The sequence below is a fragment of the Pseudoalteromonas sp. 31A1 genome, from assembly GCF_011378815.1.
In the GTDB taxonomy this organism is placed as follows: domain Bacteria; phylum Pseudomonadota; class Gammaproteobacteria; order Enterobacterales; family Alteromonadaceae; genus Pseudoalteromonas; species Pseudoalteromonas arctica.
Genome location: NZ_WTKY01000001.1, coordinates 1 through 461,373, shown reverse-complemented (window position 1 = coordinate 461,373; position 461,373 = coordinate 1). Strand labels below are relative to the sequence as shown.

Sequence of the window (461,373 nt, the reverse complement as noted above, 5' to 3'; positions counted from 1 at the left end):
ACATCGGCAGTACCAATTTTTGAAAATACGTTAGCAACCTCAGGCTGATCTAATATGGCTTGCTCAAGCTCTTTTTGCATTTGCACAGATTGCTCAATACCGGTGCCAGTAATGCGCAGCGCGTGCATAGCAATATCCCCCTCATCAAGTTTCGGTAAAAATTCTGCGCCCATGTTTTTAACTTTAAAACCAAGCACTAATACTAATGCAGTGGCAATACCCACCATCAGCCACGGTAATTTAAGCGATATACCAAGTAATGGCTTATACACTTTTTTAACGCCGCGCATGACTGCGTTTTCGGTTTCATCAACCTTACCGCGAACAAACACTGCAATAGCAGCGGGTACAAAGGTAACGCCAAATATAAGCGCGCCAATTAACGCCGCAACTACAGTAAATGCCATTGGCTGAAACATTTTGCCTTCAACGCCACTTAGTGCAAATAAAGGTAAGTAAACCAGCATAATAATAACAATGCCAAATACAGCCGGTGTAAATACTTCTTTGGTGGCTTCGGTCACTACATTTAAACGCTCGTTTAAGGTAAGTAGCCTGCCATGTTTATGCTGAGCTACACCGAGTTGGCGCAGGCAGTTTTCAACAACAATTACAGCGCCATCAACAATTAAACCAAAGTCGATTGCGCCTAGGCTCATTAGGTTACCCGATACGCGATTACCCACCATTCCTGTAACGGCAAACAACATACTCAACGGAATAACCATTGCCGTAATAAGCGCGCCCGTTACATTACCCAGCAGTAATAGCAAAATTACTATCACTAAAACGGCACCTTCAAATAAGTTGGTTTGCACGGTTGCTATGGTTTTATCAACAAGAGTTGTGCGGTCGTAAACCGCTTCAACAATAACGCCAGCGGGTAAGCTTTTTTGCACATCAACTAACTTATCAGCCATGGCTTTTGCCACTACGCGGCTGTTTTCGCCAATTAGCATCATGGCGGTGCCGAGCACGGTTTCTTCGCCGTTATAAGTGGCCGCGCCGGTTCTAAGCTCTTTGCCTAAAAGCACGTTAGCCACATCTTTAATGCGTACAGGCGCATCGTCGCGCTTAGCTATAACGGTATTGGCTATGTCTTCTAGTGTTTTAAGCTGCCCAGGCGAGCGTACTAAATATTGCCCGTCAAAGCGCTCAATATAGCCTGCGCCTCGGTTACTGTTATTAACCTCAAGTGCACTAATTACATCGCTAATAGTAAGCTTATAGGCAATGAGTTTTTCGGGCACTGGCGCTACTTGGTATTGGCGCTCAAAACCACCTTGGCTGTTTATTTCGGTAACGCCTTTTACTTTTAAAAGCTGCGGGCGAATAACCCAATCTTGTAAAGTACGTAAGTCTTCGGCGTTGTAGGCGGTGCCATCTTCTTTTAACGCATTAGGCGTGGCGTGCACACTATAAGTAAATATTTCGCCTAAACCACTGGCAATAGGACCCAAGTTTGGCTCTACGTTATTAGGTAAGTCGGAGCGAATACTTTGAATGCGCTCACCAATTTGCTGACGCGCCCAATAAATATCGGTGCCTTCATTAAAAATAACCGTTACTTGCGAAAGCCCATAACGCGAAAGCGAACGGGTATAATCAAGCTTAGGTATGCCCGCCATGGCGGTTTCTACCAAATAGGTAATGCGTTGCTCTACCTCTAATGGCGTAAAACCCTGCGCTTTGGTATTAATTTGCACTTGTACGTTAGTTATATCGGGTACTGCGTCTACTGCTAAATTTTGAATGTTGTATACACCAAATCCAGCAAATAAAAATGTAAGCGCAAGCACCAGCATGCGGCGTTTAACCGCAAAAGAAACTATCCAATTAATCATGGTGCCTCCTAGTGAGCGTGGCTTGCGCCGCTTTTTAAAATATCGGCTTTAATGACATAACTATTGTCTGTTACGTATTCGCTACCTGCGTTTAAGCCTGTAAGTACTTCTACCCACTCGCTATTTTTTGCACCTAAGGTAACGGGACGCACTTCAAATACATTGTTTTTACGAACAAACACACTGAATTGACCGTTAAACTCTTGAATTGCTTGTGGCTTTACACGCACGCTGGCATTTATTTTAGCCACACTTACATCGCTATTTATATGCATGCCTGGGCGCCAATGCCCGTCTGGGTTATTAAGCTCTATACGGGCGCGCGCTATGTGCCCGCCAGTCATCATTGGAGCTATAAAAAACACTTTTCCTTGCGTATTTAAATGATGATGTAGGTCGTACACTTTAGCGCTTTGACCAATGGCGAGTTTTTCAATGTTTTCAGGAAAAGCCGATAACTCAACCCATACTTTATCAAGGTTAACTACCTGCATAAGTGCGCTGGTGCTTGCAAGCTCGCCACGCTTTAAGTATTGCTCGGTTACAACGCCGCTAATTGGGCTTTTAATGGGGTAATTTTGCAGTGTTTCGCGGTTGGTTACATTGGCAAGTACTTCGCCTTTTTTAACGTTTTGACCAATGCTTACAAAAATATCACTGATCAATCCGGCATACGGCGCCATTACTTCTACCGTGCCGTGTTGTGTTGGAGCAATTACACCAAAAAGCGTATCGGTAATATCTACTTCACCACTTTGCGCTATCTCGGTTTTAATGCCTGCGCGCTCAATAGCTCGCTCTGTTAACGTGGTACGGCCTTCGTGTTGGTCGTATTCATAGCTAATGCTCTCGCCTTTATAATTAGCAGTAACGGTAAGTGCAAACGAATGTGGTTCGTTAATTGATTGCGTGCTAACAAGGTAGTCGCCCTCAGCTGCAAACTGTATATTTTGCGGGGCTTCAACTAAACGTTTTAAACTCATTGTTATGTTTAAGTCGTTTATATTAATTGGCTGATTTTGTTTATAGCCATATACACGTAGCTCAACATTACCTGCAAATTCTTGCAATTTAAGCTCAAGTGTTAATTTAGGGTCAGTTAATAAAAAGCCGCCGTATGGACCTTGCTTTTGCTCGTGTTGCTCAGTTTCTTTATGACCTGACTCGCCATGCTCAGCAGAGGCAAATGCATGTGTACTTACAAAGCTGCAGGCAAACGAAAGTGATACTAGTAATGCGATTATATTTTTATTCATGATTGATGAGTCTCAATTAAAGATTGGCCTGTTAAACGCTCAAGAGTAAGTAGCACTTGGTACAGCTCTGCGTGAGTTGTAATAAGTGTGCGTTTAGAATCAAAAAGTGCTTGTTGAGCATCAAGCAATTGCAACACCGAAATTTGTCCGCGTTGATAACTTTTTAAGCTTTGCTCAATCAATGTTTGTGCCTGAGGAATAATTTGATCAGATAATAGCTTTGCCTGATTAGCTCGACCTTGATAATAAGCGTACAAAGTACGTACTTGCTGGCGTAGCTGGATGCGCAATTGCCCTTGCTGCTCATTTAAAAGCATGAGCTGACTATTTGCAGCTGCAATATTGCCGCTATTAGAATTGCTTAATTGCAGTGGCATAGAAAACGAAAACACTAACGAGCTGGAGTCATTTTGCTGGTTATAGCGCACGCCTCCCCCTATATTAATATCGGTTTGTCCGTTTGCTTTTTGCAGTGTTAAGTTAGCTGTTTGCTGTAAATATTGCTGCTGTAATAATGCAAATTCAGGGGCTTGGTTAACCGCATCTAAAAGTGCTTGCGCTGATTTAAGCGCAGTAATTGCATTAATATTGCCAGCAAAAGTATCGTAGGGTTGCTCCTCACTCCACAGCTCGTTAAGCGATAAACTTGCTCGCTCAAATTCACTATTAAGCATGACTTTATCAAGCTCTACTTGGCTAAGTGCATAACGCATGCGCGTTACATCAGCTTGCGACGCAGCACCCGCATTGGCTCTTTGTTCAATCGCTTTAAGCGCCTGGGTAACTACCTGTTTACGTTCACTATTTAAACTTAATAATGTTTGAAATTTAAGCCCTTGGTAGTATCGCTCAGCAGTGGTTGCTAATAAGGCTAAACGGGTATTTTGATACTGTATTGCTTGGGCTTTAATATTGGCGGTTGCGTAATTAATACGGCTTTGGCGCTTATCGCCCAGCTCTATTAGTTGGCTAAGCCCAAGTGTTATTTCAGCGCCTTGAATGCCACGCGCCTTGTTTGTGCCCAGTAAGTTTTCAGCTTCAATATTCAATACAGGATTAGGCGAAAGAGCAGCTTGAGATTTAAGCGCACTCAATATTTTTTGATGATAAGGGTAGCGTTTTAATACCAGATTTTGTTGTTCGGTATTACTCAGTGCCTGCTTAAGGGTTAATGTTTTAACATTCGCCAAAGTACTAAAAGCAGGTAGCGCGCACATTAGCGCCACCAGCATAATTGGTTTTTTATTCATATAGCGTGTCCGTTTTTTAACAAACAGAGTTAACTTAATCACTACGCCTATTTTAAAAACAAGCGCGATCAAGCAACCTAAATATGTAAATAACTAGCCTAATAGCGCACAAGCGCAGGCCGTTTTTACAAAGTATTTAAAATTAAAAGCTAGCTATAAAAATTTGGTGGAGGTACATCTGGCGGGTAATTTAACCCGTTATAGCACGCAGGCGAAGTTGCTTTACTTTGCTCTGGGCTTATTGAATGGCTAGAGGTGCTGTTGTAGCCACAATGGCAATGTTGGTGGGCATGAATCTCGGTAGTTGATGTTTTATCGCTTTGGTTATCATCGGCTGTGGAGTCGCCTTGCGATAACGAACTGGTTACGTGATCAACGTCTTCTTGCAAATGATACGCAGCACCATCACAGCTAATAAAGCTATGTACAAGCACTAATAATATCACTATTAAAAAACGGTTTGAGCGCATTACCTACCTAAAACTCTAAAATGCAATTTAAGAAATCGCACAATACCTTAAATTTATTCAAATGTAGAGAGCCGCTAACGTTATTTTCTAAATTCGCTTGGCGACACACCTACCGACTTCTTAAAACGTTTGGAAAAATTAAAAATATTAGAGTACCCCACATAACTTGCCACATGCGAAATTGGCCAAGCCGTGTTTAACAATAAGTTTTTAGCCCGTTCAATGCGTAAATAAATAAGTTGTTGTATTGGGCTTTTACCAAATTGCGCTTGGCATAAACGATGCAAATGCGGCGATGAGTAATGCACATGTTCGCACATTGCCTCTATTGTCCAATCAAACTGCAAGCGCTTGTCTACCTCTTCAAACAAACTAATTAAGCGGTTATGCGCTGCACCCTGTGAGTTATTTTGCAGCGTAGCATTTAAGTAATGACTTAAAATAGGCGTGACGCTTTCGCGTAAATTAGCATTAGGCTCGCTATATAAAAGCTCCATAGCAAGGTGTAACGGCTCAAGTTTTTGATCGGTTAATACCAGTGCTTGCGCAAGGTTTAAATGCTGCCAACGTTTAGTGTTTGCAAGATTTAACCAAATCACATCCCAATGTTCACCATCAATTGTCACTTCAAAGCTTTGCTTAGCTGGTAGCACAATAAGTGTATTGGCATTAAGCGTGTACTGCTCATTTTGTGTGGTTAATTTACCCTGCCCTGCAAGCGTATAAAAAAGTGTATGTTCTAGCGGTGTTGAGCGTGCTACGCAATAACGACCCGATAGGTTTGAGCAACCCGCAAGTGCTATTTCAAGGTTTGGCATTTGCGCAAGCGTTTTTGAATCTATAAAGCGCTCTGTGCAGTGCGGGCCAATATCGAGTATATCTTTAATGTTATAGCGCATAATATAATGATAGTTTTGGATAAATAAAGGAGAGCTTTAAGCATAACCCCTGTGATTATTTTTAGCTATATTTAGCGCATTATAATTGCCCGCTTATGCAATAGGATAAACATGACCTCTTTACAGCACATAATTAATCGCCGCGATTGGGAAAACCCAATTTCAGTACAAGTTAATCAAGTAAAAGCGCACTGCCCACTTAATGGCTTTAAAACAGTTGAAGACGCTCGTGCAAATACACAATCGCAAAAGCAAAGCTTAAACGGTCAGTGGGATTTTAAATTATTTGATAAGCCCGAAGCGGTCGATGAGTCACTGCTAAGTGAAACACTAGGCAGCGACTGGCAAAGTATTACTGTGCCTTCTAACTGGCAATTACACGGTTTTGATAAACCTATTTATTGTAATGTTAAATACCCGTTTGCTGTAAATCCGCCTTTTGTACCAAGCGACAACCCTACTGGCTGTTACCGGACTGAATTTACTATCGCACCCGAGCAGTTAGCGCAGCGTAATCATATAATTTTTGAAGGCGTTAACTCGGCGTTTCACCTTTGGTGTAACGGGCAATGGGTGGGTTATTCACAAGATAGCCGCTTACCCAGCGAATTTGATTTAAGCGAACTGTTAGTTGCCGGCACTAACCGTATTGCGGTTATGGTAATTCGTTGGAGCGATGGCAGTTATTTAGAAGATCAGGACATGTGGTGGCTAAGCGGTATTTTTCGCGATGTTAACTTACTTACAAAACCACAAAGTCAAATTAGCGATGTATTTATAACGCCGGATTTAGACGCATGCTACCGCGATGCCACGTTAGCAATTAAAACTACAATTGATATACCCAATCGTAATGACACAGCTAATAACTATAAAGTTGCCATACAAGTATTTGATGGCGAAACACCGTTATGTGAGCCGCAAATTCAAAGCACTAATAATAAACGTGCTGATGAAAAAGGCAGCTGGGCTGATGTTGTTTTTCATAACGTAGCAATAACAAGCCCTAAAAAATGGACCGCTGAAACCCCGTACTTATACCGCTGCGTAGTAAGCCTACTTGATGAGCAAGGCGAGACTATAGATGTTGAAGCCTACAACATTGGTTTTAGAAAAGTAGAAATGCTTAACGGGCAACTGTGTGTAAATGGCAAACCGTTGCTTATTCGCGGTGTTAACCGCCACGAACATCACCCAGAAAACGGTCATACAGTAAGTACCGCCGATATGATTGAAGATATTAAGCTGATGAAGCAAAATAACTTTAACGCTGTGCGTACTGCTCATTATCCTAATCACCCTCGTTTTTACGAGCTATGTGACGAGCTAGGTTTATACGTAGTAGATGAAGCCAACATAGAAACCCATGGTATGTTTCCTATGGGGCGTTTAGCGAGCGATCCGCAGTGGGCTGGCGCATTTATGTCGCGTTATACACAAATGGTTGAACGTGATAAAAACCACCCCTCTATTATTATTTGGTCACTAGGTAACGAATGCGGGCACGGCGCAAACCACGATGCCATGTACGGCTGGTCAAAAAGCTTTGACCCCTCTCGCCCAGTGCAATACGAAGGCGGCGGCGCAAATACAACGGCTACCGATATTATCTGTCCAATGTATGCCCGTGTAGATACCGATATAAAAGACGATGCAGTGCCTAAGTATTCAATTAAAAAATGGTTGAGTTTACCAGGTGAAACTCGCCCGCTTATTTTATGTGAATACGCGCACGCTATGGGTAACAGCCTAGGTAGCTTTGACGATTACTGGCAAGCATTTAGAGAATACCCACGCCTACAAGGTGGCTTTATTTGGGATTGGGTAGACCAAGGTTTATCTAAAACAGACGAAAATGGCGAGCATTACTGGGCTTACGGTGGCGACTTTGGTGATGAACTAAATGACCGTCAATTTTGTATAAACGGTTTATTATTCCCTGACCGTACACCGCACCCAAGCCTATTTGAAGCTAAATACAGCCAGCAACATTTACAATTTACACTGCGTGAGCAAAATAAAAATCAATACAGTATTGATGTATTTAGCGATTACGTATTTAGGGCAACAGATAACGAAAAACTCGTTTGGCAATTAATGCAAAATGGCATATGCGTTGAGCAAGGCGAGCAAGTACTTAATATAGCGCCGCAAAGTACGCACACTTTAACTATTGAAACTAAAACAACGTTTGAGCAAGGCGCACAGTATCACTTAAATTTAGAGTGTGTGCTAATTAACGACTCGCACTTTGCAAACGCTAATCACGTTATGGATACCGCGCAGTTTAAGCTTATAAACAGCAAGAGCTTAAGCCGTAATGTGTTTGCATCAGCTACAGAGCAAAGCGCTATAAGTGTTAATGAAACAGACTCTCACCTAAGTATTGAAGGCGATAAGTTTAAACTTATTTTTAGTAAGCAATCAGGGCTTATAGAGCAGTGGTTACAAAACGATACTCAGGTTATTAGTAGCCCATTAGTTGATAATTTTTATCGTGCACCACTTGATAACGATATTGGTGTAAGCGAGGTAGACAACCTAGATCCTAATGCATGGGAAGCTCGTTGGTTGCGCGCAGGTATTGGGCAATGGCAGCGCACTTGTAGCTCAATTAATGCAGTGCAATCAAGCGTTGATGTACGTATTACTTGTGTATTTAATTACGAGTTTAATGGCGTGCTACAGGCTCAAACACAATGGTTATATACCCTCAATAATACCGGCAATATTAGCTTAGATGTTGATGTGAACTTAAACGACACCCTACCGCCAATGCCGCGTATAGGATTAAGTACAACGCTTAACAAGCAAAGCGATACACAAGTAAATTGGCTAGGGTTAGGTCCTTTTGAAAACTACCCAGATCGCAAAGCCGCTGCACGTTTAGGTTATTATAGCTTGAACTTAAATGATCTACATACACCGTATATATTTCCAACTGATAACGGCCTGCGTAGCGATTGCCAATTACTGAGTATTAATAACTTAACCGTAACTGGTGCGTTTTTATTTGCAGCCAGTGAATATTCACAAAGTATGTTAACTCAGGCAAAGCACACTAATGAGCTAATTGCTGATGATTGCGTGCATGTACATATTGATCATCAACATATGGGCGTGGGTGGCGATGACTCGTGGAGCCCAAGCACTCATAAAAAATATTTACTTGAGCAAAAGCAGTATAGTTATTCTTTAACTTTTTCAGCTAAATAGATTATTTAAACAAAAACAGCGGCCAAATTGGCCGCTGTTTTTTTAAATTTATAAACGTTATTTATTAGCTAGTTTTTTAGCTAATACGTTATCAAGCGAAAAACTTCCTGCCCCTTGAATAACAAGTACAGCCATTACAACAAGTAACGTTAAAGCATATTCGTAGCCATTGTTTGCCATAAACAAACCATTACTAATATGCACGCTAAAAATAGCAATCAACATTGTAAAGCCGGCAACAACCGCTGCTGGGCGTGTTAATAAACCAATTACCAAGGCAATACCACCAAAAAACTCTGCACTACCGGCCATCATTGCTAACCAGTAACCTGGCTCTAAGCCAATGCTTGCCATCCATTGTCCTGTGCCTTCAAGGCCATAACCGCCAAACCAAGCAAATAATTTTTGTGCACCATGCGCCGCTAAAATAAGGCCAACTGGCACTCGTAAAATTAATGCAGCTACGCCTGCTTTTGAGCTTAATAATGTGTTTAATAATTTCATGAGTTTAGTCCTGTTTTAATTTATTTAATCGTTAGGTTTTTCCTAACCGTTGAGCACAGTTTACTATCATCATTTAAAAACATTAATATCGATATTATTGGTTAATTATAAACACTGTGTTTTTAATATGTTTTATGCACAAAAAAGCCGCTAACTTTAAACGTTAGCGGCTTTTAGTTTTAAGTTACTTAAAAGTGATTAAGCAACAGCTTGTTCTAAAATTTCACGGCTTTCTTTAAGCGTAATAGCTTGGTTTTCACCAAGAGCAACCATGCCATGTGCTTCAAGTTTGCCAATAATATTGTCAATAGCAGCGGCTTTATCATCGCCATGTTCAGTAAGCACAGTTGCTACGTCAAGGCTGTGGTAAAACGCTTCAATTGCTGCAATTGTTTTCTCAGCTAAGTCGTCAGATTGCTCAAGACCAAATACGTTTTTACCCATTTGCTCTAGTTTTGCTTTTTTAACTGCAAATTGGTTGCGCAGTAAAGAAGGCTGAACAATAGCAAGTGAACGTGCATGGTCAACACCGTAAGCGGCTGTAAGCTCGTGGCCAATCATGTGCGTAGCCCAATCTTGCGATACACCAGAACCAATTAAACCATTAAGTGCTTGGTTTGCTGCCCACATAAGGTTTGCACGCCATGCATCGTCTTGGTTTTCAAAGTTATCGCCTAATGTTTTAAGCGTTCTTAAAAGTGCCTCTGCGTAACCTTCTTGAACCAATGCTGTTTCAGGGAATGTTAGGTACTGCTCACAGGTATGAACCCATGCATCTACTAAACCATTCACAAGTTGGCGCTGTGGTAATGCTTTCATTACATCAGGGTCCATAATTGCAAACTTAGGTTGTACCGCTGGAGACATAAACGGAAGTTTTTGTTTAGTCGCAGCTTTGCTCACAACAGAACCTTGGTTAGACTCAGAACCTGTAGCTGGAAGCGTAAGTACTGCCCCAATAGGTAATGCGCTAGTTACTTTATGTTTACCAGTAGGAATATCCCAACCTTCGCCATCGTAAACGGCAGATGCTGCAATGTATTTAACGCCGTCGATTACTGAACCGCCGCCTACAGCTAGTACAAAGTCGATATCTTGTTCTTTACAAATTTTTACTGCTTGGTCTAACACTTCAATTGTTGGGTTAGCGCCAACGCCCGAAAACTCAACCCAATCAAAGCCTTCAAGTGCTGCTGCAACTTGGTCGTACACGCCGTTCTTTTTAATTGAACCGCCGCCGTACACTACAAGTACTTTTTGATCCTTTGCGATCAAATCAGTTAGTGAGGCAATTTGTTCTTGGCCGAACTGGATAAGTGTTGGATTTACGTAGCTAAATTTCATTATTTTGCTCCTAGGTGACGGTTAAATACTAAATATAATGCTTAGTTACTAACTAAGCCAAACTTCAATGAGTGCATATTAGTGGCAAAACAAACATTAAAAAAGCCCAATAACTCGCAAAAGCTTGCCTAAAACTGTCAATATTGATATTTTACGCAAAATTCGTACGATAATAGATGTTTTAATGTCCTCAATAGCCAACATGATGCAAAAATTTGCAGAGCACAATCATTTACTCAACTTTGAAGGCAACATGGAAACCATTATTCCAGGTGTGTATTTTCATCGCGCAAGTAAAAGCTCACCACGCCAGCCACTCATATATAACTCAGGTATTATTATTGTTGGGCAAGGACATAAAATAATTCATTTCCCTGAACATCAAATAAAATATGGTGAAGGTGACTACCTTGTTTTAGGTATCCCCGTGCCACTTGAGTGCGAAGCTTTTACTGATAACAACCTGCCTGTAATGGGCATAGTTATAGATATAAACCCGGTAATGTTACACAAACTAGTAAACCAAATTGGTACACATAAACCATTCACTTCAGGGCAAATGGGTGGCGTTCAATCGGCTAAAATAGATGGCGCAATGGAGCAAGTAACCCACCGCTTACTTAGCGTGCTTAATAACCCTATTGAGGCTGACATTTTTGGCGAAGATATCGTAAAAGAATTAGTATACCGCGTGCTTTGCGGCCCACAAGGCGACACGTTAATAGGCCTTGCTATGCACGACGGGCATTATGCGCGTATAGCACGTACGCTTTCGACTATGCACAGTAGTTATGCCAATCAAATTACAGTTGAGGGGTTGGCTGAAGATGTAAACATGAGCGTATCGTCGTTCCATCGTGCTTTTAGGCAAGTAACATTTGAGTCACCTTTGCAGTATTTAAAAAAAGTACGCTTAGCTAAAGCCAAAGAGCTTATAACCAGCAGTGGAAGCAAGGCAAACGAAGCCGCATTAAAAGTTGGCTATACCAGTCCATCGCAATTTAGCCGCGAATTTAAGCGTCACTTTAATAAAACGCCAAGTGAAATGTTAACTCAATTACATAGCTAACTAGCTAAAAATTATGACTTGAGAGATATAAATTAACCGAGCGAGTCAATTTTAAGCACTGCTTTTTTGGTGTTTAGCATAGCTCGCTTACTAAATTGGCGATTAATAAATTGGCTAAAAATAATAGTAAATAATGTTGAGCAAACCGCTGCGGCTGCATATACCTGCCAAATAACAAAGTTAAGCTTAAGCGCTAAGGCAATTACTGCAAAAAACACACAGCCACCTAGTGAACCAATAATACCGCCATTAAGAATTTTAAACGTTGAGGCTTGTTTGTCACTAAAGTGAGCAACACTGCCCATCACCGCTAAAATAACCGGAAAGGTCGATATTAATCCGCTCCAAGCAGACCCTATATGCTGCGATATAAACGTAACAAGCACGATAAAGCTCGTCACTAATATCATTTTTACCGGAAGCTCCCAGCGGGCATTTAATGGTTTTGCATCAACTGATATATTTAGCTTTGTAGAGATAATAGTTAAACCGAGTAAAATACAAAGCGAAACCACACTCGCCACAATAATATTCACTGGTAAAAATAAAGTAATAACGCTAAATACGCACCAAATACTCAACGCTGTAAAAAGCGATTTAAGCATTCCAAATCTTCGTGATACAACCAAGTAACTAAAACAAAATAAGCCTATACCGCTCATACCATAAAGAGAGGCCACCGCTGAGTTAGCTGCAAATAATTTACCTTGCTCTAATGCTATAAAATAAGAAATAGGCCCAGAGGTAATAGGCAAGCCAGGAATTATGCCGCTAACAAAACTACCAAAGCGTTTTTGGGCGAATGTTATTAGTAAAATAAGCAAAGGTGCAATTATGAGTTTAAGCAGCATAAATAACAATAAAGTATGAGAATTGAAATTAAGTCTACGTGTCTATACCTACATTGTAGAGTGAATAAAAATCATGTATGTAGCGTAATTTTTTTTACCTGTAAATATTAACTAATTTATCAAAACACTGATTAATAGTTATAAAAAAACCACTTATTAAAGTGGTTTTTTAGCTTAACTTAAACAACAGCATTTATACTTTTTTAAATAAAACCTCTGGATTTACCATGGTTTTCATTTCAAGCACATTGCCATTTGGATCTTCAATAAAAAACGTTTCTTGCTCAAACTCATCACCAATAAATCGGCGATATGGTTTATCTAAGTATTCAATACCCGCATCTTCAATACGTATTTTTAACCCGTTAAATTCATCTTCAGATAGGTGAATCCCAAAGTGAGGTACTGCCACAGCTCCCATATCTACATCATGGCGAACTGTTGGTAAGCGCTCAACACTCTGGTGCAAGGTAAGTTCATTACCCCAAAAATCTATATCTACCCAGCGACCTTCTTCACTGTTACCCGTTTTACAGCCTAGTACGTCACAATAAAACGCTTTAGCCACTTTTAAATCGCCAGCCGGAATAGCCAGATGCAAACAGTTAGACATAAATAACCCTTGGTTAACACTTTAATACATTAAATTATCGCCATTATACATAACTTGTGATTTATAGAACATTAACAGCGGCACTATTAAGCATATTTAATACCTAAAATCCGTTTAAAAAACACGTTTTTAAAGTTTGTAATTACTTATAACATTTATTTGTTAGAGAGTATTAGAAAGCGCAAAAGGATTAGTTTAAAATGCGCCGCTATGATTAAATTCTTACTTTTAAAATTCATCACTTTCTTTTTAGGCTTTGTAGCTTGCTTTGCTATGCACACTACTTTTGCATTACCTTTAGTGATTTCTGCTGCGCTAACGGGGCTTATTGGCTCGTTTATTCCTTTTCCTGCGCGTTATAAAAACCATCCGTATGCTGCAATTTATGCTGGTAGCTTTGCAGGTATGTGTTCAACTCATTTAATTACCAGTTACTGGGAAATTGCTATTATTTCGCTTATTGGCTCAAGTTTGTATGTGCTTACTATGAATATGTTTACAGGTTTTGGTGGCAAGCTTGGCAGCGTAGCTTTTGCAAGCGTGGCACTTTTTGTATTAGCCAAAGGAATTGTATTATGAGTATTGAATATCCATTACTTGTACTGCTTGGGGCTTTTTTAACATTTTATTTAGCTAAGCATAGTCGCTTTGACGGGGTTAGAGCGTCGTCTTCACTTTCTATTATTGCTTATTTAATTTTTAGCGCCTTAAATTTGAACCCCGATTTATACGCAATTGTATTTTTTGGCGGCACATTCATAGGTATGAGCGCCCCACATCGATTTGGTATTTATACTGTAGCAAGCTCATCTATTTTGTTTTCAATCTTATTTGAATTCCTTGTACCAAAACTTGACGGCTATGGCGGTGCATTGGGTATTAGTGCATTTTTATCTGTATGTATTTGCCATACTTGTATTTTATTAGGTGCCCCAAGAAGTAAAAAAACGCCACCAGTTCAATAAAAAGTGGAAACTAGGCTGATTTTTATCCTGACATTAACTTTAATATATTTAAAAATTAGAGTGTAAAATATTCATGTTTTAGCCTGTTCCTTTTTTCTGCAAGTCTGTTAGAATCTTCCGCGAACTTTATTTACCCTAAATAAAGACAATCATATATGGATTTATGAAAATGAAAAAACTAATCGCAGTAGCAGCTCTATCTTTACTTCCTTTCTCAAACGCAATGGCTGACCAAGATATTGGTTGTGGTCTTGGTTCTATGTTATTTGCTGGTCAGCAAGGTAAAGGCGTTAAAATTTTAGGCGCTACAACAAATGGTACATCTGGTAACCAAACTTTTGGTATCACTTTTGGTACTCTTGGTTGTGATGGTACTGGTACAGTAACTTCTTCAGAAAAAATCGCTTTATTCATTGACGGTAACATGGAGCAACTTGCTCGTGATATGTCAAAAGGTGAAGGCGAAACTTTAGCTACTCTAGCTGAAGCTTGGGGTGTTGCAGATCAAGATAAAGCAGCGTTCAATAAGCTTGCTCAAGCACAGTTTTCTTCAGTATTTACTTCTGAAAACGTAACTTCACAAACAGTTTTAGAAAACCTAAACACTGTTCTTGCAAGTAACGCACAACTTGCTTCTTATACTCTTTCTTAATCAGCTAAATTAGCCGGTTTTATACGTATAAATAAAGCCGCTGGAGTATTTCTCTAGCGGCTTTTGTAATTTAGTGATTATGAAAAAAATATTATTTGGTTTACTGCTCGCTCTTTTTAGTACTTACTCAAACGCTCAAAGTATTGAAACAAATACATTAGCAACACACCCTTACTGGCTTAAATTAGGTCACTACCGCTTGGCCACATTAGGTGATTGGAAAAGTGAAGTAGACAGTGCTGAGTTTTTTTTATCTCCTACAGGTAAAACAAGCCCATATGACGAGCTTAAAGCCACTATAGCTGCATTTAGTGGTAAAAATACTGACCCAAAAACATCACAATATCGTTGTCAGTTTCCTGCACGTTATAAATGGCTAAAAACAAAAATTAAAAATAACTGGCCCGAACTTAATTGCCCAGAACTACAGGCGTGGCAAAAAATAATAAACCCTAAAGGGGTTACGTTAGTTTTTCCAACTGCATTTATGAATAGCCCATCATCAATGTTTGGCCACACTTTACTTCGTATTGATGCAAAAGATCAGACTCGCCATAAAGAGTTGCTCGCATTCGCAGTTAATTTTGCAGCAGAGCCAGACGGCTCAGATAACGCAGCTATGTATGCACTAAAAGGCTTGATTGGCAGCTACCCAGGTAAGTTTTCGCTTATGCCGTACTATAAAAAAGTACGCGAATATAATGATTTAGAATCTCGTGATATTTGGGAATACAAACTTAATTTATCAGAGCTACAGGTAGAGCTTATTTTATTGCACTTGTGGGAGCTACAATTAGCTACATTCGATTACTTTTTTATTGATGAAAACTGCTCTTACCAATTACTTGCATTATTACAACTTGCACAAGAGGACCTTGATTTAACATCGTCATTTAATATGCAAGCTATTCCATCAGATACCGTTGCAGTACTAAGAAATAACAACTTATTACAAACACCTAATTACCGCCCTGCTTTTGGCACTAAGCTATACCATTACTCTACTCAAATGACTGACGAACAACTTGATGATGCAAGAGAGTTAATGCAAGGTGGCTCCCTCAATACTCGTAATTACTCACAGTCGCAATTAGTCGCTATATTAGAAATGGCGTATGAATGGTTAAATTTTGAATTTTACGATAAAGCGTTAAATCGTGAAGAAATTGCCCCGCGACTAACTAAGCTACTCCTAATGCGCAGCAAATATAATGTAGCTTCGCCATTTACTAAGCCAAACCGCCCTATTGCTTCCCCAGAGCAAGGTCATGGTTCTTCTAAAGTATCGCTAGGTAGGGTACAAAATAATAACCAAGCAAACCTTACAAATTTTGGTTATAGGCTTGCGTATCATGACTTACTAGATAGGCCTGAAGGTTTTATAGCGGGTGCACAAATTAGTTTTTTTGATTTGGAAGCCGCTATTACTGACGAAGGAAATGCAGATATTGAACATTTTTACTTATTAGATGCTATGTCGCTTGCACCCGATAACCGCGTATTTGATAGCTGGTCGTGGAACTTTAAAATGGGCTTTGACCGACAACCAAGTGACAATAAACGTTTAGGCCGCTTTTTTACAAAAGGAGGTTATGGTAAATCTTATGGCGATCCTAATAATCTGCACGGCTATATTCTTGGTCAATTTGAGCTAAATACAGGCGATATAACCGACCGACTTAGTACTGGAATAGGCAGCGAAGCCGGTGTAATTTGGCAAATAAACAATAAGCATAAACTCGCTTTGACTGGCAATATATTATGGCTAACTGATAACGCAGCAAGTAAGCACAGCGAAATAGCTATAACATGGAATTACGCTGTTTCTCGCAATGTATCGCTGCGCAGCAAAGTACAGCATGCTCAATGGCATAGCCATAATTCATCAATGAGTTTAGCTATGCAGTTTTACTTTTAACTTTTAACTTTTTCAATATTATTTATATTTAATGCTACTTGTAGGGTAGCCAAATAGTACTCTACATTTAGCTTTTATTCCCGATGCCTTATAAACACTTTTCAATAAGTGCTCCCACTGATGAAACGTAATAACGACTGGGTTATTGCTATTAAGCTGCCCTATAATGCCGTATTTACAAGGCTTTGATTTATCTTCTTCTACAAAGGTGCCAAATAACTTATCCCAAATAATAAGTACACCTGCAAAGTTTTTATCAAGGTAACCTGCATTTATTGCGTGATGAACTCGGTGATGCGAAGGCGTATTAAATACTTTTTCAAACCAGCCTAACTTACCCACTATTTGAGTATGTACAAAAAATTGATACGCCAAATTTAATGCAACCACGCTAAATACTGTTAGCGGTTCAAATCCAATTAAAATCATAGGTAGCCAAAACACCCACATACCGGCTACGGGGTACATTAAGCTTTGCCTAAATGCGGTGGTGAAATTCATTTTAGTTGAGCTATGGTGCACCACATGTGCAGCCCACAACCAATGAATATGATGCGATGCTTTATGAAACCAATAATACAAAAAATCTTGCAGTAAAAATGCAAATGCAATACTTAATACACTCACTTCAATATCAAACAATCTATAGTCATACAACCAATTAAATAAAGGCATTAACAGCAGTAACGCAATAGCATCTGCGCCTTGGTGTAATAGCGCTAACACTGTATTTGCTAGGCTATCTTTTATGTCGTAATAGCGCTTAAACTTAATAAACTCAGAGCAAACAAATATCAAAAATAATGGGCTCAGAGCGAGTAAAATAATTTCTGAGTTCATGCTTTACCCGCCAAAAAATAATTATTTAAATTGTTTAACGCTTGGGTTATATCTTTTGTAATAACATATTTAAGTAATGCATTTGGCATCCACCATGGAGCTGAGCAGCTTATGCAATAGTTAAGTTCGGTAACTAAAGTATTGATGTCTTTATTTGCAGTGAGGTATATATCGCCTCGATGATTAGCTACTGGTTTATCGCCTACTATTTCGTAACGGATATGATTTTGATCGGCACTGATTATTTGCTCTGAAAAAGTTATTTTACCTATTTTTACTTGCCTAACAGATCCTTTTCCGCCTTCGATTTGCCCTTCGTCTTGTGCTTGTAACAGCGTAAATTTGGCATTAAAAAATCGATGCAACTGTTGATGATCCAACAGTGTGCTTATTATTTGTTTTGGCTGTGCATTAAGCGTTTGTTTTATTGTTATAAGTATCATTTTTACAGCAAGAGGTTATTAGGCATTCAACTAGCATATAAAAATTTAACGTGGCAAACTTGCTAATACACGACTATTTTTTAGCTTTAGATGACAAATGCACACATTGGCTGATCATTACTTTTCAAGTATTCTTGATGACTTACAAGCGCAAGGCATTAGTACTAAAACGGCTTTGCACGCTATTAGCTTTGACGAATTTAGTAATCAACGTACCCATCAATTAGCGCCGCGTATTAGTTTAAATAGTTACAATGCTTTATTAGTTTATGGCAAGAAAACACTTAACGATCCTCTTTTTGGTTTTACCCTAGGTCAGCAAATTCGCACTGCTGACTACGGCGTTTTAGGTTACTTAATTGAATCAAGCGATAACTTAAGCAGTGCCATTAAAGCATTGTTAAGCTATGACAGCTTGGTGGCTGATATTGGTAAAGCCAAGTTTGAACTAAATACTGATACAGCAACTATTCGTTGGATTGCTCATCAAAGTTGTAATGAGCATGTTGTTTTACGAAACATGACCGCGTGGGTAAGTGTAATTCGCCAGTTAATAAATTTAACGCTTTCGCCAAGTAGTATTAGTTTCACTTATAATTGGTTGCCATCGCAAAGGCGCGCCCTTGAATCATGGTTTAAATGCCCTGTAAAAAGCAGTGCTGAATATAATCAAATTAGCTTTCCGAGCCATTATTTAACGCTGCCCTTTAAAACCGATAACGCCATTATTAATTCTACTTTTAAGCAATTGTCAGAGCAGCAACTCTCTAACTTTAAAAGCCAGCAGTGTATTGACGATAAAGTTAATCAGTTACTTACAGCTAAAACTACCTTGCAAAACTGCAACCTAATAGGCATAGCTGATGCGCTTAATTTAACACCCCGAACGCTACAACGACGCTTAAAACAACAAGACTTAACCTTTGCTCAGCTACTTGAAAAAGAACGTAAAAAACGTGCAGATACATTAATAGCCAGCATGCCACTTGCTGATTTATCTAATATTTTAGGATTTAAAGATCAAAGCTCTTTTAATCGAGCTTTTTTACGCTGGCATAAATGCTCGCCATTACAATTTATAAAATACAAAACAGCAAGTACAGCCAAGTAAATGCAAATTATTTACGTTATATAAACATAATATATATATGTTTTAGTTAATACTCTCTACACTAGGTGTATTATTGCTTTAAAAGATTTTTTATGTTTTTTCGTGTTTTATTAAGTGCTTTTGTATTTATTTTATATAGCCCCCTGTGTAACGCCGATTCGGTTACTTTTATAGCTGAAGACCTTCCTCCTTATCACTTTAAAAATCAGCAAGGTGAAGTAAGCGGCGCTTTAGTCGACATTGCCAAAGCAGTTGTGAAGCAAACAAACTTAACCGCTAATTTTGAAATAATGCCTATGGCCCGCGTTTTTAAGGAGCATAAAACAAATACCAACGCCATAATGTTGTCTTTGTTAAAAACCCCAGAGCGGATTAATAAATATACGTGGTTAGGTGAGGTGTACGTTGCAGACGCCTATTTAGTTAGTTTAAAAAGCCATATAGATGAAGTCGTTCACTTAAATTTTGCAAAAGAATATAAAGTAGCAACCATTCGTGGCTACCTAAGCGAAGCCTACTTAAAACAAAAAGGCTTTACCGAAAACAAAAATTTAATACTGGTCAGCTACTATCATCAGCTTTGGCAAATGCTTTATAAAAACCGAATCGACTTTGTAGTGACTAATACACTAACTATTGATAACGAGCTAAAAAGCCTAGGACTCGATCCTAGCCTAATAACAAAACGAATTCATTTAAGCGATCTACCCTCTTCACTTAATTTTTCAGCAAGTAATAAACTTAATCCTAAAACAGCTAAAGCACTCTCTGACGCATTAAATAATATAAAAGATAGTGGTGAGTACCATACCATTTTAAAAAAATGGCAACTCCCATTACCAAGCACTACTAACTTGTAGCACTAACCATAGTTAAAGCCCGACATTAGTTATTGGCAGTGGTTATTTAGTTATTTGCTAAACGCTGCAAAGTAACTACAAAGTTACTCCCTCTCAGATAGACTATACTTTAGCGCCAGAGACCACGTTAAACATCACTGAGTGAATAGCCAGCACATAAAAAATACATACCGCAAAAACTTCCATAAGTGCCATTAAAAAACACCACAACCAAATTGGTATAACAAAAAATCATTTAAAAAACATTTAACTTTACTAATTGGTAAGTTTTAATTATTAAATTGGTATGCTAGATTGAGGTTAAACGATATCTGTACCGCACAATTTTTACTTCATCACACAGAGACAATAATGATAAAAAATACATCTACATTTAAACTCACAGCTTTAGCCGTTATAACACCTCTACTTTTTACGGCTTGTTCAAGTACCCAAAGCACTAATCAACAAAGCGATGCGCCGGTACCAGCAACAAAGTTTGATTTATCTCACTGGAAAATAAATGTACCAGTAGATTTAAACAACGACGGTAAAATTGATGAAATAGATGTAGAAGAAATTCAGACTTACGCACACCCTGATTTTTTCTATCTTGATGATAAAGGCTACATGGTATTCACCTCGCCTAATAAAGCACTTACAAGTGCTAACTCTACTAATACCCGTAGTGAACTTAGACAAATGATCCGTGGATCAAATACTAAAATTAAAACTAAACACTCTAAAAACAACTTTGCTTTGGCTGTTCACCCGCTATCTGACCGATTTGGCTCTGTTGGCGGTAAAATGGAAGCAACATTAAAAGTAGATCACGTTGCGCTACGTGCTACTGACCCTAGCAAGAAAGCTGCATTCTCAGTGGTTGTAGGGCAAATTCACGCTGGTAAAGATCAGGCACTTATTGATACCAAGCTTGGTTATGGCTGGGGCAATGAGCCGCTTAAAATTTATTACAAAAAATGGCCAGGACATAAAACGGGCTCAGTTTTTTGGAACTACGAACGTAACTTACCTAAAACAAATCCTGACCGTACAGACATTACTTACCCTGTTTGGGGTAATACATGGGAAAACCCTAACGAACCAGGCCGTGCCGGTATTGCACTAGGTGAAGAATTTAGCTACACGGTAAATGTGTATAAAAACGTTATGCACCTTACATTTAGCGCAGAAGGCAAAGAAGACGTTAACTACTCTATTAACTTAGGTAATAACGTAGATGCTTATGGCAAAGTGGACGAAAAAGATCATCCACATGGCTACGCAGCAGATTGGCATTACTTTAAAGCCGGCGCTTATAACCAATGTAGTACTAAAAGCGCGAAAGGTATTTGGTACCCAGGTTGTTTAGGTACTGGCGATTGGTCTACAGATAAACAAAATGGCGATTACGCTCAAGTAAGCTTTAGTAAACTAGAGTTAAGTCCAGCGACACCGCCAACAAAATAACTAGGCTAGTACAGCCTCAGATAAGTAATTTTTTAGTGATGTAAACAGTGGCGTTGGTAGATTATTAATATCGCACCAGCGCCACTTTAAACATTTATTAGGCTCTTTAAGTTCAGGCTCTCCGCCTTCAAAGTCAGCTTTTACATACAACGTAATATAGTGTTTGCTCTCTGCTGTAAAAATATCATTGGTAAAATCAAGCTTAGTAATTTTACTTACCTTTAAACCTGTTTCTTCAAACACTTCTCGTATTGCACATTGCTCAACACTTTCACCAAACTCTAAATGCCCACCAGGTGTTGCCCATGTATTAGCACCATGCGCGCCAATACGCTCACCTAGTAAAATTGTGTTTTGATGCTTTATGATAACCGCAACCCCTACTCTTACTACGTTACTCATATCGTGTTTTCTCTTGTTTTTACTGCCCGCCATGCTGAACCACACACTTTGTATTGTCAATTTTGTATTTTTAAAACCAGTGCATTGATTAACTTTTAGCCGACCAAGGTCGAATAGCTTGCTTGCTAAAAAAAGCCTACATTTTGTAAGGTCTCTCACACACAAATTTAGTTTTAGGAGCCTTACATGTCAGGCAAATATAAACAGCAATATAATGCCTTTAAAAAAAACCCAGCCCAATTTTGGCTCGAACAAAGTAAAAATATTCCATGGTATAAAACCCCCACAAAAGCATACACACAAGACGACGACGGGCTTTATCATTGGTTTAGCGGCGGGCAATTAAACACCAGTTTTTTAGCGCTCGACCAACACGTTATTGCCGGGTTTGGCGAGCAAACTGCACTGATTTACGACTCCCCAGTCACTAATACAAAGCAAACTTATAGCTACTCACAACTACAACAAGAAGTTGCTAAATTTGCAGGCGTAATACAATCGTTAGGTGTTACAAAAGGCGACCGCGTTGTTATTTACATGCCAATGATCCCACAAGCTGTTATTGGTATGTTGGCGTGCGCTCGTCTTGGTGCTATTCATTCGGTGGTATTTGGTGGGTTTGCTGCACACGAATTAGCAGTACGCATTGATGATGCCAAGCCCAAACTTATACTTAGCGCCTCATGCGGTGTTGAAGTAAACAGCATTATTGAATACAAACCACTTATTGATAACGCAATAGACTTAGCTACGCACAAAGTAGAACACTGCGTTATTTATCAGCGTCCACAAGTCACCGCCACTCTTAAGCCTAAACGAGACATAGATTGGACTCAGGCAATGCAAACAGCTGCAATCGCAGATCCGGTGCCTGTAAATGGTAACGATCCGCTTTATATTTTATATACCTCAGGCACGACAGGCACACCCAAAGGCGTAGTGCGCGAAAATGGTGGTCACGCAGTGGCAATGCAATACAGCATGGAAACCGTTTATGGTATGAAGCCCGGCGACGTATTTTGGGCAGCGTCTGACATTGGCTGGGTAGTTGGGCACTCTTATATAGTTTACGCGCCGCTAATGTATCGCTGCGCGACCGTATTATATGAAGGTAAACCGGTTAAAACCCCCGACGCCAGTGCATTTTGGCGCGTGGTTGAAGAGTATAAAGTAAATGCATTATTTAGTGCCCCCACCGCATTTAGAGCGATTAAAAAAGAAGATCCAAATGCTGATGGTTTTAACCAATACAATACCTCTAGCTTAAAACGCTTGTTTTTAGCCGGCGAGCGATTAGATCCCCCTACTTACGAATGGCTTAAAGAAAAAACCAAACTGCCAGTGCTCGATCATTGGTGGCAAACAGAAACCGGTTGGGCTATTGCGTGTAACCCTGTAGGGCTTGAGTACTTAGCAACAAAACCTGGCAGTTCCACCGTGCCTACTCCGGGTTTTGATGTGCGAATATTGGATATGGATGGCAATGAATGCGCAGCTAACGAGCAAGGCGCCGTCGTAATTAAACTGCCCCTTCCACCGGGTTGCCTTCCAACCATTTGGCAAGATACCGCTCGTTTTAAAGCAAGCTACCTAAATGAATACGAAGGTTATTATTTATCTGGTGATGGTGGTTATATTGATGAAGACGGCTACCTATTTATTATGGGCAGAACCGACGACGTTATAAATGTAGCAGGACATAGGCTTTCTACCGGTGAAATGGAAGAAATAGTAGCTGCGCACCCCGCCGTTGCCGAATGCGCTGTTTTTGGTGTAAACGATCCTCTTAAAGGACAACTCCCTATGGGAATGATTGTGCTTAAAAATGATTTTATGGGCTCAAGTACCGACGTAGAACAAGCGCTTGTTTTAAGTGTTCGTAATCAGATTGGCGCTATTGCGTGCCTTAAAAATATAGTTAGCGTAGATAGGTTGCCCAAAACACGCTCGGGTAAAATACTGCGTAAAAATTTGCGCCAACTGGTTGATGGCGAAGAGCTACAAATACCTTCAACCATAGACGACGCGAGTATCTTTGAAGAAATAAACCAACAACTAACACAAAGATAAACCCAACCAACCTATCTAAAGCCATTTTTATAATGGCTTTTTATTTGATCCTTTTACTTAAGTTTAGGTTTAAGCTTTAATTAAACAAATCACTGAAATTTTTTACAGTTTTATGCTTTCTTCTTTTAATAGCGTTATTAATTTAATCAATTTTAAAAGGAATGGTGTATGCCCCGCTTGCTACAAAAACTATTAACTACAGCCTTGTTATTTATAGGCTTTGCCACACAAGCCTTTGAGATTGAAGACTTAGGCGATGGCTTACACCGCTTTATAGACGACCGACACCGCTCAGTATTTTTAATCACTCCTGAGGGCGCAATTGTTACCGACCCGCTTAATAAAAAAGCCGCCACCTGGTTAAACGAGCAAATTAAAACTCGCTATAACGTACCGATAAAATATGTAATTTACAGCCATAATCACAGCGATCATATTTACGGCGCCGAGGTATTTAAAAGCCCGCACACCACTTTTGTAGCGCATAAACTCGCCGCGCAAGATATTAAAAACACACAAATGAAAACGGTAATGCCCAGCCTTACTTTTGATAACGAGCTACTACTTACCCTTGGTAATTCAACAGTAAAGCTTAACTACCATGGTCCAAACGATGGTCCAAACGATGGTCGTGGTTCGGTTAGTGTATTGTTCGAAAAGCAAAAAACCTTGTTTGTGGTTGATTGGATTGTTATTGGCAGAATGCCGTGGCAAAAACTGTGGAGTTACGACATTCAAGGCATGATTAACTCAACCCAAGCGGTACTCAAATATGACTTTGGTACTTTTGTGGGCGGACATGCCGATATTGGCAGCAAGGCTGATGTAGCGCGTTACTTAAGTTACTTAGAGCTTTTATATAGCCAAGTAACCGCAGGCGTTTTAGCTGGTAATACACTTGACGAAATTAAAAAAATATAAAGTTAGACCAATTTAGTGACTTTAAACAGTTTGATGCATGGTTACCGCTTAACATAGAAGGTGTTTACGAGCATTTAATGGAAGAGTCTGGTATGGGCTGGCGCAGCGATTTATAAGTTTGAATTCAGCGGACTAAGCTCTGAGCTCTAAACTCAATATTATAAGCATTGGTATTGGCGTATTTAACGCAGTACCAATGCACTTACTAATTAAATAAGATTACTTCCGAGTAAATAACCTTAATATGCCTGCTACTTTAAGTAATTGCCTTCACATAAGGGGGGAAGTGAACCATCATCCTGCAAGCTAAAATTTTTTCCCTTAAATATCTAAAATTAGGCATTTAATAATTTGGTAATAAAAAATATCACTTCATTTGCTTACATCACTATATGAAATATTCGGCTTCACCATCTGACCATTTTGACTTAATAGACCTATCAGAAACAGCCTTAATATATAATTGTTCAAAAGCCGTTTGTTTTGATTTGTTATTCGAAATTACAATATTTTTTTGGATTCTTAATACTTTTATTTCGTATAGATGATCACAACCAAATTTGCACAACGGCATTACAATGTTTGGATCTATTCGTTCATTAAAAGAACACTCAGACCTTTTCTTTTTGTGTGCAGTAACCAAAGAGCTAACACTAAATTCTTTATCACATATTGCACATGACTCTACATCTTTACCATTAAACAACCAATCGCGTAAAATCTGCTGCTCCTTGCGCCTATTACTTTCTATGTTAGCATCACTACCATCTGAACAGATTTTTATAAGCTTTTCTTTAAACAAGCTATATCTTGTCATGTACTCAGAGTTAATGAACTTAGAATTTGAAATTAATCTGTATTTATAACTTTTTCTCAGGCTTTTGTCTGCATGCACAAGTGTCGAATTCAAAATAGCTTTGTCAATTGAAGGTTTAGTATAGCCCTTAGATTCTAAGTAGTGCTTAGCCTCAACGAAATTAACTTCCTCCTTTGCTTTCATAATACTGATGACATCACTTTCAATTCCTCTCAAAATCGAAGGTTCAACGTTTAACTTTAAATTTTTCCCATCATAAGTGGTATAACGCGAGCTGGTTAGGTATTGCTCAATTACATTGATGGATGGATAAGCATTACCTTTAGGGGCTGTTCGAGATTTAAAAGCATTGCTCAATACAATAGCTAAAGTTTGTAGCTCAACAGTATCAGCAATATTTTTTATTTTCTCTAAATTATTTACAAGCGTATTGTCTCGATCTTCAATCGTATAATACAATTCACCTTCAACAGTTTTGAGCCATACATCATCTCTAGAGCGCATAACATCAAGTAATAAATCTCTGTAATCGTTACACTCAATATTTTTTAATAAAAAATTATTCCAACTAGCTACACCTACAAGTCCAGGATAAACAGTTAGTTTTTTAAGTGCTAATTTAAGAATTTTGACTTCATCATTTCGAAGTAAATATAAGTTATTTTCAGAATTTACGGATATACGCGTTGCAGGAATTAGTTTGTTTGTATATATATTAAAATTTTTGCAAACTCCCAGCTGCTGTAATAAATTCAGAATTCCCTTGAGGCTGTAGTTCTTGGGTAATAAATTTTCTTTATTAAGGGTTTCTTCAATCATACTTAACGTACAGCGTGTGTTTAATTCAAAAATTCGTGAAACCTCTTGTACTTTAGGTAACATTGAAATGTTTACTTTACTTGTAAATTTATTTTGAATTATTTGTCTTGGTCTTTCTGATCTTCGTTTTTCTGAGTCCCCGACCCCAAATTTTAATGCAGCTTCTTCAAGTGTCGGCCAAGCTTCATCATTAAAACCAAAGAAGAATAATATAAGAGCAATATCTCTATTTTTTTGATCATTACTTCTTATATTTTCATGGAGGAAACTCTTTAGCTCTTCTTCGATGTTTGACATAGTTGCTCATATCCTTTGATAGTTCGTTAGTGGCTATACTTTTTTGCCTAAACAAATTTAATGACGTGCTTAATGTTTTTTAAGCTCTACTGCATACACAGTATTTAATTTTATTACATCTAATTTTTATTAGTTAAGCAAGTATACATTTTAGGAAAAAATTAAATCCTAAATGTAAAAAAACGCGCTAAAGCTTTTTTAAAAGTCCCTTAGTGCGGTTTTTATATTTCAAATCTAAGTATTAAAAAAGTCTATTAACTAAAATCGACCACCACTTCATAACGCCCTGGCATGTCGTTTACTTCGTATACCCAACCGTGTCGTTTTATTATTTTTTCGCTTAACTCTAACCCTAAACCGTAGCCAATATTGGTCGGCTTATTTGCGCTATTAGTAACGTGTGGCGTTTCAATTTGTGCGCTTCTATTTACTATAATTACGCGGCTACCTTGTTGAGTAATACGCACTTGCCCTTGTTGCGTATGCTGATACGCATTGCGTATCAAATTTGTAAGCACTATGTGGCATGCGGTGGCTTCGGTACTAATAGTCGTACTGTGGTTATCGGTATTTATAAGTACATCAACTTGTTTTGAATTGAGTAAATAATCGAGTTCGTTACCCAAGGTCGTTATTTTTTCGGCTAGGTTTACAGGCTCTGGTGAACTTTGCTGGTCGTCATTTCTGCTAAGCCACAATAACGTCTCAGTTAAATCACTCATGGTTAAACCGGCGCGCTCAATTCGCTGCAGTGTAAGTTGTTGCTTATCGCTTAAAGGCGCTTTTTCGCTTAAGCGGTTCAGTAACTCAACGTTGCTGCGAATAACCGAAATTGGCGTACGTAACTCGTGGCTGGCATAACTTAAAAAGCGCTGCTCTCGCTCAAGGCTATCATGAGCCGAAAGTAAACTGCTGCGCACTAAGGTTGCCAACGTATTTAGCTCATTGTAAGTAAAGTCAGGTGGCACCTGTTGTAAATTTGTTTGATTTAACGATTTAGCCCAACCCCGCAGGGACTCTACAGGCTTTGCTATTTTTTTCATTACCATAAACAAAAAGAAGGTAAACAGCGCTATTGCCGTTATCCCTGTTAACGCTATCCATAATAACCTTTGTATTGGTTTTTCGGGTGTTCCTTTTTTTGGAAGGCGGTTTTCCTCAAGCATAATACGTGATACATAACGAGCCTCACCAGTAGAGCTTTCAAAATACACAACAAAATATAAGTCTTTTGGCATAGAAAAAAACGCTGTTTTTTCTTGGCTTTTTTGCAATATACCTCGCTCTGTAGGCTTTATAAAACGTTTCTTAATCTCATTTGGCACATCCTCCCAACGACTCGCTATATTAAAGCCAATCATTTCTTTCGGTTGCCCGTTTTTAACTTCAGCCGATTGCGAAAGTGCATGCATTACGCCATTCAAGCCTTTGTCTAAACCATCGGTAAAATAGCTAACACTTAAAAACGAAAAACCAATAGCCATTAACGAACTTAAAAGCACCATGCTGACAAAAAAGTACAACCTTAAACTAGGTCTTATTTTCATGCATGTGTCTCATTTTTTAGTTTTAATACAAACCCTACACTGGGAATTGTCTCAAGTACCGCTTGGCAATTAGCTTGCTCTAACTGTTTTCGTAAATGGTAAATATGTACTTTTAGGCTGTTACTGTCGGGCTGCTCTTCTCCCCAAATGGCTTGCATAATTGCGTGTCGGGTAACTGGCTTTTGTTGCTCTCTAATAAGTAATTCTAATAACTTAAAAGTAATAGGAGATAGCTTTAAGTTACCTGCTTCGACTGTTGCCGTATGCGCGGTTAAATCAAGTGTTAAATTAGCAAATGTAAGGCGTTTTACTTCACCACTTTTGCGTTTTGCTAATACTTTAACGCGCGCTACTAACTCTTTCATAGCAAATGGTTTTACGAGATAATCGTCACTACCGGCTGCAAATCCCTCAAGCTTATTGTCGAGGCTATCACGCGCTGTCAGCATTAATACTGGTGTATCTATGCCTCGCTCACGTAATGTTTTGCACATGGTTAAACCATCCATTTTTGGCATATTTACATCCAAAATAATCATCTGATAGTGATTACGTTCTATTAAATTTAAACCCATTACGCCATTGCTTGCATGGTCACACTCTATTGACTCAATTTCGAGATAATCAACAATGGTGGTTGCCAAGTCGATGTCGTCTTCAACCAGTAGTACGTTTATCATTAAGAGGCTGTTTCCTGCGTTTTATTTTTAGCACCTAGCGATTTTAGCACAGCATCAATACCGCGCTTAGCGTCGGTTTGAATCATCAATAATGCAGGTATAAGTATTAAGGTAATAACCGTGGCAAACAAAATACCGTAACCAAGTGATGCAGCCGCAGGGATTAAAAATTGTGCCTGAATTGAGGTTTCACTAAGAAGCGGCACCAAGCCTGCGTAAGTTGTAATTGAGGTTAGTAAAACAGCACGCAGACGACTCGTACACGACTCAACTATGGCGTCATGCGTATTCATATCCTCTTCTTTTGTTAGTTCGTTAAAGCGCGAAACAAGTAATAGGCTGTCGTTTACCACCACACCACTGAGCGCCAATATACCGTTTAATGACAATATGCTAATGGTTAAGTCGTTCCACCAATGCCCAAGTATTGCACCAACTACACCAAACGGAATTGCCACCATAATCAACATAGGTTGAACATACGATTTAAGCGGAATAGCCAGCAGTACATATATAACTAATAAAGCAGCGACAAACATGGCAAGCATTGACCCTGTTGTTTCGTCTTGCTCTTCAGCTTCACCCGCAAAATGAATATTCAAAGTAGGAAATTGCTGAGTTAATTCTGGTATTAAGTCGCGTTTTAAATCAGCCACTAATTCGTTTGGAGCAATCACACCTTTATCTACTTGCGCACTTAAATAAATTGCACGAAGTCCATCAATACGCGTTATTTCATCGTGTTGGTATTCACTGTTAATTGTCGCTACGTTTACAAGCGGTACAACGGTGCCATCAGGCAATCGGATACGCGATTGCATAATATCGGCAGGTGTTTGACGGGCGTTCTCTGGATAACGTACACGTACTTTTATTTCGTCTTTATTACGTTGATAACGCTGTACAATTGCGCCGCCAAAGGCTTGCAGTACTTGCTTTGATAAGCTCGCGGTATCCATACCTAGGGCGCGACCTTGCGCGCTTAGTGTAAATTTTAACTGTGGTTGACCGGGATTTAAATTGTCGTCTATTCCGTTAACGCCTGCCGTATTTTGTAAGTGCTCTTTAAATAGTGCGCCCGCTGCCATTACAGTTTCGTCGTCCCATGCTTTAAGCTCAACTTTAAAATTATCAACCATTTTACGCGTAGCTAATATTTGTAGCTTTTTACTGCCCTCAGGACTTGCGGCTAAACGCTGCCATTCTTGAGCAAATTCACTTGCTGTGAAAGCGCCATCATCTAATAACTCAACGCTTACCGTACCACTTGTATCGTTGCTACTAATTACTTGTAAACTGGTTATTTCACTTTTATCTGAATTAAACTTAGTCATTAAGTTTTGCTCAGCTTGTATTGCACTTTGCTCAAGCATTAGTAAGTTTTTGTTTGTTTGACCATAAGCAGCATCAGTTTGCATAACCAAGTTGGCGGATACGGTATCGCCCAGAATGCTTGGGAAAAAACCTACTTTTACTACGCCTGTCATTGGCATACCTATGACGAGTATAAAAAAAGCAATAAACCCAGCAACGACTGCATATCTAAAGCGCAATGAGAGTTCAATAACCTTACAATAAATGTTTTTGCTAAACCAATTTAGACCGCTATCGGCGCCATGTTGTATTTTGGACCATACCCCACTTAACCCTTTTTTAATTTGGCGCTTGGTACTTACATGGGCTAAATGCGAGGGTAATATAAGCTTTGATTCAACGAGCGAAAGCAGCAAACAGATGGTCACTACAGTGGCAAATTGAGAGTAAATTTTACCTAGATTACCAGATACATTCGACAGTGCCATAAATGCAGCAACAGTGGTCAATACCCCAAATATTGTCGGTACAGCTACTTTCATCGTACCCAAAACCGTGTTATTTATTGTATCGCCATGTTTTTTACGTGTTGTGTAAATACTCTCGCCGACAACAACGGCATCGTCTACCACTATGCCCAGCGCCATAATAAAGCCGAAGGTAGTCATTTCGTTTATGGTCAGTGCGGTGTAGCCATCGGTCATAAAATACAGCGTGCCAAAAAATACAAATGGCAAGCCACCAGCAACCCATAAAGCCACACGTACATTTAAAAATATGGCTAGTATTACAAACACCATAATAATACCGGTCACTGCATTTTTAGTCAGTAGCGATAAACGTTCGGTGATCATGGTGCTTTTGTCATTCCAGCTTTCTAGCTCTACATTTTGAGGTAATAAACCATTTTCATGCCACGTTTTTATTACATTATTAGCCTGCTCAACAATGGTGATTATGTCGCTGGTATCACCCATTAGAATTTCAACGCCGACTGCATTTTGTTGGTTATAACGACTTAGTGAGTTGTTATCTTCAGAAAAACTGTCGCTAACAATAGCAACATCACCTAATTTGATTTGTGCGCCAGATGCGGTAGTGAGTAAAACGATATTGGCAAAGTCGCGCTGCCAGTACGCTTGGTCAGCCGCTTTCAGACGTATAATTTTACTGCTATCGCGTAAACTAGTTGATAATGGGCTTGATGACTCGTTATTAATCACCTCACTTATGTCACTAATGGTTAACCCATAGGCTTGTAATTTACCCTCATCGATTTCTACTGACATCATCGGATCGAGAACACCCGACTGAGTTACATCACTAATACCTGATTGCGCTAATAAATCGGCTTTAAGTTTTTCACCTAGGTTTTGTAATGTATGGCGATCTGCATCCCCAAAAAGCTGTAGTGTTAATGCATGATCTTGCCTGCGCGCTTTATCAATAACAGGTTGCTCAGCATCAACCGGGAAGTTGTTAATTGCATCAACTTGATTTTTTACATCAAAGAGTAGCTCATCTAGTGAATAATCAGTATCTTTTTCAATGCTGACATGACTGCCGCTAGCATCAGATGTAGAGGTAATGCGCTTTATACCTTGTACTGTTTCAAGAGCTTCTTCTATTTTGAGCGCAATCCCCTCTTCAGCCTGTAATGCATCACCACTGTCATAAACAACTGACACCGAAACAGTATCAGGCTCCAAACTCGGAAAAGCTTCTTTACGCAACGTAGAAAGCGACATAATCCCCATTATAATCACGCTTATTAACAATAAATTAGCGGCAACAGAGTTATTTGCAAACCAGTTAATAATACCGTGCAACGGGTTATTACTGCTAGGTACTTGAGGTGGCTGATGAGGGCTCATTATTGTACCCCTTCAACAATTGGATTTACCCTCATGTCGTTTAAATAACTAACAAGTGGACGCACAACTACTTTTAATTTACTAACACCCTCTATTGGTGAAATGTATACGTAATCTCCACGCTCAAATACTTTATTGGCTTGTGTGCTTACTAAGTTGTTTTTATCATTCACGTACCAAATTAAGCCATCTTGCGATACCGCTGAAGCAGGCAGTTCAATTACGTTACTTAATTGTTTACCAGCAATTTCAACCGCTAAAAATGTACCTGGTAATAATGGTGTCGCTTGTTCAAACGGTTTATCAAGAGCAACTATGACGCTGCGCTGACGCGAACTGTCATCGAGGTGTTGCTCAAAACGTGCAATATAACCATTCCATTTAGTATTAGTGGTTACATCACTTAAAATAACCTCGCCTGATTTATTATTTGCCAGATTTTGCCACTGATTCAATGAAAGCGGCACGTTTATTTCTACTTTGTCAGTGCTGTTTAATGTGGCAAGCGTATCGCCAATACCAACATAAGTACCTAAATCGATATCTCGCGATAAAATAACACCATCAAACGGAGCACTTAACTGGGTATTATTTACATCACGCTGTGTTGTTTTAAGTGCATATTGAGCGTCATCAAGCGTGGCTTGCGCGGCTTCTAGCTGCAAGGTTCTAAATACCAGCGGTGAGCTTGGCGCCTGCGTAACGCCTGAGCGTTCCCATTCACGTTTTGCTTGCTCCCCTAAATCTTGCTCTTCTTGCAGTGCGAGTTTCGCATCAGCGAGTGTGGCTTTGGCATTTGCGAGGGCTTGTAAGTATTCAGTATTATCTATTTGTGCAAACACCTGCCCTTTAGATACAAAGTTTCCGGTTGCAAATTGCTCACTCATATTAGTCACTTCGCCTTTAACTTGTGCTTTTAAGGTCAGTGTCCAATGCGCCTTTGCTTGACCATGTCCGTTCACATAAGCTTGGTAAGTACCCGCAACAGCATTAATTACCGATACATTTGGTGCAATAGCTCTAACCGTGACAGATTTTGAGCTATTAGCTTGTTCATCCATTTTTTTAGCGTTATACGCAACAGCAAGCCCTATACTAATAATTGCAACAAGGGTTACAATAACAGGTGTTGGCGAAATTCTCATGACGATACTCCAAGGCCCAAAGCAAGGCCTAAATCTATGCGGTTAGTTAAAAGGGTGTAGTTTATTTGACTAAGTTGAGCTTGCAGGTCGTATACTTTTTGTTGCACTGTTAGCAAATCTAAAATATCAACCAAACCTTGTTGATATTTACTTTGATAGTTACTAAAACTGCTTTTAGCGCTGGCAAGCGCATTGCTTATTTGTAGTCGTTGCTCGGTTAATGACTGCTCCTGCCCGAGTGCATTTTCAACTTCGTTTACCGCACTTAGCAGCGTATCTTGGTACTGCCAAAACGCTTGCTCGGCATTTAATTTTGCAATATCAACTTGCGCACGCAGTGCTCCACCTTCAAATAAAGGGGCACTTAAACTCCCCAATAAACTCCACACAGGGCTAGTTAATAATGCTTGGCTTGGCGTGCTTGCTAAATCACTCAGTGATGCCGAAAGCGAAATACTCGGTAGTAGCTCTTTGTACGATACATCAACCAAGTAATGCTTTGCCTGAATGTTGTAATAGGCACTTTGTAAGTCAGGTCGGCGCGCTAAATCTTGCTCTGGTAATGTACTTAATGGCTCAATAACGCTTGGCAGTGTTAATGTACTTGGCAGGTTTTGAAGTTTATCAGTGCCTACAATTAGCATTAAAGCACGCTTTGCTTTTGCTATTTGCTCTTGATAATCGGCAATGGTTGCGCGAGTAGATGCAGTGCTAGTACGGGCAGTATCAAGCGCTTCTAAATCACCTAACCCATATTGGTAACGCTCTACAATACTTTGCTCATTATTTTGTAAAACAACTAAACGTTGCTGCTCTATATCGAGCAAATTTTGCTGCAAAATAATATTTAAATAAGTACGAATAACACTCGCTACTAATGTGTCTTTAGCACCTTGATAAGTAGCTTGGTTACTGGCAATAGTCATATCTTGCGCGGCTACGTTGTCAGCAATTTTTTGCCATATATCGGCTTCCCAACTTATACCTACTGATGAGCTATATTGCGTGCCTTCGGTTTCACTGCGCTGCGCGTCAAATCCTGCATCTACACTAAACCACTGACTTGCAGCGGTTACATCACGCTGCGCATAAGCTAGTTTTAATGCAACATGCACTTGATTAAACGATGGGTTATTAGTAACAGCTTGCTCAATAAGCGAATCAAGCCCTTCTATATTCACCAAATCGGTAATGTAATTTACTTGCTGTGCGTTACTTTGCGTGTACTGCCAATTTGCATGTTGCTTTAGCGACTGCTCAGTACTATTACCTTGATAGCTTGGCTGACTACTGCATGCAGCAAGCGTGCAACTAAGTGCAAGTAACAAACCGGTTGAGTGCTTTTTAAAATAAACCATTTAACTATGCCTAATTCATACCATTGCACATAGCTTATTCGGTCGAGGGTTAAGGAGAGGTTAAATGGCATTAACCTATTTAATTTTGATTAATAAATTTATTAAAAATACTAAGTCGATGCAAACTCATATTTTAAGCTATTTTATAGGTGGTAATTTTGTTCAGCTCCTACATTTAATAATGAGAAAAGCTTTCATTAGTTAAGTATATGAGTACTTTTTAGCTGAACTTAAAATATTTACATTAGCTATACACCTTTCTACTTTAACGTCTCTTTGTTTTTTAAACCCTTGATTAGTTAAAGGTAACATTCTTATTTTTAACATAAATACCGACTTCGAACTGTGAAACACAATTGATATGCGTTATCATTCGCAACATCATTAACTTCTAATATTAACAATAATGAACAGACTTATTAAATTTATCCCTATTTTATGCGCACTCGCTTTAGCAGGTTGTGGAAGCGGCTCGGGCAACAGTGCACCATTATTTACCCAATCAAATTTAAGTTTTACGCTTAACGAAGATACCGCTTTTTCAGGACAGGTTTCAGCCACTGACGACGACCCGCTTAGTTATACTTTGGCGCAATCTCCAAGTAACGGCATTATTACATTAGAGGCTAACGGTGAATTTACTTACACACCACACGCTGATTTTTTTGGTGAAGATAGCACGACTATTTCAGCAAGTGACGGCAGTTTAAGCGCTGATGTTGTTGTACGTTTTATTATTGAAAACATTAATGATGCACCTACTATTTCAACAACTAATGTTACATTTACTACCTCAACAACAAGTGTAGGTAAAATAAATACTAGTGATGTTGATGGCGATGCAGTGAGCATTACGCTACTTACACCGCCAAGTAGTGGTGTAATATCTATAAATAGTGAAGCTGGTGAATTTAGCTATGAGGCACAAACACTCACTACGCAAAATGATGAATTTACCGTTAGTTATACCGACGGCATTATAAGTGAGCCATTAACTGCGACTATTTCACTTAGCCCCTCTTATGTAACAAATGAAGACAAACGTAACTACTACTACAGCTCAGATAAGTCTCATTTAAAACAAGCCGATTTAATAACAGAAAATATTAACGATGAACTATCTCGTTATAGTATTTATCAAACTCAAGCTGCAGCTTATGCGCGCGCTGGTTTTTTAACTACCGCACAAGAGTATTTAGCGCTGATTAACGAACAAACAGCCTATGCCGATGGGCTTTTAAAAGTAGCCAGTGCACTGGATACGATTAATCGCTCTGAGCAAGCTATAGAATATAGAGAGCTAGCTTTAACATCTTATAACCAATACCTTGCTGAAAAAGGATTGGATAATATAGACAGAAATGATGCATCTTGGTTGTTAACTATTACACGAGACTATTTAGATGCATTACAACTGTCGCAAGCAACTAGCTTAATTGAACAAATTGAAGGCTATGCATTAAACGCAGCACAGGATGAATTTACAACTACATTTGGGTACTTTATTACTGCATTTTCAAGTGCTGCAAGCTCAACTCTTGAATCATATGCAGCGACACCCACTGCTGAAAACTTAGAAACTGCAAAGTTATTCGCTAAATCGTTCGCTCAATTAAGTAATAAAACAGGCTACGTAATAGCAAAAAATGGTGATTATAAAGGAGAGCCAACTCACCGCTCTCGTATATTATATTTAGCATGGTCGGCAGAGTTTTTATTACAAACTAATCAGTTAGAACTTGCACGTGAATATACTAATAAAGCACTCGCTCTTTATGGTATTACTAATTTCGATAGTAATTATAATTATGCTGCCTCACCTTATTCACAAGCAACTCTTAGCTACTACCCGTATGCACTAAGTAATTTGGCTACACTTATCGAGGCGCTGTACGACACAACTCAAAACCCTGCATATGAACTAATTACATCTGAGTGGGAGCAATCATTTGCACAACGCTCAATGGTTTCATTTATTGTGGCGCAGCGTTTATTAGCAGGCGAAGATGCAACAACAGTACTCGATGAAGTTGCTCAACCTTTTAAAGATAAAGATGAATATAACGTGCTATTTCAGGGGTTAACCGATACTACAAACTTACCTGGTACTGCACTTATTTTGAGCCAATTTAATCGAAATGATTTAGCTCAACAAGTAATGAATTATGCCGGTGACTTACTTATTTCAGATGAGTACATACAAGCCGAGAGTTATGCAACGTATCTTACTGGTTTTAGAGGCTGCTCTGCTTTTGTTGAAATAAGCGGTCGCGTTGGTATGGATGAAAAAGTTCAAGCTGAAAAGTGCATTACTATGCTCGAAAAACTACAAAGCGGTGAGCTACAAACACTCTCATCTAGCAGCCAAATTTCAGTTCATAGCAATGTAATAATGACGCTAACTCGATCTGGCTCAACAGATGGTATCCCAGCTATATATACGCAATTACTTAACCATATATCAGAACTAGAAACCCCTGAAGATCGCTTTGAGAACCGCTTAGAAACACTTGGTTTTATGATTGATGCGGGTTATTCAACACAAGTATTAGACACATTTACTTTATCGGTTGAAGAAATTACGCCTTTAATTTCAGAGTTTGATAGCAACCAATTAACCGATCTAGTTGAGCTTTTAAAAGAGTATATTTTAGATATTGAAGCGCCTAAAACTGGGTATTTCACTATTTACAGTGCGTTGTCATCTATGGGGGCTAATGCTCAAAACATTAATGACTATGAAGCTAAATACCAAGGATTTAAAGCACCAACGTCTACGTTAATTAATACTTTAGAGGAACGCATTACTGCGCTTTCAGACACCGCATTACAAAGTAATATGATGGACTTAGTTTCTGCTCATGTGCTTCTTGGTGATAATGCTAAAGCAATTTCGTTAATTGAAAATAGCGTAAATGGCTCAGCAGATAAACTCAACCTTTATACTGAAATGGCAAGTTTAATAGCTGCCCGTGATGACTTTAGAGAAAAAGCAGTTGCCAGTGTAGATACCGATCACGACGGACTTCCTAACTTTTTCCTACCAAATGTAAGCGAAGACGACATAACAGCCTCAGGTTTAATAGCCGATCAAGATGCCGACAATGACGGCATTATTGATAGCGAAGACAGTACTCCACTTGGTAATTAATTAAGAGATTTAAATGCAGACACCTAGCACCTTAGCGTGTCTGCTTTTGCTTACCCAAAACGCTTATGCAGCGAACGAGCAAGAGCAGACCGACCAGTCAAAACCCATATGCAGTACTTTACAAAATGAAGAAAAAAAACGTTGTGAAGCCTTAGAACACATAGAAGTAAAAGGTCAGTACATAGGTATTGAAGTGCCTGAAGTAATTGGTCGCTCATACCTCGACCGTAACTTTATAACCTCGACCGCTAAAGGTAATGGGGATATAAATGAGTTAATTGCCCTCCTCCCTGGAGTACAACTCAGTAACGACGCTTTTAGTATTGAAAGCTTGGCTGAAATTAGCGCACCCGAAATATCTATTTCTGGCGCGCAACCTTGGCAAACAGGGTTTTCGATTGATGGCATGAACTACAACAACCGTATTGATCCCGCCAGTGCTACACGAGTTACAGCTACCAGCAATGATGTGTCGGGCGGTGTGCAAAGCATGAATGTAAATTCAGATATTGTTGAATCAATAACCGTGTACGACCATAACATTCCAGCCGAATTTGGTGGTTTTTCAGGTGGAATTGTTGATGCTAAAACCAAAAGTGCTTTTGCAAAAGACAGCTTTAGCTTTGGTGTGCGTGGGAATCAAAGTAGCTGGGGAGAATACCATTTTCTTAAAGCTGATGAAGAGTCTGGACAACGAAATGTTGATGATGAAGCGCTAGAAGCCCCAGAGTTTAAAAAAATAAGTTACTCATTGAGCGCCAATAAACAACTCAATGAACGCCACGGACTTATGGTAAGCGTTAATTACCTTACCAGCGACATTAGTGATTTTTCACTGGGTCAACCAAAAACGCAAAGTCGCCGAAATATTAATGCATTAGTTAAATATGGATACAAAAATGGTTGGGTCGATCAGCTTGATATTAGTTTAATGTACGCCCCTTACGAAGTTGATAACTTTATTGTTGATACCAAAGACAGTAACTTTCACTTAGAAGGTGGAGCAGTAGGCGGCGTAATATCGCTAACAGAAAATTTAAGCTTTGCTACATGGCACAGTAACCTTAATGTAAATTTAAGCGATAGCAGTCGAGAGTCCCCAGATCACTTTTATAATTGGTTGCAGGCAAAAGGAAAGCAATGGGGAGAATTTGCGGACCAAGGATTATCTAATACGCGTTACTCAAAGCAAGGTGGATATGGGGCGCTCGATAACACACAGTTAACCACTAGTTGGAAAAACACTCTCGATTTTAATACGTTTAAATTTTTGAGTGTAGAGCACAATATTAAAGCTGGTATAGAGCTTATACACCAAGAAGTGAAACGTGAACGTTTTCAAAATAGTTACACATACGACTCTCCTATTATTTGGTCAAGCGCCAGTGCACCACTTAATTGCAGCGGTTACACGCTTGATTGCCAATCGCTTGAATCTGCTATTTCTATAGAGCAACTTACCGAGCAATTGGGAGGGAGTATTGATTTTAATAACCCTGAACATATTGCAGCTTATAGCGATAACATTGTAAGTACTGCACAGTATTTTAATGGTCGTAAAGTTACACCTGCTGAATATATAAATGTAGGACTTAACCGTGGCGCTTTATATATCACCGATCATTTAACGCTTGGTCATGTAAATATTAACTTAGGAATGCGCTATAACTATGATGATTTTTTAAAAAATCATAACTTAGCCCCGCGTATTTCGCTTGGTTACGATGTGTTTAATGATGGACGTACAATAATAAGCGCAGGCGTAAACCGTTATTATGATTCAGGAATTATTGGTTATAAAATAAAAGAGCAACAAAACTTTTCGTATAACGAATACCGCCCTATCGAAAACGGCTACTTACAAGGCTGGTTACCCTCTAATTACACTGGCGCATTTAAATATCGTTTTAACGATGTGCAAACACCTTTTGATGACGAGTTAGCTTTTGGTATAGCTCACTCATTTGAAAAAATTGGTAACTTTTCACTTAAGTATGTAAAACGGAAAAAGCATCAACAATTGTCTCGCTCAACTGCTGATACGCCAAGTGAAGATGGCTTCAAATATATTGAAATAACAAACAGCGGTACAGGTAGCTCTGAGCGTTACTCGATTGCATGGAGTGCACAATTTAAAGCACATTCATTCTGGGCAAATGCTTCATATGCGCAAAATAAAGTGTCAAACGACAGCTACAATGCAACCGCAAATAACACCCCTCTTGATGAGCTAGTTTATTACGTTAATGCTAAAGAAGAAGGTGAACTTGTTACACTTAACCAGTTATCTCAAATTCGCACCAATTTTGGAACTCCCGTAACCGGCGCTATGGGTTGGAATGTTGACTGGCTTGATTCACTTAGTACAGGCTTAAACATTACCTATAGTGGTAGCTTTGATACAGCTGTTAGCACAGGCGCGAGTGAAAGCGTTGAGCTAGACAAGAGCTGTATTTGTTGCCCTATTACATCTACTTTGGTTGATGTTTATGAGCAACGTGTTATTCGTGCCCGCACTATGGTCGGCTTAAGCTTACGATATAATCCTAAAATTAGTGAAAAACACAACGTAGAAATACGCGCTGATGTATCTAACCTTTTAAACGCCCGTACTTACAATGTAAACGAAGGAGCCGCTGGCATTGAACCTGGCCGAATGTTTTGGCTTGGAGTAACTTATAAATATGATTAAGCTACTTGGTTTAATAACATTATTACTCCCTCTTAGTATGCACGCTCAACAATACAGCAACAAAGAGCTACGTGGTTTGTATAGTAAGAGCCAAGTAAATTGGCCTGCCATTCAAACCAGTGATGAGCGTATAGTTGAGCCTCTTTCGCTATTGCCAATAGCCACTCCACTGGCAGAGCACGTTGCACTTGGCAATAAGCTTTTTCATGATACACAGCTTTCGCGCGATAAAACCGTAAGCTGCGCAAGTTGTCATGAACGAGATAAGGGTTTTCATGATGGTCGTGCCACTGCAATCGGTATAAATGATCAAGTGGGCACCCGCAATACCCCTGCAATTTTTGGTATAGATCAGTGGCAAAGTTTTTTTTGGGATGGTCGCGCTAAAACAGCTGAGCAACAAGCACTTATGCCCATTAGCAACCCAATTGAAATGGACTTAGATCCACAAAAAGCTTTAATGCGGGTCAATAAAGATAAAAGCTATACGGCATTTAATAAAAGTGCTTTTAATTCAAATACGCTCTCCATGGCACAAATGGCAGAAGCCCTCGTAGCTTTTGAGCGAACACTCATCGCACCTAATACTCGTTTTAAATCATTTATTAATGAGGTTCAGAGTAATCCAAAAAAAGCGGTTAGACGCTTATCAGATAGTGAATTAAACGGGTTACATTTATTTAGAACCAAAGCAAAATGTATGACTTGCCATAATGGCGCGCTATTAAGTGACAACCAATTTCATGGCACTGGCCTTCATTACTACGGCCGTAGTTTTGAAGATAAAGGCCGGTTTAATATTACAAATAATCCAAGTGATATAGGGTTATTTAGAACCCCTTCTCTACTTGGTTTAACACAAACATTTCCTTGGATGCACAATGGGCTTTTTGATGATCTACTGGGTATAGTAAACATGTACAACCATGGTGGAGCAAGACCTAAGCCCAGAAAAACCCAGTTGAACGATCCACATTTCCCTAAAACAACGAAACTACTAAAGCCATTAAAATTAACTAAGCAAGAGCGTTTAGATCTCGTTGCATTTCTAAGAATTTTATAAATTTTGCAGCTGCTCTATCAGCCATTTATGAATAGGGCTGTTATTAGTACGCGGGTGCCATGCGCTATTACTTTAAAGGTAGGAGGCAGAGCTTCTTTTTGAAAGGTATCGAAGAAGGATATACACTCTCAATACATATGAGTATTAGGTGAATTAGCTTGCTATATTTTTCAATAATAAATTACTAGCCGTTTAATAACTCAATAATTATTGAGTTATTAAACCATTACTTTATTACGGCCTGCATTTTTAGCTGCGTATAATTTTTCATCAGCTCGTCGGGATGCATCTTTTGGGGCTTCGCCCGCTTTAACTTGTACTACACCAATACTTACTGTTGATTTTATATGGAGTGAGGTATGAGTAACATTCTCAATACTTTCGCGTATACGCTGGGCAACTTCATGCGCAAAACTAAGTGCAATATTAGGTAAAACAACTAAAAATTCTTCTCCACCAACCCTACCTGCACAATCTGTTTGACGAATGTTTTTTTCTATAAATTTAACAGTAGAAATAATAACTTCATCACCAATATCATGTCCATATGTATCGTTTACTTGTTTAAAGTGGTCTATATCAATAACAATGAGTGAACACGCATTCCCTAAAAACTCGCTTTTTTTAATCGCGTTGTATTTAAATGCAAATATTGCTCTACGATTAGCGATACCTGTTAATTCGTCTTTTAATGCAAGTGTTTTAAATCGCTGTTTATGCTGAGTTTGTTTATAAGTTATGTAAGCTAAAATCAATATCAGCCCAATAGAAAACAGCAAAGATGCGATTTGCCAAAATGCTTTTTCATCAGCTAAATTTAATAACTGCTCTTTTACCTCTGATGACTCTTGCAGCCTTGTTATTTCTCGTTTTTGCTGTTCCCAGTCAAACGCTAAACGTTGAGATAGTAATGTATTATCTGCAATTTCTTGCACTTTTCTATCTGCGATTTTTAATAACTCTCTTTGAGCTAAGGCTTCTTGCTGATAGTTATTTTTTTGCACTGCTAATTCACGCTTAAATTCTAAAAAACGAGTTAAAGAGTCAACTGACCATACTTGAGAACTATTTTGTTCAAAATCTAAATAAAGAAATTCCGCTTCATCTAGGCGACCCTTTTTAATTAACCACTCAGCTGTTGTTATTGATTGAATAAATTTAATCCACTCACTATTTAGCGTTAAATCCCTGGCTTGATTTAAGTATTGTTTAGCCTCTTGCAGCTTATTTAATTGAATATTTATTTGTGCAATTTTAAAGAGTAAGTAAGCATTCCCTTCATCGTCTTCATACTTAGTTACAGCAGGAAGTATACTGCTGTACAACACTATCGCTTTTTGATAATTACCTTGAGATTCGTAAGCTTGGGCTAGGCTATCTGTGGCTATGTACCACTCTTGCTCATTATAATTTGTCAGCTCATTAATCGCTCTTTGCAATTGTTCTTCAGCGAGCGAAAAATTGTGAAGATCGGCATGAATAAGCCCTATCTCTTTAAGTATAAGCGCTTTATCGTAAGAAAAACCGCCTTGTTCAAAGGTATTATAAGCTTGTTGAAATGCCAAAAAAGCTTGCTGGTACGAACCTTGTGAACGAAAAATTATCCCTAATATTAAGTTAGCTGTCGCATGTTGATAATAAAGCTCTGGATTTTTAGAGGTGGCACTAATAACATTTTTAGCCATTGAAGTGGCTGTACTTACTTTACCTTGTTGGTATAAATGAAATGCTTGGCATGTTTGTAAATCGAGTTTTAATTTAGGCGAGCCAGCTTTTTTGATTGCTTGATTAGCATCTGTCAGTAAATCATTTAATGCTATGTAATTTTTGTCATTTTGGGGGTCATAAAACCAACACTTTACAGTTTTAACGCGAGCAGTATCGAGCGATGAAGAATAAGGTAAATTGCGCTCTAACTTATCCATAAGCCCACGACTTTCGCTACTCGTTAAATATCCACTTAGTATCTTTTCAACATCTTCTTTTACTGTGTTAGCAAAAGTACTAAAACAAAGTAGAGAACAAAAAACACCAAAAAATAACTTAAACATTTAGCTTTATAATTCCTTTATCGTACTTAAAACACAATTGTAGGACACTGTAATTAGCTGACGACAATCTTTAATAACTATTGTTAATTATGGTAACAGTATTTGCTTTAATACTTACATTAATACTTGTATTAAAGTTTGCTGTTATAGGTTTTGTAATTGCTCTATCAACCACTTATGAATTAGGCTGTTGTTAGTACGTGGATGCCATGCGGCTATTACTTTAAATATAGGAGGCAGAGCTTCTATTTTTAGCTGTTTAACTTTGCTATTTGGTAATAATCTTGATGGGTAAAACGCTAACATATCGGTTGTATGTAAAATGTCGGGCACGGCTGAAAAGCTCGGTACCGACATTACAATATTACGTTTTAGCCCTTGGCTTTCAAACCACTGATCGTGCGACCCGCGTAAATTAGCACGCGATGGCGATACCACTAGCTGAGGATGCTTTGCAAATTGCGCCAAGCTCAAAGGCTCCATGTAAGTGTTGTTACCAACACCAGAAATACACAAATGCTGCTCTTCAAACAAAGTAATATAAGAAAGATTGTCGGGTATAAACTCAGGAAAGCTAATCAATAAATCAAGCTCGCCTGCCGTTATAAGTTGATTAACGTTATCGGATGCAAAGTCGCGCACTATCAGCTTTAAACCGGGGGCTTCGCGACGGGTAATATTAAATAATTGCGGTAGTAAAGCCTGCGTGGCGTAGTCGGTTGCGCTTATGGTAAACACGCCTTTATAGGTTTTCGGACTAAACTGCTCGGGCTCTAGTAACGACTCTAATTGCTTTAATATATGATTAACTGGCGTCTTGAGTCCTTGCGCTTTAGGAGTAGCAACCATGTTATTGCCCTGTCGAATAAACAAGCGATCGTCAAATAAGTCTCGTAGCTTTCGTAGTTGCTCACTAATGGCTTGTTGCGTTAACCCCATTTTTTTAGCTACTTGCGACAGATTTTGCAGCTCTAACAAGCTACTGAGCACTCTTAACTGTTTTATATCGAGCCGGCTAATACCATTCATAATTGTATGCTGTACAAAAAAGTGTTGTTTCAAATTGTATCTTTAAATCTCTATGCTGCCAACGTTGCTTAACCACTATTTAAGCCTTTATTTGCTTTATAAGAGAATTTAAAATGAAATCAGAATCAGTTAATACCGCCCCTTTATTCTCATCAATTGAGCTTGGCCCTTTTACACTTAAAAACCGTATTGTGATGCCTCCTCTTACTCGCTCTCGTAGTACACAACCGGGCAATATTCCTAATGAATTAATGGCTGAGTATTATGCACAGCGCGCATCGGCTGGCTTTATGGTTACCGAAGGCACGCAAATAGAACCTCGTGGCCAAGGCTACGCTTGGACACCTGGTATTCACTCGCAAGCACAAATTGAAGGCTGGAAAAAAGTAACACATGCAGTACATGCTAAAGGCGGTGTTATTTTTGCTCAGCTTTGGCATGTAGGCCGCGTATCGCACGCCACACTACAACCAAATTCAGGTAAACCGGTTGGCCCTTCAGATATTATTGCTGACAATGTAAAAGTATTTATTGAAACCGCACCTGGTGAAGGCGCATTGGCTGACCCAAGTGAGCCTCGTGCACTAACAACAACTGAAGTTGGCGAACTGGTAAACATGTATGCGCAAGCTGCACGTAATGCTCTAGAAGCAGGCTTTGATGGTGTGGAGCTGCATTGTGCTAACGGGTATTTAGTTAATCAGTTTATTTCTGAGCATACTAATAACCGTGACGATCAATACGGTGGAACGCTTAGTAATCGCCTGCGCTTTTTAAAAGAGATAGTTGAAGCGGTAAGTGACGTTGTAGGCTCCGATCGTTTAGGTGTTCGCTTTGCTCCTTTATTTGAAAGCACAGATGAAACACGAGTGTATTTAGGACTTGTTGAATCAAACCCTCATCATACTTATGTACAAGCCGTTAAAGTGCTTGAGCAAGCTGGCATTGCTTACTTATCAATAGCGGAAGCTGATTGGGAAAATGCTCCTGATTTACCACAAGAATTTTATAAAGCAGTACGAGCTGAATTTTCAGGTCGCATTATTTATGCTGGTAAATACACAGTAGAAAAAGCGGTACGTATTTTAGGTGAAGGTTACGGTGACTTATTTGCATTTGGTCGCCCATTTATAGCTAACCCTGATTTACCAGAGCGTATAGCGAATAATTGGACGTTTAACGAGGCCGATGCAGCCACTATGTATGGCGGTACTGAAGTCGGTTATAGCGATTATCCTTTTTATCAAAAGTAACCAACCTAGACTCTAAACGATATATGGAATTGGTATAGAACCGATACGGTTTTATACCTGGTAGCTTAATCAAGCTACCTGTTTTGAGGTAAGAAAACGGTGTTGATAACACAGCTAAAATTTTGTTATTAGTTGTTCTCGACAATTGCTCTTTCATTGCCCTACCCTCTGCATTTATGCAGCCATATATCAGTCATTTTTTAATAGAGTTAGCGTTAGATTTAATCCCTCAAATTGATTAAGTATTACTGCGGATTGGTATTAGCGTCAAAAATAGTAAAGATAAGTAAAAGGGTGTAAAGCCTCCCTACAGTTGCCCTTACATGCAGTTGGCATTCAGTTTCAAACGTCAATACTAGCCATGTTAACCACAATCGAGGCAATATTATGAAACTTACATTTATACTACCTGCACTATTAGTTATTGGCACTTTATCTAATTCTGCATTTGCAGCACCACATGATAGATATACAAAGCAAGAATATAAAAAGGTTCAGCTAAAACGAGAACTGAAAAAAATTAACCAAACTAAGGTAATCAAGTATGTTCCAGTTAAAGTTGTTAAAAGAAACGTTAATAACACAGCATTTATTAAAGTTAATGTCATAACGTATCACCCTAGCCTTAAATTTATTAAAAGATAGATGCGCCCTTTAAAATATAAAGTCATGTTTGCGGCAATAAACAACGCGCCGCAAACTTAGCTTTTTACACCATTTAAACTCTATTATTGGTATTTTCCCATCTAAAAATGCACGGAAATAACGTTTTCTAAGCACAACAAAAAAGTCCAAATATATAATTTAATAGCAGTATTATTAAAATATCTCTCGTAATAACCCCCCTTAAAAATCGTCAAAAACTAGATATTATGTCAAGAACCGTCAGTAAAATGTAAAAAGCTGTAAGCATAGCTCCGTTTGCTGTTGTATGTCAGTTAACATTCAGTTTGAACCGCTAGTATTGAACCCAGTTATGTAAAAACATAAACGAGGCAATACTATGAAACTTACTTTTTTACTACCTGCACTGCTCGCCATTGGCGCAGTATCAGGCTCTGCGCTTGGAGCACAAAACGAGCGAGAGAATGATAAAAGCTTTAAACGTGACCACGACAAACGTGTTGAATATAAACGCGATGAACGCCGCCATGAAAAAAAGCAGCGTATTGAGCATAAAAAAGAAAAACGAGAAGACCGTAAGCAAGAAAAACGTAAACTTGCTAAGTACAAGCAGGAAAAGCGTGAACAATACCGCTACAACCAGCGCAAATATAACTACTTAACAAGCCATAATAATTCAGTCGCTTACAGACAAAATCGATTTATGAACCATTTACCACGCAATAGCGCATCGATTAGATTTAATGGTATTTCGTTTACGTTTAACGACGGCCTTTACTACCGTAAAGCTAAAAGAGGCTACCATGTAGTTACGCCACCTAGAGGCCTGCGTATAAATACGCTACCAAGAAATTACAGGCATTTTAAGCATCACAATACCACCTACTACACATATCAAAACGTGTATTACGTCGCAAATAATGACGGTTATACAGTGGTTGATGAGCCACCAACCCGTCTTAATCAGGCAATAAAAGTGGGGAATGTGAATGATTATAGCTTGGGCCAAACTTACGATTCATTGCCTCAGGCAGCACAGGCCGTAATAATTAACTCGCAGCAGTATTTTAAATACGGCGATATTTATTTTTTACCGCAAATAAGTGGTGACGACATAAAATACCTTGCTATCAAGCTAGGTTAAATCCGCTATAAATTAAAAGACCTTGCTACCAATAGCAGGGTCTTTTTCATTTCCCCTGTAGGTAATAACTTAAAGCAATAAAATCAATTCCCTCTCTAAACATTAACATGTCTTAGTATTTGTAAGCTTTTTTGCTAAACTAGCTCGCATATTAATAGTGAGAGTGTATTTATGTCGGGTGAGTTTCCACGTGCTGGTTTTTGGCGCCGTTTTGCGTCGTTAGTTTACGATACGTTAGCCATTATTGCGTTTGCGATGTTAACTGTAGTGCTGTATTTATTTGCCGTTCAAGGGCTTATTTCTCTCGATGTAATTAGTTTAAATGGCGCAGAGGATGTATCTGCCTTTATTCAAAATTCAAATCTTCTTTCGGGTATTCGTACCGCTCTTTTAATTATTGTTACCTTAGTATTTTTTGGCTACTTTTGGACTAAAAGCGGGCAAACCATTGGCATGCGTGCATGGCGTTTAAAAGTACAAACTCTTGAGGGTAATTTAATTAGCTGGCCGCAATCAATTATCCGCAGCGTTAGCGCTTTACTCGGTTTAGGTAATTTGGTGGTGTTAGTAGATTTTAAAAACAAAAAAGCACTGCAAGATTACATCTCTAAAACAGAAGTTATTGCACTTACTAAAGAAGAAAACAGACGTATTTATAGTGAGCTTGATTAATACCAACTTTTCAAATCGTGAGTTAAGCGGTAATTAAGCAGTAGTTAAAAAGCAAAAAGGGTGACCAGTGGTCACCCTTTTTCATGCTTTGAATAGGTAAATCTATACCCGTTTATTCATCAAATATGTCGCAAAGCCTATAAATATAATACTGGGTAATACCGCCCCTATAATGGCAGGTATTTGGTAAACCATAACGACAGGGCCAAATATTTCATTAGTTAAGTGAAACACAATCCCTGTAACAACTCCCATAATAATACGTGCGCCCATAGTAACGGTACGCAGCGGGCCAAATATAAACGAGAGCGCCACCAGCAGCATTACCGCAACAGATACTGGCTGCATCAACTTACGCCATAGAGCAAGCTCGTAGGTACTTGTGTCTTGTTCGTTTTGCTCTAAGTAACTTAAATACGACCAAAGCCCAGTAAATGAAAGTGACTCCGGTTTTACCGAAACAACCCCTAACTTTTCAGCTGTGAGTTGCGAAGGGTAAAACTCTTCTGGTAATTGCTCTGTTGTGGTTTTTTCGCTAGTGATAATAACTTTATTAACGTCACGAAGTAGCCAGCCATCTTTTCGGCTCAGTGCATCTCTTGCTTTAGTAATTTGGGTAAGCTCTAACGATTTATCAAAGTGGTACATATGCACCCCGTTAAGCCTGCCGTTTTCATCAACATCTTCAATATTAATAAAATTATTGCCGTCTTTAGCCCATACACCTTTTTGTGTATTAAACACATCGCCGCCATGTATTGCTTGGTTACGCATTTCTTTAGCGTGCAATTGTGCTTCAGGTGCGCCCCATTCGCCCAATGCCATCATACAGATAGCCATAAATATGGCCGTTTTCATCACAGAGCCAATTATTTGTAAGCGCGACATACCAGCGGCTTGCATCACTACAAGCTCACTGTTTGAGGCAAGTGCCCCCAAACCCGTTAAGCCACCAATTAGCGCAGCCATCGGAAAAAACACCACTAAATCGCCAGGTATTGTGTAAAGCGTGTAAAGCATTGCAGTCATTAAGTCGTAACTGCCGCGCCCTACCGACTTTAACTGGTCGATAAATTTAATTAAGGTGCTAATACCAACAAGTACCAACAATGCAAAGCCGGTAGTTTGTAAAATACTGCGGCCTAAATACCAATCAAGCGTTTTCATCATGAGCCTAACTCCCGCTTAGTTACTACGGCTTTAAGCCAAGCGCCCAGTGGTCGCCCTTTTATAATTAATAACCCACCTATAAACAAGGCACTTAGATGAATCCACCACAAGCCGATTGAAGGCGGGATTTTGCCATCTTCAACTGCAAATTTAGCGGCATTTAGTAAAATAAAGTAGCCTAAGTACAAGCTAATAGCAGGCACTAGTTTTGCAAATTTACCTTGGCGAGGATTAACCACACTTAGCGGTACTGCCAGTAAGGTAAGTAGCGGGATTGATAACGGAATAGCGAGTCGCCATTGCCATTGAGCAATAGATTCAGGAGTGTTTATAGCCAATAATTGGTTAGTTGGCACAGCCTCTAATTTACGGCGTTGATGCTCTATTTCTTGCTCTCGTATTTGTACGCTGTAACCATCAAATTCTGTTAAATTAAGTGCAGGCGTTGTGCCGTCTGTTTCGTAACGTTTACCGTCTGTTAGTACTAGCTGTTGCTCACCATTTACGGCTTCAACCACAACACCTTGCTCTGCATATACTAAGCGCGCTAGATTGCCTTTTTCGCTATCGGGTAACTGTGCAACAAATACCTTATTGAGCTCTTTGCCGCCTTTTTCAATATTATGAATAAACACCACGGCTTTTTCGTTACCGGTTTCTTGGAACCGCCCAGCTCTGAGCGCAGATAACCCCGCATCGGCTTTGGCTTGTTCTTTCAATTGATACTCTTGCTCGCTTGCCCACGGCGCTATATACATAGTCAATGCAGCGGCTAATATGGCAAGCCCAACGCTTGATATAAGCGTTACGCGCACAACATACCATTCACTTACGCCACAGGCTTTAAGGACGGTCATTTCGCTATCTGCATATATACGGCTGTAAGCCAAAATAATGCCTAAAAATATACTCAGCGGAAGTATTAGCGAGGCTAGTTGTGGAAGCTTTAGTGCAATCATCGATAGCACTAATTTAGCAGGAATGCTGCCCTCAGAGGCATCACCTAAAATACCAACTAACTTTTGTGACAAAAATATTGTCATTAAAGTTAAAAATACGGCGACCTGCGATTTTAAAACCTCAGCGGTCAAATAACGGAATATTAGCAATGCTCGCCCCTGTTAAACATGGAATTTCACTACGATAGTGAGAATTGAATAGTTAAATAGCTATTTTACCCAATTAATACCGGCAAATAGGCTATTATTATAAGCCATCAAATTTAATTATCCTACCTAAGTGCACGATATAATGTTGCATTAGTAGCCCTTAAGCATATAAAGTTCAATTACACAGTAAGAGTCTAGCAAAATCAGCTAAAATAAGAATTATCCTTACATAAGTTACGTAGATAAGACTAGAAAATACTTTTTTAGCCCCAACTTACTAACTTAAATGACTCAAAATCAGGAGTGACAATGGAATTTAACGTAAAAAGTGGTAGCCCAGAAAAACAGCGCAGCGCATGTATTGTGGTTGGCGTTTACGAGCCACGTAGGTTATCCCCCATTGGTGAACAACTCGATAAAATTAGTGATGGCTATATCTCTAATTTACTTCGCCGTGGCGACTTAGAAGGTAAGCCAGGCCAAGTTTTATTATTGCATCATGTACCCAATGTATTAAGCGAGCGCATATTGCTTGTTGGTTGTGGTAAAGAGCGCGAGCTTGATGATAAGCAATATAAACAAATTATTTCTAAAACTATTAATACCTTAAACGAAACAGGCTCTATGGAAGCAGTCTGCTTTTTAACAGAGCAACACGTTAAAGGTCGCGACACTTACTGGAAAGTTCGTCAAGCAGTAGAAACAACACAAGATTGCTTATATACGTTTAACCAATTAAAAAGTAAAAAAGTAGATCCTCGTCGTCCGCTTCGTAAAATGGTGTTTAACGTACCAACACGACGCGAACTAACGATTGGCGAAAGTGCCATTGAGCATGGTTTAGCCATTGCTGCAGGTAGTAAGCTGTGTAAAGACGTGGCTAATATGCCACCAAATATTTGTAATCCAGTGTACTTAGGCGAGCAAGCACAAGAGTTGGCAACTAATTTTGACAACATCACTGTTGATATTATTGGCGAAAAGCAAATGGCAGAACTAGGTATGAATTCTTACCTAGCTGTTGGCCGAGGTAGTGATAACGAATCGATTATGTCGATTATTAACTACAAAGGCGCCGCTGACGACCAAGCCCCTATTGTACTTGTTGGTAAAGGCTTAACGTTTGACTCAGGCGGTATTTCATTAAAACCAGGCGAAGGCATGGACGAAATGAAATACGACATGGGCGGCGCTGCAGGTGTTATTGGCGCAATGCGTGCACTTGCACAAATGCAATTGCCAATTAACGTTATTGGTGTTTTAGCTGGCTGTGAAAATATGCCTGGCTCAAACGCGTATCGCCCGGGTGATATTTTAACAACAATGTCGGGGCAAACAGTTGAAGTGTTAAACACCGACGCTGAAGGTCGTTTAGTATTGTGCGACGCACTAACGTACGTTGAACGCTTTAATCCAGATACCGTTATTGACGTAGCAACACTTACTGGCGCTTGTATTGTAGCCCTTGGCGCGCATGCGACTGGTTTACTATCAAACCATAACCCACTTGCACACGATTTATTAAAAGCGTCTGAGCAAAGTGGCGACCGTGCATGGCAGTTACCGTTATGGGATGACTATCAAGATCAGCTAGAAAGCCCATTTGCTGACTTTACAAACTTAGGTGGACGCTCTGCGGGTACTATTACTGCGGCATGTTTCTTGTCTAAATTTACTAAAAAGTATCATTGGGCGCATTTAGATGTTGCCGGTACAGCGTGGCGCAGTGGCGCTAAAAAAGGCGCAACGGGTCGTCCTGTACCAATGCTTACTCAGTATTTATTAAATAGAGCTGGCGTAAGTGAAGCCGCTCAAGATTAAACACACTGTTTAGCTACTTATAAGGCGCCATTTGGCGCCTTATTTATTTGTGTATTAATTGAAGCAAACCCCGTTATATGGCAAAATCTGCCTCTTAATTTATGTATATCAATTTGGTATACATTCAATGTCATGGGAAACCCCGATACAATGAACATGAACGCTAAATTTTTCGTTCTAAAGCAACAAGATGAGTCTAAAGCGAAGGCTGACGATCATTTTGCTTTGGCTGCTCAAATTGCGGCCGATCAGTATCGAAATGGGCAGCGTGTGTTTATTTGTGTTAACGATAACGAAGCAGCCTGTGCCATTGATGAAATAATTTGGGCATTCGATCCAGATAGTTTTGTGCCACATAATTTACAAGGTGAAGGCCCTAAAGGCGGCGCACCTGTAGAAATTGGTATTACGCCACCTGTTGGCAATCGTAAAGTTTTAATTAACTTGGCTACTCAATTACCGGATTACATTCGTCGGTTTAACCAAGTTTTTGATTTTGTACCCGTAGAAGCAGCGGCTAAACAAGCAGCCCGCGAGCGTTTTAAAAAGCTACGCCAACTCGGTGCCAATCTCACCACGCAAGATATTAATAGCTAGCCAATCAGGCAAACTAACCAACTAATTTAAGTACTTATTTAAGGTTCTGTGTAATGGATAAAACCTACAATCCGCAAGATATTGAACAGTCTCTATATCAAGACTGGGAACAAAAAGGCTACTTTAAGCCATCTGGCAAAGGCGTACCATATTCAATTATGATCCCGCCGCCAAATGTCACTGGTAGCTTACACATGGGCCACGCCTTCCAAGATACAATAATGGATACCCTAACGCGTTTTAAACGTATGCAAGGTAACAACACATTATGGCAAGTAGGTACTGACCACGCAGGTATTGCAACGCAAATGTTGGTTGAGCGTAAACTGCATGCCGAAGAAGGTAAAACACGCCACGATTTAGGCCGCGAAGATTTTATTAATAAAATCTGGGAATGGAAAAAAGAATCGGGTGGCACTATTACCAAGCAGCTTCGTCGCCTAGGCGCATCGGTTGATTGGGATCGTGAACGCTTTACTATGGACGATGGCTTATCTGAAGCCGTTAAAGAAGTGTTTGTACGCCTTCATAAAGAAAACCTAATTTACCGTGGCAAGCGCCTAGTAAACTGGGATCCTAAATTACACACGGCTATTTCTGATCTTGAAGTTGAAAACAAAGACAAAAAAGGCCATATGTGGAACTTACGTTACCCACTGGCTGATGGCGTTACAACACAAGACGGAAAAGACTACATTGTAGTAGCAACAACACGTCCTGAAACCATGCTTGGCGACTCAGGTGTTGCAGTAAACCCTGATGACGAACGCTACATAGATTTAATCGGTAAAGAGATTTTATTACCTATCGTTAATCGTCGTATTAAAATTGTTGCTGATGAGCATGCCGATAAAGATAAAGGCACGGGTTGTGTAAAAATAACGCCAGCACACGACTTTAACGATAACGAAGTGGGCAAGCGTCATCAAATGCCGATGATCAACATTTTCGATAAAGACGCCGCTATTCTTACCCAAGGTGAAACATACACCTTTGACGGTAAAGAACTTGAGTTTGATGCGCCAATTCCTGAGCGTCTACATGGACTTGATCGTTTTGCAGCGCGTAAAGCAATTGTGGCAGAATTTGAAGAACTTGGCCTACTTGAAAAAATTGAAGACCATGGTTTAACTGTTCCTTACGGCGACCGCTCTGGTGTGGTAATTGAGCCACTACTTACAGACCAATGGTATGTACGTGTTGCACCACTTGCTGAGCCTGCAAAAGACGCTGTTAAAAACGGCGATATTCAATTTGTACCTAAGCAATATGAAAACATGTACTTCTCGTGGATGAACGACGTACAAGATTGGTGTATTTCACGCCAGCTTTGGTGGGGTCACCGTATCCCAGCTTGGTACGACAATGAAGGTAACGTATTTGTTGGTCGCGACGAAGCTGAAGTACGCCGTGAAAACAACATTGCAGATAACGTAACGCTAAGCCAAGACGAAGACGTACTTGATACGTGGTTCTCATCAGCGCTTTGGACTTTCTCTACACAAGGTTGGCCTGAAAATACTGATGATTTAAAAACCTTCCACCCATCTGACGTGTTGGTAACTGGTTTTGATATTATTTTCTTCTGGGTTGCACGCATGATTATGATGACGCTGCACTTTGTAAAAGACGAAAATGGCAAACCACAAGTTCCGTTTAAAACCGTATATGTAACTGGCTTAATACGTGACGATAATGGCGATAAAATGTCTAAGTCAAAAGGTAACGTACTTGACCCACTAGACATGATTGACGGCATTGAACTTGAAGACCTAGTACAAAAACGTACTGGTAATATGATGCAGCCAAAACTTGCCGCTAAAATCGAAAAAGATACGCGTAAAGTATTTGCAGGCGGTATTGAAGCACACGGCACCGACGCCCTTCGCTTTACGCTTGCTGCAATGGCATCAACCGGTCGTGATATTAACTGGGATATGAACCGCCTTGAAGGTTACCGTAACTTCTGTAATAAATTATGGAACGCGAGCCGTTACGTACTAATGAACACAGAAGAGCTAGATTGTGGTTTTACTGGGCTAGGAAGTAATGTAGATACTGTATTAACAGATAAAGAGTTCTCATTAGCTGACCGTTGGATTTTAAGTCAATATGAAGCTACCGTTAAAACCTACACAGAACATCTAGATAACTACCGTTTTGACTTAGCTGCTAACACGCTTTACGAATTCACATGGAACCAATTTTGTGATTGGTACTTAGAGCTAACTAAACCAGTATTGTTTAAAGGTAATGAAGCGCAGCAACGTGGTACACGCCATACGCTAATAACAGTACTTGAAAGCTTACTGCGTTTAATGCACCCAATGATGCCATACATCACTGAAACTATTTGGCAACGTGTTGCACCACTTGCAGGCCTTGAAACAGATAACACCAGTATTATGGTTCAGCCGTTCCCTGTATACAACGAGGCGAGCGTTGATGCTAAAGCAATGGAAGATTTAGAGTGGGTTAAACAATTCATTTTAGCTATTCGTAATATTCGTGGTGAAATGGATATTAGTCCAAGTAAACCGCTTAGCGTATTACTTGCTAATGCATCAAGTGACGACATGCGCCGTATTGAAGAAAACAAATCATTTTTAGCATCACTTGCAAAAATTGAAGAGTTTACAATGCTTGAAAACAAAGACGATGCACCAGCATGTGCAACGTCTTATGTTGGCAACCTTGAGATCATGATCCCAATGGCGGGCTTAATTGATGTGGAAGCCGAGCTTTCGCGTATTAATAAGCAACTCGAAAAAGCAGAAAAAGGCCTAGCACAAGTACAAAACAAACTTGCTAACGAAAAGTTTGTAAACAACGCACCTGAAGCGGTACTTGCTAAAGAAAATGCAAAACTGGCTGAATTTAGCGATGCTAAAACTAAGCTACTTGAGCAAAAAACTAAAATAGAAAGCTTATAAGCTTTCATAAAATGCCTATTAACACTATTTAATAGGCATTAAAAAAGCCGCTCACTTTAATTAAAGTGAGCGGCTTTTTTGTGCCCTGTGATTAACCACAAGACACTTCTACATTAAAACTTGTAGTTGTACTGAGCGCCAATAAGTACTGCATTACCTTCTGACTCAAACTCAAATCCATCTTCTTCAAAGTTCTGAGTTTTACCACGGATAATACTTACACCAAGATCAACGTTAGAGCTTTGATCAATTGTGTAGTTACCACCGAATGAGAACCAAAAACGATCTGTATCTGGGATAGAGATCGACAGGTGATCTTGTGATACTGGAGACTGATCAAATGCTACACCAGCACGAAGTAATAAATCTTCGTTATATTGGTAATCTGAACCAACAGCGAAACGGTATGAATCAGAGAAGCTTTCATCTTTATTAAATGCGCTAAATTTATCGCCAGTTGGAGCTGTAACTTGTGCTTCTAATGAATCAAAGCTACTCCAACCTGTCCATAAAATACTGTAATGAAGACCAAGTTTTTCATCTAACTGATGAGAACCTGAAAATTCAGCTATTGCAGGAAGTGTTATTTCAACAGAACCAGGTAATTCAGTTCCATTTAATCCACCAAAAGCTGTTGGTATTTGATTCGAGTAATCACCTTCGAATGTAATATCTGTTTCTGTACGATAATTAAAACCAAAACGGCTGTTATCATCTAGCTGATACATTAAACCAACATTTAAAGCGTAACCTGTATCATCACCTTCCAAGTTCACAACTTCAGTGCTTGAAGCAAATGGTAAACCAGAGCCAGCATGACGCACAATAGTTGCATCAGCGTAAATTACGTTTAAGCCAATACCATAGCTAAACTTTTCAGTAACTTTATAAGCAACGCTTGCATTTAAGTTAACGGTGAAGATTTCTGTTTTACCAGCAATCTGTCCTGCTGAGTAGTCATCGTCAAAGTCTGTTGATAAACCAAAGTTAGAAAATGCACCAAAACCAAGCGATACTTTATCGTTGTAAGGCATAGTAAAGTAAGCTGCTGGTACCACTGCACTTGGTGCAATGCTATCGTCATCTAATGAAGATTGATCAATACCAGTTGGCGCGCCTTCACCTTCTAAGCTTACATCTGGGATTACGCCAATAGCAGCAACACTTAGTTGCTTTTCTTTAAATAAAGTCATTAGTGCAGGGTTACGTGCAACTACAGACGCGTCGTCTGCGATAGAAGCTTCACCAGCGTATGCACGGCCTAAACCCGATGCATTTTGCTCTGATAATTGAAACGCAGCTGCAAAGCTATCAGCTGAAACAAATGCAAGCGAAGCTGCAATAAGGGTTTTAGAAAATTTCATTGTTGAGTCCTTAACCAAACTGACTGTCTGGGTACTATGTGTGTTGTTATTAGGATTTAAAACCCGATTACACTACCTTAATTTTTTGTAAAAAACTCTATGAATACGGCAAAAGACAGTAAAAAACATGTTTTTTAACGACATTTTAACAACTATTTAAAACTCATCGGATGAGAAGTGTGGTATTAGAGTAAACACTCTAAATGTAATTAATTATCATTTAGATTGACTGGGAGTTAGTAGCAACTTACACTCATTATAAAATCGCAATGGAAGTAAAACTGTGATCATTTTATTTATTATTACAGGGCTAATATTTTGTGGGGCGAGTGTGTTTTGCTTTTACAAAGCAAACTACTGCGCATGTACTCAAGCAGGACAATGCGATAACCCCGTAAACCATTATTGGCTAGGGGCAATGTTAAATGCGTTGATCTCTTTAGCGCTGTGTTGTTTTGCATTGCACGTAGAGCTAGGCACTTTGTTATGGTTAACACTGATGGGAAATTGCTTTTTGGGTGCGTTTATTTCTGCAAAACAAACTAAAAAAAGACAATGCAGTAAGGCTAATTCAACAAATGCTCTTTTAGCAGGCGAGACAAATTAATCTGATAATCTAAGGGCTTAACACTTGATAGTATTTTAAGCTCTTGGGTGTGCTCACTTAAATCGATGTCTTTCGGTGTAACATGATGATTGTGCTTAGCATTATAAAATAGCTTAATTTTAGGTTTAATAGGATTTAATACGTTCCCTTCAAGCACTAAGGCTAAACGTTCATTCGTTAATTTTACAATAGTTCCTACCGGATGAACCCCTAAACACTTTATAAAACGCTGTACTAACTCACCATCAAACAATTGCTTATTGGCTAATAAGTACCGCAATGCGTTGATTGGTTCATCACCATCTTGATGCATTCTATCGGCAGTCATTGCATCGTACACATCTACAATTGCCATTATACGCGCTGGACGACTTAACTTCTCTGCCTGTAGGCCTCGCGGATAACCAGAGCCATCTAAGCGCTCATGATGATTCACTATCATATCAAGCATAAGGGGTGTTATACCCTTCTCGCCTTTAACTAAACCCAAACCTTGAGCTACATGCTTTTTAATCGCTAAGAGCTCATTATTAGTAACCTTAGTTGGCTTTGAAAATATACCCTGCGGTAATTTAGCTTGGCCTAAATCATGAAGTAACGCGCCCATGGCAAGCTCTTGCACAACAGCCATTTTGTACCCTAAGTATTTAGCAAATACAGCGGTAAAAATGGCGCAGTTGATCATATGCCGCCAGTTATAGCTGTGTTTATCTTTTATACGAGTAAGAATAGTCATGGCGTTGGCGTTACGAAAAACTGAGCTGACTATTTCGCTGGCTATTTCATCAAGCACTTTTATATTAACACTCAGGCCAGATGTTAAGTCACCGTATAACGACTGTAGCTTTCGGCCATGCTGATCGTAATTGACACTCGCTTTAGCAAATTCTTGTTCAATTGAGATTGCTATAGGTGTTTTTTCGGCTTTTTGCTGGCTATTAGATGTTTTAGGTTTGCTTTGAGGCTTATATTTGGCAGGAACTGGGGCATCACCTTTAGCAAAATCTATAAGCAGCTCAAGCACCCCTTCAGAGACTAAACGCTTAATAATAGATCTATCGCGCACTAAGCCACTGGTCTTAATTTTTATGCTATTGATCCCTTCATGTTGCTTAGTAACGCTATCAACATACATACCAGGAGTAAGCTCAGATACGGGCAAAGTAATTAGCATAAAGGCGGGATTTTTCTATTAAGGAATATGTACCTTAAATAGCATTAATTAAGCCTAAAAGTCTAGTTTTTGAGTTGTAAGTAGTTATATATAACTAAAAGCATTATTTACAGCCCTATTTGAGCTGCATTGTAATTCTGATTATTTTACTTTTTAATAATTAAACGCTTTCATCTCAACTACACTAAATTGCTTATCACTAAAAAGCAGGTGATTTAGCTATAAAATTTATCTAATCATTATAAAAAAGCGAACTTTATTAACCTTTCTTGAACATAATATTGTTTTGCCTCGGTCTCAATATACACAGCACTTAATAACAACTGCTTTAAATTCTTAAGAGTACTAATATATGACAAAACTAAACCACCCCGTATCAAACCTAAGTGTGGCTGCAATAAACACAGCCTCGCCTTTGGGTCATATATTAAAAGCAGCCGCTCCACTGCTCGATAGCTTATTAGGTATAAATAAACTGCGTGATATATACCTCTCTAATAATTTATCGGGTTTAGATAAGCAGGAGTTTAGTGAAAAGCTTTTAAATGTATTGGGTATTAATGTACTTGGCGCACAAAGTGTTATTAACAAAATACCTAAGCAAGGCCCTTGCATAGTAGTATGTAACCATCCTTATGGCATGATTGAGGGCGTAATAATTGCCAAATTACTCACCCATTATCGTAGCGATACTAAAGTAATGGCTAACGTTGGTTTAAAAATATTTACAGAAATTAAAGATTATTTTATTTTTGCTAATCCACTAAAACCAAAAGCAGCCATTAATACCAGCGCAATTAAACAGTGTTTTAGTCATGTTAAAAATGATGGCCTACTTGTGGTTTTTCCTGCTGGCAGGGTTTCGTTTTTTCAATCAAAAAAACAACGTGTAACCGACGGTCAATGGAATCGCTTAGCGGCTCAACTAGCCTTAAAAACACAAGCCCCTTTATTACCTGTGTTTATTAGTGGTCAAAATAGCCCTATGTTTTACAATTTGGGACGTATTTACTACCGATTTAGATTATTAATGCTAATACGTGAATTACTTAAAATTCAAAAAAGGTCCATTAATTTAGGTGCTGGTAATTTACTTACACCCAAGTTATTAAATAAATTTGAGAAAACTGACGACATTAACGATATTGCACGCCTGCTTTGCTATTTAAACGATGAACGCTTTGTAACACCTTGGCAAGACGATGCCCAGTCAATGCAACTAAAAGCGATTATGCAGGATGTTGATAAAACAAAAATGACGAGTGAACTTGCTAGCTTACCAAGCGAGCAGCACTTATTAGACTTTAAAAGTTACTCCGTTTATTACGGTTATCAAGATCAAATACCTAATTGTGTTGCTGAAATAACACGCCTTAGAGAAATAACCTTTCGTACATTAAACGAAGGAAGCGGCGAGCCATGTGATACCGATAAGTTTGACGCAACCTACATGCATTTATTTATTTTTGATCATAAAAATGAAGAGATCATTGGAGCTTATCGAATTGGACAAACTGATTTATTACAAAAAAATAGCGACGTGAGCGCCCTTTATTTATCGCAAATGTTTAATTTTGAACCCTCTTTTATTAATCAACAACAGCCGTGCTTGGAAATGGGTCGCTCGTTTATAGTTCAAAAACATCAAGGCAGTTACCATGGCTTATTACTGCTATTTAAAGGGATCGGTGCGTTTATGGCGCAAAACCCACGTTATAGGACTTTATATGGCACTGTTTCATTAAGTAAGCTTTACGACCCTCGTTCTGTCGCAATTATTGACCATGCAATGGTTAATAATAAACAAGGTGTTAGCGCCAATACGCCTTTTAATAATAAAATTCATCCAGAGTTTGAAGACTTCATTAGTGATCACACGTTAAACATAGATCATGTATCAACATTGGTTATGGGAATAGAAGAAGACAAAAAAGACATACCAATTTTATTAAAGCAATATCATAAGCTAGGCGCTCAATTTCATTGTATGGGAATTGACAGTAACTTTAATCACACCCCAGGATTACTTTTAAGTGTGCACCTACCAAGTGCGCCTGAAAAGCTACTTAAGCTCTACCTTGGTGATAAAAAAGATGATTATATAAATCACTCATAATTTTCATCTGCTGTATTAATACTGCAGATGAAAATAGAGCAACAAAAAAGTCGACGCAATTAATTGCGTCGACTTTTTTAGTTATGTAACAGCTATAAAAATATTTAGTTAAGCTGCAGCCACTTTTAAACAACTAATGCTGCTAATGAGCTGAGACTGCTTATCAAAATAATTAAAGCGTATAGTGTTACCAACTTTAATATGACTAATACTGACTGTCATTGCATCTTCTCTTTGCATATTTACACCATATTGGCCTTGATCAGCTTTGCTGTAATGAAATGCTAAAAACTGCTCACTTGCAGGATATCTTAAGTCAATAAATTGCTTAAATTGTTGTTTACGCTTTTGTGTAACTGTTTCTAGCTCAACGCCAGACGACGTTGCAAGCGATTCAACTTGGCAATCGATTAATTTTTTTGTGTCCCACCGAACAAAAGCGATGTGCCCATTATTTAGCGATAATTTATCCGGAAAAATACACAATTTAAAAGGCGCGTAACCCGATAAATCCATATTTTTTAATTGAGACAATGCAGGGGTATTATTGCTTAGTAAATGCGGGATTAAGAGGCCTCTGCTGTGCTTTACGGCAGTTATATCAAATGCACTTTGATAATCGTTTAATAAAGCTAATGTTTGCCCCCAATGCGATACACCAAGCCAAGTACCACCCCCTTGCGGATCGATAGGGTAAATTGCGTTATCTGTGTGCTTACTCGGGGCGATTGCCATTTCTCGCGTTTTTTGTTCATCACGATTAAAAAACAACTCGTAGCCATCATCAGTTAGAAAGTAACTTAAAGTGCACATATTAACTTTGCAGTGATTTTAATTGGCTTTGTTGGCTTTTTTCTCTCAAAAAAGTGGCTGTACTTGGTGCTAACCCAAAGTTCTGGTCGAATGATGCTTTTTGTGCAAAGGTAATTTGTGAAATCATCGCATAGTGATGTACTGCATGGCTTCCTACAAATATAAGCTCTCGTGCTAATGAGGTTGTTACAGTTTGTACATTTTTACTTTTAATTGATACTTCGCTTGAAAGTAACAGCGGTTTATTAAAATCATCTGGACTTAGCTGTTCAATCCACGATGCTATCTCGGCAATTTTTTTTATAGCTTCACAGGGGTTACTTTCAATATTACTGCCGCGTAGGCGACTATCGTAATCAATATTATTTATACCAAAGCCCGTCATTAAAGATTGGTAATGATCGATAATGTGGCGCATATGTGACCCAACTGAACTAATGAAATTAGGAGCAACGATTTGCGAATAATCCTCTTTAGTTACACTTTCAAGATAAGCATGTCCTTGAGCGAGTATTTCTAACTGACTATTTAACATTGAATCGGTTTTCCTCATTTATAATTTCGTCGTATATGCATACATAACGTTAGATAACATTTTGAATAATGCAATTTTGCATTGTATAAATAACTAGAAAGCTGTTCTTACAATAAAATTTCAAAATTTATGCAGTAATACATTTTTAAATACAAAAGTAATTAATGAAAAGCTAGATAATATAGAGGGGAATATTAGTAGATGTAAAAGCAAATGGCGCTCTCGGTAGGGATCGAACCTACAACTTAGCCTCCGGAGGGCCACGTGATATCCATTTCACCACGAGAGCACATTTGTTGCCGCCACACCAACTCGCGATATCAGTGCTTTAGCATCAGCAATGATAAAGAGATCTTTAAATAAATACCAGTAACATCAGCTTATATGCTTATTAATTAAACTCTTTTAAATAAAACACTTCACAATGGCTTAAAAACACGCTATTTATTCTTATTGAATAGGAAACAGTAACGGTTTAGTAACATTGAAACTATGATTGTCGCTGTGCGGATGGATTTAATACGAGGAAATAATGATGAGTTTAATGTCTACTGAGCAAGTTGCTGAGTTTTTAGGTGTAAAAGTAGAGCGTGTAAAACGTCTCTCTAGAGAAAGTTTATTAATTGCTAAATCAGAAGATGAAAATGGTGAACCACAATTTGATACAGCCGAAGTAACAAAATACAAAGAGCTCGCCGAGCGCTTTGGTGGTCTTTAACATCTACAAAAAGTATTATTAACGAGTTTAGTTAGCTGCGCGCGTAACATTACAGATTTACTAGTTATGCTGCGCTCTTCATACCAGCCAATACATAACACTAAAAAAAACAGCTTATAATAATTCAGCTTATCCATTGAAGGATTAAACGTTTTTGTTTTATCGATACTATTTTTATAGTTATTTAACAATGCACTTTCACTGCTCTCATTAAGATTAAAGCTCACTGCAAGGGCTGACAAATCAAAATACACATCGTTAGTTTGTGCATATTCAAAGTCAATTAAATACATGCCTGAAGCATTTACAATAATGTTATCTTTTACTAAGTCGTTATGACAAAAGCCTCCATTAAATGACATAGCTGCAACGGCTTTGAGTGCCTTCTCTATTTGAGGTTTGTATTGCGTATATACGTGGGTGCTTTGATAAAAATGAAGCTCTTTAGCTATATCCATTGGCGCGGTAGACACTTTGTAATTGTGCACTTGAGCAAGTTTATTAATAAAGCAAAGCGTTATATCCGATTGCGCGCTCTTGCCTTCAATATAATTAAATACCGCACGACCGTTTTCTTTATCAAGCCAAATAGGCGCAGGGCATATATTAAAGTCACTTAAAAAGCGCTGCGCTTCAAGGCTGTCACTTGGCCAATGGCTTTTATAACACTTTAACAAATACCCTTGTTGCTCGGTACGTATTAAAAAATTATCGTTACTAAAGCCATTAAGTAATCGCTCGCTTGAAACAATGCTTGTAGGCTCTATAAACGCACTACACATTTTTACTAACTGGGTATGCTCAATCATTGATTAAAGCTGTGCTAGAGGCTTAGCTTGGCTTTGTTCGTACTCTTCGTACCAGGTTTTAAAGCCCCACGCTGCCATAATGGTATAAAATATAAAGAGTGCTAGCGTTGGGTAATAGCCTTTTTCGTAATATAAATACATAGAAGCGGCATCTATTACAATCCAGTACAGCCAGTTTTCGAGGACTTTTTTAGCCACTAAGTAAGTAGTTACTACGGCAAAACATGTTGTAAAACTATCAAGATAAGCAAAATCGGCATGAGTATAATTTTGCATAACGTAACCAATAACTATTGCAGCTACGGTTGTTAAACTAATTAAAACAGCATGACGGTTTATCGACCACGATGTAATATTTAAATTTGCAGCTTTGCCTTTACGCCATACAACCCAGCCAAATACAGCCATATACATATAATAAAAATTAAGTAACGACTCCATAAGTAATGCGCCATTCCAGTACATTATTGTATAAATGAGCGTGCTAAAAAATGCCGCAGGCCAACACCATAAGCTTTCTTTTATTGCTAATAATAAATAAGCCATCGACAACCCTACCGCAATATACTCCCAATGCGACATTGCTGTAAAACCACTTAAGGTTTGTGTTAAAAAGTCCATATTATGCAATTACCGTTTAGTTGTGCCGATTGTTATACCAATCTGCTTATATACGGGGTCTATTTAACGTTAAGAAAATTACGCTAGAACTAGGCAAAAATTTTTGTATCTAGTTGTTCTAAATAAAAAATTTTTAATGACGTTATAGTGCAATTTAATTCGTTAAATTGATCAAATATTTATGCAGGTTGGTATTATAGGTTATTCAGGCGATAAGTCGCCAGAGAGAAACTTACATACAAAAATAGCTTTACCAAATTCTTCATATGAACGTTTAATTTCGGTATTTAACACCTGCATTACTAAATCGTAATCACCAAAAATTTGCGTTGATAACGTGTTAGTAATCACTTTTAAATCATCGTATTCGTTTAATCTGTCAATAAAGCCCTGAATAAACGGGATGTAATCTTGGTGAAGTGGATATTTACTGATCTCTACAGATAATTTCATTTTTGACTCTTTATTTTAATTACCAATTACAACAAGTCATTCAATGCTAGAGCCGTTATTAAATACAGTGTAAAATCACTGCAACACTCAATTGAAATGAGCTTAATATGGCACGTAGAATAACCTACAAATTTAAAAACGAACCACGCGAGATTAATTTCGCCAAAGATAAATACCATGACATGTATCAAGCAATTGCTGCCGCCGAAGGTATTGATCTGACTAATTACTTAAGCATGGTACAGCAAATAGAAATGACCTCAAAAGGGTCTGCTTCTGTTCGTAACTTTCGCGACCAAGAATTTGCCCGTATGGGCTTTAGCGACGTTTACTTTATAAAAGAGTAAATACCGCTTTATAGCTGTATTAACGCTGATACTCATAACTTACGCGCGGTGTAATATTACATAATAGCTCGTAAGGGATAGTATCAGCGCATAATGCTATTTCTTCAACTGGTAGCTCAGGGCCCCACATAGTGACTCTGTCGCCCACTTTAATATTGTGCTCATTAGCGCCTATATCTACGCTAATCATATCCATAGCAACACTGCCAACAATACCATAACGCTGCTTACCAATTATTACTGGTGTGCCCTCTTTAGCGTGCCGAGGATAACCATCGCCATAACCCATAGCCACAACAGCTAACTTGGTTGGTTTATCGCTTTTCCAACGTCCGCCATACCCTACCGCCTCATTAGCTGGTACATTACGCACTGCAATTACGCGCGTAGTTAAGCGCATAACTGGTTTTAATTTATGTTGTTGCCCAATACTATTTGCCATTGGCGATACGCCATATAGCATAAGCCCAGGGCGCACCCAATCACCATGACCGCTCGGCCATGCAATAATACCAGCAGAATTTGATAAACAATGTGCTTGGTCAATGCCATTCACTAAGTTATCAAATAACGTGATTTGTTGAACCGTTTTGGCATTATCAACATCATCAGCACACGAAAAATGGGTCATTAAATTAACGGTATTTTTGGCGTTAGGTGTTTTTTGTAAGCGGTTATAAAACTCTTCAAACTGCTCTGGCGCAATACCTAGTCGATGCATACCTGTATTTACTTTTAACCAGCATGTTATTGGCGCATCGAGCTTTGCTTTTTCAAGCGCGGCTAATTGGTATTCGTCATGAATAATAGTTTGAAAGTTATTAGCGAGTAAAATAGGTAAGTCGGCTTTGTTAAAAAAGCCTTCTAGTAAAACTATTGGCTTTGTTAAGCCCCCAGCTCGAAGGGCAAGCCCTTCATCTATTCGCGCCACAGCAAATGCGTCAGCATTATTTAAATGCTGCGCAATCGTTACTAAACCATGCCCGTAAGCATTTGCTTTTAGCACCGCCATTACTTTGCTGTTAGGTGCAAAGCACTTAACTTGCGCTAAATTATGCGCAAGTGCAGCTAAATTAATTTCAGCAGTGGCTAGGCGCATTAGTAATCGTCATCTACCGCTGGTCCCGCGTAATTATCAAAGCGAGAAAATTGACCTTGGAATGTTAAACGCACTTTACCAATTGGGCCGTTACGTTGTTTACCTATGATAATTTCGGCAATACCTTTGTCAGTACTGTCTTCGTTATAAACTTCATCACGGTAAATAAACATGATTAAATCGGCATCTTGCTCTATCGACCCCGACTCACGTAAATCTGAGTTAATAGGACGTTTATCGGCACGTTGCTCTAGCGTACGGTTAAGCTGCGAAAGCGCAACAACCGGACATTTTAGCTCTTTTGCTAGTGCTTTAAGTGAACGTGAAATTTCAGCAATTTCTAGCGTTCGGTTATCAGCAAGGCTTGGTACACGCATTAACTGCAAGTAATCGACCATGATCATACTAATGCCACCGTGGTCACGGGCTATACGCCTTGCACGTGAACGCACATCGGTAGGTGTTAAGCCCGATGCATCATCAACGTACATTTTACCTTTTTCCATCAATAAGCCCATTGTTGATGAAAGTCGTGCCCAATCGTCATCATCTAATTGACCAGTACGTACCTTAGTTTGGTTAATACGGCCAAGAGACGCTAACATCCTCATCATAATTTGTTCTGAAGGCATCTCTAGAGAGTAAATTAATACTGGTTTGTCTTGAGTCATTGCAGCATGTTCTGCAAGGTTCATCGCAAAAGTGGTTTTACCCATAGATGGACGCGCTGCAACAATAATTAAGTCAGAAGGCTGTAAGCCCGTCGTCATTTTATCAAGATCGGCATAACCTGTACTTACACCCGTAACACCATCTTGTGGTGATTGATAAAGCTCTTCTATTTTATCAACGGTTTTTTCAAGGATGCTATGAATGCTTTGCGGGCCTTCATTATTTTTTGTTCGTTGCTCAGCTATTTTAAACACTTTGCTTTCGGCAAAATCGAGTAAGTCGTGACTAGTACGCCCTTCGGTGTTAAAGCCGGCTTCTGCAATTTCGTTCGCTACGCCAATCATTTCACGTACAACAGCACGTTCGCGTACAATACTTGCGTAAGCGTCAATGTTAGCAGCACTTGGCGTGTTTTTAGCTATTTCTGCTAAATAAGCAAAGCCACCAATTCCTGCCAGTTTATTATTTTTTTCTAAACTTTCAGAAATAGTGATTAAATCTATCGGATCGCCAATCTCAGCAAGTGCCGTCATCGCCTCAAAAATTAACTTGTGCGTGCGGGTATAAAAATCCTGTGATACAACAAGCTCCGCTACGCGGTCAAAAGCTTGGTTATCAAGCATTAAGCCACCTAAAACAGATTGTTCAGCTTCTATTGAATGGGGAGGAACTTTAAGTGTATCGACTTGCTTATCTGGTTTGGCCATAACTTCACAGTAGTAAAATTGAATGGCTCTATTCTATCGACTTGAAGGGGCTGTGCAAATAGAAAAGCAGGAAATCTTTTCCTGCTTTTTGTAATCGTGAAGGTGAATGAGCGTTATTTAATACGAAGCTCTATGCGCCCGCTAATTGTATCCATTTCAACATTAGCATTACCGCCATTAATGCTAAATTCTAAATCACTGGCTGGGCCGTATTTAGCTTTACTGACTTTATCGCCAGTAACTTTATTAATGATTTTGCCATTAGCGTGCGCTTTAATTTCAAAATTTGCAGATACGCTGTCAGGAAAGTAAAAATCACCATCGCCACTTACCGATTCAAAACGTACATCACCGCCTTTTAAAAGCTCTTTAATATGTACTTCGGCTTCGCCATTCACCGTGTTAATACGTAAGTTTTTAATTGACGATAGCGTAAAATCTATATCGCCATTTACATTTTCAAGGCGCACATCATTGGCGCTTGAGGTTGATTTAATATCGCCATTAACAGCGCTAAAACGTAGTTCACCACTTGATTCTCTATCGTTAATTTCGCCATTTACGGTTTCAAATTGAATATTACCACTTAGGTTTTCTGCATTTACATCACCATTTACGGTGGTGAGCTTAATGTTGCCAGTAATATCATCTACCGTAATTTCGCCATTAACCACGTCAACTTCAGCGCCATTTTTTAGCTCTTTTGCAGTCACCGATACATTAACGCCAGCAAACTCTAAACTACTGCTTTTAGGCATAAATATGGTTAGGCTTGAGCCATCGCCATTATTACTCCAATTTGATTTACGTGGCATTTTTACAATAAACTGAGTTTTATCACCATTTGTTTTAAGCTCATAACCCTCGGCTTTGTCATCAAGCTCGCCAGATACTTTAAATTCGTTTTTATCCCAGCCTGTAATATGTATATCACCGCGTTGGTTTTCAATAAAAATAGTGCCGCCACTTGGTACGTCTATTTGCTTATCTATTTTTTCACCCGCTAATACCGCCAACGGAAATAAGCTCAGTCCTAATAAAATCGCTTTCATGTAGTACTCCTAAATGTGCTGCCAACGTGGCGCATGCACCTTGTTAATTAAATCAAGTTGTTGTTGATATATTTGCGCTAACATTGTTAGTAGCGCTTGGTTTTGTGGCTCATTTTCAAGAACTTGCTTTATTGCTTGCTCTGCGTTTTCAAGCTCTTGTAGCTGCGTTTGCCAGTTAGTGGTCAATGCTTCTTTATTTTCATATTCAACCAACAAACTGTTTTTTTGCGCCGAAAAGTAATCACTTATAGCCACTACGGGTTTTGGCTCGGGCGCTATAACAAATAAATTTACAGCAATTAAAGCCGCTAATGTGCAGGCAGCTATTGCTGTTAGTTTTGGCCAAATAGCAGTGCCTTTTAGGTCCTGCTTATTACTAACCATTGCTCGCTCAATTCCCGCCCACAGGTCTTTTTGTGGCGTAATGTCTTTATCAAGCGTGTTTAATGACTCATTTAAATAGTCGTCAAAATTTGGTTTATTCATTTTCATACCACTCTTGTAGTAGCTGCCTAGCACGATGATATTGCGACTTACTTGAACCAACAGCCATACCTAACTGATCGGCTATTTCCTCGTGCCTGTAACCTTCGATTGCAAACAACACAAACACCATACGTGCGCGCTCAGGAAGCCTTACTATTAATTTATCGAGACCATTTAAGCCTTTGCAGTCATTAGCTGATTGCTCATCCATACCGCAGTGTTCAATGCTCACTACTTTTTGCAGCCAATTTTTTTGCTTGCGTAAGTAGTTAATCGCAACATTACTGGCAACGCTGTAGAGCCAAGTAGAAAACTGCGAGCGACCGTCAAATTGCGCTATTTTACGCCATACCTGTACAAACACTTCTTGGGCTGCATCTTCAGCATGCGCTTGGTCCGCTAATAAGCGTAAACATAAACCGTAGACTCGTTTTATATGTAACTCATAAAGCGTTGTGTATGCGCCTTGATCACCTGATTTAACTCGCTCAATGAGTTTAGCTTCGCATAAAGGCGTTTGTTCGGGTTTAACGTGTAACATCCGTGATGTCGCCTTTTAATTATTATTATTGAGTTAGTGTATTGATAAGTTAGACGTAATAACAGTTCAAAAAGGTTTAAAGGGAATGAAAAAATAATTGAATAAAAAAGGGGCTTGTACGAGGCTTTATACCAATTCGCTTAATTAAGTGATCTATTTTGAGGATGGAAAAACGTGTTGATAGCTAGACAAAAAATTCGCTATTTAGTTGTTCTCGGCAATTGCTCCTGCATTGCTCTACCTTCTGCATCCACGCAGTCGTAAATGAGAATTTTTTAACACAGGTAGCGACACGTTTAGCCCCGCAAAATGATTAAGTATTATTGCGGATTGGTATTATTTAACTGTGCCCTTAACTAATTAAAATTAGCCAAATTACAGACACAAAAAAGCCGTGCTAATAGCACGGCTTTTGTCGCTTAATTAAAAATTAAGCTTCAGCGATTACGATTACTTTAATAGTAGCCGTTACGTCTGAGTGAACTGAAATTGATACGTCAAATTCACCTGTCTCACGGATAGTACCTAGAGGCAAACGAACTTCTGACTTAGCAACTTCAACACCAACAGCTGAGATAGCGTCAGCGATGTCACGAGTACCGATTGAACCGAATAACTTACCTTCGTCACCAGCTTTAGATACTAATGTAACTTCTGCTAATGCTTCTAGTTTTTCAGCGCGTGCTTGTGCAGCAACTAACTGTTCAGCGATTTTCGCTTCAAGTTCTGCACGACGAGCGTCAAACGTTTCAATGTTAGCTTTAGTCGCAGGAACTGCCTTACCTTGAGGGAAAAGGAAGTTACGTGCGAAACCAGATTTAACTACAACCTGTTCACCTAGGCTACCTAGGTTAGCGATCTTATCTAGTAGAATAACTTGCATGTTTCTACACCTTTTAAAAACTGTTAATCCGCTGCTTACTTATGTAAGTCAGTGTATGGAAGAAGGGCTAAGTAGCGAGCACGCTTAATAGCAGTTGCTAGCTGGCGCTGAAATTTAGCGCTAGTACCTGTGATACGGCTAGGTACGATTTTGCCACTTTCTGTAACATAGTTTCTAAGAGTAGCTAGATCTTTGTAATCGATTTGTTTTACGCCTTCCGCTTTAAAGCGGCAGAACTTACGACGTCTGAAATAACGTGCCATGAGATTAATTCCTCAAATAATTCTTTCTATATGCTGAGCATGCAAAACCAATTGGCTAAGGCCGTTACGACCTTCGTGGCGATTTAAAAAACCACTCACTTGCAATGCCTGCCCAACGTGCAAATGTTGAGTCTGTTGTTGCATTTGCTTTCCACTGGCAACTACCTGAAGCCTCACGTAACTATTACGGTTAAGGTCTGCTTCGGTTTGCATCGATTTATGTTCTACAACAAAAATACAATGCGGGATGCCAGCAGGGCTTTGGCTAAACTTGGGAGTTTTACAAACTACCCCAGATATAACCAGCTGATTCATATATGGGCTAACCATTATAGTAACTGCTGATTACATGCCATGCTAGGACTCAAAACAATTAAGCAGCTGGTGCTTCTTTCTTCTCTTCTCTTGCAAGAGGAGACGCTTCAGTTTCAGCAGTTTTAGTGCGGATAACTAAGTTACGAAGCACTGCATCGTTGTAGCGGAAAGTAGTTTCTAGCTCGCTGATTACTTCAGTTGGTGCTTCAACGTTCATAAGAACATAGTGAGCTTTATGAAGCTTGTTAATTGGGTAAGCCAATTGACGACGGCCCCAATCTTCAAGACGGTGGATAACACCACCAGCTTCAGTGATAGAACCAGTATAACGTTCGATCATACCAGCAACTTGCTCACTCTGATCTGGGTGAACCATGAATACGATTTCGTAATGACGCATGGATATTCCTTACGGTTAATAGAGCCTTCTACCGTTTCGGCCGGTCGGTTTAAGGCAAGGAATTAATAGTTTAAAAGCCGAAATGAGCGCGCATTTTACGCTTAGACGGATAATTAAGCAAGCAGGTTTTTTAAGCTTTATATAGATAAGAGTTAAAAGGTAATTATTACGAGCTTCGCTCGTCGCGTCAGCAAGCTGCTCGCCTACCGCAAAAGTTAAGCACAGAGTGTAATATCTCTTGTAGAAGCCGAGCTTACTCGCGTGAAAAGCGATAGCTTTTAATTGCTTAAGCTTTATGTTTACCCCGAAAATATAAACATTTACTCAAGCTTAAAGCCGTGCAATTATTAAGCAATACATTATTAAATAAGGATATTTATGAAGCTCTTACTATCGCTTGTATTAATACTTACTTTTAGTACACCATTTTTAAGCCACGCAAAAACCAATACAACTGACATAACCGTTGGTAAAAAAGTCATTCTGCAGTCAAAAATACTTAACGAAGACAGACCCATTAAAATTTTCATACCTGACACTGTAAAAGACGATCAGCCGCTTTATGTTATTTATTTACTTGATGGTGTTGAGCACTTTCATACGGCGTCTGGTGTTATTAAATCCCTTGTTGATTACGAGCAGATACCTAACGCAATGCTCGTTGGTATTGATACAACTAACCGTGTTCGCGATTATTTACCCAAAGTAGAAGGCGAGCCTAAAACAGAGTTTCAAACTTTTGTTAAAAACAAATGGCCTGAAGCTGGGCAAACCGACAAGTTTTTAAACTTTGTGTCTGATGAACTCATGCCTTATATAAACAGTAATTACTCAACTAACGGCTACAACACCTTAATTGGCCACTCTAATGCAGGTACTTTGGCGCTTTATACTTTAGTTAATCAGCCTAAGTTATTTAATAACTATATAGCTATAAGCCCAAACAGTTGGTGGAGTGATGAGGAATTAAAAAATAATATTATAAAATACACTAAAAACCCTAAAGGTGATCAGGCGTTATTTATTAGTGTAGCAAGCGAAGGAGCACGCTTTTATACAGGCGTATTAAATACTTTGATAAATTTAGAACAACAAACGCCCTCGCAGCTTAAATGGGAATATAAACATTACCCCGCTTTTACTCATATGGGCACTATACTACCAGCGCTTAGCGATAGCCTAATTCACTTATTTAGCGACCTAATATTTAAGGTTACTGACGAGCACGGAAAGTTTGCTGATGTATCGCTCATTACAGGTTATTACCAAGCACTTAGTGATAAGTACGGGTTTGAGCTTAAAATTCCACAAGATGTATACGTAGAGTTTGCTCATAGCCAGCAAAAGTTTGGTAATACAGCTAAAGCTATTACCACGCTTAAACACTTTACTACCCATTACCCAAATGCAACTTATTCTCACATGCGTTTATCGCAAGGGTACACTGCAGACAAACAGTTTAAAGAAGCCGTTACCAGCATGAAACACGCACTCGAGCTTGCAAAAGAAAACAAAAAAGACCCGCTGTTAATTGATGCGCTCAAAGATATGGTGAATGAAGCACAAAAGAATTTGTAACTGATTTAACGCAAAGCGCTTTTTAACTAACGATAGTAATTACGAGCTACGCTCGTCGCGTCAGCAAGCTAAACGCCTACAGGTAAAATTAAGCTCAGTGTTAAACTTTGCATGTAGGCGCCGAACTTGCTCGCGTGAAAAGCGCGGCTTTAAATATGTTCAAAACTATTTTAAAACAAAAAACCGATGTTTAAACTAAACATCGGTTTTTTATAATAACTAGTAAATTTAAAATAGGTTTCGAGTTAAAAAACGCTCACTCATTTATTTACAAGTGTTTTTTAAGAAACTCAGTAACCTCTTTGTATTGTACTTTTAAGCTTTCTGGGTCATCAAAAAAGTGTGTTCCGTCATCAATTTCAACATACTTTATATCTAAATTTCGCTTTGCTTTATCATAAAAATATTTTGATTGTCGATAGTCAACTCTCGTATCTTTTGTCCCATGGATAAGTAAAAGTGGGGCTTTAATTCGGTTAATCATATTGATTGCCGAAACCTCAGATAATGCATCAACGGCTTTACTATCAGTCATATCAACAATATTACCTAGGTAGGCATCTTGTCGCTCTTCATCTTCAACTAACCCTTTTAGATCCGATATTCCAGAAATACTAATAATACATTTAAAGCGATCGGGCTCTTGCCATGCAGCTGTTAATGCAACATAACCACCATAACTTGCGCCATAAATACATGCATTATTTTTTGATGTTAATCCGGTTCTAGTAGCCCAATCCATTGCATCATATACATCTTGTTGCATACGTTTACCCCACTGATAATAACCATCAGTTTCAAAAGCACTACCAAAACCTTCTGAGCCCCTGAAGTTCACTTGCAATACCGCATAACCTAAACTAACTAAATATTGAAGCTCTCGATTAAAGTATTTGTAGTCTCGACTATGAGGTCCTCCGTGAGGCATTACAATTAGCGGCGGAGTTTTAATCCCTTCTGGTTTTGTAAAATAGCCTGAGATTTCAGCTCCATCGCTCGCTTTAAAGCTATAGTTTTGCACTGGTACAAATTTATTACGTGCTAAATAAGGAAATTTAGATAACCAAGCGCCGCCCTTCTTTGTGTTTAAATCAAAATAATAATAAGTAGGGCTGACTGAATCACTTATTACATTAACAAGAATTCGTGTTCTATCTTTACTGCGGCTAACAATACTAGCTTGCTTATCACCAAATAAATTAGTAACCATAAGCTCTTGCTTACCGTCTACCTCTGAAAAATAATGGCTCTTGTAGAAATCATCATAGTAGCCAACCCCTATAAAATCGCCCTCACTATTAACGATTGCATTATTTATATCGTATTTATCATTGCTATAAACAAGCTCTTCAAACTCCCCTGACTCGATATCATATGACCATAAAGCTTGTCTGTGTAATACACGATCAGAAAGGACGTAAGCTTTTGTACCATCTTCATTAAGGCCTTGGATGGAGAAAGTACTATCTTCACCCAAAATATGGGTATGAATCATTTTTAATGCTTCATCTTTCTTTGCTCGATACCATATTGAAGCAATAAACTTATCATCTTTTTTATCAATTGCGATCCCCAGGCGTAAAACTCCCTTAGGGTCTGCATACCAACTTCCAATATTTTCTTTATTCCTCTGAATTTTATCAAAACTAGAATCACCTAATTCAACTTTAAAAACAGAATAAGCTTTATCTTTTTCATCAAACGTTGACACTAGCGCGAAATCTGGCTCATTTTTAAGTGAGGAAACGAGTCTGAAACTCTGATATCTATACCACCTATATTCAGAAAAACGTCGCGTAGTTAGCATTTTACTTTCATTGGTTTCAACATTGATCGAATATAACCTTGAAACTCTCATGTATTGACCATTGACATATTCAGGGTAACTAGCAGAAACAATGATATATTTATTACCTGACCAACGAATAAAGTCGACTCTGTCTTTATCTTTTTTGAGACTTGCTAATATATTGAATTCGATACTAGGAAATTTAGCTAAACTGATAGTAGGACCTTCAGCAGTATTATAAAGTGTTGCTATCATTTCTCCATTTGGCGATATTTGTGGTTGCTCTACCATTGGAAGTTTAGCGTAAGACTCCCACGGTTTATCTTTTGCATGAACTACAGACGCAGTTAATAAAAAAAATAAGAGTGTTATTTTTAACATTTATTTCTTCCTTAAAATTTAGTAAAAACTTTTTATCATATTTAATGTAAAAATAACAAAATTTACCGAAAAAACATACAAAGTAAGTACTTAATTTATTTTAATAAAAAACCGATGCTTAAATTAAACATCGGTTTTTTATTAAAAGCGAATAACTAACCGCTTTTCTCGTTGGGTTTTGTTTCACTCAACCTACATCACTTTCCTATCGCTTCTTTGGCGAACAGGTGCTTGATTGGCCCAAGATTATCAACTAATGATAGCCCTACTCCACGAATAAGTTTTTTAACTGGGTTTGCACCTTCAAATAACTCTTTTAGCCCTTGCATCATAGCTATGTGCTTTTGTGCATCGAGCTTACGAGTGCGCTCGTAATCGCGCAGTGTGCGAGTGCTTGCAAACTCCTTGCTATCGCTTGTCAAAAGCTCAATTAAATAAGCCGCATCTTTTAGGCCTAGGTTCATACCAAGCCCTGCAAGTGGATGGATTGTATGTGCAGCGTCGCCAATGAGTACCACTTTGCCTGAAACCCATTGCTGGGCGTAGCGCATTTTAAGTGGGAAAGCAGTGCGCGCACTTTGCACTTCACACAGCCCGCATTGACCATCAATTGCAGCCATTACGGCTTTATTAAAGGCGGTGTCGTCCATTGCTAATAATTCATCACAATGATTGGGGCTGGTAGACCACACAATTGAATGAGTATGCTCATCGCTCAATGGTAAAAACGCGAGTGGCCCTGTTGGTAAAAAGACTTGGCGTGCGGTGTTTGCATGTTGCTCTTTAGTTTTAACTGTCGCGACTAGCGCATGGTGATCGTAATCTTTAAAACTAAGCGCCATATTAAATTGTTTACGTATAGCTGAATTTGCACCATCAGCCGCCACCAGCAGTTTTGCAATAATTGGCTCGCCGCTTTTAAGTGTTATAAATACATCAGATTCGCTTTGATGTATTTGCTGATACTGTGTATCAAACATTAGTGTTGCACTGCTTTGTTGCTCTAGCTCTTTTATAAGCGCAAAGCGGATAATGTCGTTTTCAACAATATGGCCTAAATGTTCAAGCTCAAGTTGCTCGTTATTAAACGCTATTTTGCCAAAGCTGTCGGCATCACGTACATCCATATGTGTATAAGCGCACGCTCGCTGTGCGATAATTTCGGGCCATACGTTTAATTGCTCAAGCAAGGTTTGGCTTGCAATGCTTAACGCACTTACACGCAAACCATATTCGTCAGTTGGTAACGCTTGTGTTGGTGCGCCGTCGAGTACAACGACGCTTATATCGGCTTTTGCCAATCCAAGTGCTAGTGTTAGCCCTACACAGCCGCCACCTACAATACAAACCTGTGCTTGCTTCATAAACGCCTACCTTGTTTAACTTGCCCCATTAACTGTTTAGCTAATGGCGCTTTTAATGCGGGAAATAAATCCATCGAAAACAACCCAATACTGCGCCCCAATGCGAGCACTCGCGATGAGTTCGAAAAAAGCCTAACAAGTGCATCGGTTAAACTCATTACGGTTTTTATATCATCACTGCGCTTTTTTGAATATTCACGTGTAAACGCATAGCTGCCTAAATCGTGTTGGCTATTTGCTATTAAATTACTAAGTACTTGTACGTCGCGAAGACCTAAATTAAAACCCTGCCCTGCGATAGGATGAATCGCATGTGCAGCATTACCAATAACCACTGTACGGTGCGCAGTTAAAGACTCAACTTGCCCGTAAACGAGCGGGTAACTCGTGCGCATGCCTACTTTAGTAAATTGACCACCGCGATAACCAAACGCGCTTTGCAGGGCACTTAAAAAGCCTTGTTCACTGAGTGCCATGTATTGTTCAACCTGATCTTGGCGCATACACCACACTAACGAATAACGGTTATTGCTCATGGGTAATAACGCCATAGGCCCGTTTTGTGTAAAACGCTCAAAGGCATGATTATTATGCCCACCAGCCACTTCTACATTAGCAACAATTGCGCCTTGTTCATAAGGCTGGGTATTAAAACCAAGCCCAAGTAAACTACGTGTTGGTGATTGTGCGCCATCAGCAATAACCAATAGCTTGGCGTTTAATTGCTCGCCGCTTTGTAAGGTGAGTGTATTGCTATGCAAAGTTTGCTCAATGGCAATTACGCTATCGGGGCACAAAAGCGTAATATTTGACTGCGTTAAACGCAGGTGAAGCGCTCGGCCAAAAGGGTTAACTTCTACTACGTAACCAAGTGAGGGCTTAGCAAATTCGTCGCAATTAATGTGCGCTTTGCCAAAATGGCCTCTATCAGACACGCTCACTTTTTTGATTGCTGCGGTGTAAGGGGCATTTTGCTCAAATAAATTGAGGCTTTGTAAATACTCTACCGATTGCTGAGCAAGTGCAATGCTTCTGTCGTCAAAGCTTGGGTGGTAGTCGCCGGTTACTTGATTAGCTTCTACAACGGCAATATTTAACGCGGGATTAGTTTTAGCCACACTTAATGCGCAGCTTGCTCCCGCTAAACCACCGCCAATAATAACTACATCAAACTGCTTAGCCACTTTACTCTCCGAGCTTTATACGTTTTTAGCACTTTGCATAAGTGCTTCTATATCGCTAATTTTTTTAGGTACGCTTAGGGTCAAGTTTTCATGGCCGGTTTCGGTAACTAGCAAGTTATCTTCGATACGAATGCCAATGCCTTTGTATTTTTGCGGTGCGCTTGAGTCTTCGCTTATATAAAGCCCTGGCTCTATGGTGAGTACCATACCCGGCTCAAATGCACGCTCAGCGTTATTTACTTTGTAATCGCCAACATCATGTACATCTAAACCAAGCCAATGCCCAAGCCCGTGCATGTAATATTCTTTACACGCACCTTTTGCCATTAGCTCGTCAAAGTCGCCAATTAAAATACCTAAGTCGAGTAAACCTTGGGTCATTACTTCCATTGCTAGTTTATTAGCATGCGACATATAACCACCGGGTTTTACGTCATCAAAAGCAACTTCTTGCGCTTTAAGTACAATATTATAAAGCGCGGCTTGCTCTTCGCTAAATTGACCATTTACCGGAAATGTACGCGTTATATCAGCAGCGTAACCTTGTAACTCACAACCGGAGTCTATAAGTACTAGGTCACCACTTTTTAAAACATCGCTATTTTGTGTGTAATGTAAAATATTGGCGTTGTCGCCACTACCAACAATTGTGCCGTACGCAGGATGAGGCGCACCATTCATAGCATAATGATGATGTAGCTCAGCCTCTAGCTGAAATTCAGTAGCTCCGGCATGTGAAAAACGCATGGCGCGCATGTGCCCTCGCGCACTAATTTCGCAGCCTTCTCGCATAACATCTATTTCACTTGGCGATTTAAACAAACGCATTTCGTGAATAAGGCCGCGTATTTCTTTTAAATTACTCGGTGCTTTGAGGCCTTTTCGAGAGCCACTTCGAAGCGTACCTAGTAACGAAAACACTTTGGTATCAAATGAGGGGGAAGCACCTTGTGCAAAATACAGCGCATTTTTTGCATTTAGCATATCGAGTGTCTTATCGTTTAATTCACTTAGCGGGTAAGCTTCATCAAACAGGTAGTCACTTTTAGCTTTATCAAAGCCAACTCTACGGCCATGCCAAATTTCTGCAAGCTTGTCTTTATCTAGGCAAAATAAGGTACTGGGTGCATCGCTGTTATTGCAGAGTACAAGTACGGCGTCGGGTTCGTTAAAGCCAGTTAAGTAAAAAAAGTCGCTATCTTGTCTAAATGCATATTCGGTATCGCGGCTGCGCGTCACTTCGCTCGCAGCGGGAATAATAGCAACGCTATTTTCATCCATTTGAGCAAGTAAGCGCTCGCGACGTGCTTTAAATTCTGACTTTTGTACTTCAACCATTATTAACCAACCCGTTTTACTTTTTAAAAGTTAATGAAGTGTTTTTTTAGTACTTTGCGTGCTTTGCTCTTTACCAAGCTCTGCAAAACAAAGTAGTGCTGATACACGCACATATTCAATTACTTCGTGCAGCGCTTGGCTGTCTTCTTCGGTTTCTTCAAAAGTAGTATCTAGGCGAGTGATTTCGCTAAAGTCAGTAATAACTTCTTTAACATCGCTCGATAGTTTACCGTAGTCTTTTTGCTTTAAACCAAAACCAAGCATAAAACCCGCTACCCATGATACGAGGCCATTAGCCTGATCGATGAGTGTTTCGTCGTCGCTTGGTAAAAATAAATCAAACTGAAATTCATCATTATTAAAGCTCGCGACTACTTGCTTATAAATAGTGCCAAAAAACTGCTTTAAATCGTTACTAAATGATTCACCATCGTTAAACACATCGCTCAAAAGGCCTAAGTATTCTTTGTCGTCAATGGTTAAACCACACGCAAGTAAACCACTAATCACACCATGCGCTTCGGCAGGTGATACAAATATTTCGTTTTTTTCTAAAAGCAGTTGAGCTTTTTCGTAATCGGGTAAATCGTTCATAATCGAATCTTCGCTTTGCAAGTTAAGGCAATGCTACCACTCGATAAAAAGCAACTCCAATTAATTGTATGATCAAGCTCAAAAACCATGCGATAAAGTAAATGATGAGTTAAAGGTGCGGAAAAACTAAGCGAACGGTTTAATTTTTTACGTTTGGGGTTTAAGGATTGGATTATGTCTTATATACTTAAATTGTTCCCTGGGGTACCGGAGCTTAGTTAAGTCCCTGAGCCGATAAATTTTATACCAGGGTTTCTGTTCGTCTACTATTGTGCAGGCTCGGCATGTACCGAGAAGCCTACGGTAAACCGCAGATTCCCGCCCTGAAACCTTCTGGTTTCAGGACTGAAACCGAGTACCGTATCTTGGGGAACACCTTTTTAGCAAACCCTCGCCTTTAAAAGGCTTTATCAAAAAAACTTAACCTTCCTGTTTATTCTTATATTTATCTAATTTTTTTATTCACTTATCTTCAATTGTCTAATATTACTTTTTAGCTTATAAAAAAGCCGCAGGTAATTTCTTACCTACAGCTTTAATAATCACGTATTTAAGAGTGAAGTTATTTAAACCAACCTTGAAAACGCTCCATTAGCATGTAGTTTATTGGTACTAACAATAAGGTAATAAAGGTAGCAAAAATAATCCCAAACCCTAAGCTCACCGCCATTGGTATTAAAAACTGTGCCTGAGTCGCTTTTTCAAACAGTAATGGCATTAAGCCAATAAAGGTCGTTAAACTAGTTAGCATTACAGGGCGAAAACGTGATGCACCTGCAATTTTTATAGCATCGAGAACTTTACCACCTTCACTGCGCTTTTTATTAATAAAATCAACGAGTACAAGCGAATCATTTACCACCACCCCGGTTAGCGCAAGCATACCGAGTAAACTCATAATAGTTAAGTCCATTCCCATAATCCAATGCCCTACTACAGCACCTATCATGCCAAATGGGATTACACTCATTACTATGATTGGTTGTAAGTAAGATTTAAGCGGTATTGCTAATAGCGCATAAATAATAAAAAATACAAACACAAGTGCCCAAGCCAACGAACCAAACGACTCTCTTTGCTCTTTAGCCTCACCTTCTAGTTTGTAATCTACTCCAGGATATTGCTGCATTAACCCATCTAAATACTCCGTTAGGTCAGCCTGCAGTATGGTCATGTTGGTATTATTTTTTTCGATATCGGCTGTTACGTTTAATGTGCGGTAACGGTCTATTCGATTAATAGTTGATGGACTTTGCCCAGCAGTAAGTGTTGCCACGTGCGATAAAGGCACTGAGCCTCCATCAGGCGTATTTATAAGTATGTTTTGTAGGTCAGCTACAGAGCGGCGCTCATCTATAGGTAAGCGTACCATTACACGTACGTCATCCCTGCCTCGCTGAATACGTTGTGCTTGCGAGCCAAAAAACGAGTTACGTACTTGCCCAGCTACATTGACTCTATTTAAGCCCAGGGCTAAACCTTGTTGCGTAAGCTCTATTTGTAACTCTTCTTTACCGTCGGACATACTATCGGCAATATCAAATACCGTTGGATAGGTCGATAAACGGGTTTTAATGTGATCAGCCACGTCTTGTAAAATAGTCAACGAAGTGCCGCTAAGCTGAACATCAATTGGGTCAGAACTTCGGCCAATTTCGGCTCTAAACGTTAAACTTTCGGCACCTGGAATGACACCAATTAAATCGCGCCATTCGCTGGCGAGTTCTCGTGATCCTATGTCTGATTCACGCTTTTCAGCCGGTGTTATTTCAAAGCGTACAGAGCCTGAATTAGATACACCACCACGCCCGCCTGTTGTGGCTAATATATTTAAAATAACGCTTTCGCCAGTATCTGGGTCGCGGTATTTTTCTTGTAATTGCTGCGCCTTTTGCGACATGTCAATTACGTATTTATTAGTTACTTCAAACGGTGTACCTGTTGGTAGTGTTAAGTTAACGCGGACTGTTTCGCTTGGTATGCGCGGGAAAAATACAAACTTAGTCCAACCGCTGGTGATCATGGTTAAAATTATAACAAATACACCAATAAACAAGCTTACCGAAGCCAATTTATGGCGCAGTGCTAAATTTAAAGTGGGTTGATAGTATTTTAAAATCGCGTTTTCAAATCCATCTGCAAAACGCTGTTGAATAACATCAAACTTTGAAGGTTCGCCTTTTTCGTGGCGTAGTTTTATATATTTTAAATGTGCTGGTAGTACAAATTTAGATTCAATCAATGAAAACAATAATACCGGAATAACCACTACCGGTATTTGTGCAAACAAGGCACCACGCGCCCCTTCAATAAAGGCCAAAGGTAAAAAGGCAGCAACGGTAGTCAACACACCAAATGTTACTGGTGTTGCTACTTCTTGAGTACCTAAAATTGCGGCTTGCTCGCCCGACTTAGCCGTTTTTAGATGGGTGTAAACGTTTTCACCGGTAACTATGGCGTCATCAACAACAATCCCCAGTACCAATATAAAGCCAAATAAGCTCATAATATTAAGGGTTACGCCAAAAATAGGCATCGCTATAAACGCGCCCATAAACGAAACCGGAATACCAATAAATACCCAAAATGCAATTGCAGGGCGTAAAAACAAAGTAAGTAAAGCCAGTACTAAAATACCGCCTTGTAAAGCATTGGTAGTAAGGGTCGAAATACGACTTTTAACCAGCTCCGAATCATCATCCCAGTAACTTAGTTCAAACCCTTGCGGGAGAGAGCTTTGTTGCTCTTTTATGTAGTTTTTAACATCGTCAGCAACTGTAATCGCACTTTGTGGACCAATTCGATATACGTCGATAAATGCAGCTTGCTTACCATTAAAGCGAGTACGTACTGGTGTTTCTTCAAAATCATCTTTTATAGTCGCTATATCGCCTAAGCGAATAATAGTGCCATCGGCTTGGTTTTTAACAACAATGCTGGCAAATTCATCTTTACGATATGCTTGCCCTTTAGAGCTTATAAGTACGTCCCCGCCTTCTGTTTTTAAGTTACCAGCAGAAATATCTGAGCTTGAGTTTGAAATAGCACTCGATATTTGTGCCAAGCTTAAATCGTACTGACGAAGAATATCTTGGCTTACTTCAATGGCTATTTCGTAATCACGAACGCCACTTAGCTCTACCTGCGTTACATTAGGTAAACGTAGGATTTGATCGCGTACTGTTTCTGCGTATTCGCGGGTTTCTTTTTCGCCATAGTCACTCGATACGGTAACCGCGATAACTTCACGAATTCGCTCAGCAAGCGCTACTATCGGCTTTTCAGCATCGGCTGGAAAAGTGTTAATTGCGTCTACACGACTTTTTATATCAGCTAAAAGCTCACGAGGGTCGTAACCGCTTTCCACTTCTATTGTCACAGAGCCTGAACCTTCAGAAGAGCGACTAAATATTTGCTTTATGCCCTCTAAATCTTGCACTGCTTCTTCTATTCGTATAGTTACACCTTGCTCTACATCCTCTGGTGTTGAACCACGCAAACTTACATTTACGCTTATCATGTCAGTTTCGAATGAAGGAAATACCTCAAGCGGTATTTTGCTTGATAAGCTAAAAAGTCCCGACAGTAACAGCGTTACTAGCAATAAGTTAGCAGCAACATGGTTTTTGGCAAACCAAGCGATCATGGCTTATCTCCTTGCTTTGCTGCGCGGCGTTTTTTTAGCTCTTCAACACTAATACCCTGCTCTTTTGCTTTTTGCTCAAGCTGCTCTGGCGTCGGGCGCTTTCCTTTGCCTTGCCCATTAGCTCCTCGGCTTTTAGGTTGCTCTGTGCTTTGTTCGCCTAAAATACTTACCTGAGTACCAGAACTCACTTGCCCTAGTGGAGTAATAACCAGTTTATCATTTGGATTTAATCCCGTTTTTATCATCGCTTGTGTCGCATTTTGCCAAGCAAGTGTAATGTCTTTACGCTTAAGTACACCCTCTTCAACAACATAAACATACGTCCCTTGATATATTGTACTGTTAGGGATTATAAGTGCGTTAGGAACTGTTTTACCGGTAATTTGCGCTTTTATGTATTGCCCTATTTTTATTGGGTACTGGTTATTAGCCGTTGCTTTATATGGGTCGTTAATTTTAGCAACTACGTAAAGCTGTTGTGCACCTTCATCTATAGCACCTTCGGTACGCGCTAGCTGCCCTTGCCACGTTTGCTCACCCACTAAGTCAGAGGTAAATTTAACAATTGAACCTGCTTGATTTTTGGCGCCATCACGATATTGCTCTGGTAAATTTACGAACGGAAGATCTTTATTTTTAATCGGTAAACGAATCTCTACGCTATCGATTGCGTAAATAGTGGCAAGCTGGGTATTGTTAGTAACAACTTGCCCCAAATCAACACTACGGCTAAGTATACGACCCGCATATGGCGCGGTTACTTTAGTGCGCTCTAAATCAAGCATGGCTTTTTCAAGTACTGCTTGAGCCGATAAAACTTCTGCTTCGGCTGCTGCAAGTTGTGGTTCACGCAGTACTAGGCTGCTTGCCTGATTTGAGCCGCCAAGGCGTTTCCAATCAGTAATAGCTTGTTGTCCACGCGCTTTTTCTTCTAATAAGCCTTGCTCTGCCGTTAATAAATTGGCTTGAGCAGATTTAACTTCAGCTTGATGATCTCTATCGTCTAGCTTTAAAAGTACGTCGCCCTTTTCAAAAAAGCCACCTTCTCTAAAGTCATCACTTACTTCAATTATTTGCCCAGATGCCTGAGCAACTAATAAACTTTGTGTACGTGGTTTTACCGTACCGTAGCTATCAATCATCACTTGGTAATTTTGTGGTTTAAGCTCAAGCGCAGCCACACTTATTGATGCTTTAGGAGGTGAGCCAAAGCGTTTAGCCTCTGGCGGATTACCTTTAATAAACATAACAATTAAAATAGTGGCAATAATAACCACCGCTGGAATAATAATTTTTGCTGTTTTAGTTTTCATCATTATTGCTCTTTAGTTCACTTGAGGGCTTTGCAAAATCACCACCAAGGGCAACGTGTAAGTTAATTCTGTTAGCTATTAATTGGTTTTTAATGTCGATTAAGGAGCTTTGTGCATCGAAAGACCTATCTTGTGCGTCAAGCACCGTAGTGTAAGTTACCAAGCCACTTTGATATTGCTCAAACGACAACTGCTCTGCTGCAAGTGCGTTTTCTTGCGCCTCAAGGGTGCTGCTATATTGTGATTTAAGAGACTGCTGCTGTGAAATCGCATTTTCTACATCACCAAATGCATCGTAAAGCGTTTGCAAATAAAGTTGCTCTTGCTTTTGAGTATTAAGGCGCGCTATTTCTTCATTCGCTTTTAAGCGTCCGCCCTCAAAAAGTGGTGCTGAAATACTACCTAATAACGACCATGCAAGGCTTGATGGAGAAAACAAGTCGCTTACTCTGTCGGTGCTATCACTTAGTGAAGCTGTTAAGTTTAAACTTGGAAAGCGTTGTTTGTGCGCATACGCAAGTGATGCGTCGGTGGCTAAAAGATCATACCAACTTGCTCGCAGCGTAGGTTTACGTGTTATAAGTTCAGAAGGTAAGCCTAGTGGAATATCGGTATTAATAACGGGTAAGTCGCTACTAGCAGTAATGGCACCTTTTGGGTATTCACCCAGTAAACGCTCAAGTACGCGTGCTGAAGCCGATAGGTTCGCCGTTTGAGTGGCAATGCGAGCGCGTTCAGTATTGAGCTCATTACGAGCTAAGTAAACATCGAGAGCTTCGTTTATACCTTGGCGATAGCCAGACTCGATAATATCTAGGTTTTGCTGTGCGTTAGCTTCTCTGCGTTTAAATAAATCGAGTAATTGTTGTGATGTAACAACATCAAACCAGCCTGTTACCACATCAGCAACGAGTTGCTGTTTAGCTTGCTCAAACCGTGCCTGTTGCGCTAAATAGTTAAGATTAGCTTCGCGCTTTGAATCCGAAAGCTTACCCCATAAATCAACCTCGTAAGTTAAGTTTAAACTAACTGAACTTGCGTTGTCGTAGCTCACTGGGCGGTTGTCTTTACTACGGCTAGTACGCGTTGATAAATCGAGGCTAGGCCAAAGCGCAGCACCCGATACTATAAGCTGTTGTTTTTGAATTTCTACATCGTAACTAGTTTGTAAAAGCTGTTGGTTGTTTTTAAGTGCTTGTTGTACAAATTTGTTAAGCGTAGGGTTTTGTAGTTGTGTAAGCCATTGCTCTTGTACTTTTAATACCGAGCTTGATGCTTCTTGCTGCCATTGCTGTGGCATATTATTAGGCGCTTGCATGCGCTGCGACGAGTTAAAATCACTCGCACAGCCGCTAAGCAGCATCACACTAATTGCCAATAGGGTTGGCTTGCATTGCCAAATCATAATTAAACCTAAATTACTGCTATTTATGAACGTAATTCAAGCACTTTGGCAACTTTTGCTCAACCTACTTTACATAACATTACATAGCTAGCGATGAACTAACATAATAGCCAGTTATACGGTAAAAATGAGCAAATGATCAGCAATTTTTAATAATAAAAAATTAACTTTTTGTAGTGTGTCTAAGAGATTATACCAATTCGCTTAATTAAGTGGTCTATTTTGAGGTAAGAAAATCGTGTCGATAACAAGGCAAAAATTTCGTTATTTAGTTGCTCTATATCAGAAATTTTTAACGCAGTTAGCGTCAGGTTTAATCACTCAAATTAATTAAGTATTATTGCGGATTGGTATTAGACATATAGAAACAGAAAAGCCCCGCTATAAGCGAGGCTTTTGAATAAATGGTGCCGACTAACCTAGTCGAACGGATAACTTATACAGACTATTGATTACAAGTCAGTTGCTTTGCTCTTAACTATGGGTATTTTTAATTCTCAAGTTGAAAACAAAAAAGCCTCGCTATAAGCGAGGCTTTTGAATAAATGGTGCCGACTAACCTAGTCGAACGGATAACTTATACAGACTACTGATTACAAGTCAGTTGCTTTGCTCTTAACTATGGGTATTTTTAATTCTCAAGTTGAAAACAAAAAAGCCTCGCTATAAGCGAGGCTTTTGAATAAATGGTGCCGACTAACCGAGTCGAACGGTTGACCTACTGATTACAAGTCAGTTGCTCTACCAGCTGAGCTAAGTCGGCACACAAAACTGTGTGCTAAGGCACGTTCAATTTTAAAGATTGATAACTTTTATAAAGCACTTAAAATAAAAAAACCTTGCATAAGCAAGGCTTCTCAATAAATGGTGCCTCGACGCGGAATCGAACCACGGACACGAGGATTTTCAATCCTCTGCTCTACCGACTGAGCTATCGAGGCACATAAACTGTGCTAATTAATTGTGATACTTTACAATTAACTTTAAATAAATGGTGCCGACTAACCGAGTCGAACGGTTGACCTACTGATTACAAGTCAGTTGCTCTACCAGCTGAGCTAAGTCGGCACACAAAACTGTGTGCTAAGGCACGTTCAATTTTAAAGATTGAGAACTTAAAGTAAATGGTGCCTCGACGCGGAATCGAACCACGGACACGAGGATTTTCAATCCTCTGCTCTACCGACTGAGCTATCGAGGCACATAAACTGTGCTAACTAAAAGTTAAATAATTATTTAACTTTTAGCTTTATAAATGGTGCCGACTAACCGAGTCGAACGGTTGACCTACTGATTACAAGTCAGTTGCTCTACCAGCTGAGCTAAGTCGGCACACAAAACTGTGTGCTAAGGCACGCGTAATAATGTTTAAACTGTTGATTAAACACCACTACTTTAATAAATGGTGCCTCGACCCGGAATCGAACCAGGGACACGAGGATTTTCAATCCTCTGCTCTACCAACTGAGCTATCGAGGCACTTAAACAGTGCTAATTAAAAATCTTAAGGGATTTTTAATGCAATTCCCACTCATCTCTAGCGACTGAGCTATCTGGGCGTGCGGCGTATTAAACGAGTTTTGCCCTTACAAGTCAACTTTTTTTTTCTTCTTTATAACTGTTTGAACGGTTTTCAGACAACTCAGTACATTTTTTATTAATAACGTTCATTTTTACCACAAATCGGGCTATAACTATAAATAAATATAACTAAATCAGACTAAAACCGTAGTGAATTATTTTTTGTAAATGTTACGATTAGCTTAGATACGTACGATAGGGACTTATCGTAGTAAAAACACATCAATTGGAAACAATCAATGCAGAGTAAATTCTCATCGCCAGTAAAAGGCTTACTGCCACTTTTTTTAATCATTAATATTGCTGTAACAGCGCTCGCTATTGTTGCCCACTCATTTTATACACAAACTGAAGTTAAGACAGCCCAACCAGTATCATCTATTAATATTGTAACGCTTGCCGATAGATTAGACTTACCTATGGTTGATGCATTAACTATGTATGGTCAAGGTAAAGTAAAACAGTTACTTGATTTAACCTCCTTATTAGACGGTGACTTTGAATATACTCTATATCGCTTCAATGCTACATCAGATACTCAGTTGGTATATAGCAGCAGTAAACCAGCCATCGCTTCTGTTAAAACTGAAAAGCACTTAAAAGAAGAAGGTATCCTGCATCACCTACTATTGTTAAACGATCAACCCATTGGCGAGCTTATTATTAAGCAAAACATACCAGCCACGCCTTTAAGCGCTCAAGACTCTCAAGTTATCGCTTACATCATCGCGATAGCGAGTGTTGCTGCATTATTTATACTTACTTTAATGTTTAATATGTACATTAATACGCGCTTACGTAAAAGTACTGACACTCTTACTCAAGAGTTACAGGCAATCACTGAAGATGCTAATTATAATAGTAATGTTGATGAGCAACTTGATATTGGTTTAGGTGTAGTAGCAAAAAACATCAACTTATTGCTACAAAAAGTACAAACTGCAATGAGCGAGAATGACTCTGCACAAAAAGAGCTTTATAAATTACAAAATGGCCTAGAAGCCGAAGTGCAAAATCGTACCTTAGCGCTTGAGCAAGCCACATTAAAAGCAGAGCGAGCAAGCGAAACTAAAACAACATTCTTAGCAACGATGAGTCACGAAATAAGAACACCGATGAATGGTGTTATAGGTACTATTGATTTACTGCGCCAGACCGAACTTGATGGCGCTCAGCATCGTTTAAGTACGATTATTCGTGAATCAGCATTTTCGTTATTGAGCATTTTGGATGATATTTTAGATTTTTCTAAAATTGAGGCTGGAAAGCTAAATATTGACCCGATCCCATTTTCGGTAACCGATACTATTGAAGAAGTTGCTCGTGTGCTCTCATCAGTTGCTAAAAAACGTGAGCTTGATTTAGAGCTAGCAATAGCACCAGATATTCCTATAAATCTTACCGGTGATAGCGTACGTGTACGTCAGGTTCTTTATAACCTATGTAGCAACGCAATTAAATTTACGAGCACTGATGAAAAAACCCAAGGGCATGTAAAAATATCAGTAGAGGTGGTACATAATACGACTGATCACTTTACCTTACGCTTTTGCGTAACTGATAACGGTAAAGGCATGTCGCAGGCACAACTACGCGAAATATTTAATCCGTTTATTCAAGCCGAAAATTCGATTACCCGAGAATATGGAGGGACAGGTTTAGGTCTTTCTATTTGTAAAAGCTTAACTGAGCTTATGCTAGGGACTATTCATGTAACTAGCCATACAGGAATTGGTAGTGAGTTTACTGTTGAACTGCCGTTTAGCACATCGGGTAGAATTAAGTACGCACACAAAGGTGCATTAAATGGTAAGCAAATTGTTGTAGTTAGTAATCACCTAGAACGTGAAAAAACAATGTACCGTTATTTATCGTTTATGGGCGCTAAAATAGTTTATGCACACACAGAAGAAGAAATTGAAGAGCATCAACATTCGCAAGATATTATTTGGGTGGCTGATGGCATAGACAATATGGATAAAACAAACGCGCTGCTAAGACGCTTATTTTATTCATTAGAAGATTATAACCAACAAGTTGTTGTACTAAGTAAGCTTGATGAAGCGGCTATAAATCATAATAATATTTTTTATATTAATGCCTCTCCTTTATGTAAGTCTAACTTTATGCTGTCTATTTTAGTCGCTGCAGGTTTGCATACACCTAAACAAATTAAAAAAACCAAAACACTTAATAACTATTTAAATGTTGAGCAAGCTCGTAAATCAAACAAATTGGTTTTACTTGTTGAAGATAACCTTCTAAACCAACAAGTGCTGACCGATCAATTACACATACTAGGTTTTGGCGTTGAGATAGCAAACAACGGTGAAGAAGGCTTAGATATGTGGAGAAAAGGTGATTACTCACTTATTTTAACCGACTTACACATGCCTAAAATGTCGGGTTACGATATGGTCGAAAAAATCCGTAACGAAGCAGAGCTATTAGAATCAATTGATGCACAGCCTTACATTATTGCTGTAACAGCAAACGCACTTAAAGGCGAAAAAGAGCGTTGCTTAGCCGTAGGTATAAACGACTTCATTACCAAACCTATAGAGCTAAACGCGTTAGAGGACACTTTAAAACGCTGGAGCGATAAGCAAAGCCAAAACCCAAATGTAGTTATCCATCAAACCATGGCGCTACCTATTGATATGGAAGCAGTTGCTAAATATGTAAATGGTGACGAAGCTAAACAGTTACGCTTTTTCAAAATGTATTTAGAACAAAGCCAAGGGCTAATTAAGGGGATTAATTCAGGCGTTATGGTTAACGATTTAGATGAGATTATTGAAGGGTGTCATCAATTAAAATCGATCTCTAAAACAATTGGTGCCCTAACGGTGGCTGAACTTTCAAGTGCATTTGAAGATAAATGTAAAAAAGGTGAACTCACTACCGATGAATTAATAGACTTAAGAGATAAGTTAGAAATTGAATACTCTAAGGCAGCTCAATTTTTAAAAGAACAAATTAAAATCTCTGAGCAAGAAGATGAGTTAAGTGATTAAATAATCGCACACAAAAAAAGGGCTATTTAGCCCTTTTTTTATGTTCAAAATATTATTTTTCAGGCGGTCGATAACCTTCAATTTCCACATCTTTGTTTTCAAACAAAAAGCCAACCATTTGCTCTTCTAAAAATGTGCGGTGCTCTGGATCCATCATATTTAAATGCTTTTCGTTAATAAGCATTGTTTGCTTATGCTGCCACTGACCCCACGCTTCTTTAGAGATGTTATTAAAAATCTTTTCACCAACTTCACCAGGGTATAACTGAAAGCCAAGCCCTTCGGCTTCTTTTTGTAACTTTTGACAAAATACTGTACGTGCCATGATTGATTCTCTCTAACGCTAAATATGGGGCTATTCTATACTATTGCTGTAATTTGTTTAACCAACTTTTTAGTTGGCGCTGCTAGGCCAACCTCTATTGATTGATCAAGCGGATACCACACTAATTGTTTGTCATTTACTACATCAGGAATGTTCTTAACATTGAGCACATGCGGATTAATCGTCAGCTCAAAATGTGAAAACACATGAATAAACGCTTCAAGCTCTACTAAGTCGGCTTCTAATCCTTGCTGAGCTAAAAACATTTGAAGCTCCTCGTACTCATTAAATTCAAAAAAGCCAAATAGTCCTCCCCAAATACCGCTGTTAGGGCGTTTTTCCATAAGCACTTTATCGCCACACTGAACAATTAACTGATGACAACTCTTCTTCGGCACTGCTTTTTTAGGTTTAGAATGTGGAAACTCTTTTACTTTACCTGCATTAAAAGCACCACAACCTGAATTTAATGGGCAAGCCTCGCAATCAAACCGGCTGCGTGAGCAAACACTCGCACCTAAATCCATCATAGCTTGATTAAATTCGGTGACATTATTTTTAGGTGTTAATTGCTCTGATAAATGCCAAAGCTGATTTTCGACTTTTTTAATACCGTACCAACCTTCTATCATAAAGTAGCGCGCTAAGACTCGCTTAACATTTCCATCTAAAATTGGATGATGCTGTCCAAGCGACAATGATAAAACAGCCCCGGCAGTAGAGCGCCCTATTCCCGGTAAATCCATTACTTCATCAAGCGTTTGCGGAAATTCGCCTTGGTACTTGTCACGTACTATTTTAGCTGTTTTATGTAAGTTACGCGCACGAGCGTAATACCCTAAGCCGGTCCAGTGATGCAGTACTAAATCTTCATCAGCATCGGCTAAAGCAATAATATCTGGAAAGCTTTGCATAAATTTTTCAAAATATGGGATAACAGTAATAACTTGAGTTTGCTGGAGCATCACCTCAGACACCCACACTTTATAAGGTGTTTTACCCAACTGCCATGGAAGTGTTTTACGCCCATGAAGGTGATACCAATCAACGACTTGATTAGAAAACGAATTAGACTGTTCTTTATTTAAATCCAACATATTGTACTTTTACTGATGCTCAATGGCGGCTCAGTCTATTGTAGTTAATAAAAAGATCAAGCTATAGGGCGTGTAAAACCAGCTAATACTTGTGATTGCGGGCTCGGTCAGGGATAATATGCAACCATTTTTAAACACATTGTTTTTGTCAGGCCAATAATATGAGTGAATCAAGCAACACTAACCTTGAGCAAGCTAAGCAAGAAGGTAAATACATCCGCACCATTCGCAGTTTTGTAAAACGCGAAGGTCGATTAACCAAAGGCCAAGCCGCTGCAATCGAAAAATGCTGGCCAACAATGGGCCTAGAGCATAAAAACGGTATGCTTGATTTAAGCGAAGTTTTTGGCAACAACAATGATGTAGTAGTAGAAATTGGTTTTGGTATGGGTAAATCGCTTGTCGAAATGGCAACAAATGCCCCTCACCTAAACTTTATTGGTATTGAAGTACACCGCCCAGGCGTTGGTGCTTGTTTAATGGATGCCGATGAAGCAGGCATTACTAACTTGCGTATTTTTGAACACGATGCAGTTGAAGTACTTGCAGACTGTATACCTAATGAAAGCTTAACAACACTACAGTTGTTTTTCCCTGATCCTTGGCATAAAAAGCGTCATCATAAACGCCGTATCGTACAAACTGAGTTTGTTGAAAAACTAAGAGCCCAACTGAAAATGGGTGGCGTTTTTCATATGGCAACAGATTGGGAAAACTATGCAGAGCATATGCTCGAAGTAATGAATGTAGCTCCTGGTTTTAAAAACCAATCAGAAACAAACGATTATGTTCCACGTCCAGATTTGCGCCCGCTTACTAAGTTTGAGCAGCGCGGACATCGCCTAGGTCATGGCGTGTGGGATTTAATGTTTGAACGTACTGAGTAATTTGTAACTTTAAGCACTCACTTTTATTTTTAATAAAACTAAACATACTGTAAGGCAAAGCCATTTATGAGCGTACTAACCAACCCAAGTTTACTGTTACTTCGTAATAGCGAGGCACTAACGGGCAAATCTATCTTGGTGGTCAACTTTGTTCAAGATGGCTTTTTAACAGAGCTTAAAAAACTTAACCCGCAAAGCAAGGTAACTGCATTTAGCTACAACCATGCTAACGGTGAGTTTGCTAAAAACACCAAAGACGTTGAGATTTGTGTAAATCACACAATACCTGGTAACGGCTACGATTTAGTTATTCTTTACTATCCTAAATCAAAACCTGAGTTATTAATGGCGCTTGATAATATTCGATCTGCTATTACTGATGATGCCGAACTATTGGTGGTAGGTGAAAACAAAAGTGGTGTTAAATCAATTGAAAAGCAATTAGCTGGTAAAGCTGAGTTTAGTAACAAAATTGATTCAGCTAAGCACTGCGTTCTTTACTCATTTGCTGAGATTACCCAGCACCCTGATTTTGATATTACGACCTACCATAAAAAGTTTGTTGTTAATGTTGCCGACACCGAGTTTACAGCTATTAGTGTCCCAGGGGTTTTTAATCACGGTAGTTTAGATATGGGAACGAAAGTTCTACTCGAAAACGCACCGACAATTAAGCAAGGTAGGGTTCTCGACTTTGGTTGTGGCGCAGGTTTAATAGCAACCTTTTTAGGGCTGCATAATCCAGCAGTCGAGTTTGTGTGTAGTGATGTAAGTGCACTGGCAACTTACGCAACACAGCAGACTCTAAAGCTTAACAGCATCAAAGGCGAAGCGATATTAAGTGACGGTCTTAAAAGCATTACCGGTAAGTTTGATTTAATTATTAGCAATCCACCTTTTCATACAGGTATTGCAACCGACTACACAGTAGCAGAAACATTTTTAGCAAATGCAAAACAGCATTTAACTAAAGTAGGAAAGCTGAATATTGTTGCTAATAGCTTTTTAAAATACCCGCCTATTTTAGAAACGCAATTTGAAAGCTACCAAACGGTATTTAAAAATAACAAGTTTGCCGTATATAGCAGCTAGTATTATTTTAAAAAATGCTTGAGTGCAAACGCGCTCAAGCTAACCTTCGCATAAATATAAGAATTAATTTAGCTTTTTTCCTTCATTTTCTCCCGTCTTTGCTAAACTAAAACTCTAAATAATCAAAATTAATTCAGGCGATAACGAAATAATGCCTAAAAAAGTTCATCAAAGTAGCATTCGCAAAGCACTCATAAATTTAATTATGCTTATTACAGCTATTTGCTTGTCGCTATCTATTTCGATATCTACTTATTTAAGCGTAAAAGAGCAAAAGCAATTAATCATTAATAAACTCGTCATACTTTCTGAAATTGTAGCTTTTGATGCTGGTAAATCAGTAGTTGAAGATGATAGAAAAACAGAAGAAAAACGCCTCAAGTCATTTGAAAATATCCCCCTTGTAAAAAACATACATATTTATTCAATAGAAAAAGCATCTCAAAAACCTGTTTTTTTTATTAGCTTTAATGCAAAAAAAACACCTCCAGTACCACTAAGAATAGACAGTGTTGATGAGCTAAAAACGCCACGAATTACGAGCGATCATATTGAACTAACCCGCCCTATTTACGATAACGAAAAGTTGGTCGGTTATGTATATATGCGAGGGAGCCTCGAAAGTTTAGAGACTTATATTGAGAGAAAAATATTAATAGACGTGCTATTAACTCTATTAATTTTAATAGTTGTTTACTTTATTGCTATAAAAGTTCAACGACGTATAGCCAAGCCAATAGAACAGTTAAGCATGCTATTGCAGGATGTATCTAAAAATCATAACTATGATGCACGCGCGCCAATAACCGATGTAAAAGAAATAACCGCTCTTTCAAATAGTTTAAATATCATGCTTACACGTACCAAAAAGCAACTTGAGCGCCACGAAAAAGATAAACAAGAAATAAAACAACTAAACCAGAGCCTTGAAGAAAAAGTAAACCAGCGAACAATCGCTCTCAGAGAAGCAAATCAAGAGCTTTTATCAACCCTTGAGAGAATGCATCAGTACCAAACGCAAATTGTTGAAAACGAAAAAATGGCATCGCTTGGGCAAATGGTTGCTGGGGTTGCCCATGAAGTGAATACACCAATAGGGCTAGGTATTACAGGCTCTACATTACTTCGAGATAAACTGGCAGATATACAGCAAAGCTTTGACGATAAAAAACTTACCTCAAGCCATCTAAAACGCTTTATAGATGAAGGTATTGAAAACTTAGACTTAATTTATCGTAATCTAAATCGTGCCGCAGACCTGATATCTAACTTTAAAAAAGTGGCCGTTATTCAAGACGACGGTGTTAATACCTATATTAATGTACATAAATTAATAAGTGATGTTTTAACATCGATTCAATCTGAACTACTGCCTAAAAAGCCTGTCGTTATTATTAACTGTCCGACCGACTTGGCTATTCATAGTAAGTCTGAACCTCTGCAACAAGTGTTTCAGCAGTTGCTTATGAACTCTGTGATTCATGGATTTATAGGTAAAGAAAATAATGAAATTCGCTTTGACGTAGAACTGGTAGGGAAAAAATTAACAATAGTTTATTCTGACAATGGTCAAGGTGTTGATAAAAACATTAAAAATAGAATTTTTGACCCGTTTGTAACTTCAAAGCGCGGACAAGGCGCAAGCGGCTTAGGCATGCACTTGGTCTACAACCTAGTAACACAAGCACTTGGCGGAAGAGTTATGTTTGATCTTGAAGAAAAACACGGTGCTCGCTTTATAATTACTATTCCTTAAATAAAGATCACTAAAAAGTGCATATATTTAAAATTTATCCTTGAATTAGCATTTAATGACCTCATTAATGAGGCATGTGATAAGCGCGTAACATTATTTAATTGCATTAAATAAATATTACCAAGCGATTTATGAACTTTTTTATCTTTGCTGTATCACATACATTGATGAAAGGTTAGAAAGTGATATAGTTTTGCTTTGAATTAGTCTGATTATTTTAAGTACCTTGTTTGATTGAATGATGTATCAATTATTAAAGGAAAATGGCTTCGACTTTATGATTCAAATAGCTACATCCACGTATATATCAATTAAACAGTAGTTTTTGCACTGCCCTTTTTAGTAGACTTTGGACACCCTACTGTTTTATTTTTATCCAATTTGTTTTTTCCTTGTTAACAAATGGGTATAATCCTATAATCTCTAGTAATCGGTTATAAATTCGTCACCGGTTTTTTTATAAATAAAATATTCCAAAAGGTTAATTAATAATGCAAACGCCAGTCATTCTAATCGTAGAAGATGAAGACGTAACTCGACTGAACCTAGTTAGTTTATTTGAAGCTGAAGGGTACAAAGTTATTGAAGCCATTGATGGCGATGATATGCATGACAAGCTTACAAATAACGATGACGTTAATCTTGTAGTTATGGATATCAACCTTCCTGGTAAAAACGGTCTTATTTTAGCCCGTGAATTACGCCAAAAGCGTAAAGTAGGTCTTATATTCCTAACCGGTCGTGACAACGATGTTGACCGTATTTTAGGTCTTGAAATTGGCGCAGATGACTATGTTACTAAGCCATTCAACCCGCGTGAATTAACTATTAGAGCTCGCAACCTTATTACTCGTACTGCTTTAGGCGGTGAAGAGTCAGCACTAGAAACAAATGGTGTTATTACGTTTAACGGTTGGGAACTTGATGAGAATAGCCGCTGTCTTACTTCTCCAAATGGCGACGCTAAACGTTTACCAAAAGGTGAGTACAGAGCACTTCGTTTAATGCTTGATTCTCCAGGTCGTATTTTTAGTCGTGAGCAATTAATCAAGCACATGACAGGCCGTGAGCTTCGTGCAAATGACCGTACTGTTGATGTTACTATTCGTCGCATTCGTAAGCATTTTGAGAGTGATAACTCAACGTCAGAGTTAATCAGCACCATCCATGGTGAAGGTTACCGTTTCATTGGTAAAATTGACGCTTAATTAGAGCTAATTAGTTTTACTCTAATTGCTGTAAAAATAAATGAAGGGCTTTTTGTCCTTCATTTATTTTATCTGCTAAAACATCTAACCACTGCTTTAACACTTCATCAGATTCATCAATCGCACCATGCTCCATTATTTTGGCATGAAGCTGCACATCATTTAAACCTACCGAGCCAGCCGCACCTTTAAGTTTATGCGCTACTGATTCATACTCTTCTCTATCGCCGGCATTTAATGAAGTAAGTAATTCTTGCTGATATTGTGGACTTAGCTTTTCGAATAACTGACTACTGCGTCTAAATACAACTAAGCCCATCGAATTTACAAAGTCTTCTATTGTTTCAATATCTAATAAGTGTGCATCAATGCCCTCTAGCGCTTCTTCACTTACTTTTAGCTGTGGCTCTGTGCATTCACTTTGCTTAATGCCAAATAAGTCAGCCAGCATTTTATCAAGCTTAACTGTGTTAATTGGTTTAGCCAACGCACCTTGTATTGATATACCTTCAAGCTCTTTTTCAGCACTGCGTACATTGGCAGTTAAAGCAACAATAGGTAATTTATCGAAGTGGCTATCTGAGCGTATTTGTTTAGCAACCACGTCACCGTTTATATCTGGCAATTGCATATCAAGTAGTACTAAATCTAAGTCATCTTCGGTTTCGACAAACGAGAGTGCATCTTCACCGGTTTCAGCCCATAACACTTCATGGCCGCGTTGCTCTAATAGGTTTGTAGCAATTTCGGCGTTAAGAGGCACATCTTCTACTAGTAGAATATACAAACCACGGCCAACATAACTTTGCTCTGTTGGTGCAACACATAAACTAAGCGGTATTTGCACTGTAAAACAACTTCCTTCGCCTTCAGTACTATTTACCGTAATTATCCCTTTCATTGCACTTACAAGTGCCTTGGTTACAGCTAAACCAATACCTGAACCTATTGCGTTAGTGCCTTTTAAATCCGGCGCTTTGTAATACATATCAAATATATGGGCAAGCTGCTCTGGTGGAATACCTTGACCGGTATCTAGTACCTTAATAACTAACCATGGGCCTTCTACGCGATTTTCTCTGCTGCATTCGAGTGTTACTTTGCCTTGCTGAGTAAACTTAACGGCGTTGTTAATTAAGTTCCAAACAACTTGGCGTAATCGAGTCGGATCGAGCTGCGCGTAAACATCAAGTATGCCATTGCGCTTAATATCAAACTCAAGCTCTTTTTGCTCTGCTATTAAGCCTGCAAAATTAACTACATCGTTTATAAAGTCTGACACATTAATAGAATTAGTTGCTATATCGAGCTGATCTCTATCTATTTTATCTAAATCTATAATATCGTTAAAAATATTACCGAGTGTTTCAGCACTCGAAAAAATAGTATTGCCCCAACTACGCTGCTGCTTATTAAGCTCTGTATCTAATAACATACGCGTTAAACCAACAATGCCATTTAAAGGAGTACGTAGTTCATGGCTCAGCGTAGCAATAAACTTACCTTTGTCTTTATAGGCAGTTTCGAGTGCTTGTGCAGCTTCTTTACGGCTAGTGATATCACGTCCAAAACCCAGTAAACCAATGTAGTCACCGTCATCATTTATAAAAGGTAATTTACGCAGCTCAAACCAACGTGTTTCACCATTTACTTCATAGCCTACATCTATAGTTAGTGCTTTATGGCTTTGCTCTACTTCTTTATCGGTTGCCAAAACTTCAGCTAAAAAATGACTCGGGAATATCTGCTCAACCGTTTTTCCTATTAACTCACTACTTGATTTTCCCATTACCTCTTCAAACATTTTATTACAGCCGGCAAATACACCGTTGTTATCGCGGTAATAAAATAGATCGGGAGATGAATCAACGATTGAGCGTTGCAACATACTTTGTTGGGCAAGTTCTTGTTGTGTTTTTTTACGCTCAGCAATTTCTCGGCGCAGCTCTTCAATAGCGCGATGCTTGGCATGAAATGCCATTTTACGCTCATCAATTTCAATATTTAAACGACTAATGTTGTCTTTTAGGGTTTGGTTTAAGAGCTTCTCCTGCTTGGTTGCGCTATCTAAATAAGCATACGAGGCATCTAATTGACGAATTGAATTAAGTAATACACTTATAATTAAAGGAGAAACTACAGCCGTAAAAAATACCACAGCCAAAATATCAACAAGGTGTAATTCGCCTATCGCAACATAATAAAACATGCTCGATAAAATAAGAGATACAGTTAAAAATAAAGTGTAACAAATAGCTGCGGTTTTAAATTCACCAAATCGCGTTATTGAGCTGGAAAGTACCCGAGCCCAAGGGCTCAAAGAATAATCGGTCATACGTAATTTTATCTCTTAGCTGTGTGCTTAAATATAAAGAAGGCAATGCGCATGTATAAACATACCATTTTCCCAGATTTTAGCATTTTTCTCCTACCACTACCCATGTTGTGCGATAAAAACAGAATTTTTCATGTTTGATTTTGCTCATCTCTTAAACTCATCATTTCAGCAATAAATTATTTAGTGTAAAATGCCCCGCTTTATTATCTCCAAAATACGAGTAGCGCACATGCAAACCAATATGCCAGATATAGCAGACACTGCACCCGCTTTACAAACAGGTAAATTAGACTGGGTTGGCATGGGCGAAATCGAACTGCCATTTATTTTTGAGTCACGAGACTTATCTCCAGTTACAGTAAATGCCAAAGCTCGTGCATTTGTAAATTTGCATAAAGAAGATGCCAAAGGCATTCATATGTCACGTCTATTTTTAGCACTTGACCTGCTTTCAACTGAGCAGCAAGTCAATCCGCAAACAATAGCGCAAGCACTCGATACCTTTATAACTAGCCACGAAGGGCTGAGCGATAAAGCACAAATTGAATTTAAATTTGAATTACCGCTACGCCGTAAATCACTATTAAGTGGTAAAGCGGGCTGGAAAAGCTACCCAGTTTTACTTACCAGTACAATTGAAAATAACATTATTAGCTACGAGCTAACCGTAGATGTTACCTATTCTTCAACGTGCCCTTGCTCTGCAGCACTTGCACGCCAGCTTATACAAAACGCGTTTAACGAAAAGTTTAACCAAGAAACCTTAAGCCAAAAAGATGTGCACGAATGGCTAGGCACTACTCAAGGCATAGTAGCTACACCTCACTCGCAGCGCTCTATTGCCAACGTAAAAGTAAAGCTTGATAGCAATATTCAAGAATTTGACGTAGTGACTCTAATAAATACCCTCGAAGCTGAACTTAAAACGCCTGTACAAGCGGCAGTAAAACGCGAAGACGAGCAAGAATTTGCCCGTTTAAATGGTCAAAATCTTATGTTTTGTGAAGATGCAGCGCGTAAAATTAAAGCTTTATTAGAAACAGATAATTACAGCGATTACTGGCTGCAAATAAACCATTATGAATCACTCCATGCACACGATGCTGTAGCTATTGCGGTTAAAGGTATTAAAGGTGGATACAAAGCTTAATAGCTACATAGTTTTAGCTTTTATAAACAGTTGGTAATTATTTTATAACTCATACTTTTTAGGCACGTAAATTGCTTTATTTGAGCAGTGTCAATTTGTTGTTATGGAGTTACCGTATGGAATTCGCTTTATTATTAATTCTAGTATTAGTTGTCGGGGCTTCTGTTGTTGCGTCAAAATTTAATGACGATGGCGGAAACCCGTATCCTTTTACCCGCAAGCAAACTGTTTTTACGCAGGTTGAGGGCGCTTTTTTAAATCTTCTCGAGCGTGCTGTAGGCGATCAATATAAAATTGTTAGTCGCGTTAAGCTAATTGACGTTATTGACTGTAAGCAAGGTCTTTCTATTAAATCTAAACGTGCTGCTTTAGCTAAAGCTAAAAATAAGCAACTCGACTTTGTATTAATCGATAAAGAAAAACTAACTATTGTTGCGGCCGTTGACCTAGTTAACAATGCCAATAAAGATGGCCACAAAGCTCAACGCGACTGGTTTGTAAACGGTGCACTAGAGTCTGCGGGCATTCCACATATTCGTATGAAAGTTAAATCGGGCTACCGTCCATCAGAAGTGCGCGATGCAATTATGTTTAAACTTGGTAAGCCTGCAGCAACACAAACGCAGCGTCCTGTTCGTAATCGCTCACACAAGCCAGCGGTACTTTCACCTTCTCAAGCCAAAGCACAAACAACTGCTTTAGCTGAAATTTAAAAACCAAATTAAATACTCTCCTAAAAAGTATTTAAAGCGAGCTTATAAACAAGCTCGCTTTTTTGTTTTTTATTGCTAACTTCACGTATAATCAAGTGATTCAAACTCAGGAATTAAACATTATGAATGTTGGTATTATTGGCGCAATGGAGCCAGAAGTTAAAATTTTACGTGAAGCGATGCAAAACGCACAAATTTTAACTAAAGCAGGTTTCACTTTTTATACTGGTGAATTGGCTGGTAACACAGTAACACTTGTTCAATCTGGTATTGGTAAAGTAGCATCAACAATTGCAACTACCTTACTAATTGACAACTTCAAACCTGATTGCGTAATTAACACAGGCTCTGCCGGTGGATTCGATCCTTCTCTAAGTGTTGGCGACGTAGTAATTTCGTCAGAAGTACGTCATCACGATGTAGATGTTACTGCTTTTGGCTACGAAATTGGCCAAGTACCACAAATGCCAGCAGGCTTTGCAGCTCACCCTAAATTAGTTGAAGCAGCACAACAAACAATCGAACAAATCAGTGATGTTAAAACACTTGTTGGCTTAATTTGTACTGGTGACACATTCATGTGTGACCCTGTGCGTATCGATAAAGCACGCAGTGATTTTCCTACAATGCTTGCCGTTGAAATGGAAGGCGCTTCAATTGCACAAACGTGTTTTACGCTTAACACACCATTTGTTGTAATTCGCTCAATGTCTGATATAGCAGGTAAAGAGTCACCACAATCATTTGAAGAATACCTAGAAACAGCATCAATCAACTCATCTAAAATGGTTGTCGCACTTTTAGAAAAGCTAACTGCAGTGTCTCTGTAAATGCTTAGCAATATTGTTCAAAACCACTTGGACTTTATTGCCTTCATACTAGCGCTCCTTGCTGAGCGCTTTATTCCCCTTATTAGCTGGTATCATCCTAATACAGCGTTAAATGCTGTTTTTAGTGCTATTGGCAAGCGCATATACAAAAGCAAAGAACCTAAAAGCTATCAATATTTGGCAGCTATACTCGCAAGCACGCTCATTTTAAGTGTCATTCTCATTATTGTAGTGCTACTACTCGAGTTTGCTTTTTACCCTGAATTACTCGCAGGTCTTATTTTATACTTATGCTTAGAAAGTAAGAGTATTGATAAAAAAGCACTTCGCATTGCAAAGCTAACTAAACAAAATCAAAAATCGACAGCACGCGAATTACTAAAACCACTGCTTGCCCGTGAAGTTAATAGGCTTTCATCTCCTGGTATTATTAAAGCATTAATTGAAAGCTTAATACTGCGCACTGCTCGATACTATTTCGTAGTTATATTTATATTTTTAGCCTTTGGCCCAATTACTGCCCTCGCCTATCGATTGCTTACTTTAATACAACAAGCCTGGCGTAGTGATATATCCCCAAATAGCTACTTTTTAAAACCGCTTAAAACTCTCTTGTTTATTATTGAGTATATTCCAATGCGCTTACTCGCTTTAACTATTGCAGCAAGTAGAGCGAGCAAACAAAGCATGCACTACATAAAGCATTATGGTAGACATTTTTATCAAACAAATACAGGTTGGCTACTAAGCACATGCTCTGCATCACTTGGTGTGCAGCTGGGCGGGCCTGCAGTTTATTTAGGTACTCGCTTTAATAAAATGCGTATAGGTACTGATAGACTACCTACACCCGAGGATGTACCTGTAATAATTAATAGATTAAATCAGGCGCGTGTATTTTGGTTGTTAGTAATTGTAAGTATTGAAATATTAAAAGTGATTTAGTGACTATTTAGTGACTACCTCGTAACTATTTACAGACCCCAAAATACGAGCACAAAAAAACCAGCCTAGGCTGGTTTTTTAGTTTTCAAACGGTATTTAAGCTACAGTGATGTTTGCAAACTTACGTTTACCTACTTGGTAAATAGCTGTTGTGCCTTTTGCTATTTCAAGTTTGGTGTCAGTGATTTTATCTTCACCGTTAAGTTTAACTGCACCTTGCTTAATCATACGCATTGCTTCTGATGTACTTACTACTAAATTTGCTTCTTTAAGCAAGTTAGCAATTAAAATAGTGTCTTCTGCGATAGTGATTGTTAGCTCAGGGATTTCATCTGGTAACGCTTTTTTCTGAAAACGCTGAATAAAATCATCATGTGCACCTTGTGCATCAGCTTCACTATGGAAACGAGCAATTAGCTCTTTAGCTAGTTCAATTTTAATATCGCGCGGGTTAGTACCTTGCTCAACACGTTCTTTTTGAGCTGCAATTTCTTCAATAGAAAGCGCGCTTAATAAATCGTAATAACGCCACATTAGCACATCACTAATTGACATTATTTTACCAAACATATCGTTTGGCGCATCAGTAATACCAATGTAGTTACCAAGCGACTTAGACATTTTTTGAACGCCGTCAGTACCTTCAAGTAATGGCATCATTAATACTGTTTGCGGCTTTTGGCCTTCAACTTTTTGTAGCTCACGACCCATTAGCAAGTTAAAGCGCTGATCAGTACCGCCCAGTTCAACATCTGACTCTAGTGCAACCGAATCCCAACCTTGTACCAGTGGATATAAAAACTCGTGAATTGCAATTGGTTGACCGCTGCCGTAACGCTTTTTAAAGTCATCACGTTCAAGCATGCGCGCTACTGTTTGGTTAGCAGCAAGTTTTATCATACCTGCAGCGCCTAACTTTTCCATCCAAGTAGAGTTAAATGCAACAGTGGTTTTAGCAGGATCTAGAATTTTGAATACTTGTTCTTTATATGTTTCGGCATTGGCTAGTACGTCTTCGCGAGTAAGTGGTTTACGCGTTACGTTTTTACCTGTTGGGTCACCAATCATGCCAGTAAAGTCACCAATTAAGAAAATAACCTCATGACCTAAATCCTGAAAGGTTTTCATTTTATTAATTAGTACAGTGTGCCCTAAATGTAAATCAGGGGCTGTAGGATCAAAGCCAGCTTTTATTTTTAGCTTTTTGCCCGACTTTAGTTTTTCAACTAGTTCGTCTTCAATTAATATTTCTTCTGCACCGCGTTTTATCTCTGCTAGAGCGGTTTGTAAATCCACTTTGTGTTACTCCAAAATTCTGCCTACGAAGGGGCGGACTAGTTACTTGTAATCACGGTTTAATATAGGTTTAAACCGAATATATATATGTAGCTAACATAACAAATTTCTACCTAATTAAAATAACTTTTTAAGTTATTAATGCAACTAAACAAAATGAATTGAGTCTTAGTTAGATAGGACGTTAAAAAAGGCTTCCTAACCCTGATTTTAGCGTAGTTTAAGGTTAGTTTAAATCTACAAAGCACTAGTATTCGTACATTATTAAGTATATCCTGCAATATTATGTATTTATTATCTTGACAGCAGAAAAAGGCACGTTATGGTTCACGTGGTTAACACTCTCCCAAAAAAACACAAATTGCTTATTTTAGGTTTAGTTTCTGCTATTGCCGGCTTGGCATTTCTTCCTTCTGAAAAAGCGACTGCTTCTAAAGACAATAATGCAGATGCATTAGAGATAGGCAAGCGCTATGAGTTACAAGTTAAAGTTGATGACAACGAAAAATTAACTGAGTTAAATTCAGAGCAAGCAGCAGAAAAATTACCAGAATACGACTTTGTCGATCATAAAGTTAAAAATGGCGACAATTTAGCAATTATCTTCAAACGTGCTGGTTTTTCAGCTCAAACGCTCCATAAACTAATTAACACTAACGCAGAAACGCGCAAGCTAACTAAAATTCACCCTGGTGAAATACTTAGCTTTGCGACAGCTGAAGATGGCTCTTTGGCTCAACTGCGCTATGTGATTTCAAAAACCGATACTTTATTTGTTACCTTAAATGAAGAAGGTAACTACGATACAGCTATTGATAGTAAAGAAATTGAAACGCTAACCAAAACCGCTGGCGGCGAAATATCTAACAACTTTTGGACTTCAGCAATAGCGGCAGGTTTAAGCGAACGTCAAATAATGAACTTTGCTGACATATTTGGTTGGGATGTTGATTTTGCAAACGACATTCGTAAAGGCGATGTGTTTGGCTTAATTTACGAGTCTCATTATGTTGATGGCGAGTTTATTGGTACCGGTAAAATTATTGCCGCTGAATTTGTAAACCAAGGTCAGCGCTTTGCAGCGATTCGCCATACCGACGGCAATTTTTATACGCCTGAAGGGCGTAGCATGAAAAAAGCATTTTTACGTGCACCTGTAAGCTTTAAGTATATTAGTTCGAGCTTTAATCCTCGTCGCTTACACCCAGTTACTGGGCAAGTTAGAGCGCACCGTGGTATCGACTTTGCGGCACGCACTGGCACACCGGTGGTTGCATCAGGGAACGGTAAGGTAGTTAAAGCGGGTTACAGCAAGTACAACGGTAACTACGTCTTTATTAGCCATGGCACACAATATGTAACTAAGTACTTACACCTAAATAAGAAACTAGTTAAAACGGGCCAAAAAGTTAAACAGGGCCAACAAATTGGTACTGTAGGTTCTACGGGTCGTGTTACTGGCGCACATTTACACTATGAATTTTTAGTAAATGGCGTTCACCGTAATCCTAAAACAGTAAAACTTCCTAAGTCAGAGCCATTACCTCGCTCAGAACTTGCTAAGTTTAAACCTATTGCAGATAATTTTATTGCCCAACTTGAGCGCAATCGCGAGCTACAGTTAGCACTTAAATAAAGTTTATTAATAAACATTAAAAAAGCCTTTGCAGGTTAAACCTGCAAAGGCTTTTTTGTGTACGCTAAAAACCATTAGTACATTAATACATAAATGAGCTGAATAACTAAAGACACCATCACTAATGGCCAAATATATTTGCTGTATTTGGTTGCACCGTTGAGCCCTATTTTACTTTGATATTTTTCAAGCAATGGAATAAGTATCGCTAGCGCGACAAACAAACCAATTAAAATAACGAATATATTCATATCAATGCCCTTCTTATGGTAGCTCATGGCCTTTAGCGCTTACATAAAGTGCATACCAATGCTCACGAGTTAGCTGTACGTTTACAGCATCACAAGAGGCTTTAATACGCTTGGCATTAGTTGTTCCAATAATCGGCTGAATAGATGCGGGATGGCGCAGTAACCATGCAATGACTATAGCCTCAGCAGACGTATCATAAAGTGCAGCCAGCTTATTAACTAAAAGACTGGTGTTTATATCAGCCTGCGATGCGTTTGATAAATCACTGCCGCTGTATAATCCTTGGCATAAACTGCCCCAGCTTTGAATTTGAATTTCAAAATGGCGACAGTACTCAATACTACCGGGCGTAAAATTAAGATCCTTACCGTCACTGTTACCGGCATATACACCTTCATCAACAAACTGATGTTTTTGTAAACTAGCCTCAATTTGATTAGCCACAATCGGCATATCAAGTGCATGCTGTAAAAAATTCATTTGATGTTGCTGCATATTCGATACTGCAAAATTGCGCACTTTACCGCTTTCTTTTAAGCAACTAAATATGCGAGCAATTTCGTTAGCTTCCATGAGTGGATCAGGACGATGTAGCATAAGTACGTCTAAATAGTCTGTATTTAATCGCTTCAAGGATGCTTCAACTGATTGCTCAATCCACTTTGATGAAAAATCATAGCGCTTTGGCCCTAAGTCATCTTCAAAACGAATCCCACACTTAGATTGAATATACATGTGCTCTCTAAGCTCTGGTCGCTCGCTTAATGCTTTACCAAAAACCTGCTCCGCTTTACCAAAAGTATAAATATCAGCATGGTCAAAAAAGTTAATGCCACCTTCAATAGCGTTATCTATGCATTCATGAGTTTGCTTAACATGTGCATCAGTGATTGCGTCTTTATTCCAACCGCCTCCCAGACCCATGCATCCGAATACAAGTTTACTAACATGAGGTAAGTGCTTTGCTAAAGGTGTGTGAAGCATGATAACTATCCTTAAAATTTTGAAGAGCTGTTACTGTAAACAAAAAGCGCTGAACAAGAAACCATTTAGCGGTGAACAAATTAAGAACAAAAAAAAGCGCAGTAAACTGCGCTAAATCATTTATTAACTACCACGTTAATTATTAGCCAACAAGTGCTAATAAAATACCCGCAGCAACTGCACTACCAAGTACACCCGCTACGTTGGGTCCCATAGCATGCATAAGTAAAAAGTTATGTGGGTTGCTTTCAAGGCCAACTTTATTAACTACTCGTGCCGCCATTGGCACAGCCGATACACCTGCTGCCCCAATTAATGGGTTTATAGGTGTTTTAGATATGCGGTTAAGTCCTTTTGCCATAAATACGCCAGATGCAGTACCAATTGCAAAAGCCAGTGCGCCAAGCACTAAAATACCAATCGTCTCAACAGTTAAAAACTTATCTGCAGCAAGCTTTGAACCTACAGCTAAACCTAAAAATATAGTTGTAACATTGATGATTTCGTTTTGAGCACTGTTACTTAATCTATCAACAACACCCGACTCTCGCATTAAGTTACCTAAACAAAACATACCTACAAGCGGTATAGCAGCCGGTAAAAACATAGCCGTTAAGCTAAGCACCATAAGAGGGAAAATAATCTTTTCCTTTTTAGATATTTTGCGAAGCTCTGGCATCTTAATTTTACGTTCTTCTGGGGTTGTTAACGCACGCATAATTGGCGGTTGAATAATTGGTACAAGAGCCATGTATGAATATGCGGCTACCGCTATTGCACCAAGTAAATCAGGTGCCAGTTTTGATGCTAAAAATATTGCTGTTGGCCCATCGGCACCACCAATAATGGCAATAGCTGATGCATCCTGTAGGGTAAACTCAAAACCTGGTACATAATTTAATAATATTGCGCCAAACAAAGTAGCAAAAATACCAAACTGTGCAGCCGCACCTAATAACAACATACGTGGGTTTGCAATAAGCGCGCTAAAGTCGGTCAGCGCCCCTACTCCCATAAATATTAATAACGGAAAAATCCCCGTATCAATACCCACGTAATAAACGTAATACAAAAGCCCACCTGGGTCTGACAAACCTGCCACTGGTACATTTGTTAAAATTGCACCAAAACCAATTGGTAATAATAATAGTGGTTCAAAGCCTTTAGCTATCGCTAAAAACAGTAATAAACACCCTACCGCAATCATAATTAACGATGGGATTGTAAAGTTAGCAATGCCGGTCGCATTCCAGAGGTTTAAAATACCGTCCATCCTCTATTTGCTCCTAAGCTAATGCAATCATAGCGTCGCCGGTAGTTACGGCATCGCCTTCACCAACCAACACTTCGGCAATAGTTCCGGTATGCATTGCGCGTATTTCGGTTTCCATTTTCATGGCTTCCATAATAATCACTACATCACCTTCGTTAACAACTTGCCCAGCTTTTACCTTAATCTTAAAAATATTACCGGCTAAAGGTGCGTTAAGTGTTTCACCTGATGCAACTGAAGCAGACTGAGGAATGTGCTCAGAGTCTTTTAATGTTACTTCTTTTAGCTCACCACCTTGCGCCACTACTACGTCGTAAACTTTACCATCTACTTTTACGCTGTATTGCTCAGCTTTAACGCTGTTATTATTTGATCCTGATTTTGGTGCTGCCTTATTGCTCTTATCTTCAACGGTAGGAATAGGCTCAAATGCATCAGGGTTATTACGATTTTTAATAAATTTCAAACCAACCTGCGGAAATAATGCATAAGTTAGTACGTCATCAATTTGCTCATCAGCAAGTGTTAAACCTTGCTCTTGTGCTTCTTTTAATAATTCAGCTTCAAGCGTTGCAAGCTCTGGTGCAATGTTATCTGCAGGGCGACAAGTAATAACCTCTGCTCCATCAAGCACACGCTCTTGTAGCTCTTTATTCATTGGTGCTGGTGTTAAGCCATATTCACCTTTTAATACGCCAGCAGTTTCTTTAGTAATTGTTTTATAACGCTCACCGGTTAGCACGTTAAGTACTGCTTGAGTGCCTACAATTTGCGACGTGGGTGTTACTAAAGGTAAAAAACCAAGATCTTCACGTACCCGTGGGATCTCAAGCAAAACTTCATTAAGCTTATCTGCCGCGCCTTGCTCTTTAAGTTGGTTTTCCATGTTTGTAAGCATGCCACCAGGTACTTGAGCTAGTAAAATACGACCATCAACCCCTTTTAAGCTACCTTCAAATGCCGCATATTTTTTACGTACATCTCTAAAGTAAGCAGCAATTTCTTCTAGATGATTTAAATCAAGGTCAGTATCGCGCTCAGTTCCTTCAACTATCGATACAATAGTTTCAGTTGCTGTGTGTCCGTAAGTCATACTCATAGATGAAATAGCGGTATCAAGCATATCAATGCCTGCATCAATCGCTTTTTGATAAGTCGCAGTACTTAAACCAGTTGTAGCGTGGCACTGCATAGCAATAGGAACCGACACGGTTTCCTTAAGTGCTTTAATTAGTTTTTCAGCATCGTACGGCTTTAATAAACCCGCCATATCTTTAATACAAATTGAGTGACAGCCTAAATCTTCTAATTGCTTAGCAAGAGTCAGCCACATATCAAGCGTATGAACAGGACTTACCGTGTACGAAATAGTACCTTGAGCATGTGCGCCTACTTTTATAGCCGCTTTAATCGCTGTTTCTAGGTTACGTACATCGTTCATTGCATCGAAAATACGAAATACGTCAACGCCATTTTTATGTGCGCGTTCTACAAACTTTTCAACTACATCATCAGCGTAATGGCGGTAGCCTAATAGGTTTTGACCGCGTAATAGCATTTGCTGTTTAGTATTAGGCATCGCTTTTTTAAGCGCGCGAATACGCTCCCAAGGATCTTCGCCTAAATAACGAATACACGAATCAAATGTAGCACCGCCCCACGATTCAATAGACCAATAACCTGCATCATCTAGCTTGCTAGCAATAGGTAGCATATCGTCTAGGCGCATACGTGTTGCGAGCAATGATTGGTGCGCATCGCGTAATACCAATTCTGTTAATTTTAATTTAGCCATGTGTGTGCCCCTTATTTATTATTTGATTTGTACTGAGCAATGGCAGCACTAATAGCAGCGATGTGCTCATTAGGCACACCTTGAGATTTAAAAGACGGTGATTTAGCTGGTGATGCCTCTGGTTCGCTATAGCGCGTCACCAAATTAGACATAAGCGTTACTGCACCAATTAATATCGACAGAAATACAAACACCCCAACCATACCAGTTAGCATTAAGCTACCAGCCGTTGTGAGTAGAGCACCTATATCCATTTTTCTCCCCCTTGAAACCCATATCGAAAATAAAAAATCGATTTAATTAAATATTTATTCACTGGATAATAACAAAACTAGTCGCTTTGTCTACATCTTGTAAATTGGTAAAACCAATTAAACTATAAACAACATAACACTCAACAAATTTACATGCCATAACCCAGCAATCATGCGCCCTACAATACATACAGAAAATAACGACTATAGCTAATAGTTATATGGAAGTTGTTAATTAACTATTCAACTTAATAAAAATAACCGCCAAATTTTATAATAAGTACAAAAACACACACCAATTGTTAATTGGTCTTACCAAAAAGATTATTTTTAGTGAATATTTACCGGTAACTTGTAACAGTGTGAATAACTTACATAACAAAGCGTAAAAATTACTAACTAACTAATAACTAAAAACACAGTTAAAAACCATAACCACTTGATATAAAACAAAAATAAACTTTGGCATATAACTGGCATTAGTTATTGTGAGCAAATTTGATAACCAAGGAGAAAACAATGTTACGCTGGACAATTACATTTTTAGTTATTGCTTTAATCGCTGCAGTGTTAGGTTTTGGTGGCATCGCAGGTGCCGCAGCTGGTATAGCAAAAATTATATTTTTTATATTTTTAGTACTTTTAGTGATCTCATTAGTTTCAGGTGCACTACGTGGTAAATCACCCAGGTAGATAAAGCATTCAACTAACAAACACTAAAATTTAATTAACACTTACAAGGAATTACATTATGAATTCAACAACTGTAAAAGCAGCACTAATCGGTCTATTCGCAAGTTTCTTTATCATGGGTTGTGAAGACAATCATGCAGAAGACGCAGGCGAACGTATTGACGAAGCAGTAACTGACGTGCAAAACAAAGTAGAAGATGCATGTGAAAATGTTAAAGAAGGCGTAAACGCTGAAGAAACTAACTGTTAATTCTTCTTGTATCGCTAAAAAACGGCCTTAGGGCCGTTTTTTTGTGTCTGTAATAAAATCACTGACTATAAAGCTGCTCATTTAGCGGCTAGCTTGTTAAAATAAAAAAAACGATATTTAAAGCAAGGCAATATGGCATTTACAACAACCTACACACTAGATAAACCTTACTTTTACGAGTGCTTTGACGAGTCACTCCCCTACAGTAAGCGCGCCAAACCTAAGTACTTTTTACTTGTACTCCTCGTTGCGCTTGGTTTATTTGGCATTTATGTTTTAAACGATCATTACTTAGGATCGTTTATGATCATGCTAGGTGTACTAGAGTGCGTCGCTTTTTACTATCGCAGACCTTGGTGGGTAACCAGACAAATGCTCAGCAGAGCGTCAGGCTCTGAGGTAACACTTACCTTTGATGAAGAAGGCATTAAGTCGGCTAATCATTACAAAAGTTTTGAGCTAACTTGGCAAAACATAAGCGAAGTAATAGATACTCAGCAAGGTATTATTATTAAAAATAAAAGCGGAATGCAGTACATTTCAAAACAAATACTAACCCCTGAAATACTCGCTTTTATAAACAAAAAAGCCACTCAGTGAGTGGCTTTTAGTCTAGTTGAGCTAATTACTCAACTACGTATACGTGTTGATTAAGCATTGCCCGGATTAGGGTTCGACTTTTCAGCTTGTATGCGCATGTAAATCTCTTCACGATGCACTGATACGTCTTTTGGTGCATTAACACCGATTCGAACTTGATTTCCTTTAACACCTAGAACAGTAACTGTTACTTCGTCACCAATCATTAGGGTTTCACCTACTCTACGAGTTAGTATTAGCATTCTCTTGCTCCCATGTTCCAATAAAAATTATAAGATTCCGCTTAAACATACTAATGAAAATTAGACTGAAAAGTAAGTAAAAACTCTCAATCTATCCATTTTCTGTTAAAAATGCTTTGTGTAATGCACGAACTGCCAACTCTAGGTACTTTTCATCTATTAAAACTGAAATTTTAATCTCAGAAGTCGAGACTAAAACTACATTAATATTTTCCTGCGCTAATGCATCAAAAAATAAACTTGCTACACCAGAATGCGATTTCATACCCATTCCAACAGCAGAAACTTTAGCTACTGTTGGTAATCCGCTTATATTTTGAGCACTGAGTTGAGCTTGATCTTCGCTCAATAATTCAAGTGCTTGCAGATAATCATTCGAGTGCACAGTAAAAGCATAGTCTATTTTTTCAAAGATATGATTAACTTGATTAATCATATCTATTTCGATGCCATTATCAGCAAAAAGTTTCAATATTTTTGAAAGATATTGCGTACCGCTTGGCACACCATCTACTTTAATTAAACATTCGTCACAATTAAACGCAATCCCCGATACCACCTTGCTTGGCATATCGTTCTCCTCAAAACTTATTAATGTGCCTTCATCAGGATTAAAACTAGAAAGCACCCTAAGTGGCACATTGTGTCTACCTGCAGCTTCTACCGAGCGAATATGCAAAACTTTTGCGCCTAAACTTGCCAGCTCCAGCATTTCGGCAAAAGTAACTTGGCTCATTCTGCGCGCGTTTGGTTCAACACGAGGATCTGTAGTATATACGCCGTCAACGTCTGTATAGATCTGGCATTCGTCGGCTTTTATAGCCGCTGCTATTTCTACAGCCGATGTATCGGTGCCGCCGCGTCCAAGCGTTGTAATATTGCCCTCAATATCACGTCCCTGAAACCCAGCAATAATAGCAATACGATTATGCTCAAGCTCATGCTTTAAGCGCGTAGCAGCAACCTCTTCAATACGGGCTTTACCAAACATGTTGTCGGTTTGAATATTGACTTGATCGGCTAATAAGCTCACCGCTGAGTGGCCACGTTTGATAATAGCCATAGCAAGCAGTGATACAGAAACCTGCTCTCCGGTGCTAATAAGTACATCTAGTTCACGGCTACTCGGGCGAGTATCAATTTGTTTGGCGAGGTTAATTAAGCGGTTGGTTTCTCCCGACATAGCAGAGAGAACCACAACCACTTGATGTCCTTGTTGTCTGGTTTTAACAACAAGGTCGGCGACTGCTTCAATTCGCTCTATTGAGCCGACCGAAGTGCCACCGAATTTTTGAACAATAAGCGCCACTTAGGCTTAAGTACGCTCAGTTAACCAAGCTGTAACGCTATCTAGTGCAGCAGCAAGGTTTTGTGGTTCACTACCACCGGCTTGTGCCATATCTGGACGTCCGCCACCTTTACCACCTACTTGACCTGCCATATGGTTAACTAACTCACCGGCTTTTACCTTGCCTGTTAAGTCTTTCGTTACACCGGCAATTAGGCTTACTTTGTCGCCACTGGCAACACCCAGTGCAATAACACCTGAGCCAATCTTGTTTTTAAGGTCATCAACCATACCGCGAAGCGCTTTAGATTCAGTACCTTCAACGTTTGCTACAAGTAGCTTAACGCCATTAATTTCAACAATCGAATCAAGTAAAGACGCGCCCGCTGCACTTGCTAGCTTATCGCTAAGCTGTGCAATTTGCTTTTCAAGGCCTTTAGATTTTTCAAGCAACGCAGTTACTTTTTCAAGTACCGATGCGCTATCGCCTTTAACTAAAGCTGCAACATCGCTAAGTTGTTGCTCTTGCTCGCTAACGTACGCTACAGCATCTGCACCAGTTACGGCCTCAATACGGCGAACACCTGCGGCAATACCGCTTTCAGATACAATTTTGAATAAACCAATATCGCCAGCGCGCTCAACGTGAGTACCACCACAAAGCTCAATAGAGTAGTCGCCAATAGTAACTACACGTACTTCGTCATCGTACTTTTCGCCAAACAATGCCATAGCACCTTTCGCTTTAGCATCATCAATAGCCATAAGCTCAGTATTAAGTGCAAAGTTACGACGAATTTCGTCATTAACTACACGCTCAATTTCACGTAGCTCATCTTTAGTAACCGCTTCAAAATGCGAAAAGTCAAAACGTAAACGATCAGGCTGAACAAGCGAGCCTTTTTGGCCTACATGGTCACCTAATAATTGGCGTAATGCTTCGTGTAAAATATGCGTAGCTGTGTGGTTTTTCTTAATGCTGTCGCGGCGCGTATCATCAATAGTTGCGTCAACTTTGTCATTAACACCAATACGGCCTTGTACAGTACCGTGGTGAGCAAAAGCATTACCAAGCTTAGTGGTATTAGTAACATTAAATTCGCCACCAGCAACTGTAATAGTACCCGTGTCACCCGTTTGACCGCCTGATTCAGCGTAAAACGGTGTGCGGTCTAGTACTACAATACCTTGTTGACCATCTTCTAATAACTGAACAGCTTCGCCACCGGCAAAAATTTCAATAACGGTCGCGCTGTAATGTGTACTGTCGTAACCTTTAAAATCAGTGTGTTTATCTGATTTTAATTGGTCATTGTAATCTGCACCAAATTTACCTGCTTGCTGCGCTGTTTTACGTTGTACAGCCATACACTCTTCAAAGCCTTGATGATCAATTGTCATCTGGCGCTCACGCGCAACATCGGCTGTTAAATCAGCAGGGAAACCATACGTATCGTAAAGTTTAAATACTAAGTCGCCCGGTATAATATCGCCTTTAAGGTCGCTTAAGCTTTCTTCTAAAATAGCTAAGCCACGCTCAAGTGTTTTACCAAACTGTTCTTCTTCAATGCGTAATACTTTTTCAATAATTTCTTGTTGCTTAGCAAGCTCAGGGTACGCTTGACCCATTTGCTCAATTAGCGCAGCAACTAATTTATAGAAAAACGAACCTTGTGCACCTAACTTGTTACCGTGGCGCACAGCACGACGAATAATACGGCGCAGTACATAACCACGGCCTTCGTTAGATGGCATAACACCGTCTGAGATTAAAAACGCACACGAACGAATATGATCCGCCACTACGCGTAGTGATTTATCGTCCATGTCTTGTGCATTAGTAACACTTGCAGCAGCGGCAATTAAGCCTTGGAATAAATCGATTTCGTAGTTTGAATGCACGCCCTGCAAAATAGCAGAAATACGCTCAAGGCCCATTCCCGTATCAACAGATTGCTTAGGTAGAGGCAACATTGTGCCGTCGCTTTGACGGTTGTACTGCATGAATACAAGGTTCCAAATTTCGATGAAACGGTCGCCGTCTTCCTCTGGAGAGCCCGGAGGTCCGCCCCAAATGTGTTCGCCATGATCATAAAATATTTCAGAACACGGACCACACGGACCGGTATCCCCCATAGACCAAAAGTTGTCTGAGGTAGCAATACGAATAATACGATCCTCAGATAAGCCAATGTCTTTTGACCAGTATTCAAACGCTTCTTCGTCATCGTGGTAAATAGTTACTAAAAGCTTTTCTTTTGGTAGTTTTACTTCTTCAGTTAAAAACTCCCATGCAAACTTAATAGCTTCTTGCTTAAAGTAATCACCAAAGCTGAAGTTACCTAACATTTCAAAAAATGTATGGTGGCGAGCAGTGTAGCCCACATTTTCTAAATCGTTATGCTTACCGCCAGCACGTACACAGCGCTGCGAGCTAGTCGCACGTGTATAAGGGCGGCTTTCTGCGCCTAAAAATACATCTTTAAATTGCACCATGCCGGCATTGTTAAATAACAACGTGGCATCGTTACCCGGAATAAGCGAGCTTGAAGGTACAACTTGGTGTTGTTTGCTGGCAAAAAAGTCTAAAAACTGTTGCCTAATTTGTGCGGTAGTCATGTGCTGCATTTGAAAGTCTCACCTGTATTTACTGTGCTTGCATTGCAAAATTAATTTCATCGTAGCTAAAACCCCGATACATTAAGTAGCGCACGCGCTTAGCTTTGTCTTTGTAATCGAGATCGGCCGGTGTATTCGAATATTTTTTATTGTACGCATCCTGCGCAAGCTCAAACCAATCTACTTCAAGCTCTTCAACTACCAATTCAAGTAGCGAACGATCAATCCCTTTGCCCATAGCTTCGCTTTGTATTCGCTTAAGCCCGTGGCATTTAAATATGTGTTTTCTTACAAAGCCTTCACAGTATCGCTGCTCGTTAATAAAATTATGCTTTTCGCACCAATCAAGCAGCGTTTCAATAAACTCTTCTGTCGCTTCTTTTTGCTGTAGCTTAAGCGTTAACTCACGACGCGAATATTCTTGGCGCCCTAGTAACCAAAGTACATAGTTTTTTAGTTTTTGCTTTAATTTATCATCCATTAAGCGTCAAAACGCCCGCTTGTTTCACTGCTAAGTGGCTTAACATTAATGTCGTCACTTGGTGGTACAACAGGCATAAAAATGGCTTGATAAGATACAAAAAAGCTAATGTAGCAAATTGGCATTAAAATCAACAGTGGTAAGAACGATAAGAACATCGAAAGCGCCATAAATAATGCGCAAATAAGGCCAAAAACGCCAAGTGGCAAAATGTTATGATAAAACACCATTAACGATTTTTTAAGTGCCGTTAAAATACGTGTTTCTTTACTAAAATAAACAAGCGGTACAGCGTAAGCAAACGCTGTTAAGTAAATTAGCATTGCCATAAAAAACAAAATGACATTCGCGCCCGAAATACTATCAAGCATTTGCTCAAGTGCTACATTTGGATCAAGTCCTGGTTGGCTCATAACAGCCACTGCATCGGCAAATAAGCCATTAGCGAGTAGCGCCATTAAAATGCCCGCACCCATTTGGTAAAGTGCTAAACGTAGTAACCCTAAACGATTTCCCTTAGCCGTAAATGGCTTGAGAATATCGGCTAGCATAATTTTTCCGCCCTGCTGCTTACTAAGCACCGCTTGGTAAAAGCCTGCGGTTAAAAATGGCGTAGCTAGCGCTGCCACAACTTGCAGTAAAGGTAAAAATAAAGACAGCAGCCCTACAATGCCAATAAATAAATGCATAAAAATAAAGGTTGCTGGCTGGGTTTTAAAAATAAGCCATCCGGTTTTTAACCACTTTAGCCCTGCATCGGCTTTAAAAATTCGTAATTGTGTAGACATACTTGCTCTTAATTTAAAACGAAACACGCCAAGTATAACTTGGCGTGAGGGGGTATTAATAGACGAAACGTAATTAAATGATTAAGGTTTTTTAATTTTCTTAATATCTAACATATGCGCGCCATGCTTAATTTTTGTTTCTAGGTACGATTTATTACCCGCAACACCCGCTTTAATGTGCGCATGCGTGCCCACAACCGAGTCAACATTAATACCGGCATCTTTTAATGCGTTAAGCTTTTTAGGATTATTGGTCATTAATTTAACGTGGCTTAAATTAAGCGCATTAAGCATTAACACAGCATCCGAAAAGTCACGTAAATCATCAGCAAAGCCTAAATGATTATTAGCTTCGTAGGTGTTCATACCTTGCGATTGCAATACGTAAGCATCAATTTTGTTGTATAAACCAATGCCACGACCTTCTTGGCGTAAATACAATAAAATACCGCCTTGCTCGTGCATCATTTCAATACATTCATTTAGCTGCTCGCCGCAATCACAACGCGATGAGTAAAATACATCACCTGTTAAACACTCAGAATGCATACGAATAAGCGGTACATCTTGCTCTGTATCAGCGTTGTTAAACACCATAGCAATATGTTCTTTGCCATCTTTTAAATCAGTAAATGAGATTATTTCTGCAGGGATATCACTATTTCTGCCAACATTAAGCTGGACTCTTGCTCTTACTTGCGCCACGACAAATCCAAATATTTAAATAACTACGACACGACAATAAAGTGATAATATCACAAAATAGGATAAATACACCGTAGTACAAGACTGTTTATGGCAATTATATGGCGACGACAGGCGTTATTTTCAATGATTGTTAAGCAATTAATAACCCGAATATTACAACTTCGCTTGTTTACTTTAATTTACCTAAAATAATGACAGACCTTGATAGTTTTGGTAATTTTATGGGCTAATAAATAATAGGGATTATTATGAAGCACCAACAGCTCGCCATATCAATAGGATTAAGCTTATTAGCCTTTGCTAACTACACTTTCGCAAACCAAGTAAATAGCATTCAAGTTGTATCTGCAAACGCCGAAGAAACTGACTCAGCATTCGTTGCAGCCAAAGAACAAGCTGAAAAAGAAGCACAACTTGCTTATCAAAAAGGGCTCGCTCTATATGGAGAAAATAGCAATGAAACGGCAAAGCTTGCTATTAACTACGCTAAAGCCATCAACAGTTATGTTGCAAAGAACCTTGTGGCTATAGGGTATGGTAATGAAGAGAAACGGTTTGATTTGTATTCACAGGCACACCGTATTTTAGTTAAAAACTATGGCGAAAACTCAATAGAGACTATGGATACGCTACTAGCCAAAGCCACTCATACGAATAAATCAGATACCGCAGTCAAAAACTTTAAGCAACTCATTAAAATCGCTGAATTACAAAATGACCCTGGCCTTGTCGCTAATATGCAATTTGAAGCTGCAGAAACATTACTTTATGGGTTTAGCCATAGCGAATATTCTTTAGCGAAAAAATACGCTCAAGATGCAGATAAATATTACCAAGCCCAGCTACCTGATAATGCAGTAGAGCGTATAAAGTCTGACCTTTTAATGGTTTCATTTGAGAGTGGCCGTAAAGATTACGACAAAGCAACTAAAAGGCTAAACCGTATAGTTGGCTTATTTGATAAATATAAAAATTTAGATCAAAGCTTTGAGCTTAATGCGCATGTTGGCTTAGTTCAGCTATATGAAAAACAAGATGAAAGCGATAAAGCGACTAAACACGCCTTAGCCTTTGCTAAAAATACGCACTGGAAAAATACCTCAGAGCAAAATCCACTCTACATAACCGAGCCTATATACCCTCGCGGTGAAACTAAAAGTCATGTAATAGTTATATTAGAGATTACTGTTGATACCCATGGCTTTGTGAAAAATCCTAAGGTTATTAGTTCTGAAGGTTCTAAAGCGTTTGAAAAATCAGCGATAGCCGCTGTTAAACAATGGCGTTACGCTCCAAAGTTTAAAAATGGAAAACCTGTAAATGCAACAACTCAAGCTGAACTGTATTTTGAACGCCTTTAAGTAGTTTTACCATTCAGTCAAAAATTATATTAATAAGAAACTGTTGTAATTACGTCAACCTAGTTTCAATTTAAAAGTTAATAGGGATTATTATGAAACGTCAGCAACTCGCTTTATTTATAGGCTTAAGTTTATCTGCTCTAAGCGCAACAACTTTAAGTACTACAGCACTCGCCAGCCAAGCAAGCGATCCTCAAACGGTATTTAGCCAAGCATACCAAAGCTATTTAGCAGCAGTTAAAGCAGACAAAAACGTACAACAAACTGCCAAACTTGCTTACACATCAGGTAAAGCCGTTTACGGTAAAAGCGACGACAATACTGCCAACTTAGCTATTAATTACGCTAAAGCAATAAAAGGCTACGGCGATGAGCTAAACGAACAGCGTTTTGCACTCTATAACGAAGCCCATACTATTTTAGCTGCAAACCACGGTAAACTATCAATAGAAACAATTGATGCACTACTCGGCCAAGCTAACTACACAACATCAGCTTACAAAGCAGCTAACTTTTTAGAACAAGTAATTGAAATAGCTAAAACACAAAATAAGCCTAAGTTTGTAGCCGACATGAAACTAGAAGCGGCAACGCTGCTTGCTAAAAAGTTTAGCTCTAAAAAATATCGCGTAGCTAAAAACTACCTAGAAGAAGCCGACGAATACTACCGTGAAAATATTCCGAGTAGCTCGGTAGAACAAATTAAAGCCAATTTTTTAATAGCCGCATTTGCCGAAGGTAGCAAAAAATATAACCGAGCAATTGAGCGCTTAAATAATATAGTTACTGCATTTGACGATAACTTAAGCTTTGATCACAGTGCTGAGCTAACTGCTCATTCAAAGCTTGTAGGTCTGTACGAAAAACAAGGTAAAAGCGAAGAAGCAACTAAACATTGCCTAGCTATCGCTCAAATGGTGCCATGGAAAGAATCACAAGAGCAAACACCTCTCTATCGTGTTAATCCTAAATACCCAGCGCATAAAGCCCGGTTTAGTACCGATGGTAGCGTTGTTATGGAGTTTGAGGTAGACGCAGCTGGCTTTGTAAAAAACCTAAAAGTGCTTAGTTCTGAAGGTGGCAACGCATTTGAAAAGTCAGCCCAAGCAGCTGTTGAGCAATGGCGTTACGCACCAAAGTTCGAAAATGGCAAACCCGTTAGCGCTACTTCTCAGGTACAACTCGACTTTAAAATTAACCGCCACTAAAAGCGGCTCATTAAAAAAGGCGCTTTATGCGCCTTTTTTAAAACTAACTAATACAAAACTCATGTAGTTAAAATTCATAACTTACGCTAATACCGCCATCGGCTCTTTTTTCATTGCTATCGCTTGCTTTACCGTAGCCCACATCTAGCTCTAATCTAAAACCAGCGTGGTTCAATCCATTAAAGTTGTAGCTGTACGTAAGCCCTATGCCGTTTGTTGTTTCTTCATCAAAAATACCGCCAATTACACAACCTAGCGTATTAGCAAAGTCAGTTGCTACATCATTTGTTGAACTTTCACACTCTTGGTCTGTATCTCTTGCGCCAATTGCACCTACAAGCGCGCCAAAAGCATGTTTTTTATTATCACTTACCGCTTGTTCAAAACCTGCTGAAAAACCATCATCAAGGCCTATTTTGTAGTTTGCATACCAGCGTTGTGTGTCGTCGTTAGCCGACAAAGACACTTCAGGAATAACTAAATAAGGATAGCCACCCCCAATCGAAAAACTAACATCGTTAGCAAAAGTAGAACAAGAAGCGATAGATAAAGTGAGTAGTAATATTTTTATTTTCATAAAGTTCCCTTTGAGTAAGCATAAAATGTACTTACTTTAGGGACACTGTGCAATACGACAAAAAGCTCGTTAAATTTAGCTTTAGTAATAAAATAGGGATTAAATTTTAGCGAGTATTTTATCGCTAGCCGCTTCAATTAAATCGAGCACATTTTCAAAGCCATCATCGCCGCCGTAATAAGGATCAGGAATAGCGCTTTGGGTTTGCTCGCCATATTCTAAAAATAGCGCCAGCTTGTAGCGTAAATGCTCAGGGCACTGGGCTTTTAAATCAGCTAAGTTTTGCGTATCGGCCGCTAAAATCAAATCAAACTCAGTAAAGTCGCTACTGCGTACTTTACGTGAACAAATACCTTTAAAGCTATAACCACGTTTTTCGCCTGCTGCCATTGAGCGGCTATCAGGCGTTTTACCTTCGTGGTAACCAATAGTCCCTGCCGAATCAACTTTAACGTTAACGCCTAGTTTTTTAGCACGGGCTTTTAATACCGCTTCTGCGGTTGGCGAGCGGCAAATATTACCTAAACACACTATGAGTATTTTTTTCATTAAGGCTCCTCTAACTAATTTAAAAACCTATGTTTTAAAACTGCTTTAAAACTGTTTTAAAATACTTGCGTCGTAATCTTCAACGTTAAGCGTTACGTTATGTTGCGCTGCAACAGATTCAAGCTCAGCTTGTTTAATGGCTAAATCGTCCATGGTGATTAGATTATCGTCTAGCTGCCACAATAACCGAGAGCCTGCGTAACTATAATGAATCGCTAATAACGCATCGGCATTACCCTCGCGCCCTGCTGCTTTTAACTTAGCCATTTTGCGGGTTATTTTATTAAGTGCTTTTTTAAGCTCCCACACATAAACAACTTCTGTCATAAAACTATGTGTACGGTATTTATTAAGTAACCACGCAAGCCCAACGCTAGTAATAGCAACACCTATTAAGTTCCAATGAAAATGGCTACCACTTTCATCAGGAAATAAAGCAATTAGCGTTTGCGATATAGCCAAGCTGCCTACAGCTAAACCAATACCACACCCTGCAATAACACGGTTTAAATGTTTACGGTAACGCGCTTTATTTATTTCAATGAGTTGCATAACAGCCTAAAAATGTAAGTTTTAATATTTGCGAATGGCTATTGTAACTAAACCCCACATTTTTTATAAAATTATTTCACCCCTTTTTGATTTGCCACCCGTTATAGCTTTGAAAACACCCTAATTGTTGTGATCAATAAAATTTGGAGCGGCTTATGCACACACTTGAAGTACCTAACAACCCAGTATTTATTAAAACATCAACCGCCGTTATTGGCGGTGCAGTAATGACCTTTGCAGCTTTTGCGTTTATGCAATATTTAATAAGTGGCGAGCAACGCGCACCGGTTAAACCTGGGGACGATATTATAGTAGAGATTTTTCAAGCGCCTGAGGATTCAAAGCTAAGGCATATACAAAAAATACAGCCGCCACCGCCAATGCCTAAAGTGCCGCCAAAAGCTCCACCGCTTGATACATCAGCCGATCCTGTGCTTGCAATTAGCGACTTTACGCCAGTGATGATTGACGATTTTGGTGGCGACATAAATAACACCATTAATCGCCCAACAGGGGATGCAACACCCATAGTGCGCATAAACCCTAAATACCCAACCACAGCCGCGCGCGATGGCATTGAAGGTTGGGTACAACTAAGCTTTAGTATTTCGCCAACGGGGGAGGTAATCGACCCAGTAGTTATTAACGCCGAGCCAAAACGCACCTTTGACCGCGAAGCAATAAGAGCTATTAAACGCTGGAAATATCGCCCCAAAGTAATTGAAGGTGTGGCACAATTACAAACAGGTCAAACCGTACAACTCGACTTCAAATTACAACAATAAAAGCGATGAGCCTATGCTACTAAGTATTAAGTCATGGTTATTTGAAACGCCAAGCAAGGACTGCATGGCAAGTTACGCAAAAAGTGGCGACAATCGTTACTTAGAGCAGCTTATTGCCCTCTACAGTAACGACTTATACCACTACCTTATTACGCAATCTAATACGCATTTAGCATACGACGTAAGCCAACAAACATGGCTAAAAGTAATCGAAAAACGCCACCTTTACCAAGCACAAACCACACCCAAAGCGTGGTTATTTAAACTTGCCCGCAACACACTCATTGACGAATACCGCAAGCAACAGCACTTTGTAGAGCTTGACGAAAGCACGCACTTACCAGCACAAAATCATAAAAGCGAAAGCGACTTAAATAGCAGTGACTTAACTAGTGGTGACTCGCATATAGGCAGCTCAAACATAAGTTATGACGCATTCGACGCCGCCCTAAAACAACTTAGCTTTGTACAGCGCGAAGCCATAACATTACAACAAGAAGGCTTTTCGCTCACCGACATAGAACTTATAACGCATAGCAATGCTGAAACCATTAAAACAAGGCTGCGCTACGCCAAACAAAACCTTAAACGTTTATTAGGAGCAAGCAATGAACAAGCCTGATGAGCCGTTCGATCAAAAGCTCACACAACACTACAAAGAGCGAAAAGCACGCACTACACTCAGCGCTGCCCAGCAAAAAGCGCTACTCAAAAAAGCCACACATATAAAGCCTAAAAAGCCCACAAGGCTTAGTTTTACGCTACAACTAACCAGCCTTGCCTGCGCACTCGGTGTGTTCGCCTTTATTGTGTTTGATAATAACAACGTAATAAATACAGAGCCTAAAACCGTACTTAACAGCGTATTTAACACTATAGACATTCACGACTATTCAATTATTAAAACACACGAAATAAACCAAGCTGGTAGCTACGCAAGCTCTATAAACGAGCAAAAACACGCGCTTGATAGTCAATTAGCTAACGATTTACGCCGCCACCAACAGCGCCACATAGAATACGGCACACTCGTAAAGGTAGATAACGACTGGTACATAGCCAGCTGTAATGACGAGGTACTCGTACAAATTAAGCATTCACTGTTAAGTGATTTAAAGGGTAAACATGCGGTAGAAAGTGGTCTAAATACGGGTGACATGTTGGCTATGGCGCATAACGGTAAAGGGCAGATTATTGCGCTTAAACATGCTGGAGCAGGGGTGAAATTATGTAGGAGTTAAAAACTTCACCACTAATTGCGTTACTCATGAATGAAGACTATCGAATAGAGTCACCTTTAAATTTGCGTGATCTTAGATAGCCTATTTAATCATTATTCAGAGACCGTGAGTATTTTATATGTGTCGTAAGCAAATTGATCTGTCATACCACTAACAAAGTCTTGCAATAAACGGCATCTAAAATAAAACTCGTATATTGGCTGAGCTTTTTCTTCATCATTCAGGCTATCAACGGTATGCTTATAAACTTCTATGAACTTGTCTGATATACGATTTAGCAACCGTGTCTCTACAGGTAGGATCTTTTCTTTATTAATAATTTTTCTAAAACTTTCCGCTTTCAAATCTAGTAATCTTTGATATTCATTTAGAATTCCTGATGTAATTTTATACCCTTGGAGCTCGAGCTTTTCTACTTCGGGGTGGCAAAAAACATGTTTAGAAGCAACATTTTTCAGTGACTTCGTTATAGCATGTTGGTATCCACCATCTTCAAGAAGAGATTGATTAAAACTACCATTATAGATTTCATTAAGGTTGTCAACAAAACGTGTTGATGCGTGATTAACTAAAGGATGTATTAAACCAACTCGAAGCCATATAAAAAATTCGCTTTCGAGATTAGTGGGGTTCTCTTTGGCCTTTTTGTACGCATATTCGCACTTTTTTTCCATAAAAGTTTCATCTTGTTGGCTAGTTAATTTATACCCATCAATAATGCTCGAATATTCTTTAACCAATAGATCTTTAAGTACTTCAATTTTAATAAAACCTTTCTCAACAGCATCTTCCATGTCAGCTAAACAGTAAGCAATATCATCAGCAGCTTCCATAATATAAGAAGCTATATGCCTGTTTCCAACTTGAATCTGTAACTTATCGTATAATTCCATAACAAAAGCTTGTTCGCTGTAATAATAACCAACTTTCTTTTTTAGATAACTTCTTGAGTCTGTGCTTTCGGGTCTCACTTCTGTCGCACACCGAGTATATTTTAAAATACTGGCGGTTTGGCAGTAAGTTAAATTTAAAGCTGATAGATTATGTATTATTCGAATTGCTTGTGCATTCCCTTCAAAGTTACACAAATCAAATAGTAATTTTTCTTCTAATGTAACTAAAGTAAATTTTTCATTTTCACAAAAGGTTTTCGTTACATATTTATAGTCTTTATGATTCAGTAAATACTTTGTAAACCAGTCATTTATAGCAGCTTCACCAAAGTGACCAAACGCTGGGTTACCAATATCATGCATCAAGCAAGCCATTTCAACTAACGTAACAAGCGGCTCAGCTAAGGATTCTATAATTTTATTTTCTTCGTAATTTAATATGTCGCCCAAACCCTTTTCTTTAAGTAGTTTGATGATTGTTTTAGAAATAAAGCGTCCATTTTGCTGCACTTCGAGTGAATGAGTCAAACGAGAGCGAACTGCGGCATTACGCTCAAGTGGAAAAACCTGAGTTTTCTGTTGTAATCTTCTTAATGCGGCACTATTAATAATTCGACCACGATCACTCTCAAGACTGCTAGCTAATGAAGGTTGTTCACTTTTAGGCCTCAATTTATTAATTTTATTTATTAGCTTCATATTTATTCCATTAAAATAATGATGATTTAGTTAATCAACTTAATATAAACAAGATCTTACCTTTTGGTTTCTATTCTTATAGGTTGAATTTCTTCAATTAAGCTTTTGAGATCTAAATTAGGAAGTTGCCCTCTCTTGATTTTTCCCGCGAGATATTTAGGGAATTTAGTTCGTAAATAGGTATCATCCAACCACCTCCTAAATTCACCCAAAGAGTCAACAGGATATATCCAAGTATCTGGATTTTTTTGAGGGAAATCGTCGGGAAACTTATGCTGAAACTTAATCCTTATATCAAACTTTTCATCATAACTTTGGGCAATCCATTCTTTACTCCAAGCCTGTCCGACACTAATGTCTGGCATTGTTTTGGAATCCAATGGCATACCTTTCCTAATGCTTGTTATTAGAATATTCGCGATTTCGGAAAAAACACTAAAATAACCGGAAGGTAATTCATTTAAAGTTATGCGCTCGTGAAATGTTTGCCAGTAATCAGGAACCCCATCATTTTGTGAGTAACCCGTACGTTGATAAATATAAGTGCGAAGACTTAACCTTGCTAAGTTTCTATAATTAGCTTTAGCTTGCTCTACTAGCGAAGGAGCCTCAAATGCGTAATATTCAAGTATAGCCATACAGTTAATATCATTTATGACGTCGTACATAACTCCATTTATCGGAGTTGGAATATATAACCCCACCGAGCTTTGACCTTGGGATTCAATTAACTCCCTAATAAATTTTCCCTTCGTTGTATGTTTTTGTTCATCCCAATTTTTGATTAAATTAGTTATATCAGCTTCTGTAGTACCGCATAAAAGTGCTAAACCACGAGTTCCTAAATATGGAGTTCCATCATTAAGTACCCCCATATCTACGCCGTCTTTACCCGTATACGAAATTAATGATGTTGACTTATTACCATAATTATTTGGCATTTAAATTCCTTGTCTCAGTACTCTATTGAAGTTTTAAACTATCTGCTTGTCTAAAATCTAATCTACCATAAAGTTTATACTTATGATTAGCTTCTGAAGTAAGTTTTTGCGATTTTCATATTCCTCGGAGTCAACCTTTCTCTCTCAAGCTGTTCTCCTACAATAAACACTACATATAACTAGCTTTAGGTGTGCTCATTGCATTGCAGATTCGTTGGGTTTCGTGTCACTCAACCCAACCTACGTGCTATAAACGCGGTGTGACCACTTAATAAATCTCTGTTTATAATTACTTATTTAAAAGCTGCTTTTCTGGGGTGCTTAGGTACTTTAGACCAATGGTCACTATGCGTGTATGTACCATGGTTATAACGCGTATTTGCACATTACCAATAACAACAATATCGCCTTTACTGACTTCTCCTGAAAGCTTTTGGTTGATCACTTCTTCCAAGCTTATATCTTCTGGGGCGTCTATTTGCATGTGGTAAGAGTAAAATATATCACCTACCAATGTTACCCCTTTCACTTTAAGTTCGTTGTGCGCTAAGTGGCTATCTTGATGGTTTGTTTTATCGGTTGCTGTAAAAACTAAATCAACAAAAGGTCTGTTATCTGGTTTTAAAACAACAAATAAATGATCGTTTGCTTTTAACTTAGTTGAACCTCGTGGCGGTATGATTGACGGACCCCGCGTGATCATAGCAACAACCACACTTTCAGGAAGTGCAGCATGTGACAAGCTGCGCCCAGAAACCCGCGAAACGTCACTTAAAGTGTATTCTACAATTTCTATATCAATATCGTTTAGTGCTGTGATTTCGAGCGTTGCAGCAGCGAGATCAGGTGGCGGCTCTACTAAATTTAGTTTTTTAGCCATCCAAGGCATTGTTGAACCCTGTAACGTGGCTGAAATTAACACCACGAAAAAAACCACATTAAAAATAAGCTCTGCCCCTGAAAGGCCAAATAGTAATGGGAATATAGCTAAAATAATGGGTACTGAGCCCCTAAGACCAACCCAAGATACAAACAGGGTTTCGCGATTATTAAAGCCAAACAGTTTTAAAATAGGCGCTACCGCTAATGGGCGTGCAACAAAAATGAGCGCCAGTGCAATAAGCAATCCTTCTAGCCATACATCAACCAACGATGACGGGTTAATAAGGAGTCCTAATACAACAAACATGGTTATTTGCCCAAGCCATGCTAAGCCGTCATGAAAAAGAAAAATACCGCGTTTATATACAAATTTGCTGTTACCTAAAATAACACCCGTTATAAATACAGCTAAGAATCCACTGCCGCCGAGCGTTGCAGAAAGGCCAAAAGAAAGCAGTCCAAATGCGGTTACCATCACTAAATACAAACCCGATGCATTTAGTTTAATTCGATTAATAAACCAAACCGATACCTTACCAATTAAAAGGCCACAAATAGCGCCAACACCCATTTGTTGAGCAAATAACTGTAGTAAATCCAGCCCTATTGGCATGTCGTTAACGAGCATTTCGAGCAATCCAACCGTTAGAAAAATAGCCATTGGATCGTTCGAGGCACTTTCTATTTCAAGCGTAGATTTAAGCTTTTTATTTAAGTGAATACCCGCACTTCGTAAAAGTGCAAACACTGCTGCAGCATCTGTAGAGCCAACAATAGCACCCAGTAATACACCTTGTAATATGGGCAGATCTAAAATATAAGTGGCCACAAGGCCTGTAATTACAGCGGTAAATAACACCCCGACGGTTGCTAAAGCAGACGCGGGTTTCCACACTTGTTTAATTGAACTGGTAGGCGTTTGTAAGCCGCCATCAAATAGAATAATGGCAAGCGCGAGAGTACCCAGAGCATGTGCGGCCTCTGCGTTATCAAATGAAATACCTGCAATACCGTCTTCACCTGCGAGCATACCTACAAGTAAAAATAGTACTAGCACCGGTAAGCCAACGCGTGCAGATAACTTGCTCGAGATCACTCCAAGTAAAATTAAAATGGCACTAACGAGAATGATATTATCAATTGCAAACATAGTGTGGATTTACAGCCTTATATGAATTATACCAATCCGCAATAATACTTAGTCATTTTGCGGGGCTAAACGTGTCGCTACCTGCGTTAAAAAATTCTCATTTACGACTGCATGGATGCAGAAGGTAGAGCAATGCAGGAGCAATTGCCGAGAACAACTAAATAGCGAATTTTTTGCCTAGCTATCAACACGTTTTTCCAGCCTCAAAATAGATTACTTAATTAAGCGAATTGGTATTAAAAAGTAAGAATTTATAGCTAACAAAAAGCTTAAAGCTCATGCTATACAATAACCTAAAAAATATAAATACGGGTACTTAAGTCTATAATTAAATAGTTTTTCTAATAACTATAGAGCCTTTTAGTTTGGTATTGCTTGGCTCTATATTAATTAGCTTTATTTATTTTGAAAACAAAAAAGCCTGCAATTAAGCAGGCTTTTAACTATTTAAACTATCGTATTTTATAAAACAATAATGCTTGTTATTAAGTACGCTAAAAACGTAAGGCCACCACCAAATAAGGCATACGGTAGCTGCGTTTTAACATGGGTGAGTAAGTCACATCCCGATGCAATAGCCGATACAGCGCTGGTGTCGGATATAGGCGAGCAATGATCGCCAAATATACCACCACCCAAAATAGCACCTACCACAAGCGATGGCGGTAAACCTAGCGCTTGAATAAGTGGCACACCAATTGGGATTAATATAGCGAACGTGCCCCACGATGTACCCGTAGTAAACGACATAACCGCACCAGTTAAAAACAGCACAGGTACTATTAAGTAAATAGGTAGGTAGTCGCCAACAAGTGACGCTACAAATACGCCAGTACCCAACTCTTTTAAGCTTGCGCCAAGTGTAAGCGAAAGCAGTACAATGGCGACCAGTGGCATTAATTCGCCCATGCCTTTAAAACCGGTATCAACTAATTGATGGTGCGTAAATTTACGCGAACCAATCATTAAAAAGTAAGCGACAACAATGGCTAAAACCGTTGCGTACAATACTGACTTAGAGCCACTACCCTCTGCCAACACACCATTACCGGTGTAATACATAAAGCCAACCATGCTGGTAATGAGCGTAATAAGCGGGATTAACATGTAACGCGCTTTAGAGGCTTTTATTTCATCTTTTAAGTCGGTTGTTTGAAGCTCTAGTTTTTCTTCGGCTTCTTTCATTGGGCCGTGCACTTTATCAAACGCGATGGTGTAAAAAACAATGATAAGGGTGATTATGGCGTAAAAGTTATACCCTACGCTGCCCCACAAAACCGATACAGCCGATTCACCTAGCTCGTAGTTACCTAACAAACCAAGTACAAATGCACCCCAGCCGTTAAGTAGTATTAAAATACACACTGGCGCGCTGGTGCTATCAATAATATACGCTAAACGCGCTCGGCTCATTTTAAATTTATCGAACAAGCCACGCGATAAAATACCCGAGGTAAGTACGCTCAGGTTAGATTCTATAAACACCGCAATGCCGGTAAACATGGTTAAAAAGCCCACTTGGCGCTTACTTTTTGCAACACCTTTATTCATTAGCATATTAACAGTTGCTGCAACGCCGCCAGATTCGCGAATGTAGGCAAGCAATGCACCAATTAAAATACTAAATATTAATATGCGTGTATTACCTGGCGAGCTGGCAACCGAAATAATACGTTCAATGGTATTTAAAAAAGTATCAAACAAGCTATTACCTTCGCCCTGCAAGGCGAGTAAAAACTCAGAAGAAGCAACGGCAACAAGTAGCGCCATAATCACTTCTTTTCGCCAAAACACGATAGCAATCGCAATTAGCGGCGGTAAAATAGAATACCAATGCATAAAAAGTTAACCTTAATTATTAGCGAGTAGCCTCGCTTTGTACGCGTTTTAACGCTTATTTGTTAAGCCTAACAACATAAACCGGCTTAGTTTTATAGACCGCTTAGCTTAATGGATTGGCTTACTCAAGTCACCTGTAAATAAATCACTTGGAGTGGCTCAGTTAGTACGTTTTAACCTATACGATAGCTTATTGATTTAGTAGTGCTTCATAAATAAGCGACACTACCGAACCGTACTGTGCGGTTTCAAATTGTTTACCCGTAAATTCGTAACGTTTTTGCGAGCCTTTAATTGCACTATGGCGAGCATTGGTAAGTAAAACAATAGCTAAGTCGTAAGCGGGGTCAATTACGGTCACTGTCCCCGTCCAACCTGTGTGTCCATAAGCCTGCGCGCTTGCATAAGGGCCAAAATGCCAGCGCCTTGCTTGGTTGTTACCAGCAAGCCTAAAGCCAAGCCCGTAGGTTTCGTCGCTTGATTGCGGCGTTAAAAATTGCGCTAAGGCGCTTGCACTAAATAATTGTTGGTCGCCGTAGCCACCATTATTTAATAATAGCTGGCAAAGCACGGCTAAGTCATGAGCGTTACTAAATAGCCCCGCATGCCCTGCTACGCCATCAAGCGAGTAGTAAGCGCGCTCGTCATGCACTTGGCCTTGTAAAACAGTGGTGCGAATATTATCAAACTTAATACGCCCGTCTCGTGTGTTGCCGCTAAGCTCGGTGGCTGCAAATTGCTGCGGCTTAAAGCCTTTTTTAAGTGGATTAAATAACGTGTTAGTTAATTTTAGTGGCGCATACACGTGCTGCTCTAGGTATTGGTCAAGGGGCTGCCCAGTGATACGCTCAATTAGTACGCCTAAAATCATGTAATCAATATCTGAATAAATAGGCTGCCCAGATGATTCACTGCTAAAAGGCACGCTGGTAAGTAATAGCTGTTTGGTGGTTTTACTATTTAGCGAATAAAACGCGTCGCCATTGCTGCCATCTTTACGGTGAAAGTCAAATACTGGCGGATATCCGGCGCTGTGTGTAAGTAAATCTTTTACTGTGCGTTGTGAGCGCCCTTCGCCTTTATATTCGCTTAGGTAGCTTTGTACGGGTTTATTAATATTTAATAGCCCTTCGCTTACTAATTTCATAAGGGCAAAGTTGGTGGCAAATATTTTGGTGTTTGAAGCAAGGTCAAACAAGGTATTAGTTTGCATTAGCTCCGGGCGTAACAGCATTAAGTCACTTTGCTGATATTGCTTTGCATCGCCATAAGCAGTTAACTTTATTAGCTCGCCATTTTTAACAACAGCCAACACAGCCCCAGGAAAACCCGCTTTTACATCGCGATTTATTAACGCATCCACTTCGCTAAAATCTACATTTTTTACTGGATCGTCGCTTAAAGTAGGAAATGCAAAACGCAGCGTTAAACTTGCGCCAGCAGGGAGAATATTTTCAACTTTAAAGGTATTAACGCCGTTGTGAGTGTTTTTTGCCAAGCTGTAATTGTATAAGGTGTTGGCGCTTAGTTGGTTAACGTCGAGCTTTTGATTATTAATGTAAATATCGGCGCTTTGTGCGTTGTGGTTTTGTATTAATAATTGCCCGCGCCCTTTGTAAGCTTTAAACGTTCCTCGGTTATTTACATAAAACCGGCTACTTGGATTTACCTCAGGAAACGTTACAACCACTTGTGCGTTAGGCAGTTCTACAAGTTGGCTTTTTGTAAGTGTTGGCAGCGAGTTAATTGGCTCAAGTGGTGTAGTGCAACCCACGGCAATAAAGCTTAACGCCACTATAAATGCTGTTTTTATATAACTACACCTTTGATTTTTTAAAGTATTAAACATGGGCAGCCCTTATTTATATAGCAAGTAAGGCGCTCTTTGCGCTTTAAATTGTGCAAGCCCCGCCTGCCAGCTTTGCTTTATTTGCGCCTCTGATTGCCCTGCTTCAATAGCTAAACGTAGTTTATTAGTACCCGCTAGTTTATCCATAAAGTCAGCGCGTTCAAAAAACGAGATGTTATTTTTACTAAGCTCCGTGTACGCATTTATTAAGTAAGTTAAATTTAAACCTGTAATATTTGCTTGTCTTAAATCGAGCCCTTGTACGGTTTGGTTTTTAAATTTAGGGTTTAAAGCAGCGCCTTTAATTGCGCGCGGTGTAAAATTAAAATCACCTAATGCAACTGGCGAATAGCCAATTACCTGAAATGCAAAGTCGGTACCTCTACCAATGCTAATAGGCGTTGCTTCAAAAAAGCAAAGTGATGGGTAAAGTGCAATGGCTTGATCGTTAGGTAAATTAGGGCTGGGTTTTACAGGTAAGCTATACGTACTTTTGCGAGTGTAATGATCAACAGGGATCACAGTTAATTTTAAATCGGCCGCTTTATTGATCCAGCCTTCGCCTTTGATCATTTTAGCCAGCTCGCCAACGGTCATACCATGCAATACAGGAATGGGGTGCATGCCTACAAACGATTTAAATTCTGGCTCTAATATTGGCCCATCAACGTAAGCAATATTTGGGTTGGGTCTGTCGAGTACTAAAAATTTTATCCCCTGCTCTGCAGCGGCTTCCATCATGTAGTGCATAGAGCTTATGTAGGTATAAAAACGTACGCCTACATCTTGAATATCAAAAATAATGATATCAACATCAGCTAAAGCAGCTTGGCTTGGTTTTTTATTTTTACCATAAATAGAAATAAGCGGAATACCGGTTTTGCTATCAACGGCATTTTTTACATGCGCGCCCGCATCGTGATCGCCCCTAAAGCCATGCTCAGGTGCAAAAATTTTAATTATATTAATATTTTTAGTCAGCAGAGCATCTACTAAGTGAGTTTGCCCTACCGCTGATGTTTGATTGACCACAAGCCCTATACGTTTATTTTTTAACTGCGGTAAATATTTAGCATATTGATGCGCACCAACAACAAGTGAGTTATTAGCTTCGTTGGCTTGTGCGCTTGGAATGAAAATGGCGCTAAAAATAAAAAATAACGTAATAAATAGGGTTTTAAACATACTGCAATATCCTTTTAAACAAGGCGTTTAAAATAACATAGGTAATAATAAAGAGCAGCTTTAGAAAGGGGTTAAGTGGGCTTGATTAGGCTTTGAATGGATATAGTAATTAGAAGCTGCGCTTCTCACGCGAGCAAGCTCAGCGTCTTGTATCTCTCATTGATAAATGATTAGCTATCATTTATCACATCGAAGTCAGTGAGCTTGCCTGTGCGTCTAGTATTTAATACTGCTCCGTAGATAAGGCCCTGACTTTCTATTCTCAGAAACTGAATGGTATTCAAGCACACTTTTTTTAAGTAGATGCTGTATGTACAAGGGGAGTAAGTAGAGATGATGTTTATCGGCATTGATATTAGTAAAGAGAAGATTGATTTATCGTGGTTGAGAGACCAGCTTACAAACAAAATTAAAACAAAAGTCTTTAAAAACAAGAATCAAGACTTTTTAGCAATAGAAAAATGGCTTTAAAATACAACTAAAAGCGCTGCTAATGAGCTCGTTATCACCCTCGAACCAACGGGTGTTTATCATGAAGCACTGATGTATTTTTTACACGAGCAAGGCTTTAATATTATTTTAGCGAATCCCGGTAAAGCTAAAAAGTATGCAGACGCTTTAAACATAATTCATAAAACAGACAAATCTGATGCAACGATGCTTGCTCATTACGGCTGTGCTAAGCACGCAGTCGTTAGTTATTGGCAACCTGATGCATTAGAAGTTAGAGAGCTTAAAGCCCTTATCCGTCGTTTAGATGCGCTTGAGAGTAACCGACAACGAGAAGCTAACCGATTAGAAGCAAGTGAATTCAGCAACGTTTCAGCACGTGTTTGCCAATCGATAAAAGTGACTATCGCGTTTTTAGACGATGAAATTAAACAGCTTAAATCTGACATTGATAACCACATAGATAATGAACCTGATTTAAAAAGAAACAGGAAACTACTTGAGTCTATCCCTGGCATTGGGCCCGTATTATCGAGAGAGCTGACGTATTTGTTTGCGGCTAAAAAATTTAATAAAGCCAAAGAAGCGGCAGCTTATTGTGGATTAATCCCACGGCATAATGAATCGGGTAAATTAAAAGGGCGAACATCAATCAGTAAACTTGGGCCAGCCAGAATTCGATGCAAACTTTATATGGCGGCCATTGTTGCAGGGCAATGGAATAAAACAATAAAGAGACACAAGTTAACGTTAATAAACAATGGTAAAACACCGATGCAAGCTGTGTGTGCAAATATGCGAAAGCTAATTCATATATGTTTTGGTGTAATAAAAAACCAGGAAGCGTTTAAGCTCCAAGAAAGTTAAATACGGCCTTGAAGCTTAAAATGAGAGATGGTATCTACAACGGGTTATTAAACTCGGTGTCTTCAGAGGGCCATCTGCCAGTTTCACTTTATTTCAGGCACAAAAAAACCGACTTATTGTCAGTTTAGTATGAAAGTGGTGGGCGCAGGACGTATCTTGTAAGAGTGAACCTCCGACTTCTTGGTTCTCAATCCTCCTAAACTCTACACTTCACTTTATTTCAGGCACAAAAAAACCGACTTAATGTCGGCTTAGTATGAAAGTGGTGGGCGCAGGACGTATCTTGTAAGAGTGAACCTCCGACTTCTTGGTTCTCAATCCTCCTAAACTCTACATTTCACTTTATTTCAGGCACAAAAAAACCGACTTAATGTCGGCTTAGTATGAAAGTGGTGGGCGCAGGAGGATTCGAACCTCCGACCGCTCGGTTCGTAGCCGAGTACTCTATCCAGCTGAGCTATGCACCCACTTTCATAGATTGCTTATTTAAACTCTAAGCAGAGCGTATAAATTCAGGCATAAAAAAACCGATTTCCATCGGCTTATTTTTCTTACACTTTAAAAGTGTATGAAAACATGAAAGTGGTGGGCGCAGGAGGATTCGAACCTCCGACCGCTCGGTTCGTAGCCGAGTACTCTATCCAGCTGAGCTATGCACCCACTTTCATTTTTACTATTACTTGTTTTTACTCTAAGTGAGAGTCTATAAAGTGGTGGGCGCAGGAGGATTCGAACCTCCGACCGCTCGGTTCGTAGCCGAGTACTCTATCCAGCTGAGCTATGCACCCACTTTATAGTTTACTTATTTTAACTCTAAGTAGAGCTTTTTCTTATTTAGACTCTAAGCAGAGTTATTAAAGTATGGTGGGCGCAGGAGGATTCGAACCTCCGACCGCTCGGTTCGTAGCCGAGTACTCTATCCAGCTGAGCTATGCACCCATACTTTAAAACTTTACAAAACACGCCATTAAAAGAAATGGTGGAGAGGGAGGGATTCGAACCCTCGATAGAGCTACAAACTCTATACTCCCTTAGCAGGGGAGCTCCTTCGGCCACTCGGACACCTCTCCGTCTTGTGGGGCGTATAATAAAGATTTCAGAAAATATGTCAAACACTTTTCTACCAAAAACGACTATATGGTTACAGATTGCACATATGCTTGGTTTAAAAGTGTAATTAGTTTGAAATTTAAGCGGGTTACGTATTTTTATTTGAAGGATTAACACCTAGCACAGGAACTAAGTCATCCGTTAACTGAGCCAAATACTGTTCTTGGTAACCTAATTGTTGAAATTCGGCAATACAAGCACGGTAGTAAGCATCTCGTTCTTGCTCTGTTGTGCATTCTTCTGATAAATCATCTACTCGTTTATCTTTCATACTATTATTCTAAGTCCTTTAAGAATCTATATTAACTGCTAAATACTAAGCAGTTTAAATTTCGTGCGTATTTTAGCTAAAACCTTTACATTAATACAACATATGTTTAAAAAACAATCATACTAAAAAGTTATAGCACTGTTAGTTTTAATATTAAAACTGCCAATAACAATAAATTAGCGAAGCTGAATTGCACATTAACCAGCACTAATAACTACATTTAATTTTTAGTGTAGTACTTATTAACTAAAATAACAAAAGCCGATTTAAAAAACAAAAAAACGCCGCTATTAAGCGGCGTTTATTAACTTACTTTGTTCTACCAAAAGCTTAGTCAGCTTGCGGACGCATATGCGGGAACAAAATAACGTCTTTAATTGTTGATGAGTCAGTAAACAACATTACTAAACGGTCAATACCAATACCTTCACCTGCAGTTGGCGGTAAGCCGTACTCAAGTGCGCGTATGTAGTCTTCATCGTAATGCATTGCTTCATCATCGCCTGCGTCTTTCTCTTCAACTTGGCGAGTAAAGCGCTCAGCTTGATCTTGTGCATCGTTAAGCTCAGAGAAACCATTTGCAAGCTCACGACCGCCAACAAAAAATTCAAAACGGTCTGTAACAAATGCATTGTCGTCGTTACGGCGTGCAAGTGGCGATACTTCCCACGGGTAGCCAGTAATAAACGTAGGTTGAATAAGCATGTGCTCTGCTGTTTCTTCAAATATTTCACACAAGAACTTACCAGGCCCCCAAACGCAGTTTTCTGGAATTTTAACGTGCACTTGTTTAGCGTACGCTTTTAATTCGTCAAAGTGGTTTTCTGGGTCATTAAATACCGCAGCATCAAACTCAGGGTTATATTTTAAGATAGCGTCCGCCATGCTTAAACGTGTAAACGGTTGGCCAAAGTCGTACTCTACTGAGTCAATCACTTCGCCGTTTTCGTCTTTAGTTGTATTAACTACAACTGCACTACCAAGTACGTTTTCTGCAACTGTACGTAGCATGTCTTCGGTGATGTTCATCAGGTCGATGTAATCAGCGTATGCTTGGTAAAATTCAATCATTGTGAATTCTGGATTGTGACGCGTAGATAACCCTTCGTTACGGAAGTTACGGTTAATTTCGAATACACGGTCAAAACCACCTACCACTAAGCGCTTTAAGTAAAGCTCAGGCGCTATACGTAAGTACATGTCGATATCAAGCGCGTTATGGTGAGTTACAAACGGACGCGCAGATGCACCGCCAGGTATAACCTGTAGCATAGGTGTTTCTACTTCCATAAAGTCACGGTCTGCTAAAAAGCGACGAATGCCTTCAACTACTTGCGAGCGAATACGGAATGTTTCGCGCGTTGCTTCGTTGGTAATTAAATCAACGTAACGTTGGCGGTACTTTGTTTCTTGATCTGATAAGCCATGGAATTTTTCAGGCAACGGACGAAGTGACTTAGTTAATAATTGATACTCAGTCATTTCTACGTATAAATCGCCTTTACCCGATTTATTTAGCGCACCTTTAACACCAATAATATCGCCAGTGTCTAGTTGACCATATTTTTCTTTAAGATCTTTTTGAACATCTTTAGATGCATACGCTTGTACGCGACCTTTCATGTCTTGAATTACAAAAAACGGTCCACGCTTTGCTAAAATACGGCCAGCGATAGACACAACTTCTTGCATCTCTACTAATTCTTCTTTGCTCTTATCACCAAACTGGGCTTGCAAATCAGCCGTGTAATGCTCACGACGGAATTGGTTTGGATGACCGTTGGCTGGGCAATTTTCGCGTATAGCGTCTAACTTGCCGCGACGCTCAGCGATTAACTTGTTTTCGTCTTGGATTTTATCAGTCATTTTTTAGCTCTTTATTAGCTTGGTGGTTATAGGCCAGATTTAAGGCTGGCTTCAATAAATTTATCTAAGTTACCGTCAAGTACCGATTGGGTATTACGGTTTTCAACGCCTGTGCGTAAATCTTTAATGCGTGCGTCATCAAGTACGTATGAACGAATTTGACTACCCCAACCAATATCAGATTTCGCGTCTTCTTGCGTTTGTTTTTCAGCATTTTGCTGTTGTAGCTCAAGCTCAAATAATTTAGCTTTTAACTGCTTCATCGCTTGGGCTTTATTTTTATGCTGCGAACGCTCGTTTTGACACTGTACTACGGTATTTGTTGGTACGTGCGTAATACGAACCGCCGATTCGGTAGTGTTAACGTGCTGACCACCCGCGCCTGATGCACGGTAAACGTCTATACGTAGGTCTGACGGATTCATATCAATTTCAATATTATCGTCAACTTCTGGGTATACAAACGCAGAAGCAAATGAGGTATGACGACGACCACTTGAATCAAATGGGCTTTTACGCACTAAGCGATGCACGCCCGTTTCGGTACGTAACCAACCGTAAGCATATTCGCCAACAAAGCGAACTGTTGCGCCTTTAATACCAGCAACATCACCGTCGGTCGCTTCAACTAGCTCAACTTTAAAGCCTTTAGCTTCGCCCCAACGTAAATACATACGTAGTAAAATATTACACCAGTCTTGAGCTTCAGTACCGCCAGAGCCAGATTGTAAATCAAGGTAAGCATCATTTGAGTCGTGAGGACCGCTAAACATACGACGAAACTCTAAACCTTCTAACTGCTCGTTTAAATCAGCAAGTTCAGTTTGTGCTTCAACAAAGGTATCTTCGTCTTCAGCTTCTACTGCTAGCTCAAGTAAGCCTTCAACGTCGTCTGTACCGGCTACAAGGTTGTCGATTGTTTCAACAACCGCTTCCAATGCTGATTTTTCACGGCCAAGCGCTTGTGCGCGTTCAGGCTCATTCCATACGGCTGAATCTTCAAGCTCGGCGTTAACTTCTTCTAAGCGTTCTTGTTTAAGAGCGTAGTCAAAGGTACCCCCGAAGCAATTCAGTACGTTCGCGAATTTCCTTGATTTGATTAATCACAGGATTCACTTCAAACATGTACATCACTCCAAAATGGCTAGGTAATTGCGCCCCTTAAAATGGGATTTTCGCAATAAATTATCGTCAAATGATAAAAACGCCCGATTTTAACAAAAAACCGCGCGCTTTATTAGCATTTTATGCATGATATTACATATTTTTTAGTGCACTTTTTCAAGCTCTCTAACTATTAATTGCAGCGTAAATTTACCTCTAAACTCATTTATATCGAGCTGGTACGCTACTTTTACAAATTTAGCCTCGGTGTCGGGCCATTCTTTTACATCAATACCAAATGCGATGGCGTCAACTAATCGACCTGATTGATGTTTTAACACCAGCTTTAAATGTTTTTCGCCAACTATGCGCTGCTGTATTATTTCAAAGGTATGCTCAAACACCGGCTCAGGAAATTGCTGTCCCCATGGGCCAGATTGCTTTAATAGCTGGGCAAATTCCATGGTAAAGCAGTCGTTTGGCAGCTCGCCATCGGTAAACACAATACAGCGTTTACTTTCTTCGCTAAGTTGAGCGCTAACAGCAGCGTCAAACGCTTTTTTAAAGTCGTTAAAGTGCTGCTCGTTAATACTTAAACCTGCAGCCATTGCATGACCACCAAATTTATTAATTAAATGCGGATCGGCAGTGTTAAGCCCTTCGAGTAAGTCGCGCATGTGCAGCCCTTCAATAGAGCGGCACGAGCCTTTTATTTCACCATTTTCGCCACCAGCAAATATAACAGTCGGGCGATGGTATTTTTCTTTTAAGCGACCAGCCAAAATACCAATAACGCCTTGATGCCAATCATCTTGAAACAAGCAAATGGCATCAGGAATGTTATCGTCGCTAAATGCGAGCCTATCGAGTACAGCTTGCGCCTCTGCTTGCATGCCCTGCTCTATTTCGCGCCTTGCAAAGTTTAAGCTATCGAGCTCGCCGGCTATACTACGCGCTTGGTTTATATCGGTACTGAGTAAGCACGCTATACCCAAACTCATATCGTCTAATCGCCCTGCTGCGTTTAAACGCGGGGCAAGCGAAAAACCAAAGTCGCTAGCACTCAAACGTGCGGCATTGCGGTTAGCCACTTCAATAAGGGCGGTAATACCTGGGCGTGTTTTACCACTGCGAATACGTGCTAAACCTTGATGCACCAACGTACGGTTATTTGCATCAAGTGCCACTACATCGGCAACCGTACCAAGCGCTACAATATCGAGTAAATTTGCAAGGTTAGGTGGCGACTGTTGCTCAAAATAACCTAAGTCTCGCATTACGCTTCTCAGTGCTATTAGTAAGTAAAAAGCAACGCCAACGCCTGCAATCGATTTAGACGGAAAATCACATTCATGCCTATTTGGATTTACTATTGCATCTGCATTTGGCAGTTGCTCACCTTGTAAGTGGTGATCTGTTACCAGCACTTTTATGCCAACCGCTTTTAAAATATCAATACCGGCAATACACGATATGCCGTTATCTACGGTGATCACTAAATCAGGTTTTATTTGTACTATTTGATCTGCAAGTGCGGGGCTTAAGCCATAACCTAAGCTAAACCTGTCAGGAATTAAGTAATCTAAATGCTTAAAGCCAAACATCTCAAGGCCTTGCATTAAAGTTGCAGTGCTTGTTGCGCCATCGGCATCAAAGTCGCCAACTATTAAAATATGGCTTTGTGCTTTTAATGCTTCAATTAATAAGTCACTGGCTTTGTCGATGTCTTTAAACAATTTAAAGTCGTGAAGCGTCGCTACGCTGTTATTTAGCTCTTCGGCATTGAATACATTGCGGTTAGCATAAATTTGTTTAATTACAGGGTGTAAATTACTCGGGAGATGCGAGTCGTCAACGTTTTCACGCGCAATGATTAGTTTTTTCATGCAGAGTTTTAACTTATTGAGTCGTATTAAAAAGACAAAAAAAGGCCATTAAGGCCTTTTTAATAATGCTACGCGTTTAATTACGACGCTTTGTTCGCTTCTAATGCTGCTTTTAGTGCTGCTGCTGGCTGGTAACCAGGGATCATCGTACCATCTTCTAAAATAATAGCGGGTGTGCCGCTAATACCAAAGCTTTGACCTAATTGGTAATGCTCTGCAACCGGTGCGCTACAGCCTGCAACTACTTTAGTGCTTGTGCCCGATTTAGCTTCTGTTAGTGCTTCTTGCTGATCGCGTGCACACCATACGTTCATTAAATCTGCGTAACCTGAACCTTGTAAGCCACCACGTGGAAACGCTAAGTACTTAACGGTAATACCCGCATCAAGTAAATCGTCTAACTCGCGGTGTAATTTACGACAGTAACCACAGCTAATGTCGGTAAATACAGTAATGCTGTGTTTTTCGTTTGGCGCTTTGTACACAATCATCGATTCTTCGTATTCTTTAAGACCTTCAACACGCACGCCATTTAATGCTTGCTCTGTTAGGTTATTACGATTATTTAAATCAATTAACGTACCTTGCATTAAATATTGACCATCTGGACTTGCGTAAAGCACGCCCTTATTAGTGATCAATTCTTTTAAACCCGCTACGGGGCTTGGATTAATTTGCTTTACAGTTACACCAAGCTCGGCAAATTTAGTAATAATAGGATCATTAGCATCTGGTGTTACAGCAACGCCATTTGCAAATGCACTAATACTTGTGCACAACATGGCACCTGCTAACATTAATTTTTTCATAACTTCTCTCTATCCTAAAAATACTTAATATATTGACCGGCTTAATGATATTTAATTTCAAACTTACGCACGTGGATGATGCTGCGCATGTACCGACTTTAACCGTTCATTGGCAACATGGGTATAAATTTGCGTCGTTGATAAATCGCTATGGCCCAACATCATTTGTACCACACGTAAATCTGCCCCATGATTTAATAAGTGCGTAGCAAAAGCATGACGCATAGTATGGGGCGATAAGGGAGACTCAACTGCTGCCAAAATAGCATAGTGTTTAATTCTATGCCAAAAGGTTTGTCGCGTCATGCCTACTCCGCGTTTAGACGGGAACACAAAATCGGTGGCGTGTTTTATCATTTGCGCACGCCCACCCTTTAAAAATTGCTCAAGCCAATACATGGCTTCTTCACCCAGTGGAACTAAGCGCTCTTTATTACCTTTACCTTTTACAAACACCACTGCTTGGCGCAAATTAATTTGCTCCATGCGCAGTCCAACAAGCTCACTTACACGCAAACCCGTTGCATAAAGTAGCTCTAGCATGGCTTTATCGCGCAGTCCCATCGCTTCTTCGGTATTAGGCGCATTTAATAATGCCTCAACTTCGGCCTCTGAGAGTGTTTTAGGTAACGACTGCCCTGCTTTTGGTTGAGAAATATTTAGCATGGGAGTATCACTAATTAGTTTTTCACGCACAAAGTACTGATAAAAACGCTTAAGCGCACTAATGCTGCGCGCAGTACTGCGTGGTTTTAAACCTAAGTCAACTCGGTGAGCTAAGTAACCCTCTACATCAAGCCCGGTTACCGTCATTAAATTTTGCCCTTTTAAAAATAGGCAAAACTTATCTAAATCACTGCGATAAGCACTTAATGTGTTTTCGCTTACGCCTTGCTCTAAGTACAGGCTATCTAAAAAGGTTTCTAGGTAGTCGCTATTACTGCTCATACTGCTGTTATTTTCAAAAGAATCGTCAGATAGCGTTGTCACATTATGCTCTCATGCTTTGCTAAGGTATCAATTAAAAATACCTTACGGTAAACTTGAGCCTATCATATCAGGCAATTACACAGTGATAAATACGATGCAAATTGGTTTATTTTTTGGTTCTACTACGTGCTACACCGAAATGGCAGCAGAAAAGATTCGCGACATTATTGGTGCCGATATAGTTACCCTGCACAATATTAAAGACGAGCCACTAAAAAATGCAGAGCAGTATGACTTTATCATCTTTGGTATTTCAACATGGGATTTTGGTGAAATACAAGAAGACTGGGAGTCAAAGTGGGACGACATAGCCGACGTAAACCTAAACGGTAAAACCATTGCTTTATTTGGCATGGGCGACCAGCAAGGTTACGGGCAGTGGTTTCAAGATGCGCTAGGCATGCTGCACGACGAAATAAATACGCAAACATTTACTCAACTTGGTTTTTGGCCAAACGACAGTAGTTACGAGTTTGAAGCTTCAAAAGCATTAACGCCTGATGGCAAACAGTTTGTAGGACTCGCACTCGACGAAGACAGTCAATACGAGCTAAGCGACGACCGTATTGCAACGTGGGTTGAACAGGTAATGACTGAATACGGCGAAACGCTTTAATTTACTTATCAATACTGACAAATAAAAAGCAAAAAGCCCGCAACTAGTTTAGCTGCGGGCTTTTTAATTAGGGCGTGTTGATCTTTGGTGGGTGAATTTGCAGCAGTATGTTTGGTTTTTAGGCAAGGCAGAGCCTATGTAGTGTGGTTATTCCCCATAAATAGGCGATAACGCAGCATAAATGCCAAACATGCACTGCCCTCTGGGTTCTTTTTAGGGGCGATCAACTCTTTGTTGCTCGGTTTTTACTTAGCCCACTAGGTTACAAACCTCGCGCCGCGATTTAATCGCCCCTAGATTGAACAAATTTCAATCCACAAAGATCAACACGCCCTAGCAATATGAGTAATTTATTGAAACGTCATAACATTGGTTGTTTGTGGGTAGTACCCATCGGCCATAACAATGTACGGCAGTAAATTACTTAGCCATTTTTGCTGTACGCTTTGGCTGTAATTTAAGTAAAGCTTACCTTCGTGAATATAAAATGCTTCTGGGTCTATACCTACAGCATTGCCCTCATCGGCCATCGCATAAGCGCACCATCCACCGTATTGCGGTGCATAACGCTTAGGGTCTTCTGCAAATGTGGTTTTGTTTTCTTCACTCGAAAAATGCCAGTCGGCACCTAAATAATTAAATGTGTATTTACTGCTGCCTTTAACTGCTTTATTTTGGGTAAAGTAAGCAACGCTATCGTACCCTTTAATAGCTGTGTTATTAAACCACCCCGTATTTACAGCATCATCCTTTGCATTTGCTACACCGCTTATTAACAGTGTGCTTAGCATCATTAAAGCAACTACGTACTTAATCATCTTCTTTCCTTTATTATTTACTCAAAATTTAATGCCAATTAAATATGGCTGGCTTAATGAGTAAGAAAGGCAAAGCGCAAAAATGATTTCAGTTAACGGTTAATTATTTAACGCCCAGTAATTAAATAAGCAGTAAAACTTACTCTACTCTTACCCAATATTGGTTGCGGTAAAAAAAGCCAATGTAGCCGCGTACTTCAAGCTTTTTACCTTCCTCTTGCGGGGTTAGTTGTAAGGTATAAGTTTTGCCATTTGTTGGGTCGAGTATTTCACCGTCTCCCCAGATGCCATCATCCTGTGCTTTTACATCTTTAATAATAGTCATGCCAAGAATAGGTTGGTCTTTTAACTCATCATCGCATTTACTGCATATATCGTTTTGTTTTGCAGGATCAATGATTTTGTCAACGGTACCGCTTAATACACCGTTGGTTTGAGTAATACGTACATACGACTTAGCTTGGTTTGTATCTTCATCAATGGTTTTCCAAAGGCCTACTGGCGTAATAGCAGCAAACACACCTTGGCTTGCAAAAATGGTGGCTGTTAACGTGCTAAGTAATACTAATTTATTTAACTTTTTCATTATGTTGCCTTTTAAATTAAGTGGCTAATGGCTAAATCATATCAGGTGATTTATAAACACACTATTAAAGCATCTTACCTAAAAGCAAAAAACCTAAACTAATAATCATTAGTTTAGGTTTAAGGGGCTGTAGCATAAAAAACAAAGTAACGTATTACCTCACTTTAAAAACAACATCCCCTATTTTTAGATTTGAATATTCAGGCTCAACTAAAGATAATTCATTATTATCAATCATGCTTTTAAGGTATCTAATCTCTTCAGGATTTTCGACATTCATATACTTTGAGCGCCACTTACCCATGTCGAATAACCAGAAATATGCGGCTATATTTTCATTACTTTCGTCAATCACTATAAAATCTAGCTCATCATCTTTGTTTAAATCCATGCCAATGAAATAGTAAGTATGTTCTTTTAAAGAGTTACGATCGTAAAAATGTTGTTCAGAAAATACTGCCTCTATTAAGCCTTGGGGTATTAGCGCTTGTGATGGCCAAAATACACTGCGCTCAATAAAATCATCGATTGTGTGTTCAAGCGTTAAAGCAAACTCATTATTTACATACATCCTATCGATAATAGCGTATTGCTCTGGGTGACTCGTTTCAATTTTCTGTTTTAATAACTGCATAGCTAAATAACCTTGACGACCTAAGCTGTACTCAAAATAGTAATAATCAAACTTTTCTACTGTTACTTTACCTGCATCTAAACGCGCTATTTGGCTGTTTGTAGATAAGCTTTGAAAGTTTAATAAAGGAGAGTTAACAACAAGCATACTTACAAGTACAACCCAGCCCATCACAATATTTATTTTGCTAAGCGGCTCTAGCCAATTATCTCTCTTTGTAATTATTCCAACAAGATAACTAAACGAAAAACACGCCAATAAAAACCAAATTAAAATACCCCAACAACGATCTACCGTTAGCCCATGCTGATCTACCCGTAAGTAAATTCCATAGGCAGAAATAACACTATAAACGGGAAGTAACGCAACGCTTATAAAAACGAGTCGATGCAAGAGCAAGTAATAAGGGCGAACTGATGAGTCATCTTTATAAACTGTATTAACAAAAAATAAGGTGAGCACCTGCAGCCACATTACTAACAAACTACCACTTCCGGTTTCCCATAATTTATTGAGCCCGGTAAAAGGAAGTGTTGCTAAAAAACCGAGAGAAATAACTGATAAAACAGGAAGTAAAAACTTAATTAAAGTTTGTAGTAAAAAAGCGATATTATCTTCAATGTTCAAAAGCTTTCTAAATATGATACTCGCAAAGGCAAATGCGAGCGTTAAGATTGGGATCCAAAACCATTCATTTCTTAGTAGCTCAGAGAAAAATTCTATATCTAAAATATCAAATAAAGCCGCACCTAAATTTAGAATTCCCCAAAAAATAAGCACGAACAGCCAGCATTCCCCAAAAATTATAAAATTGCGCCAAGAAAGCTTAAACAAACGACTGTAGCTAACATTTTCCGAACTACCAAATTGTTGAATGTACATAAGGCCTTTAAAGCCAGCTATTAAACTAGTAAAAATAAAAGCTGACATTAAAGTGTTATTACTTACGTACTCTTGAGGCTCTTGCTGAAAGCCTGCATACGCACCCAGTAAAGATAACAACAAGGAAAAAGGAAGGATTAAAAGTAACGACGTTTTTATATTATTTTTATTAACAGTCATTAGCATTAATAAAGGAAAGCTCATAGAAAATGTAATAAGTGAGACTAGCCATGTAGGGCTTGTTGCTGGCCACACATTGTTTTCTATACTGCTATATAAAAGAGTAAGAGCAATAGCCTGTAATACAGCAAGTGTAATTATAAAGGGTTTAGGTATCTGACTATCCATATCTGTTCTCAGCGATAAGTTTTAGTTAGTTTGCGTTATTCGTTCCTATTTTACAATTGCTTCACATTTTCAAATAAAATGCTTTGCACAGGGCTATATAATCAGCCGTGTAGGTATTATCTAAGTTTCTAATACACAGTGTTGATGATTCTATATCGCTTTTTACGTAGCTAAATGTCATTAAACTGCGGCTAATATCTTTATTTGGCGTGGCTTTCACTTGGCAATGAGTATTTAAATAAAGCCCATTTTGAGTAGCAAGCTCAATAAATAGCACGCCTTCAACTCTCGGGAGTATTAAGCTAAAGCGAGAGCTTCTATGGCTTAAACGTTTAAACGCATTAATTAACTCTTCAAAACTTAGGCCGTCGGTATGGCGTGCGGTATTACGCGCAACATTATCGCCTTTTAAACTGTGATTAAAATACGGTGGATTAGAGATAACCACGTCAAATTTAACTTCACTACTAAAGCTTTGAATAGTTTGGTGCGTAATACTTATAGTTGGCCACGGGCTATTAGCTACATTTTGTAATGCTTGGGTATAGGCGCTTTCGTCAATTTCTACCGCAGTTATATCAAGCTCATTACTGCGCTGCTTACACATTAGTGCTAGTAAGCCGGTGCCGGTGCCTATATCAAGTAATGACTTTGCACCGCTTAAATTAGCCCATGCGCCAAGCAAAATGCCATCGGTAGAAACTTTCATTGCACAGTGGTCGTGTTCAACTTTAAATTGTTTAAATACAAAACCAGACATTTTTTCACCTTTTCATTCACCAAGCGCAGCATAGCGCGTATAATCAGGGTAATTGTCCCTTATTTTAGACACTCTATGCAATTTTCTGAATTTGATCTTGATAACAAGCTACTCGATGCCATTAATAAAATGGGCTACGAGACGCCAACCAGCATTCAACAACAAGCTATTCCTGAAGCACTACAGGGGCGCGATATTTTAGCATCTGCGCCTACTGGTACAGGTAAAACAGCGGCATTTTTAATTCCGGCTATTCAGTACTTACTGGATTTCCCACGTCGTGACCCTGGTTTTGCGCGCGTACTCGTTATGACCCCGACTCGTGAGCTGGCTTATCAAATTCATGAACAATGTGAACTGCTAGCTAAACGCACACACCTAAAAATTGGTGTAGTAACAGGCGGTATTAACTACGGCACGCATAAAGAAATTTTTGAAAAAAATAATGATATTTTAATCGCCACACCAGGTCGATTAATGGAATACCTAGAAACCGAAAACTTTCATGCTGAACACGTAGAAATGCTTATTATTGATGAAGCAGATCGCATGTTAGATATGGGTTTCAAAAAAGAAATGAGCCGTATTTGTGACGAAGCTAAAAATCGTCGCCAATGTTTTTTATTCTCAGCAACACTTGAAGGTGACAGCGTAGAAAGGTTTGCTGAAAAAACATTAAACGACCCTGCACTGCTTGAAGCTGAATCGTCACGTAAAGAAAAAGCTAAAATTCACCAATGGGTACATTTAGCCGACGACTACCATCATAAACTTGAGTTGTTAGTTAATACGCTAAAGAATCCTGAAGTAACTAAAGCGATTGTGTTTGTTAAAACTCGCGAACGCTTAGAAACATTGATTGGTGAACTTACCACTAATGATGTAAAAGCAGCCTGGTTACGCGGCGAAATGCCACAAGACAAACGTATGAAAGCCATGGAAAACTTCCACAGTGGCAAAACAAGCATATTAGTTGCTACCGACGTAGCTGCACGTGGTATTGATGTGTCTGACATCAGCCACGTTATTAACTTTGATATGCCGCGCACTGCCGACGTATACGTACACCGTATTGGACGTACCGGCCGTGCTGGTAAAAAAGGGATAGCAATATCGCTAGTTGAAGCACACGATATTGGTATTTTATATAAAGTAGAGCGCTACGTTGAACAAAAATTAAAACGCCGTGTAATTAGAGGTGTTGAGCCACAGCATAAAGAAGCTAAGCCACCTGCTAAAAAACGTAAAGATCCAGTAAAAATGAAAGCCAAGAAAAAGGCGAAGGTTAAAAAGAAAAAGTAACCTAAAACATTTTTATACTAAGCCGACTTTTGTCGGCTTTTTAATGCAAGCCTTGCAGGCTCTGCTGTTTGTATCTGTTACATATGTAACCCAAGCATGTAACTCATACTCATTTAAATGTAATTATTGCCCACCTGAATTCTCACTTAATAAAATATCCTTATATTTCAGTGCATTAATTATGGCATCGAAATTGTAATAACAAAGGTAACCTAGCCGATGGAATTTCCATATTGTGGCTGCACTATTCACCGTAATGTAAGGATTAAGTTATGAACCGCTTCAAGTTAACTATCGCTTTAGTATCATTTTGTTGTTTATTTTTATTAGCTTGCGCTACAAAAGTAAGTGCAGCAACCAACATGGCCGTAGTAAGCAGTGTAGCCACTCAACCTAACCTACAACAAGCTATCACCAACACCCTACGAACTAATCCTAACCTAGTGTTAAGTGATATTCGTGTGCAGGTAAAAAATGGTGAAGTAGATTTATACGGTGAAGCACAAACTGGTTTTCAGCGCGCACTAGCTCAAAAGTTTTTAGAAAATATGGATGGCGTAAAAATCATTCGTAATAAAATTAGCGTTATTTAATACGCACCACATAAACTTATTTGTATAACTAATTCATAAGCGCGGCTTGTTACTCCAACACAATCTGCGCTTTTTTATATTTATTTTTTGTAGTTATTTCAATTTATCTAGTTGTTGAATAACATCACTTAATTTAAAACTACTTTTTTGTGAATTAAAACTTTCAACAAAAACTTCTTTAAAACTGCTTACCGTAGAATCTTCATTTAGCTCAAAAGGAAAACCCTTAAGTTCCTTTGTTTTTGGGTTAAACTTATAAACAAAATTGTCACCACTTAAACCCGCTGAAAAAACGTAATGATGATTATCAACCCATCCTGCCGCGCCATGAAATAGAGCAATATTTATTTTATCGTTTTGAGTATGTACGCCGACTTTAACTACATTATTTTTATTGAATGCGGCTTTTGTTATCTCTTTACTGGGGATAAACCAAAACCCTTTTGTATTACCCACAAACACAGCTAAATATTCATTATCAGGTGACCAAGTGATAACGTTACTTTCATAACTTTTTCTAGGGCATAAAACATCATCTGAGCTACAAAACTCTCGTAACTTCTCTTTTTCAATATATGCCGCTTTATTTGGTAAGATTAATGTAGAGGTAAGGTTTTTGTTTTTATCGAGAAAAAGTATTTCAGCGGTATTGTTATCTATATTTAATTTATAACTCACATCATATTTAGCATTATATTCGTTACCTACTGAAATAAAGCTAATAACTAGGCTTGAAAATAAAATTATTTTTGTAAACCATTTAATCTTTAACTTCATTTGTTTGTAATCCTAATATCTAAAAAAATACACCTTGTATAACCAATAATTGCATAATAAATAGATAAAAGGGAAACTTACCTTATAAAAAATACGTTACAAAATCTGCTGAAGAAAATAATTAATGAATAAAGAAAAGTGACTTGAACTAATTAAACAGCGCATTTTTACTCTGTAAAAATGCGTTGTTGGTAAGTAACTATTTCCCAATGCTTTTGCCTAATGAGTTTTAACTAAATTACTCACTTTGGTTTGAATCAGCATCATCACCTCTGCCTTTATTTGATGATTGCTGTCTTATTTTATCGCTGATCATGGCATCGAGTTTTTCGCCGCCTTTAATACCAAAATCTAAAGTGCGAATTGGGAATGGAATACTAATGTCAGCCTCATCGAGTGCCTGCTTAACGGCAACAACACCTTTGTGGCGTACCGTCATAAAGTCAGGCTCACCTGGGTATTTAATCCAAAACCACACCAGTAAGTTAATGCTGCTGTCGCCAAAACCTTCGGCGTATACAGCGGTTTCGTCTTTACGTATTACGAAGTCAAATTCATTTATTTTTTCGACGATGACGTCCTTTGCTTTTTCTATGTCGTCGCCGTACGAAATACCTACGGGTACTTCTATGCGCCTAACACCTAGCGTGGTGTAATTTTTTAGTACGTTTCTAAATAATACTTTGTTTGGTACCAGTATTAACTGCCCATAAAAGCTCTCTATTAGCGTGTTACGTAGGTTTATAGAATGTATCGAACCAAACACATCATCGGTTTCTATTACGTCGCCTGTTTTGAATGGTTTGCGTACACCCATAGCAATACCGGCTATCAAGTTTTCGGTCATATCTTGAAACGCAAAACCAATTGCTAAGCCCACAATACCCGCACCAGCAAGTAGTGAGGTAACGGTGCCTTTTAAGCCAACAAAATCGAGCGCTATAAATAAACCGATACACAAAACAATAACTTTAAATATTGAAGCCATTAAATCGGCAATTTGTTTTGAATCGAGGGATCTGCGTAATACGTTTTTCATCAGCCTGCCAGCAAAGCGTGCCAATATTGAAAACACAATTGCGATCAGTATCGCAACTATAAAATTAGGGATATGACTTATTACAACATCAAACCACCCTCCGAGCTTTTCTTCTATTAGTTTTTCGGCTTCGTCAATTGACGGAATGCTGATCATTTTATTTGCACCTATTTAATTAGTGTTCTCATTAATATTAGATGAGATTGCAAATATAACGCCAACATCAAAAAAGCCATGCAATGCATGGCTTTTAAGTTTTTTATTTAAGCTTATAAACCTAATTTTGTTCGTCGCGCATAAATACCGGCTCAAGCTCTTTAACTGTTGCCACTGGGCTAAAGTAATAACCTGCTACCGTAAACTCTTTAAGTTGGCTTAACTGCGTTACTTTATTTTCGATAATGTAGCGCGCCATCATGCCGCGTGCTTTTTTAGCGTAAAAGCTAATTACTTTGTATTGACCATTTTTACAGTCTTTAAAGTGTGGGGTAATAATTTGTGCATTTAATGCTTTCTTATCTACCGCTTTAAAGTATTCGTTTGAAGCAAGGTTAACTAAGTATTGCGCGTCTTGTGCTTTTAATACTTCGTTTAATTTATTCGCTATTACGCTGCCCCAAAACTCGTATAAGTTTTTGCCACGCGAGTTTTCAAGCTTGGTGCCCATTTCTAGGCGGTAAGCTTGCATTAAATCAAGTGGTTTTAATAAGCCATATAAGCCAGAAAGGATACGTAAGTGGTTTTGTGCATAATCAAGCTCGCTAGCTTTAAGCGTGCTTGCATCTAAACCGCCGTATACATCGCCATTAAAGGCAAGCACTGCTTGTTTAGCATTACTTTGTGTAAACGGCTGCGCCCACTCGCTAAAGCGTGCTGCGTTAAGCCCAGATAGCTTGTCGCTAATTTTCATTAAACTGCCAATTTGCGCTGGTGTTAGTTCACGGCATACTTTCATGAGCTCTTCGCTGTGCTCTAGTAATTCAGGCTGAGTGAACTTGTCTGTTGCGGGTGGCGTTTCGTAATCAAGATTTTTTGCAGGTGAAATAACAGTGATCATAGTTAGCTATTGACTTGTAATTTATTTAGTGTCAATTTCAACATTAAATGAAACGAAAAGCACGTTTTGTTTAAATAAATCCTCTCTTAATAACCCATGCATTGCCGTTTTTTTATTGATCAGGACATAAGACCTATCAAGCATTGTCACACTGTTGCAGTATGGATTAGATATATTAAGAGTGATTAGATTTTTCTTTTAACTTGCTTGGAATGAGGAAAGCAAATGACTTCAGCTCTACAAAGGCTAAAACAACATTCATCTATCGTAGCCGACACTGGTGATATTGAAGCTATTAAAAAGCATCAACCAGAAGATGCAACTACAAACCCATCGCTTTTATTAAAAGCGAGCGAGATTGAAGCATATAAGCCTTACCTAGATAAAGCTTGGAGCTACGCAAAAGAAACCGAGCAAGAGCCAGCTAAACAACTTGAACTAGCATGTGATTACTTTGCCGTATTACTAGGTAAAGAAATTAGCGCTATTGTACCTGGTTATATTTCGACTGAAGTAGATGCACGCCTTTCGTTTAATACGCAAGCTACGATTGATAAAGCACATACCCTACTTAGCCTTTACGAAAAAGAAGGTGTAAGCAAAGACAAAATTTTAATTAAAGTAGCGTCTACATGGGAAGGTATTAAAGCCGCTGAGCAACTAGAAAAAGAAGGGACTAAATGTAACCTTACTTTATTATTTAGCGATGCCCAAGCTCGTGCGTGTGCCGATGCAAACGTATTTCTAATTTCGCCATTTGTTGGCCGTATTTTAGATTGGCACGTTGCTAACGGCATGGAAAAACCAACCGATCCGCTACAAGATCCAGGTGTTCAGTCTGTACGCAGCATTTTTGAATTTTACAAACGCCATGACTACAAAACAGTTGTGATGGGTGCAAGTTTCCGTAATACAGGCGAAATTATTGCACTTACAGGTTGTGACAAGCTAACTATTAGCCCTAATCTTTTAGAAGATTTAGGTAACCTTGAAGGCGCACAAGAATATTTGCTTGAAAGCGATGTTCCACAAGAGCCAAAACCAGAGCCTTTAACAGAAGCACAGTTCCGTTGGTTACATAACCAAGATGCTATGGCTACTGAAAAACTAGCTGAAGGTATTCGCTCTTTTGCTGATGCACAAGAACAACTAGAGGCGCGCTTTAAAGCAATGTAATTTGCTATAATCGTGTTTTAAAAACGTCGCAATAGCGGCGTTTTTTTATGCCTAAAATACGCTACCCCTCTATATAATCTTCATATCGACTTCATATAATCCTCGTATAAACCTTCATCAATTAATCACACTTATGTAACATAACTGTCACTTTTTTATTCTATTTTAACTAGGCCTGTGGTATAGGTATTCTTGAGGTCAATAAAATCAATAGGAGAAGTTCATGGATAGCCTAAACGATATATTAGAGATATTAGAAGGACCAGATACAACAAGGAAAACCTCTCAGAAAAATAAAAAAAGAAAATGGCGTGAAATAGAAGCAATAAAAGACAAACAGCGCCTACGTAAAGAACTACAAGAACTAGACTACTTTACAGACAGTATTGCAATTGAAGAGCTCGACTTTTAATTCAATACGCCCCAACTAAACAAAAAGGCTTCCGATATATGGAAGCCTTTTTTAATGCGCTGAAAATAGCTGCATGAGATAAATTTATTATTCAGAGCTCAGGTTATTTACACCTGCCAGTTAATCGGTTTTTCACCTTGGGCTTGTAATAGCTCATTCGTTTTTGAAAAATGCTGACAGCCAAAAAAGCCTCTATGCGCCGAAAGCGGTGATGGGTGCGGCCCTTTTAAAACATGATGGCGAGCGCTATCTATGCCTTTACCTTTTTTTTGTGCATGTGCACCCCATAAAATAAATACCACACCTTCGCAGTGTTTATTAATATGCGCTATTACATTATCGGTAAATTGCTCCCACCCTAAATGCTTATGAGAATGCGCTTGCCCTTGCTCAACGGTCAATACTGTATTGAGTAAAAACACGCCCTGATCTGCCCAGCTTTGCAGGTAACCATGCTCAGGAATAATAAACCCGCTGATATCGACAGCTAACTCTTTATATATATTTTTAAGCGACGGTGGCAGTTTTTTAACTTCAGGCAATACCGAAAAACATAAACCATGCGCTTGCCCTTCACCGTGGTAAGGGTCTTGCCCTAAAATTACAACGCGAATGTTATTAAGTGCTGTAGCATCAAAAGCGCTAAACACTTGAGGTTCAGGCGGATAAACAGCAACGCCTTCATTGCGGCGATTAGCCACATACTCTAACGTTTGTTGCATATAAGGTTGCTGTAATTCACTTTCTAAAAATGTAGCCCAATCGCTCATTGTGTACTCTTAATCTGTTTACGTGATGCGTCTATTTTATCACACATATCCGCCAGTCCATCTAGCATACGCGGGGTAAACCGATGTAATAAATCGGCATTTACGCTAATAAATTGATCATTTTTAACTGCTGGCACTTCTGGCCACTTTTGCCAATTAACAACCGGCTGTGGTGTTTTTGATTTTTCATCAGGGATAATAATAACTTGTGGCTTAGTAACAATGACATTTTCGATACTAATTTGCGGATAATCTGTAACGCTATCGGCAAATACATTACTTACATGGCATGTTTCAATCAGTTGGCTTATCCACGTATTTTTACCTACTGTCATCATCGGTTCTGACCATAATTGATAAAACGCAGTTACTATTTTTTTGCCCTGCTGCTGTTTTTTAATATTTTGGAGCTTAGTAATAAATGCACTTGCTACTTGCTGGCTTTGCTCAATATTTCCTGTAAATTCACCAAAAGTAAGTAACTCGTCGGCTACACCAGCGATTGTGGTGGGATTACTCAAATACACTTTTATGCCTAAACGTTCTATTTGGGCTAAATCTTCGCTTTGATTTCCGCTTTTCCACGCAATAACTAAGTCGGGTTTAAGCGCCAATACTTTTTCAAGCGAAACCCCATAATAACCCCCTATTCGCTCAATATTTTTAGCCTCAGCAGGGTAGTCGGCGTAATCAACTGTGCCCACAATGTTATCGCCCGCCCCTATGGCAAATAGGTTTTCGACTATATGTGGTGCAAGCGCAATTATTCGCAGCTTTTTAGAATCCTCAGCCTGCTCTGCAAGTGCACCGCCCGATACACTTAAAAACAGTAGCCCAATAAAAAACGCTTTAAACATTAGTAATCAAACCCTTCAAGCGCTTTTATGCCAGAGTCGAATGCGTGTTTTACATTACGCACTTCGCTTACTGTGTCGGCAAGTTCGGTTAAAGTACGGTGCGCTGCACGCCCTGTAATAATAACTGACTGCATTGGCGGGCGGTTATTAAGCGCTGTTACTACTTCATCTAAATCAACGTAGCCGTAAGTCACCATGTAAGTAAGCTCATCGAGTAATACTAAATCAATACTGCTATCAGCAAGCATACGTTTTGACTCTTTCCATGTGGCTTGCGCGGCGGCGGTATCGGCTTCTTTGTTTTGTGTATCCCAAGTAAAACCGGTGTTCATTACTACAAACTCAACGCCTGCACCTTGTAATAAATTACGCTCACCACACTCCCACGTGCCTTTAATATATTGGCACACAGCGGCTTTTTTACCATGCCCTACGCAGCGAGCTACAACGCCAAAACCTGAGGTTGATTTACCTTTACCATTACCGGTAATTACCTGAAAAATACCTTTTACATCTTGCGCGGCAGCAACGCGCGCATCTACTTGCTCTTTTACTTTTTGCTGGCGCTGCTGGTGCTTATCGTTGTTTTGTTCAGTCATTATTGTGCCCTTCATAAATCGAGATAATTTGCTGTATATTTAAATGCGTTTCGCACATGGTTGCTAAGCGTTCTAACTGCTGCTCGCGGTGATCGGCAATACTAATAGGGTTAATGGTAGCGCTTGGCTTTACCCATTTTAAAATTTGCGATGTCGCATCGGCTTCATCAAATAAACCATGTAAATAGGTGCCTGCAATGGCATTATCATCACTAATAAAGCCATCAGTTTTAAAGCCATTTGGGTGGTTTTCATTAAAGGTTAAAAATGGCTTATTAAGCGCTACACCTTGGCTAATACCTGCATGTATTTCGTAACCACTACAGAGTGTTTGTTGGTTATTTAAAAGTAGTGTAGCGGTTATTTTGGTTAATACTTTTTGTGCTGTCAGCGTGGTTTCAAAATCGCATAGAGCAAGTCCATTTACTTGCTTTAATGATGATTCAATACCCTCGGGATCGTTGAGCGTATTGCCCAACATTTGCATACCGCCACAAATGCCAAGTACTTTTCCACCATAGCGTAAGTGGCGCTTAATTTGAGTGTCCCAGCCTTCATTTTTCAAAAAGGTTAAATCCCCCAGCACGTTTTTACTGCCTGGTAGAATTATTAGATCAACTTCGGGGATCGTTTGCGTGTGGCGCACATAATTTATATTAATGTTTGGGTGCAAACGCAGTGCATCAAAATCGGTATGATTACTAATGTGTGGCACGAGCAGCACTGCAATATTAATTGTGGCATTGGTTACGTTATTATCAATTGCAACGGCGTCCTCAGCGTCAAGCGCTAGGTCGTGCAAATAAGGTAATACACCAAGTACGGGTTTGTTTGTGTATTCTTCAAGCCAATCTAGCCCGCCTTGCAGCAAACCTATATCGCCTCTAAAGCGGTTTATAACAAAGCCTTTTACGCGCGCTTGTTCTGACTCGCTTAACAACGCAAGCGTACCTACCAAATGTGCAAACACACCACCTTTATCAATATCGGCAATTATAATAACAGGGCAATCTACCTCTTCGGCGTAACCCATATTGGCAATATCGTTTTCACGCAGGTTTATTTCAGCAGGGCTCCCCGCTCCTTCAACAAGGAGTAATTCAAAGCGTTTAGCTAAGCGGTTATGTGAGGTAATTACTGCATCCATCGCGACTTTTTTATAGTCGTGATATTTGCCAGCTTCCATATTACTAATGGCTTTTCCGTGAATAATCACTTGTGCGCCCGTGTCGCTATTAGGCTTAAGTAATATAGGGTTAAAATCTATTTCGGGCTCTACTTTAGCTGCTATTGCTTGCAAAGCTTGCGCACGACCAATTTCGCCGCCATCTTTTGTTACTGAGCTATTAAGTGCCATATTTTGTGGTTTAAAAGGCGCAACCTTTACCCCTCGCTTAGCAAATACCCTGCAAAGGGCTGCAACTAAAGTGCTTTTACCTGCGTCGGAAGTAGTGCCTTGCACCATTAAGGTTTTCATGGAATTACACCCTTCGCTTTCTAAAAAACAATAAACTTAAAAAGAACACACTACCAATAGCAGCAGTAATAACGCCTACGGGCAATTCTTGGTTTTTTAGCAAGGAGCGCGAAAGTACATCAACCCACACCATAAATGTACCGCCCACTAAGCTGGTTACCAGTAAGCCAGCGATGGTGCCTTGGGATATAAAAAAGCGCACAATGTGCGGTACCATTAATCCTACAAACCCAATACCACCACACATAGCCACCAGCACAGCGGTAATTAATGAGCTCAAAACCAGCATAAGTATTCTAAAGCGCTGGACCCTAACACCTAATGTAATTGCGCTTTCATCGCCAAGTAACATAGCATTGAGTTGCCTTCTAAAGCTCAGCATTACAAACGTACACAATGTGATTACCAATAAAGGTAACCAAAGCGTAGCCCACTGCGCACGAGCAAAGCTGCCCAGTGTCCAAAATAAAATAGCGGCTACCGCCTGAGGGTCGCTCCAATAAAGCAACAAACTGGTAAACGCACTAAATAAAAATGACAGAGCAACACCAGCTAATAACATTGATTCTACCTGTGCACTTTGCTGCCTACCTGCAATAAGTATTAATAAACTCATAGCGAGTAAGCTGCCCAGCAGTGCTGCTGCCGATAGCATAAAGCCTGCGCTAATGCCTGCTAGCGCCATAAGTAACACTACCCCAAATGAGGCACCCGACGATATACCAAATAAGTAAGGATCGGCTAAAGGGTTACGCGTTACCGTTTGTAAAATAAGCCCCGCAATGGCTAAACCAGAGCCAGCTAAAAAGGCGAGTAATGTGCGTGGCATTCTTAGTTCAAAAATAATACGCGAATTAAAAGACGCATCATTTGAGAGTAAAAAGCTATTAAATACATCTTGAAGTGAGGTCTCTGCTGCGCCAAAACTAAGTGCTGCAAATAAGCTAAATAAAGCAGCTACAACACTTATAAATAGCGCAAATGATTGGCGAGTATTAACTGCGCTCATATTATTTGTAGCCATAAAAGTAAGTGATATGAGGGATGCTATTTCCCGACTTCGATATTTGCGGGTGGTTATTTACTTGGGCGCAAACACCAAAAACGTCGCCTAGCATGTTTTCGGTTAATACCTCACTTGGCGTGCCTGTATGTGTAATTTCACCGTTTTTAATAACCACTAGTTCATCGCACATTGCAGAGGCTAAGTTTAAATCGTGAAACGATGCAAATACCGTTACACCCAACGATTTAGCAAGCTCCATAACCTGTATTTGGTATTTAACATCTAAATGGCTGGTTGGTTCGTCCATAATTAATAGTTGAGGTTGCTGCACAATAGCACGAGCAATAAGCGCTCTTTGTTTTTCACCGCCTGAGAGCGATTCAAAACTTTGATCAATATGATCCACTAACCCTACGGTGTTGATAGCTTGGATGATTTTTTGTTTATCAATATTGGTTATTGAGCTAAATAGCGATTTATGAGGCGTTAGCCCAAGTGCAATAACATCAAATACGCTTAAGTTAAATTGCGAAGGGGTTTCTTGTAAAACAACCGCGACTTTTTTTGCGTACTCATCACTTTTTAGCTGCCAAATGTCGGTGTTGTTAAACTCTACAACGCCATCACTTGGTTTATTAAAACGATATAAACAACGCAATAAGCTCGATTTACCTGCGCCATTAGGTCCAATTAAACCAACAAATTTACCTGTGGTTATTTTAAGGTTTATTTTTTTGAGAATCGTTTTATTGCCAATACCCCATGATACGTTTTTAACGTTTAGTAATGGTTTATTTAATGGCGTTTGAGTGCGCAATAGTCAGTCCTAGGCTAGGGTCTGTTGATCTTTCAAGGTTAAATTTGCAACAGTCTGTTTGGTATTTAGGCAAGGCAGAGCCTATGTAGTGTGGTTATTCCCCATAAATGGGCGATAACGTAGCATTAATGCCAAACAGGCGCTGCCCAAAGGGTTCTTCCTAGGGGCTATTTACTCTTTGTTGCTCGGTTTTTACTTAGCCCACTAGGTTACAAACCTCGCGCCGCGATTAAATAGCCCCTAGTTTGAACAAATTTTAATCCGCAAAGATCAACAGACCCTAGGTTAAACTCACCAAAATGCGATAAAAATACTAATGCACTACAAGAAAAAATGAGTAAACCCGCTCGTTAAAAGAATTCATACCAATTGCATTAAATTAGTGATTTATTATAGCGACAAATAAATAGCTTAATAACAAGGCGGAAATTATGACATATAGTTGTTCTATATGAATAATTTTTAACGAAGTTAGTAAGTTATTTAATTCGCTAGAAAGATCATGTTTTTAATAAAATTGGTATCATACCATTTGTATCTGACTTAAAGCTTTGCGCTAATTACAGTTGCGGGAACAGTCGAGGACTCGCACCTCATTCCAAATGAAGCTCTATTATGGGCGGCTAAGTAAATAATTTAAAGCAAAAAAAACCGCACTCAAAAGAGCGCGGTTAAAAAGGGAGTGTTTTAACTAATTAGGCTAGTCGTTAAAACTTGTATTCCATACCTAAGCCTACGTAATCTTGGTCAACGTTGTTGTCCATGTCGAAGCTTGAATAAAAGCCAAATACTTTAATGTTTTTATTTAATTTGTGGTCAAGACCAACTGAAATTGCTGACTTATCGTCGCTGTCGTCAAAGTCCATATCTTGGTATTGCACTTTAAATGTGTTGCTACCCATGCTGTAAGCAGCATTTAGCAAGTAACCATCCGCTTCTGCGCTGCCACCTACTGCTTCTTGTGTTTGGTACATTGCACCCAATTTAAAGTTTTCGATTTTACCTTGGATTGATGCACGCACTACGTCGTAGCCATTTACTTCACTATCGGCTGCAATAGAGGCGTATACCGCGCTCTTTTTAAGAGCCACGTCACCGTATGTCACCGCCATTGAATAACCGTTATCAGCGTCTACATCGTCTTCAGCTACAAAAGTAGCAAGTACTTTAAAGCCTTCGTATGAGTTTGATGAGTAGCTAACTGTGTTTCCTAAGCGGTTTTCACCTTTAAATACATTTTTAATATCGCCTTCAAGGTCGTTAAATAAATCTAACTTACCTTGAGATTGCTTAAGCGCAGTATCGTTACGACCAATTACAACCTGACCAAACGCACCTTTTAAACCAACGTATTGGTTACGCGCAGAAATATTGTCGTCGTTATCGCCTTTTGAATCAGCATCAGACACATCAACTTGAAACTCAAACTTATATACCGCTTCTAAACTATCATTTATTTTTTCAGAACCTTTAACACCAAGACGAGATGCATTACTTTTTATCTCGGTAAAAGACCCTTCGCCATCATCAGATGATTGCACTGTTACATTCGCTTTACCGTAAATGTCTACGTCGGCAAGTGCATTAAAAGATAAACCACTTAATAGTGCTAAGCATAAGCTCGATTTTACAAATTTCATGTTATTTCCTTGGATAATCACAAAAGACTAATTTTCAAAACTGCTGCATTTTGTCATTCCTAAATGACAGTAATATTACAATAGAAATATTACTGTCTTTTTTTGTTAATAAAAATGCATTAAATATGAAATCAAAATAACATGAAAGCCTAGTAGATGGTCGTACTTACTTACCTTGCTTTAATGACAAGCTTGGCGTCATTTGCGAAAGTAAATTAACTAAGGTTTCTATTAGCTCTTTTTGCTCGTTGTCTCTGTGATACGCAATAAATACGTCTCTTGAGGTGTTTTCTACCCCTTTAACATGAAACAACTCACCTTTTTCTAAATGCCCTTCAACCAATACTTGAGGTATAAATGCACTACCACCACATTGCAGTATTAAATCAAGTGCAATACGTCCCGTGCTGGTTCTAAAGTAAGGTGGCGTTTTTCCTGTAAACTGACGCGCATGCCAAAGAGAAAAAGTAGTTCCCCAATCCACATACACATATTGATTATCAAAAAAGTTTTCGTTCGTTGCGGTGTCGTATCCGCTTACTGGAATGATTGGCAACTCACAAATACGCTCTACTACGAGTTCATCTACTTTTGGTGGATCAAATAATATTGCCAAATCGAGAGTACGCTCTAATAAAAGTCGAGTGCTCTCTTGTTGTGCTTTAACTTCTGCAACTAACGACACGCCCGGCATCGCCGATACAATATTTGTTATACCAAACTGTAAAAAAGCATCCCAAATATTAGGCGTTCCTGCTAAGCTAATTTGCTTATGCATATTGTCGGCAAGTGCAACATCGACTTTGGCCCGCTGCATGCCCGTAATAATCATTTGTGCGTGCGGTAATAAGCGCTCGCCAGGTGCTGTAAGTTGAATATTATTACGCTGGCGAATAAACAAATTAACACCAAGCCCTTGCTCTAATTGGCGAATTCTAAAGCTCACTGCAGACTGCGTAATATAAAGGTTTTCGGCCGCTTTACCAAAGTGACGCGTACGCACTACCTCAACGAATGTTTTTAATAAATCGATATCCAATTTTTTATCCTCACGATAAAAATAATTTGTTTAATAAATTGCCAAACTTGCATCATACTCCAGCTAATTAATAGGGTATGAGGATAAAGCTATGAGCAATAACATTTCATTACTACGCCAAGCATTTGTTAGCCAACGTCAATTTTATGATGATCAGAATTTTCCACGTGGTTTTAGCCGCAGCGGAAACTTCACCTTATTAGAAGCCAGTATATTAGAACAACACGGTGTTGTTTTAAGAGGCTTATACAGTAAAACAATTGAGCCGCAAAACGAACATCAAGAACAGTTTGTAGCAGTAGTCACTGGCTCACAAGAACCTACTAACCCAATCGAACGTGCTTGGGTAAAATACTTAAAGCTAACGACCTGTAAAACTAAGTTTCATACTTTATTTGGCCGCTCAAAAATGTCAGGACCGGCACCGATTAGCCAAGAGTATTATTCAGAAGCGGATAATCTGTAAGTACTTAAGTTATTTGCTTTTTTGCGTTTTAACAGTTACAACTTGTATAAGCAAATATTTTTGCAAAATATAAACAGGGTTGTTCCGTGACGCGAAAAATACTAATAGTTGAAGATACACCTGCAATGGCGCGAGTGCAAAAGCACATCGCGCTTAAAGCAGGCTATGAAGTTGATATAGCAGAGTCATTAGCACAAACAAAAGAGCTTATAAGTAAAAATAGCTACTTTTGCGCTGTAGTTGACTTTATATTACCTGATGCCCCATCAGGTGAAGCAGTACCCTGCACTGTTAATGCTGATATCCCAACTATTGTAATGACGGGTAATATTGATAAAAAAACCCGCGACACCGTCGAAAAATACCCAATCATCGATTACATCATTAAAGAAAACAAACAAGCTTACCAATACCTAGAAAAACAATTACACCGCTTACCTCGCAATGAAAATGTAAAAGTACTCGTTGTTGATGATTCTAAATCGACTCGACGATACATTTGCAGCTTGTTAGTTCGTCACAAATATCAAATTATTGAAGCACAAGACGGACAAGAAGCATTAAAAATGCTCGAAAGTTCACCCGACATTTCAGTCATCATTACTGATAACGAAATGCCAAACATGAATGGTGATGAGTTATGTAGCGAAATTCGCCGCTTATATAGCAATGACGAAAAAGCCATTATTGGTATTTCGGGCTCTGACTCTGTAGGGCTTTCTAGTTTATTTTTAAAAAATGGCGCAAACGATTATTTACATAAACCTTTTAATAGTGAAGAGTTTTACTGCAGGCTTAGCCAAAACGTCGATATGCTAGAACAAATAGCCACAATTAAACGCCAAGCCAACACCGATTACCTAACTAATCTACCTAATCGTCGTTACTTTTTTGAAGAAACAAACAAATCACTCAAAAAGATTAAAAATCAGCAAGGTTCAGGAGCGCTAGCCATGCTTGATATTGACCATTTTAAAATAATTAATGACACTCACGGGCATGATGTAGGCGACGAAGTATTAAAAGGGCTCTCCATTTGCTTTAGCAAATATTTTAAAAAGTATTTAGTGGCCCGCTTAGGTGGCGAAGAGTTTGCCGTTTACTTTGCAAATGCGGATAAACAAGAAGCGCTAAAAAGACTTGAAGGTTTTAGGTACTTTATAGAGGCGAATAGCCAAGAGTTTAGTAAAGAAAAAATCAAATTTACTATATCTATTGGTTTTGCAGATGGACCTGTTTATCAAATTGATGAATTATTAAAACAGGCCGATTTAAAGCTTTACGACGCTAAAGAATCTGGTCGTAATAAAGTAGTTAGCTAACAGCTCTATTAGGTTAATTATACTTCAGCGGCTGTAATAGCCGCTTTTTTACGTTTGCGTGATTGATTGTAAGAATCCCAACTAAAAATAGCTAGCGCACTCCAAATACATGCAAACGTTACTAATCTCTCAGCGTCAAACACTTCACCGTAAAACACCACTGCCAATATAAACATTAGGCTTGGCCCAATATACTGAAAAAAGCCTAATGTAGTGTATTGCAAACGCTTAGCGGCGCCGGTAAAACACAGCAGTGGTAATGTAGTTACAATACCTGCACTAATCAGTAATGCATTAGTATGCCAATCGTTAGCTGGCAGGCTTGATGTTGCTGTAGGCACCATTAACCACCAATAAATGAGTGCAACAGGCAGTAATATAAGTGCTTCGAGTAAAATGCCAGGCAAGGCTTCAACGGGTAGTTTTTTACGTAACAACCCATAAAGTGCAAATGATATAGCTAATGAAAATGCCACTACCGGAAACGAGCCAAAACTAATTAGCTGCAGCGCAACACCGGTAAAGGCCAGTGCCACTGCTACACCTTGAAACTTACGCAGGCGTTCACCTAAAAAGAGCATACCCAGTAATACATTTAAAAGAGGGTTTATGTAATAGCCCAAACTCGCATCAAGCATATGGTTATTATTTATAGCCCATATAAATAAACCCCAGTTAAACCCTAGTAATGTTGAGGTAATAACAAGCATAAGCAAAAGCTTAGGCTGAACAATAATGCGTTTAATTTTACCCCAATACTTTAAAACACTTACTACTAATACTAAAAATACAACCGACCAAACAACCCGATGCATTAAAATTTCAAAGGCAGAAACATGCTGAATTAACTTAAAATATATTGGCGCAAGGCCCCACATAAAAAAAGCAAGACAAGCAAAAATAGCACCTTTACGCTGCTCAGTATCAATCGACATAATAAACACTTAGTGATTTAAAAGGCCGCTAGTTTACTTCCCATACACGTTTTATCCAACTAAATACGTGCCTGTCCCAAAAGCAATTTGAACAGACTGTTCGTTATGTAATTCCATTCGACAAACACACACTTTATTACCTGATCGAATAAGTGTGGCACTCGCTGTAAAACTCTCTCCTTTACCAGGGCGCAAATAATCAGTGCGCAAGTCGATAGTCCCAAGCGTGGCTAATTTTGTTTGCACACTTCCTATATCTAAATCGGTGAGCTTATCAATCACGCTTGCTGCCGCGAGCATACCGCCTACATTATCAAGTACGGCTGAAATAACACCACCGTGCAGTATTTTTTGCGCAGGGTTACCAATGAGTACATCCTGCCACGGAAACGTAATTTTGGCCTGTTCAGGGCTCAACGACTCAACCGATATTTGTAAAAACTGGTTAAACGGCATGCCATTTACAAATAATGCACCCACTTGTTCAATTAACATTTCTTTATTCATTATTATTCTCTATGCTCAAACTGGTACGATGAGTAAAGCATAACTTAAGCAAAACTACGAGGTTCTAGTTAAATCATTTACTTAGCAACCTAACTTTAAGAAAGCAGATCTATCTTAATAAGCGGTTTCAACACTACCAGAGTTTAATTTACTTACAATAGAGTTGAGGTTAATACCAATTAGCTTAATTAAGTGACCTATCTGGAGGTAAAAAAATAGTGTCTATAACAAGGCAAAAACTCGTTATTTAGTTGTTCTATATCAGAAATTTTTAACGCAGCTAGCGTCAGATTAGATCCCTCAAATTGATTAAGTAGTATTGCGGATTGGTATAAGTAACTCAGCTAAAGACATCTCACTAAAAAACCACTAAAATACCCGCCAATGAATACATCAACACCACCTTCTAGCACCCTTGTGCGTAAACCCGAAACTGTCCTCAAACAAGTGTTTGGCTACAGTGAATTTCGCGACGGCCAAAAAACAGTTATTGATGCTGCTATTAACGGCCAAGACTCGCTTGTATTGCTCCCTACTGGCGGCGGAAAATCGGTTTGCTATCAAATACCCGCTTTAGTGCTTGAAGGCGTCACTATTGTTATATCTCCGCTCATATCGCTAATGCAAGATCAGGTAAGTCAACTTCAAGCACTTGGGGTTAAAGCCGCTTACGTAAATAACAGCTTAGCGCGAGAAGAGCAGCAATTGGTGTATCAACAGCTTCATCAGGGGCAAATTAAGCTTTTATATGTGGCACCTGAAAAAGTATTACAACGCGAATTTTTAGAGCGTTTATCGCATTTAAATGTAAGCTTATTTGCCATTGACGAAGCGCATTGTGTGTCGCATTGGGGTCACGATTTTAGGCCTCATTACTTTCGCTTAAACGAATTAAAGCAACGTTTTGCACATGTACCCATGATGGCGCTCACTGCAACTGCCGATAAAGCCACCCGTTTTGATATAGTTGAGCAACTAAAACTACAACAGCCTTATATTCATACTGGCAGCTTTGATCGCCCCAATATTCGCTACACCATAGAAGAAAAATTTAAACCTATGGTGCAACTGCTTCGCTACTTAAAAGAGCAAAAAAGCCAAAGCGGTATTATTTATTGCACCAGCCGTAAACGCGTAGACGACATTGCTGAAAAAATTGCAGATGCAGGGCTAAACGCTGCCGCTTACCATGCAGGTATGAGTAACGAGCAACGACAATTTGTACAAACTGGTTTTGCCCGTGACGATATACAAATAGTGGTCGCAACCGTTGCTTTTGGTATGGGGATTAATAAACCCAATGTACGTTTTGTACTGCATTACGATATTCCAAAAAGTATCGAGTCGTACTATCAAGAAACGGGGCGTGCTGGGCGAGATGGACTTGCCGCAGAAGCCATAATGTATTTTGACCCAGCTGATATTGGCCGTGTAAGACGCTTTTTTGAAGACATAGACGACGAGCAACGCCGCCGTGTAGAAGAACAACGCTTTAACGCAATGGCAAGCTTTGCCGAAGCACAAACGTGTCGCCGCCAAATTTTGCTTAACTACTTTAGTGAATATCAACGCGAACCCTGCGGCAACTGCGATATTTGCTTAAATCCGCCAAAAAGCTTTGATGGTACATTGGTTGCCCAACAAGCGCTTTCTTGTGTGTATAGAGCTGACCAGCGCTTTGGTCTTGGGTACATTGTTGAATTACTACGTGGTGCAAATACTAGCCGCATACGCGATAACAATCATCATGAGCTAAGCACTTACGGCATAGGTAAAGATAAAAGCAGTGAATTTTGGCTTAGTATTTTACGCCAGCTTATTCATCAAGGCTTACTTAGCCAAGATATAACGCAAGGTGCGTCACTTAGGTTAACCGAAGCCGCGCGTGCAATTTTAAAAGGTGAGTACGCACTGCAATTAGCCGAGCCACGCCTGCAAGCCAAACACGTTTATCAAGATAAGTTAGCGCAATTTAATTACGACAAAAAACTGTTTGCTCGCCTGCGCGCACTACGTAAAGAACTTGCTGATGCCGATGATGTACCACCTTATGTGGTATTTAATGATAAAACGCTAGCCGAAATGGCGCAGCTTATGCCAACAAACGACAGCGAATTTTTAAAAGTGTCGGGTGTGGGTTTTACTAAGTTAAATAAATACGGCGGCGAGTTTTTAACTGCAATTCGCAATTACCTAGCTACAAATTAAGAATGTTATGACCCAAATAGAATATGACCACGCCCATAAATACATTTTAATTACGCCAGTCGAGCCTCCACACGATGAAGACTTTGAACTGTGGAGCACACTCTTTTTACACTCAGACGATGTAACACTCAATGAGTATTCTGCAGGCGCCGATCGCCATCAAGTTCGCTTTACCTATAATCAGCAGACCTTTAATTTAAACTATGAGCATTACAGCCAAAGTATTTGGATTAATGCCGAAGGCCATGAAGCTGAGCACTTATTAGCCGCTTTAGCATTTTATTTAAGTTAGCTTTTAATATCCCGCCCACAGGCGGTTCTAAACCAGGTTGGTTATTAACATAAGTGAATATGAGTAACAATTAATTAGTTTCAAAATCCATACCTTTTACTTACATTATAATAACAATGATGTAAGCTGATATTACGGTAGTCATTTGCTACGTAGCAGTAAAGAGGTTTAATGGTGAACAAGAAATGGATAGCACAATGTTGTATTAGCTTAACGGTTTTAAGCTTTTATGTGCCTAATGCATTCGCACAACAATCTTCAACGAAAACTGATAACTGCCTTGTAGAACAGACAGATTTAAGCACAAATAAAAACTTACGCCGAGAAGTTCAAGACAAAACAACCCTCACGCACAGTAATAGTAACGCTAAAATAGCCTCAATAAAGCTCAAGCAACTTAATGTATTTAATACTGAGCTTGAAGAGGAAAATAATGCCCTATTCCGATTTGCTAACCGCGCTCATATTCAAACAGAGCCCGATGTCATTAATAACCTTTTATTATTCTCCCCTGGTGACAAGTACGATGCTAAAAAGCTTGCAGAGTCTGAGCGCCTACTTCGTAAAGAAAGCTACTTATATGATGCACAAATTAGTGCAATCGAAAACTGCGACGGTGACGTTAATGTAGAAGTGGTTACCCGTGATTTATGGACACTTTTACCTGAAGTAAACTTTAGCCGTAGCGGCGGAGAAAATAAATCGAGTATAGGTTTTAGAGAATCAAACCTGCTTGGTTGGGGGAAGCGCCTTTCTTTGTCACGCACGACCGACAGCGATCGTAGCGGTTATTTATTTGTTTACGACGATCCTAATATTTTATCTACTCGCTACCGCGGCCGTTTAGAGTACGCTGATAACAGCGATGGCAAGCGCCATTTACTTGAGCTAACCTATCCATTTTACGCGATAGACACCCCTTTTAGTTACGGTATTTTAAGCTATTCTGAGCAGCGCGAAGAGTCGCTATATAAACGCGGCGAAGAGTTTAGTGAATTTGATCAAACTACCGATTTAAACCGTGCATTTATCGGACACTCAAAAGCACTTAATAATAATTGGACCCAGCGCTTAACCTTAGGTTATACCGACGAGCAACATACCTTTGAAGCGATAGACACGACCTTTGCACCACTTGCCGATGACAGAAGCTTAAGCTACCCCTTTATAAGCGGCCATTGGTTTGAAGATAACTACATAAAAGTACGAAATTTTGACAGTATATCTCGCACAGAAGATTTAAATTTAGGCTGGAATATTAAAAGCTTAATTGGCTATTCAGATGAGTCATTAAGTAATGACGACAGCCGCGCGGTGTATTCATTTAATTTCAAAAAAGCCCACTTTACTAACGATAATACTTTATGGCGCTTTAGCGCAGACATTGATGGCTATTGGAATAAAGAGCAGAAAAAGCTCGAAAACTTTATGGCCACAAGCCAAATACAATATTATTTAAATACCAGTGAAAACCAATCTTGGTATGTTAAAGCCCGCATGCAGTACGCCAAAAACCTTACCGCTGATCAACAGCTTACTTTAGGCGGCGAAACAGGCCTGCGTGGTTACCCAATGGATTATCAACATGGCGACCGTAGTTTTTTAGTTAATCTAGAAAAGCGTTATTACTGGGAGTACGATTTGCTGCAACTATTTAAAGTGGGTGGAGCCGCTTTTGTAGACGTAGGCAGAGCATGGTTTAACGATGAAAATAATGGCGAAAACGCACATGTATTAAAAAATATAGGTGTTGGTCTTCGTTTAGCACCGAGTCGCGCAAATTCAGGCACTATGATTCATATTGATATTGCTGCCCCAGTTGATAGCTACGATGACGTAGACTCAGTACAGTGGTTAGTGAGCGTTAAAAACACTTTTTAAATAATACAAACGCGTTAAACTAAGCACTTATAATTTAACTAAATTGTTATGATAGCTCAGGGTCTAATGTGGAAATAATAGAATTTTTAGAATTGTTTGCATCACAATATAAATTAATTGTCACTATAATCGCTATTTTGGCTTTCCCTCTGCTATTAAAAATAACCAAAAATTTACTCGAAAAAGCGATTAAGGGAAAAGTAGATTTGCACCGAAAATACCGTGCAGAGCTGCTACTAAAAATTATACTCGCCTTTGTCGTACTATGTTTAGTTTTAGTATTCTGGGGTATAGAGTTGCGTGGTTTATTGGTTTTAGGCTCCTCTTTATTTGCCATGTTAGGCGTAGCACTTTTTGCCGCGTGGTCGCTATTGAGTAACCTTACCGCATTTTTACTAATGTTTATTCAAAACGATTGCCGTGTTGGCTATTGGGTACGAATTATTGATGGTGCGAATCATGTTGAAGGGCGCATTGTTGAAATGGGCTTAATGAATGTAGTACTTGAGCATATTGATGGGCACCGTGTAATTTATCCTAATAATTTATTTGTGACACGCCCTGTCATGGTTTTAAATAAAGAACCAAAGCCAACAAAAGTGCCCGTTATAAAGCGCATTATTGGTCCTAAAAAAACATAGTTTATAAAGCAATATCAACAAAAAAGCCGCAGTAAGTAATTAATTACCTACTGCGGCTTTTTAATGCTTAGCTAAACAGAATTTAGTTTAGCTATTAATTATTTAGCTCAGCTGTTTTAAGCTCTTCATCTAAATCGTTTATCTCGTCAATAAAGTTCTCTAGTTGCTGCTCTACTAAACTATTGTCATTTGCAAAGTAAGCAAGGTGGAATACCGCATCACCTTCATTTACCAATGGCATAGTTTGCTGACCAATAACAATACCGCCTTTAGGCGCTAAAAGCTCAAGCTCAGAGTCACCTAGTGGGCTACTAATATAAGCAAGTACTTGCCCTTTAGTTACATGCTCACCCAGTGATACTTGTGCACGCACAATGCCATCAACTTCGGCACGTATCCAACTAGTTGAACCTGCAATAATAGGATCTGGTAACTTTTTAGGACGCTTGCCACGGATCATTTTTAAATGACGCATAACATAATCAACACCCTGCACACCTGCCGCAATGGCGATTGGATCAAAACGCAGTGCTTCACCAGCTTCATAGGTTATAACCGGTATACCTAGGTTTGCAGCTTCACTTCGTAATGAGCCATTACGCAATGATGCATCTATAACTGCTGGCGTGCCGAATGCTTTAGCCATTTCAGCGGTTGCTTCATCAGCTAAGTTAGCGCGAATTTGCGGTAAGTTAGTTCGATGAATAGCGCCAGTATGTAAATCAATAATGTGGGTACAATGTATTGCCACTTGATTAAAAAACATATAAGCCATACGCCCAGCAAGTGAGCCACGCTCAGAACCTGGAAAGCTACGATTCATATCGCGTCTGTCTGGTAAGTAACGCGATTTATGAATAAAGCCAAACACATTCACAATAGGCACAGCGATTATTGTGCCGCGCAGTTGGCTTGGGTCTATTTTAGCAATTAACTGACGCACAACTTCTACGCCATTTAGCTCATCACCATGAATAGCCGCACACACCATAAGCACAGGACCTTCCATTACACCGTTAACCACTTCAATAGGAATATTAAGTGGTGAATGGGTATAAAGTTTAGCTGCCTCTAAGGCAAGTGTTTTACGCTCGCCTACGCCTACACTCTCTCCTAATAAGGAAAAAGGACGGTTAATTTTAACCTTTGCCACGTGTTGCTGTTCCTTTACTTGAAGCATTTTTTTCGATGAAATCAATCACCATGCCTGCAATGTCTTTACCTGTTGCTATTTCAATGCCCTCTAAACCTGGTGATGAGTTTACTTCCATCACAAGTGGTCCACGAGATGAGCGAAGTAAATCAACGCCAGCTACGTTCAAGCCCATTGATTTAGCAGCTGCTACGGCCGTTTTACGTTCTTCTGGAGTAATACGAACTAATGTAGCACTACCGCCACGGTGAAGATTAGAGCGGAACTCACCTTCTTGTGCTTGGCGCTTCATAGCTGCTATTACTTTATCGCCTAATACGAAACAACGTATATCGGCACCACCCGCTTCTTTAATGTATTCCTGAACCATAATATTAGCTTTTAAGCCCATAAATGCTTCAATAACACTTTCAGCCGCTTTGCGTGTTTCAGCAAGTACAACACCAATGCCTTGTGTGCCTTCAAGTAATTTAATTACAACAGGTGCACCGCCTACCATTTCTAGTAAGTCTTTTACATCATCTGGTTTGCTAGCAAAACCTGTTACTGGCATACCAACGCCTTTGCGCGAAAGTAACTGAAGTGAGCGTAATTTATCGCGCGAACGAGAAATAGCGACTGATTCATTTACAGGGTAAACACCCATCATTTCAAACTGACGAAGTACCGAACAGCCATAAAATGTAACCGATGCACCAATACGCGGGACGATTGCGTCAAATTCTTTTAAGTTTTCACCGCGATAGTGAATTTCTGGTTGCTCAGAGTTGATATTCATATAACAGCGCAATGCATCAATCACTTTAACTTCGTGACCGCGTGCCTCTGCCGCCTCAATTAAGCGACGTGTTGAATATAATTTTCTGTTGCGAGATAAAATACCGATTTTCATAGTTAAACCTTACGACCTAATAGTTGAGATAAAGCCGGGTCAACGACTATACGATTTTCCATGGCTGTACGCCCTAATAACATTCTAAACTTCATTGTTGCACGGCTTGTTAAAGTAAGCTCGATAGGCCAGCTATGCTCGCCTGCATGCAATGTAGTTTCTATAAAGTAACGTAACTCTTTTTGCCCACTTGAGCTGGTTACGTACTTCATTTTTTTAACTTTTGCATTGCAAGTGACTTGCGTTTGCTCATCATCTTGCAGTGGCTGGGCCGTAAATTTAACCCATTTTTCTGAGTCAACTTCGTATTCTTCAATGTTAATTGCATGAATACATGAAGTGCGAGCGCCAGTATCAATTTTTGCTTTTATCTCGTTAATACCAAGCCCAGGTAAACTTAACCACTCACGCCAACCAACTGTGATCTTTGCTGTCATAAATGTGCCCTTAATAAAAAAGTGACTTATACGCTACAGGTAAAAAAACACCAACGAAATAAATTTATCTAGTCGATTAGTAAATTAAATTGATCTTTTTAAACAACTGGTCACACAATGCACGCCTTGCTGAATAGTACTTTATGCCACTTTACTCAGCCCAAAGGCTCTGCATATATTTTGCTATTTAAGCTTAACTTATTAAAAATAAAGGTAAGTTTAAAATACTTAAGTAGATACACTATAGTTAACGGTATTAAAAATACACTATTATGAGAAATAATTATGATTAATGGTTTACTACATGCACTTGTACTTGATGGACAAGGCGGCGCTCGCCCTATTGAAAGCACTAATGAGCTAAATAGCTGGCAACCAAGCCACGGAAAACTTTGGGTGCACATGGACTATAGCCAAAGCGAGGCTGTTGAGTGGCTCAAGGCACAGCCTCATTTAAACGATTACGAATTAGAGTCCTTAATTGCTGATGAAACACGCCCGCGAATTACATCAACGACTAACGGACATATGTTATTTTTACGTGGTGTAAATTTAAATCCAGCACAAAGCCCTGAAGACATGGTTTCAATTCGTTTATTTATTAGCGAAGACATTCTTATTACTACCCGCAAACGTCGTTTATTATCGGTGCAAGATACGCTCGCCTGTTTAAATGAAAATAAAGGCCCATGCAATATTTCTGAGCTAGTATGCTCTATTACACAAAAACTAACTTCCCGCATGCAAAGCGTTATTGACTCACTAGATGAAACACTCGACGAGTTTGAAGAAGAAATAGATGAACCAAGTAAAAAGTTTGATAACCAAGGTTTATCACAGTTGCGCCGTCAAACAATTGCCTTAAAGCGTTATTTAAAACCGCAAAAAGAAGCCCTTAGCTCAATGGTAAATAATCACTACCCGTGGCTGTTAGATGACGATAAAGCAAAATTAAACGAAACAACAAACTTACTTATTCGTTATTTAGAGGAGCTTGATAGCTCTATTGAACGTGCGCAAATCATTCAGCAAACAATCACTAACCAAGTGTCTGAGCAATTAAATCAGCGTATGTATGTAATGTCGGTTGTAGCTGCATTGTTTTTACCTTTAGGCTTTTTAACCGGCCTGTTAGGCGTAAACGTAGGAGGTATTCCGGGTACCGAGAGCCCCTATGCATTTAGTGCGTTTGTTATATTTTTGATTGTACTTACTGGTGGTATTGGTGTGTATTTTAAAAATAAAAAATGGTTATAAATTTAGTTTATACATTTAAAAAGCATTAAAAAAGCATTAAAAAAGCATTAAAAAAGCCACTCAGTTTTAAACTGAGTGGCTTTCTAAACTACTAAATAATTAGTTAGTTTTACGCGTATAACTAACGTCAGTCATTGTTACTTTAGCTTTTGTAATTCCTAAATCTTCAAAGCACTCTTTAAATGAATCTGAGTTTCCTGACTCGCCACACTCATCTAGTGTATATGGGTCTTGTGATTGTAAATAATTACCAAACTTAAAGTAAGATTCTGAATCATCTTCTACCGGAATACCAAAGGTAGTACCTAATGCAGTCACATCTACATCACCGTAATTATTAACTACTTTTAGATTGAATGAACCACCACTTCTGATAGTACCTAGTGCATGTTTTTCTTCTTTACCACTGGTGTTACGCAGGCGAACATAAACGTCAAAAATCCCGTTACCTGCTATGCTATCATCAAAACCTGATTCATCAGTATCTGAAACATATACTTTTGAAATCGTACCCGTATCGCTAGCGTGGTGCTGAGAAATAATCGTTTTACCACCATCTGACATTTCAACTTTTACAGTTGCCTCAAAAACCTCATAGGTTTCGGTCATTGCAACACGTGCACTTTCTTTTACTTTATATTCATGACGCCAGCCATTCCCGTTTGGAGTGATATGACGCGCTTCTAGAGGAACAAACTCTAAAGTGTCGCTATTTACTAATGGATGAGGATCGTTACCTTCAAGGTCAAAAATACTACCGTTGGTGATGTTGCTTGCTATACCTGAGCCACCACCAGTGTCGCCACCGCCAGTATCACCACCACCTGTGTCTCCGCCGCCAGAAGAACTACCCTTAGTTAACGAAAAGTCATCAAAACGAACATCGCTTGAGCTCTTATCATGCTTAGCAAATACTTGTAGCGAACCTGTATTAGCTGTGGTGAAAGTTTTAGATACTTTTGTCCACGAAGAAACGTTAAATTTCTCACTTTTAAACAAACCATTAAGATCGTTAATGCCGATTTGTCCCTTGCCAAGTACGTACGCACTTAACGTGTACTGAGTATTTCGATCTACATCTACATTCTGGTAAACACGCCCTGGACTACCTTGAATTTTTAATGATTTAGAGCCCTTGTAAGCACTACCTGAAATAGCCGCTGGTTCTGTTTCATTCCAGTTATTCCAACCATCTTCAAATCCAGCATTATTAACAGTTGCCGCTTGTACAAAACTTGAGCTTGCAGTCATTGCTGCAAGCATAAATAGGGATTTTTGGTTAATCATTATCTTTATTTCTCCAAACCTGTACATGAAAAAATCTTACTACATGGCTATAAATGAGTATTTCACTTGAGCCTAGATCACCGCCTGCAAACAGGTTTTAACTTGTGTTTTTATGTGTAATTGGTAATAAGTTAAATGTAAAAAAAACCGCTCCTGGTTTACAAATAAACATTACCAATGATTATTGCCAGCTGGGCTGAGACACAAGTTATATTGCTTGTAATAAATTTGCAACAATTTATTTAATAGGTAATAAGTATTGATTTTATTTAGATTCATTAAATCAACATCGAATAAAAACAAATTAAAACATAGACTTAAAATAAATCGCCGTCAAAAAACAACAAAACCCAGATAAGGAACAAAATATAAAATAATGAAAAAGCATTAAATAAAACTTTAATTGGTAATTTATTAAAAATTCAAAAATCGTATTTCCTGTAATAACAAAATTGGTTTTCATTTTATTTTATGCAGTAAAGCTTACGTTCAGTTTAGTTAACTAGAATACCACTGGTTAACCAATTAATTTAGACTGTTTATATAAAATAAAATTTAATAATGGCAGAACGAAATGCATTTGAAATAAGAATTTAAAGATGAAAGTATTATTATATTAGTGAAGGGTAGCTTAGAAAATTTAAGAGGTGTTTGAGCTCAGTGAAGGTGGATATTTTATTTTATATAGATAATTTATTAATAATATTTATACAAAACATACCAATAAGTTTTAAATAAATTATTGAAAACACCTAGAAGGTTGATTCAATTTAGTTCGAATTAAAAGTTTTAGCAGAACTCGGCATGTTGTCCTTTGCGGATTGAAATTAGTTTAATCTAGGGGGCGGTTAAATCGCGGCGCGGGGTTTGTAACCTAGCGGGCTCGGTAACTACTCCTGTGTTACGCTACTGGCTTACTTCCATGTGAAAATAAGTAAAAACCGAGCAAAGCTTCCGCGTCCTGTTCACGCCCCTTACCACATCCATTTAGGCAACAAAAAGTAATCGTCCCTAGAAAAAAACCGAGGGGAAGCGCATGTTTGGTAGCACGCTTTTACAGGCATTAAAAAAGACGAGCACTTTGCAATGATCGCCTTTTTTATAACAGTCAGCTAATTACTCTTGAAAGTAAGTACCCCAACCATCGTACTCAACTTCGCACTCAACGGCTAGTTGCGCTAGCTTATCAACGTCTTCCATAATAACGTCTACGTCTAGCTCAGCTTCAACTACAATGTCAAAGCTCCAAATTTTGTTACCGTCTTCAAGCTCAAGCTCTGCTGGTTCTTCAACATCGTAACCCAATTTAAAAGCAGCAAGTGCAGCTTGCTCTAACTTAGGAAAGTCTTCACACACAAAGTGGTGCTCTACTTCATAAAGTATTTCAGGGTCTGACCCATCTTCAAGTAGTGAACTTACGATGTCTTCACTTATTTCACGCCAGTTTTCCATTATTTTTCTCTCACTTGAGCATCTAATTCAGTTATTTTAGCAGCCATAATGCTATGCACGCTTTTAGCATGCTCACGCGCGCTAATTTCTTTATCAAGCGGTATAGGCGCTAACATTTCGATGTGAATTGTACCATTATCCCAACGATTTAGCTTAATGGTTTTATGTGTTGTATTCATACATACCGGAATTATGGGTACATCTGCGCTCATTGCGGTGTGAAATGCACCCGTTTTGAATGGTAGTAACCCTCTTCCATAGCTTCGTGTGCCTTCTGGAAACATCCATACAGATAAGCCATTATTTTTAATTTTTTCGGCTGCTTTTGAGATAGTTCCTGCCGCTTTAGAGCGATTCGATCTGTCTATTAATATATTACCCGACAACCAATAAAGCTGACCAAAAAATGGGATCCACTTTAAGCTCTTTTTACCCAAACTTACGCAGTTTTTTGGCACCATTGCTGGCACTGTAAATAAGTCGTAGCTATTTTGATGATTAGCAACATAAACTGCAGGACCTGGATCAACGGCATCTTTATGACGTGTTAGAACTAGCTTAACGCCAACCATTTTAGCCATTGAGCCAAACCAACCCGCTATAATATGTACATTATTAGGGTGAAATGGTCTTACAATCGAAAGTAATAAACCAAAAATACAACTGAATAATATAAACAGCAGCATAATAAAAACGCGTATAACAGCTAGCAAATGGGCTTCTCCAAAAATGAATTATAATTATTATAGCGTTATTTTGTGACACAAACGAGTCAATAGCGCACAAGTGTACGCTGAAATATTTAAGCTCTTTATTTTAAAACAAAAACGGCCTGCAAATGCAGACCGCTTTTATTTATACAAAAAAGTAATTGGCTACTCTTCGCTAATAACGTCCATTGGTTCATCATCTTGAGGAGTTAGCTCAACAACGGCTTCGTCAACACGCTGTAAGCCACGCGGTAGTTTATTACCCCTACGCCCTCGTTCACCATGATAATGCTCTAAATCGCTTGGTTTGAGTGTTAGTTTACGTTTGCCTGCATGAAGCGTAACACTGCTTCCTAGTGGTACAACAGCAAGCACTTTTACAAACTCTTCACGGGCTTGTACTTTAGCACCCGGTATAGAAATGATTTTATTACCCTTACCCTTACCTAATTTTGGTAAGTCTCGCAGCGGGAATAAAAGCATTCGACCTTCGTTAGAAATAGCCATACAGTAATCGCTAGCAACATCGTTCACTCTAATAGGAGAAAGTAATATTCCACCTTTAGGGACACTTACCAGCGCTTTACCGTTTTTATTTTTACTAACTAAGTCTTTAAAGTCGGTAATAAAGCCGTAACCTGCATCTGACGCCATAAGCAATACTTGCTCGTCTTCACTCATTACCACGTGCTCAAAATTAGCGCCTGGTGTTAAGTTAAAACGACCTGTCATTGGCTCCCCCTGGCTTCGAGCCGAAGGTAGACTGTGCGCATCGGTTGCAAACGCCCGCCCCGCTGAATCTAAAAATACCGCAGGTTGATTACTCTTACCACGAGCAGAGGCTCTAAAGCCGTCACCTGAGCGATAATTTAAGCCTTGTACATCTAAGTCATGACCTTTACCAACGCGTGCCCAGCCTTTGTCTGATAGCACAACAGTAACTGACTCTGATGGAATTAAATCTTTTTCGTTAAGTGCTTTCGCTTCTGAGCGCTCAATCACTGGCGAGCGACGATCGTCACCGTACATTTCAGCGGCTTCTTGAATTTCTTTTTTAAGCAGTGTCGACATACGACGTTCTGAGCCCAAAATTTGCGCTAATTTATCACGTTCTTTGGCTAGTTCGTCTTGCTCACCACGAATTTTAAACTCTTCAAGTTTTGCTAAATGACGAAGTTTTAATTCTAAAATTGCTTCTGCTTGCGTATCAGTTAAATCAAAGCGCTCCATTAATACAGGCTTTGGTTTATCTTCGCTGCGGATGATTTCAATTACTTCATCAATATTTAAAAAGGCGGCTAGCAAACCCTCTAAAATATGTAGACGTGCTAATACTTTATCTAAACGATACTGCAAACGACGACGCACTGTTTCGCGTCTAAATATTAGCCACTCACTTAAAATACAGCGTAAGTCTTTAACTTGCGGGCGGCCATCTAGGCCTAGCATGTTTAAGTTTACGCGGTAATTTTTTTCAAGATCGGTGGTTGCAAATAAATGCGCCATTAATGGCTCAGCTTTAATGCGGTTTGAGCGCGGAATAATTACAATGCGTGTTGGATTTTCGTGATCTGACTCGTCACGTAAATCGGCAATCATTGGTAATTTTTTAGCGTTCATTTGCGCTGCAATTTGCTCAAGTACTTTACCACCAGAACATTGATGCGGCAGCGATGTAATAACAATATCGCCATGCTCTTCGGTATAAACCGCACGCATTTTGATAGACCCACGACCGGTTTTATATATTTTATGAATATCGGCTTTTGGAGTAATTATTTCAGCATCTGTTGGGTAATCTGGTGCATGTACAAGCTCAAGTAATTCTTCAAGCTCTGTTTTTGGTTTATCAAGTAATAAACAACATGCACTAGCCACTTCACGTACGTTATGTGGCGGAATATCGGTTGCCATACCTACGGCAATACCCGTTATACCGTTTAGTAAAATATGCGGTAAACGGGAAGGCAGTACAACAGGCTCATCCATTGTACCATCAAAGTTTGGTGTCCAATCTACGGTGCCTTGGCCAAGCTCTTTTAATAGTACTTCTGAAAACTTAGATAAACGCGCTTCGGTATAACGCATTGCTGCAAACGATTTAGGGTCATCTGCCGCACCCCAGTTTCCTTGTCCATCTACCAAAGGGTAGCGGTAAGAAAACGGCTGCGCCATTAATACCATCGCTTCGTAACATGCACTGTCGCCGTGTGGATGGTACTTACCAAGCACGTCACCCACTGTACGGGCTGATTTTTTGTACTTAGCGTTAGCCGACAAACCCAGCTCGCTCATCGCATAAATAATACGACGCTGTACTGGTTTTAAACCATCACCTACATGCGGTAAGGCGCGGTCCATGATCACGTACATGGAATAATTTAAATAGGCGTCTTCGGTAAAACGCCCCATTGTTTGTTGCTCAATTCCTTGCATTAGCAAGGTATCTGTATCACTCATTAAAGCTTACCTAGTTTTTCTTATAGCTTACACGGTAGATTACATTGGCGTAATCATCGCTTACTAACAGACTGCCGTCACCTAATTCTGCAAATGCAACAGGGCGTCCAAATGTTGTTTCGTCTTTCATAAAGCCAGTAATAAATGGCGTATATTTAGTTACGCGACCTACTTCAATTGTTGCTAGCCCTATTTTATAACCTGACTTTTTAGAACGGTTCCATGAGCCATGTTCAGCAACAAATAATTGTTGCTTATAGCTTGCTGGAAATTGCTTACCGTTATAAAAATGAATACCCAGTGGCGCTACATGCGCAGCAAGTGCAAGAGCTGGCGACGTGTAATCGGCAATATTTTTACCTTCACCAAACTCAGGGTCAATAATTGCACCGGCATGAACATACGGAAAACCAAAATGCTCACCTTCTTGCGTTGCACGGTTTAACTCATCAGGCGGAATATCATCGCCCATCATGTCGCGACCGTTATCACTAAACCATAAAGCTTGAGTAGCTGGATGAAAATCAAAACCGACGGTGTTTCTAACGCCCTTGGCTATTGTTTTTATTTGTTTTGTTTCTACATTAAGCGCAAAAATACGACCAAAACGTTCATCCTCAGCACAAATATTACACGGTACACCCACCGGAATGATTAGCTCGCCCGTTGGTGCAAAACGTAAAAATTTCCAACCATGATGACGCTCGCTCGGTAATGCGTCATAAACCACATCAAATTTTGGATCTTTTAATTGGGTATCAATATTTTTAAAGCGAATAATACGATGCACTTCACCTACGTATAAATCGCCATCTTTAATTGCTATGCCAGAGGGCATGTTTAGGCCTTTAGCCACAACAATTTTTTTATCTGCTACGCCATCGCTATTATGATCAATAAGCGCATATACGTTGCCCGCTTTACGAGAGCCAACATACACAATACCTTTTTTTGAAACGGCTATTTGACGTGCATTTTCTACATCATTTGCAAATAAGCTTATTTCAAATCCCGGTGCTACGGTGAGCTTATCGAGTATATTTTTCGCCATTACAGGAGCGGTAGTCAGCCCAAGTAACAGCAAACTTCCTAGTAGTTTTTTCATTCGCCTCTCCTAGTGTTAAGCACAGGTAATTAAACGAGTGCCTTGTTACCATGATCTTCTAACCATTGACGACGATCAGGCGATCGTTTCTTAGCAAGCAGCATATCCATCATTTCCATGGTTTCTACTTCTTCATCAAGCGTAAGCTGCACTAAACGTCGTGTATTTGGATCCATCGTGGTTTCACGCAGTTGTAACGGGTTCATTTCACCCAGACCTTTGAATCGTTGTACGTTTACTTTTCCGCGTTTTTTCTCGGCTTCTATGCGCGCCAAAATAGCGGTTTTTTCTTGCTCATCAAGTGCGTAATAAACTTCTTTACCAATATCGATTCTAAATAATGGCGGCATTGCTACATACACATGCCCTGTTTTTACTAACTCTGGAAAATGGCGAACAAACAATGCACATAATAGTGTTGCGATGTGTAGTCCATCCGAGTCAGCATCGGCCAATATACAAATTTTATTGTAGCGTAATGCCGACATATCGGTTGACTCGGGGTCAATACCCAGCGCCACTGAAATATCGTGTACTTCTTGTGATGCTAGTATTTGGCCTGACTCAACTTCCCAGGTATTCAAAATTTTACCACGTAGCGGCATGATAGCCTGAAACTCACGGTCTCTTGCTTGTTTAGCAGAGCCACCAGCAGAATCACCTTCCACTAAAAACAATTCGGTACGGTCGTTATCGGCCGCGCTACAATCGGTAAGTTTACCCGGTAAGGCAGGACCTGCAGTAACACGCTTACGCACTACTTTTTTAGCTGCACGCAAGCGAGTTTGCGCATTTGAAATACATAACTCAGCTAATAACTCTGCGGTATCTGTATGTTCATTTAACCATAAACTAAACGAGTCTTTTACAACCCCCGATACAAACGCAGAACACGAGCGTGATGATAGTTTTTCTTTTGTTTGACCGGCAAATTGAGGGTCTTGCATTTTAACCGATAACACGTAACTACAACGATCCCAAATGTCATCAGGAGTTAATTTCACACCACGAGGGAGTAAGTTTCTAAACTCACAAAATTCACGCATTGCTTCAAGCAAACCTTGGCGTAAACCATTTACATGCGTACCACCTTGCGCGGTAGGAATAAGGTTTACGTAGCTTTCAGCTATTGATTCACCACCTTCTGGTAGCCATACAACAGCCCAGTCAGCGCCTTCAATTGAACTTTTAAATTCGCCAACAAACGGGTCTTGCGGTAATGTTTCAAAACCTTTAATTGCTTCAACTAAATAGTCTTTTAAGCCTGTTTCATAAAACCATTCTTGGGTTTCTTTTGTTTGCTTATTAACAAACTTAATTCGCAGTCCTGGGCACAAAACTGCTTTGGCTTTTAATAAATGATTAAGCTTGGTAATTGAGTAGTTTGGTGAATCAAAGTAGCTAACATCAGCCCAAAAACGAACCGTAGTACCGGTGTTACGCTTACCCACTGTACCAATTACGTTTAAGTCTTCTACTTTATCGCCGCTTTCAAATGCCATTCTAAATTGCTGAGCATCGCGTCTTACTGTTACTTCTACACGCGTAGATAACGCATTTACTACCGAAATACCTACACCGTGCAAACCACCCGAAAATTGATAGTTTTTATTAGAAAACTTACCACCGGCGTGTAATTTGGTGAAGATCAATTCAACCCCAGGGATACCTTCTTCTGGGTGAATATCAATAGGCATACCACGCCCGTCATCACTTACTTCAAGCGAATTGTCTTCGTGGAGTATGACGTCGATACGAGTAGCATGACCCGCCATAGCTTCATCGACACTGTTATCGATAACCTCTTGGCCTAAATGATTAGGACGTGTTGTATCTGTGTACATCCCTGGGCGTCGTTTTACCGGATCTAATCCATTAAGTACTTCAATGGCTTCGGCGTTATAATTTTGATCACTCATAGTTTTTGTCTTTATATCCGCTAAGGCTCTAATACGTTTTACTAGTTTTATTGTTATATGCGCTAAAGCGTTAATATAGTAACTAACCTCAGTTCAGGCTAACTAGTTTTACGTGATTTTAAGAAAATCTACAATACTTGCAAAGGTGCGTTCAAATTCAACGTAGCTATGATCGCCACCAAATTCTATCAATTGCTTGCATTGCGAATAATATTTTACTGCGTGTTGAAAGTTCAACACTTCATCGCCTGTTTGCTGTAATAAGTACAGTAACTCAGGGTATGCTAATTTATCTACAGCGAGTAATTTAAGTGCCTCAATATGACTGTTATTTAAATCGTAATGATAATCTTGATACGGATTATAATTAGGTCCAAGTAACGACTGTAATAAATTATAGGGTGCGACCGCGGGATTAATAACCACTGCAGGAATTTGATAACGCTGCGATAAATACGTGGCAAAAAAACCACCTAACGAGCTACCTAATAAAACGGTATTTGGCGTTAGTAATTGTTCAAGCTCAATTATAGCTTGTAGGGGCTCGTGGTTTAAGTTCGGTACACAATAATCAACGTCATAGTTTGCCATAAGCTCACCAAAGCGCACAGCTTTATATGATTTTTGTGAACTATTAAAGCCATGAATATAAATTACGCGTTTAGCCATACTACTTCCGTTTTTACTTCTACTTTATCTTTTTTACTCTTTATATTTAGCGTTCTGTAAGCTGGTCCCGCATTTTTTTGCTCCCACTCTAAAGTGTGCTTTACAAACTGTATTGAGCTGGCCGGGGTCGCATATATGGGCAGCCCTCTAAAGCTTTGTTCGTAATCATTGTGCACATGCCCATGAAAAAGCGCAGATACATTATTACTATTAACTAAGATATTTAAAAGCTGTGGGCCATTTTCTAATAAGTGTTTATCAAGGTAGCCGTTTATTGGCAGCGGATTATGATGACAAAATATAACTTTACTATTATTCGAGTTGACTAAAGCGTCCGTTACTTCATCTAAATGCGTGCCAGTAACCCATCCTGCGGGCGTGGGCCCTTTAGAATTAATAAGAAGTAGCTCAATCCCATTAGCAATAATATGTTTAGCCGAATTTATTTGCCCACCACTTATGCGATTAAGCATTGCTAGTTCATCATGATTACCTGGCACCCAAAATACAGGACAAGTAATGTCACTGGCATTTATAAGTTCACTAAATAATAAGTACGATTCAAAACTATGATCTTGTGTTAAATCGCCACCAAAAATAATACAGTCTATTGATTGCTTAGCTATGTGTGCCAAGGCTTGTTCAAAATGATCTGCGGTATTTACATTAAAGTACTCACCGCATTTGTCTGCAAATAAATGACTGTCAGTAATATGAGCAATGCACAAAGATGATTTATCAAATGTATATGTATCATCAAACCAAGCCATTATTTACATCCCAATTCAACGTCGCTTGTCCGTGCTCTACACAGGCCACTAACCAGTCGTATAAAAAAGCATTAAGTTGATACTTTTCATCTTTTTGATGCATTTTAGGGTTAGGGTATCCATAAGATGGTTTTATGCGTTGATGGTAATCGTGATGAACAATTTCAGCCACTTTGGCATCGTGATACATGCGTACCGTTAAATACAGTGGCGTAATCCCTTTAACCATTCCTGTTAGCTGCTTAATTGAAATATCCATGGTGTATTTTGCGCTGCCATCAATTTTTGTAGCAAACTCACTGTTGCCAAGTTTAACTTCACGAATGCTTCCTATATTGCGCTCGCTCGGTAACAACTTTAATAGTCGCACATAGTTATGCTCACAAAGTGTTAAATACTTTGGGAGGCTCTGAATATATCGCTTTGTTGCTAATTGTGCTGTCAAAGTACCACCATAATATTAGTAAGAGTTTATGCCCATTTACTTGCCATTTTTTCACGATTAAGCGCAAGCCACTGCATACAAATAACCGTTGCCGCATTATCCATTTCACCGTTATTGAGACGCATTAGCGCATCATCAACTGATAGAATGTGAGTTTTTATATCCTCGCCTTCAGTTTCAAGACCATATACACCTGATTTCACTTGGCTTAAGTCAGTACGAGCTAAATATAAATGTAAGCGCTCAGTTGTGCCACCAGGGCTTGATAGGTATGAAAGCATAAATTCAAGTTCAGTTAATTCAAGCCCAGCTTCTTCATACGCTTCTTTTTTTACAACTGATTCGTAATCAGTGCTGCCGTCTGTCATTCCGGCTATACACTCTAGCAGCCAAGGCGAATGCTTGCTTTTAATAGCGCCAATACGTATTTGCTCAATTAAAAGAACAGTATCTGATATTGGATCGTAAGGGAGTACTGCAATTGCATCGCCACGTTCTAATATTTCTCGGCTAATTACTTTAGATTTTCCACCCGCAAAAAGAGCATGTTCAAATTGGTATAAATCAACCTGAAAAAAACCTTTATAAAGGTTTTTTGTTGGCTTTAAATTCACATCTTTATGTGTAAATTGAACGAGTTTTTTATCAACCACGTAGCTACCTCCTACTTATCTAAAGCTTTAAAATGCGTTAATATATTCTGTTACACTTGAACATACTGTTTTACTAATTATTTTTTTTGTTATGCAGTAAAACAGGTTAACATGCTTTTAGTACAAAAATTGTCTAAGGACCGAACCCCACATGAAAAAGAACATTCTTGCGGCGCTAGTTAGTTTATCATGCGCATTAGGTGCAACAGCAGTGAAAGCTGAAGATTTACTACAAGTTTTTGAAATAGCGACAGCTAACGATCCTACTGTTTTAAAAGCAAAAGCCCAAGCCGATGCGCAGTCTTATCAAAGCGATTTGGCAATGAGTGCACTATTACCACAAATTGGTTTAACTATGGGTTATACAAAAAGTGACTCAACGTCGTACGAAAGCGTTGGCGACTTATCTAACCTAGTAAAAGTTGAAAGTGACACAGACCAATTCTCTCGTGGTGTAAGTTTAAGCCAAACATTGTTTGATTTAGGTGCATGGAATACGTTAGATATTGCCGATAAGCAAGCTCTACAAGCAAGTGGGCTATATGATGCAGCTAAACAAAACTTAATTGTACGCGTTGCTGAAGGTTATTTTAACGTATTAAGTGCCAGTGATAACCTTGAATTTGTTGAAGCTGAAAAACGTGCCATTGAACGTCAACTTGAGCAAACCAAACAACGTTATGCGGTAGGCTTAACAGCCATTACAGACGTACATGAAGCGCAAGCCCAGTTTGATAACTCTGTAGCTCAAGAAATTATTGCTGGTAATGCTGTAGAAACAGCACGCGAGCAACTTCGTGAGATTACTGGTAAGTACCACGAAAAATTAGACTTTTTAAATACAGATACTTTCTCAACAACTAAACCAACTAAGCGCTCAAGCGACTTTGTTAAAGTAGCTGAAGATAAAAATATCAACCTGCAAGTGTCTAAAGTAACGGTTGATATTGCAAAAGATCAAATTGAATTAGCAAAAGCGGGTCATTATCCAAAGCTAACACTAAGTGCAAATTATGGTGATTCTCTTACAGACACTCAAAGAAATGGCGTTAATTTTGATGATCAACCACGTTCAGACTCAAGCTCTGTAGGGCTTAACTTTAGCGTACCTTTATATTCAGGTGGTGCAACAGTTGCTGCAACAAATCAGGCCCGTGCGTTTTACGTAGGTGCGAGCCAAGACTATGAAACAAATTACCGCGCAGTAACTCGCACAGTGATTACATCTTATAATCAAGTTGTTTCAGACATTGCTACTTACAAAGCGCTAGAGCAAGCGGTTGTTTCAGCTCAAAGTGCCCTTAAAGCAACTGAAGCTGGTTTTGAAGTAGGTACTCGTACCATTGTTGACGTACTAGTAAGTACGCAAAATTTGTACGATGCAAAGCGTAACCTTGCTGATGTACGTTACCGTTATGTGTTATCTACCCTTCGCCTAAAACAAGCTGCGGGTACATTAACAAGTGCAGATTTAGTTGCTATAAACCAAGGTTTAAAAGCCGCTTAATTTTCATTACTCGTGCAGTATGAACACATTGGAAGCCAGCTAAATGCTGGCTTTTTGTATTTTACAGCGCTTAGCGTTAAACTATCGTTTTTATTCTCAGAGATATTTTTGTGGTCACCTCATCTCCTTTTAAAGCAACTTTTTTGGGCCCTCGATACTGGTTAACGTGGATTGGCGTTCTATTTTTATATTTAATTTCTTGGTTACCGCAAAAACTACAATTGGCAATGGGTAAACAACTTGGCCGCTTAGTTCATAAATTTATGAAGCGCCGTCGCCATATTGCAGAAGTAAATATTAAGCTGTGTTTTCCTGATATGAGCGAAGCAGATCAAAAAGACCTTGTGCTCAAAAATATGGAAAACACCGGTATTGCAATGGTTGAGACTGGCATGGCCTGGTGGTGGCCGCAGTGGCGAGCACAAAAAGCATTAGGGTCTTTTAAAGGGCTTGAGCACTTTGAACGCGTACAAGCGTCTGGTAAAGGTGTTTTATTGCTTGTACCTCATATTCTGCATCTTGAAATGGCTAGCCGTATTATGGGCTTAGAGTGTCAGGGTGTTGGCTTTTATCGCCCTCATAACAACCCACTAATGGAATACTTTACGACTAATGGGCGCCTTCGCTCTAACGAATATTTAATCGGTCGAAAAGATGTAAAAGGTTTACTAAAAGCATTAAAAAATAAAAAGGTATGTTATTACTTACCCGATCAAGATTACGGTCGTAACCGCTGTGAATTTGTCCCATTTTACGCAGTACCTGACGCTGCAACTACAACGGGTACTCTTATGTTTGCAGGCAGTAAAAACTGCGAAACAATGAGTTTAATAACTCGCCGTGATGAAAATGGTAAATATCACTTAGAAATACTGCCAGAGCTTGAAAACTTCCCCAGTGGTGATAATAAGGCTGATGTAACACGTGTAAATCAACGCATGGAACAATCTGTTAATGCCGCACCCGAACAATATATGTGGCTACACCGTCGTTTTAAAACTCGACCTGATAAAAATGCCCCTTCTTTTTATAAAAAGTAATGGTATAACAATAATAGGAACAAATAAGGTGGGTAATAATCATGTGGTTTTGGATTAGGCATTTATCATTTGCAGCTGTACTAATAGCACTCGCCGTATACTTTTTGTTGAGTGATGGTTCTTTATTTGATATTAAAAAATCTAAAAATGCAGCTGCCGAAGGATTATCACGTTTTTACTCCTCTATTCGTAACCAAGTAAAAAGTAATAAAGAACGAGATCAATTTGTTTTAAAACTTAAAACACCAGAACAAACCTTGGATAGAGTATTAGCGGAACGTGCGCGAACAGTTGATCCAATGCCGACCACTTGGACTGGAGAAGTTGAACCTAGGCGCTTTGAAAATGGCACAACACTTAAAGACGTACTCTATCAATATGCTAAAAATGAAGGTATTGAGCTTTACTGGTATTTAAGTAAAGACTACGTAGTTAAAGATCATTTTAGAGTAGACAGCAACTTTACTTCAGCACTTTATCAAATTGGTCGTGCTATAAATGACGACTTTGAGCATGAGGTTTACACTTACTTTTGCCACAAACAAAGAGCAGCGGTTATTACAGAGTTACCATCAGAATTTGTGCGAACAAACTGTTTAAAGCTAAAGGTTTAAGGGTTTACACGTACAAAAAACCCAAGCAAGCGCTTGGGTTTTACAATTCAATTCAATTCAATTCAATTCAATTCAATTCAAAAATACTATTCCAAATATTCGTTACGTTAGTAATATCTTGTAAAAAAGCTTCTCGCGAGATCAATTTGCCTTTTTGATCCAAGCTCAGCACGTGATAACACGAGCGATAATCAATATACGCTTTGATCAACTGCTGTTTTTGCTCTTTAGTAATACAGCCTATATTTGCTGCATCCGTTAATATTCTTACGTTATCTGAATAAACGGTAAGCTGCTCAAACTCATTCGCGTGTTTAAGTACTAAATATTGCGTAATAAACTCAATATCAGCCATACCGCCAATATCTTGTTTTAAATCAAATTGTTCAGTATTTCCTTTCGCTAGATGGTCGCGCATTTTTTCGCGCATTTTTATTACATCGGCTTTTAACACGGTATCATCGCGCTGTTGGCAAAGAATACTTTTACGAATTTGTGAAAAACGCTCTATAAGATCGTCTTGGCCCAAAATTAACCGAGCCCGCACAAGTGCTTGATGTTCCCACGTCCATGCTTGAGTTTGCTGATAGTGATTAAAGCTCTCTAAATTGATAGCAAGTAAACCTGATGCACCTTCAGGGCGTAATCGCGTATCAAGCTCATACAAAATACCCGATGCAGTACGAGTATTAAATAAATGCATTAAGCGCTGAGCGAGTTTTAAATAAAACTGCCGAGAATCTATCGGTTTTTCACCATTTGTTTGGCTTGAGCCATCATGATTGTGTACAAATACTAAGTCTAAATCTGAGTCGTACCCTACTTCTAAGCCACCTGTTTTACCATATGCAATAACAGCAAAGCCTTTGTTTTCGTCATCAGTGCCAGGGGGCATGCCAAAACGCTTAACAGTATTATGCCATGCAATATTAACAGCTTGGTCAACTATCGCCTCAGCCAGTACAGTTAAGTGATCGCTTACTTTCATTACATCAAGAACACCGGTTGCATCGGCAGCAGCAATTCGTAATTGATGCGTTTGCTTAAATTGCCTAAGCGACTCCATTTGCAGTTCTAAATCGTCATGCTCTATTCGTAAAAAATACTGTCTTATTTCATCTTTATAAGCGGTTAATGGTGTCGGTTTATAAAGAACAGCCGGGTCTATTAGCTCATCTAGCAATATAGGGTAGCGAGAAATGTGCTCGCCTATCCATTTGCTATGACAACACAGTAAAACGAGTTGCTTTAATGCACCTTGGTTTTCGTACAGTAATTCTAAATAAGCAGTACGTGAAATTATCTTATTAAAAATTTGGCAAACCATTGTAAAAGCAGCTGCGCTGGCATTAAAGTCATTTAACTGGCTCAATAAAACAGGCATTAATTTATCAAGGGTTTCACGCCCTCGGTTACCTATGTTGACCTTAGACAGCCTTAATTTAAAATCGTTAAGGGGTGTTTGCCATTCATCTCTAGCCTCTTTTAGAAAGCTCACATCACCATGATCCCAAGCACTAATAAATGCACCTTCACAGGTATCTAGTGGCGCGGTTTCTTCACCAATAACGAGTGCAAACTCGCCGTTAACTTGCTTCATTACCTTTTCAATAGTGATTAAAGTGGCAGAAAAATCAGCTTGTTCTAATAATAAGTTTAAGCGCTGCTGGTTCAATTCATCATCGGGGAGTGTTTGCGTCTGCTGATCGTCAAATATTTGTAAGTACTGTTCAACTTTTCGCAAATAAAGGTAATTGCGTTTAAGCTCGCTCGCTTCTTGCTCATCTATAACTTGGTTAAGTGCCAGCTCATTTAATGCTTTAAGTAATGATTGAGTTTGTAAATTAGCCTCTCGCCCACCTCGTACCATTTGTAGGGCTTGCACTATAAATTCAACTTCACGAATACCACCAGCGCCTAATTTTATATTATTAGTTAAGCGTTTACGGCGAACCTCTTGTGCAATCATTAACTTCATTTTACGCAAAGATTCAATCACCGAAAAATCAATATACCGGCGATAAACAAACGGCTTTAAAAGCTTAATAAATTCATCCCAATATTTATTAGGCGTGCCAATTAAGCGCCCTTTTAACATTGCGTAGCGCTCCCAATCGCGACCTTGCTCTTGGTAGTAATCTTCAATAGCGTTAAAACTCATAACCAAAGGACCACTTTCGCCAAACGGGCGCAAGCGCATATCAACTCTAAATACTTGTCCGTCACCGGTGGCTTGGTTAAGTGATGCAATGAGCTTTTGTGCAACTTTGGTATAAAATACTTGGGCCTCAAGGCTTCTGCGGCCACCTTGGGTTTTTGTACTGCGCGGATATGCAAAAATGAGATCAATATCAGAGGAGTAATTTAGCTCTTGTCCACCGAGCTTCCCCATCCCTAAAACCATTAATGGCATTGCTTGGTTTTGCTCATCAAGCGGCTCACCATTTACTTTAGCCACCTGTGCATGCGCCCATTGGTTAGCACTATTAATTAGCATATCAGCCAGTTGGCTTATGTAATTAATGCTATCGGCAATGGGGTTATTACAGCATAAATCTAAAAAGGCGACTTTAAGCCAGTACTTTTCACGATATTGGCGAAGTACTTTATGGCACTGCACTTCATCAATGTCAGCTAAATTAAGGTTTTTAAAAGGAGAATCTATTACTCTATTTTGTATTTCGTCTTTGCATAATAGCCAAGTCTTTAAATCAGGTTGTGATTCCAAACAACGCCAAGCAAAGTCGCTCAAGGCGAGTAATCGTATAACTTCGCTTTCATTACTTTGCTGTGGATATAATTGTTCGAAGCGCTCTAAGCCAAGTTTTTGTAATTGAATAGGAAGTTGCTTTACGGTACTCATCAATCCTCTCTTTTATATCATCAATAACCGTACTAGAATGACTAAAACCTAGAAAGGTTAACTTAATTAGGATCACCATGTCATATTTGTCTTTATCTAACACTAGTTTTATTGCGATTGCCATTAGTTTTGCGGTTATTTGTATAACTATTTTTAGTTTACGAGTTGTCACTCAAATCAAAGCAAAACAAGCGCTTAAAGATGAACTAGCGCAACACGATAACTTTGCCATGGGTATTAGCTTCGCATCTGAAATATCAGTTGTCATAGCCACTATGGCCTTTTTGTTTGATGAAATAAGCATTAGCACCGCGCAATCCAATCCATTAAAAGTGTTAATTATTATTATTCTTTTATTCACTTTTATAAAAGTGGGCCATTTAATTCATAGAAAATGGATACTCCACAGGTTTAATGAAGAAGCCGCCATATTAAAGCAAAATGTATGTGCTGCACTGGTAGATTCCGGCATGTTAATCGCCAACTGTATTATTGCACTTGGTTTATACACGTGGACACATACCCAAGGGTTTAGTAACTTACTTATTGCTTGCGTTAGCTTTTTTACACTTCAGGGAATGTTTGCACTTGATAGTAAAATACGAGAGCACCGTTTTGCAAAAGCAAATCAAGGTGCTTCACTGCAAAGTAACTTCAATCTAGAAAATACGTCTATTGGAATAAGGTACGCAGGTAAATCAATTGGTTTGGCACTGGCTGTGTACGCTGGTTTATCTAGTGCTGCATTTCAAAACGGTAAAATGGTAGAAAACATATTTACACTCGTTATGCATTGCGGTGTAATGTGGATACTGCTTTACAGCTTAACGTATGTGATAAAAGTTATCTCTTTACCAAATATTGATACGGCTCTTGAAATAGACCATCAAGATAATATTGGGGTAGCATGTATAGAGTTTGCTGTTTTTTGTGCTATAGGTTATTTACTTATTAGCATGTTTTCTCTTTAGACCTTTTTACTAAAATACAGCCATTAAAAGTCTGCATTTAAGTAATAATGGTAATTACTTAAATGCAACAAGGTCCTAGCTCTATGCCACTTGAAATAACGAATTACTTGTTAATTGACATAGACAACGAATTTAGCCGAGCATTTGCCGAATACTATGTAAATAATAATGGTAAAACAAAAGCGAGTACGCTTATTGCAGCAGGCAGTAATACCCGCCAGTTAGTAAAAATGATGTTTGACGAACTTATTAAAGACTATAGTTATTGCGACCTTGAAAACGAAATAAGCGTTTCTGAATTAATTAACTATCTAAAAGAGCATCATAATTTAAATGGTGTACTTTTTAATAATGCCGACTACTTACTCGCAAGTGATAAACAGCGCTTTATTTATAACTCGTTACATGAAGATCGCTTTTTAATAAACCTTGATGATACAAGCTATACACTAAGTCGGGTTACTGACGAAACATTAACCGAACCGTCGCAAAATCATCACGATATAGCGCACACACCACAAGATTTAATAGATCTCGCCGAGCAACTTAATAAAAATAAATAATTGCGCACAGCTGCCAGCTTACTTACCATAGCATTATATATTTTTACGCTAAGTAGTAAGTGACGCCCTATGCGAGTTCCTCATATTTATCAAACATCGAGTATTGCCCTAAACACCCCTGTAACTTTAGATGACGATGCTGCTGGCCATATTGGCAGAGTGCTGCGCATGAAAGTAGGCGAACATGTATCTATTTTTAATGGCGAAGGCGGCGAATACCTTAGTGAAATAATTGAGGTAACAAAAAAAACAGTCGTCGTAATGCCATTGGAGCTTAATCCTCACGATGTAGAATCCCCGCTTAAAATTCATTTAGGCCAGTGTGTTTCGCGTGGCGACAAAATGGATTTTACAATTCAAAAGTCGGTTGAACTGGGTATTACCGAAATCACCCCACTTTTTAGTCAGCGCTGTGGTGTAAAACTAATGGGCGATCGTCTTGAAAAAAAACACCAACAATGGCAAAAAATTGCAATAGCAGCGGCAGAGCAATCTGGGCGTAATTTTGTGCCAATTATTCATCCTCCTGTAGATTTAAAACAATGGCTTGCACAACAAACCAATGCAATTAAGCTCACTCTTCATCCTCGTGCTGAGCACAGCATTAAAACCATTACGGTACCTAAAGATGGCGTACGCTTTTTAGTCGGCCCAGAAGGTGGCTTTACCGACGATGAAATGGCACTAACTAAACAACTAGAATTTGTGGATATTCGCTTAGGCCCGCGCGTTTTACGAACGGAAACAGCCGCTTTAACGGTCTTAAGTGCATTACAACTTCAATTTGGCGATTTAGCTAATTGAAATAACTAAAAGCACCCTCATATAAACAGTAACATTTATAGTAAGGCACAGCGCATGGCAATTAAGTTAGGTATTATTTCAGATCCTATTAGTGGATTTAACATCAAAAAAGACACCGGTTTTGCAATGATGATGCAAGCGCAAGAACGCGGCTACGAAATTTATTATATGGAGATGGATGATTTATCTCTTCGTAAAGGTAAGTCGTACGCTACAGCGTCTAAAGCGCAAGTGTTTAATAATGCAGAAAAATGGTACGAGCTTGAAGAAAAAGCCACTATAGCCCTTGCCGACCTTGATGTTATTTTAATGCGAAAAGATCCTCCTTTTGATACCGAATACATTTACGCGACGTATATTTTAGAGCGTGCAGAACAAGAAGGTACGTTAATAATTAACAAGCCACAAAGCCTTCGCGATGCTAACGAAAAGCTATTTACAGCATGGTTTAGCGAACATACGCCAGACACACTTGTTACACGTAGCCAAAAACAAATTCGTGAGTTTTTAGCGCAGCATAAAGACATTATTTTAAAACCCCTTGATGGCATGGGTGGCGCATCTATTTTCCGCCTTAGAGAAGACGATGCCAACATTGGTGTAATTTGTGAAACGCTAACAGAGCACGGCAGCCGCTTTGCTATGGTGCAAAATTACATCCCAGAGATCAAACAAGGCGACAAGCGCGTATTGGTTATTGATGGTGAGGTTATTCCGTATTGTTTAGCGCGAATTCCACAAAATGGTGAAACACGCGGTAATTTAGCTGTTGGCGGTCGAGGCGAAGCGCGTCCACTTAGCGAGTCAGATTTAAAAATAGCGCAAGCGGTTGCACCAACGCTTAAAGAAAAAGGCTTAATATTTGTAGGTTTAGATATTATTGGCGATAAATTAACTGAAATTAACGTAACTGCACCAACGTGCGTACGCGAAATTGAAGCTGCTTATGATATTTCAATCACGGGTATTTTATTTGATGCCATTGAAAGAAAGCTAGATAAATAAGTATCTACCTATCGTTATTAAAAGCACTTTCGTGTCATAAATTTTAATATAGTTGTTAACTATTAATTTTTAAACTGTATGAAAGTGCTTTTTTAGTTTTAAAAACAAAGGTATGTGCCATACTCAAAGTTCATTAACTAAAAAGGGTGAAATCTATGCAGTCATTAGAAAATCATTTTTTAATCGCGATGCCGTCGATGCAAGACCCTTTTTTTAAACGTGCTGTTACCTATATTTGTGAGCACAATGAAGATGGGGCTATGGGCTTGGTAATAAACCAACCTATTGATGTTACTGTTGGCGAACTTTTAGATAAAATAGAAATTGATAACGACAAAACTCAAAACGCAGCAAAAGTAAGTGTGTTTGCAGGCGGACCCGTTAAAACTGACCGTGGTTTTGTTTTGCACTCTCCCCAATCAGGTTATTCAGCAAGCCAAAAACTCAGTAGCGATATTATGATCACTACCTCAAAAGACGTTTTAGCAAGCTTAACTACCGCACAAGCACCTGAACAATTTATTATTACATTGGGTTATTCAGGATGGGAGCAAGGACAACTCGAACAAGAGTTACTTGATAACAGTTGGTTGATCATAGAAGCCGATCCGAAGATCATTTTTGACACCCCCGTTGAAAAACGATGGGAAAAAGCAGTTTCAATGTTGGGCTTTGATATTAGCCAACTCAGCCCTGAAGCTGGTCACGCATAATAGTAATTTAACCCTTAGCAAACTTAAACAAGATACACATGACAAAAAAATCGCTTAAGCCGCAAGGCGAACGCACTGTAATGGGCTTTGACTTTGGCACCAAAAGTATTGGTATTGCTATTGGGCAAGAGCTAACAGGCAGCGCGTCTAGCCTTAAAGCTGTAAAAGCACAAGATGGCATTCCTAACTGGGACCATATTGCTGTACAAGTAACCGAATGGCAGCCTGACTTAATGGTTGTTGGCTTACCACTAAATATGGATGGAACGTCACAAGAGGTTACCTTTAAAGCAAAAAAGTTTGCCAACAGATTACATAATCATTATGGCATTCCAGTGCAAACACAAGACGAGCGTTTAACGACTGCGGATGCTAAAGCGCGACTTTTTGAAAGTGGTGGCTATAAAAACTTAGGCAAAGGTAACGTAGATAATATGTCTGCGGTTATTATTTTAGAAAGTTTTTTTGAGTCTAGTTACGGTGAATAAACAGATTATATAAATAACCTGTTATATAAATAAAAAGCGCCAATTGGCGCTTTTTTTATATTAAGTATTTATATTTATTACTTTTTAAATTATTGATCGCTATTTTTATCGTCAAGGCCATCAATAGTAACGCCTTGTAAAAAGCCCGCACCTTGCTGCTCGTTATTGCGCAGTTTAATCATTAAACGTAAATCATTTGGCGAATCAGCATGATGCAGTGCATCAGCGTAATTAATTCGCTGCTGTCTATACAGCTCAAATAATGCTTGGTCAAAGGTTTGCATGCCCATTTCTTTCGATTTAGCCATTGCCTCTTTAATACCACCAATATCACCGTTTTTAATCAGTTCAGCAACCATTGGTGAGTTAAGCAATATTTCAATAGCTGCAACACGGCTTTCACCATCAGCAGTCGGTACTAATTGCTGGGCCACAATTGCACGTAAGTTAAGTGCTAAATCGTACTTAAGCTTATCGTGTTTTTCTTTTGGAACTAAATGCATAATACGGTCAATCGCTTGGTTAGCATTATTAGCATGCAGTGTTGCAACACACAGGTGCCCAGTTTCGGCAAAGCTTAGTGCGTATTCCATAGTTTCTTGAGAGCGAATTTCACCAATCAAAATTACATCGGGAGCTTGGCGTAATGAGCTTTTAAGTGCTGACTCAAAGCTTTCGGTATCAAGCCCTACTTCGCGTTGAGTAATAATACTTTTGCGATGCTCATGAACAAATTCAATCGGATCTTCAATAGTCAGTATATGACCACGTTGATGTCGGTTACGGTAACCAATAAGTGCGGCTAGCGAGGTTGATTTACCCGTGCCAGTACCACCGACGAACAAAACAAGGCCACGCTTAGACATAATTACATCGGTAAGAATAGAAGGAAGACCTAGCTCACTCACATCAGGTATTTGCGTAACAATGCGACGAATAACCATACCTGCTTTATCGCGTTGCCAAAAAGCAGAAATACGAAAACGCCCTTCGTCGGTGGCAATCGCAAAGTTACATTCTTTCGTTGTATGAAACTCTGCTTTTTGCTTTTCGCTCATTGCAGATTCTACTAACTCAAGCGATTGCTCATCAGTAAGCCTATCGTCACTTAGGGCTGTTAGCTCACCGTTTATTTTTGCGCTTACAGGTAGCTGACTCGATACAAATAAGTCAGAACCTTTTTTCTCAATCATGATGAGTAAAAAGTCGTTTAAAGATAAAGCCATAATAGTTTCTTACCCGCCAAATTGTGTTTTGTCTTGTGCTTTTTCTTTCGCTGCCGCATTTGTAACAATGCCGTGATTAACTAAATTAGTTAAACATTGATCCATTGTTTGCATGCCCACAGACGCACCGGTTTGAATAGACGAGTACATTTGTGCAATTTTGTCTTCACGAATTAAGTTACGAATAGCAGGTACTGCAATCATAATTTCGTGTGCTGCAACTCGCCCGCCACCAATCTTTTTAAGCAGTGTTTGCGAAATAACAGCACGCAAAGATTCAGATAACATTGAACGTACCATTGATTTTTCTTCACCTGGGAATACATCGATAATACGGTCAATGGTTTTTGGTGCAGATGTTGTATGCAACGTGCCAAACACTAAGTGACCCGTTTCAGCAGCGGTCATTGCAAGACGAATTGTTTCTAAATCACGTAACTCACCGACCAATATTACATCTGGATCTTCACGCAATGCACTACGTAGCGCGTTTGAAAAGCTATGAGTATCGCGATGTACCTCACGTTGATTAATAAGGCTTAATTTATTATCGTGAACAAACTCGATTGGATCTTCTATTGTTAGAATATGGTGATGTTTATTTTGATTTATATAATCGACCATAGCGGCAAGTGTTGTCGATTTACCAGAGCCCGTTGGGCCCGTCACTAACACGAGTCCACGTGGGGTATCGGAGATTGTTTTAAAAATATCTGGCGCACCTAAATCATCAAGCGTTAACACTTCACTTGGTATGGTACGAAATACCGCAGCAGGCCCGCGATTAGAGTTAAACGCATTCACACGAAAACGTGCTAAATTAGGCACTTCAAACGAAAAATCCACTTCGAGATTTTGTTCATAGTCCTTGCGTTGATTATCGTTCATAATATCGTAAACCAGACTGTTTACGTCTTTGTCTGCAAGGGCTGGTATATTAATGCGGCGAACATCACCGTCTACGCGTATCATAGGTGAAACACCCGACGATAAATGTAAATCGGATGCTTTGTGTTGCACACTAAACGCTAATAATTCGGTAATATCCATTTATGACTCCACAACTAACTGATAAATATATGGTTACAATAGCAGAACGACTCACATCCGCCTACGCTAGAATTGCAGACGCGGCAAAAATTGCACAACGAAACACTAACGAAGTCACTCTACTGGCAGTGTCTAAAACTAAACCAAGCGAAGATGTTATTGCAGCTTATGAGCATGGTCAGCGCGAATTTGGTGAATCTTATGTTCAAGAGGCTATAGATAAAATAGCTCAACTACAGTCATATAGCGACATCATTTGGCATTTCATTGGCCCTATTCAATCTAATAAAAGTGCTTTAGTGGCTGCCAACTTTGATTGGGTGCAAAGTGTTGATCGCATAAAAATAGCGAAACGATTAGATTCCCAGCGCCCAGACGATAAACAGCCTCTTAATATACTTATTCAAGTAAATATAAGTAATGAAGAAGCGAAGTCGGGTTGCCACCGCGATGAAATAGATGAACTTGCCGATTTTATTAACCAATGTGAGCACTTAACACTTCGAGGTTTAATGGCGATTCCCGCTAAAAGCAACGATCTGGATACGCAAATTCAATCTTTTGAGCAATTACAAACTTGCTTTGATAAACTAAAGACCCAATATCCTCAAGTAGATACTTTGTCGATGGGTATGAGTAACGATGTTGAAGCTGCCATTAGTGCAGGCTCAACCATGGTAAGGATCGGCACAGACATTTTTGGAACACGAACTTAAAAGGTGATAACAGATTTATGTCAGATAAAAAAATCGCATTTATAGGCACAGGTAATATGAGCTACGCCATTATTGGTGGCATGGTAAAAAACGGTTTTAACGCAAGTAACATTATTGCGACTAACCGCAACCAAGAAAAGCTTGAAAAGGTAGCCTTTGATTTCAAGGTGCAAACCACCAGTGACAATAACGAAGCCCTGCGCGATGCTGATGTAATTGTTTTGTCTGTTAAACCACAAATGATGGGCGATTTATGTAAATCGTTTCAAGAGTCAGGCGTAGATTTTAGCGATAAACTGTTTATTTCTGTTGCTGCTGGCTTAACTGTAAAACGTTTACGTGAAATGCTAGGTCAAGACGTTAAAATGGTACGTTGTATGCCAAATACACCGTCTTTATTAGGCCGTGGTGTATCAGGTTTATATGGCGCGGGCGAAACACAAAGCGAACACGAGTTTGTACAACAAGTTTTTGAATGCACTGGCATTGTTGTATGGGTCGAAAAAGAATCACAAATTAACGATATTATTGCTGTGACCGGCTCATCACCAGCTTACTTTTTCTTATTTATGGAAGCCATAGAAGAAAAAGCCAAAGCGCTGGGCTTTAATGATGAAGACGCTCGTCGTTTAGTACAACAAACAGCTCTTGGCGCTGCTGAAATGGCACTTAGCCAGCCTGATATTAGTATTTCGCAACTGCGTTCAAACGTAACATCTAAAGGCGGTACGACTCACGCAGCTGTTGAGCACTTAAAAGATGAAGGCTTAACTAAAACCGTTGGCGATGCAATGGATGCGTGTATTGCGCGTGCAGAGCAAATGGAAAAAGAACTTTAAAACCACTTTTTTATTGAAGGTTACACTATGAATGCCATGCAATTTTTAATCAGTACCCTGTTTGATTTGTTTTTAATGGTGGTATTACTGCGCTTTTGGCTGCAGTGGGCAAAAGCCGACTTTTATAATCCAATGAGCCAGTTTGTGGTTAAAGCCACTTCGTTTGCGGTAAAACCACTGCGTAAAATCATTCCGGGATTTGGCGGACTTGATTTAGCATCTCTGTTGCTGGCATTTATAGTGGCTGTAGCCAAAATTAGTACTTTAATGCTTGTTATATATAATGCGTGGGCAATACAGCCTGTAATTATACAAGCACTTATAACGGTACTAAAAGAAGGCCTTAACTTAGTTTTTTGGGTACTTATTATTCGCGCTATTTTAAGCTGGGTTAGCCAAGGTTATAACCCTATAGAAGCGGTTTTCCATCAGCTTACTGAACCAATGCTAAAACCAATTCGTAAAATATTGCCATCAATGGGTGGCTTAGATTTATCAGTTTTAGTACTTATTATTGGTATTCAGTTTTTGCAAATGCTGCTTATGGATTTTTTAGTCTAATATGGATTTTTTAATTAGAGGCCCAAAGGCCTCTTTTTTATATGTTTTGAGGAATACATAATGAACCGTTTAATTAAGTTTTGTTTTATTGCTTGTTTAGCATTTGTATTTAACGCGCAAAGCGAAGAAATGCAAGGCGCACAATATAAAGAGCTTGGCCCTTGGCAAGTGCATTACATCGCCTTTCCTTCTACTTTTATTCAGCCAAAAATAGCAAAAGCGTATGGCCTTGAGCGAAGCGGATACAAAGGCATTGTGAATATTTCTATTTTAAAAAATGATGCCGAAAACACAGCCCAAACAGCAAAGCTGACTGGCACAGCTAAAAACCTACTTGGCAACAAACAAACGCTTACTTTTAAAGAAGTAAAAGAAGGTGATTCAATTTATTACCTTGCCCAAGTTGATTATACCAACGAAGAGATTTTACGCTTTGAGATTGAAATACAACAAAGTAATCAATTTCAAAAATTACAGTTTCAGCAAAAATTTTACGTAGATTAATAACATGACCAAAACTTTAGTACTTGCTACAGGTAACCCTGGCAAAGTAAATGAGCTAGCTAACATGCTAAGCCCTCTGAATATTAATGTAGTTCCACAGAGCGATTTTAACGTAGGTGAAGTTGCCGAAACCGGCACTACCTTTGTTGAAAATGCCATTATTAAAGCGCGTCATGCCGCTAAAATTACTGGCATGCCTGCTATTGCCGATGACTCAGGTTTAGAAGTTGATGGCCTAAATGGCGCACCCGGTGTTTACTCTGCCCGTTTTGCAGGCCCAGGTGCCAGCGATCAAGATAACATTGATAAGTTACTCGTAGACTTGGGTAATAACCCTATCCGTAGTGCTCGTTTTTGGTGTGTACTGGTATTAATGCGCCACGCAGATGACCCTACCCCCCTTATTTGCAGTGCAAGCTGGGAAGGCGAAATTACGCTCACTCAAAATGGCAACGGTGGCTTTGGTTACGACCCTGTATTTTTTGTACCAGAGAAAAATTGTACCAGTGCTGAGCTTACAAAAGAGCAAAAAAATGCAGTGAGTCATCGCGGCCAAGCACTACAAAAACTATTGCTAGAGCTACAGCAAAAAGGCGGCCTGTGAACCTTCCACCACTGAGCTTATATGTGCACGTACCTTGGTGCGTGCAAAAATGCCCGTACTGCGATTTTAATAGCCACGGGCAAAAAGGTGAAATACCTGAAGCTGAATATGTTCAGCATTTAATTGATGATTTAAAAGCAGATTTGCACTTAGTGCAAGGACGTAAAATTCACAGTATCTTTATTGGTGGCGGTACTCCGAGCTTATTAACTGGTGCGGCTTATACTCGTTTATTAAATGAAGTCGACAACCTAATTGGTCTTGAAGAACACTGCGAAATTACCCTTGAAGCCAACCCAGGCACAGTAGAAACAGGTCGCTTTAAAGATTACGTAAAAGCAGGCATTAACCGTATTTCTATCGGTGTGCAAAGCATGCAAAACGACAAGCTAAAAGCACTGGGGCGGATTCATGGCAGTGACGAGGCTAATTATGCTGCGCAGCAAGCTAAAGAAGCCGGTTTAAATAGCTTTAACCTTGATTTAATGCACGGCTTACCAGGGCAAACACTTGACGATGCACTGAGCGATTTAAAGCAAATAATAGCGCTCGATCCTCCTCATATATCGTGGTATCAACTAACTATTGAACCCAATACTCAATTTGCTTCAAAGCCACCTACCTTGCCACAAGATGAAACACTGTGGGACATACAAGAACAAGGCGTCGAGTTACTCGCGCAAGCAGGTTACATACAATACGAAATATCAGGCTATGCAAAACCGGGCTATCAGTGCCAACATAACTTGAATTATTGGCGTTTTGGCGATTATCTCGGTATTGGCTGCGGCGCGCATGGTAAGGTTACTGATGCAAATACAGGGCTTATTACGCGTACTGAAAAGGTTAAACACCCACGCGGCTATATGGATTTAATCAAACCGTATATGTACAAAAGCTGGCATGTAGAGCAAGACGATTTAGCGTTTGAATTTTTTATGAATCGCTTTCGCCTTGTTGAGCCTTGCCCAATTAATGATTTTAATAAACTAACAACACTGCCACTGCAAAGTCAGCAAAGCGCATTAAACCAAGCAATTAATAAAGGTTTATTGACTCAAACAGACAGCCATTGGCAGGTAAGCTTAAAAGGTCATCGCTTTTTAAATGACCTGCTAGAATTATTTGTGTAGCGCCCAGCGCTACACAAAAAATAAATATAAAACACCCTAATGGGTTTCTAACAACAAAAGGGAAAACAATGCGTAAACTTACTTTTATTGCGGCCGCAGTAAGCGTTGCACTACTTGCTGGTTGCCAGCAAACAACACAACAAGCGACTTCAGCTCCTATTGCACAAGCAGTTCAATCACAACAAAGTGAAATAGACAAAGCCAATGCATTTTTTGAAGATACATTTAACCGCGACGTAATGAGCAGTCCTGTATATCAAACATACATGGGTATTAAGCAAGATTACGATAAGTGGGATGATGGCAGCGAAGAAAGACAGCTTAAAGATTTAGCGCAAACAAAAGCTGACCTAGTTGCACTAAAAGCAATCAGCCGTGATTTATTAGATGATGCAACAAAAGTTAGCTACGACTTAAAAAAACAAGATCTTGAAAGCTCAATTGCTGACTTTAAATGGCGTTACCATAACTACCCTGTGAACCAAATGTTTGGTACGCATTCTATGATCCCTGCGTTTTTAATTAATCAGCACTCAATTAGCAATGTAAAAGAAGCTAAAGACTACATTTCTCGTTTAAATGGTGTAACTGGTGTTATTGATCAGCTTATCGTTGATTTAACTGTACGTGCAGAAAAAGGCATCATAGCCCCTAAATTTGTATTCCCGCATGTTATTGATTCAAGCAAAAACATTATTCACGGTGCACCGTTTGAAAAAGGCGATGATTCTACCTTGCTTGCTGACTTTAAACGTAAAGTAACAGCGCTTGAAATTAGCCAAGACGAGAAAGACTCGTTAATCAGCGATGCATCAGATGCATTAAAATCGGCTGTTAAACCATCTTACTCTAAACTAATTAATTACCTTGCACAGCTTGAAAAACGCGCAGATGATCGCGATGGCGCATGGAAATTACCTGATGGCGAAGCGTTTTATAACAACGCACTTAAGCGCACAACTACAACAGATTTAACTGCTAAAGAAATTCATGCAATTGGTCTATCTGAAGTGACACGTATTCATGATGAAATGCGTGAGATTAAAGACAAAGTTGGCTTTAAAGGCGACTTAAAAGCGTTTATGCAGTTTATGAAAACTGACAAGCAATTTTACTACCCTAATGATGCACAAGGTAAACAACGCTACCTTGATGAAGCCACTGGGCTTATTGATACAATGAAAACGCGTTTAGATGAGTTATTCATTGTTAAACCAAAAGCAGGTTTAAAAGTAAAAGCGGTTGAAGCATTCCGTGAAAAAGCAGCAGGTAAAGCCTTTTACCAACAGCCTGCTCCTGATGGTTCACGCCCAGGTGTTTACTACGCTAACCTTTACGATATGGAAGCAATGCCAACGTATCAAATGGAAGCGCTGGCATACCACGAAGGTATTCCGGGACACCACATGCAAATAGCTATTTCGCAAGAACTAGAAGGTATTCCTAAGTTCCGTAAGTTTGGTGGCTACACAGCGTATATTGAAGGCTGGGGTTTATACTCAGAGTTCATTCCTAAAGAAATGGGCATGTACTCAGACCCTTACTCAGATTTTGGTCGTCTTTCAATGGAATTATGGCGCGCATGTCGCTTAGTGGTTGATACGGGTATTCACGCAATGAAGTGGACTCGCCAAGAAGGTATTGATTACTACGTAAATAACACGCCTAATGCAACATCTGACGGTGTTAAAATGGTTGAGCGTCACATTGTAATGCCTTCACAAGCAACAGCTTATAAAGTGGGTATGCTTAAGATTTTAGAGCTTCGTGAAGAAGCTAAAATGCAACTTGGTGATAAATTTGATATTCGCCAGTTCCACGACGTAGTGCTTAAAAATGGTCCTGTACCACTTAATGTACTAGAAAACTTTGTTAATGAATGGGTAGCAAGCAAAAAGGCTTAAAACCAATTTAAACAATTGCTTTAAATATGAAAAGGTCGCATTTGCGACCTTTTTTGTTTTATAGTAGTAAAAAAGATTTTGGAAATAATAATGGATTTAAGCATACAACTACTTAATGCGCGTATTTCAAAGCAGCAGTTAAATGAGCTCGATAACGACTTTAGGCAGTTAAGCCCTGCTCAGCAAACTTTGCAGCTTAACCATTTATATGACAGCGCCCAACGGTTGAGTGTTAAGTATGACTTTATGCAAAACATAGCAATCCGTATATTAAGTACTAATACAGCACCTTCTCTATTTATTAACCAACTCACTAATATTGACGCATTGAGCTTTTTTACTCCAGCGCTGAGAGTAAATAAAGGCTTTTTAGTACAAGATACTCAAGGAAATAATGTACTGCACAATGTGTTTAAGCATGCCGATGCTACAAAGCTGCCATTTAACTATGTACGCTCTTTAATGTTGTTTGAATCAAATGATGACTTAGTTAAAGCGTTGGCGCAGCCCAACTCTCACGGATTAACACCAGTTGCCTGCTACATTGCCTATGCAAATAAATCGAGCACACCGGTAAAGCATGAATTCTCAGCTTTGTTAGCATTAATGGAAATAGAGCAAAAACAAAATCCTAACGCAAAACAGCAGCTTGCCAACGTACTAAAAGGGCAAAAAGTTAACGAGACCACAATTTTACTGAGCGCCGCTTACTTGCAACGCTCAACGGCGCAAGTTGCTCACTTAATCAAGGCGCTTTAATTCACTCACAACTTCTGTACGCACACTGTCTATGGCATGTGTAATAGATTGCGCAGCACTTTGCTGATCAACCATATTTGGCCAATTTGTTTGCCAGACCTTTTGTAAGTCTTTTGTTTTTAAATGTACTTTATCAACGGCTAAGTAGCTTAAGTCATGAATTAAGTTAACTTTAACCCAGCCTTTTCTAGGGCTGCCATCTATTTTGTTATTATCGTAATGTGCCGCAAATACAATAAGCTCAAGCTCGGCTAGTTCTTGTAATATTTGAAAGCTAGCAATGCGTGTATTGTTGTTCTCTTCACTTGCCTCCATTCGCCATGCATTATAACTAAAGCCAATAAACGCAAACACCACGCTCGCTATAGCAGTAAAAAAATACGAACGGGGCGCCAGTACAAACTGACCATATTTAGACTCTGACATATTATTTCCTAGGGCCTGTTTATCTTTCGAGGTTAAATTTACAGCAGTATGTTTGGTATTTAGTCAAGGCAGAGCCTATGCAGTGTGGTTATTCCCCATTAATAGGCGATAACGTGGAATAAATGCCAAACATGCGCTGCCCGAAGGGTTCTGCCTAGGGGCAATTTACTCTTTGTTGCCTACATGGATGTAGGTAAGGGGCGTGAGCAGGACGCGGAAGCTTTGCTCGGTTTTTACTTAGCCCGCTAGGTTACAAACCTCACGCCGCGATTAAATCGGCCCCTAGATTGAACAAATTTTAATCCTGAAAGGTCAACAGGCCCTAGTCATTTAAATAATATTCAACACTGGTTACCACTCTTATATTTTTTATTTGCGGTGTGTTTGAATCTCGATTACTGATACTAAATTGCCCTTGGCGAGCTGTTTTTATTTTGCCTAATTTTGAATTAGAGTCTTTAGCAAATTTATTAGCGACTTCACGCGCTTTTTCAGTTGCTTCTTGCACCATCGCAGGTTTTACATCATTGAGGCCAGTAAAAATATATTCAACTTTTGTTTCGTAGCTGTCCTGCACTATTGCGATATCTTGTTTAGCAAGTTGGCTCACTTTGCTCAGCGCGTTTTGCACTTTATCTGGCGCATCAGAATAAACAATAATATTTGAGCGCACTATGTACCTAAATTGCTGATTTTCATTACTGTATTCACGTGCTTGCTTATCAATAACTGACTGGCTGCCTATTGTTATTTCATCGTCGTCAAAACCATGCAGTTTTAAAAAAGCAGTTACAGCATCATTTTTTTTCTCAACTCGGCTGACTAATTTTTCAAGATTATTGTCGGCATCACTAAATTGCAGAGGCCAAATTACCGTATCGGCTATAACTTCTCGCTCGGCCAATCCCTTAACCTGCACAGTACGTTCCATCTCTTTTACACTGAGAGCTGTGCTCTTTAAAATAAACCCTAAGCTAATTAAGCCTATACTTAAACAAATAGCCGCTATAACAATGTAAAAACCGGGGGTTTTATTCACAATAATCTCCTTGATTGATATCAATAATAAGCATCTAGACGCTCGAAATAACACAGTAAACAGGGTACATTGAGACTATAAATAACGCAAAATTTAATCAGCCTAGGAAAAACCATGAGCCTTAAGCGCATTACCCAGTTTTTTAACCCAAGCTCAGTGGCCGTTATTGGTGCCTCTAATATATCAACTCGTGCTGGTTTTGTGGTTATGCGCAACTTACTTCAAGGCGGTTTTAAAGGGCCGATAATGCCCGTTACTCCAAGCCATAGCGCAGTACATGGCGTACTTGCTTACCCCTCTATTGCTGACTTACCAAAAGTACCCGACCTAGCTGTTATTTGTACTAACAAAAATACCTTAATTGATATTATTGAGCAGCTTGGAGAGCTTGGCTGTAAAACCGCTATTGTTATTGCCGATGGGCTGTCTGGAGAGCAAAAAAGCGCACTTAAAGCATGCGCTCAAGCCAAACAGGTTACTTTGCTTGGACCCAATTGTTTGGGCTTGCTGATCCCTCATATTGGTTTAAATGCGAGCTTTTCACATACAGTAGCAAGCCCAGGTAAAATTGCATTTGTATCGCAATCAGCAGCAGTATGCTCAACCATTTTAGATTGGGCTAAAAACAAAGAAATTGGCTTTTCATATTTTGTATCGGTAGGTGATTGCCTTGATATAAACTTTAATGAACTACTCGACTTTTTAGGTCGTGATGCTAAAACCAAAGCTATTTTACTTTACATTGACAACATTGAAGATATTCGTGGCTTTATATCAGCAGCAAGAGCTGCGGCCTTTAGTAAACCTGTAATTGCAATTAAAACAGGTAAAACAAGTGCAGGCGCACTTGCAGCCGAAATTCACACCGGCGGAAAGCAAAGCTCTGATGCTGTTTACGATGCGTTATTTCAGCGAGCGGGTATGCTGCGCGTAAATGATTTACGAGAGCTATTTGCAGCGACACAAACACTCGCCATGCATCCAAAATTATTAAAAGTAGAGCAACTAACAATTTTAACTAATGGTGGCGGCCCGGGTGTTATGGCCGTTGATGAGCTAATTCAAAGCTCCGGTAAATTAGCCGAGTTGAGCATTGAAACCCGAAATGCGCTAAATAAAGTAATTCCGCAATCAGAAACCACCTCAAACCCTGTGGATATTTTTGGCGACTCAGCACCTGCGCGTTATAAGCAAGCATTAGAAATTTTACTGCACGCGAAAGAAGTTAAAAACTTACTGATTATCCATACTCCCTCAGCGCTTGCGCCCAGCGAAGACTACGCCAACATTATTGTAGAAACCTTACAAACATTACCCAAAATGGCACGCCCTTACGTTATAACTAATTTTATGGGGGAAGACGCATCTTACGCCGCCAGAAAAGTGTGCTCAAACAACGCAATACCAACTTATAGAACACCAGAGGGTGCTGTTGGCGCGTTTATGCACTTGGTAACGTATCGCCGTAACCAAAAGCATTTAACGCAAACACCTGAGTCGAATACAGATGACGCAAAAATAAATAAAGTAGCAGCTAAAGCGCTTATTAATGAGTTTTTAGATGACGGACAAAGCTACTTACCTACCCATCAGGCAAGCCAAGTATTAAATCACTATGGTATTACATGCATTCAAACTGAGGTGGCTTACACCCCAACAGAAGCCAGAGAGCAAGCCATAGAACTTGGTTTTCCGGTCGCGTTAAAACTTATTAGCCCAAGCATTGCTTCAAAGTCTGAAGTAGGTGGTGTGGTGCTTAACTTAAACGATGCCAACGAGGTTGAACAAACCGCTTTTGCAATGCTTATCCGTATTAAAAACACTTATCCGGATGCTGTTATTGAAGGGTTTTCATTACAAAAAATGGCGCCGCGAGCAGGCGCAAATGAGCTGCGAATTGCGATTAAAACCGAGCCTAATTTTGGTCCTGTTATATTATTAGGTGAAGCAGGAACCGGCCTTGAATATGCGCAAGCCGCTGTTGCTCTGCCTCCACTAAATATGAACTTAGCAAAGTATTTAATTGCCGCAGCGCACGATAAAGGCGTACTAAAGGAGCGCATATTACCCGAAAAAGTTGATAAGTATCGTTTGTGTGCACTGCTAACGCGTATTTCTCAGTTAGTTATTGATCAACCTGACATAAGCTCAATGGAACTTAATCCTATACTTGCCAGTAATGGACAGTTTTTAGTGCTCGATGCCACCATGACACTTAGCCGTTATCAAACCCAAAGCAATCGTAAGCGCTTATCTATTCGCCCCTACCCTATTGAGCTCGTAGAAATAGTAACACTTAAAAACAACACTCAGGCTACGCTCAGACCAATAAAACCAGAAGACGAGCAAGCTCATAAAGCATTTGACGAGTCACTTAATAAAGAAGACAGATATAAACGCTTTTTTGGCGAACTACCACAATTTAACCACGATCAACTCGCTAAAATGACGCAAATTGATTACGACCGTGAAATGGCGTTTATTGTGTGCCAACGCTTTGAAGGTAAAACTCGCACATTAGGTGTGTCTCGCGTCATTATGGACCCCGATAACCTGCATGCTGAGTTTGCCATTGTAGTACGCTCAGATTGCCAAGGTTTAGGGCTTGGTCGCATACTAATGAGTGCAGCAATTAACCACTGTAAACGTCAAGGTGTGGAATCGATTGAAGGCATAACCTTACCAGAGAATACAGGGATGATTGAGCTTGCCCGTAAGTTAGGTTTTAAAATTAGTCGCGACTTTGAAGAAGGCAGTATTAACATGGTACTTAAACTTAAATAATGAATGAACCACACACTTTAAGACAAAAAATGGCTTGCCTGTTTGAAGGCACAGGCCAGTACCATCGAGCGGGACATATTCTTGATATTGCACTCATTAGCTTAATAATGATCAACGTTGTAGCCATTGTTATTGAATCAATCCCAAGTGTGGCAGAGCAGTATTACAACGAATTCTTAGTTTTAGAAATTGTCTCGGTCGCTATTTTTGCTATTGAGTACTTAGCCAGGCTTTGGGCTTGCGTAGATAAAACACGATATGCAGCAATGGAAGGGTCTCATACCAAACGTCGGCTTAGCTATTTTTTCTCTCCTTTGGCAATTGTTGATTTAATTGCGATTTTACCAAGCTTAATGATGTTTTTATTTCCTCTCGATTTACGTTTTTTACGCGTGCTCCGACTATTAAGGGTATTTAAACTCACTCGCTACTCACGCGCCATGCAGCTACTTTTAAAAGCCTTTAACGATGAAGGTAGTTCATTAATGGCTGCTTTTTTTATTATGGCCGTCGTGCTTATTTTAGCTTCATGCGGAATTTACTTAATTGAGCACGACATACAACCCGATAAATTTGGCTCTATTCCTGCGGCTATGTGGTGGGCAATGGCAACACTAACAACCGTTGGTTATGGCGATGTAGTACCTATAACGCCATTGGGTAAGTTTTTCGGCGGGGTTATTACACTACTGAGCATGGGAATGGTTGCAATACCTACCGGTTTACTGGCGTCTAGTTTTTCAGAACAAATACGTAAACGCCGCCAATTTTTTGAAGATGCCGTACATGAACAAATTCAAGATGGCACCCTTAATAATACTCAACAAGAACACCTAGAAGAACTACGCTATAAATTAGGCTTGAGTAAACTAGAAGCTAATAAGGCCATTAAAACGCAGTTGAATGAGCATAATAGCCATTTGTTTTGCAGGCACTGCGGTAAAAGGCCTTAAATAAGTACTGCTATTATTAATTAAATATATCACTCCAATTGCGATTAATAAGCGGTAGTACTTCGGTATTAGGTACCGGTTTACTAAATAAGTACCCTTGAAAATGCATGCATCCTCGCGCCTTTAAAAAGGCGAGTTGGTGCGAGCTTTCTACGCCTTCAGCTACACATTCTTTACCTAAACTATCTGCAAGCGCGAGTATTGATTGAATAATAGCTTCATCGTCAGAATCTATGCCTATGTCTTGTACAAAGCTTCTATCTATTTTTAATACATCAATAGGAAAACGCTTTAAATAAGTAAGCGATGCGTAACCCGTACCAAAATCATCCATGTACAATCTACAGCCCAACTTTTTAAGTTGTTCCATGCTGTGTAGCGCTTCTTTTGAATCACGCATTAATATTGATTCGGTTATTTCAAAAACAATTGCCTCAGACGACACTCCTGAATTACTTAACGCTTTTTTAATTTCAGGAACAAGATCTTTAAACTCAAAATCAAGAGCCGATAAATTAATAGATAAATACAGGCTAGGTGAGGCTTTTCGCCACTCTTTTAGCTCTAATAAAGCGCGCGCAAAAGTCTGCAGCATAATTTTTGTAATTAGGCCTATACCTTCTGCTGCCACCGAAAACTCTTGAGTTTGCACAAGCTTATTTTCAGGCCAACGCAGCAGTACTTCAAAGCCTTCTGTTTTTTGACTTTCAGCGTTAATGATAGGCTGGTAGTAATTACAAAATTCTTCTTCTTGATACGCTTTAGTTAGCTGAGACTCAAGATGCAACGCTCTTTGAACATGCTGATTCATCTCTTGCTTATAAAACTGATAACGGCCCTCTAAAGAGTCTTTTGCATGATATAACGCTATGCTCGCAGCTTTTAAAAGCGCAGAGCCTTGCTGTGCATCATCTGGTGATATAGACACACCAATACTTAAATTAACGTTTACAACTTGGCCATTAATCGTAATATTTTGATTCACACAATCCATCAACTTAGTGCATATAATGAGTACTTGTTCGATTTGCTGAATATCTTCCACCAGTACTACAAATTCATCGCCACCAAATCGAGCAACACTATCAGATGGACGCAAGGAGCATTTTAAACGCTCAGCGACTTCTTTAATTAGCTCATCAGCAACTGCATGCCCCAAAGAGTCATTAAAGTATTTAAAACGCTTAATATTTATATGTAATAAAGCAACTTTACATTCGTGAAATTTTGCTTGCTCAAGGGCGTGTTCAACGCGGTCATTAAATAATGTACGATTTGGCAACCCTGTTAAGGCATCGTAGTTGGCCAATAAGTGCAGCTCGTTTTCGGCTGATTTTTGTGCGTTTATATCGGTTAAAATAATGACATAGCTATTAAGGCGCTGTTCGTTATCGGCCACTGCACTTATTTTCACAAGTACATGACGCGACTCACCACTTGCTAAAACTACACTGTCTTCACACGAAAAGTGTTCTCCAATAGATAGCTTTTGCATTATGCGTAAATAATCAAAACGATTGCTGCGCGATATACCTAAATTTAATGCTCGACTAGATAACGACTCAGCAGAGAAGTGAAAGGCGGTTTGCAGTGATTTATTAGAAGCCCGAATATTTAAATTTTTATCGAGGATAAACACCCAATCACGTGTTTGCTCAAATGCTGCCGTAAATAGTAAAGCGTGTTCTTCAAACACCATCTCACGGGTCATATTTGTGTAGGTACCCGCTACTTTTTGTGGCGTTTTATCATCCCACTCAACGACTTTTCCAAAATCCTTATACCAGCGCCAATAGCCTTTTGCATGGCGCAGGCGGTAGGTGCAATTAAAGTAACCTTTATCGGTAGATAAAAACTCAAGCCACTCTAAGCGAAATAGCTGTTTGTCTTGCGGATGAATTTTAGATAAATATTCATCTAGGCTCACGGTTTCATTTTCGTAGCCTAACTCACTCGCTAAGCGAGGTTGGTAAATACTTGGATTACTTGATTCCCAATCCCAAACACCCGATTCGCTGCCTTCAAGCGCTAGCTTTAAACGCGCTTCGCTTTCTTTACTTTCTTTATTTGCTGCCAATAAAATACGCTGAATTTTATTACGGCGCATAACCCACATAGCAACAAAGCCAATAAACAGCATGCCATAAAGCACCATAAAATAAGGTGCACGCCAAAGTGGATACTTTACTTTTATTTTTAAAATAGCAGGCGAGGTATATTCGCCAGTCAGGGGGTCTTTAGCCCAAACTTTTAATTGATAATTACCTGGATTCAATTTTGGAAACAATACACGGTTGTTATTTCGGGTATAACTTTTTTGTCCGTTATCGAGTTGATACTCATAAATGATGCGTTCTTGATTACTAAATGCCATGGCCGAAAATGCAACTTCAAGCCCTATATCATCATGGTTTAACACAACCTCGTTGAGCGGTTGTTTTAAATCAAGCGATAAATCTCGTGACATTAAATCAACTCGCGTAATATTTACGTGATCAATAAGCGACTGATAGTTTTGGTTTTCCATTGGATGAAAATAAGTAAAACCTTTTAAGCTACCATACGCAATATGGCCATCTTTAAGCTGTGCCATGGCGTTGCTATTGAACTCAGCAGAGAGTAGCCCTTCTGATGTAGAAAATTGCTGAAAATGAAGTGTTTCTGGGTTTAATCGCCAAATGCCTTTATGGCTACTCATCCAGATCATGCCATCATCATCTAGCACCATATCGTATAGCAGAGTGCCTAATTTATTCCTCTCTAAATCGATTGTATGGACTAATTGATAAGTAGATGCGTCAAGGCCTATTAAGCCGAAATTAGAAAGTGATATCCACAATATATTGTTGTTATCAATTAAGTAAGAAAGCACACTAATGGCTACGTTTTCATGCTGTTTTGGCACTTTATAAATCATTTTAAGTGCTAAATCACTTGGGTTTACTTGGTATAAAATACCGGCATTAAAAAATAATGGTGAATCTGGTTTATTGCTCAGCGCAGGTAAAAAGCCATGGGCTAAAAAGGGTTCAAATTGATCAAACTGACCACCCAAACGCGTTATTACTTGAGAATCTATATTGTATATAAATACCCCATGATCTGAGTGCACAAAGTATAGATCGCCATTTGGCATTAATGTAACGCCATGTACCCTACCGGTAATTAGCTCCTGATTAGCAGGGTTATGTACTTTAGGTTCACTAACTTGATGCGTTACAGGGTCAAAAATAAACAAACCACGATTTGTATAAAGCCATAAATTATTTTTATAAGGCGTTATTTCATATACGGTAAACTCAGTGGTGAGTAAGTCGACTTTGTAATCTTTTAAATAAGCTTTACCAATATTTGTTTTTAAATCAACCTCGGTAATACCGTTATGCGTTGCAAGCCAAAGCTTGTCTTTATATTCGGTAATTCCCCAGATAGAGTGATGCGATAAACCATCCCCCCCGAGCAAAGTGCCATCGACATTATTAAAATGATAGCTGTCATGAGATAAATAAAACGCACCATCAGTCTTAGTCGCAACCCACGTACCACCCGATTTATCTTTAGCCATATCAATAATACTGGTATCGGCAAGTGTGTACTTACTTTGGGCTATTCGAGTGTTTTTAATCATCTCCCCGGTGTTTAAATCAAATTTAAACAAGCCTTTGTCGGTAGCTAAATCTATTGTTCCGTGTTCGTTTACTATGCTCCACACATTTAGGTCACTTAGTAATACTTTACTTTTAAAAGGTAAATCTGGGCGTTCAAACATTTTTGATAAGTTACTAATATCAATTTCGTATAAGCCTTGTACCGCCCCTACTAACAACTGTTTATTTTCACCTAATGCGAAAGACTTAACATTATTTTGGTAAATATGCTCAGCTTCACCTTTTAAATGCTGCAGGGGTCTAACTTGCTCTGTGGCAATATCAAATACGTATGCGCCATGGCTTGTACCTATAAATATATAACCATTGTAAGCAAACAGCTTTCTCACAAGAGTATTTTTATATTTAGCAGGCAGCTCAAAAATAGTTGTTATTTTTCCGGTTGCGATATCAAGCTTTGCAAAATCGCGGCCTCGCCCAATCCAAAGTGTTTTTTTATCAACGGCCACCATACTAAACACAGACTGATTGATAATCTCTTCTTCACTGGTAGGTTTTTCTAGGAATTGCTGATATGAATCTGTTACGGGGTCGTACCTAAATAGGCCTGCAAGTAACGAGGCAATCCAAATATGTCCTTGAGGGTCTTGGTAAATACGATCAATGATCGCCTCTTCTAACTCACCATTAGGGCCATTTATTGGAATAACTTGATAGCCATCATAACGATTAAGCCCAGCCTCAGTAGAAAGCCAAAGGTAACCATTAGTGTCGATAAGCATTGTATTAACGTAGCTTTGCGATAAGCCTTCGCTTGGAGATAAACGTTTTACTTGTGCGCCTACTTGGCAACTTAGGATAGTTATTAAAACTACAAAGCAACTAATGATCCCATTAACGCATTTACTCATGCTTATTCCATATTATTATTTATTATTATGGGTACTCTAGAGCGACTATATTTCGATGTTTGTAAGTATCAAAAAGTACTTGTAAAGCAAGAGTATATGTTAACACCTGGTTAAAACCAATAGCACAATATAAATCAACTACGTTTTTATATGCGAAGGTATTAATCATCTTATCTTGCGACTTTAAGAGTGTTGATAATAGCTGTTTAGCAACACCTTTACCGCGATGTTCCAGCGCAACAAACACGGTAGATAAAAATAAAAACTCTGTTTTATCTTGCAGCCTACATGCTGCAACTATTTCATTATTATAGTAAGTAACCCATACCTTATCTTGTTTATTAGCCCGTCCTCTTACATTATGTTTTTTATAAAATTTATTAACGAGTGGAACTTTTAGCCCATCCAGCAATTCAACTATATACATTTTTATATCAACACTTAGCTAAGCATTAGCGCTAAATATTGCTCAAATTTTTGCTTCAAAACCATTTGTTCAGCCATTGGACGGCTATGGATTGTATTATAAACTTGCTCTCTCGTTTTTTTATTTCGCTTAATTTGATACGCCCAAAAAGACGCTTCATAATCTAACTGAATTTGGTATTTTTCTTCACGTGGCAATAGGCATAAATTAAAACTCACAATACTTCCTCATTCGCTTTTAAAATTATTTGATTAACCCCGAAACTGGGCAAGAGGTAATCTCCTTGTTATTATACGCGTCTTATTTTATTTATTTCTGTAGTAATTGGAACTGATAATGAATAGACATTTTAGTATCTTGTTATTATTGGTAAATTTATTTTTTAGTGCCTCTTGTTTTAGTCATCAATACAACCTCACTTTTAATCGTCCGCAAAGTACACCACAAGCTGATTATGCCTTAGAGTTATTAAAGTTAGCATACGCAGATATCGGTTTTAAAATACATATAATCGATTTTAGTCACCAAAATGCTTTGCTAGCTGCAAATAATGGCGTACTTGATGGGCAGTTAGGAAGAGATGCAAGCGTTGAAGAAAATTACGAAAACTTGATTAGGGTCGATTATGAGCTCTTTAAGTTTGACTTAGTATTATATAAAAACTGTTTACCTAGCAGTTTAGAACAGCTCGATAGCGTCGCAATTGTTGATGGCTACCCTGTCCAAGAACATTATTTAGCAAGCACACAGTTTGCAGGGAATATTATTAAAGTTAAAAGCATGAATACCCAACTTAATTTGCTTGCTCAGAAAAAAGTACAGGGAGCTTTAATGATTAATTTTATAATGCAAAACAATGAGCTACCTTCACCTCAAGGTTGCTTTGTAAAAGAAGTGCTGAATACTTATCCGCTTTATCATTATTTAAATAAGCGTAATGAAAACTTGGTAGAAAAGCTTAAAATGTCATTAATTAACTTAACTAACAATGGCACTGTGTACGCACTAAGAGCCAAGTATGGATTAAGCTTTTAAAAGTCGAACCCTTGCTGCTGCGCCTGTGTGCTTGGCACTGCATTTTGCTGCTTTTTTTGAAGATAACGTTTGTAGCGCTGCTGGCACAAACTAAGCACCTTCTTTTTTTGGTCGTTCGTTAAGGTATTCCACGAAAAGCGTTCATCCCGACTACGATAACACCCTTTGCAATACCCTCTGTTATTAACTAAGCAAATACTCTTGCAAGGACTTGGAATATCAAATATTTCAATTTGTTGCATGCATAAGTACCGCCCAGTTGAAGAGGAGGTATTAGTATAGCGTTATTTTTGAGCAAAAAAAAAGCAGCAATTTAATTGCTGCTTAGTTTCATTGAGCTGTGAGTATTAATGTTCACAGCTATTAGTATTTATCTCTGTTTTACGGTGAAATGGCTTAGCGTACATAGCTAGCACTAATGGTTTTAACTCTTCAGGTACACAGGCTAAACGTTGTTCAAATGTCGCTGTATCAGGAGAGTCTATTACCGCATCTTTACAACCACCAGCGATGTAATTGCCTGGGTGTAAATAAAACGAATCAACAATTTGCCTATCAATTGTTTTAGCAAGCTCTTCAGCACTATCACATTTAGATTCAATTGGTTGCCCAAATGCTAAATGCACGTGCCCTTTAGCAGTACTAAAGCCTTCAACAATGCTCGCAATATCTTCACCAGCCGATTTAACGTACTCACCATGATGCTGCTTGTGGTAAAGCTCTTTGGCTTTAGCAATTGCACACGGCTCATATTGATAAGAAATAGAAACAGGCACTATTTTTAACTCTTTAATATAATCGCCAAACTCTTTCTTTTGTTTACGCCCATTTAATTGCAGCATCTTTAAAAGCGCAGGATCAGTTTGATCAAAACCGTCTTTTGCACGCCCTTCTTTTTGCGCAATCCAAATAGAATTTCCACCGACCACAGAATCGTAAATGTATGACGATAATTGAGTCAGTGCTTTTAACATCTCTTTTGGTGCTTTAGCAGAGCGCTTAACTATAAAGCTTTTATTTAGACGCATAAGCTCAGTAATGTAAGGTATTTGCAATAAATTATCGCCAATAGCAATACGCACTGTTTTCATTTTATGTTGGTATAAACCCCAGTTAACTAATGCAGGATCAAGCACTATGTCTCTGTGGTTTGAAATAAATAAATAGGCCTGGTTAGCATCTAACTGTTCTAACCCAGAAAAGGTAACTTTTGATGTGGTGCGTTTCACTAGTTTATCTAAGTATTGTGCCACTTCATTTTGCACATCTTCAACGGTGCTTACTTTGCCCCATTTTTTGCGTAACTGACTTCTTACCATTGGACGCGCAATAAAAGGCACTGCCGATAAAAAGCGCGGTAAATTATACTTTGCTATTACATCAATAAACGCATCATCGTTAATTAAACGTGTAAGCGACGCCGCAACTTCGTCGTCGTTGTATGGGCGTATATCTGCGTATTTATCTTCTAATTCACTCATTACTACATCTACAGTGTTAAAAAACGGTACGCCAAAGCGCACCGTTTATGTCTATATCCGATTATAACTCAGCCAATCTAAAATGCGAAATAACCAAAAAAAACGATTTTTATTTTTAGCAACTTGCTTTAAAGCCGAGTTTAATTACCTTCTATGACCATGAGCTTGCTTAAAAGTGCAAAAATCTGATCAGTCTAGCAAAATACCATGTTCTCAATCTGCTAGTGGGCAGACCACTAATACAAAGCCCTCTAATCATTTGGTAGTAATACCATTAACAAAGGCTTTCTTTCGTAGTACCTTAAGCCCATATTTTAGATTTTTTCTGGATCGTAGGCCTCTTTTTACGATTTTAACTCTTTTAGATCCACTTATTTTAGGGCTCATAATGAACATTACTATTCTCGATAACGCTACGTTAGCTAAAACGTCTCTTACTTGTATTGAACAACTTGGTAAATTAACGACTTATGAACTTACTAGCCCAGAGCAAGTTATTGAACACTGCCAAGGCGCAGATGTATTAATCACTAATAAAGCAGTTTTAAATCGCGACACGATTAGCAAACTTACACAGCTTAAATTAATTTGTGTAAGTGCAACCGGTACTAATAATGTTGATTTAGAAGCCGCTAAAGAATTTGGTATTGCCGTAACTAATGTAGCTGGCTATTCAACGCCTTCTGTTGTTCAGCATACGTTTTCTTTAATTACTAACTTACTGGGTAACACACACCGCTATCAGGCAGATTGCCAGCAAGGCGCGTGGCAAAAAAGCGAAATGTTTTGCATACTCGATTACAGCTTTAACGACTTACAAGGTAAAACATTTGCCATTATAGGCGGTGGTACGCTAGGTAAAGGCGTTGCTAAAGTGGCTGAGGCATTTGGCGCAAATGTTATTGTTGCAGAGCGCAAAGGTGTTAAATGTCGCGACGGTCGTACGCCTTTTGAAGACGTCATTAAAACAGCCGATATAATCAGTGTACACTGCCCGCTAACAGATGAAACTCGCGATTTAATTGCACTTAATGAGCTTAAAATGATGAAGCCAAGCGCTATAATTATTAATACAGCACGTGGTGGTATTATTAATGAATCCGACTTAGCAACAGCGCTTGAGCAAAATCTAATTGCTGGAGCCGGTGTTGATGTACTAACTAAAGAACCTGCAGAGCTTTCAAACCCGCTAGCTAATTACAAAGGCAATAACTTATTACTTACTCCGCATATAGCATGGGCAAGTACAGAATCTATTGTGCGTTTAATTAATGAAGTAAGTTTAAACATTGCGGCATTTACTAAAGCCGAATCACGTAACCGTTTGGTGTAGTGATTTTATTGCAGTAATCAAATAAGCTAAAAAATGGCTGTTTTTACTAATATATTTAATATTTTATTAGATAAAAACAGCTTAACCCACTTAACAAACTGATTCATAACAACTTATAAATATGGTCTACTCTTTGCTTTAATACAGCTAATAACCAATTAAAAATCTTATTAAGGTAAATAAAAATGAAAAAATCACTTTTAGCAGCCGCTTTAATCGCTCCATTTTTAACAGGCTGTGTTATTGCCGTATCAGATGGTGAAGCTGAGACGCATTGGGCAGGGAAAAACTCATCTAGCTGGCAAGCACAACATAAAAATAATCGTGAAGCTATATCAGAGCTAAAAATGGATAGCAGCTATCAATCTGTTTTAACGCAATTAAAAACGCCTAACTTCACAGAGCTATTAAAAAAAGATGACGATGTATACCAAGTACTTTTTTATGTAACTCATAGCAAACATTCAGATTCTAAAACAACGAAAGATGAATGTACGCCACTTGTATTTAAAAATGATAAGTTAGTGGGCATTGGTGAAACCGCTTTAGGTATGATCACGCAGTAACCAATAAAAAATGTTTGATACAAAAACGCCAATATATGAATATTGGCGTTTTTGTATATTAAGTTTTTAGAGTGCAACTATTCTATCTCGCCCTGCATCTTTAGCGGCATATAGGCCTAAATCGGCCTCTTCTAATAACGCTTGCTCAGCATACACTTTACCACTTTGAGTGGTGGCGATACCTATACTAATAGTGATGTGGTCTGCATTTAATGAGCCTTTATGTTCTATATTCAAAGCATTTACAGCATTGCGTAATTTGTTAGCAAACTCCATAGCCTCATGCCTATTCATTCCAGGTAATACAGCTGCAAATTCTTCACCACCATAACGAGCTATAAAGTCACTACCACGTTCACATTGAGCTGCGAGTGCTTGTGCAACATCCTTTAAACATTCATCGCCAGCACGATGTCCGTAGCAATCGTTGTAACGCTTAAAGTGGTCTATATCCATAAGTAACACCGATAGCGGGGTTCCACTGCGTTTACTTCGGCGCCATTCACGAGCTAAGTTTTCGTCTAGGTAGCGTCTATTTGGGATTTCAGTTAAGCCGTCGATTGAGGCTAACATCTCTAGCAGATCATTTTTTTGCTTTATAAGTAATTGGTTACGAACCCTAACACGCACAATAGAAGGGCTAAATGGCTTGGTGATATAATCCATAGCACCGAGCTCTAGGCCCTTAGCTTCGTCGTCATGGCTACGATTAGCTGATATAAATATAACGGGGATCGATTGAGTTATCGGATTTTCTTTAAGTTGCACAAGCACTTCATAGCCGTCAATTCCTGGCATAATCACATCAAGGATAATTAAATCAACTTGCGCAGTTTTTACAAAGGTCAGTGCTTTTTCACCACTTTCAACTAAGAATACGTCGTGTTCTACTTTAAGTGTTTTTTCAAGTACTAATCTGTTGATTGGATCATCATCTACAATAAGTACTTTAGCTCTTTTCGACATCCCTAGCCCCTACCCCTTTTATAAAAACAATTACCTGTTCTAACTGCATAATAAGCTCTTTCAGTGTTATTTCAACAGGCTTGTTAGTTGTTTTAAGTGTTCTTTCACACAATAAAGCGCAGTGAGACAATCGTCTAAAGCCTAAATTACCTGCTACACCTTTTATACTATGCACTAAGCGTACCAAATCATCCTTATTGGTTGTTTCTTCTATTTGCAATAGCTGGGTTTCGCATAAATTAGCAAATTTACCAATCATTGTATTGAGGAGCTTTTCATCCATACTAAACTGCGTTAATGCGAATGATTTTTCAAAAAAGCTTGGTTTAACTAAGTTTAAATCGGCAATTGCATCAATAAGTACCTTAGCAACAACTGGTTTAGTTAAATGCTTATTCATACCGCACTTTAAAGAACGTTCAATATCAGCGGGTTCACAATGAGCCGTTAAAGCAAAAATAGGCAGTTGCTTTGCGTCAAACTGTTGACGAATTAAAGCCGTAGCTTGGCAGCCATCTATTTGCGGCATTTGCACATCCATCAATATTAAGTCAGGCTTTAAAACTTGCAATAATTCCATGCCGATAGATGCGCTTAAAGCGGTAACAACACTTACGTTTGCTTGGCGTAATACACTGCTAATTATTTCTAAATTAAGTTGATTATCATCAATGGCTAATACAAGTAGACCCGATATATCAACTTTAGTTTCAGCAATATTATATATTACGGCATTGGTACTAGCTTTAGGCTGTTGCTGAGAGTTCAAGCTAAATAGCCTTTGTCCCAATGCCGATGCTTTAACGTGATGCGCAGCTAAATGCTCACTTGTTGGTAAATTAAGTGTGTGCTGATGATTAATAATAATTACCGATGTTTCTTTAGCTGATAACGAATCATTAATTGCTTCAACATTTAAAAGTGCAGGTAAATCGGCCGCATCGATTATTATTTGCTGAGTATTAGAGAGCTTAATTGGATATTTGAGTACTTCATCTAAATTAATATTAGCAAGCTCTGTATAAGCATTTGTTACTTGCTTAAGCTCTTTACTTTGATCCGATAAAATAGCCAATGTATTAGTCGGTAACATTGTATTTTTAGTAGTATCAACCAAAAAGCTAACGCTGAAGTAAAACTCACAGCCATGGCCTTTTTTACTCTTTAAAGCAATCTCCCCTCCCATTAATGACACCGCATGTTTAACAATCGCTAAACCTAACCCAACACCATGATGTATACGTGTTGAAGACTCATCACCTTGCGTAAAGGCGTCAAATAAACGCCTTTGATCGGCTTCATCTATGCCCATACCGGTATCAATTACTTTAAAGCAAATATGCTGTTGCTCTAGGCTATCGCTTCCAATAAGTTCCATTTTTAAAGTGATAGAACCTGTTTTTGTAAACTTAACAGCATTTGTTAATAAATTACCTAATATTTGCTGTAAGCGAATGCTGTCGCATATCAAATCAGGCGCTATTAACGGGTCAATATCAATAACAAATTCAATACCTTTTCCTTCGCACAATGGAGCCGTTAAACTTTCACAAATATCCACCAGCTCAACCATACTAAAAGATGCTTGTTTTAAATCGGTTTGCGAACTTTCTATGCGTGCAAAATCAAGCATTCTATTGAGCATTAGCAACAAGCTTTGTGCTGCATGCTTAGCTTGATCCGTTTGTTGTAATTGCTTTTGCGTTAATCCTTGCTCAATAAGCATATCGAGCAGCCCTAAAACAGCGTTAAGAGGAGTGCGTATTTCATGACTTAAATTGGCTATAAAGCGACTTTTAGCAAGGGTTGCTCGTTCGGCATCTAGTTTTGATTTAGTTAATGCGCTCACATCCTGAATGTGAATAACATAATAAGCTGGGTCGCGGTTTTCATCCCATACAAGCGATACACTCAGTTGCAACCAACTTGTTAAGCGCCCTTGAGCAAGCGTTAAGTGGTATACGCGTTTTTTGTCATCTAGCAATTGCGCTAAAGTGCTTTTTATTTGCTGCCATTGAGTATCGTCAAACAATGCTTTTAACTGCTCACCAACCAGTACTGGCTGTTCAAAAAACTGCTTTCTTGCCGCTTTATTTACTTGTAATATTGTGTGCTCAAGCGAGAGTAAAACCACACAGTTAGCCGCAAATTCAATCGCACTTCTAAATTTAGATTCTGATGCTTTTAAGGCCAATAATGCTTGTTGCTGTTCGGTAATATCGCGACCAATACCCATAGTCCCCAACAGATGTTGGTGCTCGTTATAAAAAGGTGCAATAGTAAGTTGATACGTTTTTTTATCGGTTTCTATTCGCTGTTCAACACTGTTTCTATTTTGTAATACTTGTTTTTCAAGCGCATTTATTTGTTGATCGTTATCACCTAAATCATCTACATATTTACCGACTAATGCAGTTTGATCTTTACCGATGTACGCCTCAAATGCTTTATTGCATCCTAAGAATGATCCATCAATATTTTTAAAATAAATAAGATCTGGCACACTGTTTAGCATAGTGTTGAGCAAAGCCAAGTGGCGCTCTTTTGCTTCGTAACTGCGGCTTAGTTTTTCTGATTGCAACTGAACCTGGTCGTCCAGAGCTTTATTTGCACTTTGTAATGAATCAACTAACTGTTTGTTTTTAGTAAATACACGCTTCACTTTAGAAAACCAAGGCTGCCAGCTCAGCGGTACTTTATAATCGAGCTGCACTTCTTGCTGTGTACCGTTACTCTCTAGGTACGACATTAAGTGAGTCATTGGCTTAATAAAAATGCGCTGACTTAACCAAAAAAACACACCAAACATAATACTTAAAAATAGCGTTAAAAATGCAAACTCTAATAGTATTTCATACTTAATTGGGCTTATTAATTGAGGTTTGTGCTCGTAAAATGCTGCGTGAATAGGTAACTCATCCATAGGCTGCATAAAGTAATTACTATCACTAGTTAATACTGTTTTTTTACTATGGTGCTGGGCCAAATCAGGCCAATAATTTTTTAATGCTGTTGCTTGCTCTATTAACTGTTTAGAGCTGGCGATAACTTGATGTGATTGGTTCATAAAAACATATTCACCACTGTTCGGTGAAACCTTTTTTAACCACCCAGAAATTGCCTGAACATCATAAATCAAAATAATGTAATCGGCTGAGCCAGTGCTTCGTTGTCGGCCAATAGCAAAATACGATTTATCATTCACTTTAACAATGGGACTTGAAGTAAGTTTGTTTGGTGAAAATTTTGGCTTGAATTTTCCATTTAGAATTTCAGTAAGCATTAAACTTTGGCTTTTGTTGCGCCTGCTTACATAAGCAAAACCATTATTATCAACATACGCTACACCCGATAACGACTGCATTAATGCAAGCGTTGTATTAAACGAAGGCCCTAATGTAATAGCCTGCTGCCACTGCATTAATGCCTTAGCAGATAACGCAAACTCCCCCTTACCTACAATTTCAGTGCCTTGCTCACTAAAGTGACCGTAATAGTAACCATCATATTGATTTATGCCCTCGAGTAAGCTTTGGTTTATTTTTGGATAGGTCGTTTGTTCGTATAAGCTAAACATGGTGGTGAGTAGATTACTCACCGACTCCATCCCGTGAGTAACCTGTGCTGAAACATTCGTAAAATCGGCTTCGCGTTTTTCAACCGTCCGCTCAAGCTTTATATTATATAAGTGCAAGCACAGTAAAAAAGCGACAATCAATGGCACTAAAAGCGCAATAAATAATGAACGATAATAATGCTTCAGAGGTAAAAAATTCAATGTACTGCCTGCCATTTGGCTCGAAAATCAATCGATAGACTATCGAGCCAATTTGTTAAGCGCAAGTTATAAATTTTCTTCTGCAAATGACGCTAAGCGACTACGTACAACACCGTTGAGGTTTATAGTTGCGCTGCCTTCAAAGTTTTTAAAGCGCTCTACTATGTACGTTAAGCCCGATGTTACTGGCGTTAAATAGTTACTATCAATTTGCGCCAAGTTACCCGTACAAATTAATTTAGTACCTTCGCCGCAGCGGGTAATAATCGTTTTAAGTTGAGATGCCGTTAAATTTTGGCTCTCATCTAAAATTACCACCGCATTTTGAATGCTACGCCCACGCATAAAGTTAACCGATTTAAACTGAACATTAGCCTTCTCCATAATGTAGTTTCGGCTTGATATCGGATTTTCGTCGCCTTTGTGCAATACCTCCAGCGTATCGGTAATGGCTGCGAGCCATGGCGCCATTTTTTCCTCTTCGGTGCCTGGTAAAAAGCCAATGGACTCTGCTATTTCTGGCGTATTACGGGTAACTATTACTTTATCGTAAATACCTTTTTCGATGACCATTTCAAGGGCGCTGGCAAGCGCTAACAAGGTTTTACCACACCCCGCAGGGCCGGTTAAAATAACAAGTTCAATACTTGTATCGAGCAGCGCATCAAGCGCCATTCCCTGATAAATATTTTTGGGCTTAACGCCCCATGCTTGTTGATGCATTAAACGCTCAACACCAATATCTTTTAGCGTTATGTGCTCGTCATCGTACGATTTAACACGCGCCGCAAACTGATCCCCTCCATCAAGTAAATATTCATTACAAAATACATCAGGTATTAAGTTTTTAGGCACATGATGAAGCGTATCTCGTCCGTGTTGCTGCGTATTACATTCCCCTACATGGTCCCAAAAATCACCTTCAATTTTTTTATAACCACTAGTGAGTAAGCTGATATCGTCAATAAGTTGATCGGTACGGTAATCCTCAACATATTTAAGCCCTGCGCCTTTGGCCTTTAAACGCATGTTTATGTCTTTTGTTACTAATATAACTTTTGAATCACTGTGCTGCTTTTGTAAATACACGGCGCAATTAATAATACGATGGTCGTTTTCGTTACCCGGCAGACCAGAAATGGAGTCGGCAAATAAATGGTCGTTTACAATAATGAGGGTACCTGCAGAGCTCGCTTTTGCCTTTTTGTTACTCGGCAGCGCCACGCCTTGTAGCATTTGTTCAGGCGTTGCATTTTTAAGTACTTCATCTAATCCACGAATAGCGACGCGCGCATCGCGGCTTACGTCGTGTTTTCTGTCTTTTATGTGGTCGAGCTCTTCAAGCACCGTCATCGGAATTACAACGTCATGTTCTTGAAAAGACAAATAAGCGAGGGGTTCGTGAAGTAGTACGTTGGTATCTAGCACATACATTTTACTTTCAAGGTTCGAAGCTTTTTCCATAGCACTTTCCTTACGTTTTATGATTTTTATGCTATACCAAAATAACTAAGTAAAACGGGCAAAACTTAAACCTGCAATACTTAATTGCCAAGGCATAATGTAAGTTTAGTCTATTTGTCATAAAAGTCCGTTTTATTACAAACTGTAATTAGTTTTGATTTACCTAAAAAAGAGTCATAAACAAGTTGTTTTAATAGTAATAATTAACACTTACAAAATTAATTAAAAGTGAGCCAAATAGCGCCTTGCAGTGGTGTTAGCTTACAGGTAACATAGCCGCCTTTTTCATCATAGACGAGACATACATGAATTTTTCCTTAGGTCAGCGTTGGATCAGTGATACAGAGTCAGATTTAGGATTAGGCACCGTTGTTGCCATTGAAGGCCGTCAGGTCAGCATATTATTTCCTGCCAGTGGTGAGAGCCGTGTTTATTCTTCGGCAGAAGCACCTGTTACCCGTGTGGCATTTAATCCTGGCGATGTGATCAAAAGCGTTGAAGAATGGGAATTAGAAGTAGAGTCTATTGAAGTACAAGGCGAGTTACTGTGTTATCACGGCACCCGTGTTGATAACGGCGAAACTGCCAAGCTTAAAGAAACCTTTTTAGATCATTTTATTAAGTTTAATAAACCACAAGATCGTTTATTTGCGGGCCAAGTCGATCGTTTTGATCGCTATACACTTCGCTACCAAACGTGGTTACATAAATTTGAACGTGAACAATCGCCTATTAAAGGCTTAATTGGTCAACGTGCTAATCTTATTCCTCACCAGCTTTACATTGCCCAAGAAGTGGGCAAACGTTTTGCACCACGCGTACTTTTATCAGATGAAGTAGGCCTTGGTAAAACAATTGAAGCGGGCATGATACTACATCAACAAATTATTAGTGGTCGTGCGAGCCGCGTACTTATTGTTGTACCAGAAAACCTACAACACCAATGGTTAGTAGAAATGCTACGCCGCTTTAACTTACACTTTTCTATTTTTGATGAAGAACGTTGCGACGAAGCGTTTGCAGATTCTCCAAACGTGTTTGATACAGAGCAATTGGTACTTACAAGCCTTGAGTTTTTAACCAAGAAAAAACGCTGGTTTGAACAAGCAACACTTGCTGATTGGGATTTACTAGTAATCGATGAAGCCCATCATTTAAGTATAAATAATGGCAAGCCAAGCTCAGAGTATCAACGTATGGCAGAACTTAGCCAAGATATTCCGGGGCTTATTTTACTTACCGCAACGCCTGATCAACTTGGTCATAGCAGTCACTTTGCACGTTTGCAGTTACTCGATCCAGACCGCTTTTACGACTACGACGTGTTTAAAGAAGAAGAAGCAAATTATAAAGACGTTGCTGAAGCTGCAAATCAATTACTGCAAGAGCAAGGGCTAGACGATACAGCCAAAGCCACGCTAATTGAGCTATTAAAAGAAACCGATATTACTGATATTCTTAAAAAAGCACAGCAAGGTGATTTACCAGCACGTAAAGAAATACTTAACATGCTGCTCGATCGCCACGGCACAGGTCGTATATTATTCAGAAATAGCCGCAGCGGCATTGATGGCTACCCAAGTCGTAAATTACACGCCTACCCAATGGCACTGCCAAAACAATATAAAACCGCTATGTCGGTACTAGGCAACATGGGTGGCATTCAAAATGCTGAACTAAGCGCACATCGTGCACTTTTCCCTGAAAAAATATTTCAAGAGTTTGAAGGTGAAAGCGCAAGCTGGGGTTTATTTGACCCACGTGTAGATTGGTTAATCGACACTCTTAAAACGCTTAAGCGCGAAAAAGTACTGCTTATATGTGCTAAAGCTGAAACAGCTATCAGCCTTGAGCAAATACTGCGTGAGCGCGAAGCAATTAAAGCGTCGGTATTCCACGAAGGTATGTCTATTATTGAGCGTGACCGCGCTGCTGCATTTTTTGCAGACGAGTACGATAATGCACAAATATTATTGTGTTCAGAAATTGGCTCAGAAGGTCGTAACTTCCAGTTCTCGCATCACTTAGTGTTGTTTGATTTACCATTGAACCCAGATTTACTAGAGCAGCGTATTGGTCGATTAGACCGTATAGGTCAAACACAAGATGTGAACATTCATGTTCCATATTTTGAAAACACCGCTCAAGAAGTATTGCTACGTTGGTACAACGAAGGTCTAGACGCATTCGAATCTACCTCGTCAACAGGCCAAATGCTTTATAAAGAGTTCCGTGATGATCTACTTGAATATATTTCTGCGCATAACTGCGATGAAGACGAACTCGATCCATTACTTGAGCAAGTAGCACAGCAAAATGCAGTACTGCGTAAAAAAATGGAAAGCGGACGCGATCGTTTACTTGAGCTACATTCATCGGGTCAAGGTGCTGCAGATTCACTTGTAGCTGAAATCGAAAAACTCGACAATCAGTTTGAATTACCAAGCTACATGATCAACGTGTTCGACACATTTGGCGTAAGCCAAGAAGATAAAGGCGAAAATACCATTATCTTAAAGCCGACTGAACATATGTTAAACCCATCATTCCCATCGCTTAAAGAAGACGGTATGACCGTTACCTTTGATCGTGATACAGCGCTTTCGCAAGAAGACGTGCACTTTGTTAGTTGGGATCACCCAATGGTGCAAGGCACCATGGATATGATTTGTGACGACGACTTTGGTAGCGCATCGGTTGCATTGCTTAAAAACAAAAAGTTACCGCCTGGTACCTTTTTTGTTGAGCTTATTTTTGTTGCAGAAGCAATGGCACCAAAAGTATTACAAGTTGGTCGCTTTTTACCGCCTACACCAATTCGTATATTGCTAGATAAAGCAGGTAATAATTTAGGTGAGAATGTGGCATTTGAAGGCTTTAATCAGCAGTTATCAGCCGTTGGCCGCCAAACAGCAAGTAAACTTGCAGGTGCATTGCAAAGTGCTGTTCACCCTATGATTACTACCGCTAAAGATATGGCACAAGAAAAACTTGAAGTTATTCGTGCAGCGTCGCTTGTTAAAATGCAAACGTCACTCAGTGAAGAGCAAGAACGACTTGTTGCCCTTAAGCAAATTAACCCGAATATTCGCCAAGAAGAAATTACCTTCTACGATAAGCAACGCAACGACCTAACTACGTATATTGAAAAAACGCAGTTACAACTTGATGCAATTCGATTAATAGTAGTTTCACACTAGAGATTTTGGCTTTTAACCGCTAGCCTTTTAAGCTGACTCCAAAGTAAATTTGGAGTCAGCTATTAAAAGCTTAATTAACTAAATAGCTGTATCTATTTAAACTTCATTTTTAAAACCACGTGTTCTTATTTAGATGTGAGCTAACACTACCTATTTAGCTTTATACTAAGTCCTTTGTTGTACTGTTGATTTTACTCAACATAGCCGTATCTAAAAACTCAAGCTGCGCTCTATACAGCTATTGTGTGAGATAGTTGATAGGTTTATTTTCCCTTGCATAAAGTTGTTTTTTTGTTAACCTACTCGCCTTCCATTTTAGTCTTTTTGAGGTGTTTATGGCGTTTCTATCTCGTTCGATATTGGCGTTGTCCATAGCGCTCTCAAGCAGCAGTGTCTTTGCTCAAGCCCAATGCGATGTTGAATTACGTCATGGTTTAATTATTACTGACGATGCGATTCGCATATTAGATAAAGGCCAGACTCGTGTACAAATTAATAACAATAACCAACTATTTATTCGCGGTTATTGGGTTGATTTAAGCGATGACGAAAGCAAAGTACTCGAACAGTTTAGTAATGGTATTCGCCACACAGTCCCCGAATTAGTAAACCTGGCTACCGATGGTGTTAACTTAGGTTTAAGCGCTATTGAACACGTAGTTGAAGGTATGTCAGATAAAGAGCCTGAAGTACTAAAAACACAACTAAAGTATGTAGAGCGCGCGCTAATGGATAAGTTTAAGCGCGGCGATGACTTCTTTTTTATAGCCCCTCAATCACTTTCGCAAATAGATGATTTTTTTACTAAAGAGATCAGCCAGCAAATTCACTCTGCAGTGCATGGATCGTTAGGTGCTATTTTGGTATCACTCGGGGATGCGTTTAAATCGCGCGAAGGTAATATAGAAGATCGTATTAACGACATGGGGCAACGCATGGATATTATCTCAAGAGAAATTGATAAGTCGCTACAAAAAAAGGCGCATCAATTAGAGCTTAAAGCTTCTGAGTATTGCGAATGTTTAAATGCACTCGATGTAACCGAATCTCGCTTACAGGCAATAGTACCGGGTATGGCCGATTACGATTTAGTGCAAATAAAGTCTTAGAGTACGTATTCGTTTTTAGAATAAAATAACACCGAGTATAAATATACTCGGTGTTTTGCTTTATGATTGATTAAATGATTGATTAAAAATAAGCGCTTCTACTTTTTATTCTAAATTGGTGAGCCCGGTGGGGTTGGCAGCACTTTAAAGTTGTTTGGCCATTGCCCTTTAATTAAAAACTGATTTACTTGCTCAGCTAAATATTGCTTAAACGCACTCTCGCCAGTACTTGTATGGCTCAGCATTGAGTTTTGGTTAAAGTCTTCACTCAACTTAACTAAGTAGTAACGTAACTGCGCTTGCACTTCAGGGCTTGCACTATCGCTTGCTACTAAATCAGCCATAGCTTTTGCTGTTAAAAATTGCACACGCTGAGTTATTTTACCTGTCATTGTATTAGGTGACGACACGTTAAACACTTGGCTATATAGCTCCTCAAGTAACTCATCTAAACTATAAAAGTCATTACTACGCGCTTGTTGCTGCGCTAAGCGATTTAAACGCTGTGCATTTAATAAAAGCGACAAGCTGTGCTGCACTGCAACCTCGGGTAATGCCATTGCATCGAGCGTTAACCCTGTGCGCCCAACTATGCTCTCGCGCGATTTAGACTCGCCATATGCTTTTGGCGGAATTAGCGATAACACAGATTCAGGAAGTAATAAGTTACTTGGTTTAAGTGTTGCAAAAATAGCGTTTACCGCTTCTTGCTGTGTTTTTTTATTAACGACTTGTGCGCCTTTTACGGGTGAGTCACCGCGTGTTTCGTATTCGTAATCAACACCGGCTATAAGTTTCACTGCAGCCTCAACCTGAAAACGGTGAAACAGATAAAGCGGAACTAGTTTTTCTTCTAATTGCGATAATGAGTCGCCCGTTTTAATATTATTAATACCAAACTGCGAAAGCGCTTTTTTACGTACGTCGAGTACTCTTAAAAGTTCCTGCGAAGGATTAGTGCCGTTATCCCATAAATGAGCTGTTGGATGCGCGCCACCTTTAGCACGAGCGTCGCTATCTGATATAAACTCAAGGCCTTTGGCTTTGTTCTCTTTTAAAATAGCAGCAAGTTCTGCGCTTTCATCTTGGTTAGTAAAATCGCTATAGCCATATTTAATTACTTGGGTATCCCACACGCCCATGCCTGTTGCATAGCCGCGCGTTACATCAAGCTTACCTTGTTCATTAAAACTAAGTAGCGGATGTGGGTAATCCATTACTGAGGCTCTATCCCCTACCGATGCTGCAAAGTTATGAGAAATACCTAACGTGTGGCCAATTTCATGTGCGCTTAATTGGCGAATACGATCAAGCGCCATTGCTTGCAAGCTTTTAGCAACTTCATTGCCTTTTAAATAAGGTGCAGCGAGTGCTTCGGCTATTAAAATATCTTGGCGAACACGCAATGAGCCGAGTGTTACGTGCCCTTTAAGTATTTCACCTGTACGTGGGTCGATTACCGAACTACCGTATGACCAACCACGCGTTGCACGGTGTACCCATTGAATGACGTTGTAACGAATATCCATAGGGTCGGCGCTACTTGGCAGCACTTTTACTATAAATGCATTTTTATATCCTGCCGCCGTAAATGCGTCGTTCCACCACTTTCCACCTTCAAGCAAAGCGCTTTTAACGGGCTCTGGAACGCCAGGATCAAGGTAATAAACAATTGGTTTAACAGGTTCACTAATAGGTAAGCTTGAATCCTTTTTAGTTAAACGATGGCGCGGTATATAACGCACATACATTGACTCGCCAAGTGGCGCTGCGTAATCTTTATGTTCTATACTCCAAAAACCTGATTGTGGATTAAACTTGCGCGGCGTGTAGTTATCGTCTGGTAATTGAATAAGTGAATGGTGCATGTGTACGGTAAGTGAGTATGGGTCAGCACTTACTTGGCGAACAAACTCACCTGGTTTTGTGCCTTTAAATGTAAGTACGGCTTCAAGCTCGGTGTTTTTTACAAATGCTTTTGAGCGATTCATATAAACGGCGCTACGCGATTCATCAAGGCTAAAGTTGCCTTGCTTACGTGCAGCAAGCGTTCGGCTTACGCCGTGTACATCACTTAATAAGTAAGGCGTGTAATCAATAAGTGCTGTGACTTTATCTTCTGCAACCACTTTAAAACCAGCGAGTATACTTGATGCAAACGCTTCTTTAATACTTTGCTGTTCAGCCTTGTTACTTGTATTAGCACGATAGTAAGTATTTACAGCACGTAACATTACTTTGTCGCCAAAACGCTCAAACTGCACAAGGTGAGTATTACCAAGCTGACCTCTATCAAGACCTATGTCGTTAGAGCCAATACCGTAAGGCAAGCTTTGCTGCAGTACAAATTGCTGTTCAAACTTATCAACTTTTAAATATACTTTTCCGTTTTGGGTATCGTAAAAAAACGAATAATAGCCCGGAAAATGATTCATTTGCGTAGTAAATTCATCAATTGACTTAATTGCTGCGTGCGCTTGAGTTATGATAGAGCACAGCACAGTAAAGAATATGTAACTTAGTAGTGGTATTTTTTTCATAATCTTATCTTTGTTATTTGTGTTTTAAGTACGATTAGGTGGTCCCATTATAGGGTGCTATTTAAACAATACAGTTATTTAAGACGAATTTCAGCGCTCTAAGCTAATCTCTCTCACATTATGATTGGTTTTAACACGTTATCAGGAAAATAGAATGCGTAGACTCCCTCCAGTATTACTAGAAGATGGTTGTTCAAGAGAACTTTTATCATTAATTCGAACAATTTTAGCGGCATGTAAAGAGATTTCATTTCGCGTTGGTCAAGGCGCGCTTTCTGGCGTATTAGGCTCAACCCTTGATGAAAACATTCAAGGTGAAACTCAAAAAAAGCTCGATGTATTATCTAATCAGCTGTTAAAAGATATTTTACTGGAATCAGGTACGGTTAAAGCAATCGCTTCTGAAGAAGAAGACTACACAGTAGCAGGTAACCCAGACGCTAAATTTATAGTGGCATTTGACCCACTCGATGGCTCGTCAAATACCGATATTAACTCGCTTGTCGGTACTATATTTTCTATTATGGAAGCGCCTGAAGGTTCTGATGCCGCTGACGAAAGCATTTTTATGCAGCCAGGTCATAAGCAAGTTGCAGCAGGTTACGTACTTTACGGCCCGTCAACAATGCTTGCGCTGACTACAGGTAAAGGCACGCGTATGTTTACCCTTGATAAAACACAAGGCAGCTTTTTACTTACACAAGATTTTGCTGATATTCCTGCTGATACAAACGAATTTGCCATTAATACGTCTAACCAACGCCATTGGCAACCAGCTATGCAAAACTACATCGATGATTTGCTAGCAGGTGATACAGGCCCGCGCGCTAAAAACTTTAATATGCGCTGGATTGCAGCAATGGTGGGCGATGTGCATCGTGTACTTAGCCGTGGTGGTTTATTTACTTACCCTAGTGACACTAAAGATCCTAAAAAGCCAAATAAATTACGCCTACTTTACGAAGCAAATCCAATGGCTATGTTAGTAGAGCAAGCTGGCGGTATCGCATCAACCGGTACCGAGCGTATTATGGATATTCAGCCTGATGCAATCCACCAGCGTGTAGCCGTTATTTTAGGTTCTAAAAACGAAGTCGAAACGTGCTTGGGATATCATAAATAATCGCTTAAAACGATTGTCTTCAATTTAAAAAACCGCATTCAATTGAAATGCGGTTTTTTTGTAGGTGAGGTTTTACACCTCGCTTTTTAACCACCAAAGCCACGCTACATGAGCGCGAAATAAATTCGCACCTACAGGATTGCATATATTGTAGGTGAGGTTTTACACCTCGCTTTTTAAACAAATCAAATTTTTACTAACGCAACTATTTGCTCAATCTTTTGATGGTTAAGCTCCCCCATTTGCTCACTATTACTGAGTGCATAAATAAAACCTTCGTGCTCTGCACAATCAATGTCATCTCGCGATTCAATTACGTTTGCCCAAAGCTCTAAATCATCTAAGTCTATTTCGTCACTTAAACAGCGCTTAAGTACATCAATTAAAACCTCGGTTGAGAGAGTATAATGAGTTTTATTGCTATCAGCAGGGCTTGAAACGATAACCGATATAGCTTCATCCCTTTGCTCACCAAACGTAATAAATTCAGCTAATGCTTTTTGTGTATTCATAATATTTGTTATTCTTGGCTCACTGTTACTAAAAAGAATTATAATGACTCAACTTAACTGCACTCAGTGCCACAGCACTCTAACGTGTAATGTAGACGATATATCAGCGTGTTGGTGCAATGAGCTGCCGGCTATTTTACCGCTAGATACCACAGCAACAAGTTGTTTATGCCGCAAGTGCACGCTTAATAAAATAAATACTTTTTTAGAGGGTGTTTATACACAACCTATTAAAACCCAAATAGACTTTGCAAAACAATTTAGAGGTAACGAAAATTTAATTGAAGGCCTCGACTACACCATGCAAAGTGGTTACATGATATTTAGTAAGTGGTTTTTTTTAAAGCGTGGTTCGTGCTGCAAAAATGGTTGTAAAAACTGCCCTTATGGTTTTAGAAAGTAAAAACCATTTAATACAAATACGAGCAAACATTGGTTTTTACCTTCTCATTTTCTTCTCTTTCACTTTTTCTTGTGAGTAATATTTTTAAATACTGTTATTCACAAAGAGGTTTAGAGGCGCTGCGCTTTTAGAGTAAGCATTAGTTTTACCTTCTCATTTTCTTCTCTTTCACTTCTCCTTGTGAGTAATATTTTTAAATACTGTTATTCACAAAGAGGTTTAGAGACGCTGCGCTTTTAACGTGAGCAAGCTTTACATATCCAACACGTCTACTTTTCTCCCGTGGCGATGGGCAATGAATCACTTGCGCCCCACTCACTCCACGAACCATCATAAACGCTTAAATTACTGTAACCACACTCGGTAGCAAATAACGCTAAAACACAGGCTGTAATACCTGAGCCACAGCTAAATTGTAGCTGCTGCGCATCATCAACCACGTCATTAAATATCGCTTTAATTTCAGTAAGTGGTTTTGCTTCACCTTTATTGAGTAAATTCATAAAAGGTAACGAGCGACTATTTGGGATATGCCCGCTACGCATACCTTTTCGGGGTTCACTTTCTTCGCCTGTAAAACGCTTATAAGCACGTGCATCTAGCAATGCAGTGCTGGGCTCATCGATTACGTCAACCACTTGTTGGCTATTAATAAAATACGCAGAGTTATAGTTTGCCGTAAAATCACCTTTACCTGACGCTTTGCTATAACCTTGTTGTGTGGCGTAATCGCTCTCTAACCACTTTTTAAGGCCACCACTGAGTACTATTACATTGTGATGCCCCATAGCTTTAAACATCCACCACGCTCTTGCTGCGCTAAATAAACCGCCATCTTCGTATACAACTATAAACGAGTCGTTATTTACACCTGCATTTTGCATCATGTGGGTAAACTGCTGCTCGCTGCATACCATACTTGGTAAGGGATTTGATCTATCGGCCAATTCGTTTTTTATGTCAAAACGTTTAGCGTTAGGCAGCATTGCTTGCGGCGAATAAGTACCCAAAACACCTGGGCGCAGCATACCTGCATCAAATATCACTAATGCAGGATTATTAAGTTGCTCGTGTAATTGCTGACAGCTAATTAGGTTTTTCATTAATTATTTAGCACTACATATTTTGTCTAATACGTTTCTTAATTTCGTACTAGATGTATGAGAGGTATAAGAGAAATAACATATTTCAACATTAAACTTTTTAAAGTCAGCTTCTATTTGGTTCCACTTATCGGTGCCCTTCCAATCATCACCCACGAACATTTTATCAAATTTTAAGTTGTTCCAGGCTTCTTCTTTGTCATAGTTAACCTGGGGAACAACTTCATCAACAAATTTTATTGCTTCAACTATTTCCATACGCTCCTGAAAAGGAATCACTGGCTCTTTATTTTTAGCTGACTTGCTTAACTCATCGGTAGTAATACCCACAATTAAGTAATCACACTCTAATTTGGCTCTTTTCAGAATATTTAAATGACCTATGTGGAATAAGTCAAAAACACCCGTTGTATATCCAATTTTTTTCATTTCTAAAGCCCAATTATAATTTAGAGTTTATAAATCCTTTTAGTAGTTCGATTACATCCAAATACTTTTGTAATAGTTACTTATTTTTTATTAAATATTGAACAATTCTGTTACTTGCTTTACCGTCCATTTTACCCGCTAACTTTTCTGATAAAGACAATCTAATATTAGCTAAGCTTTCTGGTTCAGCCAGTTGTTGTTCAACTAACTTTTTAAGGTTTTTATATTTTTTGGCGTGTATAGCAACATTCGCATACTCACCATAATCTTGATCCATTCGCTTTTTAAAACGATATGAAAATATTCCTTTGTATCCCCAACGCAACTTCAAAAAATCGCACCAAATGACCGGCTTGTTTAACAGAGCAAATTCAAATAAAGCTGATGATGCATCACTAATCAATAAATCTGCTTTATCTAAAAAAGGCACTAACGAATAATCTTCTACTTTTGCTAAATATACATTGGGATACGTTGACCAATGATCTAGCAATTTCACGTGTTTTTTATAACGCTCTTTACTAATAGAAAAGTAATGAGGTTTTATTAAGATGTTGTAATCGCCAAAATGTTCCGGCCAATTTTCAGGAAATAACTCTAAGCTGCTTGGATAAAATGTAGGAGCGTATAAAATAGTTTGTTTTTTATTATCAAAGTTAGTTAATTCTAACGTGCCATCAATTTTTTCCTTATTGAAAATAGGGTCTAATTTGCAAAAGCCTACATCAACAAATTCATCATTTGGATACATTGATTTTAAACGGTTTAGTCTGTACTGACCTTCAACAAACCTAACTGTCATTGCTTGACTAGACTTAGTATAGTAACTTGATTTAGGGCCTATTCCATGTCCGAGCTGAGCGCTTTTAGATACTTTATGTAAGCGGTCTAGGTAACAAAAAGAGTTAGCAAAAAAAACCCAATCAGCTTTTTCATTTTCGTAATAAGCAATTGATTGTTGTTGTTCGTTAACCCAGATGTGCTCTAAGTCATAGTCATCTATAACACGCTGAATTAAATGTTCATGGCTATTTTTATAAAATACAAATTTACTTTTGATGCCATTTCTACATAATTCTTTATATACAGGGATATACTGAGGGAGATAGTAAAGGCTTTGTGTATCAAAAATTATATTCATATAGGATCACTATTATTTTTTCTTTATATTCTACCTTGAAAGGAGCATAACAAAAACAAAGTGATTACATTTTTATAATTTCACTACGAAGTGGCGCCATTCTAGAAAGAATATCGTTTTGTAAGCTATGGCTAATATTTTGCTCATTCATTGCATTTATAAGCAAATCAACAACATGATTAAAATCTTTCTCTGTAATATGCATACCAGTATGAATAGCCACCATAGAGTCGCCATCGTATGTACATGGGCCTTCTACTAACATGCACATATGAGTAATAAACCCTTGGCGAAAGTACGCTATATTACTGTGTTCAAAGTAATGAATTATCTGCTCGTCATTACCTATTTGATAGATAAAGCTATCAATAATTCTGCCTATCCCCGCTTTACCATCCAGCTTTTGATAAAGTGAGAGCTTAGTAGAGTTCGCGCACCCACTAAGCAACCCTAAACAAATCAAAAAAATACTAACGCTTTTCATTACCAATACCCTGTTACCGATAAATACCAACCTGTTTGATCGTCAGCCCCTGCAATGCTTCCTAAATCAAGGTAAGCCGCTGTCACACTTACGTGCTTATTAGGCATCCATGCTACAAATAAGTCTTTCCAATCTTGTTCGCCTAAGTTTAAGTTATTTGATTTTTGACGATACTCAACACCTACGGCTACTTCACGACTAAAAAATATAGCTGTGCTGCCTTCAAATAGCACTTTACCACTACCATTTTCTCCACCGTAGCCAAGCAAACCAAGTTGATTAGCTTCGCTGTATCGTGTGGTTACGTTCCAAAACCAGTTATAACCAGCAATGGCCCCTAAATGTAATTTACTAGCAGCGAGGTAGTAGTCAGTGCCGCTAGTATCTTCTGCGCCTACAGGTGTTGCAATACTGCCATCATCCAGTGATTTATGCTGAATACCTAAGCTAAGTTGTGGCCAATCACTGTAAACAATATCACCATATAAACGTATTTTAGCACCTGTAATTGATTGCTCTATTTCAGCATCAAGTGCTGGTACATCAAAGCGCTGTTGGGCATAACTAAGCTCAACACGATTAAATAAATTAAGTTGTGCACCACATACGTCAAGTGTGTAGTCGGTTACATCTGCGCGGCTACAAAAGCCATTTACCGAAAATTCATCATCACTTGCGTACCCAGCAAGTTGTGCCCACGGTACAATACCACCGCCGCCACTGCCTTCAATTTGAGAAACTCCCGGCGTAGCTAGCAGTTTTCCATTGCTTGCAATGCTCGGTACACTAATTATTAAAAACAAACTTGCTAATAAGTATTTAATTTTTTTCATAGTATTCCTCCAGCCATTCTTCTAATAGTTCTGCTTTTAAAGGCCTACTTAAGTAATAGCCTTGTGCATGGTCGCACTGCATACCTCTAAGTAAATTTAATGAGCCAAGTGTTTCAACCCCCTCAGCTACAACCGAGAAACCTAGCTGATGCCCCAACGTAATTGATGATTGCACTATAAATTGATCTTTTTGCGATTCATCAAGTTTTAGGATAAAGCACTTATCTAGCTTAAGCTCATCAATCGGTAACATTTTTAATCGACCAAGTGATGTTTGCCCTACACCATAATCATCTAATGATATTTTAACGCCAATTGCCTTTAGGTTTTCGAGCGCTTTAATACCTTTTTCTTCGTTTTCGATCATATCGCGCTCAGTAAGCTCAATAGTGATCAGCTTAGGGTCTACTTTGTACTTTTTAAGCGTACGAACTAATGCAGCATGAAAGCCCGGAAATGCTATATCTTGCGCAGATACATTTATTGCAGCCTGTAAGTTTATATTTTTAAACTGCCAATCAGCTACTTGTGCTACAACCGTATTAACAACCCACCCTGTAAGTTCAACAATAAGGCCCGACTGCTCAGCCAAGTCAATAAACAGTTCAGGATTAACCCAGCTACCATCTTTTCGCTGCCAGCGAATAAGCGACTCAACTTTATCTATTTTTTGCGTTTTCATGTGTAATTTTGGCTGATAGGTCATAAATAACTGACCATCATCATCACTAATAGCCTGCTTTAATTCATCAAGCATTATTAAGCGCTCTAAGTGCGCCTCGTCTTCACCATTTTGATAATAATGTATGCTCTCTTGTGTGTTTGCAGCACTTTCAACAGCAATTAGCACGCGGCGCATTAAGTCATCACTTGCAATTCCTTGCGTAGGATACTGCACAATGCCCGCACTAAAGCGTAAGTTAATTTTTAGTTTTTGAATGGTGTAGCACGCTTGTAATTGTGCCATTAAGCCAACAATACCGCTTTTGTGTTCGCGCGCTGCCGCAGTCGGAAACACAGTTAAAAACTCATCGCCGCCAATACGAGCATGAAAGCCCCCTAACTCATCCGAAAACTCACTTATCCTGCAAGCAACCGCCTTTAGGCAGTCATCACCAATGCGCGGACCGAGCTTATCGTTTATATGGCGAAGACCTTTGATGTCTATTGCAACGAGCGTGTACTCGGCTGATGAATCCAACTCTTCATCAAGCACCTCAAGCATGGCTGAGCGGTTATAAAAGCCTGTTAGGGAGTCGTGTCTGGCTTGAAAGCTAATTTGTTGCTCGCGCTGATTAATATCATTACCCATGCTATCAAACGCTGCGACTAGCGTGTCTATTTCGGTACTTTGCCTTCGCCCTTTAAATTCAAAAGCATAATTACCTTGTGCAAATTGCCTTGCTATTACAGCTAGTTGAGTAAGTGGCGTAGTTAAGTTATTTGCAAATATGCTGCTCGTAATAACACCTACAAACATAGTTAAAATAGCTAAAATAATAAGTGTAAAAAGAAGTTTTTCGAAGTCACTATAACTTTGTGTTAAATCGGCGCTCAGTAAAATAATTATAGGATGGGTCAACAACGATGGTAAATCTATATCTCGGTTACGATACACCAAATACTCACCAAAAAAACGCGATGTGGTTACGGTACTAAAATAGCTAACAGGTTCAAATTGCTCAGGGCGATTAGCTAATGAACTAATAACAATATCGTCAGCGCTACCTATAAAGCTCACATCCATGCCTGTTAAGCTTTTTAGTTCATGGGCTACATTGTCATCAATTTTAAAACCCACCAAACTATAGGCCACTGTACGTGGCGCTCTTACGGGTAATAAAATAATTTGGTAAAGCTCGTTATTTAGCACCACAAAACTAGACTCTTCTGGCGCACTTAAAAGCTCTTCCATTAACGGCTTTAAGTTATGTGCAAAAGCGTCTTCGTCAGTATTGGCGGAAATTAGCCTACCCGATAAATCAAGTAGCAGCATTAATTCGGCATCAATACGTTGGCTATGATTAAACAGCACACTGCTTATTGTCCCGGCATCCCGCGTTGCTACAGCTTGCTTAAAACCAAAGTCGGAGGTGAGTACTTTTGCTGCGGTTAGTAGTAGGCTTTCTTTTGATTTTAAATATTGCTTATAAACATTTTGCGCTACGGTAATGTCTTGATTTACTTTTTCTTCTTGAAACTTACTCGTAGACCACCAAAAACTAAACAAGCTGACCATAGTGGTTAATAACACTAAGCCAACACATAAAATGGTTATGCGATTTCGTAAACTATTAGTCATTACCAGCCTTAAACTTACTACCAAAGGTATTTCTAGGTGCTGGGGTCGATGTGTTTACTGTTATCTGTAACTGTTTTTGAGAACTAATTGTTATCATTTTTTTATTCTCCAATGGCGCTGTTTGTAAAGGGTGCCACACACTCACTTGTGCAGGCAGCGTATTAATAGGCAAACTAACATAGCCTTTTTTATCTGTTTTATATACGGATTCACTACTAGCTACATAGATATAGCCAACCATAGAGTCATGAATATTACACCCTAAAACAACAACCCCTTGTTGCTCAAACGTAATGGGCTCTTTTGGTTGCCCTGAATATAATCTTAGTTGAAAAGGCTTAGCTTGTGAAAAAGAATAAACATGATGGCGAATATTATCGCTGTTAGGAAAGTTAACTTTTTGACCCTGTTGTACAACTAATAATTCGGGTAAAAACTGCTTATGGACTTGATCCATTATAGCAATGGGCAAATTTGATGGTGTGGCTTGTTTGTCAGCAATATTAAGCTCAACCACTGCACCTGATAACTTTTGGCCGTGTTGATCTTCTATTACTAATTCAATATTAGCACTTAAAGCAAACTGACTAAAAAACAAACCTATAGCTAAAAAGTAACTGCTTTTTACAAATTTTTGCAATGCCCGCTCAAACATAACAACACCTAAATATTAATATTAGGTTAAGTTAATTAGAGACGAGCACTAATTGCAAGAATTATAGCCCAGTAACTAAAAATAAAGACTTAGTTACTGGCTTTGTTAGCACTTAAGTGCTGCTATTTAACAATTAATCCGTAATCGTTATCTAAAATAGTAATTACTTCTTGGCGAGGATCTTCAAGGATCACAATATCTTTACCCACAATTTTGCTCGCTATGCCAACATAGGTATTTGACACTTCAAGCATTACTGATTCTGGTAAAATATAATCTTTAGCTAACTGCTCACGCTCACTCATGCGATCTTTATTTAATAATACGTCGCTCTCTGGCACATTATTAATAAGTAATTGGCGAAAGCCTTCTTTAGAATTTTCAACAATTTTACCATCTTGATAAGCCGATTCATCCCAAATACGTGATGAATCTGGCGTGCCTACTTCATCAATATAAATAAGCTGTTGCGCGCCATTTAAATCCTCTACATAACCAAACTCAAATTTTGTATCTACAAAAATCTGGTCAAGCTTCGCTAATTCATCACTAATTAATTTAAAACCTTCAACTAACAGTTTTTCGTATTTGGTTACGTCATCTGCCGATTTAAAGTTAAATACATCTAAGTTATTAGTAATGTTAGCGCGAGTTATATTTACATCATCAACGGCCGGAATATCGGCAACGCCTTCAATAATACCTTTTGTTGATGGCGTAATTAAAACGTTATCAAGCTTTTGGTTCGCTTTTAAGCCTTCTGGCAAGGCAATACCACAAAAGTTACGTATGCCTTTAGCGTAATCGCGCCACATGCTACCGGTAATATACTGGCGAGCAATTGCCTCTACTTTTACAGTACTGGCTTTGCGCACAATCCATACATATGGATGCGGAATATCAACAATGTGGTTACCCGCAAGACCCGCTTTATCAAATAACTTAAACCAATGGGCTGCAACCGAGTTTAACGCTATACCTTTACCTGGTACGCCATTTAAACCATTTTCGCCTTGCCAAATGCAATCAAATGCAGAAATTCGGTCTGAAATAACCATAATCGCCAACTCAGTACCCTGTGGCACTTTGTAGCCTTTATCTTTAATTAGTCGCGCGCTATCTTCATCAGTTAACCAATAAACTGAACGAACTTTACCGCTGTGTACTTCACCTTTGGTACGAATGGGTAAATCATCGTTTACGTCTAAAACTTTATAGCTAGTCATGCTATCTCCGGGGTTAGGGATGCTCTTTGAGCAAAGTATGGTATGGGGTTATATGGGCTGTATAATAATCTAGCCAACCTCAAAGCTCAATCGGATGCTTAAAACAAATAAAGGCATATATTTATAAGCGAGTCGCAATGGGGTAAACTTAATGTGCCAACCAGCCTGAGGAGATAGCTTGAACTACTTAACTGCCACTAAAAATAAAAAATACTTGATGTATATTTCTCAAAACTATTCATATGCTATTTTGAGGCCTATTCAGGCTGCAATATTAGCTAATGGTGGTGAAGTGCGCTGGTTTTTACAAGGTTTGGCAGTCAATCCTAATTTTTTAAAAAAAGAAGAAAAACGGCTTAATACAATAGTAGATATTCACGAATGGAAACCCGATGCAACGTTTGCACCGGCTAATCTAATACCCACTTTTTTCCCTGGTATCAAAGTAGGTGTGTTTCATGGCTTTGATGCAGGTAAGCTAGATAAAAAAGGGAATAACGATCATCTTAAAGCTAGAGGTTGTTTCGATCTGTATTGTACACAAGGCCCAAATACAACAATCCCATTTAAAGCCTTACAAAGAAAACTAGGCTATTTCAAGGTAACAGAAACTGGCTGGCCTCCTCTTGACCGATTATTTGATGGCATCACCGAAACGCCTTATACAAATAAATCAGACACCCGACCAACCTTATTAATCTGCTCTACATTTTCAAAGCGACTATCGCTTGCACCAAAGCTATATGAGCAAATAAAACATTTTAGTGAAACCGGAAAATGGCGAATTTTAATGCAATTTCATCCAAAAATGCCAACTGAATTGGTGAGCAAATATAAGGCATTAAGCAATCAAAATTTAACGTTTATTGAGACCGACGACGTAGTCCCTTTATTAAAATCAGCCGATGTTATGTTATGCGATACATCATCAGTACTTTTAATGTTTTTAGTCCAACGAAAACCTGTGGTCACCTTTTGTAATAATGCTCCTGAGGAACACCTACTTAATGTAACAGACCCTAATAAAGTTGAAGAAGCCTTAGAGCAGGCTTTCACGTACCCTAAAACACTTATGAAAAACATTGAAAACTATTGCCAAGAGCTTCATCCATATACTGATGGGCAGTCGAGTGAACGCGTAGTTGCTGCAACAAATGAGTTTTTATTAAGTGAAGATAAACTAAAACCTAAGCCATTTAATATTATTAGGCAATTTAAAACGCGCAGAAACCTCAATTATTGGAAATGGTAAAATAAAGTAATGATCAACCTAAAAAACGTAACTTTTAAGTGGCATAAAAGCGATAGCTCACCCACGCTCAACATAAAAGAGTTAGTTATAGAAAAAGGTGAGCATATTTTTTTACACGGTCCTAGTGGCTCAGGTAAATCGACATTGTTAGCGATTCTTGCTGGTATTAATACAGCCACCAGCGGTGAGGTATCAATTTTAGACCAAAACCTAACTACATTAAGCAATACTACCCGTGATGTTTTTAGAGCGGATCACATTGGCTACATTTTTCAAAACTTTAACCTGCTTCCTTATTTAACTCCTATTGAAAATATAACGCTTGGGTGTGAGTTTTCAAAAAGCCGAAAACAAAAAATATTAAAGCAATCATCAAATAAAAACTCTGCCTTACAAAAAGAAGCGATGCGGTTATTAAATGCTTTAGGCCTTACTGCGCAGTATCACCATAAAGATGTAGCGACATTGAGTATTGGACAGCAACAGCGCGTTGCTGCCGCTCGCGCATTTATAGGCAGCCCTGAATTAATAATTGCTGATGAGCCCACATCTGCACTCGATACAAATAACCGTGAAAGCTTTATAAACCTACTGTTTGAGCAGGCAACGTTATCTAATAGTACGCTGGTATTTGTGAGCCACGATGAAACACTAAAGCCTTTATTTGACCGCTCCATTGACCTTATAAGCTTGCAGGAACAAGTATGATTCTCGCTAAACTTGCTTACAAAAGCTTATTAAACCGCCGCGCAAGTGTACTGCTTACATTATTTACTATCGCAATTAGTGTAATGCTACTTTTAAGTATTGAACGTGTACGAATTGATGCTAAAAGTAGTTTTAGTAATACTATTTCGGGCACTGATTTAATTGTTGGTGCACGTACCGGCGACATACAGTTGCTGCTTTCGTCAGTATTTAGAATCGGCCATACTAATAACGGCGTAAGCTGGAAAAGTTATGAATACATAACCAGTCAGCGAGGCGTAAAATGGAGCATACCTATAAGCCTAGGCGACAGCCATAAAGGCCAAGCGGTACTAGGCACAACACTTGATTATTTTAGCCATTATCGCTTTGCAAAAAAACAAAATTTAACCTTTAATAAAGGCCACCCTTTTGCTGCAATTAACGAAGTGGTGCTAGGTAGTGAAGTCGCTAATAAATTAGGTTATAAACTTAACGACTCTATTGTTATATCGCACGGTATGGGGAACACCAGCTTTCATCATCATGACGACAACCCATTTAAAATCGTCGGTATTTTAAATCCAACAGGCACGCCTGTTGATAAAACATTACATATACCTTTAGCTGCAATAGATTTAATTCACGGCGGATCAAGTCCAGTTCACGCTGAACACGCTGAACACGCTGAACACGCTGAACACGCTGAACACGCTGAACACGCTGAACACGCTGAACACGCTGAACACGCTGAACACGCTGAACACGCTGAACACGCTGAACACGCTGAACACGCTGAACACGCTGAACACGAAAAGCATAATGATTTAACAGGTCATCCTAAACAAATTACGGCATTTTTAATGGGGTTTAATTCGCCTTTATACACACTACAAATTAGGCGCAATATAAATCAATATAAGCAAGAAGCCCTGCTTGGCATTATGCCAACCGTAACACTTAAAGAGTTATGGGAAATGCTCGCCATAGTAGAAAAAATACTTTTGCTATTCTCAGCTGTTGTCGTGTTAATTAGCCTACTTGGCATGCTAACGACATTGCTCGCAAACCTGAGTCAGCGTCGTCGCGAACTTGCTATATTACGTTCGGTAGGCGCTCGCCCTTGGCATTTATTTACACTTATAAGTATTGAGTCACTACTGACCACTTTACTTGGTTGCCTAGCAGGTAGTGTGCTTTACTATTTAGCTATTTTTTCAGCCGGCGGTTACTTACAAAGTCATGCCGGTATAAGCGTAAATATCACAATACTCTCTTACTATGAACTGGGCTTAATCGGCGTTATTATGGCAGCCGGTTTTATTATTGGCTTAATACCCGCTACTCGCGCTTATTTTTATTCACTCAGCGATGGTATGAGTATAAAAGCATAATTTTTAGGGATTTTATGACATTTTTTAAAACAGCTTTTCAGTACATTGCTGCTATTGGCTTATTATTTATAAGCGTAGCGAGTTATGCTAATCCACCAAAAGAAATTTTTTGGGAAGACTTAATCCCTAAAAACCACGTGCAAATAGACACTCAAGCACAAGCTAATCACCAAGGTAGTGATCAAAACTGGGTGCAACCCGATTTAGATGCTCCAGTGGTAAAGGCACTTGATGGCCAATCGGTGAGTTTGCCTGGTTTTGTTGTGCCACTTGAGGGCGATAGCGAAGTAATTACCGAGTTTTTACTCGTTCCTTATTTTGGCGCCTGTATACACGTACCACCACCACCGCCAAATCAAATAGTCCATGTAACAATTAAAGGTGGAGTACCAATAGATAGCCTATACGACGCAATTGTCGTGACCGGAATAATTAGTACAGAAACATGGTCGGGCGAAATAGCGCAGGTAGGATATAAAATGAAAGCGGTCGGTGTAGCACCGTTCGAGCTTTAAAATAAAGGGCCAGCTTTTAAAGCTGGCCCTTAAATATCATTAAATTTAGAATCGATAAAATTTAAATAACTGAATACTCAAATAACTAGGGCGTGTTGATCTTTGTGGATTGAAATTTGTTCAATCTAGGGGCGATTTAATCGCGGCGCGAGGTTTGTAACCTAGCGGGCTAAGTAAAAATCGAGCAACAAAGAGTTAATCGTCCCTAGAAAGAATCCAAAGGACAGCGCATGTTCGGCATTTATTCTGCGTTATCGCCAATTTATGGGGAATAACCACACTACATAGGCTCTACCTTGCCTAAATACCAAACAGTCTGCTGCAAAATTAATCACGAAAGGTCAACACGCCCTGGATAACTACTTTTGGCAATTTGAGCAAAAAATAGTACTGCGCTGCCCCAATCTAATTTCTTCCAATTCGTTTTCGCACGTCATACATGGCTTGCCTTTACGCCCATATACTAATAACTCTTGAGCAAAATACCCTGGCTTACCATCACTTTGTGCAAAGTCTTTAAGCGTTGTACCACCTTGCATAATAGCCGCAGCAAGCGTGTCTTTTATAATAGGGATAAGTGCTTGATAACGTTTGAGCGATACTTTTCCCGCTTCTCGCTTTGGATGTATACCCGCTTTGAATAACGATTCATTCGCGTAAATATTACCAACACCAACCACCACTGCGTTATCCATAATAAATTGCTTTACAGGTACTTTTTTATTGCGCGACTGTTCGTACACGCGTTTAGCAAAAAAGTCATCGGTAAGCGGCTCAGGACCAAGCTTAGAGAGTAGCTTATGCACCTCACCTGGCTCTTGCCATAAGCAGCAACCAAAGCGACGAGGATCGTTTAAGCGCAGTGCTTTACCGTTGCCAAAAATAAACTCTACATGGTCATGCTTTTTAAGCGACTCACTTTTATCTACAACACGTAAATTACCTGACATACCCAAATGTAAAATAGTGCTCCCAAGCTCACAGTGTAAAAGTAAGTATTTAGCTCGTCGTTCAATACTAGTAACAATTAGCCCTTCAAGTTGATACACGTCATCTGGCACTGGCCAGCGCATACTGGCATTGTAAATATTTACCTTTGTAACAACTTGGTTTTGTACGTGGGGAGTGATGCCCATTCGGCTCACTTCTACCTCTGGTAATTCAGGCATTAATTAGACTCACTTTGTGAAAAATCAAAACTAGGAAATAGCTGCTGTGCAGTTTTTAAATCGAGTGCGAGTATTCGTTGGCTACTCTTTTCGAGTAAGTAATATTGTCCATCGCCTTTATAAAGCAAATAAACCCAAGGTAAACTCTCGCCAGCCAACTCAAATGTAGCAACATATAAAGGTGCATTAGGATTAAAAACAACAGATTCGTTAACACCCATTAACTGCGCGCTTTGCCATTGGTTAATTAAATCACTAAGTTGCTGCTCAGATGCTTGCCACACAAGTGGTATGTCTTTTTGTAGTGGGGTTGTACGCCAGCTTGTTCCTATTCGCTCAATTTTTTGATCAACAAATTGCAGTGTCAGTACAAAACTTTGCTGGGGGAGTACGGCTTGTAATGTTGGTTTATCCTCCCCTCCCAAAAGTTGCTTATGCCAGCCATTTAAGAAGAAGATCATAATCAACATCGAAAATATTATAACGTTGTTCCAACCTTTACGGCCCAGTCGCATATTAATACACCTAATAAATTCAAGATTTTAAAGTGTAACTAAAACTTAATTGCGCTGTCTATATGTTAAAGGCCGCAGACTTTGTTAGAATATCGGCAAATTTAAAGGAGTTCCGTCAATGTCTATGTATGTAGTGGGCCATAAAATCCCAGATTCAGATTCTATTTGTGGTGCAATTGCACTGGCTTATTTAAAAAACCAAATCGATGAGCCTGCAATTCCAACTCGTCTTGGTGAAATTTCACCTGAAACTCAATTTATCCTTGATAAATTTGGCTTCGAAGCACCAGAGCTTAAATTAAGCTACGCGGGTGAAGATGTGTATATTGTAGATCACACAGAAAAAACACAAGCACCCGATGATATCGACCAAGCTCGCGTTGTTGGCGTGGTAGATCACCACAAATTAGGTGACTTAACATCATCTACTCCGCTTGAATGCTGGATTCGTCCTGTTGGTTGTTCAAACACCATTATTAAAATGATGTACGACTTCTACAGCGTAGAAATCCCTAAAGACATCGCGGGTATTATGATGTGTGCAATTTTAAGCGACACAGTCATATTTAAATCACCAACATGTACCACTGCCGATATTAAATGTGTTGAAGCGCTAGCTGAAATTGCAGGCATCGAAGACTTTAAAGAATTGGGTATGGATATGTTCCGCGTTAAATCTGCGGTAGAAGACACACCAGCACGTGATTTAGTAATGCGTGACTTTAAAGATTTCAACATGAACGGTAACCTGGTAGGCATTGGCCAACTAGAAGTAATCGACCTTGCTGTTTTTGACGATATTAAAGCAGACCTTGCAGCCGATATTGCTAAGCTAAAAGTTGAGGGTAATCGCCACTCTGTATTTTTACTGCTTACCGATATAATGAAAGAAGGCTCAGAAATGCTAATTGTATCTGACGATGCAAACTTAGTTGAGCAGGCTTACGGTGTAAAACCAGAGAATGATAAAGTATGGTTAGATGGTGTACTGAGCCGTAAAAAGCAAGTAGTTCCACCACTACAAGATGCATTCACAAAAATCTAATGATACCAATTTTATTAAAAACATGATTATTTTATCGCATTAAATAGCTCACTAATTTAATGTTATTGGTATAACGTTTTTTGATTTAAAGCCTTGTTGGTTATGCCAACGAGGTTTTTTTATATCAATTCACTGATCATATTTTTAAAAACAAAAAACCCAGCCTAGGCTGGGTTTTTAAATTCTAAAAGAACTAAAATTACTTAATTTTAGCTTCTTTAAAAAGAACATGTTTACGAATCTTTGGATCAAACTTTTTGATTTCCATCTTCTCAGGCATGTTACGTTTGTTTTTGTCAGTAGTGTAGAAAAAACCAGTACCGGCAGTTGAAACTAAACGGATTTTATCGCGCATGATTCAGATCCTTAAACTTTAACGCCGCGAGCACGGATTTCTGTAAGAACCGTGTCGATGCCTTTTTTATCGATAATACGCATACCTTTAGTAGTAGTGCGTAATGTTACAAAACGTTTTTCACTTTCAACCCAAAAACGGTGTGTTTGTAGGTTAGGTAGGAAACGACGTCTAGTCGCGTTTCTCGCGTGTGAACGGTGATTACCAACCGCAGGACGCTTACCTGTAACTTGACATACTTTAGACATGTCTATATATCTCCAATAACTTCGCTCGAGCTTAATTTAATCTAAGGCCGTGTATTTCCGCCCTAGAGATAAATCGAAGGGCGCTCTTTATACAGCTTTTACAGGCAAAGATCAAACACTGATCTATCCAATCAGCTCATATATGTAAATTTGATAGCGGCTAATTATAAAGATCGAATGCCCTTAGGGAAAGTAAAAACTGCATTTAAATTAAACTAATTTGCCAAAACACGTTAAACAGCTCATTTTTAACACACTTCTGTATCTAACAAAGCTAAATCAGGCCTCGCTCGGCAAACGAAACACACGTTTCTCCGCCCACAATGATGTGATCGAGCACACTTATGTCGACCAATTGCAGTGCTTGCTGCAATTTATTAGTAATAAGTTTGTCTGCTTGGCTCGGTTCTGCAATACCACTTGGGTGATTATGTGCAAAAATAACAGCGGCTGCGTTATTTTTAAGAGCTGCTTTTACCACTTCACGCGGATACACACTGGCAGAATTAATAGTGCCATAAAAAAGTATCTCGTCTTTTACTAATCTATTTTGGCTATCTAGGTATAACACCATAAATACTTCTTGCTGCAAGCCTCGCATTTGAATAGTCAGGTAATCGTAAACTGAGTTTGGCGAATTAAACACGGCGTCTCGTTGGCAACGCTCCTGCATATAACGTTGGCTTAGCTCTAACACAGCTTGTAGCTGTACATATTTAGCAGTCCCTAACCCCTTTTGAGAGCAAAACTCTTCAATACTGGCATTAAACAAATTATGCAGTGTTTTATTTTCGTTTAATAAATGCTGAGCCAACTCAATTACATTCATTCCCGGTAACCCTGTTCGTAAAAATATGGCAAGAAGCTCTGCGTCAGTCAGCGCCTTAGCCCCCTTTGCTATGAGCTTTTCACGAGGTCGAAGTGAGTTTGGTAGTGAAGTAAGTTGCATTATTCATCCTTGAGAGGCGAAAGTGTCTTATAAATGTAATGCAAATTTGAAATTTAGCCTGTTATTTCGAATTAAAAAACTTCGCTGTATGGGTAAAGATTTGTTATTTTAAGCCCAATATTTAATAAAAACTGATGAACATCCATGACTAACTTAACAAACAAAAAAATTGTACTAGGTATTACCGGCGGTATTGCAGCTTATAAATGTGCAGAACTCGTTAGGCGATTAAAAGACTCTGGTTGTGAAGTAAAAGTAGTTATGACTGAATCAGCTAAACACTTTATTACACCACTGACCATGCAAGCCGTTAGTGGAGAAACAGTCTCTGACTCATTACTAGACCCTTCTGCTGAAGCTTCAATGGGGCATATTGAATTTGCAAAATGGGCTGACTTAATTTTAGTTGCTCCAGCGACGTGTAATATTATTGCTAAAATGGCAGCCGGCATTGCTGACGACCTACTAACAACGTTACTGCTAGCAACGCCTGCAAAAGTCGCAGTTGCACCAGCCATGAATCAGCAAATGTATGCACACGCAGCAACACAAGCTAATTTAGCCACATTAAAGGCACGTAACGTACTTATTTGGGGCCCGGGTAAAGGTGAGCAAGCGTGTGGTGATATAGGCGCTGGACGCATGTTAGAGCCTCATGAGCTAGTTGCGCTATGTATAGCAAAAGAGCAACCGCAATTACTTGCAGGAAAAACAATTACAATAACAGCAGGCCCAACGCGTGAGCCTCTCGACCCGGTACGCTTTATATCAAATCACAGCTCTGGAAAAATGGGTTATGCACTGGCAGAAGCCGCTTTGCAACTCGGTGCTAAGGTTAATTTAATTTCGGGTCCGGTCACTATAAAAGCCCCTACTGGCGTAAACCTTATCAATATAGAAAGCGCTGAGGAGCTATTAACTGAGTCACTTACCTATGCACCGCAATCAGATGCATTTATTGGCTGCGCTGCTGTAGCAGATTATCGAGCTGCAAACATTGCGACTCAAAAAATGAAAAAGCAAGGCGACGAACTCACTCTTACTTTAACTAAAAACCCTGACGTAATTGCAGCTATTGCCAACCTTAAACAAAACCGTCCTTATACTGTGGGGTTTGCCGCCGAAACTCAAAATGTAGAAAGCTATGCTAAAGGTAAACTACAAAATAAAAATCTAGATATGATTTGCGCTAATGACGTATCAAAAAGTGGCTTAGGGTTTAATTCCGATCATAATGCTTTAACACTGTACTGGCATAACGAACAACTAGAATTACCAACTACAAGTAAAATAGAAATAGCTCGCAAGGTGATCGAACAGCTGGCTAAACATCTATAAAAAGGCTGGAAACAAACTGAATAAAACATTAACATACGCCAATCATTTGAACAAAAAATGACTAGGGTTCTTAACTGCGCCACTAAGAATAACTAATAAAAAGGAATGTTCATGCCTGCGACAAAAAGAAGTAATCGCAAAGAGCAAATACTGCAAGCACTCGCACAAATGTTAGAAACTAATTTAGGTCAACGCATCACTACAGCAAAACTAGCTGCTGAAGTAGGTGTGTCTGAAGCCGCGCTATACCGCCATTTCCCGAGCAAAGCACGTATGTTTGAGGGCTTAATTGAGTTTATTGAAGATACCCTTTTATCTCGTATAAATATTATTATTGAAAACGAAAAAGAAAGCCAAACGCGCATTTACAATATTTTATTATTACTTCTAACCTTTGCTGAAAAAAATCCAGGCATTACTCGTATTTTAACGGGCGATGCTCTGCAAGGTGAGCAGGAACGTTTACGCGAGCGTGTACAAAGCTTGTTTGAAAAACTAGAAACTCAGTTTAAACAAGTACTTCGTGAGCGTAAATTGCGTGAAGGTAAAAACTTTCAAAGTGATGAGCTTACTCTTGCAAACTTTTTACTTGCCTACGTTGAAGGCAAAATGAATCAGTTTGTACGTAGCGACTTTAAAGCAAAGCCAAGTGTTCAATTTGAAAAACAATGGCTTGAGCTACAAAAAATTTGGCTGTAATGTTTGCTAAATTAATAAACTAAACACTAAATTAAATACTAAAAAACGACCTACGGGTCGTTTTGTCGTATGTAGCTGCCATTTAACTGATCCGCTCGAATTATGAACCAAACTCGTTACAATGAAACAATGTCATAATACGAGAATCAATAATGAAAACAAAACTCACCTTATTAAGCATGGCACTCGTTGCCAGCTTAACTAGCACCGGCATACACGCCAAAGAATCGCTACAATTTAAAGATGTTTTTAGTTTTAAATCAGCTAAAAGCACGCAACTGTCTGACAATGGTCAAGTACTCACTTTTAGTGCAACGCCGTATCGTGGAAATGCAACTGGCCAAGTTTACTCACTACAAAGCAATACTCTCATCGCAGAAGTAGAGCGCGGCACTAAGCCTCATATTAATAAAGCCGCTAACTGGGTCGCTTTTACACAAGTACCTACCTTACTTGAAAAAGAAACAACCAAGAAAAAAGATACCCTTAAAAACAATCTGGTACTCGTAAACACACAATCAGGTGCCCAACAAAGCTTTGCTGATGTAAAAGATTACACGTTATCTGATGACGGTATGTGGCTTGTTTATCGTTTAAATAAAAAAGACGATGACGCAAAAGTAGAAGATAAAACCGATAGCACTAAAAACGAAGTAGACAACGCTATCACGCCCGATAAAAAAGATAAGAGCTATGCGCTTGTTATCGTAAATTTATCTGATAAACGCACCCATACAATAGAAAACGTATTTAGCTACGCGATTAACTCAGCCAACAGCCAGCTATTAGTGAGTCAAAGTTACAGCGATGGTAATAACAACCAAATAGCGTTAATTGAGCTAAGTGACTTTAATTGCAGCGTATTAATTGATGAACCGGGCGTAATCGCAAATAAAATAGCGTGGCACCCAACTGACAACATTGCAGCGTTTACATTGGGTAATTATGTAAATGATGACACGCGCCGTCGAAGCTATAGTTTACAGTTATATAAAAACGATAAACTTTCAACAATAGCATCACCTGATAAAACATGGGTTTTAGGTAAAACAGCCTCTCTTAAGTGGTCAGAAAATGGCGAGCGCTTATATTTTGAAAACCATCCAAAATTAGCAGCTAAAGTAAAAGCCAAAGAATATACCGATGAAGCCTCATTGTACGACTTTGATACCATACGTGAACATAAAGGTTTAGATGTATGGCATAACAACGATGCGCAAATAAAACCACGTGAAGAACAACAATGGAATCAAGTTAATAAAAACCGCCATTACAGCGCGGTATATCACGTTAACTCGCAAAAAGTGGTACAACTAAGTACCTCTAATATGCCTGAAGTTGCGCTAAACCCTGAGCGAGATGTGTCTTTACTTGGCTCATCTAACATCCCCTACCTAGAAAAAATAATGTACGGCGGTTTTTTTGCTGATTACTTTGCAGTAAATATAAACACCGGTAAACAAACTCCCATTATTAGTAACTACCCGTTTCGGCCAAGCCTTGCACTAAATGGTGAATTTGCAGCTTATTTTAGCGATAGCCAAATACAGCTAAAAGATTTAAAAAATAATAAAGTAACACCGCTTACAAAAGCGATTCAGGCAACCTTTGCTGATGATAAACACGACTACCCATCTACTCAACCTGGTTATGGTTTTGCTGGTTGGATGACCGATAGCAGCCAAGTGCTTGCTTATAGTAAATACGATATTTGGGCATTTGACGTAAAAACGCAGCAAGCTAAACGCCTAACTAATGGTAAGCAAAGCAATACGCAGTACCGTGTTATTAAGCTTGATAAAACCCAAGTGGGCTTTAAAAAAGGCGATACATTACTTGTCTCTGCTATTAACTTACAAACTAAACAAAGCGAAGTTGCAAAGCTCGACTTAACCACTAACACAATAACTAACGTGCTTAGCGGCAATAAACGCTTTGATATGGTTAAAAAAGCAAAAAAGGCTGACAAGTACTTATTTACCTCGCAAACTTATAGCCAATTTCCTGATTACTACCAAACTGATTTTAGCTTTAGCGCACCAAAACAAGTGACCACGCTAAACCCACAAATTAATAATTTTGCGTGGGGCGAAAAGCCAGAGCTGATAAGCTATAAAGGTTTTGATGGCGAAGACTTACAAGGCGTACTTATAAAACCAGCGGGCTATAAAAAAGGCGATAAAGTACCTGTGGTTGTGTATTTTTATCGTTACATGAGTCAACGCATGTTTGATTTTCCTAAGATGGAATTAAATCATCGCCCTAACTTCCCTATGTTTACCTCAAACGGTTATGCAGTATTTTTACCTGATATTCGTTTTGAAATAGGTCACCCGGGTAAATCGTCAACGCAAACCATGATTAACGCCACCCAAAAATTAATAGATTTAGGCATAGCTGATAAAAATAAAATTGGTTTGCAGGGTCACTCTTGGGCGGGCTATCAAAGTGCGTTTATGATAACCCAAACAGATATGTTTAAAGCGGTTGTATCGGGTGCGCCAGTATCAAACATGACCAGTGCTTACAGTGGCATACGTTTAAAATCGGGCCTTGCGCGTCAATTTCAATACGAAACAGGGCAAAGCCGTATTGGCAAAAACTTATTTGAAGCACCAGAGCTTTATATAGAAAACTCACCGGTGTTTTTTGCAGACAAAGTTAATACACCTATCTTAATAATGTCTGGCGACAAAGACGATGCAGTGCCTTGGCATGAAAGTGTGCAGTATTACTTAGCGCTACGCCGTGCAGGAAAAGATGCTACATTTTTACAATACGAAGGTGAACCACACCACTTGAAAAAGTTTCCTAATCAGGTCGATTTTTCAGTACGTATGATGCAGTACTTTGATCATTACTTAAAAGGCAAGCCAGCTGCAAAATGGATGACACAAGGCGAGGCATTCGTTGAAGAGTAAATAACCCAAACAAAAAAGCCGATATTGCATAAAACAATATCGGCTTTTTTGTTTTTAAAATTTGTATTTCTTACTCTACAAACACAATTCTCTAAATGGCAATGTGGCTGCGCCAATTGATACCGGAAAGTTATCAATATTAGAAACCACCAGCTTTGGCATAGGGCGTTTAGCGCCACGTCTAAATTGTGCATAAACCTCAGTTCGTGCAATAACTTTTTCAGCCAACTCTTTTGGAATATGGCCACCAATAATAATCGCTTCAGCATCTAATAATGCAGAGCAACAGGTTGCCACTAAATCAAATGAGTCTTGAACTTTAAACAGCCACTCTTCAACGCCGGGCCAATCAGGGTCAAAGTTGTCATGCAGATCGTAAATAGAAGTAACGGCTACGCCATTTTTTTTCAAAATACGTTTTAGTAATTCAAGATTAGGGTGGGCATATAATTTAGGCGGTAGCATGTCGCCAAGCTCACCTGCGTTTCCGTATGTACCGCGCAGTACGTCGCCATTATTTACAATACCGCCACCAAATGCGGCCGATACAAACATATAAACAAAGTTTTTGTACTCACGACCAATACCAGCAACGCCCTCGCCTGCAGCTGCGCCTGTTGCATCGTTAACAACCCACGTAGGAAGCTGAAAATGCTGCGACACAATATCGATAATATCAACTTGCGACCACTCTTCTAGCATATGATGGGTATTCATTTTCCCATCCATTGAGCTAAAAAAGCCAGAGATACCCACGCCCATTCCCAGCACTTTTTCACTTGGGATGTCCCGCTCAGCGCTTATATCTTCCACCAGCTTTTGTGCACATTTAAGCACATTATTAATGCTCATATCCGACATTAGCTGCATATGGGTGTAAACCACCTTTCCCGTAAAATCCATTACAGCAATCGAAATGGCATCAAGCAAAATAGCTAAGCCAAAGGTAAATCCATAATCGGGGTTAAGGGCAATGCCAAACCCTGGCTTACCTTTTTTATTTGGAATAAGCGTATCGCTTTGTACAATTACACCGTGCTGGGTTAACGACTTAAGTAAACGCGACACAGTTTGCTGTGGAATACGAGTTGCGCTCACAATATGACTTTGAGTTACGCACTTTTCCCAAAACACCACTTTTATAATATCGCGCTCAATATCTTGAAATAGCTTTTCGCCTTTTCCAAGCTCAAAACCAGAGCGTAATAAGTTACTGTTGTTTAACGAAAACATAGGTATTAACCCTAACAAAATTGGAGCACAAGATTACGTGAAACCATTATAAAGAACAAGTGGGTAAACTGCGCCTATTCAATCACTATCACTCTAAAATCATTCACATTTGTGTTAGTTGGCCCTGTAATAATTAAATCATCAATGGCTTTAAAAAACTGATGGCTATTATGCCCTTCTAACTGTGCTTGAAGGCTCTCCCCGGCGTTTTGAGCGCGTGTAATTGTGGTGCTATTTATGTAAGCACCCGCTACATCTTTACTACCATCTACGCCATCTGTATCACAAGCAAGTGCGTAAATACCCGCTTCGCCATTAAGTGCCTCAGCCAGCGCCATTAAGTATTCTTGATTTGGCCCGCCATCTCCATAAACATCAGCAACGGTTACTGTAAGCTCTCCACCGGAGAACAACATAACGCGCTTGCCTTGGGCTTTTTGCTCAAGAGCGATAGTCGCATGTTGCTTTGCAACTTCTTTAGCCTCGCCTTGAATATCGTATCCTAGTACTTGGGTTTCCCAACCTTGATGCTGTGCAACACCTATAGCGCTATCAATAGCATGCTGCGCATTTGCAACAATAAAGTACTCACCTGTGGTATCGGCAGCTCTTTCTTGCTCAGGTTTTAATAAATGCGCTTGAACCTCTTTAATTACCGGCCAATTGTACTTTTGTAAAATAGCCAGTGCATCGGCTTTAGTACTGCCATCGCTAATAGTAGGACCAGACGCTATATCACTTGGTTTATCCCCTACTACATCTGAAATAATGAGCGTAACGTAATCCGACTTAGCGGCCTGCGCTAACTTACCGCCTTTAACAAGTGACAACTGCTTACGTACTACATTTATTTCATCAACGCTTGCACCACTTCTAAGTAAAAACTGATTAAGCTTTTGCTTTTGTGAAAAAGGCACATCATCAACAGGTAGGCACATCAACGACGAACCGCCCCCCGAAATAATAAACAAAATAGGAATATCAGCTGGATTATTTCTTACAAGCTCCAATAACTCTTTGCCAGCAGCTAAGCTGTTATCGTCTGGTGTTGGGTGGTTTGCACTAAGCACTTTAATTCGCCCAGTATCGCCGCTACTTTCGTAGCCATAACGCGTTACCACTGCGCCAAAACATTTATCACCATAAAAGCGATTAACTTCGGCGGCCATTTCAGCGGCGGCTTTACCCGCCCCCACTACACATAAACCTTTGCTTGCATCTATATTTTCTAAATACTTACTCATGCAAGCACTCGGTTTACAGGCATTTACCGCAGTGGTAAATAAATCAATTAAAAACGACTTTTTAGAATCCATTAGTCACAGCTCACGAAAAAATTGAAGGAATAGCTAAACAAATTAATATCATCACAATAAACATGCTAAGTAGCATAACGATATCTTTGCCAGTTAAAATTGAGTTTGATACTGTCTCGGCATTTTGTACTTTTGTTACTTCGTTTACCTCTCTTGGAATTAAACGACTCGTAACATAAATAATCACAGCAGCGCTTACAAAACCGATAAAATTCCACCAAAACCAGAAAATATCAGGCGCAAATACCGACACCAACAAGTTAATTAATACACCACTAATTAAGCCAATATTGGCATGCAATGCAGCACTGCGTTTACTTAGTACAGCAACTAAAAATACTGCCAGTATTGGGCCATAAAATAACGAGCCGACTTTGTTAATAGCTTCAATAATGGTCGGCGCTATGTCACCGGCAAAAAGTGATAGTACTAAGGTAATTGCGCCCCATGCTAAACCTAAGTATTTAGCTAACTTTAAGTAAGATGGTTGGTCGAGCTCTTTGTTAGATATACGGCTGTAATCTTCAATACTTACCGCCGAAAGTGAATTAATTGCAGAGCTAAGTGACGACATCGCTGCCGACAAAATAGCGACAACCAATAAACCAATTAAGCCATGCGGTAGGTAATCTAAAATAAATATAGGCATCATCCAATCAGGGTTATCTGCTGGAATTTTTGCTAAAAATTCAGGGTTACTCATTGCCAGAGTGCCAACAATTAAACCCGACACGCAATATAAAATAGTAATAGGAAAGCGCACTACACCATTTGCTAAAATCATGTAGCGTAGGTTTTTAGGATCTTTTGCACTGAGCGCACGTTGCGCTTGCGTTTGGTCACACCCGTAGTAAGAGGCATAAAGTACCACACCACCAAAAATCATCGGTAAAAAGCCAAAGCCATCACCGCTAAAACCAAATGAATCAAACTTAATCGCTTCTAATCGGCTCGAATCAACATTACTAATAAACGAGTCAACGCCACCTAAGTGATAAAGCCCAAACCCTATACAAGCAATAGTCCCCAGAACAATGATGATCATTTGAATCGCATCACCATATACTACGGCTTTCATCCCACCTTGCAGTGAATATAAAACAGTTATAACACCCGTTAGTACAATAGCTTGCCATGCTTCTATTCCCATGGTGCCTTGTAGAATAAGTGATACCGCGTAAATCATAATACCGGTGGCAAACGCACGACTAAATTGAAACACCACACTAATAAGTACACGAGTTGAGCGGCCAAAGCGCATCTCTAAATAATCGTAAATACTAACAATGCCGCTTTTATAAAGCTTGGGTAAAATAGTTGCTAAAATTAAAATCATCGCCAGCGGAACACCCAGCTCATACGAGAGCCATTGCATACCACCACCTTCACGCAAACCAACAAATGCAGGAGCCGAAATAAAACTAATAGCCGAAAGCTGAGTGGCCATTACCGACAAAGCCAAAGGTTTCCAACCTAAGCTTTTACCCCCTAAAAAGTAATCATTTTTATTGGTTTGTTCGCGTAGCATAAATCCCATTACCAATAAGGCACCAAGATAAAGAGCAACTATTGAAAAATCTAATATATTCATAATTAATTCGCGTATTCACAATATGAAAACACTGCGCCTTTTCAAAAATAAAATACCAAATGGCTACCTGCCCTTATCTTTTTAATAAACGAGCCTAGTCAAAAAGATAAACCTGTAGCTAACTTAGCTGAAAAATGCATCACAATGCAAAAAACCTATTAACCCCAAAGTGAGTTAATAGGCATAAAGCATTTATTTAAAAGTCGTATTTAACTCTTAAAGTAACGCGTCGTGGGAGAATCGGGCGACCTACAAAGTATGGATTATCTGCCGTTTGGCTATTGCCTAAACGTGGCGAACCTTCAGTAACACCGTCAGAATCAAACAGGTTAAATACCCCAACGCTTAAGCGGACTGTTTGCTCTGGTGCAACTTGCCAGTTATAACCTGCATCAAATCTAAATAAATGGAATGAATCAAGTTCTACAGAGTTTGCATCGTTAGCAAAGTTTTTACCTGTAAAGTTATGATAAATAGAAGCATCCCAGTCATCTGTGGTATAGCTTATAGATGTATTGAATAGTATTTTTGGTTTACGACGTAACTCGTTACCAATAATAGAAGGGTCTGAATCAAATTCAGTAAATTCGTGATCGGTGTAGGTCATGTTGGCATCAACAGCCCACTCATCGGTAATATCGTAACGACCTGTAAGCTCAACACCGGTTGCTTTAGTTGACTGCATAACTGGTAGTTCTAATACGCCACCGTTACCATCGTTTACAAAGTCTACGCTGCGTCTATCTTTTAAGTCAGTTCTAAATAACGCAACACTGCCGCTAAAGTCGTTATCAAAAAACTTAACACCTAGTTCGCCCTGCTCTACAATTTCGGCTTCGTAGCTGGCAGGCTCGCCTAAGTCATTAAACTGAATACCTCTAATTTCTGGGAAGAAAAACCCGCGAGATGCATTGGCATATACATTTAAGTTATCTGTTAAGCGATATAACGCCGCACCCGATACAGCAAATTCAGACGTATCTACTTCACCGTAGGTCATTACACCACTACCGGTTGTGTTTACTTGTAAGTTAGATGCGAGTGATGGGTCATTATTTATTTGTACAACTTGGCTGCCTTCGCGGCTAATTTTGCCTTCAATTTCTTCGTAGCGAACACCAAAGTCAAAAATCCAATCGTCACTTTCCATTTGATCCGCTATATAAAGTGCACGGCGGGTAGCGCTAATGGTTTGGTTAGTATAAGAAATACCTGGCCCACTAATGCCATTTTGTGTGTATTGAATCTCGTCGCCATTAACATCGGTATACGTTAAGTCAATTAAGCGAGGGTTATTATTAAATTCACCTAAGTAAGTCGTAATAACGTTATCGTCGTCGGCTTCACTGTGAGAGAAAAATGTACCAACTGTAATATCATGGCTAAAATCACCTACATAAATACTTTTGATGATATTAAATTCTGCAGAAAAATCTTCAGCTGGGCGGTCGCGGTCTAAAATGCGGTTAGCAAATAGTAAGTCATCGCTTGCAAGTGCGATACCTGAATTAACATAAGAAAACTCAGCGCCGCTTGCATCACCTAAGCCACGGTTAGCTAAAAAGTCGTCTTGGCTTTCAGGTACATTAATAATACCGTCGCCATCTAAAAATAAATTAAATTCGTGTTGGTATTTAGCGTATTTACTGCGCATGTTGATAGCAAAATCGTTAGCGAGTTCTTTTTCAAACACCACTGAAACAGAGCCACCTTTAGTGACTACACCATCGCTGATTGGCGATTCATAACGACCATTTGCTGTATCGTACGTTAAGTTAGATACTTGCGCTGTTTGCAGTGATTCTACTTCACGACCATCGTTACCGATTAAGCGCTCACGGCTTTCGCCATCAAGTGGAATAGGTAAATAAAACTGAGCTTGGTCGTCAATGTACTGTCCGTAAACCGTAAATGAGCCAGAGCCATCATCAAATTCTCTACGAATATTACCACGTAACTGAGTACCTTTAGTCTCAAGGCCTGTATCTAACGGGCCCTCGTCGTAGCGGTAAAAACCAGAAAGCGCATAATATAAGCCGTCTTCATTAAGTGGGCCGCTCGTTGCAAAATCTAAGCGTGTACGCCCTTGGTCAGAAAGCTCCATTTGTACGGTACTTTGCGGATCGTCACTGCCCGTTTTAGAAATATAGTTAATAATGCCGGCCACAGAGCCTTGGCCAAATAAATTAGATACACCACCACGCACAAACTCTACGCGTTCAATACCCAGATCGTTACGGTAATACACATCAAACGCCGATGAGTTCAAACCAAAAACACTCAGTGTAGGTGAACCATCATACGACAGCGGCGTAAATTGAAACTGACCCGATGAAGGTAAGCCTCTTACTTGTAGGTTAGTAGCGACTTCACCACCACCGCCTTCTACTTTAATACCCGGAATATAGCGAAGCACATCTGCTTGGCTACTTGAAGAAAGCTTTACCAGCTCGTCTTCGCTAATAGATGTTACTGATTGTGGAGTGTCTGAAATAACACGCCCTTTACTGGTACCAGAGACGATAATACGCTCAACGTTGTTAGCTTTTTTTGCTGTATCTGGTGCAGTTTCTTCTGCTGCATAAGCGCCCTGTGCAAGGCATAAAGATACAATAGAGGCGATCGTAGTTTTATTCACGGGTATTCTCCATTTGTGCTAGTTGTCTGTGTGTATTTACTTAGAGTGTGGCTAAGTAAAGCCGAAATAATCAAGTGAACATGTTAGTTTTTTGTTACTTCGAACAGGATTTAAGCACAGAAAAAAAACATTTACAACCCATAATGAGTGCTTTAATATTGTCCAAATCGAAAATAACACACAAAGAGCACCCAATATGACTACTATAAACAGCGGTAAAATTGACTCAGCAACGGCTTCATCGCTTGCAGACCTTGCTACTAAAACACTTATAGCAAACGACTTAGGTGGCTATACAGTACCAACACATGGCCTATACCCGTTTCAGTGGAACTGGGACTCAGCCATTACAGCGCTAGGTTGGATGAAGTCTGACGAAAGCCGCGCATGGCAAGAAATTGATGTGTTATTTTCAGGCCAATGGGATGATGGCATGGTGCCGCACATCTTGTTTCATAAAGATTCAGATACTTATTTTCCAGGTCCTGACGTATGGGGATCAGATAAAAAAATCAAAAGTACCTCTATTTCTCAGCCGCCAGTAGTTGCTACTGTAATGAAGGAGATGCTTACCAGTGCGAAAGACAAAACACTTGCTGAACAAAAAGTTAAAGCATTATTTTCACAAGTAGTTGACTATCATTTATGGTGGTACAACGACCGAGATCCTGAAAGTACTGGTTTAGTAGTGACATATCACCCGTGGGAGTCGGGCATGGATAACAGCCCATCATGGGATGACGCTCTTCAAGCTGTGCCATGTGTGGATTGGAAATATACGCGCCGTGATACAAGCCATGTAGACTCTTCTCAACGTCCACATAAAAGTGAATACGACCGCTTTTTATACCTTGTAGACTTTTTTAAACGTAACAACTTTGACAGTAAAGTAATTTACGAAACCAGCCCGTACAAAATGAATGACCTAGGTATTATTGCTATTTTGCACCGTGCAACCAAAGATTTACTCAAAATGGGTGAACAACTTGGTTTAAACGATGCCCGCACTGATTACTTAGCACAGCGTTTACAAAAAACAGAGCAAGCCATAAACACTTTATGGTGTGAGCAAAGTCAGTATTTTTATTGTCGTGATGTATTAACTAACAGCTTAGCGAAAGTTAAAACATCAGCCGCGCTATTAACTGTATATGCAGGCTTAACAAGCGATGAGCAAACTAAAATAATTAATACAGCCACTGAAGATTTTATTGAGTCGAGCCAATTTAGTGTGGCTTCTACCCACCCTAAAGAAGAAAAATACGAGCCACAACGCTACTGGCGCGGCCCTATTTGGTTACACATTAACTGGATGATAGCCACAGGCCTTAAAGAAGCCGGCTGTGTAACAACGGCTGAAAAAATTCAAGATGATACGCGCAACCTCGTTGTTAAGTCAGGCTACTACGAATACTTTAACCCAGAAACAGGCGCAGGCTGTGGTGGTAAAGACTTCTCGTGGACAGCTGCAATAGCATTACATTGGCTACTTGACTAACAACTAAGGCAACATCATGAAACACACAATATGCTTTGGTGAAGTACTGGTTGATTTACTTTCAAATAAATTGAGCCAAAACAGCAACGAACACGAAGCGTTTACAAAGTTTGCAGGCGGTGCGCCTGCAAACGTAAGCGTAGCTATTGCAAAGCTAGGCGGTAATGCCTACTTTGCAGGAATGCTAAGCACTGATAGCTTTGGCGACTTTTTACATAACGCATTAAAAGAGCAAGGTGTAAAAACCGACTTTATGCGCTTTACTGATCATGCTAAAACGGCGCTTGCGTTTGTGTCACTTGATAACGACGGCGATCGTACGTTTGAGTTTTATCGTGATAACACCGCCGATCTGCACTTTAGTAATAATGACTTTAGTAGCGAATGGTTTGAGCAATGCGATATTTTTCATATTTGCTCAAACACGTTAACCGACGAAAACATCAGAAACACCACCGCTTACGGTGTTGAATTTGCAAAACAAAATAACTCAATTGTGAGCTTTGATATTAACTTGCGCCTTAATTTATGGCCAAGCGATGCTAACCCTCGCGAACATATTTTACCATTATTAAAAGACTGCTCAATTATTAAAGCCTCAAAAGAAGAGCTTGAATACCTTGCGGGTGAGCAATCGAGTGATGAATTTATTGCCCAAACACTGAGTAACGGCTGTGAGCTATTTGTAGTCACAGATGCAAGTAACCCAATGTATTGGTTTACTAAACACGGCAAACAAATGCTTATCCCTAAAAAAGTAACTATGGTTGATGCTACCGCCGCCGGCGATGCCTTTGTAGGTGGCCTATTATATCAGCTAGGCTTACAAGCACTTACACCTGTGAGCTTTAGTACGCTTTGTGAAAATAATTCAAAGCTAAATACTATTTTTGAATTTGCTTCGTTATGCGGTGCCCACGCCGCATCTTACAAAGGGGCATTTAACTCCTTACCTAACCAAAAGTCTCTACACGATTTTAGGAGCGAACTATGAAAAGTACACCTGATAACTTTAAAAGCCATGAGTTTTTAACGCAGCACATTAGCGACACCTTAGCGTTTTACGAGCCAAATATTGACGACGAACACGGTGGTTTTTACCAAAACTTTTCTGATAATGGCGAGGTGTTTGATAAACAAACGCGCCATTTAGTAAGCTCTACTCGTTTTGTATTTAACTATGCACGCGCGTATCAAACCTTTAATGACGAAAAATACCTTACCCGTGTTAAATCGGGTATTGAGTTTATTCGTAAGCATCATCTTGTTGAGCAAACTGGCGGCTACAACTGGTTATTAAAAGTTGAAAACGGCCAAGCTACCGTGCTTGATAACACTAACCATTGTTATGGTTTTGCGTTTGTTATTTTAGCGTACAGCTGGGCATACCGTGTGGGCGTTACAGAGGCGCGTGAATACCTCAACGATACATTTCAAACAATGGAAACACATTTTTGGGATGCAAAAGCAGGGTTATATAAAGATCAGCACAACAGCGACCTCACAAAGTGCGATTCATACCGTGGCCAAAACGCCAACATGCACACCTGCGAAGCACTTATTGCTGCTTATGAAGCAACAAAAGACGAGATATTTTTAAACCGTGCGCTTACCCTTGCCGACAACATGGTTAATCGCCAAGCTAATTTAATGGGCGGATTGATTTGGGAGCACTACGATATAAATTGGCAAGTCGATTTAGAGTACAACAAAGACGATCCTAAAAATTTATTTCGCCCGTGGGGCTTTCAGCCTGGTCATCAAACAGAGTGGTCAAAACTGCTTATGTTTTTAAATAAGCATAAGCCACAAAAATGGCTTATTGAACGCGCTCAAGCATTATTTGATAACTCAATAGATGTAGCATGGGATAAAAAGCACGGCGGTATTTGCTACGGCTTTGCACCTGATAAAACTATTTGCGATGACGATAAATACTTTTGGGTTCAAGCCGAAACTCTGTGTTGTGCTGCCTATCTTTATCAAGCAACAGGTGATGAAAAATACCAGCAATGGTACGACAAAATTTGGCAGTATTCATGGCAGCATTTAGTTGATCATAAATACGGTGCGTGGTTTAGAATTTTAACCGTAGATAACAAAAAAATGGATACCGAGAAAAGCCCTATTGGTAAAACTGATTACCACACTATGGGTGCCTGCTTTGATGTGTTGGCGTTATTAAAATAACGAAAAAATAGTTATATTTTGTTGTGTTGTGTAGACCTTTTAACCGCCATTTTGGCGGTTTTTTTTTAAGTGTTAGCGCTTTTTTAAAGATACAATTCCAAAAATCTCTAACTACTTATTTATTTACGATATAGATAACTTTAAAAACATTAACGATACCTATGGTCGTTTAGTAGGTGATAGCATTTTAAGTGAATTTACCAATATACTAAAAAATTAAATGCCGAAGAGTTCTTTAATTGCACAATGGGGAGCTGGAGAGTTTACTGTTATTTTATCAGGCACCTCAATAACCGATGCGATGACACAAGCTAATGAACTAAAGAGTATGTGGGCACAAATATCCCTCTTATCATCAGTACAAATCAACCCCAATAAAAACGAGTCATGCTCTGCTAAACATACTAGAGCAGACTGGTAGAGCACAATTCGAAGCCAAAAATAATGGCTGTCATTTAGTCTGTTGCAGCGATAATAAAGTTTGTAACCTCGGGGTGATCGCTTCACCCCTTAACTTTATTGTCTCTACACATAACGCCTTGTGCAGCGACAATATAGTTTGCCTGTAGCACTTTATGGTTTAATAGACTTAATACTCATCAGTTACTGTTAAACTATTATTAGTATAAATTATGATGCAAAACCATATAAGCCTTGAGCGTACTCCATCTAATAATATCGTTTACCTATTGTAGCTATAATGTAGATTTTCATGCTTTGAATAACCATATACATATCAGCGTGATCTGTTAATAACTTCTGCGAGCTTATCTATACGAGCTTGCTCACCCATTAAACCGGTGTAGAATATCGACAACCAATTATTGGGAGTATCATGTTCTTTATCTTTAGAGTTTCTGTACCGCTTAATAGCAATTGATAGCTCAGCACCTGTTACTATATGGGGAATCTCAGGAAGAACCAAATCAAGAATATAGTGTGGACGAAGACTTAAATCTGCCCAATATTTATCAAACCAGCCTTGTGTCGAATCATTAATAATGATTTCATTCAAGTGAAACTGCAAAATATCGATCTTAGGGTGGTTATCATCAATTATCTCTATAGATATTTTTGGAGCTTCAAATCCCCCTTCAAAGGAAGCTTGGTACAAGCGTTGGTCTAAAAAATCATCAAAATAAGGATGTATTGGTCTTGCTGGGGATACAGCTCCTTTGACTGATGTCCCCCGTAAAGAATTACAGTTGCAGGCAGGTACAAGATTTTTAGAATAGAACGAAAATTCTGGAAAATTACTTTTCGGTAGATAATGATCCAGTGTGCCGTTTCCAAATCCTCCACACATAGGACATAAAGTTGGTGATAAGTTATAACGTGAAGCTTTTATGAATTCTAAACTCTTTTTTGGAGCTTTATCATAGTGACAAATTAATGCATCTTTAAAGTCACGACAAATCCCAATTGGTACAACTCTCCAAGGATCACCCTTTTTATCAATATAATCTTCGTATTGACTGCGAAATCGAATATATTCACTTAGTAGTTTAGGATAGCTCCCTAAATTACTATTATTAGCTAATACCTGTAGCTCTTGAATATCATCGACTTCAGGTGGTTTAATCGTCTTCACAAACTATTTCCATTTTCAATTTTCTGCGGAGAAACATAACAACATCGGCCGATAGCTCACTTTCTAACTCACTCAATAAAAGTTGTCTTTCCTTTTGAGCTTTTGGAAACTGTTCTAATATATCCTCAACGAGTCCATTCGTGATTTCATCTTCAAAAACAAAATATGAAATAGCCCCCACATCAGCGCCAAAAGTCTTAAGCCTTGGGTTTTGTATATCTACCTGACCATTAGACCCTTCTTTGAATACAAGTACCTGATTTCTAGGTACCTCGCGAACAAAATAAGCTGAATGTGTCGCAATAACAGCTATAGAACCAGTTAATTTCAATAAGCGGTCTAGTATCCTAATAAATTGGGATATAAAATTTGGATGCAAGTGTGTTTCAGGTTCATCAAGTAAAACAAGGGTTCCATTTTCTACAAATAAACAAGCTTGAACAATAAATTTAATAAATGCTAGCTGGCCACTGCTCAGTGGAAAAATGTCGCCATCAATATGCACCATAGGATCGGAATTACTTATAACCGCAGCTTGAATCTCTAATTTTGCTTGCTCTCCTCCATTGTTTAGCCTTAAAAGTGGAACGTAGCACTTACTCTTAATTCTCAGAACATGATTAGATGAAACAGAGCTATCTCTACTTAAAGGCACTACAACATTTTTAATATCAGGAAAAGTTCGAATACTTTCCTTAAATAACATCCATCTATCATTATCGCCAATAAACTCTTCAGAACGGGCAAGCTGAACGCAAAGATCTCCAAAGCCTTTAAAAGCCCTAGTTCTTGAATTTCTATTAAGTACAAGACGTTTATATTGAATCCGCTTACTTAACCTTTCTGGCGGAAACGTATTAATAGTTTCCCCTGGTGTAGCAATAGCCAAAAGTCGACTAATCATAGGACGCCCTAATTCTCGATCGTTAAATCGTTCATCTCCTTTAATCAAAGAATTAGCTATTGTATTAAGGGCCTGACTTTTGCCCAATCCATTACGACCTATAAGCACTGATATTCTTTTTGGAAGAATACTTTCTGTATCGAAATTCATATCAAATTGGTGATGTTCAGAAAAACTGGCAAGCTTATAAGATATAGAGAAGCGGTTAGAAATATTAGAAAACCTCTCATGTTCCAATCCTAGAAGTACTGAATCTGCATTATGAAATGCAAAAAAACGCTCAGAAGATCTCATAAAAGCCAAACCAAATACTTTGGTTTTTGTGGCACTCTCCACAAACTTTGATCGTTGAACTATACGCCGAGAGGCAACTAAATCATTTAAGGCTAGTAGGAGTTGATTGGATTTTTTAACCCCGTACTGATTAACAAACCTTCTATAATCTTTCATCTCTCCCTGTAGGGTGAAAAAATTAGGCATCTCATACTCATTGAAGTGACTTCCTAAACCAAAAGATATAAATCCATCAGCTTGGACCTTGTCATTTGAATCTAAAAAGCCCAAAAAAACATTTCCTCTAATCTTTTCACTATGCAGTTCTTCAACAATTAGGTACTCATACATACACTTATACGTGAAGTCATTCCAACTATCATCACTAGGTGTAAAAACTATTGCAGGCAAAGTTATGGAGGATAAATTTATACTTCCCTTGCTAAAATATATGTGAAAGTCCACATCCTTCCCCTCACTACCATCATATTTCATTAAAAACCACTCCAAAAAATAATATATCAGCAAGGTGTTGATATACCTTTATAGCCCCTTCAGGATTATAAAGGCATTGGTAAAACTGGACTTGCTATATTTCATTAGGCATCCAGCGAGTTACATAATAACTTCCAAAGAAGGTGCTTTATGAGTAAAGGTAAGCTATGCATCTAATAATTTAAATCTTGTCTAACATTCATTTCATAAGAAAGAAATTAGAATTATCTATATGTACGAATTGCGGTGATAACTAAAAGTATGCACCTATAATTAAACCTATAGACTCTACCCAAGAAGTAAACTCCATCCATGTCTTACTATTTTTGCCAAACTTTTCAGTAAATATATAAACAGCAATAAAAGTTACTAGCCAAGCTATTACCCTTGCTGACCATAATCCTAAAAGTAAGAAGCGAGATTGTGCTTTGAAGGTTTTCTCAGAGTTTTTTAAGCAGCTTTTTAAATCACTAGGGTAACTAGCCTTTTCCACTTTATAAGTACTAAAGGTTAAATCAGCGCCTATATTAATACTTTTCCTCAATAAAAGTTGATTTTTAACAAGCCCGCTGACTATGAGACTGAACAATAAGGTACCAAATACAAGCACTAAATTCTCAAGTATAGATTCAAGCTTAAGCATCGAAATAAGGGCAACTAAAGATATTGGAATGCCAAAAAGCTTTCCCGTTATATCATTCATTACTTTTGACAAGGAACTTGCAAGCTCTATCTCAGCCTTAGCTAATTCTGTCCGAACCTTATTAAAAGAGAAGCCACTGATATATATATCAAAACTAGCTTTGTACTCAGTTAATAGTTCACTCCAATGCTTTAATAAATAGCTAAATTCATTATCGCTTGGAGGACATTGTGAAATGACATTTGCAAGAGCAAAGCGAAATATTCCAAGCTTTTCAGATGAATGTGCATAGTTTTCGTCTTGAGCTTCAACTAATTCATTGAGAGTTGACAACTCAATAGCGCCAATAGATAGATCTATTTCTTGGAATAAAGTTTTCAGTACATATGGTTTATGAGTATCTTTTTCCGTGAGTATAAACACCAATCTAAAGACATCTTCTTTTGTTTTCTCATCATGGTAATGAGCTATTTTTGAAAGTAATGAAATTAAGTTAACAACATTTGTTAAGGTTGCTAGGCGCGTATTTTCTCCGTCTTCAGTTGATAAAATGTTGTCCTGAGCAATGTAGAATTGATCTAAGTTTTCTCCTCGGAATACAGATTTATGATTATCAAGTAGATCAGCATAAGAATTAAAAAATAAGACAGAAGCATTTGTAGCGATTTTCCATTTTAGTTTAATGGTATCTCCTTCCGAAATTTCAGAAGGGGAAGATATATCAACACTATTATTCTTTAATAGTTCATCGAACTCACCATATGATGTTGATAGTTCATCGCAATTGCTCATTGCACACTTCAACTCTGGGGTAACTTCTATTTCGGCAGTAAATGTTCCATTTTCAACTCGCGGACAGCCGATCAAACGGTACAAATACACTACTTTCTCTAAAGCAGTAATTTGTGCGCTCACTGTTCGTCTCTTAACCTGTCTGTGATGGTATTTATAGCTTCATTACTTAAACGATTAAATGTTAGCTTTCGATTTTCCCTATCAAAATGAATTTCTGCGTCACTTGTCACTCCGAGAGCGCTTTTTTCTAATTGGGCTTGCCAGTTATCAGACTTTACCTTAATTCTTGCTTTTTTATTAACGGTAGACTCATGCACTACAAAAGCAGAGGGGACTTGATATTCATCACTATTCAAAAGTGCAATTAATTCATTATCAAGAACTGCCTTGTCCTCTTCATCATAGCTCGAAGGATAACACGGTCTAACTGAGCCAACGACGTCACCGATTGTTGCCTGTCTATTTTCACTGATACATTCTCTAAGATAAGTAATGACATCTTTTTTTGCTTCTGATTTACTCTCTCTTAATTCATTTTTAGATTGGAAAAAACTAGTAATACCGCTAATACAACCGTTTGTAGCGGTAGAAGCAGCTATCCCCTTACTACAGCCCAAAGCCTTAATAAAATAGCCTGATGCACTTTGGTTAGACTTCGGACTAACAAAACTCAAGTAGCTCAGCTCTTGCTGCTCTTCTTCCTCTGCATTTTGATATTGAGTATATTTAGAGAAGTTAACCTTTGCAGCTTGGTGTAGCTTATTAAGGTCAAGCTCTATAATTCCTATGGGGACTAGATTTTCATCTAGTTGTAGACCTTCCTTTTGTTTTATCATTGCAACTATTAAAAATTGCTGCCCTCCGGTTTCATACAATGAAAACAATAGATAACCACCGGAAGCAAAGTTTACATCCCTAGACTTTATTTCAAGGGATCTCATTGCATTTTTAGTAAGGCTTAAGAAGCTTTCATCAGTATGATTTTCGTTAAGAAAGGTCTCAAAATGCCTTGGAAAGGCTCCTACCTCGTCAGCGCTGCCAAACGTACCAAATACTGCATTATTATCTCTAGTACCATAAAGCTTAATAACATCTTTTACTAAAGTATCTACTGTATCTAAAGAGCAATCTAATACATCATCAACTATTACAGATGGCATTAACCGCTCTCGAGGCTCTTTAACAAGTTGATGGATCACAGCAAAAGTAAGATTTACAGACAAAATTACATCCTTTTAATTTATTATTATACTGCATTAATAACATTTACCCTTTTAAAAGCACAAGCAATTATTTTGCAAAAAAAATATATTAGTCGCAAATTTACTTAAGTTAAGATTGAATAACTACTTCTCTAATTGCCACTAAATCAGATTGAAAATATTTGACTATTAATACTAAAAAGAAGCAATAGTAACCCTATGCTTAACTATGTACTACGCACCACAATCATCTTATGTATGCCCAAGGCAAAAAGCTTTTCAACTGGCTGTTTTCAACTTCATATTTAGTCCACCCAACTCTTCTTAGATAGCCTAACTCGAATAGTTTTTTTAGCCAAAAACCAACCATTTTTCGACGAGATTCATAAGCTTCATGATCTATTGAGAAACCCAACAGAGATTCCAGCCAAGGATCACTCGCGATATCGTTTACATCAATTATATAACCTTTATTGCCATGAATTTTATAAACCCACACAACGGTACGCCATACATCCCAAGACGAGTTCCAGCAATAGACGTACTTTGAAAGTTGTTCAGGTTGCCTAAGACCTAGTTTTTTACACAGGATTTGCATTTTTACAGTTTCGTTCGCATTTTTAAAATATTGAACAAAAGCAGATCGTTTTTGTGTTCGATTAACTATTTCTTGTTCTTTTTTAATTAATTCAGTATTAGCTATTTTCTCAAGCTTTTCTCGCCAAGGTAATCCTGACTACATAAAACTATTAGATCTAAATAGAATAATACCTAAGCATACTGCCCACAAGCAAATCCACAGCTCCAAGCATACTGAAAATTGTAGCCCCCTAACCAACCTGTTACATCGGTTACTTCGCCGATAAAGTATAGGCCTTTGGCTTTTTTGGCTTCAAAGGTTTTTGAGCTCAACTCGTCGGTATCTACACCGCCCAATGTTACCTCAGCTGTTCTATAGCCCTCTGTGCCATTGGGTTTAATTTGCCAAGCATGAATATAATTTACCAACTCATCTATTTGAGCATGTGTAAGCTGATTAATATTACAATCTGGTATCGCTTTGCTTTCGTGCAGTATTTCTATAAAGCGTTTAGGTAAAATAGTTGCAAGGCTATTTTTTAACGACTTTTGGGCTTGTGTTTCACGCCAATCAGCAAGTTGTTGCCTTAAATCTATTTCAGGTAATAGGTTTATAGTAACAGCCTGCCCTGCTCGCCAAAATGAGCTTATTTGTAATATTGCAGGGCCCGATAACCCTCGGTGAGTAAAGAGGATATTTTCTTTAAATACGGAGCCATCTTCGCTTGAAACTTCACAAGGGATACTAATTCCCGAAAGTCCTTCAAAACGGTCTTTATCGTGCTGGTGCAAAGTAAATGGAACAAGTGCAGCCATGGTTGGCAATACATTTAACCCAAACTGCTGTGCAACCTTATAGCCAATTGGTGTTGCACCCAGTTTAGGCATAGTTAAGCCACCCGATGCAATAACTAACGACTCACAGGTTAATGTTTCTTGCTCTGTGGTAACACTATAGCCAGTTTCGGTTTTTGATACGCTGATCACTTCATTGCGTAGCTTTATATTTACCCCGGCCCACTCACATTCGGTCAGTAAAATATCAACAATGTCTTGTGCATTGTTATCGCAAAAAAGCTGGCCTAGTGTTTTATGGTGATACGCCAAGCCATGCCTGTCCACCAGCTCAATAAAGTCATGCTGTGTATAGCGACTTAAGCATGATTTAACAAAATGAGAGTTTGTGCATAAGTAGTTATCCGGGGTTGCATTTTCATTTGTAAAATTGCAACGCCCACCACCACTTATTAAAATTTTACGACCTGGTTTTTTCCCCATATCAAGTACTGTAACGCTTCGGCCACGGTATCCAGCTTGCGCTGCACACATTAATCCTGCTGCTCCCGCACCTATTACAATTACATCTACTTGGGTCATTTATTTATCTCATTAAAAAATTTGCTCGATTATAGCAAAGTTTAATAGCTAACAACGCAGCATTTTAATTATTAGTAATAACACAACAAAAACGCATCAGTAATAAGTAGGGAATAATTACCCCCACAATAAAACAACCCTTTATGCTTATTTTTAATTTATATGACAAATACTAAACAACGAGTAAACCGCTAAAAACCTGGGTTATAACTAAATGAAAGAGGTACATAATAAATTGATATTTTAACCTAGTTAACAGATCGTTTACTTTTGTTCCCGCATCGTGATCTTATATCACGAAATAATAAATAAAAATCTAGGGATAATTATGACAACTAGTAAAACTTTTAAAAGATGCGCAATTGCAATTACAGTTAGTACGCTTTTTGCAGCAACATCTGGCATGGCTCAATCAGTTTCAAGTTCAATGGCTGAAACATCGGCTAAACTACAAAGCCAAGGCAGTTTCGAAACTCAGTTCATTATTAAATATAAAAATAATAACGAAATGGCGAGCTTTTCAACTGCTGACGCAAACCCGTCTAGCATGAAAAAGCGCGCACAGAGCTTTGTTAAAAACTTCGCTTCTAAAAAAGGCAAAGTAAAAGCAAAATATATTCGTGCAATGGCACTTAATAACCACCACGTAATGCGTGCTGATAAAAAATTAAGTGCGGCAGAGGCCCAAGAGTTTATGCAAGAAATGGTTGATTCAGGCAATGTTGAATACATTGAAGTGGATCAAATGTTAAAGCCGTTTTCAACTCCTAACGATCCACGCTTTGATGACCAATGGCACTACTACGAGCAAGCCGGTGGTTTAAACTTACCTACTGCATGGGATACCGCAACGGGTAGCGGTGTAGTTGTAGCTGTACTAGATACGGGTTACCGCCCACATGCCGATTTAAATGCTAACATTTTACCGGGTTACGATATGATCTCTAACCTATCGGTAGCTAACGATGGCGGTGGTCGCGATAGCGATGCACGTGATCCTGGTGATGCAGTTGCTGCGAATGAATGTGGCACTAACGGTGCACAAAACTCTAGCTGGCACGGCACGCACGTAGCCGGCACAGTTGCTGCGGTAACCAATAACGGTGAAGGTGTTGCAGGCGTAGCTTATAACGCAAAAGTAGTGCCTGTTCGTGTACTTGGTAAGTGTGGTGGTTTAACCTCTGATATTGCAGATGGTATTATTTGGGCATCTGGCGGAAGTGTTTCAGGCATTCCTGCTAACTCAAACCCTGCAGATGTAATAAATATGAGTTTAGGTGGCAGCGGTTCATGTAGCTCTACAACTCAAAATGCAATTAACACCGCGCGTAGTAACGGCACTGTGGTAGTTATTGCTGCAGGTAACGATAACGATAACTCCGCAAACTACAACCCAGGTAACTGTAATGGTGTAGTAAACGTAGCATCAGTAGGTCGTAATGGCGGTCGAGCTTATTACTCAAACTACGGTAGCAATATTGATGTTGCAGCACCGGGTGGCGCGCAAAGTTTTGCAAACGACTCCGAGGGTGTTCTATCAACTTATAACTCAGGTTCGTCTACACCTTCAAGCGACAGCTACGGTTATTCGCAAGGTACATCAATGGCTGCGCCTCACGTAGCAGGTGTTGCGGCACTTATTAAGCAAGCAAAACCAGATGCAACGCCTGACGAAATAGAAAGTATTTTAAAATCAACAACCCGTTCGTTCCCTGCTACATGTACTAGCTGTGGTACGGGTATTGTTGATGCAGCCGCAGCTGTTGCAGCTGCAAGTGGCGGCACTACTCCGCCTACAGGCGGTGATAGCGAGCTTATTAATGGTGAAGCTAAAACAGGTTTAAGTGGGGCTGCAAATGCACAAGCGTTTTACACTATGACCGTACCAAGCGGTGCAACTAACGTAACATTCACTATGAGTGGTGGTACTGGTGATGCTGATTTATACGTACGTGCGGGCAGTAAACCTACAACTACTACCTATGACTGTCGCCCTTATAAAGGCGGTAATAGCGAAGAGTGTTCTATTGATAACCCTACTGCGGGAACTTACCACGTAATGCTTAACGGCTACTCTGCGTATTCAGCTGTGAGCTTGGTAGGTAATATTACTGGTGGTTCATCGTCTGGTGGCGGTACAGGCACTCCACAAGCAGGCGGCGGCACTATAAGCGATGTGACAGCCAATACTGGTCAGTGGAAACATTACACGTTAGATGTACCTGCAGGAATGAGTACGTTTACAGTAACAACGTCGGGTGGAAGTGGCGATGCAGACTTATTTGTAAAATATGGCAGCCAACCAACAACCACTACGTACGATTGTCGCCCTTATAAAAATGGCAACGCAGAAACATGTACATTTACCAATCCACAAGCAGGTACTTGGCACTTAAGCGTTAACGCCTATAGCACTTTCTCTGGTTTAACACTTAGCGGACAATACCAACCGTAATTTAAAATTTGAGCCGTAAATAAAAAACCGATGTTGTTTCCAACATCGGTTTTTAAATAGTAAGTAGCTGATTAATTAAAGCTAAAACCTACATTTTATTACTGTTATAGCTTCTCTAGTACTGATTCTGCACGGCTTACAACAAACTCTTTGTCTTGCTCTACAAATAAACCAGTTACTACTGCATTTTCAACAATCATAGCGTAACGCGTTGAACGTAAACCACCAAAACTAGCGGTATCTTTATCAAGCCCTAACGATTTAGTGAAACTTCCATCGCCATCAGCAAGCATTGTAATTTCTTGCGCGTTTTGCGAGTCGCCCCATGCTTTCATAACAAATGCGTCATTAACAGATACACAGTAAATAGCATCAACACCTTTTGCTTTAATTTTATCAGCAAGAGTAATAAATTCAGGTAGATGTGCATTTGAACACGTTGGTGTAAATGCACCTGGCACTGCAAATAACACGACTTTTTTACCTTCAAACAACTCTTTGTTTGTAAGAGATTGCATACCGTCGTCAGTTAATTGCGTTAACGTAACCGATGGTAATTCTTGGCCTTGCTCAATCATGGTGGTTCCTTTAAAAGATCAATACAGAATAAGTAACAATCATACTACGTAACCTATTACAGTGTAGGTAAAGTGTAACTAACTTAGTAACCCAGAGTAGTCTAGCAAAGGTTTATAGACCGCGTTCACTACATTTTATGAAAACTATTTTAGCTTCTATAGTTTTCATAAAATTTATTGCTCTGTAGTTAAGGTAAATTCAAATCGTTTATAAAGCGAGAAAAGTCATTACCTAACTTTTTATCCCGCATGCTGTACTCGACAATTGCTTTTAAATAGCCTAACTTATCTCCGCAATCGTGAGAGCGACCACTCATATGGAATGCTTCAACAGTTTCTTGTGCCATTAATGCGTCAATAGAATCTGTAAGTTGTATTTCACCGCCAGCACCTACAGACGTTTTTGCAAGTAGAGGCCAAATATTCTTACTCAGTACATATCGCCCTACAACAGCAAGATTTGAAGGTGCTAAATCTGCATCAGGTTTTTCAACCATTGCTTTAATTGCAGCACTTTTACCTGGCATTAACTCAACACCGTTTATATCAGCAATACCATATTTACTAATGTCTTCTTTAGCTACTGGCTCAAGCATTATTTGACTTGCTTGAGTTTCTTTAAAGCGTTTAATCATGGCCGCTAAGTTTTCAGTTTTTTGGTCCGCTGTATAAGCATCAAGTATCACATCTGGCAGGAGCACTACAAAGTTATCGTCACCAACTATTGGCTTAGCACACAAAATAGCATGCCCTAGCCCTTTAGCTTCACCTTGGCGTACACTCATAATGGTGACATCAGGCGGACAAATAGAGCGAATCTCATCTAATAAAGCACGTTTAACACGTTTTTCAAGAGTAGCTTCTAGCTCGTAACTTGTATCAAAATGGTTTTCGATTGCATTTTTAGAGCTGTGTGTAACTAATACAATATCTTTAATACCGGCAGATACACATTCGCTGACAATATATTGAATTAGAGGTTTATCAACTATAGGGAGCATTTCTTTTGGAATAGCTTTTGTCATAGGGAGCATTCTCGTCCCTAAGCCTGCTACTGGAATTACAGCTTTCATATCTATCCTTAGTGATTAAGTTTGTAAATAAACTAGCAGATACAAAATAGATACCAGCTGAATAAAGTTACCTCTTTTGAAGGAGTAAATTTGAAGCTGCTTTTAAAGTGAAGACTCTACACTTTGGGAATATAAAATAGATAGGTAAATAGTGAACTTATTAATGATTTTGTTGGGGGGGGGGTGAGATTACATTAGCTAAATAAAAAAGCCTGAGATTGTTATTAATAACAACTTCAGACTAATCAATATTTAACAATACCTTACTGAAGGTAGAGTTATAAAACCTTTTTATAATTAAAGACCAGCGCGATCTTTAATCACTGCAATAAGTGGTGAGCTAGCAAAGTTGCCTTCAGCCCAAGCAATATCAGCACCATCTGTTAACGCACTTTTTGATAAGTTTTTAACTATATACTCACCAGTATCCACTGCATTACTAGCAACAGCATGACGTAATAAGTTATTACCATTACATTGTACTGCATCATAAATATTACGAATTTTTACACGAGAGCTTTTAAGCTTGCTGCGTAATCGGTTTTTATCGTCTGCCGCAATATATTCACAAATAGATACTGCTAATTGATCTTCAGCATTTGCAGGTGCTGTATACGAAAAAGAACTTACAGCGACAACAGCAGTAAGTGCAACTAGCTTTGGTAATTTAAACATGACAAACCCTTTATAATACTTTGTTCTTATATAGACTATCGAATATTATATCAATCTATCAAAAATTACGCAATAATGTTAATGTTCTTTATACAAAGTTACGAATTTATAACTAGATTTGTTTTTTTCATCAGGAAGGTTTTGTTGCTCTTCTTTCACGTTCCAATTAGCAACTTTATTGTAATCAGGAAACTGTGTATCGCCTTTAATATCTAAATCAATAAAGGTTAAATACAAGCGTTCTGCTTTTGGTAAAAATTGCTCATAAATATTACCGCCACCAATAATCATTACTTCTTCAACAGCACAAACTAGTTCTAGTGCGGCCTCTGGTGTGGTTACCACTTCAATACCCTGTGCAGTATATTCGCTGTTTCGAGTAATAATAATATTACGACGCCCGGGTAAAGGACGGCCTATTGACTCAAAAGTTTTACGACCCATGATCACAGGTTTACCCGTAGTTATTTTTTTAAAATGCTGAAGATCCGCAGGTAAATGCCATGGCATTTTATTATCTAGGCCAATTACACGGTTATTTGCCATTGCTGCAATCATTGAAATTATCATAATAAACACCTAGTACTTTATTCTTAAACAAAGAAAAAGGAGCATAAGCTCCTTTTTAATAAATTCTATTTAATTAACGCTCGTAGACAACTTCTACGTCGTAATCATCTTCATCCCAGTCGTCCCAATCATCATCATTGCCTTTACCTTTAGTGGCTTTTTCATGATAGGTATCCCACTTAAATTCAACTTCTTCATCTTCAACTTGTACAAACTTCTCTTTAGGCATGCTATCAAGTAGTGTCATTATGTTGTGGATTAAAGGTTGAGTATTAAGTTTATTAATTGCTGAAATGTGATAAATATTTTCAGTTTCGCCCAGCTCTTCTGCAATCGCTTCGCATAGCGCTTTTGCTTCATCTTCTGGTAATAAATCTATTTTATTAAACACTAACCAGCGTGGCTTTTCAGCTAATTTAGGGCTGTATTGGTGTAGCTCGTTAATAATCGAGAATGCATTATCAACAGGGTTTGAACCATCTACCGGCATTACATCAATAATGTGCAATAACACACGACAACGCTCTAAATGCTTCAAGAAGCGAATACCTAGGCCTGCACCATCAGATGCACCTTCAATTAGACCCGGAATATCGGCTATAACAAATGATTTATTTGCTTCAGGACGTACCACACCTAAATTAGGAATAAGCGTCGTGAATGGGTAATCAGCTACTTTTGGTCTTGCTGCAGATACACTGCGGATAAACGTAGATTTACCTGCATTTGGTAATCCTAGCAAGCCCACATCAGCTAATAATAGTAACTCTAACTTTAAGTTACGTACTTCACCGGGTGTGCCCAATGTTTTTTGACGAGGTGCTCGGTTAGTACTTGATTTAAAACGTGCATTCCCCAAGCCGTGGAAACCACCTTTTGCAACCAAAATTCGTTGACCATCTTGAGTTAAGTCGCCAAGTCCCTCTTGGGTATCAACATCCATGATGCGCGTGCCTACAGGCACCATAACAAATAAGTCATCGGCTTTTCGGCCTGTACAGTTACGGCTACGACCGTTAGTACCACGTTCAGCTCTATGAAAGCGCTCAAACTGATAATCAATTAGGGTATTTAAGTTTTCATCAGCTTGTAGATAAACACTACCACCGTCTCCACCGTCACCGCCGTCTGGTCCACCATCTGGAACATATTTTTCACGACGGAAAGACACGATGCCGCTGCCACCGTCTCCAGCTTCTGCGCGAATTTCTACTTCATCTACAAACTTCATGATTACTCACTTTAGGGATTGGCTTGTTTAATAACTCTATTATATACCCAAGCCAACACAAATGCAGGCTTGGGTATATATTTTGACTGACTACAAAACAAAAAACCCCGCAAAGGCGGGGTTTTTAACTACCTTACTGATTACTCAGTTACGATAGTTACGTATTTACGGTTTAAAGGACCTTTTTGTTCAAACTGAACTTTACCATCTGCTTTTGCGAAGATAGTGTGGTCTTTACCGATACCTACGTTAGTACCAGGGTGGAAACGAGTTCCACGCTGACGAACAATGATGCTACCCGCTAGAACTGATTCGCCACCAAAACGCTTAACACCTAGGCGTTTGCTTTCTGAATCGCGACCGTTACGAGTACTACCAGCTGCTTTTTTATGTGCCATTTCTAAGTACCTCTAATTAAGCGCTAATGCTAGTGATTTTAACTTCAGTGAACCATTGACGATGGCCCATTTGCTTACGAGAATGCTTACGGCGTCTAAATTTAACAACCTTAATCTTCTCACCGCGACCATGTGAAACAACCTCAGCTGTTATCTTGCCACCGTTTACGAACGGTACACCGATCTCGATTTTCTCACCATCAGCAACTAAAAGTACTGAATCAAATTCTACTGCCGCACCAGTTTCAACGTCTAATTTTTCAAGACGAATCGTTTGACCTTCAGTCACACGATGCTGTTTACCACCACTTTGGAAAACCGCGTACATAATTAACTCCGTCTGTGCACCCTCAAATCGGCGCAACTAAAATATTCTTCGATAGGGCGCGAAGTTTACGCTAACGCGAAATAACTAGCAAGCCTATTTTGTAATTAAAATGAATAAAAAGTAGCTGCTTTGAGAGCAATTCAATATTTACCCCATTTTATATTAATTAGCCCTTTTGCCAAGCGCTTTTTAACTCTTAGTCGAAATAAATTAATGTACTCAAATATGACCCTCACAGCTTAATATCTAAGCACACCACAAACTGTATATTGATTATCAATTAATCAGTTATCTTGGCTAATTCAGTCTAAATTAAGTACTTTAATAGTGTTTTTTCAATCAATCGTCACAAAATATCGAGCTAGTGCATTTTTTGTTGTACAATCTGCGCCGTTCACACATAAAAATTGGCTCGGAGATCAATGGATATAAAAGCTATCCAGGCGTTAATCGAAAGCGATATGAATGACGTCAATCAACTTATACATGCGCAAATGCGCTCAGATGTGGCGTTAGTTAATCAGCTTGGTTTATATATAGTTAGCAGTGGCGGCAAACGCGTTCGTCCAATGCTCGCGATTTTAGCAGCCAAAGCGCTCGGTTATCAGGGTAAAGATCACATAACACTTGCAACAATTGTTGAGTTTATTCATACAGCAACGCTATTGCATGATGATGTTGTAGATGAATCAAACTTACGACGTGGCACACCTACAGCAAATGCTGAATTTGGTAATGCTGCTAGCGTATTGGTTGGTGACTTTATTTACACTCGTTCATTTCAGCTTATGGTTGGCCTTGGAAAAATGCAGGTTATGCAAGTACTTGCCGATGCAACAAACATTATTGCTGAAGGTGAAGTATTGCAGTTAATGAACTGCAACGACCCAGATACGACCGAAGCCAGTTATATGCAGGTTATTTACTCTAAAACAGCTAAGTTGTTTGAAGCAGCGACAGGCCTTGCTGCCATTATTACTGAGCAAGACCAAACTACTCTCGATGCACTAAACCTATATGGTATGCATTTAGGTACTGCGTTTCAGCTAGTAGATGATGTACTCGATTACAATGCAGATGCTGAGCAGTTGGGTAAAAACATTGGTGATGATTTAGCTGAAGGCAAACCAACGCTTCCACTTATTTATGCTATGCAACATGGTAGTGAGCAGCAAACGCAGCTTATTCGTGATGCGATAGAGCACAGTAATGGTATGGAGCATTTAGAAGACATTCTATCGGCACTAAAGCAAACTAATGCGCTTGAATTTACAATGCAAAAAGCAGAGCTTGAAGCTGACAAAGCTATTGCGTGTTTAGACTTTTTAGCTGAGTCTGACTATAAGCAAGCACTCATAAGCCTTGCTCGTATTGCGGTTGACCGCGACCACTAGTTTTAACTAGTTACACAGTGTGAAATTAATTCTGAGCAATAAAAAAGCCTGCAAATGCAGGCTTTTTTATTATTCTACTTTGGCTATTACGCCATGAAATCAACACCTTCTTTGATGTCTTTTTTCAGTGTTTCAAGCATGTCATTTTTTGCTTTTGTTTCAAATGCGCTTAGTTCGCCGTAAGAAAGAATTTCTTCTACGCCGTTTTTACCTAAACGTACTGGATGTGCAAAGTACTCTGCATCGCCATTTTCAACAGCAACGTAAGCGTAATCTACAACTTCTTCACCCTGTAGGCCTTTAACTAAAGACATACAAAAACGAGCTGCAGCAGCACCCATAGATAGCGTAGCTGAACCACCGCCTGCTTTAGCATTTACAACTTCAGTACCCGCATTTTGGATACGTGGAGTAAGTGCAGCAACTTCTTCATCTGTGAAAGAAACACCTTCAACTTGAGAAAGTAGAGGCAGAATAGTTGTGCCTGAGTGACCACCAATTACTGGTACTTTAACAGTTGCTACGTCTACGCCTTTAAGTTCAGCAACAAATGCTTCTGAACGAATAACGTCAAGCGTAGTAATACCGAATACGCGTTTAGCGTCGTAAGTACCTGCTTTTTTGAATACTTCAGCAACGATTGGAACTGTGCCATTTACTGGGTTAGTAATAATACCTACTAACGCTTTAGGACAGCTAGCAACAATGCCTTCTGCTAAAGTTTTGATGATACCAGCATTTACATTAAATAAATCAGCACGATCCATACCTGGTTTACGTGGCATACCCGCTGGGATAAGAACGATGTCAGAGCCTTCAAGCGCTTTGTTTAATTCGTCTGCGCCAAAGCCTGCTACTTTAACATCTGTTGGGATGTGAGAAAGGTCAACCGCAACACCTGGTACTACTGGTGCAACATCATAAAGTGATAATTCAGAGCCAGCTGGTAAGCCTGTTTTTAATAATAAAGACAACGCTTGGCCGATACCGCCTGCAGCACCTAATACAGCAACTTTCATTGGAATTCTCCGTAATTTGAGGTAGGAAACATTTGTGGCTCTTAAGATAATGAAATTAGCGACTAAAAACAAATTTATCCTGTCTATTTCAAGTATATTTTCGACCATAGTCGTAAACTTTTGTGATTTAACGCATCAAACTGGCAAGTTAACTAAACAACTGCTGCATAATTATTCATTTTTGTGTAGAATTTGCGGCATAAATAACAAAAACGAATAAAGACTATGCAACCACAAGATAAACAAGAAGCACTGGTAAAAGCATTTAAATCACTATTAAAAGAAGAAAATTTTGGCTCTCAAGGCGAAATAGTTGATGCATTAAAAGATCAAGGCTTTGACAATATAAGCCAAAGTAAAGTATCGCGCATGCTAAGTAAATTTGGTGCTGTACGCACACGTAACGCCAAACAAGAAATGGTTTACTGCTTACCAGCTGAAATGGGTGTACCTACGGCTAAAAGCCCATTACGCCAATTAGTAATCGACATTATGCACAACGAAATGATGATCATTATTCGTACCAGTCCAGGCGCCGCTCAGCTTATCGCGCGTTTATTAGATTCATTAGGTAAAGCAGATGGCGTACTAGGAACAATTGCAGGCGACGATACTATTTTTATCGCTCCTGCTAAAATATCTGAAATAGATGTAACACTTGAACGTGTTCGCATTTTATTTGATACGGTTTAATAGCAAACTAAATTTGTTTTAAAAACCCGACTGAAGGCGCAAAGAAAGCAGAACCCATATCGGCTTGAGTAAAATCAAGCCAGTGGTCGTAGCAATCACCTTCTCCTAAACGACTTTTAAGTACTTTTTCAAATGCAGTACCCGTACTAGCGCATGTAATTGATAACATTCCCTGCTCATACACATCGCCATAAGGCATGCTCTGATTTAATAATAGCGGTTGTCCGTCTTCGTCTTTTAGCTCACTACGTGAAGCATGGCTGGTTTCAATCGCGGGGATAATTAGTGTGTTATCAAGGCGCGTACGCCCCATTATTTGTTCTTGCTCACTCAATGATAAGTGCTGCCACATAGTTAAATCATGCTTATAACGCTGTACATGAATATAACTCCCCTGATCTTCAAAATTGCCAGGGTTACTAATTAAAGCCGTAGCGCGCTTTTTTCTTCCATGTGCGGTGTCGCCACCATAAATAAAACCATTAAAATCACGACCATCTAAAAAGCGAAAATTACGAATTTGCTCCACCAGCTCAACATCGGGGGCAAATAGTTTTAAAATTTGCAGCGCAAATAAATGGTTAACGTCTTCACGGTCAGAGCGAATTTGCACAAATAAATCGCACGGTTGTACGCTCATTTGATGATCGCTATGGTTTATATTAGGAAAGCTCTGTAATTCGCTTGGGATGTATTCAGGGAGGATATGCGGCCAATATTGCGCACCAATAGCAACCATACAAGAGAGCATTGATTCTGAAAATTGATCGCTAAATTCTTCTTCAATAGCGCTTACTTGTTTTAACTTTGCGCGAAGTGATTCATCTTGACCATCAAACACATTAAAAAATAAGTGCAAACCGTGTAAGTTTGCTTCAGCACAAATCCCTGATTGCGCTTGCGCCATTGTTATTCCTTAGTTTTATAGATAAAAACACAGCGAATAACAAATTAATTACGATTCGAAAAAATTCACCGTGTGAGGTTTTATTTTTATTATAACCTGCTCATTATTTTCAAATGACTGGCCATATTGTGCAGCAACTTCAATTTCTTGTTCATCAATAACAAGTGAATAAACATACGCCGAACCAATAAAGCGACGACTTATGATTGTAGCTCGCTTACTAAATTTGTCACTTTGGTTATCTGCCACTAATTCTATTTGATGGGGACGTACATATATAAGCCCTATGCTTACGTCATGCTTACTCTCAACATAAGATTCGACTAAACCAAATGGTGTTTTGTATTCAGTTGCTGTTAATACTTCTGCGCTCAAGTATATGCCTTGACCCAGAAACTCTGCAACCTCCTTTGAACATGGAGCTGCAAAAAGCTGCTCAGGCGTGCCTTGTTGCTCAATTTTACCGCGATGCATAATGGCAAGTGTATCTGAAAAGGCAAACGCCTCTTCTTTTGAATGTGTAACAAACACAGCAGATACTTGGGTTGCCTTAATAATTCGACGTATATCGGCAATTAATTCAAAGCGTACTTGTGTGTCGATATTTGAAAAGGGCTCATCAAGTAGCAATAAACTAGGCTTATAAGCTAATGCACGAGCAATAGCTACACGCTGCTGTTGGCCACCCGATAACTGATGCGGGAACCTGTCGGCACAGCCAATTAAATGTACCAGCTTAAGCATTTCATCTACGCGTTGCTGCTTTTGAGCTTTACTCATTTTACTAAGCCCAAATGCGATATTATTTGCCACCGTCAAATGCGGAAACAACGCATAGTCTTGAAACATCATGCCGATGTTACGGTGCTCAGGCGAGACAAACGATTGCTCATCACTCACTAATTTACCGTCTATAAAAATAGACCCTTGCTTAGCTTCAATTAAACCTGCAATCGCTTTTAACGTGGTCGTTTTGCCGCACCCACTCGCTCCGAGTAGACAAATAATTTCATCTTTACCCACTGTTAAATCTAAATCGTGAATAACCTTTGTACCGTTATAGTGATAGCTCACGCCTTGTAAAATTAAACTACTCATTTAACTACGCTGCTCCATAGAACGATTAATAAAATACAAAGGAATAAACCCAACAATAACAATAAATAATGCCGATATAGAAGCAAGCTCTAACTGCTCGTCACTCACATACTGAAATACATGAGTAGCTAAGCTTTCAAAATTAAACGGCCTGAGCAATAGCGCAGCCGGCAGTTCTTTCATGCACTCAATAAATACCAATAAAGCAGCAGTAAGCAATCCTCTTCGCAGTAAAGGTAGGTGCACTAAACGCAGTGTTTGTCCTTGGCTTTTACCCATTGATTGGCTTGCCATATCAAGTGATGGGCTAATACGTAAAAAACTCGACTCAATTGCTCCGTGTGCAATGGCGTAAAACCTAACAATATAAGCAATAATAATAGTAAGAATGCTACCTGTAAGCAGTAAGCCAATATCTAAATTATACGGCTCGAGCGCTGTGTTAATGGTGTTCTCTAATAATGTAAGTGGTAACAAAACCGCAATAGCGAGTACTGTGCCAGGCAACGCATATCCTGTGCTTGCTAAACGCCCAGGAATAAGCGGATACGTTTGCTTTGCCACACGCTGATAAAAAACGACAAAAATACTCAACGTAATCGTTATTAGGCTCACAACCCCAGCCACTTTTAAACTTTGCCAAGCGTAACTAAAAAACTCTACATTCCATGCTTTATCAAAGTAGGTAATGGCGTAATTTATAAGTACTGCAATAGGGATTACAAACGCGATAAATAAAATAAAGCTGCAAAATGCCGTTGCGAGCCAAGCTGACTTTCCTTTTAATACATAGAGAGATTCACTATTTACACTTGATTGGCGCTCAAATACCGCTTGGTTACGACGACTAAAGCGCTCTGCCATTAATGCTAAAAATAACAGTAATAACATCACACCCGATATTTTAGCTGCCGCTGTAAGTGAGTAATAACCAAACCACGTATCGTATACGGCAGTCGTTAATGTACTTACGGCAAAATAACTCACTGTTGCAAAGTCAGCCATGGTTTCCATACTTATAAGCGCAAGAGCCGCCACAATAGCCCCACGAGAGAGTACTAAGCTTACTTTAAAGAAACTTTGCCAAGGAGATAATCCCATTAACTGGCTAGCTTGTACTAATTTGAATGACTGCTCGCGAAGAGCCGTTTTAAAAATCAAAAATAAATACGGATAAAGCACCAAGGCAATCATAACGATGGCCCCGGGTAATGTACGTATATCAAAAAACCAATAGTCATTAGGCGATTGCCAGCCAAACCATTCTCTCAGCGCTATTTGCACCGGGCCCGCATAATCTAATAAATCAGTGTATACATAGGCAATAATATAGGTGGGCATAGCAAGGGGCAGCATAAGTGCCCATTCAAACTGTTTTTTACCCGGGAAACTACAGTAAGCCGTTAGCCACCCAAGTGGCAAAGCTATGGCGCAGCTAAGGACGCAAACACCTAAAACAAGCAATACGGTATTGGTTATGTAATCCCAAAGCACGGTATCCCACAGGTGGGAAAACACCTCAGAGCTACCTTGTAGAGATTCAAAAAGAAGAAAAAACAACGGGGCCGATAGAATTAAGCCAGTCGACCACGCAAAGAGCTGCCATTTAGACAGCTTAAATTTATTAGTCATTAAAGATCGAACTTCACCTCATCAATTAGCTTAAGCGCTAACGGACGATATTTACTAATCTCATCAAGTGGCAAGCTGTCTTCTTTAAAACTCCCCCAAGAGGCAACCAAACTTGATAGTTCAACACCCGACTTAACTGGATACTCCATATTTAATGAGGCATACATGTTTTGTGCTTTGCTGTCGGTCATATATTCTATGAGCTTTAATGCATTTTCAGGGTTTTTAGCATATTTGGTAATAACCGCACCCGAAACATTTATGTGTGAGCCACGATTAGTTTGATTTGGAAAGTTAATATTTACGGCCTCTGCCCAACCTTTTTGCTCTTTATCTTCTAGCATTTTACCAAGATAGTAACTATTACCTAATGCCAAGTTACATAAACCTTCTTTAACTGCTTTAACTTGAGCACGATCGTTACCTTGAGGTTTACGTGCTAAATTAGCCTTAACACCTTCAAGCCACTCTTTGGTTTGCGCTTCACCATGGTGTGCAATCATAGAAGCCACTAAACCTAAGTTATATGGATGTTTGCCTGATCGCGTACAAATTTGTCCTTTGTATTTAGGATCTGCTAAATCTTCATAAGTGAGCTTAGGTAACTCACCAACTCGCTCTTTTGATGAATACACATTACGCACTCGCTTAGTGAGCGCGACCCATTGGCCATCACCGTCACGAAAAGCTGCAGGCACGTTATTATTTACACTGTCACTTTTTATAGTTTGTGTTAATTTTAAATCTTCTAATTGAATAAGCGCACTAAAATTAGAGGTTAATACTAAATCGGCTTTACTGTGCTTACCTTCACGTTTAACACGCTCAATTAACCCTTTTTTAGCAAAAACAACATTGGTTTTTATTCCCGTTTGTTTTGTAAAATCTTCTAAAATTGGCTGAATCAAAAACGGCTGACGAAAAGAATAGATATTAACAACGTCACTTGCAAAGGCTGGTGCCGATGCTGCTAATCCTAAAACAAGTGTAAATACTGTCTTCATTATTTCACCTAAATAATTGTTATTATCATTGAATTCTACCGCGCTCATTCAAAAAGTGCACACTTTAAATAAATGTAAATATGTAAATAACGCCCAAAAAGGAAATGCAGTGTAAGAGATGTCTCACGGATGTGACAGCTAATGAGTAAAAATCAAGATAAAAAACACACAAAAACAACCTAACAACCTGTATTAATTGAACTTTTACATTATTACTATTGCATAAATACTAATTGAATGTAGTTTTATCCCTATTTTAGTTGCTCTATTGCACTATAATTTACGCATCAACCAAGCAATGACGCTTATTGAGTAAAAGGAAATGGACTGCTTACTCAACCAACCAATGATTAGGTTACCAGGACAACACGGATTTTAGGACAGGCTCAGGATGAGTATCACAACGCGATGTTGTAAAAAGGACAGCGTCAGGAAGATGCGAAAAGGATAACAACACGGCTAAGTTGTTTAACAGGATGTTTAAGGAATAAATGGACAGGCCTTTAAGGCAACACAATGGATTGGTTAAAATAGGGATACACTAGGAAGTGTAATTAAGGATTTGGTAATAGTATTTACCCTACAGGATATTTAGGAATTTAAGGATACAGGCCCGGATGGTCTACATTACATAGAACTAAAAAGTAATATAGTAATAAACATGGATTAGTAAAAATTGGAGTTGATTAAGTTCAATTGCAGGATGCAGAAAATTAGAAGATTCCGCAAGCGCGCCTAGAGATAGAGCGCGCTTTTCTTTGCCTAAAATTTGGGTTTAGTAAAGCTCTAAGCAACTACCACTAACTTTTGCAGGGTAATACTGCATCCCAGCTAATCAATATTAATACCTTCAAATACTTTATTAATATTTTAAATTTCGCTAAGTTTTTCATTAATTGCGCCGATAACTAAGTAACGCAAGGATCATAAATACTCAATGGATATGAATTTTAAAACGCCGCAAAGCAATACCTTTTTATGTAAAGTATCAGACGCAAGTACAGCAAAACCAATTGGCGTTTTTAGTGCCCAAACTCCCAACGAAAATCCGTATAAAGCTTTATTTAGCCCCAAAGGTTATAACTTTTTAAATATGCCAATGAGTGAGTTTAAAAACATACTTAACGTAATTATCCAGTTAGAAAGCGATATTTCTATTAGTAAATGGGGTGAGGGTTCTCGACCTGATGAATTTAGTTATCAGCTTAATAGAATATCTAACGCTATTGCGACTACTCACTTTAAAGGAAAAACCGATATTAGCTGTTACTTTTTAAAGCGAGTCGAAGAGGCTAAGGATATGATTGGTGAGGACTGCACCTCGTTTATTCAGGCTCACAATAGCGTAAGCCAATTATATAATACGGTTTTACAATTAACATCTGAAGAAGGCTTCAGAGCAATTCAAAATAAAGCACTTGCTCACTTAAAAGAGCAGCAAGCTTTCGCTTAACTGCGTAAAACTACTCTTCTAGCGGTCGGCCTTTATTGCGCTTACCAAGCAAATACGCATCACGAAACTTAATAAAATGCTGTTCTAATTTAGAAGATGCATCCATTTCTCCCGCAAGCGCTAGCACCATAATAGCCACTTCAGCAGTGCCTAGTTGATGCGCATGAGGGGCAACACGTAATCGGTAATCAGATAGTTTATCAGCAGTAACAGAAAGTACAGGCAAGTTATCTAAGTATGGGCTTTTGCGAATCATTTTTTTAGCTTCACGCCAGGTACCATCTAAAAATATAAATAGCGGTTTTTTACCCTCTTCAATACTTATTTCGGTAATGGCCCTGCCCTCTTCTACATCTTCAGCAGGGAATACTACCATTGGCTGATATTGTGAATCGCTTATCAAAGCTAAAAGAGCGGGGTTAGGGTCTGTTCTATCCCATCTAAATGCGTGGTTATCTGGCACTATTTCAGCAATTAAGCGCCCAGTATTAGAAGGTTTAAAACTTTCATTGTGATACATTAATAAGCACACAGCTGCTTTACAATCTGCATGCTTAACACCTTTACAAATACAGTAGTGCTTAGCTATTAAGCATTGCTCACAGCGATCTAATTTACCGCCTCGAGCATTAAACTCTCGACGGGATTCACTTATTTGTTGAGCGCGTAATGCTAAAACTGAGTTTTTCACTGTATTTACCTTCAATTAATTAAGCGCGTATTGTAACGACTTATCGCTATTTAATCTTATATTTATAGCCATACCAACCTGCATAAATCTTTGATCAATTTAACGAATTAAATTGCACTATAACTTGGTTAAAATTTTTTATTTAGAACAACTAGATACAAAAACTTTTGCCTAGTTCTAGCGTAATTTTCTTAACGTTAAATAGACCCCATATATAAGCAGATTGGTATCATTGAATTAATTCAACATCTCTTAAATTAAAAACCAGACATAAAAAAAACCCAACCGGAGTTGGGTTTTTCAAACAAATGCTAAAAAGTTAAATTACTTCTTTTTAACTGCTTTTTTGTTTGGTAAGTCAGTGATCGAACCTTCAAAAATTTCAGCTGCAAGGCCAATAGATTCATTCAATGTAGGGTGAGCATGAATAGTAAGCGCTAAGTCTTCACCATCAGCACCCATTTCAATACCTAAACCGATTTCGCCAAGCATTTCGCCCGCGTTAATACCGATCATAGCACCACCGATTATACGGCCACTTTCTTTATCAAAAATAAGTTTAGTAGAACCTTCAGTACGAGATGATGCAATAGCACGGCCAGATGCTGCCCACGGGAATACCGCAGTTTCAATTTTTAGGCCTTGCTCTTTTGCTTCTTTCTCAGTAACACCTACCCAAGCGATTTCTGGGTCAGTATACGCAATCGAAGGAATACATTTAGGGTCGAAGAAATGCTTCTGACCAGAAATAACTTCTGCAGCAACATGACCTTCATGAACCGCTTTATGCGCAAGCATAGGCTGGCCAACTAAGTCACCAATTGCAAAAATATGGCTTACGTTAGTACGTAATTGCTTATCAACATTAATAAAGCCACGCTCATCAACGTTTACGCCCGCTTTTTCAGCATCAAGTAAGTTACCGTTTGGAGTACGGCCAACTGCAACAAGCACTTTGTCGTAACGTACAGGTTCTGCTGGTGCGTTTTTACCTTCAAACGTTACGTATAAGCCGTCTTTTTTAGCTTCAACGCCAACAACTTTAGTTGAAAGCATTACGTTGAATTTTTTGCTTACGTATTTTTGGTAAATTTTGATAATGTCTTTATCAGCTGCTGGAACTAATTGGTCAGCAAATTCTACAACATCAATTGCAGAACCTAGTGCACGGTAAACCGTACCCATTTCAAGACCGATAATACCACCACCAAGTACAAGTAGTTTTTCTGGTACATCTTTAAGCTCTAGCGCGCCAGTTGAATCAATTACACGGTCATCTTGTGGGATGAAAGGTAAGTTAACTGGTTTAGAACCTGCTGCAATAATCGCGTTATCAAACGTGATAGTTGTAGAGTCTTTCTCGCCTTCAACTACTAAAGTATTGCTGCCAGTGAATTTGCCGTAACCAGATACAACTTTCACTTTACGCATTTTAGCCATGCCCTCTAGTCCACCAGTTAACTGGCCAACTACAGAATCTTTCCAAGTACGAACTTGGTCAAGATCGATCTTTGGTGCGCCAAAAGTAACACCATGAGATGACATTTCAGCTGCATCATCAATCACTTTAGCTACGTGTAAAAGTGCTTTTGAAGGAATACAACCAACATTAAGACATACGCCGCCTAATGTTTCACGAGATTCTACCAATGTAACTTCTAAGCCCAAGTCAGCAGCGCGGAATGCCGCAGAGTAACCACCAGGACCACCGCCTAGTACAACAACTTGAGTTTTTAATTCGTTGCTCATGCTATTACCTTAATTGTTTGAACGGGACACTGCCCTAAAGTTTAACTGCCATGTTTCTGCAAGGCAGAAAGTGAGAGCAGATCACAAATTTGTGCAAAGATTGTATCATTGCAAATGGTAAAAATCCCAGCTAAAAACAACTGGCTGGGATTTGATTCTATTCATTGTCCAGCGATTACATCACCAATTGGCGAATATCGCTCATGTAACTTGCAAGAGTCACAGTAAAGCGTGCAGCTAAGGCTCCGTCAATAACCCTATGGTCGTATGACATAGACAGCGGAACCATTAGTTTTGGTTCAAACTCTTTGCCATTCCATTTAGGTTTCATTTCAGATTTAGACACACCTAAAATAGCCACTTCTGGTGCATTAACAATCGGCGTAAATGCCGTACCGCCAATACCGCCAAGGCTAGAAATAGTAAAACAACCACCTTGCATATCAGACGATGTAAGCTTACCGTCACGTGCTTTAACAGATACTTCCATTAATTCGCGTGATAGTTCAATAATGCCTTTTTTATCAACATCTTTAAACACTGGTACAACTAAACCGTTTGGCGTATCAACTGCAACACCAATGTTAATGTACTTTTTAAGGATTAAGCTTTCGCCGTCTGCAGAAAGCGATGAGTTGAATTTTGGAAATTCAGCAAGTGCTTTTGCAGCTGCTTTCATTACAAACACAAGTGGCGTAATTTTAACACCCAGCTTTTTCTTCTCGCTAAGCACATTTTGCTCTTTACGGAATACTTCAAGGCTTGTGATATCAGCTTCGTCAAACTGTGTAACATGTGGGATTTGCACCCAGTTACGGTGTAAGTTTTTGCCTGATAGCTTTTGAATACGAGACAGCTTTTGCTCTTCAATTTCGCCAAACTTAGCAAAATCTACTTTAGGCCATGGAATAAGACCAAGCTCGCTGCCACCAGCATTACTACCTGCTGACAATTGACCCGACTCAACTTGCTTAACTAAGTTTTTAACATAGTTTTGCACGTCTTCTTTAACTATACGGGCTTTGCGACCAGTGCCTTTTACGTTAGCTAGGTTAATACCAAACTCACGCGCTAAACGGCGAACAACAGGTGATGCATGAGCATACGCGCTGTTTTCTGTGAAGCTTTCATTACTTGCTTTTGCTGGTGCCGACTCAGTTTTAGCCGCAGCTGCAGGTGCTGATTTTTCAGCTGGTGCAGGTGCTGCTACTGGCGCGCTGCCTGCAACTTCAAATACAAAAATTAATGAGCCAGTCGATACTTTATCGCCAGCGGCTACTTTAATTTCTTTAACTGTACCGGCAAATGGAGCGGGTACTTCCATTGCAGCTTTGTCGCCTTCAACGTTTAAGATTGATTGATCTTCTTCAACCGTATCGCCAACTGCAACCATAATTTCAGTTACTTCAACTTCATCGCCACCAATATCAGGTACATTTACTTCTTTAGTACTTGGTGCTGCGTTTGCTGTTGAGCTAGCTGCTGGCGCTTCTACAGGAGCCGACTCTTTAGCCGGTGCTGCAGATTCACTTCCTGCTACTTCAAAAACAAACACTAATGAGCCTGTTTTAACTGTATCGCCAGCGGCGACTTTAATTTCTTTAACTATACCGGCAAATGGAGCGGGAACTTCCATTGCTGCCTTGTCGCCTTCCACGTTTAAGATAGATTGCTCTTCTTCAACGGTGTCGCCAACAGCAACCATGATTTCAGTTACTTCAACTTCATCATCGCCAATATCTGGTACGGTTACTTCTTTAGTTGAAGAACCTGTAGAAGCAGCAGGTGCTGCCTCTTCAGATTTAGCTGGAGCAGCGGCTGATGCTTTTTCTTCACCAGTGCTTTCACTCTCGCCTTCAAACAAAAATACTAAAGAGCCTGTTGTAACGGTGTCGCCAACGTTTACTTTAATTTCTTTGACTGTACCCGCTTGCGAAGCCGGTATTTCCATTGATGCTTTGTCGCCTTCAACATTTAATAATGATTGGTCCACATCTACTTTGTCGCCAACGCTTACTAATATTTCGGTTACTTCTACTTCATCGTCACCAATATCTGGTACTTTAATTTCAATACTCATTGCAAACCTCTTATGCGTACAGTGGGTTAAGTTTGTTAGTGTCGATGTTGAACTTTTTAAGTGCTTCAACAACTACTGACTTCTCAACTTCACCGCGTTTAGCAAGTTCAGATAACGTAGCAACAACAACGTAGCCCGCGTTAACTTCAAAGTGACGACGTAGGTTTTCACGGCTATCAGAACGACCGTAACCATCTGTACCTAACACTTTGTAGTTGCTGCTTGGAATGAATGAACGCGCTTGTTCTGCGTAGTTTTTCATGTAATCCGTTGCTGCAACAGTCACAGAGTCGTTTAATACGCTTGTGATGAATGCTGTTTTTTGCTCGCCTTCAGGGTTAAGCATATTGAAACGTTCAACATCTTGACCTTCACGCGTTAATTCGTTGAAAGACGTTACAGAGAACACGTCAGACGCAATGCCATACTCTTCGCTTAGAATCGTAGCGGCTTTACGCACTTCAGTCATAATAGTACCTGAGCTTAATAGCTGTACGTTGGCTTTTTTACCTTCGTAACTTTCAAGCTTGTAAATACCTTTACGGATACCTTCTTCAGCGCCTTCTGGCATAGCTGGCTGATGGTAGTTTTCGTTCATAAGCGTTAGGTAGTAGTAAATATTTTCTTGGTCATCACCGTACATACGACGAATACCGTCTTGTACAATAACAGCAACTTCAAACGCGTAAGTTGGGTCATATGAAATACAGTTAGGAACCGTATTAGCAAGAATATGACTGTGACCATCTTCGTGTTGCAAGCCTTCACCATTTAACGTTGTACGACCCGCAGTAGCACCTAATAAGAAACCACGTGCTTGTTGATCGCCCGCCATCCATGCCATGTCGCCAACGCGTTGGAAACCAAACATAGAGTAGTAAATGTAGAATGGGATCATTGGTAAATCGTTAGTGCTGTATGAAGTTGCAGCAGCAACCCATGACGACATTGCACCTAACTCATTAATACCTTCTTGAAGCACTTGCCCTGATACAGTTTCTTTGTAGTAAGAAACAATATCACGATCCTGTGGCGTATAGTTTTGGCCATGCGGATTGTAAATACCAATTTGACGGAATAAACCTTCCATACCAAATGTACGCGCTTCATCGGCAATAATTGGTACGATGTTTTTACCAATGCCTTTATCTTTTAATAAGATATTAAGTGCACGAACAAAACCCATAGTCGTAGAAATATCACGTTTTTGTTCTTCAAGTAGCGGCTTAAATGCGTCTACTTCTGGCAACGTAAGTTTTTCACTAAAACGTGGAATACGCTTAGGTGTATAACCTTTAAGTTCATCACGACGAGCATGTAGGTATTTATACTCAGGTGAACCTTCTTCAAGCTCTAAATAAGGTAGTTCTGCAAGTTGCTCTTCAGATACTAAATCATCAAGACCAAGGCGTGAACGTAAATGCGCAACATGCGACATGTCCATTTTTTTCACTTGATGCGCAATGTTTTTACCTTCCGCTGCTTCACCCATGCCGTAACCTTTTACAGTTTTAGCAAGAATTACAGTTGGACGGCCTTTAGTGTCTTCTGCTTTTTTAAATGCAGCAAATAATTTTGATGACTCATGACCACCACGCTTAAGCGCGAAAATTTCGTCATCTGTCATGTCAGCAACAAGTGCAGCTGTTTCTGGGTAACGACCAAAGAAGTTTTCGCGTACGTACGCGCCATCTTTAGCTTTATATGTTTGGTAATCGCCATCAACAGTTTCGTTCATTAACTGTAGTAATTTACCCGTTGTGTCTTTAGCTAGAAGAATATCCCAACCGCTGCCCCACACTAGTTTAATTACGTTCCAGCCAGCGCCTTTAAACAAGCCTTCTAGCTCTTGAATAATTTTACCGTTACCCATAACTGGGCCGTCTAAACGCTGTAAGTTACAGTTAACTAAGTAACAAAGGTTATCTAATTTTTCACGTGCAGCAAAAGAGATTGCACCGCGTGATTCTGGCTCATCCATTTCACCGTCACCTAAAAACGCGTATACACGTTGGTTTTTAGTATCTTTTAAGCCACGACCATCTAAGTATTTTAAGAAGCGTGCTTGGTAAATAGACGAAATAGGACCTAAGCCCATTGATACCGTAGGGAACTGCCAAAATTCAGGCATTAACTTAGGGTGAGGGTACGATGGTAAGCCTTCGCCATCAACTTCTTGGCGGAAGTTATCTAGTTGTGCAGCCGATAAACGACCTTCAACAAATGCACGTGCGTAAATACCTGGAGAAATATGACCTTGGTAATAAACTAAGTCACCACCGTCTACATCATTTGGTGCTTTAAAAAAGTGGTTAAAACACACTTCATAAAATGCAGCAGATGATTGGTAAGACGCCATATGGCCGCCTAAGTCGAGATCTTTTTTAGATGCACGTAGAACGATCATAATCGCGTTCCAACGTATAATTGAACGAATACGACGCTCAAGATTTACATCACCCGGGTAAGCAGGTTCTTGATCTACAGGAATAGTATTAACGTAGTTCGTGGTAATACCCGTTGGCATATCAACGCCGTCTAAACGGGCTTGCTCTAATACTTGCTCAAGTAAAAACTGAGCTCGTTCAACACCTTCTTCGCGCACAACTGATTCAAGAGCTTGTAACCACTCTTGTGTTTCTAGCGCGTCTACGTCAATTTTATTGACTTCAGACATATGGAGGTTTCCTTATGTTTAAAATACGAATATTGTTAATTTAATATCACAGCTACTTAATTTATGTGTTCAAAGTAGTTATGTACTAACTTAATTTTGTTTAGTGCGTCTTAAACTACGTTCAATTCGCGAATGTTCTTTGCCTGCTTCAAGTAGTGCTTCTTCGATAAATGCTAAGTGCGCATTACTTGCTAAACGGGCTTGTTCTGGATTACCGTCAATAACGGCATCCATTAATAAACGCCTGTGTTGGGCTAATTGACTGCTAATATCTGACTTTTTTAATAAAACAGTTAAATTTTGCAATACATTTTGCTCAAGCAGCGCTTTCATGCCTCTTACTAAATGCAGTAACACCACATTATGCGAAGCTTCTGCCACGCTAAAGTGAAATGCATTAATTGCTTTTGCTTTTTGCTGTAAATCATCATTAACTAGGGCAATTTTATCAAAGCTTTCTTTCACTTTGCTAAAATCGTTGCTGGTCCCGCGCAGTGCCGCGTAGTAAGCAGCAATCCCTTCTAATGCATGACGAAATTCAAGTAAATCAAACTGCGACTCAGGGTGTTTACTAATCAAATCAAAAAGTGGATCAGTAAGCCCTTCTTCGAGCTGATTTTTTACAAACGTGCCGCCACCCTGGCGACGCGTAACTAAACCTTTCGCTTCTAATTTTTGAATTGCCTCACGCAGTGACGGGCGAGACACTTCAAATTGCTTTGCTAGTTCACGCTCTGGTGGCAACTTTTCACCTGGTGCTAACGAGCCTTCAAGAATCATGTTCTCGAGTTGCTGTAAAATAACATCAGATAACTTTGCTGCTTTGATCTTTAAAGACATGAATCAACGTCCGCGTTGTATAAATACCAAGAGCCCATAAAGCGGGGCTTTGAGTAGTATGATTTACCCAAAAGGTAAATTGGTCATACCAAAAATTTTCAATACGGTATCAAAAACCTTATTAGCTGTCAATTTACAGGTAACTTGAGCAATTAAAGTAGCGTAACGCATTTTGAACGAAGATTAAACAATGCGCAATTTACAAAAATTGTTATAACGTTAATAGGATGAAAACAATTGGTCTGACCAGAAGGAATTAGAATATTAGCTCTATTTTATTGTGTTTAAAAATTGCAGGAAGAGATTAAAGCACCTTACATTGCATAAGGTACTTTATTAAAAAGGTATTAACTTAAGACAGTCCACCAAATAATGTAAGTAGTGCTATAAGTACTAAGTAAAATAATACATTGCGCTTAACAAGCTTAATCATACAAGTGGCTTCGTAGGTACAGCCATAATAACGCTTTTCAACTTGCTCTGCAGCCAGCGCAGTACATGTTACTACTTCTCGGTTTGGAGATTTAAAGTTAAGTACGTAACGTAGCCAACAGCTTGTGCCTTTATTAAAGTTACCTATTACTAAATAACCAAAGCTGGTAATACGTGCAGGTAACCAGTCGAGCCAAAACAATAATTTATGTATAAGTTTAAAACGCTTAGCAAATATTACTTTATGATCTTCTCGTACTAAATCAGCTAAAGTACGTACCAGTGCATATAAAACCGCACCTGGCGCGCCTAAAACAACGAACCAAAAAATAACCGCACAGTAAAATCTAAAGTTTACCCACGCCAATGTTTGCCCAAAGGTTTCGCCACCATTTTGATCATCAGTACGCTTTTGACCTATTTGCAACGCATATAAAGATGCAGCAGTACCGTCATCTCGCGTTAACGCATTTAAATACGACTTATATAAAGCACGCTGCTTAGCACAACCAAAGCAAACCAAAAGCACCGCGATATTAATGCCCAACTGCCACAAAACAAAATCAGATAAACAATAAATTAGTGCCATCGCAATCACTGGAAGTAAAAGCCAAATTAAAAAGCCCGGTGCTGAGCTCAATAAGCCCTTATCACCAAGTAATTTATTAGAGCGATTTAAATAACCATTAGCGTAATAACTTATCTGCCAGTAATTAGAACGAGCGCCTAAGCGCTCTAGTATTAATGCAATTATTATAGAAACTAAAATCATGGGAATAACTCTCTTAACTTAGTTGTTCAAGCATATTAAAAAACAATGGCCAATTAAAGCTACTGCCAGGATCTGTTTTACGCCCAGGGGCAATATCGCAATGCCCAACAATACGCGAAGGGGTAATTTTTGGATAGCGCTGCATTATAGATTTACTAATAATAGTTAATGTTTTGTACTGTGCTAAAGAATATGGAGCGGTGTCGGTACCTTCAAGCTCAATGCCAATGCTAAAGTTATTACAAGCACGTACCCCCACAAACTCAGATTGCCCTGCATGCCAAGCGCGCTTTTCAAAAGGCACGTATTGTATAACCTCACCGGTGCGCTTTATAAAGCAATGGGCCGATACACGTAAATTCTTTAAGTCACTAAAACTCGGATGAGCATTGCAATCAATGCTACCCATAAATAACTCATCAACGAAAGGTGTACCAAACTGCCCTGCTGGCAATGATATATTGTGAATCACCAATAAAGAAATATCAGCCTCATCAGGGCGCTCATCAAAATGCGAACAAGGCCGCTGCGCTACCGTACTTAAAACACCGTCTAAATCTATTTTCATGATACGTTTATTATATAAATATCAAGATATACATAGCACTGATGCTAATGGATTTATTAAAAAAATGATAGTAACAAGCGAGGTATAAAACCTCACCTACAAATAATTCAAACCCATACCTAGGTGCTAATTTACATCCGCTCATGTAACATAACTTTTGAAATTAAAAGCGAGATATAAAACCTCACCTACAGATAATTCAAACCCATACCTAGGTGCGAATTTACATCCGCTCATGTAACGTAACTGTTGAAATTAAAAGCGAGGTATAAAACCTCACCTACAGATAATTCAAACCCGCACGTAGGTACGAATTTACTTCAAGCGCTTATCTTTATATTGATGAAAAGGCAATCGCTTCTCTTTCTTTTATAAACATAGTAAAATTTGCTTAATTTATTAACGCTTATGAGCTTTTATTATGTCTATCCCGCACTCTTTAGTTAGCCAACTTGTCACTCTTGCACTCGACGAAGATTTAAATTATCAAACAGCTCAAGACGGAGATATTACCGCGCAGCTTATCCCTCAGAGCGAGCAAGCCAACGCCAAAGTAATCACTCGCGAAGATTGCATTTTTTGCGGAAAAGACATCATCCTTGAAGTATTCAAACAAGTAGACCCAAGCGTTAAGGTTAATGTACTTATAAATGATGGCGACGCAGTTAAAGCAAACAGTACATTATTTACCGCTATTGGCTCGGCTCGTTCAATATTAACCGCTGAACGTACTGCACTTAACTTTGTACAAACTTTATCAGGCACTGCAACTACTACAGCGCATTATGTAAAAGAGCTAAGCGGTACAACTACGCAACTACTCGACACACGCAAAACAATACCCGGTCTGCGCGCTCTTCAAAAATACGCAGTAAAATGTGGTGGGGGTGCAAATCATCGCATTGGGTTATTTGACGCTTTTTTAATTAAAGAAAATCATATAGCGGCTTGTGGCACAATAAACAAAGCCGTAGCTCAAGCTAAACAAAACCACCCAAACAAACCAGTCGAAGTCGAAGTCGAATCACTCCCTGAACTTAAGCAAGCAATTGAAGCTGGCGCCGACATAATTATGCTAGACAACTTTAGCGTAGAGCAAATTAAGCAAGCTGTAATTTTAACCAACAAACGCGCAAAACTAGAGGTTTCAGGCAATATAACCCTCGAAACACTCAAAACTTATTCACAAGCCGGCGTCGATTTTATATCCAGCGGGGCGTTAACAAAAAACTTACAATCAATCGATTTATCGATGCGTTTTGAACAATTTTAAAGCAACAACTGCCAATTAATACCGCTAATCGATTGACAAGTTAAGTAAAAAAGCATTAAATAACCCGAAAGGCTTACTTTGTAACATTTTGTTAAATAAAATCGCTTTTTTATAAGAAGATACGTGCTAAATACTAAAATAAAATGGTAGACTAATTCTGTTGTACTATTTTATTTTAAAAGGTAGTCATAAATAACTAGTACCTTTAGTTTTTAAAGACATAATTAAAAACTAAAGCAACTAAACTACTTACTTTATGCCTATACTATTTGTTGCTACAACATGTAGTGCTCTTAGTAAACTTTTATAGCTAGTACTAAACATAATGAATTCACATACGGCTTTTGTGTTTCATACTCTAAAGCTAAAGTGTAATAAAATTAATTTTAAGTAAAACTGTAAAGTAAATCGGTTAAATTAAGTGAGGCATTTTGCCGCTTAAGTGATTTAACTTACAAAAATCTATCCTTTAGGAGAGGAAACATGAAAACAATGACTCAAAAACAACAGGGTTTCACCCTAATTGAATTAATGATTGTAGTAGCAATCATCGGTATTCTTGCTGCAGTAGCACTACCTGCGTATCAAGATTACACAAAGCGAGCTCACGTAAGTGAAGGTATAACTCTAGCCGCATCAGCAAAAGCTGCAGTTACTGAATACTATGTATCACAAGCTGCTTGGCCTACAAACAATACAACTGCTGGCCTACCAGATGCTACTGCAATCACTGGCAACGCAGTTAAAAGCGTAGCTATCGGAAATGCTAATGGTAATATCACAGTTACTTACAATGACAAAGTTACTGATGATGCAACTATAATTTTCGCGCCATCTATTGCTTCTGGCGGTGGTTCAATAACTTGGACATGTAATACTGGTTCTGTAGACGGTAAATTCAAACCAGCTAATTGCCGTTAATATAATTATCAAGCGTAGCTTTAAGCTACGCTTGAAATACATCCTATGCTTATTAACCTACTAATTTCCTTCCTATTTTTCTTTTTTACGTTATTTAATTGGTATATTCATTTAGGTTCACAAAACCTAGGAATTAAATCTGTAGAAAAAAAACTTTCTAATGCACTATCAAATGGCCCTTTTTTATATGAGGTATTTACATTCACTGTTGGGGTCTTAATTTCTATAATTTTTATAAGTTTAATCGCGAATGTTGTATCGGGTAATTTAAGAAAAATATCGAAAGATAGGTTATCTATTTTATTTTGTTTAATTTTAACGTGGCTATTTTTACCAACAGCTATACTAAGTTTATCCAGTTACTTATATCCTGACCTATTCTTCAGCCATACTAACTTGGCAAATAAAATACTATTAACAATCGTGATATTATTTTTTTCTATATTACTATTATCATCTTTCTTTATTTCTAAAAATATAAAGATGACTTTATTTATATTTTTAATCTTACTTATCCCTAAATTTAATTCTTTTAACGTAACGAGTGTTCAACTCACTGATAAGCCAAACATATTCATTATCGGTATCGATTCTTTAAATCAAGATGAAATAAATGAAAAACAAACACCTTTCTTACAAGGCTTCTTAGATGAATCAAAATATCTACCGAACACTTATACACATGTTGCAAGAACATTCCCTTCATGGGTAAGTATTTTAACTGGCGACTACCCTTTAACTAATAAGGCCCGTTTAAACCTAACTAATTTCAATCAAATAGATTTAACTAAAACATTACCTTATTATTTAAAAAATGCTGGTTATATTAATTATTACATTCAAGATGAAAGACGTTTTAATAATATTGATGAAAGATTTTTTTTCGATAAAATAATAGGTCCGCCAGCCACTGCTGCAGAGTTCATCTTATCTAAATTTGTAGATCTGCCTTTACTTGCTCTAACATCAAGACTGAATTTTTTTAACTACTTTATGCCTCACTTACAGAATAATAGAGCTGTATGGGTTACTTACGACCCAAAAAGGTTTAACAAAAAAATAGACTTGGGCTTACAATCTTCTAAAAAACCAATATTTGCAGCTAGCCACTTCACTTTACCCCACTGGCCTTACAAAACAAATAATAAAGCTAATCATTTAAAAGGTAGCTATCAAAAATATCTAGAATCTATAAGAATGGTTGATGGCCAAGTTTCTAAATATATATCTAATTTAAAAAATAAAGGGTTGCTAGAAAACGCTTTAATTTTTATAGTTTCAGACCATGGTGAAAGTTTTTCTAGGGATATAGATACCCCTAGCCACGATGAATATTCAGAAATAATAAATTTAACCGGACATGGGACATCAATAGTTTCGGGCTCTCAGTATAAAACCTTATTCAGCTTTAAGTATTTAAAAAACAATAATCTTTATGACTTGGGCACAGTTGATACTAATCTCAATTATGCATTGTCTGATATCACGCCAACAATTATTGATATCTTAAAGTTAGATGTAGAAAAAGAGTTTGATGGAAAAAGCATCTTTAAAGTTAAAAATCAAAGAGTCATACCCTTAGAAAGCTCTTTACAACCAATGTTCAATAGCAAAGGAACAGTTGATGTAAATGGAACTATTGAGCAAAATGCTAACTTATTCGAAATAGATGCTTTAGGAAAGGTCATTATTAAGAAGAGCCTATATCAAAAAGCAGTAAACTCGAAACAAAGAGGTATTATTTTTGATAAATGGCAGTTATCTATTTATCCCGAACATGCTAATCAGATTTACATAACTGACTTAGAAAATAATATTTTATATAAAGACATTGATTTTCCAAACGTAAGGTTAAAGGAAGAACTATTAGATAAACTGTGTAGCCTCTATCTTGATGAAGTGATAGTTGCGCAGATAAAACCATGTAGTAATTTAAGCTATGTGTATAATCAATCCATAAAGGCACTATAATGGCTAAGCAAGCAAATAAAAAAAGTTTAGATACTTTCCAATGGATCGGAGTTAGTGCTAGAGGGAAACGTCTTGAAGGGGAGATCACTGGGAATAGCATTGCATTGGTTAAAGCACAGCTTCGAAAGCAAGGTATTACGCCTTCAAAAGTAAAGCGTAAAGCAAAACCATTATTTGGCATTCAAAGTGTTCAAAAGATAACCCCAAAAGATATTGCGCTTGTAACTCGCCAAATTGCAACTATGCTGATGGCGGGCGTTCCGCTAATACAATCAATCGAGATGATCGGCTCAGGATCTACTAACAAAAGTGTTGCCAAGTTGATGATGACTATTGGTGATGAAGTTAAAGCTGGACAGACCTTGTCTTCATCACTTAGAAAGCACCCTCGTTACTTCGATGATTTATACTGTGACCTAGTAGCATCGGGCGAGCAATCAGGTGCGCTTGATAAAATATTTGATCGTGTCGCTATTTATAAAGAAAAATCTGAAGCATTAAAGTCAAAAATTAAAAAGGCGATGTTTTATCCAATTGCAGTATTAGTCGTTGCTGTAATCGTTACCTCCATATTACTTATTTTTGTTGTTCCGCAATTCCAAGATATATTTAATGGTTTTGGCGCAGAACTCCCTGCATTTACCTTATTTGTAATTGGCATATCTGAATTTATGCAGGAATATTGGTGGGTTGCATTAATTTCTGTTGTAGCTATGGGTTGGGCTTTTAAAGAAGCAAAGCTCAGGAGTCTAAAGCTTAGGGACGCAACTGACAGAACAGTACTTAAACTTCCTGTTATTGGCATGATTTTAAATAAGGCAGCCGTTGCTCGCTATGCACGTACTCTTTCGACCACTTTTGCTGCAGGTGTTCCATTGGTTGATGCACTTGATTCTGCCGCAGGCGCTTCAGGTAATGCTGTTTATCGTTACGCTATTTTAGATATTAAAGCAGAGGTTAGCTCTGGTAATCAAATGAACTGGGCAATGCGTAACTCAAAAATATTCCCTGATATGGTAATACAAATGGTCGCGATTGGTGAGGAGTCAGGCTCCTTAGATGGCATGCTTGAAAAGGTAGCCAACATTTACGAGCAAGAAGTGGATGATGCTGTAGATGCCTTATCTAGCTTACTAGAGCCTTTAATAATGGCTGTTTTAGGCGTACTAGTAGGTGGTCTAATTATTGCTATGTACTTACCTATTTTCGAATTGGGCTCTGTTGTTTAATTTTTATTTAAATACGCTATTTAATTATTTGGTCGTTATATGCAAAGTATTATAGAAGTAATGCAAAGCCAACTGTGGTTTTATTTAACCACTATTGGCTTAATTAGTTTATGTATTGGTAGTTTTTTAAATGTGGTTATTTATCGCTTACCGCTAATGATGCAACGTGAGTGGCAAAGCGAATGCAGACTACTGTTAGAAGATGAACTTACAGGGAATAAACCTAAACAAGTCAATATCAACGAGCCTTTTAACTTAGTAAAACCCAACTCTACCTGCCCTAAATGTAAAACAGCCATAAAGCCTTGGCAGAATATTCCTATTATTAGTTGGTTAGCACTCAAAGGTAAATGCGCAAGTTGCAGTAACCCTATTTCGGTCCGTTATCCTGCTGTAGAGCTAATTACTGCCCTATTAAGTTTAATTGTTGCCTATAGCTTTGGTGCGACCGAGCAAGCTTTATTATATATTTTTGTAACGTGGATTTTAGTAGCACTGACCTTTATTGATATTGACCACATGCTGCTGCCAGACCAACTTACACTTCCGCTGTTATGGCTTGCACTTATTGCCTCTGTAATGGGTTACACAATTACGCCTACTGATGCCATTATTGGTGCTGCTTGCGGTTATTTAAGCTTATGGAGTGTGTTTTGGCTATTTAAGTTATTAACCGGTAAAGAAGGTATGGGTTATGGCGATTTTAAACTACTCGCTGTATTTGGGGCATTACTTGGCTGGCAGTCATTACTCACTATTATTCTACTTTCGAGCGTAGTAGGTGCCATTATAGGTATTGCACTGTTGAGCATTCAAGGTAAAGACAAAGCGACCCCTATCCCTTTTGGGCCTTATTTAGCGATAGCGGGCTGGATTGCAATGCTTTGGGGTAACCAAATTCAAGGCGCTTATTTTAATTTAATTGGTTATTAAAATGAGTGAGAAAATTACTAAAGTAAACAGCTGGGTATTAGGTTTAACGGGCGGTATTGGCTGTGGAAAAACAGCCGTTAGTAATATGTTTGAAGAGCTTGGTATTACAATTGTTGATGCCGATATAATTGCGCGTGAAGTAGTACTCCCAAATAGCAAAGGGCTAAAAGCGATTACAGCCCACTTTGGCAAAGATATTTTATTGCCTGATGGCACATTAAATAGAGCAGAGCTACGTGCAAAAATATTTACTAACAACACTGACAAAGAATGGCTTAATGCGTTACTGCACCCTCTTATACGGATAAAAATACTAACCGATTTAAATAATGCAACTAGCCCTTATGTTGTTTTAGTCGCGCCTTTATTGTTTGAAAACAACCTTGATAAGTATTGCGACCATACCTTACTTATTGATGTACCAACCTCAGTTCAAATGGCGCGTACAGCAAAACGTGACAACACAAGTATTGAACAAGTTAAAAGTATTATTGCCTCACAAATGTCACGAGCCAATAAACAGCAAAAAGCGAATGATATTTTAAATAACGACCGTAGTTTAAACCTAGTGCATATAGAACTTGTTGATCTTCATAAAAAGTACCTACAATATGCATTACACAACAAAACTAACTCACATTAACACTGTCCTAACTCACACAAACTCGTATTTTAGTTAGTAAAATCACAACAAAGAATGAAAGGTGATGTAATCACCTTCTTTTTTCTGATAAATTGCTTACTATTGAAGGAATAAAACAGGTGCGCAATGAATATTAACTCACCGTTATTGAGAAAATTTATAACCCTTGGCCGCATTGATGCCGACACGGTTAAAAACAAACAAAATGAATTTGCCTCAACAGCTGAGCTTATTTCTAAATGTGGAAAAATCGATAGTAAAGATTTAGCTGAACAATGTATTGATTTGTTTCGCGTACCTTATTTTGATTTAAAAGACTTTGATCCTACAAAAATCCCGGCCGATCTCGTAAAAGAAAAACTTATACGTAAACATCATATTTTGCCGCTTGTTCAAAAAGATCGAAAAGTTTATATAGCAGCATCAGACCCAACAGATTACGGCGCATTCGAAAACTTTGAGTTTAGTACCGGTCTTTCATGCGAAATTGTTGTTGTTGATTATATTCAACTCGATACCAAAATTGAGCAATTACTAGATGCCACTGGCAGCCTAAATTTAACTGATGACGAGTTTCAGGAATTTGCTGATTTAGACTCAGAAAGCCAAAGAGATACAGCACCACAAGATGACGATAAAGATGATGCACCTATCATCGTTTACATCAACAAAATTTTAATGGATGCCATTAAGAAAGGCGCCTCTGATTTACACTTTGAACCTTACGAGCACAAGTACCGTATTCGCTTTCGTATTGATGGCATTTTGCATGAAGTTGCAAGCCCACCCAATACATTAGCAACCAAGCTGTCTGCGCGTATTAAGGTTATGTCACGACTCGATATTGCCGAAAAACGCAAACCACAAGATGGTCGTATAAAACTAAAAATTACTGAACGCAAAAGTATCGACTTTCGTGTAAGTACTATGCCTACCTTGTGGGGCGAAAAAATAGTAATGCGTATCCTTGATTCATCAAGCGCTATGCTAGGCATTGATGTATTAGGCTATGAGCCTGAGCAGAAAAAGCTATACATGGATGCACTTGCCCAGCCTCAAGGGATGATACTTGTAACAGGGCCAACCGGTTCTGGTAAAACAGTATCGCTATACACAGGTTTAAATATATTAAACCAGCCAGAGCGCAATATTAGTACTGCGGAAGATCCGGTTGAGATTAACCTTGAAGGTGTAAACCAAGTACAAATTAACATTAAAGCCGATATGACTTTTGCCAATGCACTGCGTGCATTTTTACGTCAAGATCCTGATGTAGTTATGGTAGGTGAAATACGTGACCTAGAAACCGCAGAAATATCAATAAAAGCGGCGCAAACAGGTCACTTGGTTTTATCAACATTGCATACAAACTCAGCACCAGAAACAATCACCCGTTTATTAAATATGGGTGTACCGGCTTATAACGTAGCAAGTTCGATCAGCTTAATTATAGCCCAGCGTTTAGCACGTCGTTTATGCCCTAAATGTAAAACGCCAGAACAACTTCCGAGTGAAGAACTGGCTCGTCAAGGATTTAGCGCCAAGCAAATTGAAGAAATGACGTTATATACGCCTAAAGGGTGTGATAGTTGTACCGATGGTTATAAAGGCCGAGTGGGTATTTACGAAGTAATGCAAATTACCCCTGAAATTGCCCAAATTATTATGCGCGGTGGTAACTCGCTTGAAATAGCTGACGTTTCACTTAAAGCCGGATTTAATAATTTACGTTTATCGGGTTTACGCAAAGCAGCCGATGGCCTTACATCCCTTGGTGAAATTAACCGCGTGACTAATTTTTAAAGGTCCATAGTAAAAGTGACAAGGTTCTGAACACTAAATTCAGAGCCTTACTTATACCTAGAGACTCATATCTAAGTAATGTAAAATGCAGAAAAAGATTGTAAAGAGTAAATTATGCCTACTATTGTAAACTGCCCAACCTGTAAAACTAAAGTTGAATGGTCAGAGCAAAGCCCATTTCGTCCTTTTTGCTCAAAACGCTGTCAGCTAATTGATTTAGGTGAATGGTCGTTTGAAAATAACAGAATTTCTGCACCAATCACGTCCGCCGAAGAGTTTAGCCAAGACATGATTGAAGATATTGAAGCTATGCTGGCTAAAAATGAAGATGACTTTTTTAAGTAATTTATCTTCATCATTCCTAATACCAATCCGCAATAATACTTAATCAATTTGAGGGGTTAAATCTGACGTTAACTGCGTTAAAAATTTCTGATATAGAACAACTAAATAACGAAATTTTTGCCTTGTTATCGACACGATTTTCTTCCCTCAAAATAGATCACTTAATTAAGCGAATTGGTATAAAAGCAAAAACCAGCATTAAGCTGGTTTTTTAGTATTTACAAAAAGTATAATTAACTTTTTTGTTTACGGTGCTTTTTATTCATACGCTTTTGCATTTTAGCAAATTTCTCTTTTTGCTCAGCGTTAAGTACCTGCATTACTTGGTGTTGCGTTTTTAGTTTAATTAAACCAAATTGCTCACCTTTTTCGCGGCGTTCATTTAATAGCTCTTTTGCTGCATTTTCGTCAAATGTTGCAGCCGAAAGTAACGCATCCATTTTAGCTTTGTGCGCTTCACGCATCGCTTTACGGGCTTCTTTATCGTCGCCACGCAACGCTTTCATTTGTGTTTTTTGCGCTTCAAAAATAGCCTTTAGCTTAGTTTGCTGCTCATCTGTTAAGCTTAATTTTTCAACGCCGCGATCAGAAAGTAAAAAACGAGCTTGAGAATGGCCTTGTTTATGTCCGTCGCCTTTAGCTAATACGCTACCAGCACCAAGCGTTGCTGTTGCTAAGCCACAGATAAGTACTAATTTTGAAAGTGTGTTTAATTTAGTCATAATCATTACCTTAATATTGGGTTGGTTGTGGCTGCTAAGCCAGTGAGTTAACTATACCTAACTCAATGCAAAGTAACGCAAAGCAGTGTAAAGGTTGTGTAAAGATTCACCTTTGCACTATTTAGCGGGTAAAATAACGCCATAAACAACTCTAAGGGTTTGTAAATGAAACTATTAATGATTGATGACGATACTGGTCTTTGCGAGCTATTAAGTGAGTATTTAACTGCCCAAGGGTTTGAAATACAAAGCGTACACGACGGTGAGCAGGGCCTTAAACTAGCACAAGCAAATGACTACGCCCTTATATTGCTAGATGTAATGTTACCAACGCTTGATGGTTTTGAAGTACTTAAACAACTTAGGCAAACAAAACTCACACCGGTCATAATGCTTACTGCAAAAGGTGAAGACTTTGACCGTATTTTTGGCCTAGAGCTAGGCGCTGATGATTATATTCCAAAGCCTTTTAATCATCGTGAATTACTAGCCCGCGTAAAAGCGATAACACGCCGTATAGAGCACATTAATAGCTTAAATGCAGCTACAACGAGTAAGTTACTCGTTAATGGTATTACTGTTAACCTTGCAGCGCGAGAGGCCTCAATCGACGGCTCTACACTAACCCTTACCGGTACAGAGTACGAAATACTCACGCTATTGTGTAAAAATGCAGGCGAAGTTGTTAGTAAAGAGCAAATTAGCGAAGAAGTGCTAGGCAGGCGCTTAGCTTCTTTTGATCGCTCTATCGATATGCATGTAAGTAATATCCGTAAAAAAATAGCTGAGCATATTCCAGGTGAGCGAATTAAAACAATGCGAGGTACGGGTTATGTCTTTATCCAAGGCGAATAAAAGCACTTACTTTGCTTGGTTAAAACATCCTGGGCACTACCTGTTTTTTAAAGTATTTATTTGGTTTTGGTTAACTATAATCGGCACCGTAGCAGCGCTTATATTTTTAAGTAATATAACCGCTATTAATGCGGTATCTAACGAGCCACTTTATGGCCCAATGAAAAAAAACCTAATATATACCGCCAAAAGTATTGAGCGCACTGCTATTAAACATAAGCGCAGCCTAAGCGAAGTATTAGTACACCCTCGCCTATCAAAGCGTAAACTTTTATACTTAAGCGCAGCTCAAAGCGAGGACTCTCTTAGTAGTAAAGAGGTGCCAGAGAGCATCGACTTAAGTTTATTAAACTTCACTCAAAATATGTCACCGCAAATTATTTTCACTGAGAAATATCAAGCCTTCGGCCCTGTTAATATAAACGTGCCTGAAGGGAGTTTTTATCTTTATGAAATAGATATTAATCATCAACCACCGCTAATAATGCGCTTTAAGCTTATGCCTAATTGGATGAAAATAGTCATCGCAATTGTTGCCTCTCTTATTTTAAGCTTTGTATTTAGCCGTAACTTAATAGCCCCTATAAATAGCCTTAAAAAAGCGGCAATTAAACTATCAGCGGGTAACCTAAGCGCAAGAGCCGACATTTCTGTAAACCGAAAAGATGAGCTAGGAATACTAGGGCGAGATTTTAACAGCATGGCTAATCAGTTAGAGCTTTTAATTAGTTCACAAAAACGCTTATTAGCCGACATATCACATGAATTACGATCGCCTCTTACACGTTTAAAAATGGCTACCGGACTTGCACAAATGCAAGCTAACGACGCTAGCCAATCGTATTTATTACGCATAGAAAAAGAAGCTAATCAACTCGATAAAATGATTGCCGACGTGCTGCAAGTTTCTCGCTTAGAAGCAAAAAGCCAAGCGCTTTCACTGCAAAAACAATCATTACAAATAATTGTAGATCACGTTATTAACGATGCGCAGTTTGAAGCAAAACAAAATAATAAGCAGCTAAATATAGTGGGCGCTGTAGACGTAAACATTAATTGCGACGAAGGCCTTATTGCCAGTGCGCTTGAAAACCTATTACGCAACGCCATTAAATACGCAAATAATACGATTAGTATTACTCTAAAGCATGCTGATGCCATTTATATAGAAATATGTGACGATGGCTCTGGTGTGCCAGATGATCAACTGAGCAAGCTTTGCGAGCCCTTTTTTAGACAGTCAGATGCGCGGGATCGCGTAAGTGGTGGCACGGGTTTAGGTCTGGCGATTGCTAAAAATGCTATTACTGCGCATGGCGGCAGTTTAGTATTATCAAATAAAGAACTAGGTGGCTTGTGTGCTAATATAACCTTGCCATTAATAAAAGAGTAAAGCATGTTTTATAGTAGTGAGCGTGAGCTTAAGAGTAATCAAATAACAATTAATAACTTTTATAAAAACACGCTAATTAAAGCTTATTTAGATACACCTAACGGGCAATTATTTTATGCTTATGCCATACCAGATAAAGCCAAAAATGCCATTGTAATAAGCTCTGGGCGCCTTGAAGGGTTAGATAAATATAAAGAGTTGTTATGGGAGCTGTATAACAATAATTTTGCCATATTCATAGCCGATCACCAAGGACAAGGCCGCTCTTATCGCCACCTACTAAATAAGCACAAAGGCCATGTTAATCAATTTAAAGATTACAGCGCAGACCTAAACTTATTTAATACACAAATAGTGGATACTCATTGGCAAGGTAAAAAGGTGTTAGTGAGTCATTCAATGGGCGGCGCCATAGCATTTGATTACCTTGCGCATTTTGAACACAATTTTAGTGGCGCGTTTTTATCAGCGCCTATGCTTGATATTTATACAAAAAACACACCAAAACCTTTAGCTAAATTAATAGCAAGTACTGCAACCCTTTTGGGTCAAAAAGACAATTACGCACTAGGACAAACCGATTACATACCCGATGAGTTTGCTACAAATGTATTAACCAGCAGCCCAGTGCGTTACGAGCTATTTAGGCAAACATATCAAGAAGAGCCATTACTACAGCTCGGCGGTGTTACTTACGGCTGGCTAAATGCGACGTTTGCATTTATAACTTCTGTGGATAACTTAAGCGTGACTATTCCACTTTATATTGCCAGTGCGCAAAACGACGAAGTGGTTGATAACAATGCCCAATATAAATTAGCAAACAGGCACGTAAACACGGTACTTAAAAGCTTTGAAGGCGCTAAACACGAGCTGTTTTTTGAACGTGATGAAATACGCCAGCCATTGCTTAAAAGTTTGTATCAGTTTTGTGAGTCGGTGACGGCTTAGCAAGTACCGACAAAGGGTCGAGGTGGATCAATATATCTACCTCAGACTCAAAACGTTCTTTAAGCATTGCCTCTACTTCATCAGCTACGTTATGTGCGCGAATCAAACTTAAATGATCATCAAGCTCTAAGTGCATTTGGATAAACTTAACTTTTCCGCCTTGGCGCGTACGAATATCATGTACACCATGTACGTCAGCATGGGCTCTGGCTATATCAAATATGCTTTGCTTTTCATCATCTGGCAGTTCTTTATCCATTAAATGATCGGCACTATCGCGAGCAATATCCCAACTGTTATAAAGTAAGTAACCCGCTACACCTATCGCAAAAACAGGATCGGCATACAACACACCATAATAAGCTAACAAAATAGCTAATAGCACAGCGGCATTTAATATTAAATCACCTTTGTAATGTACTGAGTCGGCTTTTATAGCAATTGAATCGGTATACTTAACCACCTTGTTTTGTACAAATACAATGACCAGCGTACACGCAATAGCAAAAATACTTACCCACACACCTAATAAAGAATGGCTTAACTGTATAGGGTTAAATAATCGCTCAATACCATGAAAAGCAAGTAGGCAACCTGAGCCTGCAATAAACGCAGCTTGTCCAAGCCCTGCAAGTGCTTCGGCTTTACCGTGTCCAAATCTATGGTCATCATCCGCTGGGCGCAGTGCGTAACCTAACACTAAAAAACTCATGGCGGTGGCAGTAATATCCATTAACGAATCAGTTAACGAGCCAAGCATTGAAGCCGAGCCAGAAGCCAGCCATGCCCATGTTTTTGCGCCAATCATTAAACTAACCATTACCATGGTAACAATGCTTGAAGTTTTAACCCAAAATTCGTAGCTACGGTTATGCACGTTTTAATCCGATAATTAGGAGTACTCAATAGTGTGAGTATATCATTTTTTTAAAAGGTTTCGTGTATACTGCCCTTCGTCAAACTACAGATTATTTTATAAGGCTCATTATGCTGGATATTGTTTTATACCAACCTGAAATACCGCCTAACACTGGTAATATTATTCGCCTATGTGCCAATACCGGCTATGCATTACATTTAATTGAGCCGTTAGGTTTTGAGTGGGACGATAAGCGCGTGAAACGTGCAGGACTTGATTATCATGAATTTAGTCATGTTCAACGCCATGCCTCATTTGAAGATTACCTTGAAAAATGTAAACCAAAAAAAATATATGCATGTACAACCAAAGGTAGTCAGTTTCACCATGAAGCAAGTTACGAAGCGGGTGACTGCTTGGTATTTGGCCCAGAGACTCGCGGCTTGCCTGACGATATGATCCAAGCACTGCCAAAAGAGCAGCGTGTGCGTATTCCTATGCAAGCCAATAGCCGCAGCATGAACTTGTCAAACGCAGTAGCTGTGTTTGTCTACGAGTCTTGGCGCCAGTTGGGTTTTCCTAACGCGCAGTAAATAGCTTTGAGCTAAACAACAAAAAACCGACATAACGTCGGTTTTTTAGTTTTATAAACGCTTATAAAATTATTCAGAACGTTGCTCTCGGCCTAATAGCGCCATTGCAGCTTCTTTCATATCTTTATTTTCATAAAGCACTTTATAAATTTGCTCGGTAATCGGCATTTCTACACCGCTACGCTGCGCTAATAAATACACTTCTTTAGTATTTCTAAAGCCTTCCACTACTTGACCAATTGACTCAATAGCAGCATCGACGCTTTCGCCTTTACCTAACGCTAAACCAAATCGACGATTACGTGATTGGTTATCTGTACACGTTAGTATTAAATCGCCAAGGCCTGCCATTCCCATAAAGGTTTCTGGCTTAGCACCAAGAGCGCAACCTAAACGAGTAAGCTCTGCAAGGCCTCGGGTGATAAGTGCGGTACGCGCATTAGCGCCAAAACCAACACCGTCCGAAATACCGGCACCAATGGCAATTACATTCTTAACCGCACCACCGAGCTGTATACCAATAAAATCATCATTGTTATACACACGGAATGAGCGAGCACAATGAAGTAAATCAGCAAGCTGCTGAGCAAATTCAGGTGACGTAGAAGACACTGAAATAGCTGTAGGTGAACCCATCGCCATTTCTTTTGCAAACGTAGGACCCGACAGTACCGCAAGTGGAATATCATCACCCAATTCTTGCAAAGCCACTTCTTGTAACAAACGTCCAGTATTAGGCTCAAGCCCTTTAGTTGCCCACGCTACTTTAGCACCGTCTTGCAATGCAGGTTTGATCTGCGCAAGTGTGTCGCCAAAAGCATGGCTTGGCACAACAACAAGTACAATAGCGCTGCTAGCAACGGCATGTTGTAAGTTAGCTTCAAGAGTAAGAGTATCTGGAAAAGGAGCATCAGGTAAGTAACGTTGATTTTTCCGCTCAGCTGCAAGCGTGGCAACGTCGTCGCTATTTCTTCCCCAAAGTGTCACGTGGTGACCATTTCGGGCTAAACAAATAGCAAGGGCGGTGCCGTAAGACCCCGCCCCTAATACAGTAACAGCTGTAGTTGCTGTACTCATAAGTTATGCGTCTGCTGAAGCCTGGTCAGCTTGCGCAGTACGTTGTTGCATGTATTGTGCAAATAACGCATCAAAATTAACTGGCGCAAGGTTAAGCTGTGGGAAAGTACCACGGTTAACAAGGTTTGAAACAGCTTCACGTGCATATGGGAACAACACGTTAGGACAAAATGCACCTAGCATGTGCGCAAGTTGCACTTCTTCAACTTCAGCAATAGTAAAAATACCTGCTTGTTGAATTTCACATAAGAACGCAGTTTCTTCACCAAGAGAAGCGGTTACAGTTAGCGCTAAAACAACTTCAAATACACCTTCGTCTAGTTTATTAGAGCGTGTATCTAGGTCTAGCTTAACTTCTGGCGTCCATTCTTTTTGAAAAATGGCCGGAGAGTTTGGCGTTTCAAACGATACATCTTTAGTGTAAATACGTTGAATAGTAAATTGTGCGCCGGCTTCTGCAGCTGCTACGTTTTGATTTTCTTCGTTCATTGTTATTCCTAACTTGTTCGTTATTATAATTAAATTAAGCGTTTAGCTTAGCGTCAAGTTTACCTTGCGCTTCAATAGCCATCATGTCGTCGCAGCCACCGATATGTTCATCATTAATAAAAATTTGCGGTACTGTGCTTGCACCACCTGCTTTGGCAATCATTTCATCGCGTAGCTCTGGCTGTACACCAATATCATAATTTGTGTATTCAACGCCTTTGCTGTTTAAAAGCGAAAGAGCACGCTGACAAAATGGACAATACGCCTTGGTGTATAAAACAACATTACTCATAATAAATCCTCTATCGGCCTAGCTAAACTGATTAGCGACCTGTTGTAGTTGGTAAGCTGGCAGATTGCCACGCACCCATGCCACCTGCTAATAAGTAAACTCGTTCAAAACCAGCTTTACTCATAGCGGCTGCAGTACCTTGGGCAGTCATACCTGTAGTACATACAACTATAATGGGTTTAGTCTTGTACTTTTCAAGGCTTGAAAAGTCAGATTTTTTCGCATTCTCTGGGCTTAAGTGCTCAGCACCAGAAATACGCCCTGCGTTAAACTCTTTTTGCGCACGTATATCGATTACTTGACCGTCATCACGGTTAATAAGTAACGTAAGCTGCTGAGGATTTATTTGACGAACAGCTGAAAGCTTACTCTTTATCCAGCCACTAACAATAAGGAAAACAATACCAACCCAAGCAAGGCTTAAAATGGGATGATTTGTAATAAATTCAATATATTGATCCATTCTACTTCCACTATGAAATTATGTTTTAAAACGTGATGTTTTAAGGATTTTGTACTTTAGCCACGCAAGTATACCCAAACCAACCTAAAATGCGAGTTTAGGAGCACTTAGAGACGTTTAAAAAACGATAAAGCCCCCCATATATAGTTAACAAGAACTCTGGATAATAAATCTATCTCAAGCAGAGTTCAGGTTAGTCAATGAGGTATAAGTGAAAAAATTTAATATCTTGTTTTCAATGCTGATCCTAGCTTAAAAACACGGTATGCTAAAACCACGCTAATAAACCTTTTAGGTGCACAGTATCCATCAACAGATACTAATTTTCAGGAGCTATTATGACAGAGCATAAAAAACCACTGGTATTAATGATTTTAGACGGTTGGGGATACCGCGAAGATACGCAAAGTAATGCTATTCTTGCAGCTAACACACCGGTATTAGACAATTTATGGGCCACACGGCCACACACATTAATATCAGCTTCGGGTTTAGATGTTGGTCTTCCTGATGGTCAAATGGGTAACTCAGAAGTTGGCCATGTGAACTTAGGTGCTGGTCGCATTGTTTATCAAGATTTTACCCGTATCACTAAAGCAATTAACGATGGCGAATTTGATTCAACCCCAGCCTTAGTTGAAAACATAGATAAAGCGGTAAGTGCAGGAAAAGCAGTTCACATAATGGGTCTTTTAAGCCCAGGTGGCGTACATAGTCACGAAGATCACATTGTTGCTAGCATAAAACTTGCTGCAAAACGTGGTGCTAAAGAAGTTTACTTTCATGGCTTTTTAGATGGCCGCGATACACCTCCACGTAGTGCTAAAGCGTCAATCGAACGTATTGAAGCGTTATTTAGCGAACTTAAATGCGGTCGTTTGGCGTCACTTATTGGCCGCTACTACGCAATGGACAGAGACAACCGTTGGAACCGCGTAGAAAAAGCGTACAACGTAATTGCATTAGCTGAAGGTGACTTTAATTTTGATAACGGCGTAGAGGCACTTAATGCAGCGTACGAGCGCGACGAAAACGACGAATTTGTGGCCGCTACAACCATTACACCAACAGGCGCCGCTCCTGCTTCAATAAACGATGGCGACACTCTAATTTTTGCCAACTTTAGAGCAGATAGAGCCCGCGAAATTACTCGCGCTTTTGTTGAGCCTGATTTTGATGGATTCGCAAGAAAAAGAACGCCAGCGCTTAGTGCATTTGTAATGATGACAGAGTATGCAGCCGATATAGATGCACCTATTGCCTTTGGTTCAACACCGTTAGTAAACGTACTTGGTGAGTGGTTTGAAAAAAATAACAAAACACAGCTTCGTATTTCAGAAACCGAAAAGTACGCACACGTTACATTTTTCTTTAGTGGCGGGCGCGAAAGCGAATTTGAAGGCGAAACACGCGAACTAATTCCTTCGCCGCAAGTAGCAACTTACGACTTACAACCTGAAATGAACTCAGAAATGTTAACCGACAAGTTAGTAGCAGCAATTAAAAGTGGAAAATACGATGCTATTATTTGTAACTATCCTAATGGCGACATGGTAGGTCACTCTGGCGTGTTTGACGCTGCAGTTAAGGCCTGTGAAGCGGTAGATAGCTGTATTGGACGTGTTGTTAATGCACTTGAAGAGTTTGGTGGTGAAGCACTAATAACAGCTGATCATGGTAATGCAGAGCAAATGGCAGACCTTAAAACAGGCCAAGCCCATACAGCTCACACTAGCGAACCGGTACATTTTATTTATGTGGGTCGCGATGCAGAGCCTATGCAAGGTAAAGCATTAAGCGATGTAGCCCCTACCATGCTTCACTTAATGGGCATGGAGCAGCCAAACGAAATGACTGGTACGCCTATCATGATGTTGAAATAACGCATGAATAGACGTATTAACCGGTTAATTAAGTGCGGTTTAATACTCACTTCATTAGTGACTGCATCTGCAGTTGCTAATGAAGATCGTACTAAAAAAGACTTATCAGAAGTTCAAAATGCACTTGAGCAAAGCCAAGCTGAGTATAACGCCCAAAGAAAAAAAATAGCGTCACTACAAAAAAACCTCAAAAGCCATGAACTCGATATAGCTAAAAATGCTAAAGCACTTAACATGGCAGAACAATCAGTAAAAGAAACTAAAACACAGCAAAAAGAGCTACAAAATAAAGCCGATGAGCTCGATAAAAAGCATACTCAGTTTCAAAAAGTCTTAGCCGCGCAGCTCAAAAGTGCCTACATGGCGGGTGGCGACGACTATTCTAAAATGCTGTTAAACCAAGAAGACACCGCAAAATTTGAGCGCACACTAAGTTATTACAACTACTTAAATAAAGCCCGTATTGAACAAATTGAAGATCTAAAAAACCTTCAACAACAAATAGCACAAAACCAAGAAGAGCTTGTTAAAACACAAGAAAAACTAGCGCTTTTATTTGATGAGCAAAAAAGACGTCAAACTGCATTGCTTAATGCACAAAGTGAACGCCAAGCTAATCTTAAAAATTTACAAGCTCAGCTCAACAGCACCAAAAGTTCAATAAACTATTTAAAAGAAAACCAACAAACTTTAGTAGCAACAATTGAAGAACTCGAAAAAGAAAAAACACAGAAAATTGAATTACTGGGCCTAAATAAAAACAAAGGCAAATTAGACTGGCCCAGCAAAGGCAAGTTAGAGCACACATTCGGCCAACGTAAACATGGTGGTATTGATTGGAAAGGCGTATTAATTGGTGCAAAAGAAGGCACTAATATTAATAGCGTACATAACGGCCAAGTTGTATTTGCCGATTGGCTAAAGGGCTATGGTTGGGTAATTGTTGTAGACCATGGTGAAGGTTTTATGAGCCTATATGGTCATGCCCAAACACTGCTAAGAGATGTAGGCGACATGGTACGCGAAGGCGAAACCCTTGCTTTAGTTGGCCAAAGCGGCGGACAAGCTAGTTCTGGTCTATACTTTGAAATACGCCACAAAGGACGCGCAGTAAATCCTGTAAAATGGTGCAAACGCATTTAATTAAATAAATCGCTGCACCGCTCTGGAGCAGCTGATGACAACTAAAAAAACTGTAGTAACTACCATTGATCAAAAAAATACAGGCTTTTATATAAGTCTGTATTTGCTTGTATTACTAACCTTAATCGCTTTTTCTAGTAACGCACTAGCAAGCTCGATTAAAGATCTTAAAAGACAACAAATAGACGAAATACTCTTTAACATTCATGCCTACTATGTTGAAGATCTCACCTTACAAAATAGCCACCACATTAAATATAATAGCCAACAGTTTGAGCGTTTATATTCAAAGCTCGACTCTTACTCTAAGTACTTAAATGAGCACGAACTAACCTCATTATTTGATAACACAAACGGGCGCTATACAGGCATTGGTATTGAGGTTAAAAATATCGATAAATATATGACTATTGTTAATGTGGTTGATAATTCCCCCGCAAAAACAGCGGGTATTCTGCCAGGCGATATTATTGTAAGTGTAAACAACCACACAGCTCAAAACCGTACAATCGATGAAGTAGCAACATTAATACGAGAAAGTAAATTTGCGAATATAGACCTAATTATAAATCGCGGTAACAATAAAAATGCAATTACGTTTCATGTTGCACGCCGCCAAATAAACCTCGAAAGCGTGACAAGCGAACTGTTAGATTTTGGTACGGGTTATATAGCTATTAATAGCTTTTCTAACCACACCTTACATGAGGTTGCTCTGCAAGTGGCCGCCCTGCAAAGCCACTTTGGTTACCCACTTAAAGGCTTAGTCATTGATTTACGTGATAACCCAGGGGGTACATTACAAAGCGCAGTGGCGGTATCAGATCTATTTTTACAAAGCGGTACTATTGTGACGACCAAAGGACGCTTTTACGATGCAAACCAAGCTTTTTACGCTAAACGTGGCGACATTCTAAAAAATGCCCCCATTGTTGTACTTATAAATGAAAACTCTGCCTCAGCAGCAGAAATACTAGCCGCAGCCCTTAAAGATAATAAACGAGCAACCGTTGTTGGCAGCCAATCTTTTGGGAAAGGATCGGTGCAATCGCTAATCCCACTCGGTGATGGCAATACCGCATTAAAGCTCACTACAGCTAAATACTTTACGCCGCTAGGAAAGTCGATTGATGGGATAGGAGTAACCCCAGATGTGGCGGTTAATCAAACAACCCTTTCACAAAGTAATAAAGCCGTTATAATAAAAAGTGAGCAAATTAACAGTAACGCGCAATTACTCACGAGTAACTTAGCCGATTTACAGTTAGTTAAAGCAAAACAATTACTCAGCATGCAATAGCTTGTATAAGCTGTATAAATAAAGCTAAAAAGATAATAAAAACTATAAACGTGAAAATAATAAAATGGCTAATATTAGCTATTTGTTTTAGCTCAGCAACAATTAGCGCTAAGCAAATAGCAATAGTGATAGACGACATAGGCTATCATCAACGGGACTTAGAGTTCCTTTCCTTACCAGGGCAATTGTCTTATTCAATTTTGCCCCACACCCCTTATTCGCAAATTTTTGCAACGCTTGCCAGTCAATCAAATAAAGAACTATTACTCCATGTACCTATGCAGGCACTTAACGGTAAAGAACTCGGACCTGGCGCGCTTACTTTAAATATGAATAAAGAGCAGCTTCAGCAAACTCTAGGAACCGCTCTCGCCAGTTTACCGCAAGTAAAGGGCGTTAATAACCACATGGGCTCAGCACTTACGCAGCAAAGCCAAGCTATGAAGTGGACAATGGAAGTGCTTAAAAAGCGCCATTTGTATTTTTTAGATAGCCGCACAACCGATTTAAGCCAAGCACAAAACGCCGCGAACTTTTTAGGTGTTGCTAATATTGGCCGCCAAGTGTTTTTAGACAATATAACTACACCAGAACAACTGCAGCTAAGGCTTGAAGAATTAAAACAACTAGCCACCATCCATAATTCTGCTATTGCAATTGCTCACCCCTACCCAGAAACAATCGAATTTTTACGCCATGCCTTACCCGAGCTAACTAAGCAAGGTTTTGAGCTCGTGCCGGTTTCGCAGCTGGTTGAACGTAAATATATTCAGTTGGCGCAAGCTGAGGGAAAAGAGATTAGTGCTCGGTGATATAAGCTTTAAATAATACTATATCAGAATGATAAACTAACTATTCGATAATGCAGAGTATTAGGGCATGTTGATCTTTGATGGTTGAATTTGCAGCAGTATGTTTGTTTTTTAGGCAGGGCAGAGCCTATGAAGTGTGGTTATTCCCCATAAATAGGCGATAACGCAGCATAAATGCCAAACATGCGCTGCCCTTCGGGTTCAGCCTAGGGACGATAAACTCTTTGTTACTCGGTTTTTACTTAGCCCACTAGGTTACAAACCTCGCGCCGCGATTTAATCGCCCCTAGATTGAACAAATTTCAATCCGCAAAGATCAACACGCCCTAGTATTATACCAATTCGCTTAATTAAGTGATCTATTTTGAGGGCGGAAAAACGTGTTGATAGCCAGGCAAAAAATTCGCTATTTAGTTGTTCTAATTGAGAATTTTTTAACGCAGGTAGCGACACGTTTAGCCCCGCAAAATGATTAATACCAATTCCATTAAGTATGTGATCTGAATTTTACGCCGAAAAAATAATTCAGTTCTAGGCGTAAATTGATGTAAATGGTTATTCCCTTTGCGAAATTGACAACAAAGAAATGGGTTGTTTTAGCAAGTAAAATAGATCAGCTATTTATTGGAATTGGTATAAGTATTATTGCGGATTGGTATTGCTTGATAGAATATTTTATCGTTGGGTTTCGCTTCTCTCAAACCAATCTACGCGAAAGCAAAAAGCCCCGCATTTTCATGCAGGGCTTTTAAATTTGCTGCTTGAGCAATATTAGCTCATAGCGCTTTGTAACTTTTTCATCGCTGTTTTTTCAAGCTGGCGAACACGTTCAGCAGATACACTGTACTTTTGTGCAAGCTCTTGAAGAGTCGCTTTATCATCCGACAACCAACGTGCGCTAACAATATCTTGTGAACGTTCGTCTAGTGTTTTAAGTGCGCTAAATAAACGAGTATGCGCTTGCTCTTTCCACTGTTCTTGTTCAACGTCGTCAGCTAAATCAGCTGCGCCATCTGTTAAATATTGTACTGGAGAGTACGTGCTTGTTGGTGCGTCGTCGTTATCGTCGCCCGTTAGGTCAAAGCCCATGTCTTGGCCGCTCATGCGCGATTCCATTTCACGTACTTCTTTTTCACTCACACCTAGCTCGCTAGCAACGGTACTAACCTCAGCTTGATTAAACCAACCTAAACGCTTTTTGTTTTTACGAAGATTAAAAAACAATTTACGTTGCGCTTTAGTGGTTGCAACTTTAACTATGCGCCAATTTTTAAGCACAAACTCGTGAATTTCGGCTTTAATCCAATGCACTGCAAACGATACTAAACGTACACCCACTGTAGGGTCAAAACGTTTAACCGCTTTCATCAGGCCTATATTACCTTCTTGAATAAGGTCAGCTTGTGGTAAGCCGTATCCCGAGTAGCCTTTAGCAATATGTGCTACAAAGCGTAAATGCGACATAATGAGTTGCTTGGCAGCACTAAGATCACCTTCTTCCTGAAGCTTTTTAGCAAGTTCTTGCTCTTGTTCAACTTTAAGCATAGGAATAGTGCTTACCGCTTGAAGGTAACCGTCCATGCTTGCGCTTTGTTGTCCGACTGTAAGTGCCATTGCGTATAAATCTTTACTCATTTTTCACCTCGGTGATAAACATTTGAAACTATCTTAGCACTCTTTCTTTAAGAGTGCTAACCCCAATTTAAAACTTTTTTAAAGTATAAATCAAGCAGTTTTTAGTATGTGTTTAGTCTACTACAAGCGACTGAATAAGTGATGAATTGAGGGGCTGCAGCAGGTTAACCTCGCTGCATCACCTTATTTACAACTCATTACTTCATGGGAGGATAGTACATAAATATGACAGTTTTAATAACAGGAGGTACAACCCAGTTCGGTACGATACGCATATCAAGCTGGGTTGGTTCACTTATAGTTTGCAGGATTGTTTATACTTTATCGGGTTCTATTTCTTTAATATATCGATTTACAGAAAGGTACGAGCCTACAAATCCTAAGCTTGTTGCAAGTAACACTAAAAAGCCGAGCTCATTAAGCGATAATCCAATTAACGAGAAGCTTGTTTGATACACCCCCGCTACACTACTCACAGCGCTTGAAAGCCACCACATCATTAATCCTACGCATATAAAGGCGAATAAACCACCTATTACACCATACCAAATACCGGTCCACAAAAATGGGGCATGTATAAAGGTGTTAGTTGCGCCGACTAGCTTCATTACTTGTATTTCTTCTTTTTTATCCATGATCGACAAACGGATGGTGTTACCAATAATAAGCGTCACTGAGGTAAGCAGTAATAATGCGATGGTTATTACACTTTCTTTCAGTAAATCTAGTAATGCATTTAAACGCTCTAGCCACGCTATATCGAGCTTACCAAAATCAACTTCACGTTCACTTTCTAATTTAGTTAGCAGTACTTTAGCGGCATTTGGGTGTCTGTGACGTTTTGTAGGAGTAACAAGTACCACATCAGGTAATGGGTTTTTATCTAAGTACTCTAAAGCTTGCCCAAAGCCAGATACGTCTTTAAATTCTGTTAGTGCTTTTTGCTTTGATATAAATTCAACGCTTTCCACTTCTGGATAAAGTGCTAAACGCTTTACTAATGTTTGCGTTTCTTGCTCGTTCATACTTTCTTTTACAAACAACGATATTTCACTCGCTTCTTCAAAACCACTACTTACTTGCTGTACGTTTTTAACAACGAGATAAAGTGTTGCAGGTAACGTTAGGCTCAAACCAAGTACAGCAATAGTCATCATAGATGCAAGCGGCGTACGCCACATTTCACCTAAGCTATGAACACCTTGGCGAAAAATATTAATAATGAAAAAATAGCTGCCAGCTAATACTGATTTTTTTTGCTTGTCGTTACTATTTTGACGACTTTTAAAAAGTAAACTCATAGTGCTCCCTCAGCGAGCGGATCTTGAAGCATGCGGCCATCTTTTAAGGTTAGACTGCGGTACTTCATACGTGCAACCAAACCTAAGTCATGCGTCGCTATAAGAACAGTGGTGCCGTGTTTATTAAAGTCCTCAAACAGCTTTAGGATTTCCATTGAAAGCTCAGGGTCTAGGTTACCTGTAGGCTCATCGGCTAACAGAATTGGCGGGGAATTCACTATTGCTCTGGCAATACCAACACGTTGCTGCTCGCCTCCAGAGAGCATAGACGGATGACATTTTATTTTGTCTATCAGGCCTACTTTATCAAGCGCACCATGAACACGTTTAGCTATTTGCTTATGGTGAGTACCCTCAATAATAAGAGGCAGTGCCACGTTATCAAAAATAGTATAGCGCTCTAGTAAACGGTGGTTTTGAAAAATAATACCTATATCACGGCGAGCATAAGGAATTTGACGCGAGTTTACTTTATTTAAATCAACACCGTTGATAAATACACTGCCTGCCGATGGACGTTCCATTAAGCTAATTAACTTAAGCAACGTACTTTTACCCGCACCACTGTGGCCGGTTAAAAAGGCAAGTTCACCCGGTTTAACATGAAAATTAACTTTTTCGAGGGCGCGGTGCCCTCCAGGATAAGTCTTACTTACTTGCTGAAAATTTATCATTTTTTTATTATGCCAATTCAATTAGTTTACTAATAAAATTGGTATTCCTCGCAATTAAAAAGGGAGCAAGCTCCCTCTTTTGGTAAATTAAACGTCGTCCTCATCTTGGCTAAATAACGCATCAATAAAGTCATCGCTTTTAAAAGCGCGTAAATCATCAATACCTTCACCAACACCAATGTAACGAATTGGAATATTAAACTTATCTGCAACCGCAAAAATAACACCACCCTTTGCAGTTCCATCAAGTTTTGAAAGCGTAATACCCGTTAAGCCAACGCATTGATTAAATAAGTTCACTTGGCTAATTGCATTTTGACCTGTGCCAGCATCAATGGTTAGCATCACTTCGTGCGGCGCATCAGGATCAATTTTTTTCATAACACGAGCTATTTTTTCAAGCTCCTGCATTAAGTTATCTTTATTTTGCAAGCGACCCGCTGTATCTGCAATTAACACATCTATATTACGTGCTTTTGCAGCTTGGAATGCATCAAAAACAACCGATGCACTATCTGCACCCGTATGCTGTGCAATAACAGGAATGCTGTTACGTTCACCCCAAACCTGAAGTTGCTCAACAGCAGCCGCTCTAAACGTATCGCCAGCAGCCAGCATAACCGACTTACCTTCGCTTTGAAATTGCTTAGCCATCTTACCAATAGTCGTTGTTTTACCAACGCCATTTACGCCCACCATTAAAATAACAAATGGCTTTTTATCTTTGGTAATTACTAAAGGCTGTTCAGCCGTTTTTAGCATCGCCGCCATTTCTTGTTTCATTAACTCATAAAGCGCATCACCATCTTTTAACTGCTTACGGTTTGCAGCATCAGTTAAGCTATCAATCAACTTCATGGTGGTATCAACGCCTAAATCGGCGGTGAGCAGCTGTGTTTCAAGATCTTCAAATAATTCGTCATCTATTTTTTTACCACTAAAAATAGATGCAAAACCAGAACCTATATTAACGCGAGTTTTTAACAAGCCCTTTTTAAGACGAGAGAAAAACCCTTCTTTTTTCGGCTTTTCTGCTTTTTTAGCTTCTTCTATTGCAAGTTCTTCTGCAATGCGTTCTTGCTCTAAACGCTCATTTTCTACTTTTTCAGCAGTAATGCGCTCTTGCTCTAAACGCTCGTTTTCTGCTTTTTCCGCTGCAATGCGCTCTTGCTCTAAACGTTCGTTTTCTACTTTTTCAGCCGCAATGCGCTCTTGCTCTAAACGTTCATTTTCTACTTTTTCAGCTGCAATGCGTTCTTGCTCTAAGCGCTCGTTCTGAGCTTTTTCAGCAGCAATACGTTCTTGCTCTAAACGCTCATTTTCTACTTTTTCAGCAGTAATGCGTTCTTGCTCTAAACGCTCACTCTGAGTTTTTTCAGCCGCAATACGTTCTTGTTCTAAACGCTCGTTCTGAGCTTTCTCAGCAGTAATACGTTCTTGTTCTAAGCGCTCGCTTTCTGCTTTATCAGCAGCAATGCGTTCTTGCTCTAAACGCATTTGCGCTTCTTGTTCTGCTAAACGTTTTGCTTGATCTTGTCTTTGTGCTTCAGCATCTGCTTGTTCTTTTGCTAATAACTCAGCATTCGCTTGCTCTATTGCAAGCTTTTCAGCCTTTACAGCTTCATCCTTTTTTTCAAGGCGTATTTGCTCTAGTCGCTCAGCCTCTATTTTTTCTGCAGCCAATCGCTCTTGCTCTAACAGCATCTGCGTTTCTTGATCGGCTAAACGTTGTGCGTGTTCTTGTCTTTGCGCTTCTGCATCAGCTTGTTGTTTTGCAAGTAATTCAGCATTGGCCTGCTCAATGGCAATCTTTTCTGCGTTTTCAGCACGCTCTTGCTCTAAACGTTTTGCTTCAATTTGTTCAGAAGCAATACGCTCCAGCTCTAAGCGCTCTGTTTCGGCTTCTGCTTTTAAACGTTCAGCTTCAGCTTGCTCCTGTGCTAGCTTTTCTTGCTCTGAACGTTTAGCTTCAATTTTTTCAGCAGCAATACGCTCCTGCTCTAAGCGCTCTGTTTCGGCCTCTGCTTTTAAACGTTCAGCTTCAGCTTGCTCCTGTGCTAGCTTTTCTTGCTCTAAACGTTTAGCTTCAATTTGTTCAGCAGCAATGCGCTCCTGCTCTAAGCGCTCTGCTTCGGCTTCTGCTTGTAAGCGTTCAGTTTCAGCCTGCTGCGCAAGCTTTTCTTGCTCTAGCTTCTGCGCTTCTTCTTGCGCTAATGCTTGTTGTTTATCAGCGGCTGCTTTTTGCTCTGCTTCTTTTTTATCTGACTTGCCAAAACCGAGCCACGACATGAATTTACTTTTTTTTGTCATACTTGCTAATAACCACTTATAAAAATCTGATAAACTAAAATTTGAAATAGCTTGGCAATGCCCAGCAATAGTTGCTAATAAATACAACCATTCAAAACGTAAGTGTTCAATAGTAACACTTTTAATACGGTTGAAAAATGAAGCTACACGTAATCACCCATAATATTATCTGAGCTAGATACCATATACCATTTTTTAGTGAGCTAAATGAGAAAAAAAACAACGCAAAATAAAGCTACTAACAAGCCCAGTGATGGCTTTATTAGAGTGATTAGTGGCCAATTTCGAGGCCGAAAACTCCCTGTTAAAAATGTAGAAGGCTTAAGACCTACTACCGATCGAATTAAAGAAACTGTATTTAATTGGCTAATGCAAGATACGCGTGACACAAATGTACTTGATTGTTTTGCAGGTTCTGGTGGGTTAGGATTTGAAGCGCTATCTCGATTTGCTAAAAACGCCACATTTATCGAGCTCGACTCGTCAGCTGCCAAGCAATTAGAACAAAACATTAGCACTTTAAAGCTCGACAACGCATACATTAAACATACTAATTCACTCTCCTTTTTAGAGCAAAAAAACACAAACGAAGCGTTTAATCTTGTATTTGTTGACCCACCATTTCGTAAAGATTTAGCGCAAACAACCTGCGATTTATTAGAAAAAAACCAATGGTTAAGCGATGATGCATTAATTTATGTTGAAGTAGAAACAGAGTTAACCACCTTCAAGAACCCGAGCAACTGGTTGTTAATTAAAGAAAAAAAGGCAGGCCAAGTGTTTTGCAAACTCTACCAGCGCCAATCAAATTAATACTGTTTTACATGATGCGTTTCTGTTAATATTGTCCTTTACATGTGGTGTTGCTTCGGATTACAATACCGCACCATTTTTGAACCACTTGATCAATGTTTGATCAACTTGAGCAACGCTCATAATTTAGGTAGGTGAATTTTTAATGCCAGTAATTAAAGTAAGAGAGAACGAACCGTTTGACGTAGCACTTCGTCGCTTCAAGCGTTCATGTGAAAAAGCAGGAATCCTTTCAGAAGTTCGTCGTCGCGAGCACTATGAAAAACCAACAGCTGAGCGTAAGCGTAAAAAAGCTGCTGCAGTAAAACGTCACATGAAAAAACTTTCTCGTGATAACGCACGTCGCGTTAAATTATACTAATATATTAGGTCTTGTATAAATGAGCCTTTTAATAACGCTAAAAGATGCGCAAAAAGATGCGATGAGAGCTAAAGACAAATTACGTCTTAACCCTATTCGTATGGTACTTGCTGCAATCAAGCAACGTGAAATTGACGAGCGTATAGAACTAGACGACGCAGGTATTACCTCCGTTATAGTGAAGCTTGTTAAACAACGTCGTGACTCTTACACTCAGTACAAAGATGCTGGGCGTGATGATTTAGCTGATATTGAAGCCAATGAAATAGTGGCACTTGAAACTTTCTTACCTCAAAAATTGAGTGAAGAAGAAATCATTGCTCTCATTGATGCGGCTATTGCTGATACTAACGCAGCAGGTATGCAAGACATGGGTAAAGTAATGGGTATAATCAAAAGTAAAGCCGAAGGTCGTGCCGATATGGGCAAAATCTCTGGTTTAATTAAGCAACGATTAACTGCCTAATACTCCCACATACATTAAAGTATGATTGAAGTGAACCGAGCCTTGCGCTCGGTTTCTTTGTTTTTAACTTTGATAAAAAGTACACCTACTAGGTTACTTTAAAATGAAATTTTTTATAGCTTCCCTATTTATTTTGCTATCATTTTGGTAAGTTAAAGCACGCTATACTTTGCATCAAGCAAGTATAAAAAAGTAAATTTCATATTCGTTATTCTTCTTATTATTTCAGGACTGTATTTTACTAATGGCTGGAAAGATCCCACGTAACTTTATAGACGATTTACTTGCCAGAACCGATATTGTCGACCTGATAGACTCAAAAGTAGGTCTAAAAAAAGCAGGTAAGGATTATCAAGCTTGCTGCCCATTTCATAACGAAAAATCGCCCTCATTTACCGTATCGCAAGACAAACAGTTTTATCATTGCTTTGGTTGTGGTGCTAATGGTAATGCTATTTCGTTTGTAATGGAGTATGAAAAGCTTGAGTTTGTAGATGCTATTGAAGAAATAGCAAGCATGCTTAACTTAGAAGTACCTCGAGAACAGGGCACAAACTCAGCACCAGAACGTACTGCTGCGCAAAAGCGCTCTGATTACGATTTAATGCTTCATACTGCGCGCTTTTATCAGCACCAATTAAAACACCACAGTAATTCTGCCGCCGTTATTGAATATGTAAAAGGCCGTGGTTTAAGTGGTGAAACAGTTAAAAAGTTTATGATTGGCTACGCTCCCAGCGAATGGGATGGATTATGTCTTCAGCTTGGCCGTAATAAAGAACAAAAAGAGCAATTAGTTGAATTAAAGCTAGCTTCAGAAAAAACACCAGGCAGACAATTTGATTTTTTCCGCGACCGATTAATGTTTCCTATTCGCGATAAACGCGGACGCGTTATTGCATTTGGTGGGCGTGTAATGCAAGCCGACCAAGGGCCAAAATATTTAAATTCGCCAGAGACCCGAATTTTTCATAAAGGCTTTGAGCTATACGGACTTTATGAAGCAAAGCAAGCCCATAAAAAACTTGAGCATGTAATGGTTGTGGAAGGTTACATGGATGTTGTTGCCCTAGCCGAGCAAGGGATTGAATATGCCGTTGCATCACTAGGTACCGCAACAACAAGCGAGCACATGCATACGCTGTTTAGAACAACAGATAAAGTAATCTGTTGTTACGATGGCGACAGAGCTGGCCGTGATGCAGCTTGGAGAGCGCTTGAAAACGCACTTCCTTATTTAAATGATGGTAAAGCACTGCAATTTACTTTTTTACCCGATGGCGAAGACCCAGACTCTCTTGTACAAAAAGAAGGTAAGGAGCAATTCGAATTGCGCCTAAGCCAAGCAGATGACTTTACCAAGGTATTGTTTAATAAATTAAGCCAAGAAGTTGATTTAACACTCGACTCAGGAAAAGCTAAATTACTCAGTGCAGCACTTCCATTAATTGAAAAAATCCCAAGTGAATTTTATCAAGAAAACATTCTTGAACAATTAGGGCGTTTAATCGGAAGAACACGTGAGCAATTAAATAACCGTTTGAAAACACCAAAGCAACAGCATTCGATTGAACGTAAGTTTAAAATAACACCAATGCGTCAAGCGATTGGTATTTTAATTCAACACCCTAACTTAGCTAAAAATGTGCCATATTTACCTGAACTCGCACAAATGAATATTGCTGGTATAGGGCTATTATTACGCTTACAAGAGCAAGCTTTAGAAAAAGAAAGCATTACCACAGCGCAACTACTCGAATTTTTTAGAGGAACTGAAGATTACGAGCCCTTAATCAAGCTTGCAACGTGGCAACACGACATAAATGAAGAGCGTTTAGAGACGGTTTTTAAAAATACTTTCAAGTTTATTGAAGATCAGTGTTTAAATTATCGACTCGAGACCCTATTAATAAAGGACAAGACTCAAGGCCTTAGTAGCGACGAAAGACTTGAGTGTCATTTGTTAATGACAGCGTTAAAAGCAACTAACAGTTAGGGTCTGTTTATCTTTCGAGGTTAAGTTTACAGCAGTGTGTTTGGTATTTAGACAAGGCAGAGCCTATGTAGTGTGGTTATTCCACATAAATAGGCGATAACGCAGCATAAATGCCGAACACGCGCTGCCCTTTGGGTTCGTCCCAAGGGAGGTTTACTCTTTGTTGCCCGGTTTTGACTTAGCCCACTAGGTTACAAACCTGGCGCCGCGATTAAACCACCCTTGGATAGAACAAACTTTAATCCTGAAAGGCCAACAGACCCTAGTCAAAATTAATTTAAACTGTTATACTGTGCTATTCACTGCGTCACATTATTCTAGTTGGCTTTAATGCAAACTACATGATGGCGCCTGTTGTATCAACTTATCAGAGTGGAAGAAACAATCTCTATGGATCCAACTCCTCAGTCACAATTAAAACTTCTGATTCAAAAAGGTAAAGAGCAAGGCTACTTAACTTTTGCAGAAGTAAATGATCACCTTCCACAAGACATTATAGACTCAGATCAAGTAGAAGATATCATAAGCATGATTAATGATATGGGTATCAAGGTTAGCGAAAACGCGCCTGATGCTGATGAATTAATGATGCAAGAAACAACGACAGACGAAGACGCAGCTGAAGCTGCCGCTGCAGCCCTTGCGACTGTAGAAAAAGAAATCGGCCGTACAACGGATCCGGTTCGCATGTATATGCGTGAAATGGGTACTGTTGAACTTCTTACACGTGAAGGCGAAATTGTAATCGCTAAACGTATCGAAGAAGGCATTAACCAAGTACAGATTTCTGTTGCAGAGTACCCTGAAGCAATCACTTACCTGCTAGAGCAGTGGGATAAGTTTGAAGCTGAAGAAATGCGTTTAAGCGATATCATCGTTGGATTTATCGATCCTAATGAAGATACAGCGCCAATTTCAGCAACTAATATCGGTTCAGAATTAAGTGCTAAGCAACTTGATGACGATAAAGATGACAAAGATGATGCTGATAGCGATGACGAAGATGAAGAAGAAGTAGACACAGGGCCAGATCCTGAAGAAGCGCGCATTCATTTTGAAAATTTACGTGATTTATATAATAAAGCACGTGATACGTTTGAAGCTAAAGGTCGTTCGCATCCTGAATCACAAGCAGCCATTTTTGAAATTGGTGAGCTTTTCAGAACCTTTAAATTAATACCTAAACAGTTTGACCGCATGGTAAATAACATGCGTGAAATGATGGATCGTGTTCGCGTTCAAGAACGTCTAATCATGAAACAAGCTGTACAAATTGCTAAATTACCGAAGAAAACGTTCGTTAAGCATTTTGCTAATAACGAAACTGACGCTTCATGGGTAGATTTAGAAATTTCAGGTAACGAAAAGTATTCAGCTAAACTTGAAGAAGTTAAGCCAGAAATCATTCGTAGCATTAATAAATTATCTGTTATTGAACAAACAACAGGTTTAAGCATTGAGCGTATTAAAGACATTAACCGTCGAATGAGCATTGGTGAAGCGAAAGCACGCCGTGCGAAAAAAGAAATGGTTGAAGCTAACTTACGTCTTGTAATCTCAATTGCTAAAAAATATACAAACCGTGGCTTACAATTCTTGGATTTAATTCAAGAAGGTAACATTGGTCTGATGAAAGCAGTTGATAAGTTTGAATATCGCCGTGGTTATAAGTTCTCTACTTATGCTACGTGGTGGATACGTCAAGCAATCACTCGCTCTATTGCTGACCAAGCAAGAACAATCCGTATTCCAGTACATATGATTGAAACGATTAATAAACTTAACCGTATTTCTCGTCAAATGTTACAAGAAATGGGTCGTGAGCCAAATCCAGAAGAATTAGCAGAACGCATGATGATGCCTGAGGATAAAATCCGTAAGGTACTTAAGATTGCTAAAGAGCCAATTTCAATGGAAACACCAATCGGTGATGATGAAGATTCTCACTTAGGTGACTTTATCGAAGATACAACTATTGATTCGCCAATCGATTCGGCAACAATGGAGTCTCTTCGTGGCGCAACTAACGATGTACTAGCTGGCCTAACAGCCCGTGAAGCTAAAGTACTACGTATGCGTTTTGGTATTGATATGAATACCGACCACACCTTAGAAGAAGTAGGTAAACAGTTTGACGTAACACGTGAACGTATTCGTCAAATAGAAGCGAAAGCGCTGCGTAAATTACGCCACCCTTCTCGCTCAGATTTACTGAAAAGCTTTTTAGACGCTAAATAATTTAGCGCTACTATATAAACTAAAAAGGCCGCTATAGCGGCCTTTTTTCTATTTGAAGGAAATAATCATGGCTTGGATCCAAATTCGTATTAATGCCAATGCTGCAACAGCCGATGCAGTAAGTGACCTATTAATGGAAGCGGGTAGTGCTTCAGTAACCTTTATTGACGCAAAAGACACCCCTATTTACGAACCCAAAATTGGCACCGTTGTATTCTGGGCTGATACAACAGTAATTGGCTTGTTCGAAGCTAATCACGATATGAATGCAGTCGTTGCGTTATTGAAACGCCATGATGAGCTAAAAGACAATTTAGTATACAAAATAGAGCAACTTGAGGATAAAGACTGGGAACGTGAATGGATGGATAACTTCCACCCGATTCAATTTGGTGAAAGGCTATGGATTTGTCCAAGCTGGCGCGATATTCCAGACCCTACGGCGGTAAATGTACTACTTGACCCTGGCCTTGCTTTTGGCACCGGCACACATGCAACAACGGCCTTATGTCTTAAGTGGTTAGAAAGCCAAGACCTAACAGGTAAAACAGTTGTTGATTTTGGTTGTGGCTCAGGAATTTTAGGTATCGCAGCGATAAAATTAGGTGCAGAGCGCATGATTGGGATTGATATTGACCCTCAAGCACTCGAAGCAAGCCTAGATAACGCTAACCGAAATGGTGTTGCAGACAAACTTGAAGTATACCTTCCAGAAAACCAACCTGAGTTTACTGCTGATATAGTAGTGGCAAATATTTTAGCCCAGCCACTTCGCGAATTGCACAGTGTAATTTTAGGTTTATTAAAGCCTGGCGGTAAAATTGCCATGTCGGGTATTTTAGAAGAACAAGCGCAATCAGTTGCTGATATTTATGCACCCTTTATTGAACTAGATGACATTGCCGTTGAAGGTGATTGGACTAGAGTAAGTGGCACCAAAAAAGCCTAATAAATCGCATAATCAAATTTAGAGCATTAACTCAAAACATCTACGTAAAGCCTGTATTTAACAGGCTTTACTATTTTTTTACATATCAAAATATTTTCTGATTATTGTATAAAAAATAAAGACTGTACGAATTTCAAACAAATAAACCCAATTGTCATATGGTTATCAAAAGTCAATACGAAAAGGGCAAAAAAAAGTTACTTTTGTTCAATTTATAGCCTTTGATTTTTGTGAAAAAAACCGTAAACTTAGCGCCCCTTGAAAAGAGGCCTATTGAATATAGTGCGTATCGGTAAATACCAACTTGAGAATAATGTAATTGTCGCGCCAATGGCTGGCATTACAGACAGACCATTTAGACAACTTTGCCGTCGTTTAGGCGCAGGGCTAGCTGTTTCTGAAATGCTATCGTCTAATCCTAGGGTTTGGAAAACGGAAAAGTCGATGAACCGTATGGATCACAGCGGTGAGTCGGGTATACGCGCGGTGCAAATTGCAGGAGCAGACCCTGAGCTTATGGCGCAGGCCGCACAATTCAATGTTGCTAACGGTGCACAGATCATAGATATCAATATGGGGTGCCCAGCAAAAAAAGTGAACAAGAAACTCGCAGGCTCTGCCTTATTACAGTTTCCTGAACTTGTGGAAGAGATTATTGATGCAGTCGTTAATGCTGTTGATATACCTGTGACACTTAAAATCCGTACAGGATGGGATCTGGATAACCGTAATGGTGTAGAGATTGCGAGAATAGCTGAACGTTATGGCATTGCATCACTTGCTGTACATGGGCGTACGCGCGCATGTATGTACAAAGGTGATGCTGAGTACGCCACGATTAGGGATATAAAACGTTCAGTGTCGATTCCTGTTGTTGCCAATGGTGATATTACATCACCAGAAAAAGCAAAACAGGTTTTAGACTATACGGGTGCAGATGCCATTATGATTGGCCGAGCCGCCCAAGGTCGCCCTTGGATATTTAGGGAGATAGACCACTATTTGCGAACTGGAGAACATTTACAGCCACCTGCTATTGCAGAGGTACGCAGTATTTTAATGGAGCATTTAACAAACCTCCATATGTTTTACGGTGAGCCGATGGGAGCGCGAATTGCTCGCAAACATGTATCTTGGTATTTGCAAACCCATGACAGTGATGGTCAGTTTAGGCGAGTATTTAATGCGCTCGACAACCCACAGGCACAGGTCGTCGCATTAGAGCAATACTTTAAAACACTAGCAGCTAACTAAGAAAGAAAGAGACTTAATAATGTTCGAACAAAACGTGACTTCTCCATTTATCACTAACCCTCATGTTCAGTCACACGAGAAACCGCAGCCATTGCGTGATGCAGTAAAAAAAGCTGTTCACCACTACTTAAAACAGCTTAACGGTCAAGATGTGCAAGACGTTTACGACCTTGTTCTTTCAGAGCTAGAAGCGCCATTACTTGAAGAAGTAATGACATATACACGTGGTAACCAAACTCGTGCAGCTATTTTACTAGGTATCAACCGTGGTACTTTACGTAAAAAGCTTAAAAAATACGGCATGAACTAATATGCTGGCTGTGATTTATCGCAGCTAATTATTAAAAAAGCACCCTCGGGTGCTTTTTTTATGCCTACAACTTATTAACCAAATTGCAGAATGCTCACGCTTATTAAGCCTTTATAAGTCGTTTTTTGAGTAGTAATCAGTTAAAATGCCCGCTTCTAAGCTAGCTCATTAACTGAGGAAATCAAACTACAATGGATACTCATCGTCCCATTCGTCGCGCACTATTAAGTGTGTCTGATAAAACCGGTATTGTTGAATTTGCCCGCGCACTAGAAGCGCAAGGTGTTGATATTTTATCAACTGGCGGCACATGTAAACTTCTTGCTGAAAACAACATAAAAGTGACTGAAGTATCAGATCACACAGGCCACCCTGAAATCATGGATGGTCGTGTAAAGACACTTCATCCAAAAATTCACGGCGGTATATTAGCCCGTCGCGGACAAGATGAAAACGTAATGGCAGATAACAACATTTCTGCTATCGACATAGTTGTAGTTAACTTATACCCCTTTGCGAATACTGTCGCTCAAGAAAACTGCAGCCTTGAAGATGCTATCGAAAACATAGATATTGGCGGCCCTACCATGGTTCGTGCAGCCGCTAAAAACCATAAAGACGTAACTATTGTGGTAAACGCAAACGATTACGACCGTGTTATTAGTGAAATGCAAAACAACAATGGGTCAACAACGTACAAAACACGTTTTGATTTAGCTATTGCTGCTTACGAGCATACAGCCGCATACGATGGCATGATTGCGAACTACTTTGGTAAAATGGTTCCTGATTACACAGAGGAAGCTGCTGAAGAGACTAAATTCCCACGTACTATTAATATGCAGTTTACTAAAAAGCAAGATATGCGTTACGGTGAAAACTCGCACCAAGATGCTGCTTTTTATGTTGAAAGTGACATTGCTGAAGCATCAGTTGCAACGGCCACTCAACTGCAAGGTAAAGCCCTTTCGTTTAACAACATTGCTGATACCGATGCAGCCCTTGAGTGTGTTAAAGAATTTGATGTACCTGCGTGTGTTATTGTTAAACACGCAAACCCGTGTGGTGTTTCAATTGGGGACAACATCCTTGAAGCATACGACCGTGCATTTAAAACAGATCCTACATCAGCATTTGGTGGCATTATTGCCTTTAACCGAGAACTAGATGCAGCAACTGCACAAGCTATTGTTGACCGTCAGTTTGTTGAAGTAATTATTGCACCTAGTATTTCGAGCGACGCTGCAAAAATTGTTGAAGCTAAAAAGAACGTACGTTTATTAGAATGCGGACAGTGGACAGGTAAAGCCGCTGGCCAAGATATTAAACGCGTTAATGGCGGTATTTTAGTTCAAGATCGCGACTTAGGCATGGTAACGCAAGGCGACTTAAAAGTTGTTTCTAAGCGCCAGCCTACAGAGCAAGAACTTAAAGATTTACTGTTTTGCTGGAAAGTAGCTAAGTTTGTTAAATCAAACGCGATTGTTTATGCCCGTGACGGTATGACCATTGGTGTAGGTGCAGGCCAAATGAGCCGCGTATACTCAGCTAAAATTGCAGGCATTAAAGCAGCTGACGAAAACCTTGAAGTTAAAGGTTCAGTAATGGCATCTGACGCATTCTTCCCATTCCGTGATGGAATTGACGCAGCCGCAGCCGCTGGTATTACTGCGGTAATTCAGCCTGGTGGCTCAATGCGCGACGAGGAAGTGATTGCAGCCGCTGATGAAGCCGGTATGGCAATGGTACTTACTGGTATGCGCCATTTCCGCCACTAATCACACAAAGGGTTAAACGTTGGTTTAACCCTTTTTGTTTGCTATAAATTCACGTATTCTGATTATTCAATAACCTATTTAAAATTATAATGTGAAGGAACAAACAATGAAATTTGCGCTAAAATCGCTACTTGTAGCCACACTAACGATGACATCGACTATGGCGCTTAGCCATAACCACGAATCGAGCCTTGAGCATGCACTTCAATCAAGCGAACGTAGCGCTAAAAACAGCGTTCGTGACGAGTATCGTCACCCGGCTCAAACATTGGCATTTTTTGGCTTTAAACCAACTATGACAGTTGTTGAAATTGCGCCAGGCGGTGGTTGGTATAGTGAAATTTTAGCGCCAGCACTAAAAGAGCAAGGCACTTACTATGCCGCGCACTTTCCTGCTGATTCATCAGTTGGCTACTACCAACGCTCTCTTGCGGGCTTTAAACAAAAAGTAGCTGAAGATGAGCGCTTTAGTAGCGTTAAAATTACTGAGTTTGCACCTGTAACACATTTAGATATTGCGCCAGCTGGCAGTGCCGATATGGTTTTAACGTTCCGTAATGTGCATAACTGGTATATGGGCAAAGATAAAAGCGGTGCATTAAGTGCATTCCAAGCTTTTTATAAAGCCCTTAAACCAGGTGGTACATTAGGTTTAGTTGAACACCGTTTAGCTGAAGAACGTGCTGACGAAGATCAAAAAACTACAGGTTATATGAAGCAGAGCTACGTAGTCGACCTAGCTAAACAAGCTGGGTTTGAATTAGTTGCAAGCAGTGAAATAAATGCAAATCCAAAAGATACAGCCGATCACCCTAAAGGTGTATGGACGCTGCCACCAAGCTTAAGACTCGGCGAACAAGACGCTGACAAATATAAAGCCATTGGTGAAAGCGACCGCATGACGCTGAAATTTAAGAAACCGCTTTAAATAGGAATTTTCGCCATGAATGTTTTAGTCATTGGCAGCGGCGGCCGCGAACACGCACTTGCGTTTAAAGCCGCTCAAAACACCAAAGTAAATACTGTATTTGTAGCCCCTGGTAATGCAGGTACTGCACTTGAACCAAAACTTGAAAACGTAGCAATAAACGTTGACGACTTAGAGGGTTTACTTAGTTTTGCACAGCAAAATAAGGTAGAGCTTACTATTGTAGGTCCAGAAATACCGTTAGTACTGGGTGTTGTTGATAAGTTTCGTGAACATAACATGGCTATTTTTGGCCCAACGGCAGGCGCAGCCCAGCTTGAAGGCTCTAAATCGTTTACTAAAGATTTTTTAGCACGCCACAATATTCCATCAGGCGATTATCAAACGTTTGAACAAATTGACCCAGCCCTAGCTTATTTAAAAGAAAAAGGCGCGCCAATTGTTGTAAAAGCAGATGGTTTAGCTGCAGGTAAAGGCGTAATTGTAGCAATGACGGAAGCCGATGCCGAAGATGCTATTCGCGATATGCTTGCGGGTAATGCTTTTGGCGATGCGGGAAGCCGTGTTGTTATTGAAGAATTTTTAGAGGGTGAAGAAGCGTCTTTCATTGTAATGGTTGATGGCAAAAACGTATTACCATTTGCTACCAGTCAAGACCATAAACGCGCTTACAATGGCGATGCCGGTCCTAACACGGGTGGCATGGGTGCATACTCACCTGCGCCAGTTGTTACGGATGAAATCCACCAGCGTATTATGAACGAAGTGATCTACCCTACGGTAGAAGGCATGGCAAGCGAAGGCCATCCGTACACCGGCTTTTTATACGCAGGTTTGATGATTGACGAAACAGGTACCCCTAAAGTAATTGAGTACAACTGTCGCTTTGGCGACCCTGAAACTCAACCAATGATGCTACGTTTACAATCAGACTTAGTTGAATTGATTGAAGCTGCTAACCGTGTAGAACTTGATAAAACAACGATTAAGTTTGACCCACGCGCAGCCGTTGGTGTTGTACTTGCAGCTAAAGGTTACCCTGGTGATTACCCTAAAGGTGATGCAATTTCGGGGCTAAAAGTTGATTACCCTGCGGGTGAAAAAGTGTTTCATGCGGGTACTAAGCAAAGTGGCAATGACGTTGTAACCGCAGGCGGTCGCGTATTATGCGCAACAGCACTTGGTAACACTGTTACAGAAGCGCAGCAGCGCGCCTATGAGCTTGTTAAACAAATTAGCTGGGATGGTATGGAATATCGTACTGATATAGCTTACCGTGCTATTGCACGCGAGCAATAGCCTGTAATACCTATTCATTGGTATAACCAGTTAATTTAACTACAAAAGCGCAGTTTATCTGCGCTTTTTTAGTGCTACACTAATTAAAAGGTTTTTTAAAAGTAAATTAACGTTGGAACTAAGAACTTTACGTTACCATGCAATTGCTGTTGCCATACTGATATTTATATTTTTTATAATCAGTACATTGGCATCAAACCTTGTCGTGCCTACACGATATACAATTGATAAAACGGCTCCAATGTACCTCGATTACGCCTACTATATTGACGAAACCAAAACTAAAACATTCGATACCATCATTAACCAACCTGAATTACTTACTCATCAACCATTTTCAGATGTTCCATGGAGTTTTAGCCAGCAAAACTATTGGTTGTTTCTTGATTTAGAAAATAAAAGCCTTAACAAGCAAAATGTTGTGGCACATTTTGACAACCCTATGGTCGATCACCTTACGGTTTATCGCCTCGATAAAAACAACAAACTAATTGAAACATATAAACTCGGCGATAAAGAAGAAGCCCTCTCTTTGTTTGAATACAGCGTACCGCATATTCGTTTTTTAGTAGAAAGAAAATCGTCACAGCGCCTAGTAATGAAAATAGACACAGTCGGCATAAGTAAAACACCTGTAAACTTATATCGTGATAAAGAGTTTATTGACTTAGTGCGCTCTCAAACTGGGATCTGGGGTATTTTTGTAGGCGTGCTATTGATGGCTGCGCTTTATAACTTGGTGCTTTATTTTGGCATAAAAGACCGTGTTTATTTAATTTATATTGGCTATATCATTAGTGCGTTAACCTTATTGGGTGCAGTGCTTGGTTTTGGATTTTATTTATGGCCAGTGCAATGGCAGTTATATATTCACGAAAAAGTCATATTTTTTAACTACGCAATATCATTTTTCACTCTCGCCTTTTGTACTATGTTTTTACGCTATCACAAGGACAATTGCTGGCGATACAAAATGAGCGTAAAACTGCTTTTGTTTATGTCAGTAATGGCTATAGCTAGTCTATTTATTCCTGAGTACATTGCAGCCCCGTTGTTTTTTTGTGTAATGGCACTTTTATACGTTGTTTGTATTATTTTAATTTATAACAAGCTACGTAGCGGCTTTAGGTGGGCTAAGTTTTATGTACTTTCGTGGATACCGCTGATATTTGGTGCGGTAATACAGCCTATGGAGCTCACTGGCTTTTTGGCTTATAGCTTTACCTCGCGCCATGCCTTTTTAATGGCTATTTTGTGCGAAGTTATTTTAATGGCAATGGCGTTAGCTGACCGAGTAAGGTATCAGCGCGAACGTGCGCTTTACCATGCCACGCACACACAACAAACAAAGTTACTTAATAGCTCCAAGCTAAAACAAGCATTTATGGCGCTACAAAGCCAAAACCGCTCAACAACTTTATGTTTAATAAAAATACGTCACTTTAATTCGCTCAATACAATTATTACCTCTTCTCAGGGCTACACACTTATAAAGCATGTAGCCAAAGAGCTTGAATTAGAACTCAGCCATGAACGCGAATTTACAAACCTCGAAACAGATTTAAACACCAGCCCACGCTTAGCCGATTTAAGCAGTGGCGTATTTGCCTGTATTTCTACTAAAACACAAAACCAAGAAATGCTAGAAGCACTACTGACTAAAATAATTAGCAGCCTACCAAAACAATATGAAATTAAAGGGCTAAACCTGCAGCTTAGTTACAGTATAGGTATTAGTAGTGCAGGTAAGAGTAACGACTTTGAATATTGGTTAAAGCGTGGTTATTTAGCGCTTAAAAAAGCAAAAGGTAGCGTTAATCAAGTTGGGTCATCGTCAAACGGTAATAATCTAATGATGGACGTTGCTCTAGCCGCTAAGCTGCAACAAGCCATCAAAACAAATCAACTGGCACTTTATTACCAACCTCAAATAAACTTATTAAGTAACCACGTAAGTGGTGCTGAAGCTTTATTACGTTGGCCCGACCCAACTTACAGCAACTTATCAATTGAAGAACTAATAATACTTGCTGAGCACACAGGCATTATTAACGAGCTAACACTGTGGGTAATAGAGCAAGCCTGTAAAGACATAGTCAAGCTTACAAAAAATGGCTATAACGAGCACACAATTAGCGTAAATTTAAGCGCTAAAAACTTAACTATAAATAATTTAGCCGAAAAAGTAGAAAATATTTTAATTAAATACCAAGTGCCGGCACAGTTACTTAAATTTGAACTAACCGAATCGGCCTTCGTAGATAGCCAAGATGCACTTATAAAGTTAGTTGATGAGCTAACCGCATTAGGTATTAAAGTAGTACTGGATGACTTTGGGACAGGCTATGCGTCACTTAGCTACTTAGTCAATTATCACTTTAGTGAACTTAAAATAGATAAGTCATTTGTTTTTGATTTACCTAATAACCCTACTCACCAGGTTATTGTACAAACAGCCATTGATATGGCGCATAACCTCAATTTATCAATAACAATTGAGGGGGTAGAAACCCAGGAAATCCATCACTTACTCAAAGATATGAACGCTGACTACGCCCAAGGTTATTTATACGCAAAAGCACTGCCTTACACCGACTATTTACACTTCTTAAAAAGCCAATATAGCTTAAAAATGTTAGACTCCTCTTTTTAACATCTTTAGGGGCCAAGTAAAGATGCAAGGCACACTGCGTAAATTAAAATCGAGCTTAACCGAACCAGTACAATATCACTTACCTGTAGGTGAACACCTAGTAGACTTAAATGCATTTATAGGTAAGGAGCTTACGCTTACCTTTAGTGGCACTATTTTATGTTCTAACTGCGGTAAAAAAACCAAAAAAAGCTATTCTCAAGGTCACTGTTTTGTATGCATGCGCAAGCTCGCTAGTTGCGATATGTGTATTATGAAACCAGAAACCTGCCACTACGATCAAGGCACTTGCCGAGAGCCACAGTGGGGCGAAGAAAACTGCATGATCCCACACTATGTATATCTCGCTAACACCTCTGGGTTAAAAGTAGGTATTACCCGCCACACACAAATACCGACTCGTTGGGTTGATCAAGGCGCGACTCAGGCATTACCTATTTTTAAAGTGCAAACTCGCCTGCAATCAGGTTTAGTGGAAGTTGCATTGGCTGAATTTATTGCCGATAAAACGAATTGGCGCAATATGCTAAAAGGTCAAAACGAAGCAATTGACTTAAAAGCAGCTGCAGCCGAGCTGATCCCACAAATTAGTGAAAAGCTAAACGAGCTCAGTGAATTATTTGGCGCAACAGCAATAGAACAACTTGATGAAGATGTAGTTGATTTAAACTTTCCAGTAACCGAATACCCAACAAAAATCAGCTCATTTAACTTTGATAAAGACCCTGTTGTAAGTGGTGTTTTACAAGGTATTAAAGGCCAGTACTTAATTTTTGAAAAAGGCGTTATTAATATTCGTAAATTTACGTCTTATGAAGTAACCGTAGGCTAACGGGCTATGTTAAACAGCTATCCACAGTTATTGGTTATTTATAATGAGCTTGAGATAGCCCATAACCAACAAGAGCAACAAGAGTGCTTACACAGCGTTATGCAAAGTGAACTAAGCGATGTGCGAGTACTTAATAAGCAAGGTGACTACCTTAATTTACAAGGCACTGCTTGCCCTGAATTGAATGGCGAGCAACTAGCACAGTTTGTTACAGCTTACTTATTAAATGAAGGACAATGCTGCCTTGGTAAAATCAAAACCCTAAGCACAGCGCAGGCGTTTGATTTATTAGGGCTATAAACACTCTCTTTATTTAAACCTCAGTAAGCACTTTTATATGCGCTACAGCACTGCGACCTAAAGCTGATAGCGCATAGCCACCTTCTAAGTACGAAATAACACCTTTGCAGCCGCCCTCTTTAGCAACACCACATAGTTGCTCGGTAAGCCAAATGTAGTCATCCTCTACAAACTTTAAGCTCGCCATATCATCTTCTAGGTGTGCATCAAACCCTGCGCTTATAAAAAGTAATTCAGGCTTAAACGCTTTTAATTTTGGTAACCATTGCCCAGTAAACACCTCTTTTAGGTCGTCGCCATTACTAGCAATTGGCAGAGGTGAATTAACTATATGACTATTATTTTTAACCGCTGTATTTGGGTAAAACGGATACTGAAATAACGAACAAAGCAGTACGTTTTCGTCATCAATAAAAATGTCTTGTGTGCCATTCCCATGGTGTACATCAAAGTCAGCAATCGCAATCCGCTTAATCCCTTTGCTTTGTGCGTACTTAACGGCAATAGCTAAGTTATTAAACACACAAAACCCAGATGATGAATCTTTATTAGCATGATGCCCTGGCGGGCGCACAGAACAAAAAGCAGCATCGAGTTTATCAGCAAGTATTTCGTCAACAGCTAACAATCCGGCACCTACTGCCCGCTCAATCGCTTTAAACGAATCGGGGCACAACCACGTATCGCCATCTAAATTAGCGAGTCCTTCGGTTGGTAGTGTAGTTTCTACGTGTTTAACTAAAGCCTCATCGTGAGCAAGTAAATAATGCTCACGCTCGGCCTTAGGTGCCTGCAGGTGTGTTAAGCCAACATCTACACCGCTGGCTAATAACCTGTCGGTAATTGCATCTAAGCGCTCTGGGCACTCAGGATGGTCGTCTATCATTTTATGTTTACGGCAATGAGGGTGTGAAATAACTGCAGTACGCATAAAATGCTCCTAGCCAAAGTAAATTGAATGCTTAATATAACAAAGCCACCGACGGGTGGCTTTGCGACTTTGGTTTATATTGATACTTTAAATATCGATACCTTGAATATCAATATTATTAGCTATTTTGCTTTTAAATGTAGGTTTCTAAAATCAAAGCTAAAGTCGGTAACTTGTGTTGATACTGCATGCATTTTAGCGCTGTTTACACGATTTTGTGAGCTCATTTCAAAACGAATAAACGCATCCGCCTCAAGTAGCTTTTCATCCCACTTAACTATAAATGTATTTCCAGTGTAATGCTCAAGTGTGCCCTTTAAGCGCTTAGTATGCGTAAAATCAATATGCAATTTACTATCAAGTTGTTCAATAATTACATCGCCATACCAATCATCGTGTAATGTACCGGTGTAATTAATGTTTGGTAATTGTGGTTGGTAGTCAGCGGGGGCTTCTGGTTTTGCATTAGCGTACGCCTGTTGTTTACCTTCAAAATGACTTTTAGCTAAATCCTCTACCCAGTCTTTATCTTCAAGCTCAAGTGCATCTTCAAGTACCTCATGGGTTACTGCCGAAAGTGCACCAAAAGCTTGTTGATTAGATAAAATAACAATACCAAGTTTTTTCTCAGGCAATAAAGTAACTTGCGATACCATTCCTAAAATACCACCACCGTGACCTAACTTTTTAAAGCCGTGGTAGTCTTCAATACTCCAACCTAACCCATAACCCCTAAACTGCTGATGATACGATTCAAACGCACTTTTAGACGCCATAGACGTAATATGTGGGTGCCACATTTGCGCTTGTTGCTTTTCGCTAAACAGCTGCTCGCCACTTGGCATTTTACCGCCTGCTAATTGCGTACGAAGCCATTGGCTCATATCGCTTACACTTGAAGCAATGGCACCTGCACCTCTAAAATCTTCTAAGTAATTCACAAAAAATGGATGAAGCGTGCCATCCATAGGAATATGACCTGTCGCCCAGTTTTTATTACTTTTTGGAATACGTGAAAATCCCGCGCGTGAGTTATCCATGTGCAGCGGCTGTAATATATTTTTTTCGATGTAATCGTTCCAGCTGATACCCGACACACGTGCAACCACCTCACCAGCGGTAACAAACATCAAGTTGTTATAAGCGTATTTACTACGAAAACTGCTCGCTGGTTTTAAATACTGTAATCCCGCTAAAATTTCATCAACTGACTTGTCGGTACTTGGCCAAATCATTAAATCGCCTTGCCCAAGCCCTAGCCCACTGCGGTGACTTAATAAATCACGAATACGCATTTCGCGTGTTACGTATGAGTCGTATAATTTAAACTCTGGTAAATAATCAATTACGCGGTCATCCCAGCTTAACTTCCCCTCATCAACTAACTTGGCAAGCGCTGCTGTTGTAAACGCTTTCGTGTTTGAAGCAATACCAAACAAGGTGTCTTTGTTTACTTTTTTGTTGGTATCGAGATTAGTTACACCAAAGCCTTTAGCAAATATTACTTTATCGTTTTCAACAATGGCGACTGCCATACCGGGTACGTCAAAACGCGCCATTGACGCTTTAATAACGTCGTCAATTTTGTTGGTATCAACTTGTGCCCAGCTACTAAACGAAGTGCCTGCTAGTAGTGCAATTGCGGCAAGTTTGGTTAATTTCATATCAATCCTATTTTATTATTTTTGATGAACTGCAAATTCAATTGCTGCGCGCTCTTGATTGGTATCGCTTTTTTGTGCGCGATTTAATATCGCATCACTGTATTCTTTTGGTACGCCCGCTTCAAGTGATCCGCGATGAACGTGTTTTATGTACCAATCGTATGGGAGTACATCGCTGTCATGGGTATTAGCTATATAACAATGTGCAGTTACAGTCTCACCCGTTAGAAGCGTTGGGGCTATATCTACGCAGTCGTAACCTACGCCCTCAATACCATCTAAAATAACTTTTTCATCTTCATTAAGCTCATAAATAACGCCGTAAACCAGCGCGCCTTCTTTATCGCTTGGGCAAATACTGCATTTGCCAGAGCCATCTTTAAATAGCATATCAAAAGTTAGCTCGTAACCTTTAAGTACCGCTGTTCCTACACGCTTTACATTAGGTAAGCGCGCTAACAAACGATTAGATGACATATTGGAGCCAAACGAAAAATTATATAACGGCATTTTATCTCCTGTACTTTTTAAATAAGTTAAATAACAACACGTACTGCAAGAGCAATTAAAATAACGCCAATTCCACGGTCAAACCAATAACCGCGTTGTTGGAAAAAACCCCTTACATTATTTCTAGAAAGTATTATTGAAAGCATTGAAAACCACGCCCAAGTAGCCAATGCCATGTACACACCGTAACCGACCTGTACGCTAGTCGGTGTTGTTGGGCTAATCACGAGTGTAAATAATGACATAAAAAATAACGTGGCTTTTGGGTTTAATGCATTTGTGAAAAAGCCGCGCCTAAAAGCAAGCCAAACGGATTCTTCTTGGACGGTTTTTTTTTCAACATCTTTTGCAGCCTCGCCTTCATTACTTGCTGGAGGTTTTGCAGCTCTGAGTGCTTGTACGCCTAAATAAGCTAAATATGCACCGGCAAGATACTTAAGCGCCATAAATAAACTAGGCGATTGCGTTAAAATAAGCGCAACACCTAAAACGCAATAGGCAACGTGCAGTAAAATAGCAGCGCCAACACCGGCGCTTGTCCACAATGCATTGCGCCTTCCTTGTTGCACACTTTGCTTAAGTACTACGGCAAAGTCGGGCCCTGGGCTTGCTACTGCAAAAAAATGAGCAATAACAATCAGTAAAAATTCATCTAAGTATTCCACGCAGATCCTTGCTAGTTTGGCGAATAAGCTAATAACAGCGGGTTAGCCGAGTTATTTACCAATGCTTTAATTTCTTTTTGCGCTTTTTTAAACTGACCACGTAAATGCGGCTTTAAATGCTTTTTAGACACTTTATCGTTTTTAAAGTAGCTAATCAGGGCATGCATAAATACCGTATGTGTTTCACTTAACTTAGCTTCACGGTTAGCGTATGGATTATAACAAGAGCCACAACCGCCTTTAAACTGATACACCGTGTTGCTCATCATCACACCAAATCCTAAAAAACAGGCAAGTGCGTCGGCAGCTTGTGGTAAATACTCCCTACCTCCTGGCGGTAGCACCCCAACGTGATGAATAAGTATGGTGGCCAGAGTACCCGCATAACTTGCCACTAAATCTTGTGGCTGATTAATCTGATTAGGATTAAAAGAGATACTGACCTTATGGCTTGGCGGCACAATTAGATGGCTGCCTTCGCCACGTATTCCATCACTAAATTCAAAGTGCGGAAAAACTTGCGGTTGTAACTGCTGAGGTGCGACTAATTGAATAGGCCATGCATTCATACCCGCGTAATTAGTAACCCGGGTAAAAACATTACTCGCCATTTCCTCAATGCTCGATACCGAATCAGGGAAAAAAGTGGCCGTTGGCAGTATTATTTGAGTGTGCTTTGTAAAAAACTCTGCATCAAAATTTTCTACAGCCCAAATAAATGTATCAATAAGCCATTGCTGCTCTTGATCTTCCAATAAAGGTGCCGATTTAAATAAAGCTAACATAAGGTGCTCTTATAAGTTTTAGTGCTAGTTTAGTTTTTTTGTGTAAGTGCCCAATCCCACGCTTGAGTATTGTATAGCGGCACTGTTGATAGTGCATGGTGGTGGCTACCACTGGATTCTTTAGTTGAATACGATAAGTACAATAAAGTACGATTCTCAGCATCGTAAATACGGCGCACTTTTAGTGATTTAAATAATATACTTTTAGATGATTTGAATATCACTTCACCTGATTTACTGCGGTCTATTTTTTGTAGCTGCTGCGCTGTAATAGGACCCGTTTGACGACATGCTATAGACATATCAGAGGGATCAGAAAAGTCCAAATTAGCCTCTATATGACTAATATGACAAGTAACGCCTTCAAGGATTGGATCTTGCTGCGAATTAACCACAACATCCTTAGTTGTAAATAACCCCAGACTTACCGATGCAACATCGTCAGAGCAAGCACTTAATGTAACAACTGCACCTGTAAGTAAAGCTAAACGTTTAAATTTTTGTGGTAATTTCATACTTATCCTTAATTAATATATAAGTAACTTGGCACCTACGTTACTAAGCGAAGGTTCACCTGTTTGTTTTTATACTAACATCAAAAATAAATACGACTAAATTAGTTTAAAGTAAAGATTTTAGATAGCTCAGGGTTTAGCGAACCCTGTTGTATTTGATACAATTAACTCTCGCTCATGCAGTAACTCATAATAGGAAACGCCTAAATGCCGCACATTATTATTGAACACTCAGAAGACCTCCCTGTTTTACCACAAGTACTGGTAGAAAAAATTCACACTACCGCTTTCGAAAGTAACTTATTTGAATTAGAAACCATCAAAACACGCGCTATTGCTTATCAGCAATATCAACTTGGCGCAGGAAAATCAGGGTTTATACATATCGCGGTACATATTTTAGCGGGACGCTCAATTGAGCAAAAACAAATGTTAAGCGAACTGCTACTTTCATGCTTAAAAACATACTGCAGAGCATCAGACAGTTTAAGCGTAAATATTTACGATATTGAGCATGAGATATACCGTAAAAATTAGTTAACTCTTGTAGTTTTGAGCAATAGAAGTAAACACTAGTAAGTAAAAAGCCCCAATAGGGGCTTTTTTGTATTCTAAAATCAGGTGCAGCTCATTGTCATTTACAAAACAGAGCATGAATAGCGTCCGATCTAACGCTGGAATTTAATAGTGCATTCGCACTCTTTCAAATTTAAGAAAGCTTAGCTTAATCTATGGATTAACTTTATTTAAATTATATTTATTATTAGAGGTAAATAAAGAATCATAAATTACACGATATTAAGTTCATGTAGCTTTAAATAATTTGAGTAGGTATTTTTTGGAAAGTTTGCAAAAGTGGTGGCCCCTCCCAGACTCGAACTGGGGACCTAACGATTATGAGTCGTGTGCTCTAACCAACTGAGCTAAGGGGCCAACTTTTATATAACTACTAGGCAGTTAATTTTTGAAGCGTTCAGTCACAGAGCGACTAAAGCGGGTTGCAGTATAAAAACTTTTTAGGTGCTTGTCACTACCAAACACCTTTATTTTAACAATCAGTAAGCTAACTGCTTAAATAGTAATCTTTTAGGTGGGTATAAGCATAAAATACAAGATATTCCCCACGATATTCTCTGCATTAAATTATAAAAACCTTCCTCCCACATGTAGTCTTTTGTATTTAACGCTCTACTTTTTAAGTAAAGCTAACATATATGTGTAGGCATACAAGGCTGTAAAAAATATGCTTGGGGCTACTGTAAGTGTCAAATTAGGTGTCTGATTAATTACATTCACCATAATCACTAAGCTCGATTGAACAGTAATCGGAATAATAGGCGCAAAAAGTACACCTGCTATTTTTTTGTTACCTAAATACGAGGCGCTAGAGTTAATTGCATTATTGAAGCTTTGTCGTATTGCTACGTTTTGTGGTGTTTTAGAATGAAACATACAAATAATTGGAGTTACGAACGCAAGCGATACATAACTAGACTTATACTTGTTGACGACCTTTTCTAAAATAAAAGTAAAAAACAGCGTTACAAATCCACTATACAAACCTTGTACTAATGCAGCTTGAAGCGTGACCGATTTAGCAATATCTGCAGAACTGTTCGCCCAGTAGGCCCAGCTAAAATAAAAAACGAATGACACAACGCCTGACAGTATAAGTCGAATATTCAATTAGCTACCTCAATATGCGTAAAAGCTTGGTGTAATGATAACACTAGAAGTGATGGTAATATTGTCACTAAATAATAGAGTAATTAATCGCGTATTGTAGATATATAAACAAACTAATATTAAAGATTTCCTAAATGGCATCAATACAGAATCAGAACACTACTGTTAGTTAGAAAGCTTAATTGAAGTAAACAATGGTTTGGCTGAGTGTATTTTGGGAGTGAGTTACAAGAAATAAATCACTTAGTTTGAGTAAATTAAAAATTAGATTTTGATAAAAAATATTTACTTTAAAAACTAATATTGTGAGCCGAACGGTACTGGGGCACTTGTATCATTAGGCCTCAGCAGTCGGCTTACACAATATATAATCTGTCATTATTTTTTCGCAATAATGTAGATTGCATGTATTAACCCTGGAAAATAACCTAGCAGTGTTAATAAAATATTTAACCAAAAGTGCATACCTAAGCCAACTTGCAAAAATACACCTAGCGGTGGTAATAAAACCGAAAGTATTATACGAATAATATCCATGACTAAACTCCATTTAAATTAAGCATTAAAAAGACTTAAAGCCCAGCTTTACTGGGCCTTAACTATAACTGTGTTATTCAGCAACAATAGATAACTTATCAACTACGTCACGAACATCTTCAGCATTTTTAGCAATTTTAACTGCTAGCTGCTTTTCAGCTTCAGACTCTACTGAGCCATTAAGAGTCACTACACCGTTATCGGTATCAACATCGATGTCTGTACCACCAACTTCCGAGTCAAACAGGAAGCGAGTTGTAATTACAGTGGTGATTTTAGCGTCCGTTAGGTCGTTATCATCATCGTCCATCATGTCTTTGCTTCTATCTTTTGTGTCCATGCTTTTAACAACGGTAAGGCTGTTTTCAACATCAGATACGCCATCTAGGCTAAGTACAAGTTCTTCTGCTAGCTCTTTATCAAGCTCGCTATTAACTTTACCTGTAAGTACTACCTTGCCATTTTTTACATCAGTGTTAATGTCAAAGTTGTTTAGATTAGTGTTCATAAGAAGAACTGTTTCTGCCTTACCATCAATCCAAGCATCTTTACTTTCGTTTTCCCAGCTGTTTGCTTGGGCACCCATAGCCGTAGTACCAAGAACTAAAGCTGCGATAATAGATTTGTTAAATGTTTTCATAATCTTTCTCCTTTTGATTAAAGACACTTTAACTTATGCGATCTTCAGGCCAAGTTTATTTTACCTTAAAATTCAATTGCTTGGGTGGTTTTTATGATAAAGCTTTAACTATAGCTGTGTAACTATTTACAGGCTACTCGGTAAAACTTTCTCAAATAGTGAAAATAGCTAGATAATTGCTCTTTTGGTTAATCTATCGTTAATATAACAAAGTGAAAAACACCATTAAAAAATAAGCATTTGATAATTATCGAAATTATATTTGGTACACGGTTTGCAGTTAAACATTAAGATAAGTATCAATAGTAAATATAATAAGGAATATCTCATGTCTGTAAAAGTTGAAGACCGTCCAATAGAGCAAGTACGCGAACAGGTGATTGATCAATTAATTTATAATTACAGTCATGGGGTTATTTCAGTTGATGCATTTGAGAGACGTTTAGATGACGCGATGGATGCACCTAACAACGAAGCACTTTTAGCCTTAGTAGAGGATTTAACACTTAATACAGACCAGCAATATAAAGCAGAAAAACAATCGCAATTTTCTCCACACTATAGTGCACAACAAAACAGTGATGATGACTTTACACTACGCAGTATTTTAGGCTCTAACGAGCGCAGCGGGCAGTGGGTCGTGCCAAAAAACATTTACCTCAGTAATTTTATGGGATCGGTGGTGCTAGATTTTACCGATGCCATTTTTGCGCATCAAAATGTAACTATTCACGTTAACTGTATTTTTGGTAGCGATGAAATATATGTACCAGAGCATGTAAACGTAGTGTCCAAAATGTTTTGTATATTAAGCAGCCTTGAAAATAAATCGGTATCACTTAACAAGCGCCAAGGCCCGACTATTCATATTGAAGGTAAAGCGGTAATGGGCTCGGTCGAAATAAAAATAAAACGGACTATTAAAGAAAAGTTTATGAGTTTTGCTAATGAGCTAAAAACACAATTGGGCGCTGGAAATAATCGTTCATAAAGCTTGGTTAAGCACCGCTCTTTGCGGTGCTTAACCTGTTATAAATCGTTATTTCGCTCGCTTGGTATATCACTTAAATACTCTACAAATTCCACCTCAAACCCGGCGGGATCAATAAAGTAAACATTTTTTCTAAACGGGTTCTCACTACCTTGCTTACTTATCCCAAAACCCGCTTTATTTAAGCGTATCACTACCTCATTTAAGTGATTAGTCACATAAGCAAAGTGTGCAAAACCAACCTGATGGCCCGATAGGTTTCTGTTTTCACCTTCACCATGGTCGCTTATCGCAATGTAATGCGTGTCATCTCCAAAGTGTACCCAGCGTCTTGGTTTTCCGTGCCAATCGCCTCTGCCCTCACTTCTGACTGACCAATGCGGAAATACAGCTTGGTAAAATTTAAGCATACTATCTATATCACTCGCGACTAAGTTTACGTGCTCTAAATACATAATGTTGTCCTATCAATTAAGTTAGGAGCACGATAAAACCTCAAGCTAACTTTAGGTAAAGAGTTATTTAAAATTAATTCGATTTAATTAGGGCCTGTTGACTTAATTATTATCTTGAAAAAATATAGACACTTTTCAATCTTGTATAAAAAACAAACATAAGTATTTGGGGTTTATTGTTTACTTTATGTCAAAAGTCGCTAAAATACGCCGGCTGAAATATATAAACGTTCTTTTACAACCCAAAGGTAATACCATGCATCCAATGTTAAACATTGCGGTTCGCGCTGCGCGCAACGCAGGCAAAATTTTACTTCGCGCAAGTGAAGATTTATCAAAAGTTGAAGTGCAACAAAAAGGCGCTAACGACTTAGTAACTAACATTGATAAAGAAGCCGAAGCCGTAATTCGTGACACTATTTTACAGTCTTACCCTACTCACTCTATTGTTGGTGAAGAATTAGGTGAGCATAAAGGCAAGGATGATGATTACCAATGGATTGTAGATCCTATCGATGGAACAACTAACTTCATCAAAGGCATCCCTCATTACGCGGTTTCTATCGCACTTAAAGTTAAAGGTCGTTTAGACCAAGCTGTTATTTATGATCCAATTCGTGGTGAGCTTTTCACTGCTTCTCGCGGTCAAGGCACTCAATTAAACAGCAAACGTCTACGTGTTAGCAAAACTACGGTTCTTGCGGGCACTGTACTTGCTACAGGTTTCCCTTTCAAAAATAAAAACCACATGGATGCATACACTGAAGCGTTTAAAGCATTGTTTGTACACACTGCAGACATTCGCCGTGCAGGTTGTTCTGCTTTAGATATGGCATACGTTGCAGCTGGTCGTGTTGATGGATTTTTTGAAATTGGTTTAAAACCTTGGAACTCTGCAGCTGGCGAACTTATGGTTAAAGAAGCAGGCGGTATGGTTGTAGATTTCGCTGGTGGCAATAACTATAACCACAGCGGTAATATCATCTGTGGCTCACCAAAACTGACTCAAGCAATTATTCGTGAAATTCGCCCAGTATTAACTGAGTCGTTACTTCGCTAATTTGATGCTATTAATAGCATGCTAAAAAGGAGCTCAGGCTCCTTTTTTTGTGCCTAAAAATAAGGGTTATCGAGCTTAATCTCTATCGTTTTGCCTTTTGTATAAGGTAGTGTATTTAAATCCTTTGCGAAGTATTCATTAAATAATGCGTCAAATTCACCGCTTTCCTGCATCACTATTAATCCCTCTTCAACAGCCTTTGCTAATTCAGGTTTACTCTTAGTCACAAAGTAATAAATACCGGTTGGATAACTTATGTATAAATTAGGCACGATTACTAAATTACTTTGTTTGTTTTCAACAAGCTCAGAGTTAACCTCAATAAACGAACGAGGAAAGTAATCTATTCGTCCACGGCTCGTTAAAGTGAACATGGCTTGGTAGTTAGTAAGCGGTCTTACATGTAATCCGTTATAGGACATTATTCTTGTATCTGGCCAGTTGTGCCCTTGTACTGCTGAGAACTCTCCTAGCTGCTCAAGAGTTTTTACGTTTTTAAAACGTGCTACATTTTGTTTATTAGTGAGTAAAGCTCGCTTACCTATATAGCCTTTAAATAGTGGTATTTTTATCGCCAAAGCAAGCGCCTCTCGCTCTGGACTGCTCATACTCCAATACATATCTAATTCGTTATCATCTAGGTTTATTAACTTACGCTTTTGCAGTTCTGATATGGGGGTCATTCGGATAACACCGGAGTAGTTAACACTTTCAAGTGCACGTACCAGTAACTCATTGAGGTACTCTTCTCGTGCGTTTTGGGTATCTTGCTTTTGAGCTACATTAATTATTTGCTCTTGCGCCATAAGTGCAAAACTTATAAACAGACTTAACACACTAATAGAAAGTTTTATTGGCAACATAATAATTACCTACTTTATTTAAATTACCTATTTATTGGCTGAAAGGATAAGTGCTTCAGAGCCCCCTTTGAGCATATAAATAAATAGATAGATAACTTTAGCGATAACGCTTGGTTTATTTTAGCTTCAATGGCCTGTGCCTTAACCTGCAGCGATTTGTATATTATTGTAAAAAGGCCCTACCAATTCATACTACAAAGTTAGCACTGTTTTCGTAAGCTTGCACTGTTACATCCGCTAATGAAAACTTAGACGCCTGAATAATTAATAAATTGCAGGTATAAAAAAACCGCTCATAGGAGCGGTTTTTATTTAATGAGACTCTACTACGGCATTGCGTCTAGGTCTGCACCTTCTTTTTCAATTACTTCTGGTATTAAGTCTTCTTTGCTTACGCCCATTGCTATAGCAACAGAACTCGCAACATAAATCGAAGAATAAGTACCAATAAACACACCAAACAGCAATGCAGTTGCAAAGCCATGAATGGTTTGTCCGCCCCATGCAAACAAAGCAATCAATACTAAAATAGTCGTGATTGAGGTTACAAGTGTACGGTTAAGTGTTTGCGTAAGTGAAATATCAATAATTTCTACTGTATCGTCAATGCGCACTTTACGGAAATTTTCACGAATACGGTCAGATACAACAATCGTATCGTTAAGTGAATAACCTATTACCGCAAGAATTGCCGCTAATATAGTTAAATCAAACTCTAAACCTAATATCGAAAATAAACCCACAGTAATAATAACATCGTGTAGTAGTGCACCTACCGCACCCACAGCAAAGCGCCATTCAAAACGAAATGCAACGTAGATTAAGATACAAATAAGTGCAGTTAACATGGCAAGGCCACCCTGCTCTTTTAAGTCTTCACCTACACTTGGGCCCACAAACTCAATACGGCGCATTACTACGCTGTCATCAGCTTTTTTAAGCGCATCGATTACTTGGTTACCAATTACTTCAGCTTTAACATCACTACCGCGCGGTGCTAAACGAACTAAAATCTCTTGGCTTGAACCAAATAGTTGTACTGATGCATCAGCAAAACCATTATCAGCTAGCGCAGCACGTACTTTTTTAAGGTCTGCTGGCTGTGAAAAACCAACTTCTACCGCAGTACCGCCGGTAAAATCTAAACCAAAATTTAGACCTTTAACAAAAACTGATGCAAACGACGCTAAAATTAATAACGTCGAAAAACCCATAGCCACTTTACGAAGAGACATGAAACGAAGGGTTCTACTACCCAAACTTAAAATTTGCATGTCAGCTCCTTAAATCGAAAGTTTATCAATACGTTTACCACCAACAAATAAGTTGATTACCGCACGGGTACCAACAATGGCTGTAAACATTGAAGTTAAAATACCAATCGCAAGTGTCACTGCAAAGCCCGCAATCGGACCTGTGCCTACTGCAAACAGTATAATGGCAGCGATTAACGTGGTGATGTTAGCATCAAATATAGTGCTAAATGCGCTATCGTAACCGAAATGAATCGCTTGTTGAGGGCTGCGGCCATCGGCCAGCTCTTCACGAATACGTTCAAAAATAAGTACGTTAGCATCAACTGCCATACCTACGGTTAATACAATACCTGCAATACCAGGTAGCGTAAGTGTCGCGCCTGGAATTAAAGACATAACACCAACAATCAGTACTAAGTTAGCCGCAAGCGCAAGGTTTGCAACCATACCAAAGCCTTTGTAGTACACAAGCATAAACACAAGTACAAAGGCAAAACCAAGTGCAACCGCAGTCATACCCGCTTCAATATTTTCTTGACCTAAACTTGGACCTACAGTGCGCTCTTCAACAATTTGAATTGGTGCTACAAGCGCACCTGCACGAAGTAGCAAACTTAAGTTATGTGCTTCAGCTGGGTTATCGATACCTGTAATACGGAACGAGCGATCAAGACGTGCTTGAATTGTTGCTACGTTAATAACTTCTTCAACCTTAATAGGCGGAAGCGCTTTACCGTCTGCATCTTTTTTACCTGATGGCTTGTACTCAATAAATACCGTTGCCATACGTTTGCCAATAGCACGTTTGGTAAAGGCATTCATTTTTGCCCCACCTTTGCTATCAAGCGTAATACTTACTTGCGGGCGTTGGTATTCATCTGCACCAGATTGCGCGCCAGTAATATGGCTGCCTTCGAGGATGATGCGTTTTTTAAGTACAACAGGGTAACCGTCGCGGCTCATGATCATTTCAGTACCCGCAGGGATACGACCTTGAGCAGCAGCGCTAATATCAGCGTTTTCGTCTACTTCACGAAATTCAAGTGTTGCTGTTGCGCCTAAAATTTCTTTAGCGCGTGCTGTGTCTTGAATACCTGGTAGTTGAACAATAATACGCTCAGCGCCTTGGCGTTGTACGTTAGGTTCTGCAACACCAATTTGGTTGATACGGTTACGAATAATCGTTTCATTTTGCTTGATAGCGTAGTCACGAATTTCTTTGAGTTTTTGCTCACTCATTGTCGCAAAAAATGCTTTATCGTTACTGCTGTCATCAATATAGACATTCAGCGGGTAGCGAGTTTCTAAGAAGCTCTCTGCTGCGTCTTTATCTGCTTCGGTACGCATTTCTACACGCATACGATCAGAGCCAGCTACACGGCGAACACTACGGTAGCGTAGTTTTTCTTCGCGTAAATCGCTTCTGAAATCTTGTTCCATTTGCTCAAGCTGGTTATCAACCGCTGTTGCCATGTCGATTTCCATGGTGAAATGTACGCCACCACTTAAATCAAGACCTAGCTTCATAGGGTTACCACCAACCGCTTTTAACCAAGCTGGTTGAGCAGGTGCCATATTAATAGCAGAAATGTAATCGTCGCTCAGCGAATCACGCAGTAAATCATGCGCTTTAAGCTGTTCTTCAACATTTTTTAAACGAACTAAAATTTGCCCATCTTCAAGTATTGTCGATTTAGCGGTTACATTATTTTTTTCAAGGATTGCGTTTACTTTGTCTACAACACTGAGATCGACATCAGCGCCTTTAGCACCTGAAACTTGTATAGCCGGATCGCGACCATACAAGTTTGGAGAGGCATATAAAAGGCCAATGGCTACCACAGCTAAAACAAGTAAATACTTCCAAACTGGAAACTTGTTTAACACGGGGTCGTCCTTATTATTTTTATAGCGACTTCATTGTGCCTTTTGGCAATACTGCAGATACTGCAGATTTTTGTACTGTTACTTCTGCCTGCTCGTTTAAAGAGATAACGATGAAATCTTTCTCTTCAGAAATCTTCACAATTTTACCCACTAAACCGCCTTGGGTAAGTACTTCATCGCCTTTAGCCATCATACTCATTAAGCTTTTGTGCTCTTTAACGCGCTTAGCTTGCGGGCGGTAGATTAAAAAGTAAAAAACCAAACCGAAAATAGCTAACATTATTAGCATTTCCCAACCACCGCTTGCCGCAGGTTGACCAGCTGCTGCGTGTGCATTTGAAATAAATAAACTCATGATACTTCCTCTTTAATTTTAAAGTTTAATTTTTTATATCTACTAGCTCTGGCACGTCTTGGCCTCGGCGAGCATAAAAATCTTGTACAAATTCTTCTAATTTACCTTCGCTAATTGCATTACGTAAACCTTCCATAACACGTTGATAGTAACGTAAGTTATGAATTGTGTTTAGTCGCGCACCTAAAATTTCGTTACATTTATCAAGGTGATGCAAATAAGCTCGTGAATAGTTTCCACACGTATGACAATCACACTCAGGGTCAAGTGGCCCTGTGTCTGTTTTATGTACTGCGTTACGTATTTTTACTACACCCGTGGTAATGAATAAATGGCCGTTACGCGCATTACGTGTTGGCATAACACAGTCAAACATATCAATACCACGGCGAACAGACTCAACTAAATCCTCTGGCTTGCCTACACCCATAAGGTAGCGTGGTTTGTCTTCTGGCATTTTAAACGCACAATGATCAAGAATATTCATCATTTCGTTTTTAGGCTCGCCTACTGATAGACCACCTAATGCATAGCCATCAAAGCCAATTTCTTCTAAGCCTGCTTGCGATTGTGCACGTAATTCTGGGTACATACCACCTTGAATAATACCAAACAAAGCAGATGGATTGTCGCCATGCCCTTCTTTTGAGCGCTTAGCCCAACGAAGAGATAACTCCATAGAATCTTTAGCTTCTTTTTCAGTTGCTGGATATGGCGTACACTCGTCAAAAATCATAACGATGTCTGAGCCTAAGTCGCGCTGTACTTCCATCGACTTTTCAGGCGACATCATAATTTCATCACCATTTACTGGAGATTGGAATAACACGCCTTCTTCAGTGATTTTACGCATTGCGCCTAAGCTAAAGACTTGAAAGCCGCCTGAGTCAGTTAAAATTGGGAAATCCCAATTCATAAAGTCGTGTAAATCACCATGTTGCTTAATGATTTCAGTACCTGGACGAAGCATTAAATGAAAGGTATTACCTAAACATATTTGCGCACCAGTGGCTTTTACTTCATCTGGCGTCATACCTTTTACAGTACCGTAAGTACCAACAGGCATAAATGCAGGTGTTTCTATTACACCGCGGTCAAAAATTAAGCGGCCGCGGCGCGCTTTTCCGTCAGTACAATCTAATTCAAATTTCATATCATCCTCAATGTCAGAAAAACAGTCCAACAAGCTATAATTTAACCGCTCGATTCTACCCTTTTTGCCTCATTAATACTATTAGCTGCGATGAATTCAGTTTTGCTTATTATGCTAAACAAAAACCCCAGCTTCGTTGCTGGGGTTTTTAGTGTTTTTTACTGAGTATTAAATAATAAATGGTTACTTACGTGTTAAAAACATCGCATCACCGTAACTAAAAAATCGGTATTTTTGTTCAATTGCCGTATTGTATGCACCCATAATATTGTCTTGTCCGCTAAAAGCGCTGACTAGCATTATAAGCGTTGATTCTGGTAAGTGAAAATTAGTGACCATGGCATCAACAACATTAAATTGGTAACCCGGAAAAATAAATATATCGGTATCACCAAAATACGTATCTAATTTGCCGCCGTGAACTTTAGCTGCCGACTCTAATGAGCGTACTGATGTTGTGCCAACCGCAATTACGCGCCCGCCACTTGCTTTGGTTTGTGCAACGGCAGCAACTACATCATCGGGTACTTCAATGTACTCGGAATGCATTACATGCTCATCAACACTATCCACTCGTACTGGCTGAAAAGTACCGGCGCCAACGTGCAAAGTAACAAAAGCCATGTTTACACCTTTATCTTTTAGTGCCGTCATTAACTTATCGTCAAAATGTAAGCCCGCTGTTGGCGCAGCAACTGCACCTGGCTTTTCTCCATAAACAGTTTGGTAACGTTCGCGATCAGCTTCGGTATCAGGTCGGTCAATATAAGGAGGCAGTGGCATATGACCAATATCATTAAGTATATCTAGCACGTTTTGGCTATGATCAAACTCAAGCTCAAATAATGTATCGTGGCGTGCAACCATTATTGCCTTGGCTTTGCCCTCTAGAATAACTTCGTTACCAACCTTAAGCGACTTGCTCGCGCGTACGTGCGCAAGTACGCGATGTTCATCTAGCACTCGCTCTACAAGCACCTCAACTTTGCCGCCAGAGGCTTTTTGACCAAACATACGTGCTGGAATTACGCGTGTATTGTTAAAGACTAACAAATCGCCTTCGTTTACTAAATCAAGTATGTCGCTAAACACTTTATGTTCTAGAGTTCCGCTTGGGCCATCTAAAGTAAGTAAACGGCTGCTAGTTCTGTCCGCTTTAGGAAAACGAGCTATTAATTCATCAGGTAAGTCAAAGCTAAAGTCAGCCACGCGCATAATTAGTAATCCACATCATTTAAAATCGCGCCAAGTGTATATGTATCGGATATTAAGCTCAAGAAATCAGCCAAACTTATAATATCTTGTTTGCGTGTTTCTCATTAAATTTTCTTGTTCTTATGGTTAAATGTCACTATTCTTGTTCGGCTGAATTATTATAAGTTACATTAGGGGTGTTCAACACGTGCCAAACCAGCTTAAATTGCTAATATTAAACGCAAGTAGTGCTGAACGTCGCGCGATTAAAGGCACTTTAGATAGCTTAAATGTATTTACCTTTATTGATGCGCAAGATAGCCAACAAGCTTTAAAGCTTTTAAAACAACACCCTGTTGATATTATAATAACGGGCATTAATGTTGGGAAAATTGACGGCTGGCGCTTTTCGAGGATGATCCGCTCAGGATTATTAAAAACACCAAAAAACACCCCAATTTTACTTATTCCGCCAATTTACTGTGAGCGTATTGCCGAAACAACAGCCAGAAGCTACGGAATAGATGCTGTACTGCCGTTTGAACATAAAGACATGCTTCCTCAAGTGCTTGCGAATGTTTTATCTACGCACTTAGAAAAAAGTAGCCGACTAAATTTATTGCTATTAGAGCCGCTTCAAAATACGGCCGACAAAATTAGTGAACAGTTAAAGTTAAACTTTGCTATTACTCACGTTACCTCAGCCAAAGCAGCACTAAACGCTTACAACCAACAGCAGTTTTCAATTGTGCTACTCGATGCCACTACATCAAGTGCAGAGAGCTCAAGTGTACTCGTTGAAGAAATCCTACAGCACAATTCTAAACAAGCTATTGTTACGATTATAGAAAGTGATGATGCTGATTACGCTGAGCAGCTTTTGCTGTCTGGTGTTACCGATTTTATTAGAGCCCCATACGACCCTTCATTTTTAAATAAAGTGTGTGACCACGCCGCACGACGTGAAGATTTTATGGTGAGTTATGCTGAGTTTGCTTACAAAGTAGAGCAGCTAAGCGTGAGCGAAGTGCGTTACAAAGAGTTATTTTCGGCTCATCAACGCATTTTATTACATCTAAATACAGTTGTTTTAGAGCTTGATCAACAAGGTAATATTCGTTTTATTAACCCAGCATGGGAAACTTTAAGTGGCTTTGGTGTTAAATCGTCGCTACAAACCCCATTAAGTACTTATTGTAATAATGAAGATAAGGGAAGACTAAACTATACTATTAACGACATTTTACATGGTGGCGAGCAGCAACAACAAATAGAAGTAAAACTCACCCATAAAAATGGCAACTTAATTTGGGTCGAATGCAGGTTACAGCTAATAAAAAACAGTCGTAATAACGCAACTATCACCGCAACCATCGATAACATACACGAACGAAAGCAAGCAGAACTTCAACTACGTCATTTAGCACACCATGACCCACTAACTGGTTTACATAACCGTTATTACTTTGATCAACAGCTTAATAAAATATGCCAAGATAAATACACGTATGATGGCATAGAGCATGCTGTTATTTATATTGACCTCGATCACTTTAAAATAATAAACGACAGCAAAGGTCACCACCAAGGTGACATAGTATTAAAAGAAGTCGCGCAATTATTTAAAGCAAATATTGGCGAAGACCATTTGGTGTGCCGAATAGGCGGCGATGAGTTTGCAGTCATACTTACCGATATGAATTTACTGGATGCACACCTTATTGCTGAAGGTGTGTGCAGCGCAATAGAAAAACATGCTTTTAAATCAGAAGATCAGATATACACAATTAGCTGCTCTATCGGTTTAACTCAAATTACGATACAAAACAATGATCCTAATGAATGTTTAAAACAAGCCGATATTGCTTTGTATATTGCCAAAAATTTAGGGCGTAACTTAGTACATTGCTACTCAAAAGAGGACGCTCAAAACAATACGCTTCAAACTGGGCTTGAATGGGGTCACGAAATTCGACAAGCACTGCAGCAAGATAATATTGAACTGCATTACCAACCTATTTGGGATTTTAAAGAGTGTAAAGTTGCTTATTTTGAAGCGCTCTTACGCTTAAAACTCAAAGGTAAACTTGTGTACCCAAATCAATTTATTCCCTCTTTAGAGATGCTTAACGACACATTTTTGATGGATCAATGCGTTATACGTAATGCCGTTGCTTGTGTATCTAAGCACCCAGAGTTAAACCAAGTTGCTATTAATTTGTCAGCACAATCATTCTTAGATGAACGCTTATTGCCATTAATTGAATCAAACCTTGAAAAGTATAACGTGCCCCCTTCGCGGATAATTTTTGAAATAACTGAATCAGCAAGTATTAACAACTTAAAAGCTACTCGTAAAATGATTGAGAAGCTTAATAGCTTAGGCTGTCATTTTTCTATTGACGATTTTGGAACTGGCTTTAGTACATTTAACTATTTAAAGCAGCTTCCAGCACAGCATGTAAAAATTGATGGCTCATTTGTAAGCGACATGCTTAATGACCCTATAGACTTAGCGTTAGTAAAAGCAATAAATGATATTAGTCGGTCTCTCGATAAGCGCTCTGTAGCTGAGTACGTTGAAAACGAAGAGATATTTTTTGCACTAAAAGAGATAGGTGTTGATTATGGACAAGGCTACTTTATTGCACGCCCAATACCTGTTGAAAAAGTAAAAGATGAACTTGAAAAAATTTCAAAAAATAAAACGTTTTACCAACAACAAGCTAGCCCAAAATAAACAAAATTAAACAATTTGTTACTACCAATATTACCTTTCTTGCCTATACTTTCAGTATCAAATAAAAATGTCGTGCATTTTAACGCATTTCACTTTAAAAACATGACATTACCTTTTGGCGGCGTAGTACTGATATTTATAGTGGGTTTCAAAGCTATTTAAGCTTTTAAGGAGAAAGGTATGACACAGCTAGTTATGTTATTACTGATTATACATTTTGCAATCGCGTATCAGTGCTATCGTTACGCAAATATTAAAGGCTACCCAGTTAAGGTTTTTACTGTATTAGGTTGCGTGCCTTACTTTAACTTGGTGGTATGGATTTATTTACTATTTTTACCCGAACTTGAGCCTTTTGAAAGCCATCTTCAAAATCAAAAGCAGCCTTTATAGGCTGCTTTCATTCATTTCCTATTCTTATTTAGAAAAATCTAAACTACATTGGCGCTTTAAAAATATCTCAAGCTGTTGACTAAATAACTTAAAGTCGCGGATCCGCCCCGTAGTTTTACGCCACAATATGCCAATATCTCTATATGCATCGCTTTGTGATGGTGTTGCCACCATATTTTTATTATCTAAAATTCCGGCGTTAATCGCCATTTGTGGTAAAAAAGTCACCCCGAGCTGATGCTCAACCATACTCAATAATGTATGCAAGCTTGCTGCTTCAAATGGGTTAATACAACTAGCACGGTTTAAATGACATGCACTGAGCGCATGGCCTGTCATACAGTGCTCACGCTCGAGTAAGAATACGCTAGCCTCTGGTAATAGATTAAAGTCGACTATGCCCTTTGCAGCGCTGTAGTCCTTATGGTGCACTAAACTAAACTGATCTTTTGCCAATACTTGTGTATGAAATTTATCGGTTTCGTATGGCAGTGCAAGTAGCGCTAAATCAATATGCCCATGCTCAAGTTTATCCAGTAGCTTATCACTCGTATCTTCTATTAATACCAACTCTAAATCACAAAAGGTTTCTTTACAAAAGTGATACAGAGGAGCCGCTATAAAGCTAGCAATTGTAGGTATAACACCCACTGTTAATTTACCACTCAGTGGTGTTAAAAAGCTTTTAGTGAGTTCTTTTAAACTAATTGTATCGTTAATTATTTTACGAGAGCGCTCAACAACTTCTTCACCAATACTGGTAAACATAAGGCTGCGATTTTCGCGTTCAATAAGCTGGCAACCCAACGTTTCTTCAAGATTTTGAATAGCACTGCTTAAAGTAGATTGCCCTATAAAACAGGCACTGGCAGCTCTGCCAAAGTGCTGATGTTGATGAACAGCTAATAAATACTGTAGCTGTTTGATACTTGGAAGATTGGTCATTTTTTCTTTCCACAAATAAAAAGACCCCAACACCTAGGGCATTGAGATCTTTTCAAGCTAAAAGTCTTTGAGTACTTTTTTGTTAAACCCCAAATGCGGTTCTTAGTACGTAGAAAATAACAATAGCAAGGGCAGCGCCAACTGGCAATGTAATTACCCAAGAAACTACAATGTTTCTGATAACACCCATGTTAAGTGCACCAATTCCACGTGCCATACCTACACCTAATACCGCACCCACTAAGGTTTGAGTAGTAGAGATTGGCATACCAGTACCTGATGCAATAACAACGGTAGAAGCAGCGGCTAGTTCAGCAGCAAAACCACGGCTAGGCGTTAAATGTGTAATGCCTTCACCAATCGTTTTAATTACTTTTTTGCCCAAAATAGCAAGACCCGCAACAATACCAAAACCACCTAGAGGTAGAATCCACCAAGCAATAGCCGCTTTTTTAGCAATTTCACCATTGTTTTCAACAATGTTTACAACAGCAGCTAGTGGACCGATTGCATTAGCAACATCGTTAGAACCATGTGCAAAGGCCATACAACATGCTGTTAATACCATAAGAACAGCAAACACTTTTTCAACATTGTTGAATTGCATTTGTTTATCTGCTTTTGGATCGATATTTAAACGAGAAATAGCAATTTTACCAATTATAGCAACGACAACTGCTACAGCTATTGCTAAGGCGTACCCTTCGGCTGCACCTAAATCAACACCAACATGCTTTAAGCCTTTTTTAATTGTAACCAAGGCCATTATAAAACCTGCTAAACCCATATAAAGTGGTACATAGCGTTTAGCATTTTTTAGTGGTGCATCTGTATTAAAAATAAGTTTTTGTGCACTCATAAATATTAAGTATGCAATAAAGCCTGATATGGCGGGCGTTATAATCCAACTACCAACAATACCACCTACTTTATCCCATTGAATCGCCTCAGTACCAACAGCAACTAACGCAAAACCAATGATTGCACCAATGATTGAGTGAGTCGTTGATACTGGCCAACCCAAGAACGAGGCCATTAATAACCAAGCACCCGCTGCAAATAAAGACGAAATCATACCCAGAACCATAAGTTCAGGAATGTCTGCAAATGGTGCGGCATCGATAATTCCTTTACGAATTGTTGATGTAACCTCACCACCTGCTAAGTAAGCGCCTGCAAATTCAAAAATCATCGCTATAAAAATAGCTTGTTTGATTGTTAGCGCTTTTGAACCTACAGATGTGCCCATGGCGTTCGCTACGTCGTTCGCGCCAATACCATAAGCCATAAAAAAGCCGACTGCTGCGGCAATTAAAATTAATACCGTGCCGTAAGATGCAATGATATCCATTGTAAAACCTTAATCTTTCGTGTTTGAACTGATTTTAAATTAACGAGCTAACATCAGCTCAAGACGTGATCCTACGCGCTCTGCAATATCTGCAAGCTCGCCAACCCATTCAATGATTTTGTACAAAAACATAACATCAATTGGATTTAACTCACCCTCTACATCACGTAGCTGGCGGCGTACTTTTATCTGCATTTCGTCCGTGTCTTGTTCTATGGCATCCAATTCAACTAACATTTTTTCTACTAAGGTGACTTCTCGACCTTTAAAACCCGTTTCTAGCAATTCTTCTAATTCATTAATTGCTTTAGATGCTTGTTTAGTCGCATCTACACAACGGGTTAAGTAAGCTAAGAAATCAGCTTGCATAACTTTTGGAATGGTCATTTCACGACCAATCACTCGCCCTGCAATATCTTTTGCTTTATTGGCAATTTTATCTTGTTGAGTTACTAGTTCGAGAAGATCTGTACGCTCTACCGGCATGAATAAACCACGCGGTAATTGTAAACGTATATCTCTTTTCATATCATCGGCTTCACGTTCTAAATTGCGAATAGTGATGCGAAGCTCTTCTGCTTGTACCCACTCTTCTTTAAATACGTGATTAAAAAAAGGTATCAAAGCTTTACTTGCTTGATGAACCTTCTTGATGTGTTCTTCCATTGGTTTGATAGGAGATTTTGCAAATACTCCTAAAAACGCGTTTGTAGGCATAACTGACCCTTTAATCAAATTGATATGCTTTGCAGCATGAATTTTACAGTATTAACCAAGATTGTGAACGCTTTTTATTACTTCACTAAAGCTTGCAATACACAAAGCGACACTAAGCCGCTTTAATAGAAAAGCATGATGGGTAAAAAATCATAGTGATTTTTCTATATCTTCTTGAGATGTATGGCGAATATCTTTGCCATTAACAAAATAAATAATGTATTCAGCAATGTTCTGACAGCGATCACCAATACGCTCTAATGAGCGAACAGACCAGACTAAGTCCATGATTTTAGGTATTGAGCGTGGATCTTCCATCATGTAAGTCATTATTTGACGTGTGATGGCTTCATATTCGCGGTCAACTTTTGCATCTTCTTTATGTACTTGAAATGCACGTTGCACATCCATACGCGCAAATGCATCTAGTACGTCGTGTAGCATTTTTAAAACCTGGCGGCCCATATTTTCAATATTTACTAATAAATCTTGCTGATCTTTGGTAAATGAGTCTAGTGCAACTTTAGCAATTCGCTCAGCTTCATCGCCAATACGCTCTAAATCAGCGATTGTTTTAGCAATTGCAATCACTAAACGCAGGTCACTTGCTGCAGGCTGACGACGAGCAATAATACGCGTACACTCTTCATCAATGCTTACTTCCATTGCATTCACTTTATAATCGTTCTGACGTACCTTTTGAGCAAGCTCTGCATCGTTACGACTCACCGCATCAAGCGCACTATTTAACTGCTGCTCAACTAAGCCACCCATACTTAATACATGATTACGTACATTTTCTAGTTCTTGGTTAAAACGCCCAGAAATATGTTTATTAATATTATGTTCCATAGTTACCTTCTCTCTTAATCTTGCACAACACGCTACAACGGGCTAATTAACCGTAACGACCGGTAATATAATCTTCGGTCTTTTTCTTCGTTGGTGTAGTAAATAAGGTATTTGTGTCTGAGTACTCAATCAATTCGCCCATATACATAAAGGCTGTTTGATCAGATACACGTGCTGCTTGTTGCATGTTATGTGTAACAATAACAACGGTAAATTGGTTTTTTAAATCGTTTATTAGCTCTTCGATTACCAAAGTAGAAATAGGGTCAAGTGCTGATGTAGGTTCATCTAATAAAAGAACTTCTGGCTCAATTGCAATTGAGCGAGCAATAACTAAACGCTGTTGCTGACCACCCGATAAGCCAAACGCGCTATCGTGTAATCTATCTTTTACTTCATCCCATAAAGCAGCACCACGAAGTGATTGCTCTACCACTTCGTCTAACTTACGCTTCTCTTTAATGCCTTGTAAGCGTAGGCCATAAACCACATTTTCATAAATTGATTTAGGAAATGGGTTAGGACGCTGAAACACCATACCTACATTACGACGAAGTGCTGCTACATCTACGCTCTTATCGTAAATATTTTGACCGTGAAGTAATATTTCACCTTCAATACGACAAATATCTACCAAATCGTTCATGCGGTTAATACAACGTAATAGAGTTGATTTACCACAGCCCGATGGTCCAATAAACGCAGTTACTTGGCCTTTTGGAATGTTCATATTTACTTTATTAAGCGCTTGCTTATCACCGTAGTAAAGATCGAGATCTTTAATCTCTAGCGCTTTTTGGTCATCCGTTAAATTTTCTAGGTCTAACTTCTGGCCTATATTAGCTTGGTTTACTTTTGGAGCGACTGTAATCATTTTTGTTACCTATAAAATCTTTACTAATTAGTGTTCAAGCGATCTGTACTTTTCACGTAAATGGTTACGTATACCAATGGCCGTTATGTTTAGGGTAATAATCACCGACACCAATAAAAAGGCCGTTGCGTATACCAGCGGGCGTGCCGCTTCAACATTAGGGCTTTGGAAGCCAACATCGTATATATGAAAGCCTAAGTGCATGAACTTTCTATCTAAGTGAAAATACGGGAAGTTGCCATCAAGTGGTAATGTAGGAGCCATTTTTACAACGCCTACTAGCATTAACGGTGCAACTTCACCTGCAGCACGCGCAACTGCCAGTATTAAACCTGTCATAATTGCAGGGCTTGCCATTGGAATAATTATGCGCCATAACGTTTCAACTTTTGTTGCGCCAAGCGCTAGTGAACCATCACGTACGGTACTTGGAATACGAGATAAACCTTCTTCAGTCGATACAATAACAACTGGCAGCGTTAGTATAGCGAGCGTTAATGCCGACCACATTACACCTGGCGTACCAAATACTGGCGTTGGCGACGATTCTGGATAAAATAATTGGTCTAAGCTACCACCTAACATGTATACAAAAAAGCCGAGGCCAAATACACCGTATACAATTGAAGGAACACCGGCCAAGTTAATCACTGCGATACGAATCATTTTAGTGATTGCATTTTTTGCGGCGTACTCGTGTAAGTAAATTGCAGCTACAACGCCAAACGGCGTCACAATTACAGCCATCAGCATAACCATAAATACAGTACCAAATATAGCAGGGAAAACACCGCCTTCTGTATTTGCTTCACGTGGATCATCGGATACAAACTTACCTAGTTGCACAAAGTAGTGGCCTAGCTTTGCAAAAAAGCCCATATCGTTTGGAAACCAAACATCAAGTACTTGATACATAGGAATTGTAACAACTTCACCGCGCATATCTTTTACAGTTACGTGGTCACGTTTAGCTTGTTTGCGTAGTGCAAATAAATCTTTTTCAAGTACACCATACTCTGCACGTAATTCAGCACGTGCTTGAGCAAGCTCAGCAACACGCTCATCAGTGAGAGCGTTATCAAGTAAGTAGCCTTTTTCTTTTAAACGTAAGCGTTCAAGTGCGTAGTTAATATGCCCAATGTCACCATTTTGCAAATCAAGTGCTTCGTCATTTAAATCAACCGCACGCTCTACAAGCTCATGTAGCGCTTCTATTTTATCGCCATTAACCGGTTGACCGTCTTTAATAACGTTTTGCACATAACCATAAAAGTTACCGTTTTTACTACGCTCAAATACTGCAAGCGCCGCTGGTGCTGTTTTATTTGTTATGTCGGTTTCTAATATCCAACGAAAATCTAAATCTACATATTCGCGGTTACCTGTTTTAATAAGTAAGCGCTCTATTTCTTCTTTTTCAAACCCGCTAACATCAATACCTGTCGCGGCTAAACGCGTTTTTGGTACTAATTCACGATCGTAAACTTCGCCAATAACGGTTTGCTTTGCAATCGACCCTTCAAGTTCAAACTGTACAACTTCTGAAGGCCAGAAAAAGCTTAACCCTTTCCAGGCTATCATTGCCAATAAGCCTAAAACTGAAATCAAACTGATGCTCACTGCACCACCGGTCATCCAAATCCAAGGAGAACCAGACTTAAACCACTGCTTTACCATGTCATGTCTCTCCGCTTACATTGAGCTGTATTTTTCACGTAGTTGCTGGCGAACAAACTCAGCGACTGTGTTAAAAATGAATGTGAATATGAATAATACAAAGGCTGCTAAGAATAATATTCTATAGTGCGAACTACCTACTTCTGACTCTGGCATTTCAACTGCAATATTTGCTGCAAGCGTACGCATACCTTGGAAAATGCTCCAATCCATAATCGGTGTATTACCGGTTGCCATAAGTACAATCATGGTTTCACCAACTGCTCGGCCAAGTCCCATCATTACCGCAGAGAAAATACCTGGACTTGCTGTTAGTAATACAACACGTATTAGTGTTTGCCACTGCGTCGCACCTAATGCTAATGAGCCATTTGATAAATGCTTTGGAACACTAAATACCGCGTCTTCTGCAATTGAGAATATAGTAGGAATAACCGCAAAACCCATCGCAATACCTACAACAAGCGAGTTACGTTGATCGAATGTCATACCTAGCTCATTTGTTAAGTACTGACGTACATTGCCGTCAAACATCCAAAGTTCAACAAATTCGCTCATAGCAAACGAAAACCAACCAATAAGTAAAACGACCGGAATAAGGATGATTGAATGCGAACCATCAGGAATTCTATGGCGTATTTTTGTTGGTAATTTAGTCCAGGCTAAACCTGTCGCTAACATACCTAAAGGTAATAATATGAGTAACCCAACAATGGCAGGTAAGTGCTCTTCTATTAATGGGGCTAACCAAAGACCCGCTAAAAAACCTAAAATAACGGTTGGTAATGCTTCCATTATTTCAACGGTAGGCTTAACCACTTTACGTAATTTGCTCGACATAAAGTATGCCGTGTAAATAGCCGCCGAAAGCGCGATTGGTACAGCAAACAACATCGCATAAAGTGCTGCTTTTAATGTACCGAACGAAATTGGCACAAGTGAAAACTTAGATTCAAAGTCGTCACTGGCTGATGTTGACTGCCAAATATAACCTGGCTCTGGGTAACCTTCGTACCACACTTCTTGCCAAAGTGCTGACCACGTAACTTCTGGGTGCTCGTTATGAATGTCTAATACTGTTAGCTTATTATCCGCTAAAATTAACGCAGCATTTGAACGTGGTGCAATTGCAAAGTTTTCTATTGCGCCTTCACTTACTTTCCCCTGCCAAAGTTTTGCTTCGCTGGTTGTGTAGTACACGCCTAGCTCACCATTATTGCCGGTAGTAAAAAAAGTACGACGGTAAAACTCAGTAAATACATTTAATTTACTTTGCTTAGTTGTTTCAAATGAGCGAATTTTTTGATATTCACGGCCTGTGTCAGTGTTTACTTCAAACCACTGCGAAACCTCACCGTTATCATTAGCAAGCATGAGTGAGTTTGCGCCCGCTAGCAGTTGTGCAGATACAATATTTGCATTTTCTTCGTTAGCCGAAAGCAACTGAATTTGCTCTACATCACTTGGGTCACGCGTATCGTATACATACACTTGATTAGCAGAACGTACAAAAGTACGTGTTGTATCTGGCGACATTAATAATTCGTCTACACGTCCATTAACATCAAGTTCTGTACGCTCAACAACCCACTCTACTTCACCGGTAAACATATTCTCTTCAGCAATAAAGCTGCTAAATAATACACGCTTATCTTCTGTAAGAGCTACAACCGCTGTTTTGTCTTCATAGTGACTAAATGCAAAGCGTTTAATAGCTGCACCTTGTTCATCTACTTCTAAAGCCATTTCCCCTAGAGGAAAACCTAAGCGAGGTGTTAATTTACGCTCGTTATTTGGAAAGGTAACTAAAAATTTAGGTGCAACAACCATTACGGTGCCATCTTCTAAACCAAACGCATAATGCCCTTGAAAAGGCGCGCTTGTTGCAAAGCTTGTTGCATCACTTGGTAGCTCGGCGTTTAATGTTTTAAGCTTTTTACCAAAGCTGCCATCTTGCACACTGTAAAAATCAACCTGACCTTGCTGACTGAGTAAATAAGCAACTTCAGTTTGCTCTTCTACACCTAAGCCTGCTATTTGCTGTGAATTAGCAACATGAAAGCTATCGCGTTTTTCTACTTTTGCTGATTCAAAAATTGGCTGTACTACATAAAGAAGGTAAAAGAATATTAATAGCAGTGCTACCAATACCATTATCCCACCTGCGGTTATGCCAAACTTGGCAAACCGATCTTTAAATAGACGGCTTCGATCCGTATTAAAAGTCGGCTTATTCGGATTTGAAGTCATCAAAACACCCTTAAATCTTAACGTTGCATAAATTATATTTCATCAAGATGACAGTAATGTTACAGCAGTAATAATAAGCACTCTAAAACAGCTTTAAATAAAACTAACGAGGGAAAAGTCTAAATTAGCTTCAAATAGGTGATTTATAAGTGAACTAAATTATAAAATAATTGGACAAAGTATTTATCGAGGTCAATACTAAAAGAGTACTTAGTAAATAATAATGACTATTAATACTGCGTATAGTCAACACAACTATATTCATTTTTTTAATTTATAATCAAAGATTTATAAAAAGTGCAACAACACACAATTTAAATTAGACAACATACTTAATGCCTATGCATTTACTTTCTTTGGGCTTAAAAAGAGAATTATTTATGAAGCAGTTGGTTATAACTATTTTAGGGAAAGATCGCCCTGGTTTAGTAGAGAGCATCTCATCAGTCGTATTACAAAATCATGGCAACTGGCTTAGTAGTAACTTAAGCCATTTATTAGGTCATTTTGCAGGTATTATTCAACTTGAAGTTGCTGAGGAGCATTTTCAATCATTACAAAGTGCTTTAAATAAGTTACCTAAATTAGACGTTCGTATTGAAACCGGAAACACAGAGATTGAACCATCAACACTAGAGCAAATTAATCTAGTTATAACAGGTAACGACCGTCCTGGTATTGTTCAAGAACTGGCAAGTGTAATTCGTCATAAAGGCGCTAATATTACTCACTTAAATTCAAGACAACAAAGCGCACCTAATTGGGGAGTGCCTATTTTTAGCGCTGTTGCTACCGTTACTTTGCCAAATGGTATGGATAAAGACGAAGTTATTGAAGCATTGGAATCAATTACAAGTGATTTGATTGTAGATACGGAAGAAGTTTAACCTCCATTTATGCGTGCCATACAACTGACACGCATACCATTTTAGTCCATCAAAATGCTCTGCAGATTATTTAACGCAGACATAAAATAAGCCGATGCAAGCATCAGCTATTTTAAATAATCACCTTAAAGCTAATAAGAGCGAGATAAACTCAGTAATCCCGCTCTTTTATAAAGCTACATATCCATATGACGATTAGTACTTTGCATCATTTGCTTTATACCTTGCTTTTCAAGCTCTAGTATTTGTTGAAGCTTTTCTTGCCCACTTTCGGTTTCGGCGCGTTCAAGTAAGTATTCATATAACTCAATCACTTTTTGATGTTGCTGTGCTAAATACCCTTGAATGACTTCTTCATCGAATTGCTGATCTTTACTAATGTCTTCAAAAGTAATTAGCTCAGGATTTTTAGCAAAGTATTCATAACTGTACGTATCGAGCGTATTTATTTCGGTTATCGCTTTAAACCCGACTAAATCTTCGGCGAGTTTTTTTTCGTAATTTAGGTAGTAGTCCACCAGCATTGCATTATGTTCATCGAGTAAATCCTTTACGCTATAAAAATTAGCCGCCATTTGCGTATGAAACAAAACGGTCCAATCGTATACCTCTTTAATTGTTTTAACTTGCATGTGCATTCCTTACTTAGTTGACTGTATAGGTAATACACTGCGTAAAGCGTGCCAATTAAAAAGCTATTTAAAAACAGTTAGTTAATTTAAATATTAGTAATAACTAGCTATTTAATAGAACAACTTACAAATTATAGGTAATTTTTATAGAGCAATGCATGGGTAGTAACAGCATTGCTCTATAGTCTTGTTGTTTTATATTATTTAAGTCCTTGTTTGCGCCATAGTAGGTAAACCGCAGGAATAACAAGTAAGGTGAGTACAATTGCACTGCCCATACCGCCAACCATAGGCGCTGCTATTCGGCTCATTACTTCGCTTCCGGTGCCCGTGCCATAAAGTACAGGTAATAAACCGATAATAATTGTCGCGACAGTCATCATAACCGGGCGTACTCGAAGCCCTGCTCCTTCAATGATAGCTTGCTGTAATTGCACTAAGCTAAGCGGTTTTCCGGCTTGCTCTGCTTCGAGGCACTTTTCTTGATAGGCTTGGTTTAAATACACCAACATAATGACCCCTATTTCTACCGCAACACCGGCTAAGGCAATAAAGCCTACACCTACTGCAACTGAAAAGTTAAAGCCCTCTAAATACATTAGCCATACGCCACCAATCATTGCCAGTGGCAACGTAGCCATAATAATAGTGACCTCAGCAAAGCTTCTAAAATTAAGGTAAAGCAATACAATAATAATCGCTAATGTAAGTGGTAATACATAAGTCAGTTTTTCTTTAGCGCGCTGCATGTATTCATACTGCCCAGCCCACGTAATTGAGTAGCCAGCAGGTAGTATTAGGTCTTTATCGAGCACTTGCTGAGCGTGCTCAACGTAAGTACCAATATCAACGCCATCTATATCAATAAAACTCCAACCGTTTAAACGTGCATTTTCGCTTTTTATACCAGGCGGTCCATCTTCAATAAATACATCGGCTACATCACCAAGTGCTATACGCTGCCCTGTAGGAGTTACAATAGGTAACAGCATTAACTCTTCTGGCGAGTCTCTGTATGCTTGCGGATAACGTAAATTAACAGGATAACGCTCTTGCCCTTCTACCGTTTGTGTTACGTTTGTACCACCTATTGCAGTAGATACAACTTGCTGTACGTCGCTAATGTTTAAGCTATAACGCGCGGCTTTTTCACGATTTATATCTACTTTTATATAACGTCCACCGGCTACTCGCTCTGAGTAAACCGATGCGGTGCCTTGCACATCTTTTAATAGCACTTCTATTTGCTGACCAATTTTTTGAATTTCACTCAACTTTGGTCCCGCAACTTTAATGCCCACGGGAGTTTTAATACCGGTTGCGAGCATATCAATGCGTGTTTTAATTGGCATTACCCACGCATTAGTTAGCCCCGGAAACTTAACCAAACCGTCGAGTTCTTTTTTAAGTTTTTCAAGAGTCATACCCTCGCGCCATTCGTCTTTTGGTTTTAACTGAATAAACGTCTCTATCATTGTAAGCGGCGCAGGATCTGTTGCAGTTTCTGCTCGCCCAACTTTACCAAATACTGTTTTAACCTCGGGTACTGTGGCAATTAACTTGTCGGTTTGCTGTAGTATTTCGCGCGCTTTACCTACCGATAAACCAGGATACGTTGTGGGCATATACATTAAGTCGCCCTCATCAAGTGGCGGAATAAACTCACTGCCTATTTTGTTTACCGGGTAAAAGCCAATAACAGAAACAACCACCGCAAGTACCAATGTCATTTTTGGAAATTTAAGCACCCAGTTAAGTAGCGGGCGATACGCTGCAACGAGTAATCGGTTAACTGGATTTTTTTGCTCCGAAATGACTTTACCCCTAATAAAGTAACCCATTAATACCGGCACTAAGGTGATCGCAAGCCCAGCAGACGCTGCCATAGCGTAGGTTTTAGTGTAAGCGAGTGGCGCAAACATACGTCCTTCTTGCGCTTCTAAAATAAATACCGGCATAAAGCTGACGGTAATAATTAATAAACTAAAAAATAATGCAGGACCCACTTCACTCGCCGATTTAGCCACAACTTCCCAGCGGTTTTCGTTGGTAAGAGGCGTTTTTTCCATATGTTTGTGCATATTTTCAATCATGACGATAGCGCCGTCGGTCATTGCGCCTATCGCTATTGCAATTCCTCCTAAAGACATAATATTGGCGTTGATCCCCTGCCAATACATAATTATAAATGCAGTTAAAATTCCAAGCGGTAACGTAATTATTGCCACCAGCGATGAGCGCACATGAAACAAAAACACCACGCACACTAAGGCAACTACAATCAGTTCTTCAATTAGCTTACTTGTTAGGTTATCTACCGCGTTATTTATTAAGTTGGAGCGATCGTACACAGGGACTATTTCAACGCCCTCTGGTAATCCCTTTTTAAGCGATTCTAACTTTGCTTTTACAAGCTCAATAGTTTTTTGTGCATTTTCGCCATAGCGCATAATAACAATGCCGCCAGTTACTTCACCTTCGCCATTTAGCTCTGCAATACCACGGCGCATTTGCGGCCCGACTCGAATATCAGCTACATCACGCAGCTGAAGCGCAGTACCATTAGCGTTTACGCCAAGCGGAATAGCTTCTAAGTCGGCAACACTTTTAATATAACCCGTGCTTGTTACCATGTATTCTGCTTCAGCCATTTCAACTACTGAGGCGCCCATCTCTTGGTTGCCTTGTTGAATAGCGGTTTGAATGAGGCTAAGCGGAATACCATATGCGCGTAATTTATCGGGCTCTACATTGACTTGGTATTGCTTAACCATGCCACCAACAGCAGCCACTTCAGATACACCGGGCACAGTTTGTAGCTCAAACTTTAAAAACCAATCTTGTAAGCTTCGTAGCTGACTAATATCGTGTTTATTTGTTTTATCAACTAGTGCGTATAAATAAATCCAACCTACGCCGGTTGCATCAGGGCCAAGCTCTGGCGTAGCGCTATCGGGTAATCTACTTGCTACTTGGCTTAGGTATTCTTGTACTCGGCTACGCGCCCAATACAAATCGGTTTTTTCGTCAAAAATAACGTAAACGTACGAGTCACCAAAAAACGAAAAACCCCTTACAGTTTGTGCACCCGGCACAGAAAGCATTGCTGTGGTGAGCGGAAATGTAACTTGGTCTTGCACTACTTGCGGCGCTTGCCCCGGATAAGTGGTTTTTATAATGACCTGAACATCAGATAAGTCAGGCAAGGCATCCACGGGAGTATTTTTTACCGCAAACAATCCTCCACCCAGTAAAATTAATGTAAGCAACAACACAAAAAAGCGATTGCTAACAGACCAGCGAATAATGGCAGTTATCATAATGGCTCCTAGTGAGAACTGTGTTGCATAGGTTGCATAGTAGAATAATCAATCGGCTCTGCGTTTTGCGCTTTAGTAATTACAAATTCATCGTTAATAATGCTAAAAGTAAAATTAATATACTGGGCATTTTCAAACTGACTAATATCAATATCTGGCGCTAATACAAAGTCCATTGTGGCGGGTTCTCGATTCCATTTTTCAATGGCTTCTCGGCTAATATTAATAATGCGATTTTGTATATCTATGGCATTAATAGTGCCGTTAATCGTGGCGTTTTGTGGCTGCATATCCATGTTCATATTCGAGCCTGAAACAGAACTCATACCTGAGCTAATACTAGAACTAGGCATTTCCATTCGTTTAAAGTCGGAGCTTTTACTCGATTCAGAGTCTATTAAAAATTGCGCTGAAGTAACTACCGTGTCACCTGTCATTACACCTGACAAAATGACCGCTTCATTACTATTAATTTGCCCAACTTCAACTTCTACCGATTTAAAACGCCCCTCACCTAATGCAATAACCACACGGTTTTGATGCTGCGTGCGGATTACCGCTTCTTTAGGGACCGTAAATTGCGCCTTACTCGCTTTAGCGTGAATGCTCACTTGTGCAAACATATTTGGTTTTAACCGATGATCTACATTTTCAAACCTAAGCCTTACACGCAGAGTCCGGTTTTTAGCATCAAGCGCGGGGTAAATATAATCAACCTTACCTTCCCACTTTTGACCTTTTAAGTAATCAAGCGTCATTGTAACGGGCAAACCAACGCTCACTTGTTCTGATTGGCGCTCGAACACTTCTGCCTCTACCCAAATTTCATCAAGCTGGGCAATACTCATCATTGATGTGCCTGGTTTAACGTAAAAGCCTTCTCGTACTGTTAGCTCATCTACCACACCATTTTGCTTTGCGTAAAAAGTAATATTTTGCATTATCTTTTTATTTTTTTGTAAGCGCTCGATAAATCCATCAGACACATTTAACGACTCTAAACGCGCCTTTGCAGCGCGAATTAACACGGTATTATTACGATTAACTGCCAATAAAAGCTCTTCCTGTGCGTTCACCAATTGTGGTGAATACAATGTATATAAAGGCTCACCGGCTTTAACTTCTGCGCCTTGTGCTTTAACATATAAACTTTCAATCCAGCCTTCTACACGCGGATGAATGTGAATAAGTTGGTCTTGGTTATATTGCACATAACCCACAGTATTTATATCGCTGTGAAGTGTTTTAAGCTGCACTTTGGCAGTTCTTACACCAAAGTTATTAACTACTGCAGGCGAAATAGTTACAGCACCTGGTCCATCCTGAGCGTTGCTAGCGTTTTCATACACAGGTACTAAATCCATTCCCATTGGCGAAAGCCCTGGCGCGTCACGCCTGTAATTACTATCCATAGGGGCTACCCAATATAAGGGCTGTTTGTCAGCGCTTTGTTGTTCATTCATTGCCGAGTTGCTAGGTAAAAACTGCATTACTAAGCCGCCTATTAACCCAAAGGCGCCTGCGCCAACTAAGGCGGCAACAAGTAACTTTAAATTAGTATTCATTGTGTAATTCTCCAGTTTGCTCGCTCATTACTTGGGGGTCTAAGCTACTTGCATAATAATTAAGGCGGGCGGTAATAATATGTTGATCTACTTGAATATTCAGTGCATCAATTTTGGCGTTAAGTTCACTAATGCGCGCGCGCATCACGTCAGAAAAATCTCCGTCGTCGCGTGTATAAGCATTTAGTGTTGCCTGAGATTGCTCTGACATTTGCGGTAATAACGTATTTTGATAAAGCGCATCGCGTTTTTGCAAACGAGCGAGTTGGCTAAACTCCTTAAAGTACATGCCTTTGAGTTTTTGAAGCGCCACCAGCTTTTGTGTTTTAGTAGCTTCTGCACTAGCAATAGCCGATTTAACCTGTTGATCTTGTCTGTTATCAGTAAACAATGGCAAATCAATACTAAACCCCACAGAGAGTAAATCAGCTCGCGACTCACCCATCGGGGTATCATCTCGGTAACCATAACCCACATTAACGCCCATTTGAGGTTTGTAGCTTTGCTTAGCGAGCGCAACTTCGGTTTGCTTTGCCGTTACGGTTTTATCTATCGCAATAATTGCGGGATGCGTCATAAGCAACTGTATTAGCTCATCAAATTCAAGGCTCGCAAAATCAACCAGCCCTGCGGTTTTAGTAAACTCAGTATTTAAAGGCTGCATAAGCATATTCATAGGTAACCACTGTGCTAAACGGTTTTTAGCACTTTCAAATTGCTGCTCAAGCATAACCAGCTTATCTTCAAGACGGGTGAGCTCTAATTGCGCACGAATAATATCTTGCTGACGTGTTTTACCTAAGGTGCTTGCGTAGCTTGCTTCGGTAATGTCAATAAGTTGAGTAAATAGCCCTTTATCTTGCTCAATTAAAGCAATACTTCGCTGAGCACGATACGCGTTTAACCACGACTCAATCACAATTGCTTTTACTTGTGCTAAGCGATCGGCACGCTGCCAAGGGTATTGTTGAGCAGACTGTGCTAATGCTTTTTGTTTAAGCGCTAAACTATTCCCTCGGCTAAACTTTTGGCTCAAATCAACTTTAAGCTGCGTCATCCCTTCTTGGTCAAACGCATAACCGTTAGTAGGTAAGTTGAGTAAGCCAACCGTTAAAACAGGATCGGGTAAGGTGCCTGCGGCAATGCTTTGCGCTATTGCTGCATCTTCTTGGTAGCCACTCGCTTTTAGCCATGGCTCATGCGTTAGCGCATAATTAAGCGCTTGCGTTAAGCTAAGCGTTTGCTCATTACTAGTTTGCTTTAGCATTTCGGTATTTAGGTTATTTTGCGCATTAACAGCTGTGCTAAATAACACAACACTACATAATACGACTTTAATACTTACAGCGTGGTTCATCACCTGCTCCATCTAAAAATAAAAGAAAATCTTAAATTAGGAAGCAAAAAAGGTGTTTAGGAGTTTTACAAAAACCTTTTATATCAATTGCATTGAATTAATGATCTATTATTGCGGTAGGGAAATAGCTCTATAACAAGGAAAAAATTACGCAGTATAGTTGCTTTATATAAGTAATTTTTAACGCAGTTAGAGAGTTATTTAACTCGCTAGAATGAGCATGTTTTCAATAAAATTGATATTACACCTATCCTGCTATTAAGCAGACATAGGAGGGCGATAGAGTGAACGAGGTATATTAATTTGTGTAGTAAATACACGTACATTTACTTTTTCAGATTCAAGTAAAGTAACGCTAAATAAAGTATCAACATTAAGCATTGAGTTAGCAGCGCAGCCACTCATAGGGCATTTACAGTCATTTTGTGGCGTACTTTCGTCGTCGCAACAATCCATCTGCATCATATTTTCAGACATGCTATCGACAGCTGTTGCATCACTACTTTGTGTCATTGGCATTTGGGCATGCATTGCTGTTTTAGTTGGCATATGTGGCATTTCGCATACCATAGCTACAGACGCAACTGCCTGACCCACAAAAGTGAGCAGTAAAGTTATCATGAGTAAACTAGAGTAAAAACGTTGCAACATTATGCCTTTTAATAAACTTTAAAATGATTGTAAGGCAACCTAACGGCAACCACAAATACTTTAATTATGTAGACTGCGGTTTATCAGGTGTTTTAATTAAGTTACTCGCGATAATTGCAAATATACAATATGCGCTAAAATACCAAAACCCTTCACCAAATTGTGCATTCATAACAAGTAGCTCACCACTTTTACCATGGGCGTTACCTGCTAAGTAAGTCACTATTAATGCAATAACAAATACATCAACCATGCTCCACTTACTTAATGCACAAATAACCAGACCGAGCTTTTGCTTAAACCCATTCAAAGGTAGGCAACAATAAAGCAATTGTAATAGCAGCTTCAAGCTTGGAATAACAATAGAAAACAACCCCACTAAAGCGGCTACAAATAAATTATTATTGCTAGCAAGCTCTTTAACTGTGCCTAAAATACTTTGTGTTTTGTTATAGGCGCTAATCTCACCTTCTAACTTATCAAGCCCTAGCATGTTCGAGAACATCATTAGCATACTGCGAGTTCGACCATCGCCCTCTTCAGCCAGCATTTCAATACCCGCTTGCGCTAGTTTTGATTTATCTATGTTGCCCTCTATTGTTAATACTGGTTTTGTAATACCAGGAAACAATAAACAAAGAGCAACCACTACACTTATAACCGACAACCAATTACGCATATTTATTCTGCTATTGCCTCAATAATGTCGTCACTGTATAAAACAGCATCCAGTAAAAAATTAAATATATGCCCAACATGTTGTTCGGGATTTATTTTAGCTAGTTGAACCATCGCCTTATCAATATTATCTACTTCAAACTCTTTTATTAGCGATAAACACTCACCTAAAGTGCCTTTTTCAAGTAGTAACGCATCAGATATTGCAGCATCTAAAGTAAACTCTTTAACTATGTCTTTTAAATCGCCATCTAAAATGGCATCAAGCACAGAAAACAAACCCACTAGATAGCCTTGCTCAGTCAGTTCTCTATTATTTTGCTCTAAAATAAGCGACATAAATTGTGCCCGCGTTAAAGCAAGCTTAGTTAATTCGGTTGGTTTTTCGACCCCCAACTCACTAATTGCTAATACACGAACAAATTGTCTTATTGTGTCCTCGCCTAAATAAATAACCGCTTGTGAAATAGACGTAATGACTAAATTTGCTTTGCCTGAACGCGCGTTAGCCAGCTTTAAAACCCTCGCTGTTATGGCGACATCTCTGGCTACACGTTGGTGAACTTCTTTAAAGCAAAGTGTTTCTTTTGCTGTAAAACGCAATAGATCAAAAACGGTTAGCTTTGAAGGCTCTACACCTTTATACGTAATCATTTCTGGGCGAGAAAAAAAGAACCCCTGAAATAAATCACAGCCTGCCAATTTTAATATATTAAATTGTTCATGCGTCTCTATTCGTTCAACAATTATTTTTGCATGTGGATTTGCGCGTTTTATTTTTTTAATGCGCATATTGGTTTTAATAACCGGATCATCTATCTCAATTTTTATGTAATCAACATGTGCTAATAGTGGCTCCCATTTTGGATCGCCATCGTAATCATCAAGTGCAAAAACATACCCTTCTTTTTTAAGTTCTTGCACACGCTCAGCAACCGCAGGAATATTGCCCGTGCGCTCTACTATTTCAATAACACTATTTTCTGGCAATAAAAGTTTGGGAAAGTTATCGAGAATAGTTTCTGATGACAAGTTTATAAAAGCTAAATGATGCGCGGTAAGTCTATCTAAACCTACCAACATTAATGCATTAAAAAACAGGCGGCTTGTCGCATGCACATCAGAAGTGCCCACAGGAAACGCATTGTTGGCTGAGTCTCGATAAAGCAGTTCGTACGAGAAAACATTCTGGTCTATATCAAAAATAGGTTGCCGCGCGACAAACTGAGTTATTTTTTGTACCTCATCAGGTATGTTATTTAATTTCACTTGGCTCTAAACCTATAAATAAGAGATGGCAAAACAGCCAATAATATGTGTACTTTAATGCAACTCGCATAAGATAAACATAGTCGTCATTGCAAAAATGTTAAAATTACACAACACTAATATAAAAATATTAATATAAAAGGTAGAGATTTGGCTAACTTTATTCGGTTATTAGTACTGAGCCTTCTGCTATTTGTATTTTTTAGCTATGCCAGCATTAACCCTACTCCCCTCAAATACAATGTTAGCGCGTCAGGTAGTCATTATCCATATTATACAAATGATCCAGAAAAGCCTGGTGTATTACCCGAAATTATTGAAAAAGCACTCGATGATGCAAATATTGCAGCTTCTCATATCGACCTACCCACAAAGCGTATTACCAAATATTTACAAGATGAAATAATCGATTTTGATGTTATTTCATTAGAATGGCTCCCAAAGGATGAGAGAAATGACTCTCGCTATGTTTTTTCAGAGCCCCTTATTTATGCCACAGAAATGATTGTTACCTTGCCTCAAAATGCCCAGAACTGGCAAAGCGCCGATAGCTTAAAGGGCAAATATATAGGAACAGTACTAGGTTACTATTACTTTAATGACAACACCTTTGAGCGCGTTGACTTTCCATCCGAGAAAGAACTTATGACCGCTCTCTCAAGAAACCGTGTAGAAGCTGCACTAGTAGGTAAGTTAGCTGCGCTCTATTGGGCAAAGCAATTAGAGATAAACATTGCCTTTGGCGCACAGCATTCCCATGGTTTTTTAAGAATTCGTTTATTAAGCAAACATAAAGAATTATTGCCCCAAATAAACCTAGCAATTAAAAACCTTCATGCTCAAGGATATATAAAAAGTATTGAAGATAAGTATATGAGTAATATACCCACACAAAATTAAGGGACTAATGGCGCAGAGCTCGTGTTTTGGAGTATAATAGCAGCAAATGTTAACTCGACCAGAATCAGAAAGAGCCCCATGAGTATTGAAAAAGCCTTAATCGAACGTAGTAATAATCAATGTGAATTGTGTGCAGCCACCGAGAACTTATCTGTTTATGAAGTACCACCGGTAACTGAAACCCACTCAGATAAATGTATTTACACATGTCAAACATGTAAAGATCAAATCGAGAATAACAGCGAAATAACGCCTACACATTGGCACTGTTTAAACGATAGCATGTGGAGCCAAACTCCTGCAGTACAAGTTGTAGCTTACAGAATGCTTTCGCGTTTAGCGCCTGATAATGGCTGGGCACAAGATGCGCTAGACATGATTTACCTTGAAGAAGACACGCTAACCTGGGCTAAAAAAGCACTTGCCGAAGATGACGATTTAAAGCATGTAGATAGCAACGGTGTAGTACTTCAAGCAGGCGATACTGTTACCCTAATTAAAGACTTAGACGTTAAAGGCAGTAGCCTTACCGCTAAACGTGGAACAGCTGTTCGTAATATTGGCCTAACCAGCAACCCTGAACATATTGAAGGGCGAGTTGACGGCCAGCGCATTGTTATTTTAACTAAGTTTGTTAAAAAATAATCGTTTGTTTTTAATTATTAAAGGCGCTAATGCGCCTTTTTTTATGTTTAAAATAAGTTAAGGAATGATTAAGTAACTAGGTAATACACTAAGGACATGATATTGAGTAAGGATAACCAACATGGAAAAGCATCAAGCAGTATCTTCGCGTAAAAAGGCAGTTGCAGGGATTGGCTTATTGGCGCTTAGCGCTTTTGCAGTAACTGGCTGCGGTGAGCAAACTAAATCGACTGAAAACACAGAAATTGCAGAAGCAATAACCAGCCTAACTATCCAAGCTAGCTACAAAGATCGCAGTATGCTTCGCCCTGGCTCGCAATTAATAGTTACGCTTTCCAATGTATCTAAAATGGATGTAAAAGCCGATATAATCACACAAGAAGTGATTGATGTAACCCAAGCCCCGCCATTTACCGTTGAGCTAATTTATGATGCCAGCAAAATTAGCGATAAACATCGCTATAGCCTAAGCGCCAGAATTATAAATAAAGACAAAGTGCTTTACACAAGTACAACAAATCATGACCCGTTTGCAGAATCACAGTTAACTACCCCCTATAAAATTGAGCTTTCAAAAGTGTCGACTCAAAAACCCGATGTAACACTCACAAATACTTACTGGAAAGCAATAACAATAAATGCTCAAACTGTGAATGTTACAACTAAAGAACCATTCATTCAGTTCAATAAAGACCACCGCGTTAATGGCTTTTTAGGCTGTAATAATTTTAGCGGAAGCTATAGCACCGAGCAGCAAACAATTACACTTAGTCAGCTAGCAAGTACAAAAAAGATGTGCTCGGATAATATGAGCCAAGAAGCAGCTATGTCTGACGTACTTAGCAAAACTTCAAAGTGGGAAATAACAGGTGAATCACTAAAACTTAAAAACAGTCGCGGTAATACACTTGCTACTTTTAGTGCGGTTTATTTTAATTAATATTTAGCTCCCTTATATAAATATTACCTAACACATTCGTATTGATTTTAAATAAAATGCCCAGCAAAGCTGGGCATTTTATTATTCGTTATAAGCGCTATTTAAAGTTACTCATCAACGAGTTGTTCACTTCGGTAAAAACCACTTGGCTCACTTAACAAACCAACAAGCTCAGGCATTATTGCATCCATTGTTTGCTTTAGCTTCCATGGAGGATTAATTACAATCATGCCCGATGCTGTCATACCGTGTACATCAGTATCGGCTTCAGTGCCTAATTCAAATAACTGAATGTTGCGCATTCCTGAATCAATTAAGCCCTGCTCCATATTATCAATACGCTCTCTGTCTACTACCGGATACCAAATCATGTAAGTACCTGTAGCAAAACGCTGATGAGCTTTAACTAAGGTTTTTACAACCGTTTCGTAGTCATCTTTAATTTCGTATGGAGGATCAATTAATACACACGCTCTGCGAGATGCTGGTGGTAACAAACCAACTAAACCTGCAAAACCATCCTCTCCACGTACACGAATAGATCGCTTACCTTGCATGTTTTCTTCAAGTAATAATAAATCGCGCGGGTGCAGTTCAAAAAACCAACCCTTATCTTGGCGGCGTAAGTAGTGCTCTGCAATTTTTGGTGAACCTGGATAAAACGCAAGTTCGTCAGTGTCGTTAAATGACTTAATTAATTCAATGTATTCATTAAGCTCAGCATGCTCACTTTTATGATGCCAAAGTTTTTCAATACCATCTTGATACTCTTGCGTTTTTTGCGCATCGGCAGCTGCAAGTTCAAAAAAGCCAGCACCTGAATGTGTGTCTATATAATCAAGCGGTTTATCTTTAATTGTTTGATAATTTAGCACTTGTGCCAGTACTAAGTGTTTAAGTACATCGGCAGGATTACCCGCATGAAATGAGTGTCTGTAACTAAGCATTATTTATTTTCGCCATACGCAATTTAATGTCGTAAGTGAACCATAAGCACTAGGCTTTGGCAACTTACACCAAGATAAGAGAGTGTTTAAGTGAACCATTTCTGAATGAAAAAGCCCATATGCTGAATTATCCCTTAACGCAAAAGAAAAATCAGCTAAAACCACCGTAAATGCTGGCAAATCAACACACTTTGCTTTACATTTGCATGACATTAATTACAGTTATATGAGCGCCTTTATGAATAACACTACTCTTCAACAACTCGAACAACTGATCGATTCTTTAATCGAACGTAATAACCAATTACAAACAGATGTTGTTACTTTAAAAGAACAGAACACTAAACTAAGCGATGACAACGAATTGCTACAACTTGAAGCTTTAGAAAATGAAGAAAAGCAAAAAGATGCCAGCACTACTTTATCTGGTCTTCTTGATAAGTTACAAAGCGCACAACAGGCTAGCTAATGTCTGAGCTGCAAAACCAGCGGGTCACTGTTGAGTTGCTAGGTAAAGAGCAGCAATTTGCTTGCCCTGAAGGGCAGGAAGATGCATTAATAGCAGCAGCTAAAAATCTAAATGACTTAGTTGAGCAAATGAAGCAACGCTCAACCGTTAGAAACGATCAAAAAGCCCTACTAATGGCAGCATTAAACTTAAGCCACGAATTGCTAGAAGCAAAAACACAGGCTACAGTTGAGCAACAGCATCAAGACCAAATGATTGATAAACTCAGTCAGCATTTGGCAAATGACCCTAAACACCAAAAATAAAAAGCGCATACTGCGCTTTTTGTTTATTATTAAAGTAATTAAGCATCAGCGTAGAGATAATAAATGAAGTTAAAACTTTCAAACATAGCCTCTTCATGTAAGCACTTACTATTAGCATGCACTTTATTATCAATAGTACCTAGCACCTATGCTGCCGTCACTTGGAATACAATAAACCCTCATATTCAGTTTTTAAAGCAACAAGACAAGCTTCGCTTTTACGACTCTAACCAAGTATTAATTGAAGGCGAAAAATGTGCCCTACTTGTTGATACGAGCGCCAATTTTGCCGCAGTTGAACAACTTGCTGAAGATTTAAAGAAACGCCTTAAAACACCTTTATGCTATTTAGTGGCTACCCACTACCATGACGATCACTTGCTGGGCATGGCGGTTATGCAAAATTTTTACCCTGATGCTAAGCTCATTGTTCATCAGCAGGTAAATAAAAATTTTAACCTTTATCAAACAGCATATACCGACAAGCTAGACACGTATGAAAAGAGCATTGAGCTGAGCTACCAACGATTAGCGAATGTGCCCAAAGAAGAGCAAGCTAAATGGCGAAATAAGTTAGAGCTTGCAAAAAAACGACTTTTTCGCTGGCAAGAATATCAACTTGGCGAACCAAAAATAATAATCGATAATCATAAAACTATCGACCTTGGTGGTTTTGAGATAACCATTGAGCCGAAGCAAGCCCATACTAACGGTGATTTAACTATTACTACTAATAATGGCAGTGTGCTGATTGGTGGCGATATCGTTGACTGGCTTCCTTACCCTGGACACGGTGAACTTAAAAGTTGGCAAACGTTGCTTAAGCAATATATTAACGACGAAAAGCTCACTATTATTTTACCTGGGCACGGCGGCACATTAACAAAAGAGCAGCTAAAACAGCCTCTATCGTTTTTAACAGCTATAACAGAACATGTTAAAAACAATAAAGATCAAAGTATTGAACAGTTAATGTTGTCGTTTCCTGAATCAGTCATTGAGCCTTACAAGCAAGAAGCGCTTAATATAAAGTCGAGCAACTTTTTTTTACAAGCAGGCCTAAATCGCGCAAAAAGCGCAGAATAACTCAACACAACGGATTGTGTTAAAATAATAAAAGGAATTTACAAAAGTGATCACTATGCGCAGTTTGGTTTTATATTGTTTGGGTATTTTGTTATTTGGTTGTCAATCAACGGAGCAAGAGCCACAAGAAGCTCCACAAATATTTACTCATTTTGAGCCTGACTATACTTATAATATTGATGAGGAAGTAGCTCAAACGACCCAAGTTAGTGAACACGTTGCGCCACTTCAATTTAAAAAAACAGTCGTAAAAAAGCGCCCACCTAAAAGCACCGATCTGTGGGTACATATAGCCAACAACCTACACTTTACGGTTTATCAAAATCGCGCTTTAAAAAAGCGTATCAGCTGGTACGCAAAGCAACCTAACTACTTACGAACTGTGAGTAAACGCGCAGCGCCTTACCTCTATCACATCGTAAAAAAAATTGAGCAAAAGCAATTGCCTATGGAGCTCGCTTTACTACCGTTTGTAGAAAGCGATTTTAGACCAACAATAGCCTCATCACAGCAAGCTGTTGGTGTTTGGCAATTAGTTGGCGCAACAGCGCATCACTTTGGAGTTAAGTCAGACCAATGGTATGACGGCCGTCAAGACGTACTTGCTTCAACCGATGCCGCACTTGATTACTTAAGCTACTTACATAAACGTTTTGATGGTAATTGGCTACATGCTTTGGCCGCTTATAACAGTGGTGAGGGCCGTGTTAAACGCGCAATCGAAAAAAACAAAAAGCGCGGTAAAAGCACCGATTACTGGTCACTCAGCCTTCCAAAAGAAACTGCCAATTACGTACCTAAATTACTCGCTTTAAGCTATTTAGTTAAGCACCCACAAAAGGGCATAAAACGCCCAAAGCTTGCATATAAGCCATTTACAACACAGATGAATATAGGCCAGCAGTTCGACTTTTCAGTCATCGCTAAGCTCTCTGGTATAGGTTCAAAGCAGTTACACGCTATTAATCAGGGATATTTAAAAAATCAAAGCTCACCTAACGGGCCGCATACTTTACTGCTTCCTATAGGGCAAGAGGCCTTATTAAAAAGTCAGTTTTTTAAATCAAACTTTGCTGGAGAGTACATCGTTAAACAAAACGACACGCTTTACGGTATTGCTAGACGTTTTAGTATGTCGGTAAAAGCGTTAAAACAACTTAATAACAAAAATAATAATTTAATAGGCGTTGGAGAAAAGTTATTAGTTGGACAACCTAAAACCCTGCCAAGCACATTAACTGTTGATTACAAAATAAGCCCTTATTTAGAACACCAAGAGATTGCGATTCCCACCATTGAAATAGATTACGAAGTTAAGTCGGGCGATAGCCTTTGGAGTATAAGTCAGCTTTACGATGTACCTCATAGCGACTTGGCAAAATGGAATAAGCTATCTGCATCTAGCATTTTAAAGCCTGGTACTCAATTAGTACTGTTTATACCACAGGCTGAAAAGCAAAAAGCAGCCCCAATAAAAAAAGATTTACTGCTAGATTTACAAAAAACACTAAATCAGCCACGTTAAGTTTATAAACAAGTATATTTCGCGTAAAATTGCGCCCTAACATAGTTATTATTTGAAGAGACAAGCATGCAAATTAGCAAAAATTCAGCAGTTGAATTTCATTACACCCTTAGCGAAGCGGGCGAGCAAATTGAAAGTAGCACAAACGAAGCGCCACTTACTTACATTCATGGCAGCGAAGGCATGCTTCCTGGTTTAGAAAAAGCACTTGAAGGCAAAGAAGCTGGCGAAAAATTTAGTGTAACTCTAGAGCCAAGTGAATCATACGGCGAGCGTGTTGATGACTTAATTCAGCGTATCCCGCTTAAGCATCTACAAGGTGATGTTAAAGTATGGAAACCTGGTATGACAGCAATGGTTAGCTCTAACCAAGGTCGTCATCAGGTTACTATTGTTAAGGTTGGTCGTTTTAACGCTGATTGTGATTTAAACCACCCATTTGCTGGTAAAACGCTAACGTTTGACGTTGAAGTTATATCAGTACGCGAAGCGACAAGTGAAGAAGTTTCTCACGGACACGTGCACGCTGAAGGCGGCTGTGGTCACTCTCATTAGTTAGCAATAAAGGAAGTAAGTATGTCTAAAGTTGCAGTAGTTACAGGTGGTACAAAAGGTATTGGCTTAGCCGTAGTAAAGCGTTTGCTAAATAATGGCTATGAAGTACATAACCTTGATATAGAGCTGAGCGAAATCGGTATATTTCATCAGTGTGATGTAAGTGATGTATCGGCGGTAAAAAGCTGTATCAACGCTATCTGTGAACAAAGCAAACGTATTGATGTACTTGTTTCTAATGCTGGAAAACACTTAAGCGCAAATATAGAAAGCACCGACGAGCAAACTCTCGATGCACTTTTTGCGCTTAATGTTAAAGGCGCTTATGCCGCAATACAAAGCGTATTGCCAAGCATGAAAGCGCAAAATGGCGGTGCTATTATATTAGTCGCTTCCGATCAGGCAATTATAGGTAAGCAAAACTCTTTTGCGTATAACCTAACAAAACATGCCCTTGCCTCAATGGCTAAAACAACAGCGCTTGATTACGCGGGTTTTAATATTAGAGCAAATGCGGTATGCCCTGGCACAATAGAAACCCCGCTATTTCATAACGCGATAGATGCGTACTGCGCAAAAAGTGGCGCAAACAAAGCTGAAATAGTTGCCGAGGAAGCAAGTCTGCAACCGCTTAACCGATTAGGTCAAGCCGACGAGGTTGCCGCCCTTGTGAGCTTTTTAGCAAGCGACGATGCCAGCTTTATTACTGGCAGCCTACAAAGTATTGATGGTGGTTACACAGCGCAATGAATACTGCCCAATGAGTAATCTGCAATGAGCCTAAAAATTATTGACCCACACGTACACTTTTTTAATTTAGTAGAAGGTCAATACTCATGGCTACAAGGTGCTAACCCACCAGCGTGGCCTAACCTAGAAAAAATTAAACAACCAGTAAGTGCACAGCAACTTGTTAAAAGTACTGACTTTGAGCTAGTAGGGCTTGTTCATATAGAAGCCGGATTCGATAACACCTCCCCTATTAACGAGCTAAACTGGCTAGACTCGCATTTAAAAGGTATTCCATTTAAAGCCATTAGCTACAACCAAATTGACTCATCGGCTGATGAGTTTATAAACTCGTTAGAAGCTTTAGCCCATCTGAGTTTGTGTGGCATTAGAGATATAACCGAAGGTACTGACGCAAAGCGTTTATTAGATGCTAATAGTTTTAAAAACCTAACAATATTATCAGATACCCAACTGCATTTTGAAGCTCAGTTTGATATTGAAAATAGCGAAATAACCAAACGAGTGGCTTACTACGCTAAGCAGCTACCGCAGCTTCAAATTATAATTAATCATGCAGGGTTGCCAAGTAATTTAAATGATTGGCGACAAGGTGTTGAGTTACTTGCTCAGCATGACAACATAGCAATTAAATTCTCTGGTTTTGAATTACTACAACTCACCAGTGAGCAACAAGCCGCGTGTTTTAATTTTCTTTTTAATCACTTTGGCCAGCAGCGTATTATGTTTGCTAGCAACTTCCCTGTGTGCCAAATAAATACAAGCTACAACAACCTATGGCACTGCCATAAGGCGCTATGCTCAAACGATAAGACATGGCATGACCTTAGCTATGCAAACGCTAAGCACTACTACCAAGTGTAAGTAAAACTAGTTATATTAAACTCTCTTTTTATGATAATACGGCCAATTTATGAAAATGTACTTTTTACTAATCGTTGTATTTTCAGCGCTTTTTCTCAATGGCTGCATATCTCAAAATCCAGACCCGACACCTAAGCTGCAACATGCTCTACTGGCAAAGCCAAATAAAACAGCGGTTAGCAAAGCAATTAAAACACTTGTACATATGCAAGAGACTCAATTAGCTGATGATGTATTTACTACCAGCAGCACAGTAACCCTTAGCAATGTAGATGGTAATAATATTATCGACACGCAAAGTCGCAATACACCCGATCAGTTTGAATTGATGATTAAAGGCAAGCAATGCTATATACGCCACCTTGATAGTAAAGCAACTATTGAACTTAAAGACGTGGAATGTAAAATCAACGAGTTATAACAAGCTTTACCTCCCCCCAAACGAGTAAAAGCCGGTAAGTGACTAATCACTTACCGGCTTTTTAATGTATAACCTAAAGTTAGGTTAAAAGGCTATTATTTTATTTCTACGCGTTGAGAACGCATAACAATCTCATCGTTTAATTCAATACCTAACCCAGGCTCTTCTGATACTTCAAAGAAACCATTTTTAGGTTGTGGGTCTTGTAAACATAACTCGCGGTTCCACTTTTTAATCGCATAAGTATGGTGCTCATGAATCAAAAAGTTAGGGATAGCCGTTTCTAAGTGCAGTGATGCTGCCGTTGCAACAGGCCCGCCACATACGTGAGCTTGAATACGCACATCAAAAATATCAGCGTAATCACACACTTTTTTGGTTTCGGTAAAACCACCACATAAACCAATATCAGGTTGTAGAACATCAATACTTTGATCTTCTAAGTACGGGCGCACACCCCAGCGATTATACAAACGTTCACCACCAGCAATAGGCACATTAACTTTATCTGCTACTTTTGCATGTAATGAATGGTTTAAATAGTTAACTGGCTCTTCAAAGTACATACAGTCAAATTCTTCTGCAATTTCACCCAACTGAATGGCGGTTGTAACACCCGGTAAACTGTGGCATTCAAAAATAATATCTACTTCGTCGCCTACTGCTTCGCGAATAGCTTGCATACGCGCACGGTATAGCTTCATTTCAGTACGTGAGATTATTTTTGTACGGTCGTAATAAGTATTGCCGTCTTTATCGTACTGAATTGGATCTACTTTTACTGCATCGTAACCTTCGGCCATCGCCTTTAAAGCCGCTTCTGCATATTCTTGCGGCTGTACTAGCGCTTTAAATTCGCTATCCCAGTCAAACTGTAATTGCGAAGCGTAAGTGCGTAGTTTGTCGTTAACTTTACCGCCTAACAATTGATATACAGGTAAACCAAGCGCTTTACCTTTTATATCCCAAAGTGCGGTATCAATTGCGCTCATTGCAGCATATACAACAGGTCCGCCGCCTAAACCCCAAAAGCTTTCACGTAACATACGAGACCATAGTTTTTCTGTTTGAAACGGGTCGTGGCCGATTAAAAAGGCGTCGGCCATTTCCTTAATCATAGCCGCTGCAGCACTGTGACCTAAATCGTATGCAAGGCCCGCTTCGCCAACACCACTAATACCTTCGTCAGTATGAATACGTACAAACACAGGTGTCCAAGAAGGTCTATCAGGACAGTGAATATCAAATACTTCAACGCGATTTACTTTCATTAAAATTCCTTATTAACCGCTATGGGTTATTTTGCAAAACTAGGGTCAAGTCGATACGCTTTACGTAACATAGCAGGCCACGCAAGTTGCCCGCCAGTGCTGCCACTGTGTACTACGTTTGCTTGATTATAAATATTGTCGATTATAGGCTGCGGTACTTCAATAACCTCTTGCGAGCTTGATTGTAGCGCTAATTGAATTTCACACGCTCGCTGTAAATCATAAAAGCGCATAAACGCATCACCTACCGTTGGGCCTACTGTTAAGCCCCCATGGTTTACCAGTAACATATGGTTAGTGTTGCCTAAATCATCTTGCAGCACTTTCCGCTCGTCGTCGTTTACTGCAAGCCCTTCGTAGCCATGATAAGAAAGCGATGGCAGTGAAAACATTGAATACTGGCTAAGCGGTAATAAACCATTTTTTTGTGTAGCCACAGCGATTGTTTCTTTAGTATGAAGGTGAATAACACAATGCGCGTCTTCGCGTACCTCATGAATCGCACTGTGAATAGTAAAGCCAGCAGGGTTAATACTAAATGGCGTATCGTCAATAATGTTACCGTCTAAGTCGACCTTTACTAAATTAGACGCAGTTACTTCATCAAAGGTTAAACCAAAGGCATTTACTAGGTAGTGATCGGTGCCAGGCAAACGTGCTGATAAATGCGTATAGATCAAATCCCCCCAACGAAAGTGCTCTACCAGTCTGTAACACGCAGCTAAATCAATACGCAGTTGCCACTCTTGTGCTGATACTTTGTTTTTTAAATCGAGTTTGGGTAAATCAAACATAATAAGCCTTTTAAAAACGTACATTATTAACCTGTACGAACAGATGTTTAGAAGTCTAAAGCAGTCTCTATTTTATAGCAAACACCAAACAAAACAGCCACACTATTGTGTGGCTGTTTATAAAACTAAAATACCAATTGCATTAAAATGGTATAACTGCGTAAATTATTTTACGTTAGCTAGGTAATCTGCAATTGCTTCAAACTCTTCATCAGTTACCGTTGCAACCATTGCTTTCATAGCCATGGTCATACCGTTATTACGTGCACCTGATTTGATGTCTTTCATTTGCGCTACTAAGTAGTCTTTGTTTTGACCGTTTAGTTTAGGGTACATACCCATAATTGGTGCTTTACCTTCAGCGCCATGACAAGTTTGACAATTTTTAGCGGTATAAAGTGCAGCGCCATCGGCAGCAGCTGCATTAAACGAGAAGCTTGCGGCTAAAGTAATACCCGCGCCTAATAGTAGTGTTTTCATCTTGCTCATTGTATTTACTCTTCTTTTTTGACGGTTAGAAAAAACTGTTCTATTGATTGTAGTAAACAATCAAATAAAAAGCATACGTACGAAACGACGCTAGACGATCAACTCAACCAAAAACTGCTAACTCGTTTCTGTCTCACTTTTATATACTTTAGCAAATAAAAATGAGCTTACCCTTAATAGACTATTACCACACTATATCATCTGGTACTTCAAAGTCTGCGTACGGGTCATCTTCATCTTTTGGTTTGTTTTCTGGCTCTACATGAAAAACAATATACTTTTCGTCAACTTCAGCCACTTTGCGTGCTGGTTCGTCGTCTAATACGTAAAATTGCCCTTCTAGTACACAAATAGCTAAACGACCGCCCGATAACGCTTTTTGCGTTTTCTCGTTCACGTCGATATTTTTTACTTTGTTTTGATAAGTAAAATTAAATGTGCGCTCACCACGAATAGCGTCTTGGTTGTGGTGCTCTAAAATTTGTTTAACACGCGCTTCTTGCTCGCGCTGCTTTAAGCTCACTTGGCGTGTTTGGTTAAGCTCTTCAGCTTTTCTTTGCTGTTCTAGCTTGGTTTGTTGAATATGCTTTTGCAGATCACTTGGGTTGCTAGTAGCCCCTTTCTTTTGCTTTTTTTGTTGCTTACGCTTTTCTGATTTAGCAACTTTAGCATTATGCGATGTTGTTAATCCTGCTTGAAGCAATTGGTCTTGTAATGAACCCATGGCTTTGTTCCACTAAAAACTAATATTATCGCTATTTTAATCACCAACGAGTTCAAATAACAGCGCTATCGACATTAATCTAGCAAACTAGTTAAAACAAACCATGATATAGCGCAATGACTATGGTTTTAATTATGAATTAAAAGCAATTTTTAATACAATACCACGCAACCAATCAGCAAATGCACAAGCCATATAATGCGTTTACCTCATCTACTCGTTTGCTCGGTATTTATATTTTTTGTGCTTTATGCACCGCAACCCCTACTTAGCCTTTTTGCGAGCGAATTTAATGTAGCACCTGCGGTAGCTGGCAGCTTAATGACTGCAACTATGCTGCCCTTAGCCATTGCCCCGCTCGTTTATGGTTTATTTTTAGCAAAAATAAATCCATTACTTATATTACGTATTGCAATGGTGCTTTTAGGCCTTAGCTGCTTACTTTTTATTTATGTACCTAGCTTTGAGCTTTTATTATTAGTCAGGTTTTTACAAGGTCTAACGCTCCCCGCAGCTTTAACAGCAATGACTAGCTATATAGGTATGAGTTATAGCGCTGATACACTTCAAAAAAACATGACCCTATATATTGGTAGCAGTATAGTTGGTGGTTACTTTGGTCGTGTGCTCGCAGCTTTGTTTAGCGACTTATGGAATTGGCAGAGCTTTTATTACGTAATTGCTTTTATGCTTATTTTTTTAGCTTTAACAATCAAACATTCTCAATTTTCGAACCCAGCAACAAAGTCTCAGCTTTCACCACTGGACTACATTAAACAGCTTAAAGAAGGGGCTATCCTTAAAGTGTACGGTGCCGTTTTTTGTATGTTTTTTTGCTTTGCTGCACTACTTAATTACTTACCGTTTATATTACAAAACACGTTTTTAATTACCAATACTCGTGACATAGGTTTAGTTTACAGTGGTTATTTAGTTGGTGCCCTCGCCTCGATTGCTGCACCTTGGTTACTTAAAAAAGTCCCTTCGCCTTGGCATTTATTAACTGCGGTATTTAGTTTTTATAGTGTGAGTATTATTTTATTAATGAGCCACCAGCTTAGCTTATTTTTAATCGCATTTACTTTGTTTTGTGGCGCTATGTTTGTGATTCACTCAACTGCCGCACCGCTCGTTAATAAAATAAGTAAAGCCCCGCCAAGCGTAACCAATGGCGGATATGTATCGTTTTATTACAGTGGTGGGGCATTGGGGTCGTTATTACCCGGTGTGGTATACCAACATCATGGGCAAACAGCGTTTATGTTTACGCTGCTCGCGGTTTGCTTATGCGGTTTATCGTTAATTATGTGGGCTTATTTTGAGGGTAAAAATACAACGCGCGGTTGATGCTTTGTGTGATTAAAAAATGTTTCTAAATCAGCTTTACTAAGCAACCATGTTTGGGTGTTTTCAAACGGATGACAATGAAACAAATTACCACCCCAAATATCTTGATCGACCCATAAGCTCACTTCGTTTTGCTTATCATTTAAAAGAGCCAACATAGATACACACCCAGGAGCCACTTTTAAATACGTTGCTAAGCGTTCACTCGATGCAAACCCTAAACGCGAAAGCCCTTGCTGCTTTGATAGTACCTTTAAATCGAGTTGCTTATTGTGCGCTGTAATAACTAAAAAGTGTCGTTTGCCTTCGTTATCGCGTAAAAACAGGTTTTTAAGACGAGTACCTGGGCGCTCAATTATAAACTCATCAGCCGCTAAGCTAGTATGTAGCGGCGGATGTTCTATTGCATCGTAAGTAATATCTAGGTCCGCTAAAAGCTCTGCTAACTTAGTTTTATCAGCCAACATATTACAAACAACGCCCTCTTAGCTGTACACTCAGATCTCGCCATAAAACATCATTAACTTCATGTTTATTATCGCAATATTTACGCTCTTTTAGCTCTTGGTTCAATAATTCAACGGCTTGGTCTTCTAGCTGCAACTTCAGAATGCTCGATTCTTCAAAATGCTCTTGTTCAATATACTGCTTAACCTCACCACGGCTTGGTCTCTTGTTAGGACCACGGTCAAGGTTAAAGTTTTCACGATGCTTAGCTTTTACCGAAACAACATAAGCAAAAAGTTTATTGCCTTGCTCATCTTTTTTTTCGTGAAACTGTTTATTATTTATTTCAAAAGGAGGATCATCATTTGAGGCACAACCAGCGAGTAAAACCATAAGCGCTAGAACACATTTTTTCATTGTTTTTTATCGTTTTAGTTTTGAATTAAGCCGAGTCTAACAAAAATTGACGTAAACAGTGAAAATTTACGAAAAAATACTTGACCAAATTTATAAAAAAACTTAAAGTTCGTCCCGCTTGGAACTCAGCAGTCAAGCAGTTACATTATATGTAATTTAGGAATGTGGGGCTATAGCTCAGCTGGGAGAGCGCCTGCCTTGCACGCAGGAGGTCAGCAGTTCGATCCTGCTTAGCTCCACCACTTTCCTACTCCTTTTCAAAGTCATTTTATTCTTCTGTTTTCTCCTTGTTTTAACTATTTTTAAACACCCTACTATTCTAATTTTTCATTCTATATAATTTTAAATTTATCCATTCAACTTGTGTCTTTACAAGTTCTTAGCTATACATAATGTCACACATTAGTACTTTAGGCTTAACATGGACATACCTAAGCGTTCAACGCTAAAAAAGCTAGCTGCAATAGGTTTAACAGCTGGTGCAATAACACATGCGCCTTATGTTTTTGCCCGAAAAAAAGTCACATTAAGAGTGCTTGGTACGCATGTAACACTCCAAGAGGCTATCCGCAAACAAGCGATGAGTGACTTGGGTATTAATATAGAATTTACTCCCGCAGGCAGCGCTGCCGTTTTGCAAAAGGCATCAATGGACCCTAGCTCCTTTGATTTATACGAACAATGGTCAAACAGCATTAATGTGCTTTGGGATGCAGGTTCTATACAGCCAATAGAAAAAAAACGACTCACCTACTTTAACGAGATAAATCCACTTACTAAAACGGGAAAACTAACCGAAACTGCAAGTATTGGTGCAGGTGATGCTCCCTATAAATTATTAAATGTTCAACCCGATGGCACATTAAGCTCACAAGAAAGCGATCATATTAGCTTTTTACCTTATGTGCATAATGTTGACTCTTTTGGTTACAACACCGATTTTATTAAGCCCGGTATAGCATACGAAACCGAAAGCTGGAGTTGGCTGCTTGATGACGAGAATAGAGGTAAAGTAGCTATCGTAAATGCGCCTACTATTGGATTATTTGACCTAGCCCTAGCAGCGCAAAGTAAAGGGCTTATAAAATTTAACAATATAGGTGCGATGACTCGTTCAGAACTTGATAGATTGTTTAGTATATTACTCGACTTTAAACGCCAAGGTCACTTTAGTGGCTATTGGAACTCGGTTCCTGAGTCGATTGAATTTATGAAAAGTAAGCGAGCCCATATAGAAAGTATGTTTTCGCCTGCCGTCTCTGCGTTAAACAGCCAAAATATTAATGTTCGTTTTGCTGCGCCAAAAGAAGGCTACCGAGGCTGGCATGGTGTTATGTGTTTATCGTCACAAACACAAAGTAGCGTAAAAGATGCAGCTTACGATTATATGAATTGGTGGCTTTCAGGCTGGCCTGGTGCATTTATTGCTCGCCAAGGTTATTACATTAGTAACCCACAACGCTCTAAACTACTCTTATCACCGGCCGAATGGGATTACTGGTACGGTGGAAAAGCAACAAACATAGACTTATTAAATACAAATGGCGACGTAGCAGTAAAAGCAGGTGGACAACGTAATGGCGGTAGTTACCATAAACGCTTTAGCAATGTAGCAGTATGGAATACAGTTATGCCAACCTATGACTACAGCTTGCAAAAATGGTATGAGTTGATTAGCCGATAATGATAATAAATTCAATTAAATCAAAAATAATATTAGCTTTGTGTTCGCTGATTGGATTACTTCTTTTACAAAGCTATTTGTTTAACTATTCGCAGACGTCCTTACTTAACTTGCAAAAGTCGCAGCATAACGCGCTTATTCAAAGTGAAGCTGTGAATCACTTAGAAAACGATATTATTTCCCTGCAAGGGCATGCAGTTTCATTTATTGACAATGCAAATGAAAATACAATTACCAAATTTAATTTTTATTTAAATAAGGCAAATCTAAATCTCGAGCAGCTAAAAACAAACACTCAAAACCAGACCCCTGAGTATCAAAACTCACTAATACGCCTTGGCGAGTATTTAAACAATTACCAAGATACATTTGGCCAAGTTGTCGTAAACAGACAAAAACGCGAACGCCTTTACACTACTCAGTTCAAACAGCCTATTGATGACCTACAGGTAACAATTAGTGATTTAGAAGGGTCTTCGAACAATAATAATAAAGTTATTTTTAACGATGTTTTACTCACAATAAGTAATTTAAAACACGCAATTATAAGCTATCTCTATAAACCTAATTTTGATGAAGCACAAAATGTAAAACAAAACTTAAATCACTTACATAAAAAACTAACGAGCACCTCCGTAATAAATGAGTCCCTCTCCAATAAAACAACAAGCTTAAAACAAGCTTATAACCAACTTGTATTACTCACCCGTAGCTACACTTTTTCTGTAAATGTAGTGCTTACAGGCATAGAAAACGAATTGCTGTATTTAACTAATGAAATTAAAAACATAGAAAAAAATAAACTAATCAAAACAGAAGAGCTACTAAGTAGCCACTTAACAAAAAATACAGAACAGGCAAATATATTTGCCGTTTTAATTATGTTAATCATTTTATTTTTAAGCTATTTTATTTTTAGATCGGTTATAAAACCAATTACTCAGCTCACTTTATTACTTAAAGATATGAATAGCGAAAAGCCAGTAACTATTTCAAATAACAGCAAAAATCAAACTGAAATAGCATCGGTAATAAAAGCAGCTAACGCTTTATATTTAAAAAATAAGCAAACCAAAGAGCTACTCAACGAAACCCGCGTATTAAATTCCCAAATGGAAGCAATGAATGCCGACCTGACGAGTGCTATGGAGCAAACCGATAAAGCCAATAAAACAAAAATAGATTTTGTAGCCAATATGAGTCATGAACTTCGCACCCCAATGAATGGCATATTAGGTATGTTGCAACTTTTACAAAGCAGCGAGCTTCCCTCAAGGCAAAAACACTACGCAGATAAAGCTTTTTCAAGTGCTCAAAATTTATTGCAGATTTTAAACAATATTCTGGATTTTTCTAAACTAGAATCGGAAAAAGTCCAGTTAGAGCAAATCCCTTTTACCTTACATACTATAGTTTCTAACGTTCAAAATTTATTCTCAACAAATGCCAAGCAAAAAGGCTTGTTATTAAACTTTACTTTACACGTTGATGCAGGACTTGAACTTATTGGCGACCCAATGCACTTAAGCCAAATAATAAATAACTGTGTAGGTAACGCAATTAAGTTTACTGAGCATGGTGAGATATCATTAATTATAGAAGCGACATCTCAACACGAAAAAACAATAAACCTTCGCTTTAGTATAAAAGACACGGGTATTGGGATGACTGAAGAGCAATCAAAAATTATATTCCAGTCTTTCTCGCAAGGTGATTCAAGCACAACAAGAAAGTATGGTGGGACCGGTTTAGGACTCACTATAAGCAAACAATTAACTAAATTGCTAGGCGGAGATATTCAAGTAAGAAGCACGATTAATCAAGGTAGCGAGTTTTTCTTTACTCTACCCTTTACCTTATCTGAGCAGCAAAAACTTAAAAAACATGCCCTATTAATTAGCCCCGATAATGAGCAAATTAAAAAATTAATGGACTTACTAAGTGATATAAATATAACAACAGAAACAACACAAGAACCATTAAGGGCCATTGCAAAAATGTCTCAGCCTAGTAGCCCATTTAGTATTGTAATAATGTCGATAGAAAAAAAAGAGCTCAACGATAACTTTATTTTACAACAACTGTACGCTCAAAATAAAAACGTTAATGAAAAATTGACACTGATTTTATTAATTACCGATGAAGAGTCTCCTGAGCCAATTGCAAAAAATGAAAATATAGACATTATAATTATTGGTAATAAAAATAGTGAAGTTGAAATTTTAAGAAAGCTTTCACCAAATAATTTCAAAGAAAAGCAATTAAAGCCTCACCCTAAATTCTCGGGTTTTAATGCATTAGTTGTTGATGATAATAGAATTAACCAAGAAATAGCCTCCGCCCTTTTAGCAAAATTAGATATGACCGTGATCATTGCTGATAATGGACATGATGCATTAGATAAAATAGAGATAAATGACATCGATATTATTTTTATGGATGTTCAAATGCCAGTTATGGATGGGCTTGAAGCAACAAGCATATTAAGAGAGCGAGGCTACAAAACTCCCATAATTGCAATTACGGCAGCCGCAGATCCTAATGATAAAAAAGCAGCGTTTAGAGCGGGTATGGATGACTTTTTAGTAAAACCGATTATTTTTGATGCGCTTTACGAAAGTATAGAAAAGCATCTGCAAAGTAGCGAATCTCTGAGCACTATAAACCTGCCTTTAGCAAAAGAAAACCTAGAAAACAATGACGAATTGTTAGCTAAATTATTTACTCAGTTTGTCAACGATTACAATGACTTTTCGATTAAAGCTGATATATTAATCAAAAATGGAGAGTTAGAAAGCTTAATTCGACTAGTACATACACTCAAAGGCTTGGCCGGCACATTAGGCTTTGAGCTACTGCAACAAAGTGCGCAAAGTGTTGAGAAAAGCTTAATAGATAAGAAAAGTATTAATTTATCTCATTTTAATGAGCAATTAATACTTACACTTTTTGCTGTAAAACAATTTTTGATAGCTTACAGCTTTAAAAAAGAACATATACAGCAACATGAACTAGAAAACGAAGACTCAGTTATTGATAATATATACTCATTAGCATTAACGGCTCGCCCCGTACCTAGCAGTTTGATTAGACAGCTAGAAATGAATCAATATGAGAGAGACCACTATCTATTTAAGCTCAAAGAAGCAATTGATCATTTTAACTACGCGTTAGTAATTGAGCTTATTGATAAGTATAGAAACGATAATAAAAATTAGGCATAACCACTAACCTGAACTAGATTAATATTGTAAAGAACGCAGAGAAGGACAGATAGTGCATTCAAATTACCTCGCAAACAATAATGGATTAACCACAGAACAAAAGCATAAACCTTTAATTCTTATTGTTGATGACGAACCTAGTAATTTACACGTATTAGTAGAAGGACTTTTAACTGACTACGATGTACGTATTTCTACTAGTGGTGAGCAGGCTTTGATCTTTATTGAGTCAACTCGGCCTGACTTGATTTTATTAGACATAATGATGCCTGGCATGGACGGCTACGAAGTATGTAATATACTCAAAGCGAAACAAAATACCAAAGGCATCCCCGTCATATTTGTAACTGCGCTTACCGAGGAAGAGTCTGAAGAAAAAGGCTTTGCTATGGGCGCAATTGACTACATACACAAACCTTACAAGCTAGCGCTCGTTAGAGCACGCATTCGCACTCATATTACCGCTCAAGGCATGCTAGATAGGCTTATAGAAAAAAACTTTGACCTGCACGACAAACTACTTGAAATAGAGTCACTGGCGAAAGAGTTAAGTCAGCGTGAAGAAGAATTAAAAGAACTCTCCTCAAAACAAAAGTTATTTTATCAAGCCCTAACGGGAACCGCTGATGGCGTTGTTATTACCGACAGTAACGGAAAAATTATTGCCGTAAACCCTTCATTTTGCCGGATTACAGGTTACTCTGAATCTGACTCCCTGCAAATGCAGTTGCACGATATTAAACAAAATAACCACCCTAGTATTAGCTTTGATCAAGTATGGCATCATGCAAACCAAGCAGGATATTGGAGTGGAGAGCTAGTAACCAGACGAAAAAATGGCGAGCTTTATCCTGAGTTATTAACTCTTAGTATGGTAAGAGGCGAGCAAGATACCAACGTGCACTATATTGGTGTATTTAGTGATATTTCTAGCGTTAAGATAACGCAAGAAAGAATTCACTACCTCACATGGCATGATGAACTTACAGGTTTGCCAAACCGAAATGGTTTTTTAAAGCAGTTAGAGCAGCAACTTCAGGTTTGTAGTACCGAAAATAGTTATGCCTATATTTATATTATTGACATAGACAGCTTCCACTCAATAAATGATGGATTAGGCCTACTCGCTGGCGATAACATTTTAAAAGAATTAACTAAACGAATTCATTCTAAGGTGAGTAAAAAAGATGTTATTGCTCGCTTAGGCAGTGATGAATTTGCAGTACTGTGTACAGTCGAAAAAGGCGTTGGCAGGATCAGAGCCCAAGCTATGGCTGAAAATAAAGCCCAAGAACTGCTCATAAGTGTAAACCATCCCTTTGTCGTTGATGAACAAGACGTTAGCTTAACAGTAAGTATTGGCACGTATATTTTTCCTCGAGAAGATCAGTGGGAAAGCGCTATAGAAACAATCCGTAACTGTGAGGCAGCTTGTTACAAAGCAAAAGAAAAAGGCGGCAATAGAGTTACCTTTTTTGATACTTCGTTTGGCGAGCAAGCAAAACGCCGTTTTGAAATAGAGCAAGATTTACGTAAAGCAATCTCAAATAATGAGTTATCCCTATATTTACAATCCCAATTTGACCGAAGCCAAACCCTTAAAGGGGCTGAGGTTTTATTAAGATGGGAGCATCCTCAAAAAGGCTTCATTAGCCCTGGTGAGTTTATATCTATAGCCGAAGAGTCAGATATAATTTATGACTTAGATTGCTGGGTAACTTCAAATGCACTTGAAATATTAACGCAACTTAGTAAAACTCATCCTGAGTTAAACCTATCAATTAATGTAAGTGGCAGGCACTTTCATGAAGCGCGCTTTTTAAGCTTTATTAGCCAACAAATAAAGCAACATAGCATTAATCCTCAGCAACTCACTATTGAGATAATTGAAGGTACATTGCTTAATCACATGGAAGCGGCTATTGAGGCTGTTCACTTTCTCAAGAAGCTAGGTATTAGGGTATCAATTGATGACTTTGGTACTGGATATTCGAGTTTAACTTATCTTAAACAATTACCCATACAAGAACTAAAAATTGACCGTTCTTTTGTATTGGAAGCACCGACTGATAATAACGATAAGTTGATTATTGATATGATTGTAAGCTTAGGCCGTTTATTTGAACTCGAGATAGTTGCCGAAGGTGTAGAGAATCAGTCCCACTTTGATTTATTGCAAGAATATCCAGAAGTTATTCTTCAAGGCTATTATTTACACAGGCCTGAACCTGCAAGCGACTGGCTTGAAAAACTAAATTAATTACAGAGTAGTCTGAAAAAACAAAAAAGCCGAGTATTTCCATACTCGGCTTTTTAATGAAATTAAGCTTTAGCGGTTACTCGCGAACTTGGCCTTCACCATTCACTAAGTACTTCTCAGTAGTCAGTGACTCAAGTCCCATAGGGCCGTATGCATGAAGCTTAGAAGTTGCTATACCAATCTCTGCGCCTAGACCCAGCTGTGAGCCATCAGAAAAGCGAGATGATGTATTAACCATAACTACAGAAGCATCAACACTACGCTGGAATAACTCTGCAGCGGCTGCGTTCTTAGTGCAAATTACTTCAGTGTGGTTTGAACCAAACTGTGCAATGTGTTCAACCGCTGCCGTAAAGTTTGGTACAACGCGAATAGCGATTTCTAGGTCTAGATATTCTTCACCAAATTCGTTATCGGCTAACACAGTTGCATTATCAAAGTATTTAGCTGCAAAGCTGTCAGCATTTATTTTTACACCTTCTTGGCGTAATACAACTGCGCACAGATTTAAAAACTCATCTGCAACATCTTGATGAACTACTAAGCCCTCAAGTGCATTACAAACACCGGTACGCTGCGTTTTACCGTTAAGTAGTAAGTTAAGCGCAATTTCTAGGTCTGCATCTTTATCTACATATAGATGACAAACGCCTTTGTAATGCTGAATTACTGGGATCGTGCTGTTTTCAGTAACAAAGTTAATTAAGCCTTCACCGCCACGTGGAATTATTAAGTCAATGCTTTCACGTTGCTGCATTAATTCCATTAATAGTGCACGATCTGGATCTGGAATCACTGAAATAAGTGATACTGGTAAGTTATGCTTTTCAAGTACGCTGTGCATTACACTTGCGATAGCTTGCGAACTTTTAAGTGCTTCTTTACCGCCACGTAAAATTACGCCATTACCTGATTTAAAACATAATGCGCCAGCGTCTGCTGTTACATTTGGGCGTGCTTCGTAAATCATACATACAACGCCAAGAGGTACGCGCATTTTACGAATTTTAATGCCATTTGGACGCTCTGTAATATCACGTAGCTGACCAACAGGATCGTCCAGGCTTACGATTACTTCAATGCCTTCTGCCATTGCTTCAATACGCTCATCGTTTAGCGTTAAGCGGTCGATCATTGAAGCTGCTAAGTTATTGTCGCGTGCTGCGCTTAGGTCACTTTCGTTTTCTTTGATTATAAATGCTTTTTGCTCTCTTAGTGCCGCTGCCATTTCAACTAGTACTTGATTTTTAGTCTCGGTATCGAGTAAAGCAAGTGTATGGGCAGCTTTAGCTGTCTGGCGTGAAATGTCCGTAATTAAACTCATGACTTCTCCAATAATGCGATATGTTTTTCAGATATAACTGGTCCAATTGAATCCTGCATTTTTTCGCTGAATTCACTCTGTTCGTTGTCTGCAATAAAGTTTAACAAACAGCTACTATAATTTGCGGTCGCTTTAGCTAAACGCGTACCGTCTTCACTACGTACTAAAATGGTATCACCAACAGCAAATTCACCATGGACTTCCATGATTTCATCACCGCGAATACATCCACTTTCACCTTCAAGGGATTCATCAAATGATCCATCAACAACAACTTCACCTTGCTCATTTGCTGTGTGTGTCATCCAATGTACAGAATCTTGCATCGGCTTTTCGTACGGTAAAAATACGCTACCAGGATTTTCCCCAGCTAGCAGTTTCGTAAATGTTTCTTCTTTAAAGCCGTTTATAATATAAGTCGCGATACCATGTGACGTTGCTTTTTCTGCCGCTTCTATTTTGGTTTTCATGCCACCAGTACCAACAGCACTTGTAGCACATCCTGCCATAGCATAAATAGATTCATCAATTGATTTTATTTCAGGCAGTAACACCGCATCATCATGTAAGTTAGGGTTTTTATCATATAACCCATCAACGTCTGAGAATATTAATAAAGCATCGGCATCGGCTGCTGCTGCGACCATTGCTGATAAGTTGTCGTTATCACCCACTCTTAAGTCGTCGGTAGTTACAGCATCATTTTCATTAATGATAGGAAAAACACCATGCTCAAGTAAAGTAAACACTGTTTCGCGAATACTTTGGTAACGCTCGCGGTCACGTAAATCGCCGTGCGTTAATAATAGTTGCGCAGATGGAAAGTCAAAAAAGCGGTCCCACATGGCGATCATTTCTGTTTGCCCTGCTGCTGCCATTGCTTTTTTCATCACCACAGAGCGAGGTTTGTCTGATGGGAATAAATGCGCTCCAGCCGCTACAGAACCCGATGATACTAAAATGACCTCGATTCCACGGGCACGACAACGAACAATGAACTGTGCGATGGTTAATATGTAACGCGAACGGCAGCCATCTTGATCTGGTGCAATTAATGCACTACCTACTTTAAGTACGATACGTCGCCAATTTAACTTTTGCATAAATGCTCAACTTTCCATTTTATCTGCGCTCATCTTAATTAGACGAGCTAAAACTAAGTAGCTAGGTTTAAAACATAGCTTCGAATTTTTCTTTTCATTTAGGCAACACTTTTTTACACACACGCAAAAACCATATCTAAAACAAGAAGCTTAGATTTGAGGTTAAGTAAAAGTAGCAACAACCCAATAATATTGAGCAGCACTAATCAAAAAATTTAAAAGTGTTGTTTATGCATCGCTGTAAAAAGCTGTGTGTGGCTTTTTTATTAACAACATACATAGAGCCTCTAAAGTCTGATACACCAACAGATAGGGTGAAGACCAAAGGACCGAGATTTAACCGCCACGATGGGGGGCTAAATATTGAAAGTAATAGTTCAACTCAAACCTTTATTTACTTAAATAATTAAATAAACTTGTTTGGCAAAACCATACCAAGAATTCGGCAAATGATATTTTGTAATGCTCTAATACTAGAAACATCACTAACACATGATTATAAAGATTAAAAATGACGTTAAGATTAACAAGCCTGTTTTATCTTCAATAAACTTCGTTAGATGACTAATTATTAGAACACGAAGTATAATACACCAAATACCCCTTTAAAATCAAGGTTAAAATTCGAACTAAGTTAATACGAAACACTCATACCCTTTATATTGTTATTAAAATTCAATAAATTAAACAATTAATACACTTTAAAATAAGGTGGCTAAGTTCTCGCTAAATAATTTAAGCCTACTAATCTTTTATAAGCAGCTAAAATTGATTAGTAATATTTCAGTTTCCGGTGTATACCCCTGTATTAATAATTAACAAAAGTTATACTTTCTAAACATATCGTCATAAATAAGGAATTCTTAATCTATGTCAGCAATTTACATAGCCGGTATCGCACTTTGCTCTGTGCTTGCCCAATGGGTCGCGTGGGCTTTTAGAGTACCCGCTATTCTTTTTTTATTGCTTACTGGTCTTTTACTTGGACCATTTAGTGGTGTTTTAGACCCTGATGCACTTTTAGGTGATTTACTGTTTCCAGTAGTATCACTAAGCGTTGCCATCATTTTATTTGAAGGTTCCTTAACTCTGCATTTCAGAGAATTAAAAGGGATAGGAAAAGTTGTAAGGAATCTCTGCTCAATCGGTATGCTTACTACCTGCATTATTATTAGCTTAAGCGCCTACTGGTTGCTTGAGCTCAATTGGCGTGTTGCTGCGGTACTAGGCGCAGTACTCGTTGTTACTGGCCCTACCGTTATAGCACCGCTATTAAACTCAATGCGTCCAACACAAGACATAGACCGCATACTTCGCTGGGAAGGTATTGTAATAGACCCAATTGGCGCATTATTTGCTGTATTGGTATTTGAAGCTGTAATGCTTGTAGGCCAAGGCGAAGTATTTAGTCATACTATTATTGCTTTAGTTAAAACCCTGGGTGTTGGTTTAAGTATTGGTGTTGCTGCAGGTTGGCTAACAACCCTATTAATGCGTCGCGAGTGGCTGCCATTTGAATTACATAAGTTTGGAATTTTAGCACTAGTCCTTATTAGTTTTTCTGTATCAAACTATTTAAGCCATGAATCAGGCTTATTAGCAGTAACTGTATTTGGTATTTGGCTTGCGAACCAAGACGATTTAGAAATAGATTCTGTACTTGAGTTTAAAGAAGACTTGTCGATGATATTAATATCAACGCTGTTTATTTTACTTGCAGCACGTTTACAGCTTTCTGATTTGATGATGCTCGACAGCGATGTATTTATATTTTTAGCTATTGTGCTTTTTGTTGCACGCCCACTGTGTATTGCTATTTCGACCTTTGGTACTGACTTACCAATGAAGTCTCGCTTGGTACTTGCCTGGATTGCTCCACGCGGTATAGTTGCCGCAGCCGTTGGGTCGGTATTTGCACTAAGTATGATGGAAGCTGGCGTTGCTGATGCTGAAAAGATGGTGCCACTTATATTTACGGTGATCATCATTACGGTTGTGCTGCAAAGCTTAACAGCCATCCCTGTTGCCAAGCTATTAGGTGTACGCCAACCATCGCCAAACACAATATTAATTATTGGTGCAAACCATGTATCGCGTGCAATTGGACGTGGCTTACAAGAGCAGAATATTCCGGTTCACCTTTCAGACCCCGCATGGGAAAACTGCAGAATGGCACGTATGGATGGCTTAGCTTGTTATTATGGTAACCCGCAATCAGAGCATGCTGAACGCTACTTACCTCTAACAACTATTCGCAGTGTCTTAGCGCTATCGCCAAACCGTCATCATAATGCGCTAGGCGTTCAATACTTTTCGCATTTACTTAATGAAAAAAATGTATTTTCGCTTCGCTCATCAACGTCGCATGCTAAAGCAAATAAAGACAGTGCAACGTTTTTATCTAGACAAATATTGTTTGGCGACGAAGGCTCATATGCACGTTTAAGCAGTATTATAGCTAAAGGCGGTAAGGTTAGTTCAACACGCATCTCGGATGAGTTTAGCTGGGAGCAATATCTAGAAATGAACCCTGAGGCTATCCCTTTGTTTATTCTTAAAGGTGATAAAGACAGCGACGACGATACGCCAATTAAGCTAAGACCGTTTACAATCAACATGGAAAAACCGCCGCAAGAAGGCGAGCGTGTTGTTGCATTACAGCCGCCTAAAATGTCGGTCTTAAAAGACCCGCAAACAAAGGCTAAAGAAGAAAGTTAAACACTTTTACTACCTGTAAAAACTCAAAAACCCTAACTTAAAAAGTTAGGGTTTTGTTTTTTAAGAGCCATTAAATAGGAAGGCGAGCTCGCGCAACCACACTATCTGGCATTTTTTGCGCTAACTTAGTCAGCACTCGCTCAATTTTTTTATGAGTCGCTTTATCTGCGACCATAGAATTAAATAGCCAACGGTATGCATCTTCAAAATCACGCGGGCTGCCATAGCCATCATTAAATAATTTAACCAAACGTAGTTGTGCTTTTAAATTGCCTTGCGACGACGCTTCACGCAAATACGTAATTGCCATTGCTTTATCTTGCTGAACTAAACGCCCGGTGTCGTAGTAACGCCCTAACTGCTCTAGCGCTGCCGCTAAGCCTTGTTCAGCCGCTTTTCGCATGTAATACACACCTAACTCTACATTACGATCCACGCACACGTTATAAGCCAGCATATCGCCGTATAAAAATTGATAAGACGGCAATGCCATTTTATTGGCTCGTGCTTCTATATCTTGCACTAACTGGCAATCATCTGCCTTCACCCGCGCTAAATGCGTATTTTTATTTATTAACGCAATTAGCTCAGATTCTGTATACAGCGGTACAGCAGCAGGGCTTTCTGTAGCTAAGCTGTTGGTTGCTATAAATAAAGATAGCGGAATTAATGAAAGCCTTAATACGCAATTACGGTAAAATAAACGCATGCTCACCACTTATAAAAATAAACTTATTAAAATATATACAAAGATCGTTCCAAGGTGAATTTTAGATACAAAAAAAGCTGCACTAGGCAGCTTTTTTTAATCTAATGGTAATTACGCAAACGGGTTGCGAAGTACCATAGTTTCTACGCGGTCTGGACCTGTAGAAATAATATCAATTGGAACACCCGTAATTTCTTCAATACGCTTGATGTAGTCAATCGCAGCTTTTGGTAAACCGTCAAGACTCGTTACACCAACAGTGTTTTCTGACCAACCTGGCATTTCTTCGTATACTGGCGTTACTTTATCGTAACCTTCAGCTGCTAATGGTGTTACGTTAGTAACTGTGCCATCTTCAAGCTTGTAACCAATACAGATTTTAAGCGTTTCTAAGCCGTCTAAAACATCAAGCTTAGTTAAACAAAAACCTGAAATACTGTTGATTTGAACCGCACGGCGCATAGCCACTGCATCTAACCAACCAGTACGACGAAGTCGACCTGTTGTAGCGCCAAACTCATGACCTTTATCACCTAAGTGCTTACCAACTGGATCTTGTTTCTCAAGACCGTCGTAAAGCTCTGTAGGGAAAGGACCTGAACCAACACGTGTAGTGTACGCTTTAATAATACCTAAAACGTAATCAAGGTTTAATGGACCAAAACCTGCACCAGTAGCAACGCCACCAGCTGTAGTATTTGAAGATGTTACATAAGGGTAAGTACCGTGATCGATATCAAGTAACGTACCTTGTGCACCTTCAAATAAAATGTTTTCGCCTGCTAAACGCGTTTGATCTAAAAGCTCAGTTACATCTACAACCATTGCTTTTAAGATATCAGCAACAGCCATTGCATCATCAAACGTTTTTTGGAAATCTACAGCGTCTACTTTGTAGTAGTTAACTAAAGTGAAGTTATGGTATTCAAGAACTTCTTTTAATTTAGCTGCAAATAATTCAGGATTAAATAAATCGCCTACGCGTAAACCACGGCGAGCCACTTTATCTTCGTACGCAGGACCGATACCACGGCCAGTTGTACCAATTGGCTTATCGCCACGAGCAGTTTCGCGGGCTACATCTAATGCAACATGGAAAGGCAAGATTAGCGGACATGCTTCACTTATTAAAAGACGCTCACGTACTGGTACGCCGCGTTCTTCAAGCATGCCAATTTCTCTCATTAGCGCTTCTGGTGATAAAACTACACCATTACCAATCACACATTTAACATTGTCACGTAATACACCCGATGGAATAAGGTGTAGAACCGTCTTTTCACCTTCGATAACTAAAGTATGACCCGCATTGTGGCCACCTTGATAACGAACTACTAAAGATGCTTTGTCTGTAAGGAGATCAACTACCTTACCCTTTCCTTCGTCACCCCATTGGGTGCCTAATACAACAACGTTTTTACCCATCGTAAATTCACTTAGAGAAAATTAGGACGAGATTTTACCAGAAAACTAAAGTAAAGATCACCCCTGTTCAGCTTATTTTTTCTGCGCGCATTTGTTATATCCAAATATTAGCTAATAACCACATAAATAACAGTGATTTAAAGCACTAGACTGTGTTTAACAAAAAGCCCCGCAAATGCGAGGCTTTTTAACTTTTAAATAATTAACGTAAAGCCTATTGAGCTTTAGCGCCTTTCATATATTGGAAGAAGTCGCTATCTGGTGAAAGCACCATAACGTCTTGCTTATTTTTAAAAGTCTTTTTGTAAGCCTCAAGCGAACGCACAAAACTAAAGAACTCAGGGTCTTTGTTATACGCGCTTGCATAGATGCCTGCGGCATCAGCATCGCCTTGACCACGTACAGAACGCGCATTACGCTCTGCATCGGCAAGCATTACTGTTACACGACGGTCAACACCCGCACGAATAGTCTCGGCTTTTTCCTGACCTTCAGAACGATGCTCTTTTGCAACAGCAGTACGCTCAGCGCGCATACGTTGGTAAATAGAGCTACTCACTTCTTGTGGTAGGTTGATTTGCTTAACACGTACGTCTAGTACTTCAATACCTAGCTCACGTGCACTTTCAGAAGCTTGTACTAACGCTTCTTCCATCAACTCGCTACGCTCACCTGATACAATTTCACGAATTGTACGTGTACCAAAGTTTGTACGAAGACCATTATTTACTTTTTGTTTAAGTAGCGTTTCAGCATATTGCTTATCGCCACGGGCACGTAAGTAAAAAGCGCTAAAGTCATTAACACGCCATTTTACAAACGAATCAACAATTAAGTCTTTTTTCTCACTAGTAACAAAGCGATCCGGCGCACCATCTAGCGTTTGAATACGTGCATCAATACGACGTACTTGGCTAAAAAATGGCACCTTAAATTGTAGGCCTGGGCCATATACAATCGCTTGATCGTCACTGTCTTTTTGTACTTTACTAAATAACATTACAATTGCTTTTTGCCCTTCAGGTACAACAAATACCGATGAGAAAGACATAACAATGGCAGCTAATAGTATTACTAAACTAAAGTTTTTCATTATGATTATCTCCCATCATTGAAGCGGTCGTTGTTAAAGCGGTCATTGCCACTATTAACAGAGCTATTGCGCGACGTATTTACTTTATTGCGTAAATCTTGAATATCACTAGAGCTTGGAAGTGCAACACGTGTTGCTGTCCCTTGCTTATCCATGATCTTATCAAGTGGTAAATAAAGCATGTTATTACCGCCTTTAACATCAACCAATATTTTAGAACTACTCCCTAACACTTCTTCCATTGCATCAATGTATAAGCGCTCACGAGTAACTTCTTTAGCTGCTTGATATTCAGGTAGTAGCTTTTCAAAACGAGCTACTTCACCTTGTGCTTCTAATGTAATACGCTCTTGGTAACCTTCCGCTTCTTGAGTCATACGCGTTACTTGACCACGAGCACGCGGTTCAATTTCACGAGCATATGCTTCTGCTTCACGAATGAAACGTTCTTCATCTTCTTGTGCAGCAATCGCATCATCAAATGCATCTTTAACTTCAGTTGGCGGACGAGAGTCTTTAAAGTTCACGTCAGTAACAATTAAACCTAAGTTATATGGTTCGATAATCTTATTAAGCTCATCCCATGTATTTTGACGAACAACCTCACGGCCATTAGTTAATACTTGGTCCATTTTTGCATGGCCCACAACGTAACGTAGTGCACTATCTAGTGCTTCTTCTAAGCTACTATCAGCGTTAGTTACGCTAAATTCATAAAGGTATGGGTCAATAACACGGTATTGCACCTGAAACTCAACGCTCACTACGTTTTCGTCTTCAGTAAGCATAAAACCAGAAGCCGATAATGAACGAACTGCTTCAATATCTACTGGGATTACCGTTTCAATAAACGTCATTTTCCAACGCAGACCAGGATCAGCAATTCGGTCATATTTACCAAATTGAAGAACCACACCACGCTCGGCTTCTTTAACCGTATAAATACCACTTAACGCCCATACAATAACGGCGATAATAAGTATAAATGAAATACCGGCTCCGCCAAGTCCACCGCCGCTACCATTGCCGGATTTTTTCCCGCCAAATAAGCCACCGAACTTGTTACTAAACTTGCGGAACACCTCGTCTAAATCAGGTGGGCCTTGATCACGTCCGCCTTTATTATTCCACGGATCTTTGTCATTGCCATTATTACCCGGTTCATTCCAGGCCATAGCTATACTCCATTGTTATCTAAATAAATTAGGAAATTGTGTTAAATCTAACAAATCTACCGCGTTTCTCATACAAAAACCGACATTAAAACGTCAATTTTTAATTACGGTTGATAAAACCAGCAATTTCAGGACCAAATTCTTTAATTAAACGATTCCACTCAACCATTGGCATTCTAACATCTAACAGCCAATTACCTTGCTCATCAAATCGCTCTTCATGTACTGCATTTAAACTAAACAATGCAGCCCTTAGGCGACCATACAATGGCGTAAGAAATAATGTTTCGTTAAACATCTTCTTAGCAAGCAGTTCACTAATAGCCTCACTAAGTAATTCACACCCTTCACCAGTCTGAGCGCTAAGCCATACTCTTATAGGTTGGCCTTCGTCATCTCGATCAATACGTGGGCTTACGTTATCCAGCGCATCAATTTTATTATAAATTAATAGCTGTGGTACTTCATCGGCTTCAATTTCTTTAAGCACCGATTGTACTTGTTCAATATTTTCTTGAAGACGAGAGTCTGCTGCGTCAATTACATGTAACTGTAAATCAGCTTCACGAGTTTCAGTTAGCGTTGCTTTAAAAGCAGCAACTAAGTCGTGCGGTAAATGACGAATAAAGCCCACTGTATCAGCTAAGATAACAGGACCAACATCACCTAATTCAAGCTTACGTAGAGTCGGGTCAAGCGTTGCAAACAACTGATCGGCCGCGTATACATCTGAATTCGTAATTCGATTAAATAATGTAGATTTACCCGCATTGGTATAGCCAACTAACGATACCGTAGGTATTTCGTTACGAGTACGAGCTCGCCTACCTTGTTCACGTTGCACAGCTACTTTAGCTAAACGCGCACGGATATTTTGAATACGAGCACGAAGTAATCGTCTATCTGTTTCAAGTTGGGTTTCACCAGGTCCACGTAAACCAATCCCGCCTTTTTGGCGTTCAAGATGGGTCCAGCCTCGAATTAATCGAGTCGACATATGGCGAAGTTGTGCCAATTCAACCTGCAGCTTACCCTCATGGGTACGTGCACGTTGGGCAAAAATATCAAGAATTAGTGTCGTTCTATCAAGCACACGACACTGACAGACACGCTCTAAATTACGCTCTTGTGACGGCCTGAGTTGATGATTGAAAATTACGACATCTGCATTGTGGATTTTAACAATCTCAGCTATTTCTTCTGCTTTACCGGTACCGACGAATAGTTTCGGATGTGGTGCTTGACGGCTGCCTTGCACAACCGCCAAACTACTAACACCAGCAGAAGATACCAACATTTCTAATTCATGAAGATCTTCACGATCCCCTTCTTTAGGCAAGTCGATATGAACTAAAATTGCCTGTTCGCCGGATTCATAGCGGTCAAACAAACATTATGCTCCTAATTAAAAGTTTCCAGCTTCTGCCTCTTCAGTGTCTTCACTCCCTTGAACTGCTTGGAAGTTAACTGCGCGAGCAGGGACAACTGTTGAAATTGCATGCTTATAAACCATTTGATTTACTGTGTTCTCTAGTAAAATAACAAATTGGTCAAATGACTGAATTTTGCCTTGTAATTTTATGCCATTTACCAAAAAGATTGATACTGGAATGCGCTCACGTCGTAGTGCATTCAAAAATGGGTCTTGTAACGATTGGCCTTTTGCCATGTTATTGTTCCTTCGTTCTAGGTGTTATTATAATTAAGTGGCTGAACTTATTTGATAAAAAACAATATTCAACTACTACTAGCTTAGCGAACTTACTACACGATGCAAGTTTTCTTCGTCACCCGTTGTTAACCAAGTAACATCAGGCCAGCTACGAAGCCACGTTAACTGACGTTTTGCCAATTGACGTGTTGCTGCGATGCCACGAAAAACCATTTCATCATGGTTTGTTTCACCCGCAAGGTAATCCCACATTTGTCTATAACCAACACAACGAATAGAAGGCATATTGGGGTGTAAATCCTTACGTAGATATAGGGTCGAAACTTCATTTTCAAACCCCTGATCAATCATTATTTTAAACCTTTCTTCAATTCGGCGGTGTAATTCGCTACGTTCTTGCGGTGCAATCGCAAATTGATGAAAAGTATAAGGTAAAGCTGGCTGTTTTTGCTTTTGCAACTCAGTCATGGTCTTACCAGTTAACTTGTAAACCTCTAAAGCTCGATTAATTCTTTGTGAATCATTTTCACTTATTTTTTCGGCTGCTTTAGGGTCAACTTTAGCTAATTCTTTATATAAATGAGGCCAGCCAAATTCTTTAGCTTGCGCTTCTAGTTCTGCTCTTATCGCTGTATCTGCTTCAGGCAAAGGCGATAAACCATCAATTAAAGATTTGAAGTACAACATTGTACCTCCAACCAATACAGGCACTTTACCTTGTCTATGAAATTCGTCAATTTTTTGTACTGCATCTCGCCTAAAATCAGCCACTGAATATGTTTCACTCGGGTCAAGCAAATCAATCAGATGGTGCGGAGCTTTAGCAAGTTCTTCGACATCGGGTTTTGCAGTACCAATGTTCATATCTTTATACACTAACGCTGAATCAACGCTGATTATTTCTGTATTTAAATGCTCGCACAGTGAGATTGCCAATGCTGTTTTACCCGCAGCAGTTGGACCCATTAAAAATATGACTGGTAAATTACTCAACACTGATACCTTAATCTAATTGCGTTAAATAGTGATTTAGCTCTATTTTAACTGCTTTTGCGCGCAAGCGTTCAATAGTTTGCGGATTATTTTGTAAGCGCATTTGTTTCGCTAAAAACACATTGCTTAAATAAAACCGGGTCGGCACGCAGCTCATTTGCCACTCTAGCCAATTTTCTATATTTTCATGCTGTGCTTTACATGCATTAAGTAGCTCACCTACCGCTGCACTTACATCAAGTAAATATAAACACGCTGGTAATTTTTTAACCATTACAAACTGTTTTTCTATTACCAGTTCAAAACCAAGTAAGGTAAACCACGATTGTTGGGCTTCTATAAGCAAGCAATCTTCTTTTGATAAGTTTACTCTTACGGGCAGCAAAAGAGCTTTCCCTTCTAAACTTCCGGACTCTTTAATTTGATTATGCCAATCATCTACCAATGCATATTTGAAATGTGAGCAATACAATTGCTGCTCTTCACTAAATACACACATGCCTTCACTAACACTAATAATAGAAACAGCCTGTAAAACATTCCTAGCTGGCTCTACCTCGTTTTGTGCTGTTGGTAAGTTTGTTACATTGTCAAAATGCGCAGCGTGTTGCTCACTGACACCTTGATAGAAAGCATTTACATCATGGTGACTCGTATTTGGTGTAGCCCGATATCCCCCATTACCTCCGCCCGTTCTAGTGCCTGATGATGAGCTACCAGCACTTCCGGAATAAGAGGGCTGTAATTGCGATTTAGGGTAATCAAATACTCCATCCGCTTTTGTATCATTAGAACTACTATGCGCTGACCCCATAAACACAGGCGCAGATTCCACCTCAGAGCTAAGCGGTTCATTCGTAAACTCACCTTGCAGCGGCACTACCACTTGCTTAATAGCCTGTAATATAAAGTCATGAATTAAGCGCCCTTGATGAAAACGGACTTCATGCTTAGCTGGATGAACATTTACATCAACCTGGCGAGGGTCTATATCAATATAAATGACAAAACCGGGTAATTCTTGTGTTCCGCTTACTTCTTCAAATGCCTGGCGTATAGCATGCAGAATAAGTTTATCGCGCATCATACGATTATTAACATAAGTATACTGAGTCGTATTAGCTGAACCTACAGGTAGCACCCAACCATGCAGCTGTAAGCCACCCTCTCCTGATTGAATATGCAAACCTTGCTCAGCAAAAGCCTTACCTGCAACTTGCGCTACACGTGTAATAGCCTGAGAGCGATCTGTCTTCGCACGATACTGCCTTACTACTTTTTCGTTGTGAGTTAGTGTAATAGAGACATCAAAGCGACTAAGCGCAATACGCTTTATCAACTCATCAATATGGCTAAATTCAGTTTTTTCGGTACGCAAAAATTTGCGACGAGCTGGGGTGTTAAAAAATAAATCTTTTACTTCAATGGTTGTGCCATCAGGGTGCGCTACTGGCTTTACTTGCACGGCCATATCGCGACCTTCTGCAAATGCTTGCCAAGCAGCTTCTTGATCTTTTGGTTTTGAGCTCAGCGTTAAACGCGATACAGAGCTAATTGACGCAAGCGCTTCGCCTCTAAAACCAAGTGAACAAATATTTTCGAGATCATCAAGCGACTTTAATTTACTGGTAGCATGGCGAGAAAGTGCAAGCGTTAGCTCATCTTTACTTATCCCTGAGCCGTTGTCGCGAATACGAATAAGCTTATGACCACCACGCTCTATATCTATTTGAATACGTGTAGCGCCAGCATCTAAACTGTTTTCGACCAACTCTTTTACTACCGACGCAGGACGCTCTACCACTTCGCCTGCGGCAATTTGGTTAGCTAAACGCGCGGGTAATATTTCAATATTCATTAATTTCCTAACAGATATATTTTAGTGATGATTTAGCTTTGCGGTATATCGAGCTCTTGCCCAATAAATAAAGTATTAGAGCTAAGCTTATTAACTTGTTTTAATTTAGTGACCGTAATGCCATAGCGACTCGCCAACATACTTAAAGACTCACCCGGGCGGACTTTATGCTTTGTTGGATATTGCGATTTTAATTTGGCAAATAAAGAATCATCGGGTGGATTTTTTAAATAATAATTTTTAATTGAAGTAAATATAGCTTTAGCCAAACGCTCTTGATGGTTAGCACTTTTAAGCAGCTTTTCTTCTCGTGGGTTAGATATAAACCCTGTTTCTACTAAAATTGATGGGATATCTGGTGATTTAAGTACAGCAAGACTCGCATGTTGGGGATCTTTTTTATGCAGCTTAGCAACTTTACGTAGCTCTTTAACCACTTCGTCAGCTACGTTTAAGCCGGTTTTCATAGAGTGATCCATCGACATATCAAGTAATGCTTGCGCTAAGTATTTTTCGTTAGCGGCATCTTTCATTACATCCGCAGCGCCACCTAAAAGCTCAGAGTGCTTTTCTTTATCTTCTATCCATTTACCTATCTCTGAATTAGCACGCCTTAACGACAACACCCAAACAGAGGCACCATTTGGTCCCGGGCTCGTAAATGCATCAGCATGAATAGAGACAAAAAAGTCGGCCTTTTTTTCACGAGCACGATTGGTACGCGTATTAAGTTTTACAAAGTAGTCACCGCTTCGTACCATGCGCGAAATCATCCCACGTTCGCCATCAATCATGCGCTCTAAACGTTTTGCAATTTGCAGTGTTACTGTTTTTTCGTACGTGCCAGATGGACCAATTGAACCTGGATCTTCGCCGCCATGACCCGCATCAATTGCAATCACAATATCGCGCTCTTGGCTTAACTGGCGGTTTTTAGCTGCTGTTTGAGCAGGAGAAACAACTGTGGCAGCTTGGCTTTTATTGTATAAATCAACAACGAGCCTGTTTTTATAAGGGCCTGTAGGCGCTAAAGCAAATACAACTGGCTTTACTGGTGCGTTTAATTCAAACACTAACCGAACACTGTGCTTATTTTTAGGTTTTGAGTAGCGTAGCTTGCTCACTATTTGATGTTTTGGTGGTACACCTGGTAGTATTTTTAATTCACTAGTGTTTTCTAAATCAATTACTAAGCGGCTTGGGTTTTTAAGCATGAAATAGCTAAAGTCAGGCTTATCATTTAAATCAAATACCACACGCGTACTATCAGGGGACGGCCATACGCGTACACTATTAATTGTATTTTTGGCCCACAGCGGCAAGCTTATGGTAATAACCATAAGGTAAATAAAGAGTTTAACTACACCTCGGCTCATTTGATAATTACTGCCTTAACTATATTATTATTTGTTATTTAGTTTTTCGACAATTGCTACACCACGCTCACTGGCGCTATTAATAACAATTTTACGTTCGTTACCCATATAGCTTAGAGTAATATCTAAATCAGGCACAGGAATAAATTCACCACCTTTTTCTGGCCACTCAACAACGCAAATTGCATCTGGTGAAAAATAATCGCGTATTCCCATGTATTCTAGTTCTTCAGGGTCACCTAAGCGGTATAAATCAAAATGATAAACATTTGCGCGCTCGAGTTCATAAGGTTCAACAAGTGTATACGTTGGGCTTTTAACTTTGCCTGTATGTCCAAAGCCTTGCACTACACCTCGAGTAAACGTTGTTTTACCAGCGCCTAAATCACCATGTAAATAAATAACCGCACCTTGCTCTATAATATCAGCAACGCAATAACCCATTGCGACCGTGGCTACTTCATCAGTCAAATGAAATTCAAAACTACGCGTCATTACTACCTCAAAAATTCATTCAAAAGCGCATATTTGCTAATCATACCAGAATATTAATTTAAGGCGATAAATTGAGGTTTTAGACATAAAAAAACAGATAAGCTGATAATGAAAGTTGTGTATGGATGTCTATTTTCGATACTTTGAAACTGTATTATTGTAATAAAATAAGGTAAGTGAGTTCTCAGACTAAAAGACTGTAAAAGAAAAGTAACACCACGAATTAGATGACCCCATATTGGCATTAAATTAACTGAGATATGTAAGTTTATTATCTAACTTCTTCTGATTCAGCAGATGGTTCTGCTAGCAAAAAAGTAACTGGTAAATGAAACTCTCACTACTCCCCAAGATAACTTTGTATTTTCAGATAGAAGACTAATCCAGGTGACCCGCTCATCCTAGTTTACTGTTTGCAGGTGCTTTAAAAACAAAAAGCCCCAGCTAATGCCGGGGCTTTTTTACAAAACTAACTTAATTAAAAAATTAAGCTTGTTTTGGACTAGAAATAACGTCTACTAAAGTCCAAGATTTATTCTTAGAAATTGGTGCGCATTCACGGATAGTAACTACGTCACCCGCTTTTGCTGTGTTATTTTCGTCATGTACGTGTAACTTAGTCGTACGTTTAATGAATTTCCCATAGATTGGGTGCTTCACATAACGTGCGATAGCGATAGTGAAAGATTTTTCCATCTTGTCGCTGATTACACGGCCTTGAAGAGTACGAATTTTATCGCTCATTATTGACCTGCCTTCTGGTTAATAACTGTTTTTACACGCGCGATATCGCGGCGTACTGTTCTTAGCGTGTGTGTCTGAGCTAACTGACCAGTGCTAGCTTGCATGCGCATATTAAATTGCTCACGAAGTAGTCCTAGAAGTTCAGCATTAAGCTCTTCTACGCTTTTGTCTTTTAGTTCGCTAGCTTTCATCACATTACCGTCCGAGTTACGAAAGTTGTTTTGAATGGCAATTTACGAGCAGCAAGGTCGAATGCTTCACGAGCAAGCTCTTCTGAAACACCTTCCATTTCGTAAAGTACTTTACCAGGCTGAATTTCAGCAACCCAATATTCAACAGAACCTTTACCTTTACCCATACGAACTTCAAGAGGTTTTTCTGTAATCGGTTTGTCAGGGAAGACACGAATCCAGATTTTACCTTGACGTTTCACGTGACGCGTCATAGCACGACGAGCTGCTTCGATTTGACGAGCAGTCATACGGCCACGGCCAGTTGCTTTCAATCCGAAAGTACCGAAGCTTACTTTGTTACCGTTTTGCGCTAAACCGCGGTTGCGGCCTTTGTGCATTTTACGGAATTTTGTACGTTTTGGCTGTAACATTAGTCGCTACCTCTACTTAGCACTTTTCTTGGCTTTCTTTGGTGCGCGTTTAGCTGGCTTCTCTTGCTCTTGTACTAGTGGTAAACCACCAATAACTTCGCCTTTGAAGATCCAAACTTTAACACCAATGATACCATAAGTGGTTAAGGCTTCAGAAGTTGCGTAATCGATATCAGCACGAAGAGTATGTAGAGGTACACGACCTTCACGATACCATTCTGAACGTGCGATTTCAGCGCCGCCAAGACGACCGCTAACTTCAACTTTAATCCCTTTAGAACCGATGCGCATTGCATTTTGTACCGAACGCTTCATAGCGCGACGGAACATAACACGACGTTCTAGTTGAGAGGCAATGCCGTCTGCTACTAGTTGTGCATCTAGTTCTGGTTTACGTACTTCAGAGATATTAATCTGAGCAGGTACACCAGCGATTTTAGTTACCGCTTGACGTAATTTTTCTACGTCTTCGCCTTTTTTACCGATAACAACACCCGGACGAGCCGTGTGGATTGTTACTCGGATTGATTTTGCTGGACGCTCAATAACGATTTTAGACACAGAAGCCGTTTTCAATTCCTTTGTAAGGAATGTACGAACTTTGTGATCGCCAAAAAGCTGTGCAGAGAAATCTTTTGAACTCGCGTACCAGGTAGAAACCCAAGGTTTAGATATACCTAGGCGAATACCAGTAGGATGAACTTTTTGTCCCATTACTTATACTCCTAGCTATCTGAAACCATAACAGTGATATGGCTTGTACGCTTAAGGATGCGGTCTGCGCGTCCTTTAGCACGAGGCATAATACGTTTCATTGTAGGACCATCGTCCACAAAGATCGTTGTTATACGAAGCTCATCAATGTCAGCACCTTCGTTATGCTCTGCGTTAGCAATAGCAGACTCAAGTACTTTCTTAACTAATACAGCGGCTTTCTTAGGGCTGTACGCCAGGATTTCTAGTGCGCGATCTACAGGTAACCCGCGGATCTGATCTGCAACTAGACGTGCTTTTTGCGCCGAACCAGAGGCGAATTTATGTTTAGCTAATGCTTGCATTTATCTTCCCCTCTTATCGTTTCTTCGCTTTCTTATCCGCAGCATGGCCACGGTAAGTGCGAGTTGGTGCAAATTCACCTAGTTTGTGACCGATCATTTCGTCAGAAACGAAAACTGGTACGTGCTGGCGACCATTATGGACAGCAATGGTCAATCCGATCATGTTAGGTATGATCATTGAACGACGGCTCCAAGTTTTAATTGGCTTTTTCTCACCGCTTTCCAAAGCTTTCTCTACCTTCTTCAGCAAGTGTAGGTCTATAAAAGGACCCTTCTTGAGAGAGCGTGGCATGGCTATTCCTCAATATTACTTAGTACGACGACGTACTATAAATTTATCCGTACGCTTGTTCTTACGCGTCTTCGCACCTTTAGTCGGTTTACCCCATGGAGACACAGGATGACGACCACCAGATGTACGACCTTCACCACCACCGTGTGGGTGATCTACCGGGTTCATGGCAACACCACGAACTGTCGGACGAATACCACGCCAGCGATTTGCACCTGCTTTACCAAGTGAACGAAGCATATGCTCAGCATTGCCTACTTCACCTAGAGTCGCACGACAATCAGATTCAACTTTACGAACTTCGCCTGAACGAAGACGTAATGTTACATATTGACCATCACGAGCAAGGATTTGAACGTATGCACCAGCAGAACGTGCTATTTGAGCACCTTTACCTGGTTTTAATTCTACGTTGTGAACAGTCGAACCTACAGGCATATTACGCATTGGTAATGCATTACCAGGTTTGATTGGTGCATCAACACCAGACTGGATTGCATCGCCAGCTTTTAAGCCTTTAGGTGCGATAATGTAACGACGCTCACCGTCTGCATATAATACAAGAGCGATGTTTGCGCTACGATTTGGATCGTATTCTAAACGTTCAACAGTAGCTGGAATGCCATCTTTAGTACGTTTAAAATCGATTAAACGGTAGTGTTGTTTATGACCACCACCGATATGACGAACCGTAATACGACCATTGTTATTACGACCACCTGATTTAGAGTTTTTCTCTAAAAGTGGTGCGTATGGCTTACCCTTATGTAGATCAGAGTTAACCACTTTAACTAGGTGACGACGGCCCGCAGAAGTAGGCTTACACTTTTGAAGTGCCATAATTCTATCCCCTTATTACTCGGCGCCGCCGACAAAGTCTAGCTCGCTGCCTTCTTTAAGAGTAACGTAAGCTTTCTTCCAGTCGCTACGACGACCGAAACGTGCGCCAGTACGTTTTGTTTTACCCTTAACGTTAAGTGTGCGAACACCAGTTACTTCTACTTCAAAAAGCTTCTCAACTGCTACTTTAATTTCAGCTTTAGTTGCGTCATTTACTACTTTAAAAACAATAGTATTGTTTTCTTCAGCAGCAATTGTGCTTTTTTCAGAGATATGTGGAGCAAGGATCACTTTTAAAAGACGTTCTTCGCGAATCATGCTAGCGCCTCCTCAAGTTGCTTAACAGCAGCGGCTGTAATAAGTACCTTATCGAAAGCAATTAAGCTTACAGGATCGATACCAGCTACATCACGTGTGTCAACCTTATAAAGGTTACGTGCCGATAAGAAAAGATTTTCATCTACTTCTTCAGTCACGATAAGAACATCTTTAAGCTCAAGTTCTTTAAGCTTAGCAACTAGTTCTTTAGTTTTTGGTGCTGCTAGAGCAAAACTTTCAACAACGATTAAACGCTCTTGACGAACTAATTCAGATAAGATGCTTTTAATCGCACCACGGTACATTTTACGGTTTACTTTTTGGCTGTGGTCTTGTGGTTTAGCTGCAAAGCTAACGCCACCTGAACGCCAAATTGGGCTACGGATTGTACCGGCACGTGCACGGCCAGTACCTTTTTGAGCCCATGGTTTTTTACCACCACCGCTTACTTCAGAACGTGTCTTCTGAGCACGAGTACCTTGACGAGCGCCTGCTGCGTATGCAACAACTACTTGATGTACTAATGCTTCGTTAAACTCACGTCCAAAAGTAGCTTCAGAAACTTCAAGACCGCCAGAAGCGTCTTTAATTGCTAATTCCATCACTAAATCTCCAGGACTTATGCTTTAACAGCTGGTTTAACGATAACGTCACCGCCAATAGCTCCAGGTACTGCACCCTTAACTAAAAGCAAATTACGCTCAGCGTCAACGCGAACTAGTTCTAAGTTTTGAGTCGTTACACGCTCAGCACCCATATGACCGGCCATTTTCTTACCTTTAAACACCTTACCAGGTGATTGGTTTTGACCGATTGAACCAGGAGCACGGTGAGATAGAGAGTTACCATGTGTAGCGTCTTGCATGCTGAAATTCCAGCGCTTAACACCACCTTGGAAACCTTTACCTTTAGAAGTACCGGTTACGTCAACCTTGTTGATTTCGTTGAATAATTCAACAGTAAGCTCAGCGCCTACTTCAAAATCGCCTTCACCACCGTTAAGGCGGAATTCCCACAGACCGCGACCCGCTTCAACACCAGCTTTAGCGAAATGACCCGCTTTAGCTTTGTTTACACGACTTGCTTTTTTAGTGCCTGCGGTTACTTGAAGCGCGTTATAACCGTCTGTTGCGTCAGATTTGATCTGAGCAATGCGGTTAGGTGTCGCTTCAATAACTGTCACAGGGATAGATACACCATCTTCAGTGAAGATTCGTGTCATACCCACTTTACGACCGACTAGACCTAATGCCATTTTCCTAAAACCTCTCTAATCTTTCGATTAACCCAGGCTGATTTGAACATCAACACCAGCAGCAAGATCTAAACGCATAAGCGCGTCTACAGTCTTGTCAGTTGGTTCTACGATGTCAATCAGACGTTTATGGGTGCGGATCTCGTACTGATCACGCGCATCTTTATTAACGTGCGGTGAAGTTAGTACAGTAAAACGTTCAAAGCGTGTAGGTAGTGGAATTGGTCCACGTACTTGTGCGCCAGTGCGTTTCGCAGTTTCCACGATTTCTGCCGTTGATTGGTCAATCAAACGGTGGTCAAAAGCTTTTAGGCGAATACGAATGCGTTGATTTGACATTCTTAACCTCAATATAAAGAGCATATAAAAGAGCATAAAAAAACGACCGAAACAATCTTAAAAATTAAGATGCCGGCTGTTTGATTATATCTACGTTGAGTTCCAAATCGGAACTCCTGTTTATTAGCTTGAAATCCAAGCTTAATTTATCCTTTCTAATTCCCAGAGGAATTTTGAAAGCCTGCGTATTATAGAGGTATTGGTGATAAATGCAACAACTATTTAGAAACAATACAATGGCTGTAAATTTGATTAAATAAGCGCCCATAAATGCTTATTCGCTATACTTGAACTAATAGCTCTACTTGCTAGTCAATAAACAAGTTAACACCTTAATTACGCAAACTAAGTGATTTTTAGATATTATGGTATCCTATTGCGCTAATTTTGCCCTTAATACTCTCAATATGGTGAGTCGATGCGTATTTTTAATTATTGTTTAAATGTTATGTCTGCTGGATTTAGCCGCTTATTTGTGAAAAGCAAAGTGCTGCCAGAAAATCCTATTAAACAGTATGATCTAAACCCTGAGTATCCTACATTTTATATAGTGCGCCTAAATTCGCGATTTGATTTAGCCGCCCTTGCACATGCTTGTAAAAAAAATGGTCTACCTAGTCCAACCGAAGAGCAAGTATTAGGCAACCAAAATTTAGACCGTTTTATTGGCATTAAAAACCCGCCGCCACTCTTTGGTGATGAAGCTAAGCTAACCAATGCTTTAGCTCAAGGTAAGCAAATTATTGAGTACCTCATACAAAGCGGGCAGCAAAACGTACAAGTTGTTCCGGTTACTATTTTATGGGGACGCGACCCAGGTAAAGAAAAGCCAGGATTACGCACTTTAATCACGCATTCCCTAACTCCTAGCTGGTTTAGAAAGATTTTTGTCGTGTTGTTTTCAGGTCGCGATAACTTTATTCGCTTTAGTCAGCCTCTCGACTTATCGCTGTTAGTGAATGAGAAAGCAGACGTAAGTGAATTACCACACAAGTTATTACGTGTTGCACGTGTACACTTTAAACGTCAAAAACTTGCAGCTACGGGCCCTAAAATGCCCTCTCGCGAGCAATTATTTAATTCATTATTAGCGTCACCTACAATAAAAAAAGCAATTCAAGATGAAGCTAAAGCTAAAAACATCAGCCAAACCGAAGCGCGCCAAAATGCACTTAAGCTACTTGATGAAATAGCGGCAAATTACTCTGAGGCGATGATACGTGTAGCTGAAAGGTTTTTAACCTGGTTATGGAATAAGCTTTATAACGGTATAGACATTAAACATGCTGAACAAATTCATGAGCTAACCGATAAAGGTCATGAAATTATTTATATGCCTTGTCATCGTAGCCACATGGACTACTTACTACTTACCTACTCTATTTATCATTTAGGTTTAGTGCCACCGCATATTGCTGCGGGTGTAAATCTTAATTTTTTCCCTGCTGGCGGTATATTTAGACGCTCAGGTGCATTTTTTATTCGTCGCTCGTTTGCCGGTAATAAGCTTTACTCAGCCATATTTAAAGAGTATTTAAGCCAGCTATTTATTAAAGGCTACTCTGTTAAATTTTATACGGAAGGTGGACGAAGCCGTACTGGGCGTTTGCTACCGCCTAAAACCGGCATGCTCTCAATGACCTTACAAGCCATGCTACGCGGAATAGACAGACCTATATCTATTGTTCCTGTGTATATTGGCTATGAGCATGTAATGGAAATTAATACTTATCTTAAAGAACTAGATGGTAAAGATAAAAAAGGCGAATCAATTTTTGGAATTTTTAAGGCAATCAAAAACCTTAAAAACTATGGCCGTGGTAATTTAAACTTTGGTGATCCAATCTCGATTAACCAATACTTAAACGATAACCAACCAGATTGGCGTGATTCAATACACCCAACCGACGTGCAAAAGCCGCAATGGTTAGCGCCACAAGTAACTAAGCTTGCCGACCAAGTGATGGTTAAAATTAATAATGCGGCGGCGCTTAATGCGGTTAACTTACTAGCAATGATATTGCTGGTTAACGATAAACAAGCATTGAGCAAACCAAAGCTATTAGCACAACTTGATTTTTACCTGCGTTTACAACGCGACGCTAGTTACAGCGATAAAGTAACAGCCCCAGACGAAACGCCAGAGCAATTACTAACGCATGCATTAAAGCTTAATAAGTTTGAGGTAATAAGTGATGAGTTTGGCGAAATCATTACGATTAGCGATAAAGAAAAAGTATTGTTTAATTACTACCGAAACAATATTTTGCACTTGTTTGCAGTGCCAAGCTTAATTGCGTTGCACTTATTTAAGCAACACAGCACGACCATTGAGCAATGCCAGCAACTTGTAAAAACGTTTTATCCGTTGTTTGCCAAAGAGTGGTACTTGCAGCCTCTTGATGAAAACTACATAACACGTATTTTAGCGAACTTTGCAGATCAAAACTTAATTGAGTTTGATGGTGACAATATTCATATAACAAACGGTAATGACTGCTTAGCTAAGCTAGAAATGCTTGGGCGAGCACTTAGCTTTACTCTGCAACGATACGCTATTGTGATTGGTTTTATTCAAACAAGTGATGGCATTGAAAAAGCTGAGTTAGAGCGAGAAAGCCAAGTGTTAGCACAACGTTTAGGCACACTGCATGGTATTAAAACACCCGAATTTTTTGACAAAAAAGTACTTGTTAGTTTTATTGAAAACTTGCGTGGTGAATCATTAATAACAGAAGGTGATAAGGGCTTAGTAGGTAGTACACAACTTTGTGAAACCTATGCACACCTTAAAACATTACTGCCAGCACGCGTCTGGCAGTCAATCAGCGATATAGTACAAGATCAGTGTAACTAGCACTATATCTATAAAAGGGGGTTAGCGCTGACGCATAACCCCTTCTTGCATTGTTGAGGCAACCAAGTTGCCTTGGCGATCAAAAAACTGCCCGCGTACCAAACCACACCCATTACTCGCACTTGGACTATCAATTGAATACAAAATCCAATCATCCATTCTAAATGGGCGATGAAACCACATTGCATGATCAATAGTCGCTACTTGCATATTTGGCTGCATAAACGATACACCATGTGGCTGTAATGCAGTTGGCAAAAACTCAAAGTCAGACGCATAAGCAAGTAAATAATTATGAATGCGTTGATCGTCTGGCATTTCACCATTAGCTTTAAACCAAATATGCTTTACCGGCTCCATAGCTTCTGGTTTAAATGGATTATGAAAAGTAACTGGTCGCATTTCAATCGGCATTTCACGCGTAAACTTATTACGGATCACCTCTGGAATATGCGCAGCATTTTCTTGATAAAACTCAAGCGATGAACGCAGGTCTTCAGGTGCGGGGACATCAGGCATTGTTGCTTGATGCGATAAGCCATTTTCCTCACCCTGAAACGACGCTGTCATATAAAAAATTGGCTTACCGTACTGAATCGCTTTTACTCGGCGAGTACTAAAGCTCTTCCCATCACGAATAGTTTCGACATCATAAACAATCGGTTTAGCAGGATCGCCTGGGCGTAAAAAGTAAGAATGCAATGAGTGAACTATACGCCCTTCGGGTAGAGTTTCTTTAGCTGCAGAAAGTGCCTGCCCCATAACTTGACCGCCAAATACAGCACCAAAGCCTAAGTCTTGGCTTTGCCCTCGGTATAAACCTTTCTCAATTTCTTCAAGTGTTAACAACGACAATAAATCATCTAATACTTGGCTCATTACTTCTTCCTCATTACCCTAGTATCCAAATGATACTATACAATAGTGGGAAGTAAATATTTGTTAGGAATACTGTTATGGCTTACTGGCTATTTAAAACTGAACCCGATGCGTTTTCATTAGATGATTTAAAAAACGCACCAAAACAAACGACTCTTTGGGAAGGCGTGCGTAATTACCAAGCGCGAAACTTCATGCGTGATGGCGTTAAGGTCGGTGATTCAGTGATGATTTACCATTCAAGCTGTAAACACGTAGGTGTAGCGGGTATTGCCGAGGTTACAAAAGAAGCCTACCCAGACCCCACTCAATTTGATTTAAGTAGCGACTATTACGATGCAAAAGCCACCAGCGACAAACCACGCTGGGTTGTTGTTGAAGTTACTTATCAAAGCCATTTAAAAAAATTAATTAGCCTTAAAGATATTAAAGCCAATAATAACATTACTGAAATCGCACTTAAAAAAGGCGGACGACTATCAATAATGCCTGTTACTAAAAATGACTGGGATGAAATAATCAAAATGGCGCAGTAACACCCTCTCGGTTTGACCTAATTTCATTGAGTTTGATATGATCTATGCTGACTTATAGCTGGAGGATTAATGAAATTACTGTATTGGTTAGATGAATGGTTAACTCTCCCGCGCAATGAGCAACAAACTCGATTACCCATGACGGGTAGTGATTTACTCGGCGATGTATTTGTTAAGTATGATTTTGTTGACGTTAATAAGCCCCTGCTTTTTACCTTTTCACCCGCAGGCACTAACGTGCAAGAGCAAGATCTTCACCCTGATTTTGCACCATGGGGTTATCACTTGGCTCAAAAACAAAACGTAAACGTAATCGCTTTTCAGCATTTAGGTAAAAGTAATTGGTTTCGTAATCGTAATTTAATCTTTTTTCTCGAGCAATTATCAACATTACTTACGCCGTTTAATTGTCGATTAGGCTATGGCTTAAGCCGTGGCGGATTTGCTGTTGGCGCTTTTGCTAAACTATTAAAGCTAAACCAAGTACTGTTCTTTCACCCGGTAAGTACTAAAAATAAAGAATTAGTACCCTGGGATGACCGCTCTAGTACCGATATAGCTCAGCAGTTTGACTGGCAACAAGATTATCACGATCTAGATTTAGGAGATGCCCAAGGCTATATTATTTACGATCCTACTAATCGTATAGACCGAATGCACGCCAAGCGCTATAAGCAGTTAACTCACTTGCGAGTATTTGGTATGGGACATGGCACACACGCTACATATTTGAATAAGTTTGGGTTTTATAAGCAAGTAGCCGTTGATTTCATTCAACATCAGCAAATCGATATTGCACAGTTTCGCCTGCAAACCAAAACCTTACGCTTAAAAGAAGATTATTATCAAAGTCTCAATACGGCTAATGCAGACTCCCCCCATCGTTTAGCATTATTGAGTACAGCGCATAAAATTTTAGCTGATGAAAAAGAAGTGTATGTACAAGAGCATCAAGCAAAAATTGATATTCAGCCATTAATAGATGTGGCACTTAAGCACCAAGATGAGCACCCTAATGATGCTATTCAGCTATTAGAAGTCGCCCAGCAACTTCTACCTGACGACCCTCTAATTGAGCATAAACTCAAACAGTTGGAAGAGTAATTATTCCAACTAAAACGGCTATAAAGGCTAACTACTCTATTTAGCCTTTTTCTTTTTGTGCCTATGCTTGGGCACAATGGTAAAGTACATCATTAAACCTAACCAAGAAAATATAATGATTCCCATTAGCCAGCCATTCTTTTCATGACCCTGTGTACGCTTACTGTTGAGTACAATAACGACAGGTAATATGTAAGCACTTAAAACAACAATTAAAAATACAACTTCATTCATTATTTTTCTAGGCTCGACCAGTCTACTTCACTACTTAATACTCGATCTACCGATATATAGTGCAAAATATCGCCTTCACTTACTTTGTAATCTAATGGTGGGTTTAAATCCATATTTTGCGCACTTAAATTATGGGCAACACCTAACAGTATTGCATCATGCTCAAGCTTAAAATGATGAAACAAAGTACCAAACTCCATATCTTTGCAGCCACTTGGTACTTTCAAGCTAAATTGTGTATCGCCGTGCAAAGTAGATAGCAGCTCCTCTTGCACACGGCTCGAACCTGGATCTTGCATTGAGCGTACTAATATCTCAGCTGATTTTGCACTACTACATTCTACATTTTGGCAATGCTCTAACATCATCTCAACTTTAGTTTCATCTAAAAAGTGAGCACTTATATGACAATCATCTTTTACTAAGCGACTTATGCGCAGTGCTGTGGTAAATGTTTGGTCATCATCTTGCCCATCAATAATCACTTTATCGGCACGGCGAATAGCAACACGCTCTAACTCTCCTAAGTTTGTAAAACTGGTTAAACGTGCAAAATCGACGCTTTCGTTAGCTAAAAAAGGATGATCCATTTGCTCGGTTACCGCAAGTAAAATACGACGATCGGTTCGTTTCGTATCTGCCAAAATGTAATCAATCATCTTTTTTGTACGAGTGTCGTGCCAACCAAAAATAATAATATGGTGGTTACTGTGGGCAAAGTTTTTATCACCAGTCATAGCGCGCCTAATTAAGTAAGTAACAGTTTGTCCTGCTTTTCCTAGCAAAACACCAAATAAAGCTAAACCAAATGGAATTTGTATTAATGCTACCACCCAACGACCAAGATCAGTAGTTGGACTAAAGTCACCATATCCCACTGTTGATGTTGTTACTGTGTAATAGTAAAAAAAGGTAGTAAGCGAGGTTAACGCTTTCTCATTCGCTATAAATAGTAAGCTCCATGTTAATAGCATATGAGTCAAAATAGCTAATGCCACTGCTTGCCAACTCAACTGATCTATATGAGCGCGAACAAGTAACGCTAGCCTTTTAAATATCACCGGCATAATACAAAGTCTTCGTTAGTAAATTATCTATAAACAGTACGTTACTGTAAGCGATGCTTTTAAGCAATGTTTAAGCTTTTAACCACAAATATAAGACTAAATGCTGTTTGCCAATGGTGATTTTTCATGATTAATTAGCGTTAAAATAATAACCAAAACAGTTGTGCTTATGCTTAATAAAATAGCCCGCCCTTTTACTAAAATTGTAGAGCGCTATCTTCCCGACCCTTTTATATTTGTAATTTTACTTACAATAATTACTCTTATTAGTGCGAGCTTATTTGCAACCGCAACCAACATTGAAGTATTACAAGCGTGGGAGGTGGATTTTGGAACTTATTAAGTTTTGCTATGCAAATGCTACTAGTGTTAATTACAGGCTACATGTTGGCAAGTACGCCACCTATAAGTAAGTTATTAGAAAAACTAGCAACACTCGCAAATACAGCACCTAAAGCAATTATATTGGTAACGCTTATTTCGCTTTTAGCGAGCTGGATAAATTGGGGATTTGGCTTAGTTATTGGTGCTCTTTTTGCCAAAGCAATTGCTAAACATACTCGTGTAGATTATCGATTATTAGTAGCCAGCGCTTACTCAGGTTTTGTTGTATGGCATGGCGGATTAGCCGGTTCGATTCCTTTAACTATCGCAACCGATAGTCACTTTTCAGAGGCCAGCATTGGTATTATTAGTACAGAGCACACTTTATTTGCGGGCTTTAATATAGCCATATTAGTTGGTTTATTCATTATTATGCCGCTCGTTAATCGCTATATGCTGCCAAGCGAGCAAGAAAGCGTATATATCGACCCAGCTCTTTTACAAGAGACAACACCTAAGCCCACAACAATAACCAGACCCGCCCAACATTTAGAACAAAGTAAACTACTCGGTATGACAATTGGCTTATTAGGTTTGGCATATTTAGGTTATTACTTTTTTATTGCTGGCGGAAACTTAAACCTTAATAGCGTTATTGCCGTATTTTTGTTTTTAGCTATTACGCTGCATCAAACACCCCATAATTTACTTAACAGTTTGCAACAAGCAATTCCAAGCGGGGCTGGCATTGTTATTCAATTTCCTTTTTATGCCAGCATCATGGCGGTAATGGTTGATAGCGGATTAGCACAACAGATATCACGTGGCTTTATTGCCGTTGCAGATGCTGATAGCTTGCCATTTTTTAGTTTTATAAGTGCAGGACTCGTTAATATGTTTGTTCCCTCTGGCGGTGGCCAATGGGCTGTACAAGCACCCATTGTAATACCCGCAGCGCAAGAGCTAGGCGCCGATATATCTCGCGTTGCAATGGCCGTTGCATGGGGTGATGCGTGGACTAATTTAATTCAACCTTTTTGGGCATTACCCGTCCTTGCTATCGCAGGCTTAAAAGCAAAAGATATTATGGGATTTTGTGTTGTGCAGTTATTTGTAACTGGGGTTTTTATATCGCTGGTATTGAGCTTTTATTAAATGTAAACATAATAAAAAGGCGTGTAAAACACAAGCACTGGTCATTTTATGCACTCTCGTTCTGCTGTTGTAGCTCCACCAACCTACCCTCTTTCAGTTGATAGACTTTGCTGGCCATGTTAATGGTTTCTTGGCGATGAGCAATCATAATCCGCGTGATGGGTAAGTGCTGAATTTGTTCACTTATTTTCGCTTCGTTGTCTTTATCTAAATGACTAGTTGCTTCATCCATAAACAACACGCAGGGCGATTGATACAATGAGCGAGCAAGAAGTAAACGCTGTACCTGCCCGCCCGATAAGTTTGATCCCATGTCCCCAACTAATGAGTTATAGCCCATAGTCATTTTGGTAATATCATCATGAATAGCCGCATGACGAGCACACGTCTCTATTTTTAAATAATTCGGCTGTGGGTCAAAAAAACTGATGTTATCAGCGATTGAGCCAGCTAACAGTGTGTCATCCTGCATTACTGCAGCTATTTGTTTGCGGTAGTTTTTAAGGCCAAGCTGAGTAATATCTTTGCCATCAAGCAACACAGTCCCTGAGGTTGGCTGTAATAACCCTAGCATTATTTTCATCAACGTAGTTTTACCCGTACCTGACGGACCCGTAATCGCAATCGAGTCACCGGAATTCAGCGTTAAATTAACATTGTTTAAAATCGGCACTTGCTCTTCACTGTAACTAAAGCAAATATTTTCGAGCGTAAGCTGACCTCTCACTTTACCTTCGTCATCACCTGTATAGGCCATTTCACCGTCACGATTAGCTTCTTGTTTCGTGAGTGCTATATCTGCAATACGGTCTAAGTGTAAGCGCATCATTTTGAATTGAATGATTTGTTCAATTAAGTTGGCAAAGCGGCTGGTTAACTGGTTTTTATAAGCAATAAACGCCAGTACCATACCAACAGACAAGCTATTGCTCATAACTAGTAATGCAGCAAAGTAAATCACTAATACATTTTCAAGGCCAAATAACAGCTTGTTAAATGAATCAAAGCTAATGTTTAAACGCCCTAAACGAATTTCACTGTTTATTACCTCTGCATAACGGTTTTGCCAAATTCCTTGGCGCTGCGATTCATTACCAAACAATTTTATAGTTTGCATACCCCGAATATTTTCTAAAAAGTTCGATTGCTCTTTGGCAGATGATTGAATCATTTCTTCGGTGGCTTGATGTAGTGGACGATACAGCGCTAAACGTACCAAGGTATACAGTACAATTGCACCAACAACTACCGCAGTGAGTTTTAGCGAATAAATTAGCATCATAATCAATACGGTAATGCCCATTACGCCATCGACCAGTGTTTCTACAAACCCTGTAGTTATGCGCTCCCGTATTTGCGCTAATGAGCCAAAGCGCGAGACAATATCGCCAATATGGCGGGACTCAAAATAGTTCATTGGCAAGCGCAATAAGTGCCTGAGCAAATTCACGCCCATTTGCATATTGAGCAAACTCGAAAGCCGTAAAATTAGCCAACTTCGTACCGCATTAGTCACCACTGAAATTATCGCAATCAGAGCAAAACCCATGGCAAGTACCGTTAATAACGATTCATCAAAACTAATGAGTACTTCATCCACCACCCACTGCATATAATAAGGGGTCATCAAAGCAAATAATTGCAATACCAGTGACAACGCAATCAGTTTTATTAGCCCTGCTTTTAAGCCCTTCATTGAGCTCCAAAGTTGGGTAAACTTCATCTGTGCTTGTTCTTGTTTGGCTTCAAACTGACTGGTTGGAGTCAGCTCTAAACAAATACCGGTAAAGTGTTTACTAAACTCATTACTATTTAAACTGCGTTTACCAACAGCTGGGTCGTTTATAGCAAACTTAGTTGAAGATCCTTTACCAGAGACTTTGGTCAATACCACAAAGTGATTCATATCCCAGTGCAATATACACGGCGTTTGCAGTTTATGAACTTCATCAAGCGGGCATTGTAGCGCACGGCTAGCTAGCCCTAAATTATCACCTAGCTCAATCAACTGCTGTAAGTTCATACCCTTTAGATTAGCCGAAAAGCGTTTTCGCATGGCAGGCATATCCAGCTTATGACCGCGATAACATGCCACCATAGCCATGGAGGCAAGGCCGCATTCGGCTATTTCGGATTGGAGAATCACTGGGACTGGTTTTGAGAATGAAAAAGTTATAAGTCCATTTGCAGAGTTCATAATTACCTTAGTCAAACAACATTTTATTAATCAAGCTCATTTTTTGAGAAAATAGCCATTGAATCTAACTTCAGCATAACTCGTATTACTATCGCGGAGACACCCAAAGTACAAGTAATAATCCAAAAATCAACTAGCTCTAAGGCACCATTGAGGCTTAATCTTAAAATAATAAAATTACCTCCCATAAAGAAAACCATAGAGATAAAAATATATAACGCCCATTTTTTATTTTTATATATACCCGTTAGAATAGCTAAAGAAAACCCAAGAGTTACAGTAAAGAAAGCTAGCTCACCGTATGAAATTACATTATCACTAAGCAGCAAATTTACGTCTTTTATAATTACATATACAGACCCTAGGACTATCAAAGAACACATTGCAAAAATTGATACGATCGCGGATAGCTTCATTTTAAATAAAGAAGGGAATAAATCCCCTTCTATCCCCTCTATTATAATTACTCAGCGGCGTTATGATATACTGCAGCTATACCACCTACAATTGCACCAAAACCAGCTCCAATCCCAATTGCAGTAGCCAAACCGCCTGCAGTAATCGACGAGCTAGCATATAGACCAGCAATAATAAAAGGTAGTGGGCCACCATTTATTTCTTGTATTTCATTACTTGTTAATTCTCTCATTGCAAGACCCTCCTATTTTCTAATTGCATTATAAGTTGCTATACCACTAATGATTGCAGCAAAGCTTGCAACTTCTCCATAGACTGCTATTGCTACAAACAGGGGGAATGGACCACCACTTACTTCTTTAAGTTCATTTACATTTAATTCACGCATAATGTTATACTCCATAAATCCGATGCTTTTTAGTTAAGTCATCGGGTTGTTAATATGCTCCCCTTCAATAAAGGTGAGCGATTAATAGGCTAGCTTTAGCTGCTCGCTAAAGTTAACTAAAGCTGGCCGTCTTTTTCGGTTGTTTGCATTTAGCAAACCACCAAAACTTTCAAATTTTTCTTTATTTTATAAAACGCTACACTTAACTTACGCGCCCTTTTAGGCTGTACAGTGGCTCTAGTAACCACTCGATTAATGTGCGCTGCTCCAACATAATATCTGCCTCAAACAACATGCCACTTTTCAACTCAAACGCCTTACCATAGGCCTGCATTTGTTGTTGGCTGAGTGTCGCTCGCAAACGGTACACTGGCTCTTGCAGGGTAATAGGCAGGCGTATTTCATTTGGAGTAATGAGCGCCTTGTCGATGCGGATAATTTTGCTGTTAATAAAACCAAAGCGTTGGTAAGGGAAAGCATCAAAACGCAGGCGCGTATCGTTACCTAGTTGTATAAAGCCTGCTGAACGTGTTGGTAGCAGCAACTCTGCTACTAGCTCTGAGCCTTCGGGAATAATATGCAACAGTGGTTTGGCTTGGGTAAGTGTTTCGCCTTCAACCACTTGAATGCCAGTAACAACACCGCTGTTACTGGCTGTTATGGTATATTGATAGTTACTTTTAATTTGTGTGAGCTGGTTTTGAATATCCGCTTGTTGGCGCTTAAGACTATTTATACGCAAAGTATACTGCTGGGGCACGTTAGCAATATTAAAACTAAGTTGACTTAATTGATTTTCTTGCTGCATAAGCAAGCGCGCTAGGTTTTGTTTTTCTTGCTTAGCATCTAAGAGGGCTTGCTGCTGTTGCTCTCGCTCGATGTTTGATAAAAAGCCATTTTTATTAAGTTGATTAAGGTTGCTTTGTTGGCGGTTAAGTAGCCCTAATTTTTCATCAGCTAGAGCAAGTTGACTTTGTAATGCAGCTTGCTCATTAGTAAGTGCACGTTTTTGCGCGTGCAAGTTAAGTGACTCTTGCTTTTGTAGGGTAAGGTTTTGTGTTATCTCATCATTGAGCAACTGTATTTGCATACTTAGCTGCTCAACAAGCTGGGTACTCAAGGCTATGCCTTGGCTGTTATTTTGCTGCACAATAATGGTCGCCAACGGCTGACCTTTAGTAACGGCATCACCCTCTTGTACAAATAGCAGCTCAATCATACCACCTTGACTAGCAAAGGTTTGGATTATCCCTTTATTGGGTATTAAAAACCCCCGTACTGTTTCCTTGCGGGAATACTCTGCTGTAAATAAAAAGCTTATCACTACAATCGCAATACATACCAAAACAAATACGATAAGTTTTATTGATAGTGGTTGTGCTAGCGTAATCACACCAGTTAAACGCTCACTTTGCTGAGCGACAGCTTCCTTTCTAAATAACATCCAGTTGATCCGCTAAGATTGTTCTAATTTATATTACACTAGAATTCAATTAACAATAAATCAACATAAAAGTCGAAAAATAAAATATTAATGCAAAAAACTAACTTATTTAGTTAGAAAAAATAAAAATACTAGCTCGATAAAATAGTCATCGGCAGGCTCAATATTGGATTTTCCGAATCGGCAAAGTGCATCATTACAGCTACATGCCCAGCTACTACAATTGCATACATAACCGCTGAAAAACCTTGGCCATATTTATCTAGTGGCATTAAATGTGAATAGTGACGGCCTCGCCATTCAAATACAATTTCCAGCGCACCTACAAACAAAAAGAATACCAGTAACATTAAGCCAAATGTGTAGCTCAGCCATAAACCAAACAGTACACCGAGTAAACATACACTTAAACCAATCCATGAACGCATTGAAAAGCTAATACTTTTTAATACATGCCCGCCATCAAGCGGTAAAATAGGTAACAAGTTAAATAAATTTAATAACGCACTAAGAACTGCCACACCTGCAAATATTTCCATCTCGGTGGCGTAATATAAAACGACACCCAGTACCGAGGTAATTAAACCAAATGCGGGTCCCATTAATGATATAACGACATCTTGCCAACGAGTTGTTATTTTGTCGTCACTTACAGCGAGCCCACCTACAAATGGGATTAAGTAAATACCTTTGGTTTTTATGCCAAAGTATTTCATTGCTCGCACATGGCCGTACTCGTGTACGACTAAGCAACCAATTAGCATCAGTGCAAATTCAATACTAAATAACCACGCATAGCCTGCAACAGAAGCCCCCGCAAGCACTACTTTAATGACCTTAGCACTTTTAAAAAGCTTAAAGCCTAATGCAGCCAGGCCTAAAAAGCCTTTTTTAGGTGAGCCATTTGTAGGTGCTGGTAGCGCAAGCTGTGTTGCAAATTGCTCATCCACAAAAAGCGAAATACTTTGCTCTTCCGCCGCTCCAGTATCAATACCAATTACTTTGTTGTCGTAAGTAAACTGATAATAGTTTTCACGAGGGTTATCAAAGGTAATGGCTTGTTGTCCATGAAACACTTGCACAATTTTTTGCCCAGACACCATAAGCGAAAATGGTTGCTCGGCTAAGGTAAGATCTATTCTTATCATAATTAAGACCGTTTAAAATAATGGCGCTAGTATACCTAATCAGCTTAAAAACACGAGTGAAGGTGCTAGGTAACTATTTTCAAAATAAAAGTATTTGATACTGACAAAATAAAAAAACACTACTACTTTTATAGTAACTCCAAGCGATACATTGAAAGGGATAACAGTGGACAAAATAGTGCCTAATATTTTAGTTGTTGACGATTCAAAAGCAATTTTGATCGTTATGGAAGCTATACTTAACGAATTGGGTATGTCTAACACTATAACTACGTGCCTGAATGCAAAAGAAGCTCTTGAAAAAGTAAAAGAAGATGTTAACTACTTTGATGCTATTTTTACTGATCTCAATATGCCCGAAATGGACGGCATGGAACTAATCCGCCACTTAGGAGAGTTACATTATCAAGGCGGTATTATAATTGTTTCTGAAATGGACCATAAAGTTATTAGCTTAGCTGCCAATCTCGCGAAACAACATAACGCTCACCTCATTGGTAATATTTCAAAGCCAGTGCAACTGTCTCAGGTTAGTAGGTTACTTATTAAAGTGGCGCAATTAAACAGCCACACTTTATTAAAAGAGTCGGCCATTTCAAAAGATGAGCTTATTGATGCATTAAAAAACGATGAAATAACGCCTTTTTACCAACCAAAAATAAACGCTGATAACAATAAAATTGAAAGCGTTGAAGTCTTAGCACGTATTTTATCAAGTAAAGACGGCAATATTATTTTACCTAACCGTTTTATAAACACTGCCGAACAACACAACTTAATTAATCAAATTACATTTTCTCTTTTTGAAAAGGCCACCAGCGAATTCAAAAATATGAAAGCGCAACTAGGTCATGATTTTAAAATGGCATTTAATTTATCGCCAACTCAGCTCGACGACTTAAACTGCCCTAATAAATTACTGCTCATTTTAGAATTAAACCAACTCACGCCTAGTAATATAATTATAGAAATAACAGAACAACATGCACTCTCAAGCCTCATGCAATTAGAAACACTAAACAGATTAAGAATGCATGGCTTTGGTATATCGCTAGACGACTTTGGTGTTGGTTTTACTAATATGAATCAGCTTCGAAATCTTCCTTTTACTGAAATTAAAATAGACCGTTCACTTATTAGCCATATAGAAACAGATTTATTTTCTCAAGTGGTCGTAAGTTCGTTATTTAATATTACGAGTAAAGATAATTTAGACTTAGTAGCAGAAGGTGTTGAACGACCAGAAGAGCTCGTTTATTTAAGGCATTATAGAAGAAAACTAGCCATACAAGGTTTTTTATTTAGCCGCCCTAAACCACAAAACGAATTTATATCTTGGGCTAAAGATTGGCTGAAAACTGATGGCAGCCCCGCTTAAAGCGGTATTAATATTTAATCGGGGCTGGTTAACTAATTATCACCCCGAGTGTGTTTATCTTCTTCACTGACTATATGCGCACTGCTTGCTAAACGTTTGTGCCAACGCTGCCTTGCTACTGCGCGCATATTAGTAGATTGGTCACGCTCATCTACAATCTCTAGCCCCATTAAAGCTTCAATCATATCCTCTAGCGTTACAATACCTTGCACGTCACCGTACTCATCTACAACTAGGCATATATGCGTGCGCTTTGTTAAAAGAGTTTGCAGTAACGACGATACATTTTGAGAACTCGGCACCGTATAAATAGGCTTAATCAATTTGCTAATTTTGTAATCGGTACCTAAACGGTGAAATGCCAGCATAATATCGTTTTTATGCACAAACCCAACAATATCGTCGCTGTCTTTATCAAATACCAATATACGAGAAAATGACGACGAGCCGTGATCGTTTAAATACTGATTTACTGTTAAGTCTTTGTGGATTTTAAAAATTACAGTTCGAGGCGTCATTAAGTCGCATAATTTTGCATGTCTAAAATGCAATAAATTACGAATTATTTCGGACTCATCCTGATGTAATGCACCCGACTCCGTACCTATATCAGCCATTGCCTCTATCTCTTGACGAATATAGTATGCCTCATCGTGCTTTGGACCCATTAAATTTGTTAGCTTTTGTGCAAACCATACAAAAGGCTTTAGCAATATAACTAAAAACCTCAAAGCGTAAGTAACACTTGGCGTTAGAGCTCGCCAGTAATTAGCCCCCAAGGTTTTAGGAATAATTTCAGAAAGAATTAATACGAGGAATGTCATAATGGCTGATGCAATACCTACAGCCGCATCGGAAAACACGACAGCTGCCTGTGCGCCTACCCCAGCAGCACCCGCAGTATGGGCAACCGTATTTAAAGTTAAAATAGCAGCTAAAGGCTGATCTATATTGTTTTTAAGTTTTTCGAGCTGTTTAGCAAGCTCAGGATGATCTTTCCTAAGTGATGCAACATAGCTGGGCGAAATACTTAATAACACAGCCTCCATCACAGAACATAAAAACGAAATAACAATCGCCACTACCATATAAACTATCAGTAAAGTCACTTTCTCTCCTCTATATTGGATATGTGAGCATGGTATCAATACATGCTATATTTGGCCAAACTTCCAATAATAATAGGCATAATAATGAAATTTAGCGCACCATGGTGTCATCAAAATAAGCTATTTAAGTACGCAGCGACTCTTTTGACGCTTAGCAGCTTAAGCTTTGCTGCAATAGCTGCACCATTGGATAAATCAAAAATTCAGTTTATCGGCCCACTTGCCGAAGATATGCAGTTAAAGCCTTTTCAGACACCTCATGGCAGTGCGATTATTAACAACCTATTGCCGCAACTACAAGCAGACTCAGATAGTTTTTCTGTATTTGGGAAAAAACAAAACTGGCAGCCGTTTAATAAAATCAATGCGCTCACTTTAGGTGGGTTACAGGCACTAAAATTTAATATTGAAACTACCCGCTTTACACAAGGTACGCTTACCTTAAAAGGGATTGAGCAAGGTCAGTTATTTATTAATGGCGAACTACAAACAGGCGATAAAAATAGCTATAAGTTAGCTTTAAATAACAGTACTCACTCTATTTTAATAGTAGCCCAACAAGTAGCTAATTGGCACGATGTAATGCTTGATTTTGCACCTAAAAGCGACGTTGATAAAATTACGCTTAGCGCCTCAAAAACAAAACGCTTATCTGCAAAACAATTGTTTGATGCCCCTACGATCAGCCAATTATCACTCGCACCTAATGCTAAGCAGTACGTTACTACTACTCGCACTTATAGCGATAAAACACAAAACCAAGCAAATACAGTTACTGTACTTAAAGATTCAGATAATCAAACGCTTTATCACTTCGAAGCAGGCCAACCAAGTAACATTATTTGGAGTCCAGATAACCAATATTTAGTGTATTTGTTAAATGGTGAACTTAAACAACTTAGCCGTAAAAACTTCTCAATAAAAACATTAGCAAACGATTTAGAAGGAGCCAATGGCTTTACCTTTTATAACGACACCAGTCTTTTGTTTAGCTGGTCTAAATCACCTGAGAGCACTAACAGCTTAACCAAGCACTATAAAGGTCTACAAGATCGTTGGTCGTATGCACGTACCACCAGCCAAATTTACATGCTTGATACTAAAAGTGGTTTAACAAAAGCACTTAGCCAAGGTCCTCTTTCTTACAGCCTTGAAGATTCAAATAGTAACCGTGGCAAAATATTAATGAGCCGCCCAGTAATGGCAATGCAAGCATCAACCCACCCTGAAACAGAGTTAGCCGAACTCGATTTAAAATCAAACAAGCTTTCATCGCTTGGTAAATTCAAAACATTTAATTTAGCCAAATACGCAAATAAAGATATTTATGTAATTGCAGGCCCTGACTTTAAAAATGGCGCAGGCAGAGCTCTACCAAAAGCAATGCTTGCTAATAACTACGACGGGCAACTTTACCTACTTACTGAAGGCGGTAAAAACGTAAAAGCACTTAGTAAACAATTCGATTCTGCTATTGGCCAACTGCAAGTTTTAGAAAACGGCGATGCGCTCATTAAAGTAACAGAGCAAGACACTCAACCGCTTTACCTATTTGATTTAAGTAAACAGCGCTTTAAAAAGTTAAATACAGGATTGGATATTGTTGAACAATTTAGTTACTCACACGACCGTAATACCGAAATTTTATTAAGTGGCACTAACGCTTTAGCGCCACAACAGCTAAAGCGCCTTAACGTCAGTAAAAATAAAACAGATTTAATATGGGATTCAAAACCAAGTAGCTATGCAAATACACGACTCCCTACATTAGAAGAGTTTAATTTTAAAAATAAACATGGTGTCGAAATCACTGGCCGCGTTTATATTCCTAGCAATTTAGATAAAACTAAAAAGCACCCGGCGCTCGTGTATTACTACGGCGGCACTTCACCAGTTACGCGTGGTTTTACAGGTCGTTATCCGTTTAACTTATGGGCAGAAAATGGCTACGTTGTTTATGTAGTACAGCCTACTGGCGCAACAGGGTTTGGACAAAAGTTTTCAGCGCAGCATGTTAATGCCTGGGGCGACTACACTGCAGACGATATTATCGAAGGCACGCAAGCCTTTTTAAAGAAATACAACTATGTTGATAGTGAAAAGGTAGGAAATTTAGGGGCATCATACGGTGGCTTCATGACCATGTTATTGGCAACTAAAACCGATATATTTAGTGCTTCAATAGCTCATGCGGGTATTTCTAATATTACCTCGTATTGGGGTGAAGGTTGGTGGGGCTACTTATATTCTGGCGAAGCATCAAAAAATAGCTTCCCATGGAATAACCCTGAGCTTTACAGCCAACATAGCCCTGTATTTCATGCCGACAAAGTAACAACACCTATGCTACTTCTTCATGGTGATAGTGATACCAATGTACCTGTTGGCGAAAGCTTAACAATGTACACTGCGCTTAAACTGCTTAATAAGGACGTAGAGTTAATCGAATACAAAGGCGCCGACCACCAAATTTTTGCACGCGATAAACGATTTGATTGGTGGAACACCATGCTCGCATACTTTGATAAAAAGCTAAAAGATGAACCTCAATGGTGGGACTCAATGTATAAAAATAACTGAGCCTGAACCTTTAAAATAACGACTTAATACAGATTTATTAATAGTAGTATTAATTATTTAGCACCTTTTAATTAGTTTAAAGGTGCTAACCTCATCCTCTAATAACGTCTTATACACCTTTGAAATATTAAGTTACTTAAAACTAATAAACCCCCTTCTCAGCATTTACCTAATGGTGCTACCATACAGAGCTATAAGCATTCAAAATAAAGTACTATGGCTATTAATGTTTTATTGGTTGAAGACGATGAACTACTCGTTAAACGCATCCAAAATCACTTTGCAGATACCGAATTTACAATAGAGGTAGACCCAACTGGCGCTGATGCACTTAACATTGTAAGGCAGCGGGTAAACCTGCGCGGTGCTATATCATTAGCCATAATTGACATTGTTTTGCCAAAGCGTGATGGGCTTCAGCTGGCAAAAGAATTAAACACACTTACCGATATTGGCGTTATTGTATTATCGAGTCGTGACTCCCAAGCCGATCGTATTGCAGGCCTTGCACAAGGTGCTGATGACTATATTTGTAAGCCTGTCGATTTACTTGAGTTAGAACTTCGCATGCGCGCGCTCTATAAGCGTGTTGCCGTTAACCTAGAAGACGACGAAAGCGAAGAATTTATAGAATATGCTGACTTTAAGCTTCACCCCGATAACCGCACACTAATTACTGCTGCGGGCGTTGAGTCACGCTTAACTGAAGCCGAACATAAAGTGCTTATTTGCTTAATTAGTAATGCAGGTAAAGCCACATCCCGTGAAAAAATATCAGAAGAAATAGGCCAGCCCGATTGGAGCCCAAACGATCGTACTGTTGATGTGCTTATTGGTCGTTTACGTAAAAAATTAAATGACGAAAAAGATCAAAAACGTATTGTTACCGTTCGCGGTAAAGGCTATATGCTTTCTATTTAATACTTAGTTAATTGCGCAATAAGGCGCTCAAATGCGCGGTAATTAAGTGCTTCTTTAAGCTCATTTAAACTAATGTTTTCAGCGCCTTTTAAATCACTAATTGTACGCGCCACCTTAATTACTCTATGGTAAGAGCGTGGCGATAAAGATAACTTCTCGCTTGCTCTAGCTAAAAACTGCAACTCTGCTGGCGCCAGTACACAGTGCACACTCATTTCTTTATTATTAAGCCTCGCATTAACCTTACCTTGGCGTTTTAGCTGTAGGTAATAAGCCGCTTCAACTCTTGCTCTAACCTCAGCACTACTTTCCTCTGGCTGAGTACTTTGTAGTTCAACGCTCGTTAGACGAGGCAGTTCTATTTGCAAATCAATACGGTCAATAAAAGGTCCTGATACTCGCGATAAATAACGCATAACTTGATCGGGAGTTGCCCGCTTATCAGTATGGCTCCCTGTTGGGCTTGGATTTAATGCTGTAATAAGCTGAAACTGCGCCGGAAACTCCATTTGCCTTGCTGCACGTGAAATAGTAACCGTGCCGGTCTCCATTGGCTCACGCAGTGAATCAAGCACCTTACGCTCGAACTCCGGTAATTCGTCCAAAAAAAGTACGCCATTATGCGCCAATGAAATTTCACCGGGCTTCGGGTTTGAAGAGCCACCCACTAAAGCAACAGCTGAGCATGTATGATGCGGATTACGAAATGGCCGCTGTCGCCAATTAGTTAAATCTATGGATTGCCCAATAATGGAGTAAAGCGCGGCAGTCGAAATAGCTTCATCGTCCGACATAGTAGGCATTATAGTTGCCATTCGCTGAGCAAGCATTGATTTACCAGTGCCTGGTGGACCTAAAAATAATAAATTATGCCCGCCAGCTGCAGCAATTTCGAGTACTCGCTTTGCACCGGGCTGACCTTTCACATCGCTTAAATCAAGTAAAAAGTCAGGGGCTTGTGTGCAGTCGGGATACTCTATATTTAATGGTAAGGGTTGTTGATTAAGTAAATCCCCCCACACTTCTTGAATAGAGCTTACGGCTTTGCGTTTAACACCATTAACTAGGCTTGCTAGGCTGTCGTTTGCAATAGGTAAAAAGCAGCAACGATCTTGCTCTTTTGCAGCAAGTACCGAAGGTAAAATAGCGTTTACACCACGCACCTCACCATTAAGAGCAAGCTCACCATAAAACTCGTACTTGTGAATATCAGGACACACTATTTGCCCAGAGGCGACTAAAATACCCACCGCAATAGCAAGATCAAACCGTCCGCCATCTTTTGGCAAATCGGCAGGGGCTAAATTTACAGTTATTCGTTGATCGGGAAAACCAAATTGTGAGTTTTCGAGTGCGCTACGTACTCTATCTTTTGATTCTTTAACGGACGCTTCGGGCAGGCCTACTATATGAAAAGCGGGTAAACCATTTCCTAGGTGAACTTCTACAATAACTTCAGGGGCATTTATACCCACTTGAGCACGAGAAAATATACGAGCTAACGACATTCCTTATCCTAGTAAATGGTGTGATTACACCAGTTTAGTCAGGATATTTAAAAACGTGTAATGTGATTTGCCATTTTATAGCAGCTAAACGAAGTAATAAGGTCATTAACATACCTAATACCATCGCCATTTCGGTTACTAACGAAAAACTAATGCCAAGCGTATAAACAGTGCCACCCGCTATACAGGTAATAGCGTAAAGCTCACCTTTTAATAGCATAGGGATCTCGCGTGCAAGCACATCTCGAATTAATCCACCAAAGCAGCCTGTAATTACAGCCATAATTACCGCTGTCATATCGGGCATACCAACAAGCTGCGCTTTTTGCGCCCCCATTACTGCAAAAAAAGCTAAACCAAACGCATCCGCTGTTTGTAAAATATAATGAGGTATCGGCTTTTGTTTATTTATAAGGCGTGTTGTAACAAATACTGAAGCTAGTATGGCAAAAAAGTAACTTTGATCGTGTAACCAAAACACAGGAACATCTAAAATTAGATCTCGCACTGTACCACCACCAATAGCAGTTACCGTCGCTAAAACTACGACTCCAAAGCCATCCATTTTTTTTTCGTACGCTAGCAAAGTGCCCGACACAGCAAATACCGCAATGCCTATTAAATCAAACCAGTGATAAAGTTCTGTCATGTGTATTATTACTTAAAATCTTTTAACCGTTTTAACATAAAATACTCTTTTTAAAAAATAAGTATTTTATTAAACGTTACGGGTCTTAGAGGAAAGTCATTAAATAAAGCTGAATATAAAGTACTTTACCAAACTCCAGACGCAAAAAATCACTCGATAAAGAGTGCGATTTTGTTTTTACTTTTAGATATTTAATTTCAGTGGTTGCGGGAGCCTGAGTTTGTAAAAAGCGAACCGACGACCTTCGCTTACTTATGCAGAATATTTTGCGCAGTAACGGTGAGTTTTATAATTATAGGAATTCATTAAACTGCAGACGCAAAAAATCACTCGATAAAGATTGCGATTTTGTTTTAGCTTTTTAGGTATTTAATTTCAGTAGTTGCGGGAGCTTGAGTTTGTAAAAAGCGAACCGACGACCTTCGCTTACTTGTGCAAAGTGTTTTGCGCAGTAACGGTGAGTTTTATAATTATAAGAATTTATTAAACTGCAGACGCAAAAAATCACTCGATAAAGAGTGCGATTTTGTTTTAGCTTTTTAGGTATTTAATTTCAGTGGTTGCGGGAGCTTGAGTTTGTAAAAAGCGAACCGACGACCTTCGCTTACTTATGCAGAGTATTTTGCGTAGTAACGGTGAGTTTTATAATTATAGGAATTAATTAAACTGCAGACGCAAAAAATCATTCGATAAAGAGTGCGATTTTGTTTTAGCTTTTTATGTATTTAATTTCAGTGGTTGCGGGAGCCGGATTTGAACCGACGACCTTCGGGTTATGAGCCCGACGAGCTACCAGACTGCTCCATCCCGCGCCTGAAATTTGTAGACTTGTTTAAAGTTGCTTACATTACAACTTGGCTTCCAATTAAAGAATTGGTTGCGGGAGCCGGATTTGAACCGACGACCTTCGGGTTATGAGCCCGACGAGCTACCAGACTGCTCCATCCCGCGCCTGTGTATTTTAAGTCTATCGACTACTTTATTTTATCTCTTAAGCTAGAGTTTACAGTAACCAAATCTTATAAAAAATTGGTTGCGGGAGCCGGATTTGAACCGACGACCTTCGGGTTATGAGCCCGACGAGCTACCAGACTGCTCCATCCCGCGCCTGTAATTTCTTTAAAACATTTTCGTAATATTTACGAGCCTGCCTTGAAGAGAGCGCTACTATATAGGAATAAACATTTAATGCAAGGCCTAAACTAATTAAAGTTGTTCAACCGAACAAAAAGCAATCAAATTGCTATTCTGCGCTCAACCTTTGATGCGGATTAATCATTTTTTGCCATTCCCAGTCTGGATGCCCCATCACTATAAAGTCAGGGTTCTCAGTACTCTCGCGTTGGTTGTACGTTAGCGGGTTAAATTCTGCATCGGTAATACAACCACCGGCTTCTTCAACAATAACTTGTGAAGCACCTGTATCCCACTCTCCCGTTGGACCAATTCTTAAAAAACAATCTGCTTTACCTTCTGCAACAGTACAAGCTTTTAATGAGCACGAGCCAATAGCAATAGTTGTAAACTGACTATTTAAATACTGACTCACCGCTTCTATTTTTTGGCGGCGGCTCACTGCAAGCGTCAAGTTCTCTGGCGGCGCTACAGATATTTGCTTATCAATTGAGTTTTCACGTTTAAAGGCACCATTTTTAGCTGTAGCAAAATAAGTCACACCTTTTGCAGGCCAATGAATAACGCCAAGCACAGGATGATTATTTTCAATCAATGCAATGTTTACTGCAAAGTCGCCACTTTCTAAAATAAATTCGCCTGTACCATCCATCGGATCGAGTAACCAATAACGCTGCCAGTCCTGTCTGTCGGCAAGTGCAGGTATAGGTGTTTCTTCCGACATAATTGGGATATCGGGCGCTAAGACTTTTAATCCAGCAACCAGTACGTCATTTGCTGCTAAGTCAGCTTTGGTAACAGGCGTATTATCTGATTTCTCTTGTTGGCCAATATCGCCTTTTTTATAAATGGCCATAATTGCATCGCCAGCACGCTCAGCTAATTCAATACACGGTTCGATTAATTTATTCATCGGCAGCTCCAGACGCTAAATACTTATCTAATAATAGCAAAGCTGCAACACTGCGTGCTTCGGTAAAATCTTCTTGGTCTAATAATGACTGCCACTGAGTTAATGGCCACTTAACAACAACAAGCGGCTCTGGTTCGTCGCCAATAAGGGTTTGTGGGTATAATTGCTTAGCAAATAAAATATGCATAGTGGCATTAAAGTAACTCGGCGCCATTGTTACTGTTCTTAATGGTTTAAAATACTCAGCACCAAAGCCAATTTCTTCTTTAAGCTCTCTGTTAGCAGCTTGCTCTGGCGTTTCGCCCGGATCGATTAAGCCTTTAGGAAAACCTAACTGGTAATCGTTTGTGCCCGCACAGTATTCACGTACAAGTAGTAATTCGTTGTCTGCACTTAACGGAACAATCATCACTGCTCCCCGGCCACCGCCGCGAATTCGCTCATACTGACGCTCTTCGTTATTAGAAAACTTTAGCTCTAAAGACTCCACAGTAAACAGGCGGCTTTTAGCGACAACATTGTTACTGAGGATTTGTGGTGGTGTTGGGTGCTTTTTCTGTGTCATTGGCGTTAATTTGCTATCATGGCAGTTAGTTCAATAATAAACCTTATAAGTTGAAATTCCTATGTTAAATTGGTCAAAAATCGATACCGTTTTGCTCGACATGGATGGAACATTACTCGATTTACATTACGACAGTCATTTTTGGCTTAACGTTATTCCTGCGCAACACGCATTAGCAAGGGGCATTAGCCTAGATGCAGCTAAAGCAGATATTTTAAAACGCTATCAAGCTGTGAGCGGTCAAATACAGTGGTATTGTTTAGATTATTGGGAGCAGCAATTAAGCTTGCCTATAATGGAGCTTAAACGAGAGTCTCAGCATTTAATTAAAATGCGCGAAGACGTACCTCATTTTTTAACTGAGCTTAAAAAAGCAGGCAAAGAGTTAATTTTACTTACCAACGCCCACCCTGAGAGTGTCATGCTTAAATTTGAGCATACAGCGATTGATAACTACCTAGATGGCGTAGTGTCTACTCATGAATATGGAGTAAGTAAAGAGCAACAAAGTTTGTGGCACCAAGTACAAAAAGACTTAGGGTTTAATAAGCAGCGCACTTTGTTTGTAGATGACAGTGTGCCGGTTTTGAATGCCGCACGAGAATACGGCATTGAGCACTTACTTGCAGTTGCTAACCCAGATAGCCAACAACCACATAACGAAATAGCCGATTACCTAAGTGTTACCGACTATCGTAAGATTATCTAACTCAACTTACGTGACTTAAATTTTTGGGTAACGCGCTTCTAGCCCTTGATATACTAACTTTGCAAAATCTGCATGTTCTGTATCAAGGCTTTTAACTACTTCAACTAAATGCTCGTTATCTTCTTGCCCATTCCATTCTTTAATATAGCTACCATCTTTGTAACCGTGATCTTGGCGGAAAAAATTTAACGTATTTTTACCTACGTAGCCGCGATATAAATCATCAATATCCATACCTATTTGCGCCATACAGCCGGCAAAAGCACCTGCATTAAACGTTTTATCAGCAACAGCAGACGCCGCTAATATCTCTAGTGTTTGTTTAAAGTCATCAGCTTGTTGAGCATTACTAAGCTCAGTTTCAAGTTGCTTTGCTAAGTCTTCGTAGCTAGTTTCGCCGTCAATTCTAAGCGATAGACCAAAATGAAAAATATCAACCAACTCTAAAATAACTTGTTCAGTATCTGGTGTTTGTTTTTTCCACCATTTCCAACCATGATGATCTAGCATTTCAGCACACTCAACCCAAATAGCGCGGTACCATTCAAACCCTTGAGTAAACCATTGCTCATGTACTTTAGTATTCATGGCGTTTTGCATTTCTAGCATCACTACTAGCTTGTTTAAATTGGCAGACATATCAATTCCTGTCGTTTTGGTTGGCGTAATTTTCGTTGGTGTAATAATACAGATAAAATGCTGATTGTGCATTGCTGTATATTTTTATTAGTGTGCTAGTTATGTTTATCGTGACGTCGTAAACTCATGCCATGAATCAATTAAATCAATGAAATCTTCAAAGCCACAACCACTACTTAAACCATTTTCTTCAAGCGCTAAATCGTCATCTTGATACGCTATTAGGTCTTCGCTGTCTTGATGAAGTGCATGGGCTTCAAATAATGCTTCGTCTTTCGTTAATATTAAATCTATTTCTTGGCCTTTTAGCGTTAGCGGCTCATAGCTTGAACTTACCGATGCAATAAGCGCTTGCACCATGGCTACTTTGTCTTTGCCTATTTCTTCGTTTAGCCAGCGACCAATAATAGCGTGTTCACTGCTTATTTTAATACGTAGCCCACTAATAGGGTCGCGAATAAATTGATATTCCATAGGGTTTGCCTGTAAATCTTTAATTGCGTAATTATATACGTAAACGCCCGTAAACCACAGGACATATAAAGTAAAATAGCGCCACATGGGCGCTATTTTACTCAACTTTAAAACCGTTAACTTCGCGATCTATAACGCGCTGCGTCAATGATCGACCATAAGTAAATAATAGGCACAAGTACAAAGCCTACAAGCACATAAATTAGTGCGTAACTTATTATAATAGCGAGTGCAAAAAATATAGCCGCTAAAATACGCCCTTGCACTAACTGCCCTAAACCAGGAAAAAATATATTACATAATGCTGCAATTACGTTACCGCCAGAACCTTGATCTGCCATACTAACCTCTGTATTTATTTGATTTTATAATTATTTACCTACACACTCTATGCCAATTTATTAAAGCTTACAAATCAAATAGTTAAATTAGTCTAGATTTAGAGAGTTGGTAGATTTTGCTAAAATTAGGTCAAATTAGCAATTATTGTTATCCGTTTACACTTTTTTATTCGCTTAATTAATTAGCAAGTTACTCGTTTTGAACACTATTTTATAAATAGCTGTTTATAAAAACAGTATTTTATTTAGCCTAACAAAAACACCTGTTATACTGCCCACAATATTGATTAAAAAGGCGTAACGATGGACGTTTCACAATTACTCGATGGCTTAAATGACAAACAACGCGATGCCGTTGCAGCCCCACTACAAAACATGCTGGTATTAGCAGGTGCTGGGTCTGGTAAAACACGAGTGTTAGTTCATCGTATTGCGTGGCTTATGCAAGTTGAGCAAGCCTCCGCTTACAGTATTTTTGCAGTTACATTTACTAATAAAGCCGCTAAAGAAATGCGTGGCCGCGTTGAAGAAACACTAAAAGCGCCTGTAGGTGGTATGTGGATTGGTACTTTCCATGGTTTATCGCATCGTATTTTACGTGCTCATCACCGTGAAGCTAATTTACCAGAAGCCTTTCAAATTTTAGACTCTGACGATCAGCTTCGGATGATCAAGCGCTTATTAAAATCGATGAATATTGATGATAAAAAATGGCCCGCTAAGCAATTTGGCTGGTACATAAGCGCCAAAAAAGATGAAGCACTTCGCCCTAAAGATATTCAAGCATACGATATTAATGAGCAAATGATGCTGCGTGTTTATGCCGCCTATCAAGAGGCCTGTGATAGAGCGGGCCTAGTTGATTTTGCTGAAATATTACTACGCAGCTACGAAGTGTTAAAAAATAACCCTACGTTACTGCGTCATTATCAGCAACGCTTTGCGCATATGCTCGTAGACGAGTTCCAAGATACAAATACCATTCAATATGCTTGGTTAAAATTACTTGCTGGCGATACTAACAGCATTATGATTGTAGGCGACGATGACCAAAGCATTTATGGTTGGCGTGGTGCTAAAATCGAAAACATTAAACGTTTTTTAACTGACTTTAGCGCAGAAACCATTCGTCTTGAACAAAACTACCGCTCAACAGCGACTATTTTGAAAGCGTCTAACGCATTAATTCAAAATAACTCAGAACGTATGGGTAAAAGCTTGTGGACCGACGGTAACGACGGCGAGCCAATCTCTATTTATGCAGCATTTAATGAGTTAGACGAAGCACGCTTTGTAAGTAGCAAACTACGAAGCTGGTTAAATGCAGGTAATGCCCTACAAGATGCCGCAATTTTATACCGTAGTAACGCGCAATCTCGTGTACTCGAGGAGGCCATGCTGCAAGAAGGCTTAAAATACCGTATTTATGGTGGTATGCGATTCTTCGAACGACAAGAAATTAAAGATGCGCTTTCGTATTTACGCCTAGTAGGTAATCGTCAAGACGATGCCGCGTTTGAGCGTGTAATTAATACGCCAGCACGCGGTATTGGTGATAAAACATTGAGCCATATACGAGATTGTGCACGAGCAGAATCGTTACCGCTTTGGTATGCCGCAAAAGCAATTGTAGAACAACAGCACTTATCTGGTCGTGCCTCTGGTGCAGTAAGTAAGTTTGTAGAACTAGTCGAACAAATAGAAGATAAAATTAGCGATCTAACTTTGCATGAGCAAGCCAAGTACACAATTCAAACCTCAGGCTTGATGGCAATGTACCAAGCTGAAAAAGGTGAAAAAGGCCGTGCTCGCGTAGAAAACTTAGAAGAGCTAATTAGCGCATGTGACCAGTACGAACTTCCTGAAGACGAAGAATACAGCTCGCCTTTACAAGGCTTTTTAGCACATACGTCACTTGAGTCGGGTGAAGGACAAGCAGAAGAGCACGAAGACGCCGTTCAAATGATGACACTTCACTCAGCTAAAGGCTTAGAGTTTCCGTTAGTGTTTATGGTGGGCGTAGAAGAAGGCATGTTCCCTTCTCAGCAAAGTAACGAAGAGTCTGGTCGTTTGGAAGAAGAGCGCCGCCTTTGTTATGTAGGCATGACACGAGCAATGGATAAGTTATACATTAGCCATGCTGAGAGTCGCCGTTTATACGGGCAAGAAAAATACCATAGCCCATCACGCTTTTTACGCGAAATACCTGAGGACTGCGTTGAAGAAATTCGTATTAAAACACAGGTTTCTCGCCCGCCTGCCGCCGGGCGTTTTAGCGCATCAGTTAGCCATGCCGCATTTGAAGACAGTGGCTTTAACTTAGGGCAACGAGTTTTGCATGCTAAGTTTGGTGTTGGTACCGTACTTAATTACGAAGGCAGTGGCGCGCAATCTCGCGTACAAGTTAACTTTGACGACCTTGGCAGTAAATGGTTAGTAACGGCCTATGCACGATTACAAGCTGTATAAAGCTCACCTAAATGAGTTAGAACAACAACTAGCTGGCGCGTATCATCGTCAGCTAGTGTTGATTACGGGCAGCCCTGCTTGGTGTTATGAATTACTTAACTCATTAATAGATGAAAACAATACACTTGTTGTATCAAAGCAGTGCGCGATTAAAAATTCGTACTGGCCTACTCGCACTCACCAAATTTTAGGGCAAGAATTTGCTCATGCTGTTTACGATGGTTTTAGTGGTTTACACCCTGATAAACTTGCAGCACTTACCGGCACCGTTAAAGCAGGCGGTATACTGTTTTTATTACTGCCCGAATTAAATGATTTAGCCTCTTGGCAAGACCCCTCATTAAGTACAGTGCAATCACACGGTCAGAGTATTAACTACAGTTTATTTAATCAACGTTTCGCGACTATTATTAAGCGATTACCCGCTTTTCATTTTAGTGAAAAAAATGGCTGTATTAGTAATCTCGTCAGCTCTGTTATGGATAATAAAATTGACTATCTACCACAGCAAAACTGCGTGGAACAAATAGTAAAAGTAGCTAATGGCCGTGCCAACAGACCTTTACTCATTAATGCTGATAGAGGTAGAGGCAAGTCGGCAGCACTTGGCTTAGCTGCCGCAAAATTGACTGATAAAAAAGTAATTATTTGCAGCACTCAGTTTAAAGCGACCCATAGTAGCTTTAAACATTTAGCCAACGAGTTAGACCTGCAATACAACGCTCAACATAAACAGCTCGCCAACTTGCACTACGTTGCACCTGACGCGTTATTAAATGCATTACCTGAGTGCGATTTATTACTCATTGATGAAGCTGCCGCGATCCCTGTACCGTTATTGCTAAAAATGCTAGCTCATTACCCTCGTATAGTCTTTGCAAGTACACTGGTTGGGTATGAGGGCAATGGTAGGGGTTATACCATTCGCTTTAGTAACTATATAAAAGCGCACTATAAAGCCTCTAAAGTTGTAACGCTTGATGAGCCACTGCGTTTTGCTAAACACGATCCCCTCGAGAAGCACATTCGCACCTTGCTTGCACTCGATGCACAATATAAAGAGTTAAGTAGTGAGCAATTAGAGCAGCCAGTTCATAGCGAAATAACTCAGCAATCCCTTGTAAACAATGAGCCTTTACTGCAACAAGTTATTGCCCTGCTTGCATTGGCTCACTATCAAAGTAGTGTAAACGATTTACGCCAACTACTAGACGCACCATCGCAACGAATATTCATCAGCAAAATTAACAATCGATTAGTTGGTGTATGTTTAATCGCAATAGAAGGTGGTTTAAGTGAAGAACTTGCTCTACAGGTTATAAGCGGAGAGCGCCGCCCACAGGGTCATTTAATGGCTCAAACCCTCTCACAACTTAGTTTTAATAATGACTACTTAACACAGTTGAGCGCTCGCGTTGTACGAATAGCGATTGATCCGAGTTCTCACAATATGGGTTTTGGTAAAAAGCTACTTAGCTATTGCGAGTCGCAAGTAAAAAGCCAATGTAGTTGGTTTGGTGCAAGCTTTGGCGCAACAGCGCAGCTACTTAACTTTTGGCAAAAACAAGGGTTTGATACCGTAAAACTGGGTTATCAACGCGATAAAAGCACAGCTGAACATTCAGCGCTTGTGGTTAAATGCTTAAGCAATAAAAGTGCAATTATCCAACCTTTGAAAAAGCAGTTTAAAAACGACTTTTTTTATGCTCTTTTAACACATTTTAAAACACTAGATTGGCAACTTGTAAGTATTTTAATTGAAGGATTTAGCGATGAGTTAGTAAGCCCCGAGACTCGCGAACGATTAGCCTTACTCGTAAACAGTAACTTCACTCAATTTAATATCTCTGCGACTCTCTGGCAGGTAGTGAATCAGTCTCCTTCTTGTATGTCTCAATTAACAGAGTCTGATAAACAACTTTTAATAAAGTTAGTGCTGCAAAATGAATGTAATGAAAAAGTGATTCAACACTTAGGTTTATTAGGAAAAAAGCAGCTTGAGAATCAATTTAAACGTGCCATAAAAAACCTCACTAGTGCCATCTAATAACTCCTAGTTACCTATCTCTATTAAATCTTATCCATCTTTAAGCTATTTATTTAATTTGTTCTATCCTTAAAGCATTAACAGGTAAATTAAGATAAAAGCATGGAATTAATAAACTTTAAAGTGGGCTGCAAAACAATTTCACTTAAAATACTCGATATTTTATTAACAGAGCGCTTTGACAATAATCTAACAACTTTACCCAACAATAATAAAAGCTTTATTGGTGTTAAAGATTATATGGATATACCAACGCCTGTGTTTGATTTAGGTATTATTTTAAATAATATCTCAACCGAACAAAGTAATGCGCATGTACTAAAACAACTAAGAACATGGCAAGAAAAACTATTAAACTGGTTCAATACCCTTCAAAGTAACTTGCTAAATAGCTCGGCTTCTATTTCAAGCAATGATGCAGAACTACAAGATTTTGTTCTGTTTTACAAAGAGTTCAACACCGATAATGAAGACTTAAAACTAACAATGTCTCGACTTAACGAACCTTTCCAATCATTGCTAGAAACGGTAAAAGAAGCTATATCAGCTCATAATCAAAGCGATTATAAACAAGTATCAGCTCTGCTCGAAAAAATTAAGCGTAGTAACCTAATTCAGCTAGAGCGTTTATTCGAATCAGCTAAAGAGCAAATAACCTTAGACTATAAACCTATTATTGTTTTTACCACTAAAGACGGCTTAAACCCACACGTAGGGTTATTGGTAGATAAAGTCGAAGATAATATCGACTATAAAAAAGAAGACATTAAACCACTAGATAAGCTCACTGAGGTTGGTTTTGATCTAGACCCACAAACTAAAAATATGATGCGAGGATTAATCAAGCTTACACAAAAGCACAGTGTATTAATTGATCCAAGCGTAATATTTAAACCAACACAACTAGAAGAATCTGAAAGTGAAGAAACTCAAGCTTACGGACTATTTTAAATAGTCTTTAGATTTGGTTATAAACTTTAGTACTGAAGTAAGGAGCTATTCTACTCGACTTGTATATTTAGGTGAATTGGAAAGGCCTAGAGTGCGTAATGTTCGTTACTCCTCTATATTTCGCTTTTCTGCAGACGTAAAAAGCCCGAATCGTTAGATTCGAGCTTTTTAAAATGTAAAATCGGTGCGCGCAGTAGAGCCCACAGCAGTGGAGAGTCACAGTCCAAATACGCACTATCATTTCTCAAGCAGCTTATTATCGTGCTATTGCTGATACTGGTGAGCTAAGTGGGCTTCTTAAAAGTAGTTCATGAGCTGTAATCGAATAAAGTAAGGGATATTAATGGGAGTGTAGGGTGTGATTTTTACGTTATTCACTCACACTCCACTTTTCTGCAGACGTAAAAAAGCCCAAATCGTTAGATTCGGGCTTTCTACAATTTGAAGCCTGGTAATGTCCTACTTTCACATAGCAAATGCTACACTATCATCGGCGCTGTTTC

Annotated in this window: 411 protein-coding genes, 17 tRNA genes, 1 other RNA gene, 3 pseudogenes and 1 riboswitch (1 of these 433 only partly in view); of the genes and pseudogenes, 166 read left to right on the top strand and 266 right to left on the bottom strand. The window is 39.2% G+C overall.

The annotated features are described in order from the left end of the window. The 5 genes from GQR52_RS02160 to GQR52_RS02140 all read right to left on the bottom strand — a co-directional run. Positions 1 to 1,844: the 5' portion of a CusA/CzcA family heavy metal efflux RND transporter gene (locus tag GQR52_RS02160; protein WP_165727295.1), read on the bottom strand. It extends 1,303 nt beyond the left edge of the window; the window shows 1,844 of its 3,147 coding nt (coding positions 1–1,844); its start codon is at positions 1,842 to 1,844; the stop codon falls past the left edge of the window. Between the two features lie 8 nt (positions 1,845 to 1,852). After that, positions 1,853 to 3,100, bottom strand: coding sequence for an efflux RND transporter periplasmic adaptor subunit (locus tag GQR52_RS02155; RefSeq protein WP_165727294.1), 1,248 nt, complete (start codon positions 3,098 to 3,100; stop codon positions 1,853 to 1,855). Next, a complete protein-coding gene (locus tag GQR52_RS02150; protein ID WP_165727293.1) occupies positions 3,097 to 4,350 on the bottom strand; it encodes a TolC family protein in 1,254 nt (417 codons plus the stop codon). Before GQR52_RS02150 ends, GQR52_RS02155 begins: the two co-directional genes overlap by 4 nt. 149 nt (positions 4,351 to 4,499) lie before the next feature. Then, complete coding sequence (locus GQR52_RS02145) at positions 4,500 to 4,820, bottom strand: hypothetical protein (RefSeq protein ID WP_008135125.1); 321 nt, start codon at positions 4,818 to 4,820, stop codon at positions 4,500 to 4,502. Positions 4,821 to 4,900: 80 nt separating this feature from the next. Next, positions 4,901 to 5,719 carry an AraC family transcriptional regulator gene (locus tag GQR52_RS02140; protein WP_165727292.1) on the bottom strand — a complete coding sequence of 273 codons (819 nt, stop codon included), beginning with the start codon at positions 5,717 to 5,719 and terminating at the stop codon, positions 4,901 to 4,903. A 111-nt stretch (positions 5,720 to 5,830) separates the two neighbouring features. Between GQR52_RS02140 and GQR52_RS02135 the strand changes: the two genes are divergently transcribed. Then, positions 5,831 to 8,935, top strand: a complete 3,105-nt coding sequence (locus GQR52_RS02135; protein WP_165727291.1) for a beta-galactosidase — start codon at positions 5,831 to 5,833, stop codon at positions 8,933 to 8,935. A gap of 57 nt (positions 8,936 to 8,992) precedes the next feature. On the opposite strand, the gene GQR52_RS02130 is transcribed toward GQR52_RS02135, so the two are convergent. Then, entirely contained in the window at positions 8,993 to 9,439 is a 447-nt protein-coding gene (locus GQR52_RS02130) for a DoxX family protein (protein ID WP_165727290.1), read from the bottom strand. Positions 9,440 to 9,637: 198 nt separating this feature from the next. Next, a complete protein-coding gene (locus GQR52_RS02125) occupies positions 9,638 to 10,783 on the bottom strand; it encodes an iron-containing alcohol dehydrogenase (protein ID WP_165727289.1) in 1,146 nt (381 codons plus the stop codon). 184 nt (positions 10,784 to 10,967) lie between these two features. Between GQR52_RS02125 and GQR52_RS02120 the strand changes: the two genes are divergently transcribed. Further along, on the top strand, positions 10,968 to 11,852 hold the full coding sequence (locus GQR52_RS02120) for an AraC family transcriptional regulator (RefSeq protein ID WP_165727288.1): 885 nt from the start codon (positions 10,968 to 10,970) through the stop codon (positions 11,850 to 11,852). Positions 11,853 to 11,884: 32 nt separating this feature from the next. Here GQR52_RS02120 and GQR52_RS02115 read toward each other — a convergent pair whose 3' ends face one another. Together GQR52_RS02115 and GQR52_RS02110 are read right to left on the bottom strand one after the other, a co-directional pair. Then, positions 11,885 to 12,703 (bottom strand): hypothetical protein, encoded by an 819-nt coding sequence (locus tag GQR52_RS02115; protein WP_165727287.1) that lies wholly within the window; start codon positions 12,701 to 12,703, stop codon positions 11,885 to 11,887. Positions 12,704 to 12,896: 193 nt separating this feature from the next. Then, a complete protein-coding gene (locus GQR52_RS02110; protein ID WP_007587216.1) occupies positions 12,897 to 13,316 on the bottom strand; it encodes a VOC family protein in 420 nt (139 codons plus the stop codon). A 273-nt stretch (positions 13,317 to 13,589) separates the two neighbouring features. On the opposite strand from GQR52_RS02110, the gene GQR52_RS02105 reads away from it, so the two are divergent. The 4 genes from GQR52_RS02105 to GQR52_RS02090 all read left to right on the top strand — a co-directional run bounded on the left by GQR52_RS02105 (position 13,590) and on the right by GQR52_RS02090 (position 16,851). After that, the gene (locus GQR52_RS02105) at positions 13,590 to 13,895 is read left to right on the top strand and encodes a hypothetical protein (RefSeq protein ID WP_002962854.1); all 306 of its coding nucleotides are present in this window, start codon (positions 13,590 to 13,592) and stop codon (positions 13,893 to 13,895) included. Next, positions 13,892 to 14,281, top strand: a complete 390-nt coding sequence (locus tag GQR52_RS02100; RefSeq protein WP_165727286.1) for a hypothetical protein — start codon at positions 13,892 to 13,894, stop codon at positions 14,279 to 14,281. Before GQR52_RS02105 ends, GQR52_RS02100 begins: the two co-directional genes overlap by 4 nt. Before the next feature lie 169 nt (positions 14,282 to 14,450). Then, positions 14,451 to 14,933 (top strand): DUF3015 domain-containing protein, encoded by a 483-nt coding sequence (locus GQR52_RS02095; RefSeq protein WP_024589733.1) that lies wholly within the window; start codon positions 14,451 to 14,453, stop codon positions 14,931 to 14,933. Between the two features lie 79 nt (positions 14,934 to 15,012). Further along, on the top strand, positions 15,013 to 16,851 hold the full coding sequence (locus tag GQR52_RS02090) for a DUF4105 domain-containing protein (protein ID WP_165727285.1): 1,839 nt from the start codon (positions 15,013 to 15,015) through the stop codon (positions 16,849 to 16,851). Between the two features lie 18 nt (positions 16,852 to 16,869). On the opposite strand, the gene GQR52_RS02085 is transcribed toward GQR52_RS02090, so the two are convergent. After that, positions 16,870 to 17,691: a sterol desaturase family protein gene (locus tag GQR52_RS02085; protein ID WP_165727284.1), complete on the bottom strand. Its 822-nt coding sequence runs from the start codon at positions 17,689 to 17,691 to the stop codon at positions 16,870 to 16,872. Further along, positions 17,688 to 18,134, bottom strand: a complete 447-nt coding sequence (locus GQR52_RS02080) for an SRPBCC family protein (RefSeq protein ID WP_165727283.1) — start codon at positions 18,132 to 18,134, stop codon at positions 17,688 to 17,690. The genes GQR52_RS02085 and GQR52_RS02080 overlap by 4 nt, the downstream gene beginning before the upstream one ends. A gap of 97 nt (positions 18,135 to 18,231) precedes the next feature. Here GQR52_RS02080 and GQR52_RS02075 point away from each other — a divergent pair, with 97 nt between their 5' ends. The 3 genes from GQR52_RS02075 to GQR52_RS02065 all read left to right on the top strand — a co-directional run bounded on the left by GQR52_RS02075 (position 18,232) and on the right by GQR52_RS02065 (position 21,554). After that, positions 18,232 to 19,245 (top strand): AraC family transcriptional regulator, encoded by a 1,014-nt coding sequence (locus tag GQR52_RS02075; RefSeq protein ID WP_165727282.1) that lies wholly within the window; start codon positions 18,232 to 18,234, stop codon positions 19,243 to 19,245. Between the two features lie 92 nt (positions 19,246 to 19,337). Further along, positions 19,338 to 20,105 (top strand): transporter substrate-binding domain-containing protein, encoded by a 768-nt coding sequence (locus tag GQR52_RS02070; protein ID WP_165727281.1) that lies wholly within the window; start codon positions 19,338 to 19,340, stop codon positions 20,103 to 20,105. A 351-nt stretch (positions 20,106 to 20,456) separates the two neighbouring features. Then, positions 20,457 to 21,554, top strand: a complete 1,098-nt coding sequence (locus GQR52_RS02065) for a polysaccharide lyase family 7 protein (protein WP_165727280.1) — start codon at positions 20,457 to 20,459, stop codon at positions 21,552 to 21,554. Here GQR52_RS02065 and GQR52_RS02060 read toward each other — a convergent pair whose 3' ends face one another. Continuing rightward, entirely contained in the window at positions 21,555 to 21,956 is a 402-nt protein-coding gene (locus GQR52_RS02060) for an NUDIX hydrolase (protein ID WP_165727319.1), read from the bottom strand. It lies immediately after the preceding gene. Positions 21,957 to 22,142: 186 nt separating this feature from the next. On the opposite strand from GQR52_RS02060, the gene GQR52_RS02055 reads away from it, so the two are divergent. Both GQR52_RS02055 and GQR52_RS02050 read left to right on the top strand, forming a co-directional pair. Then, positions 22,143 to 24,026 carry a propionyl-CoA synthetase gene (locus GQR52_RS02055; protein WP_165727279.1) on the top strand — a complete coding sequence of 628 codons (1,884 nt, stop codon included), beginning with the start codon at positions 22,143 to 22,145 and terminating at the stop codon, positions 24,024 to 24,026. 168 nt (positions 24,027 to 24,194) lie between these two features. Further along, a pseudogene (locus tag GQR52_RS02050) lies at positions 24,195 to 25,063 on the top strand (MBL fold metallo-hydrolase). A 272-nt stretch (positions 25,064 to 25,335) separates the two neighbouring features. Here GQR52_RS02050 and GQR52_RS02045 read toward each other — a convergent pair. The 6 genes from GQR52_RS02045 to GQR52_RS02020 all read right to left on the bottom strand — a co-directional run bounded on the left by GQR52_RS02045 (position 25,336) and on the right by GQR52_RS02020 (position 34,798). Then, a complete protein-coding gene (locus GQR52_RS02045; protein WP_165727278.1) occupies positions 25,336 to 26,880 on the bottom strand; it encodes a hypothetical protein in 1,545 nt (514 codons plus the stop codon). A 254-nt stretch (positions 26,881 to 27,134) separates the two neighbouring features. Continuing rightward, positions 27,135 to 28,427: a HAMP domain-containing sensor histidine kinase gene (locus GQR52_RS02040; protein WP_165727277.1), complete on the bottom strand. Its 1,293-nt coding sequence runs from the start codon at positions 28,425 to 28,427 to the stop codon at positions 27,135 to 27,137. Beyond that, positions 28,424 to 29,107, bottom strand: a complete 684-nt coding sequence (locus tag GQR52_RS02035) for a response regulator transcription factor (RefSeq protein ID WP_165727276.1) — start codon at positions 29,105 to 29,107, stop codon at positions 28,424 to 28,426. The genes GQR52_RS02040 and GQR52_RS02035 overlap by 4 nt, the downstream gene beginning before the upstream one ends. Further along, positions 29,107 to 32,295 (bottom strand): efflux RND transporter permease subunit, encoded by a 3,189-nt coding sequence (locus tag GQR52_RS02030; RefSeq protein WP_165727275.1) that lies wholly within the window; start codon positions 32,293 to 32,295, stop codon positions 29,107 to 29,109. The genes GQR52_RS02035 and GQR52_RS02030 overlap by 1 nt, the downstream gene beginning before the upstream one ends. Further along, positions 32,295 to 33,440, bottom strand: coding sequence for an efflux RND transporter periplasmic adaptor subunit (locus GQR52_RS02025; RefSeq protein WP_165727274.1), 1,146 nt, complete (start codon positions 33,438 to 33,440; stop codon positions 32,295 to 32,297). Before GQR52_RS02025 ends, GQR52_RS02030 begins: the two co-directional genes overlap by 1 nt. Continuing rightward, positions 33,437 to 34,798: a TolC family protein gene (locus tag GQR52_RS02020; protein WP_165727273.1), complete on the bottom strand. Its 1,362-nt coding sequence runs from the start codon at positions 34,796 to 34,798 to the stop codon at positions 33,437 to 33,439. The genes GQR52_RS02025 and GQR52_RS02020 overlap by 4 nt, the downstream gene beginning before the upstream one ends. A 406-nt stretch (positions 34,799 to 35,204) precedes the next feature. On the opposite strand from GQR52_RS02020, the gene GQR52_RS02015 reads away from it, so the two are divergent. From GQR52_RS02015 to GQR52_RS02005, 3 genes are read left to right on the top strand one after another with little or no spacing between them, the layout of a single operon-like run. Next, the gene (locus GQR52_RS02015) at positions 35,205 to 37,949 is read left to right on the top strand and encodes an Ig-like domain-containing protein (RefSeq protein WP_165727272.1); all 2,745 of its coding nucleotides are present in this window, start codon (positions 35,205 to 35,207) and stop codon (positions 37,947 to 37,949) included. Between the two features lie 13 nt (positions 37,950 to 37,962). Then, entirely contained in the window at positions 37,963 to 40,641 is a 2,679-nt protein-coding gene (locus GQR52_RS02010; RefSeq protein ID WP_165727271.1) for a TonB-dependent receptor plug domain-containing protein, read from the top strand. Beyond that, complete coding sequence (locus GQR52_RS02005; protein ID WP_165727270.1) at positions 40,634 to 41,704, top strand: cytochrome c peroxidase; 1,071 nt, start codon at positions 40,634 to 40,636, stop codon at positions 41,702 to 41,704. Before GQR52_RS02010 ends, GQR52_RS02005 begins: the two co-directional genes overlap by 8 nt. A 218-nt stretch (positions 41,705 to 41,922) precedes the next feature. Here GQR52_RS02005 and GQR52_RS01995 read toward each other — a convergent pair whose 3' ends face one another. Both GQR52_RS01995 and GQR52_RS01990 read right to left on the bottom strand, forming a co-directional pair. Beyond that, on the bottom strand, positions 41,923 to 43,755 hold the full coding sequence (locus tag GQR52_RS01995; RefSeq protein ID WP_165727269.1) for a diguanylate cyclase: 1,833 nt from the start codon (positions 43,753 to 43,755) through the stop codon (positions 41,923 to 41,925). Between the two features lie 144 nt (positions 43,756 to 43,899). Next, on the bottom strand, positions 43,900 to 44,817 hold the full coding sequence (locus GQR52_RS01990) for a LysR family transcriptional regulator (RefSeq protein WP_206017350.1): 918 nt from the start codon (positions 44,815 to 44,817) through the stop codon (positions 43,900 to 43,902). A gap of 80 nt (positions 44,818 to 44,897) precedes the next feature. On the opposite strand from GQR52_RS01990, the gene GQR52_RS01985 reads away from it, so the two are divergent. The 4 genes from GQR52_RS01985 to GQR52_RS01970 all read left to right on the top strand — a co-directional run bounded on the left by GQR52_RS01985 (position 44,898) and on the right by GQR52_RS01970 (position 48,477). After that, on the top strand, positions 44,898 to 46,037 hold the full coding sequence (locus GQR52_RS01985) for an alkene reductase (RefSeq protein WP_165727268.1): 1,140 nt from the start codon (positions 44,898 to 44,900) through the stop codon (positions 46,035 to 46,037). 387 nt (positions 46,038 to 46,424) lie between these two features. After that, positions 46,425 to 46,682 (top strand): hypothetical protein, encoded by a 258-nt coding sequence (locus tag GQR52_RS01980; RefSeq protein ID WP_165727267.1) that lies wholly within the window; start codon positions 46,425 to 46,427, stop codon positions 46,680 to 46,682. A gap of 358 nt (positions 46,683 to 47,040) precedes the next feature. Then, on the top strand, positions 47,041 to 47,805 hold the full coding sequence (locus GQR52_RS01975; RefSeq protein WP_165727266.1) for a DUF6515 family protein: 765 nt from the start codon (positions 47,041 to 47,043) through the stop codon (positions 47,803 to 47,805). A gap of 171 nt (positions 47,806 to 47,976) precedes the next feature. Then, positions 47,977 to 48,477, top strand: a complete 501-nt coding sequence (locus GQR52_RS01970; protein WP_007587274.1) for an RDD family protein — start codon at positions 47,977 to 47,979, stop codon at positions 48,475 to 48,477. Between the two features lie 102 nt (positions 48,478 to 48,579). On the opposite strand, the gene lptG is transcribed toward GQR52_RS01970, so the two are convergent. Next, positions 48,580 to 49,647, bottom strand: a complete 1,068-nt coding sequence (gene lptG / locus GQR52_RS01965) for an LPS export ABC transporter permease LptG (protein ID WP_165727265.1) — start codon at positions 49,645 to 49,647, stop codon at positions 48,580 to 48,582. Continuing rightward, positions 49,644 to 50,756 carry an LPS export ABC transporter permease LptF gene (gene lptF, locus GQR52_RS01960; RefSeq protein ID WP_002962016.1) on the bottom strand — a complete coding sequence of 371 codons (1,113 nt, stop codon included), beginning with the start codon at positions 50,754 to 50,756 and terminating at the stop codon, positions 49,644 to 49,646. The genes lptG and lptF overlap by 4 nt, the downstream gene beginning before the upstream one ends. Positions 50,757 to 51,065: 309 nt before the next feature. Between lptF and pepA the strand changes: the two genes are divergently transcribed. From pepA to GQR52_RS01945, 3 genes are all read left to right on the top strand, one after another. After that, the gene (gene pepA, locus GQR52_RS01955; protein ID WP_007587283.1) at positions 51,066 to 52,577 is read left to right on the top strand and encodes a leucyl aminopeptidase; all 1,512 of its coding nucleotides are present in this window, start codon (positions 51,066 to 51,068) and stop codon (positions 52,575 to 52,577) included. Between the two features lie 150 nt (positions 52,578 to 52,727). Continuing rightward, on the top strand, positions 52,728 to 53,174 hold the full coding sequence (locus GQR52_RS01950; RefSeq protein ID WP_007587285.1) for a DNA polymerase III subunit chi: 447 nt from the start codon (positions 52,728 to 52,730) through the stop codon (positions 53,172 to 53,174). Positions 53,175 to 53,227: 53 nt separating this feature from the next. Continuing rightward, positions 53,228 to 56,107, top strand: coding sequence for a valine--tRNA ligase (locus GQR52_RS01945; protein WP_165727264.1), 2,880 nt, complete (start codon positions 53,228 to 53,230; stop codon positions 56,105 to 56,107). Between the two features lie 113 nt (positions 56,108 to 56,220). On the opposite strand, the gene GQR52_RS01940 is transcribed toward GQR52_RS01945, so the two are convergent. Beyond that, entirely contained in the window at positions 56,221 to 57,471 is a 1,251-nt protein-coding gene (locus GQR52_RS01940) for an outer membrane protein transport protein (protein ID WP_024592249.1), read from the bottom strand. Positions 57,472 to 57,754: 283 nt separating this feature from the next. Here GQR52_RS01940 and GQR52_RS20465 point away from each other — a divergent pair, with 283 nt between their 5' ends. Further along, positions 57,755 to 58,078, top strand: coding sequence for a hypothetical protein (locus GQR52_RS20465; protein ID WP_165725768.1), 324 nt, complete (start codon positions 57,755 to 57,757; stop codon positions 58,076 to 58,078). On the opposite strand, the gene GQR52_RS01930 is transcribed toward GQR52_RS20465, so the two are convergent. Further along, positions 58,038 to 59,252 (bottom strand): HD domain-containing phosphohydrolase, encoded by a 1,215-nt coding sequence (locus GQR52_RS01930; RefSeq protein ID WP_007587289.1) that lies wholly within the window; start codon positions 59,250 to 59,252, stop codon positions 58,038 to 58,040. The two genes, GQR52_RS20465 and GQR52_RS01930, sit on opposite strands and share 41 nt — an antisense overlap. 352 nt (positions 59,253 to 59,604) lie before the next feature. On the opposite strand from GQR52_RS01930, the gene GQR52_RS01925 reads away from it, so the two are divergent. Beyond that, a complete protein-coding gene (locus GQR52_RS01925; protein WP_165727263.1) occupies positions 59,605 to 61,368 on the top strand; it encodes a GNAT family N-acyltransferase in 1,764 nt (587 codons plus the stop codon). A gap of 108 nt (positions 61,369 to 61,476) precedes the next feature. Here GQR52_RS01925 and GQR52_RS01920 read toward each other — a convergent pair whose 3' ends face one another. From GQR52_RS01920 to GQR52_RS01910, 3 genes are all read right to left on the bottom strand, one after another. Then, entirely contained in the window at positions 61,477 to 62,181 is a 705-nt protein-coding gene (locus tag GQR52_RS01920; RefSeq protein ID WP_165727262.1) for an NRDE family protein, read from the bottom strand. A 1-nt stretch (position 62,182) separates the two neighbouring features. After that, positions 62,183 to 62,716, bottom strand: coding sequence for a DinB family protein (locus GQR52_RS01915; protein WP_165727261.1), 534 nt, complete (start codon positions 62,714 to 62,716; stop codon positions 62,183 to 62,185). A 214-nt stretch (positions 62,717 to 62,930) separates the two neighbouring features. Beyond that, a tRNA-Arg gene (locus tag GQR52_RS01910) sits at positions 62,931 to 63,005 on the bottom strand. A gap of 246 nt (positions 63,006 to 63,251) precedes the next feature. On the opposite strand from GQR52_RS01910, the gene GQR52_RS01905 reads away from it, so the two are divergent. Then, a complete protein-coding gene (locus GQR52_RS01905; protein WP_007587299.1) occupies positions 63,252 to 63,434 on the top strand; it encodes a hypothetical protein in 183 nt (60 codons plus the stop codon). Here GQR52_RS01905 and GQR52_RS01900 read toward each other — a convergent pair. The 3 genes from GQR52_RS01900 to GQR52_RS01890 form a co-directional block, all read right to left on the bottom strand. Then, positions 63,431 to 64,243 (bottom strand): phosphotransferase, encoded by an 813-nt coding sequence (locus GQR52_RS01900; RefSeq protein ID WP_165727260.1) that lies wholly within the window; start codon positions 64,241 to 64,243, stop codon positions 63,431 to 63,433. The genes GQR52_RS01905 and GQR52_RS01900 overlap by 4 nt on opposite strands. Positions 64,244 to 64,246: 3 nt before the next feature. After that, positions 64,247 to 64,864, bottom strand: coding sequence for a nicotinamide riboside transporter PnuC (gene pnuC / locus GQR52_RS01895; RefSeq protein WP_007587303.1), 618 nt, complete (start codon positions 64,862 to 64,864; stop codon positions 64,247 to 64,249). Positions 64,865 to 65,065: 201 nt separating this feature from the next. Next, positions 65,066 to 65,317 (bottom strand): hypothetical protein, encoded by a 252-nt coding sequence (locus tag GQR52_RS01890; protein ID WP_007587304.1) that lies wholly within the window; start codon positions 65,315 to 65,317, stop codon positions 65,066 to 65,068. 107 nt (positions 65,318 to 65,424) lie between these two features. On the opposite strand from GQR52_RS01890, the gene GQR52_RS01885 reads away from it, so the two are divergent. Beyond that, a complete protein-coding gene (locus GQR52_RS01885) occupies positions 65,425 to 65,664 on the top strand; it encodes a DUF2960 domain-containing protein (protein WP_165727259.1) in 240 nt (79 codons plus the stop codon). A 19-nt stretch (positions 65,665 to 65,683) separates the two neighbouring features. Here the strand turns inward: GQR52_RS01885 and alr are convergent, their stop codons facing one another. The 9 genes from alr to rpsF form a co-directional block, all read right to left on the bottom strand. After that, a complete protein-coding gene (gene alr, locus GQR52_RS01880) occupies positions 65,684 to 66,763 on the bottom strand; it encodes an alanine racemase (RefSeq protein WP_007587306.1) in 1,080 nt (359 codons plus the stop codon). Further along, positions 66,763 to 68,142, bottom strand: coding sequence for a replicative DNA helicase (gene dnaB, locus GQR52_RS01875; protein ID WP_007587308.1), 1,380 nt, complete (start codon positions 68,140 to 68,142; stop codon positions 66,763 to 66,765). Before dnaB ends, alr begins: the two co-directional genes overlap by 1 nt. Before the next feature lie 113 nt (positions 68,143 to 68,255). Beyond that, the gene (locus tag GQR52_RS01870) at positions 68,256 to 69,194 is read right to left on the bottom strand and encodes a DUF4097 family beta strand repeat-containing protein (RefSeq protein ID WP_101216066.1); all 939 of its coding nucleotides are present in this window, start codon (positions 69,192 to 69,194) and stop codon (positions 68,256 to 68,258) included. A 9-nt stretch (positions 69,195 to 69,203) separates the two neighbouring features. Continuing rightward, entirely contained in the window at positions 69,204 to 69,686 is a 483-nt protein-coding gene (locus tag GQR52_RS01865; protein WP_165727258.1) for a hypothetical protein, read from the bottom strand. Beyond that, complete coding sequence (locus GQR52_RS01860) at positions 69,673 to 70,221, bottom strand: sigma-70 family RNA polymerase sigma factor (RefSeq protein WP_165727257.1); 549 nt, start codon at positions 70,219 to 70,221, stop codon at positions 69,673 to 69,675. The genes GQR52_RS01865 and GQR52_RS01860 overlap by 14 nt, the downstream gene beginning before the upstream one ends. Before the next feature lie 430 nt (positions 70,222 to 70,651). After that, positions 70,652 to 71,104: a 50S ribosomal protein L9 gene (gene rplI / locus GQR52_RS01855; RefSeq protein ID WP_002962755.1), complete on the bottom strand. Its 453-nt coding sequence runs from the start codon at positions 71,102 to 71,104 to the stop codon at positions 70,652 to 70,654. A gap of 35 nt (positions 71,105 to 71,139) precedes the next feature. Further along, positions 71,140 to 71,367, bottom strand: a complete 228-nt coding sequence (rpsR, locus tag GQR52_RS01850) for a 30S ribosomal protein S18 (protein ID WP_007378475.1) — start codon at positions 71,365 to 71,367, stop codon at positions 71,140 to 71,142. Between the two features lie 12 nt (positions 71,368 to 71,379). Further along, complete coding sequence (gene priB / locus GQR52_RS01845) at positions 71,380 to 71,697, bottom strand: primosomal replication protein N (RefSeq protein ID WP_004588456.1); 318 nt, start codon at positions 71,695 to 71,697, stop codon at positions 71,380 to 71,382. Between the two features lie 43 nt (positions 71,698 to 71,740). Then, entirely contained in the window at positions 71,741 to 72,082 is a 342-nt protein-coding gene (gene rpsF / locus GQR52_RS01840) for a 30S ribosomal protein S6 (RefSeq protein WP_007378473.1), read from the bottom strand. Positions 72,083 to 72,460: 378 nt separating this feature from the next. On the opposite strand from rpsF, the gene GQR52_RS01835 reads away from it, so the two are divergent. Next, a complete protein-coding gene (locus GQR52_RS01835) occupies positions 72,461 to 73,660 on the top strand; it encodes an alpha/beta hydrolase-fold protein (RefSeq protein ID WP_165727256.1) in 1,200 nt (399 codons plus the stop codon). 268 nt (positions 73,661 to 73,928) lie between these two features. On the opposite strand, the gene GQR52_RS01830 is transcribed toward GQR52_RS01835, so the two are convergent. The 5 genes from GQR52_RS01830 to GQR52_RS01810 form a co-directional block, all read right to left on the bottom strand. Beyond that, complete coding sequence (locus GQR52_RS01830; RefSeq protein WP_165722081.1) at positions 73,929 to 75,830, bottom strand: alpha/beta fold hydrolase; 1,902 nt, start codon at positions 75,828 to 75,830, stop codon at positions 73,929 to 73,931. Between the two features lie 197 nt (positions 75,831 to 76,027). Next, positions 76,028 to 77,194: an FAD-dependent monooxygenase gene (locus GQR52_RS01825; protein WP_101216069.1), complete on the bottom strand. Its 1,167-nt coding sequence runs from the start codon at positions 77,192 to 77,194 to the stop codon at positions 76,028 to 76,030. Continuing rightward, on the bottom strand, positions 77,191 to 78,378 hold the full coding sequence (gene ubiH / locus GQR52_RS01820) for a 2-octaprenyl-6-methoxyphenyl hydroxylase (RefSeq protein WP_165727255.1): 1,188 nt from the start codon (positions 78,376 to 78,378) through the stop codon (positions 77,191 to 77,193). The genes GQR52_RS01825 and ubiH overlap by 4 nt, the downstream gene beginning before the upstream one ends. A 15-nt stretch (positions 78,379 to 78,393) precedes the next feature. Next, positions 78,394 to 79,716: a Xaa-Pro aminopeptidase gene (pepP, locus tag GQR52_RS01815; protein ID WP_165727254.1), complete on the bottom strand. Its 1,323-nt coding sequence runs from the start codon at positions 79,714 to 79,716 to the stop codon at positions 78,394 to 78,396. A gap of 30 nt (positions 79,717 to 79,746) precedes the next feature. Continuing rightward, on the bottom strand, positions 79,747 to 80,310 hold the full coding sequence (locus GQR52_RS01810) for a UPF0149 family protein (protein WP_165727253.1): 564 nt from the start codon (positions 80,308 to 80,310) through the stop codon (positions 79,747 to 79,749). A 193-nt stretch (positions 80,311 to 80,503) separates the two neighbouring features. On the opposite strand from GQR52_RS01810, the gene ssrS reads away from it, so the two are divergent. Then, positions 80,504 to 80,686: non-coding RNA, 6S RNA (gene ssrS / locus GQR52_RS01805), on the top strand. A 186-nt stretch (positions 80,687 to 80,872) separates the two neighbouring features. On the opposite strand, the gene GQR52_RS01800 is transcribed toward ssrS, so the two are convergent. From GQR52_RS01800 to GQR52_RS01760, 9 genes are all read right to left on the bottom strand, one after another. Then, positions 80,873 to 83,956, bottom strand: coding sequence for an efflux RND transporter permease subunit (locus GQR52_RS01800; RefSeq protein ID WP_024589701.1), 3,084 nt, complete (start codon positions 83,954 to 83,956; stop codon positions 80,873 to 80,875). After that, positions 83,953 to 85,269 (bottom strand): efflux RND transporter periplasmic adaptor subunit, encoded by a 1,317-nt coding sequence (locus GQR52_RS01795; protein ID WP_010554901.1) that lies wholly within the window; start codon positions 85,267 to 85,269, stop codon positions 83,953 to 83,955. The genes GQR52_RS01800 and GQR52_RS01795 overlap by 4 nt, the downstream gene beginning before the upstream one ends. Then, complete coding sequence (locus tag GQR52_RS01790; RefSeq protein ID WP_165727252.1) at positions 85,259 to 86,674, bottom strand: TolC family protein; 1,416 nt, start codon at positions 86,672 to 86,674, stop codon at positions 85,259 to 85,261. The genes GQR52_RS01795 and GQR52_RS01790 overlap by 11 nt, the downstream gene beginning before the upstream one ends. Positions 86,675 to 87,361: 687 nt before the next feature. Further along, positions 87,362 to 87,437 (bottom strand) — tRNA-Thr (locus GQR52_RS01785). 102 nt (positions 87,438 to 87,539) lie between these two features. After that, positions 87,540 to 87,615: transfer RNA gene (locus GQR52_RS01780), tRNA-Phe, on the bottom strand. Between the two features lie 51 nt (positions 87,616 to 87,666). Further along, positions 87,667 to 87,742, bottom strand: a tRNA-Thr gene (locus GQR52_RS01775). A gap of 57 nt (positions 87,743 to 87,799) precedes the next feature. After that, positions 87,800 to 87,875, bottom strand: a tRNA-Phe gene (locus GQR52_RS01770). 55 nt (positions 87,876 to 87,930) lie between these two features. Further along, positions 87,931 to 88,006 (bottom strand) — tRNA-Thr (locus GQR52_RS01765). A gap of 71 nt (positions 88,007 to 88,077) precedes the next feature. Further along, positions 88,078 to 88,153: transfer RNA gene (locus GQR52_RS01760), tRNA-Phe, on the bottom strand. A 341-nt stretch (positions 88,154 to 88,494) separates the two neighbouring features. Between GQR52_RS01760 and GQR52_RS01755 the strand changes: the two genes are divergently transcribed. Continuing rightward, complete coding sequence (locus tag GQR52_RS01755; RefSeq protein WP_007582951.1) at positions 88,495 to 91,272, top strand: ATP-binding protein; 2,778 nt, start codon at positions 88,495 to 88,497, stop codon at positions 91,270 to 91,272. A 52-nt stretch (positions 91,273 to 91,324) separates the two neighbouring features. Here GQR52_RS01755 and GQR52_RS01750 read toward each other — a convergent pair whose 3' ends face one another. Beyond that, on the bottom strand, positions 91,325 to 91,597 hold the full coding sequence (locus GQR52_RS01750) for an oxidative damage protection protein (protein ID WP_007582954.1): 273 nt from the start codon (positions 91,595 to 91,597) through the stop codon (positions 91,325 to 91,327). A gap of 35 nt (positions 91,598 to 91,632) precedes the next feature. Next, positions 91,633 to 92,694, bottom strand: a complete 1,062-nt coding sequence (gene mutY / locus GQR52_RS01745; protein WP_165727251.1) for an A/G-specific adenine glycosylase — start codon at positions 92,692 to 92,694, stop codon at positions 91,633 to 91,635. A 161-nt stretch (positions 92,695 to 92,855) separates the two neighbouring features. Here mutY and trmB point away from each other — a divergent pair, with 161 nt between their 5' ends. From trmB to arcA, 4 genes are all read left to right on the top strand, one after another. Continuing rightward, positions 92,856 to 93,581 carry a tRNA (guanosine(46)-N7)-methyltransferase TrmB gene (gene trmB, locus GQR52_RS01740; RefSeq protein WP_007582957.1) on the top strand — a complete coding sequence of 242 codons (726 nt, stop codon included), beginning with the start codon at positions 92,856 to 92,858 and terminating at the stop codon, positions 93,579 to 93,581. Positions 93,582 to 93,647: 66 nt separating this feature from the next. Next, positions 93,648 to 94,673: a methyltransferase gene (locus GQR52_RS01735; RefSeq protein ID WP_165727250.1), complete on the top strand. Its 1,026-nt coding sequence runs from the start codon at positions 93,648 to 93,650 to the stop codon at positions 94,671 to 94,673. A gap of 151 nt (positions 94,674 to 94,824) precedes the next feature. Beyond that, positions 94,825 to 96,429 (top strand): HAMP domain-containing sensor histidine kinase, encoded by a 1,605-nt coding sequence (locus GQR52_RS01730; RefSeq protein WP_007582962.1) that lies wholly within the window; start codon positions 94,825 to 94,827, stop codon positions 96,427 to 96,429. Between the two features lie 491 nt (positions 96,430 to 96,920). Beyond that, a complete protein-coding gene (arcA, locus tag GQR52_RS01725; protein ID WP_002962549.1) occupies positions 96,921 to 97,637 on the top strand; it encodes a two-component system response regulator ArcA in 717 nt (238 codons plus the stop codon). A 16-nt stretch (positions 97,638 to 97,653) separates the two neighbouring features. Here the strand turns inward: arcA and arcB are convergent, their stop codons facing one another. Further along, on the bottom strand, positions 97,654 to 99,972 hold the full coding sequence (gene arcB / locus GQR52_RS01720) for an aerobic respiration two-component sensor histidine kinase ArcB (RefSeq protein ID WP_101217457.1): 2,319 nt from the start codon (positions 99,970 to 99,972) through the stop codon (positions 97,654 to 97,656). 232 nt (positions 99,973 to 100,204) lie between these two features. Here arcB and folE2 point away from each other — a divergent pair, with 232 nt between their 5' ends. From folE2 to ampE (GQR52_RS01700), 4 genes are all read left to right on the top strand, one after another. Next, positions 100,205 to 101,125, top strand: a complete 921-nt coding sequence (gene folE2, locus GQR52_RS01715; protein ID WP_165727249.1) for a GTP cyclohydrolase FolE2 — start codon at positions 100,205 to 100,207, stop codon at positions 101,123 to 101,125. 116 nt (positions 101,126 to 101,241) lie between these two features. After that, on the top strand, positions 101,242 to 101,838 hold the full coding sequence (locus tag GQR52_RS01710; protein ID WP_007582968.1) for a DUF2726 domain-containing protein: 597 nt from the start codon (positions 101,242 to 101,244) through the stop codon (positions 101,836 to 101,838). Between the two features lie 122 nt (positions 101,839 to 101,960). Then, on the top strand, positions 101,961 to 102,668 hold the full coding sequence (gene mtnN / locus GQR52_RS01705; RefSeq protein WP_165727248.1) for a 5'-methylthioadenosine/S-adenosylhomocysteine nucleosidase: 708 nt from the start codon (positions 101,961 to 101,963) through the stop codon (positions 102,666 to 102,668). Then, positions 102,669 to 103,613, top strand: a complete 945-nt coding sequence (gene ampE / locus GQR52_RS01700) for a regulatory signaling modulator protein AmpE (protein ID WP_165727247.1) — start codon at positions 102,669 to 102,671, stop codon at positions 103,611 to 103,613. Between the two features lie 96 nt (positions 103,614 to 103,709). On the opposite strand, the gene tyrS is transcribed toward ampE (GQR52_RS01700), so the two are convergent. After that, the gene (tyrS, locus tag GQR52_RS01695; RefSeq protein WP_007585427.1) at positions 103,710 to 104,909 is read right to left on the bottom strand and encodes a tyrosine--tRNA ligase; all 1,200 of its coding nucleotides are present in this window, start codon (positions 104,907 to 104,909) and stop codon (positions 103,710 to 103,712) included. A 322-nt stretch (positions 104,910 to 105,231) separates the two neighbouring features. On the opposite strand from tyrS, the gene GQR52_RS01690 reads away from it, so the two are divergent. Then, entirely contained in the window at positions 105,232 to 106,545 is a 1,314-nt protein-coding gene (locus GQR52_RS01690) for a peptidoglycan DD-metalloendopeptidase family protein (RefSeq protein WP_007585425.1), read from the top strand. 74 nt (positions 106,546 to 106,619) lie between these two features. Here GQR52_RS01690 and GQR52_RS01685 read toward each other — a convergent pair whose 3' ends face one another. From GQR52_RS01685 to GQR52_RS01665, 5 genes are all read right to left on the bottom strand, one after another. Continuing rightward, complete coding sequence (locus GQR52_RS01685; RefSeq protein WP_007583822.1) at positions 106,620 to 106,796, bottom strand: hypothetical protein; 177 nt, start codon at positions 106,794 to 106,796, stop codon at positions 106,620 to 106,622. A gap of 13 nt (positions 106,797 to 106,809) precedes the next feature. Then, positions 106,810 to 107,781: an aldo/keto reductase gene (locus tag GQR52_RS01680; protein ID WP_165727246.1), complete on the bottom strand. Its 972-nt coding sequence runs from the start codon at positions 107,779 to 107,781 to the stop codon at positions 106,810 to 106,812. Between the two features lie 142 nt (positions 107,782 to 107,923). After that, the gene (locus GQR52_RS01675) at positions 107,924 to 109,054 is read right to left on the bottom strand and encodes a sodium ion-translocating decarboxylase subunit beta (RefSeq protein WP_165727245.1); all 1,131 of its coding nucleotides are present in this window, start codon (positions 109,052 to 109,054) and stop codon (positions 107,924 to 107,926) included. 13 nt (positions 109,055 to 109,067) lie between these two features. Then, a complete protein-coding gene (gene oadA / locus GQR52_RS01670) occupies positions 109,068 to 110,849 on the bottom strand; it encodes a sodium-extruding oxaloacetate decarboxylase subunit alpha (RefSeq protein ID WP_165722092.1) in 1,782 nt (593 codons plus the stop codon). Positions 110,850 to 110,860: 11 nt separating this feature from the next. Next, positions 110,861 to 111,103, bottom strand: coding sequence for an OadG family transporter subunit (locus GQR52_RS01665; protein WP_007583814.1), 243 nt, complete (start codon positions 111,101 to 111,103; stop codon positions 110,861 to 110,863). Between the two features lie 519 nt (positions 111,104 to 111,622). Here GQR52_RS01665 and GQR52_RS01660 point away from each other — a divergent pair. The 3 genes from GQR52_RS01660 to GQR52_RS01650 all read left to right on the top strand — a co-directional run bounded on the left by GQR52_RS01660 (position 111,623) and on the right by GQR52_RS01650 (position 112,646). Then, complete coding sequence (locus tag GQR52_RS01660) at positions 111,623 to 111,796, top strand: DUF1328 family protein (protein WP_002961939.1); 174 nt, start codon at positions 111,623 to 111,625, stop codon at positions 111,794 to 111,796. 58 nt (positions 111,797 to 111,854) lie between these two features. Continuing rightward, a complete protein-coding gene (locus GQR52_RS01655; protein ID WP_007378921.1) occupies positions 111,855 to 112,046 on the top strand; it encodes a hypothetical protein in 192 nt (63 codons plus the stop codon). A 132-nt stretch (positions 112,047 to 112,178) separates the two neighbouring features. Then, a complete protein-coding gene (locus tag GQR52_RS01650) occupies positions 112,179 to 112,646 on the top strand; it encodes a YcxB family protein (RefSeq protein ID WP_165727244.1) in 468 nt (155 codons plus the stop codon). 50 nt (positions 112,647 to 112,696) lie between these two features. Here GQR52_RS01650 and csrA read toward each other — a convergent pair whose 3' ends face one another. The 6 genes from csrA to ribA all read right to left on the bottom strand — a co-directional run bounded on the left by csrA (position 112,697) and on the right by ribA (position 118,769). Then, positions 112,697 to 112,888, bottom strand: a complete 192-nt coding sequence (gene csrA, locus GQR52_RS01645) for a carbon storage regulator CsrA (RefSeq protein WP_004587515.1) — start codon at positions 112,886 to 112,888, stop codon at positions 112,697 to 112,699. 91 nt (positions 112,889 to 112,979) lie between these two features. Beyond that, the gene (locus GQR52_RS01640; RefSeq protein WP_165727243.1) at positions 112,980 to 114,197 is read right to left on the bottom strand and encodes an aspartate kinase; all 1,218 of its coding nucleotides are present in this window, start codon (positions 114,195 to 114,197) and stop codon (positions 112,980 to 112,982) included. 6 nt (positions 114,198 to 114,203) lie between these two features. Further along, a complete protein-coding gene (gene alaS / locus GQR52_RS01635; RefSeq protein WP_165727242.1) occupies positions 114,204 to 116,804 on the bottom strand; it encodes an alanine--tRNA ligase in 2,601 nt (866 codons plus the stop codon). 19 nt (positions 116,805 to 116,823) lie between these two features. Continuing rightward, positions 116,824 to 117,276, bottom strand: a complete 453-nt coding sequence (locus GQR52_RS01630; protein WP_007583805.1) for a regulatory protein RecX — start codon at positions 117,274 to 117,276, stop codon at positions 116,824 to 116,826. After that, a complete protein-coding gene (locus tag GQR52_RS01625) occupies positions 117,276 to 118,064 on the bottom strand; it encodes a BPSS1780 family membrane protein (protein ID WP_165727241.1) in 789 nt (262 codons plus the stop codon). The genes GQR52_RS01630 and GQR52_RS01625 overlap by 1 nt, the downstream gene beginning before the upstream one ends. Positions 118,065 to 118,145: 81 nt before the next feature. Next, positions 118,146 to 118,769 (bottom strand): GTP cyclohydrolase II, encoded by a 624-nt coding sequence (gene ribA / locus GQR52_RS01620; protein WP_007583803.1) that lies wholly within the window; start codon positions 118,767 to 118,769, stop codon positions 118,146 to 118,148. Between the two features lie 251 nt (positions 118,770 to 119,020). Here ribA and GQR52_RS01615 point away from each other — a divergent pair, with 251 nt between their 5' ends. Then, positions 119,021 to 120,133: an energy transducer TonB gene (locus GQR52_RS01615; RefSeq protein WP_165727240.1), complete on the top strand. Its 1,113-nt coding sequence runs from the start codon at positions 119,021 to 119,023 to the stop codon at positions 120,131 to 120,133. 92 nt (positions 120,134 to 120,225) lie between these two features. Beyond that, positions 120,226 to 121,341, top strand: a complete 1,116-nt coding sequence (locus GQR52_RS01610; RefSeq protein WP_165727239.1) for an energy transducer TonB — start codon at positions 120,226 to 120,228, stop codon at positions 121,339 to 121,341. Positions 121,342 to 121,408: 67 nt separating this feature from the next. Here the strand turns inward: GQR52_RS01610 and GQR52_RS01605 are convergent, their stop codons facing one another. From GQR52_RS01605 to GQR52_RS01595, 3 genes are all read right to left on the bottom strand, one after another. Next, positions 121,409 to 121,918 (bottom strand): hypothetical protein, encoded by a 510-nt coding sequence (locus GQR52_RS01605; protein WP_165727238.1) that lies wholly within the window; start codon positions 121,916 to 121,918, stop codon positions 121,409 to 121,411. A 99-nt stretch (positions 121,919 to 122,017) separates the two neighbouring features. Next, the gene (locus GQR52_RS01600; protein WP_165727237.1) at positions 122,018 to 122,467 is read right to left on the bottom strand and encodes a low molecular weight protein-tyrosine-phosphatase; all 450 of its coding nucleotides are present in this window, start codon (positions 122,465 to 122,467) and stop codon (positions 122,018 to 122,020) included. 45 nt (positions 122,468 to 122,512) lie between these two features. Then, entirely contained in the window at positions 122,513 to 123,019 is a 507-nt protein-coding gene (locus GQR52_RS01595) for a DUF3087 domain-containing protein (protein WP_165727236.1), read from the bottom strand. A gap of 155 nt (positions 123,020 to 123,174) precedes the next feature. On the opposite strand from GQR52_RS01595, the gene GQR52_RS01590 reads away from it, so the two are divergent. From GQR52_RS01590 to GQR52_RS01580, 3 genes are read left to right on the top strand one after another with little or no spacing between them, the layout of a single operon-like run. Continuing rightward, positions 123,175 to 123,804 (top strand): energy transducer TonB, encoded by a 630-nt coding sequence (locus GQR52_RS01590; protein ID WP_165727235.1) that lies wholly within the window; start codon positions 123,175 to 123,177, stop codon positions 123,802 to 123,804. Positions 123,805 to 123,817: 13 nt separating this feature from the next. Next, a complete protein-coding gene (locus GQR52_RS01585; RefSeq protein WP_165727234.1) occupies positions 123,818 to 124,426 on the top strand; it encodes a sigma-70 family RNA polymerase sigma factor in 609 nt (202 codons plus the stop codon). Continuing rightward, entirely contained in the window at positions 124,413 to 125,045 is a 633-nt protein-coding gene (locus GQR52_RS01580) for a hypothetical protein (RefSeq protein ID WP_165727233.1), read from the top strand. Before GQR52_RS01585 ends, GQR52_RS01580 begins: the two co-directional genes overlap by 14 nt. Before the next feature lie 92 nt (positions 125,046 to 125,137). On the opposite strand, the gene dgt is transcribed toward GQR52_RS01580, so the two are convergent. The 6 genes from dgt to GQR52_RS01550 form a co-directional block, all read right to left on the bottom strand. Continuing rightward, positions 125,138 to 126,637, bottom strand: a complete 1,500-nt coding sequence (dgt, locus tag GQR52_RS01575; protein WP_165727232.1) for a dGTPase — start codon at positions 126,635 to 126,637, stop codon at positions 125,138 to 125,140. Between the two features lie 56 nt (positions 126,638 to 126,693). Further along, positions 126,694 to 127,578, bottom strand: coding sequence for a hypothetical protein (locus GQR52_RS01570; protein ID WP_165727231.1), 885 nt, complete (start codon positions 127,576 to 127,578; stop codon positions 126,694 to 126,696). A 289-nt stretch (positions 127,579 to 127,867) separates the two neighbouring features. Beyond that, complete coding sequence (locus tag GQR52_RS01565) at positions 127,868 to 129,610, bottom strand: potassium/proton antiporter (protein WP_165727230.1); 1,743 nt, start codon at positions 129,608 to 129,610, stop codon at positions 127,868 to 127,870. A 462-nt stretch (positions 129,611 to 130,072) separates the two neighbouring features. Further along, complete coding sequence (locus GQR52_RS01560) at positions 130,073 to 131,449, bottom strand: Na+/H+ antiporter NhaC family protein (protein ID WP_165727229.1); 1,377 nt, start codon at positions 131,447 to 131,449, stop codon at positions 130,073 to 130,075. A gap of 190 nt (positions 131,450 to 131,639) precedes the next feature. Next, positions 131,640 to 133,298, bottom strand: coding sequence for a penicillin binding protein PBP4B (gene pbp4b, locus GQR52_RS01555; RefSeq protein WP_165727228.1), 1,659 nt, complete (start codon positions 133,296 to 133,298; stop codon positions 131,640 to 131,642). 9 nt (positions 133,299 to 133,307) lie between these two features. Next, the gene (locus GQR52_RS01550; RefSeq protein ID WP_165727227.1) at positions 133,308 to 134,483 is read right to left on the bottom strand and encodes a DUF1343 domain-containing protein; all 1,176 of its coding nucleotides are present in this window, start codon (positions 134,481 to 134,483) and stop codon (positions 133,308 to 133,310) included. A gap of 333 nt (positions 134,484 to 134,816) precedes the next feature. Here GQR52_RS01550 and GQR52_RS20665 point away from each other — a divergent pair, with 333 nt between their 5' ends. Next, positions 134,817 to 134,954: a hypothetical protein gene (locus GQR52_RS20665; RefSeq protein ID WP_346774272.1), complete on the top strand. Its 138-nt coding sequence runs from the start codon at positions 134,817 to 134,819 to the stop codon at positions 134,952 to 134,954. Between the two features lie 24 nt (positions 134,955 to 134,978). Next, positions 134,979 to 135,800 (top strand): annotated as a pseudogene (locus GQR52_RS01545) (IS110 family transposase); the annotation flags it as partial. Positions 135,801 to 136,190: 390 nt separating this feature from the next. Here GQR52_RS01545 and GQR52_RS01540 read toward each other — a convergent pair. From GQR52_RS01540 to xerD, 11 genes are all read right to left on the bottom strand, one after another. Next, positions 136,191 to 136,267 (bottom strand) — tRNA-Arg (locus tag GQR52_RS01540). 116 nt (positions 136,268 to 136,383) lie between these two features. Continuing rightward, positions 136,384 to 136,460 (bottom strand) — tRNA-Arg (locus GQR52_RS01535). A gap of 51 nt (positions 136,461 to 136,511) precedes the next feature. Continuing rightward, a tRNA-Arg gene (locus tag GQR52_RS01530) sits at positions 136,512 to 136,588 on the bottom strand. 74 nt (positions 136,589 to 136,662) lie between these two features. After that, positions 136,663 to 136,739 (bottom strand) — tRNA-Arg (locus GQR52_RS01525). 38 nt (positions 136,740 to 136,777) lie between these two features. Beyond that, positions 136,778 to 136,870: transfer RNA gene (locus GQR52_RS01520), tRNA-Ser, on the bottom strand. Positions 136,871 to 136,998: 128 nt separating this feature from the next. Continuing rightward, positions 136,999 to 137,181, bottom strand: a complete 183-nt coding sequence (locus tag GQR52_RS01515) for a hypothetical protein (protein WP_165727226.1) — start codon at positions 137,179 to 137,181, stop codon at positions 136,999 to 137,001. A 330-nt stretch (positions 137,182 to 137,511) separates the two neighbouring features. Continuing rightward, complete coding sequence (gene lysS, locus GQR52_RS01510; RefSeq protein ID WP_165727225.1) at positions 137,512 to 139,047, bottom strand: lysine--tRNA ligase; 1,536 nt, start codon at positions 139,045 to 139,047, stop codon at positions 137,512 to 137,514. Between the two features lie 26 nt (positions 139,048 to 139,073). Continuing rightward, positions 139,074 to 140,172, bottom strand: a protein-coding gene (prfB, locus tag GQR52_RS01505; RefSeq protein ID WP_165727224.1) for a peptide chain release factor 2 whose coding sequence is annotated in 2 segments (ribosomal slippage) — positions 139,074 to 140,096 and positions 140,098 to 140,172 — 1,098 coding nt in all. Because the reading frame shifts where the segments join, the coding sequence is not laid out codon by codon here. Positions 140,173 to 140,315: 143 nt separating this feature from the next. After that, the gene (gene recJ, locus GQR52_RS01500; protein ID WP_165727223.1) at positions 140,316 to 142,037 is read right to left on the bottom strand and encodes a single-stranded-DNA-specific exonuclease RecJ; all 1,722 of its coding nucleotides are present in this window, start codon (positions 142,035 to 142,037) and stop codon (positions 140,316 to 140,318) included. Positions 142,038 to 142,117: 80 nt separating this feature from the next. Further along, positions 142,118 to 142,846, bottom strand: coding sequence for a bifunctional protein-disulfide isomerase/oxidoreductase DsbC (dsbC, locus tag GQR52_RS01495; RefSeq protein WP_024596174.1), 729 nt, complete (start codon positions 142,844 to 142,846; stop codon positions 142,118 to 142,120). Positions 142,847 to 142,909: 63 nt separating this feature from the next. After that, a complete protein-coding gene (xerD, locus tag GQR52_RS01490; protein ID WP_165727222.1) occupies positions 142,910 to 143,836 on the bottom strand; it encodes a site-specific tyrosine recombinase XerD in 927 nt (308 codons plus the stop codon). A gap of 94 nt (positions 143,837 to 143,930) precedes the next feature. On the opposite strand from xerD, the gene fldB reads away from it, so the two are divergent. Then, complete coding sequence (fldB, locus tag GQR52_RS01485) at positions 143,931 to 144,452, top strand: flavodoxin FldB (protein ID WP_007583764.1); 522 nt, start codon at positions 143,931 to 143,933, stop codon at positions 144,450 to 144,452. Between the two features lie 350 nt (positions 144,453 to 144,802). Here fldB and GQR52_RS01480 read toward each other — a convergent pair whose 3' ends face one another. From GQR52_RS01480 to GQR52_RS01465, 4 genes are all read right to left on the bottom strand, one after another. Further along, positions 144,803 to 145,270 (bottom strand): YHS domain-containing (seleno)protein, encoded by a 468-nt coding sequence (locus tag GQR52_RS01480; protein WP_165727221.1) that lies wholly within the window; start codon positions 145,268 to 145,270, stop codon positions 144,803 to 144,805. Positions 145,271 to 145,409: 139 nt separating this feature from the next. Next, a complete protein-coding gene (locus tag GQR52_RS01475; protein WP_165727220.1) occupies positions 145,410 to 145,856 on the bottom strand; it encodes a DUF2147 domain-containing protein in 447 nt (148 codons plus the stop codon). 154 nt (positions 145,857 to 146,010) lie between these two features. After that, on the bottom strand, positions 146,011 to 147,720 hold the full coding sequence (locus GQR52_RS01470) for a DUF4153 domain-containing protein (RefSeq protein ID WP_165727219.1): 1,710 nt from the start codon (positions 147,718 to 147,720) through the stop codon (positions 146,011 to 146,013). Positions 147,721 to 147,781: 61 nt separating this feature from the next. Beyond that, complete coding sequence (locus GQR52_RS01465; RefSeq protein ID WP_165727218.1) at positions 147,782 to 148,480, bottom strand: methyltransferase; 699 nt, start codon at positions 148,478 to 148,480, stop codon at positions 147,782 to 147,784. A 75-nt stretch (positions 148,481 to 148,555) separates the two neighbouring features. On the opposite strand from GQR52_RS01465, the gene srmB reads away from it, so the two are divergent. Together srmB and GQR52_RS01455 are read left to right on the top strand one after the other, a co-directional pair. Continuing rightward, on the top strand, positions 148,556 to 149,782 hold the full coding sequence (gene srmB / locus GQR52_RS01460; RefSeq protein ID WP_165727217.1) for an ATP-dependent RNA helicase SrmB: 1,227 nt from the start codon (positions 148,556 to 148,558) through the stop codon (positions 149,780 to 149,782). Between the two features lie 272 nt (positions 149,783 to 150,054). Further along, positions 150,055 to 150,375 (top strand): BON domain-containing protein, encoded by a 321-nt coding sequence (locus GQR52_RS01455; RefSeq protein ID WP_165727216.1) that lies wholly within the window; start codon positions 150,055 to 150,057, stop codon positions 150,373 to 150,375. A 93-nt stretch (positions 150,376 to 150,468) separates the two neighbouring features. Here GQR52_RS01455 and GQR52_RS01450 read toward each other — a convergent pair whose 3' ends face one another. The 3 genes from GQR52_RS01450 to yaaA form a co-directional block, all read right to left on the bottom strand. After that, complete coding sequence (locus GQR52_RS01450; protein ID WP_024592854.1) at positions 150,469 to 151,152, bottom strand: hypothetical protein; 684 nt, start codon at positions 151,150 to 151,152, stop codon at positions 150,469 to 150,471. A gap of 238 nt (positions 151,153 to 151,390) precedes the next feature. Further along, positions 151,391 to 152,347, bottom strand: coding sequence for a mechanosensitive ion channel family protein (locus tag GQR52_RS01445; RefSeq protein WP_165727215.1), 957 nt, complete (start codon positions 152,345 to 152,347; stop codon positions 151,391 to 151,393). A 121-nt stretch (positions 152,348 to 152,468) separates the two neighbouring features. After that, positions 152,469 to 153,248, bottom strand: coding sequence for a peroxide stress protein YaaA (gene yaaA / locus GQR52_RS01440; RefSeq protein ID WP_165727214.1), 780 nt, complete (start codon positions 153,246 to 153,248; stop codon positions 152,469 to 152,471). 225 nt (positions 153,249 to 153,473) lie between these two features. On the opposite strand from yaaA, the gene tal reads away from it, so the two are divergent. Both tal and GQR52_RS01430 read left to right on the top strand, forming a co-directional pair. Then, positions 153,474 to 154,424, top strand: coding sequence for a transaldolase (gene tal, locus GQR52_RS01435; protein ID WP_007376481.1), 951 nt, complete (start codon positions 153,474 to 153,476; stop codon positions 154,422 to 154,424). Between the two features lie 223 nt (positions 154,425 to 154,647). After that, entirely contained in the window at positions 154,648 to 154,836 is a 189-nt protein-coding gene (locus GQR52_RS01430; RefSeq protein ID WP_007583746.1) for a DUF3545 family protein, read from the top strand. Positions 154,837 to 154,943: 107 nt separating this feature from the next. Here GQR52_RS01430 and ung read toward each other — a convergent pair whose 3' ends face one another. The 8 genes from ung to GQR52_RS01390 all read right to left on the bottom strand — a co-directional run bounded on the left by ung (position 154,944) and on the right by GQR52_RS01390 (position 163,041). Further along, the gene (ung, locus tag GQR52_RS01425) at positions 154,944 to 155,606 is read right to left on the bottom strand and encodes a uracil-DNA glycosylase (protein WP_165727213.1); all 663 of its coding nucleotides are present in this window, start codon (positions 155,604 to 155,606) and stop codon (positions 154,944 to 154,946) included. Further along, positions 155,603 to 156,463: a cobalamin-binding protein gene (locus GQR52_RS01420; protein ID WP_165727212.1), complete on the bottom strand. Its 861-nt coding sequence runs from the start codon at positions 156,461 to 156,463 to the stop codon at positions 155,603 to 155,605. Before GQR52_RS01420 ends, ung begins: the two co-directional genes overlap by 4 nt. Further along, positions 156,463 to 157,062, bottom strand: a complete 600-nt coding sequence (gene cobO / locus GQR52_RS01415) for a cob(I)yrinic acid a,c-diamide adenosyltransferase (protein WP_165727211.1) — start codon at positions 157,060 to 157,062, stop codon at positions 156,463 to 156,465. The genes GQR52_RS01420 and cobO overlap by 1 nt, the downstream gene beginning before the upstream one ends. Continuing rightward, entirely contained in the window at positions 157,055 to 158,539 is a 1,485-nt protein-coding gene (locus GQR52_RS01410; protein ID WP_165727210.1) for a cobyric acid synthase, read from the bottom strand. The genes cobO and GQR52_RS01410 overlap by 8 nt, the downstream gene beginning before the upstream one ends. Before the next feature lie 4 nt (positions 158,540 to 158,543). Then, positions 158,544 to 159,548, bottom strand: coding sequence for an iron ABC transporter permease (locus tag GQR52_RS01405; protein ID WP_165727209.1), 1,005 nt, complete (start codon positions 159,546 to 159,548; stop codon positions 158,544 to 158,546). 1 nt (position 159,549) lies between these two features. Further along, entirely contained in the window at positions 159,550 to 160,362 is an 813-nt protein-coding gene (locus GQR52_RS01400) for an ABC transporter ATP-binding protein (protein WP_165727208.1), read from the bottom strand. Positions 160,363 to 160,873: 511 nt separating this feature from the next. Continuing rightward, a riboswitch (cobalamin riboswitch) is annotated at positions 160,874 to 161,008 on the bottom strand. 61 nt (positions 161,009 to 161,069) lie between these two features. Continuing rightward, a complete protein-coding gene (locus tag GQR52_RS01395; protein WP_165727207.1) occupies positions 161,070 to 162,002 on the bottom strand; it encodes a porin in 933 nt (310 codons plus the stop codon). Between the two features lie 166 nt (positions 162,003 to 162,168). Next, entirely contained in the window at positions 162,169 to 163,041 is an 873-nt protein-coding gene (locus GQR52_RS01390; RefSeq protein WP_010553277.1) for a LysR family transcriptional regulator, read from the bottom strand. A gap of 91 nt (positions 163,042 to 163,132) precedes the next feature. On the opposite strand from GQR52_RS01390, the gene GQR52_RS01385 reads away from it, so the two are divergent. Both GQR52_RS01385 and GQR52_RS01380 read left to right on the top strand, forming a co-directional pair. Beyond that, the gene (locus tag GQR52_RS01385) at positions 163,133 to 163,507 is read left to right on the top strand and encodes a DUF413 domain-containing protein (protein WP_007583734.1); all 375 of its coding nucleotides are present in this window, start codon (positions 163,133 to 163,135) and stop codon (positions 163,505 to 163,507) included. A gap of 86 nt (positions 163,508 to 163,593) precedes the next feature. Further along, positions 163,594 to 164,829, top strand: coding sequence for a response regulator (locus GQR52_RS01380; protein ID WP_165727206.1), 1,236 nt, complete (start codon positions 163,594 to 163,596; stop codon positions 164,827 to 164,829). Between the two features lie 17 nt (positions 164,830 to 164,846). Here GQR52_RS01380 and rarD read toward each other — a convergent pair whose 3' ends face one another. Next, positions 164,847 to 165,764 carry an EamA family transporter RarD gene (gene rarD, locus GQR52_RS01375; RefSeq protein WP_165727205.1) on the bottom strand — a complete coding sequence of 306 codons (918 nt, stop codon included), beginning with the start codon at positions 165,762 to 165,764 and terminating at the stop codon, positions 164,847 to 164,849. Positions 165,765 to 165,815: 51 nt separating this feature from the next. Next, positions 165,816 to 166,271, bottom strand: a complete 456-nt coding sequence (locus GQR52_RS01370) for a thioesterase family protein (RefSeq protein WP_007583728.1) — start codon at positions 166,269 to 166,271, stop codon at positions 165,816 to 165,818. Positions 166,272 to 166,655: 384 nt separating this feature from the next. Between GQR52_RS01370 and recQ the strand changes: the two genes are divergently transcribed. The 4 genes from recQ (at position 166,656) to GQR52_RS01350 (ending at position 171,293) form a co-directional block, all read left to right on the top strand. Continuing rightward, a complete protein-coding gene (gene recQ / locus GQR52_RS01365) occupies positions 166,656 to 168,479 on the top strand; it encodes a DNA helicase RecQ (RefSeq protein WP_010553279.1) in 1,824 nt (607 codons plus the stop codon). A gap of 7 nt (positions 168,480 to 168,486) precedes the next feature. Then, a complete protein-coding gene (locus GQR52_RS01360) occupies positions 168,487 to 168,771 on the top strand; it encodes a DUF3630 family protein (RefSeq protein ID WP_007583724.1) in 285 nt (94 codons plus the stop codon). Between the two features lie 171 nt (positions 168,772 to 168,942). Continuing rightward, positions 168,943 to 170,652 (top strand): ShlB/FhaC/HecB family hemolysin secretion/activation protein, encoded by a 1,710-nt coding sequence (locus GQR52_RS01355; protein WP_165727204.1) that lies wholly within the window; start codon positions 168,943 to 168,945, stop codon positions 170,650 to 170,652. A 68-nt stretch (positions 170,653 to 170,720) separates the two neighbouring features. Next, entirely contained in the window at positions 170,721 to 171,293 is a 573-nt protein-coding gene (locus GQR52_RS01350; protein WP_165727203.1) for a mechanosensitive ion channel domain-containing protein, read from the top strand. 94 nt (positions 171,294 to 171,387) lie between these two features. Here GQR52_RS01350 and GQR52_RS01345 read toward each other — a convergent pair whose 3' ends face one another. The 3 genes from GQR52_RS01345 to GQR52_RS01335 are packed head-to-tail and all read right to left on the bottom strand — an operon-like array spanning position 171,388 to position 173,775. Next, a complete protein-coding gene (locus GQR52_RS01345) occupies positions 171,388 to 172,446 on the bottom strand; it encodes a succinylglutamate desuccinylase/aspartoacylase family protein (RefSeq protein ID WP_165727202.1) in 1,059 nt (352 codons plus the stop codon). Continuing rightward, positions 172,433 to 173,338, bottom strand: coding sequence for a 30S ribosomal protein S6--L-glutamate ligase (rimK, locus tag GQR52_RS01340; RefSeq protein ID WP_002961977.1), 906 nt, complete (start codon positions 173,336 to 173,338; stop codon positions 172,433 to 172,435). Before rimK ends, GQR52_RS01345 begins: the two co-directional genes overlap by 14 nt. A gap of 2 nt (positions 173,339 to 173,340) precedes the next feature. Then, positions 173,341 to 173,775: an ATP-dependent zinc protease gene (locus tag GQR52_RS01335; RefSeq protein ID WP_007585784.1), complete on the bottom strand. Its 435-nt coding sequence runs from the start codon at positions 173,773 to 173,775 to the stop codon at positions 173,341 to 173,343. A gap of 285 nt (positions 173,776 to 174,060) precedes the next feature. On the opposite strand from GQR52_RS01335, the gene GQR52_RS01330 reads away from it, so the two are divergent. Further along, on the top strand, positions 174,061 to 175,032 hold the full coding sequence (locus tag GQR52_RS01330) for a zinc transporter ZntB (RefSeq protein ID WP_101162841.1): 972 nt from the start codon (positions 174,061 to 174,063) through the stop codon (positions 175,030 to 175,032). A gap of 99 nt (positions 175,033 to 175,131) precedes the next feature. Here the strand turns inward: GQR52_RS01330 and GQR52_RS01325 are convergent, their stop codons facing one another. From GQR52_RS01325 to GQR52_RS01280, 10 genes are all read right to left on the bottom strand, one after another. Beyond that, on the bottom strand, positions 175,132 to 176,319 hold the full coding sequence (locus tag GQR52_RS01325; RefSeq protein ID WP_165727201.1) for a polysaccharide lyase family 7 protein: 1,188 nt from the start codon (positions 176,317 to 176,319) through the stop codon (positions 175,132 to 175,134). 1,116 nt (positions 176,320 to 177,435) lie between these two features. Continuing rightward, positions 177,436 to 177,771, bottom strand: a complete 336-nt coding sequence (gene rraB / locus GQR52_RS01320) for a ribonuclease E inhibitor RraB (protein ID WP_007585369.1) — start codon at positions 177,769 to 177,771, stop codon at positions 177,436 to 177,438. Then, positions 177,771 to 178,484 carry a 1-acylglycerol-3-phosphate O-acyltransferase gene (locus tag GQR52_RS01315; protein WP_024590693.1) on the bottom strand — a complete coding sequence of 238 codons (714 nt, stop codon included), beginning with the start codon at positions 178,482 to 178,484 and terminating at the stop codon, positions 177,771 to 177,773. The genes rraB and GQR52_RS01315 overlap by 1 nt, the downstream gene beginning before the upstream one ends. A 162-nt stretch (positions 178,485 to 178,646) precedes the next feature. Beyond that, entirely contained in the window at positions 178,647 to 180,941 is a 2,295-nt protein-coding gene (gene parC, locus GQR52_RS01310; protein WP_165727200.1) for a DNA topoisomerase IV subunit A, read from the bottom strand. A gap of 10 nt (positions 180,942 to 180,951) precedes the next feature. Beyond that, on the bottom strand, positions 180,952 to 182,046 hold the full coding sequence (locus GQR52_RS01305) for a PQQ-dependent sugar dehydrogenase (protein WP_165727199.1): 1,095 nt from the start codon (positions 182,044 to 182,046) through the stop codon (positions 180,952 to 180,954). Positions 182,047 to 182,075: 29 nt separating this feature from the next. Beyond that, entirely contained in the window at positions 182,076 to 183,965 is a 1,890-nt protein-coding gene (gene parE, locus GQR52_RS01300; RefSeq protein WP_010553287.1) for a DNA topoisomerase IV subunit B, read from the bottom strand. Positions 183,966 to 184,073: 108 nt separating this feature from the next. Further along, complete coding sequence (locus GQR52_RS01295; protein ID WP_007585377.1) at positions 184,074 to 184,634, bottom strand: YqiA/YcfP family alpha/beta fold hydrolase; 561 nt, start codon at positions 184,632 to 184,634, stop codon at positions 184,074 to 184,076. Continuing rightward, positions 184,619 to 185,404 (bottom strand): metallophosphoesterase, encoded by a 786-nt coding sequence (locus tag GQR52_RS01290; RefSeq protein WP_165727198.1) that lies wholly within the window; start codon positions 185,402 to 185,404, stop codon positions 184,619 to 184,621. The genes GQR52_RS01295 and GQR52_RS01290 overlap by 16 nt, the downstream gene beginning before the upstream one ends. Beyond that, complete coding sequence (locus GQR52_RS01285) at positions 185,391 to 185,849, bottom strand: DUF1249 domain-containing protein (protein ID WP_007585381.1); 459 nt, start codon at positions 185,847 to 185,849, stop codon at positions 185,391 to 185,393. The genes GQR52_RS01290 and GQR52_RS01285 overlap by 14 nt, the downstream gene beginning before the upstream one ends. Positions 185,850 to 185,875: 26 nt before the next feature. After that, a complete protein-coding gene (locus tag GQR52_RS01280) occupies positions 185,876 to 186,502 on the bottom strand; it encodes an NUDIX domain-containing protein (protein WP_165725184.1) in 627 nt (208 codons plus the stop codon). Positions 186,503 to 186,653: 151 nt separating this feature from the next. Between GQR52_RS01280 and tolC the strand changes: the two genes are divergently transcribed. The 3 genes from tolC to GQR52_RS01265 all read left to right on the top strand — a co-directional run bounded on the left by tolC (position 186,654) and on the right by GQR52_RS01265 (position 189,663). Then, a complete protein-coding gene (tolC, locus tag GQR52_RS01275; RefSeq protein WP_165727197.1) occupies positions 186,654 to 188,009 on the top strand; it encodes an outer membrane channel protein TolC in 1,356 nt (451 codons plus the stop codon). A gap of 110 nt (positions 188,010 to 188,119) precedes the next feature. Further along, positions 188,120 to 189,049 (top strand): LpxL/LpxP family Kdo(2)-lipid IV(A) lauroyl/palmitoleoyl acyltransferase, encoded by a 930-nt coding sequence (gene lpxL, locus GQR52_RS01270; protein WP_165727196.1) that lies wholly within the window; start codon positions 188,120 to 188,122, stop codon positions 189,047 to 189,049. A gap of 41 nt (positions 189,050 to 189,090) precedes the next feature. Next, entirely contained in the window at positions 189,091 to 189,663 is a 573-nt protein-coding gene (locus GQR52_RS01265) for a toxin co-regulated pilus biosynthesis Q family protein (RefSeq protein ID WP_101163672.1), read from the top strand. Positions 189,664 to 189,730: 67 nt separating this feature from the next. On the opposite strand, the gene glnE is transcribed toward GQR52_RS01265, so the two are convergent. Beyond that, the gene (gene glnE / locus GQR52_RS01260; protein WP_165727195.1) at positions 189,731 to 192,526 is read right to left on the bottom strand and encodes a bifunctional [glutamate--ammonia ligase]-adenylyl-L-tyrosine phosphorylase/[glutamate--ammonia-ligase] adenylyltransferase; all 2,796 of its coding nucleotides are present in this window, start codon (positions 192,524 to 192,526) and stop codon (positions 189,731 to 189,733) included. Between the two features lie 77 nt (positions 192,527 to 192,603). Here glnE and GQR52_RS01255 point away from each other — a divergent pair, with 77 nt between their 5' ends. The 6 genes from GQR52_RS01255 to ruvX all read left to right on the top strand — a co-directional run bounded on the left by GQR52_RS01255 (position 192,604) and on the right by ruvX (position 197,070). Continuing rightward, positions 192,604 to 193,497, top strand: a complete 894-nt coding sequence (locus GQR52_RS01255; RefSeq protein WP_165727194.1) for a hypothetical protein — start codon at positions 192,604 to 192,606, stop codon at positions 193,495 to 193,497. A 62-nt stretch (positions 193,498 to 193,559) separates the two neighbouring features. Next, positions 193,560 to 194,060, top strand: a complete 501-nt coding sequence (locus GQR52_RS01250) for a hypothetical protein (RefSeq protein WP_165727193.1) — start codon at positions 193,560 to 193,562, stop codon at positions 194,058 to 194,060. A gap of 69 nt (positions 194,061 to 194,129) precedes the next feature. Beyond that, complete coding sequence (gene rsmE, locus GQR52_RS01245) at positions 194,130 to 194,864, top strand: 16S rRNA (uracil(1498)-N(3))-methyltransferase (protein ID WP_165727192.1); 735 nt, start codon at positions 194,130 to 194,132, stop codon at positions 194,862 to 194,864. A 54-nt stretch (positions 194,865 to 194,918) separates the two neighbouring features. Further along, the gene (gene gshB, locus GQR52_RS01240; RefSeq protein WP_165727191.1) at positions 194,919 to 195,869 is read left to right on the top strand and encodes a glutathione synthase; all 951 of its coding nucleotides are present in this window, start codon (positions 194,919 to 194,921) and stop codon (positions 195,867 to 195,869) included. A gap of 155 nt (positions 195,870 to 196,024) precedes the next feature. Then, the gene (locus GQR52_RS01235) at positions 196,025 to 196,582 is read left to right on the top strand and encodes a YqgE/AlgH family protein (RefSeq protein ID WP_007585401.1); all 558 of its coding nucleotides are present in this window, start codon (positions 196,025 to 196,027) and stop codon (positions 196,580 to 196,582) included. A 38-nt stretch (positions 196,583 to 196,620) separates the two neighbouring features. Next, positions 196,621 to 197,070, top strand: a complete 450-nt coding sequence (gene ruvX, locus GQR52_RS01230; protein ID WP_008170791.1) for a Holliday junction resolvase RuvX — start codon at positions 196,621 to 196,623, stop codon at positions 197,068 to 197,070. 89 nt (positions 197,071 to 197,159) lie between these two features. On the opposite strand, the gene GQR52_RS01225 is transcribed toward ruvX, so the two are convergent. Further along, positions 197,160 to 198,296: a PilT/PilU family type 4a pilus ATPase gene (locus tag GQR52_RS01225; RefSeq protein WP_010553294.1), complete on the bottom strand. Its 1,137-nt coding sequence runs from the start codon at positions 198,294 to 198,296 to the stop codon at positions 197,160 to 197,162. A 9-nt stretch (positions 198,297 to 198,305) separates the two neighbouring features. Next, on the bottom strand, positions 198,306 to 199,346 hold the full coding sequence (locus GQR52_RS01220; RefSeq protein WP_007585408.1) for a type IV pilus twitching motility protein PilT: 1,041 nt from the start codon (positions 199,344 to 199,346) through the stop codon (positions 198,306 to 198,308). Positions 199,347 to 199,348: 2 nt separating this feature from the next. Between GQR52_RS01220 and GQR52_RS01215 the strand changes: the two genes are divergently transcribed. From GQR52_RS01215 to GQR52_RS01180, 8 genes are all read left to right on the top strand, one after another. Next, on the top strand, positions 199,349 to 200,062 hold the full coding sequence (locus GQR52_RS01215; RefSeq protein ID WP_007585410.1) for a YggS family pyridoxal phosphate-dependent enzyme: 714 nt from the start codon (positions 199,349 to 199,351) through the stop codon (positions 200,060 to 200,062). A 17-nt stretch (positions 200,063 to 200,079) separates the two neighbouring features. After that, the gene (gene proC / locus GQR52_RS01210; RefSeq protein WP_002962567.1) at positions 200,080 to 200,901 is read left to right on the top strand and encodes a pyrroline-5-carboxylate reductase; all 822 of its coding nucleotides are present in this window, start codon (positions 200,080 to 200,082) and stop codon (positions 200,899 to 200,901) included. Between the two features lie 27 nt (positions 200,902 to 200,928). Further along, positions 200,929 to 201,462, top strand: a complete 534-nt coding sequence (locus GQR52_RS01205; protein ID WP_007585413.1) for a YggT family protein — start codon at positions 200,929 to 200,931, stop codon at positions 201,460 to 201,462. Between the two features lie 60 nt (positions 201,463 to 201,522). Next, entirely contained in the window at positions 201,523 to 201,966 is a 444-nt protein-coding gene (locus tag GQR52_RS01200) for a DUF4426 domain-containing protein (protein ID WP_165727190.1), read from the top strand. 4 nt (positions 201,967 to 201,970) lie between these two features. Then, a complete protein-coding gene (locus GQR52_RS01195; protein ID WP_007585416.1) occupies positions 201,971 to 202,570 on the top strand; it encodes an XTP/dITP diphosphatase in 600 nt (199 codons plus the stop codon). Continuing rightward, positions 202,567 to 203,703 carry a radical SAM family heme chaperone HemW gene (gene hemW, locus GQR52_RS01190; protein ID WP_024590676.1) on the top strand — a complete coding sequence of 379 codons (1,137 nt, stop codon included), beginning with the start codon at positions 202,567 to 202,569 and terminating at the stop codon, positions 203,701 to 203,703. The genes GQR52_RS01195 and hemW overlap by 4 nt, the downstream gene beginning before the upstream one ends. 68 nt (positions 203,704 to 203,771) lie before the next feature. Continuing rightward, positions 203,772 to 205,607 (top strand): DUF885 domain-containing protein, encoded by a 1,836-nt coding sequence (locus GQR52_RS01185; RefSeq protein WP_165727189.1) that lies wholly within the window; start codon positions 203,772 to 203,774, stop codon positions 205,605 to 205,607. 90 nt (positions 205,608 to 205,697) lie between these two features. Next, on the top strand, positions 205,698 to 206,366 hold the full coding sequence (locus GQR52_RS01180) for a hypothetical protein (RefSeq protein WP_165725178.1): 669 nt from the start codon (positions 205,698 to 205,700) through the stop codon (positions 206,364 to 206,366). Here GQR52_RS01180 and GQR52_RS01175 read toward each other — a convergent pair. Beyond that, entirely contained in the window at positions 206,349 to 206,792 is a 444-nt protein-coding gene (locus GQR52_RS01175; RefSeq protein ID WP_007585421.1) for a hypothetical protein, read from the bottom strand. The two genes, GQR52_RS01180 and GQR52_RS01175, sit on opposite strands and share 18 nt — an antisense overlap. A 322-nt stretch (positions 206,793 to 207,114) precedes the next feature. Beyond that, on the bottom strand, positions 207,115 to 207,831 hold the full coding sequence (locus tag GQR52_RS01170) for an SIMPL domain-containing protein (RefSeq protein WP_024590673.1): 717 nt from the start codon (positions 207,829 to 207,831) through the stop codon (positions 207,115 to 207,117). A 114-nt stretch (positions 207,832 to 207,945) separates the two neighbouring features. Here GQR52_RS01170 and GQR52_RS01165 point away from each other — a divergent pair, with 114 nt between their 5' ends. Continuing rightward, complete coding sequence (locus GQR52_RS01165; protein ID WP_165727188.1) at positions 207,946 to 210,615, top strand: bifunctional acetate--CoA ligase family protein/GNAT family N-acetyltransferase; 2,670 nt, start codon at positions 207,946 to 207,948, stop codon at positions 210,613 to 210,615. Then, positions 210,615 to 211,568, top strand: coding sequence for an ion transporter (locus GQR52_RS01160; protein WP_165722135.1), 954 nt, complete (start codon positions 210,615 to 210,617; stop codon positions 211,566 to 211,568). Before GQR52_RS01165 ends, GQR52_RS01160 begins: the two co-directional genes overlap by 1 nt. A gap of 16 nt (positions 211,569 to 211,584) precedes the next feature. Here the strand turns inward: GQR52_RS01160 and GQR52_RS01155 are convergent, their stop codons facing one another. From GQR52_RS01155 to GQR52_RS01145, 3 genes are read right to left on the bottom strand one after another with little or no spacing between them, the layout of a single operon-like run. Continuing rightward, complete coding sequence (locus GQR52_RS01155) at positions 211,585 to 216,087, bottom strand: EAL domain-containing protein (RefSeq protein ID WP_165727187.1); 4,503 nt, start codon at positions 216,085 to 216,087, stop codon at positions 211,585 to 211,587. Between the two features lie 25 nt (positions 216,088 to 216,112). Next, positions 216,113 to 216,514 (bottom strand): GNAT family N-acetyltransferase, encoded by a 402-nt coding sequence (locus tag GQR52_RS01150; RefSeq protein ID WP_010553303.1) that lies wholly within the window; start codon positions 216,512 to 216,514, stop codon positions 216,113 to 216,115. A gap of 14 nt (positions 216,515 to 216,528) precedes the next feature. Continuing rightward, positions 216,529 to 216,732 (bottom strand): DUF3283 family protein, encoded by a 204-nt coding sequence (locus tag GQR52_RS01145; protein ID WP_002962585.1) that lies wholly within the window; start codon positions 216,730 to 216,732, stop codon positions 216,529 to 216,531. Between the two features lie 118 nt (positions 216,733 to 216,850). Here GQR52_RS01145 and GQR52_RS01140 point away from each other — a divergent pair, with 118 nt between their 5' ends. Beyond that, positions 216,851 to 217,549 carry a transporter substrate-binding domain-containing protein gene (locus tag GQR52_RS01140; protein WP_007586939.1) on the top strand — a complete coding sequence of 233 codons (699 nt, stop codon included), beginning with the start codon at positions 216,851 to 216,853 and terminating at the stop codon, positions 217,547 to 217,549. Here GQR52_RS01140 and GQR52_RS01135 read toward each other — a convergent pair. Both GQR52_RS01135 and GQR52_RS01130 read right to left on the bottom strand, forming a co-directional pair. After that, on the bottom strand, positions 217,546 to 217,791 hold the full coding sequence (locus tag GQR52_RS01135) for a DUF1289 domain-containing protein (RefSeq protein ID WP_007586940.1): 246 nt from the start codon (positions 217,789 to 217,791) through the stop codon (positions 217,546 to 217,548). The two genes, GQR52_RS01140 and GQR52_RS01135, sit on opposite strands and share 4 nt — an antisense overlap. A 105-nt stretch (positions 217,792 to 217,896) precedes the next feature. Next, positions 217,897 to 219,030, bottom strand: coding sequence for a 1-acyl-sn-glycerol-3-phosphate acyltransferase (locus GQR52_RS01130; RefSeq protein ID WP_024590668.1), 1,134 nt, complete (start codon positions 219,028 to 219,030; stop codon positions 217,897 to 217,899). Positions 219,031 to 219,418: 388 nt separating this feature from the next. Here GQR52_RS01130 and GQR52_RS01125 point away from each other — a divergent pair, with 388 nt between their 5' ends. Together GQR52_RS01125 and GQR52_RS01120 are read left to right on the top strand one after the other, a co-directional pair. Continuing rightward, entirely contained in the window at positions 219,419 to 220,363 is a 945-nt protein-coding gene (locus GQR52_RS01125; RefSeq protein WP_165727186.1) for a D-2-hydroxyacid dehydrogenase, read from the top strand. A gap of 185 nt (positions 220,364 to 220,548) precedes the next feature. After that, positions 220,549 to 220,929 (top strand): DUF3192 domain-containing protein, encoded by a 381-nt coding sequence (locus tag GQR52_RS01120; RefSeq protein WP_024590666.1) that lies wholly within the window; start codon positions 220,549 to 220,551, stop codon positions 220,927 to 220,929. Positions 220,930 to 220,995: 66 nt separating this feature from the next. Here the strand turns inward: GQR52_RS01120 and GQR52_RS01115 are convergent, their stop codons facing one another. The 3 genes from GQR52_RS01115 to GQR52_RS01105 are packed head-to-tail and all read right to left on the bottom strand — an operon-like array spanning position 220,996 to position 227,137. Continuing rightward, positions 220,996 to 221,895, bottom strand: coding sequence for a diguanylate cyclase (locus GQR52_RS01115; protein ID WP_007581985.1), 900 nt, complete (start codon positions 221,893 to 221,895; stop codon positions 220,996 to 220,998). After that, on the bottom strand, positions 221,879 to 225,688 hold the full coding sequence (locus GQR52_RS01110; RefSeq protein ID WP_206017347.1) for an ATP-binding protein: 3,810 nt from the start codon (positions 225,686 to 225,688) through the stop codon (positions 221,879 to 221,881). Before GQR52_RS01110 ends, GQR52_RS01115 begins: the two co-directional genes overlap by 17 nt. A gap of 51 nt (positions 225,689 to 225,739) precedes the next feature. Next, positions 225,740 to 227,137 (bottom strand): PhoH family protein, encoded by a 1,398-nt coding sequence (locus GQR52_RS01105; RefSeq protein ID WP_010553307.1) that lies wholly within the window; start codon positions 227,135 to 227,137, stop codon positions 225,740 to 225,742. A gap of 305 nt (positions 227,138 to 227,442) precedes the next feature. On the opposite strand from GQR52_RS01105, the gene rapA reads away from it, so the two are divergent. Both rapA and GQR52_RS01095 read left to right on the top strand, forming a co-directional pair. Beyond that, positions 227,443 to 230,337, top strand: a complete 2,895-nt coding sequence (rapA, locus tag GQR52_RS01100) for an RNA polymerase-associated protein RapA (protein WP_165727184.1) — start codon at positions 227,443 to 227,445, stop codon at positions 230,335 to 230,337. A 335-nt stretch (positions 230,338 to 230,672) separates the two neighbouring features. Further along, positions 230,673 to 231,446 (top strand): YggN family protein, encoded by a 774-nt coding sequence (locus GQR52_RS01095; RefSeq protein WP_007581974.1) that lies wholly within the window; start codon positions 230,673 to 230,675, stop codon positions 231,444 to 231,446. A gap of 110 nt (positions 231,447 to 231,556) precedes the next feature. Here GQR52_RS01095 and GQR52_RS01090 read toward each other — a convergent pair whose 3' ends face one another. Continuing rightward, positions 231,557 to 233,986 (bottom strand): zinc-dependent metalloprotease, encoded by a 2,430-nt coding sequence (locus GQR52_RS01090; RefSeq protein ID WP_165727183.1) that lies wholly within the window; start codon positions 233,984 to 233,986, stop codon positions 231,557 to 231,559. Between the two features lie 154 nt (positions 233,987 to 234,140). Here GQR52_RS01090 and GQR52_RS01085 point away from each other — a divergent pair, with 154 nt between their 5' ends. Continuing rightward, complete coding sequence (locus GQR52_RS01085) at positions 234,141 to 235,109, top strand: class 1 fructose-bisphosphatase (protein WP_024592826.1); 969 nt, start codon at positions 234,141 to 234,143, stop codon at positions 235,107 to 235,109. Between the two features lie 185 nt (positions 235,110 to 235,294). On the opposite strand, the gene GQR52_RS01080 is transcribed toward GQR52_RS01085, so the two are convergent. Continuing rightward, positions 235,295 to 235,621: a hypothetical protein gene (locus tag GQR52_RS01080; protein WP_165727182.1), complete on the bottom strand. Its 327-nt coding sequence runs from the start codon at positions 235,619 to 235,621 to the stop codon at positions 235,295 to 235,297. A 43-nt stretch (positions 235,622 to 235,664) separates the two neighbouring features. Here GQR52_RS01080 and GQR52_RS01075 point away from each other — a divergent pair, with 43 nt between their 5' ends. Then, the gene (locus GQR52_RS01075; RefSeq protein WP_165727181.1) at positions 235,665 to 236,024 is read left to right on the top strand and encodes a DUF5522 domain-containing protein; all 360 of its coding nucleotides are present in this window, start codon (positions 235,665 to 235,667) and stop codon (positions 236,022 to 236,024) included. Between the two features lie 269 nt (positions 236,025 to 236,293). Here GQR52_RS01075 and GQR52_RS01070 read toward each other — a convergent pair whose 3' ends face one another. The 8 genes from GQR52_RS01070 to GQR52_RS01035 all read right to left on the bottom strand — a co-directional run bounded on the left by GQR52_RS01070 (position 236,294) and on the right by GQR52_RS01035 (position 244,197). Next, on the bottom strand, positions 236,294 to 237,127 hold the full coding sequence (locus GQR52_RS01070; protein WP_165727180.1) for a sulfurtransferase: 834 nt from the start codon (positions 237,125 to 237,127) through the stop codon (positions 236,294 to 236,296). Positions 237,128 to 237,130: 3 nt separating this feature from the next. Continuing rightward, positions 237,131 to 237,556 carry an adenylyltransferase/cytidyltransferase family protein gene (locus GQR52_RS01065; RefSeq protein ID WP_004335499.1) on the bottom strand — a complete coding sequence of 142 codons (426 nt, stop codon included), beginning with the start codon at positions 237,554 to 237,556 and terminating at the stop codon, positions 237,131 to 237,133. A 76-nt stretch (positions 237,557 to 237,632) separates the two neighbouring features. Further along, a complete protein-coding gene (locus GQR52_RS01060) occupies positions 237,633 to 238,697 on the bottom strand; it encodes a CDP-glycerol glycerophosphotransferase family protein (RefSeq protein WP_165727179.1) in 1,065 nt (354 codons plus the stop codon). A 64-nt stretch (positions 238,698 to 238,761) separates the two neighbouring features. Continuing rightward, positions 238,762 to 239,181, bottom strand: coding sequence for a group 1 truncated hemoglobin (locus GQR52_RS01055; RefSeq protein WP_165727178.1), 420 nt, complete (start codon positions 239,179 to 239,181; stop codon positions 238,762 to 238,764). Then, positions 239,181 to 240,014: a DUF3034 family protein gene (locus GQR52_RS01050; RefSeq protein ID WP_165727177.1), complete on the bottom strand. Its 834-nt coding sequence runs from the start codon at positions 240,012 to 240,014 to the stop codon at positions 239,181 to 239,183. The genes GQR52_RS01055 and GQR52_RS01050 overlap by 1 nt, the downstream gene beginning before the upstream one ends. Then, a complete protein-coding gene (locus tag GQR52_RS01045) occupies positions 240,001 to 242,316 on the bottom strand; it encodes an EAL domain-containing protein (protein ID WP_165727176.1) in 2,316 nt (771 codons plus the stop codon). Before GQR52_RS01045 ends, GQR52_RS01050 begins: the two co-directional genes overlap by 14 nt. Further along, positions 242,309 to 242,971 (bottom strand): methylamine utilization protein, encoded by a 663-nt coding sequence (locus GQR52_RS01040; RefSeq protein ID WP_165727175.1) that lies wholly within the window; start codon positions 242,969 to 242,971, stop codon positions 242,309 to 242,311. The genes GQR52_RS01045 and GQR52_RS01040 overlap by 8 nt, the downstream gene beginning before the upstream one ends. Before the next feature lie 122 nt (positions 242,972 to 243,093). Beyond that, complete coding sequence (locus GQR52_RS01035) at positions 243,094 to 244,197, bottom strand: phosphoribosylaminoimidazolesuccinocarboxamide synthase (protein WP_165727174.1); 1,104 nt, start codon at positions 244,195 to 244,197, stop codon at positions 243,094 to 243,096. 178 nt (positions 244,198 to 244,375) lie between these two features. Here GQR52_RS01035 and GQR52_RS01030 point away from each other — a divergent pair, with 178 nt between their 5' ends. The 4 genes from GQR52_RS01030 to GQR52_RS01015 are packed head-to-tail and all read left to right on the top strand — an operon-like array spanning position 244,376 to position 248,045. After that, positions 244,376 to 245,449, top strand: coding sequence for a CDP-glycerol glycerophosphotransferase family protein (locus GQR52_RS01030; protein WP_197175878.1), 1,074 nt, complete (start codon positions 244,376 to 244,378; stop codon positions 245,447 to 245,449). A gap of 9 nt (positions 245,450 to 245,458) precedes the next feature. Further along, positions 245,459 to 246,157 carry an ABC transporter ATP-binding protein gene (locus tag GQR52_RS01025; protein ID WP_165727173.1) on the top strand — a complete coding sequence of 233 codons (699 nt, stop codon included), beginning with the start codon at positions 245,459 to 245,461 and terminating at the stop codon, positions 246,155 to 246,157. Next, positions 246,154 to 247,530, top strand: coding sequence for an ABC transporter permease (locus GQR52_RS01020; RefSeq protein WP_165727172.1), 1,377 nt, complete (start codon positions 246,154 to 246,156; stop codon positions 247,528 to 247,530). The genes GQR52_RS01025 and GQR52_RS01020 overlap by 4 nt, the downstream gene beginning before the upstream one ends. Positions 247,531 to 247,544: 14 nt before the next feature. Next, complete coding sequence (locus GQR52_RS01015) at positions 247,545 to 248,045, top strand: DUF3299 domain-containing protein (RefSeq protein ID WP_165727171.1); 501 nt, start codon at positions 247,545 to 247,547, stop codon at positions 248,043 to 248,045. Positions 248,046 to 248,404: 359 nt separating this feature from the next. Here GQR52_RS01015 and mutM read toward each other — a convergent pair whose 3' ends face one another. Continuing rightward, positions 248,405 to 249,214, bottom strand: coding sequence for a bifunctional DNA-formamidopyrimidine glycosylase/DNA-(apurinic or apyrimidinic site) lyase (gene mutM / locus GQR52_RS01010; protein ID WP_165727170.1), 810 nt, complete (start codon positions 249,212 to 249,214; stop codon positions 248,405 to 248,407). Further along, positions 249,214 to 249,729, bottom strand: a complete 516-nt coding sequence (locus GQR52_RS01005; RefSeq protein ID WP_007581940.1) for a hypothetical protein — start codon at positions 249,727 to 249,729, stop codon at positions 249,214 to 249,216. Before GQR52_RS01005 ends, mutM begins: the two co-directional genes overlap by 1 nt. Before the next feature lie 118 nt (positions 249,730 to 249,847). On the opposite strand from GQR52_RS01005, the gene GQR52_RS01000 reads away from it, so the two are divergent. Next, complete coding sequence (locus GQR52_RS01000; RefSeq protein WP_101216007.1) at positions 249,848 to 250,774, top strand: manganese-dependent inorganic pyrophosphatase; 927 nt, start codon at positions 249,848 to 249,850, stop codon at positions 250,772 to 250,774. A gap of 199 nt (positions 250,775 to 250,973) precedes the next feature. Here the strand turns inward: GQR52_RS01000 and rpmG are convergent, their stop codons facing one another. The 3 genes from rpmG to radC all read right to left on the bottom strand — a co-directional run bounded on the left by rpmG (position 250,974) and on the right by radC (position 252,326). Continuing rightward, complete coding sequence (gene rpmG, locus GQR52_RS00995; protein ID WP_004335545.1) at positions 250,974 to 251,129, bottom strand: 50S ribosomal protein L33; 156 nt, start codon at positions 251,127 to 251,129, stop codon at positions 250,974 to 250,976. A gap of 11 nt (positions 251,130 to 251,140) precedes the next feature. Further along, positions 251,141 to 251,377, bottom strand: coding sequence for a 50S ribosomal protein L28 (rpmB, locus tag GQR52_RS00990; RefSeq protein ID WP_004335549.1), 237 nt, complete (start codon positions 251,375 to 251,377; stop codon positions 251,141 to 251,143). Between the two features lie 274 nt (positions 251,378 to 251,651). Further along, positions 251,652 to 252,326 (bottom strand): DNA repair protein RadC, encoded by a 675-nt coding sequence (gene radC / locus GQR52_RS00985; protein WP_007581936.1) that lies wholly within the window; start codon positions 252,324 to 252,326, stop codon positions 251,652 to 251,654. A gap of 144 nt (positions 252,327 to 252,470) precedes the next feature. Between radC and coaBC the strand changes: the two genes are divergently transcribed. The 3 genes from coaBC (at position 252,471) to GQR52_RS00970 (ending at position 257,284) form a co-directional block, all read left to right on the top strand. Continuing rightward, positions 252,471 to 253,664: a bifunctional phosphopantothenoylcysteine decarboxylase/phosphopantothenate--cysteine ligase CoaBC gene (coaBC, locus tag GQR52_RS00980; RefSeq protein ID WP_007581934.1), complete on the top strand. Its 1,194-nt coding sequence runs from the start codon at positions 252,471 to 252,473 to the stop codon at positions 253,662 to 253,664. Positions 253,665 to 253,775: 111 nt separating this feature from the next. Further along, the gene (slmA, locus tag GQR52_RS00975; protein ID WP_007581932.1) at positions 253,776 to 254,363 is read left to right on the top strand and encodes a nucleoid occlusion factor SlmA; all 588 of its coding nucleotides are present in this window, start codon (positions 253,776 to 253,778) and stop codon (positions 254,361 to 254,363) included. 152 nt (positions 254,364 to 254,515) lie between these two features. Further along, positions 254,516 to 257,284 (top strand): prolyl oligopeptidase family serine peptidase, encoded by a 2,769-nt coding sequence (locus tag GQR52_RS00970; protein WP_165727169.1) that lies wholly within the window; start codon positions 254,516 to 254,518, stop codon positions 257,282 to 257,284. 75 nt (positions 257,285 to 257,359) lie between these two features. Here GQR52_RS00970 and GQR52_RS00965 read toward each other — a convergent pair whose 3' ends face one another. The 4 genes from GQR52_RS00965 to GQR52_RS20660 all read right to left on the bottom strand — a co-directional run bounded on the left by GQR52_RS00965 (position 257,360) and on the right by GQR52_RS20660 (position 264,062). Continuing rightward, the gene (locus GQR52_RS00965; protein ID WP_165727168.1) at positions 257,360 to 258,517 is read right to left on the bottom strand and encodes an ROK family transcriptional regulator; all 1,158 of its coding nucleotides are present in this window, start codon (positions 258,515 to 258,517) and stop codon (positions 257,360 to 257,362) included. Between the two features lie 74 nt (positions 258,518 to 258,591). Then, on the bottom strand, positions 258,592 to 259,833 hold the full coding sequence (locus GQR52_RS00960; RefSeq protein WP_165727167.1) for a DUF4147 domain-containing protein: 1,242 nt from the start codon (positions 259,831 to 259,833) through the stop codon (positions 258,592 to 258,594). Positions 259,834 to 259,843: 10 nt separating this feature from the next. Continuing rightward, positions 259,844 to 261,424 carry a sodium:solute symporter gene (locus tag GQR52_RS00955; protein ID WP_165727166.1) on the bottom strand — a complete coding sequence of 527 codons (1,581 nt, stop codon included), beginning with the start codon at positions 261,422 to 261,424 and terminating at the stop codon, positions 259,844 to 259,846. 196 nt (positions 261,425 to 261,620) lie between these two features. Continuing rightward, the gene (locus GQR52_RS20660; RefSeq protein ID WP_165727165.1) at positions 261,621 to 264,062 is read right to left on the bottom strand and encodes a TonB-dependent receptor; all 2,442 of its coding nucleotides are present in this window, start codon (positions 264,060 to 264,062) and stop codon (positions 261,621 to 261,623) included. Positions 264,063 to 264,258: 196 nt separating this feature from the next. On the opposite strand from GQR52_RS20660, the gene GQR52_RS00945 reads away from it, so the two are divergent. From GQR52_RS00945 to GQR52_RS20460, 5 genes are all read left to right on the top strand, one after another. Further along, the gene (locus GQR52_RS00945) at positions 264,259 to 265,560 is read left to right on the top strand and encodes a trehalase family glycosidase (protein ID WP_165727164.1); all 1,302 of its coding nucleotides are present in this window, start codon (positions 264,259 to 264,261) and stop codon (positions 265,558 to 265,560) included. Positions 265,561 to 265,576: 16 nt separating this feature from the next. Continuing rightward, positions 265,577 to 266,554, top strand: coding sequence for a carbohydrate kinase (locus GQR52_RS00940; protein ID WP_165727163.1), 978 nt, complete (start codon positions 265,577 to 265,579; stop codon positions 266,552 to 266,554). Next, on the top strand, positions 266,551 to 267,750 hold the full coding sequence (locus GQR52_RS00935) for an AGE family epimerase/isomerase (protein WP_165727162.1): 1,200 nt from the start codon (positions 266,551 to 266,553) through the stop codon (positions 267,748 to 267,750). The genes GQR52_RS00940 and GQR52_RS00935 overlap by 4 nt, the downstream gene beginning before the upstream one ends. A 94-nt stretch (positions 267,751 to 267,844) precedes the next feature. Then, positions 267,845 to 267,970 (top strand): diguanylate cyclase, encoded by a 126-nt coding sequence (locus tag GQR52_RS20620; RefSeq protein ID WP_081824531.1) that lies wholly within the window; start codon positions 267,845 to 267,847, stop codon positions 267,968 to 267,970. After that, positions 267,971 to 268,171 (top strand): hypothetical protein, encoded by a 201-nt coding sequence (locus GQR52_RS20460; RefSeq protein WP_240914440.1) that lies wholly within the window; start codon positions 267,971 to 267,973, stop codon positions 268,169 to 268,171. Between the two features lie 315 nt (positions 268,172 to 268,486). On the opposite strand, the gene GQR52_RS00920 is transcribed toward GQR52_RS20460, so the two are convergent. The 6 genes from GQR52_RS00920 to GQR52_RS00895 all read right to left on the bottom strand — a co-directional run bounded on the left by GQR52_RS00920 (position 268,487) and on the right by GQR52_RS00895 (position 275,609). Next, a complete protein-coding gene (locus GQR52_RS00920) occupies positions 268,487 to 269,341 on the bottom strand; it encodes a hypothetical protein (protein ID WP_165727161.1) in 855 nt (284 codons plus the stop codon). After that, positions 269,328 to 271,013, bottom strand: coding sequence for an AAA family ATPase (locus tag GQR52_RS00915; protein WP_165727160.1), 1,686 nt, complete (start codon positions 271,011 to 271,013; stop codon positions 269,328 to 269,330). Before GQR52_RS00915 ends, GQR52_RS00920 begins: the two co-directional genes overlap by 14 nt. 253 nt (positions 271,014 to 271,266) lie before the next feature. After that, the gene (locus GQR52_RS00910) at positions 271,267 to 272,571 is read right to left on the bottom strand and encodes a hypothetical protein (protein ID WP_165727159.1); all 1,305 of its coding nucleotides are present in this window, start codon (positions 272,569 to 272,571) and stop codon (positions 271,267 to 271,269) included. Continuing rightward, entirely contained in the window at positions 272,568 to 273,674 is a 1,107-nt protein-coding gene (locus GQR52_RS00905) for a nucleoid-associated protein (RefSeq protein WP_165727158.1), read from the bottom strand. The genes GQR52_RS00910 and GQR52_RS00905 overlap by 4 nt, the downstream gene beginning before the upstream one ends. A gap of 226 nt (positions 273,675 to 273,900) precedes the next feature. Continuing rightward, complete coding sequence (locus GQR52_RS00900) at positions 273,901 to 274,152, bottom strand: hypothetical protein (protein ID WP_165727157.1); 252 nt, start codon at positions 274,150 to 274,152, stop codon at positions 273,901 to 273,903. Positions 274,153 to 274,424: 272 nt separating this feature from the next. Next, a complete protein-coding gene (locus GQR52_RS00895) occupies positions 274,425 to 275,609 on the bottom strand; it encodes an NAD(P)/FAD-dependent oxidoreductase (RefSeq protein ID WP_165727156.1) in 1,185 nt (394 codons plus the stop codon). 328 nt (positions 275,610 to 275,937) lie between these two features. Between GQR52_RS00895 and GQR52_RS00890 the strand changes: the two genes are divergently transcribed. Continuing rightward, complete coding sequence (locus GQR52_RS00890) at positions 275,938 to 278,064, top strand: S8 family peptidase (RefSeq protein ID WP_165727155.1); 2,127 nt, start codon at positions 275,938 to 275,940, stop codon at positions 278,062 to 278,064. A gap of 104 nt (positions 278,065 to 278,168) precedes the next feature. Here GQR52_RS00890 and GQR52_RS00885 read toward each other — a convergent pair whose 3' ends face one another. The 7 genes from GQR52_RS00885 to rplU form a co-directional block, all read right to left on the bottom strand. Further along, positions 278,169 to 278,642: a peroxiredoxin gene (locus GQR52_RS00885; RefSeq protein ID WP_007586078.1), complete on the bottom strand. Its 474-nt coding sequence runs from the start codon at positions 278,640 to 278,642 to the stop codon at positions 278,169 to 278,171. Between the two features lie 188 nt (positions 278,643 to 278,830). Then, positions 278,831 to 279,715, bottom strand: a complete 885-nt coding sequence (galU, locus tag GQR52_RS00880) for a UTP--glucose-1-phosphate uridylyltransferase GalU (protein ID WP_165727154.1) — start codon at positions 279,713 to 279,715, stop codon at positions 278,831 to 278,833. Positions 279,716 to 280,012: 297 nt separating this feature from the next. After that, positions 280,013 to 280,390: a DUF3718 domain-containing protein gene (locus GQR52_RS00875; RefSeq protein ID WP_007586082.1), complete on the bottom strand. Its 378-nt coding sequence runs from the start codon at positions 280,388 to 280,390 to the stop codon at positions 280,013 to 280,015. Positions 280,391 to 280,468: 78 nt separating this feature from the next. Continuing rightward, a complete protein-coding gene (gene folA / locus GQR52_RS00870; RefSeq protein WP_165727153.1) occupies positions 280,469 to 280,960 on the bottom strand; it encodes a type 3 dihydrofolate reductase in 492 nt (163 codons plus the stop codon). Positions 280,961 to 281,033: 73 nt separating this feature from the next. Then, positions 281,034 to 282,191, bottom strand: coding sequence for an Obg family GTPase CgtA (gene cgtA, locus GQR52_RS00865; RefSeq protein WP_007586086.1), 1,158 nt, complete (start codon positions 282,189 to 282,191; stop codon positions 281,034 to 281,036). A 140-nt stretch (positions 282,192 to 282,331) separates the two neighbouring features. After that, on the bottom strand, positions 282,332 to 282,589 hold the full coding sequence (gene rpmA, locus GQR52_RS00860; protein WP_002957747.1) for a 50S ribosomal protein L27: 258 nt from the start codon (positions 282,587 to 282,589) through the stop codon (positions 282,332 to 282,334). Between the two features lie 16 nt (positions 282,590 to 282,605). Beyond that, on the bottom strand, positions 282,606 to 282,917 hold the full coding sequence (gene rplU, locus GQR52_RS00855) for a 50S ribosomal protein L21 (protein WP_002957748.1): 312 nt from the start codon (positions 282,915 to 282,917) through the stop codon (positions 282,606 to 282,608). Positions 282,918 to 283,339: 422 nt separating this feature from the next. On the opposite strand from rplU, the gene ispB reads away from it, so the two are divergent. Beyond that, positions 283,340 to 284,311, top strand: a complete 972-nt coding sequence (ispB, locus tag GQR52_RS00850) for an octaprenyl diphosphate synthase (protein WP_007586099.1) — start codon at positions 283,340 to 283,342, stop codon at positions 284,309 to 284,311. Positions 284,312 to 284,397: 86 nt separating this feature from the next. On the opposite strand, the gene mdh is transcribed toward ispB, so the two are convergent. Next, positions 284,398 to 285,330, bottom strand: a complete 933-nt coding sequence (mdh, locus tag GQR52_RS00845; protein ID WP_007586102.1) for a malate dehydrogenase — start codon at positions 285,328 to 285,330, stop codon at positions 284,398 to 284,400. A 225-nt stretch (positions 285,331 to 285,555) separates the two neighbouring features. On the opposite strand from mdh, the gene argR reads away from it, so the two are divergent. After that, on the top strand, positions 285,556 to 286,023 hold the full coding sequence (argR, locus tag GQR52_RS00840; RefSeq protein ID WP_002957753.1) for a transcriptional regulator ArgR: 468 nt from the start codon (positions 285,556 to 285,558) through the stop codon (positions 286,021 to 286,023). 7 nt (positions 286,024 to 286,030) lie between these two features. On the opposite strand, the gene GQR52_RS00835 is transcribed toward argR, so the two are convergent. The 4 genes from GQR52_RS00835 to GQR52_RS00820 are packed head-to-tail and all read right to left on the bottom strand — an operon-like array spanning position 286,031 to position 290,664. After that, positions 286,031 to 286,930, bottom strand: coding sequence for a Dyp-type peroxidase (locus GQR52_RS00835; RefSeq protein ID WP_165727152.1), 900 nt, complete (start codon positions 286,928 to 286,930; stop codon positions 286,031 to 286,033). A gap of 48 nt (positions 286,931 to 286,978) precedes the next feature. Then, complete coding sequence (locus GQR52_RS00830) at positions 286,979 to 288,028, bottom strand: ABC transporter ATP-binding protein (protein ID WP_165727151.1); 1,050 nt, start codon at positions 288,026 to 288,028, stop codon at positions 286,979 to 286,981. Then, positions 288,029 to 289,660 (bottom strand): iron ABC transporter permease, encoded by a 1,632-nt coding sequence (locus tag GQR52_RS00825; RefSeq protein ID WP_165727150.1) that lies wholly within the window; start codon positions 289,658 to 289,660, stop codon positions 288,029 to 288,031. Next, on the bottom strand, positions 289,660 to 290,664 hold the full coding sequence (locus GQR52_RS00820; RefSeq protein WP_165725142.1) for a Fe(3+) ABC transporter substrate-binding protein: 1,005 nt from the start codon (positions 290,662 to 290,664) through the stop codon (positions 289,660 to 289,662). The genes GQR52_RS00825 and GQR52_RS00820 overlap by 1 nt, the downstream gene beginning before the upstream one ends. Positions 290,665 to 291,601: 937 nt before the next feature. Here GQR52_RS00820 and GQR52_RS00815 point away from each other — a divergent pair. Next, entirely contained in the window at positions 291,602 to 292,117 is a 516-nt protein-coding gene (locus GQR52_RS00815) for a hypothetical protein (RefSeq protein WP_165727149.1), read from the top strand. 10 nt (positions 292,118 to 292,127) lie between these two features. Here GQR52_RS00815 and GQR52_RS00810 read toward each other — a convergent pair whose 3' ends face one another. The 7 genes from GQR52_RS00810 to ampD form a co-directional block, all read right to left on the bottom strand. Beyond that, entirely contained in the window at positions 292,128 to 292,808 is a 681-nt protein-coding gene (locus GQR52_RS00810) for a tRNA-uridine aminocarboxypropyltransferase (RefSeq protein WP_165727148.1), read from the bottom strand. A gap of 324 nt (positions 292,809 to 293,132) precedes the next feature. Beyond that, complete coding sequence (lpdA, locus tag GQR52_RS00805; protein WP_007586124.1) at positions 293,133 to 294,557, bottom strand: dihydrolipoyl dehydrogenase; 1,425 nt, start codon at positions 294,555 to 294,557, stop codon at positions 293,133 to 293,135. A gap of 175 nt (positions 294,558 to 294,732) precedes the next feature. After that, the gene (gene aceF / locus GQR52_RS00800) at positions 294,733 to 296,637 is read right to left on the bottom strand and encodes a pyruvate dehydrogenase complex dihydrolipoyllysine-residue acetyltransferase (protein ID WP_165727147.1); all 1,905 of its coding nucleotides are present in this window, start codon (positions 296,635 to 296,637) and stop codon (positions 294,733 to 294,735) included. 10 nt (positions 296,638 to 296,647) lie between these two features. Beyond that, on the bottom strand, positions 296,648 to 299,314 hold the full coding sequence (aceE, locus tag GQR52_RS00795) for a pyruvate dehydrogenase (acetyl-transferring), homodimeric type (protein WP_010553346.1): 2,667 nt from the start codon (positions 299,312 to 299,314) through the stop codon (positions 296,648 to 296,650). Positions 299,315 to 299,404: 90 nt separating this feature from the next. After that, positions 299,405 to 300,154 (bottom strand): pyruvate dehydrogenase complex transcriptional repressor PdhR, encoded by a 750-nt coding sequence (gene pdhR, locus GQR52_RS00790; RefSeq protein ID WP_007586129.1) that lies wholly within the window; start codon positions 300,152 to 300,154, stop codon positions 299,405 to 299,407. Between the two features lie 352 nt (positions 300,155 to 300,506). Continuing rightward, entirely contained in the window at positions 300,507 to 301,358 is an 852-nt protein-coding gene (gene ampE / locus GQR52_RS00785) for a beta-lactamase regulator AmpE (protein WP_165727146.1), read from the bottom strand. 13 nt (positions 301,359 to 301,371) lie between these two features. Next, the gene (gene ampD / locus GQR52_RS00780; protein WP_165727145.1) at positions 301,372 to 301,926 is read right to left on the bottom strand and encodes a 1,6-anhydro-N-acetylmuramyl-L-alanine amidase AmpD; all 555 of its coding nucleotides are present in this window, start codon (positions 301,924 to 301,926) and stop codon (positions 301,372 to 301,374) included. A gap of 421 nt (positions 301,927 to 302,347) precedes the next feature. Between ampD and nadC the strand changes: the two genes are divergently transcribed. The 8 genes from nadC to yacG all read left to right on the top strand — a co-directional run bounded on the left by nadC (position 302,348) and on the right by yacG (position 311,044). Next, on the top strand, positions 302,348 to 303,199 hold the full coding sequence (nadC, locus tag GQR52_RS00775) for a carboxylating nicotinate-nucleotide diphosphorylase (RefSeq protein WP_165727144.1): 852 nt from the start codon (positions 302,348 to 302,350) through the stop codon (positions 303,197 to 303,199). Between the two features lie 483 nt (positions 303,200 to 303,682). Continuing rightward, complete coding sequence (locus GQR52_RS20615) at positions 303,683 to 304,120, top strand: pilin (protein WP_277344629.1); 438 nt, start codon at positions 303,683 to 303,685, stop codon at positions 304,118 to 304,120. A gap of 45 nt (positions 304,121 to 304,165) precedes the next feature. Further along, the gene (locus GQR52_RS00765; protein ID WP_165727143.1) at positions 304,166 to 306,091 is read left to right on the top strand and encodes a sulfatase-like hydrolase/transferase; all 1,926 of its coding nucleotides are present in this window, start codon (positions 304,166 to 304,168) and stop codon (positions 306,089 to 306,091) included. Further along, entirely contained in the window at positions 306,091 to 307,320 is a 1,230-nt protein-coding gene (locus tag GQR52_RS00760) for a type II secretion system F family protein (RefSeq protein ID WP_165727142.1), read from the top strand. Before GQR52_RS00765 ends, GQR52_RS00760 begins: the two co-directional genes overlap by 1 nt. A gap of 39 nt (positions 307,321 to 307,359) precedes the next feature. After that, positions 307,360 to 308,253 carry an A24 family peptidase gene (locus tag GQR52_RS00755; protein ID WP_165727141.1) on the top strand — a complete coding sequence of 298 codons (894 nt, stop codon included), beginning with the start codon at positions 307,360 to 307,362 and terminating at the stop codon, positions 308,251 to 308,253. 1 nt (position 308,254) lies between these two features. Beyond that, positions 308,255 to 308,896: a dephospho-CoA kinase gene (gene coaE, locus GQR52_RS00750; RefSeq protein WP_165727140.1), complete on the top strand. Its 642-nt coding sequence runs from the start codon at positions 308,255 to 308,257 to the stop codon at positions 308,894 to 308,896. A gap of 126 nt (positions 308,897 to 309,022) precedes the next feature. Continuing rightward, complete coding sequence (gene pilB, locus GQR52_RS00745; protein WP_101217071.1) at positions 309,023 to 310,699, top strand: type IV-A pilus assembly ATPase PilB; 1,677 nt, start codon at positions 309,023 to 309,025, stop codon at positions 310,697 to 310,699. 114 nt (positions 310,700 to 310,813) lie between these two features. Beyond that, positions 310,814 to 311,044, top strand: a complete 231-nt coding sequence (gene yacG / locus GQR52_RS00740) for a DNA gyrase inhibitor YacG (RefSeq protein ID WP_007586146.1) — start codon at positions 310,814 to 310,816, stop codon at positions 311,042 to 311,044. A gap of 233 nt (positions 311,045 to 311,277) precedes the next feature. Here yacG and GQR52_RS00735 read toward each other — a convergent pair whose 3' ends face one another. After that, positions 311,278 to 311,766, bottom strand: coding sequence for a Spy/CpxP family protein refolding chaperone (locus GQR52_RS00735; protein WP_165727139.1), 489 nt, complete (start codon positions 311,764 to 311,766; stop codon positions 311,278 to 311,280). A gap of 165 nt (positions 311,767 to 311,931) precedes the next feature. Here GQR52_RS00735 and GQR52_RS00730 point away from each other — a divergent pair, with 165 nt between their 5' ends. Genes GQR52_RS00730 through GQR52_RS00720 form a run of 3 tightly spaced genes read left to right on the top strand, consistent with a single transcriptional unit; the run spans position 311,932 to position 314,965 of the window. Next, complete coding sequence (locus GQR52_RS00730; protein ID WP_007586150.1) at positions 311,932 to 312,621, top strand: response regulator; 690 nt, start codon at positions 311,932 to 311,934, stop codon at positions 312,619 to 312,621. Then, positions 312,599 to 314,014 (top strand): ATP-binding protein, encoded by a 1,416-nt coding sequence (locus GQR52_RS00725; RefSeq protein WP_024590618.1) that lies wholly within the window; start codon positions 312,599 to 312,601, stop codon positions 314,012 to 314,014. Before GQR52_RS00730 ends, GQR52_RS00725 begins: the two co-directional genes overlap by 23 nt. Positions 314,015 to 314,017: 3 nt before the next feature. Beyond that, positions 314,018 to 314,965 (top strand): alpha/beta fold hydrolase, encoded by a 948-nt coding sequence (locus tag GQR52_RS00720; protein ID WP_007586153.1) that lies wholly within the window; start codon positions 314,018 to 314,020, stop codon positions 314,963 to 314,965. Here the strand turns inward: GQR52_RS00720 and GQR52_RS00715 are convergent. After that, positions 314,925 to 315,791: a cation diffusion facilitator family transporter gene (locus tag GQR52_RS00715; RefSeq protein WP_165727315.1), complete on the bottom strand. Its 867-nt coding sequence runs from the start codon at positions 315,789 to 315,791 to the stop codon at positions 314,925 to 314,927. The genes GQR52_RS00720 and GQR52_RS00715 overlap by 41 nt on opposite strands. 161 nt (positions 315,792 to 315,952) lie before the next feature. Between GQR52_RS00715 and trmL the strand changes: the two genes are divergently transcribed. After that, positions 315,953 to 316,417 (top strand): tRNA (uridine(34)/cytosine(34)/5-carboxymethylaminomethyluridine(34)-2'-O)-methyltransferase TrmL, encoded by a 465-nt coding sequence (gene trmL / locus GQR52_RS00710; protein WP_007582820.1) that lies wholly within the window; start codon positions 315,953 to 315,955, stop codon positions 316,415 to 316,417. A 69-nt stretch (positions 316,418 to 316,486) separates the two neighbouring features. Here the strand turns inward: trmL and gpsA are convergent, their stop codons facing one another. Genes gpsA through GQR52_RS00690 form a run of 4 tightly spaced genes read right to left on the bottom strand, consistent with a single transcriptional unit; the run spans position 316,487 to position 318,738 of the window. Then, the gene (gene gpsA, locus GQR52_RS00705) at positions 316,487 to 317,494 is read right to left on the bottom strand and encodes an NAD(P)H-dependent glycerol-3-phosphate dehydrogenase (RefSeq protein WP_165727138.1); all 1,008 of its coding nucleotides are present in this window, start codon (positions 317,492 to 317,494) and stop codon (positions 316,487 to 316,489) included. A 3-nt stretch (positions 317,495 to 317,497) separates the two neighbouring features. After that, positions 317,498 to 317,983, bottom strand: a complete 486-nt coding sequence (gene secB, locus GQR52_RS00700; RefSeq protein ID WP_010553360.1) for a protein-export chaperone SecB — start codon at positions 317,981 to 317,983, stop codon at positions 317,498 to 317,500. A gap of 34 nt (positions 317,984 to 318,017) precedes the next feature. After that, the gene (gene grxC, locus GQR52_RS00695) at positions 318,018 to 318,275 is read right to left on the bottom strand and encodes a glutaredoxin 3 (protein WP_002957783.1); all 258 of its coding nucleotides are present in this window, start codon (positions 318,273 to 318,275) and stop codon (positions 318,018 to 318,020) included. Positions 318,276 to 318,306: 31 nt separating this feature from the next. Next, entirely contained in the window at positions 318,307 to 318,738 is a 432-nt protein-coding gene (locus tag GQR52_RS00690) for a rhodanese-like domain-containing protein (protein WP_002957784.1), read from the bottom strand. Between the two features lie 338 nt (positions 318,739 to 319,076). Here GQR52_RS00690 and gpmM point away from each other — a divergent pair, with 338 nt between their 5' ends. The 4 genes from gpmM to GQR52_RS00670 are packed head-to-tail and all read left to right on the top strand — an operon-like array spanning position 319,077 to position 323,876. After that, positions 319,077 to 320,621 carry a 2,3-bisphosphoglycerate-independent phosphoglycerate mutase gene (gene gpmM, locus GQR52_RS00685; protein WP_165727137.1) on the top strand — a complete coding sequence of 515 codons (1,545 nt, stop codon included), beginning with the start codon at positions 319,077 to 319,079 and terminating at the stop codon, positions 320,619 to 320,621. A gap of 3 nt (positions 320,622 to 320,624) precedes the next feature. After that, positions 320,625 to 321,764 carry a peptidoglycan DD-metalloendopeptidase family protein gene (locus GQR52_RS00680; RefSeq protein ID WP_165727136.1) on the top strand — a complete coding sequence of 380 codons (1,140 nt, stop codon included), beginning with the start codon at positions 320,625 to 320,627 and terminating at the stop codon, positions 321,762 to 321,764. A 34-nt stretch (positions 321,765 to 321,798) separates the two neighbouring features. Beyond that, positions 321,799 to 323,064: a S41 family peptidase gene (locus GQR52_RS00675; RefSeq protein ID WP_165727135.1), complete on the top strand. Its 1,266-nt coding sequence runs from the start codon at positions 321,799 to 321,801 to the stop codon at positions 323,062 to 323,064. Between the two features lie 50 nt (positions 323,065 to 323,114). Continuing rightward, positions 323,115 to 323,876, top strand: coding sequence for a divergent polysaccharide deacetylase family protein (locus GQR52_RS00670; protein ID WP_165727134.1), 762 nt, complete (start codon positions 323,115 to 323,117; stop codon positions 323,874 to 323,876). 771 nt (positions 323,877 to 324,647) lie between these two features. Here the strand turns inward: GQR52_RS00670 and rpoH are convergent. From rpoH to ftsY, 4 genes are all read right to left on the bottom strand, one after another. Next, entirely contained in the window at positions 324,648 to 325,511 is an 864-nt protein-coding gene (gene rpoH, locus GQR52_RS00665) for an RNA polymerase sigma factor RpoH (RefSeq protein ID WP_007582838.1), read from the bottom strand. Positions 325,512 to 325,825: 314 nt separating this feature from the next. After that, a complete protein-coding gene (gene ftsX, locus GQR52_RS00660; RefSeq protein WP_165727133.1) occupies positions 325,826 to 326,812 on the bottom strand; it encodes a permease-like cell division protein FtsX in 987 nt (328 codons plus the stop codon). Beyond that, entirely contained in the window at positions 326,809 to 327,486 is a 678-nt protein-coding gene (gene ftsE, locus GQR52_RS00655; protein WP_007582842.1) for a cell division ATP-binding protein FtsE, read from the bottom strand. The genes ftsX and ftsE overlap by 4 nt, the downstream gene beginning before the upstream one ends. Before the next feature lie 87 nt (positions 327,487 to 327,573). Then, positions 327,574 to 329,775: a signal recognition particle-docking protein FtsY gene (gene ftsY, locus GQR52_RS00650; RefSeq protein ID WP_346766067.1), complete on the bottom strand. Its 2,202-nt coding sequence runs from the start codon at positions 329,773 to 329,775 to the stop codon at positions 327,574 to 327,576. 228 nt (positions 329,776 to 330,003) lie between these two features. On the opposite strand from ftsY, the gene rsmD reads away from it, so the two are divergent. The 14 genes from rsmD (at position 330,004) to GQR52_RS00580 (ending at position 345,973) form a co-directional block, all read left to right on the top strand. After that, a complete protein-coding gene (rsmD, locus tag GQR52_RS00645; protein WP_165727131.1) occupies positions 330,004 to 330,609 on the top strand; it encodes a 16S rRNA (guanine(966)-N(2))-methyltransferase RsmD in 606 nt (201 codons plus the stop codon). A gap of 145 nt (positions 330,610 to 330,754) precedes the next feature. After that, positions 330,755 to 330,970 (top strand): 30S ribosomal protein S21, encoded by a 216-nt coding sequence (gene rpsU, locus GQR52_RS00640; protein ID WP_002957797.1) that lies wholly within the window; start codon positions 330,755 to 330,757, stop codon positions 330,968 to 330,970. Positions 330,971 to 330,989: 19 nt separating this feature from the next. Then, entirely contained in the window at positions 330,990 to 331,436 is a 447-nt protein-coding gene (locus GQR52_RS00635; RefSeq protein ID WP_024590610.1) for a GatB/YqeY domain-containing protein, read from the top strand. A 244-nt stretch (positions 331,437 to 331,680) separates the two neighbouring features. Continuing rightward, positions 331,681 to 333,432: a DNA primase gene (dnaG, locus tag GQR52_RS00630; protein WP_007586534.1), complete on the top strand. Its 1,752-nt coding sequence runs from the start codon at positions 331,681 to 331,683 to the stop codon at positions 333,430 to 333,432. A 390-nt stretch (positions 333,433 to 333,822) separates the two neighbouring features. Next, on the top strand, positions 333,823 to 335,670 hold the full coding sequence (rpoD, locus tag GQR52_RS00625) for an RNA polymerase sigma factor RpoD (protein WP_007586533.1): 1,848 nt from the start codon (positions 333,823 to 333,825) through the stop codon (positions 335,668 to 335,670). A 67-nt stretch (positions 335,671 to 335,737) separates the two neighbouring features. Further along, a complete protein-coding gene (prmA, locus tag GQR52_RS00620; RefSeq protein ID WP_024600157.1) occupies positions 335,738 to 336,619 on the top strand; it encodes a 50S ribosomal protein L11 methyltransferase in 882 nt (293 codons plus the stop codon). Positions 336,620 to 336,901: 282 nt separating this feature from the next. After that, positions 336,902 to 337,873: a tRNA dihydrouridine synthase DusB gene (dusB, locus tag GQR52_RS00615; RefSeq protein WP_346774274.1), complete on the top strand. Its 972-nt coding sequence runs from the start codon at positions 336,902 to 336,904 to the stop codon at positions 337,871 to 337,873. A gap of 19 nt (positions 337,874 to 337,892) precedes the next feature. Beyond that, positions 337,893 to 338,183: a DNA-binding transcriptional regulator Fis gene (fis, locus tag GQR52_RS00610; RefSeq protein WP_002957804.1), complete on the top strand. Its 291-nt coding sequence runs from the start codon at positions 337,893 to 337,895 to the stop codon at positions 338,181 to 338,183. Positions 338,184 to 338,374: 191 nt separating this feature from the next. Continuing rightward, positions 338,375 to 339,961, top strand: a complete 1,587-nt coding sequence (purH, locus tag GQR52_RS00605) for a bifunctional phosphoribosylaminoimidazolecarboxamide formyltransferase/IMP cyclohydrolase (protein ID WP_165727129.1) — start codon at positions 338,375 to 338,377, stop codon at positions 339,959 to 339,961. A gap of 106 nt (positions 339,962 to 340,067) precedes the next feature. Then, the gene (locus tag GQR52_RS00600) at positions 340,068 to 340,889 is read left to right on the top strand and encodes a class I SAM-dependent methyltransferase (protein WP_165727128.1); all 822 of its coding nucleotides are present in this window, start codon (positions 340,068 to 340,070) and stop codon (positions 340,887 to 340,889) included. A gap of 15 nt (positions 340,890 to 340,904) precedes the next feature. After that, positions 340,905 to 342,188, top strand: coding sequence for a phosphoribosylamine--glycine ligase (purD, locus tag GQR52_RS00595; protein ID WP_165725127.1), 1,284 nt, complete (start codon positions 340,905 to 340,907; stop codon positions 342,186 to 342,188). A 112-nt stretch (positions 342,189 to 342,300) separates the two neighbouring features. Continuing rightward, positions 342,301 to 344,841: an EAL domain-containing protein gene (locus tag GQR52_RS00590; RefSeq protein WP_010553371.1), complete on the top strand. Its 2,541-nt coding sequence runs from the start codon at positions 342,301 to 342,303 to the stop codon at positions 344,839 to 344,841. Between the two features lie 22 nt (positions 344,842 to 344,863). Then, the gene (locus tag GQR52_RS00585) at positions 344,864 to 345,673 is read left to right on the top strand and encodes a DUF2797 domain-containing protein (protein ID WP_010553372.1); all 810 of its coding nucleotides are present in this window, start codon (positions 344,864 to 344,866) and stop codon (positions 345,671 to 345,673) included. A gap of 6 nt (positions 345,674 to 345,679) precedes the next feature. Continuing rightward, positions 345,680 to 345,973 carry a hypothetical protein gene (locus GQR52_RS00580; RefSeq protein WP_165727127.1) on the top strand — a complete coding sequence of 98 codons (294 nt, stop codon included), beginning with the start codon at positions 345,680 to 345,682 and terminating at the stop codon, positions 345,971 to 345,973. Positions 345,974 to 345,986: 13 nt separating this feature from the next. Here the strand turns inward: GQR52_RS00580 and GQR52_RS00575 are convergent, their stop codons facing one another. From GQR52_RS00575 to GQR52_RS00550, 6 genes are all read right to left on the bottom strand, one after another. Next, positions 345,987 to 346,904 (bottom strand): histone deacetylase family protein, encoded by a 918-nt coding sequence (locus GQR52_RS00575; RefSeq protein ID WP_024590604.1) that lies wholly within the window; start codon positions 346,902 to 346,904, stop codon positions 345,987 to 345,989. Between the two features lie 122 nt (positions 346,905 to 347,026). Beyond that, positions 347,027 to 348,568 carry a serine hydrolase gene (locus GQR52_RS00570; protein WP_165727126.1) on the bottom strand — a complete coding sequence of 514 codons (1,542 nt, stop codon included), beginning with the start codon at positions 348,566 to 348,568 and terminating at the stop codon, positions 347,027 to 347,029. A 15-nt stretch (positions 348,569 to 348,583) separates the two neighbouring features. Further along, positions 348,584 to 349,078, bottom strand: coding sequence for a gamma-glutamylcyclotransferase family protein (locus tag GQR52_RS00565; RefSeq protein ID WP_007586500.1), 495 nt, complete (start codon positions 349,076 to 349,078; stop codon positions 348,584 to 348,586). Positions 349,079 to 349,104: 26 nt separating this feature from the next. Then, complete coding sequence (locus GQR52_RS00560) at positions 349,105 to 349,743, bottom strand: LysE family transporter (protein WP_165727125.1); 639 nt, start codon at positions 349,741 to 349,743, stop codon at positions 349,105 to 349,107. A gap of 11 nt (positions 349,744 to 349,754) precedes the next feature. After that, positions 349,755 to 350,528: a hypothetical protein gene (locus GQR52_RS00555; protein ID WP_165725125.1), complete on the bottom strand. Its 774-nt coding sequence runs from the start codon at positions 350,526 to 350,528 to the stop codon at positions 349,755 to 349,757. Positions 350,529 to 350,557: 29 nt separating this feature from the next. Then, entirely contained in the window at positions 350,558 to 351,043 is a 486-nt protein-coding gene (locus GQR52_RS00550) for a CreA family protein (RefSeq protein ID WP_010553378.1), read from the bottom strand. Between the two features lie 207 nt (positions 351,044 to 351,250). Here GQR52_RS00550 and GQR52_RS00545 point away from each other — a divergent pair, with 207 nt between their 5' ends. Next, positions 351,251 to 351,580 (top strand): 5-carboxymethyl-2-hydroxymuconate Delta-isomerase, encoded by a 330-nt coding sequence (locus GQR52_RS00545; RefSeq protein ID WP_002957818.1) that lies wholly within the window; start codon positions 351,251 to 351,253, stop codon positions 351,578 to 351,580. Between the two features lie 319 nt (positions 351,581 to 351,899). On the opposite strand, the gene GQR52_RS00540 is transcribed toward GQR52_RS00545, so the two are convergent. The 4 genes from GQR52_RS00540 to GQR52_RS00525 form a co-directional block, all read right to left on the bottom strand. Beyond that, a tRNA-Ile gene (locus GQR52_RS00540) sits at positions 351,900 to 351,976 on the bottom strand. Between the two features lie 255 nt (positions 351,977 to 352,231). After that, complete coding sequence (locus tag GQR52_RS00535; RefSeq protein ID WP_197175835.1) at positions 352,232 to 352,729, bottom strand: hypothetical protein; 498 nt, start codon at positions 352,727 to 352,729, stop codon at positions 352,232 to 352,234. A gap of 378 nt (positions 352,730 to 353,107) precedes the next feature. Further along, positions 353,108 to 353,266, bottom strand: a complete 159-nt coding sequence (locus GQR52_RS00530) for a YqaE/Pmp3 family membrane protein (protein ID WP_002957822.1) — start codon at positions 353,264 to 353,266, stop codon at positions 353,108 to 353,110. 73 nt (positions 353,267 to 353,339) lie between these two features. Continuing rightward, complete coding sequence (locus tag GQR52_RS00525) at positions 353,340 to 353,906, bottom strand: BON domain-containing protein (RefSeq protein WP_165727124.1); 567 nt, start codon at positions 353,904 to 353,906, stop codon at positions 353,340 to 353,342. 328 nt (positions 353,907 to 354,234) lie between these two features. Between GQR52_RS00525 and GQR52_RS00520 the strand changes: the two genes are divergently transcribed. Next, entirely contained in the window at positions 354,235 to 354,897 is a 663-nt protein-coding gene (locus GQR52_RS00520; protein WP_165727123.1) for a LiaF domain-containing protein, read from the top strand. A gap of 38 nt (positions 354,898 to 354,935) precedes the next feature. Here the strand turns inward: GQR52_RS00520 and GQR52_RS00515 are convergent, their stop codons facing one another. Beyond that, the gene (locus tag GQR52_RS00515; RefSeq protein ID WP_165727122.1) at positions 354,936 to 355,352 is read right to left on the bottom strand and encodes a VOC family protein; all 417 of its coding nucleotides are present in this window, start codon (positions 355,350 to 355,352) and stop codon (positions 354,936 to 354,938) included. Between the two features lie 256 nt (positions 355,353 to 355,608). On the opposite strand from GQR52_RS00515, the gene suhB reads away from it, so the two are divergent. Beyond that, a complete protein-coding gene (suhB, locus tag GQR52_RS00510) occupies positions 355,609 to 356,412 on the top strand; it encodes an inositol-1-monophosphatase (RefSeq protein WP_002957826.1) in 804 nt (267 codons plus the stop codon). Positions 356,413 to 356,465: 53 nt separating this feature from the next. On the opposite strand, the gene GQR52_RS00505 is transcribed toward suhB, so the two are convergent. The 6 genes from GQR52_RS00505 to queA form a co-directional block, all read right to left on the bottom strand. After that, on the bottom strand, positions 356,466 to 357,275 hold the full coding sequence (locus tag GQR52_RS00505; protein ID WP_165727121.1) for a transporter substrate-binding domain-containing protein: 810 nt from the start codon (positions 357,273 to 357,275) through the stop codon (positions 356,466 to 356,468). A gap of 326 nt (positions 357,276 to 357,601) precedes the next feature. Then, positions 357,602 to 358,549 carry a protein translocase subunit SecF gene (gene secF, locus GQR52_RS00500; RefSeq protein ID WP_007586474.1) on the bottom strand — a complete coding sequence of 316 codons (948 nt, stop codon included), beginning with the start codon at positions 358,547 to 358,549 and terminating at the stop codon, positions 357,602 to 357,604. Between the two features lie 9 nt (positions 358,550 to 358,558). Then, positions 358,559 to 360,418 (bottom strand): protein translocase subunit SecD, encoded by a 1,860-nt coding sequence (gene secD / locus GQR52_RS00495; protein WP_010554381.1) that lies wholly within the window; start codon positions 360,416 to 360,418, stop codon positions 358,559 to 358,561. 19 nt (positions 360,419 to 360,437) lie between these two features. Next, entirely contained in the window at positions 360,438 to 360,773 is a 336-nt protein-coding gene (gene yajC / locus GQR52_RS00490; protein WP_007586472.1) for a preprotein translocase subunit YajC, read from the bottom strand. 25 nt (positions 360,774 to 360,798) lie between these two features. Further along, positions 360,799 to 361,926 (bottom strand): tRNA guanosine(34) transglycosylase Tgt, encoded by a 1,128-nt coding sequence (tgt, locus tag GQR52_RS00485; RefSeq protein ID WP_007586471.1) that lies wholly within the window; start codon positions 361,924 to 361,926, stop codon positions 360,799 to 360,801. A 183-nt stretch (positions 361,927 to 362,109) separates the two neighbouring features. Further along, positions 362,110 to 363,141, bottom strand: coding sequence for a tRNA preQ1(34) S-adenosylmethionine ribosyltransferase-isomerase QueA (gene queA, locus GQR52_RS00480; RefSeq protein ID WP_010554380.1), 1,032 nt, complete (start codon positions 363,139 to 363,141; stop codon positions 362,110 to 362,112). Positions 363,142 to 363,328: 187 nt separating this feature from the next. Here queA and GQR52_RS00475 point away from each other — a divergent pair, with 187 nt between their 5' ends. After that, complete coding sequence (locus GQR52_RS00475) at positions 363,329 to 365,860, top strand: GGDEF domain-containing protein (RefSeq protein ID WP_165727120.1); 2,532 nt, start codon at positions 363,329 to 363,331, stop codon at positions 365,858 to 365,860. A 180-nt stretch (positions 365,861 to 366,040) separates the two neighbouring features. After that, positions 366,041 to 366,253, top strand: a complete 213-nt coding sequence (locus GQR52_RS00470; RefSeq protein WP_002957835.1) for a hypothetical protein — start codon at positions 366,041 to 366,043, stop codon at positions 366,251 to 366,253. A gap of 24 nt (positions 366,254 to 366,277) precedes the next feature. Here GQR52_RS00470 and GQR52_RS00465 read toward each other — a convergent pair whose 3' ends face one another. The 7 genes from GQR52_RS00465 to GQR52_RS00435 form a co-directional block, all read right to left on the bottom strand. Continuing rightward, positions 366,278 to 367,198 carry a hydrogen peroxide-inducible genes activator gene (locus GQR52_RS00465; protein WP_165727119.1) on the bottom strand — a complete coding sequence of 307 codons (921 nt, stop codon included), beginning with the start codon at positions 367,196 to 367,198 and terminating at the stop codon, positions 366,278 to 366,280. 82 nt (positions 367,199 to 367,280) lie between these two features. Further along, positions 367,281 to 368,549: an inorganic phosphate transporter gene (locus GQR52_RS00460; RefSeq protein ID WP_007586466.1), complete on the bottom strand. Its 1,269-nt coding sequence runs from the start codon at positions 368,547 to 368,549 to the stop codon at positions 367,281 to 367,283. 39 nt (positions 368,550 to 368,588) lie between these two features. Next, entirely contained in the window at positions 368,589 to 369,266 is a 678-nt protein-coding gene (locus GQR52_RS00455) for a TIGR00153 family protein (RefSeq protein WP_002957838.1), read from the bottom strand. Between the two features lie 150 nt (positions 369,267 to 369,416). Then, positions 369,417 to 370,118 (bottom strand): phosphate signaling complex protein PhoU, encoded by a 702-nt coding sequence (phoU, locus tag GQR52_RS00450; RefSeq protein WP_007586465.1) that lies wholly within the window; start codon positions 370,116 to 370,118, stop codon positions 369,417 to 369,419. A 46-nt stretch (positions 370,119 to 370,164) separates the two neighbouring features. Continuing rightward, positions 370,165 to 370,992 (bottom strand): phosphate ABC transporter ATP-binding protein PstB, encoded by an 828-nt coding sequence (gene pstB, locus GQR52_RS00445; protein WP_007586464.1) that lies wholly within the window; start codon positions 370,990 to 370,992, stop codon positions 370,165 to 370,167. 27 nt (positions 370,993 to 371,019) lie between these two features. Further along, a complete protein-coding gene (gene pstA / locus GQR52_RS00440) occupies positions 371,020 to 372,669 on the bottom strand; it encodes a phosphate ABC transporter permease PstA (protein ID WP_007586463.1) in 1,650 nt (549 codons plus the stop codon). A gap of 15 nt (positions 372,670 to 372,684) precedes the next feature. After that, positions 372,685 to 374,919: an ABC transporter permease subunit gene (locus tag GQR52_RS00435; RefSeq protein ID WP_165727118.1), complete on the bottom strand. Its 2,235-nt coding sequence runs from the start codon at positions 374,917 to 374,919 to the stop codon at positions 372,685 to 372,687. Between the two features lie 380 nt (positions 374,920 to 375,299). On the opposite strand from GQR52_RS00435, the gene GQR52_RS00430 reads away from it, so the two are divergent. After that, positions 375,300 to 375,806 (top strand): ACT domain-containing protein, encoded by a 507-nt coding sequence (locus GQR52_RS00430; protein WP_007586460.1) that lies wholly within the window; start codon positions 375,300 to 375,302, stop codon positions 375,804 to 375,806. A 176-nt stretch (positions 375,807 to 375,982) separates the two neighbouring features. On the opposite strand, the gene GQR52_RS00425 is transcribed toward GQR52_RS00430, so the two are convergent. From GQR52_RS00425 to GQR52_RS00395, 7 genes are all read right to left on the bottom strand, one after another. Continuing rightward, the gene (locus GQR52_RS00425) at positions 375,983 to 376,438 is read right to left on the bottom strand and encodes a hypothetical protein (RefSeq protein WP_007586459.1); all 456 of its coding nucleotides are present in this window, start codon (positions 376,436 to 376,438) and stop codon (positions 375,983 to 375,985) included. Positions 376,439 to 376,638: 200 nt separating this feature from the next. Beyond that, complete coding sequence (locus GQR52_RS00420; protein ID WP_165727117.1) at positions 376,639 to 379,758, bottom strand: efflux RND transporter permease subunit; 3,120 nt, start codon at positions 379,756 to 379,758, stop codon at positions 376,639 to 376,641. Between the two features lie 8 nt (positions 379,759 to 379,766). Beyond that, on the bottom strand, positions 379,767 to 381,323 hold the full coding sequence (locus tag GQR52_RS00415) for an efflux RND transporter periplasmic adaptor subunit (protein WP_165727116.1): 1,557 nt from the start codon (positions 381,321 to 381,323) through the stop codon (positions 379,767 to 379,769). Beyond that, complete coding sequence (locus GQR52_RS00410; RefSeq protein ID WP_165727115.1) at positions 381,313 to 382,680, bottom strand: TolC family protein; 1,368 nt, start codon at positions 382,678 to 382,680, stop codon at positions 381,313 to 381,315. Before GQR52_RS00410 ends, GQR52_RS00415 begins: the two co-directional genes overlap by 11 nt. Before the next feature lie 258 nt (positions 382,681 to 382,938). Then, on the bottom strand, positions 382,939 to 383,301 hold the full coding sequence (locus GQR52_RS00405) for a hypothetical protein (protein ID WP_231615241.1): 363 nt from the start codon (positions 383,299 to 383,301) through the stop codon (positions 382,939 to 382,941). A gap of 94 nt (positions 383,302 to 383,395) precedes the next feature. Beyond that, positions 383,396 to 384,010: a paraquat-inducible protein A gene (locus GQR52_RS00400; RefSeq protein WP_010554372.1), complete on the bottom strand. Its 615-nt coding sequence runs from the start codon at positions 384,008 to 384,010 to the stop codon at positions 383,396 to 383,398. A 2-nt stretch (positions 384,011 to 384,012) separates the two neighbouring features. Then, complete coding sequence (locus GQR52_RS00395; RefSeq protein ID WP_165727114.1) at positions 384,013 to 385,278, bottom strand: EAL domain-containing protein; 1,266 nt, start codon at positions 385,276 to 385,278, stop codon at positions 384,013 to 384,015. A gap of 150 nt (positions 385,279 to 385,428) precedes the next feature. Here GQR52_RS00395 and GQR52_RS00390 point away from each other — a divergent pair, with 150 nt between their 5' ends. The 3 genes from GQR52_RS00390 to GQR52_RS00380 all read left to right on the top strand — a co-directional run bounded on the left by GQR52_RS00390 (position 385,429) and on the right by GQR52_RS00380 (position 387,763). Further along, positions 385,429 to 386,178 (top strand): transporter substrate-binding domain-containing protein, encoded by a 750-nt coding sequence (locus GQR52_RS00390; protein ID WP_165727113.1) that lies wholly within the window; start codon positions 385,429 to 385,431, stop codon positions 386,176 to 386,178. Between the two features lie 78 nt (positions 386,179 to 386,256). Further along, complete coding sequence (locus GQR52_RS00385; RefSeq protein ID WP_007586451.1) at positions 386,257 to 386,823, top strand: PhnA domain-containing protein; 567 nt, start codon at positions 386,257 to 386,259, stop codon at positions 386,821 to 386,823. 121 nt (positions 386,824 to 386,944) lie between these two features. Continuing rightward, positions 386,945 to 387,763, top strand: a complete 819-nt coding sequence (locus tag GQR52_RS00380; protein WP_101164326.1) for an META domain-containing protein — start codon at positions 386,945 to 386,947, stop codon at positions 387,761 to 387,763. A gap of 107 nt (positions 387,764 to 387,870) precedes the next feature. On the opposite strand, the gene rlmJ is transcribed toward GQR52_RS00380, so the two are convergent. Beyond that, positions 387,871 to 388,710 carry a 23S rRNA (adenine(2030)-N(6))-methyltransferase RlmJ gene (gene rlmJ / locus GQR52_RS00375; protein ID WP_121953748.1) on the bottom strand — a complete coding sequence of 280 codons (840 nt, stop codon included), beginning with the start codon at positions 388,708 to 388,710 and terminating at the stop codon, positions 387,871 to 387,873. A gap of 238 nt (positions 388,711 to 388,948) precedes the next feature. Between rlmJ and GQR52_RS00370 the strand changes: the two genes are divergently transcribed. The 8 genes from GQR52_RS00370 (at position 388,949) to GQR52_RS00335 (ending at position 394,685) form a co-directional block, all read left to right on the top strand. Further along, positions 388,949 to 389,179, top strand: coding sequence for a hypothetical protein (locus GQR52_RS00370; protein WP_007586448.1), 231 nt, complete (start codon positions 388,949 to 388,951; stop codon positions 389,177 to 389,179). After that, positions 389,179 to 389,484, top strand: coding sequence for a cell division protein ZapA (locus GQR52_RS00365; protein WP_007586447.1), 306 nt, complete (start codon positions 389,179 to 389,181; stop codon positions 389,482 to 389,484). The genes GQR52_RS00370 and GQR52_RS00365 overlap by 1 nt, the downstream gene beginning before the upstream one ends. 63 nt (positions 389,485 to 389,547) lie before the next feature. Then, positions 389,548 to 390,570, top strand: coding sequence for an MBL fold metallo-hydrolase (locus tag GQR52_RS00360; RefSeq protein ID WP_165727112.1), 1,023 nt, complete (start codon positions 389,548 to 389,550; stop codon positions 390,568 to 390,570). Positions 390,571 to 390,625: 55 nt separating this feature from the next. Further along, entirely contained in the window at positions 390,626 to 392,095 is a 1,470-nt protein-coding gene (locus GQR52_RS00355) for a LysM peptidoglycan-binding domain-containing protein (RefSeq protein WP_165727111.1), read from the top strand. Between the two features lie 66 nt (positions 392,096 to 392,161). Beyond that, positions 392,162 to 392,650, top strand: a complete 489-nt coding sequence (locus tag GQR52_RS00350) for a peptidylprolyl isomerase (protein ID WP_007586440.1) — start codon at positions 392,162 to 392,164, stop codon at positions 392,648 to 392,650. Positions 392,651 to 392,671: 21 nt separating this feature from the next. After that, complete coding sequence (locus tag GQR52_RS00345; protein ID WP_007586438.1) at positions 392,672 to 393,400, top strand: SDR family oxidoreductase; 729 nt, start codon at positions 392,672 to 392,674, stop codon at positions 393,398 to 393,400. A gap of 24 nt (positions 393,401 to 393,424) precedes the next feature. Further along, positions 393,425 to 394,264: an amidohydrolase family protein gene (locus GQR52_RS00340; protein ID WP_165727110.1), complete on the top strand. Its 840-nt coding sequence runs from the start codon at positions 393,425 to 393,427 to the stop codon at positions 394,262 to 394,264. Positions 394,265 to 394,313: 49 nt separating this feature from the next. Continuing rightward, the gene (locus tag GQR52_RS00335; RefSeq protein WP_165727109.1) at positions 394,314 to 394,685 is read left to right on the top strand and encodes a hypothetical protein; all 372 of its coding nucleotides are present in this window, start codon (positions 394,314 to 394,316) and stop codon (positions 394,683 to 394,685) included. 95 nt (positions 394,686 to 394,780) lie between these two features. Here the strand turns inward: GQR52_RS00335 and GQR52_RS00330 are convergent, their stop codons facing one another. The 4 genes from GQR52_RS00330 to GQR52_RS00315 form a co-directional block, all read right to left on the bottom strand. Beyond that, positions 394,781 to 395,956: a mandelate racemase/muconate lactonizing enzyme family protein gene (locus GQR52_RS00330; RefSeq protein WP_007375956.1), complete on the bottom strand. Its 1,176-nt coding sequence runs from the start codon at positions 395,954 to 395,956 to the stop codon at positions 394,781 to 394,783. Between the two features lie 26 nt (positions 395,957 to 395,982). After that, entirely contained in the window at positions 395,983 to 396,750 is a 768-nt protein-coding gene (locus tag GQR52_RS00325; protein ID WP_165727108.1) for a class II aldolase/adducin family protein, read from the bottom strand. A 165-nt stretch (positions 396,751 to 396,915) separates the two neighbouring features. Next, positions 396,916 to 397,239 (bottom strand): c-type cytochrome, encoded by a 324-nt coding sequence (locus GQR52_RS00320; RefSeq protein WP_002957866.1) that lies wholly within the window; start codon positions 397,237 to 397,239, stop codon positions 396,916 to 396,918. 184 nt (positions 397,240 to 397,423) lie between these two features. Further along, complete coding sequence (locus GQR52_RS00315; protein ID WP_165727107.1) at positions 397,424 to 397,963, bottom strand: DUF2058 domain-containing protein; 540 nt, start codon at positions 397,961 to 397,963, stop codon at positions 397,424 to 397,426. 198 nt (positions 397,964 to 398,161) lie between these two features. Between GQR52_RS00315 and GQR52_RS00310 the strand changes: the two genes are divergently transcribed. Further along, entirely contained in the window at positions 398,162 to 399,310 is a 1,149-nt protein-coding gene (locus tag GQR52_RS00310) for an MFS transporter (RefSeq protein WP_165727106.1), read from the top strand. On the opposite strand, the gene GQR52_RS00305 is transcribed toward GQR52_RS00310, so the two are convergent. Continuing rightward, positions 399,277 to 399,777, bottom strand: coding sequence for a prolyl-tRNA synthetase associated domain-containing protein (locus tag GQR52_RS00305; RefSeq protein WP_165727105.1), 501 nt, complete (start codon positions 399,775 to 399,777; stop codon positions 399,277 to 399,279). The genes GQR52_RS00310 and GQR52_RS00305 overlap by 34 nt on opposite strands. Position 399,778: 1 nt before the next feature. Beyond that, entirely contained in the window at positions 399,779 to 400,174 is a 396-nt protein-coding gene (locus tag GQR52_RS00300) for a hypothetical protein (protein WP_165727104.1), read from the bottom strand. A gap of 166 nt (positions 400,175 to 400,340) precedes the next feature. On the opposite strand from GQR52_RS00300, the gene GQR52_RS00295 reads away from it, so the two are divergent. The 4 genes from GQR52_RS00295 (at position 400,341) to GQR52_RS00280 (ending at position 407,342) form a co-directional block, all read left to right on the top strand. Continuing rightward, a tRNA-Ala gene (locus GQR52_RS00295) sits at positions 400,341 to 400,416 on the top strand. A 179-nt stretch (positions 400,417 to 400,595) separates the two neighbouring features. Then, positions 400,596 to 401,858, top strand: coding sequence for an extracellular solute-binding protein (locus tag GQR52_RS00290; RefSeq protein WP_165727103.1), 1,263 nt, complete (start codon positions 400,596 to 400,598; stop codon positions 401,856 to 401,858). After that, complete coding sequence (locus GQR52_RS00285; RefSeq protein ID WP_165727102.1) at positions 401,858 to 405,076, top strand: ATP-binding protein; 3,219 nt, start codon at positions 401,858 to 401,860, stop codon at positions 405,074 to 405,076. Before GQR52_RS00290 ends, GQR52_RS00285 begins: the two co-directional genes overlap by 1 nt. Before the next feature lie 58 nt (positions 405,077 to 405,134). Further along, the gene (locus tag GQR52_RS00280) at positions 405,135 to 407,342 is read left to right on the top strand and encodes an EAL domain-containing protein (RefSeq protein ID WP_165722395.1); all 2,208 of its coding nucleotides are present in this window, start codon (positions 405,135 to 405,137) and stop codon (positions 407,340 to 407,342) included. A 76-nt stretch (positions 407,343 to 407,418) separates the two neighbouring features. Here GQR52_RS00280 and GQR52_RS00275 read toward each other — a convergent pair whose 3' ends face one another. Both GQR52_RS00275 and proB read right to left on the bottom strand, forming a co-directional pair. After that, complete coding sequence (locus GQR52_RS00275) at positions 407,419 to 408,666, bottom strand: glutamate-5-semialdehyde dehydrogenase (RefSeq protein ID WP_007586417.1); 1,248 nt, start codon at positions 408,664 to 408,666, stop codon at positions 407,419 to 407,421. Then, positions 408,663 to 409,769, bottom strand: coding sequence for a glutamate 5-kinase (proB, locus tag GQR52_RS00270; RefSeq protein ID WP_010554355.1), 1,107 nt, complete (start codon positions 409,767 to 409,769; stop codon positions 408,663 to 408,665). The genes GQR52_RS00275 and proB overlap by 4 nt, the downstream gene beginning before the upstream one ends. An 870-nt stretch (positions 409,770 to 410,639) precedes the next feature. Between proB and GQR52_RS00265 the strand changes: the two genes are divergently transcribed. Beyond that, on the top strand, positions 410,640 to 412,487 hold the full coding sequence (locus GQR52_RS00265) for a sodium:proton antiporter (RefSeq protein ID WP_007586413.1): 1,848 nt from the start codon (positions 410,640 to 410,642) through the stop codon (positions 412,485 to 412,487). Between the two features lie 70 nt (positions 412,488 to 412,557). On the opposite strand, the gene GQR52_RS00260 is transcribed toward GQR52_RS00265, so the two are convergent. The 21 genes from GQR52_RS00260 to rpsJ form a co-directional block, all read right to left on the bottom strand. Then, positions 412,558 to 413,196 (bottom strand): SEL1-like repeat protein, encoded by a 639-nt coding sequence (locus GQR52_RS00260; protein WP_165727101.1) that lies wholly within the window; start codon positions 413,194 to 413,196, stop codon positions 412,558 to 412,560. A 111-nt stretch (positions 413,197 to 413,307) separates the two neighbouring features. After that, positions 413,308 to 414,621, bottom strand: coding sequence for an adenylosuccinate synthase (locus GQR52_RS00255; protein ID WP_010554354.1), 1,314 nt, complete (start codon positions 414,619 to 414,621; stop codon positions 413,308 to 413,310). Positions 414,622 to 414,835: 214 nt separating this feature from the next. Continuing rightward, on the bottom strand, positions 414,836 to 415,714 hold the full coding sequence (gene hflC / locus GQR52_RS00250) for a protease modulator HflC (protein WP_010554353.1): 879 nt from the start codon (positions 415,712 to 415,714) through the stop codon (positions 414,836 to 414,838). A 5-nt stretch (positions 415,715 to 415,719) separates the two neighbouring features. Then, entirely contained in the window at positions 415,720 to 416,889 is a 1,170-nt protein-coding gene (hflK, locus tag GQR52_RS00245) for an FtsH protease activity modulator HflK (RefSeq protein WP_010554352.1), read from the bottom strand. A gap of 100 nt (positions 416,890 to 416,989) precedes the next feature. Then, entirely contained in the window at positions 416,990 to 418,279 is a 1,290-nt protein-coding gene (gene hflX / locus GQR52_RS00240; protein WP_007586404.1) for a ribosome rescue GTPase HflX, read from the bottom strand. Between the two features lie 15 nt (positions 418,280 to 418,294). Further along, the gene (hfq, locus tag GQR52_RS00235) at positions 418,295 to 418,558 is read right to left on the bottom strand and encodes an RNA chaperone Hfq (protein WP_024597268.1); all 264 of its coding nucleotides are present in this window, start codon (positions 418,556 to 418,558) and stop codon (positions 418,295 to 418,297) included. Positions 418,559 to 418,636: 78 nt separating this feature from the next. Continuing rightward, positions 418,637 to 419,554, bottom strand: a complete 918-nt coding sequence (gene miaA, locus GQR52_RS00230) for a tRNA (adenosine(37)-N6)-dimethylallyltransferase MiaA (protein ID WP_165727100.1) — start codon at positions 419,552 to 419,554, stop codon at positions 418,637 to 418,639. Positions 419,555 to 419,564: 10 nt separating this feature from the next. Beyond that, positions 419,565 to 421,412 (bottom strand): DNA mismatch repair endonuclease MutL, encoded by a 1,848-nt coding sequence (mutL, locus tag GQR52_RS00225; RefSeq protein WP_165727099.1) that lies wholly within the window; start codon positions 421,410 to 421,412, stop codon positions 419,565 to 419,567. 32 nt (positions 421,413 to 421,444) lie between these two features. After that, positions 421,445 to 422,788, bottom strand: a complete 1,344-nt coding sequence (locus tag GQR52_RS00220) for an N-acetylmuramoyl-L-alanine amidase (RefSeq protein WP_165727098.1) — start codon at positions 422,786 to 422,788, stop codon at positions 421,445 to 421,447. A gap of 27 nt (positions 422,789 to 422,815) precedes the next feature. After that, positions 422,816 to 423,283, bottom strand: a complete 468-nt coding sequence (tsaE, locus tag GQR52_RS00215; protein ID WP_165727097.1) for a tRNA (adenosine(37)-N6)-threonylcarbamoyltransferase complex ATPase subunit type 1 TsaE — start codon at positions 423,281 to 423,283, stop codon at positions 422,816 to 422,818. Positions 423,284 to 423,769: 486 nt separating this feature from the next. Then, positions 423,770 to 424,027: a 30S ribosomal protein S17 gene (gene rpsQ / locus GQR52_RS00210; protein WP_002957888.1), complete on the bottom strand. Its 258-nt coding sequence runs from the start codon at positions 424,025 to 424,027 to the stop codon at positions 423,770 to 423,772. Then, positions 424,027 to 424,218, bottom strand: coding sequence for a 50S ribosomal protein L29 (rpmC, locus tag GQR52_RS00205; protein WP_002957889.1), 192 nt, complete (start codon positions 424,216 to 424,218; stop codon positions 424,027 to 424,029). Before rpmC ends, rpsQ begins: the two co-directional genes overlap by 1 nt. Continuing rightward, on the bottom strand, positions 424,218 to 424,631 hold the full coding sequence (rplP, locus tag GQR52_RS00200) for a 50S ribosomal protein L16 (RefSeq protein WP_002957890.1): 414 nt from the start codon (positions 424,629 to 424,631) through the stop codon (positions 424,218 to 424,220). The genes rpmC and rplP overlap by 1 nt, the downstream gene beginning before the upstream one ends. A gap of 12 nt (positions 424,632 to 424,643) precedes the next feature. Continuing rightward, on the bottom strand, positions 424,644 to 425,345 hold the full coding sequence (gene rpsC / locus GQR52_RS00195; protein ID WP_002957891.1) for a 30S ribosomal protein S3: 702 nt from the start codon (positions 425,343 to 425,345) through the stop codon (positions 424,644 to 424,646). Positions 425,346 to 425,356: 11 nt separating this feature from the next. Continuing rightward, positions 425,357 to 425,689 carry a 50S ribosomal protein L22 gene (gene rplV, locus GQR52_RS00190; protein ID WP_002957892.1) on the bottom strand — a complete coding sequence of 111 codons (333 nt, stop codon included), beginning with the start codon at positions 425,687 to 425,689 and terminating at the stop codon, positions 425,357 to 425,359. 13 nt (positions 425,690 to 425,702) lie between these two features. After that, a complete protein-coding gene (gene rpsS / locus GQR52_RS00185) occupies positions 425,703 to 425,981 on the bottom strand; it encodes a 30S ribosomal protein S19 (RefSeq protein ID WP_004588689.1) in 279 nt (92 codons plus the stop codon). 15 nt (positions 425,982 to 425,996) lie between these two features. Next, the gene (gene rplB / locus GQR52_RS00180; protein ID WP_002957895.1) at positions 425,997 to 426,821 is read right to left on the bottom strand and encodes a 50S ribosomal protein L2; all 825 of its coding nucleotides are present in this window, start codon (positions 426,819 to 426,821) and stop codon (positions 425,997 to 425,999) included. A gap of 15 nt (positions 426,822 to 426,836) precedes the next feature. Next, entirely contained in the window at positions 426,837 to 427,139 is a 303-nt protein-coding gene (gene rplW, locus GQR52_RS00175; RefSeq protein WP_002957896.1) for a 50S ribosomal protein L23, read from the bottom strand. Then, positions 427,136 to 427,741, bottom strand: coding sequence for a 50S ribosomal protein L4 (rplD, locus tag GQR52_RS00170; RefSeq protein WP_002957897.1), 606 nt, complete (start codon positions 427,739 to 427,741; stop codon positions 427,136 to 427,138). The genes rplW and rplD overlap by 4 nt, the downstream gene beginning before the upstream one ends. A 17-nt stretch (positions 427,742 to 427,758) precedes the next feature. Then, a complete protein-coding gene (rplC, locus tag GQR52_RS00165) occupies positions 427,759 to 428,394 on the bottom strand; it encodes a 50S ribosomal protein L3 (RefSeq protein WP_002957898.1) in 636 nt (211 codons plus the stop codon). A gap of 27 nt (positions 428,395 to 428,421) precedes the next feature. Further along, positions 428,422 to 428,733 carry a 30S ribosomal protein S10 gene (gene rpsJ / locus GQR52_RS00160; protein WP_002957900.1) on the bottom strand — a complete coding sequence of 104 codons (312 nt, stop codon included), beginning with the start codon at positions 428,731 to 428,733 and terminating at the stop codon, positions 428,422 to 428,424. A 418-nt stretch (positions 428,734 to 429,151) separates the two neighbouring features. Between rpsJ and plsB the strand changes: the two genes are divergently transcribed. Then, complete coding sequence (plsB, locus tag GQR52_RS00155; protein ID WP_165727096.1) at positions 429,152 to 431,590, top strand: glycerol-3-phosphate 1-O-acyltransferase PlsB; 2,439 nt, start codon at positions 429,152 to 429,154, stop codon at positions 431,588 to 431,590. Between the two features lie 21 nt (positions 431,591 to 431,611). Here the strand turns inward: plsB and tesB are convergent, their stop codons facing one another. Continuing rightward, positions 431,612 to 432,469 carry an acyl-CoA thioesterase II gene (tesB, locus tag GQR52_RS00150; protein WP_165727095.1) on the bottom strand — a complete coding sequence of 286 codons (858 nt, stop codon included), beginning with the start codon at positions 432,467 to 432,469 and terminating at the stop codon, positions 431,612 to 431,614. 77 nt (positions 432,470 to 432,546) lie between these two features. Here tesB and GQR52_RS00145 point away from each other — a divergent pair, with 77 nt between their 5' ends. Then, on the top strand, positions 432,547 to 433,005 hold the full coding sequence (locus GQR52_RS00145; protein WP_024592465.1) for an EVE domain-containing protein: 459 nt from the start codon (positions 432,547 to 432,549) through the stop codon (positions 433,003 to 433,005). 69 nt (positions 433,006 to 433,074) lie between these two features. After that, positions 433,075 to 434,109 carry a hypothetical protein gene (locus GQR52_RS00140; protein ID WP_007587047.1) on the top strand — a complete coding sequence of 345 codons (1,035 nt, stop codon included), beginning with the start codon at positions 433,075 to 433,077 and terminating at the stop codon, positions 434,107 to 434,109. A gap of 36 nt (positions 434,110 to 434,145) precedes the next feature. Here GQR52_RS00140 and GQR52_RS00135 read toward each other — a convergent pair whose 3' ends face one another. Both GQR52_RS00135 and GQR52_RS00130 read right to left on the bottom strand, forming a co-directional pair. Continuing rightward, positions 434,146 to 434,343 carry a PLDc N-terminal domain-containing protein gene (locus GQR52_RS00135; protein ID WP_007587044.1) on the bottom strand — a complete coding sequence of 66 codons (198 nt, stop codon included), beginning with the start codon at positions 434,341 to 434,343 and terminating at the stop codon, positions 434,146 to 434,148. Further along, positions 434,343 to 435,410, bottom strand: coding sequence for a potassium channel family protein (locus GQR52_RS00130; protein ID WP_165727094.1), 1,068 nt, complete (start codon positions 435,408 to 435,410; stop codon positions 434,343 to 434,345). Before GQR52_RS00130 ends, GQR52_RS00135 begins: the two co-directional genes overlap by 1 nt. A 169-nt stretch (positions 435,411 to 435,579) precedes the next feature. Here GQR52_RS00130 and GQR52_RS00125 point away from each other — a divergent pair. Next, positions 435,580 to 436,889, top strand: a pseudogene (locus GQR52_RS00125) (TIGR00366 family protein). Between the two features lie 46 nt (positions 436,890 to 436,935). Here GQR52_RS00125 and GQR52_RS00120 read toward each other — a convergent pair. The 6 genes from GQR52_RS00120 to GQR52_RS00095 form a co-directional block, all read right to left on the bottom strand. Beyond that, entirely contained in the window at positions 436,936 to 439,086 is a 2,151-nt protein-coding gene (locus tag GQR52_RS00120) for a peptidase domain-containing ABC transporter (protein WP_165727093.1), read from the bottom strand. A gap of 26 nt (positions 439,087 to 439,112) precedes the next feature. Continuing rightward, the gene (locus GQR52_RS00115) at positions 439,113 to 439,415 is read right to left on the bottom strand and encodes a hypothetical protein (RefSeq protein ID WP_139047204.1); all 303 of its coding nucleotides are present in this window, start codon (positions 439,413 to 439,415) and stop codon (positions 439,113 to 439,115) included. A 134-nt stretch (positions 439,416 to 439,549) separates the two neighbouring features. Continuing rightward, a complete protein-coding gene (locus GQR52_RS00110) occupies positions 439,550 to 439,735 on the bottom strand; it encodes a hypothetical protein (protein WP_007587028.1) in 186 nt (61 codons plus the stop codon). A 12-nt stretch (positions 439,736 to 439,747) separates the two neighbouring features. Further along, complete coding sequence (locus GQR52_RS00105) at positions 439,748 to 439,891, bottom strand: class IIb bacteriocin, lactobin A/cerein 7B family (protein ID WP_007587027.1); 144 nt, start codon at positions 439,889 to 439,891, stop codon at positions 439,748 to 439,750. 202 nt (positions 439,892 to 440,093) lie between these two features. Beyond that, the gene (locus tag GQR52_RS00100) at positions 440,094 to 441,335 is read right to left on the bottom strand and encodes an HlyD family efflux transporter periplasmic adaptor subunit (RefSeq protein WP_165722370.1); all 1,242 of its coding nucleotides are present in this window, start codon (positions 441,333 to 441,335) and stop codon (positions 440,094 to 440,096) included. Between the two features lie 131 nt (positions 441,336 to 441,466). Next, positions 441,467 to 442,483 (bottom strand): site-2 protease family protein, encoded by a 1,017-nt coding sequence (locus GQR52_RS00095; protein ID WP_165727092.1) that lies wholly within the window; start codon positions 442,481 to 442,483, stop codon positions 441,467 to 441,469. Between the two features lie 166 nt (positions 442,484 to 442,649). Between GQR52_RS00095 and GQR52_RS00090 the strand changes: the two genes are divergently transcribed. Continuing rightward, positions 442,650 to 443,861, top strand: a complete 1,212-nt coding sequence (locus GQR52_RS00090; protein WP_165727091.1) for an EAL domain-containing protein — start codon at positions 442,650 to 442,652, stop codon at positions 443,859 to 443,861. 32 nt (positions 443,862 to 443,893) lie between these two features. Here GQR52_RS00090 and GQR52_RS00085 read toward each other — a convergent pair whose 3' ends face one another. Further along, positions 443,894 to 444,970, bottom strand: coding sequence for a hemolysin family protein (locus GQR52_RS00085; protein ID WP_007587021.1), 1,077 nt, complete (start codon positions 444,968 to 444,970; stop codon positions 443,894 to 443,896). An 84-nt stretch (positions 444,971 to 445,054) separates the two neighbouring features. Between GQR52_RS00085 and GQR52_RS00080 the strand changes: the two genes are divergently transcribed. Both GQR52_RS00080 and GQR52_RS00075 read left to right on the top strand, forming a co-directional pair. Beyond that, complete coding sequence (locus GQR52_RS00080; RefSeq protein WP_165727090.1) at positions 445,055 to 447,550, top strand: prolyl oligopeptidase family serine peptidase; 2,496 nt, start codon at positions 445,055 to 445,057, stop codon at positions 447,548 to 447,550. Between the two features lie 216 nt (positions 447,551 to 447,766). Then, positions 447,767 to 448,471 (top strand): response regulator transcription factor, encoded by a 705-nt coding sequence (locus tag GQR52_RS00075; RefSeq protein ID WP_002957913.1) that lies wholly within the window; start codon positions 447,767 to 447,769, stop codon positions 448,469 to 448,471. Here GQR52_RS00075 and GQR52_RS00070 read toward each other — a convergent pair. The 7 genes from GQR52_RS00070 to nudE all read right to left on the bottom strand — a co-directional run bounded on the left by GQR52_RS00070 (position 448,468) and on the right by nudE (position 453,240). Then, complete coding sequence (locus GQR52_RS00070) at positions 448,468 to 449,979, bottom strand: YifB family Mg chelatase-like AAA ATPase (protein WP_165727089.1); 1,512 nt, start codon at positions 449,977 to 449,979, stop codon at positions 448,468 to 448,470. The genes GQR52_RS00075 and GQR52_RS00070 overlap by 4 nt on opposite strands. Positions 449,980 to 450,013: 34 nt before the next feature. After that, complete coding sequence (locus GQR52_RS00065; RefSeq protein WP_007587018.1) at positions 450,014 to 450,628, bottom strand: trimeric intracellular cation channel family protein; 615 nt, start codon at positions 450,626 to 450,628, stop codon at positions 450,014 to 450,016. Between the two features lie 735 nt (positions 450,629 to 451,363). Further along, positions 451,364 to 451,440: transfer RNA gene (locus tag GQR52_RS00060), tRNA-Met, on the bottom strand. Between the two features lie 62 nt (positions 451,441 to 451,502). Beyond that, positions 451,503 to 451,579 (bottom strand) — tRNA-Met (locus GQR52_RS00055). A 79-nt stretch (positions 451,580 to 451,658) separates the two neighbouring features. After that, a tRNA-Met gene (locus tag GQR52_RS00050) sits at positions 451,659 to 451,735 on the bottom strand. Between the two features lie 136 nt (positions 451,736 to 451,871). Then, positions 451,872 to 452,675 carry a 3'(2'),5'-bisphosphate nucleotidase CysQ gene (cysQ, locus tag GQR52_RS00045; RefSeq protein WP_007586545.1) on the bottom strand — a complete coding sequence of 268 codons (804 nt, stop codon included), beginning with the start codon at positions 452,673 to 452,675 and terminating at the stop codon, positions 451,872 to 451,874. Next, the gene (nudE, locus tag GQR52_RS00040) at positions 452,668 to 453,240 is read right to left on the bottom strand and encodes an ADP compounds hydrolase NudE (RefSeq protein WP_007586548.1); all 573 of its coding nucleotides are present in this window, start codon (positions 453,238 to 453,240) and stop codon (positions 452,668 to 452,670) included. The genes cysQ and nudE overlap by 8 nt, the downstream gene beginning before the upstream one ends. Before the next feature lie 61 nt (positions 453,241 to 453,301). Here nudE and yrfG point away from each other — a divergent pair, with 61 nt between their 5' ends. Then, positions 453,302 to 453,949, top strand: a complete 648-nt coding sequence (yrfG, locus tag GQR52_RS00035) for a GMP/IMP nucleotidase (protein WP_007378908.1) — start codon at positions 453,302 to 453,304, stop codon at positions 453,947 to 453,949. Between the two features lie 15 nt (positions 453,950 to 453,964). Here yrfG and GQR52_RS00030 read toward each other — a convergent pair whose 3' ends face one another. From GQR52_RS00030 to GQR52_RS00020, 3 genes are all read right to left on the bottom strand, one after another. Continuing rightward, positions 453,965 to 454,588, bottom strand: a complete 624-nt coding sequence (locus tag GQR52_RS00030; protein ID WP_165726845.1) for a dUTP diphosphatase — start codon at positions 454,586 to 454,588, stop codon at positions 453,965 to 453,967. 105 nt (positions 454,589 to 454,693) lie between these two features. Then, positions 454,694 to 455,062, bottom strand: coding sequence for a YacL family protein (locus GQR52_RS00025; protein ID WP_024592461.1), 369 nt, complete (start codon positions 455,060 to 455,062; stop codon positions 454,694 to 454,696). A gap of 116 nt (positions 455,063 to 455,178) precedes the next feature. Then, entirely contained in the window at positions 455,179 to 455,403 is a 225-nt protein-coding gene (locus tag GQR52_RS00020; protein ID WP_002963009.1) for a hypothetical protein, read from the bottom strand. A gap of 303 nt (positions 455,404 to 455,706) precedes the next feature. On the opposite strand from GQR52_RS00020, the gene uvrD reads away from it, so the two are divergent. From uvrD to GQR52_RS00005, 3 genes are all read left to right on the top strand, one after another. Beyond that, on the top strand, positions 455,707 to 457,872 hold the full coding sequence (gene uvrD, locus GQR52_RS00015) for a DNA helicase II (protein ID WP_007586555.1): 2,166 nt from the start codon (positions 455,707 to 455,709) through the stop codon (positions 457,870 to 457,872). Beyond that, entirely contained in the window at positions 457,850 to 459,919 is a 2,070-nt protein-coding gene (locus GQR52_RS00010) for a GNAT family N-acetyltransferase (RefSeq protein ID WP_165727088.1), read from the top strand. The genes uvrD and GQR52_RS00010 overlap by 23 nt, the downstream gene beginning before the upstream one ends. A gap of 102 nt (positions 459,920 to 460,021) precedes the next feature. Beyond that, a complete protein-coding gene (locus GQR52_RS00005) occupies positions 460,022 to 460,870 on the top strand; it encodes a chemotaxis protein (RefSeq protein ID WP_165727087.1) in 849 nt (282 codons plus the stop codon). Positions 460,871 to 461,373 lie beyond the last annotated feature (503 nt).

Excerpts from the sequence above, each read along its gene's own strand:
- GQR52_RS02155 (WP_165727294.1), bottom strand. The coding sequence starts at position 3,100 with ATGAATAAAAATATAATCGCATTACTAGTATCACTTTCGTTTGCCTGC.
- GQR52_RS02150 (WP_165727293.1), bottom strand. The coding sequence starts at position 4,350 with ATGAATAAAAAACCAATTATGCTGGTGGCGCTAATGTGCGCGCTACCT.
- GQR52_RS02145 (WP_008135125.1), bottom strand. The coding sequence starts at position 4,820 with ATGCGCTCAAACCGTTTTTTAATAGTGATATTATTAGTGCTTGTACAT.
- GQR52_RS02140 (WP_165727292.1), bottom strand. The coding sequence starts at position 5,719 with ATGCGCTATAACATTAAAGATATACTCGATATTGGCCCGCACTGCACA.
- GQR52_RS02135 (WP_165727291.1), top strand. The coding sequence starts at position 5,831 with ATGACCTCTTTACAGCACATAATTAATCGCCGCGATTGGGAAAACCCA.
- GQR52_RS02130 (WP_165727290.1), bottom strand. The coding sequence starts at position 9,439 with ATGAAATTATTAAACACATTATTAAGCTCAAAAGCAGGCGTAGCTGCA.
- GQR52_RS02125 (WP_165727289.1), bottom strand. The coding sequence starts at position 10,783 with ATGAAATTTAGCTACGTAAATCCAACACTTATCCAGTTCGGCCAAGAA.
- GQR52_RS02120 (WP_165727288.1), top strand. The coding sequence starts at position 10,968 with ATGTCCTCAATAGCCAACATGATGCAAAAATTTGCAGAGCACAATCAT.
- GQR52_RS02115 (WP_165727287.1), bottom strand. The coding sequence starts at position 12,703 with ATGCTGCTTAAACTCATAATTGCACCTTTGCTTATTTTACTAATAACA.
- GQR52_RS02110 (WP_007587216.1), bottom strand. The coding sequence starts at position 13,316 with ATGTCTAACTGTTTGCATCTGGCTATTCCGGCTGGCGATTTAAAAGTG.
- GQR52_RS02105 (WP_002962854.1), top strand. The coding sequence starts at position 13,590 with ATGCACACTACTTTTGCATTACCTTTAGTGATTTCTGCTGCGCTAACG.
- GQR52_RS02100 (WP_165727286.1), top strand. The coding sequence starts at position 13,892 with ATGAGTATTGAATATCCATTACTTGTACTGCTTGGGGCTTTTTTAACA.
- GQR52_RS02095 (WP_024589733.1), top strand. The coding sequence starts at position 14,451 with ATGAAAAAACTAATCGCAGTAGCAGCTCTATCTTTACTTCCTTTCTCA.
- GQR52_RS02090 (WP_165727285.1), top strand. The coding sequence starts at position 15,013 with ATGAAAAAAATATTATTTGGTTTACTGCTCGCTCTTTTTAGTACTTAC.
- GQR52_RS02085 (WP_165727284.1), bottom strand. The coding sequence starts at position 17,691 with ATGAACTCAGAAATTATTTTACTCGCTCTGAGCCCATTATTTTTGATA.
- GQR52_RS02080 (WP_165727283.1), bottom strand. The coding sequence starts at position 18,134 with ATGATACTTATAACAATAAAACAAACGCTTAATGCACAGCCAAAACAA.
- GQR52_RS02075 (WP_165727282.1), top strand. The coding sequence starts at position 18,232 with ATGCACACATTGGCTGATCATTACTTTTCAAGTATTCTTGATGACTTA.
- GQR52_RS02070 (WP_165727281.1), top strand. The coding sequence starts at position 19,338 with ATGTTTTTTCGTGTTTTATTAAGTGCTTTTGTATTTATTTTATATAGC.
- GQR52_RS02065 (WP_165727280.1), top strand. The coding sequence starts at position 20,457 with ATGATAAAAAATACATCTACATTTAAACTCACAGCTTTAGCCGTTATA.
- GQR52_RS02060 (WP_165727319.1), bottom strand. The coding sequence starts at position 21,956 with ATGAGTAACGTAGTAAGAGTAGGGGTTGCGGTTATCATAAAGCATCAA.
- GQR52_RS02055 (WP_165727279.1), top strand. The coding sequence starts at position 22,143 with ATGTCAGGCAAATATAAACAGCAATATAATGCCTTTAAAAAAAACCCA.
- GQR52_RS02045 (WP_165727278.1), bottom strand. The coding sequence starts at position 26,880 with ATGTCAAACATCGAAGAAGAGCTAAAGAGTTTCCTCCATGAAAATATA.
- GQR52_RS02040 (WP_165727277.1), bottom strand. The coding sequence starts at position 28,427 with ATGAAAATAAGACCTAGTTTAAGGTTGTACTTTTTTGTCAGCATGGTG.
- GQR52_RS02035 (WP_165727276.1), bottom strand. The coding sequence starts at position 29,107 with ATGATAAACGTACTACTGGTTGAAGACGACATCGACTTGGCAACCACC.
- GQR52_RS02030 (WP_165727275.1), bottom strand. The coding sequence starts at position 32,295 with ATGAGCCCTCATCAGCCACCTCAAGTACCTAGCAGTAATAACCCGTTG.
- GQR52_RS02025 (WP_165727274.1), bottom strand. The coding sequence starts at position 33,440 with ATGAGAATTTCGCCAACACCTGTTATTGTAACCCTTGTTGCAATTATT.
- GQR52_RS02020 (WP_165727273.1), bottom strand. The coding sequence starts at position 34,798 with ATGGTTTATTTTAAAAAGCACTCAACCGGTTTGTTACTTGCACTTAGT.
- GQR52_RS02015 (WP_165727272.1), top strand. The coding sequence starts at position 35,205 with ATGAACAGACTTATTAAATTTATCCCTATTTTATGCGCACTCGCTTTA.
- GQR52_RS02010 (WP_165727271.1), top strand. The coding sequence starts at position 37,963 with ATGCAGACACCTAGCACCTTAGCGTGTCTGCTTTTGCTTACCCAAAAC.
- GQR52_RS02005 (WP_165727270.1), top strand. The coding sequence starts at position 40,634 with ATGATTAAGCTACTTGGTTTAATAACATTATTACTCCCTCTTAGTATG.
- GQR52_RS01995 (WP_165727269.1), bottom strand. The coding sequence starts at position 43,755 with ATGTTTAAGTTATTTTTTGGTGTTTTTTGTTCTCTACTTTGTTTTAGT.
- GQR52_RS01985 (WP_165727268.1), top strand. The coding sequence starts at position 44,898 with ATGAAATCAGAATCAGTTAATACCGCCCCTTTATTCTCATCAATTGAG.
- GQR52_RS01980 (WP_165727267.1), top strand. The coding sequence starts at position 46,425 with ATGAAACTTACATTTATACTACCTGCACTATTAGTTATTGGCACTTTA.
- GQR52_RS01975 (WP_165727266.1), top strand. The coding sequence starts at position 47,041 with ATGAAACTTACTTTTTTACTACCTGCACTGCTCGCCATTGGCGCAGTA.
- GQR52_RS01970 (WP_007587274.1), top strand. The coding sequence starts at position 47,977 with ATGTCGGGTGAGTTTCCACGTGCTGGTTTTTGGCGCCGTTTTGCGTCG.
- lptG (WP_165727265.1), bottom strand. The coding sequence starts at position 49,647 with ATGATGAAAACGCTTGATTGGTATTTAGGCCGCAGTATTTTACAAACT.
- pepA (WP_007587283.1), top strand. The coding sequence starts at position 51,066 with ATGGAATTTAACGTAAAAAGTGGTAGCCCAGAAAAACAGCGCAGCGCA.
- GQR52_RS01950 (WP_007587285.1), top strand. The coding sequence starts at position 52,728 with ATGAACATGAACGCTAAATTTTTCGTTCTAAAGCAACAAGATGAGTCT.
- GQR52_RS01945 (WP_165727264.1), top strand. The coding sequence starts at position 53,228 with ATGGATAAAACCTACAATCCGCAAGATATTGAACAGTCTCTATATCAA.
- GQR52_RS01940 (WP_024592249.1), bottom strand. The coding sequence starts at position 57,471 with ATGAAATTTTCTAAAACCCTTATTGCAGCTTCGCTTGCATTTGTTTCA.
- GQR52_RS01930 (WP_007587289.1), bottom strand. The coding sequence starts at position 59,252 with ATGCTAATTACTTTGCCCGTATCTGAGCTTACTCCTGGTATGTATGTT.
- GQR52_RS01925 (WP_165727263.1), top strand. The coding sequence starts at position 59,605 with ATGACAAAACTAAACCACCCCGTATCAAACCTAAGTGTGGCTGCAATA.
- GQR52_RS01920 (WP_165727262.1), bottom strand. The coding sequence starts at position 62,181 with ATGTGCACTTTAAGTTACTTTCTAACTGATGATGGCTACGAGTTGTTT.
- GQR52_RS01915 (WP_165727261.1), bottom strand. The coding sequence starts at position 62,716 with ATGTTAAATAGTCAGTTAGAAATACTCGCTCAAGGACATGCTTATCTT.
- GQR52_RS01905 (WP_007587299.1), top strand. The coding sequence starts at position 63,252 with ATGAGTTTAATGTCTACTGAGCAAGTTGCTGAGTTTTTAGGTGTAAAA.
- GQR52_RS01900 (WP_165727260.1), bottom strand. The coding sequence starts at position 64,243 with ATGATTGAGCATACCCAGTTAGTAAAAATGTGTAGTGCGTTTATAGAG.
- pnuC (WP_007587303.1), bottom strand. The coding sequence starts at position 64,864 with ATGGACTTTTTAACACAAACCTTAAGTGGTTTTACAGCAATGTCGCAT.
- GQR52_RS01890 (WP_007587304.1), bottom strand. The coding sequence starts at position 65,317 with ATGAAATTATCTGTAGAGATCAGTAAATATCCACTTCACCAAGATTAC.
- GQR52_RS01885 (WP_165727259.1), top strand. The coding sequence starts at position 65,425 with ATGGCACGTAGAATAACCTACAAATTTAAAAACGAACCACGCGAGATT.
- alr (WP_007587306.1), bottom strand. The coding sequence starts at position 66,763 with ATGCGCCTAGCCACTGCTGAAATTAATTTAGCTGCACTTGCGCATAAT.
- dnaB (WP_007587308.1), bottom strand. The coding sequence starts at position 68,142 with ATGGCCAAACCAGATAAGCAAGTCGATACACTTAAAGTTCCTCCCCAT.
- GQR52_RS01870 (WP_101216066.1), bottom strand. The coding sequence starts at position 69,194 with ATGAAAGCGATTTTATTAGGACTGAGCTTATTTCCGTTGGCGGTATTA.
- GQR52_RS01865 (WP_165727258.1), bottom strand. The coding sequence starts at position 69,686 with ATGAAAATGAATAAACCAAATTTTGACGACTATTTAAATGAGTCATTA.
- GQR52_RS01860 (WP_165727257.1), bottom strand. The coding sequence starts at position 70,221 with ATGTTACACGTTAAACCCGAACAAACGCCTTTATGCGAAGCTAAACTC.
- rplI (WP_002962755.1), bottom strand. The coding sequence starts at position 71,104 with ATGCAAGTTATTCTACTAGATAAGATCGCTAACCTAGGTAGCCTAGGT.
- rpsR (WP_007378475.1), bottom strand. The coding sequence starts at position 71,367 with ATGGCACGTTATTTCAGACGTCGTAAGTTCTGCCGCTTTAAAGCGGAA.
- priB (WP_004588456.1), bottom strand. The coding sequence starts at position 71,697 with ATGGTTAGCCCATATATGAATCAGCTGGTTATATCTGGGGTAGTTTGT.
- rpsF (WP_007378473.1), bottom strand. The coding sequence starts at position 72,082 with ATGCGTCATTACGAAATCGTATTCATGGTTCACCCAGATCAGAGTGAG.
- GQR52_RS01835 (WP_165727256.1), top strand. The coding sequence starts at position 72,461 with ATGAAGCTCTTACTATCGCTTGTATTAATACTTACTTTTAGTACACCA.
- GQR52_RS01830 (WP_165722081.1), bottom strand. The coding sequence starts at position 75,830 with ATGTTAAAAATAACACTCTTATTTTTTTTATTAACTGCGTCTGTAGTT.
- GQR52_RS01825 (WP_101216069.1), bottom strand. The coding sequence starts at position 77,194 with ATGAAGCAAGCACAGGTTTGTATTGTAGGTGGCGGCTGTGTAGGGCTA.
- pepP (WP_165727254.1), bottom strand. The coding sequence starts at position 79,716 with ATGGTTGAAGTACAAAAGTCAGAATTTAAAGCACGTCGCGAGCGCTTA.
- GQR52_RS01810 (WP_165727253.1), bottom strand. The coding sequence starts at position 80,310 with ATGAACGATTTACCCGATTACGAAAAAGCTCAACTGCTTTTAGAAAAA.
- GQR52_RS01800 (WP_024589701.1), bottom strand. The coding sequence starts at position 83,956 with ATGATCGCTTGGTTTGCCAAAAACCATGTTGCTGCTAACTTATTGCTA.
- GQR52_RS01795 (WP_010554901.1), bottom strand. The coding sequence starts at position 85,269 with ATGAAAACTAAAACAGCAAAAATTATTATTCCAGCGGTGGTTATTATT.
- GQR52_RS01790 (WP_165727252.1), bottom strand. The coding sequence starts at position 86,674 with ATGATTTGGCAATGCAAGCCAACCCTATTGGCAATTAGTGTGATGCTG.
- GQR52_RS01755 (WP_007582951.1), top strand. The coding sequence starts at position 88,495 with ATGCAGAGTAAATTCTCATCGCCAGTAAAAGGCTTACTGCCACTTTTT.
- GQR52_RS01750 (WP_007582954.1), bottom strand. The coding sequence starts at position 91,597 with ATGGCACGTACAGTATTTTGTCAAAAGTTACAAAAAGAAGCCGAAGGG.
- mutY (WP_165727251.1), bottom strand. The coding sequence starts at position 92,694 with ATGTTGGATTTAAATAAAGAACAGTCTAATTCGTTTTCTAATCAAGTC.
- trmB (WP_007582957.1), top strand. The coding sequence starts at position 92,856 with ATGAGTGAATCAAGCAACACTAACCTTGAGCAAGCTAAGCAAGAAGGT.
- GQR52_RS01735 (WP_165727250.1), top strand. The coding sequence starts at position 93,648 with ATGAGCGTACTAACCAACCCAAGTTTACTGTTACTTCGTAATAGCGAG.
- GQR52_RS01730 (WP_007582962.1), top strand. The coding sequence starts at position 94,825 with ATGCCTAAAAAAGTTCATCAAAGTAGCATTCGCAAAGCACTCATAAAT.
- arcA (WP_002962549.1), top strand. The coding sequence starts at position 96,921 with ATGCAAACGCCAGTCATTCTAATCGTAGAAGATGAAGACGTAACTCGA.
- arcB (WP_101217457.1), bottom strand. The coding sequence starts at position 99,972 with ATGACCGATTATTCTTTGAGCCCTTGGGCTCGGGTACTTTCCAGCTCA.
- folE2 (WP_165727249.1), top strand. The coding sequence starts at position 100,205 with ATGCAAACCAATATGCCAGATATAGCAGACACTGCACCCGCTTTACAA.
- GQR52_RS01710 (WP_007582968.1), top strand. The coding sequence starts at position 101,242 with ATGGAATTCGCTTTATTATTAATTCTAGTATTAGTTGTCGGGGCTTCT.
- mtnN (WP_165727248.1), top strand. The coding sequence starts at position 101,961 with ATGAATGTTGGTATTATTGGCGCAATGGAGCCAGAAGTTAAAATTTTA.
- ampE (WP_165727247.1), top strand. The coding sequence starts at position 102,669 with ATGCTTAGCAATATTGTTCAAAACCACTTGGACTTTATTGCCTTCATA.
- GQR52_RS01690 (WP_007585425.1), top strand. The coding sequence starts at position 105,232 with ATGGTTCACGTGGTTAACACTCTCCCAAAAAAACACAAATTGCTTATT.
- GQR52_RS01685 (WP_007583822.1), bottom strand. The coding sequence starts at position 106,796 with ATGAATATATTCGTTATTTTAATTGGTTTGTTTGTCGCGCTAGCGATA.
- GQR52_RS01680 (WP_165727246.1), bottom strand. The coding sequence starts at position 107,781 with ATGCTTCACACACCTTTAGCAAAGCACTTACCTCATGTTAGTAAACTT.
- GQR52_RS01675 (WP_165727245.1), bottom strand. The coding sequence starts at position 109,054 with ATGGACGGTATTTTAAACCTCTGGAATGCGACCGGCATTGCTAACTTT.
- oadA (WP_165722092.1), bottom strand. The coding sequence starts at position 110,849 with ATGGCTAAATTAAAATTAACAGAATTGGTATTACGCGATGCGCACCAA.
- GQR52_RS01665 (WP_007583814.1), bottom strand. The coding sequence starts at position 111,103 with ATGGATATAGGTGCTCTACTCACAACGGCTGGTAGCTTAATGCTAACT.
- GQR52_RS01660 (WP_002961939.1), top strand. The coding sequence starts at position 111,623 with ATGTTACGCTGGACAATTACATTTTTAGTTATTGCTTTAATCGCTGCA.
- GQR52_RS01655 (WP_007378921.1), top strand. The coding sequence starts at position 111,855 with ATGAATTCAACAACTGTAAAAGCAGCACTAATCGGTCTATTCGCAAGT.
- GQR52_RS01650 (WP_165727244.1), top strand. The coding sequence starts at position 112,179 with ATGGCATTTACAACAACCTACACACTAGATAAACCTTACTTTTACGAG.
- csrA (WP_004587515.1), bottom strand. The coding sequence starts at position 112,888 with ATGCTAATACTAACTCGTAGAGTAGGTGAAACCCTAATGATTGGTGAC.
- alaS (WP_165727242.1), bottom strand. The coding sequence starts at position 116,804 with ATGCAGCACATGACTACCGCACAAATTAGGCAACAGTTTTTAGACTTT.
- GQR52_RS01630 (WP_007583805.1), bottom strand. The coding sequence starts at position 117,276 with ATGGATGATAAATTAAAGCAAAAACTAAAAAACTATGTACTTTGGTTA.
- GQR52_RS01625 (WP_165727241.1), bottom strand. The coding sequence starts at position 118,064 with ATGTCTACACAATTACGAATTTTTAAAGCCGATGCAGGGCTAAAGTGG.
- GQR52_RS01615 (WP_165727240.1), top strand. The coding sequence starts at position 119,021 with ATGAAGCACCAACAGCTCGCCATATCAATAGGATTAAGCTTATTAGCC.
- GQR52_RS01610 (WP_165727239.1), top strand. The coding sequence starts at position 120,226 with ATGAAACGTCAGCAACTCGCTTTATTTATAGGCTTAAGTTTATCTGCT.
- GQR52_RS01605 (WP_165727238.1), bottom strand. The coding sequence starts at position 121,918 with ATGAAAATAAAAATATTACTACTCACTTTATCTATCGCTTCTTGTTCT.
- GQR52_RS01600 (WP_165727237.1), bottom strand. The coding sequence starts at position 122,467 with ATGAAAAAAATACTCATAGTGTGTTTAGGTAATATTTGCCGCTCGCCA.
- GQR52_RS01595 (WP_165727236.1), bottom strand. The coding sequence starts at position 123,019 with ATGCAACTCATTGAAATAAATAAAGCGCGTTACCGTAAACATTTAAAC.
- GQR52_RS01590 (WP_165727235.1), top strand. The coding sequence starts at position 123,175 with ATGCACACACTTGAAGTACCTAACAACCCAGTATTTATTAAAACATCA.
- GQR52_RS01585 (WP_165727234.1), top strand. The coding sequence starts at position 123,818 with ATGCTACTAAGTATTAAGTCATGGTTATTTGAAACGCCAAGCAAGGAC.
- GQR52_RS01580 (WP_165727233.1), top strand. The coding sequence starts at position 124,413 with ATGAACAAGCCTGATGAGCCGTTCGATCAAAAGCTCACACAACACTAC.
- dgt (WP_165727232.1), bottom strand. The coding sequence starts at position 126,637 with ATGAAGCTAATAAATAAAATTAATAAATTGAGGCCTAAAAGTGAACAA.
- GQR52_RS01570 (WP_165727231.1), bottom strand. The coding sequence starts at position 127,578 with ATGCCAAATAATTATGGTAATAAGTCAACATCATTAATTTCGTATACG.
- GQR52_RS01565 (WP_165727230.1), bottom strand. The coding sequence starts at position 129,610 with ATGTTTGCAATTGATAATATCATTCTCGTTAGTGCCATTTTAATTTTA.
- GQR52_RS01560 (WP_165727229.1), bottom strand. The coding sequence starts at position 131,449 with ATGCATTGGTATTCTATTTTACCGCCGCTAATTGCGATTGCTATCGTG.
- pbp4b (WP_165727228.1), bottom strand. The coding sequence starts at position 133,298 with ATGTTTAATACTTTAAAAAATCAAAGGTGTAGTTATATAAAAACAGCA.
- GQR52_RS01550 (WP_165727227.1), bottom strand. The coding sequence starts at position 134,483 with ATGTTTAAAACCCTATTTATTACGTTATTTTTTATTTTTAGCGCCATT.
- GQR52_RS20665 (WP_346774272.1), top strand. The coding sequence starts at position 134,817 with ATGATGTTTATCGGCATTGATATTAGTAAAGAGAAGATTGATTTATCG.
- GQR52_RS01515 (WP_165727226.1), bottom strand. The coding sequence starts at position 137,181 with ATGAAAGATAAACGAGTAGATGATTTATCAGAAGAATGCACAACAGAG.
- lysS (WP_165727225.1), bottom strand. The coding sequence starts at position 139,047 with ATGACTGATAAAATCCAAGACGAAAACAAGTTAATCGCTGAGCGTCGC.
- recJ (WP_165727223.1), bottom strand. The coding sequence starts at position 142,037 with ATGAAAAAACTAATCATTGCGCGTGAAAACGTTGACGACTCGCATCTC.
- dsbC (WP_024596174.1), bottom strand. The coding sequence starts at position 142,846 with ATGAAAAAATTAATGTTAGCAGGTGCCATGTTGTGCACAAGTATTAGT.
- fldB (WP_007583764.1), top strand. The coding sequence starts at position 143,931 with ATGCAAATTGGTTTATTTTTTGGTTCTACTACGTGCTACACCGAAATG.
- GQR52_RS01480 (WP_165727221.1), bottom strand. The coding sequence starts at position 145,270 with ATGATTAAGTACGTAGTTGCTTTAATGATGCTAAGCACACTGTTAATA.
- GQR52_RS01475 (WP_165727220.1), bottom strand. The coding sequence starts at position 145,856 with ATGAAAAAGTTAAATAAATTAGTATTACTTAGCACGTTAACAGCCACC.
- GQR52_RS01470 (WP_165727219.1), bottom strand. The coding sequence starts at position 147,720 with ATGGATAGTCAGATACCTAAACCCTTTATAATTACACTTGCTGTATTA.
- GQR52_RS01465 (WP_165727218.1), bottom strand. The coding sequence starts at position 148,480 with ATGTCTGGTTTTGTATTTAAACAATTTAAAGTTGAACACGACCACTGT.
- srmB (WP_165727217.1), top strand. The coding sequence starts at position 148,556 with ATGCAATTTTCTGAATTTGATCTTGATAACAAGCTACTCGATGCCATT.
- GQR52_RS01455 (WP_165727216.1), top strand. The coding sequence starts at position 150,055 with ATGAACCGCTTCAAGTTAACTATCGCTTTAGTATCATTTTGTTGTTTA.
- GQR52_RS01450 (WP_024592854.1), bottom strand. The coding sequence starts at position 151,152 with ATGAAGTTAAAGATTAAATGGTTTACAAAAATAATTTTATTTTCAAGC.
- GQR52_RS01445 (WP_165727215.1), bottom strand. The coding sequence starts at position 152,347 with ATGATCAGCATTCCGTCAATTGACGAAGCCGAAAAACTAATAGAAGAA.
- yaaA (WP_165727214.1), bottom strand. The coding sequence starts at position 153,248 with ATGATCACTGTTATTTCACCTGCAAAAAATCTTGATTACGAAACGCCA.
- tal (WP_007376481.1), top strand. The coding sequence starts at position 153,474 with ATGACTTCAGCTCTACAAAGGCTAAAACAACATTCATCTATCGTAGCC.
- GQR52_RS01430 (WP_007583746.1), top strand. The coding sequence starts at position 154,648 with ATGGATAGCCTAAACGATATATTAGAGATATTAGAAGGACCAGATACA.
- ung (WP_165727213.1), bottom strand. The coding sequence starts at position 155,606 with ATGAGCGATTGGGCTACATTTTTAGAAAGTGAATTACAGCAACCTTAT.
- GQR52_RS01420 (WP_165727212.1), bottom strand. The coding sequence starts at position 156,463 with ATGTTTAAAGCGTTTTTTATTGGGCTACTGTTTTTAAGTGTATCGGGC.
- cobO (WP_165727211.1), bottom strand. The coding sequence starts at position 157,062 with ATGACTGAACAAAACAACGATAAGCACCAGCAGCGCCAGCAAAAAGTA.
- GQR52_RS01410 (WP_165727210.1), bottom strand. The coding sequence starts at position 158,539 with ATGAAAACCTTAATGGTGCAAGGCACTACTTCCGACGCAGGTAAAAGC.
- GQR52_RS01405 (WP_165727209.1), bottom strand. The coding sequence starts at position 159,548 with ATGAGCGCAGTTAATACTCGCCAATCATTTGCGCTATTTATAAGTGTT.
- GQR52_RS01395 (WP_165727207.1), bottom strand. The coding sequence starts at position 162,002 with ATGAAATTTGTAAAATCGAGCTTATGCTTAGCACTATTAAGTGGTTTA.
- GQR52_RS01385 (WP_007583734.1), top strand. The coding sequence starts at position 163,133 with ATGAGCAATAACATTTCATTACTACGCCAAGCATTTGTTAGCCAACGT.
- rarD (WP_165727205.1), bottom strand. The coding sequence starts at position 165,764 with ATGTCGATTGATACTGAGCAGCGTAAAGGTGCTATTTTTGCTTGTCTT.
- GQR52_RS01370 (WP_007583728.1), bottom strand. The coding sequence starts at position 166,271 with ATGAATAAAGAAATGTTAATTGAACAAGTGGGTGCATTATTTGTAAAT.
- recQ (WP_010553279.1), top strand. The coding sequence starts at position 166,656 with ATGAATACATCAACACCACCTTCTAGCACCCTTGTGCGTAAACCCGAA.
- GQR52_RS01360 (WP_007583724.1), top strand. The coding sequence starts at position 168,487 with ATGACCCAAATAGAATATGACCACGCCCATAAATACATTTTAATTACG.
- GQR52_RS01355 (WP_165727204.1), top strand. The coding sequence starts at position 168,943 with ATGGTGAACAAGAAATGGATAGCACAATGTTGTATTAGCTTAACGGTT.
- rimK (WP_002961977.1), bottom strand. The coding sequence starts at position 173,338 with ATGAAAATCGGTATTTTATCTCGCAACAGAAAATTATATTCAACACGT.
- GQR52_RS01335 (WP_007585784.1), bottom strand. The coding sequence starts at position 173,775 with ATGACAGCAAAGATCACAGTTGGTTGGCGTGAGTGGTTAAGTTTACCT.
- GQR52_RS01330 (WP_101162841.1), top strand. The coding sequence starts at position 174,061 with ATGATTAATGGTTTACTACATGCACTTGTACTTGATGGACAAGGCGGC.
- GQR52_RS01325 (WP_165727201.1), bottom strand. The coding sequence starts at position 176,319 with ATGATTAACCAAAAATCCCTATTTATGCTTGCAGCAATGACTGCAAGC.
- rraB (WP_007585369.1), bottom strand. The coding sequence starts at position 177,771 with ATGGAAAACTGGCGTGAAATAAGTGAAGACATCGTAAGTTCACTACTT.
- parC (WP_165727200.1), bottom strand. The coding sequence starts at position 180,941 with ATGAGTGATACAGATACCTTGCTAATGCAAGGAATTGAGCAACAAACA.
- GQR52_RS01305 (WP_165727199.1), bottom strand. The coding sequence starts at position 182,046 with ATGAAAAAACTACTAGGAAGTTTGCTGTTACTTGGGCTGACTACCGCT.
- parE (WP_010553287.1), bottom strand. The coding sequence starts at position 183,965 with ATGAGTGATCAAAATTATAACGCCGAAGCCATTGAAGTACTTAATGGA.
- GQR52_RS01295 (WP_007585377.1), bottom strand. The coding sequence starts at position 184,634 with ATGGCTAAACGCGTAATTTATATTCATGGCTTTAATAGTTCACAAAAA.
- GQR52_RS01290 (WP_165727198.1), bottom strand. The coding sequence starts at position 185,404 with ATGGCTTGGTTTGATGATACATATACATTTGATAAATCATCTTTGTGC.
- tolC (WP_165727197.1), top strand. The coding sequence starts at position 186,654 with ATGAAAAAGAACATTCTTGCGGCGCTAGTTAGTTTATCATGCGCATTA.
- GQR52_RS01265 (WP_101163672.1), top strand. The coding sequence starts at position 189,091 with ATGTGGTTTTGGATTAGGCATTTATCATTTGCAGCTGTACTAATAGCA.
- glnE (WP_165727195.1), bottom strand. The coding sequence starts at position 192,526 with ATGAGTACCGTAAAGCAACTTCCTATTCAATTACAAAAACTTGGCTTA.
- GQR52_RS01255 (WP_165727194.1), top strand. The coding sequence starts at position 192,604 with ATGTCATATTTGTCTTTATCTAACACTAGTTTTATTGCGATTGCCATT.
- GQR52_RS01250 (WP_165727193.1), top strand. The coding sequence starts at position 193,560 with ATGCAACAAGGTCCTAGCTCTATGCCACTTGAAATAACGAATTACTTG.
- rsmE (WP_165727192.1), top strand. The coding sequence starts at position 194,130 with ATGCGAGTTCCTCATATTTATCAAACATCGAGTATTGCCCTAAACACC.
- gshB (WP_165727191.1), top strand. The coding sequence starts at position 194,919 with ATGGCAATTAAGTTAGGTATTATTTCAGATCCTATTAGTGGATTTAAC.
- GQR52_RS01235 (WP_007585401.1), top strand. The coding sequence starts at position 196,025 with ATGCAGTCATTAGAAAATCATTTTTTAATCGCGATGCCGTCGATGCAA.
- ruvX (WP_008170791.1), top strand. The coding sequence starts at position 196,621 with ATGACAAAAAAATCGCTTAAGCCGCAAGGCGAACGCACTGTAATGGGC.
- GQR52_RS01225 (WP_010553294.1), bottom strand. The coding sequence starts at position 198,296 with ATGGCTTTATCTTTAAACGACTTTTTACTCATCATGATTGAGAAAAAA.
- GQR52_RS01220 (WP_007585408.1), bottom strand. The coding sequence starts at position 199,346 with ATGGATATTACCGAATTATTAGCGTTTAGTGTGCAACACAAAGCATCC.
- GQR52_RS01215 (WP_007585410.1), top strand. The coding sequence starts at position 199,349 with ATGACTCCACAACTAACTGATAAATATATGGTTACAATAGCAGAACGA.
- proC (WP_002962567.1), top strand. The coding sequence starts at position 200,080 with ATGTCAGATAAAAAAATCGCATTTATAGGCACAGGTAATATGAGCTAC.
- GQR52_RS01205 (WP_007585413.1), top strand. The coding sequence starts at position 200,929 with ATGAATGCCATGCAATTTTTAATCAGTACCCTGTTTGATTTGTTTTTA.
- GQR52_RS01200 (WP_165727190.1), top strand. The coding sequence starts at position 201,523 with ATGAACCGTTTAATTAAGTTTTGTTTTATTGCTTGTTTAGCATTTGTA.
- GQR52_RS01195 (WP_007585416.1), top strand. The coding sequence starts at position 201,971 with ATGACCAAAACTTTAGTACTTGCTACAGGTAACCCTGGCAAAGTAAAT.
- GQR52_RS01185 (WP_165727189.1), top strand. The coding sequence starts at position 203,772 with ATGCGTAAACTTACTTTTATTGCGGCCGCAGTAAGCGTTGCACTACTT.
- GQR52_RS01180 (WP_165725178.1), top strand. The coding sequence starts at position 205,698 with ATGGATTTAAGCATACAACTACTTAATGCGCGTATTTCAAAGCAGCAG.
- GQR52_RS01175 (WP_007585421.1), bottom strand. The coding sequence starts at position 206,792 with ATGTCAGAGTCTAAATATGGTCAGTTTGTACTGGCGCCCCGTTCGTAT.
- GQR52_RS01165 (WP_165727188.1), top strand. The coding sequence starts at position 207,946 with ATGAGCCTTAAGCGCATTACCCAGTTTTTTAACCCAAGCTCAGTGGCC.
- GQR52_RS01160 (WP_165722135.1), top strand. The coding sequence starts at position 210,615 with ATGAATGAACCACACACTTTAAGACAAAAAATGGCTTGCCTGTTTGAA.
- GQR52_RS01155 (WP_165727187.1), bottom strand. The coding sequence starts at position 216,087 with ATGAGTAAATGCGTTAATGGGATCATTAGTTGCTTTGTAGTTTTAATA.
- GQR52_RS01150 (WP_010553303.1), bottom strand. The coding sequence starts at position 216,514 with ATGTATATAGTTGAATTGCTGGATGGGCTAAAAGTTCCACTCGTTAAT.
- GQR52_RS01140 (WP_007586939.1), top strand. The coding sequence starts at position 216,851 with ATGAATAGACATTTTAGTATCTTGTTATTATTGGTAAATTTATTTTTT.
- GQR52_RS01135 (WP_007586940.1), bottom strand. The coding sequence starts at position 217,791 with ATGCAACAAATTGAAATATTTGATATTCCAAGTCCTTGCAAGAGTATT.
- GQR52_RS01130 (WP_024590668.1), bottom strand. The coding sequence starts at position 219,030 with ATGAGTGAATTAGAAGATAAATACGCAGATATACGCCCATACAACGAC.
- GQR52_RS01125 (WP_165727186.1), top strand. The coding sequence starts at position 219,419 with ATGAACATTACTATTCTCGATAACGCTACGTTAGCTAAAACGTCTCTT.
- GQR52_RS01120 (WP_024590666.1), top strand. The coding sequence starts at position 220,549 with ATGAAAAAATCACTTTTAGCAGCCGCTTTAATCGCTCCATTTTTAACA.
- GQR52_RS01115 (WP_007581985.1), bottom strand. The coding sequence starts at position 221,895 with ATGTCGAAAAGAGCTAAAGTACTTATTGTAGATGATGATCCAATCAAC.
- GQR52_RS01110 (WP_206017347.1), bottom strand. The coding sequence starts at position 225,688 with ATGGCAGGCAGTACATTGAATTTTTTACCTCTGAAGCATTATTATCGT.
- GQR52_RS01105 (WP_010553307.1), bottom strand. The coding sequence starts at position 227,137 with ATGGAAAAAGCTTCGAACCTTGAAAGTAAAATGTATGTGCTAGATACC.
- rapA (WP_165727184.1), top strand. The coding sequence starts at position 227,443 with ATGAATTTTTCCTTAGGTCAGCGTTGGATCAGTGATACAGAGTCAGAT.
- GQR52_RS01095 (WP_007581974.1), top strand. The coding sequence starts at position 230,673 with ATGGCGTTTCTATCTCGTTCGATATTGGCGTTGTCCATAGCGCTCTCA.
- GQR52_RS01090 (WP_165727183.1), bottom strand. The coding sequence starts at position 233,986 with ATGAAAAAAATACCACTACTAAGTTACATATTCTTTACTGTGCTGTGC.
- GQR52_RS01085 (WP_024592826.1), top strand. The coding sequence starts at position 234,141 with ATGCGTAGACTCCCTCCAGTATTACTAGAAGATGGTTGTTCAAGAGAA.
- GQR52_RS01080 (WP_165727182.1), bottom strand. The coding sequence starts at position 235,621 with ATGAATACACAAAAAGCATTAGCTGAATTTATTACGTTTGGTGAGCAA.
- GQR52_RS01075 (WP_165727181.1), top strand. The coding sequence starts at position 235,665 with ATGACTCAACTTAACTGCACTCAGTGCCACAGCACTCTAACGTGTAAT.
- GQR52_RS01070 (WP_165727180.1), bottom strand. The coding sequence starts at position 237,127 with ATGAAAAACCTAATTAGCTGTCAGCAATTACACGAGCAACTTAATAAT.
- GQR52_RS01065 (WP_004335499.1), bottom strand. The coding sequence starts at position 237,556 with ATGAAAAAAATTGGATATACAACGGGTGTTTTTGACTTATTCCACATA.
- GQR52_RS01060 (WP_165727179.1), bottom strand. The coding sequence starts at position 238,697 with ATGAATATAATTTTTGATACACAAAGCCTTTACTATCTCCCTCAGTAT.
- GQR52_RS01055 (WP_165727178.1), bottom strand. The coding sequence starts at position 239,181 with ATGAAAAGCGTTAGTATTTTTTTGATTTGTTTAGGGTTGCTTAGTGGG.
- GQR52_RS01050 (WP_165727177.1), bottom strand. The coding sequence starts at position 240,014 with ATGAAAAAAATTAAATACTTATTAGCAAGTTTGTTTTTAATAATTAGT.
- GQR52_RS01045 (WP_165727176.1), bottom strand. The coding sequence starts at position 242,316 with ATGACTAATAGTTTACGAAATCGCATAACCATTTTATGTGTTGGCTTA.
- GQR52_RS01040 (WP_165727175.1), bottom strand. The coding sequence starts at position 242,971 with ATGTTTGAGCGGGCATTGCAAAAATTTGTAAAAAGCAGTTACTTTTTA.
- GQR52_RS01035 (WP_165727174.1), bottom strand. The coding sequence starts at position 244,197 with ATGACTAGCTATAAAGTTTTAGACGTAAACGATGATTTACCCATTCGT.
- GQR52_RS01025 (WP_165727173.1), top strand. The coding sequence starts at position 245,459 with ATGATCAACCTAAAAAACGTAACTTTTAAGTGGCATAAAAGCGATAGC.
- GQR52_RS01020 (WP_165727172.1), top strand. The coding sequence starts at position 246,154 with ATGATTCTCGCTAAACTTGCTTACAAAAGCTTATTAAACCGCCGCGCA.
- GQR52_RS01015 (WP_165727171.1), top strand. The coding sequence starts at position 247,545 with ATGACATTTTTTAAAACAGCTTTTCAGTACATTGCTGCTATTGGCTTA.
- mutM (WP_165727170.1), bottom strand. The coding sequence starts at position 249,214 with ATGCCTGAATTACCAGAGGTAGAAGTGAGCCGAATGGGCATCACTCCC.
- GQR52_RS01005 (WP_007581940.1), bottom strand. The coding sequence starts at position 249,729 with ATGCGACTGGGCCGTAAAGGTTGGAACAACGTTATAATATTTTCGATG.
- GQR52_RS01000 (WP_101216007.1), top strand. The coding sequence starts at position 249,848 with ATGTCTATGTATGTAGTGGGCCATAAAATCCCAGATTCAGATTCTATT.
- rpmG (WP_004335545.1), bottom strand. The coding sequence starts at position 251,129 with ATGCGCGATAAAATCCGTTTAGTTTCAACTGCCGGTACTGGTTTTTTC.
- rpmB (WP_004335549.1), bottom strand. The coding sequence starts at position 251,377 with ATGTCTAAAGTATGTCAAGTTACAGGTAAGCGTCCTGCGGTTGGTAAT.
- radC (WP_007581936.1), bottom strand. The coding sequence starts at position 252,326 with ATGCAACTTACTTCACTACCAAACTCACTTCGACCTCGTGAAAAGCTC.
- coaBC (WP_007581934.1), top strand. The coding sequence starts at position 252,471 with ATGACTAACTTAACAAACAAAAAAATTGTACTAGGTATTACCGGCGGT.
- slmA (WP_007581932.1), top strand. The coding sequence starts at position 253,776 with ATGCCTGCGACAAAAAGAAGTAATCGCAAAGAGCAAATACTGCAAGCA.
- GQR52_RS00970 (WP_165727169.1), top strand. The coding sequence starts at position 254,516 with ATGAAAACAAAACTCACCTTATTAAGCATGGCACTCGTTGCCAGCTTA.
- GQR52_RS00965 (WP_165727168.1), bottom strand. The coding sequence starts at position 258,517 with ATGTTTTCGTTAAACAACAGTAACTTATTACGCTCTGGTTTTGAGCTT.
- GQR52_RS00960 (WP_165727167.1), bottom strand. The coding sequence starts at position 259,833 with ATGGATTCTAAAAAGTCGTTTTTAATTGATTTATTTACCACTGCGGTA.
- GQR52_RS00955 (WP_165727166.1), bottom strand. The coding sequence starts at position 261,424 with ATGAATATATTAGATTTTTCAATAGTTGCTCTTTATCTTGGTGCCTTA.
- GQR52_RS00945 (WP_165727164.1), top strand. The coding sequence starts at position 264,259 with ATGACTACTATAAACAGCGGTAAAATTGACTCAGCAACGGCTTCATCG.
- GQR52_RS00940 (WP_165727163.1), top strand. The coding sequence starts at position 265,577 with ATGAAACACACAATATGCTTTGGTGAAGTACTGGTTGATTTACTTTCA.
- GQR52_RS00935 (WP_165727162.1), top strand. The coding sequence starts at position 266,551 with ATGAAAAGTACACCTGATAACTTTAAAAGCCATGAGTTTTTAACGCAG.
- GQR52_RS20460 (WP_240914440.1), top strand. The coding sequence starts at position 267,971 with ATGCCGAAGAGTTCTTTAATTGCACAATGGGGAGCTGGAGAGTTTACT.
- GQR52_RS00915 (WP_165727160.1), bottom strand. The coding sequence starts at position 271,013 with ATGAAATATGATGGTAGTGAGGGGAAGGATGTGGACTTTCACATATAT.
- GQR52_RS00895 (WP_165727156.1), bottom strand. The coding sequence starts at position 275,609 with ATGACCCAAGTAGATGTAATTGTAATAGGTGCGGGAGCAGCAGGATTA.
- GQR52_RS00890 (WP_165727155.1), top strand. The coding sequence starts at position 275,938 with ATGACAACTAGTAAAACTTTTAAAAGATGCGCAATTGCAATTACAGTT.
- GQR52_RS00885 (WP_007586078.1), bottom strand. The coding sequence starts at position 278,642 with ATGATTGAGCAAGGCCAAGAATTACCATCGGTTACGTTAACGCAATTA.
- galU (WP_165727154.1), bottom strand. The coding sequence starts at position 279,715 with ATGAAAGCTGTAATTCCAGTAGCAGGCTTAGGGACGAGAATGCTCCCT.
- GQR52_RS00875 (WP_007586082.1), bottom strand. The coding sequence starts at position 280,390 with ATGTTTAAATTACCAAAGCTAGTTGCACTTACTGCTGTTGTCGCTGTA.
- folA (WP_165727153.1), bottom strand. The coding sequence starts at position 280,960 with ATGATAATTTCAATGATTGCAGCAATGGCAAATAACCGTGTAATTGGC.
- cgtA (WP_007586086.1), bottom strand. The coding sequence starts at position 282,191 with ATGAAGTTTGTAGATGAAGTAGAAATTCGCGCAGAAGCTGGAGACGGT.
- rpmA (WP_002957747.1), bottom strand. The coding sequence starts at position 282,589 with ATGGCACATAAAAAAGCAGCTGGTAGTACTCGTAACGGTCGCGATTCA.
- rplU (WP_002957748.1), bottom strand. The coding sequence starts at position 282,917 with ATGTACGCGGTTTTCCAAAGTGGTGGTAAACAGCATCGTGTGACTGAA.
- ispB (WP_007586099.1), top strand. The coding sequence starts at position 283,340 with ATGGATATAAAAGCTATCCAGGCGTTAATCGAAAGCGATATGAATGAC.
- mdh (WP_007586102.1), bottom strand. The coding sequence starts at position 285,330 with ATGAAAGTTGCTGTATTAGGTGCTGCAGGCGGTATCGGCCAAGCGTTG.
- argR (WP_002957753.1), top strand. The coding sequence starts at position 285,556 with ATGCAACCACAAGATAAACAAGAAGCACTGGTAAAAGCATTTAAATCA.
- GQR52_RS00835 (WP_165727152.1), bottom strand. The coding sequence starts at position 286,930 with ATGGCGCAAGCGCAATCAGGGATTTGTGCTGAAGCAAACTTACACGGT.
- GQR52_RS00830 (WP_165727151.1), bottom strand. The coding sequence starts at position 288,028 with ATGAGTAGTTTAATTTTACAAGGCGTGAGCTATCACTATAACGGTACA.
- GQR52_RS00825 (WP_165727150.1), bottom strand. The coding sequence starts at position 289,660 with ATGACTAATAAATTTAAGCTGTCTAAATGGCAGCTCTTTGCGTGGTCG.
- GQR52_RS00820 (WP_165725142.1), bottom strand. The coding sequence starts at position 290,664 with ATGAAGACAGTATTTACACTTGTTTTAGGATTAGCAGCATCGGCACCA.
- GQR52_RS00815 (WP_165727149.1), top strand. The coding sequence starts at position 291,602 with ATGGATATGAATTTTAAAACGCCGCAAAGCAATACCTTTTTATGTAAA.
- lpdA (WP_007586124.1), bottom strand. The coding sequence starts at position 294,557 with ATGAGCAACGAATTAAAAACTCAAGTTGTTGTACTAGGCGGTGGTCCT.
- aceF (WP_165727147.1), bottom strand. The coding sequence starts at position 296,637 with ATGAGTATTGAAATTAAAGTACCAGATATTGGTGACGATGAAGTAGAA.
- aceE (WP_010553346.1), bottom strand. The coding sequence starts at position 299,314 with ATGTCTGAAGTCAATAAAATTGACGTAGACGCGCTAGAAACACAAGAG.
- pdhR (WP_007586129.1), bottom strand. The coding sequence starts at position 300,154 with ATGTCTTTAAAGATCAAAGCAGCAAAGTTATCTGATGTTATTTTACAG.
- ampE (WP_165727146.1), bottom strand. The coding sequence starts at position 301,358 with ATGATTTTAGTTTCTATAATAATTGCATTAATACTAGAGCGCTTAGGC.
- ampD (WP_165727145.1), bottom strand. The coding sequence starts at position 301,926 with ATGAAAATAGATTTAGACGGTGTTTTAAGTACGGTAGCGCAGCGGCCT.
- nadC (WP_165727144.1), top strand. The coding sequence starts at position 302,348 with ATGTCTATCCCGCACTCTTTAGTTAGCCAACTTGTCACTCTTGCACTC.
- GQR52_RS20615 (WP_277344629.1), top strand. The coding sequence starts at position 303,683 with ATGAAAACAATGACTCAAAAACAACAGGGTTTCACCCTAATTGAATTA.
- GQR52_RS00765 (WP_165727143.1), top strand. The coding sequence starts at position 304,166 with ATGCTTATTAACCTACTAATTTCCTTCCTATTTTTCTTTTTTACGTTA.
- GQR52_RS00760 (WP_165727142.1), top strand. The coding sequence starts at position 306,091 with ATGGCTAAGCAAGCAAATAAAAAAAGTTTAGATACTTTCCAATGGATC.
- GQR52_RS00755 (WP_165727141.1), top strand. The coding sequence starts at position 307,360 with ATGCAAAGTATTATAGAAGTAATGCAAAGCCAACTGTGGTTTTATTTA.
- coaE (WP_165727140.1), top strand. The coding sequence starts at position 308,255 with ATGAGTGAGAAAATTACTAAAGTAAACAGCTGGGTATTAGGTTTAACG.
- pilB (WP_101217071.1), top strand. The coding sequence starts at position 309,023 with ATGAATATTAACTCACCGTTATTGAGAAAATTTATAACCCTTGGCCGC.
- yacG (WP_007586146.1), top strand. The coding sequence starts at position 310,814 with ATGCCTACTATTGTAAACTGCCCAACCTGTAAAACTAAAGTTGAATGG.
- GQR52_RS00735 (WP_165727139.1), bottom strand. The coding sequence starts at position 311,766 with ATGACTAAATTAAACACACTTTCAAAATTAGTACTTATCTGTGGCTTA.
- GQR52_RS00730 (WP_007586150.1), top strand. The coding sequence starts at position 311,932 with ATGAAACTATTAATGATTGATGACGATACTGGTCTTTGCGAGCTATTA.
- GQR52_RS00725 (WP_024590618.1), top strand. The coding sequence starts at position 312,599 with ATGTCTTTATCCAAGGCGAATAAAAGCACTTACTTTGCTTGGTTAAAA.
- GQR52_RS00720 (WP_007586153.1), top strand. The coding sequence starts at position 314,018 with ATGTTTTATAGTAGTGAGCGTGAGCTTAAGAGTAATCAAATAACAATT.
- GQR52_RS00715 (WP_165727315.1), bottom strand. The coding sequence starts at position 315,791 with ATGGTAATGGTTAGTTTAATGATTGGCGCAAAAACATGGGCATGGCTG.
- trmL (WP_007582820.1), top strand. The coding sequence starts at position 315,953 with ATGCTGGATATTGTTTTATACCAACCTGAAATACCGCCTAACACTGGT.
- gpsA (WP_165727138.1), bottom strand. The coding sequence starts at position 317,494 with ATGAGTACAGCAACTACAGCTGTTACTGTATTAGGGGCGGGGTCTTAC.
- secB (WP_010553360.1), bottom strand. The coding sequence starts at position 317,983 with ATGAACGAAGAAAATCAAAACGTAGCAGCTGCAGAAGCCGGCGCACAA.
- grxC (WP_002957783.1), bottom strand. The coding sequence starts at position 318,275 with ATGAGTAATGTTGTTTTATACACCAAGGCGTATTGTCCATTTTGTCAG.
- GQR52_RS00690 (WP_002957784.1), bottom strand. The coding sequence starts at position 318,738 with ATGGATCAATATATTGAATTTATTACAAATCATCCCATTTTAAGCCTT.
- gpmM (WP_165727137.1), top strand. The coding sequence starts at position 319,077 with ATGACAGAGCATAAAAAACCACTGGTATTAATGATTTTAGACGGTTGG.
- GQR52_RS00680 (WP_165727136.1), top strand. The coding sequence starts at position 320,625 with ATGAATAGACGTATTAACCGGTTAATTAAGTGCGGTTTAATACTCACT.
- GQR52_RS00675 (WP_165727135.1), top strand. The coding sequence starts at position 321,799 with ATGACAACTAAAAAAACTGTAGTAACTACCATTGATCAAAAAAATACA.
- rpoH (WP_007582838.1), bottom strand. The coding sequence starts at position 325,511 with ATGAGTAAAGATTTATACGCAATGGCACTTACAGTCGGACAACAAAGC.
- ftsX (WP_165727133.1), bottom strand. The coding sequence starts at position 326,812 with ATGAGTTTACTTTTTAAAAGTCGTCAAAATAGTAACGACAAGCAAAAA.
- ftsE (WP_007582842.1), bottom strand. The coding sequence starts at position 327,486 with ATGATAAATTTTCAGCAAGTAAGTAAGACTTATCCTGGAGGGCACCGC.
- ftsY (WP_346766067.1), bottom strand. The coding sequence starts at position 329,775 with ATGTCGTGGCTCGGTTTTGGCAAGTCAGATAAAAAAGAAGCAGAGCAA.
- rsmD (WP_165727131.1), top strand. The coding sequence starts at position 330,004 with ATGAGAAAAAAAACAACGCAAAATAAAGCTACTAACAAGCCCAGTGAT.
- rpsU (WP_002957797.1), top strand. The coding sequence starts at position 330,755 with ATGCCAGTAATTAAAGTAAGAGAGAACGAACCGTTTGACGTAGCACTT.
- GQR52_RS00635 (WP_024590610.1), top strand. The coding sequence starts at position 330,990 with ATGAGCCTTTTAATAACGCTAAAAGATGCGCAAAAAGATGCGATGAGA.
- dnaG (WP_007586534.1), top strand. The coding sequence starts at position 331,681 with ATGGCTGGAAAGATCCCACGTAACTTTATAGACGATTTACTTGCCAGA.
- rpoD (WP_007586533.1), top strand. The coding sequence starts at position 333,823 with ATGGATCCAACTCCTCAGTCACAATTAAAACTTCTGATTCAAAAAGGT.
- prmA (WP_024600157.1), top strand. The coding sequence starts at position 335,738 with ATGGCTTGGATCCAAATTCGTATTAATGCCAATGCTGCAACAGCCGAT.
- fis (WP_002957804.1), top strand. The coding sequence starts at position 337,893 with ATGTTCGAACAAAACGTGACTTCTCCATTTATCACTAACCCTCATGTT.
- purH (WP_165727129.1), top strand. The coding sequence starts at position 338,375 with ATGGATACTCATCGTCCCATTCGTCGCGCACTATTAAGTGTGTCTGAT.
- GQR52_RS00600 (WP_165727128.1), top strand. The coding sequence starts at position 340,068 with ATGAAATTTGCGCTAAAATCGCTACTTGTAGCCACACTAACGATGACA.
- purD (WP_165725127.1), top strand. The coding sequence starts at position 340,905 with ATGAATGTTTTAGTCATTGGCAGCGGCGGCCGCGAACACGCACTTGCG.
- GQR52_RS00585 (WP_010553372.1), top strand. The coding sequence starts at position 344,864 with ATGCAAGGCACACTGCGTAAATTAAAATCGAGCTTAACCGAACCAGTA.
- GQR52_RS00580 (WP_165727127.1), top strand. The coding sequence starts at position 345,680 with ATGTTAAACAGCTATCCACAGTTATTGGTTATTTATAATGAGCTTGAG.
- GQR52_RS00575 (WP_024590604.1), bottom strand. The coding sequence starts at position 346,904 with ATGCGTACTGCAGTTATTTCACACCCTCATTGCCGTAAACATAAAATG.
- GQR52_RS00570 (WP_165727126.1), bottom strand. The coding sequence starts at position 348,568 with ATGAAATTAACCAAACTTGCCGCAATTGCACTACTAGCAGGCACTTCG.
- GQR52_RS00565 (WP_007586500.1), bottom strand. The coding sequence starts at position 349,078 with ATGCCGTTATATAATTTTTCGTTTGGCTCCAATATGTCATCTAATCGT.
- GQR52_RS00555 (WP_165725125.1), bottom strand. The coding sequence starts at position 350,528 with ATGTTAGCTTTATTTAAATCGGCACCTTTATTGGAAGATCAAGAGCAG.
- GQR52_RS00550 (WP_010553378.1), bottom strand. The coding sequence starts at position 351,043 with ATGAAATTACCACAAAAATTTAAACGTTTAGCTTTACTTACAGGTGCA.
- GQR52_RS00545 (WP_002957818.1), top strand. The coding sequence starts at position 351,251 with ATGCCGCACATTATTATTGAACACTCAGAAGACCTCCCTGTTTTACCA.
- GQR52_RS00530 (WP_002957822.1), bottom strand. The coding sequence starts at position 353,266 with ATGGATATTATTCGTATAATACTTTCGGTTTTATTACCACCGCTAGGT.
- GQR52_RS00525 (WP_165727124.1), bottom strand. The coding sequence starts at position 353,906 with ATGAAAACATTTAACAAATCTATTATCGCAGCTTTAGTTCTTGGTACT.
- GQR52_RS00520 (WP_165727123.1), top strand. The coding sequence starts at position 354,235 with ATGTCTGTAAAAGTTGAAGACCGTCCAATAGAGCAAGTACGCGAACAG.
- GQR52_RS00515 (WP_165727122.1), bottom strand. The coding sequence starts at position 355,352 with ATGTATTTAGAGCACGTAAACTTAGTCGCGAGTGATATAGATAGTATG.
- suhB (WP_002957826.1), top strand. The coding sequence starts at position 355,609 with ATGCATCCAATGTTAAACATTGCGGTTCGCGCTGCGCGCAACGCAGGC.
- GQR52_RS00505 (WP_165727121.1), bottom strand. The coding sequence starts at position 357,275 with ATGTTGCCAATAAAACTTTCTATTAGTGTGTTAAGTCTGTTTATAAGT.
- secF (WP_007586474.1), bottom strand. The coding sequence starts at position 358,549 with ATGCAAATTTTAAGTTTGGGTAGTAGAACCCTTCGTTTCATGTCTCTT.
- yajC (WP_007586472.1), bottom strand. The coding sequence starts at position 360,773 with ATGAGTTTATTTATTTCAAATGCACACGCAGCAGCTGGTCAACCTGCG.
- tgt (WP_007586471.1), bottom strand. The coding sequence starts at position 361,926 with ATGAAATTTGAATTAGATTGTACTGACGGAAAAGCGCGCCGCGGCCGC.
- queA (WP_010554380.1), bottom strand. The coding sequence starts at position 363,141 with ATGCGCGTGGCTGACTTTAGCTTTGACTTACCTGATGAATTAATAGCT.
- GQR52_RS00470 (WP_002957835.1), top strand. The coding sequence starts at position 366,041 with ATGACACAGCTAGTTATGTTATTACTGATTATACATTTTGCAATCGCG.
- GQR52_RS00465 (WP_165727119.1), bottom strand. The coding sequence starts at position 367,198 with ATGACCAATCTTCCAAGTATCAAACAGCTACAGTATTTATTAGCTGTT.
- GQR52_RS00460 (WP_007586466.1), bottom strand. The coding sequence starts at position 368,549 with ATGGATATCATTGCATCTTACGGCACGGTATTAATTTTAATTGCCGCA.
- GQR52_RS00455 (WP_002957838.1), bottom strand. The coding sequence starts at position 369,266 with ATGCCTACAAACGCGTTTTTAGGAGTATTTGCAAAATCTCCTATCAAA.
- phoU (WP_007586465.1), bottom strand. The coding sequence starts at position 370,118 with ATGGAACATAATATTAATAAACATATTTCTGGGCGTTTTAACCAAGAA.
- pstB (WP_007586464.1), bottom strand. The coding sequence starts at position 370,992 with ATGATTACAGTCGCTCCAAAAGTAAACCAAGCTAATATAGGCCAGAAG.
- pstA (WP_007586463.1), bottom strand. The coding sequence starts at position 372,669 with ATGGTAAAGCAGTGGTTTAAGTCTGGTTCTCCTTGGATTTGGATGACC.
- GQR52_RS00435 (WP_165727118.1), bottom strand. The coding sequence starts at position 374,919 with ATGACTTCAAATCCGAATAAGCCGACTTTTAATACGGATCGAAGCCGT.
- GQR52_RS00430 (WP_007586460.1), top strand. The coding sequence starts at position 375,300 with ATGAAGCAGTTGGTTATAACTATTTTAGGGAAAGATCGCCCTGGTTTA.
- GQR52_RS00425 (WP_007586459.1), bottom strand. The coding sequence starts at position 376,438 with ATGCAAGTTAAAACAATTAAAGAGGTATACGATTGGACCGTTTTGTTT.
- GQR52_RS00420 (WP_165727117.1), bottom strand. The coding sequence starts at position 379,758 with ATGATAACTGCCATTATTCGCTGGTCTGTTAGCAATCGCTTTTTTGTG.
- GQR52_RS00415 (WP_165727116.1), bottom strand. The coding sequence starts at position 381,323 with ATGAATACTAATTTAAAGTTACTTGTTGCCGCCTTAGTTGGCGCAGGC.
- GQR52_RS00410 (WP_165727115.1), bottom strand. The coding sequence starts at position 382,680 with ATGAACCACGCTGTAAGTATTAAAGTCGTATTATGTAGTGTTGTGTTA.
- GQR52_RS00405 (WP_231615241.1), bottom strand. The coding sequence starts at position 383,301 with ATGATAACTTTACTGCTCACTTTTGTGGGTCAGGCAGTTGCGTCTGTA.
- GQR52_RS00400 (WP_010554372.1), bottom strand. The coding sequence starts at position 384,010 with ATGCGTAATTGGTTGTCGGTTATAAGTGTAGTGGTTGCTCTTTGTTTA.
- GQR52_RS00385 (WP_007586451.1), top strand. The coding sequence starts at position 386,257 with ATGAGTATTGAAAAAGCCTTAATCGAACGTAGTAATAATCAATGTGAA.
- GQR52_RS00380 (WP_101164326.1), top strand. The coding sequence starts at position 386,945 with ATGGAAAAGCATCAAGCAGTATCTTCGCGTAAAAAGGCAGTTGCAGGG.
- rlmJ (WP_121953748.1), bottom strand. The coding sequence starts at position 388,710 with ATGCTTAGTTACAGACACTCATTTCATGCGGGTAATCCTGCCGATGTA.
- GQR52_RS00370 (WP_007586448.1), top strand. The coding sequence starts at position 388,949 with ATGAATAACACTACTCTTCAACAACTCGAACAACTGATCGATTCTTTA.
- GQR52_RS00365 (WP_007586447.1), top strand. The coding sequence starts at position 389,179 with ATGTCTGAGCTGCAAAACCAGCGGGTCACTGTTGAGTTGCTAGGTAAA.
- GQR52_RS00360 (WP_165727112.1), top strand. The coding sequence starts at position 389,548 with ATGAAGTTAAAACTTTCAAACATAGCCTCTTCATGTAAGCACTTACTA.
- GQR52_RS00355 (WP_165727111.1), top strand. The coding sequence starts at position 390,626 with ATGCGCAGTTTGGTTTTATATTGTTTGGGTATTTTGTTATTTGGTTGT.
- GQR52_RS00350 (WP_007586440.1), top strand. The coding sequence starts at position 392,162 with ATGCAAATTAGCAAAAATTCAGCAGTTGAATTTCATTACACCCTTAGC.
- GQR52_RS00345 (WP_007586438.1), top strand. The coding sequence starts at position 392,672 with ATGTCTAAAGTTGCAGTAGTTACAGGTGGTACAAAAGGTATTGGCTTA.
- GQR52_RS00340 (WP_165727110.1), top strand. The coding sequence starts at position 393,425 with ATGAGCCTAAAAATTATTGACCCACACGTACACTTTTTTAATTTAGTA.
- GQR52_RS00335 (WP_165727109.1), top strand. The coding sequence starts at position 394,314 with ATGAAAATGTACTTTTTACTAATCGTTGTATTTTCAGCGCTTTTTCTC.
- GQR52_RS00330 (WP_007375956.1), bottom strand. The coding sequence starts at position 395,956 with ATGAAAGTAAATCGCGTTGAAGTATTTGATATTCACTGTCCTGATAGA.
- GQR52_RS00325 (WP_165727108.1), bottom strand. The coding sequence starts at position 396,750 with ATGTTTGATTTACCCAAACTCGATTTAAAAAACAAAGTATCAGCACAA.
- GQR52_RS00320 (WP_002957866.1), bottom strand. The coding sequence starts at position 397,239 with ATGAGCAAGATGAAAACACTACTATTAGGCGCGGGTATTACTTTAGCC.
- GQR52_RS00315 (WP_165727107.1), bottom strand. The coding sequence starts at position 397,963 with ATGGGTTCATTACAAGACCAATTGCTTCAAGCAGGATTAACAACATCG.
- GQR52_RS00310 (WP_165727106.1), top strand. The coding sequence starts at position 398,162 with ATGCGTTTACCTCATCTACTCGTTTGCTCGGTATTTATATTTTTTGTG.
- GQR52_RS00305 (WP_165727105.1), bottom strand. The coding sequence starts at position 399,777 with ATGTTGGCTGATAAAACTAAGTTAGCAGAGCTTTTAGCGGACCTAGAT.
- GQR52_RS00300 (WP_165727104.1), bottom strand. The coding sequence starts at position 400,174 with ATGAAAAAATGTGTTCTAGCGCTTATGGTTTTACTCGCTGGTTGTGCC.
- GQR52_RS00290 (WP_165727103.1), top strand. The coding sequence starts at position 400,596 with ATGGACATACCTAAGCGTTCAACGCTAAAAAAGCTAGCTGCAATAGGT.
- GQR52_RS00285 (WP_165727102.1), top strand. The coding sequence starts at position 401,858 with ATGATAATAAATTCAATTAAATCAAAAATAATATTAGCTTTGTGTTCG.
- GQR52_RS00275 (WP_007586417.1), bottom strand. The coding sequence starts at position 408,666 with ATGAGTTTAATTACGGACATTTCACGCCAGACAGCTAAAGCTGCCCAT.
- proB (WP_010554355.1), bottom strand. The coding sequence starts at position 409,769 with ATGCAAAAGTTAAATTGGCGACGTATCGTACTTAAAGTAGGTAGTGCA.
- GQR52_RS00265 (WP_007586413.1), top strand. The coding sequence starts at position 410,640 with ATGTCAGCAATTTACATAGCCGGTATCGCACTTTGCTCTGTGCTTGCC.
- GQR52_RS00260 (WP_165727101.1), bottom strand. The coding sequence starts at position 413,196 with ATGCGTTTATTTTACCGTAATTGCGTATTAAGGCTTTCATTAATTCCG.
- GQR52_RS00255 (WP_010554354.1), bottom strand. The coding sequence starts at position 414,621 with ATGGGTAAAAACGTTGTTGTATTAGGCACCCAATGGGGTGACGAAGGA.
- hflC (WP_010554353.1), bottom strand. The coding sequence starts at position 415,714 with ATGAAAAACTTTAGTTTAGTAATACTATTAGCTGCCATTGTTATGTCT.
- hflK (WP_010554352.1), bottom strand. The coding sequence starts at position 416,889 with ATGGCCTGGAATGAACCGGGTAATAATGGCAATGACAAAGATCCGTGG.
- hfq (WP_024597268.1), bottom strand. The coding sequence starts at position 418,558 with ATGGCAAAAGGCCAATCGTTACAAGACCCATTTTTGAATGCACTACGA.
- mutL (WP_165727099.1), bottom strand. The coding sequence starts at position 421,412 with ATGAATATTGAAATATTACCCGCGCGTTTAGCTAACCAAATTGCCGCA.
- GQR52_RS00220 (WP_165727098.1), bottom strand. The coding sequence starts at position 422,788 with ATGAGCCGAGGTGTAGTTAAACTCTTTATTTACCTTATGGTTATTACC.
- tsaE (WP_165727097.1), bottom strand. The coding sequence starts at position 423,283 with ATGACGCGTAGTTTTGAATTTCATTTGACTGATGAAGTAGCCACGGTC.
- rpsQ (WP_002957888.1), bottom strand. The coding sequence starts at position 424,027 with ATGAGCGATAAAATTCGTACTCTTCAAGGCCGTGTAATCAGCGACAAG.
- rpmC (WP_002957889.1), bottom strand. The coding sequence starts at position 424,218 with ATGAAAGCTAGCGAACTAAAAGACAAAAGCGTAGAAGAGCTTAATGCT.
- rplP (WP_002957890.1), bottom strand. The coding sequence starts at position 424,631 with ATGTTACAGCCAAAACGTACAAAATTCCGTAAAATGCACAAAGGCCGC.
- rpsC (WP_002957891.1), bottom strand. The coding sequence starts at position 425,345 with ATGGGACAAAAAGTTCATCCTACTGGTATTCGCCTAGGTATATCTAAA.
- rplV (WP_002957892.1), bottom strand. The coding sequence starts at position 425,689 with ATGCAAGCATTAGCTAAACATAAATTCGCCTCTGGTTCGGCGCAAAAA.
- rpsS (WP_004588689.1), bottom strand. The coding sequence starts at position 425,981 with ATGCCACGCTCTCTCAAGAAGGGTCCTTTTATAGACCTACACTTGCTG.
- rplB (WP_002957895.1), bottom strand. The coding sequence starts at position 426,821 with ATGGCACTTCAAAAGTGTAAGCCTACTTCTGCGGGCCGTCGTCACCTA.
- rplW (WP_002957896.1), bottom strand. The coding sequence starts at position 427,139 with ATGATTCGCGAAGAACGTCTTTTAAAAGTGATCCTTGCTCCACATATC.
- rplD (WP_002957897.1), bottom strand. The coding sequence starts at position 427,741 with ATGGAATTAGCAATTAAAGACGCTTCTGGCGGTCTTGAAGTTTCTGAA.
- rplC (WP_002957898.1), bottom strand. The coding sequence starts at position 428,394 with ATGGCATTAGGTCTAGTCGGTCGTAAAGTGGGTATGACACGAATCTTC.
- rpsJ (WP_002957900.1), bottom strand. The coding sequence starts at position 428,733 with ATGTCAAATCAACGCATTCGTATTCGCCTAAAAGCTTTTGACCACCGT.
- plsB (WP_165727096.1), top strand. The coding sequence starts at position 429,152 with ATGCGTATTTTTAATTATTGTTTAAATGTTATGTCTGCTGGATTTAGC.
- tesB (WP_165727095.1), bottom strand. The coding sequence starts at position 432,469 with ATGAGCCAAGTATTAGATGATTTATTGTCGTTGTTAACACTTGAAGAA.
- GQR52_RS00145 (WP_024592465.1), top strand. The coding sequence starts at position 432,547 with ATGGCTTACTGGCTATTTAAAACTGAACCCGATGCGTTTTCATTAGAT.
- GQR52_RS00140 (WP_007587047.1), top strand. The coding sequence starts at position 433,075 with ATGAAATTACTGTATTGGTTAGATGAATGGTTAACTCTCCCGCGCAAT.
- GQR52_RS00135 (WP_007587044.1), bottom strand. The coding sequence starts at position 434,343 with ATGAATGAAGTTGTATTTTTAATTGTTGTTTTAAGTGCTTACATATTA.
- GQR52_RS00130 (WP_165727094.1), bottom strand. The coding sequence starts at position 435,410 with ATGCCGGTGATATTTAAAAGGCTAGCGTTACTTGTTCGCGCTCATATA.
- GQR52_RS00120 (WP_165727093.1), bottom strand. The coding sequence starts at position 439,086 with ATGAACTCTGCAAATGGACTTATAACTTTTTCATTCTCAAAACCAGTC.
- GQR52_RS00110 (WP_007587028.1), bottom strand. The coding sequence starts at position 439,735 with ATGAGAGAATTAACAAGTAATGAAATACAAGAAATAAATGGTGGCCCA.
- GQR52_RS00105 (WP_007587027.1), bottom strand. The coding sequence starts at position 439,891 with ATGCGTGAATTAAATGTAAATGAACTTAAAGAAGTAAGTGGTGGTCCA.
- GQR52_RS00100 (WP_165722370.1), bottom strand. The coding sequence starts at position 441,335 with ATGTTATTTAGAAAGGAAGCTGTCGCTCAGCAAAGTGAGCGTTTAACT.
- GQR52_RS00095 (WP_165727092.1), bottom strand. The coding sequence starts at position 442,483 with ATGATAAGAATAGATCTTACCTTAGCCGAGCAACCATTTTCGCTTATG.
- GQR52_RS00080 (WP_165727090.1), top strand. The coding sequence starts at position 445,055 with ATGAAATTTAGCGCACCATGGTGTCATCAAAATAAGCTATTTAAGTAC.
- GQR52_RS00075 (WP_002957913.1), top strand. The coding sequence starts at position 447,767 with ATGGCTATTAATGTTTTATTGGTTGAAGACGATGAACTACTCGTTAAA.
- GQR52_RS00070 (WP_165727089.1), bottom strand. The coding sequence starts at position 449,979 with ATGTCGTTAGCTCGTATATTTTCTCGTGCTCAAGTGGGTATAAATGCC.
- GQR52_RS00065 (WP_007587018.1), bottom strand. The coding sequence starts at position 450,628 with ATGACAGAACTTTATCACTGGTTTGATTTAATAGGCATTGCGGTATTT.
- cysQ (WP_007586545.1), bottom strand. The coding sequence starts at position 452,675 with ATGAATAAATTAATCGAACCGTGTATTGAATTAGCTGAGCGTGCTGGC.
- nudE (WP_007586548.1), bottom strand. The coding sequence starts at position 453,240 with ATGACACAGAAAAAGCACCCAACACCACCACAAATCCTCAGTAACAAT.
- yrfG (WP_007378908.1), top strand. The coding sequence starts at position 453,302 with ATGTTAAATTGGTCAAAAATCGATACCGTTTTGCTCGACATGGATGGA.
- GQR52_RS00030 (WP_165726845.1), bottom strand. The coding sequence starts at position 454,588 with ATGTCTGCCAATTTAAACAAGCTAGTAGTGATGCTAGAAATGCAAAAC.
- GQR52_RS00025 (WP_024592461.1), bottom strand. The coding sequence starts at position 455,062 with ATGGAATATCAATTTATTCGCGACCCTATTAGTGGGCTACGTATTAAA.
- GQR52_RS00020 (WP_002963009.1), bottom strand. The coding sequence starts at position 455,403 with ATGGCAGATCAAGGTTCTGGCGGTAACGTAATTGCAGCATTATGTAAT.
- uvrD (WP_007586555.1), top strand. The coding sequence starts at position 455,707 with ATGGACGTTTCACAATTACTCGATGGCTTAAATGACAAACAACGCGAT.
- GQR52_RS00010 (WP_165727088.1), top strand. The coding sequence starts at position 457,850 with ATGCACGATTACAAGCTGTATAAAGCTCACCTAAATGAGTTAGAACAA.
- GQR52_RS00005 (WP_165727087.1), top strand. The coding sequence starts at position 460,022 with ATGGAATTAATAAACTTTAAAGTGGGCTGCAAAACAATTTCACTTAAA.